This is a genomic window from Enterobacter cloacae complex sp. FDA-CDC-AR_0132, from assembly GCF_003010695.1.
GTDB lineage: Bacteria > Pseudomonadota > Gammaproteobacteria > Enterobacterales > Enterobacteriaceae > Enterobacter > Enterobacter ludwigii.
In genome coordinates this window covers 230,053-691,425 of the sequence record NZ_CP027618.1, presented here as the reverse complement: position 1 = coordinate 691,425, position 461,373 = coordinate 230,053, and the positions used below count along the sequence as shown (strand labels likewise).

The following is a 461,373-nucleotide window of genomic DNA, read 5'->3' as shown; positions in this document are numbered from 1 at the left end:
GCTGAACATCCCGTCCGTGTACCTCTCAAACCGTGACAGCGTTTTTGAAACCCTGGAAGCACAGGAGATGTTGTGGCTGCTTCAGGCCGTGCTGTCCCCGGAGCGCGAAAGTACGCTTCGCAGCGCACTAGCCAGCGCAATGCTCGGTCTGAACGCCCGTGACATTGATGCACTCAATAATGACGAAGCCGCATGGGATGCGGTCGTCGAAGAGTTTGTTCACTACCGTGAACGATGGCAGAAGCGCGGTGTGATGGCGATGGTGCGTGAGCTCATGGCGAAGCGACACCTTGCGGAGAATATGCTCGCGACAGCAGGCGGTGAACGCCGTCTGACCGACATTTTACATATCAGTGAGCTGTTGCAGGAGGCGGGCACGCAGCTTGAAAGCGAACATGCTCTGGTGCGCTGGCTGGCGCAACAGATTGCCGACCCAAACAGCAACGCCTCCAGCCAGCAGATGCGTCTTGAGAGTGATAAACATCTGGTACAGATCGTCACGATTCACAAGTCGAAAGGCCTGGAATATCCGCTGGTCTGGCTGCCGTTTATCGCCAATTACCGCGTGCAGGATCAGGCCTTTTACCACGATCGCGAGTCGTTCGACGCGGTGCTCGATCTCAGTAAAGCGGAGTCCAGCGTTGAGCTGGCCGAGGCCGAACGTCTGGCGGAAGATTTACGCCTGCTCTACGTGGCATTGACCCGTTCGGTCTGGCACTGCAGCCTGGGCGTGGCGCCGCTGTTCCGCCGTCGTGGCGACAAGTCTGGGGAGAGCGATTTCCACCTGAGCGCGCTGGGGCGACTCATTCAGCTCGGCGAGCCCAAAGATGCTGCCGGATTGCGCCAGTGCATCGAGTCGCTGTGCGGCGAGCATGTTGCCCTGCACATTCCGTCGCCACCCGATAACAGCCGCTGGCAGATGCCGGACTGGCGGGAATCTGAACTGGAAGCCCGGCAGATTCTGCGCACCATTGCCGACGACTGGCGCGTTACCAGCTACTCCGGGTTACAGCAGCACGGGCAGAGCATTGCGCAGGACCTGATGCCAAAGCTGGATATTGATGCCGCCGGAGCCGGTAGCGTACCTGTTGAGCCTGCGCTTACGCCGCATCAATTTCCACGCGGCGCGTCACCGGGAACCTTTTTGCATAGCCTGTTTGAAGAGCTTGATTTTACCCAGCCTGTCTCTGACGAATGGGTCCTGAAGATGTTACAGAGTGGGGGCTATGATGCACAATGGCAGCCGGTCCTCACCGAGTGGATCCGCGCTATTCTGCACGCCCCGCTCACGGCAGAGGGCCTCTCTCTTAGCCAGTTGACCGCCAAAGATAAACAGGTGGAGATGGAGTTTTACCTTCCCATCGCCAGCCCGCTGCGGGCTGACGCGCTTGATGCGGTGATCCGCGAGTATGACCCGTTGTCTGCCGGTTGCCCGCCGCTGAACTTCCGCCAGGTGCAGGGGATGTTAAAAGGCTTTATCGACCTGGTTTTCCGTCACGAAGGGCGCTACTACCTGCTGGATTACAAATCAAACTGGCTGGGTGAGAACAGCGAAGCCTACACCCAGCAGGCGATGGCATCCGCCATGCAAATGCATCGCTACGATCTGCAGTACCAGCTCTACACTCTGGCGCTGCATCGTTATCTGCGCCATCGCATTGCTGACTACCGTTACGAAGAGCACTTTGGTGGGGTGATTTACCTTTTCCTGCGCGGTGTGGATGCGGCTGACCCGCGTTCAGGCATCTTTAGCACACGCCCGCATGCGGCACTGATCGAGAAAATGGATAACTTATTTGCAGCAAACACGGAGGAAGTGGCATGACGATGCAGGAATTGTTGCTGGAAGCGGTAGAACAGCGACTACTGCGCCACCTGGACGTACAGTTCGCCATGATGGTGTCAGGTGATGAGCCTGCCGTGATGCTCGCCGCTGCCATCCTGAGTAAAGACGCAGGGGAAGGGCACGTTTGCCTGCCGCTTTCGCGTCTGGCGATGGATGAGAAAATGCCCGCGGCCCTGCAGTCCTGCTTTGCTCTGCTGGGAGAATCCGTGGACTGGCCGACGGTATTACACCGTTCGCCTGCCGTCAGCGCAGCCGATAGCCAGACACCCATGATCCTGACGGGCGATCGTTTGTATCTCAACCGACTGTGGCGTAATGAACTGGCGGTCGCGCGTTTTTTCAGCGAGACCAATGCGCCTCTTCCCTGCGATGAAGCCCAACTGCGGCAAACGCTGGATACCTTGTTTACCTCTGTTGAGGCGACAGACTGGCAGAAAGTGGCGGCGGCCGTGGCCTTAACACGGCGGATCTCCGTCATCTCTGGCGGCCCGGGAACCGGTAAAACCACCACCGTGGCCAAACTGCTTGCCGCCCTGATTCAGTTATCGGGTGAGCAAAAGTGCCGTATTCGTCTGGCGGCCCCTACCGGCAAAGCGGCGGCACGCCTGACCGAGTCGTTAGGTGGTGCGCTGCAGAAGTTGCCACTCACCGGGGAGCAGCTTGCCCTTTTCCCAAACGAAGCCAGCACGCTGCACCGGCTGCTGGGCGCTCAGCCGGGAAGCCAGCGTCTGCGCTATCACGCCGGTAACCCGTTGCATCTGGATGTGCTGGTGGTGGATGAGGCGTCAATGATCGACCTGACGATGATGTCGCGGTTGATTGATGCTCTGCCAGCGCACGCCCGCGTCATTTTCCTGGGCGATCGCGACCAGCTTGCCTCGGTGGAAGCCGGGGCGGTGCTGGGAGATATCTGCACTTATGCAAGCCTGGGATATACCGCTGAACGCGCTGAGGAGCTGTCCCGTCTGACCGGCTGTTCGCTCGCCAGTGAAAACCATTCCCTGGCGGGGGCGCTGCGCGACAGCCTGTGCCTGCTGCAAAAAAGCTACCGTTTCGGCAGCGACTCGGGCATCGGTCAGCTGGCTTCGGCTGTGAACAGAGGCGACCGGCACACGACCTGTGCGGTATTTGACGGTCAATTCACCGATATCGAGAAAAAATCGCTGCAAACCGGGGAAGAGTATCAGGCGATGCTTGATGACGCCCTGCAGGGGTATCAGCATTTTCTGACGGGTGTACAACAGCAATACACGCCGGCACAGGCGCTCGCCGCCTTTGGCGAGTATCAGCTACTGTGCGCACTGAGGGAAGGGCCATTTGGCGTAAGCGGTCTGAACGACAGGTTCGAACAGTTGCTGGGCCAGAAACGCAAAATCCACCGCACCCCGCACTCGCGCTGGTATGAGGGACGCCCGGTGATGATCGCCCGCAACGATAGCGCGCTGGGGTTGTTTAACGGGGATATCGGGATTGCCCTCGATCGTGGACTGGGGCTGCGCGTCTGGTTCCAGATGCCGGATGGAAGCGTGAAGTCCGTTCAGCCCAGCCGCCTGCCTGAACATGAAACGGCCTGGGCAATGACGGTGCATAAGTCTCAGGGCTCCGAGTTCAACCATGCGGCGCTGATCCTGCCGACACAGCTTTCGCCCGTCATTACCCGCGAGCTGATTTATACCGCCATTACGCGCGCGCGTCAGCGCCTGTCGCTGTATGCTGATGAACGTGTGCTGCTACAGGCGATTGCCACCCGCACGGAACGTCGAAGCGGCCTGAGCGCGATATTTGAAGCCCTTTAAGCGATAGCCCCCACCGGGTGGTGAGGGCTTCGTATTATCCCAGATCGGCCATCAGCACTTTTGACCGGCGCTGATAGTTGTACATCTCTTTCTTACTCTCCGGCAGTGATTCAATGTCCACCGGTGTAAATCCGCGCTCCTGGAACCAGTGAATGCTGCGCGTAGTCAGCACGAACAGCTTGTTCAGCCCCATCTGACGCGCCTGAGCCGCCACGCGCTCAAGCAGCATTTCACCCCGTGAAGAGCTCCGGTAGTCAGGATGCACCGCCACGCAGGCCATTTCTCCGATCTGCTCTTCCGGGAACGGATAGAGGGCGGCGCAGGCAATGGTCAGGTTATCGCGCTGAATAATGGTGAATTTGTCGATCTCCATCTCCAGCTGTTCGCGGGAGCGCCGAACCAGAATGCCCTGCTGTTCCAGTGGGCGAATCAGCTCCAGAATTCCGCCGATATCATTGATGGTGGCGCGACGGATCTGCTCCGCGCTCTCCATCACAATCTGGGTGCCGATACCATCGCGGGAGAACAGTTCCTGCAGCAGGGCACCGTCTTCCTGATAGCTGATCAGGTGGCTACGACGTACGCCGCTGCGGCAGGCCTTCACGGCACCGCGCAAAAAACGTACGGTACCCGAGTGGTAATCCCCTTCGGCTTCCAGCGCTTCCACGCGAGCCTGGGCCTCATTCGGGAAGAGCTCTGGCACAATCACCCCTTCATCATTCACGACGCCCTGGGAAGAGCAAAACCCAATCATTTTCTCCGCCTTCAGCTTGATGGCCAACTGAGTGGCAATCTCTTCTGAGGTGAGGTTAAAGCTTTCACCGGTCACGGACACCGCTACAGGCCCCATCAGCACGATGGCACCGCTGTCCAACTGGCGGTGAATGGCCTCTTCATCGATACGACGAATACGTCCGCTATGGCAATAGTCCACGCCATCGTCCACGCCGAGAGGCTGAGCGATGATAAAATTGCCGCTCACAACGTTGATGTGCGCGCCCTGCAGCGGTGTGTTGTTAAGGCTCATCGACAGGCGAGCGGTGATATCCAGCTGCAGCAGACCCGCCGCCTGTTTCACCAGCTCAAGGGTTTTCGCATCCGTGACGCGGGTATGTTTATGGTAAATCGGCTCGTGGTGATGCGCGGCCAGGTTGGCATCAATCTGCGGGCGCGCGCCATACACCACAACCAGGCGGATCCCGAGGCTGTGCAGCAGGCCAATGTCATTGACGATGCTGGAAAAGTTTTCATGCTCAATGGCTTCGCCGCCGAGCATGATGACAAACGTTTTTCCCCGATGGGCGTTGATATAGGGAACAGAATGGCGGAATCCCTGGACCAGTTCGGTTCTACGTTCCTTCACCATGACACAACCCTTAATGAATGTTTATTCGTAATTTCTGTATTTTTATTCGATTGTGGCCGTGTGTGCAAGCCTAAATTTTCTGCGACCCACAGAAATTGATAAGTAATCCGTGCGTTAGCGTATGAATGTTTACCCTTTTATAGATGACAGTTTATGCGTCATTCGTTAAAGTTTTCGGTCAATTTAGCGATTTTGTAAATCAATCACTTTTCTTGCTCGGGAGAAGCATGTCGGGATCCAATTCAGCAATAAGCCGCCGCCGGTTGTTAAAAGGGGCAGGGGCGATGTGGTTGCTTAGCGTCAGCCAGGTGGGTCTTGCCGCCACCAGTCAGGTGGTGGCGGTGCGTGTCTGGCCGTCGTCGACCTATACACGCGTCACGGTAGAATCCAATCGGGTGCTGAAATATAAGCAATTTGCTCTCAGCAATCCTGAGCGTGTGGTGGTGGATCTCGAAGGTGTTAACCTCAACTCTGTGCTTAAGGGAATGGCGGCGCAGATCCGCGGCGACGATCCGTTTATCAAATCGGCGCGCGTGGGTCAGTTTGATCCGCAAACCGTGCGCATGGTGTTTGAGCTGAAGCAAAACGTTAAACCGCAGCTGTTTGCCCTGGCGCCTGTTGCGACGTTTAAAGAGCGTCTGGTCATGGATCTCTACCCGGCGAATGCGACGGATATTCAGGATCCGCTGCTGGCATTACTGGAAGACTACAACCAGGGCAACCTGGAGAAGCAGGTGCCACCGGCCCAGAGCGGTCCGCAGCCCGGAAAAGCAGGGCGCGATCGCCCGATTGTGATCATGCTTGATCCTGGCCATGGCGGCGAAGACTCGGGCGCAGTGGGGAAATATCGTACCCGGGAAAAAGATGTGGTACTGCAAATCGCCCGCCGGCTGAAGGCGCTGATTGATAAAGAAGGCAATATGCGCGCCTATATGACGCGAAACGAAGATGTCTTTATTCCACTGAAAGTCCGCGTGGCGAAAGCCCAGAAGCAGCGTGCAGACTTGTTCGTCTCGATCCATGCCGATGCGTTTACCAGCCGCCAGCCGAGCGGTTCGTCGGTGTTTGCGCTCTCGACTAAAGGGGCAACCAGCACCGCCGCAAGATTTCTGGCTGACTCTCAGAACGCCTCGGACCTGATTGGCGGCGTGAGCAAAAGTGGCGACCGCTATGTCGACCACACCATGTTTGATATGGTGCAGTCGCTGACCATCACCGACAGCCTGAAATTTGGTAAAGCGGTGCTGGGCAAGCTAGGCAATGTTAATAAGCTGCACAAAAACAGCGTTGAACAGGCCGGGTTCGCGGTGCTGAAGGCCCCGGATATTCCGTCGATTCTGGTCGAGACCGCGTTTATCAGTAACGTGGAAGAGGAGCGTAAGCTCAGGACGGCAAAATTCCAGCAGGAAGTGGCAGAGTCGATTCTGGCAGGGATCCGGGCGTATTTCTCAGATGGGGCGACGCTGGCAAGGCTTGGGTAGTTGAGTGCGCCGGGTAAACGCCCGGCAGTTTCACACACCGCAGATACAAAAAAACACCCTGAAGGGTGTTTATTGTTTTAGAAGTGTTGGTTGCGGGGGCCGGATTTGAACCGACGACCTTCGGGTTATGAGCCCGACGAGCTACCAGGCTGCTCCACCCCGCGTCCGTCTTTCTACTCTTGTAGAAACTTACTTCTTCAAATTTGATTGGTTGCGGGGGCCGGATTTGAACCGACGACCTTCGGGTTATGAGCCCGACGAGCTACCAGGCTGCTCCACCCCGCGTCCGTCTTCCTACTGTCGTAGAAGATACTTCATCAAATTTTAATTGGTTGCGGGGGCCGGATTTGAACCGACGACCTTCGGGTTATGAGCCCGACGAGCTACCAGGCTGCTCCACCCCGCGTCCGTGGAAGCGCACTATACTCGGTTAGGTTTGTGATGCAACCCCTTTTTCACATAAATCATTAACTTTGTATGTAAATTGAACGGCGTTGCGATATTTGGACTATTTTTTGCTCAGAATTTGCCAAAGGGCATGTGATTCCGTTTCTTTAGAACAGTGGGTTTGTTATCTTCATCACGCGGTAATGGGCAACTTTAAGACGAGATATAATGAAAGGACGTTGGGCGAAGTATCTAATGACAGGGGCAATGGTAGCCATTCTTGCGGCCTGCTCTTCTAAACCGACCGATCGCGGTCAACAGTATAAAGACGGGAAGCTATCCCAGCCTTTCTCTTTAGTTAATCAACCTGATGCCGTTGGCGCACCGATCAACGCCGGAGACTTTTCCGAGCAGGTTTACCAGATCCGCAACGCGTCGCCACGTCTGTATGGCTCACAGAGCAGCGTTTATAACGCGGTACAGGACTGGCTACGCGCGGGCGGTGATACGCGCAATATGCGCCAGTTTGGTATCGACGCCTGGCAGATGGAAGGGGCGGATAACTATGGCAACGTCCAGTTTACCGGTTACTACACCCCGGTTATCCAGGCGCGACACACGCGTCAGGGCGAGTTCCAGTATCCCATTTACCGAATGCCGCCTAAACGCGGTCGTCTGCCGTCCCGCGCTGAGATCTACTCCGGTGCGCTGAGCGAAAACTACGTTCTGGCCTACAGCAACTCGCTGATGGACAACTTCATCATGGATGTTCAGGGCAGCGGCTATATCGACTTTGGCGATGGCTCCCCCCTGAACTTCTTTAGTTATTCCGGTAAAAACGGTCATGCCTATCGCAGCATTGGTAAAGTGCTGATCGACAGAGGCGAAGTGAAAAAAGAAGACATGTCGATGCAGGCGATCCGCGAGTGGGGTGAAAAACACAGCGAAGCCGAAGTGCGTGAGCTGCTGGAACAGAACCCGTCGTTTGTCTTCTTTAAACCGCAAAACTTTGCGCCAGTGAAAGGGGCGAGTGCCGTTCCACTGATTGGCCGCGCCTCGGTAGCTTCGGATCGTTCTATTATTCCTGCGGGCACCACGCTGCTGGCGGAAGTGCCTCTACTGGATAACAACGGCAAATTTAACGGTCAGTACGAGCTACGTCTGATGGTCGCGCTGGATGTCGGCGGTGCGATTAAAGGTCAGCACTTCGATATTTATCAGGGCATTGGCCCGGATGCGGGGCACCGTGCAGGCTGGTATAACCACTATGGGCGCGTATGGGTGCTCAAGGCAGCCCCTGGCAGCGGTAACGTATTCAGCGGCTGATTGTGGTATTCTGAGTCGTACTGAATTAACAGAGAAGGGTGAGGAATAACCTCACCCTTTTGACATCTGAGGTTTTATGTCTGTAGTAATCAGCGATGCCTGGCGTCAGCGTTTTGGCGGCACGGCACGTCTATATGGTGAAAAAGCCCTGCAGCTGTTTGCGGATGCGCATGTCTGCGTCGTGGGAATTGGCGGTGTTGGCTCCTGGGCGGCGGAAGCGCTGGCGAGAACCGGCATTGGCGCGATCACGCTGATTGATATGGATGACGTTTGCGTCACCAACACCAACCGTCAAATCCATGCCCTGCGCGATAACGTCGGGCTGGCGAAATCTGAGGTGATGGCGGAGCGTATTCGCCTGATTAACCCGGAATGCCGCGTGACGGTGATCGATGACTTTGTGACGGCAGATAACGTCGCCGAATACATGAGTAAAGGCTACAGCTATGTCATCGATGCTATCGACAGCGTGCGTCCAAAAGCGGCGTTGATTGCCTACTGTCGGCGTTACAAGGTTCCTCTGATTACCACCGGGGGGGCTGGCGGGCAAATCGATCCCACGCAGATTCAGGTGGCCGATTTGGCAAAGACGATTCAGGACCCGCTGGCGGCCAAGCTGCGCGAGCGCTTAAAAAGCGATTTTAACGTCGTGAAAAACAGCAAAGGCAAGCTGGGCGTTGACTGTGTCTTTTCGACTGAAGCCTTAGTCTACCCGCAGGCTGACGGTTCGGTGTGTGCGATGAAAAGCACGGCGGAAGGGCCAAAAAGGATGGATTGCGCCTCAGGCTTTGGCGCGGCCACCATGGTGACCGCCTCTTTCGGCTTTGTAGCCGTCTCTCACGCCCTGAAGAAAATGATGGCGAAGGCGGAACGTCAGGCCTGAGCCTGACGCGCGGCATCCTGTACCGCCTCACTGAGTGCGACCAGGCCCTGACCGCGCGAGGCGCTGAGCTGCGCCCGTAGCCCCAGCTCATCGAACAATGCCAGCGGCGAGTGCGTCAGCAGCTCCGCCGCGCTTTTCCCTTCCACGGCGGTTAACAGTACCGCCAGCAGCCCGCGAACGATACGCCCTTCGCTGTCGCCAAAGAAATGCAGTTTTTCACCGGATACCGTGCATCCCAGCCAGACACGGTTCTCGCAGCCGGAAATCTCTTTCGCCTGCGCTTTGCGTTCGTCTGACAGCGCCGGCAACTGCTTGCCGAGCAGGATCAGCTGGCGATATTTATCTTCCCATTGCAACAGCGGGGCGAAAGTCTGTTTTAAGGTCTCTTCTGTGATGACCGTGCCAAACGGATGCTCGGCTAACGCTGAATTCGTCATTAATCCACCAGTATTTCAAGGGCGCGGTCAACGGCATCAACCAGCGCATCCACATCGCTTTGCGTATTATACGGCGCAAACGACGCACGCAGTGTACCGCTCACACCCAGCGCGGCCAGTAATGGCTGCGCGCAGTGCTGGCCGGCACGCAGGGCAATGCCATACCCGGCAAGCAGCGTAACCATATCGCTATGATGAACGCCGGCAAAATCAAAGGCCAGCAGGCTTGAGTCCTGCACGCGGAACGATCGAAAACCCGGACGTTTCTGCAGCGCCTCTTCTGCAAGCGTCGCCAGACCCCGGCTCCAGCGTTCTGCCTGAGCGATATCCGTTTCAGCCAGCCATTCAAGCGCGGCACTCAGGCCGATGACGCCTGCGACGTTCGGCGTTCCGGCTTCCAGACGGTAAGGGACATCCTGAGTTTTAAAGCCCTCAAAGGTCACTTCGGTGATCATTTTGCCTCCCCCAAGCCACGGCGTCATTTGCGCCAGCAGGGCCGGTTTTCCGTACAGCACCCCGATCCCGGTTGGGCCGTACAGCTTATGTCCTGAGAAGGCATAAAAATCAATACCCAGCTTTTGTACATCAGCGGGGAAATGCACCACGCCCTGGGCACCGTCGACCATCACCACCATGTCGTTAGCGTGGGCCACGTCGATGGCCAGAGCCAGATCCGGGCAACCCCCTGTGACGTTCGACATTTGTCCGAGTGCCAGAATGCGGCTGCGGGGGGTAATGAACTCAGATAAGCGCGCTACGTCTGGCAGAAGATCTGCACCCAGCGGCAGTTTCACAATGCGCGCGCCCGTTTGCTCAGCCACCATCAGCCATGGAACCAGGTTGGCGTGATGTTCTGCCTCGCTGACAATAATTTCATCGCCGGGCTTTAGCCGCGGGCGCGCATAGCACTGGGCCACCATGTTAATGGCTTCAGTTGTGCCTCGCGTCCAGACGATGTTTTTCCCGCTTTCGGCGTTGATCAGGCGTGCGACCTGATCGCGCGCGGCTTCATAGCGCGCGGTTAATCGCTGTGCTTCGGCAAACTGGCTACGGTGCACGTTCCCGGCGCTCAGGCTGTAGAACTGCTGCGTCGCCTCAATGACTGCCTGAGGCTTAAGGGCGGTGGCAGCGCTATCAAGGTAAATACCGGCATCGGCCAGCGCCGGGAACTGTGCGCGAAACTGCGCGGGACTGAAAGCGTTCATGGAATTCCTCATCTCAATAGTGAGATCGTCGCGCAATTTCATCGGCAGGGCAAGGAGGTTGATATCTATCAGATTTGTCTGCTAATCCTTACTTATCCTGGCGACTCTGAAAAAGCAGGTTATGCTAAATAAGGTTAGGTGAATGTTTAAGCCTGTTATAAATCGATGTTTGAATAGCATTAATTGCTAAAGGAGAATAAGCATGAAAAAGACAGCCGCCATTATCTCTGCCTGTGCGTTGACCTTTGCCCTGAGCGCCTGTTCCGGTAACAACTACGTAATGCATACTAACGATGGCCGTTCTATCGTCTCTGAAGGGAAACCGACAACCGATAACGACACCGGTATGATTTCGTATAAAGATGCGAACGGGAACAAGCAGCAGATTAATCGCACTGACGTGAAGGAAATGAAAGAAATCGAGCATTAATCGATCGCAGGCGAAAAAAAAGCACCGCAAATTGGCGGTGCTACATTAATCACTATGGACAGACAGGGTAAATGTACAGGAAGTGAAAAATTGGTAGCGTTGCTACCGTGGTCTGAATCGCAGACCAATTGCAAACACAACAACACAACATCACAACCGTAAGCCAAAAGCCCTTCAGAACACGCATTCCGAAAAAAGCTCTTCGTTCCGGCTCAGGAAGTGCCGCCACTATAGGTATTTGCTGGTAGTTCCTCAACGGACAAATTATAATGGCTCAGATAAAAAAAACTAATAGGTTAAACATTGTTTCCTGTTTGTTAAATCTCGTTAACATCTAAGCCAGATAACCATGTCGAAGCGATTGCCACCCCTAAATGCATTACGTGTTTTTGATGCAGCAGCACGTCACCTGAGTTTCACGCGCGCAGCCGATGAGCTTTTTGTGACACAGGCCGCAGTAAGTCACCAAATCAAGTCTCTGGAGGATTTCCTGGGCCTTAAGCTGTTCCGTCGGCGCAACCGTTCATTACTGTTGACCGAAGAGGGGCAGAGCTATTTTCAGGATATTAAAGAGATTTTTTCCCAGCTCACGGAAGCCACGCGCAAGCTGCAGGCCCGCAGTGCAAAAGGCGCGCTGACGGTAAGTTTATTACCCAGTTTTGCCATTCAGTGGCTGGTGCCAAGACTCACAAGCTTTAACTCAGCTTATCCGGGAATCGACGTTCGAATCCAGGCGGTGGACCGTCAGGAAGACAAGCTGGCCGATGATGTTGACGTCGCCATTTTTTATGGCCGCGGTAACTGGCCAGGCTTGCGTGTCGAAAAATTATACGCAGAATATCTGCTGCCGGTCTGTTCACCGCTGCTCTTAACGGGTGAAAAGGCGCTGAAGACCCCCGCTGACCTGGCGCGACATACGCTTTTACATGATGCTTCTCGCCGTGACTGGCAAACTTATACCCGTCAATTAGGTCTTAATCATATAAACGTGCAGCAGGGCCCCATTTTTAGCCACAGCGCAATGGTGTTACAGGCTGCCATTCACGGGCAAGGCGTGGCGTTGGCGAATAACGTCATGGCGCAGTCCGAAATTGAGGCAGGCCGTCTGGTTTGTCCATTTAATGATGTGCTGGTCAGCAAGAACGCGTTTTATCTAGTTTGTCATGACAGTCAGGCAGAACTGGGTAAAATAGCCGCTTTCCGACAGTGGATTCTGGCGAAAGCGGCGAGTGAGCAAGAAAAATTCCGCTTCAGGTATGAACAGTAACTTTTGTGTGCCGGGCACGCATCACTTTAGGATTTAAACATGACCAGCCGATTCATGCTGATTTTTGCCGCGGTGAGTGGCTTTATTTTTGTTGCACTGGGCGCCTTTGGCGCACATGTATTAAGCAAGTCGTTGGGGGCGGTAGAAATGGGCTGGATCCAGACCGGCCTTGAATACCAGGCATTCCACACGCTGGCGATTTTTGGGCTGGCGGTGGCAATGCAGCGCCGCATCAGCATCTGGTTTTACTGGAGCAGCGTATTCCTGGCGTTAGGCACCGTGTTGTTCAGCGGTAGTCTGTACTGCCTGGCGCTTTCGCATTTACGCCTGTGGGCGTTTGTTACACCTGTCGGCGGCGTCAGCTTCCTGGCAGGTTGGGTATTAATGTTTATCGGAGCTATCCGTCTGAAACGCAAGGGCGTTGTTCATGAATAAGGTTGTTTTATATTGTCGCCCGGGGTTTGAGAAAGAGTGCGCCGCGGAAATTACTGATAAAGCGGCGAAGCGCGAAGTCTTTGGCTTTGCACGCGTTAAAGATAATGCCGGCTACGTCGTATTCGAGTGCTATCAGCCTGAGGATGCGGATAAACTGGCGCGTGAGCTGCCGTTCAGCTCACTGATCTTCGCTCGCCAGATGTTTGTCGCCGGTGAACTGCTAAAAGATCTTCCGCCGGAAGACCGCATCACGCCGGTTGTGGGTATGCTGCAGGGCGTCGTGGAAAAGGGTGGCGAGCTGCGTGTTGAAGTCGCGGACACCAACGAAAGCAAAGAGCTGATGAAGTTCTGCCGTAAGTTCACCGTACCGCTGCGCGCTGCACTGCGTGACGCAGGCGTGCTGACAAACTACGAAACACCAAAACGTCCGGTGGTGCATATATTCTTTATCGCCCCCGGCTGCTGCTATACGGGTTACTCCTACACCAATAACAATTCTCCCTTCTTCATGGGCATTCCGCGGCTGAAATTCCCTTCAGATGCGCCAAGCCGTTCGACCCTGAAGCTGGAAGAGGCGTTCCACGTGTTTATCCCGGCGGATGAATGGGATGAGCGTCTGGCGAACGGCATGTACGCGGTCGATCTCGGCGCGTGTCCGGGCGGCTGGACCTATCAACTGGTGAAACGCAACATGTGGGTCTCTTCGGTTGATAACGGCCCGATGGCCCAGAGCCTGATGGATACCGGACAGGTCACCTGGCTGCGTGAAGATGGTTTCCGCTATCGTCCCACCCGCAACAACATCTCCTGGATGGTGTGCGATATGGTTGAGAAGCCGGCAAAAGTGGCCGCGCTGATGGCCTCCTGGCTGGTGAACGGCTGGTGCCGTGAGACTATCTTTAACCTCAAGCTGCCGATGAAAAAGCGCTATGAGGAAGTCTCGCAAAACCTGGCCTATATCCAGGCGCAAATGGATGAGCACGGCATTAACGTGGAGATTCAGGCGCGCCAGCTGTATCACGACCGCGAAGAAGTGACGGTGCACATTCGTCGCTGGTGGGCTGCTGTTGGCGGACGTCGCGACGAGCGATAATACGCGTTACATTGCCCGGTGGCGTTTTGCTTGCCGGGCGATTCATCTGAAAACGATTTAACGTTCTAAGCGCAACTGCTGCAAGTTCCCGTCCAGCTGTAAATCCGTCTGTAACGTCGCCACATCCCGGCAGATAAAGGCCATCTCTTTATGCGCCTCCAGCTTCTTGCGCCATTTTTCCGGGACCTCGTCCAGCCTGGCGTAAATCCCTTCCAGACTCTGAAAATCCGTCAGCAGTTGGGCGGCACTCTTCGGCCCGATGCCTGCCACTCCCGGAACCTTCGAGCTGCTTATTCCGGCCAGTCCCCAGTAGTCAGGAAGTTGTTCCGGCGAGACGCCAAACTCACTGGCGATAAAAGGGGCATCAAGCCAGCGCTTCTGGAAGTAATCGCGAATGCGGACGGTGGGCGAAAGCAGCTGGCAGTAGCCTTTATCGGTTGAGACGATGGTGGCCTGATGTCCGGCGCTCGCGACCTTGACGGCTAACGTGGCAGCCAGATCATCGGCTTCATTGCCATGGGCTCCCCAGCAGGGAACGCCGCGCTGTTCAAAGGCGGCGCGAATGGCCGGCATTTCGGCATGCAAATCGTCAGGCATTGGTGCGCGCCCGGCCTTGTAGTCGGGAAGGCGCTGGTGTCGCCAGCCGCTGTTACGCGCTTCGTCATCAAAAACGGCAACCACATGGGTCGGTTCGCTATGGCGGATAAGTTGCTCCAGCGCGTGCAGACACGTGTCCTTACAGGGCGTACCTTGCACCGCATGGATCCGGCGAATGAGGTTGAGCGCATCGACGATAAGCAAATGAACAGCCACAGATAATCTCCCTTCTGTTTAATGGGGGAAGGGTAACATTGTCAGCGGTGGGAAACTATGTGCGGCGGGGAAAACAGGAAGAAGCCTCGCAAAACGAGGCTTCCTGAAAGGCTTAATCGCAGGTCACGATCTTCATCGCCAGGCCGCCGCGAGATGTTTCGCGGTATTTGGCGTTCATATCTTTACCTGTTTCGTACATGGTTTCGATAACTTTATCGAGGCAAACGCGCGGTTCACTGGTACGACGCAGCGCCATACGTGCGGCGTTGACCGCCTTCACAGAGGCGATGGCGTTACGCTCGATGCAAGGCACCTGTACCTGTCCGGCAACCGGGTCGCAGGTCAGTCCCAGGTTATGTTCCATGCCGATTTCAGCCGCAATACAGACCTGTGTCGGGCTTGCGCCCAGCAGTTCTGCCAGACCCGCCGCAGCCATGGAGCAGGCGACGCCAACTTCACCCTGACAGCCTACTTCTGCACCGGAAATGGAGGCGTTCATCTTGTACAGTGAACCAATCGCACTGGCGACCAGCAGGTAGCGTGCCAGCGAGTTGGCGTTCACTTCGCGGATAAACTTGTCGTAGTACGCCAGTACTGCCGGAACGATACCGCAGGCGCCGTTAGTCGGTGCTGTCACCACGCGGCCACCCGCAGCGTTCTCTTCGTTTACCGCCAGTGCGAACATATTGATCCAGTCAACGACCGCCATAGGGTCCGTGGTCGTTTTGTCGGTGCTCACGAGCATCCGACGCAGCGCTGCCGCACGGCGTGGTACGCGAAGCTTACCGGGCAGAACGCCTTCGGTAGTGATCCCGCGTTCGATACCGCCGCGCATGACTTCCCAGACGCTGGTGAAGTGCTGCTCCAGTTCCGCTTTGCTGTGCAAGGCCAGCTCGTTTTTCATCATCAGGCCGGAAAGGGAGAGCCCCGTTTCCTGGCAGTGACGCTGAAGATCCGCCGCGGTTTTGTACGGATAAGGCACGTCAACGGAAGATGTGCTGGTTTCACCAAAGTGGTCTTCGTCGACGATAAACCCGCCGCCGATAGAGTAGTAAGTCTGGCTGTATACCGCTTTGTCACCTGCCAGTGCGGTAATACGCATTCCGTTTTCGTGCAGTGACAGGTTGTCTGCATGGAAATTCATGCAATGATCAACCGGGAATTCCACTTCATGTTCGCCATTTGCCAGCAGCAGGCGACCGTGGGTATTGACGTCCTGGATGAAACCAGGGATCGCATCAATATCAACGGTATCCGGCAGGTTTCCTGCCAGGCCCATGATAATGGCGATATCGGTATGGTGGCCCTTACCTGTCAGGGAGAGAGAGCCGTACACATCGACAACCACGCGGGTTACGTCGTGCAAAATGCCGCGCGCAATCAAGTCATCCGTGAACTGCTTACCGGCTTTCATTGGTCCGACGGTGTGAGAGCTGGAAGGACCAATACCGATTTTGAAAATATCGAATACGCTAATCATGATGCGTCCATTGCTTTCAGTCAGAGGGGGAGGAGTGCGCCGTCCTGAGACGGCGCGGGTGATAATCAGAACATGGTGTACAGGGAGTAGAAGATTGCGGAGATAGCGATAAGCCCCATGATAACCACGAAGATATTGCTAATCTGACCGCTGTACTTGCGCATGGCAGGTACTTTCTGAATCGCGTACATCGGCATCAGGAACAGAATCATCGCGATAACCGGGCCGCCCAGGGTTTCAATCATGCCCAGGATGCTTGGGTTCAGCGTGGCAACTGCCCAGGTGGTGACCAGCATGAACAGCGCGGTCATCTTGTTCAGTTTGTTGACTTCAATGCTCTTACCTTTACCGCGCAGAGATTTAATCACCATACCGTTGAAGCCTTCACGTGCGCCCAGGTAGTGGCCGAGGAAGGATTTGGTAATGGCGATGATCGCGATGATAGGTGCCATCCACGCGATGATCGGTGCGTTAAAGTGGTTCGCCAGGTAAGACAGAATGGTGATGTTCTGCTCTTTCGCTGCTGCCAGATCCGCCGGGGAGAGGCTCAGTACGCAGCTGAAGACGAAGAACATAACGGTCAGCACCATCATGATGTGTGCACGCGCCAGGATGCTGGAGCATTTCTTCTCTGCACCGTCGCCGTACTCTTCACGCTTCGCCACGGCGAAGGAGGAGATGATCGGTGAGTGGTTAAAGGAGAATACCATCACCGGGATCGCCAGCCACAGGGTCATCAGCAGGCCGTTACCGGTTGCAGATGCGCTGCTCAGGGAGAGCGTTTCCAGCGCGGCACCGTGCCACTGTGGAATCAGATACAGCGCCAGTACCATCAGTGCAGCCACAAACGGGAACACCAGGATGCTCATCGCTTTCACGATCATCTGCTCACCGAAACGGACAATGGTCATCATGCCCACAATCAGGATCAGAGACAGAATGGCACGCGGTGGTGGCGTCATGTGCAGCTGGTGCAACATGAAGCTTTCAACGGTGTTAGTGATTGCAACGCTGTAAACCAGCAAAATGGGGTAAATCGCGAAGAAGTAGAGCAGGGTAATCAGTTTACCTGCGCCCACGCCAAAATGTTCTTCAACGACTTCAGTAATGTCTTCGCCAGGATTTTTACCGGACAGCACGAAGCGGGTCAGGCCGCGGTGCGCAAAGTAGGTCATCGGGAAGGCAATGATAGCCATGATGATCAGCGGAATCAGACCGCCGACGCCTGCGTTAATAGGAAGGAACAATACACCAGCGCCGATAGCTGTGCCGTAAAGGCCAAGCATCCACATGGTATCTGATTTGCGCCAACCACTTCGGGATTCAATCGAAGCAACGGTGCTGGTTTGAGTGGTTTCCATCTGTATCTCCTGGAGGAAGCAAATTGTCAGGTTTGTAGTCAAATCCGATGAAAAAGTGCCTGACGGTAATATGAAATTCGTTCAGTGACGGTTTTTTAATAATTTTCGCCCGTAACTATTGGCGGGCGGAAAGATACATTCTCGTTATGAATCTATCAGTGATCCCGATCCCAATTGCAATAATCCACTTTTGATGTGGGCATCTTTAGACCATTTATCTATTAAAAAAACATCGAATAGGATTTACGGGCGCGAAGGCTACCATCAACAACATGTGAGCTAAAAGAGAACCCGCGAAGATAGGTGTCTTACGCTGTAAAGAAATGGGTTTTTAGGATTTTCTGGCAGGTAATTTAGTTTAAGGCTGATAATTTACGGTTGTAAAAACGAGGTAATCGTTTGCGTGGCTTCATAGTTTGTAAAAGGTATAAGCAATATCTATGAGTTGTTTCGGTAATAAAAAAGCCGGGCCCCACAGCATCGTGGCCCGGCTTTTATCAGGAGAGTGAAAATGTTACGTGCAGATTTCGTAGCAAGGAATGTACGCTGACCCGGGTAGCTTCATGCGGTGCTGGGCAACAAAGCCCTGCAGCATGTCATCCATGCGGCGCATCATTTCGCGATCGCCATGAATCTTATACGGACCATACTTCTCGATAGCACGGATGCCCATCTCTTTCACGTTACCCGCCACGATGCCGGAGAAGGCGCGTCGCAGGTCGGCAGCCAGGACTTCTACCGGCTGGTCCGGGTACAGTTTCAGGTTGGCCATGTTTTCGTGCGAGGGTTCGAACGGGATCTGCAGGTCCGGCGCGATGCGGATTGACCAGTTAAAGCTGTAGGCATCTCCGGTGTCGCGACGGTTCTCTTTAACCAGCGGCATCGCTTTTTTCATCTGACGCGCCACTTCTGCCGCATCGTCAATGATGATGCGATAGTGACGACGCGCGGTTTCCCCCAGCGTATGCACGATAAACTCGTCCAGTACGCGGAAGTAGTCAGCGCTCTCTTTCGGCCCGGTCAGGATCAACGGCAGAACCTGATCTTTGTTAGCCGGGTTCATCAGAATACCCAGCAGGTAGAGCAGCTCTTCTGCGGTTCCCACGCCGCCCGGGAAGATGATTATCCCGTGAGCGATACGGACAAACGCCTCAAGGCGCTTCTCGATATCCGGCATAATAATCAGTTCGTTAACCAGCGGGTTAGGTGGCTCAGCGGCGATGATCGACGGCTCGGTCATGCCGATAAAGCGCCCTTCTTTGTAACGCTGCTGAGCGTGTCCCACTGCCGCGCCTTTCATTGGCGCTTCCATCGCCCCGGGACCACAGCCGGTACAGATATTCAGCTCACGCAGGCCGAGCTGGTTTCCTACCCGACGGGCATAGAGATATTCGGTTTCGTTAATCGAGTGACCACCCCAGCAGACGACCATATTAGGGGCTTCGCCCACGTGCAGGGCGCGGGCGTTACGTAAAATGGAGAACACCAGATTGGTGATATGTACCGAGCTTTCCAGGTCGAGATGCTGGAAGCGGCCTGCGTTGTGGATCTGCCCGTTAACAAACAGGATGTCACGCAGCACGGCAAACAGGTTGGCCTGAAGGGAGCGAATGATGCGCCCGTCCACAAAGGCCTCTTCCGGCGGGTTGATCACTTCAAGTTTCACGCCACGCTCGCGGCGTAGCACGTTGATATCAAAGCTTTCGAAGCGGGACAGCAGCTCTTTACTGTTGTCGGTCAGGCTTCCGGAGTTCAGTACGGCAAGTGAACAGTTACGAAACAATTGATAAAGATCGCTGCTGGCCGTGCGTTTAAGCATGTCCACTTCCAGCTGCGACAACATATCCATTGAGCCAAGAGGGCTAATATGTGTAATCAAGTGAGCTCCTTACGGGACGATTATCGTCTTTCCCTGTTGATTACAATAGCCCTGGCTTACGACGTTTCACAACCTAAAGCGCGGAATAGACCGCGCATATTGCGAAAATATTTAGGTTACTGGCGTACAAGACGGCCGGTGGCAGGCACAAAGTCCGTGTTGGTGCGCCATGGATTGATATCCAGACCACCACGGCGGGTGTAGCGCGCATAAACGCTTAACGTTTCGGGATGACAGAAACGCTGAATATCATTAAAGATGCGCTCCACGCACTGCTCGTGGAATTCGTTGTGATGGCGGAACGACACCAGGTAGCGCAGCAGTTTTTCCCGGTCAATCTTCGGACCGCGATACTGGATCTGCACGGAGCCCCAGTCCGGCTGATGGGTGATCAGGCAGTTGGATTTCAATAAATGACTTACCAGCGTCTCTTCAACGGTCTTTCCGCTTGCCGCATTTTCGAGGTAATCGGTACTGAATTCGTAATTATCCACTGCGATATCCTGATCGTCGATGCAGGTGCCGTTGAAGTGGGCAACCGGCTGCCCTTCCAGCTCATTCAGACGATAGAGTGACACGCTCACCTTGCCCTGTGCACAGGCGCTTAAATCCCGCTCCAGGGTATGCTGAACCTCTTCCTGACTGTCGAATTTGGTCTGGTTAAAGCTGTTGAGATAGAGCTTAAAGCTTTTGGATTCCACCAGGTTCTGGCTGGCATAATCCAGTTCAACATGGCCCACTGCGACCTGCGGCAGACCGCGGGCGTTGAGCCAGGAAAGCTCGTAGAGCGTCCAGATATCACCGCCAACAAACGGCAGCGCGTCAGCGCGCAGGCCCAGAGGATCGCGATTCAGACTGCGCGGTACGCCCTGCAGCAGGCTTGCATCGTAGGTGTCGCGGTAATCGGTCGATTTACCCAGCGTTAAGCCCGTTAACGCCTGATGATTTTCGTAAGACATGTTTCATAGCCACTTTACAGGTACACTTATGGGCTGAGTTTATCCTGTCTTACAAGAAGAGAGAAATCGGTGGACATCGAAACTGCAAATGCCCTCACTGCCTTCACGACCCGCTATTGCGATGCATGGCATGAAACGCACGGCACATGGCCGCAAAGCACTGACTTATATGGTGTACCTTCGCCGTGTATTATCTCTTCTCCGGATGATTACGTTATCTGGCAACCGCAACCCCCGACGGGTGAGCAAAATGTAAATGCGGTTGAACGGGCAATGGACATTGTGGTACAACCAGCGGTTCACGCGTTTTATACCACGCAATTTGCAGGGGATATGCCTGCGCGATTTGCTGGTATCACGCTGACGCTGTTGCAGACCTGGAGTGAAGACGATCTGCAGCGTGTTCAGGAAAACCTGATTGGTCATCTGGTCACGCAAAAACGCCTTAAGCTTTCTCCGACGCTCTTTATTGCCACGCTGGACAGTGAACTGGACGTTATCTCTGTCTGCAACCTGTCTGGTGAAGTGGTTAAAGAGACCATCGGTACCCGCAATCGCGAGACTCTCGCCCCCTCACTTGCGGAATTCCTCACCCGACTTGAGCCACTTCTGTAATCCACGATGCTATCGCGCGTGTGAGAGATCTCTTACAGAGTTGTGAGAGATCGCTGGATCATTCAGTATTGCCTTATTTAATTAAGATTAACATTACTCTATTTTTCAATATGTTAATGAGGTATCGCCGCGTCCAGGGGGGCACGGGACGGCTTACAGCGCTGCCAGCATGGGTTGTAAGACGAAGCAGAATAGCGGATTCTAGTTGTGTCGACAGGACGCCGACACGAGAAACGAACATCAGGATGATGGCGTTTCTCACCAGGAACACGTCAGGATGACGCTGCAGGAAGGCTTCAGGATGAAGCAAAAGGATCGCGCAGGATGCGTAAGGGACACCTCCAGGAAGGGAGAATGAGAGCCGGTCAGGATGGTCGGTGGGTCAGGATGGCCAGGACGTTTCAGGATGAAACAAACACATCAGGACGATGTGAGCAGGATGCACAAGGTGAAGGATGACCAGGCCTTCGGGCTTCAGGAAAAGTTGTCACGGATGAGCAGGGAGCACGAATTGTAGCTGGATTGCTGCGGAACGAACCGGGAGCACTGTTTTTACAGTGCTCCCTTTTTTTATTTCTGTCTCCTGCAATGCTATGCTGCGCGCCGTTCACTTTTTCAGTTGAGGTTACTATGACGCAACACGATAGCGTTCGTGCCCGGTTGCACGCCATCGAGGCATTATTGCGCCAACATCAGCTGTGGCAGGAGACCGCGCCGCAGCCAGAAGCCTTCGCAAGCACTCAGCCGTTCTGTCTGGATACGCTGGCACCGTTCGAATGGCTCCAGTGGGTATTAATTCCGCGCATGCACGCGCTGCTCGACGGCGGCCACCCGCTGCCGCAGGCGTTCGCTGTTGCGCCTTATTATGAAATGGCGCTGGACGCGACCCACCCTGCGCGCGATGTCATGCTGATTGAGCTGGAAAAGCTGGATGCTGTGTTTGCCGGTGAAGATGCATGACGCTTGAGATCCTCTATCAGGATGAGTGGCTGGTCGCGGTAAACAAACCGTCTGGCTGGCTGGTGCACCGAAGCTGGCTGGACCGCGATGAAAAAGTGGTGGTGATGCAAACCGTGCGCGACCAGATTGGTCAGCACGTCTTTACGGCTCATCGTCTCGACAGGCCAACCTCCGGTGTGTTGCTGATGGGACTTTCCAGCGAAGCGGGCCGCCTGCTGTCGCAGCAGTTTGAACAGCACCAGATCCAGAAACGCTACCACGCGATCGTTCGTGGCTGGCTGACGGAGAGCGCTACGCTCGATTATCCGCTGGTGGAAGAGCTGGACAAGATTGCCGATAAATTTGCCCGCGATGACAAAGGTCCGCAGCCTGCCGTGACGGATTACCGCGGCATGGCGACCACGGAAATGCCGGTGGCAACCAGCAAGTTTCCGACCACCCGCTACAGTCTGGTTGAGCTGTTGCCCAAAACCGGGCGCAAACACCAGCTCCGCCGTCACCTGAAACATCTGCGTCATCCGATTATTGGTGACAGCAAGCACGGCGATTTGCGCCAGAACCGCAGTGCTGCCGAACATTTTGGCTGCGACCGCCTGATGCTGCATGCCAGTGAACTGAGCCTGACGCACCCGTTTACCGGCGAACCGCTGACTCTCCATGCGGGGCTGGACAACGTCTGGATGCAGGCGCTGTCACAGTTTGGCTGGCTGGGGCAACTCCCCGAAAATGAAAGGGTTGAGTTTGTATCGGGCAACGTTCAGGATGAACAACAAGCGCAATAATCAAGGAAATACATCATGGCTGAAGTGGGCATTTTTGTCGGCACAATGTACGGCAACTCGCTGCTGGTAGCAGAAGAGGCTGAGGCGATACTCGCAGGCCAGGGCCATAAAGCCACGGTCTATGAAGACCCGGAGCTGGCAGACTGGGAAAAGTACAAAGATAAATACATTCTGGTGGTTACCTCCACTACCGGGCAGGGCGATCTGCCGGACAGCATCGTGCCGCTTTTCCAGGCAATCAAGGATCAGCTTGGCTATCAGCCAGATGTTCACTACGGCATCATTGCTCTGGGCGACAGTTCTTACGCCAATTTCTGTGGCGGTGGTAAGCAGTTCGATGCGCTTTTGCAGGAACAGAGCGCGCAACGCGTCGGTGAAATGCTGCTGATTGATGCCGGTGAACACCCTGAGCCAGAGAGTGAATCGAACCCGTGGGTTGAACACTGGGCAACGCTGCTTAAATAACGCTCTGGCCGGGCAGCCCTTCGCATACCCGGGCCCCCGCGCCCACGTGGCGCGAGCGCAAACACAAAACGGTAACGTCGGTTACCGTTTTGCTTTTCTCCCGCCTTCCGGCGAATTCCGTGAACTACCTTCCACTGCTTTGGGCTTATGCCCCAAACAACTTCTCATTGACCCCTCAATGTTGTGTTCATGCACGGTGAGGGACAGAGGCACTTCTCCCTATACTTTTCCGGTCAGTCATCAAAAAGGCAGTGCGCACTATAAAACGGCATCAAGCCGTACCAAAACTGCCAAATACTAACCCTCATTCTGGTTACCCTACCGGTGCTGTACAGAATGAACTGGCGAGAGCCTGGATTCAGGAGTGCAACAATGAGTACATTAAGCCACGCGGCGAGCAGCGCTGAGAAGCGCACAAATGCGCGCTACTGGATAGTGGTGATGCTGTTTATCGTCACATCCTTTAACTATGGTGACCGTGCCACGCTGTCGATTGCCGGTTCTGAAATGGCAAAAGACATCGGTCTTGATCCGGTTGGCATGGGCTACGTTTTCTCCGCATTTTCATGGGCCTACGTTATCGGCCAAATTCCTGGCGGCTGGCTGCTTGATCGTTTTGGCTCCAAACGCGTCTATTTCTGGTCCATCTTCATCTGGTCGGCATTTACCCTGTTGCAGGGCTTCGTCGATGTGTTCAACGGATTTGGCATCATCGTTGCGCTCTTCACCCTGCGTTTCCTGGTGGGCTTAGCTGAAGCACCTTCCTTCCCCGGTAACAGCCGTATTGTGGCGGCGTGGTTCCCGGCGCAGGAGAGGGGAACGGCGGTAGCAATTTTTAACTCTGCGCAATACTTTGCGACAGTGATCTTTGCACCCATTATGGGCTGGCTGACGCATGAAGTGGGCTGGTCACATGTCTTCTTCTTTATGGGTGGGCTTGGGATCATCATTAGCTTCGTCTGGCTGAAAGTGATCCACGAACCGAACCAGCATCCCGGCGTGAATAAAAAAGAGCTGGAGTACATTGCTGAAGGCGGGGCGCTGATCAACATGGATCAGAAATCGGCAAAAGCAAAAGTGCCGTTCAGCCAGAAATGGGCGCAGATCAAACAGCTCGTCGGCTCGCGCATGATGATCGGCATCTATCTGGGCCAGTATTGCATTAACGCCTTAACCTACTTCTTCATCACCTGGTTCCCGGTTTACCTGGTGCAGGCGCGCGGGATGTCGATCCTGAAAGCGGGCTTTGTGGCGTCAGTCCCGGCTATCTGCGGTTTTGTAGGAGGCGTGCTGGGGGGCGTGATTTCCGACTGGCTGATGCGTCGTACAGGCTCTTTGAATATCGCGCGTAAAACGCCGATTGTGCTCGGCATGCTGCTCTCCATGACCATGGTGTTCTGTAACTACGTCAGCGCCGAGTGGATGATTATTGGCTTTATGGCGATGGCCTTCTTCGGTAAAGGGATCGGTGCCCTCGGCTGGGCGGTCATGGCGGATACCGCACCGAAAGAGATCAGCGGCCTGAGCGGTGGACTGTTCAATATGTTTGGCAACATCTCCGGGATTGTGACCCCCATTGCCATCGGCTACATCGTGGGAACCACCGGCTCCTTCAACGGCGCGCTGATTTACGTTGGCGTACACGCGCTGGTGGCGGTCCTGAGCTACCTGGTTCTGGTGGGTGATATCAAGCGCGTGGAACTTAAACCTATAGTGGAGCGCGGCTGATGACGACTCAATCAAGCCCGGTGATTACCGACATGAAGGTCATACCGGTGGCCGGACAGGACAGTATGCTGCTCAACATCGGTGGCGCACATAACGCCTGGTTTACCCGTAATATCGTGGTGCTGACGGACTCCGCGGGCCACACCGGCGTTGGGGAAGCGCCGGGGGGCGAGGTTATCCACCAGACGCTGGTAGACGCCATTCCGCTGGTCGTCGGGAAGGAGGTCGCTCGCCTCAATAACGTGGTGCAGCGGGTGCACAAGGGCAATCAGTCGGCAGACTTTGACACGTTCGGCAAAGGCGCCTGGACGTTCGAATTGCGCGTCAACGCTGTCGCCGCGCTGGAGGCTGCTCTGCTTGATTTACTGGGTAAGGCGCTGAAGGTCCCGGTCTGCGAACTGCTGGGGCCAGGAAAACAGCGCGACGCGGTGACGGTGCTCGGTTATCTGTTTTATGTTGGCGATCGCAACAAAACCGACCTGCCTTATCTGGCGCATTCCCCTGGCGACCACGAGTGGTATCACCTGCGTCACCAGGAGGCACTTTCCGGTGAGGCGGTGGTTCGGCTGGCGGAAGCCGCGCAGGATCGCTACGGATTTAAAGATTTCAAGCTGAAAGGCGGCGTATTGCCCGGCGAGCAGGAGATTGAAACTGCCCGCGCGCTCAAAAAACGCTTCCCGGATGCGCGCATCACGGTGGATCCGAACGGTGCATGGCTGCTGGATGAGGCCATTGCCTTATGCAAAGGGCTGGACGACGTGTTGACCTACGCGGAGGACCCGTGCGGGGCCGAGCAGGGCTTCTCCGGTCGTGAAGTGATGGCGGAATTCCGGCGTGCCACCGGTCTGCCGGTGGCCACCAATATGATCGCCACCAACTGGCGTGAAATGGGCCATGCGGTGATGCTGAACGCGGTCGATATTCCGCTGGCGGACCCGCATTTCTGGACACTCTCAGGTGCCGTTCGCGTCGCACAGCTCTGCGACGACTGGGGACTGACCTGGGGTTGTCACTCCAACAACCATTTCGACATTTCGCTGGCGATGTTTACGCACGTTGGCGCGGCGGCTCCGGGCAACCCGACCGCCATTGATACCCACTGGATTTGGCAGGAGGGAGAAGCCCGCCTGACGAAAGAACCGCTGGTAATCAAACATGGCAAGATTGCCGTACCAGATGCACCGGGGCTGGGCGTTGAGCTTGACTGGGATCAGGTTCATCACGCGCATGAGGCGTATAAAAAACTGCCAGGCGGCGCGCGTAACGACGCGGGGCCGATGCAGTACCTGATCCCCGGCTGGACATTTGATCGTAAGCGCCCTGTTTTTGGACGTCACTGATAAAAGGATTGAACGATGAATACTTTTACTACCCCTGTAGTCACTTCCATGCAGATCATTCCGGTCGCCGGCCATGACAGCATGTTGATGAACCTGAGCGGAGCGCATGCGCCGTTTTTCACCCGCAATATTGTCATTATCAACGATAACTCCGGGCATACCGGCGTGGGTGAAATCCCCGGTGGTGAGAAGATCCGCAAAACGCTGGAAGAGGCCGCTCCGCTGGTGGTGGGAAAAACGCTGGGCGAGTACAAAAATATCCTCAATACCGTGCGGAGCACCTTCGCTGACCGTGATGCCGGTGGTCGTGGTCTACAAACCTTCGACCTGCGAACCACCATTCACGTGGTCACCGGTATCGAAGCCGCGATGCTGGATCTGCTTGGCCAACACCTGGGCGTTAACGTTGCGTCGCTGCTGGGCGAAGGCCAGCAGCGCAGTGAAGTGGAAATGCTGGGCTATCTGTTCTTCGTTGGCGACCGCACGCTGACGCCGCTGCCGTACCAGAACCAGGCGGATGAAAAATGTGACTGGTACCGACTCCGCCACGAAGACGCGATGACCCCGGATGCGGTGGTGCGCCTGGCGGAAGCCGCGTACGAAAAATATGGCTTCAACGATTTCAAACTGAAGGGCGGCGTGCTTGCGGGTGAACAGGAGGCGGAAGCCATTACCGCGCTGGCAAAACGTTTCCCGCAGGCACGCGTCACGCTCGACCCGAACGGTGCCTGGTCTCTGGATGAAGCTATCCGCATTGGTAAACAACTGAAAGGCGTGCTGGCGTACGCGGAAGATCCGTGCGGGGCTGAGCAGGGCTTCTCGGGCCGTGAAGTGATGGCGGAATTCCGTCGCGCCACCGGTTTACCCACCGCGACCAATATGATTGCCACCGACTGGCGTCAGATGGGGCACACCCTGTCGTTACAGTCTGTCGATATTCCGCTGGCAGACCCCCACTTCTGGACGATGCAGGGGTCGGTGCGTGTGGCACAGATGTGTCATGAATTTGGCCTGACCTGGGGCTCGCACTCCAATAACCACTTTGATGTCTCGCTGGCGATGTTCACCCACGTGGCCGCTGCCGCACCGGGCACGATCACCGCTATCGATACCCACTGGATCTGGCAGGAAGGTAATCAGCGTCTGACCAGAGAGCCATTTGAGATCAAAGGAGGCATGGTGCAGGTGCCAACCACGCCCGGTCTGGGCATTGAGCTGGATATGGATCAGGTGATGAAAGCCCACGAGCTGTATCAGAAACATGGCCTGGGGGCACGCGACGATGCGATGGCCATGCAATATTTGATACCTGACTGGAAATTCGACAATAAACGTCCGTGCATGGTACGATAAACGCATTGGGACCGCTCCCATGAGCGGTCGTTTACGTGGTGTATGCTTAACGTAATGACTATGCGTAAGGATGGCTTATGAAGATTGTTATCGCACCGGATTCGTATAAGGAAAGCCTGAGTGCCCTTGAGGTAGCCACCGCGATTGAGCAGGGTTTTCGCGAGATTTTCCCCGCGGCTGACTTTGTGAAATTGCCGGTCGCCGATGGTGGAGAAGGTACCGTAGAAGCTATGGTGGCGGCGACGCAGGGGCGCATTGTCCATGCCTCTGTCTCAGGCCCGCTGGGTGAGCCTGTGGACGGGTTCTATGGCATCTCCGGTGACGAACAGAGCGCGTTTATTGAAATGGCGGCGGCAAGCGGTCTGGAGCTCGTCGCGCCTTCGCAACGCAATCCCCTTCTTACCACCTCCTGGGGGACCGGCGAGCTTATCCGGCACGCGCTGGATGCGGGCGTTAAGCATATTATTATTGGTATTGGCGGCAGTGCCACCAATGACGGCGGTGCCGGCATGGTGCAGGCACTGGGGGTAAAGCTGCTGGATACCAACGAGCAGCCCCTTGGACAGGGGGGCGGCGAGCTGGCAAAACTGGCCCGTATAGACCTGAGCGGGCTGGATAAACGTCTGGCGGAGTGCCGGATTGAAGTCGCCTGTGACGTCACTAATCCGCTCACCGGAGACGAAGGGGCATCCGCGGTCTTTGGCCCGCAAAAAGGCGCCACGCCGGAGATGATTGTGACCCTGGATAACGCCCTGGCGCATTACGCGCAGGTCATTGCCCGGGATCTGGATATCGACGTCATCAACCTTGCCGGCGGCGGTGCGGCGGGTGGGATGGGGGCGGCACTCTACGCTTTCTGCGGTGCGCAGCTTCGTCAGGGGATTGAGATTGTCACCGATGCGCTGCATCTGGCAGAGCAGGTGGCTAACGCCGATCTGGTGATTACGGGAGAAGGGCGCATCGACAGTCAGACGATCCACGGCAAAGTGCCGGTGGGCGTCGCGAAGGTGGCTAAACGCTTTAATAAACCGGTCATCGGTATTGCGGGTAGCCTGACGGCGGATGTCGGGGTGGTACATAATCACGGCATCGACGCGGTATTCAGCGTGATTTATACCATCTGTTCGCTGGAGGACGCGCTGGAAAATGCCAGCGACAATGTGCGGATGGCCGCACGCAATATCGCTGCAGTGCTGAAAGTGGGGCAGGCGTTCAGGCTCTGAACGGCGGGCAATCCTGTTTGCCCTCTCCCGGCGGGAGAGGGCAACGCTAGTTACCTAACACCTTCATGGCTTCCCGCGTCACATTATCCATCTCGTCCAGCAGCTCCAGAAATTCCGGTTCAAGCTCTGTTTCCGGCGTGCCCGCGCGAAGCTGTTGCTCCAGCAACTGGCAGAGATTCTTCAGCCGCGGCACACCGCTGTAGCCGCAGCTACCGTGCAGCTTATGAATGGCTTCCAGCAGATCTTCCGGGTTTTCACCCACCAGCTGCTCTTCGACCTTATTACGAATTTCCGGCAGAAACGCGACCAGCATTTGCAGCATGTCGCGGGCCAAATCAGGCTTACCCGCCGCCTGGCGCAGCGCAAGCTGCCAGTCAAAGGTGGCGTTTTGATTGACGCTGATTTCCACCGGTTCGGACGATACCGTGTACGTTCCGCCGATATGCCCCGGCTTATAGCGTAACAGCAGGCTATGCAGCTTCTCTTCGTCGATAGGTTTGGCCAGATAATCATTCATTCCGGCACTCAGCAGCTTCTCTTTCTGACCGGCCATCGCGTGGGCGGTGACCGCAATCACTGGCGTTTGCTGCTGATGCGGGAGCTGACGGATCAGCTCGCAGGCACGAATGCCATCCATGCCGGGCATCTGAATATCCATCAGAATTAAATCGAACTGCATCTGTTTCGCATGCTCAACCGCCTGCGCACCGCTGGTACACAGCTCTACGTGCTGAACCTGATCTTCAAGCAACACGCCAATCAGCTTCAGGTTGGCCGGATTATCATCCACCGCCATTACGCTCATCGGCAATTTTTGCTCATCGTCAATCAGCGGCAGAGCGTGCTGGCTCAGACGACAGTATTCCGTCAGTGCTGGCAGCAGGCGGGTCGCGGTAAGTGGCTTAAGCAGGCAGGCGGCGGCCCCGTCATTTTTTAACTCTTCCGCATTGATCTGGGCATGACACGGCAGGGCCAGCAGCAGGTAGTCGGTCATCGATGCGGCTTTCGCCAGCCGTTCCTGTTGCATGGTGAGCTCGCCGGTAAAGGTGACCGGGACCCCCAACAGCAGGATGTCGTAATGCTCCACGGCAAGCGCTGAGAAGGTAGGGCTGTAGATCACCTCCAGCGGCGTGGTGCTTAAGATATCAAGCGTACACTGCGCCGCTGCGGCGTTCGGCTCAACGTAGGCAAGGCGCATTCCTTTCAGGCAATTGGTTACCGGACCGTCGGTCAGCACGTTCGGGTTAAGGTCCAGATTGATATGGAACCAGAACGTGGAGCCCCGGTTTGGCTGGCTGTGGAAAGAGATATCTCCCCCCATCTCCTTAACCAGTTTCTGTGTGATAACCAGACCCAGCCCCGTGCCGCCATGGCGTCTGGAAATACTCGCATCGGCCTGACGAAACGCCTGGAACAGACGGGACTGATCCCGCTCCGGAATACCGATGCCAGTATCGCGGATCTGAACTTCAATCTGAACCTTGTTATTACTGATGGAGCGCTTTTCCACCAGAATATCAATGTTGCCGCTTTCGGTGAATTTGATGGCGTTACCGACAAGGTTTGTAATCACCTGCTGCAGGCGCAGCGGGTCGCCAATGACGTTATCCGGCACGTCATTTTTAATGTTGAGCGTCAGCTCCAGGCCTTTATCGTGCGACGAGTGTGCGAGCAGCGTCACCACTTCATCGAGCGTGCTGCGCAGCGGGAACGGGATGCTCTCCAGGATCAGCTTGCCGGCTTCCAGCTTGGAGAAGTCCAGCACGTCGTTGATGATCGCCAGCAGGTTGTTGGCCGAGCGCTCAATGGTGTGCAGATGATCGCGCTGGGTTGGGTTCAGCTCGCTTTTTAGCGTCAGACGGGTAAAGCCAATCACGCCATTGAGCGGCGTACGCAGCTCGTGGGACATATTCGCGAGGAACTCGGATTTGATACGTGCGGCTTCCTGCGCGCGTTTTTTCGCCAGATCCAGCTCAACGTTCTGAATCTCCATCTGCTCCAGGGTTTCGCGCAGGTCAGAGGTCGCCTGGTCGACGTTGTGCTGCATCTCTTCGTGATACGCTGCCAGCGACATCGCCATCGAGTTAATGCCGTTTTTGAGCATATCGAGCTCGCCCAGCATAAACCCTTCCACCCGGCTGTCGAGCTGGCCCCGGCGAATGCGGTCGACGGTGTTAACCATGTTGCGAATGGGCCCCGTCACGTCACGCATCAGGCGCCAGCCGAAGATAAGTGCAATCCCGATACAGAACAGCATCATAACGCCGGAGATGAAAATTTCTTTGTACTGCTGCAGACGCACCGACTTGAGATCCAGCTCCAGCGCCACATATCCGAGCATATTGTCGCTGGATTTGGCGTCAGATTGGGCGGATTCATCGGGTGAATAGCTTTCCGAAATAATCGGGGTGCGCAGGATCATGATATCGCCGCGTCGCAGCACGGTGAGGTGGCGCGGGAAGGGCGTACCGTCAGGAATTTTCAGGGCCGCTGGATCCAGATGAAAATTCGAGGTGACAAAGAGGCGGTTATGCTCGTCGTAAACGGAGATGGCACGCACGATATCCGAATGACGGCGGTGCAGCACGCTGATTAACTGACCTATCGATTCGCGGTTTTGCAGGTTCATCCCATACTCACTGGAGACGGCCAGCGGTTCGATAATGCTGGCACCGGCATCTTCCAGTTGCCGCTGCAAATCGTTATAGCGGTGCACCACAAAAAAGATACTCAGCAGCAAACCGATGAGAACGGTGGGGGCGAGGATCAAAATCATCATGCGCGCGCGCAGGCTGTAGTTGGTCATGGCGTTCCGTTATGGGACAATTAGGATAATTATGTTTATGTGAGAAAAATCTCGGCGATGGCGCAATTCTACTCTGCAAAGCGACGCGTGACGACGCGTCAGATCATAACTGTTGAAGCCACTGACCTCGATCCCTTTGGCCAGGGGGTTGCGCGTCATAATGGTAAGACACTGTTTATAACAGGTTTACTGCCAACAGAACGAGCAGAAATTACGCTGACGGAAGATAAACGCCAGTTTGCACGCGGGCAGGTTAAGCAGCGTCATAACGATAGCCCGGACCGCGTGAAGCCTCGCTGCCCGCATTTTGGCGTCTGCGGTGGCTGCCAGCAACAGCATGTCAGCACAGAATTACAGCAAAAAAGTAAAAGCAGCGCCCTGGCCCGCCTGCTTAAGCGCGACGTCAACGAGATCATCGCCGACCAGCCCTGGGGCTATCGTCGTCGCGCGCGATTGAGCCTGAACTATCAGCCAAAAACTGAGCGGCTGGAGATGGGGTTTCGCAAAGCCAGCTCCAGCGATATCGTCAATATCAGGCAGTGCCCCATTTTGGTGCCCCGTCTTGAGGCATTGCTTCCTGACGTGCATGCCTGCCTCTGCGGACTGGACGGCGTTCGCCACCTCGGGCACGTCGAACTGGTCATGGCCAACAATGGCCCGCTGATGGTGCTGCGCCACACCGCGCCGCTGTCGACAAAAGATCGGGAAAAACTGGAACGCTTTTCGCATTCCCACGAGCTGGCGCTTTTCCTTGCCCCCCAAAGCGAGATACTTGAGCAACTGACAGGTGAAGCGCCCTGGTATGCGTCAAACGGGCTACGCTTAACGTTCAGTCCGCGCGATTTCATTCAGGTAAATGATGGCGTCAATCAGCAAATGATTGAGAAAGCGCTGATGTGGCTCGATGTGCAGAAGAGCGATCGGGTACTTGACCTGTTCTGCGGAATGGGCAATTTCACGCTGCCTTTGGCCCGCCAGGCGGCAAGCGTTGTGGGTGTCGAAGGCGTTGAGGCGCTGGTGGCTAAAGGGCAGGAGAACGCACGACAGAACGGCTTGCAAAATGTGACATTCTTTCACCAAAATCTTGAGGAAGATGTGACGCAGCAGCCGTGGGCGATGCAGGGGTTTGACAAAATTCTTCTCGACCCGGCGCGCGCAGGTGCACCGGGTGTAATGCAACATATAATTAAACTCGCGCCCAGGCGCGTGGTCTATGTTTCCTGTAACCCGGCAACGCTTGCCCGAGACAGTGAGGCATTAATCCGTGCGGGTTACCAGATTCAGCGTCTGGCAATGCTGGACATGTTCCCGCACACTGGGCATCTGGAATCGATGGTGTTGTTTGAGCACATCTAATTAGTTTGGCTTGTCGACTTCGACAGGCCCTGGTCCCTAAAGGAGAGGACAATGGTTGCGGTAAGAAGTGCACATCTTAATAAAGCTGGGGAGTTTGACCCACAAAAATGGATAGCAAGTCTGGGGATTTCCAGCCAGCAGTCGTGTGAACGCTTAACCGAAACCTGGGCCTACTGTCAGCGCACCACTCTGGGGCATCCTGACGCCGAACTGTTATTGTGGCGCGGCGTGGAGATGGTTGAAATCTTATCCATGCTGAACATGGATATCGAAACGCTGCAGGCCGCGCTTTTGTTCCCTCTTGCCGATGCGGATGTCGTCACTGAAGACGTGCTGCGCGACAGCGTCGGGCAATCCGTCGTGGCATTGATCCACGGCGTACGGGATATGGCGGCAATCCGCCAGCTCAAAGCCGCACATACCGATTCCGTCTCCTCGGAGCAAGTTGATAACGTTCGCCGGATGCTGCTGGCCATGGTGGACGATTTCCGCTGCGTGGTCATCAAGCTCGCTGAACGCGTTGCCCACCTGCGCGAAGTAAAAGATGCGCCGGAAGACGAGCGCGTACTGGCCGCGAAAGAGTGTACGAACATCTATGCACCGCTGGCGAACCGCTTAGGGATTGGTCAACTGAAATGGGAGCTGGAGGATTACTGCTTCCGTTACCTGCACCCGGCAGAATATAAGCGGATTGCAAAACTCCTGCACGAGCGCCGCATTGACCGCGAGCACTATATTGAGGAGTTCGTCAGCGGATTGCGCCAGTCGATGAAAGAAGAGAATGTGCGGGCCGAAGTCTATGGTCGACCCAAGCACATCTACAGCATCTGGCGCAAAATGCAGAAGAAACATCTCGCCTTTGATGAGCTGTTTGACGTGCGCGCCGTGCGCATCGTTGCGGAGCGTCTGCAGGATTGCTACGCCGCGTTAGGGATAGTACATACTCACTTCCGCCATCTGCCAGATGAGTTCGATGACTATGTCGCGAACCCGAAACCTAACGGCTATCAGTCTATTCATACCGTGGTGCTGGGGCCTGGCGGCAAAACGGTCGAGATTCAAATTCGTACCAAACAGATGCACGAGGACGCTGAGCTTGGCGTCGCGGCGCACTGGAAATACAAAGAGGGGACGTCAGGTGGCGTGCGCTCTGGTCATGAAGACCGCATTGCCTGGCTGCGTAAGCTGATTGCGTGGCAGGAAGAGATGGCGGATTCCGGCGAAATGCTGGATGAAGTGCGAAGCCAGGTCTTTGACGACCGGGTCTACGTCTTTACGCCGAAAGGTGACGTGGTCGACCTGCCAGCAGGCTCCACGCCACTGGACTTTGCCTATCACATCCACAGTGATGTGGGGCACCGCTGCATCGGGGCGAAAATCGGCGGGCGTATCGTACCGTTTACCTATCAGCTGCAGATGGGCGACCAGATTGAAATCATCACGCAGAAGCAGCCTAACCCGAGCCGTGACTGGCTTAACCCGAACCTGGGCTATGTCACCACCAGCCGCGGGCGCTCAAAAATTCACGCCTGGTTCCGTAAGCAGGATCGTGACAAGAACATTCTTGCCGGTCGCCAGATCCTCGACGACGAGCTGGAACATATCGGCATAAGCCTGAAAGAGGCCGAGAAATTCCTGCTGCCGCGCTACAACTTCAACGAGCTGGATGAACTGCTGGCGGCGATTGGCGGCGGTGATATCCGTCTTAATCAGATGGTGAACTTCCTGCAGGCGCAGTTCAACAAGCCAAGCGCGGCGGAGCAGGATGCGGCGGCGCTGAAGCAGCTGCAGCAGAAAACCTATGCGCCACAACAGCGCAGCAAAGACAATGGCCGCGTTGTGGTGGAAGGGGTGGGTAATCTGATGCATCACATTGCCCGCTGCTGCCAGCCAATCCCGGGTGATGATATCGTTGGCTTTATCACTCAGGGACGCGGGATTTCCATTCACCGTTCAGACTGCGACCAGCTTGCTGAGCTGCAGTCGCATGCACCGGAACGTATTGTGGAAGCGGTCTGGGGCGAGAGCTACTCGGCGGGGTACTCGCTGGTGGTTCGCGTCACCGCAAACGACCGTAGCGGCCTGCTGCGTGATATTACGACCATTCTCGCGAACGAGAAGGTCAACGTGCTGGGCGTGGCCAGCCGCAGCGATACGCGCGAGCAGCTTGCCACCATCGATATGACCATCGAAATCTACAACCTGCAGGTGCTGGGCCGCGTGCTTGGCAAACTGAACCAGGTCCCGGATGTGATTGACGCACGTCGTCTGCACGGCGGGTAAGCCCACCTTTCTGTAAGCCGGGTAAGGCGTAGCCTTTACCCGGCATTTATTTTTAATCAGGACAGAATTATGACCCAAATTGACCGTCTGCTTGGCATCATGAAACGACTGCGCGATCCGGAAAACGGCTGCCCGTGGGACAAAGAGCAGACTTTCGCCACCATCGCCCCGTACACCCTCGAAGAGACCTATGAAGTGCTGGACGCCATTTCACGCGAGGATTTTGATGACCTGCGTGGCGAACTGGGTGACCTGCTGTTCCAGGTGGTGTTCTATGCGCAAATGGCGCAGGAAGAGGGGCGTTTTAACTTCGACGACATCTGCGCTGCCATCAGCGACAAACTGGAACGCCGTCATCCGCATATCTTTAGCGATGCCACCGCAGGCGATAGCGCGGAAGTGCTGGCGCGCTGGGAACAGATTAAAAGCGCCGAGCGCGCGGAGAAATCCCAGCACTCGGCACTGGATGACATTCCCCTGAACCTGCCTGCGCTGATGCGGGCGCATAAAATTCAGAAACGCTGCTCCGCGGTTGGCTTTGACTGGACGTCTCTCGGTCCGGTGCTGGAAAAAGTGCATGAAGAGATCGACGAAGTGATGCACGAAGCGCAACAGGCCGTGGTAGATGAAGCAAAGCTTGAAGAAGAGATGGGCGATTTGCTGTTCGCGACCGTCAACCTTTCTCGCCATCTGGGTGTAAAAGCGGAAACCGCCCTGCAAAAAGCCAACATTAAGTTTGAACGACGCTTTCGCGAAGTTGAGCGGATTGTGGCCTCGCGCGGCCTGGAAATGAGCGGAATTGACCTCGATGCGATGGAAGAAGTCTGGCAAGAAGTAAAACGCCAGGAAACTGATCTCTAACGAAATTTTGCGATCAAGCGCAATTTGTGTGATTTTTTAAATGACAAGCGCTTGATTTGCGTCAAAAACATTTACCCAAAAGGGGCTATTTTCTCACTCCTTATGTTTGTCATTGGCTGGACAGGAGACGGAGAATGAAAGTTTGTGGCGCTCGCCGTGTTCGGGTATACTACTTTCCCGTCCTGGTTATTCCATCGTTTCACCCTAACTTCTCAGGTTCAGCATGACAACGAACTATATTTTTGTGACCGGCGGGGTCGTATCCTCTCTGGGTAAAGGCATTGCCGCAGCCTCCCTCGCAGCCATTCTTGAAGCCCGTGGCCTCAATGTGACCATGATGAAACTGGATCCGTACATCAACGTCGATCCGGGCACCATGAGTCCAATCCAACACGGGGAAGTGTTCGTTACTGAAGACGGCGCTGAAACCGATCTGGATCTTGGCCACTACGAGCGTTTCATCCGCACTAAAATGACCCGTCGTAACAACTTCACGACAGGCCGTATCTACTCCGACGTTCTGCGTAAAGAGCGCCGTGGTGATTATCTTGGTGCTACCGTTCAGGTTATCCCACACATCACTAACGCTATCAAAGAACGCATTATTGCGGGCGGCGAAGGCCACGACGTGGTGCTGGTTGAAATCGGCGGTACCGTGGGTGATATCGAATCCCTGCCATTCCTGGAAGCGATTCGTCAGCTGGCGGTTGATATTGGCCGTGAAAACGCGCTGTTCATGCACCTGACGCTGGTGCCTTACATGGCAGCCGCAGGTGAAGTGAAAACCAAACCTACTCAGCACTCAGTTAAAGAGTTGCTCTCCATCGGTATTCAGCCAGACATCCTGGTTTGCCGTTCCGATCGCGCGGTTCCGGCGAACGAACGCGCGAAAATTGCATTGTTCTGTAACGTGCCGGAAAAAGCCGTTATTTCAATGAAAGATGTCGATTCCATTTATAAAATCCCGGGCCTGTTGAAATCACAGGGCCTGGACGATTATATTTGTAAACGATTCAGCTTGAACTGTCCGGAAGCTAACCTGTCTGAATGGGAACAGGTTATTTACGAAGAAGCGAATCCGGCTGGCGAAGTGACTATCGGCATGGTTGGCAAGTACATTGAACTGCCAGATGCCTATAAGTCAGTTATCGAAGCGCTGAAACACGGTGGTCTGAAGAACCGCGTCTCCGTTAACATCAAGCTGATTGATTCGCAGGATGTTGAAACGCGTGGCGTTGAAATTCTGAAAGATCTGGATGCGATCCTTATCCCTGGCGGCTTCGGCTACCGTGGTGTAGAAGGCAAGATCGCCACCGCACGCTATGCGCGTGAAAACAATATTCCATACCTCGGTATCTGCCTGGGTATGCAGGTTGCGCTGATCGAATTTGCGCGCAACGTAGCGGGAATGGAAAACGCGAACTCTACGGAATTTGTGCCAGACTGTAAGTACCCTGTCGTGGCGCTTATCACTGAATGGCGCGACGAAGAAGGTAACGTCGAAGTCCGTACCGAGAAGAGCGACCTGGGTGGCACGATGCGTCTTGGCGCACAGGCCTGCCAGCTGTCCGACGATAGCGTCGTTCGCAAGCTGTATGGCGAGCCGGTTATCACCGAACGTCATCGTCACCGCTATGAAGTCAACAACATGTTGTTGAAACAAATTGAAGCTGCGGGTCTGCGTGTTGCGGGCCGCTCCGGGGATGATCAGTTAGTCGAGATCATCGAAGTGCCAAACCATCCGTGGTTTGTCGCCTGCCAGTTCCACCCGGAATTTACTTCAACGCCACGTGACGGGCATCCGCTGTTTGCAGGCTTTGTGAAAGCCGCCAGCGATTACCAGAAGCGCCAGGCGAAGTAAAAAAAGTTAGAACGGCAACGCGTACCTCTGGTACGCGTTGTTTGTCTGGAGTTTTAGTTTAACTTGTACTGAGGAAAATCTAATGTCCAAAATCGTTAAAGTCATCGGTCGTGAAATCATCGACTCCCGTGGTAACCCGACCGTTGAAGCCGAAGTTCACCTGGAAGGTGGTTTCGTCGGTATGGCAGCTGCTCCGTCAGGTGCTTCTACTGGTTCCCGCGAAGCGCTGGAACTGCGCGATGGCGACAAATCCCGTTTCATGGGCAAAGGCGTACTGAAAGCTGTTGGCGCCGTAAACGGCCCTATTGCTCAGGCAATCATTGGCAAAGACGCTAAAGACCAGGCTGGCATCGACAAGATCATGATCGATCTGGACGGTACTGAAAACAAATCTAACTTCGGTGCTAACGCAATCCTGGCCGTTTCCCTGGCGAACGCCAAAGCTGCAGCGGCTGCTAAAGGTATGCCACTGTTCGAACACATCGCTGAACTGAACGGCACTCCAGGCAAATACTCCATGCCTGTACCGATGATGAACATCATCAACGGTGGTGAGCACGCAGACAACAACGTTGATATTCAGGAATTTATGATTCAGCCAGTTGGCGCGAAATCCCTGAAAGAAGCAGTACGTATGGGTTCTGAAGTGTTCCACAACCTGGCTAAAGTTCTGAAAGCTAAAGGTATGAACACGGCTGTTGGTGACGAAGGTGGCTATGCGCCAAACCTGGGTTCTAACGCAGAAGCACTGGCTGTTATCGCTGAAGCGGTTAAAGCAGCAGGCTACGAGCTGGGCAAAGACATCACTCTGGCGATGGACTGTGCAGCGTCTGAATTCTACAAAGACGGTAAATACGTTCTGGCTGGCGAAGGCAACAAAGCGTTCACCTCTGAAGAGTTCACTCACTTCCTGGAAGACCTGACCAAACAGTACCCAATCGTTTCTATCGAAGACGGTCTGGACGAATCTGACTGGGATGGCTTCGCATACCAGACTAAAGTACTGGGCGACAAAATCCAGCTGGTGGGTGACGACCTGTTCGTAACCAACACCAAGATCCTGAAAGAAGGCATCGAGAAAGGCATCGTTAACTCCATCCTGATCAAATTCAACCAGATCGGTTCTCTGACCGAAACGCTGGCTGCGATCAAAATGGCGAAAGACGCTGGCTACACCGCTGTTATCTCTCACCGTTCTGGCGAAACTGAAGACGCTACCATCGCTGACCTGGCTGTTGGTACCGCGGCTGGCCAGATCAAGACCGGTTCTATGAGCCGTTCTGACCGAGTTGCTAAATACAACCAGCTGATTCGTATCGAAGAAGCACTGGGCGAAAAAGCACCATACAACGGTCGTAAAGAGATCAAAGGCCAGGCATAATCGCTAAGCCTTAAAATGAAAATGCCAGTCGCAAGACTGGCATTTTTTTTGGCTATTTAAAATCGACCGCCATTTGTTCCGGAATGGTCAGCCCCTGAGTGGTTTGCACGCAGCGGGCAATATAGTCCGTAAAGCGGGGTGGCTTAGGCATGCCCATGCTAAGCAGCTTATCATTGCTGAAGCGCACGTTGAGTGTGGCAAAAGCACCGTATAAACGCATTGCTTTCAGCATCAGGCGCTCGTTGCACGGCCCAAAAATATCCTTCAGTTCGCGGCGCATTCTGACCAGCGTTTCGTAACTCACCTGGGCGTATCGATCTCCGACAGGGGCTTTCTCCAGCGCCTGCGCCATTGCCTTATCAATATCAGCAAAGCGAACGCTGTTCTCTTCCCCGGCAGAAATATGTACCACTTCCCCTGAACGTGCATTACTGGTAAGCAGCATTAACAGCGCGTCGGCACAATAGTCCACCGGAACGACATCGATTTTGTCTTCCATCGAACACATGAATTTTTGCAGCATTAACCCCATGCTAAAGACCCAGAAAATACTGCTTGAAGGTGTGCAGCCGTGACGGGTATGGCCGACGACGATAGACGGGCGGGCGATGAGCAGCGGCAGGTCAGGACAGTGCTGGCGCATCAGCTGTTCAATGGTGGATTTCGAATAGGTATATTCCACCAGATGCTCGGCGTTCTCTCTGAATTCTGCACTTTCGGCGACCAGCGAATCCTGCTCCGGCGTGCAGGACATCGCCGTGCCAACGTGCAGGAAGCGCTGTAGGGTCGACACCTGTTCCATGCGGCGCGCCAGCGCCAGGGTTCCCTCGACGTTCACCTTCCAGATAAGCGGGTTGTTGCCAAATGACGCGACGGCCGCGCAGTTAACGACATGCGTCACCTGTTCAAGGCGCGGATCGTTCAGGAAGGCTTCCGGCTGGCTGAGATCGCCAATGAGGATATTCTCCACGCTCAGCGAGGCCAGTGCATGCTCAGGCACGTTGAACTTACGCATATTCTCCTGCACTCGCGCCAGCCCACCTTGCGGGTCACTGGCGCGCGCAAGCAGAAGTAAATTTACGGCGCTTTCGCCGGTCAGGATTTTTTCAAGTACTGCACCACCCAGAAATCCGGTCACGCCTGTAATCAGTAAGGTTTTCATTGATACCGTCTCATTATGATTGATGAGGCGGATTGTAGGCGGGCGAAAGTAAACGGCGTTTAAATAAAAAAATGGCCAGCCTTACCGTTTCTTAAGCTTATTTTAAGGTAAGGAATTCAGGGGATGAGATTGGACATTGCAGGAGGGAAGAAAATTCAATTTATAAAGATATTTATTTTAACTTGCTGATTTATATATTATAAATTCGCTTCCTGTATCGTGATGATATTAAGTCAAAATGTAATTATAAAAATACTTTGTAACATCATTCATTGATGCGGTAAATAATTTAACGGATGCTTAAGAACACTCAAAATAACAAACTCGCAGGCTATTGATATATAGCCTGCGAAGGTTTTCTACAGCAACAGAGGAAGCGTTGCGCTGGCGGTTTGTTGGCTGACCTCGCCGTAATGACCGTCTATTGCAATAAGGGAGTGGGTAAGCAACTCGACCAGCAGCATAACACCCACTTTGGCATTGAGTGCGCCTGCGCTAAGCGGCCCCTCGGGTTTGGCTGCAACCAGTAGCATATCGCTAAGGGACGCCAGCGGGCTACGCGGCGTATTGCTGAGCGCCAGCACGGGGACGCCACGTTTGCGCGCAAGTTTTACGACGTGAAGTAAATCCCGCGTTGAGCCTGAACTGGAGATGGCTACCACCAGCGACGCTTTAGAGAGGGTGGTCGCATTCATGGCTGCACGGTGCATATCGCTGAAGAGCTGCACAGGTTTGCCCAGGCGCAACAGCTTATAATGCAGATACTCGCCGAGGATCGCACTGGCAGCGACCCCATAAATCTGGACTGACTGCGCCTGATGCAGTGCCTGCGCCGCCTTTTCCAGCAGCGCTCTGTCGAGCAGTCTGGCGGTATCCTGCAGAGCCTGTACAGACTCTTCCACTACGCTATCAATTTCATCCCCGGCCTGACGCTCTGGCTGACCCTGCTGAATGTCCAGCGCAAGCGCCATTTTGAATTCCGTGTACCCCTTACAGCCCAGCGTGCGGCAAAGACGCGTCACGCTGGCCTCGCTGGTATGACTTTCGCGCGCCAGCTCAGTGATCGTCAGGTAAAGCACCCGGGCAGGATCGTTGAGGACAAACTCACCCAGTTTTCGTTGCGTTGGGCTGTATCCGGAAGCCTCCTGGCGTAGCTTCAGCAGCAGGTTTTCATGGTCTGACATGCGAGATCCTTAATGCATTCTTCTGTCGACTAGTGTGGCGGAAAGCGGGGGAAAGATGCCAGTCATTTCGAAAAAGTATGATCGTCATCCTGGTTATTGATGATAATTTTCACTATTAATAATTAATGTGGTAAAAATTTTCATCTATACACGAGGGGATGAAAAAATGATGCAAATGTTCAGTGGGGCTTCTTCTGGCGGATGGTTTGAGAAAGCGCAGCGCTTTGGCAAATCATTTATGTTGCCCATCGCCGTCTTGCCCGCGGCGGGTTTGTTGCTGGGGATTGGAGGCGCGTTATCAAATCCCAATACCCTCACGGCCTACCCGTTTTTAGATGTTGCGTGGCTGCAGGCCATCTTTACCATTATGAGCAGTGCCGGTTCGATTGTGTTCGCCAACCTCTCGGTGCTGTTTGCTGTCGGGGTCGCCGTCGGGCTGGCAAAAAATGATAAAGGAACCGCGGGGCTGGCGGCATTGCTCGCTTTTCTGGTGATGAATGCCACCATCAATGCGCTGCTGATCCTGACCGGAAAACTGGCGCTTGAGAACCCGGGTGCCGTAGGGCAGGGAATGACGCTGGGGATCCAGACGCTGGAAACCGGCGTATTTGGTGGGGTCGTCATCGGGCTTGTGACCTGTGCGCTACATCATCGGTTCAATAAGATCGCGCTTCCGCAGTTCCTGGGTTTCTTTGGCGGCTCACGTTTTGTACCGATCGTCAGCTCGCTGGCGGCAATACTTGTCGGGGCATTAATGACCGTCATCTGGCCGCATTTCCAGAAGCTGATCTTCGGTCTGGGCGGGCTTGTGGATGCCACCGGTTATCTGGGAACGATGCTGTACGGTTTCATTTTGCGCATGCTCGGGCCGTTTGGTTTACACCACATCTTCTATCTTCCCTTCTGGACGACAGCGCTTGGCGGCAGCGAGATCGTTAACGGTCAGCTGGTAGAAGGTACGCAGCGGATCTTCTTCGCCCAGCTTGCTGACCCGACAACACGCCAGTTTTATGAAGGCACGTCGCGTTTCATGTCCGGACGCTTCATCACGATGATGTTTGGTCTGCTGGGTGCCTGCCTCGCGATGTACCACACGGCAAAGCCGGAGAACAAAAAACGCGTCGCGGGGCTGTTACTTTCGGCGGCATTGACCTCTTTCCTGACGGGGATTACTGAACCTATTGAGTTCTCATTCCTTTTTGTTGCTCCTGTGCTGTACGTCATTCACGCCCTGTTTGACGGGCTGGCGTTTATGCTCGCCCATATTTTACACATCACTATCGGGCAAACCTTCTCAGGCGGTTTTATCGACTTCGTGCTGTTCGGCATTCTCCAGGGCGAGGCCAAAACCCACTGGATGTTCGTACCGCTGGTAGGGGTGCCGTGGTTCTTCCTTTATTACTTTACGTTCCGTTATCTGATTAATCGCTTTGATTTTGCCACGCCGGGGCGTGAGAAAGAGGCGATGGCGGATGAAGTGACCTTTTCGCAGAGCGAGCGTGCCGTTGCGGTTATCGCCGGGTTAGGTGGCAAAGACAATCTCGAAGAGGTGGACTGCTGCGCGACGCGTCTTCGCGTCACGGTGAAGGATGGCAGCAAAGTGAATGAATCGGCGCTGAAAGCGACCGGCGCGCGCGGCGTTATCGTCCGCGGCAACGGTGTTCAGGTCATTTATGGGCCGCATGTCACGATTATTAAAAACGAAGTGGAAGAGATCTTATCGTAATGAAAACTGTACTGGATAACCTGAAGGGAAAACTGGTCGTCTCCTGCCAGGCGCTGGAGAATGAACCTCTGCATAGCGCGTTTATTATGTCACGAATGGCGCTGGCCGCCGCGCAGGGTGGGGCGGCAGCGATCCGTGCCAATAGCGTGGTGGACATCGAAGCCATCAAGCAGCAGGTGGCTCTGCCGGTTATCGGCATCATCAAACGCGATTATCCGGATAGTGAGGTGTTTATCACCGCCACGATGAAAGAGGTGGATGAGCTGATGACGGTTTCTCCGGAAATCATTGCCCTGGATGCGACTGCGCGACAGCGCCCTGGCGGCGAAGACCTGGCGACGCTGGTCGCGCATATCCGCACGCGGTATCCGTCGGTATGCCTGATGGCGGATATTTCCACAACAGAAGAGGCCGTGACGGCGCAGGCGCTGGGTTTTGATTGTGTGGGGACCACGCTTTACGGTTATACGGCAGAAACCGCAGGCCATGCGCTACCGGACAATGACTGCGCATTTCTGAAAGAGGTACTGGCTGCCGTCGACATTCCCGTGGTGGCCGAAGGCAACGTTGATACACCTGAACGGGCGGCGAGGTGTCTGGAACTTGGTGCCTTTATGGTCGTTGTCGGCGGGGCCATCACCCGTCCACAGCAAATTACTGCGCGGTTTATGGCAGCGATTGGCGCTCAAAGCACCGATGGAGCATGACCATCTGACGGGGATCTGCGATACTTATCGTTTATCCCCTTAACTGAGATGACTATGCAGTACCCGATTAACGAGATGTTCCAGACCCTGCAAGGCGAGGGTTACTTTACCGGCGTTCCCGCCATCTTTATTCGATTACAGGGATGCCCGGTTGGCTGTGCCTGGTGTGATACCAAACATACGTGGGATAAACTCGCAGATCGGGAAGTGTCGCTGTTTAGCATTCTGGCTAAAACCAAAGAGAGCGATAAGTGGGGCGCGGGAAGTGCAGAAGATCTGCTGGCGATCATTGGCCGTCAGGGCTGGACGGCGCGCCACGTGGTGATTACCGGGGGTGAACCCTGCATCCACGACCTGACGCCGCTGACCGAGCTGCTCGAAAAGAACGGCTACAGCTGTCAGATTGAAACCAGCGGCACGCATGAAGTGCGCTGTTCTCACACCACCTGGGTGACGGTTTCGCCGAAAGTTAACATGCGCGGCGGCTACGATGTTCTCTCTCAGGCGCTGGAGCGTGCTGATGAGATCAAACACCCGGTTGGCCGCGTGCGTGATATCGAAGCGCTGGATGAACTGCTCGCCACGCTGACGGATGAAAAGCAGCGGATCATCGCGCTGCAGCCTATCAGCCAGAAAGAGGATGCCACGCGCTTGTGTATTGAAACCTGTATTGCCCGCAACTGGCGGCTGTCGATGCAGACGCACAAGTACCTGAACATCGCCTAAAAAAAAGCCCGGATATTCCGGGCTTTTTTTACTCACCGCGATAGATACAGCCCGCGGTGCAGGTCTCTTTGATCATCACCGCGCTCAGCAGAGGAACCTGCGGTTTCATCTGATCCCAAATCCATTTAGCCAGCACTTCACTGGTCGGGTTTTCAAGACCCGGGATATCATTCAGATAGTAGTGATCCAGACGATCGTAGGTCGGCTTGAATGCCGCCTTCAGCTCGGCAAAGTCCATGATCCAACCGGTATGCGGATCGACGTCACCGGTTATCTCAAGACGCACCATAAACGAGTGCCCGTGCAGACGGCCACATTTATGCCCTTCAGGAACATGCGGAAGGTGGTGGGCGGCTTCGAAGGTGAAATCTTTAAACAGTGTGGTGGACATTATTGCTCTCAGTAATGCGGAAAAAACCGCCGCATAGTACCGGAAAGCACAATTTTTATCATTAACTAAAACGGCTCTGTTGCCGCAACGTGGTGCATACGAGAAAGGACTACTATTTTATGATTGAATTTCAATGGGTTAGTTAATCGCTTTTACCGTTAAGAACGATAACTAAAACAGGTTAGTCCATTTGGTTATTTATTATTTCCATCCCTTCTTTAATTGTTATTATCCTCGCCGTTAACCTTATCTTCAGTTTGGATTTATTCGCTTAAAGTCCGCTTGGCTACTGGAACATAACGACGCATGACAACACAGGCCCCACCTTCAAATTTGCTTCCCCTGAACCCGGAGCAACTGGCGCGCCTTCAGGCTGCCACCTCTGATTTTTCTCCCACCCAGCTTGCCTGGGTCTCCGGCTATTTCTGGGGAATGCTTAACCAGCAACCGGGCGCTGTGGCTGCTGCACCGGCAACTGCGGTAGAAATTCCGGCGATTACGCTGATTTCTGCCTCGCAGACGGGCAATGCTCGCCGTGTGGCCGAAGCGCTGCGCGACGACCTGCTGGCCGCCAAACTGAACGTGAACCTGGTGAACGCCGGGGACTATAAATTCAAACAGATCGCGTCCGAAAAACTGCTGGTGGTGGTGGCTTCAACCCAGGGTGAGGGTGAGCCGGCTGAAGAAGCGGTAGCCCTGCATAAGTTCCTGTTCTCGAAAAAAGCCCCAAAACTGAACGGGACGGCGTTTGCCGTGTTTGGCCTGGGTGACACCTCCTACGAATTTTTCTGCCAGTCCGGTAAAGATTTCGACAGCAAACTGGCGGAACTGGGCGCTGAGCGCCTGCTGGACCGCGTTGATGCGGATGTGGAATACCAGACCGCAGCCGCTGAATGGCGTGCGCGCATCGTTGACGTGCTGAAAGCGCGCGTGCCAAAAGAGACGCCAGCGCAGGCTGCCGTCACCGCGGTGGGTGCAGTCAATGATATTCACACCAGCCCGTTTACCAAAGAGGCACCGCTGGCAGCGAGCCTGGCGGTTAATCAGAAAATTACCGGCCGCGACTCTGAGAAAGACGTGCGGCATATTGAAATCGATCTCGGTGATTCCGGTCTGCGTTACCAGCCGGGCGATGCACTTGGGATCTGGTACCAGAACGATCCGGCGCTGGTTAAAGAGCTGGTCGAACTGCTGTGGCTGAAAGGCGATGAGCCTGTCACCGTCGACGGTAACACGCAGCCGCTCTCTGAGGCGCTGCAGTGGCATTTCGAGCTGACGGTCAACACGCCAAACATCGTTGAAAATTATGCCACCTTAACGCGCAGTGAATCGCTGCTGCCTCTGGTGGGAGATAAGGCGAAGCTGCAGCATTACGCCGCGACGACGCCGATTGTCGATATGGTGCGTTTCTCTCCGGCACAGCTGGATGCGGATGCGCTAATTGGCCTGCTGCGTCCGCTGACGCCGCGCCTCTACTCCATTGCCTCTTCGCAGGCCGAAGTGGAGAGCGAAGTGCATATCACCGTGGGCGTGGTGCGTTATGACATCGAAGGCCGTGCCCGTGCGGGCGGGGCATCAAGCTTCCTGGCCGATCGCGTGGAGGAAGACGGTGAAGTGCGCGTGTTTATCGAGCACAACGACAACTTCCGTCTGCCTGCGAACCCGGAAACACCGGTCATCATGATTGGGCCGGGTACCGGTATTGCGCCATTCCGCGCCTTTATGCAGCAGCGCGCTGCAGATGAGGCGCCGGGTAAAAACTGGTTGTTCTTCGGCAACCCGCACTTTACGGAAGATTTCCTCTACCAGGTTGAGTGGCAGCGTTACGTCAAAGAAGGCGTCCTGACGCGCATCGACCTGGCCTGGTCCCGCGATCAGCAAGAAAAAGTATACGTACAAGACAAACTGCGCGAACAGGGCGCAGAGCTGTGGCGCTGGATCAATGACGGTGCCCACATTTATGTCTGCGGCGACGCCAATCGCATGGCGAAAGACGTTGAGCAGGCATTGCTGGAAGTGATTGCCGAATTCGGCGGTATGGATGCCGAAACGGCGGATGAATTTTTAAGTGAGCTGCGCGTTGAGCGCCGTTATCAGCGAGATGTCTACTAATGAGCGAAAAACATCCAGGGCCACTGGTGGTCGAAGGTAAACTGACAGACGCCGAGCGCATGAAGCTGGAAAGCAACTATCTGCGCGGCACCATTGCTGAAGATCTGAATGACGGTCTCACCGGCGGCTTTAAAGGCGACAACTTTCTGCTGATCCGTTTCCACGGTATGTATCAGCAGGACGACCGTGATATCCGCGCCGAACGTGCAGAACAGAAGCTGGAGCCGCGTCATGCGATGCTGCTGCGCTGCCGTCTTCCGGGCGGGGTGATCACCACGAAACAGTGGCAGGCGATCGATAAGTTTGCGGGTGAAAATACCCTTTATGGCAGCATCCGTCTGACCAACCGTCAGACCTTCCAGTTCCACGGCATTCTGAAGAAGAACGTGAAGCCGGTACACCAGATGCTGCACTCTGTCGGGCTGGACGCGCTGGCCACGGCCAACGACATGAACCGTAACGTGCTCTGCACCTCGAACCCGTACGAGTCCGAGTTGCACGCCGAAGCCTATGAGTGGGCGAAGAAGATCTCTGAGCACCTGCTGCCACGCACCCGCGCCTATGCGGAGATCTGGCTCGATCAGGAAAAAGTGGCCACCACCGACGAAGAACCGATCCTCGGCCAGACCTATCTGCCGCGTAAGTTCAAAACCACCGTGGTGATCCCGCCGCAGAACGATATCGATCTGCACGCCAACGACATGAACTTCGTGGCGATTGCCGAAAATGGCAAGCTGGTGGGCTTTAACCTGCTGGTGGGCGGCGGTCTCTCCATCGAACACGGTAACAAGAAAACCTATGCCCGCACCGCAAGCGAGTTTGGTTTCCTGCCGCTGGAGCATACGCTGGCCGTGGCTGAAGCAGTTGTCACCACGCAGCGCGACTGGGGTAACCGTACGGATCGTAAAAACGCGAAAACCAAATACACCCTGGAGCGCGTGGGCGTAGAGACGTTCAAAGCGGAAGTGGAGCGTCGCGCGGGGATTAAGTTTGAGCCGATCCGTCCGTATGAATTTACGGGACGTGGCGATCGTATTGGCTGGGTTAAAGGCATCGACAATAAATGGCACCTGACGCTGTTTATTGAAAACGGCCGTATTCTTGATTATCCGGGCCGCCCGCTGAAAACCGGTCTGCTGGAAATTGCGAAGATCCATAAAGGTGAATTCCGTATCACCGCTAACCAGAACCTGATCGTTGCCGGCGTGCCGGAAAGCCAGAAAGCGAAGATTGAGAAACTGGCGCGCGACCATGGGTTGATGGACGCGGTGAAGCCGCAGCGTGAAAACTCCATGGCCTGCGTGTCGTTCCCGACCTGCCCGCTGGCGATGGCGGAAGCAGAGCGTTTCCTGCCGTCATTCACCGATAAGGTGGAAGCGATTCTGGAAAAACACGGTATTCCGGACGAGCATATTGTTATGCGTGTCACCGGCTGCCCGAACGGCTGTGGCCGTGCGATGCTGGCCGAGCTGGGTCTGGTGGGTAAAGCGCCGGGTCGCTATAACCTGCACCTTGGCGGCAACCGTATCGGAACGCGTATTCCGCGCATGTTCCGTGAGAACATCACCGAGCCGGAAATTCTTGATTCTATCGACGAGCTTGTCGGGCGCTGGGCGAAAGAGCGCGAAGCGGGTGAAGGCTTCGGCGACTTTACGGTGCGTGCGGGCATTATTCGCCCGGTGCTCGATCCCGCAAGGGATTTCTGGGAGTAAACACGAGAGGTAATTATGTCCGTACTCGATCTAAACGCCCTAAATGAACTGCCAAAAGTCGATCGCATTCTGGCGCTGGCAGAAACCAATGCGCAGCTTGAAAAGCTCGACGCCGAAGGCCGCGTGGCATGGGCCCTGGAAAACCTGCCGGGTGATTATGTGCTCTCGTCGAGTTTTGGTATTCAGGCAGCGGTGAGTTTGCATCTGGTGAACCAGATTCGTCCGGACATTCCGGTGATCCTGACCGATACCGGCTACCTGTTCCCGGAAACCTACCAGTTTATCGATGAGCTGACGGACAAGCTCGGGCTGAATCTGAAAGTCTACCGTGCGGAGCAAAGCGCGGCCTGGCAGGAGGCGCGGTATGGCAAGCTGTGGGAACAAGGCGTTGAGGGCATTGAGAAATACAATGAGATCAACAAGGTCGAGCCGATGAACCGGGCGCTGAAAGAGCTTAACGCGCAGACCTGGTTTGCGGGGTTACGCCGCGAGCAGTCTGGAAGTCGCGCCACGCTCCCGGTGCTGGCGGTTCAGCGCGGGGTGTTTAAAGTGCTGCCGATTATCGACTGGGATAACCGTACGGTTTACCAGTACCTGCAAAAACACGGACTGAAATACCACCCGCTCTGGGACCAGGGTTATCTGTCCGTGGGCGATACCCATACCACGCGTAAATGGGAACCGGGCATGGCGGAAGAAGAGACGCGATTCTTTGGACTCAAGCGCGAGTGCGGATTGCACGAAGGGTAAATTCTGTTCCCTTGTCCCTCACCCTCTTACAAAGGGTGAGGGACATGTTCTGTTCTACGCTTTCCCTGCTTTTGCCAGCTCTTTCACCAGCGGCAGCATCACTTTAACCACATCCCGACTGCGGTGTTCAATCCGCTGCGGCAGTGCGCTATCAATATGCTGCTGATTATCCAGCAGCACGTTATGCCAGCTCGTCCCGTCCGGGAAAGCCTTCGATTTCACCCGCTGCTGATAACCGTCTTTCTTACCCAGCATCCAGTTAGTGGCTTCCACGTACAGAACAGGAATGCCCGCTTTATCGAACACTTCACCATCATTACAGCAGCCGGTTCCGCGAGGATAATCGGGATTCCCGCCCGGGTTGCTGGTGGCATACACCCCATGGCTGCGGGCAATCGCCAGCGCGCGGTCGCGCGTCAGTTTACGCACGGAACCCGGCGTACTCTGTCCGCTGTTGAAATAGAGCTTATCGCCGACGATCAGGTTATCGAGGTTAATCACCAGCAGCGTATTTTTCCTCTCCTCAGCACTCATGCGTTTCAGGAGATTCTCCGCGCCAAGTTTTCCCTCTTCTTCACCGCTGGTGGCAACGAAACGGATCCCGTATTGGGTTGGAATGTCTTTCATTCGCTCTGCCAGTTCGAGCATCACGCCCAGACCCGCCGCGTTATCGTCCAGCCCCTGTAACGTCAGCCCGCCGAGATTATTGTCGGTATCGGCGTCGCTCATTGGCGCGTAGGTGTCCAGGTGCGCCATGATAATGATCTGTTCCGCCGCGCTACCTTCATGCGCCGCAATGACCGTACTGCCGGTCACGTTATGCCAGTTTTTTGTTTTATTGCGCGAGGTATAGACGTAGCGGCTGTGAAACGATCGGATATCGCTCTGGTAACCCATGTCAGCAAATTGCTGGCGAATATAATCGGCGGAAAGCATTTCCGCTGGCGTGCCGGTCATACGACCCGGAAAGACGGTCGCAATATGCCGCGCCTGCATATTCGCGATTTCACCATAGGGCTGATTTTTTGCCTGGGCCGGAAGGATAAAGCAAACGCCGAGCGCCAGGGCAGCGATACGGTGGCGCGTTGCGGAAAACATAGTGAGTCCTTAAAAACAGAGCAAAATTTTAACCCGCCTAGTATGAAACTGTGATCGACCATACACAATTTGAATTGCTCTTAAATGCCCGAAAATTCGCGTGTTAAGCACTTTTTGATCTTTGCTTTTCCATGGCGTTATTCCATTGAGTAACTACTCATTCCAATTCGTAATTTCATTCGATCTAAGCCGCCCCCTATAGTCCCACTATTCCTTGTTGTTAGTGAGTTGTAGCTTGTGGACTATCTGCCCCTTTTTGCCGCGATAAAAGACAGACCTGTGCTGGTAGTCGGCACCGGTGAGGTTGCCGATCGCAAAATCGCGTTTCTGCAGCGAGCGGGGGCGCAGGTACGGATAGTCGACGAGGCGGATTTCGACGAGTCGCAAATCGACAGCGTGGTGCTGGTGATTGCGGCAACCGATAACCGTGAGCTCAACCGCCGTATTTCAGAGGCGGCTCAGGCCCTTCACCGTCTGGTGAACGTGGTGGACGATCGGCCGCTGTGTTCGTTTATCTTCCCGTCGATTGTTGACCGTTCGCCATTGCTGGTGGCCATCTCCTCCGGCGGGACCGCGCCGGTGCTGGCACGCGTGCTGCGGGAAAAAATCGAAGCACTTTTGCCTACCAGCCTTGGGCGGATGGCGGAGAAAGCGAGCTTCTGGCGTAACCATCTGAAAACGCGCCTGACCAGCGTGACGGAACGCCGTCGCTTTTGGGAACGCGTGTTCCGCGGTCGTTTTGCCAGCCTGATGCATGCCGGGAATGAAACGGCGGCGCAGCAGATCCTCGAAGATGAGCTGGATAACCCTGGCAGTAGCGGCGGCGAGATCATTCTGGTCGGTGCGGGGCCGGGTGATGCCGGGCTGCTGACCCTGCGCGGCCTGCAGGTGCTTCAGGATGCCGATGTGGTGTTCTACGACCATCTGGTCACCGACGGGGTGCGCGAATTGATTCGCCGTGACGCAGAACAAATCTGCGTTGGCAAACGGGCGGGCGAGCACTCTGTACCGCAGCATGACACCAACCAGATGCTGGTGGCGGCGGCAAAAGCGGGCAAAACGGTGGTGCGGCTTAAAGGTGGCGACCCGTTTATCTTTGGTCGCGGCGGGGAAGAGCTGCAGGCGGCGGCTGAAGCGGGCGTGCCGTTCCAGGTCGTCCCGGGTATCACGGCGGCTTCCGCAGTGACGGCCTACGCCGGTATACCGCTTACTCACCGCGATTACGCCCAGAGCGTGACCTTTGTCACGGGCCATTACAAGGCGGACAGCACCCCGTTTGACTGGTCGCATCTGGCCCAGAGTCGTCAGACGCTGGCTATCTATATGGGCACGATGAAGGCGGCGGACATCAGTGAACAACTTATTCAACACGGTCGAGAGGCAACCACGCCGGTCGCCGTGATTTCTCGCGGCACGCGCGTCGATCAGCATGTGGCTATCGGTACGCTACAGGATCTTGCCACCCTGGCGAAAGAGGCCCCTATGCCCGCGCTTATCGTGGTGGGGGAAGTGGTGCACCTGCACAGCACACTCGCCTGGTTTCAACATACAACAGACTCAGAGGGGTTTGGCTCCTCTGTGGTGAATCTGGCTTAAGGAACGGTTATGGACCAAAAACGACTTACTCACCTGCGGCAGCTCGAAGCGGAAAGTATCCATATTATCCGCGAAGTGGCAGCCGAATTCTCTAACCCGGTGATGATGTATTCCATCGGTAAAGATTCCAGCGTGATGCTACACCTGGCGCGTAAAGCGTTTTACCCGGGTACGCTGCCGTTCCCGCTGCTGCACGTTGATACCGGCTGGAAGTTCCGTGAAATGTATGAATTCCGCGACCGTACGGCAAAAGCCTACGGCTGCGAACTGCTGGTGCATAAAAACCCGGAAGGGGTGGCGATGGGTATTAACCCGTTCGTGCACGGTAGCGCCAAACACACTGACATCATGAAAACCGAGGGGCTGAAGCAGGCGCTGAACAAATACGGTTTTGACGCGGCCTTCGGCGGCGCACGTCGTGACGAAGAAAAATCCCGTGCGAAAGAGCGTATCTACTCTTTCCGCGACCGCTTCCACCGCTGGGATCCAAAAAACCAGCGTCCGGAGCTGTGGCATAACTACAACGGCCAGATCAACAAGGGCGAAAGCATTCGCGTGTTCCCGCTCTCCAACTGGACCGAGCTGGATATCTGGCAGTACATCTATCTGGAAAATATCGAGATCGTGCCGCTGTACCTGGCCGCTGAACGTCCGGTGCTGGAGCGTGACGGCATGCTGATGATGATCGATGACGATCGCATCGACCTGCAGCCAGGCGAAGTGATCAAAAAGCAGATGGTGCGTTTCCGTACCCTCGGCTGCTGGCCATTGACCGGTGCCGTGGAGTCCAGTGCGCAGACGCTGCCGGAGATCATTGAAGAGATGCTGGTGTCGACCACCAGTGAGCGACAGGGCCGCGTGATTGACCGCGACCAGGCAGGCTCCATGGAGCTGAAGAAACGTCAGGGTTATTTCTAAGGAGCCGCCATGAACACGACCATTGCTCAACAAATTGCCAATGAAGGCGGCGTAGAAGCTTATCTGCACGCGCAACAACACAAAAGCCTGCTGCGCTTTCTGACCTGCGGCAGCGTCGATGACGGGAAAAGCACGCTGATCGGCCGTCTGCTGCACGATACGCGACAGATTTACGAAGATCAGCTCTCTTCCCTGCACAATGACAGTAAACGTCATGGTACCCAGGGCGAGAAACTCGACCTGGCGCTGCTGGTGGACGGCCTGCAGGCCGAGCGCGAGCAGGGCATCACCATTGATGTGGCGTATCGCTATTTCTCCACCGAGAAGCGCAAATTTATTATTGCCGACACCCCGGGGCACGAGCAGTACACCCGTAACATGGCGACCGGTGCGTCTACCTGTGAACTGGCGATCCTGCTGATTGACGCCCGTAAAGGGGTACTGGATCAGACTCGTCGCCACAGCTTTATCTCCACGTTGCTGGGGATCAAACACCTGGTGGTGGCGGTCAACAAAATGGATCTGGTGAACTTCAGCGAAGAGAAGTTTGATGAGATCCGCCAGAGTTACCTGACGTTTGCTGAACAGCTGCCGGGTAACCTGGATATTCGCTTTGTGCCGCTCTCTGCGCTGGAAGGCGACAACGTGGCTTCCCAGAGCGCCAACATGCCGTGGTATAGCGGCCCGACGCTGCTCGAAGTGCTGGAAACCGTGGAGATCCAGCGCGTGGTCGACACCCAGCCGATGCGCTTCCCGGTTCAGTACGTTAACCGTCCTAACCTTGATTTCCGCGGTTTCTCCGGCACTCTCGCGTCGGGCACCGTGGCGGTCGGGCAGCGCGTTAAAGTTCTGCCGTCTGGTGTGGAATCCACCATCAGCCGTATCGTCACCTTTGATGGCGATCTGCCGCAAGCCGGTGCGGGTGAAGCGGTCACGCTGGTATTGAAAGATGAAATTGATATCAGCCGCGGCGATCTGCTGGTGGACGCTCAGGAGACGCTGGCAGCGGTGCAGGGGGCTTCCGTTGATGTGGTGTGGATGGCTGAACAACCGCTGACCGCTGGTCAGAGCTACGACATTAAAATCGCGGGTAAGAAAACCCGTGCCCGCGTGGACGGTATCCAGTTCCAGGTGGACATCAATAACCTGACCCAGCGCGACGTCACCGAGCTGCCGCTGAACGGCATTGGTCTGGTCGACGTGACCTTTGACGAGCCGCTGGTGCTGGATCCCTACCAGCAGAACCCGGTAACGGGTGGGCTGATCTTTATCGATCGCCTCTCCAACGTGACCGTGGGTGCCGGTATGGTGCGTGAGCCAAATGAACAAGCTACGGTAGCCTCTGAGTTCAGCGCTTTTGAGCTGGAGCTGAATGCGCTGGTGCGTAAGCACTTCCCGCACTGGGGTGCGCGCGATCTGCTGGGAGGCAAGTAATGGCCGCCCATGATGAGAACGTCGTCTGGCATCCTCATCCGGTCACCGTCGCGCAGCGCGAGAAACTTCACGGTCATCGTGGTGTGGTACTGTGGTTTACCGGGCTATCCGGCTCTGGTAAATCCACGGTAGCGGGCGCGCTGGAAGAGGCGCTACACCAGCAGGGGGTCAGTACCTACCTGCTGGATGGCGACAATGTGCGCCACGGCCTGTGCAGCGATTTGGGCTTCAGCGACGGCGATCGTAAAGAGAATATTCGCAGGGTGGGGGAAGTGGCCAGCCTGATGGCGGATGCCGGGTTAGTGGTACTGACCGCGTTTATCTCACCGCATCGTGCCGAACGCCAGATGGTGCGCGAGCGCGTCGGGCAGGATCGCTTTATCGAAGTGTTTGTTGATACGCCGCTGGAAATTTGCGAAGCGCGCGATCCCAAAGGGCTATATAAGAAAGCGCGTGCGGGAGAGCTGCGAAACTTCACCGGCATTGACTCAGTGTACGAAGCGCCTGAATCGCCTGAAATTCACCTGGAAGGTCAACAATTGGTAACAAATTTAGTAAGCCAATTATTAGACCTGCTCAGACGGGACGATATTATCAGATCCTGAGACGGTATCGTTCGGGAGCTGTCTTCCCGAACGATGAGTCACGGTCACAGGATCAGCTATGCGCAACAGTGAGAACTACATTATTACCACCGGGTCGGAGCCGTTAGCGACCGACGACGAGACGACCTGGTCCTTTCCTGGGGCCATAGTCGGCTTCGTCTCGTGGTTGCTGGCCCTGGGCATCCCTTTTCTTATCTACGGCGGTAATACGCTGTTCTTCTTTCTCTATACCTGGCCTTTCTTCCTGGCGCTGATGCCTGTGGCGGTTGTCGTCGGTATTGCGCTGCACTCGCTGCTTAATGGCAAACTCCTTTACAGTACCGTGGTCACGATTGTGACGGTGGTTCTGATGTTTGGTCTGTTATTTTTGTGGCTCATGGGCTAACTTCAGCCATAATTCAAACCGTAAACAACTGTGTGACGATATTGAGCAAGGCGATTCTGCGGAAAAAATGTGGTACATTTGCCCGCGATGTTGCGGCATCTCTGTTACCCCGGCAAAGAGATCTGGGGGCGTTTTGGGATGATGATGCCGTTTTTCAGGGGGCAGGATGGGTAAACTAACGCTGCTGTTGCTGGCTTTGCTGATCTGGCTGCAATATTCGCTGTGGTTCGGTAAAAACGGACTGCACGACTATAGCCGGGTAAGCGATGACGTCGCGGCTCAGCAGGCAACAAACGCCAAACTTAAGGCGCGAAACGATCAACTCTTTGCTGAAATTGATGACCTCAATGGCGGGCAAGAGGCGATTGAGGAACGCGCACGCAATGAACTCAGTATGACTAAGCCGGGCGAAACTTTTTATCGTCTGGTTCCGGATGCGTCTAAACGCAATCAGGGCTCAGCACAAAACAATCGATAATCAGGCCCAGGATTACGACATGGCAGTAACTTTTTCGGACGTATGCGCCGTGGTGCCGGCTGCGGGTTTTGGCCGGCGCATGCAGACAGAATGTCCCAAGCAATACCTCTCTATTGGCGATAAAACGATCCTCGAACACTCCGTGGCGGCGCTGCTGGCGCATCCGCGGGTGACGCGCGTGATTATCGCTATCAGCCCGGGTGATGCGCGTTTCGCGCAGTTACCGCTGGCAAATCATCCGCAGATTACCGTTGTTGACGGCGGCGCCGAGCGTGCCGATTCCGTGCTGGCGGGCATTCAGGCCGCCGGTGAGGCACCATGGGTTCTGGTCCATGACGCTGCCCGTCCGTGCCTGCATCAGGATGACCTTGCGCGCCTGCTGGCGCTTAGCGAAACCAGCCGGGTAGGTGGTATTCTTGCCGCCCCGGTACGCGACACCATGAAGCGCGCTGAGCCGGGCAAGCAGGCTATCGCGCACACCGTTGAGCGCGTCGATTTATGGCACGCGCTGACCCCCCAATTTTTCCCCCGAGAATTACTCCACGACTGCTTAATGCGTGCGCTTAAAGAAGGTGCGACCATCACGGACGAAGCCTCGGCGCTGGAGTATTGCGGTTTCCATCCTGAGCTGGTTGAAGGACGCGCTGATAATATAAAAGTGACGCGTCCGGAAGATTTACAGCTCGCGGAATTTTATCTTACCCGTTCGACCCATCAGGAGAAGGCATAATGCGAATTGGACACGGTTTTGATGTACACGCCTTTGGCGGAGAAGGCCCAATTATCATTGGCGGCGTACGCATTCCTTATGAAAAAGGGCTGCTTGCGCATTCTGATGGCGACGTAGCATTACATGCCCTGACCGATGCATTGCTGGGTGCTGCGGCACTGGGCGATATCGGTAAACTGTTCCCGGACACTGACCCGGCCTTCAAAGGTGCGGACAGCCGTGCGCTGCTGCGTGAAGCCTGGCGTCGTATTCAGGCGAAAGGCTACGCCCTCGGCAACGTGGATGTGACGATCATCGCTCAAGCCCCCAAAATGCTGCCGCATATCCCGCAAATGCGCGTGTTCATTGCAGAAGATCTCGGTTGCCACATGGATGATGTTAACGTCAAAGCGACGACGACAGAGAAACTGGGCTTTACCGGTCGTGGTGAAGGGATTGCCTGTGAGGCCGTGGCGCTGCTGGTGAAGGCAAGCCAATGACGGACTTCGACAACCTGACCTGGCTGCACGGTAAACCGCAGGGGAACGGGCTGCTGAAAGCCAGCCCTGAAGATTTTGTTGTGGTGGAAGACCTGGGATTCGCACCGGATGGCGAAGGCGAACATATCCTGGTACGCATTCTGAAAAATGGCTGCAATACCCGTTTTGTGGCCGATGCGCTGGCAAAATTCCTCAAAATTCATGCCCGCGAAGTGAGCTTTGCCGGGCAGAAAGATAAACACGCCGTCACCGAACAGTGGCTCTGCGCGCGCGTGCCGGGTAATACGATGCCTGATTTAAGCAAATTTGAGCTTGAGGGCTGTAAGGTACTGGAATACGCGCGCCATAAGCGCAAACTGCGTCTGGGCGCGTTGAAGGGCAACCATTTTACGCTGGTACTGCGTGAGATTTCGGACCGTGACGATGTGGAAAAACGCCTGAACGCTATCAACGCGTGCGGCGTACCAAACTATTTTGGCACACAGCGCTTTGGTATCGGCGGCAGCAACCTGCTCGGCGCACTGCGCTGGGCGCAAAGCGATGCCCCGGTCCGCGACAGGAATAAACGCAGTTTTTGGTTGTCGGCGGCCCGCAGTGCGTTGTTTAATCAGATTGTGAGCGAACGGCTGAAAAAACCGGACGCGAATCAAGTTGTTGTCGGCGATGCGCTACAATTAGCGGGACGCGGGAGCTGGTTTGTGGCAACGGCTGAAGAAATGGCCGATGTGCAGTCGCGCGTGGATACTCAAACGCTGATGATTACCGCAGCTTTGCCCGGCACGGGCGACTGGGGTACGCAGGGCGATGCGCTGGCTGCTGAGCAGTCTGCCGTCGCTGATATGCAGGCATTACAAACACTGCTGGTGCGGGAAAAAGTCGAGGCGGCACGCCGTGCGATGCTGCTCTATCCGCAACAGTTGAGCTGGAACTGGTGGGACGACGTAACCGTCGAGTTACGCTTCTGGCTGCCGGCAGGTAGCTTTGCCACCAGTGTTGTCAGGGAACTTATCAACACGTCGGGTGATTATGCGAATATTGCTGAGTAACGATGACGGGATCCATGCGCCGGGTATACAGACCCTGGCGAAACACCTTCGCGAATTTGCGGAAGTGCAGGTCGTGGCACCCGATCGTAACCGCAGTGGAGCGTCTAACTCTCTGACGCTGGAGTCGTCGCTTCGCACCTTTACCTTTGAAAATGGTGATATCGCCGTCCAGATGGGCACGCCGACCGACTGCGTTTTTCTGGGCGTGAACGCGCTGATGCGCCCGCGCCCGGACATCGTCGTCTCCGGTATTAACGCCGGGCCCAATCTTGGCGACGATGTGATTTACTCCGGAACCGTGGCCGCCGCCATGGAAGGGCGCCATCTGGGGTTCCCTGCACTGGCCGTTTCGTTAAACGGCCACACGCACTACGACACGGCGGCAGCGGTGACCTGTTCTCTCCTGCGGGCGCTCAATCGCGAGCCGCTGCGTACCGGGCGCATCCTCAATATTAACGTGCCGGATCTGCCGCTGAGTGAAATCAAAGGCATTCGCGTAACGCGTTGCGGAAGCCGACACCCGGCTGACCAGGTGATCCCGCAGCAGGATCCGCGTGGCAATACGCTTTACTGGATTGGTCCTCCTGGCGACAAGTGTGACGCCGGACCGGATACCGACTTTGCCGCCGTTGATGAAGGATATGTCTCGGTTACGCCGCTGCATGTAGATTTAACCGCGTATAGTGCGCATGATGTGGTGTCGGGTTGGCTGGATCGCGCAGGAGTGAACGCGCAATGGTAAGCAAACGTGTACAAACTCTTCTGGAACAGCTACGCGCTCAGGGGATCCGCGACGAGCATGTGCTCGACGCGCTCGCCCAGGTGCCGCGTGAGAAATTTGTAGACGAGGCGTTTGAACACAAAGCGTGGGAAAACGTGGCGCTGCCTATCGGGCAGGGTCAGACGATTTCACAGCCTTACATGGTGGCGCGTATGACGGAGCTGCTGGAGCTCACGCCCCATTCGCGCGTGCTGGAAATTGGCACCGGGTCGGGGTACCAAACCGCGATCCTGGCGCATCTGGTGCACCATGTTTGCTCCGTTGAGCGTATTAAAGGTTTGCAGTGGCAGGCGCGTCGTCGCCTGAAACAACTTGATTTACATAACGTTTCGACACGACACGGTGATGGATGGCAGGGTTGGCAGGCACGCGCCCCGTTTGACGCGATCATCGTGACGGCTGCTCCACCTGAAATTCCCGCTGCTCTGTTATCGCAGCTGGATGAAGGCGGCATTCTTGTTCTGCCTGTCGGGGACGAGCAACAGCTCCTGAAGCGCGTTCGTCGGCGTGGCGGCGAGTTTATTATCGATACCGTGGAAGCCGTGCGCTTTGTTCCTCTGGTAAAGGGGGAATTGGCCTGAGACTCAGAATTATCCAGGGTTATTAAGGCAAATTCAGCGTATGGTGTGGCGCGAAAGATTCGTGTCATCACGGTAAATTTTAAGTCACTGGTAGTTAACACATTCCTGGGGGATAAATGAGCGCGGGAAGCCCTAAATTCACCATCAGCCGTGTTGCGGCATTATCACTGGTTTCGCTCTGGCTGGCAGGCTGTACAAGTTCTAATAATGCACCTGCGCCCGTCAGTTCCGTGGGGGGATCCAGCAGCTCGGGTAACACGTCCAGCGGAATGTTGATCACGCCTCCGCCTAAAATGGGCACTGCTGCGGCACAACAAAATCCGCCCATTCAGCCAATGCAGCCTCCTGTTACGCAGCCAACACAGGTTCAGCCAGTGGAACACCCTGTGCAGACTCAAAATGGCCGCATAGTGTATAACCGCCAGTATGGGAACATTCCGAAAGGTAGCTATACCGGTGGGAGCACCTATACCGTAAAACGAGGCGACACGCTGTTCTATATTGCGTGGATCACCGGGAACGATTTCCGTGACCTGGCGCAGCGTAATAACGTCCAGGCCCCGTATGGTCTGGAAGTCGGCCAGACGCTCCAGGTGGGCAATGCGACGGGTACGCCGCTCACGCCTGGCAACACCGTTTCAGCGGCCGATGTCACTGCGCAAAATAACAGCGTTAAGCCTGCACAAAAATCCACCACGGTGGTTGCTTCACAACCGGTAATTACGTATTCTGAGGATTCAGGTGATCAGACTGCTAACAAAATGTTGCCGAATAATAAAGGGACTGCGACTGTTGTCACAGCACCGACTACGGCACCTGTGGTTAGCTCTACTGAACCGACTGCCAGCAGTATGACCTCCAGTTCGCCAATTTCTGCATGGCGCTGGCCAACTGACGGCAAGGTTATCGAAAACTTCTCTTCCTCCGAGGGAGGAAATAAAGGGATCGATATCGCAGGGAATAAGGGACAGGCTATTATCGCGACCGCAGACGGTCGTGTGGTATATGCCGGTAACGCTCTGCGCGGTTACGGTAATCTTATTATCATCAAACATAACGATGATTACCTGAGTGCCTACGCCCATAACGACACAATGCTGGTCCGGGAACAACAAGAAGTTAAGGCGGGGCAAAAAATCGCTACCATGGGTAGCACCGGCACCAGTTCTACACGCTTGCATTTTGAAATTCGTTACAAGGGGAAATCCGTAAACCCGCTGCAGTATTTGCCGCAGCGATAAGTTGACGGGGCATGCCAGCCAGGGTGTCTCGTTCAGGGATCACGGGTAGGAGCCACCTTATGAGTCAGAATACGCTGAAAGTTCATGATTTAAATGAAGATGCGGAATTTGATGAGAACGGAGCAGAGGCTTTTGATGAAAAAGCCTTAGTAGAAGAGGAACCCAGTGATAACGATTTGGCTGAAGAAGAGCTGTTATCGCAGGGCGCCACACAGCGTGTACTGGACGCGACTCAGCTTTACCTTGGGGAGATTGGTTACTCCCCACTGTTAACGGCCGAAGAAGAAGTCTATTTCGCACGTCGTGCTTTGCGTGGTGATGTTGCCTCGCGCCGTCGCATGATTGAAAGTAACTTGCGTCTGGTCGTGAAAATTGCCCGTCGTTACGGCAATCGAGGTCTGGCTCTGCTGGATCTGATTGAAGAGGGCAACTTAGGTCTCATCCGCGCAGTTGAGAAGTTTGACCCGGAACGCGGGTTCCGTTTCTCAACCTACGCGACCTGGTGGATTCGTCAGACCATCGAACGGGCGATTATGAACCAAACCCGTACGATTCGCCTGCCGATTCACATCGTCAAAGAGTTGAACGTCTATCTGCGTACTGCGCGCGAGTTGTCCCATAAACTGGACCACGAGCCAAGCGCGGAAGAGATCGCCGAACAACTTGATAAACCGGTTGATGACGTAAGCCGTATGCTGCGTCTCAACGAGCGCATTACCTCCGTTGACACCCCGTTGGGTGGCGACTCCGAAAAAGCGCTGCTGGACATCCTGGCCGATGAAAAAGACAACGGTCCGGAAGACACCACGCAGGACGATGACATGAAACAGAGCATCGTCAAATGGCTGTTCGAACTGAACGCCAAACAGCGTGAAGTGCTGGCACGTCGTTTCGGTTTACTGGGGTATGAAGCTGCAACACTGGAAGACGTCGGCCGCGAAATTGGCCTGACCCGTGAACGTGTTCGTCAGATTCAGGTTGAAGGTCTGCGTCGCCTGCGTGAAATCCTGCAGGGACAAGGTCTGAATATCGAAGCGCTGTTCCGCGAATAAGCAATCTTTCATCAAAAAAGGCCCGTCGTGAGACGGGCCTTTTTCTTTTGCGTTACGGTTGTGCCGTTTCGTGCAGCAAACGCCACGTTATCTTGCCATCCTTCTGATTGAGCACGGCGGTTGACCAGCGTACATTGACGGGCTGATCCGGGCGAGTTTGCGTTTCCCGGTAGTGAAGCACTGCGCCGTTGGCCCACGTCTGTAGCGTCGTTATCTCATCAAGAACAATCTCCAGACCAGGACGGCTGCCGCGCTGAAGGTCCAGGAAACCGACAAGCGCGTTATAGTCAAAATGGACGCCACCTGGGGTGAGCATCATAAAATCCGGCTGAAAGTGGGCAAGCAGGGCGTCAACATCCCCTTCGCCCTTACCCAACCAGTTCTCCAGCATAACGTGAACGTCGATAATGTCCTGTTCGAAATGGGTCATGGTTTCTCCTGTTGCACCTCTGAAAGCACCTGCGTGTTGTTAAGACGAAAGACGTACACGACGGGCAGTAATGTGATGGCCGCAGCAACACTAAACATCCCGTGCCATGCGGCGAGCGGCGTGAAAAACGCCAGTGTCAGGTTCAGCACCTGCGAGAGCAGGAATGCCCCGGTAAAAAAACTGATCTGACGATTAAGATTCCATAGCGCGCTGGCGTCAGGCATATCGTCGCGCGCCGTCGTTAAAAATGCGCTGCTTTGCGCCGTACTGCTGCAAAGACTGCCGCCCGCGCCCATTAACGTAAACGCGGCGCCAGGCAACAACACTGTGGTAGTCGGGCTGACGTTAAGCAGCAGTAAAACGCCCAGCGCCTGTAACAGGCAACCCACGACAATGAGAGGCCGGGGACCCACGCGGTTAAAATAACGTCCGGTCGCGGTGATCGCCATAAACGAGGCCAGAGACCATGGCAGCATCAGCATCCCCGTTGCGGCAGGTGTCATGTGCGCCTCGCTCTGAAGATAATACATCCCCGTGACGTTCACCCCAATAAACATGCCGGGTACGCACAAATAGACAAGCATGGAAAAACGCAGCAGCGGGTCGGCCAGCAGGGGCAGGTTTAACAGCCTGCTCGCTTTCACGGGGGGCCTCTCATTCTTAAGCCACACGCAGGCCAGGAAAAACGTCACGGCGGTGACAGGCGTTGTGGCAAAAAATATCCATCGCCAGCTGAGTGCCTGAACCAGCACTCCCCCCACGGCGGGTGAGCATGCAGGCGCAAGCAATGCAACCAGCATGACCGCTGAGGAGAGCCTGGCACGCTCATGGGGTTTAAACTGTTGCCAGGTCAGCGCCTGTCCGACCGGGATCAGTAAACCCCCTCCCATGCCCTGCAGCACTCGCCAGGCAATCAGGCTCTCAAGTGAGGACGACAAACCTGCCGCAACGGAGGCGGCGCTAAAGAGAAAAAGCGAAAGCAGAATGACATGCTTCGGCCCGAGCCTGCACGTCAGCAGGGTGCTGAAGGGGATGACGAGTGTCAGACCGGCAATATAGCCGTTACTGACCCAGGCAAGCGATGAGGGCGTGGTGTTGAACGCCTGAGCCATTGCCGGGAAAGCGACGCTGGCGATAAACATATTAATTAAATCAAGAAAAAAGCCCAGCAGATAGACAACGGCGACTTTGCTGCGATACGACATGGCGGCACCTCCAGTGAGGGGCGTATCGTATCGGGCAGGGAGGTACGGATAAACGTTATAAAGCGCGATATACTGTCAAAAAATTTTTGACAGTAATAGGGCTGACCATGATTAATTTGCAGCGTACCGCGATGTTTGTCGCCGTCGCAGATACCGGCAGTTTCACCGCCGCAGCAGAGGCAATGGGGCTGACAAAAGCGGTGGTCAGCTTCAATATCCGCCAGCTGGAAGATGAACTGGGTGTCACCCTGTTGCTGCGTTCCACCCGCCGACTGACGTTAACCGAGGCAGGGAGGCTTTTCCATCAACGGAGCGTCGCGCTTTTAAAGGACGCGGAACGCCTGAAGGACGACGTCCGTGCAAACCACGCAGGTCTCACGGGGGAGTTGCGGATCACCACCACACCGGAGTACGGCTCGCAGGTTGTGGTCCCGTTACTGGCTGAGTTTAGCCAGCAACACCCGGACCTTCGCGTGCGTCACGTTTCGTCTTCACTGCATGCCGATTTGATTTCAGAGCGCTTCGATGTCGCCATCCGGCTGGGAACCCTTGCCGATTCACGCTACCACGCGGCACTGATAACGCAGTTCACTATTTTCCCCGTAGCGACGCCCGGCTGGCTGCGTAACCATCCTGTAGAATCGCTTGAACAGCTGGCGAAAGCTGACTGGATTATTCATGAGCGCTTAGCCTCGCCGCTGCGCTGGCAGGTGAACGATGCCTGCGGTGAGCCCGCCACGCTGGAAATTAAAAAAGCACCGCGTTTGTTTGCGGACAGTGCTCAGGCGCTGATGGCCTTTGCGCTCGCGGGATGTGGCGTGGCGCTGTTGCCGGAGTGGCTGGTGCGCCATGCGCTTGATGACGGCAAGCTGGTGTCGGTTTTACCGGAATATACCTTTGCGCGGCAGGGCATCTATGCGGTTTATCCCGATGCCCCGCATGTGCCTGCGAAAGTGCGCACCTTTATCGACTTTATGCGCACCCGGGTTAACTAGTCGCGCATCATTTTTTTGACGAGTGCGGAGAATTGCGCCCGCTCGTCGTTGCTCAGCCGCCCTAAAAACGCCTCGTCCACGTCATTGCCGATCGGTTTACAGCTGGCAAGCAGCGCTTCACCTTCCGGCGTCAGGAAGACGAAACGACGACGCTTGTCCGCCGGATCGTGCTCGCGTTTTACCAGTCCACGCGCCTCCATGCGGCTCAGCATCTCCGCGAGCGTCGCCTTTGTGCTGACCGCCACTTCTGTCAGAGCAACTTGCTCAATCCCCGGGTTTTCGGCAATGGATCGCAATACCGCGTACTGCGGTTTGGTCAGTTCCGGCAATGCATGTTGCCAACGGGCAGTATGCTGTTGAAAAAGCTGGCGTAACAGGTGAAACGCCTCTTGTCTCAGTTCCATGAACACTCCGACGAAAAATTCTCTCCCTATGATAGCCGCTCTTGCCCAGGATTTTAACGCGGCAATTTTTAGCAATTAATGTGATCGTGTACGAACAATATTGTCAGAAACAGGATCCGGGAGTAACGTATTTAATATGTTCGTATGCGAACGAATTAATTGAGGTGCTGAATGAGATTGATAGTTGGAATGACGGGCGCAACGGGAGCGCCGCTGGGCGTAGCGTTGCTGCAGGCATTACGTAACATGCCGGAGGTGGAGACCCATCTGGTCATGTCGAAATGGGCAAAAACCACCATTGAGCTGGAGACACCCTACACCGCACAGGATGTGGCTGCGCTGGCCGATGTTGTCCACAGCCCGGCCGATCAGGCTGCCACTATCTCATCCGGCTCGTTTCGCACCGACGGCATGATCATCATTCCCTGCAGTATGAAAACCCTGGCAGGCATTCGCGTAGGCTACGCCGAAGGACTGGTGGGCCGTGCGGCAGATGTGGTGCTGAAAGAGGGGCGCAAACTGGTGCTGGTTCCTCGTGAAACCCCGCTCAGCACCATTCATCTCGAGAATATGCTCACACTGTCCCGTATGGGCGTGGCAATGGTGCCGCCGATGCCCGCGTATTACAACCACCCGCAGACCGCCGACGATATCACCCATCACATTGTGACCCGCGTGCTCGACCAGTTTGGTCTGGAGCACAAAAAAGCGCGCCGCTGGAACGGGTTGCGGGAAGCAAAACATTTTTCACAGGAGAATAAAGATGGCATTTGATGATTTGAGAAGCTTCCTGCAGGCGCTCGATGAGCAAGGGCAACTGCTGAAAATTGAAGAAGAGGTGAATGCAGAACCGGACCTGGCCGCGGCAGCCAATGCCACAGGCCGTATTGGTGACGGCGCACCGGCGCTGTGGTTCGATAATATTCGCGGGTTTACCGATGCCCGGGTGGTAATGAACACCATTGGTTCATGGCAGAATCACGCCATTTCTATGGGACTGCCCGCGAACACCCCCGTCAAAAAACAGATTGATGAGTTTATTCGCCGCTGGGATAAATTCCCCGTCACGCCAGAGCGCCGTGCAGATCCCGCCTGGGCTCAAAATACGGTGGAGGGTGAAGACATTAACCTTTTCGACATCCTGCCGCTGTTCCGTCTGAACGACGGTGACGGCGGTTTTTACCTCGACAAAGCGTGCGTCGTTTCGCGCGATCCGCTTGATGCGGATAACTTCGGCAAGCAGAACGTCGGTATCTATCGTATGGAAGTGAAGGGAAAACGCAAGCTGGGTCTGCAACCGGTTCCGATGCACGATATCGCCCTGCATTTGCATAAAGCGGAAGAGCGCGGTGAAGATCTGCCGGTCGCGATTACGCTTGGCAATGATCCGATTATTACACTTATGGGCGCGACGCCGCTGAAATACGATCAATCTGAGTATGAGATGGCCGGTGCGCTGCGCGAAAGCCCCTATCCCATTGCGACGGCACCGCTGACCGGCTTTGATGTACCGTGGGGATCTGAAGTCATTCTGGAAGGGGTGATTGAAGGCCGCAAGCGCGAAATCGAAGGACCCTTTGGTGAGTTTACCGGGCACTACTCTGGTGGCCGTAACATGACGGTGGTGCGTATTGATAAAGTGTCTTACCGCACAAAACCCATTTTTGAATCCCTCTACCTCGGCATGCCGTGGACCGAAATTGACTACCTGATGGGCCCGGCTACCTGTGTACCGCTCTACCAGCAGCTGAAAGCAGAATTTCCGGAAGTGCAGGCGGTCAATGCCATGTATACCCACGGTTTGCTGGCGATTATCTCCACCAAAAAACGCTACGGTGGCTTTGCCCGCGCAGTCGGCTTACGTGCTATGACCACGCCGCACGGCCTGGGCTACGTGAAGATGGTGATTATGGTGGATGAAGACGTTGACCCGTTCAACCTGCCGCAGGTGATGTGGGCGCTGTCCTCGAAGGTGAACCCGGCGGGCGATCTGGTGCAGTTGTCGAATATGTCGGTGCTTGAACTGGACCCGGGCTCCAGCCCGGCAGGCATTACCGACAAACTGATTATTGATGCCACCACGCCTGTTGCACCCGACAACCGGGGCCACTTCAGCCAGCCGGTACAGGATTTACCTGAAACCAAAGCCTGGGCTGAAAAACTGACCGCGATGCTGGCTGCACGCCAATAAGGAGGAAAAGATGATATGTCCACGTTGTGCTGATGAGCATATTGAGGTGATGGCAACATCACCGGTGAAAGGGGTCTGGACTGTCTATCAGTGCCAGCATTGTCTGTATACCTGGCGTGACACGGAGCCGCTACGCCGGACCCACCGCGATCATTATCCGCAAGCGTTTCGCATGACGCAGAAGGATATCGATGACGCACCACAGGTGCCGACGATCCCGCCGTTACTGGCCGACGATAAGCGCTAAAAAAAGCCGGGTGGCGGTTTCGCCTTACCCGGCCTGTGTGTTTCAGATACCGCTACTTCCCGGCAGACCCGGTAAGCATTGCGCCACCGGGTGCAGACTACACCAGGCTTTTCAGGCGATAAATCCACTCCAGCGCCTGACGCGGCGTGAGCGAGTCCGGATCGAGATTTTCCAGCGCCTCAACGGCCGGTGACGTCTCTTCTGCCGGGGCTAGCAACGACATTTGCGTACCATCAATCTGCGTGGCCGCGGCATTCGGTGACAGGCTCTCCAGCTCACGCAATTTCTGGCGCGCACGTTTGATCACCTCTTTTGGAACCCCCGCCAGCGCGGCCACGGCCAGGCCATAACTCTTGCTCGCGGCACCATCCTGTACGGTGTGCATAAAGGCGATGGTATCGCCATGTTCCAGCGCATCGAGGTGGACGTTTGCCACGCCTTCCATCTTTTCTGGCAACTGTGTCAGCTCGAAATAGTGGGTTGCGAACAGCGTCATTGCCTTGATCTTATTGGCAAGGTTTTCAGCGCAGGCCCATGCCAGTGACAGACCATCATAGGTTGATGTTCCGCGCCCGACTTCATCCATCAATACCAGGCTGTATTCGGTCGCGTTATGCAGAATATTGGCGGTTTCGGTCATCTCCACCATAAAGGTTGAGCGGCCGCTGGCCAGATCGTCCGCTGCCCCGACACGGGTAAATATACGGTCGATAGGGCCAATCTCCACTTTTTGCGCAGGAACGTAGCTGCCGATATAGGCGAGCAGAGCGATAAGCGCCGTCTGGCGCATATAGGTACTTTTACCGCCCATGTTTGGACCGGTAATGATCAGCATTCTTCTCTGCGGCGACAGGCTTAGCGGGTTGGCGATGAACGGCTCGTTCAGCACCCGTTCCACAACCGGATGACGGCCTTCGGTGATGCGAATACCGGGTTTATCGGTAAAGGTCGGGCAGGTGTAGTTCAGCGTTTCAGCGCGTTCTGCCAGGTTGACCAGCACGTCCAGCTCTGCCAGTGCGCTGGCGCTTGACTGCAGGTCTGCAAGGTGCGGCATCAGCATGTCGAACAGCTCTTCATACAGCTGTTTCTCCAGCGCCAGCGCCTTGCCTTTCGAGGTGAGAACTTTGTCCTCGTACTCTTTCAGTTCAGGGATAATGTAACGCTCAGCGTTTTTCAGCGTCTGGCGGCGCACGTAGTGGATGGGGGCCAGATGGCTTTGTCCACGGCTGATCTGAATGTAGTAACCGTGAACCGCGTTATAGCCCACTTTGAGGGTATCGAGCCCAAGGCGTTCGCGCTCGCGAATTTCCAGCTTATCCAGGTAGTCCGTGGCACCGTCGGCCAGCGCACGCCATTCATCCAGCTCTTCGTTGTACCCCGGGGCAATTACGCCGCCGTCACGCACCAGAACCGGAGGGGCGTCAATAATGGCGCGTTCGAGCAGCTCGCGCAGCTCGCTAAATTCACCCATGGTTTCACGCAGTTTCTGCACCGGCGCGCTATCCACATCGGCGAGCAGGCTGCGCAATTCCGGCAACTGCTGGAAGGCATGACGCATGCGGGCGAGGTCGCGCGGACGTGCCGTACGCAGTGCCAGACGCGCAAGAATACGTTCCAGATCGCCGACCTGACGCAGCACGGGCTGCAGTTCACTGTAGCGATCCTGCAACGCGGCAATCGTCTGCTGACGACAGGTAAGCGTGTCGGTATCGCGAATGGGCATATGCAGCCAGCGTTTTAACATACGGCTGCCCATCGGCGTCACCGTGCTGTCGAGGACGGAAGCGAGGGTGTTTTCCACGCCTCCGGCCAGATTCTGGGTGATCTCCAGATTTCGACGCGTCGCGGCATCCATAATGATGCTGTCCTGCTGACGCTCCATCGTGATCGAGCGGATATGCGGCAGGGTGGTGCGCTGGGTATCTTTGACGTACTGCAGCAGGCAACCCGCGGCACACAGTCCGCGCGGGGCGTTTTCCACACCAAAGCCAATCAGATCGCGGGTGCCAAACTGCAGATTCAACTGCTGGCGCGCGGTATCAATTTCGAACTCCCACAGCGGACGACGGCGCAGACCGCGGCGGCCTTCAATCAGCGCCATCTCGGTAAAATCTTCGGCATAGAGCAGTTCTGCCGGGTTCGTGCGCTGCAATTCAGCCGCCATCGTTTCACGATCTGCCGGTTCGCTCAGACGAAAACGTCCGGAGCTGATATCCAGCGTCGCATAACCGAAACCTTTGCCGTCCTGCCACAGTGCCGCCAGCAGGTTATCCTGGCGCTCCTGCAGCAGGGCTTCGTCGCTGATCGTACCAGGCGTGACGATGCGCACGACTTTGCGCTCAACCGGCCCTTTTGAGGTTGCCGGATCGCCGATCTGTTCGCAGATGGCGACTGACTCACCCTGATTCACCAGTTTCGCAAGGTAGTTTTCTACCGCGTGATGCGGAATACCGGCCATGGGAATGGGCTCGCCTGCAGATGCGCCACGCCGGGTCAGCGAGATGTCGAGCAGCTGCGACGCACGTCTGGCATCGTCATAAAATAGCTCGTAAAAATCGCCCATACGGTAGAACAGCAAGATTTCCGGATGCTGTGCTTTCAGCTTCAGGTACTGCTGCATCATCGGCGTATGTGCGTCGAAATTGTCGATTGTGCTCATGGAGTTATGATGTCCATTTCTTTGAAAATAATACGCTTTGGGCGGCTCAGTGGCCGTTAGTTCCTTCTATTGTCGCATGAAAAAAAGGTACGGCGCAGAAAAATGTCGCGGCTTTACGAGGTGCCTTCCTGCACTAACTCAATGACAATTTTTCCATGCTCAACCCCCACTCTGACCTGCGAATGGGTGGTAAACCCCGCTTTTTCAAGCCAGTCGCCCTTTAAGCTCAGCGCCGCATGCACGCTGTAGCGTTTGGGTATCTTGGTGTTACGGTCTTCATGACGCTTTCTGAAATACCCCACTTTCAAATGACGATAGGATTTGGTGATAGCGATCTCGTGCATACGGCCTCCGGACAACGTGGACAAGGGTCATTCCTGATGCTGTATAAAATACCAGTGATTTACTGCAGGTGTGGGCTTAATACTGGAATCAGCCTTCAGAAAACAGAATGCAACACCTGAAATCAGTATCTGAAAGGCGTATTATAAATGCACTTTATTATCTGGTGAGCCGTTATGTCCGGAAAACGCATTACACGTGAGAAAGCGACGATCGCGAAAATGATCGCGCTGTATGAAACACAGTGTCCCCAGGCTTCGCAGGAAGAGGGGCATTATCAGGCGCTGAAAGCGTATGCCAATAAGCGCCTGGATAAATGCGTTTTTGGTGAGGAAAAACCCGCCTGTAAACAGTGCCCCGTTCACTGCTATCAGCCTGCCAGGCGCGAAGAGATGAAGCAGGTGATGCGCTGGGCTGGCCCACGCATGTTATGGCGTCATCCCATTCTGACGGTACGCCACCTGATGGATGACCGTCGCCCGGTACCGGAATTACCGGAAAAGTATCGCCCGAAAAAGTAACCGTTCAGGCGCTTCGCTGACAACCGTATCCCAACGCCTGCATGCGGGATCTCAGCCATAATGACGCTACATCAGGCTCTCTTTATCAATCCCGAGACGTTTCATGCGCGAGAGCAGCGTGGTGCGTTTTAGCCCCAGTCGCTGGGCGGCACCTTTCGGTCCGGCCACGACACCGTTAGTCTCTTTCAGCACGCGCATGATCAGCTGATATTCGTCTTCACCTTCCTGCGCCACGTCGGTGGCTGTAACCGGGGTTTCGGGCAGGGAAACTTCGGGCAGGGAGAGTTGCAGTACGTTACCGCGCGTCAGCAATACCGCGCGCTCAATGACGTTTTCCAGTTCACGGACGTTACCCGGCCACTCCATCGAGGAGAGGGTACGTAGCGTCTCGGCGGGGATACTGTCGATGTTGCGGCCCATCCGGCGGGCTATTTTGGCGGTAAACGCTTTGACCAGCAGAGGGATATCTTCCGGCCGTTCACGCAGGGGCGGCAGGCAGATTGGGAAGACGTTCAGGCGATAATAGAGGTCGCTTCGAAACTCGCGGTCGGCGACCATTTTTTTCAGGTCGCGGTTGGTGGCGGCAATGAGCCGCACGTCAGTCTGGATAAGTTTGTTACTGCCAAGACGTTCAAACTCCTGCTCTTGCAGGACGCGAAGCAGTTTGGGCTGCAGCTCCAGAGGCATGTCGCCCACTTCATCAAGGAACAACGAGCTTTTGTCCGCCAGCTCGAAACGGCCCAGGCGCTGGCTGCTGGCACCGGTAAACGCGCCGCGTTCGTGGCCAAAGAGATCACTTTCCAGCAGGCCTGCGGGCATAGCGGCGCAGTTCATCTTCACCATGCGGCGGCTGTTACGGTTGCTGAGGTTGTGGATCGCACGGGCAATCAGCTCTTTACCGGTGCCGGTTTCACCGAGGATCAGCACCGTACTGTCACTTTGCGCCACCATCTCCACCTGTTTCAGCACGCTGTACATGGCATCGCTGCGGCCGATGATTTCGCCAAACTCGCTGTCCACGTTATTGAGCTGTTCCGTCAGCGCCAGGTTTTCATCCACCAGCCGTTCTTTCAGACGGTGGATCTCCTGATAGGCCAGCGCGTTATCCAGTGCGATGGAGATACGCTCGGCAATCTGGCGCAACAGTTTCAGGTTGGCGGTGGTAAAGACGCCCTCTTCACACTGCGCCAGCTTCAGGACACCAAGCATAGTATTGCCGGACATCAGCGGCAGCAGGCACAGCGTCTGGATTTTATTCCCCCAGGTGTTAAACAGCATCCGCTCATAAGGCGCGAGCGCATCCTGCTCGTTGAGGTTGAGCAGCAGGATCTCTTTGCTTTTAAATACCCGCTCAGAGAGCGTGCCCGCCTCATCCACTTCACTCTGTTCGTGGGCGGGGTTTGCCTCATCAAGATAGTGGGTGGAGTAGATGTTCAGCTTGCCTTTCCGGTGCCCCCGGAGCGCAATACTGATGGCGTCGATTTTGAAATAGTGGTGGATCTCTTTTGAGACTTCGCTGACCAGCTCATCCATATCGAGGCGCGAAAGCACCGCGTTGGTGATGGCCACCAGGATCCGGAAATTGTCACGTTCGCGGCTCAGCAGGTCGTAATCCACATTATTGGTGACGCGGCTTTGAATTTGCTCTGCGACCACGGCCACAATCTGGGTGAAGGTGTGCAGACGCTCGTATTCCGCCTCGCTCCACGGCTGGTCGGTGTGACGAATAAACTCGCAGCCGCCGAAGATATGCCCTTCCACCGCCAGTGGCAGCAGGCTGTAGTGGCCGAAAGGCGGGTATAACTGACTCTGCGCCAGCATCGGCCATGCTTCGCGGAATTCCTCAAAATTGCAGTGCAGCACCTCCGGGCGGGAAAGAATACGCCGGACAGGACCATGAGCGAGGTAGGTTTCATCCTCGTACTCAAACGCTTTGCCATTGTCGCGCGTTGAATAGTAGCTCGCGCGATGGCTTGCGCTATGCCAGAGCACAATTGCGGCGCTGTCTGCCAGCGCTGATTGCCTGACCAGCCGCGTGAGGGCATCGCTCAGCGCGCCAAGATCGGGCTGCTGTAAAAGTGTGCGCGTAATGTCAAACAGGCCCTGCTGTCCAAGATCGCTCATCGGTGTATACGGCATATTGCTTTCCAATAGAAACTGGCAAAAAAGAGAAAGTCAGTGCTGACCGCTTTTGGCGCGGTTCTAGCAAATGCGGGGTAAAGGTTCCGCGTGCGGCAGATCCAGCGTCCGCTTGACGCCATACAACCCGGTCAGGCGCACCCCTTTGCGCTCAACCACTTCACCAATCAGCGCGGCCTCTTTCCCGAAAGGATGTGCCCGCAGCTGTTCAAGTACGGATTCGGCCGCCGCGCGCTCCACGCCAATGACCAGCTTGCCTTCATTTGCAAAGTTTAGCGGGTCGAGCCCGAGGAGTTCGCACAAGCCGCGAACGGCAGGCTTAACGGGCAGCGCGCGTTCAGTGAGTTCGATACCCAGACCGCAGCGCGCCGCGAACTCATGTACCACGGCGTTAACCCCGCCGCGGGTCGCATCACGCAGGGCTTTCACGCCTGGAAGGGAACGCAGGGTCTGGATAAGCGGGGTCAGTACCGCGCAATCACTGCGTAATTCTCCGTCCAGCCCCAGGCCTTCACGCAGGTTCAGGATCGTCGCCCCGTGGCAGCCCAGCGATCCGCTGACGATCAGCACGTCGCCGACGGCAAGCTGCTGCGCGCCCCAGTGAATGTCGGCAGGGATCGCCCCCATGCCGGCGGTATTGATGAACAGTTTGTCGGCTGCGCCACGCTGGACCACTTTGGTGTCGCCGGTGACGATGGCGATACCCGCCTCGCGTGCCGTGTGCGCCATGCTGCTGACGACCGCAGAGAGCGTCTCCATCGGCAGCCCCTCTTCAAGGATAAAGCCGCAGGAGAGAAAGCGCGGAACAGCGCCGCTGACGGCCACGTCGTTTGCCGTGCCGCAGACCGCGAGCTTGCCGATATCGCCGCCCGGGAAGAACAGCGGGTCAATCACGTAGCTGTCGGTGGAAAAGGCCAGCCTGTCGCCCTGCGCGGTCAGGGTGGAGAGGTCAATGCGGGCCTGATCCTCCTGCTCCGCCAGCCAGGGGTTATCAAACGCGTCCATAAACAGACGGTTAATCAGCTGCTGCATCGCCAGGCCGCCGCTGCCGTGTGCCATTTCAACCGTATTCATGCTTCAGACTCCTGATTGCGATACTGATACCACGCGGCACACGCCCCTTCGGAAGAGACCATCAGCGCGCCAAAAGCCGTTTGCGGGTTACAGGTGTTGCCAAATAACGGGCAGTGATGGGGTTTGCATTTACCGGTGAGCACTTCGCCACAGCGGGCCCGCGGGTCGTCACACACCTGTTGCGGCTGCGGGCGGAAGTGGGCTTCGGCGTCAAACGACCGGTAGGCTGGCGTCAGGCGCACGCCGGACTCTGCAATCAGCCCCAGACCACGCCATTCGCTGTCGCCCTCGACGCTAAATACCTCGGCTATCGCCTGCTGGGCCACCACATTTCCACTGTCGGGGACGACACGGCGGTACTGATTTTCTACTGCACTCTGGGCTGCTATTTTCTGCTCAACCAGCATGGTCACGCCTTGCAGTAGATCAAGAGGTTCGAAACCAGCCACCACTAAAGGCCGTTCGAATTGTTCAGCGATAAAGCCGTAGGCCGCCGTACCGATAACCATGCTGACATGGCCCGGCGCCAGAAAAGCGTCAATTCCGTTGTCCGGCTCTTCAAGCAGGCTGCGTAACGTCGGGATGAGCGTAATGTGCTGGCAAAAAAAGAAAAAGTTATCAATGTTGCGGGCTTTGGCCTGCTGCAGCGTGATGGCCGTGGCGGGCATGGTGGTTTCAAAACCAAGCCCGAAAAAGACGACTTTGCGGCCGGGGTTATGGGTGGCCAGCGTCAGGGCATCCATCGGCGAGTACACGATCCTGATATCCGCGCCCCGGGCTTTTGCCTGCAGCAGCGAGCCGTTTTTGCCCGGCACGCGCATCGCATCGCCAAAGGTACAGAAAATCACGTCAGGCTGGTGGGCTATCTCAAGGCAGGCGTCGATGCGTCCCATCGGCAGGACGCACACCGGGCAGCCGGGGCCATGGATAAACTCGATGTTTTCCGGCAGAAGCTGGTCGAGGCCAAATTTAAAGATGGCATGCGTGTGCCCGCCGCAGACTTCCATAATACGCAGCGGCTTTTCGGCGGTATAGCTCAGCCGTGCCGCCCGTGTTTTCAGATGTTCAATCAGCTGCATCACCTGCTCAGGCGCGCGATATTCATCAACGTAGCGCATGGTTTACCGCTCCTCGCCGTACAGCAATGCCCCGACGTCCGGCTCCACGTCGAACATATTCTGAAGGGCATCAAGCGTGTCGCGGGCCTCCGCTTCGTTGATGATGCTCATGGCAAACCCCACGTGCACCAGCACCCACTGACCAAGGCGTGAGGCGCCGGTTTCGTCGGTGCTGCCGACAAGCGTCAGGTCGACGTCACGCAATATGCCACACACCTCAACGCGGGCCTGATTCCCGTCAATGGCGTGAATTTGTCCGGGGACGCCTATGCACATCGTTCGCTCTCCAGCCAGTTCAGCCAGGCGTCCATCCCGTCGCCGCGGGTGGCGGACACCAGCATGATGTCAATATCCGGGTTCACTTCACGGGCATAGGCCATGCATTTATCCACGTCGAAATTCAGGTACGGCAGCAGGTCAACTTTGTTCAGCAACATCAGCGAAGCGGCGGCAAACATATGCGGATATTTAAGCGGCTTGTCTTCACCTTCGGTCACCGAGAGCACCGCGACCTTATGTCGCTCACCGAGATCGAAGCTGGCCGGACAGACCAGGTTGCCCACGTTCTCAATAAACAGGATGCCGTTGTCCGCCAGCGGCAAGCGAGGCGTGGCGTCGGCAATCATTTGTGCATCCAGATGGCAGCCTTTACCCGTATTAACCTGAATGGCGGGCGTGCCGGTTTCGCGTATACGCGCGGCGTCGTTCACCGTCTGCTGATCGCCTTCGATCACCGCACAGGAGATGCGTCCGTTCAGGCGGTAGAGCGTTTGTGTCAGCAGCGTGGTTTTGCCGGAGCCGGGGCTGGAGACCAGGTTCAGGACCAGCTGTTTACGCGTGGCAAAGCGGGCGCGGTTGCGTGCTGCAATCTGGTTGTTTTTATCCAGAACGTTGATTTCCACCTCCAGCATCTGACGCTGGCTGATCCCCGGCGCGTGGGTACCGGCGACGCCATGCCCGTAATGCAGGTCGCCCGCAGCGGAGTGTTGGGGGGCGAAGGTGATACCGGTTAATGCCGCTGCAGGACGAGGGGCAGGTGAAAAGGGTGCGGAGCGAAACGCGGCGTGAGGACGGTGTTCATCCCCTTCTATATACAGGTTGCCTTCAGCGCAACCGCAGGTACTACACATATTTTACTCCTTCTCGATTTCGAGACGTTGGATCTGCATGCCGTCATCCGCCACGATGCGAAGCTCGCTGCTCTGGCACTGCGGACAGCGCTGAACCTTCGATGAAAGCAGAGTGACGTATTGCTGACACTGCGCGCACCAGCACTCCGCCTGCTGTTCTTCAATATGCAGTTCACAGCCTTCCGCCAGCGTGCCGCGGCACACCAGCTCAAAGCAGAAGGTCAGGGCGCTGGTTTCAACGCAGGAAAAGGCCCCGACCTGTAGCCAGACGCCGGTGACGCGTTTTGCATTGTTTGCCCGCGCCTGCTGTTCAATTAACTCGACGGCCCGCTGGCAGAGGGTGATTTCGTGCATGACGCCTCCTCAATGAATTGCCCCGATAATGCAATAACGGTGCCAGCTTGATTTTTGTTAAGGCGTGACGATGTCAATGCTGTCGAAATGACACGTCGACACGGCGCGATTGACACGCTTCTTTTGATTAAAATAGTTAAAAATCAATCTGTTAAAAACTGGCATGGAATCTGCTTAACAGCCGCTATCTCCATTAACCGGATACCTTTTATGACTATTTGGGAAATTAGCGAAAAAGCGGATTACATTGCGCAGCGCCATCAGCAGTTACAGGAGCAGTGGCACCTTTACTGCAACTCTCTGGTTCAGGGCATCACCCTGTCAAAAGCCCGTCTTCACCACGCCATGAGCTGTGCAGCGCAGGGGGATATGCGCTTTGTGCTCTTCGGCCATTTCACGATAAACGTCACCCTGGCAGACACCTTCAACAGCCACACCATCGAGTACTACGTCGAAACAAAAGAAGGTGAAAAACAGTGTATTGCGAAGGCGCAGCTGATGGCCGACGGGATGGTCGATGGTCACGTCAGTAACCGCGATCGCCAGCAGGTGCTGGAGCACTATCTGGAAAAAATCGCGCCGGTTTATAACGGCCTGTACGCCGCTGTTGAACACGATCTCCCGGTCAACCTGAAACAGCTGATGGATGGAAATCCCTCAGCGAACGTGGCCTGACCATTGCGTGTCGAGAAGTGTCGACAAGACAGTTTTTCGTCAAAAATGACTATCACCAGAGGATGACCCGGTGAACCGTTTTGTAATTGCTGACTCGACGGTCTGTATTGGCTGTCGAACCTGTGAGGCGGCCTGTTCGGAAACGCACCGTCAGCACGGGCTACAGTCCATGCCGCGCCTGCGCGTCATGCGTAATGAAAAAGAGTCTGCGCCGCAGCTCTGCCACCACTGTGAAGATGCCCCCTGCGCGGGAGTCTGTCCTGTTAATGCCATCACCCGTGTCGAGGGGGCGGTGCAGCTGAATGAAAGTCTGTGCGTGAGCTGCAAACTGTGCGGCATTGCCTGCCCGTTCGGTGCGATTGAATTTTCCGGCAGCCGTCCGCTGCATATCCCGGCGAATGCCAACTCCCCGAAAGCGCCGCCAGCGCCACCTGCGCCGGCGAAGGTGAGCACGCTGCTTGACTGGGTTCCCGGCGTGCGTGCCGTTGCGGTCAAATGCGACCTGTGCAGCTTTGATGAACAAGGGCCGGCTTGTGTGCGCACCTGCCCGACGAAGGCGCTGATTCTGGTCAATATTCGCGACATCGTTCGCACCAGTAAACGTAAGCGTGAGCTGACCATTAACAGTGATTTCGGCGATCTTTCTCTGCTTCAGGCGCTGAACGAGGGGGCGAAATGAACGCGGTGATGATGATTACCAGCGCGGTGGCCTATTTTGCCGCCGCCGCTGTGTTGGCCTTGATCTTCTCTTTCCATAAAACCCTGAGCGGCTGGATAGCCGGCATCGGCGGGGCGGTTGGCAGCGTGATGACGCTGGTGGCCGGTGGCCTCGTGTTAACAGGCGGACAATCCGTCGAAGCGGTAATGCCGCTGATACGGCACACCGTTGAAATTACGCCGCTGAATGCCATCTGGCTGGTGACCTTTGGTCTGTGCGGCGTGTTTATCAGCCTGTTTAATATTGACTGGCACCGCCATCAGCACACTCAGCCCAACGGTCTGCTGGTCAATCTGCTGATGGCCGCGGCGGTCTGTACCGTGACTGCCAGCAACCTCGGCGCGCTGGTGGTGATGGCCGAGATCATGGCGCTGTGCGGTGTGTTCCTTACGGGCTGTAGCACCTCCGGCAAACTGTGGTTTGCGCTGGGGCGTCTTGGCACGTTGCTGCTGGCACTGGCCTGCTGGCTGGTGTGGCAGCGCTTCGGCACGCTGGACTTCTCCGCCCTTAACGGTCAGTCGCTGGGGAATGATGTCTGGCTCCTTGGCGTGATCGGCTTTGGCCTGCTGGCCGGGATTATCCCGCTGCACGGCTGGGTGCCACAGGCACATGCACATGCCTCCGCGCCTGCCGCAGCGCTCTTCTCGACGGTTGTCATGAAGGTTGGTCTGTTCGGCATTCTGACGATAACGCTCACCGGTGGGCAGCCACCGCTGTGGTGGGGCGTTGTTGTGCTGGTCGCCGGGATGATCACTGCCTTCGTCGGCGGCCTGTACGCCCTGATGGAGCACAATATCCAGCGACTGCTGGCGTACCACACCCTTGAGAACATCGGCATTATCCTGCTGGGTATTGGCGCAGGGGTTACCGGGCTGGCGCTCAATCAACCGGCGCTGATTGCGGCCGGCTTTATTGGCGGCCTGTATCACCTGATCAACCACAGCCTGTTTAAAAGCACCCTGTTCCTCGGGGCAGGTAGCGTCTGGTTCCGCACCGGTCATCGCGATATCGAAAAACTCGGCGGCATCGGCAAAAAAATGCCCGTTATCTCTCTGTGCATGCTGGTGGGGCTGATGGCAATGGCTGCGCTGCCGCCGCTGAACGGCTTTGCCGGTGAGTGGGTTATCTATCAGTCCTTCTTCGCACTCGGTCAGAGCGAAGTGTTTATCGCCCGGTTGCTCGGCCCGCTGCTGGCGGTTGGGCTGGCGATAACCGGTGCGCTGGCGGTGATGTGTATGGCTAAAGTTTACGGCGTGACCTTCCTGGGTGCACCGCGCACGCGTGAGGCCGAAAACGCCTGCTGTGCACCGGCATTGATGGGGGCGAGCGTTGTCGCGCTGGCGCTGTGCTGCATCGCGGGCGGGGTGGCCGCCCCGTGGCTTCTGCCGCTGCTGGGTAACGCCATTCCTCTGCCGCTCACCACGGCGCATACCACGGTGTCCCAGCCGATGATTGCGCTGCTGCTGATTGCCGCGCCGCTGCTGCCGTTCATGCTGATGCTGTTCTTCAGACGCGACCGTCTCTCCTCCCGCGCACGCGGTACCGCCTGGGCTTGCGGTTACGCACACGAGCAATCCATGGTGATCACAGCGCACGGCTTTGCCATGCCGGTCAAAGAGAACTTTGCCGCGGTGCTGAAACTGCGGGACTGGCTTAACCCGGTGGGGTGGGTGCCGGGCTGGCAGAGCGCTGCCGTGCCCGTGCTGTTCCGCCGACTGGCGTTGATCGAGCTGGCGGTACTGGTTGTGATTGTGATTTCACGAGGAGCCTGACATGAGTCTGTTACTGGCAATACTTCAGGCGCTGGTGCTATTTGCCATGGCGCCGTTGCTCTCCGGGGTGAGCCGCGTGGCGCGTGCCCGGATGCATAACCGTCGCGGGCCTGGTGTACTCCAGGAGTACCGTGATTTGTTCAAGCTGATGGGACGTCAGAGCGTTTCCCCGGACGCGGCAGGATGGGTCTTTCGCCTGACACCGTTTGTGCTGGCTGGCGTCATGCTCACCATCGCCACGGCGTTACCGGTCGTCACCGTCGGATCGCCGCTGCCGGTGCTGGGCGATCTCATTACGCTTATCTACCTCTTCGCTATCGCGCGTTTCTTCTTCGCGATTGCCGGCCTCGATACCGGCAGCCCGTTTACCGGGATTGGTGCCAGCCGCGAGGCCATGCTCGGCGTGCTGGTTGAGCCGATCCTGCTGCTCGGCCTGTGGGTCGCTGCGCAGGTCGCGGGGTCAACCCATATCAGCTTTATCACTCATACCGTGTATCACTGGCCCGTGGACCGTTCCCTTCCGTTGCTTTTGGCGCTCTGCGCCTGCGCTTTCGCGACGTTTATCGAGATGGGCAAACTGCCGTTCGACCTCGCGGAAGCGGAGCAGGAGCTGCAGGAAGGTCCGTTGACCGAGTACAGCGGTTACGGCTTTGCGGTGCTGAAATGGGGCATCAGCCTCAAACAGCTGGTGGTGCTGCAGATGTTTGTCGGTGTCTTCTTCCCGTGGGGGCAGATGACGCACTTTTCCGCGGCCGGCCTGGTGCTGGCGGTGGTCGTTGCCGCGCTCAAGCTACTTGTCGGCGTGCTGGTGATTGCCCTGTTTGAGAACAGCATGGCGCGTCTGCGTTTTGTGGCGACGTCGCGCATCACCTGGGCCGGTTTTGGTTTTGCATTTTTAGCGTTCGTCTCCTTGCTGGTGGCGTGATTAAAGAGAGTTTTTATGTCTGAAGAAAAGAAAGGTCAGCAGTATCTCGCCGCGTTGCACCAGGCCTTCCCGGGCGTGGTGCTGGAGGAGTCCTGGCAAACCAAAGACCAGATAACGGTGACCGTGAAAGTGAACTACCTGCCGGAAGTGGTGGAGTTTCTCTACTACCAGCAGGGTGGCTGGCTGTCGGTGTTGTTCGGCAACGACGAGCGTCAGCTGTGCGGAAACTATGCGGTTTACTACGTGATGTCGATGGAGCAGGGCGAGAAGTGCTGGCTCACCGTGCGTGTCGAAGTGGATCCCAACAAACCGGAATACCCGTCTGTCACCCCGCGCGTGCCCGCCGCCGTCTGGGGCGAGCGTGAAGTGCGCGATATGTATGGTCTGGTCCCGGTTGGGCTTCCGGATGAGCGCCGTCTGGTGCTGCCGGACGACTGGCCAGACGAACTCTATCCCCTGCGTAAAGACAGCATGGATTACCGTCAGCGTCCGGCCCCGACCACCGACAGCGAGACTTACGCGTTCATCAATGAGCTCGGCAGCAAAAAGAACAATGTGGTGCCGATAGGCCCGCTGCACGTCACGTCTGACGAGCCGGGCCACTTCCGCCTGTTTGTCGACGGCGAGAATATTATTGATGCCGACTACCGCCTGTTCTACGTCCATCGCGGGATGGAAAAGCTGGCGGAAACCCGGATGGGATATAACGAAGTGACGTTCCTCTCTGACCGCGTGTGCGGCATCTGCGGGTTTGCCCACAGTACCGCCTACACCACCTCGGTGGAGAACGGCATGGGGATTGTGGTGCCGGAACGCGCGCAGATGATCCGCGCCATCCTGCTGGAAGTGGAGCGTCTGCACTCGCACCTGCTGAACCTCGGTCTGGCCTGTCACTTTGTCGGTTTTGACTCCGGCTTTATGCAGTTTTTCCGCGTACGTGAAGCCTCCATGAAGATGGCGGAGATCCTGACCGGGGCGCGTAAAACATACGGTCTGAACCTGATCGGCGGGATTCGTCGCGAGCTACTGAAAGATGACATGATCCAGACCCGCCAGCTGGCGCAGCAGATGCGTCGCGACGTTCAGGAGCTGGTGGATATGCTGCTCAGCACGCCGAACATTGAGCAGCGTACCGTCGGTATTGGCCGACTGGATCCGCAAATTGCCCGCGATTTCAGTAACGTTGGCCCCATGGTTCGCGCCAGCGGCCACGCCCGCGATACCCGCGCCGATCATCCGTTCGTCGGCTACGGCCTGCTGCCTATGACCGTGCACAGCGAGCAGGGCTGCGACGTTATTTCGCGTCTGAAGGTGCGTATCAACGAGGTCTTCACCGCGCTGAACATGATCGACTTCGGTCTGGATAATCTGCCGGGCGGTCCGCTGATGGTTGAGGGCTTCACCTACATTCCAAACCGCTTCGCGCTGGGGTTTGCCGAAGCCCCGCGTGGAGACGATATCCACTGGAGCATGACCGGTGACAACCAGAAGCTCTACCGCTGGCGCTGCCGTGCGGCAACCTACGCCAACTGGCCAACCCTGCGCTACATGCTGCGCGGCAATACGGTATCCGATGCGCCGCTGATCATTGGCAGCCTCGATCCGTGCTACTCCTGCACCGACCGCATGACGGTGGTGGATGTGCGCAAGAAGAAAAGCCAGGTAGTGCCGTACAAAGAGCTGGAGCGCTACAGCATCGAGCGTAAGAACTCGCCGCTGAAATAGGGGATTTTGTGCAGGCTGATGCCCTCACCCTGACCCTCTTTTTGATGAGAGATCCGGGGTGCGGAGCACAGGCAGCACATAAGCAGGAGTCAACATGTTTACCTTCATCAAAAAAGTGATCAAAACCGGGACGGTGACCAGTCGCTATCCGCTGGAGCCGATGCCGGTCGATAAAAACTTTCGCGGCAAGCCGGAGCACAACCCGCAACAGTGCATCGGTTGTGCTGCCTGCGTTAACGCCTGCCCGTCAAATGCCCTGACGGTGGAAACCGATCTGAAAACGGGCGAGCTGGCCTGGCAGTTCAACCTCGGGCGCTGCATTTTCTGCGGCCGCTGCGAGGAGGTTTGCCCGACGGTGGCGATCCGTCTTTCGCAGGAGTACGAGCTGGCGGTCTGGAAGAAAGAGGATTTTCTGCAGCAGTCGCGTTTCGCGCTGTGCAACTGCCGTGTCTGCAAACGCCCGTTTGCCGTACAAAAAGAGATCGACTACGCCATCGCGCTGTTGCAGCACAACGGTGATGCCCGCGCGGAGCATCATCGCGAAAGCTTTGAAACCTGCCCGGACTGCAAACGGCAGAAATGCCTGCTGCCGTCGGACCGCATCGATATTACCCGTCATATGAGAGAGGCCAGCTGATGGAAAACCTGATCGGCCCACGCGACGCTAACGGCATTCCGGTGCCGATGACGGTGGAGGAATCCATCGCCAGCATGAAGGCCTCGCTGCTGAAAAACATTAAACGTTCGGCCTATGTGTACCGCGTGGACTGCGGCGGCTGCAACGGCTGTGAGATTGAGATCTTTGCCACGCTGTCGCCCCTGTTCGACGCCGAACGCTTCGGTATTAAAGTGGTGCCTTCGCCGCGTCATGCGGACATTTTGCTGTTTACCGGTGCCGTTACCCGTGCCATGAGATCGCCAGCATTGCGTGCCTGGCAGTCCGCACCGGATCCAAAAATTTGTATCTCTTACGGTGCCTGCGGCAACAGTGGCGGCATCTTCCATGACCTGTACTGCGTCTGGGGCGGCACCGATAAAATTGTTCCGGTGGATGTCTACATTCCCGGTTGTCCGCCAACGCCTGCGGCCACGCTGTACGGTTTTGCCATGGCGCTCGGGCTGCTGGAGCAGAAAATACATGCCCGTGAACCGGGTGAGCGCGACAACCAGGCTGCCGCAATTCTGCACCCGGATATGGTGCAGCCGCTGCGCGTGAAGGTCGATCGCACGGCGCGCCGGCTCGCGGGGTATCGCTATGGTCGCCAGATTGCCGACGATTATCTGCGTCTGCTGAGCCAGGGCGATCATCAGGTCACGCGCTGGCTGGAGGCGGAAAACGATCCCCGTCTTAATGAGATCGTCGCGAACCTGAATCAGGTGGTGGAAGAGGCGCGTATCCGATGAGTGAAACGGTGGTGTTCAGTCAGCTGAGCCGTAAGTTTATTGATGAGAACGATGCCACGCCGGATGCGGCGCAGCAGGTGGTCTATTACAGCCTGGCCATTGGGCATCACCTCGGGGTGATAGATTGTCTCGAAACGGCATTAAGCTGCCCGTGGCCTGACTATCTGGCGTGGATCGCCACGCTGGAGGAGGGCAGTACGGCGCGCCGCAAAATGGAAGGCGTGCCGAAGTACGGTGAGATCGTTATCGACGCCAACCACATTGCGATGCTCGCCAGTGCTTTCGACGCCGCGCTGAGCGTGCAAACCCCACAGCAGCAGGCCTGGAGCAAAATTTTGCTCAGCATGCTGCATGATATTCATCAGGAGAGTGCCATTTACCTGATGGTGAGGAGATTACGTGACTGATGTTTTACTGTGTGTCGGCAACAGCATGATGGGCGACGACGGCGCGGGCCCGCTGCTTGCACAAATGTGTGCCGCGCATCCGCAGGGTGAATGGGTGGTTATTGACGGCGGCAGCGCGCCGGAAAACGATGTGGTGGCGATCCGTGAGCTGCACCCGGACAGGCTGCTGATTGTGGATGCAACCGATATGGGACTTAATCCGGGGGAAACCCGCCTGATTGATCCGGATGACATCGCCGAGATGTTTATGATGACCACCCACAATATGCCGCTGAACTATCTGGTCGATCAGATTAAAGACGACGTGGGTGAGGTATTGTTTCTGGGCATTCAGCCGGACATCGTTGGGTTTTATTATCCGATGACGCCGCCGGTGAAAGAGGCCGTCGAAGAGGTTTACTCCCGGCTTGCCGGATGGCGTGGGGACGGCGGTTTTTCCCGACTGTGAGCAGTGCCGGGTGGTGGTAGCTTCCACCCGGCCTGGACACCTCCTCGTCCGCATCCTGTGGGAGAGGGCGGAGGAGAGAGCAACAGCCTACGCCAGATCCGCGCCGTTACTTGCAATGACCTTCTTATACCACCAGAACGATTTCTTACGCGTTCTGTCCAGCGTACCGTTGCCCGCGTCATCGCGGTCAACATAGACAAACCCGTAGCGTTTGCTCATCTCGCCCGTGGATGCGGCCACCAGGTCAATGCAGCCCCAGGTGGTGTAGCCCATCAGCGGCACACCGTCTTCTATGGCATCGCCCATCGCACGAATATGTTCGCGCAGGTAGCTGATACGGTAGTCGTCATTAATCTCACCGTGTTCATCCATGACGTCTTTCGCGCCGAGGCCGTTTTCCACCAGGAACAGCGGCTTCTGATAGCGGTCGTACATCATGTTCATGGTGATGCGCAGCCCCAGTGGGTCGATACCCCAGCCCCATTCGCTGACCTGGATGTGCGGGTTGCGCAGGGATTTCACGATATTCGCCGCATTGGTATTACTGGCGTTCATGTCCGCCGACGCGCAGCGCGAGGCGTAATAGCTGAACGACACAAAATCGACGGTGTTTTTCAGCAGTTCATCGTCGCCAGGGTCTTTGACAATCACCACCCCTTTTTCGCGGAACACGCGGGCAGAATAGGCCGGGTAGCTGCCGCGCGCCTGCACGTCGATAAAGAACAGGTTTTCGCGGTCCTTCTCCAGCGCCATCCACACGTCTTCCGGTTTGCAGGAGTAGGGGTAGAAGTTGCCGCCGGCCAGCATACAGCCGACCTGGTTTTCCGGGTTCACCTCATGGGCGATTTTGGTCGCCAGGGCGCTTGCCACCAGTTCGTGATGCGCGGCCTGATATTTCACCTGATCTTCGTTCTCACCCTCTTCAAACACCAGACCCGCGCCGGAGAACGGGCTGTGCAGCATGATGTTGATTTCGTTGAAGGTGAGCCAGTACTTCACCAGACCGTTAAATTCTTCGAAACAGGTACGGGCATAGCGGGCGAAGAAATCGACCATCTTGCGGTTGCGCCAGGATCCATACTCCGTGACCAGATGCATCGGTACGTCGAAATGGCACAGGGTGACCAACGGTTCGATGTTGTATTTTTTGCACTCTTCGAACACTGCGCGGTAGAAGGCAATCCCCTCTTTATTGGGCAGTGGCTCATCGCCGTTCGGGTAGAGGCGGCTCCAGGCAATTGAGGTACGAAATACCGTAAAGCCCATCTCCGCCATCAGGGCGATGTCTTCTTTGTAGCGATGGTAAAAATCAATCGCCTCGTGGCTCGGGTAAAACTCGTCGTCACGCAACGTAAAACGTTTTTCCTTACCGACCTTCACCGCCAGACGATTCGCGCCGTGGGGGATCATATCGACCGTCGTCAGCCCTTTGCCGCCTTCACGGTAAGCCCCTTCACTCTGGTTGGCGGCAAGCGCGCCGCCCCATAAAAATCCTTGTGGAAAAACAGACATCTTTACCTCGCTATAAATTTAGACTTGTGCTGCTTTGGCCTGAACCGGAGCGCTCTGCAGGGCGCGTGCTTTCTCAGCCTCGTCTTCGACCGGGATATCTTCAAAACCTAAAATCAGGGTCAGAACAAACGAGAGCACAACCGCCAGCGCCATGACTCCGAATACCCAGACGATGGTCATCGGGTTGGCCGGATCGAAGAACTGTACGCTGGTAAACAGCCCCGGCGCCGCCATTGAGTGGCTGGCAAGACCGGCTATGCCAGCCACTGCCCCGCAGATGAAGCCGCTGATAAGGCTCGCAATCAGCGGGCGTTTCAGACGTACCGCCACACCATAGAGGGCAGGTTCTGAAATGCCTGCCATGATGGCAGAAGCCGCTGCCGCCAGCGCCGTCTGGCGCAGTTCCGGGTTTTTCGTTTTCCACGCCACCGCCAGCGATGAACCGCCGAGCGACAGGTTGGCTCCGATTTCCGACGGCATAACCATTCCCTCTTTGCCCGTCTCGGCAATGGTCTGAATGATCGTCGGCGTAAATACGCGGTGCATCCCGGTCATCACCAGCAGCGGCCAGAGGGCACCCATAATGGCCACGGAGAGCCAGCCCAGATAGCCGTGAATAGTGTAGACCAGCGCTGAAATCGCGCTCCCGATCCAGATCCCGAGCGGCCCTATCAGCACAATGGCGAGCGGGGCGGCAATCAGAACGATCAGCATCGGTTTAAGGAAGTTTTTCGTGACCGCCGGCGTAATACGATCAACCCAGCGTTCGATGTACGACAGGCACCAGGTCATCACCAGCGCCGGGATGACCGTGTAGGTGTATTTCACTGCCGTCACCGGAATAAAGGCGAATTCAACGTGCTCGCCCTGTGCGGCTTTCGCCATCAGTTCGATAAAGCCCGGGTGTACCAGCACGCCCGCGATGGCAATCGCCAGCGACATGTTGGTTTTGAATTTCACTGCGGCAGAGGCGGCGACCATCAGCGGCAGGAAGAAGAACGCGCCATCGCCAATCAGCGTCAGAAGGGTGAGCGTCGGCGCCCCTTTTTCCAGCGCGCCGGTCATCTCCAGGATCATTGCCAGCAGTTTGACCATTGAACCGCCGATGATCGCCGGGATCAGCGGTGACATGGTGCCGATCAGCGCATCGAGGATCCCGGCACCGATGCGGCGCAGGGTCATTTTCTGCGGGCCTTCCGGTACGGCAGGCTGCAGGTCGGTGGGCAGCAGGCTTACCACTTCGCGGTAGGCCTGAGACACGGTGTTGCCAATGATCACCTGGCACTGGTTGTCGTTGCGGACCACGCCGAGCACGCCGTTAATGCTTTTCAGGCGCGGGGCATCGGTGAGGCTTTCGTCTTTGAGGACGAAACGCAGTCGCGTCATGCAGTGGGTGACGGCGACGATGTTGTCTCTGCCGCCGAGCGCGCTGACAATGTCATTCGCCAGCGCAGCGTAATTTTTGGCCATCGGATGTAATCCTGTTATCGTTGTGAGAAATGTAGGAAACCGGTTCCACACAATCATCAATAGTTTCTTTGAATGAAACAAGATCACATTTTGTACATTTTTTCATTTCGTGATGATGATCACCTGGAGGGGTAAAAAGCGTGATATCGCCGCTGCGACAATTTTTCTGCAGTGCAGTACACTGCGCCCTGGTAGTTTCAAACGGAAGATTACGATGACCACGATGCTTGAAGTCGCGAAGCGGGCAGGCGTTTCGAAAGCGACGGTTTCCAGGGTATTGTCGGGCAATGGCTACGTCAGCCAGGAGACCAAAGACCGGGTGTTTCAGGCGATTGAAGAGAGCGGCTATCGCCCGAATTTGCTGGCACGAAATCTGGCGACCAAACGTACCCAGACGCTGGGTCTGGTGGTCACCAACACCCTTTATCACGGCGTCTATTTTAGCGAACTGCTCTTTCACGCCGCCCGCATGACGGAAGAGAAAGGGCGGCAGCTGATCCTGGCGGACGGTAAGCACAGTGCGGATGAAGAGCGCGAGGCCATTCAGTATTTGCTCGATATGCGCTGTGACGCGGTGATCATTTACCCGCGTTTCCTGAGCGTGGATGAGATGGACGACATCATTGAGAAATGCGAACAGCCGATTATGGTCCTCAACCGCCGCTTACGGAAAAACAGCAGTCACAGCGTCTGGTCAGATCATAAAGCCTCCTGCCAGGACGCCGTGTCGCAGCTGATTCAGAAAGGGCACCGGGAGATTGCGTTTATCACCGGTTCGCTGGATTCCCCCACGGGCGTTGAGCGTCTCTCGGGCTACAAAGACGCCCTGGCACAACACCAGATCCCGCTGCGCCCGTCGCTGATTGCGCAGGGGAAATGGAACCCGGCCAGCGGTGCGGCGGCGGTGTCTGAGCTGCTTTCGCGCGGTGAAACCTTCTCGGCGCTGGTGGCGAGTAATGACGATATGGCGATTGGTGCCATGAAACAGCTGCATGAGCGCGGGATCGCCACCCCGGATGCCGTGTCGGTGATTGGCTTTGACGATGTGGCCATCGCCCCCTACATCGTCCCCTCGCTCTCCAGCGTGCGCATTCCGGTGACGGAGATGATCAAAGAGACCATTAGCCGCCTGATCTTCCTGCTGGATGGCGGTGAGTTTAAGTACCAGCAAACCTTCTCCGGCGAGCTTATCCTGCGTGACTCGGTCATTGACGGGCCTCACCGCTGATGTCGACAGCTGTCATCGTCAGAAGTGACGATGACAGCCCTGCTGTCATTTTATAAATCGCATAAAATCAACAGGTTAATAATTGGCACGGTTTATGTATATCTCCGCGCAGGACTGTAATGCTGGAGAAGCAGATGAACCGTTTTATTATGGCCGATGCCAGTAAATGCATTGGCTGCCGTACCTGTGAAGTGGCGTGTGTGGTTTCCCATCAGGCGGAGCAGGATTGCGCGTCGCTCACCCCTGATACCTTTTTACCGCGGATCCACGTCATTAAAGGCGTGAATATCTCCACGGCCGCTATTTGTCGCCAGTGTGAGGATGCGCCGTGCGCTAACGTCTGCCCAAACGGGGCCATCAAACGTGAGAAAGGATTCGTGCATGTGATGCAGGAGCGCTGCATCGGCTGCAAAACCTGTGTGGTTGCCTGCCCGTACGGTGCGATGGAAGTCGTGGTGCGTCCGGTTGTGCGCAACAGCGGCATGGGGCTGAGCGTGCGCGCGGAAAAAGCGGAAGCCAATAAATGCGACCTCTGCTACCACCGTGACGCCGGCCCGGCCTGTATGGAAGCCTGCCCGACGCACGCCCTGGTCTGCGTGGATCGCGACAAGCTCGAGCAGATGAGCGCGGAAAAACGCCGTCGTGCCGCGTTCGACACGTCATCGTCACTGCTGTTTTAAGTTGCGATGGGCGATAACGGCGTACAGTTGCGGGTGCGCGGCAAGGTGCAAGGAGTAGGGTTTCGTCCCTTCGTCTGGCAGCTGGCGCATCAGCTACAGCTGACGGGTGACGTTTGTAATGACGGAGAGGGCGTGCTGGTGCGTCTCGCGGGTAATGGGGGGGCCTTTACCGCGAGGCTGCATCAGGACTGCCCACCGCTGGCACGTATCGATGCTGTCGACAGCCAGCCGTTCACCTGGGCAACGGTGCCGCAGGCGTTCACCATTCGCCATAGCGCGGGCGGAGCGATGGACACCCAGATTGTGCCGGATGCCGCTACCTGCCCGGCGTGCCTGGCTGAAATGCGCGATCCCCGAGCGCGGCGTTATCGCTATCCGTTTATCAACTGTACCCATTGCGGTCCACGTTTTACCATCATTCGCGCCATGCCCTATGACCGCCCGGCCACGTCAATGGCGGCATTTCCCCTCTGTGAGCCGTGTGAAACCGAGTACCGCAATCCCGCTGACCGCCGTTTTCACGCGCAGCCGGTAGCCTGTCCGGATTGTGGACCCGAGCTGGAATGGCGCGCGGGCGAGACCGTTGCCACCCGCGAGTCTGCGCTGAGTGCGGCGGTCCACATGCTCAAACATGGCGGGATTGTCGCCATCAAAGGGCTGGGCGGTTTTCACCTTGCCTGTGACGCATCCAACGCGCAGGCGGTGGCAACCCTGCGGGCGCGCAAACAGCGCCCGATGAAGCCACTGGCGGTCATGATCCCGCAGGCGGAGGGAGTGCCGGAATCAGTGCAAACGCTGCTGCGCTCGCCTGCAGCGCCCATCGTGCTCACGCCAAAAGCATGGTGTCCTCCGCTTCCTGACGCGATCGCGCCAGGGCTGGACACCGTTGGACTGATGCTGCCCGCTAACCCGCTACAGCATGTGCTGATGATGGACTGTCAGCGCGCGCTGGTGATGACCTCCGGCAACCTCAGCGGGCGTCCGCCGGCCATCACCTGCCAGCAGGCACTGGATGAACTGGGCGACATCGCTGACGGATTCCTGCTGCACAACCGCGACATCCTGCAGCGTATGGATGATTCCGTGATGGATCAGGACGGTATGATGCTGCGTCGCGCGCGCGGTTTTGTGCCGGATGCCATCACGCTGCCCGCCGGTTTCAGCGCTGTCCCGGCGATGGTGTGCACCGGTGCTGATATGAAAAATACCTTCTGTCTGGTGCGCGGTAACCAGGCGGTACTGAGTCAGCACTTTGGCGATCTGAGTGACGACGGTGTCGAGGCCCAGTGGCGTTCGGCGCTGTCGATGATGCAGCAGATCTATGCGTTTCAGCCGCAGCGCGTGGTATGCGACGCCCATCCGGGCTATCACGCCCGACAGTGGGCGCAAGCCCAGGCTTTGCCGATCGACACCGTGCTTCACCACCACGCTCACGCGGCGGCATGCATGGCAGAAAACGGCTGGCCGCTTGAGGGCGGAGATGTCATTGCCCTGACGCTGGATGGGATCGGCATGGGTGAAAACGGCGCGCTGTGGGGCGGGGAGTGCCTGCGGGTAAACTATCTCGACTGCGAACGTCTGGGCGGTCTGCCTGCGGTTGCGCTGCCGGGCGGGGACAGGGCTGCCATGCAGCCGTGGCGCAATTTACTCGCCCACTGCCTGGCGTTTGTGCCGGACTGGCAGCAGTACCCGGAAACGCGTGACGTTCAGCGGCAAAACTGGCCGCTGCTGGCTACGGCCATTCAGCGCGGTTTAAACGCGCCGCTGGCCTCATCCTGCGGACGTCTGTTCGACGCGGTGGCCTGCGCGCTCGGCATCACGTCAGAAAACCAGAGCTATGAAGGTGAGGCCGCCTGCCGGCTTGAAGCGCTGGCCGCGCAGTGCCACGACGTTCAACATCCGGTTACGCTTCAGGCTGATAACCTTACGCGCTTCTGGCAACAGTGGCTGAACTGGCAGGCGGAACCCTGCGAGCGGGCATGGGCGTTTCACGATGCGCTGGCGAAAGGGCTGGCGGAGCTTGTCACCTCCCATGCACGGCGACTGGGGCTTTCCACCGTAGGCTTCAGCGGCGGCGTGTTACATAACCGTCTGCTGCGCGCGCGACTGCGCCATTACCTCTCAGACTTCACGCTGCTTTTTCCTCATCATCTGCCGTCAGGTGACGGCGCTATCTCCTTCGGGCAGGCGGTGGTTGCTGCCGCCCGGTCATGTTCACAAAGGATGTAAAATGTTACGACTCTTACGCAATGAACCCCGCGCGGCATTTCTGCTGCTGGCTCTGGTAATGGCTAATCTTCTGGCATGGGGCTGGGCATGGCAAACCTTCAGCGGCAGTACGGCGCTGATGGCCGCCAGCCTGCTGGCCTGGTGTTATGGACTCCGTCATGCGGTGGATGCCGACCACATCGCGGCCATTGATACCGTCACGCGTAAGATGATGCAGCAGGGTAAACGCCCATCCGGCGTGGGGGCGTGGTTCTCTCTGGGACACTCCACCATTGTGGTGCTGGCCTCCATTGCCATTGCGGCCACCGCCACGGCGTTTCAGAAGAATATGGCATGGTTTCATGAAACCGGCAGCCTGATTGGCACCGCCGTTTCTGCAACGTTTCTGCTGGCGATGGCGCTGGTCAATCTGGTGATTTTGCGCGGCGTGTGGCGTAATTTTCAGGCGCTGAAGAACGGTCAGGTCACGCGTGACGACATCACGCTTCCGGCATCAGGCGGAGTCATGAACTGGCTGTTTGGCGCAACGTTCCGCCTGGTGAACAAGAGCTGGCAGATGTACCTGGTCGGTTTCCTGTTTGGTCTGGGGTTTGATACCGCGACGGAAATCGGTGTGCTTGGGATTTCAGCCGCCAGCGCGTCAAACGGGATGTCAGTCTGGTCCATCATGATCTTCCCGGCGCTGTTTGCCAGCGGTATGGCGCTGGTCGATACCCTCGACAATCTGCTGATGGTCGGCGCTTACGGCTGGGCGTTTAACAAGCCGCAGCGCAAGCTTTACTACAACATGACCATCACCGGTACCTCCGTGGTGGTGGCGCTGTTTATCGGCGGGCTGGAAGCTCTGGGTCTGTTGATGGATAAGTTTGCCCTCAGCGGAGGCTTCTGGGATCGCATTGGCGCAGTTAATGACAACCTCGGTAACGCCGGGTTCGTGGTGGTCGGGCTGTTCGTTGCCTGCTGGCTGATTTCCATGATCAATTATCGCTGGCGCGGCTACGATGCGCTTGTCGTGCGTTCCTGACGCGGCGTCTGAACATCATTGTCGTTATCTGGCTAAACGACGTTGAAAAAAAAGCCCCGGGACATCGGGGCTGTGGACCATAAAATCCAAAGGTTACGTTAGCGTGGCAGGCGAATCAGCGTTAAGCGGGTAATGATTTCAGCAGAGCGAAAGCCTCTTTCATCCGGTCTTCGCTCACCACAAAGGCGCGCATCTGTCCTTCGCTGTCGCACCCACGAGCCACCATTCCCTGAGGTTCAATGGTGAGTTGCCAGTGCAGGTCCGGACGCTCGGTTTCGCCTGCCAGGTGCAGCGGGAGCGCCGGCGTTTTTACTTTTACCAGCATGGCGGGTAATTTCAGTGGCGCACTGCCGCCAGACAGGTTTTTCGCCAGGTACATGGCGCTCAGTTGAATGGGCTGCAGGAAGGGCAGGACCTGTCCGTTAATTTCAGCGCAGTCACCCAGGGCGTAAATATCGGGCTGCGTGGTTTGTAGGTAGCTGTCTACCTTCACGCCACGGCCTGTTTCCGCGCCGGCGCGATGCGCCAGCGCCGTTTCCGGACGCAGGCCCGTGGCGGCAACCACCACATCCACCTCAACGCTGCGGCTGCGGTCGAGCGTTGCATGAATACCACTCCCGGTTTTCTTCAGGCTTTGCAGCTGGGATTTCAGCAGCAGATGTACGCCCATATCGGTCAGACGATGCTGTAAGCGACTACTTACTTCTGCTGGCATCAGCGCCGACAAAATGCTTGCCGCATGGTCGACCAGGGTGACGGATTTACCCGCCCGGTTAAAATCCATCGCCAGCTCTGTGCCAATCAACCCTGCGCCGACAATCATCACCCGCTTCGCGTCACGCAGCAGGGTTTCACTGGCCTGATACGCCTGCTGGCTGTTGAGGGTGATCATCAGTTCCCGGCCTTCCACCGGCGGCACAAAAGCAGACGCCCCTGTCGCCAGCACCAGTTTGTCGTACTGCCAGGTTTTGTCTTTTGCTTTTACCACATGGGCGGCGGCGTCGATATCGGTTATCCAGGTGTGCGGAAATAACCGCAGACTAAACTGTTCCGCGAACGCCCCTGCGGTCTGGCGGGTGAGGTCTTCGGCTCGCTGATTCTGGCTGATAACGTGGCTTAAATCAGGCTTGTTGTACTCGTCCATGCTATCGGCGGCAATGAGCGTCAACGGCACGCTGGCGTCTTGTTTGCGAATGTTTTTCACCAGCTGGCGGGCGGCAAAGCCCGAGCCGATGATAACGATACCGTGGTTCATTGTGCCTCCGTCGCCAGTTCGTCAAAGACCTCTTTTCCCAGGGAACATTCCGGGCAGAGGAAATTGTCCGGCACGTCGCACCAGGGTGTACCGGGGGCAACATCCTGCAGCGGCTCGCCCTGTGCCGGGTCGTAAATCCACTGGCAGACGCTGCACTGCATGCGAGGGCCAACGTCAGCGACCGCTGCGGCGCAGGCTTGTTGCGGCGCGGGGTTTTTGGCGTTCATGTCGGGGAGCGGCGCGAGCGCCCACTGACGCGCAATGTCACGGCCATGCTGGCGGCACAATTCAAGCGCGTCGATGTCCGGACGCCATTTCGCCTTCAGGCTCATGGACATCTCAAAACCGGCATCCTGCAAACGCGTGGAGAGCCGGTCTACTGCGCCGCCGCTCCAGCCGTGGGAGCCAAATGCACTGGCCCGTTTATTACGAAAGCGCAGGCCGGTCATCTCTTCCACAAGGCCCGCAATTTTCGGCATCATCACGTTGTTCATCGTGGAGGTGCCCACCAGCACGCCCTTGGAGCGAAAGACGTTGGTCAGGATCTCGTTTTTATCGCTACGCGCCACGTTGAAGATTTTCACCGCCACGTTCGGGTCGACTTCGTTAATACCCTGCGCAATGGCGTCCGCCATCATGCGGGTATTATTAGACATGGTGTCGTAGAAAAGCGTGATACGGTCTTCCTGGTAATCCGCGGCCCATTTGAGGTACAGCTCCACGATCTGGTTGGGGTTTTCGCGCCACACCACGCCGTGAGAGGTGGCAATCATATCCACGGGCAGGTTAAAGCCGAGGATTTCGGTGATTTTTGGCGTCACCAGACGGCTGAACGGCGTCAGGATATTGGCGTAGTAGCGCTGACACTGTTCGAATAGCTCAGTTTGATCCACTTCGTCGTTAAACAGGCGCTCGTCACAATAGTGCTGGCCGAAGGCATCGTTGCTGAACAGCACCGCATCGCCGGTCATGTAGGTCATCATACTGTCGGGCCAGTGCAGCATCGGGGTTTCAACGAAGATCAGCTGTTTGCCGTTGCCGATATCCAGTGTGTCGCCGGTTTTGACGGTGTGGAAATTCCACTCCGGGTGGTGGTGATGGCCGTTAATCGAGTCGATGGCGTTGGTGGTGCAGTAAATCGGGGTGTCGGGAATGCAGGACATTAACTCGGTCAGCGCCCCGGCATGATCCTCTTCCGCATGGTTAATGATGATGTAGTCGATATCCGCAAGATCGATTTCGCTGCGCAGATTTTGCACGAACTCCCGGCTGAATTTGTGATCGACGGTATCGATGAGCACGTTTTTGCCTTCACGGATGAGATAGCTGTTGTAGCTGCTGCCGCGCAGCGTTTTGTACTCCGTTCCGTGGAAGTCACGCACTTCCCAGTCACGTTGGCCAACCCAATGAATGTTATTTTTAACCAGAATAGACATAGCAACCTCAATTAATACGGCGTTTTTCAAATAAGATGTCTAGCCTTTATCAAGTTGCGTGCCAGTTTTTCATGTTGCTGTTTTTTATGGTTTTTAAATTTTATTATCCGTAATGGGTAGTCAATATGACTATCTGATTTATGGTCATTGTGACAATATGAATGGTCAAAATGACAGTGAGGCGCAGATGAGCTTTTCCGTGGACGTACTGGCAAAAATTGCCATTGAACTGCAAACCGGTATCGGTCATCAGGACCGTTTTCAGCGGCTGATTTCGACGCTGCGCCACGTGCTGGCGTGCGATGCGTCGGCACTGCTGCGCTACGACGCCCGGCAGTTTATTCCGCTGGCTATCGACGGGCTGGCGCAGGACGTTCTAGGGCGACGCTTCTCCCTGGAAGGCCATCCGCGTCTGGAAACCATCGCCCGGGCCGGTGACGTGGTGCGCTTTCCGGCGGACAGTGATTTGCCCGACCCTTACGACGGGCTGATCCCGGGGCAGGAGAGCCTGAAAGTTCATGCCTGTATCGGTCTGCCGCTGTTTGCCGGACAAAACCTGATTGGGGCACTAACCCTCGACGGCCTGTCGCCGGATCAGTTCGACACCTTTAGCGATGAAGAGCTGCGGCTGATTGCCGCGCTGGCCGCCGGTGCGCTGAATAACGCGCTGCTGATCGAACAGCTGGAGAGCCAGAACATCCTTCCCGGTAGCCCGTCGACGTTTGAACCGGTGGCACACACGGAGATGATTGGGCTGTCACCGGGGATGGTGCAGCTAAAAAAAGAGATCGATATTGTGGCGGCCTCGGATTTAAACGTGCTGATTTTCGGGGAAACCGGCACCGGTAAAGAGCTGGTGGCGAAGGGCATCCACGAAGCCTCGCCGCGCGCGGTCAACCCGCTGGTGTACCTCAACTGCGCCGCGCTGCCGGAAAGCGTGGCGGAAAGTGAGCTGTTTGGTCACGTCAAAGGGGCGTTTACCGGGGCGATCAGCAACCGCAGCGGCAAATTCGAAATGGCGGATAACGGCACGTTGTTCCTCGATGAAATTGGCGAACTGTCGTTGTCGCTTCAGGCCAAACTGCTGCGCGTCCTGCAGTACGGCGATATTCAGCGCGTCGGCGACGATCGCAGCCTGAAAGTCAACGTGCGTGTGCTGGCGGCAACCAACCGTGACCTGCGCGAAGAGGTGTTGGCCGGGAATTTCCGCGCTGACCTGTACCATCGTCTGAGCGTGTTTCCGCTTACCGTGCCGCCGCTACGCGAGCGCGGCGACGATGTGGTGCTGCTGGCGGGGTTTTTCTGCGAGCAATGTCGGTTACGAATGGGCCTTTCCCGCGTGGTATTAAGCCCCGGCGCGCGAGCCCATCTGATGCGCTACGGCTGGCCGGGAAACGTGCGCGAACTGGAACATGCGATTCACCGCGCCGTAGTGCTGGCGCGGGCGACACGTTCGGGAGATGAGGTGGTGATCCACGCGCGGCATTTCGGATTGCAGGATGACACCGCCTCGTTCGTTACGCCTGCCACGCCGGAAATGGCCCATGAGAACCTGCGGGAAGCAACAGAAGCGTTTCAGCGTCAGACGATCGCCCGCGCGCTGGAGCAGAATAACCGCAGCTGGGCGGCGTGCGCGCGAGCGCTGGAAATGGACGTCGCCAACCTGCACCGGCTGGCGAAACGTCTGGGACTCAAAGGTTAAATAATCCCGGCCTGGTAGAAATCCTGCAGGTTGATGGCGCCGCACAGCTTGCCGTGCTCATCCACCACCGGCGCGGCGGTGATTTTGCGCTTCATCAGCACCTCTTTGGCTTCGATGGCGCGGCTCTCGGCGTTCAGGGTCAGCCCGCCCCGGGTCATCGCTTCCGAAACCTGGGATTCCAGCTTGCCGCCGCCCACCAGCCAGCGGCGCAGGTCGCCGTCGGTAAACACGCCTTTAACGCTACCGGTTTCATCGCACACCGCCACCAGACCCAGCCCGGTGCGGCTCAGTTCCAGCATCGCATCCATTACGCTGGTGTTGAGTTTGACCTGCGGAATGGCCTCGTCGGTCCGCATCAGATGATGAACTTTATTGAGCAGTCGCGCACCGAGCGCGCCCGCCGGGTGCGAGCGGGCAAAATCTTCTTCGTTAAAGCCGCGTGCCTGCATTACCGCCATTGCCAGCGCGTCGCCCATCATCAGCGTATTCACGGTGCTGGAGGTGGGGGCGAGGTGCATCGGGCAGGCTTCGCGCTCAACGGAGATATCAAGCGTGGCCTTGGCCGCCAGTGCCAGCGGTGAGCGGGATTTACCGGTCATCGCCAGCAGCGCGACCGATTTTTCCTGCAGACGCGGGATGATGAGATCCAGCTCTTTGGCCGAACCGGAGTAGGAGATAAACAGCATCACGTCGCGGCTTTCAATCATCCCCAGATCGCCGTGCAGCGCTTCGGCCGGATGCACGAAGAACGCCGGTGTGCCGGTGCTGGCAAGCGTAGCGGCAATCTTTTTGCCGATATGACCGGACTTGCCGATCCCGGAGACCACCACTTTACCTTCGCACTGGATAATGGTGTTTGCCGCGCGCACAAAATCCTCGCCCAGACGTTCCGGCAGGCGGCTGGCTTCCTGCAGCTCCAGCATCAGGGTCTGGTGGCCTGCGTTTAACAGAAAATCACTCATCTCTCTCTCCGGTTACAATCACGTCGATCCCTTTCTCTTCCAGCGCTTTTTTGAACGCCGGGTCGATACCTGCGTCGGTAATGAGCTTATCGACGCTTTCAAGGCTGCAGACTATGTTGGGACTTTTACGGCCAAACTTCGACGAGTCTGCCATCAAAATCACTTCGCGCGCGGCGTTGCACATCGCTTTGCTGACGCTGAACACCTCGTTAAAGGTCGTCACGCCGGCGTTCAAATCGATACCGTCCGTGCCCATAAAGAGTTTATCAAAGCTGAAGTGTTCAAAGGCGTTTTCCGCCAGTTGACCGTGAAACGACGCAGATTTTTTACGGAACGTCCCGCCGGGCATCAGAATGGTTTGCTCGCTGTCGAACTCCGACAGGGCGTTGACGATGTGCAGACTGTTGGTCATCACCGTGATGTTGTTAAAGCGGCTGAGCATCGGGATCATCTGCAGCACGGTGCTGCCTGCATCAAGGATAATGGAGTCGCCATCATGGATAAATTTTACGGCGGCCTCGGCAATCAGCGCTTTCTGGTGAGTATTGATCAGCGTTTTGTGATCGATAGGCGGGTCGGCTTCATCTTTGTTGAGCATCACGCCGCCGTAGGTTCGGATGACTGCACCAGAGTTTTCGAGCAATACCAGATCCTTTCGTATTGTCGTGCCGGTGGTGTCAAAGTAGTGGGCCAGTTCTTCTACCGAGCATTTTCCCTGCTTTTGCAGATGCTCCAGAATGGCCGCCTGACGCTGACGTGGTTTCATAGGCGCTCAATTCCTTAGGTTGCGAAATGATAATTTCGCAAGCTTATCGCGTTCACAACGAAATTATCCATGTTTCAGATTAAGCGCTAATGATAGAGCATTCTGACAGAGCGGATCATGGGGAAAGATCACATCGGGTTGTAATTCCTGCAGCGATATCCCGTTAATCGCCTGGATTTTCGCCGGGCGGGCAAAAACGGTCATCCCGCGCATGATGAGGGAATCGCAGACCCTATTGTGTTCGTCCAGCGCAATGGCAACCACCACGCGCGGTTTGAAACGCCCGCCGGAACGCCCGACGCCCACGCGCCCTTTCTGACACAGGGCATCAAACGCGCGGTTAAACTGGCGGATTTGCCAGCCGCCAAAGATCAGCTGGCACATCCAGGCGATGGCGGCAACGGTAATGAGTGCGGTAACCATACGAGCTCCTTGTTGTTCCCTCTCCCGAAGGAGAGGGGGATACGGGCATCAGCGTGTTCGATCAGAACATCACCTGTCCGCCGGTGACATTAATGGACTGCCCGGTGCAATAAGAGGCTTTGGGGCTGGCATAAAACAGCAGCATGTTCAGCACGTCCTGATAATCGCAGCCGCGCTTCAGCGGCACTTTGTCGATGTAATACTGCTCCACTTCCTCCTCTTTCAGCCCGAGCTTGGTGGCATATTGCGGCAGCAGGGACTGGAACATCGGCGATTTCAGCAGGTTGCCCAGCATCAGCGAGTGAACGGTAATGCCATATTCGGCCAGATCGAGGGCCAGAGATTGCGTCAGCCCAACGCCGCCAAATTTCGCCGCGCTGTAACCGGAGTTGTGTTTGCTGCCCACTTTGCCCGATTTCGAGTTGATCTGGATGATGCGCCCCTGAATGCCATCGCGGATCATCAGACGGGAAAACTCGCGCGCGCAGAGGAAATAGCCCACCAGGTTAACCTGCAGGGAGCGGTCGAAATCCCCCAGTTCGAAATCGCTGATAAAGGCCGCTTTGGCTATCCCTGCGCTGTATACCAGCAGGTCGGTACGGCCAAAAATCTCGTCCACGCCGCGGGCCAGCGCCATTACGCTCTGCTCGCTGGTGGCATCAGCACCAAATCCGTAGGCCATCCCTTCACCCAATTCGGTGTTGATGGTGTCCGCCACGCGTGCCGCTTTTTCACTCTGAATATCCACTACCGCCACGCGGTAACCCTCTGCAGCAAGCCCACGGCAGAGGAACTCGCCTAAGGTTTGTCCCCCACCAATGACAACGGCAACCTGACTCATATCTTTCTCCTTAAATTACGCAACAAACTTCAACGTGCAGCCTGGGGTGACAGCCTGCGGAACCGGGCCATCCACATGAACCGTACCGGGATATTCCGCCTGCGGCTGGCCATCAAAACGCAGGGTGATATGGCCGAGCTCCCGCAGGTTTTGTTCGGCCACGTCGCCGACGGCGGTCACGGCGTAGCGCGCGTCACCCAACTCCAGCTGGCTCCCGGCCTTCAGCTCACCGTTCATCTCGCCGTGACAGTGGATAAAGCAAAACTCTTCGATATCCGCGGGCGCACCTTCGCGGAAGGTAATCAGCATCTTGTCGCTGAGCGCATCGGCCGCGCTCTGGCCAATGCGGGTGATGGTGGTCTGGTAAATTACGGTCATCACAGGAACCTCTTATTGGTAAATAAAGCCGGAGACAAACCAGGCGATCAGCACCGTCGGTGCGCCGGTCAGGAAACGGCTGACCAGTACAGACGGCACGCCAACGCGCACGGTGTCCTGGCGCGCTTCTGCCAGCGACAGCCCGACAGGAATGAAATCACACGCCGCCTGGGCATTAATGGCAAACAGGGCGGGCAGAGCCAGATGCGGGGGAATGTTGCCAAGGCCAATCTGCACGCCAATCAGCACGCCGATAACCTGCGCAATGACCGCGCCTGGGCCGAGAAACGGCGACAGCAGCGGGAAGGAGCAGATCAGCGCCAGCGTCACCAGCCCGAGCGGGTGGCTCGCCAGCGGGGCGAGGCCGTGGGCAATCCAGTCGCCAAGACCCGAGGCCATGATGATGCCGATCAGCGCCGAAACGAATGCCATAAACGGCAGAATGGTTTTCAGCACCGTGTCGATGGTGTCGCGCCCGGACTGGAACAGCACGGCCACGGCAGAGCCCATCCCCATTCCGACTTTTGCCAGCAGGCCGTCACTCTGTTCGGTGATTTTTTTACTCGTGTCGTAATCGCGCGGGGCCGCTTTCTGAGGGGCAGCAGACCCTTGTGCCAGGTGAATGTTTTCCTCTTTCACGCCGGAGACATAAATGTCCTCCAGGATGTACTGCGCCAGCGGACCTGATTTACCGGTGGAATGGATATTCACGGTAGGAATACGCCGCTTGGGGTAGATGCCGCAGCGCAGCGTGCCGCCGCAGTCGATCACCGCCACACCAATTTCCGCTTCAGGCGGTTCGCCCTCTTTGAAGCCGTCGACCGCTTCCCAGCCGGTCAGCTCACGCAGTTTGTCGACAATGGCCGGACGTGTGCCTGCGGTGATATAGACGATTTTTTTGCCTTCAGTGGCGTCGAATTCCAGCGGGCCGCCCCAGCCGCCCGTTCCTTTTTCAATGCGAATACGGCTCATGCTGCGGCTCCTGAAAGATGGACTTTCTGTTCAAGCTGGATACCCATTTTCTTCTCGAAAATAGCGGTGGTGAGGTCCGTGACCCAGCCGCGGAAAAAGTTGGTGACCAGACCGACCAGCAGATAACTCACCGCCAGCGGACCGAGCGGCAGGCCAAGCGTGGTCAGGCCGCTGGCAATGCCCAGATAGACAAACAGCTCGCCGGGGTTGATATGCGGGAACAGGCCATTCATGGAGTGGCAGCTGTAGGAGGCTGCGGCGTAATAGCTTGGCTTGTATTTTTCAGGCATAAAGCGGCCGAGGCTCAGCGTCATCGGGTTGCAAAAAACAAACGTGCCGATGAAGGGCAGAACCAGGTAACGGGACAGCGGATTGCCGGCGCAGCGCTGGGCAAAGCGTTCAATGCGTTGCTGGCCGATAAAGTTAATCAGCGCGTTCATGATGACCAGCAGGCTAATCAGCAGGGGCAGGATCCCGGTCACCATGCCGGTGAACACTTCTCCGCCTTTCTGAAACAGCCCGATGAACCACTCGGCGCCGTGGGTGATGGTTTCTATCATTCTTCTCTCCTGTGGGGCTTTTTTGTTTTTGTATAACCGAGGCTAATAATAATCACTTTGAAAGGTTTTAAAGTGTTAATTAGATCTCACAATGAAAGAAAAATGGATTATTTTGAAAGTTAATTGCCAATGAGAGTCTTGTGTGGATGAAAATTGCACAGATTTGCGATGGGGAGCGTAAAGATTTGGTGGGGGAGGTGCGTACCACTTCCTTGAGGTGTTGCGGATGCTTTACCATACTGGGTTCTTATCGAACCCGTTAAATGGATGTCACATGTTCAAGCGTCGTTATGCAGCGTTGTTACCTGCGCTTATTCTGCTGTCTGCCTGTAGTAGCAAACCCAAGACCGAAGCCGTGCAGCAAACGGCTGGCGCGCCTTCCGGAGGATTCCTGCTGGAGCCGCAGCATAATATGATGCAGATGGGCGGCGACTTTGCGAATAACCCGGCGGCCGAGCAGTTCATCGATAAAATGGTGAGCAAACACGGTTTTGACCGCCAGCAACTGCATGAAATTCTGTCGCAGGCGAAGCGACTGGATTATGTTCTGCGTTTGATGGATCGCCAGGCACCGACGGCTCAGGTACCGACCGGGCCAAATGGCGCATGGCTGCGTTATCGCAAACAGTTCATTACGCCGGATAACGTGCAAAATGGCGTGGTCTTCTGGAACCAATATGAAGATGCGCTGAACCGTGCGTGGCAGGTGTATGGCGTACCGCCTGAAATCATCGTCGGGATTATCGGCGTGGAAACCCGCTGGGGCCGCGTGATGGGCAAAACCCGTATCCTCGATGCGCTGGCGACGCTCTCCTTTAACTACCCGCGTCGCGCTGAATATTTCTCGTCTGAGCTGGAAACCTTCCTGCTGATGGCGCGCAATGAACAAGATGACCCGTTAGATCTCAAAGGCTCGTTTGCCGGTGCGATGGGCTACGGCCAGTTTATGCCGTCCTCCTATAAGCAATATGCCGTCGACTTTAACGGAGATGGCCACATTAACCTGTGGGATCCGGTGGATGCCATCGGCAGCGTGGCGAACTACTTTAAAGCGCACGGCTGGGTGCCGGGCGGTCAGGTGGCGGTGCAGGCTAACGGCCAGGCACCAGGGCTTGAGAACGGCTTTAAAACCAACTACAGCGTTTCGCAGCTGGCCGCTGCAGGCTTAACGCCAACGCAGCCGCTGGGAAATACGCAACAGGCGAGCCTGCTGCGTCTGGATGTCGGTACGGGTTATCAGTACTGGTACGGGCTGCCTAACTTCTACACCATCACCCGCTATAACCACAGCACTCACTATGCGATGGCCGTATGGCAGCTGGGGCTGGCGGTGTCACAGGCGCGCGTGCCTGCCGCGTCGCCGTTCAGTCAGTAACGCTTGATGTTCAACCCTCTTCCGCCGGGAGAGGGTTGGGCTGATATCCAGAAACATTTCGCCACACTCCCGTTAATCTCCGCTCATTTACATCCGCATTATCTTTCATTATTGTTATGTTATAACATTTGATGTGGTGATGAGATGTCTACTTCCTTTTTTTCTCTGTCTGCGCCGGTCCGGCTTCTGATGGCGCTGGCGCTGATTGTCTTTATCGGACTGGCCGTGTGCTGGGCGGTGGCATTGCCATGATTGTGATGAATCAACTCACGGCGGGTTACGACCGCGAGCCGGTCACGCGCCCTCTGTCCGGGGTGATTGAATGCGGGAGCATGACCGCCATCCTCGGGGCCAACGGCTGCGGTAAATCAACGCTTCTGAAAACCCTCGCCGGGTTTATCCCGCCGGTAAGCGGCAGTTTTCACTGGCAGAAAAAACGCCCGGTAATGGGCTGGCTGGCACAGCGTCATGCCCTGGAGGCGCAATTTCCGCTAACCGTGCAGGATGTGGTCAGCATGGGCTGCTGGCCTGAAGCATCGCTTTTTTCTGGCCTTCGCCGTGAAATGCGGCTGCGCATTGCCGGTGCGCTTGAGCGGGTGGGGCTTGGAACGATGGCGCTAACGACCATTGATGAACTCTCCGGCGGTCAGTTTCAGCGCATGCTGTTCGCGCGGGTATTAGTGCAGCAGGCGCCGCTGGTCATGCTCGATGAGCCCTTTACCGGCGTTGATGAAGCTACCTGTAATGTGCTGATGGACCTGATGCTGGAAATGTATATGCAGGGGCAAACGGTGCTTGCGGTGTTGCACGACAGCGAGCGTGTATCGCGCCACTTCCCGCAGACGTTACGGCTGGACGCTGATATTCCCCAGTGGAAAACCGAGCGGGTGCGGGTGGCATGATCTGGCATATCTTTTTTCAGCCTTTTATTGAGTATGGCTTTATGCGCCGCGCGCTGGTGGTTTGCCTGGCGTTGTCCGTCAGTACCACTGCTCTGGGCGTTTTCCTTCAGCTGCGCCGGATGAGTCTGATGGGCGATGCCCTCTCTCACGCCATTTTGCCCGGTGTCGCGGTGGGGTATTTGCTCAGCGGTATGTCGCTGCTGGCCATGAGCGCGGGAGGCTTTATTGCCGGTATTACCGTGGCGCTGGTGGCCGGGCTGGTCAGCCGTCGAACGCCGCTTAAAGAGGACGCCAGTTTTGCCGGGTTCTATCTTGGTTCGCTGGCGCTGGGCGTCACGCTGGTATCACTGCGCGGTTCGAACGTCGATCTTCTGCACCTGCTGTTTGGCTCCATCCTGGCGGTGGATAACGATGCCGCGCTGTTTGTGGCAGGCGTTTGCATGTTCACCCTTATCACGCTGGCGATTTTCTACCGTGGGCTGGTGACCGAGGCCTTTGACACCGCCTGGCTGCAGGTAAACGCCCGCCATGTTCCCGGCTTATTACACGGCCTGTTTCTGGCGCTGCTGGTGCTTAACCTCGTTGCCGGTTTTCAGGTGCTTGGCACGTTGATGGCGGTCGGGCTGATGATGCTCCCTGCGGTAGCGGCACGCTGCTGGGCACGCACCTTACCCGGACTGCTATTGATGGCGGGTATCAGCGGTATTTTCTGCGCGTGGCTCGGGCTCAGTCTCTCCTGGGCCGCCAGCCTGCCCGCGGGGCCGTCCATCGTGCTTACCGCCAGCGCGCTGTTCTTTATTTCCATTTTATTTGGCACGCGCAGCAGGCTGGCTGGCAGCCTGCGTGCGCTTTTTTAACGCAAGGGGAAACGATGAAACGTACGGGATTCGTAGTAGCGCTCGCGCTGGGGATGATGTCGCAAACGGTGATGGCGAAAACGCTCAATGTGGTGACCAGCTTTTCCATACTGGGAGATATGACCCGGGAGGTGGGCGGTGACCATGTGAACGTCACGACGCTGGTGGGGCCGGACGGCGATCCGCATACCTTCGAGCCCTCGCCAAAAGATAGCGCGGCGCTAAGCAAGGCAGATGTTGTGGTGGTCAATGGTCTGGGGCTGGAAGGGTGGCTGGATCGCCTGGTGAAAGCCTCCGGATTCAAAGGCCAGCTGGTGGTGGCGTCGCGTGGTGTGCAGACGCATACCCTCGAAGAAGAGGGCAAAACCGTCACTGATCCGCACGCCTGGAACAGCGCGGCGAACGGGGCGCTGTACGCGCAAAATATTCTCAACGGGCTGGTGAAAGCCGACCCAGAAGATAAAACCGCGCTGGAAGCGACCGGAAAACCGTACATCGCGCAGCTTAAGCAGCTGGATAGCTGGGCCAAAACGCGTTTTAGCCAGATCCCGCTGGTGAAACGTAAAGTGCTGACCAGCCATGACGCGTTCGGCTATTTCAGCCGCGCCTACGGGGTGACGTTTATGGCGCCCCAGGGGTTGTCATCAGAGAGCGAGGCCAGCGCGGCACAGGTCGCTGAGATCATTAATCAGATTAAAGCGGACGGCGTGAAAACCTGGTTTATGGAAAACCAGCTCGACCCGCGGCTGGTTAAACAGATTGCTACAGCCACCGGCGCGCAGCCGGGAGGCGAGCTTTACCCGGAAGCGCTCTCGGCAAAAGGGGGCGTGGCAGAGACCTACGTTAAGGCGTTCCGCCACAATGTGGATACCCTCGCTGACAGCATGAAATAATCCTCGCCACCGCCGGTGCGCTCGCATCGGCTTTTTTCTGAAGCCCCCTCGTAAATCCTGCAGCGCATCCCCATATCTGACGAGAAAGTGCTATCTTGTGCTGCATGTTTTTCTAAGGCCTGGAGCGAGAATGACTGACCATGAATTGATGCAGCTTAGCGAAGTGGTAGGGCTGGCGCTTAAGCAACGCGGGGCGACACTCACCACCGCGGAGTCCTGCACCGGCGGCTGGGTGGCGAAAGCGATTACCGATATTGCCGGCAGTTCCGCCTGGTTTGAACGTGGTTTTGTGACCTACAGTAATGAAGCTAAAGCGCAAATGATCGGCGTGCGGGAATCTACGCTCGAACAGCATGGCGCGGTCAGCGAGCCGGTGGTGATTGAGATGGCTATTGGTGCGCTCAAAGAGGCGCGCGCGGATTATGCAATATCGATTAGCGGCATCGCGGGCCCGGACGGGGGCAGTGACGTGAAGCCTGTCGGCACCGTCTGGTTTGGTTTTGCTACCGCCAGAGGTGAAGGGATCACCCGCCGGGAGTGCTTTAGCGGCGATCGCGAAAGCGTGCGTCGTCAGGCAACCGTTTATGCATTAAAAACGCTCTGGCAACAATTTCTACAAAATACTTGATACTGTATGACCATACAGTATAATTGCACCAACAGAACAGAAATCCACGGTGAAGCACAGTCGCTTCTCCCGGCATGACAGGAGTAATAATGGCTATCGACGAAAACAAACAGAAAGCGTTGGCGGCAGCACTGGGCCAGATCGAAAAGCAATTCGGTAAAGGCTCCATCATGCGCCTGGGTGAAGACCGTTCCATGGATGTGGAAACTATCTCCACCGGTTCGCTTTCTCTGGATATCGCGCTGGGCGCTGGCGGCCTGCCAATGGGCCGTATCGTAGAAATCTACGGGCCCGAGTCCTCAGGTAAAACAACCCTGACGCTGCAGGTTATCGCTGCGGCACAGCGTGAAGGTAAAACCTGTGCGTTTATCGATGCCGAGCACGCGCTGGACCCTGTTTATGCTCGTAAGCTGGGCGTTGATATTGACAACCTGCTGTGTTCTCAGCCGGACACCGGTGAGCAGGCGCTGGAAATTTGTGACGCGCTGGCCCGTTCCGGTGCGGTTGACGTTATCGTGGTCGACTCCGTTGCCGCTCTGACGCCAAAAGCTGAAATCGAAGGCGAAATTGGTGACTCTCACATGGGCCTCGCGGCACGTATGATGAGCCAGGCAATGCGTAAGCTGGCCGGTAACTTGAAGCAGTCCAACACGCTGCTGATCTTCATCAACCAGATCCGTATGAAAATTGGTGTGATGTTCGGTAACCCGGAAACCACTACCGGTGGTAACGCGCTGAAATTCTACGCTTCTGTCCGTCTGGATATCCGCCGTATCGGCGCGGTGAAAGAGGGTGAAAACGTAGTGGGTAGCGAAACCCGCGTGAAGGTTGTGAAGAACAAAATCGCAGCGCCGTTCAAACAAGCTGAATTCCAGATCCTCTACGGTGAAGGTATCAACTTCTACGGCGAACTGGTTGACCTGGGCGTGAAAGAGAAGCTGATTGAAAAAGCGGGCGCATGGTACAGCTACAACGGCGACAAGATTGGTCAGGGTAAAGCAAATGCAATCTCCTGGCTGAAAGAGAACCCGGCTGCGGCGAAAGAAATTGAGAAGAAAGTGCGTGAGCTTCTGCTGAACAACCAGGACGGTACGCCTGATTTCGTGGTGGATAACGCGGGTGCTGAAGAAACCAACGAAGATTTCTAATTCTCTCGTTTAAAGATGAAGGGCTGCTAATGCGGCCCTTTTTGCATTTCTGAATCAGCAGGTTTTTTATGAGTGAATCGACTTCACGCCGCCCTGCCTATGCACGCTTACTGGACCGTGCGGTGCGCATTCTTGCCGTCCGTGACCACAGCGAACAGGAGTTGCGGCGAAAACTGTCGGCCCCCGTCATGAGTAAAAACGGGCCGGAAGAGATTGATGCGACCGCGGAAGATTACGACCGCGTCATTGCCTGGTGCTATGAGCACCGCTATCTGGATGACGAGCGTTTCGCTTCCCGGTTTCTTGCCAGCCGTGGCCGCAAAGGATATGGCCCCGCGCGTATCCGCCAGGAGCTGAACCAGAAAGGGGTCGCCCGTGAAACCATTGAAAAGGCCATGCGCGAATGCGACACAGACTGGTGCGCGCTGGCAAAAGAACAGGCCATTCGCAAGTACGGCGAACCCTTGCCACGTGAATTTTCAGAAAAAGTTAAAATCCAGCGCTTTTTGCTCTACCGCGGCTTTCTGATGGAAGATATTCAGGATATCTGGCGTAATTTTGCGGATTGAACGCATGCGGGATTTTACTTCCCACTAAAGAAAACTTATCTTATTCCCACTTTTTCCAGTAGCTGGTCTGTCCAACGTTTTACCGATACAGGCTTGCTACGACATTTCGTTAGCTTGATTTCAGGATAATTATGAGCAAGAGCACCGCTGAGATCCGTCAGGCGTTTCTCGATTTTTTCCATAGTAAGGGACATCAGGTAGTTGCCAGCAGCTCCCTGGTACCGAACAACGATCCGACTCTGCTGTTTACCAACGCCGGGATGAACCAGTTCAAGGATGTGTTCCTTGGTCTCGACAAACGTAATTATTCCCGCGCCACAACCTCACAGCGTTGCGTGCGTGCGGGCGGTAAACACAACGACCTGGAAAACGTCGGTTACACCGCGCGTCACCACACGTTCTTCGAAATGCTGGGTAACTTCAGCTTCGGCGACTATTTCAAACACGATGCCATTCAATATGCGTGGGAACTGCTGACCGGTGAAAACTGGTTCAACCTGCCGAAAGATCGTCTGTGGGTTACCGTCTATGAAACCGATGACGAAGCCTACGAAATCTGGGAAAAAGAGGTTGGTATCCCGCGCGAGCGTATTATTCGCATCGGTGATAACAAAGGCGCACCTTATGCGTCTGACAACTTCTGGCAGATGGGCGATACCGGTCCTTGCGGTCCGTGCACCGAGATCTTCTACGATCACGGCGACCACATCTGGGGTGGTCCTCCAGGCAGCCCGGAAGAAGACGGCGATCGTTACATTGAGATCTGGAACATCGTCTTCATGCAGTTCAACCGTCAGGCTGACGGTACGATGGAGCCGCTGCCGAAACCGTCCGTTGATACCGGTATGGGTCTGGAGCGTATCGCGGCTGTTCTGCAGCACGTTAACTCCAACTACGAAATTGACCTGTTCAGCACCCTGATTAAAGCCGTTGCGCAAGTGACGGGGGCAACCGATCTGAACAACAAATCGCTGCGCGTTATTGCAGACCATATCCGTTCCTGCGCGTTCCTGATTGCCGACGGCGTGATCCCGTCGAATGAAAACCGTGGCTATGTGCTGCGTCGTATCATTCGTCGTGCTATCCGTCACGGCAACATGCTGGGCGCGAAGGACACCTTCTTCTATAAACTCGTTGGGCCACTGATTGGCGTGATGGGCGCAGCCGGTGATGAGCTGAAACGTCAGCAGGCGCAGGTTGAGCAGGTTCTGAAAACGGAAGAAGAGCAGTTTGCTCGTACTCTGGAGCGCGGACTGGCGCTGCTGGATGAAGAGCTGGCGAAACTTCAGGGCGATACGCTGGACGGCGAAACCGCTTTCCGCCTGTACGACACCTACGGTTTCCCGGTTGACCTGACGGCGGACGTTTGCCGTGAGCGCAACATCAAAGTGGACGAAGCAGGCTTTGAAGCCGCAATGGAAGAGCAGCGCCGCCGTGCGCGCGAGTCCAGCGGTTTTGGTGCTGACTACAACGCGATGATCCGCGTTGATGGCGCATCAGAATTCAAAGGCTACGAAAATCTGGAACTGACTGGCAAAGTGACCGCCCTGTTTGTTGACGGTAAAGCCGTAGACAGCATCAACGCGGGTCAGGATGCGGTTGTCATTCTGGACAAAACGCCGTTCTACGCGGAATCCGGCGGCCAGGTTGGCGATAAAGGCGAACTGAAAGGCAACGGTTTCAGCTTCAGCGTAAGCGACACCCAGAAATACGGTCAGGCGATTGGCCATCAGGGCAAACTGACTGCCGGTTCTCTGAAAGTGGGCGAGGGTGTCCAGGCGAACGTTGATGAAGCTCGTCGTGCGCGCATTCGTCTGAACCACTCAGCTACGCACCTGATGCACGCTGCCCTGCGTGAAGTTCTGGGAACGCACGTTGCACAGAAAGGTTCTCTGGTTAACGATAAAGTGCTGCGCTTCGACTTCTCTCATTTTGAAGCGATGAAGCCGTCAGAAATCCGCGCGGTGGAAGATCTGGTGAATGCGCAGATCCGTCGTAACCTGCCTATCGAAACCCATATCATGGATCTCGAGGCGGCGAAGAAGAAAGGCGCGATGGCACTGTTCGGCGAGAAATACGACGACCGCGTTCGCGTGCTGAGCATGGGCGACTTCTCGACTGAGCTCTGCGGCGGGACGCATGCCTCCCGTACCGGCGACATTGGTCTGTTCCGCATTGTTTCCGAATCAGGAACGGCGGCGGGCGTGCGTCGTATTGAAGCGGTAACCGGTGAAGGCGCGATTGCCAGCCTGCATGCGCAGAGCGATCAGCTGCACGACATCGCGCAGTTGTTGAAAGGTGATAGCCAGAACCTGGGCGAGAAAGTGCGCGTTGCGCTGGATCGTACGCGTCAGCTGGAAAAAGAGCTGCAGCAGCTGAAAGAGCAGGCTGCGGCGCAGGAGAGTGCAAACCTCTCCAGCAAAGCTGTAGACATTAAGGGTGTCAAACTGCTGGTCAGCGATCTGGCAGGCGTTGAGCCTAAGATGCTGCGTACTATGGTCGACGATCTGAAGAACCAGCTCGGTTCCACAGTTATCGTGCTGGCGACAGTGGCAGAAGGTAAGGTTTCTCTGATTGCGGGCGTCTCTAAGGATGTGACCGACCGCGTAAAAGCAGGGGAACTGATTGGTATGGTCGCCCAGCAGGTGGGTGGTAAGGGTGGCGGTCGTCCGGACATGGCGCAAGCCGGTGGTACGGATGCGGCGGCACTTCCTGCGGCATTGGCCAGTGTTGAAAGCTGGGTGAGCGCGAAACTGTAATAACTACAAAGCACAAGCAGACGCCATAGCGGTAACGTTATGGCGTCTTGTTCACTGCGCTATCGATAACGATAAAGTCAGGTTGAGTTTGTGTATATCGGCTAAACTTACGTTTAACAGAATGTGATGCCGTGACTGCTTACACTTTACGTGTTTGTCATCGCTTACTTTTTGGCGTTATATGATGGATAATGCCGGGATACAAGAGACCCGACTCTTTTAATCTTTCAAGGAGCAAAGAATGCTGATTCTGACTCGTCGAGTTGGTGAGACCCTCATGATTGGGGATGAGGTCACCGTGACAGTTTTAGGGGTAAAGGGTAACCAGGTACGTATTGGTGTAAACGCTCCTAAAGAAGTATCTGTCCACCGTGAAGAGATCTACCAGCGTATCCAGGCTGAAAAATCCCAGCAGTCCAGTTACTGATATTGTCGCGTCTCGCTGTCGGGCGAGACGCAACCTCTCCCGCCATTTTTCCTGCTTAAAGTTACCGTTTAATTTCAATCGCTCTGTTTTTAACCACTCTCTTACCCTTAACTCGCCTCAACATCACTATTCTGTCATCAGTTTTCTGAGAAGATGCCTGCAAAATCCGCTTATAAAACACCCTCTTTGCAGCTTTTGCATGCGAATTGCGTGTGATTTGTGCAAACGATAAAAGCTTTTGGAAAATTGTTTGACTTATAAGTCCCAGAAAGTAATATATGCGCCACGCAGCGACGAGAAGCTCTTAACGAGTTACTCGAAGCACTCGAAAGAGGCGTTGTGTGGTGAGGTGGCCGAGAGGCTGAAGGCGCTCCCCTGCTAAGGGAGTATGCGGTCAAAAGCTGCATCCGGGGTTCGAATCCCCGCCTCACCGCCATTTTGCATCCGTAGCTCAGCTGGATAGAGTACTCGGCTACGAACCGAGCGGTCGGAGGTTCGAATCCTCCCGGATGCACCATCTATTACTTCATATTGCTTTCGAAGTGATATGAATATCGAGTAGTACAATAGTAAATCCCGATGCATCCGTAGCTCAGCTGGATAGAGTACTCGGCTACGAACCGAGCGGTCGGAGGTTCGAATCCTCCCGGATGCACCATCTTCTCCGAGATAACAGCAAAGCTGTTGTTTCAAGGTCTGCGGGTTAGCCGCAAGCACCAGGGAGGATAACGTTGCTTTAGCAACGGCCCGAAGGGCGAGGCGCAGCCGAGTAATCCTCCCGGATGCACCATTTACTATTTCTGAAAGCAGTACCCTGATGCATCCGTAGCTCAGCTGGATAGAGTACTCGGCTACGAACCGAGCGGTCGGAGGTTCGAATCCTCCCGGATGCACCATCTATTACTTCATATTGCTTTCGAAGTGATATGAATATCGAGTAGTACAATAGTAAATCCCGATGCATCCGTAGCTCAGCTGGATAGAGTACTCGGCTACGAACCGAGCGGTCGGAGGTTCGAATCCTCCCGGATGCACCATCTTCTCCGAGATAATAGCAAGGCTGTTGTTTCAAGGTCTGCGGGTTAGCCGCAAGCACCAGGGAAGATAACGTTGCTTTGCAACGGCCCGAAGGGCGAGGCGCAGCCGAGTAATCCTCCCGGATGCACCATCTTCTTTTCTGTACCACTCTCTTTCTCCCTGGTTATTCCTTCGACGTTCCGTCAGCAATCATTTCTCTTTGAGCGACAAAAACCACCGTTTACGATAAAGTAATGCTTTGTTAATCGTTTAGCGAGAGCACGATGTACGCACAGTATGACGGTTTGATCTTCGATATGGATGGCACTCTCCTGGATACCGAACCCACGCATCGTCAAGCCTGGACTGATGTCCTTGCTCGTTACGGTATGCGTTTCGATCTTCAGGCGATGATCGCCCTCAACGGAGCCCCAACCTGGCGTATAGCGCAGGCCGTGATTGAACGTAATCATGCCGATCTCGACCCGCACCTTCTGGCCCGTGAAAAAACCGATGCGGTAAAAGCGATGCTTTTAGATACCGTGCGTCCGTTACCGTTAATTGACGTCGTAAAAGCATGGCACGGGCGTCGTCCTATGTCCGTTGGCACGGGCAGTGAAAGCGCTATTGCGGAAGCGCTGCTCACCCATCTTGGCCTGCGCCATTATTTCTCTGCGGTGGTTGCCGCCGATCATGTTCAAAATCACAAGCCCGCACCGGACACCTTCCTGCGTTGTGCAGAACTGATGGGTGTGCCTGCGGTGAAATGTGTTGTGTTCGAAGATGCTGATTTTGGTATTCAGGCCGCGCGGGATGCCGGGATGGATGTTGTGGACGTCCGCTTACTGTGAGTGACGCGCTGTCACTTTTATCATTATTCGCCAGCAGTTTTTTAAGCGCCACGCTCTTGCCGGGAAATTCGGAAGTGGTGCTGGTGGCGATGCTGTTGTCTGGCGTGAGTCAGCCCTGGTTGCTCGTGTTAATAGCAACAATGGGTAATAGCTTTGGAGGGCTGACTAACGTTATTCTTGGGCGTTTCTTTCCGCTGCGTGAAAAATCGCGCTGGCAGGAAAAGGCAGTCGGCTGGCTAAAACGCTATGGCGCTGCCACGCTGTTATTAAGCTGGATGCCTGTAATAGGTGATTTACTGTGCCTGCTGGCGGGATGGATGCGCATCTCCTGGGGGCCAGTGCTCTTTTTTTTGTGCCTTGGCAAGGCGTTGCGCTATGTTCTCGTGGCATGGGCAACACTACAGGGTATGACGTGGTGGCACTAATTGGTGGAATGAATACGCGACCTTCAATCGTCAACCATTACAATTATGCTGAGTAACAATACTTTGACAGGCGGGAGGTCAATTTGATCCCGGACGTATCTCAGGCGCTGGCCTGGCTGGAAAATCACCCTCAGGCACTGAAGGGTATTCAGCGTGGTCTTGAGCGTGAAACGCTGCGCGTTAACGCGGACGGTAGCTTAGCGACAACGGGTCACCCGAAGGCGTTAGGCTCGGCGCTGACACATAAATGGATCACAACCGATTTCGCTGAAGCGCTGCTGGAATTCATCACGCCAGTGGATGGTGATATTGATCATATGCTAACGATTCTGCGCGACATCCATCGCTACACTGCCCGCAATCTGGGTGATGAGCGTATGTGGCCGCTCAGCATGCCGTGCTATATCGAACAAGGCCAGGAGATTGAACTGGCGCAATACGGCACGTCAAATATCGGTCAGCTGAAAACGCTCTATCGTGAGGGGCTGAAAAACCGCTACGGTGCGTTGATGCAGACCATCTCTGGCGTGCATTACAATTTCTCTTTACCCATGGCGTTCTGGCAGGCGAAGTGCGGCGAAACGGATAAAGACGCGATCTCCGCGGGTTATTTCCGCCTGATCCGCAACTACTATCGTTTTGGCTGGGTCATTCCGTATCTGTTTGGGGCATCGCCTGCGATATGCTCGTCATTCCTGCAGGGGAAACCGACCACGCTGCCGTTCGAGAAGACAGAGTGTGGAATGTACTATCTCCCGTACGCCACCTCCCTGCGTCTTAGCGATCTGGGTTATACCAATAAGTCGCAAAGCAATCTCGGTATTACGTTTAACGAATTGCACGAATATGTGGCAGGATTGAAGCGGGCGATCAAAACGCCGTCGGAAGAGTACGAGAAAATCGGCCTCGAAAAAGACGGTAAGCGCCTGCAGATCAACAGCAATGTGCTGCAGATTGAAAATGAACTGTACGCGCCTATTCGTCCGAAGCGCGTTACGCGCAGCGGTGAAACCCCGTCGGATGCACTGCAGCGCGGCGGGATTGAATACATAGAAGTGCGCTCGCTGGATATCAACCCGTTCTCACCCATCGGCGTTGATGAGCAGCAGGTTCGCTTCCTGGATCTGTTTATGGTCTGGTGCGTACTGGCGGATGCGCCGGAAATGAGTTCAGAGGAACTGCTCTGTACCCGTACCAACTGGAACCGCGTGATTCTGGAAGGGCGCAAGCCGGGTCTGACGCTGGGTATTGGCTGCGAAACAGCGCAGTTCCCGCTGACGAAAGTGGGTAAGGATCTGTTCCGCGACCTGAAGCGTGTTGCCCGGACCATGGACAGCATTGACGGTGGGGAAGCCTATCAGAACGTGTGCGACCAGCTGGTTGAATCGTTTGATAACCCGGAACTGACGTTCTCAGCGCGTATTCTGCGTTCTATGATTGATCAGGGTATTGGCGGCACCGGGCGTTCGCTCTCTGCGGAATACCGCGAGATGCTGAAGCAGGAGCCGTTAGAGATTCTGAGTGAAGCCGATTTTGTGGCAGAACGAGACGCCTCTGTCGTGCGTCAGAAAGAGGTTGAAGCGGCGGATACGGAGTCGTTTGAGGCGTTTCTGGCGAAACAGGCTTAACAGAAAAGAAAAAGGCCACATCGCTGTGGCCAAAATATACATCTCTGAATTCAGGGATGATGATAACAAATGCGCGTCTTTCATATACTCAGACGTGCATTTTGTAGAAGAGTTCAGTTTATTTTAAAAAAAATCACTATCGGAGGTGACGTATGCCGTTATTAGATAGCTTTACTGTCGACCATACCCGTATGGAAGCACCTGCAGTACGTGTGGCGAAGACCATGCACACCCCGCACGGCGACACGATCACCGTATTCGATCTGCGTTTCTGCGTGCCTAACAAAGAAGTGATGCCAGAGAAAGGCATTCACACCCTGGAGCACCTGTTTGCCGGGTTTATGCGCGACCACCTGAACGGTAATGGCGTTGAGATCATCGATATCTCTCCGATGGGTTGCCGTACCGGCTTCTACATGAGCCTGATTGGTCAGCCTGAAGAGAAACGCGTCGCGGATGCCTGGAAAGCGGCAATGGAAGATGTGCTGAAGGTGAAAGAGCAGAACCAGATCCCTGAGCTGAACGTATATCAGTGCGGAACTTACCAGATGCACTCTCTGGAAGAAGCCCAGGAGATCGCGCGTCATATCATCGAGCGTGACGTTCGCGTAAACAGCAACGAAGAGCTGGCGCTGCCAAAAGAAAAACTGCAGGAACTGCACATCTAGTGCACCTTTTCCCTCTCCCTCAGGGAGAGGGTAGGGTGAGGGGTGTTTAACCTCATGACCACAACCTCAACCTTCTCCTTTACCCATCGCCCACTTGTTCCTTATGCCCATGATTACCTTCATGGCGACAGCGAGCCGTGGCATCAGCACGACTGCGCGCAATTGCTGCACACCCTGAGTGGGGTGGTGAGAGTCGATACCGCATCAGGTTGTTGGGTGGTGCCGCCCGGACGCGGCGTCTGGCTGCCCGCGGGCACTCCGCACTCTTTGCGTATTACCGGTAACGTTGCGGCGCGCACGCTGTTTATCGATCCCCTGGCGCGAGCCGATCTTCCGGCAACCTGTCAGATAGTCCAGATCTCCGGTCTGTTACGCGAACTTATCCTCACCTCGCTGACGCTTGAGGCGTCCTACTCGCCAGGCAGTCGTGATGAGCGCGTATATGAGCTCATTCTGGATGAAATCCGCACGATGCGGGTGCTGCCGTTTCACCTGCCTGAGCCGGAAAGCGAGCCGTTGCGTACCCTTTGCCAGCAGATCCGGCGGTTGCCAGGGGAAAGCTGGGGCAGCATGCAGGCCGCAAACACGCTTGGTATGAGTGAACGTACGATGAACCGCCATTTCAAGCAGCAGACGGGGTTAAGCTACGGTGAGTGGCTAAGAAGGGCGCGCCTGCTGGAAGCGCTGCTGCGCCTGGGACAAGGTCAGCCAGTGCTACGTGTGGCGCTGGATCTGGGCTACGGCAGCCACAGTGCCTTTACGGCGATGTTTCGCCGGGTGATGGGGATATCACCCAGCGATTATTTCAAAGACAGCTAGCTGACAGCATTGAACAGGGCCTGAAGAGACGCGCGGGCCACGTCGCTGTCAATGCCGACGCCCCAGCGGCTGCTACCATCCTGAAACAGACAGCGGATATACGCCACCGAGCGGCTGTCGCTGCGCTCCCCAAGCGTATGTTCGTGATAGTCCTTAATCACAAACGGGGTCGTGACCCAGCGGCTTATACCATTGGCCGCCGCGGATAACAGCCCGTTGCCTTGCCCCTCCAGCTGGCGCATCCCGCCCTGCGTCGTGACGCTTGCCGTCAGATGTAACTGCCCGTCCTGCTGGCTGTCGCTACGGTAAGCGTGCAGGGCAAAGCCCGGCGTCTCTACCAGCCCATAACGGGTGCGGAACAGTTGCCACAGCGCATGCTGCGTCATCTCTTTACCGTGCTGGTCGGTTTCCTGCTGTACGTGCTGGCTAAAGTCCTGCTGCAGGGCGCGGGGTAATTTCAGACCATGGTTTTGTTCAATAAGCCACGCGCTGCCGCTTTTTCCTGACTGGCTGTTAACCCGGATCACCGCTTCGTAGGTGCAACCAATATCCTGTGGGTCAACCGGCAGATAGGGCATCTCCCAGCGTTCGTCAGGCTTGCGGGCATCAAAGCCTTTCTTGATGGCATCCTGGTGTGAACCAGAAAATGCGGTATACGCCAGCCGTCCTGCCCACGGATGGCGTGGATGCACCGGCAGCTGGTTGCAGGTTTCTACCACCTCCACCACGTGATTCATGTCGCTAAAGTCCAGATTCGGGCTAATCCCCTGGCTGTAGAGGTTCATCGCCAGCGTGACCAGGCAGACGTTACCGGTTCGTTCCCCGTTACCAAACAGACACCCTTCGACACGGTCTGCACCGGCCATCAGGGCCAGCTCCGCGCTGGCGACACCGGTGCCGCGGTCGTTATGCGGATGGACGCTGATGCAGACATCGCTGCGGCGGCTGAAATGACGGCAGAAATACTCAATCTGATCGGCATACACATTCGGTGTACTGACCTCAACGGTGGCCGGTAAGTTGATCACCATCGGGCGTTCGGCGCACGGCTGCCAGATGTCTGCCACGGCTTCGCAAATCTCCAGCGCAAAGTCCGGCTCGGTAAAGCAGAAAGTTTCCGGAGAGTATTCGTATTGCCAGCGGGTGGCGGGATTCTCTTCGCACAGCGTGCGGATAAGACGCGTGGAACGGGTCGCCAGCTCAACGATTTGCGCTTTCTCCATGCCGAACACCAGGCGGCGGAACAGCGGGGCGGTGGCGTTATACAGGTGTACGGTGGCCTGCTTCGCCCCGCGCAGCGACGCAAAGGTACGAAGGATAAGGTCTTCTCGCGCCTGGGTTAATACCTGAATGGTGACGTCATCCGGAATGCGGTTTTCGTCGATCAACTGACGCACAAAATTGAAGTCCGTCTGTGAGGCAGAGGGGAAAGCGACTTCGATTTCTTTGAATCCGCAACGCAGTAACAACGCCCAGAACTGCAGTTTGCGGTTGCTGTCCATCGGCTCGGCAAGGGCCTGATTACCGTCGCGTAAATCGGTGGAAAGCCAGCGCGGCGCCTGCGTGAGGCGTTGCTCAGGCCAGCGGCGATCGGGCAGGGAAATAGCAGGTTGAGGTTGGTATTTGTCGGAAGGTGTTTTCAGCATGGTGCGCTCCTGTTGTCTTTTCACTATCGTGAATCGATTTCAGGAGCGCTGCTTTATCGTTACTGACAATCGCTGTCGCGATCTGGACACCGCACGTTAGTGCGCACCGCCGCCACCGCCTCCGGCGCCAAACGGTGGTCGGGCAAACCATACCAGTCCCAGCAGGATGATAAAGATCCCCGCCGATATCCAGAATATCTCGTTTGCCGAGATAATCAGGCCCTGGTTGGTGATCTGCTGGGCGATCCAGCCGGATGCCTGCTGCTCCGTCATCCCCATTCCCTGAAGCTGACTGTACATCTGCTGCGAGTTAGGGTTGAACGGGTTCACCGCTTCGGTCAATTGCGCATGGTGCATCGACTCGCGGTTGGTCCAAAGGGTCGTGGTGATCGACGTCCCGATGGAGCCTGCCAGCGTACGCGTAAAGTTCGACAGGCTTGATGCCGCCGCCATGCGCTCAGGCGGCAAGCCGGAAAGCGTAATGGTCGTCAGCGGCATAAAGAAGCACGCCACGGCGAAGCCCTGAATGAACTGCGGCCATGCGGATGCGCCAAAGTCCATGCCCGGCTCGAACGTATACGCGCGCCAGTAGAAGCACACCGCGTACATGATAAAGCTGAAGGTCACCAGCCTGCGCATGTCGAGCTTGTGAGCGAAGCGGCCGATAATCGGCGACAGCAGGACCGGAATTAACCCCACTGGCGCAGAAGCCAAACCTGCCCAGGTTGCGGTGTAGCCATATACCTCCTGCAACAGCTGCGGCAGCAGAACGATTGCGCCGAAGTAGAGCATGTAGGCCAGGCTGATACACAGGCAGCCGATGGTGAAGTTTCGCGACTTAAACAGCGAGAGATCGACGATTGGGTTATCGTCCGTCAGCTCCCAGACGATCAGGAAGCTCAGCGATATCACCGCCACAACGGTCAGGATGATAATCTCTGTCGAGTTAAACCAGTCCAGCTCTTTACCCTGATCGAGCATCACCTGCAGGCTACCGATCCCGACCACCAGCAGCGCCAGACCAATGGCGTCAATTCGCCGCTGCTCTGTTCGGGTTTCGCGACCGCGCAGCGTTTGCAGGGTCAGCATCACCACCAGCGCACCAATTGGCACGTTGATGAAGAAGATCCAGCCCCAGTGGTAGTTGTCGCTGATATAGCCGCCGAGGATAGGCCCGCAAATCGGTGCGACAATCACCGTCATTGACCACAGCGCCAGCGCGATAGAGCGCTTAGCGGGCGGATAGTTGTTCAGCAGCAAACTCTGCGACAGCGGAATCAGCGGCCCGGCCACAATCCCCTGAATGACGCGGAAGATGATCAGCATCGTCAGGCTGTTGGACATGCCGCACGCCCAGGAGGCGAGCACGAACAATACCGTTGACCACAGGAACAGCTTCACTTCACCGACGCGCTTCGCCAGCCAGCCGGTGATAGGGATGGAGATGGCGTTTGCCACCCCAAACGAGGTAATAACCCAAGTCCCCTGGCTCAGTGACGAGCCAAGGTTACCGGCGATGGTTGGGATCGCCACGTTTGCGATGGTAGAGTCCAGCACCTGCATGAATGTCGCCAGCGACAGCGCAATGGTCATGATAACCAGTTGCGCCCCCTCCAGCGGTTTTTGCGGCTTTTGCTGTTGCATAACGCTCACCTTCGGATTAACCGGCGTTTGCCTTCACGATGTCATCGATCAGTTTATTGACCGGATCGAGGCTAATTTCACGGGCGTTACTTTCATAAGCCGGGGTGCTGCGCACCTGACTTGCCAGGATCTGACCATCGCGGTTGGCGGTATCAACCGTTACCAGCGTAGAGAGGCCAATACGCAGCGGATGGTCCGCCAGCTGTTTTGCATCCAGTTCAATACGTACAGGCAAGCGCTGAACCACTTTGATCCAGTTCCCGGTGGCGTTTTGCGCTGGCAACAGGGAGAAGGCACTGCCGGTCCCCATATCCAGGCCGACCACTTTCCCGGTGTACTTCACGTCATCACCGTAAATATCGCTGATCACCGTCGCGGTCTGGCCGATACGCATATGGGCAAGCTGCGTCTCTTTAAAGTTTGCATCAACCCACAGGTTGTCCGCCGGAACGACCGCCATCAGCGGCGTGGTTGGGCTAATTTGGGCACCAGGCTGGACGGAACGACGAGAGACGTAGCCGGTCATCGGGCTGACAATTTTAGTACGCTGCAGGGCAAGCCACGCGTTGCGCACGTCGGTGGCAGCCTGTTGCACGGCAGGCTGGTTTTCCAGGCTGGTGCCCAGCACCATCGCCTGGTTGGCATTGTACTGTTGAATCGCCACGTCCAGCTGCGCCTGTGCGCTGGCAACAGCATCACGCGCGTGCTGCAGCTCTTCACGGCCAATCAGGTTGGCAGTGCCGAGGGGAACGCGACGGTTCAGGTCGCTCTGCGCCTGCGCCAGTGCGGTTTTCTGCACGTCAATGTTGGCCTGCAGCTGCTTGCTGTTGATCATCAGCTGGCGGGTCTGACGGACGCTGGAGGCCAGCGCGGTCTGGGCTTTTTCAAAAGCCTGTTGGGCGTCGGTCGGATCGAGCGTGACCAATACATCCCCTTTTTGCACAAAATCGGTGTTATCAGCCCAGACTTTCGTCACGCTGCCCGATACCTGCGCCATAATTTGTACCTGGTTCCCTGCCACGTATGCATCGTCTGTCTCTTCAGCATGACGCAATACTAAAAACCAATAGATCCCATATGCCACGGCAATAATAATAAAGAGCAATGTCAGTACAATAAGGGCGCTTTTGCGTTTGCCCTTTTTATTGACCGGTTGCTGCGGGGTAGTGCTCTCCGCATTTGCGCTCATTGTTGTTCTCCACGATCTTCTTATTTTCACATCGGCTGAGCCGAGCTGTTGTCAGAAAGGCCAGCAGTGTGACGTGCTGGCCTGTCGGTTTTCTTATGAGTCTGGGATTGTTGAGCGTGTTGTCGCGTTAGCGCAGCGCCTCTAGAACCGCGCCGTCTTCATCCATCTGGTCCAGACGGGTCAGCAGCTTGCGAGTAATGTGCTCAAGCTGGTCGCGCTCGGTGGTGCTGAGGGCAGACCACAGTTGATGCAGGCAATTATGCTGAGGTGGCAGCACCTCACGCAGGAATTGGTGGCCTTTGTCGGTCAGCTGCAGATGTAGGCAGCGGCGATCGTTATCGCTTTCACGGCGTTCAATCCAGCCGCGTTTTTCCAGTTCATCGGCAATACGGGTGGCATTAGTACGGGATGAACCCAGCGCGCAGCTCAGCTCTGACGGCTGAATGCTGTGATTTTCCTGAGACTCCAGCGTAATTAACGCCATAAACAACGTCTCGTTAATCCCTTGAGCTTTCAGCATCTTATTACGATTTTCCAGTAGCTTACCCTGCATGTGCATGCACAGGCGGGTCAGCAGGATCTCCTGATACGGGAAGTCCTCATGACGACTGGCGCGGAATTTAAGCATTTGTTCAATGGGCGTAAACGAACTATCCATTTGGGCATAACCTCATTAATTACAGCCGATATAGTAACGACAGTGACAAATAATGTAAATGAATTATTTGTGCGGTTATATCCGCCAAACTTATGTCACCATCAGAAAGCGCCGGGTAAGTCCGTGACCCGGTGAGCACAGAGAGCGTTGGGAGTGAACCCGCGGAAGAGAGGATGTGAGGACGGGGGTCTGAACTATTCATGCCGGTAGAAAATATGTCACCCACATTAAAATTTCTGGGATAAATGATTACGTTTACATTAACAGACTGCAGGGCCCCTTTACACCCTAAGAGGCCCAAAGCAATGTAAAACTTAGTTAATTACGTCCTGGCGATGGTACCCACGCCACCATACTAGCAGATTCAGCGCGGCGACGATTGCGCCTATCCCGCACACGCCTGACCAACCGGCATGCTGCCACGCCGAGGCTGAAATCAACGAACCCGCTGCGCCGCCAATAAAATAGCTGGTCATGTATCCGGCCGTGAGGCGGTTACGCGCCTCTGGCTTCACGCGGTAGATGACGGTCTGGTTAGTGATATGCACGCCCTGTACGGTGAGGTCGAGTACCAGAATACCGACGATCAGCGCCAGCACAGAGGTATGGCCATACCATATGGCTGCCCAGGAGAGCAGGAGCAGAACCAGCCCGGCAGAGGTCGTCAGATGGGATTTGCCTTTATCCGCCAGTCCGCCCGCCGGACGCGCGCCCAGGGCTCCCGCAGCGCCCGCCAGACCAAACAGACCAATCACCGCTTCGGAATAATTGAACGGCGGCGCGGCCAGCAGAAACGCCATTGAGGTCCATAAGATGCTGAAGTTGGCGAAGGTCAAACAGCCCAGCAACGCACGCGTACGCAGCAGTTTATCGTGTATGAAGAGGCTGAAAACGGAGGCGAGAAGCTGCGGATAATTAAGGTGATTTTCCTGCTTCACCTTTGGCAGCCCGCGCCACAGGGCAAGCGCCATCACGGCCATCAGTACGCTCGCCACCCAATACACGGTACGCCAGCCACCAAGACTCGCCAGCAGCCCGGCGACGGTCCGCGCCAGCAAAATCCCCAGCAACAGGCCGCTCATGATTGTTCCCACCACCTTGCCGCGCTTTTCCGGTGAGGCGAGAGTGGCGGCGAGCGGAACCAGAATCTGCGCCACGACGGAGAACAGACCCGTTAACGCGGTGCCGATAATCATCATCGTTAACGAGTGGCTGCTGGCGGTGATCAGCATCCCGCCTGCGGCCAGCAAGGTCATGGAGACAATCAGCATCCGACGCTCAAACATATCGCCCAGCGGCACGAGGAAAAGCAGCCCGGCGGCATAGCCAAGTTGCGCGGCGGTGACAATAAAGCCAGCTGAGCTGGCAGAAAGGTTAAACGCGCGGGCGATGGTATCGAGCAGTGGCTGCGCGTAGTAGTTACTGGCGACTGCCAGACCCGTTGCCACGGACATTAAAAGGATGAGTGCCGGGCTAAGCCCTTGAGTTGTTTTAGTCATCAGGTTCAGGAATCGTGAGTTAAGTGATTATTTTTCCGTGAACCATAATAGCGAATGATTGTGAATGTGGTCGGATTGTTACGTGCTGGATTGTGCGGTTTAGGGGGAGTTAACCCTCTCCCGTGGGGAGAGGGCAGGTCTGAAGGGCTCTTATGACTTCTGCGCGTCCATCGCTTCTTTTACCCAACCATCAAACTGCTGCTGGTGGGCTTTGATCCAGCCATCCACGTGGCCTTTGATGTCAGCTTCGGACGATTTCCCCGCGTGCATCATTGCATTCTGGGCGTTGATGTCCGCCAGAGGCAGTTTCATCACCGAGAACAGCTTCGCTGCCGCCGGGTTTTTCTCAGCCCAGGCTTTGTTAGCAACGATATGCATCGTGTTGACCGGGAAGCCATAGTTCATGCCGTTTGGCAGTTTGGTGTCGATATCTTTCTGCTCGCCCGGCAGGGAAGAGAAGGGCACCTGCAGCCACACCACGTCTTTCCCCGGCTTCAGCACGTCGCTCACCCAGTACGGTGTCCAGGTGTAATAGATAACCGGTTTACCTTCTTTGAAGCGGGCAATGGTGTCGGCCATCATCGCCGAGTAGTTACCGTGGCTGACGTCGACCGTTTTCGCCAGGTCAAAGGCTTTGTTCTGGTGATTAATCACCGCCTCACAGCCCCAGCCCGGCGAGCAGCCCATCATGTCAGCTTTGCCGTCACCGTTGGTGTCGAACAGTTTGGCAATCTTCGGATCCTTCAGCTGCTCGATATTGGTGATGTGGTACTGGTCGGCTGTTTTCTTGTCGATCAGATACCCCTGCGCCGCGCCGGTCACGAAGGTGCCTTCGCGGTAGAATTTCTTATCCCCGCCGGCGGCGGCATACATATCGTCGTGCAGCGGCTGCCAGTTGACGGCGGTAAAGGTGGCATCACCGGAGGCAATCGAGGTGTAGCCCACGTTGTAATCCACTTCACTTGGGGTGTTGACCGTATAGCCCAGTTTTTCCAGCGCGCGGCTGACTAACAGCGTCTGGAAGGTCTCTTCTGAAATGGTGCTCTGCACCGGTTGCACGGTAATGCCTTTGCCCGGCAGGTCTGCAGCAAACGTGCTGGTGGAGACAAGGGTGGCAAACGCTGTGGCAAAAAGTACGCGATGTCGCATCGTTGTTCCTTATTTTCTGAATGGGCGGGTGATTAACCCGACAGGGCCGGTGCTATACCAGCGACGGTTGCCGCGACTGCGTGAATCACGACCGACAGCCTGCGTCAGGCGGTCAAGGATAATGGCGAGGATCACAATGCCGACGCCGCCCACGGTGGCCAGTCCCATATCAAGACGACCAATGCCGCGCAGCACCATCTGACCCAGTCCGCCGACGGCGATCATTGAGGCAATCACCACCATGGAGAGGGCCAGCATCAGCGTCTGGTTAACACCCGCCATGATGGTTGGCATCGCCAGCGGAAGCTGAACTTTAAACAGCATCTGGCGCGGGCTGGCACCAAATGAACGCGACGCCTCGATAAGATCGGCCGGTACCTGGTTAATCCCGAGTATCGTCAGACGAATGACCGGCGGCAGGGCGAAGATAATGGTCACCACGACGCCCGGCACGTTGCCGATACCAAACAGCATGACGATCGGCACCAGGTAGACAAACGCGGGGGTGGTCTGCATCGCATCCAGCAGCGGACGAATAATCTTCGCCGCCCGAGGACTGCGCGCCAGCCAGATCCCCATCGGCAGGCCGATAGCGACGCAGAAGAGCAGGGCGGTGAGCACCAGCGCTAAGGTGATCATTGCCTGTGACCAGGCGCCAATCGCGCCGATGGCAATCAGTGAGATCAGCGTGGCGACACCCATGCCGGCGCTGCCAAACTGCCAGGCAATCAGGGAGAAGAGCACAATAGCGACCGGCGCGGGCATGCCGAGCATCAGCTGCTGGAAACCGTTCAGGATGTAATCCACCGGTACGCGGATCCCCTGAAAGACCGGACGGAAGTGAGTCACTACCCAGTCGATCCCCTCCGTGACCCAGCTATCCAGCGGGATCAGCGTTTTATGAAACGGATCCATAATATTGAAGTGCTCTGGCGCAGGAGCCGGTGCACTGTTGAGCCAGTCCGCCGTGCCGCCATCGGTTGGCGCAGGCGTGGAAGACCCCCACGCATCGGTAGATTGAGCAGCGCTGTCCGCCGCCTCGGTGGTTCCCCACGAGTTAGATTGATCAGCCATTGTTTGTCCCCTCGCGATCTAAAGCCTGCAGCAACATGCGTTTTGAGATGATGCCGACGTACTGTTGTTCCTCACTGACTACCGGTACGGCACACGGGGCCTGACCAACGTGAGAGAGCAGCTCGCTGAGCGGCGTTTCGGCGTCCACGGCAAGCGGGGAGTCGATAACCGCCGCATCAATGCCCTGATTTTCGCTGAGTGCGGTTTTCAGGGAGTCGATGGAAACAATGCCTACAAATTTATTACCGCGTTCGATCAGATAACCGTATTCCCGATCTTCATCCTGCAACAGTTTCAGTGCAGAGCGCGGACCAAAGCCCGGTGTTTTGCGGATAAGACCGTTCGGTGAACGACGGGCGATATCTTTCGCACTAAAGACCTGACTAATATCCACGCCGCGGAAGAAGGTGCGCACATAATCATTGGCCGGATTATTCAGAATTTCATCCGGCGTGCCGACCTGCACCACTTCACCATTTTGCATAATGGCAATACGGTCACCAATACGCATGGCTTCATCAAGATCGTGGGAAATAAAAACAATAGTACGTTGATGTTTAGCTTGTAATTTTACCAGCTCATCCTGCATCTCGGTGCGAATTAATGGATCGAGTGCCGAGAAGGCTTCATCCATTAATAAAATGTCTGGGTTAATGGCTAATGCGCGGGCTAATCCGACACGCTGGCGCATCCCGCCGGAAAGCTCATCCGGGTAGGCATGCGCATAATTCTCGAGGCCCACCTGACGTAATGCATCCAGCGCTTTTTCCTGACGTTCATTAGCGGTAACGCCCGCTAATTCCATGCCAAAGGCGGCATTATCCAGCACCGTCATATGCGGCATCAGCGCGAATGACTGGAACACCATTGCAATCTTCTTTCTGCGCACCTCGCGAAGTTCAGCCTCTGATATTCTGGCGATATCAACGCCATCTATCAGCACCTGTCCACGGGTGGGTTCAATCAGGCGATTGAGAAGGCGAACCATAGTGGATTTACCCGAACCGGATAACCCCATGATGACAAAAATCTCGCCTTCTTCAATGGCCAGACTGGCGTCTTTAACGCCAAGCGACAGCCCGGTTTTTTCCAGAATTTGCTCTTTTGAAAGGCCTTTCTCAATATATTTGAATGCGCGCTGAGGATGCTCGCCAAATACTTTATAAAGATTTTTCACTTCTAATTTAATTGCCATGCAATAGAGAGTGTCCTGTTATTTGTTTATGTCGATATCATTACCATGGTAAATAGTTAACTGGCATTACCCTAACATACTGAGAATCTGAGACAACCCTGGGTTTGCTTATGGCAGGAATTTTGCCGTAAGCGAAACGGCTGAATTTCCCATGAGTAAAGGGCTGAGCGTGGTTTGAATTTTTCTGAATTTTTTGCTTTTGCACAGCGACATTTCGCCTGAATCGGAGTGATTCAGGCGAATATGAACGGGGAATTACAGTGTAGTTGCCCGTAAAATATTAGGGAGGAAATTGTTAGATTTATATTAAATTAATGAACGTTAACCCGCGCATTAAAAATCCCAGTCCTCATCTTCGGTCTCCACCGCTTTGCCCATCACATACGACGAACCAGACCCGGAGAAGAAATCGTGGTTTTCATCGGCGTTGGGTGACAGTGCCGCCAGGATCGCCGGGTTCACGTCGGCCATTTCCGGTGGGAAAAGCGCTTCGTAGCCGAGATTCATCAGCGCTTTATTGGCGTTGTAACAAAGAAACGCTTTTACCTCCTCCTCCCAACCGGTACCGGCGTACAATTCTTCGGTATAACTCAGTTCGTTCTCGTACAAATCCATCAGCAAATCGAGGGCAAAACCTTTTAACGCTTCGCGCTTATCTTCGCTGACGTTCTCCAGCCCTTTCTGATACTTATAGCCGATGTAGTAGCCGTGTACGGCTTCATCACGAATGATGAGGCGAATTAAATCGGCGGTGTTGGTCAGCTTGCCGCGGCTCGACCAGTACATCGGTAACCAGAAGCCAGAATAGAACAGGAAGGATTCGAGAAACACGCTGGCAATTTTTTTCTTCAGCGGTTCGTCGGCCTGATAATACTCCAGCACCAGGCTGGCCTTTCGCTGCAATGACTCGCTTTCTTCGCTCCAGGAGTACGCCGCGTCCACATCTTTGGTCTGGCACAGCGTCGAAAAAATCGAGCTGTAGGAACGGGCATGGACTGCCTCCATAAAGCTGATGTTCGACATCACCGCCTCTTCGTGAGGCGTCAGCGCGTCGGCCATCAGCGCAGGGGCACCGACGGTATTTTGGATGGTGTCCAGCAGCGTCAGGCCGGTGAACACACGGATCGTCAGCTGCTGTTCGGCGTGGCTGAGGGTTTGCCAGGCCGGAATATCGTTTGAAAGCGGGACTTTTTCCGGCAGCCAGAAGTTGCTGGTCAGGCGGTTCCACACCTCCAGGTCTTTATCATCCTGAATTTTATTCCAGTTAACGGCACTCACGCGTGACAGTTTCATCCTTTCTCCTTACAGCGCGCAGGACACGCAGCCTTCAATTTCGGTGCCTTCCAGCGCACGCTGGCGCAGGCGAATGTAGTAGAGAGTTTTGATCCCTCTCTTCCAGGCGTAAATCTGTGCCCGGTTGATGTCGCGCGTGGTGGCGGTGTCCGGGAAGAAGAGCGTCAGCGACAGCCCCTGATCCACGTGTTTTGTCGCCTCGGCGTAGGTATCAATAATTTTCTCAGGGCCAATCTCATACGCGTCCTGATACAGGGCCAGATTGTCGTTGGTCATAAACGGGGCAGGGTAGTAAACGCGCCCGGTCTTACCTTCCTTGCGGATCTCAATCTTCGACACAATCGGGTGGATACTCGACGTGGCGTGGTTAATGTAAGAGATTGACCCGGTTGGCGGTACGGCCTGCAGATTCTGGTTATAGATGCCGTAACGCATCACATCGTCCCGCAGCTGCTGCCACATCTCGCGGGTAGGCATGAGAACACCTGCATCGGCAAACAGCTGGCGCACTTTGTCGGTTTTCGGCTGCAAGTCTCCTTCCAGATATGGCCTGAAGTACTCACCGCTGGCGTAACGCGACTGTTCAAAGCCCGCAAAGCGCTGGTTACGCTCGCGCGCCAGCATCATTGAGGTATGCAGCGCATGCCAGGTAATGGTGTAAAAATAGAGGTTGGTGAAATCCAGTCCTTCCGGGCTACCGTAGGCGATACCTTCCCGCGCCAGATAGCCGTGCAGGTTCATCTGCCCAAGGCCGATGGCGTGCGAGGCGGCATTACCGGCTTCAATGGACGGCACGCTGCGGATGTGGCTCATGTCCGATACCGCGGTCAGCCCGCGAATGGCGGTCTCCACCGTGCGGCCAAAATCGGGGGAATCCATGGTGTGGGCAATATTCAGCGACCCGAGGTTACAGGAGATATCTTTGCCGATGTCGGCGTAGTCCAGGTTTTCGTCATACGTGGATGCGCTGTTCACCTGCAATATCTCCGAGCACAGGTTGCTCATATTGATTCGCCCGGCAATCGGGTTCGCACGGTTGACCGTATCTTCATACATGATGTACGGATAGCCGGACTCAAACTGAATTTCGGCCAGCGTCTGGAAGAAATCGCGGGCGTTAATGTACTTCTTACGAATGCGATCGTCGGCCACCAGATCGTGATACAGGGCGCTTATCGCCACATCACCAAACGCTTTCCCGTAAATACGCTCAATGTCGTAGGGCGAGAAGAGCGCCATCTCGGCATTTTCTTTGGCGAGTGCAAAAGTGATATCCGGAATCACCACCCCAAGCGACAGGGTCTTAATGCGGATTTTTTCATCGGCGTTTTCACGTTTGGTATCCAGGAAGCGCAGGATATCCGGATGGTGCGCGTGCAGATAGACCGCCCCCGCGCCCTGACGCGCCCCCAGCTGGTTAGCATACGAGAAAGCATCTTCCAGCATTTTCATGACCGGAATCACGCCGGAGGACTGGTTTTCGATGCGCTTAATTGGCGCACCGGCTTCACGCAGGTTCGACAGCAGAAACGCCACACCGCCGCCGCGTTTAGAGAGCTGCAGCGCCGAATTCACCGCGCGACCAATCGACTCCATATTGTCTTCGATGCGCAGCAGGAAGCAGGAGACCAGCTCGCCGCGCTGGGCTTTTCCGCAATTGAGAAAGGTCGGTGTGGCGGGCTGGAAACGGCCGGAGAGCATCTCATCCATCAAGCGTTCTGCCAGCGTTTCATCGCCCTGCGCGAGCGTGAGGGCAACCATCACCACGCGGTCCTCGAAGCTTTCAAGATAGCGTTTGCCGTCGAACGTTTTCAGGGTATAGCTGGTGTAAAACTTCCATGCGCCAAGAAACGTCTGGAAACGAAAACCACGGCTATGGGCCTGCCCGAAGAGCGTCTCCACAAAGGCACGATCGTACCGGGCCAGCACGCGCTCTTCGTAATAGCCTTCCTTGACCAGATAATCGAGACGTTCATTCTGGCTTGCAAAGGTCATGCTGTTGGGGCGGACGTGGGTGGCGATAAACGCCTCCACCGCCTCATGATCTTTGCCAAACTGAATGTGCCCCTCACGGTCATAGAGGTTCAGCATTGCGTTTAATGCGTGGTAATCCGGTGTCGCCTGAATTACACGTTCTGCGGTTGTCGTTGCCAAAATTCGTTCACTCCTTTACGCACGTTCTCTACGTCCTGCTGTGTCCCCATCAGTTCAAAACGATAGAGATACGGCACGCCGCATTTTTGAGAAATGACATCCCCGGCACGGCCAAAGGCATCGCCGAAATTGCGATTGCCCGCCGCGATAACGCCGCGAATAAGCTGTCGGTTGTGGGGATCGTTGAGAAAGCGGATCACCTGACGAGGCACGGCCCCCGCGGTGCCACCTCCACCATAGCTCGGGACCACCAGAATGTAGGGGTCGTCTGCCCGGATTCGTTCCCGCTCATTAAGCGGGATACGTATCGCAGGCAGCCCGACGCGCTCAATAAAGCGGAGCGTGTTTTCCGAGCTGCTGGAGAAGTAGACCAGCCCACTCATGCCCTGGCGGCCTGGGCGGCGAGGCGGTTAATCATGTCGGGGCGAAAGCCGGACCAACTGGTCTCCCCGGCGACGACGACCGGCAGCTGGCGAAAACCTTGCGCCCGCAGGGTATCGGCAGCTTCGGGTTGCAGGTCAATGTTCACCATCTTAAAGGCCACTCCACGGCTTTCCATTGCACGTTTTGTCGCGTGGCACTGAACACAATCGTTACGAGTGTAAATAATAATGCTCATGATTCGTATTTCCATTTAAAATGAGAGAGCGGCGCGAATCATCGCGTCAGGTTGTGTGTATCTTGCTAAAGGGAATACTAGATGTAGTTGTCGTAAGATTCAACCATACAAGATATGGGAATTTCAGATTAATATGGCCCCGATGATGAGCACAGCGGGGCAGGGCGGGCTGTACGGCTTTTTCAGGCGCGCAGGCAAAGAAAAGCCCCGGGGGCTAACGCGACCGGGGCGGATACGGACAGGCTGAGACGACTATTTGCGCAGGCTAAGCAGCGCCCCCACGAAGATACCCACCGCGGCTACCGTACCAAGCGTACAGAGGGGTTTTTCGCGAACGAAGGTATTGGCGCAGCTAATGGCATCGCAGGCAGCCTGCGTGGTGCGCGAACGCCCATTCATGCGGGCGCGGGTTTCACGTAGCAAAGACTGAGCCTTACGTTTTGCGGCATCCGCTTCGTCCTTCGCACCGGAACCCCAGGATTTCAGCACTTCTTCCAGCGAGTCCGCTAATTGGCTGACATCGTTACGAATATCCTGCGTGTCGTCGTTAATATCGTTTCGGTTCGGTCTGTTAAACATACGATCCTCCGTAATTTTGCGTTCCCGTTTAGTTTAGTCCAGAAATTTAATATCTGAAGCGCGTCACGCGTTATCTGGCAGTTTATGGAATATTCTGAAAGCCCTGCTAATGCTGAATACTGTAAGGTTGCCGGGCAGGAAAAGATAACGAGGAAAAGATATGTATTTACGACCTGATGAGGTGGCGCGCGTTCTTGAAAAAGAGGGATTCACCATGGATGAGGTGACATCAAAAGCGTATGGATATCGCCGTGGCGAGAATTATGTTTACGTTAATCGTGAAGCAAGAATGGGACGTACCGCTCTCATTATTCACCCGACGCTGAAAGACAGAAGTTTGTCATTTGCTGAGCCTGCCTCGGATATTAAAACCTGCGATCATTATCAGCAATTCCCACTGTATTTAGGTGGTGAAACGCATGAACATTATGGTATTCCGCATGGCTTCAGTTCGCGTATGGCGCTGGAGCGGTTTTTGAAGGGACTGTTTGGCGACGTACAGTAAATCTGCGACTGGCATTCGCCAGTCGCCTCACATCATGCTTTGGCCTGGCTGTACTGGCTGACCTTAAACAGGCGGCGACAGTAGTCGAGAAAATAGCCATACACCGCACCCATCAGCATTGAAATCACGATATTTGAACTGACCGCTGCGACGATTTGATGCCAGTCTGCGCCCACTGTCAGCAGAATAGCCACGTAAACCGGCGACTGGAACGTCACGTATGCCAGAACGTCGGCGAGGTTTTTCACCCACCCTGACGGGCTAATACGACGCGCAAAGCGCATGACCGCATCGCGGTATAATCCGTAAGGCCACGCAATAATAATGTTGACAGGAATTGCCACCAGACGAGAAGAAAGTGACTGCTCAAAGGACATTCCGGAGAGGAAAATTTCGATCAGCATGTTCACGACGGAACAGTAAACAACCATCGCGAAGGTATCCGCTACCGCATGGCGCAGGCGAGATTGCGGTGAGAACATGTCTGAACTCCTTGAGAAGAACACAATAGAAACGATTTTCCCTCAGCGGTTAGTGCTTTAGGTTGGTTTGTCAGTCGTGCATAGCGTATATCTCTGCCTTTGAACTAACAACTAGTTATTAATTTTTATTTAGTCGCGTTTTGTCCACAAAATTCTCTAAAATTGCGTGTTTTTTGTTCGGTTCGTTATAATCTGTCCCTGCCGTCAGTTTTTGTATGTAAATCAATCTGTTGATCTTGAGCGTGCCGAAGCGAACGTTCTGCCCGAACGACGACAGTGCGGCATGCTTTGATTTGGATTAAATCTAACCGTTTATACTGAGATAAAGATTGAATCCGGCGGTATCGACAGTTATCCGCCGATATTATTAAACGCGATATTTTAAAACATTTACATTTTTAGCAAGACGTGCCCGCGGGTAGATATTCCAGGCGAAATGAATTATTCTCTTGTCGATTTTTCGATTTACCCTAAAGAAAAGGTTTTCAAATATATGTCTTTGACGTTACAGAATCTTAATAATATCCGAACTCTGCGTGCGATGGCGCGTGAATTATCCCTGGACGTTCTTGAAGAAATGCTGGAAAAAGTCAGGGTCGTTGCTGAAGAGAAACGGAGTGAGTTGGCGGAATTAGAGCAACAACGCGCTGAGCAGCAGGAAAAAATTAATGCCCTGCTGGAACTGATGAAAGCTGATGGTATTTCACCGTCCGATCTCCTCGGTTCAGATATGGCGCAGGCCGGTAAGCCAGCGAAAAAACGTAAACCGCGTGAAGCGAAATATCGCTTTATTGATCTCAACGGTGAAGAGAAAACATGGACCGGTCAGGGGCGTACGCCAAAGCCTATTGCCAATGCACTGGCAAACGGTAAATCACTGGATGATTTTCTGATTTAATCCATGAGCCGGGCGGAGGACTCCGCCCGGTTGCCTGTTTAGCAGACGCCGAAATCACCCTCTTCGGTATACAGGGCCAGGTCTGCGGCCTTCAGGGTAAATTTCTCGCCTTGCTCATTGCTGGCCTGAACCGCCACAACGCTATCGCCGTTCACTTCGAGTACTTTCAGTTTTGGGCCGCCTTTACGCGGTTGCACATAATCACCGACAGAAAACATACTACCTCCTCATCGTTTCAATGATCTTCACCTTAGCCCACGTCTGATGCCGGGTACAGCGTATTTCACCGATTACTGCTTATGAGGTACGCCGGTTCCAGGGCATCACTTTCAGCAGTCTCGCCATTCCGCAAAACCCGGTCAGCCCGGCAAACAGCAGCCCGGCACCCACAAAGCCGCTCAGCAGGAAAAAGCCGCTGGAGAGCGTAAAGCCCAGCACGACCCCGCACAGGGTGAGCAGCCCGGCGGCAATTTGTACCTGGCGCATCAACGGCAGCGGCTGTGATGTGTCTTCCTGCGTGATCAACCCAGCCTGCTTCCACCCCTGAATTCCGCCTTCAACGATAAACGCCTGAGCAGGCGCGGCAGCCTGAGCAAGGCGGGCTGCGTTCGAGGATGTCCGGGCGCCAGACTGGCAGTGAAAAATCACCGTTTCGCCCGCGTGCGTCTCAAGCCCGCCGGGTAAGGTGTCCAGCGGCACGGACCGGGCGGCGGGAATATGCTCGCGGGCATATTCGTCGGGATCGCGAATATCGATCAGTTTTGCACCTTCAGCAACGAGCGCATTGGCCTGCAGGGGTGAAATGAGCGGTAGTGACATGGTGGCTCCTTACGGGCAATAGAGGCTTTTCAGGGTACTGATAAGCTGATGCACCGCATCGTTTTTAATGAAATACAGAATGCGCTGCGCTTCACGGGTGCTGTCGATAAGCCCCTCTTCACGCATACGCGCCAGATGTTGTGACGTGGCGGATGGGCTAAGCCCCGTCGCCCGCGCCAGATCGCCCGCGCTGGTACCCGGTGTACCGCACAGCATGCAGAGGATCAGCAACCGACGCGGATTGCTCATCGCTTTTAACAGGGCTGCGGCCTGTCCGGCGCTGGCCTGAAGTTGTTCGAGTTCAGTCATATTAGTTTAGTCTTTACTTAATTAAGGAAACTCTAAACTAATGGGGAGGATTAAGCCAGTGTCAAAAGCGTAAAAGAGGGTAAAAGGGCGATAAAGAGATGGCGCAGGCCGTTAAACTGGCTACGCTTAGAGAATGTTCTCTTTTGTATTTTCAATTGGTTAGCTTGCACGGAGTCGTTATGGGTTTTTGGCGTATTGTCTTTACTATTATCCTGCCACCGCTGGGCGTGCTGCTTGGCAAAGGGTTTGGCTGGGCGTTTATCATTAACATCGTTCTGACCTTACTGGGCTACATCCCAGGTCTTATTCACGCGTTTTGGGTGCAAAGCAAAAACTAAGCGCGCCACAGTAGATCGCTGTATATCCCGGTCAGTACGCCCTGTGGGCTAAACTGCTGTTTGATCCAGCGCGTGACCTGGCCGGTCGCCGCATGCTGCGTGGCAAGCAGCATGCGTGAATCCTGACGCGGATTATTGATTCGCCGCGTGACCAGCAGCCCGTCCTCCACCGCCTCGCGGGCCATATACTCCGGTAAAAAACCAATCCCGTCCCCAAGGATCTGACACTGGCATTTGGTGTTGAAGTCGGGCACCAGAATCGCCTCCTGGCCGTGCAGCAGCCAGCCGACCTTCTTGTTTATGGTGTGCGCCGTGTCTTCCACCATGATGTTGGGGTACAGACGCAGCTGGCTTTCGGCTATCGGCTCCGGCACGAAGGCCAGCGGGTGTTCCGGCGCGATGGCGAATACCCAACGGATGGCACCGATCTCGGTGTAATCAATGCCGCCGCCGTCGAGCAGCGTATCCGGTGCGCCAATCGCGATATTGGCCTGGTTGTTGATAATGGAGTCCCAGACGCCGTTGTAGACCTCGGTCGTGACGGTGATCTGGCAGGTAGGAAACTGTTTTTTCAGCACCTGCAGCAGCCGCGCCGTATGGCGTGGGGTGTACAAAAGCTGATTGATGCAGATGCGGACCCGTGCCTCAATGCCCTGTGAAATGGTGTCTATCCCGCGCTTAATGGCATGAAAATCATTCAGCAGGTCGGTCGCTTTACGGTAAAAGTAAAACCCCGACTCGGTCAGCTCAATGCTGCGCGTATTGCGTACAAACAGCACCACATCCAGCCCGGTCTCCATTCGCTTGATGGTGTAACTGATGGCAGAGGTGGTTACGCCAAGCTCGGTGGCGGCTTTGCTGAAGCTGCCAAAGCGTGCCGCCGTGGTGAAGGCCAGCAGGTTCTCTTCAGTAAAGATGGAATTCATATTACGGCTCCTGTTAGCCATCAGTTTTGAACATATTTTAACAGCGCTGTTACAACGCATATGACGGCGGTCACAGTTCTGATTATTCGCGTCGAGCCGCGTCATGTCAGGCTTCATCAGGCATAAGCAGAATGCTGTCTGAGGCGAATAAAAGCGCTAAAACATAAGTAAAAGATTGCACGGCCGCACATTTTGGCTGAATTGTTGAATTTAACTCAATAATGAATTGACTGTCGATGAATGATTTTTAAGCGGATTCTTTTCTCACCAGGCTGTTGCTATTCTCAGGTCATGAGCAATACATCATGGGGAGTCTGAATATGTCTGCGAACGAACTCGTTACTGAATTTTTGCTGGCGGCAGAGCAGGGCAATATTGACGGGCTAAAAGCCTGCCTTGAAAAAGGTGTCGATATTAATGCCACTCAACGCCAGAAAAGAACGGCCGTTATTATTGCCAGCCTGAAAAAACATTATGACTGCGTGGCATTTTTAATTGCTGCCGGAGCAGATATTGATCAACAGGATCAGACCTGTTTTAACCCCTTCCTGATTAGCTGCCTGACAAATGATTTAACCCTGCTGCGAATAGTCTTACCCGCCAACCCGGATCTTGATCGCCTGACCCGCTTCGGTGGTGTCGGCATTACGCCTGCCAGCGAGAAAGGGCACGTTGAGATTGTGCGCGAGCTGCTGGAGAAAACCGATATTAACGTCAACCACACCAACTTCGTGGGCTGGACGCCGCTGCTGGAAGCGATTGTCCTCAACGATGGCGGCGCGAAACAGCAGGAAATTGTAAAGCTGTTACTGGATAACGGCGCAAATCCGCACATGACCGATAAATACGGCAAAACACCGCTCGAACTGGCGCGGGAAAAAGGCTACCACCAGATAGCAGACCTGCTGCTGGCCGCAGGCGCGTAATTCCTTCGGCCAGCCTTTTCCGGCTGGTCGCTCATTCAGACAGTATTTTACCGACGTGCCTATTGCACGACGGCGGCCCCCTTTTATCCTCATTCAGGAGAAAATAATGCCCACCAAAATCGTCATAAAAAAGAATACCTATTTTGACTCGGTGTCATTGATGTCGGTTTCCACCAAGGCCAATAAATTGCCGGGCGTTGAGCAGGCTTTTGTGGCTATGGCGACAGAAATGAACAAAGGCGTTTTAAAAAATCTCGGGCTATTAACGCCGGAATTAGCGGATGCCAAAAACGGCGACTTAATGATTGTGATTAAAGGCGAGGCGGCGAATGACGAAACGCTGGCAGCCATCGAAGCGCTTTTCACCCGCAAGGAGAGCGGCGGGAGCCATGAAGCGCGTTATGCCACCCTTGCCAGTGCGAAAACCCATCGTCCTGAGAGCAACCTGGCGGTGATTTCGGTAAACGGCACGTTTGCCGCCCGCGAAGCACGTCAGGCGCTGGAAAACGATCTCAACGTCATGCTCTTCTCCGACAACGTCAGCCTTGATGACGAGCTGGCGCTGAAGCAGCTGGCACACCAGAAAGGGCTGCTGATGATGGGGCCGGACTGCGGCACGGCCATTATCAACGGTACCGGGCTATGCTTCGCCAATGCGGTGCGTCGCGGACCGATCGGTATTATCGGGGCGTCCGGGACCGGCAGCCAGGAGCTGAGCGTACGGATCCATGAATTCGGCGGCGGCGTGTCGCAGCTGATTGGCACCGGCGGGCGCGATCTGAGCGAAAAGATAGGTGGCCTGATGATGCTGGATGCCATCGCGATGCTGGACGCTGACGACGCCACCCAGGTGATTACCCTCATCTCTAAACCGCCTGCGCCGTCGGTGGCAGAAAAAGTGCTGGCCCGCGCCCGCACCTGCCGCAAACCGGTGGTGGTCTGTTTCCTCGGTCGTCATCAGCCGCCGGCTGATGACGGCAACCTGCAGTTCGCCCGTGGCACCAAAGAGGCGGCGCTGAAGGCCGTGCTGTTAACGGGGGTGAAAAAAGAGTCTCTCGACCTGCATCCGCTGAACTGGCCACTGATCGAAGAGGTGCGGGCCCGGCTGACGCCCCAGCAGAAATACATCCGCGGCCTGTTCTGCGGCGGCACCCTGTGCGATGAGGCCATGTTCGCCGCGCTGGAAAAGTTCGACGACGTCTACAGCAACATTCAACCCGATCCGGCAAAACGGCTGGACGATATCAACGTCAGTAAAGCCCACACCTTCCTTGATTTTGGAGATGACGATTTCACCCACGGCAAACCGCACCCGATGATCGACCCGACCAACCGCATCAGCCGCCTGTTGCAGGAGGCGCGTGACCCCGAGGTGGGGGTGATCGTGATGGACTTTGTACTGGGCTTTGGCGCGCACGAGGATCCGGTCGGCGTGATGCTTGAGGCCATAAAAGAGGCGCAGGCGATGGCGAAAGCCGATAACCGTCCGCTGGCAATTCTCGGCTATGTGCTCGGAACCGACCAGGACTCACCGTCCCTGACACAGCAGTGTCAGCTTCTGACCGAGGCAGGGGTGATCTGGGCGAGCAGCAGCACCAACACCGGATTACTGGCACGTGAATTTGTCTTTAAAGGGGAGACTGCCTGATGACGACCTTATTTAACCAGCCGTTAAACGTGATTAACGTCGGTATCGCGCTGTTCAGTGCGGATCTCAAAAAGCAGCATATCCCCGTGACCCAGCTCGACTGGACGCCGCCGGGGCAGGGGAACTTGCAGGTAGTAGAGGCGCTGGATCAGCTGGCCCTTGCGCCACTGGCTGACAAAATCGCCGCCGCCAATAAGATTGCCCTTGAGCGCATTATCCAGTCCCATCCGGTGCTGGTGGGCTACGACCAGGCGATCAACGTCGTGCCGGGCATGACCCGCACCACCATTCTGCACGCCGGTCCGCCCGTCAGCTGGGAAAACATGTGTGGCGCAATGAAAGGGGCCGTGACCGGGGCGCTGGTGTTTGAAGGGCTGGCACGCGATATCGACGACGCGGAGCGCGTGGCGGCGTCAGGGGCAATCACCTTCTCGCCCTGTCACGAGCACGACTGCGTAGGCTCAATGGCGGGCGTCACTTCGGCATCGATGTTTATGCACATCGTTGAGAACAAAACCTACGGCAACCGGGCGTTCACTAACCTTAGCGAGCAGATGGCGAAGATCCTGCGCATGGGCGCCAACGACCAGAGCGTTATTGACCGCCTGAACTGGATGCGTGACGTGCTCGGCCCGATGCTGCGCGATGCCATGAAAATCATTGGTGAAATCGACCTGCGCCTGATGCTGGCCCAGGCGCTGCACATGGGCGACGAGTGCCATAACCGCAACAACGCCGGCACCACGCTGCTGATCCAGGCGTTGACGCCCGGGCTGATTCAGGCCGGGTATCCGGTGGCACAGCAGCGTGAGGTGTTTGAGTTCGTCGCCAGCAGCGATTACTTCTCCGGCCCGACGTGGATGGCGATGTGTAAAGCCGCCATGGATGCCGCACACGGTATTGAATACAGCACCGTGGTCACCACCATGGCGCGTAACGGCTACGAGTTCGGCCTGCGCATCTCCGGGCTGCCGGGGCAGTGGTTCACCGGCCCGGCGCAGCAGGTGATAGGGCCCATGTTCGCGGGCTACAGGCCGGAAGACTCCGGGCTGGATATTGGCGACAGCGCCATTACCGAAACCTACGGTATCGGTGGTTTTGCGATGGCCACAGCCCCGGCGATCGTGGCACTGGTGGGTGGCACGGTGGATGAAGCCATCGATTTCTCCCGTCAGATGCGCGAGATCACCCTCGGTGAAAACCCGAACGTCACCATTCCGCTGCTCTCGTTTATGGGCATTCCAACCGCCATCGACATCACAAAAGTCGCGGGCAGCGGCATTCTGCCGGTCATTAACACCGCCATTGCCCACAAAGACGCAGGTATTGGCATGATTGGGGCGGGCATCGTTCACCCGCCGTTTAGCTGTTTTGAAAAGGCGCTGTTGACCTTCCGCGATCGCTACTTTTTATAAGGCATGCATCCATGAAAAACATGAAACTGGAGTGGAAAAGAGGTGACTGGGCGGCGTATTTCGGGTTGATGACCAACAACCTGACCAATTTGCTGACCATGATGGGGCTGCTCATTTTTGTCGTCGGCATCCCGAAGGAGATTGTTTATGGACGCATTGCGCCAGCCTTCGGGCTGGCGGTGCTGGTCGCGAGCGTCTGCTACGCGTGGTTTGGCCTGCAGATGGCGCGCCAGACCGGGCGTACGGATGTCACCGCGCTGCCGTCTGGCCCAAGCGCGCCGTCAATTTTCACCGTGACCTTTCTGGTGCTGATGCCGGTCTACCAGCAAACCGGTGATGCGGATTTCGCTATCCAGATTGGTCTGGTGTGGTGCTTCGTGGAGGCGATGATTCTGGCGGGCGGTTCGTTCCTGGGGGAAACCATCCGCAAGATGATCCCGCGTACCGTCCTGTTGTCGTGCCTGTCCGGGCTGGGCCTGCTGCTGCTGGCGATGAACCCGATGCTGCAGGCGTTTGAGGCACCTACCGTGTCGTTCATCGTGCTGCTGCTGATCTTTATTAACTGGTTTGGTAAAAAGCCGATCTTCGCCAAAATCCCAACCGGCCTGCTCTTGCTGATTGCCGGTACCGCGCTGGCGTGGATCTCCGGTCTGCAAAGCCCGGAGGCCATCAAAGCCTCGATGTCGTCGTTTGGCTTTAACCCGCCGGAAGTGCATGTCGACAGCTTTATGCAGGGACTGCCGCACGCATTACCGTACCTGGCCTCTGCCGTCCCGCTGGGTCTGGCGAACTACATTTTTGACCTGGAAAACATCGAAAGCGCCCACGCGGCGGGGGATGAGTACCCGACCCGCAAGGTGATGCTGGCAAACGGGCTGGCCTCCATGCTCGGGTGTCTGATGGGTAACCCGTTCCCGGTGACGGTTTACGTCGGTCACGCGGGCTGGAAAGCGATGGGGGCCAGCATTGGCTACACGCTGGCCTCCGGTGTGACCATGTTTATCGTGCCGCTGTTCGGGCTGGGGGCGTTTATGCTCGCCATCATACCGATGACCGCCATCGTGCCGATTCTGGTGTTTATCGGGGTGGTGACCGCCAACCAGGTAGTAAGGGAAACGCCCAAAGTGGAGGTTCCCGTGATCTTCATCTGCCTGTTCCCGTGGATCGCCAACTGGGCGCTGACCATGATGAACAGCGTGATGGGCGCGGCGGGGACCAGTGCGGCGAAAATTGGCACCGACGTGCTGCACAGCAAAGGGATCTACTACCAGGGACTGGTGCATCTGGGTAACGGCGCACCGCTCGCCAGTATGCTGTGGGGCTGCATCGCTATCTTCGCCATCATCAACAAACCGCTGCGCGGAGCCGTGGCCGCCGCCGTTGGAGCGTTGCTGGCGCTGTTCGGCGTGATCCACGCGCCAGTGGTTGGCTTTGCCGAAGGCAGTTCGCTGATGTTTGTCACGGCCTACCTGATGATGGGGGGCATGTTTGTGGTGAAGCATTTTCTTGATAGCCGCGACGCGGTGAGCGCGGCAGCGCCGGTTTCGGAGTCCTGATAATGGCTGATGTCCTCACCCCGCACCATTTCAAAGGAAACACTATGAAAGAGCTCATGGTCGTCGCCATTGGCGGCAACAGCATTATCAAAGATAACGCCAGTCAGTCCATTGAACACCAGTCACAGGCCGTGAAATTGGTTGCAGAGTCAGTGCTGGAGATGCTGGCGTCTGACTATGACATCGTGCTCACTCACGGCAACGGCCCCCAGGTGGGGCTGGATCTGCGCCGCGCTGAAATTGCTCACGAGCGGGAAGGGCTACCCCTCACGCCGCTGGCAAACTGCGTGGCGGATACCCAGGGCGGTATCGGCTACCTGATCCAGCAGGCGCTCAATAACCGCATGGCCGCCCACGGCGAGCAAAAAGCGGTCACGGTCGTCACGCAGGTGGAAGTGGATAAACACGATCCGGGTTTCGCCCATCCCACCAAACCTATCGGCGCGTTTTTCAGTGAGACGCAGCGTGATGCGCTCCAGCGTGCCCATCCTGACTGGCATTTTGTTGAAGACGCCGGGCGCGGTTATCGCCGGGTGGTGGCCTCACCGCAGCCGCTGCGTATCGTTGAAGCGGAGGCTATCAAGACCCTGACGCAAAAAGGCTTTGTGGTGATCGGGGCGGGCGGTGGTGGTATTCCGGTGGTGCGCACAGCGCAGGGGGATTACCAGAGCGTCGATGCGGTGATTGATAAAGATCTCTCGACCGCGCTGCTGGCCCGCGAGATCCATGCCGACGTGCTGGTGATCACCACCGGGGTGGAGAAAGTGTGCATCAACTTTGGTAAGCCGGACCAGCAGGCGCTGGATACGGTGAACATGGCGCAGATGAAACGCTACGTGGCGGAGGGGCACTTCCCGGCGGGCAGCATGCTGCCGAAAATCGTCGCCTCGCTGGCGTTTCTGAACGACGGCGGCAAGCGCGTGATCATCACCTCGCCGGACTGCCTGCCTGCGGCGCTGCGCGGTGAGACCGGTACCCACATTGTGAATGCGTAAGTAAAAGGAAGAGAAGATGAGTGAGAATAAAAGCCGACGCGAGTTTATTAGCCAGAGCGGCAAAATGGTTACCGCCTGCGCCCTGTTTGGCACCACTGGCTCCGTCGCGTATGCTGCAGAGACCGCGAAACCACGTTGTGAGACAGGCAAACCGATGAACATTACCGCCAGACACTACTACCTGGATAACGTGCTGCTGGAGGCCGGGTTCAACGTTGACGGCGGCGTGGCGACAAGCACCCGCACCGAACTGAAAACACTCGAAATTAATGACGGCAAAATTGTCGCCCTGCGTGATAACAAAAGCCATGGCGATGCCACGCTGCCACACTATGATGCAGGCAGTAAGCTGATGCTGCCCGCGATGCGCGACATGCATATTCACCTGGATAAAACCTTTTACGGCGGTCCCTGGCATTCCCTTAACCGCCCGGCGGGCACGACCATTCAGGACATGATCCGTCTTGAACAAAAATTGCTGCCAGAGTTACAGCCCTACACGCAGGAGCGTGCGGAAAAGCTTATCGATCTGATCCAGTCGAAAGGCTCCACCCTCGCCCGCAGCCACTGCAATATTGAGCCGACATCCGGCCTGAAGAATCTGGAAAATCTCCAGGCCGTCTTAGCGCGCCGCAAGCCGGGGTTTGACTGTGAAATTGTCGCCTTCCCGCAGCACGGCTTGCTGTTGTCGCACTCCGAAACGCTGATGCGCGAGGCCATGCAGGCTGGCGCACACTACGTGGGCGGTCTGGATCCGACTAACGTGGACGGTGCGATGGAAAAATCCCTCGACACGATGTTCCAGATTGCGCTGGATTATGACAAAGGGGTGGACATCCACCTGCATGAAACCAGCCCGGCAGGCGTCGCGGCGGTGAACTACATGGTAGAGACCGTGGAGAAAACGCCCGCGCTGAAGGGCAAGCTGACCATCAGCCATGCCTTCGCGCTGGCCACGCTCAACGAGCAGCAGGTCGATGAAATCGCCACCCGCATGGCGGCGCAGCAGGTGACCATTGCCTCTACGGTGCCGATTGGCACCCTGCATATGCCGCTGAAGCAACTCCGTGACAAGGGGGTGTTCGTCATGACCGGCACCGACAGCGTCATTGACCACTGGTCGCCGTATGGGCTGGGCGATATGCTGGAAAAAGCCAATCTTTACGCCCAGCTCTATATTCGCCCGAATGAACAGACGCTCTCCCGTGCGCTGGGTATCGCCACCGGTGATGTGCTGCCGTTGAACGACAAAGGCGAGCGCGTGTGGCCAAAAGCGCAGGACGATGCCAGCTTTGTGCTGGTGGACGCTTCCTGTTCCGCCGAGGCCGTGGCGCGGATTTCACCGCGCACCGCGACCTTCCATAAGGGCAATCTTGTGTGGGGCACCGTCTCCTGACGCCACGTCGGGGTATTGCTACAGGTGATACCCCGACAGACGCAGCTCGCGATCAATCCACTCAACAAACTGCTGGATCTTCCAGGTGCGCTCGTTCATGTGCGGCATCACCAGATGATGCGCATTAATGGCGATCCCCGTTTCATCTGGTAGCACCTGCACCAGGGAGCCATCGTTCAGGTGATCGGTGGCCATCATCTTGCTTTCCAGAATAAATCCCAGCCCCATGCGCGCGGCTTCAAAGCTCATGTAGGAACGATCAAAACTCAGGCTGAAGTTGAGCCAGGGGCGGTCGATATTGTGCCAGGCAAACCATTTTTCCCAGTTGACGAGGGTGCTGGTCGACGAGATAAGCGCCTGTGAAAGCAGGTCCTGCGGCGTGTTGACGGGATGTGCGTGCAGATATGCCGGTGAGGCCAGCACCACCAGCGCATCGTTTTTAATGGTCATGACCCTGTAAGCGTCCCAGTCCGGGATGCCGTGGCGAATATCAATATCGATGTTATCGCGTGCAAACTGCAGGTTCTCGTAGGAGCAGGAAAGATTGACCGTAATATCCGGGTATTCACTGCGAAATTTGCCGAGCCGGCGCAACAACCACGTCAGGCCAAACGTTGGTGAAGAGTGAACGCGCAATACCGGATTATCAGCCTCTTTCATCACCTGTTCGGTTGCACGGCCGATGGCGCTCATTGCTGCGGAGACGTCGCGCAGATATTTTTCCCCCGTCGGGGTCAGGGTCACGCCTTTGCCGCTGCGGATAAATAACTTCTTCCCCATCCAGGATTCCAGCGAGGCGATCTGATGACTGACGGCTGACGCGGTGACGTTAAGCTGTTCGGCTGCCAGATGGATACTGAGAGAGTTGGCCACGGCGATAAAGGACTGAATATTTCGCAGCGAGGGTATGGGGAGGGTCTGGCGATCCTGCGCGGGCATGGCCCACTCCTTTTAAACGAGACAATTTTAAAAAACATAACATTGCGGCATCGCGTCAGCAATTTTTACCCGGCTGAATGGATTAAACATGATCCTGTTCACAGTGTTTTATCGATGAATATTGATGAGGGTTAGATTTTATTTTTATGACCTGCATCGCGTATCAAATTTATCTCAGCAATAAATGAGTTTTATTGAATGGTGTTTCGTTCGATAGCCGATATATTGACGTTGAACGCATAAATAAAACGACTCACGTTGTTCGAATAATGAGGTAAAACATGTCTCGTATAGAACAAGTTGCCCCCTACATAGCGACAAAGAAAACCAATTACCGTTTCGTTGTGCTGGCGTTAATTTTTATTGTGTATGCCATTAACTATGCCGACCGAACAAATATTGGTGCTGTCCTTCCTTTTATCATCGACGAGTTTCATATCAATAATTTCGAAGCCGGTGCGATCGCCAGTATGTTCTTTTTGGGATACGCCCTGAGCCAAATACCGGCGGGCTTTTTTATCGCCAAAAAGGGCATTCGCGGAATGGTGGCGCTGTCGATATTTGGCTTCTCGGCGTTTACCTGGTTGATGGGGACTGCGACCTCAGTGCTGGGCCTGAAGTTTATCCGCCTGGGGCTGGGGTTAACCGAGGGGCCATGCCCGGTGGGGTTGGCATCAACGATCAATAACTGGTTTCCACCAAAAGAGAAGGCCACGGCGACCGGCGTCTATATTGCTGCCACCATGTTTGCCCCCATTCTGGTGCCGCCGCTGGCAGTGTGGATTGCCATGACATGGGGTTGGCGCTGGGTCTTTTTCTCTTTTGCCATTCCGGGGCTGGTCATTGCTGTCCTGTGGTATTTACTGGTACGTACACGGCCTTCCGAGAGCCCTTTCGTGTCAAAGGCCGAACTGGAGACCATTACCGCAGGTCAGGCGACACCGGATGCCAGACGGGAAAATATCGTGATTTCCCCCGGCTTCTCCCGCCTTGACCGTCTGATCCGCGTACGGGATCTGTCGCCCATCAGCACGGTAAAAGGTCTGTTCACATCGAAAAATATTCTCGGTGACTGTGTGGCCTACTTCATGATGGTCAGCGTGCTGTATGGCCTGTTGACCTGGATACCGCTTTATCTGGTGAAAGAAAAAGGCTTTACGTTCATGAGTATGGGCCTCGTCGCGAGTATGCCGTGTATCGGCGGTTTTATCGGCGCGATTTTTGGCGGCTATGTCTCCGATAAATGGCTCGGGCGAAGGCGTAAACCGACCATGATGTTTACAGCCATCAGCACCGTACTGATGATGATCATTATGCTGAATATCCCGCAAAGCACCGTTGCGGTTTGTGTCGGCCTCTTTTTTGTTGGTCTCTGTCTGAATATAGGCTGGCCCGCCTTCACCGCTTATGGAATGGCCGTCGCAGACAGCAAAACGTATCCCATCGCCGCATCAATTATTAATAGCGGCGGCAATCTCGGCGGATTTGTTTCGCCGATGCTGGCAGGTTATCTGCTGGATAAAACTGGAAGCTTTAATTCTGTCTTTATTTATTTCGGTATTTGCGCAGCAATTGGATTAGTCATGATTATCTTGCTGGAAGAACCGAAATAATAAATAAAACCTCTCTTACAATACTGGAGTAAATATATGCTTCTGAAAGATAAAGTCGCCGTGATTACCGGCGCGGCCTCTGTGCGCGGTTTGGGTTTCGCCACGGCAAAATTATATGCCGAGCAGGGCGCGAAAGTGGTCATTATTGATTTAGATGCCGAGGCCAGCCAGCGTGCGGCTGCATCTCTGGGTGAAGGGCATCTGGGGCTTGCGGCAAACGTCAGCAACGAGTTGCAGGTGAACGCAGCCATTGAGCAGGTTCTGGGTAAATATGGGCGCATCGACATTCTGGTGAATAACGCCGGGATAACCCAGCCGCTCAAACTGATGGATATTAAGCGCGACAATTACGATGCCGTACTGGATGTCAGCCTGCGCGGTACGCTGCTGATGTCCCAGGCGGTGATTCCCACTCTGCGCGCGCAGAAGTCCGGCAGCATTGTCTGTATCTCTTCAGTTTCGGCACAGCGCGGCGGCGGTATTTTTGGCGGCCCGCACTACAGCGCTGCAAAAGCCGGCGTGCTGGGGCTGGCCAAAGCCATGGCCCGTGAGCTTGGGCCGGATAACGTGCGCGTGAACTGCATCACCCCGGGGCTTATCCAGACGGACATCACCGCTGGCAAGCTGAGCGATGAGATGAAAACCGCCATTCTGGCGGGTATTCCGCTCAACCGTCTTGGTGATGCACAGGATGTTGCCCGTGCCGCGCTGTTCCTGGGGAGCGATCTCTCTTCTTATTCCACCGGTATCACGCTCGACGTGAACGGCGGCATGCTGATCCATTAAGGGGAGACGAGAATGACGAATACGACAGTTCAACAGGTTGCCGCGGCCGCGTGGCGCATTCGCCGCTACGCGCTGCGAATGGGCGAAGTACAAGGTCAGGGCTATATCGGTCAGGCGCTGGGCTATGCCGACGTGCTGGCAACTGCGTTTGCGCACGGTATGACCTTCAGGGCTCAGGAGCCGGAGTGGGAAGGCCGCGACCGCTTCCTGCTCTCCCACGGACATTACGCCATTGCGTATTATGCGGCGCTGATCGAGGCGGGGATCGTTCCTGAAGAGGAACTTGAAACCTACGGCTCGGATGACAGCCGCCTGCCGATGTCCGGCATGGCAACGTATACGCCCGGCATGGAGATCTCCGGCGGTTCTCTGGGGCAGGGACTCAGCATTGGTGTGGGAATGGCGCTGGGGCTGAAGCACAAACAGAGCACGGCGTGGGTAATTAACTCCATGTCTGACGGTGAGCTGGACGAAGGTTCAACCTGGGAAGCCGCCATGTCAGCCTCGCATCATGGGCTCTCGAACTTGATTGTGCTGGTGGACATTAACCGGCAACAGGCGGACGGTAATTCACATAACATCCTCGGTTTTGAGCCGCTGGAAGATAAGTGGACCTCCTTTGGCTGGTATGTACAACGCGTTAACGGTAACGATATCCCCGCGCTGGTGTCGGCGTTTGATAATGCCAGACGCTATCCCGAACAACAGCCGCGCGTCATCTTATGCGACACGCTGATGGGCAAGGGCGTGCCTTTCCTCGAGCAGCGTGACAAGAACCATTTTATTCGCGTGGATGCCGATGAGTGGCAACAGGCGCTCGCCGTGCTCGATGCGAATAAACCAGAAGGAGTCCTGTAATGAGCCAGCCCGTCGAAAATAAACCGCGTTTAACCACCTCCGCCATGATTGCCTCGATTGCAGAGGAAGGGCAGGAAACCCGGGCCGCGCCGTTTGGCCACGCGCTGGTGAAACTGGCGGCTCAGCGCCAGAACATTGTCGGCATGACGGCAGATTTGTCGAAATATACCGACCTGCATATCTTTGCCCAGGCATACTCTGACCGTTTCTTTCAGATGGGAATGGCGGAACAGCTGTTAATGGGGGCGGCAGGTGGGATGGCCAAAGAGGGCTTTATTCCCTTTGCCACCACCTATGCCGTGTTCGCCACCCGCCGTGCCTACGATTTTATTCATCAGGTCATTGCTGAGGAACACCTCAACGTCAAGATTTGCGCCGCGCTACCGGGGTTGACCACCGGCTACGGGCCAAGCCATCAGGCAACGGAAGATATTGCGATCATGCGCGGCATTCCGGGCATGACCATTATCGATCCTTGCGATGCGATTGACACCGAACAGGCGGTGCCTGCCATTGCCAGCCACGAAGGGCCGGTTTATATGCGTTTGTTACGCGGTAAGGTTCCGGTGGTGCTGGATCAGTACAATTACCGGTTTGAAATAGGCAAAGCCGCGCTGCTGGAAGAGGGCAGTGATGTGCTGATTATCGCCTCAGGGCTGATGACCATGCGCGCACTGGAGGCGGCAAAGCAGTTGCGCAAGGATAATGTCAGCGTGGCGGTACTTCACTCACCCACGATTAAGCCCCTGGATGAAGCGACCATTCTGGCGCAAGCCGCGAAACCCGGACGTCTGGTTATTGTGGCTGAAAACCACAGTAGCGTTGGCGGGCTTTGTGAAGCCGTGGCGTCGCTGTTGATGCGCCATCGCGTTAACGTCGACTTTGACACCGTTGCGTTGCCGGATGCTTTCCTTGATGCGGGTGCGCTACCGACCCTTCACGCGCGTTACGGGATTTCGACTGCCGCCATGGTGCAGAAGATCCGGCGCAGGCTCTGATTTTCAGACGGGTATGTTGTCAACGGGCGAGGGGTGTTTTACCCTCGCCTCTGTTGCGATAAAGGAGTCCGTCATGGCACAAAACATCTACGACAACCCGGCGTTTTTTGAAGGCTATGCCCGGCTACCGCGTTCGGTGCAGGGTCTGGACGGCGCACCGGAATGGCCTGCGCTGAAAAACATGCTGCCACCGTTATCCGGCAAGTCAGTTATCGATCTTGGCTGCGGTTACGGCTGGTTCTGTCGCGCTGCGCGCACGCTGGGGGCGGCAGAAGTGACCGGCGTTGATCTCTCCGAAAAGATGCTCGCCCGGGCGGCTGAACTGACGGATGACGTGCAAATTCACTATCAGCGTAGCGATCTGGCATCTCTGGCGTTACCTGAGCACAGCGTTGATTTGATCTACAGTTCACTGGCGCTGCACTACCTGCCGGCGCTGGAGACCCTGTTTGAGAAAATCCGGCGGGCGCTTAAACCCGGCGGCAGCCTCGTCTTTTCAATGGAACATCCGATTTACACCTGCGCCACACGTCAGGGCTGGCTAACCGACGACAACGGCGAGCGTTTCTGGGGCGTTAATCGCTATCAGGATGAGGGCGAGCGCGTCAGCAACTGGCTGGCAGAGGGGGTGATCAAATACCACCGTACGCTGGGTACCACGCTCAATGCGCTTATTAAGGCGGGGCTGACAATAACGGAAGTGAACGAATGGGGACCAACGCAGGCACAAATTGATGCCTGGCCCGCGCTGGCCGAAGAGGCGGAACGTCCGATGCTGGTCCTGATTTCTGCCGCTAAGACTCAGTAACCCACTTTATACACCCGTCCATTCTGCACCCCTTCCACGCTGCGACGATAGGCCTGCGCCACCGTTGCGGCGGGAACACTTTCAAAGCCCGGGAAGAAGCCTTCGTACGCTTCCGCTGATTCGGTAAGCACCGTCGGGCTAATCAGGTTGATGCGGATCCCGCGCGGCAGTTCACAGGCCGCGGCGCGGACAAACCCTTCCAGGGCGGCGTTCACCGTGGTGGCATTCACCCCCTGTGCGATAGGCTCATGCGCCACGATCCCGCTTATCAGGGTGATGGAGCCGCCTTCGTTGAGGTAATGCTGGCCGGTCAACGCCAGACGAACCTGTCCCAGCAGCTTATCCTGCAAGCCCTGGTTGAAATCGCTGTCTTTCATGGTCGCGAGCGGGCCGAAGTGCAGGCCGCCACTGGCAGAGACAATCGCATCCACCGCACCGATGTTTTCAAACAATGCCTGGACGCTGGCCTGAGAGGTGATATCCACCTGGTAGTCGCCCTGGGTACGACCCACGCGGATCACGTCGTGGCGACGGCTCAGCTCTTCTGTTACCGCACGACCGACCGTACCGCTGGCACCAATAATCACGATTTTCATAGCTGACTCCTTAGGTTGTGAGCTTTCATTCTTTAATAAATCAAAACTCAGATAAACTGGGCTAAAGTTAGAGGATTGCTAACCAGGGGTTTGGAATATGGATAAGCTTCGCAGCATGGAGACCTTCATTGCTGTCGTTGAGAGCGGCAGTTTTACCGGCGCGGCAGGCCGGCTGGAGATGTCAGCGGTGATGGTGGGGAAGTACATTGCGTTGCTGGAGTCTCAGCTCGGCACCCGGCTGCTGGAGCGAAACACGCGGCGTCAAAGTCTGACGGATGCCGGGCGGGTCTATTTCGACGAGGCGAAGCGGGTGCTGGAGCAGGTCTCTATCGCCGAAAGCGCGGTTGAGCGACTGCGTGCCGCCCCAGCCGGGACCTTGCGGGTCACGGCGCCCACCTCGTTTGGCGGTTGTGTGATAGCCCCCCTCACCGCGACCTTTTTGCAGCGCTACCCGGACGTGCGCGTGGAGCTGGATCTGACCAACCGGATGGTGGATCTGGTGGATGAAGGGGTCGATCTGGCCATTCGCATCGGTGATATTCATAACGACGATCTGGTGGCGAAATTCCTCTGCCCGTACCGAATGGTGATCTGCGCGGCCCCGGCGTATCTGGCGCGTTACGGCACGCCGCGAACGCCTGCCGATCTGGCGGATCATCTCTGCCTGTCACACACGGTGTGGACCGCGCGTAACGAATGGCGGCTGCCGGGGGTTGAAGGTGAGATGCGCTGGAAGCGCGATGCCATTCTGCGCTGCAACGATGGCTATGGGCTACGGATGGCGGCGAGAGCGGGGGCGGGATTATTACTGCAACCCGAAGTGCTGGTGGCAGAAGAGCTGGCGAGCGGCAGGCTGGTGCAGGTGCTGGAGAACTATACGCCTGCGCCACGACCGGTACATTTGCTGTGGCGCCAGGATTTACGTCCGCTACCCAAGCTCACGCAATTTGTCGCGCATATTCTGCAGGGTGCGGAATATTTTGGCCATGCCGTTGAAGAAAAGTAATTATCAAAGCCGCAGACTTATGCTACTAAGATTAGGCACATTATAAAAAAGAAGGTAAGCAAAGAATGTCTGTGAATAAACTCGCCAGCAGCGCACAGGGCCTGCAATCATCTGCCATCCGTGAATTATTAAAACATAGCAAAATGGCCGGGGTGATTTCGCTGGGTGGCGGTATTCCTAACCCTGCACTGTTCGATCATGAAGGCCTGAAAATTGCCGCTGATGCCGTATTATCACAGCATTTTGGTGAAGCTTTTCAGTACGGTCTTACCGAAGGCATCCCGGGGCTGCGTGAAGAAATTAAGCTCATCAGTGAAGGCCGTGGGATCTCCTGCAAGGCCGATGACGTGGTCATTACGTCCGGTTCGCAACAATCTCTCGACGTGCTGGCGCGGGCGTTAATTAACCCGGGCGATACCGTCGTCGTCGAACGTCCAACGTATCTCGCGGCACTGCAGGTATTTGGTCTGGCACAGGCCAAATTTGAATCCGTGGGCACCGATGGCGACGGAATGAAAGTGGATGAACTTGAAGCACTGGTGGCGAATAAAACCATCAAGGCGGTTTATATTGTTCCGACATTTGGTAACCCGGGTGGGGTAACGCTTTCTGAGGTGCGTCGTAAACAGCTGGTGGAATTATCGAAGCGCTATGACTTCGTTATTATCGAAGACGATCCGTACAGTGAAATTAATTATACCGATGAAGTGTTCCGCCCGTTAATTGCCCATGCCAAAGATATCGGCAATGAAGAGAACGTCGTCTATACCTCGACCTTCTCCAAAATCCTCGCCCCGGGCACTCGTGTGGGCTGGGTGCTGGTACCGGAGTGGCTGAAACGCGCGGTGGTTAATCTCAAGCAAACCACCGATCTGCACACCAGCACGCTGTCACAGCTGATGACCTATGAGTACCTGAAAACCGGTCGTCTGGCCGATCAGATTAAAATGATCCGTGAAGCATACCGCCAGAAATACCAGACCTTTGCAAATGAACTGGAGGCGGAACTGGGTGATGTCATGTCGTTCCATAAGCCGAAGGGCGGAATGTTCCTGTGGGCCAAAATGAACAATGGCATCAACACCACGCGCTGGCTGGAAAAAACGTTAAGCAACGGCGTGGTTTTTGTGCCGGGTGAGTTCTTCTTTTGCAATGAGCCAGACCATACGACGCTGCGCATGTCGTTTGTCACGCCAACCGATGAAGAGCTGAAAGAGGCGGTTCGTCGCCTGAAAAAATCGCTGTAACAGACCTGCGCATAATGGCACCTGTGTTGTTATGCGCATTACTTGTGCAGTGCGGCCAGCGCCGCAAGCGTTCATGGTGAATCCCATGTTTGAATTTCTGATCGGTATCCTCACGCACACCCCCGTCTGGGTGTGGGTTCTGTTTATCTTTCTTATCTCACGCGGCCTCAATGCCCGTAAGCCTGCCACCGTGACGCTGGAAAGGCTGGCCATCATTCCTGCCATCTTTCTTATCTGGGATATCTACGATCTGGTGGTCTATCGCGATCTTACTCTCGCGACGGTGGCCCTTTGGGTTGCGGGGATTGTGGCGGGCGCGGCGCTGGGGTATGTGCTGATTAAGCAGACGGTCATCACCCGCACCGACGCGCCGCGCACCCTTTATCGCCAGCCGGACTACACGGCACTGCCGTTTATGATGCTGGCATTTGGGGTGAAATACGTGCTGGGGGTGATGAACGCCCTCTCTCCCCAGACGTTGCAACAGCCCGCCATGAGCGCGCTGGCGATAGTCTCCGGCGGGGTATTTGCCGGGGTCTTTATCGGGAAGTTTACGCGCTATGTAGGGGTATATCTCAGCAGCGCACCGCAACCGGCTGAGTAACGTTAGCCCGTTGCATGGGCCAGCGCGCGAGCAGAAGCTTCACCGTTGGCTACTCGCGTGACTTCGTGGATCCGGCAGATTTTTCCTGCGCACAGCGTGGCAAACATATAAACCTCTATTTCTGCCTGATGGCCTTCGGGATACGTGACGGTCACGATATGCCGGTCAGCCAGCAGTGTGTCATGACACCCTATCTGTTCCACGCGGAAGGCGATATCGCGGATCTGCGAACGCACGTGCTCCAGGTGCTGAATAAAGCCAGAATAATCAAGAGAGTGACCGTCCGTGATCTGCTGATACTCTGGCGAAAAAACGTCTTTCGGATCAATTTCGCCTTTAAACAGGCCGGTCAGTAAACGGGACATTTCCTCACGCAAAATAGCATTGTCAGACTGGGTAATCAGGCGGGTGATGAAGTTCATGGTGATTCCTCGTTGCGTTGAGCCGCCATTATCCTTGACAGACAGAGACGTAGTTTCTGTAATAAGCCAATGAATAACGATTTTCGGCCAAATAACGTGGTCAGCTTCGAGACACTTTTGCATTCAGGTGGATACCATACGCCGTGGCACAGCCATCAGGCCGGTCAGCTCTGGCGGATTACGACGGGTCTGCTGGTTGTCGAAACAGCGTCTGGGCGTTCGGTTGTACCGGCGCAACATATCGGCTGGATCCCGCCCGGTCAGGAGCATGCTGCCTTTTCCGGGAGTGCGATTGACGGTCATGCGATCTATCTGGATCCCGCATGGTGTAAAGCGCTGCCCGGTGAAACGACGCTTTTCGAACCCGGTGAGCTCACCAGCGCGCTGTTTTCACGCTTAAATGCTGAAGGCAGCGGGTACGATCCGCGAAAGCTCGCCCTGCTGCTGGATGAACTGGCGCGGGGCCGTCAGGTGCGCTATCTGCTGCCCATGCCAGCCGATCCCCGATTAAAGAAGGTAGCCAGCCATCTGATGCAACGTGTGGACGACAACCAGACGGTTGAGCACTATGCCTCCCTTGCGGGAATGAGCGTGCGAACATTCCACCGTCGGTTTAGCGCGGAAACGGGAATGAACGTTGTTAACTGGCGGCAACTTGCCCGCGTCATGCGGGCAATGGAGTGGCTGGCAGCAGGTAAACCGGTTGGCTGGATCGCGCTGTCGTGCGGCTACAACAGTATCAGCGCGTTTATTGAGGTTTTCAGGGCCTTTACCGGCAAAACCCCCGGGCAGTGGGCGCTTAAAGAAGCCCCTTCTGTGCGAAGGTAATGCGCGTGGCTTCGTTCAGATCCAGTGCTTTAAGTGCTTCCGGGCGGACCCAGGCAACCTCCTGAAACTCGTCGTTAAACGTTACCTGCCGATTTGTGCTGATGCAGTCGAAAATCAGGTAAATCATATAAATCTCTTCCGTGGTGCCATCGGCATAGGTTTTCACCCGAATGTCATCGCGAAACACCCAGGGTTTGACCTCCGTGATCTCCAGCGCGTCGCCCAGCTCTTCGCGAATTTCACGGCGCAGCGCCTGCTCCATGGTTTCTCCCGGCTCCATCCCGCCGCCCGATAATGCCCACTGGCCGGGAAATACGCCGCGGTCATCGGCCATTTTGCACAGCAGATACGCCCCGTCGTTCTGAATGATGGGGCAGACAATAGTTCGTTGACGCATGGTTTCTTCCTGAAAAATGAGTTTGGGCTATTTTAACAGAAGGCGGAAAGGGAAAAGGTAAACGAGGTCAGACTTTCGCCGCTGGCTTAAGCGGTATTGTTGCGGGTTATGGATGCCATGACTCCGGCCCTCTTCCACGAGGAGAGGGCCGGAGAAACAAACAGCCAGTGATTAGCGCTCTCGCAGCGCCTCTTTCGCCCGGTTGAACGGCTTGATCATGTAATCCAGCACCGTTTTCTCACCGGTTTTAATGTCCACCGTCGCAATCATCCCCGGCACGATTGAGAAGTGCCTGCCTGCTTTATTCACCAGGTAATCCTGGCTGGTGCGGATAAATACCCTGTAATAGAACACCTCCGGCTTGGCTTCGTCCTGAATGGTGTCCGGCGAAATGGTTTCAACCACGCCGTGCAGCCCGCCATAAATGGCGTAATCGTAGGCGGTGATTTTTACCAGCGCTTCCTGATTCGGGTGGATAAAGGCGATATCGCGCGGGGAGAGGCGGGTTTCGATCAGCAGGTGATCGTCCACCGGCACAATCTCCATCAGCTCGCCGTTAGGCGGGATGACGCCACCGATGGTGGTGACTTTGATGTTTTTCACGATCCCGCGCACCGGAGATTTCACCGTTAAGCGGGTCACTGAATCCTCGCGGCCTTTGAGGATCGCCGAGACCATATCCACTTCAGCGTTGGCCTTGGATAACGCCTCGCGGGCCTGCACATAATACTGGGATCGCACGTCGGTGAGTTTCAGCTCCAGATCGCTTTTCTGCCGCTGCAGGCGCAGTACCTCCACGTGGCTGGCGGCGCCGGTTTTCACCAGACGCTGAGTGATCGCCAGCTCCTTATTCGCAAGATCCAATGCTGCACGCAGCTCCCGCTGGGTATCTTCCAGCTGCGCACGGCGTGAATTATAGAGCCGGGTTTCGGCGGCGGTCAGATCGGTCCACTTCGCCAGCGAAGGGGGAAATTTCAGCGGCAGATCGTTTACCTCGGCGTACAGTCGCACGCTGGAGGCCAGCGAGGCTCGGTAGCGCGCCGCGCTTTCACCAACGTTAGATTCTGAACGCGTGGGATCGAGTCGCGCCAGCACTTGTCCGGCCTGCACCTGGTCACCCTCATGGACGTTCAGCTCGGTGAGGATCCCCCCGTCGAGCGACTGTAAAACCTGCTCGCGCGAACTGGGGATCACTTTGCCCGTGCCGGTTGAGACTTCATCCAGCACGCCAAACCACGCCCAGACGCCAAGTACCACGAACATCAGTAAAGAGAAGATAACAATCCGCCGCGCACCGGTGTAGCCGCTTTCGGAGTCGAGCGCATTGTCCAGGTCGTCCATTGCGGCGACGTCACGCTGACTGATTTTCATTTTTCCACTCCCTTCCGGTTGCTGCCTGCTGCTGCTGTTGTTGCATGCGGCTGTTGTTCAGTGCCTGTGCTTTCGGCGCGTCCATCACCAGCATTCCCTCTTTGAGCACCACGACCCGCTCCACCAGTTCCAGCACCGGCACGCGATGCGTGGCGACAATCAGGGTGCGGTTGCCAAGCCAGGCGCTCAGACGCTGGATAAATTCCCGCTCGGTGTGCTCATCGAGCGACGCAGTCGGTTCATCCATCAGCACAATATTGGGGTCGCGAAGCAGCATGCGCGCCAGCAGAATGGATTGCCGCTGGCCGCCGGATAACCCCACGCCGTTCTCCATAATCGGGTAGTCCAGACCCTTCGGCAGTTTCTGCACAAAGCCCGCAGCGCCGGTTAACTCCAGCACCTCGAAAATCGCCTCATCGGTGGCGCGCGGCATACCGAGGGTGATGTTTTCGCGCAGGGTGCCATAAAAGAGCCGGGCGTTCTGGGTCATAAAGCCGACGTTACGCCGGACATCGGCGACATCGAGGTGCGGGAGGCTGAAGTTATCGAGCCGCAATTCACCGCCGGCGAGATCCATTCCGCCCGCCATCGCCTGCAGCAGGGTCGATTTTCCGGCGCCGTTACGCCCGAGGATCGCCACTTTTTCACCTGGCTTAATCTCCAGACGGTTAATGCGCAGGGCCATGCGCGGATCTTCCGGGTGATAGCGGAACTGCGCCTGCTCGAAAAGATAGTGACCGCGCAGTACGTCCTGGCGGATCGGCGTCTCCTCACGCTGGTTTTCTGTGGGGAGCTGCATAATGCTGTCCAGTCCCTCTTTCGCCGCTTTGACCTGCTGCCAGCGCGCCAGCACGCCGCACAGCGTGGCCATCGGAGCGATCATGCGCGAGGCCAGCATCGAGGCGGCGACCACCGAACCGGTCGTCAGCGTGCCGTCGATCACCATCGGCGCACCGACCACGATCACCCCGGCATAGACCAGGCTCTGAATCGTCATTCCCCAGCTGATCAGGTTCTGGGTCAGTTCACGGGTGCGCAGGCCAGATTCAGCGGTGATCTGGATGTAGCTGTTCCACTGCTGCAAAAAGCGGTTTTCCGCCTGCATTAGCTTTATGTCCTCCAGCCCCTGCACGCTCTCCACCAGCACGGCGTTGCGCAGGGTGGATTCATGCGCCGACTGCTTCGCGAGCTCTGCCAGCTTTTTCTGCAGCAGCAGACCGGGCAGGACCATGATCACCGCGGCGACCGGTGCGATCCACGCCAGTTGGGGAGCGATGATTGCCAGCACCACCACGAACAGGAAAAAGAAGGGCAGATCGACAATTGTGGAGATGGTGGAGGAGGTGACCATCTCGCGGATCTGCTCCAGCTCGCGTAGCTGGGAGATAAAGCTGCCGGTCGAGCGAGGGATGGCGCTGTTGCGCAGCCGCAGGGCGTGACCGAAGACCCGATCCGATACGCGCAGATCGGAGCGTTTACCCAGCAGATCCATAATGTGCCCGCGTGCCACGCGCAGCACAAAGCCAAACAGGGTGGCGATCAGCACGCCGATAGTCAGGACATACAGCGTCGGGTAGGACTGCGCGGGGATCACCCGGTCATACACCTGCATGGAAAAGACAATCCCCGACAGGGACAGGACGTTAATGAACAGCGCGGCGAGCATCACCCAGCTGTAGGGGCGCAAGTCGCGCATTACCAGCCGGTAAAGCCAGTCCGGACGGTATTTCGAAATATAGGCATCCACGCGGCTGTCTTTCAGCGCGGCCAGTGGACGCAGGGCAATGACGTGGCGGATGGCGGGCAGCATGGCGGTCATCGAAAGCCGGTTGGTGTAGGTCTGATCGTCGAAAAAGCTGACCTCCAGCGTATCGTCGCCATCGAAATGTTCGATCACGCCGATCCTGCCGTCGTTCATTGCCGCCACGACCGGCAGACGCCAGCTGTTGATCGACTGCTGATCCGCCGTCAGCAGCTGAAATGACAGCCCTGCTTCTCGGGCCAGCTGAGTCAGTGCGGGCACCATCGGTTTGCCTTTTAGCCACGGCGCGCCCGCGAGCAGCGCACCGGGGGAGCAGGCGACGCGGTAGCGCGTGGCGACAAAACCAAAGGCCTGCGCCCACTGCGCCAGGGCCTCATCCGTCATGGTCTCACCTTGCGGGATATCGCGTTGCTTCATGGCTGGATCTCCACGGTCTGGATGGTGCGGTTATCAAGATCGAACGCGTGACGCAATTGCCCGGTGTTATAGAGGCAGTTGAGCTGCAGCTGGTGCAACTGTCCGAGGGTCTGCTGCTGGGTAAAACGCGCCTGATAGACCTCCTGCTCGGCGTTAAGCACATCGAGCAGCGGGCGAGAACCCAGATCCAGATATTGCTGCTGATAGAGTTCACGGGTGCGGGCGCTGAGCGCCTCCTGACGGCCCTGAATCTGCAGCGTGCTCAGCAGGCTTAATACCTGGCTGCGCGACTCCAGCAGCTTCTGGCGTACCTCGAGGCGGGTACGCTGAATGGTGGACTGTGCGGCTTCTACCGCGTGGCCTGCGGCATTACGCCGGGCGGTGAGGCCGCCGCCCTGATAGAGCGGCATCTGCACTTTCACCCATGCAGAGTATTGGGTGCGATCCCGCGTTTCGTTACCCGCATAGCGTTCGTTCAGGTAGTGGCGCACCTCCGGCTCCAGCGAGACGGTCGGTGTCATCTGGGCGTCGGCGTAGTCGAGATTGGCCTGGGCGACGTTAGCCTGCGCCCAGGCGGCTAATACTGCCGGGACCAGACGATCGTCCGGCTCGGCAATGTCGCAGCTGCGGGCCAGCTTTTGTGGAAAATCGTTGCTGATCGTGTTGAGGGTGTTCCAGCCAAGAAAGCTCATCAACGTGGCACGGGCGCTGTCGAGGCTGGCCTGGTACTGCATCAGCTGGGCGCGCGCGCCTTCGATACGTGCATCGGTCTGCACCACGTCAGAGAGTGAGGTGGCCCCTTCGTCATTACGCTGGCGGGTGAGGGTACCAATCGAAGAGAGCGCCTCAAGCTGCTCTTTGGCGGTGTCGACCATTTGCTGCCAGGTTTGTACCTGCACCATCGCGATGGCGGTATCGTGAGCGATGGTGTCGATGCTGACCAGCACGTTGGCCTGCTGCTGGGCGACGCCGGCACTTTCTGCACGCACCTGGCTTGCCACCTTGCCAAAGTCGTACAGCATTTGTGAGAGGGAGAGTACCAGCGACGGGGTAAAGCCATTATCGTCGCCGTCATGGGTATAACCGTTATCCATGCCGGCATTAATTTGCGGATAGTATTTCGATTTGGCGACGTCCACCTCTTCGCTTTGTTGGTAGAGTTTCCCCACGGCTTCACTGATGGCCGGGTGCCAGGTGACGGCGCGGTTGACGGCTTCGCCAAGCTGCAGCGTGCCGGGGGCAGCCTTGCCGACGACAGGTGCCACGCGGCCATTCAGAGAGGGGAGTTCCTGCGTTTCACGGAGTTGTCCGGTATTGATCATCGCCGCCGGCGTCGCGGAGAGGGCGGGCACAGATATCAGGCAGCACGAGAGCCACCAGTAAGGCATCTTCATTCCCATGTCTTATCCCTAATAAAAATGTACTGCTTTATTGTTTATGCCCGGGCGCTGTGCGCCCGGGTCATTTGTGCAGGTGCTATCAGGTAACGATGTGTTGCTGGTTCACTAACTCGTCGTAGGTGGTCTGGACGTTATCCAGCGTCACGAGCGTCGTATTAGTGTAGGTGCTCCCTGAACCATCACGGTCGATGGAGATCACGGTATTGCCATTACTATTAGTAACATGCAGATAATTACCGAGCGTTGAACTGCTCCCGTTCCAGCCCACCAGCAGATCGCCGATATCGATTTTGTCCCCCTGCGTGAGCGAGAAGTTGGTCCAGTGATCGCCAGCAGTGCTGCTGACGTTGCCCGCGGTCGCGTTGCCTGCGGTGGCGTTCAGCACCTGGTAAATCAGGGTGTCGCCGTAGGCGGTGCCGGTAATGACGTCGTTATGTTCCGAACTGATGAACTGCGGCGCCATATTGATGGTCAGCGTGGCACTGTCTGTTTTCCCGTCGGCATCGGTCAGGGTGTAGTTGAAGGTCTCCTTCGAGGTGATGGTTGAGAGCGACACCCCGGTGTTGAGGGTGTAGGTGTAGTGGCCGTCCGCACCAATTGCCAGCGTGCCGTAATGGCCGACGACGTTGACCGTTGCGCTGCCGGTGTACGGATCCAGCGTGGTGGTCACGCCGTCGTAGCCGGTCACGCTGAGGCGGGTATCCACCGAGTGCAACTGATCCAACACGCCGCCAGAGTCGGTGCCGTCAAAGATATTGCCGTTCACGCTGTGGCTGCCGGTGACGTCGAAATCACTCAGCGAGTAGGTGGTGCCGTTCACGCTTGGGGTGATCGTAATATTCCCCACACTCAGCCCCGGTACGCTGCCGGTATAGCTCAGCGTATAGGTTCCGGCATTCAGATCCAGCCCGGTCAGCGGAACGTCGATATTACCGCCCAGCAAAGAGCCACCACTGAAGGAACCACTACGGATAACGCCTGTGCCATCACTAATTGACCAGTTCACCGTCAGGCCGCCCAGAGCCAGCAGCGATGCCACGTTAAAGTGCAGCGACGCGTTATGCAGCGCGGTGTTCGGATCCACCACGAAGGTTCCGCTCCCGCTGCCCTGGGTTGATGACAGCAGCGCGGTTGTCCAACTGGCCGTCCCGACGGTGGTATCCGAGTAGGTTGTCGTGTGATGCACCGAGGTGACGTCCATCACGGTACTGACATCGTTGACCGCATCCATCGCTTGCGCGGTTGGGGTGATGTTGAGCGATGCCGTATCCTTTGTCCCGTCTGGCGCGGTGATGGTATAGACAAACGTATCCGGCGTGCTGATATGGTCCGCACCCACACCGGTTTTTAGGGTGTAGGTGTACTGTCCGGACGCATTGATGCTCAGCGTGCCGTATTCCCCCTGAATGTCGGTCAGGCCGCTGCTGTTCACCGCCACGCCGTTCACTTCTGATACCACCGCGCCGGTTGCGACATCGTTGTCCAGCACATCTCCGGTGGTGGTCTCGCCAATGCTCGATACGCTGTAGACATGATCTTCCAGCACGTTCAGCGTGTAGGCGGTCAGGGCGGTGATCCCTGCAGCCGTATTCAGCAGGAAGAGGTACTCCCCGGCAGGCAGGTTCAGCGTCAGCTGAGACGAGGTACCGCCCAGCAACGGCGCACGCAGCCAGCCCGGTTCGACGCGCATCTGCTCGAAGGTCTGCGTCGCGTTATTGAACTTGTAGACATACAGGTCGAATACCGACGCCAGCGCCACTCCGCCCACGGAAGCCTGTATGGTCATGGTGCGGGTAGTGCCTTCCTCCACGTTATAGATAATGGGGTTGGTCATGTCGTCCAGCAGGTTCAGCCCCAGCGTGTTGCCGAGATTAATACCCACCAGGGTAAAGCCGCCCTGCGACGAGGTGCCGTTATTAATGTCACTCACGGTCGTGTCAAAGGTCAGCGAGGCCGTGTCATCTACCGCCACAATACCGTTGACGAGAGTGCCTTCACCCAGCGACAGCACAAGGTTCGCCGACGCGCTGACGCCGTTATGGGTGATGGTGTAGGTGAAACTCTCTGTGCGACCTATGACCGCTGCGCTGGTGTCGGTCAGGTTGTAGGTGTAGCTGCCATCGCGGTTAATGGTCAGCGTACCGTACTGGCCCTGAACAACCGTGCCGTCGGCGTTCACGCTGGTGGTGACACCCAGTGCGTTGGTGACAGCAGAGACAGTAGTGCCTGCCGGGGCGTTGTCGCTGCCTGCGGTCGGGTCGGCGTCGAGAATTACGTTACCGTTCAGGCTGGTGTCGCCCGTCACGGTACCGGCGCTGGTTTCTTTCACCGCCACATCGAGGCTGGTGTAGGAGCCGGTCGCCAGCAGGTTGGTGTTGTAGCTCAGCACCCGGTAATCGCCATCAGCCAGCCCGGTCAGGTTCAGCGATACGCCGGTGGCCCCGAGGGTCAGCAGATCGGCAAACTGCGGTTGTCCGGTATCCACCACGGTGGTCCAGACACCGTTGACGTTATGTTGAACCACAAGTTCAAGGGTGTTGAGCAGAGAGAGCACCGCGCCCGTAGCGTTGGCGTTCACCACAATATCCGCGCTGCCACCGCTGCCCACCGTGAAGTTCACCTGGGCAGTATCATTACCCAACAACGTGAGAACGTTGCCTACGGCACCCACCAGCAGGAAACCGTAATCACTGTACTGGCTGTTGGTGACAGTGGCCGTGGTGCTGAGGTTCAGCTCTTCGACGTTATTGCTGGCGGAGAGCGGAACGACCGGCGCAAGTACGGAGCCAGGCTGTGAGGTATTGCCCGCGACGTCAGTGGCGGTGATCTGCAGCGTCTGGCCTTCGGTCTGTTTGTTCGTAAAGGTATAACTGTACGTGCCGTTGCTGTCCGCCGTGGCGGTCACCGTGGAGCCATCTGCAAGGCGAATAGCAACGGTGCTGCCTGCTTCCGCGTTACCAGTCAATACGCTACCGTCAGCGTTAAAGGTACCGGTTGGTGCCGTGGGGGCGGCAGTATCAACAATAATCGTCGTCACGGTTGAAGCCGCGCTGATGTTGCCCGCCGCATCGGTGGCCGTAGCGGTGAAGTTATGCGTGCCTTCCGTCAGTATGGTGCTGGTTTGTGGCAGGGTCCAGTTGCCGCTGGCATCGGCGGTTACCGTGCCGACAAGCGTTACCCCGTCATAGATACGCACTGTCGCATTGGCTTCGGCGGTTCCGTTCAGCGTTGGACGTGTGTCGTTGGTCGGGGTGGTGCCGATAACTGGCCCAGTGACGCTACCGACATCATCGACAACCGAGCCGATAACCGGGGCGATTGGCGCTATGGCATCCACGTTGATCACATAGGGGGTGGTGGGTGCGCTGGTATTGCCCACCGCATCGGTGGCGGTAAACGTCAGGCTGTGCGACCCGTTGCTCAGCGCCGGAGAAGGGGTAAAGCTCCATGCCCCGCCGGTCGCGATCGCGCTACCAATCTGGACGCCGTTATCGAAAATGTTCACTGTGGCCCCGGCTTCCGCTGTACCGGTGAGGGTTGGCTGCGCGTCGTTGGTCAACCCTCCGTCGGTGACTGGTGTAGCCACGTTACCCACATCATCCACAATGCTGCTCAGCACCGGCAGGGCTGGCGGCGTCGTGTCGATAGTCAGGCTAAAGGCCGCTGACGAAACGCTGGTATTACCCGCTGCATCCGTGGCCTGAGCGGTGAAGCTGTGCGCGCCCGTGGCTAAGGTGGTCGTGAGCAAGATACTCCAGTTGCCACTGGCATCCGCGGTGCCCGTTCCGACAAGCGTTGTGCCTTCGTAGATATTCACAGTCGCAAACGGCTCACTGGTCCCGACAAGCCGTGGCACGGTGTCGTCGGTCGTCTGTCCTGAACTGAGCGGGCCGGTGATGCTGCCCGCATCGTCAACGGCCTGGCTGATAACCGGCGCATTAGGTGCACTGGTATCAACAATCAGCGTAAAGCCAGGCGACGCCGGGCTGACGTTCCCCGCCGCGTCGGTCGCGGTCGCGGTCCAGGTATGACTGCCATTGTTCAGCGCTGATGACGGCGTAAAGCTCCATGCTCCGGTGCCGTCCGCCAGCGCGGTGCCGACCGGCTGTCCGTTCTCATAGATGGTCACCGTGGCGTTGGCTGCCGCGGTGCCCGTCAACGTTGGCGTGGTGTCGTCGGTACTTTGCCCGGAAGTCAGCGGCGTCTGTACGCTGCCTGCGTTGTCTCCCGCGGTCGTGATGGCCGGTGCCGCCGGTGGTGCCGTATCCACTGTCAGGTTAAACGGTGCCGTCGTGCTGCCGGTGTTGCCAGCCGCATCGGTGGCATTGAAGGTGATGGCATGAGGCCCGTCACTCAGGGCGATGTCAGGCGTGTAGGTCCAGTTCCCCTGGGCATTAACCACCGCGGTGCCAATCTCGTTGCCATCCACAATGATATGCACTGTGGCACCCACTTCGCCCGTACCGTTGAAGGTCGGACGCGCGTCGTTGGTGCTGTTGCCGGTAGTGAGCGTACCGGTGACCGGGCCGACGTCGTCAATCACACTGCTGACCAGTGGCGCAGCAGGGCCTGCCACATCCACGGTAAAGGCAAAGACCGACGAGTTTGCTGACGCATTGCCTGTCGCATCGGTGGCGTAGGCGCGAAGGAGATAGTTGCCTTCGCCCAGCGGCGTGCTCGGGGTAAAGGTCCAGTTACCACTTCCGTCGACGGTCGCAAGACCAATCTCCGTACCATTATTCATGATATGGATTGTACTGCCCGATTGTCCGGTGCCGCCGATCGTCGGGGTGGTGTCGTTGGTGACTTGCCCGCTGGTGAGGTTGCCGGTCACGCCGCCAGGGGCATTGTCGTTAACCGTATCCAGCGTTGGAACCGTTGGCGCCGTCAGGTCAACCACGACGTTCCAGCCGTTAGACACCTGGCTAACGTTGCCCTGTGGATCGGTGGCGGTAACGGTGAAAGCGTGAGACCCTTCGCCGAGCGCGGTGTCAGGGGTGAACGTCCAGGCACCGGTGCCGTCAGCCGTGACCACGGCAATCTGGGTACCGCCGTCGAAAATTTTCACCACGCTGTTCGCTTCCGCCGTCCCCGAAAGGGTTGGCGTCGCGTCATTAGTCGGATCGCCGCTCACAATCGTGGTGGCAGCATTGCCCACATTATCCGTTACGTTAGTGATCACCGGTGTGGTGGAAACCGTATCAACGACGATGGTGAAGTCCGCGGAAGGGCCGCTCTCATTTCCCGCCGGATCGGTCTCACGGATGGTCAGGACGTTATTGCCTTCCGCCAGGACGGGCGTTGTGTAGCTCCAGTTACCCGTATTGCCCACGACCACGCTACCCAGCAGCGTCCCGTTGCTGTAGATGGAGATGGTATCGCCTATCGCGCCGGTGCCGGTAAGAGTCGGCTGGTTGTCATTGGTGGTCTGCCCGCTGGTGAGCGGACCGGTGCCTGGGCTGACGTCATCAATTACCGCGCCGATAGTCGGTGTGCCCGGTGCAGTCAGATCGACGGTGACGCTGGCGGCCGGAGAGCGGCCGCTGGTCGCGCCATTGAGGGTCGCTGTGACCTCAAAGGTATGCAGCCCTTCGCCAAGTACGGTCGGGGTATAGCTCCAGTTGCCGCTGCCGTCGGCGGTGACCGTCGACACGGCTGTTACGTCACCGTCCTGATAGATGGTGATCAGGCTGCCTGCTTCGGCCGTGCCGGTGAGAGTAGGGGTAGTGTCGTTGGTGGTTTTGTCTTTCACATCGCCGGTGACCGGATCGACGTCATCGACGATCGCCGTGATAACGGGCACCTGCGGCAGGTCGAGCGGTGAATCAACGACGTTAAACGTCGCGCCTGGGCTGGCATTCCCTGCGGCATCAGTAGCGCTTACGGTCAGGGTGGTCGGATCCAGCTGTGCCGGACTCAGCGCAATGGAGAAGCTGCCGTCGCCGGCGGCAGTGCCGGTACCAATGACGGTACCAACGCTATTTTTCACGGTAATGGTACTTCCTGCCTCGGCAGTACCCGTCAGAGGCGTTCCCTCCTGAGCAAGGGCCATGTTGATCGGGTCGGCTGGCGCGGCGGTATCCACCGTCACGCTCAGCGGCGCAGAGCTTCCTGAAGCGTTACCGGCCAGGTCGACTGACGAGACGGTGAAGGTATGCGTGCCTTCCGCGAGCGTGCTGTCGGCGGTCCAGCTCCAGTTGCCGTCCGGCTGTACCGTTACCGGCACCGTGGATGCTGTACCGTCTACAGAGACGATAACGGTGGTACCCGGTTCGCCGGTGCCCGTGAGGGTCGGCGTACCGTCACGGGTATAAAGCACATTGCTTGTGAGCTGGCTGTCAGACACCGCGTTAATCAGCGGGATTTCTGGCGCAGTGGTATCAACGGTGACGGTGAAGACCGGGCTGAGGCCGCTGACGTTACCCGCAGCATCGACTGCCGCAACGGTGATGTTGAGTGGGCCATCAGTCTGGGTCGGAAGATCGAGAGACCACTCGCCATTGCTGCCGATTTCGACGCGTCCTACCTCAACGCCATTGTTATAAACGATGACCGTTTCGCCCGCAGGGCCGGTACCGCCCACTCCGGGGGTAGTATCCGTGGTAACACCACCGTCTGGCTTACCGCCAACGGCGCTAATGACCGGCGTATCAGGTGCCACGGTATCAACGGTGATAGTGATCCCCGGTGACGCCGCCGAAACGTTACCGGCTTCGTCGGTGGCGGTGGCGGTAAATTCGTGGCTTCCCTCATCAATGCTGGCGTCAGGGCGCCAGCTCCAGTTGCCGTTACTGTCTACGGTGACGCGACCCACTTCGGTGGCAGGCTGACCATTAATGCTGTCATAAATAATAACCACATCGTTCGCTGTGCCGGTGCCGCTCAGGACCGGACGCGGATCGTTCGTGGTTTCCCCATCGGCAACCGGTCCGGTTATCTGGCTGACGCTGTCCGTAATCACCGGTGCTGCTGGCGTAGCTGGCGGGTCGGTGTCAATGGTGATGGTCACCGGCTGGGACGGGGCGCTTTCGTTCCCCGTGCCGTCCACGTTGGTGACGGTCAGGGTGATGTCATAGGTACCGTTGGGCAGTGGGGTTGTCGGTGTCCAGGACCAGTTGCCGGAGCCGTCCACTACGGCGTCACCTATTTTGACGCCGCCGTTGTAGATCGTCACGGTATCGCCGACCGTGCCGGTACCGCTCAGGGTTGGCGTGGTGTCACGCGTGGTTTCACCCGGATTCAATGGCGTTTGCGTTGCACCGCCGTCAGGATTCACGGTGATGTCCGGAATATCCGGTGTGGCTGGCGCAATGGTATCTATCGTTAATTCAAACGGGCTGGAGATGGTGGTATTTCCGGCGGCATCCGTGGCGTGAACCGTCAGCGAATGTGTGCCGTCGGTGAGTGGGGTCGTTGGCGTAAATTGCCAGCCGCCACTGCCGTCGAGGGTGGCGGTGCCGAGCAGGGTCGTACCGTCATAGACGGTGATAATCGTATCAGCAGGCGCGGAGCCCTGCAGCAGCGGTAGGGTGTCATCCGTGGTATCGCCGCTACTGAGCGGTCCCTGAACGCCGCCAACGTCATCGATGACGGTGGCGATAGTTGCAGCCACTGGCGCGGTGGTATCGACGATAAAGGTGAAGTCGTTTGACGGCAGGCTGGTGTTACCCGCCGCGTCGGTCGCGACGACGGTAAAGGTATGAGGACCCTCGCCAAGCGGCACGGTGGGGGTATAGGACCACGTGCCGCTGCCGTCGACCGGGATCGTGACAATATCGGCGCCATCCAGGCGGATGGTGACCGTCGAGCCCGGCTCAGCCGTACCGTTGAGCGTCGGGGTAGTGTCGTTAGTGCTGCCGTTAGGGGAGAGTGTACCGAGGCCCTCCGGGACATCATCCACCACCTGGGTAATGAGCGGGGCGGCAGGTGCCACGCTGTCAATCGTAATGCCCCAGCTGTTGGAAATCCCACTGATGTTGCCTGCCGCGTCGGTTGCGACTGCGGTCAGGGCATGCTGCCCCTCGCTAAGCGGTGTGGAAGGGGTAAAGATCCACGCACCGCTGCTATCGGCAACGGTGGTACCAATATCAACGCCGTCCATGCGGAGGGTGATCGTCGCATTTGCTTCGGCAGTCCCGCTGAGCGTCGGGGATGCGTCATTGGTGGTCTCATTATTACCGATCGTACCAGTGCTTCCGGAAACATCGTCCACGACTTGTAATATCACCGGAGCGGTTGGTGCCGTGCCGTCAACGTTGATTGTCCAGGTGTTTGATGGCCCGCTCTGATTACCCGCGGCGTCCGCCGCAATTGCCATTAGCACATGGGTTCCATCTAACAGTGGAGAAGGCGGTGTAAAACTCCACTGGCCGGAAGACGGAACGACCACCGTCCCGATAATATCGCTGTCGCTGGAAAAGGTGATGGTCGAGCCGGGTTCGCCCGTTCCGTTTAACGTTGGGGACCGGTCGTTAGTCAGTCCACTCTGCTCGACTGGTCCGGTGGTGGCAAGGACGTCATCAACCACTGAAATAATGACCGGGGCCTGCGGTGGGGTAATATCCGGTGCAACAACGGGTGCTGTCGGACCCGTGTTGCCTGCCGTGTCGGTGGCTTCTGCGGTTAGGTTTTCGCCATTGATCTTCGGCGGGTTCAGCGGCAGGGTAAAATTGCCCTGGCCATCAGCCACAGTATCACCAATGAAGACACCACCTTCACGGATGGTTACTGTGCTCCCGGGCTCTGCGTTGCCGCTGATGGTGGTGCCATCAGCCGAGACAACCACGTTTTCAGGAGTAAGCGGCGGCGTAGTGTCCACAGTGAAGGTGATAGGTTGCGATGTTGTGCTCTGGTTTCCTGCAGCATCGGTTTCACTGACGGTTATCGAGTGTGTCCCTTCCGGGAGCGGATTGTCTGGTGTGACACTCCAGGTGCCGTTGGGCTGCACCGTCGTGGTCCCAATCGCCACGCCATTGTCGTAGATGGTGATAGTTCCACCAGGCTCGCCAGTCCCTGCCAGGACCGGCAGGGAAGCATCGGTGGGCACGCCCGAGGTAATGGTTCCTCTAATTTGGCCCGTGTCGTCGGTTAGCACAATCGTACTTGGTGCATCCGGCGGGGTAATGTCGACCGTGAGGGTGAATACCGGTGAGACTGGACCGGAGTTACCGGCGGCGTCGGTTGCCTGCACGGTAATCTGGTGGGTGCTTTCACTGAGGTTTACTGACGGTGTGAAGGTCCAGGTGCCATTGCTGGCCACGACCGCACTCCCAATCGCGATACCACCGTCATAAATCGTCACGGTGGAGCCCGCTTCGGCAGTGCCGGTAAGCTGTGGACGCTGATCGTTGGTGCTACCGCCGTTACTGATTGCCCCCGTCTGCGGGTCAATATCATCTGTTATGCTGGTGATGGCCGCTGCATCAGGCGCGGTGGTGTCCGGTGCGATTACATTCGTGCCCTGGCTGGTATTCCCGGCAGCATCCGTAGCTGTGGCGGTAATTTGCTCACCATTGGTCAGTGGCGTCCCGAGAGATACGGTAAATGTGCCGTCGCTACCGGTTTGACCTGTACCGATCACATTCCCGTTCATGTCTTTCAGCGTAATCGTACTGCCGGGTTCGGCAGTACCTGTGACAGTTTTACCATCCGAAGAAAACTGAAGACTGGAAGGCGCATTTGGCGGTGTGGTATCCGGATCGGAAGGATTGCCCGGCGTGCCGGGGTTCGTATTGTCATCATCATCGTCGCCACCCCCTCCGCCGCCGCTGCTTGCCGCGACAGCGATCCCGCCTGCGACAGCAAGACCACCGAGTACCCATGGCCAGATGGCTGCGCCACCGGTATCACCGCCTGAGGCCGCCAGTAATACGTCCGTGGAGGCGATAGATTCGTAGGTGGCAGCCCCGGTAGGATCTTCAATCCACCACAGCGCACCGTCACTCTCTTCCAGGACCAGCTGACTCACCCCCTCCGCGTCGGTGACGTAGAAATTCTTCAGGGTAATGACCTCGCCAGAGTGCAGCGTGACCACCAGATCGTTACCACTGCGGGCGAAGTGGGAGACATCGGCTCGCTCTACATGAAGCTCAACGATAGAGGAATGGCTCAGCGTAACCTGTGTGCCTTCCGTGGTAGTTTCCACGCCAGTGAGTTTCGATATAACAGAGATTTGGCTCATTTAGGTATTACTCCAGCAGAGTTGTCGTGAACGGCGTGCAAGATGCGCCATCTCTGCGGAAGGTAAAGCACGCCCCCGGCGGAGTTGCTGTTATTTACGCAGCACTCACCGTTATTTTTTTTAGAGCGAACGATGCCCGCCATAATCCAGAGTGGCAACATCAGAGCGAATCTAATTACTCATGAGAGAGAATGTCGTTTATTTGTATTTTGTGTTGTATAAAACCCTGTAATTAATAGAGGTATTGGTTTTGACGATATAAAAATGATATAGCCAGAAAAGTCTGAATGTGCAAATTAAGCATCTGTAAACACTGTGTGAAGCGTTGAAGGGGGCATTAATTCATAGCTGGCTATTATAATTTAAAAAATATAACATGTTGTATTTATTGTATTTTTATTTGTTTGTAAATTGCGGTGTTTTATCATTTGCCATGAATAAATATTTAGTAGGGGACTTTTTATAGGATGGCGTTAAACGCTATTGTTTATGCCGGCTTAATGTGCGTTTAAGTTAGGGTAACGTTTTTGATATAACATATATTATGTTGGTAATTAATTAAAGATATATTCTTGTGCGGTGCCGGGATTCTGCTACTGAGAGAAAAATAATAACTAACAGGGAGTAAAGATAAAATATCCCGTTCAACATTTAATGGGGATACGACGCCAACATGATTCTGAGAAAAAAGAGGGGCCCGGGAATGAATAAAATGCATCGCTCACGCGTTTACTGACGTCATTCCCATTTCACCCTGGAGCCTTTTATGAACACCACCTCTGTGCGTTTGATCCCGGTGCTGATTTTTTCCCTGTTGTCTCCTCTCGCGCTGGCGATGGGCGATAATAGTACCGAGAGCAAAACACCCGACTGTCCGTCCGGACAGGTGTATGACAGTGCAACTCAGAAATGTGTGCCCGATAAGAGCAGCAGCCTTAGCGATCAGGACAAAACCAACTATGCCTATCACCTTGCTAAAAAAGGCGAGTACCAGGCGGCGCTGAACCTTCTTGATTCGCTAAAAAATAACAACACGGCTGAAGCATGGAACTATCGCGGATATGCCACCCGCAAACTGGGTCGTACGGATGAAGGTATCGGTTACTATCAGCGTGCGCTGGCTATCGCCCCGGATTATGCCAAGGCCCGTGAATACCTGGGCGAGGCGTGGATGGTCAAGGGACGTCCGGATCTGGCCAAAGAGCAACTGAAAGTGATTGCCGGTATTTGCGGCCAGTCCTGTGAAGAGTACCGTGACCTGCAGGCTGCCATTAACGGACATCCGGAATCCTGATTTTCTCGTGGAGGGAAAACACATCGCTACCCGTGAGGTTCGCCAACAGTTAGCCGCACACCTCTCACGTCTCTGGCGTTATGGGCTGGTGTTGTCGCGAAACAGGGATGTCGCCGAAGAGCTGGTTCAGTCCACCTGCGTCCGCGCGCTTGAAAAAAGCAGTCAGTACATGCCCGGTACGCGTATCGACAGGTGGCTGTTTGCGATATTGCACTCCATCTGGATCTCTGAGCTTCGGGCACGCCATGTTCGTCAGGGGCAGGGGTTTGTCGCCAGCGACGAGCTTCTGGCACCGGATACCCGTGAACAGGATGAGACGCACCTGCATTACCTGAAGGTGATGCAGCGCGTCAACGCGCTCCCGGAAGCCCAGCGCAACACGGTTTTTTTGGTGTATGTCGAAGGCTTTACCTATCAGGAAGCCGCGAACACCCTGGCGGTGCCGATCGGTACCGTAATGAGCCGACTGGCGACGGCACGGGCAACGCTGGCAGCGTCTGCCGATGCCTTGCCCCCGGTTAAGGAGAAACGCTCTTGAACGCGCACCGTTTTACAGCGCCCTATAACGATGAGGCTATCGTGGCATGGATAGATGGCGAGATGTGTCATGCCGACGCGCAAAAATTTGAAGAACAGTTGAGACGTGACGAGCGCCTCTCCGGGCGGACCGCCGAGTTAATGAAAAGCAATGCGGATTACCCCGGCGCGTTTGCCGCTATGCTGGATGATGCTCCTCTGGAGAAGATGCAGGCCCGGCTGGCGGAACTGCCCGATCCGAAGCCCGCTACCCCGGCTGGCGTAAGCCGGCGCGCACTCATTGCCGCGTCGGTCAGTTTCCTGGTGGTCGGTTCCGGCGTGGGATATGGGTTGCGACCCGCTTTCGCACCTACTGATGAAAACGCCCATATTCGTGACCTCGAGGCGCAATACATGTCGCTTTACAGCGTCGAGACATTGCTGGATATGGACAGCGCGCCGCATGTTCTGCAGCGTGGGCTGGAACGGGCAGCGCAGGATATCGGCCTGCAACTTCAGGCGTCACAGCTTATCCTGCATGGAGCAGAGCTTAAAATGGTCCGCATGCTGCGCTATGAAACCACCTCTATCGCGCAAATAGCCTGGATAAATGCCGACTACGGCCCAATGGCGCTGTGTATCTCCCCGACAGAGCAGACAACGACAGCCGCTCAACAGGAACAGCGGCACGACATGAACCTGGTGTGGTGGCAGAAAGCGGGATATCAGTTTGTGCTGATCGGCCGCAACCCGCTCCCACAGTTGCGGGGCAGTGCAGAGCAGCTGCAAAGCCTGATTTCAGGATGACGGGATGCCGTTAGCCTGAATCGCAATGGTGATGGCAATCCTGTCATCAACGACCAGCGCAAATTTATCCATGCCGTAGGCCGCGCGCGAAATGGTTGTTGTCGCATCCAGCGTAAGGACCGGCGCGTGCGAATCTTTCACGACGGCGTCCAGAATGACCGGGCGGGCAATGTCGCGTACGGTCAATGTTCCGAACACCCTGAACGTTCCTGAACCCTGAGCGACCACGCGTGAGCTGATAAATTCGATAACAGGATAACGTTCAGATTCAAAAAACATGTCGCTTTTCAGTTGCCAGGTGAGCAGGCTGTTTGAGGCAACCAGGGTAGCCACGGGAAGGGTGACATGAATATGGTCATCGATATCCTTATCCGGGTTAAGCGTTACGGAACCTGTGACGCCACTGAATCTGGCCCAGGAGAGGATCCCCCCGAAGGCGTGCCAGGATAACCGAATGGCGGTGTTTTCAGTATCAATGGTATAGCTCTGCGGGGCGGCCTGCGCCAGCGGACAGAGCAACACGAACAGAATAACCAGGCGTCGCAGCATCTCAGGATCTCTTTAGGGGTGGCAAGGCGTTAACGCGCAACCCCGGGGATCTATTCGGCTTTTAGGCGTCAGGACGTCTTAATAATATCCACCGAGATCTCGACGGCGGTTACCGGACCCCGGTTTTCCAGCCAGTGGACCGTGTTGTGATCTTCCGGCCAGCCGACACCGGGACCGTAGTCAGTCGCAATACCGTGACGATGATCGGTGATGGTACCTTCAAGGATAAATACGGTGCCGGGCCTGTCGATATGATTATGCACCGGACCAAAGACCGCGCCGGGAGCGAGAGTGACCCTGCGCATACGAAGCTGGCGACCGGCCATGCCCGCTATTTCCGGACCCAGATCGACGACGGAGAGTAATTCAACGGTAACGCCCTGGGTTTCAGGTGCGGTGTGTTTGCTGTTCATGATGGAGTCCCCCTGAGTCAAGTTTAGTCTGCAGGGAGCAGGGCAGGAGGGAATAAAAAAGGCCGCGTCTGCGGCCTTTCGAAGGGATTACTCAGTGACTTTCTTTTCCAGCTCGCTGGCACCTTCTTTGGTCTTATTCCAGCCTTTCTCAGCACCTTCTTTGGTGGCATCCCACCCTTTCTCGGTGCCTTCTTTGGTTTTATGCCAGGCTTTCTGGGAATCTTCGCTGACCTTGCTGCTTAAGTTTTCGGTTTTACCCTCTGCAGCATGCTTCTGTTTCAGCTTCAGCTCTTCGCCTTTATTCTGCTCTTCGTGCAGTTTTTGCTTCGCGTCGTTGGCGTTTGCCTTCGCCGCAGCGACGGTATCGTCAGTTGCATGTGTGGTCGCAGCAAATACTGGGGAAGCCAGCAGAACGGCAGATAATGCGATAATTGTTTTTTTCATAATATCCTCATTTAACGTTATCGGTTATGAGCGTGATTCAGCATGGCACAGACGAAGCGGTGTGGCTTTAGGAAAAAACTGTAATGTTATTTTGGCGTTATACCGTGAAGCGTATTTAGTTACGCAGAGGAATTAATTACTTTCAGGTTCAATGCCGTGTACCTGGGGCGTGTATATACATATTACTGGTGGCTTTTGGCCATGAGTAAAGTTAATTAACTCACTGAGCTTCGCAAAATATATTTTGACTCTCGCCGCTTGTTGGGGAGAGTTCGCAGAACAGTTTCACGCTGTCGCTCCTGGAATAGCCTGAAAAAGGCCCGCCAAAGCGTTGGGAGGTGTAAATATCGCGTTTTTGTCCCTGAGGGTCGATTGTTGTCAGTGTCCAGCTACTCAGGCGATCTTGCGGTCCGATGGGTATAAAAACATGCCAGTCACCCTGCGGTACGAAAGAAAAATACCCGTTATTATCCGTTTGTGTCGTGGCAATGTGTCGGTCGAATTCCACTAACGAAACGGTTACCCGGGGCAGCGGTTTCCCTGCGTTATTCAATGTGCCCTCAATACGAGGGGAGGGATAATCATGGTAAACGCAACCGCTGAGCAATAACGTGAGAGCCACGATAGCCTGGCTTGCGATGCGGTTTGAGGACGCTGTCATGGGTGCGAATCCTTTTGCGTTGAGGTGTTTTTCGGTGGCGTGAATGCAGTATACGCGGGGGGCGTAATTTCGGAACTATAGATTCTGTTAAGGATGTTGATTTACTGAGTTTTTCCAGACTTATGCCTGGATAAATTGAGCGTGTGAATAGATACTGGCACCTCCAGGAGAATGTAGCTTTACGAGTTAAATAATCAGAACCTCAACTGTTCACCTTTTACCTTACTGTATTATCTATATTTTTATTAAAGGTGAGCATTGGTGAATAGTTATAAGTAAATAAACAAATGGAGAGTAAGGTTTTGCCAGGACCTTTCTCTGGTCAGCCGGGTTTTGAGTGCTGCTTGTGCCAGAACTGCCACAACTGCAATGAATCGAGATGTTGTGTGATGAAGGGCAGAATCATTTGAGGTTGAACATAATTAGAACCTGAATATGAAACAGTCATTACCACCCTGCAGAATGTAGCCGCTCAACAGTCCGTAGAGAGCAGCCAGCGCATCACCGACAAGCTGAGTGCATTTACTGCGGCCAGAGACATGCACGCGGCCAGCATGCAGGTGCTGAAAGAAATTGATACGTCCATTGAACGCTGTAAGTAAGAACGGCAGACCGCCCTCGATGAGAGCGCAGAAGCGGAACAGGACTGGCGTAGCCGCTTCAGTAACCTGCGCGGCAGTCTCACTCCTGAAATGAAAGCTGAGCCCAGCAGGCGTATCACCAGCCGCGAGCTGGCCGACGAGTTCACCGGCCTGATTGCGGAACTGGAGACCGACCGGACACGCGCCATGCTGAATGCCTGCTCCACCGGCAATAAATATCGCTCTGTGCATGGCGAAGTGTTTACCGCTTACGCCGGGGCGGAATGGGTTAAAGCTATCAACGCTGTTCCCGTCGCGTTTATTCGCGCTTTCCTACTGCGCATTCGCGCCCTGGAAATGAATGGGGAAAGCGCACCGCAATCTGTGACCATCGGTGAACTGCGTGATGCCTTCAACCGTCAGGGCAGTCTGTGTCACTTCGATATCAAATAGGAGCCGGTCTTATCCGTGACGGGTATGCAGCGGCCGCAAATTACCGGCGTGGATATGGAACTGTTACGCAGCCCGCTCAAGCGAACCATGCTCGCCAGAAAACTGGCTGAAAATGGCGAGACAAAAGCGGAGGAGTAAGCATGTTTCACTGTCCGTTCTGCAAAACCAGCGCGCATTCCCGCACCAGTCGGTATCTGTCCGATAACGTCAAACAGCGCTATCACCAGTGCATGAACATCGAGTGCTCGGCCACGTTCCGCACGCTTGAATCTATCGACGGGTTATTCATTCACCGGCGACAGAACCGGTTATCCCTGTACCCGCACCGGCGGCCACCGTTAACCGTGCCGGTGCGTAAGCACGGCTAGTTATCAGGAGAAACATACGTGACCACACTGACGTTACAGAAAGTCTTTGAGGCCTGTCAGGTAAACAAATCTGCCTGGCTGCAACGCAGGGATGAACTGACGCAGGCCGAACAGGCATACCACGAACAGCTTGCAGGCAGCGGCCGGAGTCTGCAAACACTGCGCGAGATTATTGACGCGAAAAAATGGGAAATTAATCAGGCTGCTGGTCGCTACATCCGCTCGCATGAGGAGGTGCAGCGCATCAGCATCCGCGACCGATTAAATGATTTTATGCAGGCGCACGGCGCGGAGCTAGCCACCGCCCTCGCCCCGGAGCTGATGAATTATTCCGGGCAGCATTCCGCCATTCAGCGCTGCGCCATGCAGCACTCACGCGACTATCTGCGTGAGGCGCTGCAGGTCTGGCTGGCCGTCGGTGAAAAAATTAATTATTCGGCGCAGGATAATGACATTTTAACGGCCATCGCATTCAGGCCTGATGCGGCTTCGCGCGATGAAAGTCGTGAAAAATTCACGCCTGCACAGAACCTGAATTACACCCGCCGTCGTGCAGAACTGGACGTGCAGTAGCCCGCTTAAAAATCTCCGAAAATCCCGCCATTTTTACGTATAAAAGCCATGCATGCATAAGGTACATGGTTTTGCATGCGTTTTACCGACACTGAATTCCCCGCCAGCGCCAGCACTGGCGCGCCCTGAGGCCGGTCATGTACCTGCATTAAAAGCGCCCGCTTAAGCGGGCAGGCGGAGTGGGGAGAGCACTGCGCGCCATGGCTCTGAATTAAATTTTTTATTAGATGATAATGATTTCATGTCTTGAATACATCAAAACTGCATTGTTTGTATAATGAAGGTTTTTAAAACCATAGAGCAATAGCTTGCTGGTTTTTTTGATTTCAATTTGCTCCTAACAGGCCGCCAAAATAATAAGCGGCCTGTTAGATTGAATATTACGGAAGGAATATGTAGCTTTCGATGTCTTTTATATCGTCAGTATTGCAATACTGACTTACCCGATGCTTAAGGTTAAGGTTGCTGATGCGTGTGTTAACAATGCTTTTCATTCTAGTAATTATTAATGGGAGTAGGTAGTCTTTACCTGAAATATACTTCTTAATATTGAAGTTACCGTCAATAGTAGCGTAAATATTAGCTTTCTCTTCGAGGTAATTTTTTTCAGATATGATTTTTTGTATTTCAGTCTCAAGTTCAGTGATTCTCGCTCTAACCTTTTGGTTATCTACAATACCAGAGTTATTACTAACGAGTTTACTTATTTGATAATGTACATTAGGGGTTTCAGGAATGTATTTTTTTGTGAGGAAATATACGATAAAAAGCTCAATTAAAGGTTCGATGTTTAATTGATTCCATTCAGAAAAATTGAATAGTTGACTGAGCTCGTCCCTCTCCCTCTCAGGGTCTTCTTCAACGAGTATATTAAGTAGTGAATTTTCGCATAGAAAAATGTTTTCGATGCAATAGTACGGTAGCGTATACAGCCCAGCTTCGCATCTTCGAATGCCGCCTAATAAATCTATGTCTCCATCTATGATGTAAAGTTGTGGCCTGTTGCGCTTGTTCCCATTGCTTTCCCATGAATGAATAACTGCAGACTTACCACCTAAAGGGAAAACATCATTAATAAGATACTTTTCCCCTAATACTCTATTCAGGATACATTTATAGATTTTTTTATAGCCAACTGCCGTGTCTTCTATATATATATCTATAGTATTTCTTTCTTCAAAGAACACTGATTTTGCTTTGCGTGCAGCCAAACTACGTTCTAACATTTTATTGCACTCCCACCAGAATACATTTATCAGTTAAGTCGCCTACGATATCAGGGGAGTGTGTCGCCATAATAAATTGTGTTTCTGGATTAATTGCCAATATAGTTTCTGAGAATCTTTCCTGCCAATTTAAATGTAGCGAAATTTCCGGTTCATCGATAATAATAACCCTGCTGATATTTGTGAATTTGTTAAGCATGACATTTGCTATTATTACCAATAACTGACGTTCGCCAGAAGATAAAATATCAATTTCACATTTTTCGGTGTCTGGGCGAGAAACAACAAGCCTGCCAACAGTATTTACTTCAACCTTTTTCCTTGAGTCAATCAAGAATGAGTTTATTGTGTTCAAGAAGTTATTTATAGGTCTGTACATTCTGGCTATTTTTTCATTATATTCGTCAATTACATCAAGGATGTCAGAAATTCTATCAATTTGAACTTTGTTAAGTAGCCAGTTTATATTAAGTCCATCACTGTTTTTTAATTCTTCAAATAGATCGCTCAAGTTATCGAAAAACTTCTCAATATCTATCATTAATGATTTATCTAAGCTACCGATTTTTTTAACTGCTTCTGTGATTTCTTTTTTTCTTTTGAGTATTTTTTGTTTGTCCTCCCAAACAAGATCGTGTCCATTTGAGAACATTTCATTATAACTGTTGAATTTAAACGAGGATTTTAAAATCCTGTCCCTAAGATAAATAGCTTGTTTGTCTTCAAATTCTCTTATTTTTCTGTATTTATCTTGGATAATCATTTCTACAGATAATAATGCCTCTCCTAAGCTCCCGGTAATTAATCTTTTCTTTGATGCAAGCATTTTTCTATGCATCAAAATCTCATTTCTTCGAGAAATTGTCGTGTCATAATCTAAATCAAAATCATCAAAGCCGAAGGTTTTTCTATCTAGTCCTAGAAACACAGGAGGGACTATGGATTTTATTTTTCTAAGTGTGGCATTAGCAGCTAAATCTCTATCAGCATGACTAAAAACTTTAACATCTCTATCGCTGCCAATAAATTCTTCTTTGACGAGTATAGGGATGACAAGTGCTTCTTCGATATCTGTATGTACTATCCTTATGTGCTGCCGATCTTTTCTTGAAACTATTTTATATTTCTCGTTTTTGTTGGTATATGTGAGCATTATCTGTTCGTATGGAATTGCTAACAACTCTTTAACGTCAACAGTTATTAATGCTTGAATTAATTTTATTACTGTGCTTTTACCAGTTCCATTGCTACCAACTAAAAAAGATAGGTCATCATTAAAATCAATATTGAAATTTAAATATCCATATACTGATTCGGCTTGAAAACTATTAATCTTCAATTTTACTCTCCTCTTTTAACCATGTTTCCCCACCACTGCATTAAGGAAACTCTTTGACTTAGATAAGTTGTACGATTGTAAGCCCTACGCACTTCATTTTTATCTTTATGTGATAAAGCTGCTTCGATGATTTCTGCATTAAATCCTGATTCATTTAAGGCAGTGCTAGCTATAGACCTTAGCCCGTGTGCTACTAATTTACCACCATAACCAATACGTTTTAAAGCAGCATTAGCTGTCTGGCTATTCATCGCTTGCTTTGGATCGTTCCTACTTGGGGAAACATGTTCCCTATGAGCGCTTATGGGCTTCATCACATCCAGAATCTCTAATGCCTGTGGTGATAAAGGAACGATGTGTTCCCGCTTAGCTTTCATCCGTTCGGCTGGAATAGTCCATAGCTTCGCATCGAGATCGATCTCTGCCCACCGAGCACCGGAAGCCTCTGAAGGGCGCACAAGGGTCAAGAGCTGCCACTCAATAAGACAGTGAGTCGGAACAGACAGATTTGACATGACTAGAGAACGCATTAGCTTTGGCAATTCCTCTGGTCGCAGCGTCGGCATGTTTTGTTTTTTGGGCTTCTCAAAGGCCATTCCAACACCTGATGCTGGATTAGCATCAATTAGGCCAGTGTTTACTGCATAAATCATTATCTCGTTAATGCGCTGACAAAGGCGGCAACAGTCTCTAATGCACCTCTTGCCTGAACCGGCTGAACTGCTTTAACCAGAGTATGAGCCTTAATCTCAGTGACACTGATATCACCGATTGCTGGGAAAACATCTCTCTCAAGCGAGCGCCAGATATCGTCGGCATAGTCCTCTGTTACGCTGGCTTTCTTCACATTCCACCAACGCTCCGCAACTAACAGGAAAGTGTTGGTTTTGGCTTCTTAAGAATTTCTAACCTGCTCTTTCTGATGTCCCTGAGGATCAATGTCTTTCGCCAACAAAACTCGAGATTCAGCTCTGAGTTTACGCGCATCAGAAAGGGAGACAGCAGGGTAGGCTCCGAAGCTTTGCTTGGTTCGCTGTTTTGTCAGAGGTCGATAGTAACGGAACTGCCAGAGCTTACTACCACTGGACTTGATTAACAGAGTAAGCCCGTCACCATCATACAGCTGGTAATCGGCATCTTTAGGTTTGGCGGCTTTGATTTCCGTATCGGTCAACGGCTTGGTTTTTCTTGCCATGGGGAGTCTCCATGCGTTTAGGCCCAACGAAAACAATAGAGCTTTTCGTTGGGCCTATCAATGGGCCTAAAAGGTTCGGATTTAATTAGTTCTCTTCGGACTTCACGGGACAAATTGAGGGCACAAAAAAGCCCACAGGACTTGCGCCGTGCGGGCTCTTAGGACTTCATCGGATGACTCTGGTAATCACCGATGGAGAATTTTGGTGGAGCTGGCGGGAGTTGAACCCGCGTCCGAAATTTCTACATCCTCGGTACTACATGCTTAGTTTGTCTTTACATTCGCACGCCAGCTGCGAACAAACACGCCACTAACGTACTAGCCTGATTAGTTTTAACGCTTCAACCCCAGGCAGGGCTTCCACGCGATCTCTTTTGGGTTTGACCTCTCTTGAATCCCCGTCTTAAGAGCGGAAGCTAGGGAGAGAGGGCTCAGAGCAGGTTATTAAGCTGCTAAAGCGTAGTTTTCGTCGTTTGCGACTATTTTTTTGCGGCTTTTTACGAGGCAAACCGCCCCTCGGCATGCACCTTGGGTTTCGCAAATCCCGTCGAATCCAGAATCAGCCCCAATAGTGTTGAACTGAGTATACCAGATTTTAGATCCTGGATACCAGCCCGGAACGCTAACTTATTGAATAGTACAATAAGTGCGCAGAATCAACGTCCTGCGTTTTTCATAATACGTGCTTTGTCGAGCTGCCATTCGCGCTCTTTCAGATCGGTACGTTTGTCGTGCTGTTTTTTACCCTTCGCGACGCCAACTTTCACTTTGCACCAGGCATTTTTCCAGTACAGCGACAGGGCAACCACGGTGAAGCCTTCACGGTTAATGCGCCCATAAAGGGACTCCAGTTCACGCTTGTTCAGCAGCAGCTTACGGGTACGCGTTGGGTCACACACGTAGTGTGACGAGGCGACGGTCAGCGGCGTGAAGTTGGCCCCGAACAGGAAGGCTTCGCCATCTTTCAGGATCACGTAGCTATCACCGATGTTGGCTTTCCCGGCGCGCAGCGATTTTACTTCCCAGCCCTGCAATGCAAGGCCAGCTTCGAATTCTTCTTCAATAAAATACTCGTGGCGAGCACGCTTGTTGAGCGCAATGGTCGCCGAGCCTGGTTTATGTGCTTTTTTCTTCGTCATAAGTATCGTAAAGCCATCGGTAATCTGATTTCAAAAAGTCACCTCATTGCGTCCTGTGAGGTCTAACGCGCTATATTAGCACGAGATGAGGCTTAGCGTTTTTTTAACAGGTGATAAATGTTATTATTTGTCGGTTGTGTGACCATGGGAAATGCTATGCCTCAGATTAGCCGTACTGCGCTTGTTCCATACAGCGCGGAACAAATGTATCAGTTAGTGAACGACGTTCAGTCTTATCCAGAGTTTATTCCGGGATGTACCGGGAGCCGAGTGCTGGAGTCTGGCCCGACGCAGATGACGGCGGCGGTCGATGTCTCCAAAGCGGGGATCAGCAAGACGTTCACCACCCGCAATACGCTGACGAGCAATCAGAGTATTTTGATGCATCTGGTAGATGGTCCGTTTAAAACCCTGATGGGTGGCTGGAAGTTTACCCCCCTCAGCGCTGATGCCTGTCGCATCGAGTTCCAGCTGGACTTTGAGTTTACCAATAAACTGATTGAGCTGGCGTTTGGCCGCATCTTTAAAGAGCTGGCCTCGAATATGGTTCAGGCGTTCACGACCCGCGCCAAAGAGGTTTACAGTGTCGCATAAGATAGCTGTCGAGGTGGTGTATGCGCTGCCGGAGAAGCAATATCTGCAGCGTGTGATGCTGGACGAAGGTGCGACCGTTGAGGCGGCTATTCGCGCTTCTGGCATCCTTGAGCTTCGTCGTGACATCGACCTGGCGAAAAATAAAGTCGGCATTTACAGCCGTCCGGTCAAACTGACTGATGTGGTGAATGAGGGTGACAGGGTCGAAATTTATCGCCCGCTGATTGCCGACCCGAAAGAGCTGCGTCGCCAGCGTGCGGAGAAATCGGGTAAGTAGTTCGCTCTTCACCTTAAGCCTGATCTCAAAGGGGCGAGGGGGATGAAGGAAAACAAAAAAGGTGCTCATTGAGCACCTTTTTGCATCTCTGACACCTGATTATTTGGTCAGGGCAGGCTTGTTGTCGATGTTAGTCAACACACCGGCGCTGCTGAAGGTCAGCGTCAGGGTCTGCTGGGACGCGTCTTCATGGCCCGGCTGCTGACGGAATACATAGAACCAGGTGTTTGTGCCGAACGGATCGGACATCATTGGGGTTCCAAGTGCATAAGCGACCTGCTGTTGTGTCATCCCCACACGGATTTTGGACACATCGTTAGGGGTAAGGTAGTTCCCCTGGTTGATGTCAGGACGGTAAACCACTTTCTCCAGAGTGGAACAGCCTGCGGTCAACATCAGAAGAACCGCTGCGGCAGCGGTCAGCATTTTACAACGCATAGTGATTTGATTCCTTTTCGGGCCCGAGCAGAACGCGGCTCATATGTTATATGCCGATGATAATAGACCTTGCCCCACTTTGAAACCGGTCTGGCGGCGTTTTTGTTGTTCTCTATGACCCTGAGATCCCGAAAAAGTTTATGCCGCCAGCAGTTCTTTCGCGTTCGCGAGCGTATTTCGCGTGACTTCACTGCCGCCCAGCAGGCGTGCCAGCTCCTGCAGACGTGCGCGTTTATCCAGTGGCTTCATATGCGTTTCCGTCATTTCACCGTCAGTTTCTTTGCTGACGATAAAGTGATGATGACCACACCCGGCCACCTGCGGCAGGTGGGTAACACACATGACCTGCGTTGATTCACCCAACTGGCGCAACAGTTTGCCGACGACCGCCGCCGTAGGGCCGCTGATCCCCACGTCCACTTCATCGAAAATCAGCGCCGGGGTTTCCATTTTACGTGCGGTAATTACCTGAATCGCCAGCGCGATACGCGACAGTTCACCGCCGGAAGCCACTTTAGAGATGGGCTGCAACGGCTGCCCCGGGTTGGTAGTGACGCGGAATTCGATACGGTCCGCACCTTCCGCCGTCAGATGGTTCTCTTCGAAACGGACATCGATGGTGAATACGCCGTGCGGCATCGCCAGCGTGTGCATGCTGTCGGTGATGTGCTGACTCAGTTCCTGGGCGTAATGTTGACGGATCTCATGCAGCTGTTTCGCCGTCGTCAGCGCCTGTTCATGGTGCAGGTTCACCGCCAGTGACAGGGTTTCCAGCGAGTCAGCCTGATCGTCAAGCTGCTGCTGTTCATCAAGCAGGGACTGATAATAGCCAGGCAGCTCTTCTGGCATAACGTGGTGCTTGCGCGCCAGCGAGATCTGACGGGAGATGCGTTGCTCCAGCTCAAACAGACGGTTCGGGTCGAGATCCAGACGTTCACAGTAGTGGCGAAGTTCGTCACTGGCTTCTGAAATCTGAATCGCGGCCTCTTCCAGCATATCCAGTACGCCAGAGAGTTTGCTGTCCATGCCGGCCAGCTCGGTGATGAGCTGACGAACATTATACAGCTGGCTCTGCAGGTTCACGTCTTCACCGTCAGCCAGCATGTTAAGGGCATTCTGGCTGGTTGAGAGCAGGTGACCGCTGTTAGCCAGGCGCTTGTACTCTTCGTCGATAAGCTCAAATTCACCCGCCTGCGGGCTAAATTCGTTGAGTTCTTTAAGCTGGTATTCCAGAAGCTCAGCGCGGGCGGCACGCTCCTGGCTTTGCTGCTGGTGCTGGGCAAGCTCACGGCAGCTTTGATGCCACTGGCGATAGTGCTCCGCCATGCGCTGAGTAAGTGCGTACTCACCAGCATAGCCATCAAGCAGCGCTTTCTGCTGCTCCGGTTTAATGAGTTGCTGGTGCGCGTGCTGGCCGTGGATCTGAATGAGTAACTGGCCGAGCTCGCGAAGCTGGGAAAGCGGGACTGCAGTGCCGTTGATAAAGCCGCGGGAACGACCATCGCTGCTGATAACGCGACGAAGTAAACACTCACGTCCGTCTTCCAGCTGGTTCTCTTCGAGCCAGCGCAGGGCGGCAGGGGTATCTTTCAGGGAGAAGCGAGCGCAGAGATCGGCACGGTTTGCCCCCCTGCGCACCATGTCACCTTCTGCACGGCCGCCGAGGCACAAGCCGAGGGCATCTATGGCAATGGATTTACCCGCACCGGTTTCCCCGGTGATCGCCGTCATGCCGCTGTGGAAATCGATCTCAAGCTCACGAACTATGGCAAAGTTGCTGATGGTCAGTTGTGCCAGCATAATTGTTTTCCTGTATGAAAAACCATAACTGTGTTTTCATACAGTATAAACTGGTTTTATATACAGTAAAGTACTGGATGCAAAATCAGAACAATTTTTTTGACCAGCCAAGCTTCGAGCTTAATGTATTGAAATAGCTGTAATCTTTCGGGTGAATAAGATTCAGGTGGTAATCACACCGACGAATGAGAACATCTTCACCTTCCTGAATAGGCAGCGCAATCTGGCTGTCGCAGCTGATCTCCAGATCGTTACGGCGGTGCGAGAAACGCAGACGAATGGTGCTGCTGCTGTTGATCACCAGCGGACGCGCGGAGAGCGTGTGCGGGAACATCGGTACCAGGGTGATGGCATCCAGTGAAGGGGTGAGGATCGGGCCACCCGCAGAGAGGGAGTAGGCAGTCGACCCTGTCGGCGTGGAGATAATCAGCCCGTCAGAACGCTGCGAGAAGGCGAAGATTTCGTCGATATAGACTTCGAACTCAATCATGTGCGCCACTTTGCCTGGATGGAGCACCACTTCATTAATCGCGGTGCTGATGCGCTTCTGGCAGTCTTGCTGACACACCTGCGCTTCCAGCAAAAAGCGTTTTTCGCTGATATAATGACCTTCCAGCACGTCGGCCAGCTGCTGCTGGGCGTTGTCCGGATCGAGGTCGGTCAGAAAGCCGAGATTGCCGCGGTTGATACCGATGACCTTGATGTCATAACGCGCGAGCGTTCGGGCCGCGCCGAGCATATTGCCGTCGCCACCGACCACCACGGCGAGATCCGCCTGCTGGCCAATTTCCGCCAGCGTGCCGGTTTTGACGCTCTTCAGCTGCAGCTCCTGAGCAATCTGCTGTTCGACCATCACTTCATAGCCTTTGCTACACAGCCAGCGATACAACATTTCATGTGTCGTCAATGCGGTAGGGTGACGCGGATGCCCGACGATCCCAATACACCTGAAATGATTATTCATTTTCTGGAGGTCCTTGTGCCTGATGAATGATGACAATCTGTCTTGTTCCCTTGAATCCCGGAAACTGATCCCCATAATAAGCGAAGTTAGCGATATGAATGCAGAAAAACGCGGAGAAATTCATGAGTAGTAAAGAACAGAAAACGCCTGAGGGGCAAGCCCCTGAAGAAATTATCACGGAACAGCACGATGATGTTGAGGCTGTAGAGCCGGACGCATCTGCTGAGCAGGTGGACCCGCGCGATGAAAAAATTGCGAATCTGGAAGCTCAGCTGGTAGAAGCACAGAATCGCGAACGCGACAGTGTTCTGCGCATCAAGGCGGAAATGGAAAACCTGCGCCGTCGTACCGAGCAGGACGTTGAGAAGGCGCATAAATTTGCGCTGGAGAAATTCATCAACGAACTGCTGCCGGTGATTGATAGCCTGGATCGCGCACTGGAAGTGGCTGATAAAGCTAACCCGGACAACACCGCGATGATCGAAGGTATCGAACTGACGCTGAAATCCATGCTGGATGTGGTACGTAAGTTTGGCGTGGAAGTGGTTGGCGATACCAACGTTCCGCTGGATCCAAACGTACACCAGGCGATTGCGATGGTGGAATCAGAAGACGTTGAAGCCGGTAAAGTGCTTGGCGTGATGCAGAAAGGTTATACCCTGAACGGTCGTACCATTCGTGCTGCAATGGTTACCGTGGCGAAAGCGAAAGCGTAATTTGCCATCTGTAGTGCCGGGTGGCGGCTTGCGCCGTACCCGGCCTACTCTCTACTCAGCAATACTTTCCCGAATCGGTTTTACCGGCAGGACTTTCACCTGCTTAATCATATTGTCCTGCACGTCCAGGATATCAATATCGTATTGCTCAATGCGCACCCGCGTGCCCGCCGCCGGGATCTCTTCCAGTGCTTCCAGAATCATCCCGTTTATGGTGCGCGCTTCATCTTCCGGTAAATGCCAGTTAAAGGCTTTATTGAGTTCGCGAATGTTCGCGCTACCGTCGATCAGCACCGAGCCGTCGTTTTGCGGGGTGACTTCTTCCGCAAGGGAAGGGGACATTGAGGTGGTAAAGTCGCCAACAATCTCTTCCAGAATATCTTCAACCGTCACCAGCCCCTGAATATCCCCGTACTCATTGACCACCAGGCCGACCTTCTTCTTGTTACGCTGGAACTTCACCAGCTGGGTGCTGAGCGGCGTTCCTTCCGGCACGTAATAAATTTCGTCGGCGGCGCGGAGCATCACCTCTTTGGTGAACTCTTTTTTCTCGGTCATCAGACGATAAGCTTCGCGCACGCGCAGCATGCTGATGGCATCGTCCAGAGAGTCGCGGTACAGCACGATACGGCCGTGCGGGGAGTGGGTCAGCTGGCGGACGATGGCTTTCCAGTCGTCATTGATATCAATGCCGACGATCTCGTTACGCGGCACCATGATGTCGTTAACGCTGACCTTTTCCAGATCCAGTACCGACAGCAGCATGTCCTGATTACGCCGGGAGATCTGCGAGCGTGATTCATGCACGATGGTGCGCAGCTCTTCTTTGCTGAGCGCGCTGCTGATGGTGACGTCTGCTTTGATACCGATCATCCGCATCAGAATACGCGTCACCATGTTCAGTAACCAGACCAGCGGCATCATCAGGATCAGCAGCGGTGCCAGCAGGAAGCTGCTGGGGTAGGCCACTTTTTCCGGGTAGAGCGCGGCGATGGTTTTAGGCAGCACTTCTGCAAACACCAGCACCACAAACGTCAGCACACCGGTGGCAATGGCGACGCCGGCGTTGCCGTACAGGCGCATCCCAACGATAGTACCGAGCGCAGAGGCAAGAATGTTGACGAGGTTGTTACCGATAAGCACCAGACTGATCAGACGATCCGGTTGACGCAGCAGTTTTTCGACGCGACGGGCGGCACGGTTACCCTGTTTAGCACGATGACGTAACCGGTAGCGGTTTAAGGTCATCATGCCGGTTTCCGAGCCGGAGAAATAGGCGGAGATGACCACCATGACGATCAGCGTAATGATCAGCGTGGTGGTAGAGATGTGTTCCAGGGGGAACTCCTTTGTTACTTAGCCAGCAAATTGCTGTATGAAGCGGCTGCCAAAATAGGCAAGGGTGAGAATGCCCGCGCCCGCGACGTTGAACCAGACCACGCGACGACCGCGCCAGCCTTCATGATAATGGCCCCATAACAGGACAATATAGACAAACCACGCGATGATGGAGAGGACCGCTTTATCGATATTCTCCACGCTGAACAGGTTTTTCATATAAAACAGGCCCGTGCACAGCGTTAACGTCAGCAGCACGACACCGACCTGCGTGATGTGGAACATCTTACGCTCAATCACCATCAGCGGCGGCATCTCATGGTTAAAGGCCAGCTTTTTGTTTTTCAGCTGATAGTCAATCCAGGCGAGCTGCATGGCATAGAGCGCGGCGATAATCAGCGTTGCGTAAGCGAAGAGTGACAGGCCGATATGCACCAGCATTCCCGGCGTCGCTTCCAGATGCGTAATAAACTCATTGGGCATAAACGTGGCCAGGGCCAGGTTGATCAGCGCGAAGGCATACACAATCGGCAGTAGCAGCCAGCCACGGTTTTTAGAGGCGACAATGGTCATCACCGTGCAGATCATCAGGCTGACCAGCGAGCCGACGTTGAGCACGCTCAGGTTCTGTACGCTGCCATCGCCGGGGATAATGCGCGATTCCAGCGCGAACGCATGGCTTATCAGTGCGATCACCGCCGAAAGAATAGCCATGCGTCGCCAGCCGCTGTTTTTTTGCAGCAGTCCAGGAATGATCAGCGCGAGGCTGACAGAGTAGGCAACAAGGGCGATCAGTGCGAAAACAGGCATATAGGCATCGACAGTTGTCTTAATAAGAAAGAGAAGCAGTATAACGTTACGTGACGCCTGCTCCAACCGTTGCATAACAACAAAGCCGCCTTCATGTTATACTCCGGCAAAATTCTGTGTATGTGTCGCTGCCAGCGACCCAACGTTTCTACTCAGGCGAGAGACAATGTTTGATAATTTAACCGATCGTTTGTCGCGCACGCTGCGCAACATCAGCGGCCGCGGACGCCTTACCGAAGACAACATCAAGGAAACGCTGCGCGAAGTGCGCATGGCGCTGCTGGAAGCAGACGTCGCGTTGCCGGTTGTTCGTGATTTTATCAACCGCGTTAAAGAGAAGGCGGTTGGTCATGAAGTTAACAAGAGCCTGACCCCGGGTCAGGAGTTCGTCAAAATCGTCCGTAACGAACTGGTTTCGGCGATGGGCGAAGAGAACCAGGTGCTTAACCTGGCGGCACAGCCGCCGGCCGTCGTGCTGATGGCGGGCCTGCAGGGTGCGGGTAAAACCACCAGCGTGGGTAAGCTGGGTAAATTCCTGCGTGAAAAGCACAAGAAAAAAGTGCTGGTCGTTTCTGCGGACGTCTATCGCCCGGCGGCGATTAAACAGCTGGAAACCCTGGCGCAGCAGGTCAGCGTGGATTTCTTCCCGTCTGACGTTGCCCAGAAGCCTGTCGACATCGTTAACGCGGCGCTGAAAGAGGCGAAGCTGAAATTCTACGACGTGCTGCTGGTGGATACCGCCGGTCGTCTGCACGTTGACGAAGCGATGATGGATGAGATCAAACAGGTGCATGCCGCTATCAATCCGGTAGAGACCCTGTTTGTTGTTGACGCCATGACCGGTCAGGATGCGGCGAACACCGCGAAAGCGTTTAACGAAGCGCTGCCGTTAACCGGCGTAGTGCTGACCAAAGTGGACGGTGACGCCCGCGGCGGTGCGGCGCTTTCGATTCGTCATATCACCGGCAAGCCGATTAAATTCCTCGGTGTGGGTGAGAAAACCGAAGCGCTGGAGCCATTCCACCCGGACCGTATCGCCTCCCGTATCCTCGGCATGGGCGACGTGCTGTCGCTTATCGAAGATATCGAGAGCAAGGTTGACCGCGCCCAGGCTGAGAAGCTGGCCAGCAAGCTGAAAAAAGGCGATGGTTTTGACCTGACCGATTTCCTTGAGCAGCTGCGTCAGATGAAAAACATGGGCGGCATGGCAAGCCTGATGGGCAAACTGCCGGGCATGGGCCAGATCCCTGACAACGTAAAAGCGCAGATGGATGACAAGGTGCTGGTGCGTATGGAGGCGATCATCAACTCGATGACCCTCAAGGAACGTGCTAACCCGGACATCATCAAAGGGTCCCGCAAACGCCGTATCGCAGCCGGTTGCGGCATGCAGGTGCAGGACGTAAACCGCCTTCTGAAACAGTTCGACGACATGCAGCGCATGATGAAGAAAATGAAGAAAGGCGGCATGGCGAAGATGATGCGTGGCATGAAGGGCATGATGCCGCCGGGATTCCCTGGCCGTTAATCGCCTGGCTGTTGGCTATTTTAATGCCAGGGTGTGCCCGAAAAGCACACCCTGGACGTCTTTTGCAGCAGAGTTTTAACTGCTGATTGCATTTTCCCCAGAAATCAGTAAAATTTTCGGGCTTTTAATATGACACCCGGGCTCCGTTCCTCGATGGGGCCCGGTTGTTTTATTCACACAAGAGGATGTTATGGTAACTATTCGTTTAGCACGTCACGGCGCTAAAAAGCGTCCGTTCTACCAGGTTGTTGTTACTGACAGCCGTAATGCACGCAACGGTCGCTTCATTGAGCGCGTTGGTTTCTTCAACCCGATCGCTTCTGGTTCTGAAGAAGAAACCCGTCTGGATCTGGATCGTATCGCTCACTGGGTTGGCCAGGGCGCTACTGTTTCCGATCGCGTTGCTACGCTGATCAAAGCAGCAAACAAAGCAGCTTAATCTGTCACGGTGGTCATGATGAGCAATAAAGCACCTGTTGAACCGATTGTATTGGGCAAAATGGGTTCTTGCTACGGTATTCGTGGTTGGCTCAGAGTGTTTTCCTCCACTGAAGACGCTGATAGCATTTTTAATTACCAGCCCTGGTTTATCCAGAAAGCCGGTAAGTGGGAAGAGGTCGAGCTGGAAAGCTGGCGTCACCACAATCAGGACATCATCATCAAGCTGAAAGGCTTTGACGATCGTGATGCCGCGAATGCACTGACTAATTGTGAAATTATCGTGGATTCGTCGCAGTTGCCGCAGCTGGAAGAGGGCGACTACTACTGGAAAGACCTTATGGGTTGCCAGGTGGTCACCACTGAAGGTTATAGCCTGGGGAAAGTCATCGACATGATGGAAACCGGGTCAAATGACGTTCTCGTCATTAGGGCAAACCTGAAAGATGCATTTGGCATCAAGGAGCGGTTGGTTCCGTTCCTCGATGGACAGGTTATCAAGAAAGTCGATCTCGCTACTCAAACGATTGAAGTAGATTGGGATCCTGGTTTTTAAATTCTCCGGATAAACGGTAAAAGACGGCGCTATGTGGATTGGCATAATTAGCCTGTTTCCTGAAATGTTCCGCGCGATTACCGATTACGGGGTAACTGGCCGGGCAGTAAAGAATGGCCTGCTGAACATCCAGAGCTGGAGTCCTCGTGACTTTACGCATGACCGGCACCGTACCGTGGACGATCGTCCTTACGGCGGCGGACCGGGGATGTTAATGATGGTGCAACCCTTACGGGACGCCATTCACACAGCAAAAGCCGCGGCAGGTGAAGGCGCGAAGGTGATTTATCTGTCACCTCAGGGACGCAAGCTTGATCAAGCGGGCGTCAGCGAACTGGCGACGAATCAAAAATTGATTCTGGTCTGTGGTCGCTACGAAGGGATAGATGAGCGCGTAATTCAAACCGAGATTGACGAAGAATGGTCTATCGGCGATTACGTACTCAGCGGTGGTGAGTTACCAGCGATGACGCTGATTGACTCCGTTGCCCGGTTCATTCCGGGTGTACTGGGCCATGAAGCTTCGGCAACGGAAGATTCCTTTGCTGATGGGTTGCTGGACTGTCCACACTATACTCGTCCTGAAGTGTTAGAAGGGATGGAAGTACCGGCGGTGTTACTGTCAGGAAACCATGCTGAGATACGTCGCTGGCGTTTGAAGCAGTCGCTGGGCCGAACCTGGCTTAGAAGACCTGAACTTCTGGAAAACCTGGCTCTGACTGAAGAGCAAGCAAAGTTGCTGGCCGAGTTCAAAAAAGAACACGCGCAACAGCAGCATGAACATGATGGGAATGCGTAATACGCTCCCGAATATCAGTTTACCCAGGATAAGAGATTAAATTATGAGCAACATTATTAAGCAACTTGAACAAGAGCAGATGAAGCAGGACGTACCTTCCTTCCGTCCAGGTGACACCGTGGAAGTGAAAGTATGGGTTGTTGAAGGTTCCAAAAAACGTCTGCAGGCATTCGAGGGCGTGGTTATCGCTATTCGTAACCGCGGTCTGCACTCTGCATTCACTGTTCGTAAAATTTCCAACGGCGAAGGCGTTGAGCGTGTCTTCCAGACTCACTCTCCGGTAGTTGACAGCATTGCTGTTAAACGTCGTGGTGCTGTACGTAAAGCTAAACTGTACTACCTGCGTGAGCGTACTGGTAAGTCTGCTCGTATTAAAGAGCGTCTGAACTAAGATTCGCTTAAGCGACATCCTGTTAAAAAGGGCTGGCCGAAAGGCTGGCCCTTTTTTATTCCATCGCACCTCTCGTATTAACCCTTTCGTCATAAATCATTTACAATGCTGGCCTCTTAACGGGAGGGAAAGTGGATAACGTACTGCATCGGCATAACTGGAAACGCGCAGCGGCTTTGACCGCGCTGTTTGCGATCCTGCTGATCGTGGTTGCGCCGCTTATCTCCATCTCGCTGCAAAAAGATCCCATGAGCGCCATGCCGGGAATGCATCATGACATGAGCATGATGTCGATGGATGAACACCATGGCGATATGCCGCACTCGATGCCCGTCGACCATGCGGAAGCGTGTGGCTACTGTGTACTGTTAGCGCATGTGCCGGGCGTGATGCTGGCGCTGATTGTACTGCTCAGTGTGGTACTGCAAAGGAGTCGCGTTACACCGCCGCAACCGCCGGTCAGCCACTGGCACTTTTTCCCCTGGCTCTTTCCTGATACCCGCGCGCCGCCGCGGCAGTCTGCTTTTTCCCTTTAAAAAAAAATCGATAACTTTTTGCCTTAAAAAGGAAAAGTATGACTACCTGCACTCCGCGCGCGGCATGGGGAAACCTGCTGCGTCGACTCCATTTCTATGTCGGGCTGTTTGTTGGCCCGTTTATCTTCTTCGCCGCGCTGACCGGTACGCTGTATGTGGCGACGCCGCAGCTGGAAAACACGCTCTACCGGCACGCGTTGCACACGGATTCGCTGGGAGAGGCACGGCCTCTGGCCGAGCAGATTGCCGTGGCGGAAAAAGCCGTGGGTTCAGATCTGCGCCTGCATGCCGTTCGTCCGGGGCTGGTTGACGGTGATACTACCCGCGTGATGTTCGCTGACCCGGCGCTTGGCTCGTCGGAGAACCGCGCTATCTTTGTGGATCCCGTGAGCCTTGAGGTGCGGGGCGATATGACGGTGTACGGCACGAGTGGCATTCTGCCGTTGCGCCAGACCATCGATTATCTGCATACCTCGTTGATGCTTGGCGATGTCGGGCGGCTCTATAGCGAGCTGGCCGCCTCCTGGATGTGGGTTGCCGCGCTGGGTGGAATCGCCCTGTGGTTTTACACCCGACCAAAACGTCGGATGAACAACCGTTTCCAGAACCGCCGTCGTGTGCATGTGGCACTGGGCTGGGTGTTGCTGGGGGGAATGTTATTGTTCTCAGCGACAGGCCTGACGTGGTCTCAGTGGGCGGGCGGTAACGTGGATACACTGCGTGCCCGGATGAACTGGCTTACGCCGCAGGTCAATACTACGCTCTCCGGGGTGCCTGCCATCATGGACGAGCACGCTGAGCACCGGGGGCATCATAGCGGGATGATGATGCCCGGGATGGTGATGGATCCGACGCTTTTTGATGACGTCCTGCATGCCGCCCGCACGGCGGGTATAGATGCCAGCAAGCTCGAAATCCGCCCGGCGAAAACGGCTGAACAGGCCTGGACCGTGACGGAAATCGATCGCAGCTGGCCGACTCAGGTCGATGCGGTGGCGGTCGATCCGCACTCCATGCACATTCTGGACAGAACCCGGTTTGAAGATTTCCCGTTAATGGCAAAGCTGACCCGCTGGGGTGTGGATTTCCACATGGGGATCTTGTTTGGGCTGGCCAATCAGCTGCTGCTGATCGCGTTCGGTATTGCCCTGTGCGTGCTGATCGTCTGGGGATACCGGATGTGGTGGATGCGTCGTCCGGCGCAATCGGCCGTGAACCCGGTTCAGACGCTCTGTCAGAGCTGGCTGGCGCTATCGGGATGGGGAAGAGCCGTCACGGCGATGGTGAGTGTCCTGCTGGGGCTGGCGATGCCGGTGATGGGTGTGAGTCTGGCCCTGTTTGTGCTGGTCGACTGGCTGCGCTGGCGAGCGGCAACAGGCGTGTCGCTCGCAGAATCATCGGTTAAATAACCTTATGGCGTGCTGATAACCACCGCAACCCGGCGGTTTTCAGCGCGCCCTTTTGCAGTACTGTTGCTCGCAACAGGGTATTTTTTGCCTAACCCCTGCGTGGTGAGGTTGCTGCGCGGGATATTGGCTCCCTTCGCCCAGGCGTCGGCTACCGCATTTGCACGTTTCAATGACAGCGCTTCGTTGTAGCGCTCTTCGCCGTAGTTGTCCGTGTGACCGTCCATACGCGCGTGGTTCAGGCCGGTTGCCGCGAGGCGAGAGGCCATGGTCTTGATCTGCGTTTCACTTTCCGCACGCAGCCTGGCGTCGTTTTTATCAAACAGGATGGTATCTGACAGGCCAAGAGACCAGTCGCCGTTCAGTTCGTTAAAACCGTAAGACTTCATCGCCGCAATCTGCTCAGGAGTGAACTTGCCTTGCGGCGGTGACTGGCAACCTGCCAGCACGACTGAGGCTAATAACAACGGCGCGAAGTATCGCTTTAACATATCGTTTCCCTTCTAATTTATCGTTTTTGTACGCTGGTTTTTAACCTGGTACATATTGCGGTCGGCTTTCTCCAGTAATGCTTCCACAGAACCATTTTCCCACGCCAGAGCAAAGCCAATACTGAGTGACATTGATGCTTTTTGCCCGTTATGCAATTCGAACGGGCGGATAAACTGCTGCGATAAGGCAGCACAAAGATGTTGAACCTCAGGCTCTGAATGGACGCCGTACAGCACCATGGCAAACTCGTCGCCGCCAAGGCGGTATGACTGATGGCGCTTATCACCGAACTCGACCATTCTTCTGGCGACTTCAATCAGCACACAGTCTCCTGCCGCGTGTCCCCAGGTGTCATTAATAAACTTAAAATTATCACCGTCGAGGAAGAGCAGGGCCGAGTTTGTTTTTGCTGAGGGGTCATTCATTAATGCCGCGATGCTGTTACGAAACGCCGCACGGTTGGCAAGACCCGTCAGCGGGTCGTGCATGGCGGTGCGTAATAGCTGGGCGTTTTTCGCCTGCAGTTTAAGCTGCCACTCCTCCATTTCATCCAGAAGGCTGTTGAAGTCCTCGCCAAACTGGTGAAATTCTTCAATGCGCCCGTCTTTCACCCGTCGGGAGAAGTTACGGTTAGTGCGTACGTCATGAACGACGTCAGTAATGTTTTGCAGCGCTGTAACCATGCCGTGATGCAAGGATTGCGTAATGGTCAGTGCGACCACCGTCGCAAACAGAATACAGCCGGTGAGAACGGCAAACGACATCCAGATGAAGTGGCTTATCAGGCTGTCACGCGCGGTAAGGCGTATTTCGCCAATCGTTGAGCCGTTATGGAATACGGGCTGGGAAATCGGCTCGGGGAAAAGCCAGCGGCTGACCAGTGCGCCCAGAGTGTCGTTGTTATCCGCCGGGTTCCACGACCAGTACGCAAAGCGTTTTTTGTGCACGTTGAGGACTTCAGCCACGGCAAACTGGCCCTGTTTGCCAAGGGCGGCAAGCGTTTCATTGGCTGCCACTGAATCGTTGAACACCAGGGAGGCTTCAAGGCTGTGGCTCATGGTGGCGCCGGTTAATTCGAGATTCTTTTGTGCGTATTGCTTTAATGTCACGACGGAGGCAAAACAGAGGAGCAGCCATATTAATGTCATCGTGATGATGACGCTTATCATGCTGATTCGTCTGAGTGTTCTTTTAAACGTCGGACGTGGCGCTGAAGTGAAATCTTTATCCATGCTGCTTATTCCGTGCGAGCATTAATACATCCGGATTGACTCTCACGCCACTGCGAGTCAGCGCATCCAGATTGACGGAAAACCGGACATGGTTGCGATCAATTATCAGGCAAAAGGCGCTGCCAATAATACATTCCGGATTTTGCTCTGAGATTAATAGCAATGCTCTGCCCTGATACTGACTTATTAATTCACGTTGTTTTACGGGGGATTCCGCCCCGAAATAAATAGCATCACACGTAGCGGACAGGGCTTCCTGATCGTTACGCACAATAACGGGGGTATAAGGTAATTCGCTTTGCCCGTCCTTGCTGGTGAGTGCATGCGTGTAGTGAGAAGAAGCATAAACACAGAGTTTTGGCTGGCCGGAAAGTGACGGCCATCGGGCGTAGCTCACAATACCTGAAACGATCGAACGTACCGATTTATCGGTTTCGGTGAACGTGCCTGCCGCCGCTGCGCCCACCATAAGGAACAGCATTAGCACCAGAGTGAGTCGGAAAAAAGAGATCAAGGATAAATTTCTCACCAGAATCCGCCACTTCGCTCCGGAAATAGATGTCCTTAAGAGTTGTGGGCAGAATACCATTGTTTACCAAAGCCGTCATTATGTCAGAATTTTCCCTGCCTCGACCTAAGCTAAATCCTACACTTTGTTATATTCCGGTGAATAAAAAGAGGCTTAATTAAGTCTGCTGGAGCGCATGCTTTCATCCATGCCTTTTTGCCATGACTCGTGCAGTTTTGCTGCATTTTCAGCAGTATCGCAGCTGGCAGGAAAAGATTTGCCCGCTAATCCCCAGGCGTGGAGAAAACCTTCTTCACACACTTTCTTCTGTCCGTCTGCATATCCCCGGAGATATTCACTACGATCAACATGCGGATCATTAAAATTATCGGCCAGCGTCTGGTTATCTTTAACCGGCAGACCATTCATAGCGTCTTCTTTACCTGCATCAAACCAGCTGGGGCTGGTCCAGTCCGGGTGGAAGGTATAAGGATTGATTTGGCAACCCGATAAAATGAGCGACAACAGCACCAGAGCAATTGAACGCATAGCCATTCTCCTTTTTTCTTCAGCATAGCCTGGTAACGGAAAGAAGGGGTGTAATTTAAAGTTTACGGATATGGCGGCTGATTTTTGCAATAAATTGGCATTCGTAAAGAAAAGTGTACGTATTTTGGATTGAAATCTTTACTTGTTATGGTATCGTTGTTTCACCTCTTCGAGGAAAAACAACTATCGCAAACGAGCTTTACAGGATCGCAATCATGCAAAAAGACGCGCTGAACAACGTACACATCACTGACGAACAGATTTTGATTACTCCGGATCAACTGAAAGCGGAATTCCCGCTGAGCGTCGCGCAGGAGGCTCAAATTGAGCACTCGCGTCAGACCATTTCAGACATTATCGCTGGCCGCGATCCGCGCCTGCTGGTGGTATGTGGTCCTTGTTCTATTCACGATCCTGAAGCCGCCATTGAGTACGCTCGTCGATTTAAAACATTAGCGGAGGAGGTCAGCGATAGCCTCTATCTGGTAATGCGCGTCTATTTTGAGAAGCCACGTACCACCGTTGGCTGGAAAGGGTTGATTAACGATCCGCACATGGATGGCTCGTTTGATGTGGAAGCAGGGCTGAAAATTGCGCGTCGCCTGCTGGTGGAGCTGGTCAGCATGGGGCTGCCGCTGGCCACTGAAGCGCTGGATCCGAACAGCCCGCAGTACCTGGGCGACCTGTTTAGCTGGTCTGCCATTGGGGCACGCACCACAGAATCACAAACCCACCGCGAGATGGCGTCTGGTCTGTCGATGCCGGTTGGTTTTAAAAACGGTACCGATGGCAGCCTGGCCACCGCAATTAACGCCATGCGTGCCGCGGCAATGCCGCACCGTTTTGTTGGCATTAACCAGGCGGGGCAGGTTTGCCTTCTGCAAACGCAGGGTAACCCGGATGGTCACGTGATCCTGCGCGGTGGTAAAGCACCGAACTACAGCCCGGCAGATGTGGCACAGTGTGAAAAAGAGATGGAGCAGGCGGGACTGCGCCCGGCACTGATGGTAGATTGCAGTCATGGTAATTCGAATAAAGATTACCGTCGTCAGCCTGCGGTTGCGGAATCTGTGGTGGCACAGATAAAAGACGGCAACCGTTCTATTATCGGTCTGATGATTGAGAGCAATATTCATGAAGGCAATCAGTCATCTGAACAACCGCGCAGCGCAATGAAGCACGGCGTATCCGTCACGGATGCCTGCATCAGCTGGGAAACCACCGACGCGCTGCTGCGTGAGATCCATAAAGATTTAAGCGGCCAGCTGGCGACGCGTCTGGCTTAAGAGGGTAGTTATGGTTGCTGAATTGACCGCGTTACGCGATCAAATTGATGAAGTGGATAAGGCGTTGCTGGACCTGCTGGCGCGCCGTATGGCTCTGGTTGCCGAAGTGGGTGAGGTAAAAAGCAAATACGGCCTGCCGATTTACGTCCCGGAGCGTGAGGCATCCATGCTGGCCTCGCGGCGCAAAGAGGCCCAGGCGCTGGGCGTCTCGCCGGATCTGATTGAAGATGTCTTGCGTCGCGTAATGCGGGAATCCTATTCCAACGAAAACGATAAGGGCTTCAAAACCCTCTGTCCGTCCCTGCGCCCGGTGGTTATTGTGGGTGGTGCGGGCCAGATGGGGCGTCTGTTTGAAAAAATGCTGACGCTTTCTGGTTATCAGGTTCGCATTCTGGAAAAAGAGGACTGGGAACACGCGCCAGCGCTGATGGCCGATGCGGGGATGGTTATCGTCAGCGTGCCTATCCACGTGACGGAGCAGATCATCGGCAAGCTTCCACCGTTGCCGAAAGATTGCATCCTGGTTGACCTTGCATCGGTCAAAAATGGCCCCCTGCAGGCGATGCTGGCGGCGCATACTGGCCCGGTGCTTGGCCTGCACCCGATGTTTGGTCCGGACAGTGGCAGCCTGGCGAAGCAGGTTGTGGTGTACTGTGATGGTCGTCAGCCGGAGGCCTATCAGTGGTTCCTGGAACAAATTCAGGTATGGGGTGCCAGGTTGCACCGGATCAGCGCGGTAGAGCACGATCAGAACATGGCGTTCATTCAGGCGCTGCGCCACTTTGCGACCTTTGCCTACGGTTTGCATTTGGCGGAAGAGAATGTGCAGCTTGAACAGCTGCTGGCGCTCTCTTCGCCGATCTATCGCCTGGAGCTGGCGATGGTCGGGCGTTTGTTCGCTCAGGATCCACAGCTTTACGCCGACATTATTATGTCCTCTGAGAACAACCTGGCGCTTATCAAACGTTATTACCAGCGGTTTGGTGAAGCGATCACCTTGCTGGAGCATGGCGATAAACAGGCGTTTATCGACAGCTTCCGTAAAGTCGAGCACTGGTTTGGCGATTATGCGCAACGTTTTCAGAGTGAGAGCCGCACGCTTTTGCGTCAGGCAAATGACAGTCGCCAGTAATGCGATGATGTATATACTAAAAGCCAGCAATGCTGGCTTTTTTCATTTTGGGGAACTGTTATGGCCGAACCGCAGCCGCTGTTGAATTACACCGGGCATCTGCCCGAATGTCCGACGTGGAGTGCCGAAGAGCATGCGCTCTACTGGGCAGATATTCTGGAGGGGGAGATCCACCGTTATCATCTGCCCACCGCGGAACACACGGTACTCTCTTTCCATGAAGAAGTAGGTTGTTTCGCTCTGCGTGAGCGTGGCGGCTTTATCGTCGCGATGCGCAATGGCATCTGGCTTGCTGACAAACACGGCCTGCTTCAGCGCAAGGTGTGTGATAACCCCTCTAACCCGCAACTGGCGCGTTTTAATGATGGAGGTACCGATCATCATGGACGGTTCTATGCGGGAACCTTCTGGGGGCCGGGGGATTACAACGGCGCCATGCTAATGCGTATCGATAATGATCTGACGCCGAAAGTGATCCAGTGTGATATTCACGGACACAACGGTCTGGCATTCAGCCCCGACAAACAGTGGATGTTCACCTCTGATACGCCAAATGGCGTTATCTACCGCACGCCGCTTGATGAGCAAGGTGAGCCGGGGAAACGCGAGATATTCCGCCGCTTTAAAGAGGGGGAGGGCATACCCGACGGTGCTGCGATGGATGAAGAAGGCTGCTACTGGAGCGCAATGTTTGATGGCTGGCGTATTGCGCGCTTTTCACCGCAGGGGGAGCAACTGGAAGAGTATCGCATGCCGGTTCGTTGTCCGACGATGGTCTGCTTTGGCGGCGAGGATATGAAGACCCTGTTTATCACGACCACGCGGGAAAATATGGATGCGGATGAAGTGGCGCAGTATCCGCTCTCCGGCGCCATCTTCACCCTGCCCGTCAGCGTGGCAGGGATGAAGAAAAGCCGCTTTATCGAACGTTAAGCGGGGTCAACCGGCACGACGTTTTCGCTCGGATAGCAGCCCAGCACTTTCATTGAGCGGGTGATTTCACCCAGTTCACGCAGGGCTTTCTGCATGGATGCAGATTCCAGGTTGGCCTGGATATCCAGATAAAACATCTCTTCCCACGGATTACCATGAATCGGGCGCGATTCCAGCTTCGTCATGATCAGGTTGTGGTTACGCAGTACCAGCAGGGCCTCAACCAGCGCACCCGCCTGCTGCCCGGTCGCCATCAGCAGCGTCGTTTTAGCCGGAACCTGCTCAGAGACATTGATGGCTTTACGGGCCAGTACCACGAAGCGGGTGATATTTTGCGTCTGGTTCGCCAGGTTGCGTTCCAGTACCTGCAGCCCATACAGCGCTCCGCCCGCCTCGCTGCCAAGCGCGGCCACCGTCGGGGAATTTGCCTGCATCACTTTTTCCATCGCCGCAGAAGTGCTTTCGGTGTACTCAATTTTCCAGTTCGGATAACGGTTGAGGAATTGACTGCACTGCTGGAACGGTTGTGGGTGACTGTACACTGTCTCGATTTGGCTCAGGTCGGTTGAGCCAGAGACCAGTACGCAGTGATCGATAGGGATGGTCATCTCGCCAACCAGCGACAGCGTAGTGTGCTGCAGAAGATCGTACACGTCGTTAATGGCACCAGAGCTGGTGTTTTCAATCGGTACGACGGCGTAATCCGCCTGTCCGGTTTCGACCTGATTGAAAATATCAGCAAATTTTGCGCAGCCGCTTTCAATAAACTCTTCGAAATGACGTGCTGCGTACTGGCGCGCGGCAAGGTGAGAGTAAGAGCCTTTAGGGCCGAGGAAGGCGACACGTGCAGAGTGCGGGTTCGTTTTATTCAGATGCTGCTGGAGTAGCGCTTGCTGGGTCAGAACGGAGTCTTCGATGATGAGCTGGAACAAACGGGTGATGTAATGGGCGTCGAGGTGGTGCGCTTTGCCAAGCTGAATCAGGCGTTCCAGCAGGTCGCGTTCACGATCAATATCACGCACCGGCCGATGGGAGTCCAGCTTGGCTTTTCCCACTTCGATGGCGAGTGTGCGACGTTCTGCCAGCAGGGCCAGTAATTTTTCGTCCAGTGCGCTGATTTTCACTCGCAGGTCCAGTAACGGGTTTTCCGGTGTCATAGTGTTGCCTGTCTCGTTTATCGTTATTAATAAAAAAGGCCTCCCGGTGTGGGAGGCCTTGTTGTTCGTCTTCGCATTCTTTATCACACGACGAAACGCCTCCCAATCAGGGGAAGGTAAAAAAGAATGCGAAGAAAAACGGTGTGTGTTTCATGAAATCATCCTGTCGTTGATACCGTTAAAGTACCCGTACTGTTTTCACGCTGTCAATAAAAAACGCGCCCGAAGGCGCGTTGGCGGTAAACTCAATTTAAAGGATTACTCTTCTTCAACTTCTTCCGCGAAGCTGGCGTCTTTCACCGACGTTGCGGCGCGACGGGCTTCACCTTTGTGTTGCACTTTATTGAGCTGCCGTTCCAGCTTGTTGATCAAATCGTTAATAGCGGTGTACATATCCTCATGTTTTGCGCTGGCGACCAGATGGCCGTTTGGAGTATTGATAGTTGCGTCAGCGATGAAACCTTGCGGCTCCTTGGACAGGATGATATGTGGGTTAATCAAATGTGTTTGCCATTTATCCAGTTTGGCGAGACGGTCTGCGACGTGTTGGCGGATTGCCGGAGTAATTTCCATTTGTTTACTGGTAATGTTCATTGTCATAAATTTTACCTCTTGTCTTTCCGTCTTGGTGATTCCAGCATACCTGTCCTAATGTCAAAATGTGTGATTTATATCACGTTATTTTGTCGGTTTTTGTCAGGGAATGTTTTTTGTGAGGCAGGGCAGGAAGAGGTGATATTTACCTTGTGGAAGGCCCGATTTGCGGTCATAGTTGATAGGATGTGTTGAGGCTAAACCGCTTCAGCTGATCTCTGAACGCATAAAAAAAAGGCAGCCCGAAGGCTGCCGTTTTGCTTTGAGGCAATATCAGGTGTTGCTGCTGTTCGCGGCGATGATTTTCGCCACTTTGTCAGCCTGTGCGGTCATCTGCATCTGACGGTAAGCATTTTCCATCAGCTTCAGGCCATCACGCGTTGCCTGTGTATCCGGGTAATCACGCAACATACCTTCTACACGATTAACCACGGCAACCCATGCGCCACGGCGGGTATAGTATTCCGCAACGGAGTATTCGTATTTCGCCAGACGATCTTTCAGGAACACCAGACGTTTGGTCGCGTCAGTGACGTACTGGCTGTTCGGGTAGCCGCGCACCAGTTTAGAGAAGTCGTTGAAAGCATCACGCGCATGCTGCGGGTCACGGTCAGAACGATCCACACCGAAGAAACCTTGCAGGGCACTGTCGTCCAGCGCCATGTTGGTAAGACCGCGCATGTACATGACGTAATCGATGTTAGGATGAGTCGGGTTCAGACGCATGAAACGATCGATGGTTGCCTGAGCCAGCGGCAGATCGGCATTTTTATAGTAGGCATAGATGAGATCTAACTGTACCTGCTGCGAATACGGACCAAATGGATAGCGATTATCCAACGCTTCCAGTTGCGTTATCGCCTGTTTCCAGTTACCGTCCTGCAACTTTTGTTGTGCAGTCGCATAGATTTCATTCGGCGGATTGTCAGGGACCTGTTCATTTGAACCGGAGCAGCCCACCAAAGCCAGGCTCAACGTGGCCGCTGCCACCAGATATTTCATGCGCGTCATGACGTTTTGACTTTCCTCAAATGTTTGTCCGGGAGAAACTCTGTTCCTGCTCCCGATTAAGACCAGCTACAATAGCACACTATATTAAACGGCAAAGCCGTAAAACCCAACGTTAAACGAAGAAGCAGTTTATGGCACAACGAGTAGAACTCACCGCAACAGTCTCCGAAAATCAGCTCGGTCAACGCTTAGATCAGGCTTTGGCCGAATTGTTCCCTGATTATTCGCGTTCACGCATAAAAGAATGGATCCTTGACCAGCGCGTGCTGGTAAACGGCAAGATCTGGGACAAACCAAAAGAGAAAGTGTTAGGTGGGGAAGCCGTCGCCATCAATGCTGAAATCGAAGAGGACATCCGCTTCGAGCCGCAGGACATCCCGCTGAACATCGTCTATGAAGATGATGACATCCTGGTGATCAACAAGCCACGTGACCTGGTTGTTCATCCGGGCGCGGGGAACCCTGATGGCACAGTGCTTAACGCACTTCTCCATTATTACCCGCCTATCGTGGATGTTCCACGCGCCGGCATCGTTCACCGTCTGGATAAAGACACCACGGGTCTGATGGTGGTGGCAAAGACCGTTCCAGCTCAGACACGTCTGGTGGAATCTCTGCAGCTGCGTGAAATCACCCGCGAATATGAAGCGGTGGCCATTGGTCATATGACCGCTGGCGGTACGGTGGAAGAACCTATCAGCCGTCACCCAACCAAACGTACCCATATGTCGGTGCACCCGATGGGTAAGCCTGCGGTAACGCACTACCGCATTATGGAACACTTCCGCATTCATACGCGTCTGCGTCTGCGTCTGGAAACCGGTCGTACTCACCAGATCCGTGTTCATATGGCGCACATTACCCATCCGCTGGTGGGCGATCAGGTCTACGGTGGTCGTCCGCGTCCGCCAAAAGGCTCATCGGATGAGTTCATTAGCGTACTGCGTAAGTTTGATCGCCAGGCGCTGCACGCAACGATGCTGCGTCTTTACCATCCTATCACCGGTATTCAGATGGAATGGCACGCGCCGATCCCACAGGATATGGTCGACCTTATTGACGCCATGCGCGTTGATTTTGAAGAACATAAAGATCAAGTGGACTGGTTATGACCAAACTGATTGTCCCGGAGTGGCCACTGCCTGAGGGCGTGGCTGCCTGCAGTTCAACCCGTATCGGCGGTGTGAGCCAGGGCGCGTGGGAATCTTTGAATCTCGGCGCACACTGTGGTGACAACCTGGAGCACGTTGAAGAAAACCGCAAACGCCTGTTTGCTGCCGGGAATTTACCGTCGAAGCCGGTCTGGCTGGAACAGGTACACGGTAAAACGGTACTGACGTTAACGGGCGAACCCTATGCGTCTAAACGGGCCGATGCGTCTTACAGTGATACCCCGGGAACGGTATGTGCGGTAATGACTGCCGATTGCCTGCCGGTTCTGTTCTGTAACCGTGCCGGTACCGAGGTGGCAGCAGCGCATGCGGGCTGGCGTGGTCTGTGTGAAGGTGTGCTCGAAGAGACCGTCGCCTGCTTTAAAGATGACCCTGCGAATATCATGGCCTGGCTCGGCCCGGCCATTGGTCCTCGTGCGTTTGAAGTGGGGCCAGAGGTCCGCGAAGCCTTTATGGAGAAAGATCTGCAGGCCGCGGATGCTTTCCTTCCTGCCGGTGAAAAATATCTGGCCGATATTTACCTGTTGGCCCGCCAGCGCCTGAATAATGTCGGCGTGACGCAGATCTTCGGCGGCGATCGCTGTACCTTCACCGAAAAGGGTGATTTTTTCTCTTATCGCCGCGACAAGACGACAGGTCGTATGGCAAGTTTTATTTGGCTGATATAACCTAAAGAATCAAGACGATCCGGAACGTGCCGTTTTCTTTTCACATAATTCAGGTCATTAACCTTGAATAATTGAGGGATGACCTCATTTAATCTCCAGTAGCAAATTTGACCTGTTATGGGAGGAGTTATGCGTCTGGATCGTCTTACTAATAAATTCCAGCTTGCTCTCGCCGATGCCCAGTCCCTTGCACTGGGGCACGACAACCAATTCATCGAACCTCTTCATTTAATGAGCGCCTTGCTGAATCAGGAAGGGGGATCGGTACGTCCGTTATTAACGTCTGCCGGCATTAATGCTGGCCAGTTACGCACCGCCATCGATCAGGCTCTGAGCCGTTTACCCCAGGTAGAAGGTACCGGTGGCGACGTTCAGCCGTCTCAGGATCTGGTGCGTGTGCTGAATCTTTGCGACAAGCTGGCGCAAAAACGTGGGGACAACTTTATTTCGTCAGAACTTTTCGTTCTGGCGGCGCTTGAATCACGCGGTACCTTGACCGACCTGCTGAAATCTGCCGGCGCAACCACCGCCAATGTGACTCAGGCGATTGAGAAAATGCGCGGAGGTGAAAGCGTGAACGATCAGGGAGCCGAAGACCAACGTCAGGCTTTGAAAAAATTTACGGTCGACCTGACCGAGCGTGCCGAGCAGGGCAAGCTTGACCCGGTGATCGGCCGTGATGAAGAGATTCGCCGTACTATCCAGGTACTGCAGCGTCGTACCAAAAACAACCCGGTGCTGATTGGTGAGCCGGGGGTCGGTAAAACCGCCATCGTCGAAGGTCTGGCGCAGCGCATTGTGAACGGTGAAGTGCCGGAAGGGCTGAAAGGTCGTCGTGTACTGGCGCTCGACATGGGTGCGCTGGTGGCCGGGGCGAAATACCGCGGTGAGTTCGAAGAGCGTCTGAAAGGCGTGCTTAACGACCTGGCGAAACAGGAAGGCAACGTCATTCTGTTTATTGACGAACTGCACACCATGGTCGGCGCAGGTAAAGCGGACGGCGCGATGGATGCCGGTAATATGCTGAAACCAGCCCTGGCACGTGGGGAACTTCACTGTGTAGGGGCTACCACGCTGGATGAGTACCGTCAGTACATCGAAAAAGATGCTGCGCTGGAGCGTCGTTTCCAGAAAGTGTTTGTTGCTGAGCCTAGCGTTGAAGATACCATCGCGATTTTGCGTGGGCTGAAAGAACGTTATGAACTGCACCACCATGTGCAGATTACTGACCCGGCGATTGTTGCAGCGGCCACGCTTTCGCATCGTTATATCGCTGACCGTCAGTTGCCCGATAAAGCAATCGACCTTATTGATGAAGCGGCCTCGAGCATTCGTATGCAGATTGACTCGAAACCGGAAGAGCTGGACAGGCTCGACCGTCGCATCATCCAGCTCAAACTGGAACAGCAGGCACTGAAGAAAGAGTCTGATGAAGCCAGTAAGAAACGGCTGGATATGCTCAACGAAGAACTGGACGATAAAGAGCGTCAGTACTCTGAGCTGGAAGAAGAGTGGAAAGCGGAGAAAGCATCACTCTCGGGTACTCAGACAATTAAAGCTGAACTGGAACAGGCGAAAATTGCCATTGAGCAAGCGCGTCGTGTGGGTGACCTGGCGCGAATGTCTGAACTGCAGTACGGCAAAATTCCTGAGCTTGAGAAACAGCTTGAGATCGCCACGCAGTCGGAAGGCAAAACGATGCGTCTGTTACGAAACAAAGTAACGGATGAGGAGATCGCTGAAGTGCTGGCTCGCTGGACCGGTATTCCGGTTGCGCGCATGATGGAAAGCGAACGTGACAAACTGCTGCGCATGGAGCAGGATCTGCATCAGCGCGTGATTGGTCAGAACGAGGCGGTTGAAGCGGTCTCTAATGCCATTCGCCGTAGCCGTGCAGGGTTGTCTGACCCTAATCGTCCGATCGGTTCGTTCCTGTTCCTGGGGCCTACGGGGGTCGGTAAAACCGAACTGTGTAAGGCGCTGGCTAACTTCATGTTTGACAGCGATGATGCGATGGTGCGTATCGATATGTCCGAGTTTATGGAGAAACACTCCGTTTCGCGACTGGTTGGTGCGCCTCCAGGATATGTGGGTTATGAAGAAGGTGGCTACCTGACAGAAGCGGTGCGCCGTCGTCCTTATTCCGTCATCCTGCTGGATGAAGTGGAAAAAGCGCATCCGGATGTGTTCAACATTCTGCTGCAGGTTCTTGACGATGGACGGCTGACTGACGGACAGGGGAGAACGGTCGACTTCCGTAACACGGTAGTGATCATGACCTCGAACCTGGGTTCCGATTTGATTCAGGAACGTTTCGGTGAACTGGACTACGGCCATATGAAGGATCTGGTGATGGGCGTGGTAAGCCATAGCTTCCGTCCAGAGTTCATTAACCGTATTGATGAAGTGGTAGTGTTCCATCCTCTGGGTGAGAAACATATTGCGTCGATTGCGCAGATTCAGCTGCAGCGTCTGTATAAACGTCTTGAAGAGCGTGGATATGAAATTCACATCTCCGATGATGCGCTGAGGCTCTTGAGCGCAAATGGGTACGATCCGGTTTATGGGGCGCGTCCGCTGAAACGCGCAATCCAGCAACAGATCGAAAACCCACTGGCGCAGCAGATACTCTCCGGGGAGCTGATTCCGGGCAAAGTTATCCGTCTGGAAGCCAACGACGACAAAATTGTGGCAGTGCAGTAAGTCACAAAACGCAAAAACGGGCCGCTTGCGGCTCGTTTTTGTTTAAAAACCAGGCCAGAATTGAGGTGTGGGATGCAAATTGCCTGGAAAGTGAGCAGTCAGTAAATAATTTTCACTTTATCCTTGCAGCTTCAGAATTACCCCCTATAATGCGCCTCCACTGACACGGAACAACGGCACACACGCCGCCGGGTCAGCAGAGATAAGCGAAAATAAATGCTTGACTCTGAAGCGGGAAAGCGTAATATGCACACCCCGCGCCGCAGCGAAAACGAAGCGGCACTGCTCTTTAACAATTTATCAGACAATCTGTGTGGGCACTCAAAGTGACATGGATTCTTAACGTCCTCGGACGAAAAATGAATACCAAGTCTCTGAGTGAACATACGTAATTCATTACGAAGTTTAATTCACGAGCATCAAACTTAAATTGAAGAGTTTGATCATGGCTCAGATTGAACGCTGGCGGCAGGCCTAACACATGCAAGTCGAACGGTAGCACAGAGAGCTTGCTCTCGGGTGACGAGTGGCGGACGGGTGAGTAATGTCTGGGAAACTGCCTGATGGAGGGGGATAACTACTGGAAACGGTAGCTAATACCGCATAACGTCGCAAGACCAAAGAGGGGGACCTTCGGGCCTCTTGCCATCAGATGTGCCCAGATGGGATTAGCTAGTAGGTGGGGTAATGGCTCACCTAGGCGACGATCCCTAGCTGGTCTGAGAGGATGACCAGCCACACTGGAACTGAGACACGGTCCAGACTCCTACGGGAGGCAGCAGTGGGGAATATTGCACAATGGGCGCAAGCCTGATGCAGCCATGCCGCGTGTATGAAGAAGGCCTTCGGGTTGTAAAGTACTTTCAGCGGGGAGGAAGGTGTTGTGGTTAATAACCACAGCAATTGACGTTACCCGCAGAAGAAGCACCGGCTAACTCCGTGCCAGCAGCCGCGGTAATACGGAGGGTGCAAGCGTTAATCGGAATTACTGGGCGTAAAGCGCACGCAGGCGGTCTGTCAAGTCGGATGTGAAATCCCCGGGCTCAACCTGGGAACTGCATTCGAAACTGGCAGGCTAGAGTCTTGTAGAGGGGGGTAGAATTCCAGGTGTAGCGGTGAAATGCGTAGAGATCTGGAGGAATACCGGTGGCGAAGGCGGCCCCCTGGACAAAGACTGACGCTCAGGTGCGAAAGCGTGGGGAGCAAACAGGATTAGATACCCTGGTAGTCCACGCCGTAAACGATGTCGACTTGGAGGTTGTGCCCTTGAGGCGTGGCTTCCGGAGCTAACGCGTTAAGTCGACCGCCTGGGGAGTACGGCCGCAAGGTTAAAACTCAAATGAATTGACGGGGGCCCGCACAAGCGGTGGAGCATGTGGTTTAATTCGATGCAACGCGAAGAACCTTACCTACTCTTGACATCCAGAGAACTTAGCAGAGATGCTTTGGTGCCTTCGGGAACTCTGAGACAGGTGCTGCATGGCTGTCGTCAGCTCGTGTTGTGAAATGTTGGGTTAAGTCCCGCAACGAGCGCAACCCTTATCCTTTGTTGCCAGCGGTCCGGCCGGGAACTCAAAGGAGACTGCCAGTGATAAACTGGAGGAAGGTGGGGATGACGTCAAGTCATCATGGCCCTTACGAGTAGGGCTACACACGTGCTACAATGGCGCATACAAAGAGAAGCGAACTCGCGAGAGCAAGCGGACCTCATAAAGTGCGTCGTAGTCCGGATTGGAGTCTGCAACTCGACTCCATGAAGTCGGAATCGCTAGTAATCGTAGATCAGAATGCTACGGTGAATACGTTCCCGGGCCTTGTACACACCGCCCGTCACACCATGGGAGTGGGTTGCAAAAGAAGTAGGTAGCTTAACCTTCGGGAGGGCGCTTACCACTTTGTGATTCATGACTGGGGTGAAGTCGTAACAAGGTAACCGTAGGGGAACCTGCGGTTGGATCACCTCCTTACCTTAAAGAACCTGCCTTTGTAGTGCTCACACAGATTGTCTGATGAAAAGTAAATAGCAAGGCGTCTTGCGATTGAGACTTCAGTGTCCCCTTCGTCTAGAGGCCCAGGACACCGCCCTTTCACGGCGGTAACAGGGGTTCGAATCCCCTAGGGGACGCCACTTGCTGGTTCGTGAGTGAAAGTCACCTGCCGACATATCTCAAAACTCATCTTCGGGTGACGTTTGAGATATTTGCTCTTTAAAAATCTGGATCAAGCTGAAAATTGAAACGACACACATGTTATGTGTGTTCGAGTCTCTCAAATTTTCGCAAGCCGGTGATGAATCGAAAGAAACATCTTCGGGTTGTGAGGTTAAGCGACTAAGCGTACACGGTGGATGCCCTGGCAGTCAGAGGCGATGAAGGACGTGCTAATCTGCGAAAAGCGCCGGCGAGGTGATATGAACCTTTGACCCGGCGATGTCCGAATGGGGAAACCCAGTGTGTTCCGACACACTATCGTTAACTGAATACATAGGTTAACGAGGCGAACCGGGGGAACTGAAACATCTAAGTACCCCGAGGAAAAGAAATCAACCGAGATTCCCCCAGTAGCGGCGAGCGAACGGGGAGCAGCCCAGAGTCTGAATCAGCTTGTGTGTTAGTGGAAGCGTCTGGAAAGTCGCACGGTACAGGGTGACAGTCCCGTACACGAAAGCACACAGGTTGTGAACTCGAAGAGTAGGGCGGGACACGTGGTATCCTGTCTGAATATGGGGGGACCATCCTCCAAGGCTAAATACTCCTGACTGACCGATAGTGAACCAGTACCGTGAGGGAAAGGCGAAAAGAACCCCGGCGAGGGGAGTGAAAAAGAACCTGAAACCGTGTACGTACAAGCAGTGGGAGCCTCTTTTATGGGGTGACTGCGTACCTTTTGTATAATGGGTCAGCGACTTATATTCTGTAGCAAGGTTAACCGTATAGGGGAGCCGAAGGGAAACCGAGTCTTAACTGGGCGTTAAGTTGCAGGGTATAGACCCGAAACCCGGTGATCTAGCCATGGGCAGGTTGAAGGTTGGGTAACACTAACTGGAGGACCGAACCGACTAATGTTGAAAAATTAGCGGATGACTTGTGGCTGGGGGTGAAAGGCCAATCAAACCGGGAGATAGCTGGTTCTCCCCGAAAGCTATTTAGGTAGCGCCTCGTGAACTCATCTTCGGGGGTAGAGCACTGTTTCGGCTAGGGGGCCATCCCGGCTTACCAACCCGATGCAAACTACGAATACCGAAGAATGTTATCACGGGAGACACACGGCGGGTGCTAACGTCCGTCGTGAAGAGGGAAACAACCCAGACCGCCAGCTAAGGTCCCAAAGTCATGGTTAAGTGGGAAACGATGTGGGAAGGCACAGACAGCCAGGATGTTGGCTTAGAAGCAGCCATCATTTAAAGAAAGCGTAATAGCTCACTGGTCGAGTCGGCCTGCGCGGAAGATGTAACGGGGCTAAACCATGCACCGAAGCTGCGGCAGCGACGCTTATGCGTTGTTGGGTAGGGGAGCGTTCTGTAAGCCGTTGAAGGTGTCCTGTGAGGGGTGCTGGAGGTATCAGAAGTGCGAATGCTGACATAAGTAACGATAAAGCGGGTGAAAAGCCCGCTCGCCGGAAGACCAAGGGTTCCTGTCCAACGTTAATCGGGGCAGGGTGAGTCGACCCCTAAGGCGAGGCCGAAAGGCGTAGTCGATGGGAAACAGGTTAATATTCCTGTACTTGGTGTTACTGCGAAGGGGGGACGGAGAAGGCTATGTTAGCCGGGCGACGGTTGTCCCGGTTTAAGCATGTAGGCGGAGGTTCCAGGTAAATCCGGTTCCTTGTTAACGCTGAGGTGTGATGACGAGGCACTACGGTGCTGAAGTAACAAATGCCCTGCTTCCAGGAAAAGCCTCTAAGCATCAGGTAACATCAAATCGTACCCCAAACCGACACAGGTGGTCAGGTAGAGAATACCAAGGCGCTTGAGAGAACTCGGGTGAAGGAACTAGGCAAAATGGTGCCGTAACTTCGGGAGAAGGCACGCTGATATGTAGGTGAAGTCCCTGCGGATGGAGCTGAAATCAGTCGAAGATACCAGCTGGCTGCAACTGTTTATTAAAAACACAGCACTGTGCAAACACGAAAGTGGACGTATACGGTGTGACGCCTGCCCGGTGCCGGAAGGTTAATTGATGGGGTTAGCGGCAACGCGAAGCTCTTGATCGAAGCCCCGGTAAACGGCGGCCGTAACTATAACGGTCCTAAGGTAGCGAAATTCCTTGTCGGGTAAGTTCCGACCTGCACGAATGGCGTAATGATGGCCAGGCTGTCTCCACCCGAGACTCAGTGAAATTGAACTCGCTGTGAAGATGCAGTGTACCCGCGGCAAGACGGAAAGACCCCGTGAACCTTTACTATAGCTTGACACTGAACACTGGTCCTTGATGTGTAGGATAGGTGGGAGGCTTTGAAGCGTGGACGCCAGTCTGCGTGGAGCCAACCTTGAAATACCACCCTTTAATGGCTGGTGTTCTAACGTAGACCCGTGATCCGGGTTGCGGACAGTGTCTGGTGGGTAGTTTGACTGGGGCGGTCTCCTCCCAAAGAGTAACGGAGGAGCACGAAGGTTAGCTAATCCTGGTCGGACATCAGGAGGTTAGTGCAATGGCATAAGCTAGCTTGACTGCGAGAGTGACGGCTCGAGCAGGTGCGAAAGCAGGTCATAGTGATCCGGTGGTTCTGAATGGAAGGGCCATCGCTCAACGGATAAAAGGTACTCCGGGGATAACAGGCTGATACCGCCCAAGAGTTCATATCGACGGCGGTGTTTGGCACCTCGATGTCGGCTCATCACATCCTGGGGCTGAAGTAGGTCCCAAGGGTATGGCTGTTCGCCATTTAAAGTGGTACGCGAGCTGGGTTTAGAACGTCGTGAGACAGTTCGGTCCCTATCTGCCGTGGGCGCTGGAGAATTGAGGGGGGCTGCTCCTAGTACGAGAGGACCGGAGTGGACGCATCACTGGTGTTCGGGTTGTCATGCCAATGGCACTGCCCGGTAGCTAAATGCGGAAGAGATAAGTGCTGAAAGCATCTAAGCACGAAACTTGCCCCGAGATGAGTTCTCCCTGAGACTTTAAGTCTCCTGAAGGAACGTTGAAGACTACGACGTTGATAGGTCGGGTGTGTAAGCGCAGCGATGCGTTGAGCTAACCGATACTAATGAACCGTGAGGCTTAACCTTACAACGCCGAAGCTGTTTTGGCGTGAGAGAGACGATTTTCAGCTGATACAGATTACAGAATTTGCCTGGCGGCTTTAGCGCGGTGGTCCCACCTGACCCCATGCCGAACTCAGAAGTGAAACGCCGTAGCGCCGATGGTAGTGTGGGGTCTCCCCATGTGAGAGTAGGGAACTGCCAGGCATCAATTAAAAGAACCCCGTACCGTATGGTGCGGGGTTTTTTGCTTTGGTTCTTTCCCGCCGCCGGAGACGGCATCAGACTGTACACCGCCACACCAGCCAACGACCCTTAGTCTTTATCCTATAACTTACCTTGCTAACAGAAAATGTGATCTTACTCTCAATGTTATTTATAACAAAATAATAACATTTGCTTTACAAGATCGTGAGTTCTCAGGACTCAGCATGCCGTTTTTATGGCAGGAGCATAATCACAATGACAGAAAGCATAGCATCGAACGGGACGCTGGCTGCCAGTGATTCCCGTAGAAGGGTATGGGCAATCGTCAGTGCCTCTTCAGGGAACCTGGTGGAATGGTTCGACTTTTACGTCTACTCATTCTGTTCACTTTACTTCGCACATATCTTCTTCCCGTCCGGAAACACCACCACACAGCTTCTGCAAACGGCTGGCGTATTTGCTGCGGGCTTCTTAATGCGCCCCATTGGTGGATGGTTGTTTGGACGGATCGCAGACCGTCGAGGACGTAAGGCATCCATGCTGATTTCGGTCTGCATGATGTGCTTTGGCTCGCTGGTGATCGCCTGTCTTCCCGGTTATGACGCTATCGGGACATGGGCGCCGGCTCTTTTGCTACTGGCTCGTTTGTTCCAGGGGCTTTCTGTTGGAGGAGAATACGGTACCAGCGCCACTTACATGAGTGAAATTGCCCTTGAGGGCCGGAAAGGATTTTACGCCTCTTTCCAGTACGTCACGCTTATTGGTGGCCAGCTTCTGGCCATTCTGGTGGTGGTTATTCTGCAGCAGGTCCTTACCGACAGCCAGCTTCATGAGTGGGGATGGCGAATTCCTTTCGCGATGGGTGCTGTACTGGCGGTCGTCGCACTCTGGTTGCGTCGTCAGTTGGATGAAACTTCGCAAAAAGAGGTCCGGGCGCTGAAGGAGGCGGGGTCGTTTAAAGGGCTGTGGCGTAACCGCAAAGCTTTCCTGATGGTTCTCGGGTTCACCGCGGGCGGTTCTCTCAGCTTTTACACCTTCACCACCTACATGCAAAAATATCTGGTGAACACCACGGGCATGCACGCCAACGTCGCCAGCGCTATCATGACCGCCGCGTTGTTCGTCTTTATGCTGATTCAGCCACTTATTGGCGCGCTCTCCGATAAAATAGGGCGTCGCACGTCAATGCTGATTTTTGGCGGCATGTCCGCGTTATGTACTGTTCCTATTTTAACTGCGCTTCAGCACGTTTCCTCACCGTATGCCGCCTTTGGTCTGGTCATGCTGGCGATGGTCATTGTCAGTTTTTACACATCGATCAGTGGGATCCTGAAGGCTGAGATGTTCCCGGCACAGGTACGCGCTTTGGGGGTAGGGCTTTCTTATGCGGTCGCCAATGCGCTGTTCGGTGGCTCTGCGGAGTACGTCGCGCTGTCGCTTAAATCATGGGGAACGGAAACAACCTTCTTCTGGTACGTGACGGTGATGGGGGCACTGGCCTTTATTGTCTCCCTGATGCTGCATCGAAAGGGTAAAGGTATTCGTCTCTAATAGCGAGCCATCTGCCACACGGCATAGCCGGTCGTGGCACCGGCTACGTCCCAGGCAAAGTCTTTCCAGCTCCAGCCGCTCCCCGCGGGGCGGCTATCCCACAGTTCTTTTGAAGCCCCAAGGCTTACAGAGAACATCAGGCCGATTGCCGCACTACGATCCCGACTGTACCCCTGATGTTGTGCATACTCATTACCGGCAGCGGACAACATCGCGGAGGCGAGAAAGTGTTGCGCTTTATCCTGCCCGGACCAGCTATCGTTAGCCATGTGGCTACAGCCACTGAGAAAGAGAGCACTCAGCAAGAGAAGAATACGCATTAGCGGACTCCAAAAAAAGCCCTGTCGCTGACAGGGCCCGGACATCACAGAATACGGCTGATAAGTCTGTCAATACGGATTCGACGCAGGCGACGAATAAGCTTGCGGACTTTCACCGGGTAATCGGCAATGCTCTGCAGTTCACGGTAATGCTGAACCACAGTGGTATGCGTGCGAATAAGCTCGAGCTCACGTTCACGACTGGTCGCTAACTCATGTTTCGGGTCATGGATCAGGATGGCATTTTCGAGATCCAGACGCCAGGCGCGAGGGTTGAGGTTATTGCCCGTAAGCAGCATCCATTCATCGTCGACCCACATCCCTTTCAGATGATAACTGTTGTCTTCATCTTTCCACAGACGCACGACCAGCTGGTCAGTGTTAACGTAATACTGTAAACGGCTCAGGAAACGGCGCAGGTTAATCTCATAGAGATAAGGGAGGGCACCGATAATCTTGAACGGTTGATCTTCAGGAATAAAGAAGTCGTTAGCCGTTTTGTCACCGACGATAATTTCAACTTTTTTACCATCACGCAGCAGCTGAATGATATTACGCACCAGCACGGCGGGAAGGTTGAAGTAAGGGGTGCAGATGATGAGTTTCTGCTCCGCACACGGCATCAGGTGGAAAATCGTTTTGTTCAGCAGGCTTGATTTGCCTAACCCCACCAGCGGTGTAACGGATAGCTCTTCGTTATTGGCATCGCCCTGGAAATGGTAGACCGCATCACGCAGTTCCTGGCGGAACGCGCGGATATCATTTTTAATTTCCGGGCTTTTAGGACGGTGTGGATCGTCAAGACGATTTACGCCGCGACCCTGTACTAAGTTCTTATCAACCCAGTTAAACATGATATCCGCCATCTGGGGATTACGAACCAGATGGTAACGGTCATATCGATATTTATCGAGCTGATGAAGGTAAACATCATTCAGGCTCGCGCCGCTGTACAGCACGCTATCATCAATGATGAACCCTTTGAAATGAAGGACGCCGAGCGCTTCTCGGGTATTTACAGGTACGCCGTAAACGGGCACATCGACGCCAGGATTTTCCTGCGCCGTGCGGCAATACCAGTCAGCATTGGTGTTTGAAGCAGCAGCGCCTATACGGCCACGCTGAGCGCGGTGCCAGTCGACCAGCACGCGAACATCCAGTTCCGGACGTTGACGCTTGGCTTCATAGAGCGCATTTAAGATCGCGCGCCCACCTTCATCTTGTTCAAGATACAGGGCCACAATGCAAATGCGACGCGTGGCACTGGCAATCTTTTCCAGAAGCGTCTCCCGAAAATGGGCGGGAGCGTAAAAGAACTCTACATCATCAACTGACTGAGAAATCTTCGGTAGTTGAGCAAGGTGTTGTTGATGTTTATTACGCTTAAATTTTGACAACATCACAGTGCGTTTCTTCTCTGTTCATTGAAGGGTTGTCTGTACCATGCAAACAACATAAGCGGACAATGATACCACCAGTCCCGTCCAAAGTGGGTAACATTTCCAGTAGCTTACTCGGCTTTATCCGCTGATATCAGGCTCAGGGATAAGGCCACAATACCTTCGTCCAGCTGAATATCAACGTCAAATCCAAGTTTTCGCGCCAGGGTCACCATACCGCGATTGTTAGGCATAGTAATGCCATTGAGGCGTAACAATCCGTGATCTCGCGTATAACTGATGAGTTTTTCCAGCAGCCGTCGCCCCAGACCCAACCCTTTCAGATCGGAGCGCACCAGCACAGCAAACTCCGCATCAACATTATCCGGGTCGGAAATAGCACGCGTAACGCCGAGGATCTCATCGCCCTTATCGGAACGACGAACGGCGACAAATGCCATTTCTCGATCGTAGTCGATCTGGGTCATATTGGCTAAATCATCGTGGGTAAATTCGTTGATTTCGCTAAAATAGCGATAGTAAAGATCCTCTTTCGTTACCTGAGAGATGAACGTGCGCAGCTGCGGTTCATCTTCCGGCAGGATAGGGCGGAACAACGCGCGCTCTCCGTTTTTCATCTCCACCCACTCCTCCAGTTGCAGAGGATACGGGCGGATCGCAAGGCGGCTCTCTCTGTCACCCTCGAAAGGCGCGATATCCAGCGTGACGTCCAGGGCCGTAAACTCACTGCCGGAGGCGAGCAGCGGGTGGATGTCCAGCCGCTGGATCTCCGCGCAATCAACAATCAGGTTAGACACCTGCACCAGGAACTGACTCAACCCGGCAATATCAAGAGGGCGCAGCGCGCTTCGGCCCCGGATTTTTTTGCTTTTGATGGCCTGAATGATCAGATAGCGCGCCAGGTTCATGTTCAGTGGTGGCAAAGCCACGACCGCCTGCTCCTCAGGACGCCACTCGACGCCGCCTTCCCCCAGCATGATAAGCGGGCCAAAGACAGGATCGTATTCAACCACCACGCGCAGCTCCTGAGCGCCCGCGCGATTAGCCATGCTTTGCACCAGCAGCCCGTGGATCCGCGCCTGAGGCCAGGCCATTTTGACCCGGTCGAATATGGCATCAGCGGCTTGCTGTACCTCGGTCGCAGTCCGCAGGTATAACATCACTCCCTGGACATCAGACTTATGCGGGATATCCGGTGAGCGAAGCTTGAGGGCAACGGGATAGCCAATTTGTTCGGCAATATGCACGGCTTCGGCGCTGTCGCCGGCAATCCAGGTGGGCAGGGTTTGCATCCCGTAACTGCCCAGAATCGGCTGCACTTCGTGCGTATCAAGCGAGGTGGCTCCCTCTTCGATAGCCTGCTGTAAAAGCCGATGAACATCGGCGGTGTTCGCCGTCAGGTTACCCGGTAAAGCCGGGGTTTCACGGAGCTGCTTCTGGTTGCGGCGATACTCAACCATATGCATAAACGCCGTAATCGTGCCTTCCGGAGTGCGGTAGGTGGGCAGACCGGCTTCACTGAACAGGCGTCGTGCCTCCTGGGAAGAGAACTCACCGCACCAGTTGGTCAGCAGGGTGACATATTTTCCACGAGGATGGTTCCGGACGGCGTCAATCAGTGCGCGCGCGCTTTCACTCCCGGGAGCGACCGCGCTGGGGGAGTGAATAATCATCAGCGCGTCGAAATCCTGGCTATCCAGTAAAAGGGAGATCGCCCTGATATAGTGATCGCTACTTGCGTCATCGCGTAAATCGAGGGGATTGCCTGGGCTAACGCTTGCCGGCAGCGCCTCTTTCAGGCGTTGTAGCGTCTCCTCACCCAGGGTGGCCAGCTTGCCATTGCGCAGCCACAGTTCATCCAGTGCAAGTGCGGCAGGAGCCGCGCCATTACTGACAATCATTAACTTCTCACCGCGTAATGGACGCATATGGCTTAACGTCTCGACGGCGGAAAAAAGCTCGTGTGTATCCTGAACCCGTAACAAACCTGCGCGTTGAATCGCGGCATCCCAGGCGGGATCCATGCCGGAATGCGACTGCAGCAGACGCTGGGCGGCGGGGCTACGCCCGCTTTTGATCACCAGAATCGGTTTGTTACGGGACGCGCTACGGGAAGCTGATACAAAACGACGGGCGTCGCTCAGGTGCTCAAGATAAAGAAGAATGGCGCTGGTTTTGCTGTCGCGAGCCAGAAAATCGAGCAGTTCATCAACGTCGATGTCCAGGCTGTCACCCAGAGCAATGAAGTAGGAAAACCCCATCTCACGCTGTTGCGCCCAGTCGAGGATCGTGTTCGATACCGCAGCCGATTGCGAAATAAATGCGAGTTTGCCTTGGCGGATAGGGACCGGGGAGAAGCTGGCATTCAGCCCTTGCCACGGGGCGAGCAGGCCCAGACTGTTTGGCCCAAGAATGCGCATCTGGTAGCGACTGGCGCATGCCAGAAGCTCCGGCTGCTGTTCGGGCGGAGACGAGAGAATAATGCAGGTTTTACATCCTTTCCTGCCGAGCGACTCCAGCAGGGCTGGATTACGTTTCGCATTTGTACACAGGATGGCAAGGTCCGGTATGAAAGGCAGGCTCTGCACGTCCGGCCATGCCAGCACCCCCTGAACAGCCTTATAGGCAGGCGTCACGGGCATGACGGGGCCATTAAATCCGCCGGCCAGCAGGTTACGCATCATCAGATAGCCTGCGCGATCCGGTTTCATTGATGCGCCGATAACGGCAATGGATTTAGGACGAAGTAGCGCTTCTAACCCTCGCTGGCTCATGCAGGCCTCCTGTGAATGCAAGCGACCTGATGATTTTAAACGTTTTCTGTCTCAGTTGCTGTGACGCTGCCCTTATGAACGGTTTTTCCTGCCAGGTAACGTTCACGAAAGCAGGAGAAATGGCTCCCCAGCGCACCTGCCGCGACGGTATCTCCCGCTAAATCCAGAAGGGCAATCGCCACTTCAGCGGTACAGTATTGCCCGTCAGCATGCGCTTCTCGCAGGCGGTAGGCCGAGACGCGTGAAAGGTCGACCGAAATCACCGGCAATGAATCGAGATAAGGACTTTTGCGGAACATTTTTCGCGCTTCGGTCCAGGTTCCGTCCAGCATAATAAACAGCGGCGGTTTACCTGATGGCGGTGCCGAAAGCACCTGGCGATCTTCGCCAGCATACGAGGCCGGAAATACGACCATTGGCTGATAGTCCGGGTTTGCTACTAAGTCGAGCAGGGCTTGAGGCGGTTCCGTGCGTGACCACTGAAATGCCGCGGTATCCGGCAGAATGTCGGCAATAAGGCGTCCGGTATTGCTGGGTTTCATTGGTTCGGTATCGAACATGACCAGGCAAAAACGACTCTTCGCCGTGCTCGGCGCAAGGGTCTCGCACAGACAAACTTTTAGCGGCAGCAGACAACGCTGACAGCGGCGAACACGATTGCCGCGGGCAAGAAAAGGGCGAGTCGCGCGGGCCAGGCGTGCGGCGCGCAGTTGAAGAACAGCGTTATCAGTCATGGGCGAAGTGCAGGAAAAACCCTATTTTCGCAGAGGAAGGAACGGGGCACAAGATGCGCCCCGTTAATGTTACAGCGATTCGTTTAACCAGCTATCAAACGGTGCTTTAGGAACGGCACCGTTAAGCATGTCGATCACTTCACCATTTTTGAAAATCATGATGGTTGGGATGCTGCGAATGCGAAAGCGTGCGCTCAGCTCACGTTCTGCTTCGGTATTGACCTTAACAAAACGCATTTTGCCGCTACGTTCTTCGGCAACATCTTCGAAGACTGGCGCGAAGCTACGGCACGGACCACACCACGGTGCCCAAAAATCGACAACCACCGGAAGATCGTCCTTGAGGAGTTTGTCCAGCGTAGCACCCGTAGCGTTGATAACATCGCCATCAAACAGTTCATGGCCACAACGCCCGCATTTCGCACCATCTTCAATCCGATCGTCCGGAATGCGATTAAGAGCCTGACAGTTGGCACATACGGTATTCATAACTAACCTCTGAAAGAGCCGTGGGACAGCGGCAGAATGCCGATAATGTTTCTAATATGTTACATATTATCATTCAGCCTGTTTGAAACGACAATGCGTTTTATTCAATGAGAACAATAGTCACAGGCTTTTGTACGAATTTATGGCTATGAGCTTGCACATCGGGTAATCTGCGCGCTTCGCGCAGCGCTGGTGGAGAAAAGCATGAACGACGAAATGAAAAACAAAAGCGGCAAGGTCAAAGTGATGTATGTCCGCAGTGATGATGACTCTGATAAACGCACCCAAAATCCGCGTACCGGAAAAGGTGGCGGGCGTCCGGCGTCTTCTCGTGCAGACGGTGGCCGTCGCCCCGCCCGCGATGACAGAAATAACCGCGGTGATGACCGCAAACGTGATGACCGCATGCGTGACGATCGCAAACGCGATGATTTCTCGCGCGAGGGTTCATCCCCCTGGCGTACCGTTTCTCGCGCCCCTGGTGATGAGGCGCCTGAAAAAGCCGATCACGGCGGTATCAGCGGGAAAAGCTTTATTGACCCGGAAGTGCTGCGCCGTCAGCGTGCAGAAGAGACCCGAGTCTATGGCGAGAACGCCTGCCAGGCGCTGTTCCAGAGCCGTCCTGAGTGCATCGTTCGCGCATGGTTTATCCAGAGCGTAACCCCGCGCTTTAAAGAAGCGCTGCGCTGGATGGCGGCAAACCGTAAAGCCTACCATGTAGTGGATGACGCTGAGCTGACGAAAGCATCAGGCACTGAACACCACGGTGGCGTGTGCTTCCTGATCAAAAAACGTAACGGGACTACCGTACAGCAGTGGGTTAGCCAGGCGGAAGCCGATGACTGCGTGCTGGCGCTTGAAGATGTGGGCAACCCGCATAATCTGGGTGCAATGATGCGTAGCTGCGCGCACTTTGGCGTGAAAGGCGTGCTGTTACAGGATGCCGCGCTGCTGGAATCGGGTGCCGCGATCCGTACCGCAGAGGGCGGGGCAGAGCATGTTCAGCCGATCACCGGCGACAGCGTTCTGGATGCCATTGAGCAGTTCCGTAATGCGGGATATGCCATCGTCACGACCTCCAGCCATGCCGCTACGCCGCTGTTTAAAGCGACACTGCCGCGTAAAATGGTGCTGGTGCTGGGTCAGGAGCGTGATGGCCTGTCGGATGCTGCGCTTTCCAGCGCGGATCTGAGCGTCTCTATCGACGGTACAGGCAATGTTGAAAGTCTGAACGTTTCCGTTGCGACTGGCGTACTGCTGGCGGAATGGTGGCGCCAGAATAAAGCATAAGACTGTGCGTCGGATGTGCCCGCTAAAACGGGCACATCCGCTGCGTTACTCACTCTCAGCCGGTAACACTGGCATCCAGTCAATTGGCGTTTCGCCACGTTTTTCCAGCCACTCGTTCGCCAGAACAAAATGATTACAACCAAAGAAACCACGATGCGCTGACAGCGGTGACGGATGCGGTGCCTTCAGGACATGATGACGCTGCCTGTCGATAATCGCCCCTTTCTTCTGCGCGTGGGAACCCCACAGTAAAAACACCACCCCTTCACGATGCTGGTTGATAAGGCTGATGACTTTATCGGTAAAGGTTTCCCAGCCCAGGCTGGCGTGAGAATGTGCCTGACCGGCACGTACGGTGAGTACCGTATTCAGTAACAGCACGCCCTGGCGCGCCCAGCTTTCCAGATAACCATGAGTGGGCCGGGTAAACCCGGGCACGGTCTTTTCGAGTTCTTTGTACATGTTCAGAAGCGAAGGGGGGATAGCAACCCCAGGACGTACAGAGAAAGCAAGCCCGTGAGCCTGTCCCGGTCCGTGGTAAGGATCCTGACCGAGGATAACAACTTTCACATCGCTGAGTTCGGTATAGCGAAACGCGTTGAAAACATCTTTTTGTGGCGGATAAATCGTCTGGCCAGACTGCCGCTCTGCCGCAACGGTGCTGAGGGTGTTAATAAAATAGGGCTGCTGTTTCTCTTCTGCCAGCACATCGTGCCAGGTCAACGGTGTCGTCATCTCGCTCTCCTGCGAATCACATTCTGCGCCTAGCTTAACCGCTAAAACCCGGGGTGCAAAATCCCAGGCATAAAATCACCGTAAGTCATTCAATTTATTTTGAATAGATGCGAAAGGAGTTGAGCTGGCAAAGCAATGAAATTGATCTGGAACAATAAAATCAAACCACACTCTTTGTGTGGTTGGTGTTTTTGTTGATTTAAATCAATAAATGACCGGGGTGCGAGTGATATATATACACACAAGAAACAATGGTTTTACCAATTGGCCGCGCAAGGCCGACACCAGTTAATGTAGCCTAAGGGAGGCAACACATGATTACAGGTATCCAGATTACTAAAGCTGCAAATGACGACCTGCTCAACTCTTTCTGGCTGCTGGACAGCGAGAAAAATGAAGCGCGCTGTGTAGTAGCGAAAGCGGGTTTTGCTGAAGATGAAATCGTTCCGGTGAACAAACTGGGCGAAATCGAATACCGTGAAATCCCAATGGAAGTAAAACCGGAAGTGCGCGTTGAAGGTGGTCAGCACCTGAACGTGAACGTGCTGCGCCGTGAAACGCTGGAAGATGCGGTTAAGCACCCGGAAAAATACCCACAGCTGACCATTCGTGTATCAGGTTATGCAGTACGTTTTAACTCTCTGACCCCGGAACAGCAGCGCGACGTTATTGCGCGTACCTTTACTGAAAGCCTGTAAGGTTTCAGTCTCGGGGGTGGAATAAAAAAGCCGGGGTTTTCCCCGGCTTTTTTTACTCTTCAGTTTTCGTCTCTGGTGCGGCAGAGCTTGGTTTACGGCGCTTACCAATATTCTTGGTATCGCGGTGGCGCTGCTTCACGCGCGGCTTCTCTTTTTCTTTCTCTTTTTTCTCAGCACGTTTTGCGAGCGCTTTTTTAGACGGTTTGCCCGTCATTTTTTCACTCGGTGCACGTGTGGTCGGGCGAAGCTCATCAATAACGCGTGCTTTCAGTGGCTCATCAACGTAGCGGCCAATTTTCTGCAGCAGCAGGTAGTCATGCGCTTCGACCAGAGAGATCGCGATACCTTTGCGTCCGGCACGACCGGTACGGCCAATGCGGTGCAGATAGGTGTCGCCGCTGCGTGGCATATCGAAGTTAATGACGTGACTGACGTCCGGAATGTCGATCCCGCGTGCAGCAACGTCTGTTGCGACCAGCACGTTCACGCGACCATCAGTCAGACGTTTAATCCCTTCGGTACGCTTAACCTGCGCCATCTCGCCTTCGAGATAGCAGTTATTGATTCCGGCATTACGCAGCATTTCAGCCAGTTCATGCACACGCTCGCGCTTACGCACAAAGACGATAGTACGGGTGGCATCGTCCTGCTTCAGCAGGTGCTTAAGTAACTCAACCTTGTGTTCAAGGTTATCTGCACGGTAATACCACTGGTGGATCTTCTTGCGTTCGCGCGTGGACGGCGTCGCGGAAACTTCCACCGGATCTTCCAGCAGGCGCTCTGCGAAGTCTTTGATCGCGTCCCCTTCAAGGGTGGCAGAGAACAGCATCGTCTGGTTACGCCAGCGTGTCTCACCCGCGATATGTTCGATATCCTGCGCGAAGCCCATGTCCAGCATGCGGTCAGCTTCATCCAGAATCAATGTTTCTACCGCGCGGCAGTCGAAGTTCTCTTCTTTAATGTACTGCAGCAGGCGACCGGTCGTCGCAACGACGATGTCCTGATTTTCGCTGAACACTTCGGCGTGGTTCATATACGCAACGCCGCCAGTGATCGTGGCGATATCCAGATGGGTATTGGCCGCCAGCTCGCGGGCGTGATCGGCAACCTGCATCGCCAGCTCGCGCGTCGGCGTCAGAATCAAAATACGCGGCGGGCCTGATTTTTTACGTGGAAAATCGAGCAGATGCTGCAACACAGGCAGCAAGTAAGCTGCTGTCTTCCCCGTGCCGGTTGGCGCAGAACCGAGCACATCGCGGCCCTCAAGCGCAGGCGGAATGGCCGCTGCCTGAATGGCGGTCGGGCGTGTAAAGCCTTTGCTCTCAAGTGCATTGAGCAGGCTTTCATCGAGTTCAAGTTCGGAAAAAGTCGTTACAGTCATGTTCTACCTCTGTGTGGGGCGCTGATTATAGACGTTACGGCTGTAATCTTCATCTGTTTGTATGGATATCGCTTTGCGGCCACTTCGCTTTCCCCTATGCTACTCCAGTTTCACTTAGAAGGTTGCCCTGACATGTCTCAACTCAAAGCGCAGTTGCGCCGCGATGGTTTTACGTTTAAACAATTTTTTGTCGCTCACGATCGCTGTGCCATGAAAGTCGGTACAGACGGTATTTTACTGGGTGCCTGGGCACCTGTCGCAGGTGTAAAGCGTATTCTGGATATTGGGACGGGCAGCGGGCTGTTGGCGCTGATGCTGGCGCAACGTACCGAAGCGCATGTCACCATAGATGCGGTGGAGCTGGATGCGCAGGCGGCAGAGCAGGCGAGTGAAAATGCGGCTGAATCTCCGTGGGCCGCCCGGATTAACGTTGAATGTGCAGATGTGCTCGACTGGACGCCGGAGCAAACCGCGCGTTACGACCTGATTGTCAGCAATCCTCCCTACTACGCGCCCGGAGTTGAGTGCGGAACGCCTGAGCGTGAACAGGCCCGTTATACCGGCTCCCTCGACCATAAGGCGATGCTGATCAGTGCCGCAGAGCTTATTTCAGAAGAGGGGTTTTTCTGCGTGGTTCTGCCAGAAAGCACCGGCAATGCGTTTATTGGTATAGCGCAAGAGATTGGCTGGAAATTACGTTTACGCACCGATATTGCAGATACCGAAGGGCGATTGCCGCACCGCGTGCTGCTGGCGCTCTCACCCAAAGAAGGTGAATGCTTTAACGACCGAATGGTGATCCGTGGGCCAGACCAGCGTTATTCCGAAGATTACACCGCTCTGACCCAGGCGTTTTATCTGTTTATGTGAACCTGCGGGGAGAGGATCGACGGGCCGGACTCGGCCAACTGATCGGGGTAGTCGAGGGTATAGTGCAAACCGCGGCTCTCTTTGCGCATCATCGCGCAGCGAACAATCAATTCGGCAACCTGAACCAGATTGCGCAGCTCCAGCAGATTATTGGATACGCGGAAATTGGCATAATATTCATCGATTTCCTGCTGCAGCATCGTGATACGGCGTAATGCGCGTTCAAGACGTTTCGTGGTCCGCACAATCCCGACGTAGTCCCACATAAACAGCCGCAGTTCGTGCCAGTTATGCTGAATAACGACCAGCTCATCCGGGTTCTCCACGCGGCTTTCATCCCAGGCAGGCAGATTTTCTGTCTGACGGGCGTAAGGCATGCGCTTCGTGATATCTTCCGCGGCAGACCAGCCGTAAACCAGACACTCCAGCAGTGAGTTCGACGCCATCCGGTTCGCGCCATGAAGCCCGGTATAACTTACTTCACCGATAGCATACAGGCCATCCACATCGGTGCGACCATGATCGTCAACCATTACGCCCCCGCAGGTATAGTGGGCGGCAGGCACGATGGGCACCGAATCGCGGGTTAAATCAATCCCCAGACCCAGCAGCTTTTCGTAGATCATCGGGAAATGCTGGCGGATAAACTCTGCCGGCTTATGGCTGATGTCCAGATACATGCAGTCCACGCCAAGACGCTTCATTTCATGGTCGATGGCGCGGGCAACGATATCACGCGGTGCCAGCTCGCCTCTGGGGTCAAAGTCCGGCATAAAGCGGGAGCCGTCAGGGCGTTTCAGGTATGCGCCTTCACCGCGCAGGGCTTCCGTCAGCAGGAAATTACGCGCCTGAGGATGGAACAGGGCGGTCGGGTGAAACTGGTTGAATTCAAGGTTTGCCACGCGACAACCGGCGCGCCAGGCCATGGCGATCCCGTCTCCGGAGGCAATATCGGGGTTGGTTGTATACTGATACACTTTGGATGCACCGCCAGTCGCCAGTACCACGGCCTTCGCCTGACAGGTCTCAACCTTTTCTTTATTGCGATTCCAGACCCAGGCACCCACGACACGACGCGTACCCGGAAGGCCAATCTTGTCGGAAATAATCAGGTCAACGGCATTGCTGCGCTCAAGGACCCGAATGTTAGGATGGCTGAGGGCTTTGCTGACCAGCGTGGTTTCGACTTCTTTACCGGTAGCGTCTGCGGCATGCAGGATACGGCGGTGGCTATGCCCGCCTTCGCGGGTCAGGTGGTAGCTCTCTTCACCGTTTGGCTGCACCTGTGTATCAAATAATACGCCCTGATCGATCAACCACTGCACGCAATGACGGGCATTACTGGCCACAAACTCTGCGGCATGTGCATCCACGATCCCGGCCCCGGCAATCAGCGTATCGTCGACATGCGACGCAATGCTGTCTGTCTCATCAAACACGGCGGCAATACCGCCCTGGGCATAAAACGTAGAACCTTCACTTATTGGCCCTTTGCTCAGAACGATAACGCTCTGATGTTCGGCCAGACGCAGTGCCAGGGAGAGACCGGCAGCGCCGCTACCGATGATCAGTACATCACAATGCAGTTCAGGTGTTGTGTTCATGATTTTTGTTTAATTTACTAAACAGTGTTTGGTCAGAATAGCATCCGAATGCGAGATATCGCACGTTTTATTTGATGTGAGTTGTAACCGCTAAACTCGAGGCGGAGGATTAAAACCACGTAAAAGAAAGAAAATATTTTGCGAAGCAGATCGTTAGCGTCAGATTTTGTGGTGAAATAAAGACTGGGTTGCGTTACTCTTCTGGCGGGAAAAGAGATGTTTCTTGTCATAAAGTGGTGCGTATCGTGAACAGACTTATAATGAGAGAAAATGAACAGTCTGCGGCGCGATGAACAAAAACAAAGGCGTTACGGAACTTATTGAAGATCAGACACTCTAATTCGGTGCTTGCTCAAAGTGCGGTTTTTTAAGAGTGGCGTTTCGATAACGCGTGGAATTTAGGTTTGGGGAGACATTACCTCGGATGAGCGAGCAGTTAACGGACCAGGTCCTGGTTGAACGGGTCCAGAAGGGAGATCAGAAAGCCTTTAACTTACTGGTGGTGCGCTACCAGCATAAGGTGGCGAGCCTGGTTTCCCGCTATGTACCGTCAGGCGATGTGCCTGATGTAGTACAAGAGTCTTTTATTAAGGCCTATCGCGCGCTGGATTCATTCCGGGGAGATAGTGCTTTTTATACCTGGCTGTACCGTATTGCGGTCAATACGGCAAAGAATTATCTGGTCGCTCAGGGCCGCCGTCCGCCTTCAAGTGATGTGGACGCAATCGACGCCGAAAACTTCGAAAGTGGCGGTGCGCTGAAAGAAATTTCGAACCCTGAGAACTTAATGTTGTCAGAAGAACTGAGACAAATCGTTTTTCGCACGATCGAGTCGCTCCCGGAAGATTTACGCATGGCAATTACGTTACGGGAGTTGGATGGTCTGAGCTATGAAGAGATAGCCGCCATCATGGATTGTCCGGTCGGCACGGTACGTTCACGTATTTTCCGTGCGCGAGAAGCAATTGATAATAAAGTTCAACCGCTTATCAGGCGTTGACGATAGCGGGATACTGGAAAAGGTATTAGGCATGCAGAAAGAAAAACTTTCCGCTTTAATGGATGGTGAAACGCTGGATAGTGAGCTGCTCAACGAGCTGTCTCATTCTCCCGAAATGCAAGAGACCTGGGAGAGTTACCATCTCATTCGTGACACCCTTCGCGGTGACACCGGCGAGGTTCTCCATTTCGATATCTCAGCTCGCGTGATGGCGGCCATTGAAAATGAGCCTGTCCGTCAGACCACTCCGCTGATTCCTGAAGCTCAACCTGCGCCTCACCAGTGGCAGAAAATGCCGTTCTGGCACAAGGTGCGTCCGTGGGCCAGCCAGCTCACCCAAATGGGTGTGGCTGCATGCGTATCGCTTGCAGTTATCGTTGGCGTCCAGCACTATAATACTCAGTCTGAAACTAATCAGCAGCCAGAAGCGCCAGTGTTCAACACACTGCCGATGATGGGCAAAGCCAGCCCGGTAAGTTTGGGTGTTCCGGCTGATGCATCCGCCAGCGGCGGCCAGCAACAGCAGGTTCAGGAGCAACGCCGTCGCATTAATGCGATGTTGCAGGATTACGAGTTGCAGCGTCGTCTGCACTCTGAACAGCTTCAGTTTGAGCAGGCACAAACCCAGCAAGCGGCTGTGCAGGTGCCCGGAAACCAAACTTTAGGAACGCAATCGCAGTAATGAAGCAACTTTGGTTCGCCATGTCTCTGATGGCGGGTAGCCTGTTCTTCTCTGCCAACGCCTCGGCTGATGTTTCATCCGGGGCGTTGTTGCAGCAAATGAATCTGGCCAGCCAGTCACTCAATTACGAGTTGGCATTTATCAGTATCAATAAGCAGGGCGTCGAGTCGTTACGATACCGCCATGCCCGTCTTGATAACCAGCCGCTCGCCCAGCTTTTACAGATGGATGGCCCGCGTCGGGAAGTTGTCCAGCGTGGTAACGAAATCAGTTATTTCGAACCCGGTCTGGAGCCTTTCACGCTGAATGGCGATTATATCGTCGATTCTCTGCCATCGCTTATCTACACCGACTTCAAACGTCTTGCGCCTTACTATGATTTCATTTCGGTAGGGCGTACGCGCATTGCGGACAGACTGTGCGAAGTAATCCGCGTTGTTGCCCGTGACGGAACGCGCTACAGCTATATCGTCTGGATTGACGCCGAAACCAAGCTGCCAATGCGTGTAGACCTACTTGACCGTGATGGTGAAACGCTGGAGCAGTTCCGCGTTATCTCCTTTAGCGTGAACAATCAGGTGGGTAATAGTATGCAGAATCTGGCGAAAGCCAGCCTGCCGCCGCTGCTTTCGGTACCGGCGGGTGATTCCGTCAACTTCAACTGGGTTCCTTCCTGGATCCCGCAAGGGTTTAGCGAAGTCTCCAGCAGCCGTCGTCAACTGCCAACCATTGAAACACCGGTTGAATCGCGTCTTTATTCCGATGGTTTGTTCAGTTTCTCGGTGAACATTAACCGCGCATCGGCAAACAGTTCTGAACAAATGCTTCGTACCGGACGCAGGACGGTCAGCACCACGGTTCGCGATAACGCAGAGATCACCATTGTGGGTGAATTACCACCACAAACGGCGAAGCGTATTTCCGACAGCATTAAATTCAGGGCTGCACAATGATTAAAGAGTGGGCTACGGTCGTATCGTGGCAGAATGGCATTGCGCTGGTGAGTTGTGATGTTAAGGCCTCATGCAATAGCTGTGCTTCCAGAGCCGGTTGCGGTAGCCGCGTGCTGAATAAGCTCGGGCCGCAAACCTCGCATACCATTTCCGTGCCAAGCGATCGGCCGCTGATGGTGGGGCAAAAGGTGGAGCTGGGAATTGCAGAAGGTAGCCTGCTCACGTCCGCCATGCTGGTTTATCTCTCTCCGCTGGTGGGGCTGTTTGTTATGGGCGGCGTATTTCAGATGCTGTTTGGTACCGATGTGGCCGCCATGTGTGGTGCTGCATTGGGCGGCGTAGGGGGATTCTGGCTGGCCAAAGCTCTTTCCCCGAAGCTTGCCGCACGCGAAGAGTGGCAGCCTGTTATTCTCAGCGTTGGGCTAGCACCCGACCAGCTTCGTGTTGAGACGCTCTCTTCTGAGGCCCGGTGATCCATCGGGCTTTGTCCTTTTTTTCGTCCTAAAACAGAAAACGTCATTTCTTCACGCTATACCTGGCGCTAAGTACATTTCCAGGTAACGGGGATGTAGTGTAGAATGCGGCGTTTTCGCACTGAAAAACGTCAGGCTAAGAACAGCGGCCTCCAGGAATTCGTAAGGCATAATTATTTAACTATATGAAGAACATACGTAACTTTTCGATCATTGCTCACATTGACCACGGTAAGTCGACGCTGTCTGACCGTATTATCCAGATTTGCGGTGGCCTGTCTGATCGTGAAATGGAAGCCCAGGTTCTGGACTCCATGGACCTGGAACGCGAACGCGGTATCACCATCAAAGCGCAGAGCGTTACGCTTGATTACAAAGCGGCTGATGGCGAAATCTACCAGCTGAACTTTATCGACACCCCAGGCCACGTTGACTTCTCCTATGAAGTTTCACGCTCGCTGGCGGCCTGTGAAGGCGCGCTGCTGGTTGTGGATGCCGGGCAGGGCGTTGAAGCCCAGACTCTGGCAAACTGCTACACCGCGATGGAAATGGATCTCGAGGTTGTGCCGGTTCTGAACAAAATTGACCTGCCAGCTGCCGATCCTGAGCGCGTAGCGGAAGAGATTGAAGATATTGTCGGCATCGACGCGACCGATGCGGTGCGCTGCTCCGCTAAAACGGGCGTGGGCGTGACCGACGTGCTGGAACGCCTGGTGCGTGATATCCCGGCACCAGAAGGTGACCCGGATGCCCCGCTGCAGGCGCTGATCATCGACTCCTGGTTTGATAACTACCTGGGCGTTGTCTCACTGGTGCGTATTAAAAACGGCACCATGCGTAAAGGCGACAAAATCAAGGTAATGAGTACTGGTCAGGTTTACAACGCTGACCGTCTGGGTATCTTCACGCCAAAACAAGTTGACCGTACCGAGCTGAAATGTGGCGAAGTAGGCTGGTTGGTCTGCGCCATTAAAGACATCCTCGGCGCGCCAGTGGGCGATACCCTAACCGGTGCACGTAACCCGGCAGACAAAGCGCTGCCAGGCTTTAAAAAGGTTAAACCGCAGGTTTACGCGGGTCTGTTCCCGGTCAGCTCTGACGACTATGAAAACTTCCGTGATGCGCTCGGCAAGCTGAGCCTCAACGATGCTTCCCTGTTCTATGAACCAGAAAGCTCCACGGCGCTGGGCTTCGGCTTCCGCTGCGGCTTCCTTGGTCTGCTGCACATGGAGATCATCCAGGAGCGTCTGGAGCGTGAATACGATCTGGATCTGATCACCACGGCACCGACCGTTGTGTACGAAGTGCAGACCACCAACAAAGAGATCGTCTACGTCGATAGCCCGTCCAAGCTGCCACCGCTGAACAATATCGAAGAACTGCGCGAGCCCATTGCAGAGTGTCATATGCTGCTGCCGCAAGAGTTCCTGGGTAACGTTATTACGCTGTGTATTGAGAAGCGTGGCGTACAGACCAACATGGTTTACCACGGTAATCAGGTTGCGCTGACGTACGAAATCCCTATGGCGGAAGTGGTCCTCGACTTCTTTGATCGTCTGAAGTCTACCTCTCGTGGCTATGCATCACTGGATTACAACTTCAAACGCTTCCAGGCGTCTAATATGGTGCGTGTGGACGTGCTGATCAACGGCGAGCGTGTAGATGCGCTGGCACTGATCACTCACAACGACAATGCGCCATACCGTGGCCGTGAGCTGGTTGAGAAGATGAAAGAGCTGATCCCGCGTCAGCAGTTTGATATCGCGATTCAGGCCGCCATCGGTAACCACATTATTGCCCGTTCTACTGTGAAACAGCTGCGTAAAAACGTTCTGGCTAAATGCTACGGCGGTGACGTCAGCCGTAAGAAAAAGCTGCTGCAGAAACAGAAAGAAGGTAAGAAGCGTATGAAGCAGGTCGGTAACGTCGAACTGCCGCAGGAAGCATTCCTTGCCATCCTTCATGTTGGTAAAGACGGCAAATAACCCTAAGGAGTTGGCATGGCGAACATGTTTGCCCTGATTCTGGTCATTGCTACCCTGGTGACAGGTTTGTTGTGGTGTCTGGATAAGTTTATTTTCGCCCCAAAACGCCATGAACGTCAGGCTGCCGCACAGGCAGCCACTGGCGATGGGCTGGACGCGAAAACCCTGAAGAAAGTCGGCCCGAAACCGGGCTGGCTGGAAACCGGGGCATCGGTATTTCCGGTGCTGGCGATTGTGCTGGTTGTCCGCTCGTTTATTTACGAGCCGTTCCAGATCCCGTCTGGTTCAATGATGCCAACGCTGCTGATTGGCGATTTTATTCTGGTTGAGAAGTTTGCCTACGGGATTAAAGATCCGATCTACCAGAAAACGCTGATCGAAACCGGTCATCCAAAACGTGGCGACATCGTGGTGTTTAAATACCCGGAAGATCCGCGTCTGGATTACATCAAGCGTGCCGTGGGACTGCCGGGTGACAAAGTCACCTACGATCCGGTGGCGAAAGAAGTTACCGTTCAGCCTGGCTGCAGCTCCGGTACCGCGTGTGAAAACGCGCTGCCAATCACTTACTCAAACGTTGAGCCAAGTGATTTTGTGCAGACCTTTGCTCGCCGTAACGGCGGTGAAGCGACCAGCGGTTTCTTCCAGGTGCCCAAAGGCGAGACCAAAGAGGACGGTATTCGCCTGGTAGAACGTAAAGAGACGCTGGGTGATGTGACCCACCGTATCCTCACCGTGCCAATCGCGCAGGATCAAGTGGGGATGTACTACCGGCAGCCGGGCCAACAGCTGGCCAGTTGGATCGTACCACCGGGACACTACTTCATGATGGGTGATAACCGCGATAATTCCGCGGACAGCCGTTACTGGGGCTTTGTGCCGGAAGCGAATCTGGTAGGTAAAGCGACCGCTATCTGGATGAGTTTTGAGAAGCAGGAAGGCGAATGGCCGACCGGCGTTCGCCTGAATCGTATCGGCGGGATCCATTAATTCTCATTAAATGAACGCGTAGCCGCTTTAATTAGCGGCTACGTGAATTATTTCAGCGATAAATCTCTTTGGACTAACGACATCCCCTGTCGTTGTGTATAGAATATTCCCCCGAAGTTTAAGGTTGGCCCTGCAAGGGTGCCACGGCACACGAAACCGCGTTGGTCTTCTCAGGTCGGTTTCGTGTGCTGCATTTTTGACGCATTCATTTACTGGTATCGCATGAACCCCATCGTAATTAATCGGCTTCAACGGAAGCTGGGCTACACTTTTCATCATCAGGAGTTGTTGCAACAGGCATTAACCCACCGCAGTGCCAGCAGCAAGCATAATGAGCGCCTCGAGTTCCTGGGTGACTCTATTTTAAGTTTCGTGATCGCGAATGCGCTTTATCATCGTTTCCCACGTGTGGACGAAGGTGATATGAGCCGCATGCGCGCGACGCTGGTTCGGGGTAATACCCTGGCGGAAATCGCTCGTGAATTTGAACTGGGCGAATGTCTGCGACTTGGGCCGGGTGAACTGAAAAGCGGCGGCTTCCGTCGTGAATCTATTCTTGCCGACACGGTCGAAGCATTAATTGGTGGTGTGTTCCTGGACAGCGATATTCAGACCGTAGAAAAGCTGATCCTTAACTGGTATCAAACCCGTCTGGACGAAATCAGTCCGGGCGATAAACAAAAAGATCCGAAAACGCGTCTGCAGGAATATTTGCAGGGTCGCCACCTCCCGCTGCCATCCTATCTGGTGGTACAGGTGCGGGGCGAAGCGCACGATCAGGAATTTACCATCCATTGCCAGGTCAGTGGCCTGAGTGAACCGGTGGTCGGCACAGGTTCTAGCCGTCGTAAGGCTGAACAGGCTGCCGCCGAACAGGCGTTAAAAATGCTGGAGCTGGAATGAGCGAAGAAAAAACGTATTGCGGGTTTATTGCTATCGTCGGACGTCCGAACGTTGGCAAATCTACCCTGTTGAATAATCTGCTTGGGCAGAAAATTTCCATTACTTCCCGTAAGGCGCAGACCACGCGTCACCGCATCGTCGGTATCCACACGGAAGGCGCCTATCAGGCGATCTACGTTGATACCCCGGGCCTGCACATGGAAGAGAAGCGCGCCATCAACCGCCTGATGAACAAGGCGGCGAGCAGCTCGATTGGCGACGTAGAGCTGGTGATTTTCGTGGTGGAAGGCACCCGCTGGACGCCTGACGACGAAATGGTGCTGAACAAACTGCGCGACGGTAAAACGCCGGTGATCCTTGCGGTCAACAAAGTGGACAACGTGCAGGAAAAAGCCGATCTGCTGCCGCACCTGCAGTGGCTGGGAAGCCAGATGAACTTCCTTGATATCGTCCCGCTGTCTGCCGAGACCGGTCTGAACGTCGATACCATCGCAGGCATCGTGCGCAAACATCTGCCGGAAGCGATTCATCACTTCCCGGAAGATTACATCACCGATCGTTCTCAGCGCTTTATGGCCTCTGAGATCATCCGTGAAAAACTGATGCGTTTCCTTGGCGCGGAACTGCCGTACTCCGTAACGGTTGAGATTGAACGTTTTCAGACCAACGAACGCGGCGGCTATGACATCAACGGCCTGATCCTCGTTGAGCGTGAAGGGCAGAAGAAGATGGTGATCGGCAACAAAGGTGCCAAGATCAAAACCATCGGCATTGAAGCGCGCAGAGACATGCAGGACATGTTTGAAGCCCCGGTTCACCTTGAACTGTGGGTGAAGGTGAAATCAGGCTGGGCCGATGATGAGCGTGCATTGCGCAGCCTCGGTTACGGCGACGACGTCTAAGACTGAACATCGTGGATGGATGGCAGCGTGCCTTTGTCCTCCATAGCCGTCCGTGGAGCGAGACCAGCCTTATGCTGGACGTTTTCACGGAAGAGTCGGGCCGTGTGCGCCTTGTTGCTAAAGGCGCACGTTCCAAACGCTCCGGCCTGAAGGGCGCCTTACAGCCTTTCACTCCGCTGCTGGTACGCTTCGGCGGGCGTGGGGAAGTCAAAACCCTGCGCAGTGCCGAAGCCGTCTCTCTGGCGCTCCCCCTTTCTGGTATCACGCTGTACAGCGGTCTCTATGTCAACGAACTCATCTCACGTGTTCTGGAGCATGAGACTCGCTTCTCTGAACTTTTCTTTGATTACCTGCACTGTATCCAGGCGCTGGCCGGCGCTACCGGTACGCCCGAACCTGCCCTGCGTCGTTTTGAACTGGCGCTGCTTGGACACCTGGGCTATGGGGTCGATTTTTTGCATTGTGCAGGGAGCGGAGACGAGGTAGAGGATGCGATGACCTATCGCTACCGTGAAGAAAAAGGCTTTATCGCCAGCGTTGTGATAGATAACAGCACCTTTACCGGGCGACAGCTTAGAGCGCTGTATGCGCGCGAGTTTCCCGATCAGGATACCCTTCGCGCAGCAAAACGCTTTACCCGGATTGCGCTCAAGCCGTATCTTGGCGGCAAGCCCTTAAAGAGCCGCGAATTGTTCAGGCAGTTTATGCCGAAACGTTAACGTATCAGACCCTCGCTCCAGCCCTCTCATTGAGGGAGAGGGAGGCAGGGACACGAACTAAAATACCGAGGATTGTCATGGCTGAATTACTGTTAGGCGTCAACATTGATCACATCGCCACGCTGCGTAATGCACGCGGCACGGCTTATCCCGATCCGGTTCAGGCGGCGTTCATCGCTGAGCAGGCTGGCGCCGATGGCATTACCGTTCACCTGCGTGAAGACCGCCGTCATATTACCGACCGCGATGTGCGCATTTTGCGTCAGACGCTGGACACCCGCATGAACCTGGAGATGGCGGTCACGGAAGAGATGCTGACGATTGCCTGCGAGACGAAGCCGCATTTCTGCTGCCTGGTACCGGAAAAACGTCAGGAAGTGACCACCGAAGGGGGCCTGGACGTGGCGGGTCAACGCGACAAAATGCGTGATGCCTGCAAGCGTCTGGCTGAGGCAGGTATCCTGGTCTCTCTGTTCATCGACGCCGATGTAGCACAGATCAAAGCGGCTGCCGAAGTGGGCGCGCCCTATATTGAAATTCATACCGGCTGTTACGCTGATGCGAAAGACGAAACTACGCAGGCCAAAGAGCTGGAGCGTATCGCCAATGCGGCCACCTATGCCGCGAGCCTGGGGCTGAAAGTTAACGCCGGGCATGGCCTGACCTACCATAACGTCAAGGCCATTGCAGCCCTGCCAGAAATGCATGAGCTGAATATCGGCCACGCTATTATTGGCCGTGCGGTAATGAGTGGCCTGAAAGAGGCGGTCTCAGAAATGAAACGCCTGATGCTGGAAGCGCGTCAGTAATGGCTATTCTGGGCTTAGGCACCGATATCGTTGAAATAGCCCGCATTGAAGCGGTGATCGCCCGTAGCGGCGATCGCCTGGCACGACGCGTGTTGAGCGATAACGAATGGGCCATCTGGGAGACGCATCAGCAGCCGGTACGTTTTCTGGCCAAGCGCTTTGCCGTCAAAGAGGCGGCAGCCAAAGCCTTCGGCACCGGTATTCGTAACGGTCTGGCGTTTAACCAGTTTGAAGTGTTTAACGATGAGCTGGGTAAACCGCGCCTGCGTTTATGGGGTGAGGCGCAAACGCTGGCAGAGAAACTCGGCGTAAATCACATGCACGTGACGCTCGCCGATGAACGCCACTACGCCTGCGCGACGGTGATTATCGAAAGTTAAAGTTTGTCCGCGTGATGCAGCAGGACAAACTTATCCCAAAGCTGCTCTTCGCTCTCGACGTGTGCCGGATCCTTCAGGATGGTATTGGGGATTGGGCACACTTTCTGACAGGTCGGCGTTTCGTAGTGGCCGATGCATTCAGTGCAGCGGTCGCTGTTAATCTCATAAATGCTCTCGCCCATCGAAATCGCCTGGTTCGGGCATTCCGGTTCGCACATATCGCAATTGATGCATTTTTTGGTGATTAACAGCGTCATCAGGAAATTCTCAGAAACAACACAAACAGGGCGGGCATTATACGCTCATTACCTGTTCAAACCAGTTTTTTTACCAGCTCTTCACTGTGCCGGATACGCTCTGGCGCGTGCTCCAGATCCTGTTGCACCAGGGCCATAAACAGCAGGTCGGTCAACATCATCTGCGCACTTGTCGAGGAGATCGCCGCGCTGCGCGTGGCCTGCTCTTCCGCGATAGTATATAAACAGCGCGTAGCCCGCTGCTGCAGCGCGTTGGGAGTAAACCCGGTGATGGCCAGAATCTTACCGCCTACGCGTAAGGCTTCATCGGTAGCCATATTGATCTCGCGGCGTTCGCCGGAATAGGAGATCGCCAGCAGCAGATCGTTAGCATCCATCGCCTGCACGGTCGCCAGCAGGGCGTGCATATCCTGCTCGACAATGGCGTTGTAACCTATTTTTGTCAGCTTCCAGCCAAAGTTACGTGCCACCAGTCCGGACGCGCCTATCCCGGTCAAAATAATACGTCGCGCTGCACGCAGCATCGCCACGCTTTCCAGTAATTTTTCTTCGGTATTCACATCAAGGGTGGCATGCATGGCCGCGACATTCTCTTTGATGAGCTTCTCTCCCACCAGACGCATCGGGTCATCGCCACGAATCTGATTATGTACCGGCATCGACTGCGGATTGGGGTTACTCACCAGGGCTTCGCTAATCGCCAGCTTGAGAGCCGGGAAGCCTTTAAAGCCAATCTTCTGGGCAAATTTTACCACGCTCGACTGACTCACTCCGGCCTCGCTCGCCAGCTGCTGCGAGCTGAGATGGCGGGCATGGTCGGGCTGAGAGAGCAGAAAATCCGCCAGTTTTTTGTCGCTTTGAGCAAAGCCTGCATACCGCTGGCGAATGCGAATTAAACAGTTCATAGGTTCTCCTGGCGAAATTGTGATTGTCTGCGCAAATACGAATTTTGCTCGCCTGAATGAATTTTATATTCCATTATAGTGAGATTATTATGAATTAAAAATTCTTGAGGTACAAAAGATGAATCTTGGCTCACTTGTTTCTGAAACGCGTAACCCACAAACCATGGATCTGGATGCGCTCAGCACCCTGGAGCTGGTTAACCGTTTTAATCAACAGGATACGCTGGTCGCGCAGGCAGTGAAAGAGACATTACCCGAGGTGGCGAAAGCTGTCGATGCGGCGGCGGAAGCACTGAAGGCCGGTGGTCGCATTATCTACATGGGCGCCGGAACCAGCGGGCGTCTTGGTGTGCTGGATGCCTCTGAATGCCCGCCAACGTTTGGTGTGCCGCACGGTCTGGTGGTCGGGTTGATTGCTGGCGGCCCTGGCGCGCTGCTGAAAGCCGTGGAAGGGGCGGAAGATAACAAACAGCTCGGCGAGGATGACCTGAAGGGGCTAAATCTGACCGCTCAGGATCTGGTTGTTGGGCTGGCGGCCTCCGGGCGTACGCCGTACGTTATCGGCGGTCTGGAGTATGCCAACAAGACGGGCTGTACCACGGTGGCGATTTCCTGTAATCCTGGCTCGCCGATTGCGCAGGTCGCTGCTATCGCTATCTCTCCGGTTGTCGGCCCGGAAGCGTTAACCGGCTCTACGCGTCTGAAATCCGGCACCGCGCAAAAGCTGGTGCTCAACATGATCTCCACTGGCGCGATGGTGAAGTTTGGCAAGGTTTATCAGAACCTGATGGTGGATATGCAAGCGACCAACGTCAAGCTGGTGGACAGAGCCTGCCGTATGGTCATGGAGGCGACGGGAGCAAGCCGCGAAGAGGCGGAAGCGGTACTGAAACAAACCGATCACGATGTTAAACCGGCCATTCTGATGATCCTGAGCGGACTGGACGCTGCGGCCGCCAGAGCAAGGCTCAATGCCCATAACGGGTTCTTACGGGCGGCATTAGAAAACTAACAGAGGCGTGTATGGACAAAACAGCAGCGCTCGCCAGCGATATCCTGCAGGGGATCGGTGGGGAAAAAAATATTCAGCGTCTGGAAAACTGCATGACGCGCGTGCGCGTCGAGGTACATAACGACGAGCAGCTTGATGTGCCGCGTCTGAAGCAGCTTTCCGGCGTGAGTGGTTACGTTAAACAGGGGCAACAGCACCAGCTGATTGTCGGGCCGGGAAAGGCGGCGCAGGTTGTGGATGCCATGCGTGCGCTGATGGTCGGCGGCGAGAGCGTGGCGATCGATGACGTCGAACGTACGAAGGCGCAGGCAAAGGCCCGATACAAAGCCCCCATGAGCGATGCGCTGCGACAACTGGCCAACGTCTTTATTCCGCTGATCCCGGCGTTTATTGCCTCTGGCTTAATCACCGGGATCATCAATATTCTTAAGCGTCCGGATATCGTAGGGGACTTCGCGACCCAGTATCCTAATTTATTAGGCATTCTCGGGATTTTCGGCAGCGCCGTGTTTGCCATCATGAACATTCTGGTGGGGGTCAACACCGCGAAGGTCTTTGGCGGCTCGCTGGCCATGGGCGGGGTGATGGCAGGTATTCTGTCCAGCCCACAACTGGCGCAGATAACCCTGTTTGGTGAGGCGCTCCAGCCTGGCCGCGGCGGGGTGATTGCCGTGCTGCTGGTGGTCATCCTGATGTGCTGGATCGAGAAGAAACTGCGCACCCTCCTGCCTGGATCAATTGAGCTGATCCTCAATCCACTGTTAACGACGTTGATCACCGGCAGCGTGGCTATTGTGGCGTTGCAACCGCTGGGAGGCTGGATCTCTGAGGCCATCGCCCATGGCGCATCGCTGGCTATCGATCGCGGCGGTCTGTTAGTGGGGGCCGTGCTGTCAGGCACCTTCTTGCCGCTGGTACTGACCGGTCTGCATCAGGGGCTGGTGCCGATCCACGTCGAGCTGGTACAGGCGCACGGTTACAACGCGCTGCTGCCCATCCTGTCGATGGCTGGCGTGGGGCAGGTCGGGGCGGCGATTGCCGTACTGATGAAAACCCGCAACGCGCGGCTGAAAAAAGTGATCAAAGGTGCGCTGCCGGTCGGATTACTCGGAATTGGCGAGCCGCTGATTTTCGGCGTCACGCTGCCGCTGGGGAAACCGTTCCTCGGTGCTTGCCTGGGAGGGGCGGTAGGCGGAGCGCTGATCAGCTACTGGAAAGTGGCAACGGTGATCACCTTCGGGATCTCCGGGCTGCCGCTGGCGCTCACCATCGTGACCGGAAAAGTTATGCTCTATCTGTTAGGCTATCTGGTAGCGGTGATCGCCGGGTTCCTGTTTACCTGGCTGTTAGGATTCAACGATCCAGAGGAGTAAGGTTTGGCAAATCACGAGCGTCGCGTTGTTTTTTTCGACCTGGACGGTACGCTGCATCAGCAGGATATGTTTGGTACGTTTATGCGCTACCTGCTGCGGCGTCAGCCTTTGAATGCGCTGCTCGTATTACCTCTGTTACCCGTAATTGGCATTGCGCTGCTGCTAAAAGGCCGGGCAGCGCGCTGGCCAATGAGCCTGTTGCTCTGGGGCTGTACCTTTGGACGCAGCGAAGCGCGGCTTAAACAGCTTCAGCAGGATTTTGTGCACTGGTTTCGCGGACATGTGACCGCGTTTCCGGTTGTTCAGGCAAGGCTTACCAGCTATCTCGACGCGAACGATGCCGACATCTGGTTGATTACCGGATCCCCGCAAGCGCTGGTGGAACAGGTCTATTATGATACCCCGTGGCTGCCGCGGGTGAATCTTATCGCCACGCAAATTACCCGCGGGTACGGCGGATGGGTACTGACCATGCGCTGCCTGGGACATGAAAAGGTGGTGCAACTGGAGAAGCGAATCGGTACGCCACTGCGTCTTTACAGCGGCTACAGCGACAGTAAGCAGGACAACCCACTGCTCTATTTTTGCCAGCATCGCTGGCGCGTCACGCCCGCAGGCGAACTTCAGCAACTCGAATAGTCTTATCTATAGCGGGTGTGTATAATGCCGCCCGCTTTTAGACTGGAGTATCAACCGTTGTGCAACCCTGAACGCGATCATGAATACTGGATGCGCCATGCGCTTACGCTTGCCCAGCGCGCCTGGGACGAGGGGGAAGTGCCCGTGGGTGCTGTGCTTGTCCACAATAACCAGGTGATAGGGGAAGGGTGGAACCGCCCGATTGGCCGTCACGATCCGACTGCGCACGCTGAAATCATGGCCCTTCGTCAGGGCGGAATGGTGCTGCAAAACTATCGTCTGCTTGATACCACGCTGTATGTCACGCTTGAGCCGTGCGTTATGTGTTCCGGCGCGATGGTGCATAGCCGTATCGGCACGCTGGTCTTTGGCGCGCGGGATGAAAAAACCGGAGCGGCCGGTTCGCTGATGGACGTACTGGGACACCCGGGGATGAACCACCAGGTGCAGACTATCGGTGGGGTACTTGCACCAGAGTGTGCGGGGCTATTAAGTGATTTCTTTCGAATGCGCCGTCAGCAGAAAAAGCAACAAAAGGCAGAATTGAAGTTGTCGGGCGAGTAAGTTCGTCCGGTGCCACCACCGGATAACTCTGGGCCAGTTGGTTTGCTTCTGCCGCCTCTTTTTCCTTCTCCAGCAGATAACCCACCAGGCTAATCTGATATTTACGGATATTTTCCACGTAGGCGTAGGCTTCATGCCCGCGCGCGTAACCGTAGGTCAGCTTGTTGTACCACGGCTTCTGGCTCAGCAGCGGCAGGCGCTGTTTTACGTCTGACCAGCTGTCCGGGTTACCTTTCGTTTTCGCCGTCAGCGCGCGCGCGTCAAGCATGTGCGCGTAACCCATGTTATAGGCTGCCAGTGCAAACCAGATCCGTTCCTCTTCAGGCACCGTCTCCGGTACTTTGCCCATCATATCCTGCAGATACCGTGCGCCGCCGCTGATGCTCTGTTCTGCATCGGTGCGGTCGGTCAGACCAAGGCTCTGAGCGGTATTTTTAGTGAGCATCATTAAGCCGCGAACGCCAGTGGGCGAGGTGGCCTGAGTATCCCAGTGGGATTCCTGATAAGAGATCGCTGCCAGTAATCGCCAGTCGATCTCCTGGGCATACTTCTCAAATAACGGCTGCAGGTCTGGCAGCACGCTATCGACCGCGCGCAAGAAGCTTCGGGTGTCGACGTAATCAAAATCGTCACCGTGGCCGAGGTATTTCTCTTCCAGACGCGCCAGCGTACCGTCTTCATTGATGGTGTTGAAGAAATCGAGCATCGCCGCAGAGAGGGTCTGATCGTCATCAAGCTGGCTAAACCAGGTCACCGGCTGTTCGTCTGTCACGTCCAGCGCCACCGCAATTTCGGGGTGCACGCGCTGGAAAAGGCTGATCGCGACCGAATCAGCGATGGTATAGGGCAGTTTTTTATCTTTTACCTGGTCCAGCAGCTCAGTCGTACCGAGCTTAGGATCAACCGTCCAGCTCAGGTCCGGGAATTTCTTCTCCTTGAGCTCACGCAGATCGTCAATCACGACGTGGCCCGGGGCGATGGTCAACTGTTGAGCATTAATCGCCGCCAGCGTTCGCGGGCGCAGGCTCCCGACCCGGTAGACCAGCTGTTGCGAAACGGAGTAGTAGGTTGGGCCTGGCTGATAGTTCTTGCTGCGCTCGCTGTTGTAAACCAGCCCGGCCGCAAGGATATCGGCATCGTTGTTATCCAGGTCATCAAACAGCTGGCTGATATTCTGACGGACGGTAATTTTGAGCTTCACGCCAAGATAGTCGGCAAACTGCTGCGCCAGTTCATAATCCAGGCCAATCGTTTTGCCGTTAATGTCGCTGTAAATCAGCGGCGAGTTGAGGGTACTGACACGCAATTCCCCCCGCTCCTGTATGGCGGCGATACGGTTTTCGGCTTTACCGAACCAGGGGATGGAAGGCCAGAGGGCCACTGCCAGCAGCAACGTTACAATGCCGATGAGCAGATAATTAATCTTTAATTTTTTCAATTAGTTAATTCTCTGCGACGCCGGGTGCCTCAGTATGCTGTAGCCATGTTAAGAATAAGGTTTGCCATTGAATGAGCGGCATTTTGCGTAAAGTTACGCCACTTGGCAACAAATTAGAGAGAGAGGTCACATCTATTGTTAAACGTAAACGTTGATTTTATTTCGACGCAAACGGTTTCGTCGACGCTCAGGATTCTCTATAATGACGCCCGTTTTCCCCCCTTGCGCACACTGTAAGCGCCCCGGCGCTTCGAAGACGAGAGACTTATGATGGAAATTCTGCGTGGTTCGCCTGCACTGTCTGCCTTCCGTATCAATAAACTGCTGGCACGTTTTCAGGCAGCCGACCTTCCGGTAAGCAATATTTACGCTGAGTATGTCCATTTTGCTGACCTGAATGCACCCCTGAATGCAGAGGAGCGAGTACAGCTGGAACGCCTGCTCAAATATGGTCCAAGCCTGAGCAGCCATACGCCAACCGGCAAACTGATCCTTGCGACGCCTCGTCCAGGCACCATCTCCCCCTGGTCTTCCAAAGCCACCGACATCGCCCACAACTGTGGTCTGAACCAGATTAACCGTCTGGAGCGCGGCGTGGCGTACTACGTTGAAGCCTCTACCCTGACCGATGCGCAGTGGCAAACCGTTGCCGCTGAGCTGCACGACCGCATGATGGAGAGTGTCTTTGCCTCTCTGGACGATGCGCAGAAACTCTTCTCCCACCATCAGCCTGCGCCGGTACAGAGCGTCGATTTGCTGGGGCAGGGCCGTCAGGCGCTGATTGACGCCAACCTGCGTCTCGGTCTGGCACTGGCAGAAGACGAAATTGACTACCTGCAGGATGCGTTTGTTAAGCTGAACCGCAACCCGAACGACATCGAACTTTACATGTTCGCTCAGGCAAACTCTGAGCACTGCCGTCACAAGATTTTCAACGCCGACTGGATTATCGACGGTGAAGAGCAGCCGAAGTCGCTGTTCAAAATGATCAAAAACACCATGGAAAAAACGCCTGACCACGTGCTGTCTGCCTACAAAGACAACGCCGCGGTGATGGAAGGTTCTGACGTGGGCCGCTTCTTCGCCGATCGCGAAGCAGGGCGCTATGATTTCCATCAGGAGCCGGCGCATATCCTGATGAAAGTCGAAACGCATAACCACCCGACGGCGATCTCGCCGTGGCCTGGTGCGGCGACCGGGTCTGGCGGGGAAATCCGCGACGAAGGCGCAACCGGACGGGGTGCTAAACCAAAAGCCGGTCTGGTCGGTTTCTCCGTCTCCAACCTGCGCATCCCGGGCTTTGAGCAGCCGTGGGAAGAAGATTTCGGCAAGCCGGAACGTATTGTGACCGCGCTGGATATCATGACCGAAGGCCCACTGGGCGGGGCGGCGTTCAACAATGAATTTGGACGTCCTGCGCTGAACGGTTACTTCCGTACCTACGAAGAGAAAGTGGAGAGCCACAATGGCGAAGAGCTGCGCGGCTATCACAAACCGATCATGCTGGCTGGCGGGATCGGTAACATTCGCGCCGATCACGTGCAAAAAGGCGAGATCGTAGTTGGTGCGAAGCTGATCGTTCTGGGTGGCCCGGCAATGAACATCGGCCTGGGCGGCGGGGCTGCCTCCTCTATGACCTCCGGTCAGTCTGATGCGGATCTCGATTTTGCATCCGTACAGCGTGATAACCCGGAGATGGAACGCCGTTGCCAGGAGGTCATTGACCGCTGCTGGCAGCTGGGTGATGCCAACCCCATCCTCTTTATTCACGACGTAGGCGCGGGCGGTCTGTCCAACGCCATGCCGGAGCTGGTCAGTGACGGTGGTCGTGGCGGTCGTTTCAACCTGCGCGACATCCTGAGTGATGAGCCAGGCATGAGCCCGCTGGAAATCTGGTGTAACGAATCCCAGGAACGTTATGTTCTGGCCGTCGCTGCCGATCAGCTGCCGCTGTTTGACGAGCTGTGCCGCCGCGAGCGTGCCCCGTATGCCGTCATCGGTGAAGCGACCGAAGCGCTGCACCTGTCCCTGAGCGACACCCATTTCGACAACCAGCCGATCGATCTGCCGCTGGACGTGCTGCTCGGTAAAACGCCGAAGATGACCCGCGACGTTGAGACCCGTAAAGCAGCTGGCAAAGCGCTGGATCGTCAGGGTATTACCGTGGCTGACGCGGTCAATCGCGTTCTGCACCTGCCGGCCGTGGCGGAGAAAACCTTCCTGGTCACCATCGGCGACCGTACCGTGACCGGTATGGTGTCGCGCGATCAGATGGTTGGCCCGTGGCAGATCCCGGTGGCTAACTGTGCCGTCACCACCGCGAGTCTCGACAGCTTCTACGGTGAAGCGATGGCGCTGGGCGAACGTACCCCGGTCGCTCTGCTGGACTTCGCCGCGTCTGCTCGTCTGGCCGTTGGTGAAGCACTGACCAACATTGCCGCAACGCAGATTGGCGACATTAAACGTATCAAACTTTCCGCGAACTGGATGGCCGCAGCGGGCCACCCGGGCGAAGATGCGGGCCTGTATGAAGCCGTGAAGGCGGTGGGTGAAGAGCTCTGCCCGGCACTTGGCCTGACCATTCCGGTGGGTAAAGACTCCATGTCGATGAAGACCCGCTGGCAGGAGGGTAACGAGCAGCGCGAGATGACCTCTCCGCTGTCGCTGATCATCTCCGCGTTTGCCCGCGTAGAAGACGTGCGCCATACCGTGACGCCACAGCTGGTGACTGAAGATAACGCCCTGCTGCTGATTGACCTGGGTAAAGGCCATAACGCGCTGGGAGCGACCGCGCTGGCGCAGGTTTATCGTCAGCTGGGTGATAAGCCGGCAGATGTGCGTGATGTGGCGCAGTTAAAAGGTTTCTACGACGCCATCCAGGCCCTGGTGGCACAGCGTAAACTGCTGGCCTACCACGACCGTTCCGACGGTGGCCTGCTGGTTACTCTGGCTGAGATGGCCTTCACCGGCCACTGCGGCGTCGAAGCGAACATCGCGACGCTGGGCGAGGATCGTCTGGCGGCGCTGTTTAACGAAGAGCTGGGCGCGGTGATTCAGGTGCGTGCCGCAGATCGTGACGCGGTTGAAAGCGTACTGGCTCAGCACGGCCTGGCAGATTGCGTGCATTATCTGGGTAAAGCCGTGCAGGGCGACCGCTTTGTCATTGAAGCGGATGGCCACGCGGTGTTCAGCGAGAGCCGTTCTACCCTGCGTATGTGGTGGGCTGAAACCACCTGGCAGATGCAGCGCCTGCGTGACAACCCGGAGTGTGCCGATCAGGAACACAACGCGAAGGCTAACGACAACGATCCTGGCCTGAACGTGAAGCTCTCCTTCGACATCAACGAAGATATCGCCGCGCCGTACATTGCGACCGGCGCGCGTCCGAAAGTGGCCGTACTGCGTGAGCAGGGCGTCAACTCCCACGTTGAGATGGCTGCTGCCTTCTACCGTGCGGGCTTTGATGCCATCGACGTTCACATGAGCGACCTGCTGGCCGGGCGTACCGGTCTGGAAGATTTCCAGGCGCTGGTCGCCTGCGGTGGTTTCTCTTACGGCGACGTGCTGGGGGCAGGTGAGGGTTGGGCGAAGTCCATCCTCTTCAACAGCCGTGTTCGCGACGAGTTTGAAACCTTCTTCCACCGTCCGCAAACGCTGGCGCTGGGCGTATGTAATGGCTGTCAGATGATGTCCAACCTGCGCGAGCTGATCCCCGGTAGTGAAGCCTGGCCGCGCTTTGTGCGTAACCAGTCTGACCGCTTTGAAGCGCGTTTCAGCCTCGTGGAAGTGACCCAAAGCCCGTCTCTGCTGCTGCAGGGCATGGTAGGGTCTCAGATGCCAATCGCCGTTTCCCATGGCGAAGGCCAGGTTGAAGTGCGCGATGCAGCTCATCTGGCTCAGCTTGAAAGCAAAGGCCTGGTGGCGCTGCGCTTTGTCGATAATTTCGGCAAGGTGACAGAATCCTACCCGGCTAACCCGAACGGTTCGGTGAACGGTATCACTGCGGTGACCAGCGAAAGCGGTCGTGCGACCATTATGATGCCGCACCCGGAACGTGTGTTCCGTACCGTGAGCAACTCCTGGCACCCGGAAAACTGGGGCGAGGACAGCCCGTGGATGCGTATCTTCCGTAATGCGCGTAAACAGCTAGGTTAAGCGTACCGCTACTCCCACAGCAGGCCCGGTGCGCGAAAACGCCACCGGGCTTTTTTGTGCCTGTCGCAAAACCGCGACAATCCGCTATTCGTGGTGTCTCCAAAAGGAGACATTTAACTCATTGAATTGTATAGAGTGTGATGGGTTGTCGTTAAGGTGTTGCTTTTTAGCGACACTTAGCCTGGAAATCATTCAGCTGGCAATTAACGGCATAATTGCATAAAATAGTTAAATATCAACAAGATAATTTATTGTTTTGCATTATGGCACGAGTGTTGCATAATATTAATCAGTGGCTCATTCACCTTCTTATGTCAGCCCCTTCGGGACGTGCTACATAAACTTCGAATGACGCACAAAAAGGTGCCTGCCGTCCAACTACTGATCATAGCGTTGCTTTATCAGGCCAGGGCGAAACGTCGAGTTAGGCACCGCCTCATTCCATGACAAAGCCGGGTTTTTACCCGGCTTTGTTGTATCTGAAGGGCAGACTCAGTTACGCTCTCCTCAAACCCCGATAAAGAGAGTAATGCGTTGAAACGCTGGCCCGTTTTTCCTCGTTCCCTGCGACAGCTTGTCATGATGGCCTTTCTGCTGATCCTGCTGCCTTTGCTGATCCTGGCATGGCAGGCGTGGCAGAGTCTCAACGCGCTGAGTGCGCAGGCGGCACTGACTAACCGCACGACGCTGATCGACGCCCGACGCAGTGAAGCGATGACTAACGCCGCGCTGGAGATGGAACGCAGCTATCGGCAGTACTGCGTGCTTGACGATCCTACTCTGGAAAAGGTCTATCAGAATCAACGTAAACGCTACAGTGAAATGCTGGACGCCCATGCAGGGGTGCTGCCGGACGATAAGCTTTATCAGGCGTTACGTCAGGATTTGAACGATCTGGCGCAACTGCAGTGTAAGAACAGCGGCCCGGATGCCGCAGCGGCTGCCCGTCTGGAAGCCTTTGCGAATGCCAATACCGAGATGGTGCAGTCTACCCGCACGGTTATCTTCTCGCGCGGGCAACAGCTGCAGCAGGAGATTGCGGAACGTGGCCAGTTCTTTGGCTGGCAGGCGCTGGTGCTGTTCCTCGTCAGCCTCGGTCTTGTTCTGCTCTTTACCCGCATGATCATCGGCCCGGTGAAGGGTATCCAGCGCATGATTAACCGCCTGGGCGAGGGGAAGTCTCTCGGGGATACGGTCGCCTTTAAAGGTCCTCGCGAGTTGCGCTCCGTTGGCCAGCGCATTATCTGGCTTTCTGAACGTCTGGCATGGCTGGAATCCCAGCGCCATCAGTTCTTGCGTCATATTTCCCATGAGCTTAAAACGCCGCTTGCCAGCATGCGCGAAGGAACGGAACTGCTGGCAGATGAAGTGGCGGGGCCGCTTACGCCCGAACAGAAAGAGATTGTCGACATCCTGGATGCCAGCAGCCGCAATCTGCAAAAGCTGATTGAGCAACTGCTGGACTACAACCGCAAGCTGGCGGATGGCGCGGTGGTGCTGGAAAACGTCGATATTGCGCCGCTGGTGGATATGGTGATCTCCGCCCATAGCTTGCCAGCAAGAGCTAAAATGATGCATACCGGGGTGGAGCTCAGTGAGCCAACCTGCCTCGCGGAACCGATGCTGTTGATGAGCGTTCTGGATAATCTTTACTCCAATGCGGTGCACTATGGTACTGAATCCGGTAACATTTATATCCGAAGTTATACGAATGGTTCACGGGTGTTTATTGACGTCGCTAACACCGGCACTCCAATCCCTGATGACGAAAAAACCATGATCTTTGAACCCTTTTTCCAGGGAAGTCATCAGCGGAAAGGGGCGGTAAAAGGAAGTGGGCTGGGCCTGAGTATTGCCCGGGACTGCATACGACGCATGCAGGGTGAGCTGAAAATTGCCACGGACGAACGGTCAGATGTTTGCTTCCGTATTGAACTGCCCCTGAGCCGGAAAAATCAATGAAATGAATCTATGCCTGGTGAGTATGTCACACGTCTTTTCCCGCGCCGTGCGCGCGGTGTTTTCCAGCAATATGTTTCGCCTGAGCCTGCCCTGTTTATTTCTGGCGGGCTGTGTTTCCCATGTGCCGCAAAGTGCGATTAGCGATAAACAACAAGATAAATGGCCAGATAATCAGCTGGCAGATTTTCTGTCGACCCGCTGTGACGACATCTGGAATCTGTCGGGGCATGACGTCGAGAGCAATCCGCTGTTCTGGCTACGTGGAATAGATTGCGCTCAGCGTCTGGCGCCGGTCGAGGCGCGCTCGCAAGCGGCGATGCTCAATGACGATACCTGGCAGGACGCGTTCAAGCGTGGAATTTTACTCGCGGATGCGAAAATCACCCCCGTCGAGCGTCGCACCAACGTCACGCGGCTGGACACGTTTGTCGGAAATCTTCCGGCGCAGGTGCGCCCGGTGTATCAGCTCTGGCGTGATGGTCAGGCGTTACAACTGCAGTTGTCTGAAGAGCGTTTTCGCTACAGCAAATTACAGCAATCCACCGACAGCGAGCTTGATACGCTGCGCCAGCAGGAGCAGCACTTGCGTGCTCAACTGGATACCACGACGCGCAAGCTTGAAAACCTGACCGACATCGAAAGGCAGCTCTCGACGCGTAAACCGGCCGGAAATTATCTGCCTGACGCGCCAAAAGGGTCAGCCGCGACGCCAGACGGTGATGCGCAGAAACAAGAGGATGTGAAGCCATGACAAGCCGAAAACCTGCCCATCTCTTACTGGTGGATGACGATCCGGGGCTGTTAAAGCTGCTGGGGATGCGTCTGGTCAGTGAAGGCTACAGCGTGGTGACGGCGGAAAGCGGGCAGGAGGGGCTGAAAGTCCTGAGCCGCGAGAAGGTTGATCTGGTGATTAGCGACCTGCGAATGGATGAAATGGATGGCCTGCAGCTGTTCGCGGAGATCCAGAAGCAGCAGCCTGGCATGCCGGTGATCATCCTGACGGCGCACGGATCGATTCCGGATGCCGTTGCCGCGACGCAGCAGGGGGTATTCAGCTTCCTCACCAAGCCGGTAGATAAAGATGCCCTCTATAAGGCTATCGACAGCGCGCTTGAGCACGCGGCTCCGTCGAATGATGAAGCGTGGCGGGAGTCTATCGTCACCCGCAGCCCGATTATGCTGCGTCTGCTCGAACAGGCCCGGATGGTGGCACAGTCAGACGTTAGCGTGCTGATTAACGGCCAGAGCGGTACCGGGAAAGAGATCCTTGCCCAGGCTATCCATAACGCCAGCCCGCGCAGCAAAAACGCCTTTATCGCGATTAACTGTGGTGCGCTCCCTGAACAACTGCTTGAGTCTGAACTGTTTGGTCATGCCCGCGGGGCGTTCACCGGGGCGGTGAGCAGCCGGGAAGGGCTTTTCCAGGCGGCAGAAGGCGGCACACTTTTTCTGGACGAGATTGGCGATATGCCGGCACCGCTGCAGGTCAAATTGCTGCGTGTTTTGCAGGAGCGAAAAGTGCGCCCCCTCGGCAGTAACCGCGATATCGATATTAACGTGCGTATCATTTCGGCCACGCACCGCGATTTACCAAAAGTCATGGCGCGCAACGAGTTTCGTGAAGATCTCTACTACCGTCTGAACGTGGTGAACCTGAAAATTCCGGCACTGGCCGAGCGGGCGGAAGATATTCCGCTGCTGGCAAACCATCTTTTGCGCCAGGCGGCCGATCGGCATAAGCCTTTTGTCCGGGCGTTTTCCACCGATGCGATGAAACGGCTGATGGCTGCAAGCTGGCCGGGCAACGTGCGCCAGCTGGTGAACGTTATTGAACAGTGCGTGGCGCTGACCTCGTCACCCGTCATTAGCGACGCGCTGGTGGAGCAGGCGCTGGAAGGGGAAAACACCGCGCTGCCGACGTTTGCAGAAGCGCGTAATCAGTTCGAAATGAACTATCTGCGCAAGCTCCTGCAGATAACCAAAGGCAACGTAACCCATGCGGCGCGTATGGCCGGGCGCAACCGTACTGAGTTCTACAAGCTGCTCTCCCGCCATGAGCTGGAAGCAAACGATTTTAAAGAGTAGTACCGCAAAATCTGAATGAGTATGATACTGTGAGCAACCGATTACGAAGCAGCTTACAGGCAAGAGTTTAAGGACCCACCATGAAAAAGATTGATGCGATTATTAAACCTTTCAAACTGGATGATGTGCGTGAAGCGCTGGCGGAAGTGGGCATCACCGGGATGACAGTGACGGAAGTGAAAGGTTTTGGTCGCCAGAAGGGCCACACCGAACTTTACCGTGGCGCAGAGTACATGGTGGACTTTCTGCCAAAAGTGAAAATTGAAATCGTGGTGAGCGACGATATCGTGGATACCTGTGTGGATACCATTATCCGTACGGCGCAGACCGGCAAAATTGGCGACGGTAAAATCTTCGTCTTTGATGTGGCACGCGTGATCCGTATCCGTACCGGTGAAGAAGACGACGCCGCGATTTAATCGTCAGTACCTGATTCCTGATTCAGCCGGGTGGCGCTATGCTTACCCGGCCTGCAAAACTCACCGGCCGGGAAAGTGTAGCGCCATCGGGCGATTACAGTACTTTATGCGGCCCGAAACATTCGTAATGAATGTTGTCTTTATTCACACCCAACTCCACCAGCTGCTTCGTGGCATACTGCATAAACGCTACCGGTCCGCAGACGTAAAACTGCATCTCCGGCGCGCTGAATGCCCCTTCGTGCTGACTCAAATTCATGAGACCTTCGCTGTCAAAGCGTGCGGCTGCACGGTCGGCATCCGTCGGCAGACGATACCAGGTATGGGCGGTAAAGCGTGGCAGAGAGGAAGCCAGCGCATTCACTTCATCGGCAAACGCGTGCACTTCACCGTTCTCGGCGGCGTGGAACCAGTTTATCTGCGCGCTGTGGTTTGATTTAGCGAGGGTATCGAGCATCGCCAGCATTGGCGTCTGGCCCACCCCGGCTGAGATCAAGGTGACCGGCGTATTCGCCTCAACCGCCATAAAGAAATCGCCCGCAGGCGCGGCCAGATGAACCACATCACCCACGTTAGCCTCGTTATGCAGCCAGTTTGATACCTGGCCACCATCTTCGCGTTTTACGGCAATGCGATAACGTTTACCGTCTGGTTTGCGGGTCAGGGAGTACTGGCGAATCTCCTGGTGCGGGAAACCTTCAGGCTTCAGCCACACGCCCAGATACTGCCCCGGCTGATAATCAGCGACCGGCTTGCCATCCACCGGCTCGAACTCAAAACTGGTGATGAGCTGGCTGCGCGGCGTTTTCTCGACGATGCGGAAAGCGCGGGTACCTTCCCAGCCGCCTGCCTTACTGGCGTTTTCGCTGTAGATCTGTGCTTCACGGTTAATGAACACATTTGCCAGCACGCCGTAGGCTTTCCCCCACGCATCCAGCACCTCCTGGCCCGGGCTAAACATCTCATCCAGTGTGGCCAGCAGATGGCCGCCGACGATATTGTACTGCTCGGGTTTGATCTGGAAGCTGGTGTGCTTCTGCGCAATTTTTTCCACGGCAGGCAGCAACGCCGCCAGGTTTTCGATATTGCTGGCGTAGGCTGCGATGGCGTTGAACAGGGCTTCGCGCTGATCGCCGTTACGCTGGTTGCTCATGTTGAAAATCTCTTTCAACTCCGGGTTATGCGTAAACATACGATCGTAGAAATGGGCGGTGAGTTTCGGGCCGGTTTCGACCAGCAGGGGAATAGTGGCTTTAACTGTGGCGATGGTTTGAGCGTCGAGCATAGCAGCGTCCTTCAGTGGTGTTTTTAATGATGTATTTTAAATGCATCTTATAAAAAATACCCCTGCGTTGTAAATGGTTCTTTGCAACGTGAAAAATATGCATCACAAACCTGAAAAGAAATCCGTTGAAAATGATGAGGGCTTTATTCCTCAAACCCTTGCGTGGCGGGTAGGAAAACGTTTGCGTAAAATCGTTTGTCAAGACCTGTTATCACAGAACTAATCAGTTATACTGTTGCCCGTCGTCCAACAGGACTGCCTTTTCAGGCCAAAATTTTATTGTTAGCTGAGTCAGGAGATGCGGATGTTAAAGCGTGAAATGAACATTGCCGATTATGATGCCGAACTGTGGCAGGCTATGGAGCAGGAAAAAGTACGTCAGGAAGAGCACATCGAACTGATCGCCTCCGAAAACTACACCAGCCCGCGCGTAATGCAGGCGCAGGGTTCTCAGCTGACCAACAAATACGCTGAAGGTTACCCGGGCAAACGCTACTACGGCGGTTGCGAGTACGTTGATATCGTTGAGCAACTGGCCATCGATCGCGCTAAAGAACTGTTTGGCGCCGACTACGCTAACGTACAGCCGCACTCTGGCTCTCAGGCTAACTTCGCGGTCTACACCGCGCTGCTGCAACCGGGCGATACCGTTCTGGGTATGAACCTGGCGCAAGGCGGCCACCTGACTCACGGCTCTCCGGTTAACTTCTCAGGCAAACTGTACAACATCATTCCTTACGGCATTGATGAGTCCGGTAAAATTGACTACGAAGACATGGCGAAGCAGGCGCAGACCCACAAACCGAAGATGATTATCGGCGGTTTCTCTGCTTACTCCGGTATCGTTGACTGGGCAAAAATGCGTGAAATCGCTGACAGCATCGGTGCTTACCTGTTCGTTGACATGGCGCACGTTGCCGGCCTGATTGCTGCAGGCGTTTATCCGAACCCGGTTCCGCATGCTCACGTTGTGACCACCACCACGCACAAAACCCTGGCGGGCCCACGCGGTGGTTTGATTCTGGCAAAAGGTGGCGACGAAGAGCTGTACAAAAAGCTGAACTCTGCCGTATTCCCAAGCGCGCAGGGCGGCCCACTGATGCACGTTATCGCGGCGAAAGCGGTGGCGCTGAAAGAAGCGATGGAGCCAGAGTTTAAAGTTTACCAGCAGCAGGTTGCTAAAAACGCCAAAGCGATGGTGGAAGTCTTCCTGAACCGCGGTTACAAAGTGGTTTCCGGTGGTACTGAGAACCACCTGTTCCTGCTGGACCTGGTTGATAAAAACCTGACCGGTAAAGAAGCTGACGCTGCCCTTGGCCGTGCCAACATCACCGTGAACAAAAACAGCGTGCCAAACGATCCGAAGAGCCCGTTCGTGACCTCCGGTATCCGTATCGGTTCTCCGGCTGTTACTCGCCGCGGCTTTAAAGAAGCGGAAGTGAAAGAGCTGGCAGGCTGGATGTGTGACGTTCTGGACAATATCAATGACGAAGCGGTTATCGAGCGCGTTAAAGGTAAAGTTCTGGAAATCTGCGCACGCTTCCCGGTATACGCTTAATCTTTCTGTTTGCAGAAATAAAAAAGGCCGCGATTGCGGCCTTTTTTTATGGGTTAACGCCGGTCAAGGGAGAGGGCTCCCGGTCCCACTATCGCCAGTAAAATAAACGCTCCGGCAATACTGATATTCTTGTAGAAGTTAATCATATTCGGCATGACGGCATCACCGGTCATATCCCAGTAGTGGTGGCCGATAATCGCGGTACCCAGCGTGTAAAATACAAAGAGTACGGCAACAGGGCGGGTGAAAAAGCCCAGCACGATCAGAATGGCGGCAGGCACCTCCATTACCACCGCAATAATGGCCGCCAGCATGGGCATGGGTGTACCCAGCGACGTCATATATTGTACGGTCCCGCTAAACCCCGTCAGTTTTGGATAGCCGAAGATAATAAACAGTACGACAAGCGCGATACGACCTATTAACAGCAACAGGTGACGTGCCTGGCCGAAATCTAAATAGCGAAGTGAGTTCATGGCAGAAATACCTCTGCAAGTGGAGTAATTTAAACGTAATACACATTTTCATTCCCTGCCATAAGTCAGATGACTGCACAATATGTTAAATTTTCGTTAATTTATAGCAGACTATCGACTTGCTTAATTTTTGTATTCTCGCCAGACTATGGCCTCCATTTCGGGAGGGATTCATGGTCTTGCATTCCACGCGCTGGCTGGCGCTCAGTTATTTCACCTATTTCTTTAGCTACGGTATTTTTCTGCCTTTCTGGAGCGTCTGGCTCAAGGGGATCGGCCTGACGCCCGAGACCATAGGTATCCTGCTTGGCGCTGGTCTGGTGGCACGTTTCCTGGGAAGCCTGCTGATCGCACCGCGCGTCAGCGATCCCTCCTTGCTGATTAAGGCGGTACGCATTCTGGCGCTGTTGACGCTGGTCTTTGTCGCCTGTTTCTGGGTGAGCCACCAGTTTGCATGGCTGATGGTGGTGATGGTCGGTTTTAACCTCTTTTTCTCGCCGCTGGTTCCGCTGACGGATGCCCTGGCAAACACCTGGCAAAAACAGATAACGATGGATTATGGCCGCGTGCGGCTGTGGGGCTCAATTGCCTTTGTCATCGGCTCTGCACTGGTGGGTAAACTGGTTAGCCTTTACGATTACCGTGCGATCCTTGCGCTGCTGAGTATCGGCATTGCCTCCATGCTGCTGGGGATGCTGTTGCGTCCATCGGTAATGCCGCAAGGTGAGAGCCGTCATCAGGAAAGCGCCGGCTGGCCGGCCTGGCGAAGCCTGGTGGCACAAAGCTGGCGTTTCCTGGCCTGCGTCTGTCTGCTGCAGGGCGCGCACGCGGCGTACTATGGTTTCAGCGCCATCTACTGGCAGGGGGCAGGATACTCCGCATCTGCAGTGGGTTACCTGTGGTCGCTTGGTGTGGTCGCTGAAGTGATTATCTTCGCGCTGAGCAAAAAGCTGTTCCGGCGCTTCGGCGCGCGCGATCTGCTCCTGCTTTCTGCTGTCTGTGGTGTCGTACGGTGGGGCATTATGGGCTGGACGACGGAGCTGCCGTGGCTGATCGTGGCGCAAATTCTGCACTGCGGCACCTTCACGGTATGTCACCTGGCGGCTATGCGCTATATCGCCGCGCGTGAAGGCGGGGATGTCATTCGGTTGCAGTCGGTTTATTCGGCAGTGGCGATGGGCGGCAGCATTGCGGTGATGACGGTCTTTGCGGGCTTCCTTTACCAGCATCTGGGACACGGGGTCTTCTGGGTCATGGCGCTTGTCGCCCTACCGGCGATGTTCGTTCGTCCTAAAGTCGCCGCGCGCGCGTAGCTACGATTCCAGCATGGCGCGAATATGTTCTTGCTGCTGCGTGTTCAGCGTCTCAACGGCGTGGATCAGCGGTGGTGAGAACAGGGGCAGGGCGGTCGGATAAGGGGTGATGACCAGCGCCGCTTCGCGCGGTGCCCCCTCTTTCTGATAGGCCTGCAGTGTCTGATATCGAATGTTGAGCGGCAGCAACGTCAATTCGCGCAGTTGCTGCTCTATCACGTCCTCACAGGATTTATCCTCTCCCGTCAATAACACCACCTGCTTCTCATGCAGATCGGTCTCCTGCATCAGCCAGGCGCCGAAAATGACCGCCACCAGGCTCATCTCTTCATCAGAAAAACGCAGCCCGAATTCCGCTTCCAGCTCAAACAACGCCTCTTTGGTGGTGCGTAACAGGCGGGGGTAGAGACGATGGATCTCTTCCGGCAGGCTATTGTCGATGCCTATCTCAAACAGCGAACGGTCCAGCGCCTGGGCCAGATGAATATAAAGCTGGTCGGTCAGCCCCTGTTCATCGCTGAAGTTCATCCCGGTTTGCGCCCGAAAACGGGCGACCATGCGCACAATTGCCCGACGCAGGCGCTGATCCTGCTGATGCTTATCAAGCACAGGGTCAGGGGTGCGCAGCATCATAAACAGCAGTGCAAGAAACAGTTGTTCATCGCTGTGGGTCCCTTGTGGCACACGGCGTTTCCAGTGACGAACAATCTCCTGAGCGGTGAAATATTCCCCTCTTGATTGCGTCCAGTTACGCTGCACCGATGAAAACTGCGGGGTATTCCCCAGATGATGCTGCATCAGGCAATACTGCAGATAGAGCTGTAAAAACTGTACGTCCCGGCAATCAAACGGGCGCTGAAGCTTGCGCGAGCAGAAGCTGATCAACGCCCGCAGGTTGGTATCGTCATAGAGAGGCCGGGCAATGCCCTGCTGTTTAAGCGCGGTTTTCAGCGCGGGGGTAAACTGATGCGAAACGAATTGCGGACACAGCCGCATAGCCCTGCGCAGCCAGTGCAACAGGCATAAACGTTGATTCAGGGCTGAGCCTTCAATCCGGTAGCTACCGTCATGGTACGTGACGATGTCGAGCCGGTGATAGCGCTGGATTTCATCGCGCGTCTCGGCTATATCTTGCCGTGCCATAGCGTCGTCCACGCCATTGGCAGCGATAATGCTCTGTGCGGTAACGGCAGCATCGGGCAGGTAAAGCATTAAAAGCACCTGGCAGCGGCGCTGCGAACTGGAAAGCACAGATGGAATTTCAAGCGTCGTCATCATCTGTCGGGTATCCAGTGGGAATGTTTGATAAGAATAGCTAAAGGATGGGCGCTGAAAAGCGCGCCGGCAGGCCTTTCACTCAGGATTGCTGGCGAACATCACAGAATTTATGACGTGAGGAATTGATGCAAACAGTTAAACAAAGCGCAATGGCGTTATTTTTGACGGTGATCCCCTTTGCTGTCGTCGCGCATCCTCACAGTTTTATCAGCCTGAAAACCGAGCTGGTAACGGACGGAACGCAGCTCAGTGGCCTGAAAATGCGCTGGACGATGGATGAAATCACCTCGGCTGACCTGCTGTACGATGCCGGGAATGCAAAACCCGGGGATGAAATCTGGAAAAAGCTGGCGTCGGAAGTAATGGCCAACGTGCTTGGTCAGCACTATTTCACCGAGTTCTGGCACAACGGACAAAAAGTGAAATTTATGAATAGGCCGACGGAATATGGCATGACCCGCGACGGACATCAGGCGGTACTGACGTTTGTCCTGCCGCTGGCGCATCCGCAGCCGCTGGCTGGGCAGACCTATACGTTTTCCACCTTTGATCCCACTTACTATGTCGATATGCATTACGCAGAGGAGAGTGATGTGACGCTACCGGCAGCCCTGCAAAAAGCCTGCACGATGGCAATGCACACGCCAAAACCGAGCGAAGAGACGCTCAATTTTGCGGTCTCTCTCGATAAAGAAGATGCACCACCCGAAGACATGGAGTTGGGTAAACAGTTCGCACAGCAGGTGACGTTGCAATGTCAGTGATCGCATCTCCGGCACGAAAATCACGCCGCTGGCTTCATCTCTGGCCGCTGGCGCTCTTTTTGCTGCTGGCCGTGTGCGGCGCATTGTGGCTATGGCACGCCTGGCCGCAGGTGATGATGAAAAGCATTGTCTGGCAGCGCGAGGTCAACCAGCAGATGAGCGGCTTACTGAAGGCGGTGGCGGAAAACCCGACGAAGGCAGGCGGTTCTCTTCTGGCCTTCAGTTTTCTCTACGGTGTCCTGCATGCGCTGGGGCCGGGACACGGCAAAATCGTGATCGCGACCTGGCTTGCGACCCATCCCTCCAGGCTCAAATCAAGCATTGGGTTGACCCTCGCATCTTCGCTACTTCAGGGCGGCGTGGCGATTGTGCTGGTGGTGGTCGTCCTGTCGTTATTACGCCTTCCTGCTCGTCAGCTGCATATCAGCAGTTTCTGGCTGGAGAAGGGGAGTTACGCGCTGGTCGGTGTGCTGGGTCTGCTCCTGTGCTGGCGGGCACTGAAAAAATTGCGGGCTTTGCTGCACAAACCCCAGTTCAGGGCTTTTACGCCGCACCATGAACACACTGCGAACTGCGGCTGTGGACATCAGCATCTGCCGACCCAGGCGCAGCTGCAGAACGGTGATGACTGGCGAGCGCGGCTGATGGTTGTGCTCTCAATGGGCATGCGTCCGTGTTCAGGGGCAATCATGGTGCTGCTGTTCAGTAAGGTGATGGGTGTATTTGGCTGGGGAATGCTCTCGGCATTGGCCATGGCGGCCGGGACGTCACTCACGATTTCGTCACTGGCACTGCTGGTGCATAGTTTCCGTCAACTGGCGGTCAAACTCAGCGGCAATAAAACGCCGGTGCTGTGGCGGCAGGTCGGATGGACAACGCTCGCGCTGGCGGGCGGGATGATTCTGCTGGTGGCTGCGGTAACGATGTGGATGAGCGCGGTGCCGGTGGGAAGGGGATTAAGGCCGTTTTAGTCAGGTACAGCATGGTGCCCTTTCCCGGCGGGAGAGGGCACCGCAGGCTGGATTAACGCTTCAGCGCGTCGCTCAGCTCATCACGCATGTTTGCCAGCATGGCTTTAACAACACGTGGGTTACCTGCAACGATGTTGCCGGTCGTCAGATGGTTGTGGCCGCCAGTGAAATCGCAAACAATGGCGCCTGATTCACGCGCGATCAGCTCGCCCGCTGCAAAATCCCACGGCTTCAGTGACAGCTCAAAGTAACCGTCAACGCGACCGGTAGCCACATAGGCCAGGTCCAGCGCGGCAGAACCGGTGCGACGGAAGTCAGCGCATTCGGTGAACAGTTTGCCCAGAATATTCATGTAAGTGGTTGCGTGCTGCTTCGCCTTGAACGGGAAGCCGGTCGCCAGAATGGTACCGTCGAGGTCGCGTGCATTGCTGCAGCGCAGACGGTAGCCGTTCAGCTGCGCGCCCTGACCGCGGGTTGCGGTGAACAGTTCGTTACGCATTGGATCGTAAACCACAGCGACTTCAGTACGGCCTTTAATGCGTACAGCGATAGACACGGAGAAGTGTGGCAGACGTTTGACGAAGTTGGTGGTGCCATCCAGTGGATCGATAACCCATTGAACATCCTGATCGGTACCTTCAAGTTCACCGCTTTCTTCGGTGATGATGGTGTGCTGCGGGTAAGATTTGCGGATGGTATCGATAATAATCGCTTCAGCGGCTTTATCGACGTTGGTTACGAAATCATTGCTGCCTTTCTGGCTGGTTTCAACAGAATCTGGCGTTTCGTAGTGTTTGGCAATTACATTACCCGCCTTGCGCGCTGCGCGCACGGCGATGGTCAGCATCGGATGCATCGGTCTCTCTCACTGGATGTTAAAGAACGGGAAAATCGGCGCAGAGTATAGCAGCGAGATCGGAATATGTCTCTCGTTTATGATAATATGGCCGAATATTCTTCAGACACAGAATCCAGACATTAAAACTATGCTGCAAAACATTCGAATCGTGCTGGTCGAGACATCGCACACTGGCAATATGGGCTCCGTAGCCCGCGCTATGAAAACCATGGGCTTAACGAACCTGTGGCTGGTTAACCCACTGGTGAAACCCGACTCACAGGCTATCGCTCTGGCTGCGGGCGCCAGCGATGTCATTGGTAACGCGCAGATCGTTGATACTCTGGACGAAGCCCTGGCAGGGTGCAGTCTGGTGGTCGGGACCAGCGCCCGCTCCCGTACACTGCCGTGGCCGATGCTGGATCCGCGTGAATGCGGTCTGAAAAGCGTCTCTGAAGCCGAACAGGCTCCTGTAGCGCTGGTATTTGGCCGTGAACGCGTGGGCCTGACCAACGATGAACTGCAGAAGTGCCATTACCACGTGGCCATTGCCGCTAACCCGGAATATAGCTCCCTGAACCTGGCAATGGCCGTTCAGGTGATTGCCTATGAAGTGCGTATGGCGTGGCTGGCGACGCAGGAAAAAGCAACGGCAGAGCCGCAGGAAGAGGCCGTCTACCCGCTGGTGGACGATCTGGAGCGCTTCTATGGTCACCTGGAGCAGACCCTGCTCTCTACCGGTTTCATCCGTGAAGGTCACCCGGGGCAGGTAATGAACAAGCTGCGGCGCCTGTTTACCCGTGCGCGTCCGGAAAGCCAGGAATTGAACATTCTGCGCGGGATCCTGGCGTCGATTGAGCAAAAGAATAAAGAGTAGTGCCCATCCTGGTGATACGGCACGGAAGGTTAAATACCTGACTAAAACAGTCAAGTAAATAGTTGACCATTTTAGTCAGGAATGTCAGACTTGGCCCTGCTATGCAATACCCCCATTTTACTATAAAAAACCCCGGGCAGGGGCGAGTTTGAGGTTAAGTAAGACATGAGACTGACATCTAAAGGGCGTTATGCCGTGACCGCGATGCTGGACGTTGCGCTCAACTCCGAAGCGGGCCCGGTTCCGTTGGCTGATATTTCTGAACGACAAGGGATCTCCCTCTCCTATCTGGAGCAGCTGTTCTCCAGACTGCGTAAAAATGGACTGGTTTCCAGCGTTCGTGGCCCAGGCGGCGGTTATCTGCTGGGTAAAGACGCGGGCAGTATTGCAGTTGGCGAAGTGATCAGTGCCGTTGACGAATCCGTTGATGCGACCCGTTGCCAGGGTAAAGGCGGCTGCCAGGGCGGCGATAAGTGCCTGACCCACGCGCTGTGGCGCGACCTGAGCGATCGTCTGACCGGCTTCCTGAACAACATCACCTTAGGTGAACTGGTAAATAACCAGGAAGTTCTGGATGTCTCTGGCCGTCAGCACAGCCAGGACTCCCAACGCAGCACTCGCGGGCAGGACGCGATCGACGTCAAATTACGCGCGTAATAAAAAGATAAGTATTTCAGAATCAGGCCGGAGCGTTCGCTCGCTCCGTGTACTCGGTCGTACATCCAGCCGGTTGCCTGATTCCTTGCATTGAAGCGATGTACGGAGTTTATAGAGCAATGAAATTACCGATTTATCTCGACTACTCCGCAACCACGCCGGTGGACCCGCGTGTTGCCGAGAAAATGATGCAGTGTCTGACCCTGGACGGAAACTTTGGTAACCCAGCTTCCCGTTCACACCGTTTTGGCTGGCATGCTGAAGAGGCGGTAGATATCGCCCGTAATCAGATTGCTGACCTGGTAGGTGCCGATCCGCGTGAGATTGTATTCACCTCCGGTGCGACCGAATCCGATAACCTGGCGATCAAAGGTGCGGCCAACTTTTATCAGAAAAAAGGCAAGCACATCATCACCAGCAAAACCGAACACAAAGCCGTGCTGGACACCTGCCGTCAGCTCGAGCGTGAAGGTTTCGACGTGACTTACCTGGCACCACAGAGCAACGGTATCATCGACCTGAAAGAGCTCGAAGCGGCCATGCGTGATGACACCATTCTGGTTTCCATCATGCACGTAAACAACGAAATCGGCGTTGTGCAAGATATCGCGACCATCGGCGAAATGTGCCGTGCGCGCGGTATCATCTACCACGTAGACGCCACCCAGAGCGTGGGCAAACTGCCTATCGATCTGAGCCAGCTGAAAGTGGACCTGATGTCCTTCTCCGGCCACAAAATCTATGGCCCGAAAGGTATTGGTGCACTGTACGTTCGTCGTAAACCGCGTATCCGCATCGAAGCACAGATGCACGGTGGCGGTCACGAGCGCGGTATGCGTTCCGGTACGCTGCCTGTTCACCAGATCGTGGGTATGGGCGAAGCTTACCGTATTGCGAAAGAAGAGATGGAAACCGAGATGGCGCGCCTGCGCACGCTGCGTAACCGTCTGTGGGATGGCGTGAAAGATATGGAAGAAGTGTATCTGAACGGCGATCTCGAACAGGGCGCACCAAACATTCTCAACGTCAGCTTCAACTATGTTGAAGGTGAATCGCTGATTATGGCGCTGAAAGACCTGGCGGTTTCTTCCGGTTCTGCCTGTACGTCTGCAAGCCTGGAGCCATCCTACGTGCTGCGCGCACTGGGCATGACTGACGAGCTGGCACACAGCTCTATCCGTTTCTCTTTAGGTCGTTTCACTACCGAAGAAGAGATTGACTACACCATCAAGCTGGTTCGCAACTCCATCGGTCGTCTGCGTGACCTTTCTCCACTGTGGGAAATGTTCAAGCAGGGCGTGGATCTGAACAGCATTGAATGGTCACATCACTAATCGGTACATAAGGAGAATTCAACATGGCATACAGCGAAAAAGTTATTGATCATTACGAGAACCCGCGCAACGTTGGCTCTTTTGACAACAGCGACGAAAGCGTAGGTAGCGGTATGGTCGGTGCGCCAGCGTGTGGCGACGTGATGAAGCTGCAGATTAAAGTCAACAATGAAGGTATCATTGAAGACGCGCGCTTCAAGACCTACGGCTGCGGTTCTGCTATCGCCTCCAGCTCCCTGGTCACCGAATGGGTGAAGGGCAAGTCTCTGGACGAAGCACAGGCAATCAAGAACACGGATATTGCTGAAGAACTCGAACTGCCACCCGTGAAAATTCACTGTTCTATCCTGGCAGAAGACGCGATCAAAGCCGCCATTGCGGATTACAAAAGCAAACGTGAAGCAAAATAATTGAGGTTTGAGTATGTCGATTACCCTTAGCGACAGCGCTGCCGCGCGAGTAAGCTCTTTTCTGGCGAACCGTGGTAAAGGCTTTGGCCTGCGACTGGGCGTACGTACCTCCGGCTGTTCTGGTATGGCTTACGTACTGGAGTTTGTTGACGAACCGGCGTCTGATGACACCGTGTTTGAAGACAAGGGCGTGAAGGTGGTGGTCGATGGCAAAAGCCTGCAATTCCTCAATGGCACTCAGCTGGACTTTGTAAAAGAAGGCCTGAACGAAGGGTTCAAATTCACGAACCCGAACGTCAAAGACGAGTGTGGTTGCGGCGAAAGCTTCCACGTTTAACCGCGCGTCATCCGAAACCCCACCGCAGGACTCCTGTGCGTGGGGTTTGTTCTAACAGGCTACCCCTGAGATTGTTATGGATTACTTCACTCTCTTCGGACTACCCGCTCAATACCCGATTGATCTGCAGGCGCTGACGATCCGCTTCCAGGATCTGCAGCGTCAGTATCATCCGGATAAATTCGCCAGTGGTACTCAGTCAGAGCAATTGGCTGCGGTATCGCAATCTGCGACCATCAATCAGGCCTGGCAGACGCTGCGCCATCCACTGTCTCGCGCTGAGTATCTGCTCTCGCTTCATGGCTTTGATCTGGCGAGTGAACAGCACACCGTGCGTGATACGGCGTTTTTGATGGAACAGCTGGAACTGCGTGAAGAGCTGGATGAGATTGAACAGGCCAAAGATGAAGCGCGTCTGGAAAGCTTCATCAAGCGCGTAAAAGGCATGTTCGATACCCGCCATCAACTGATGGTGGAGCAACTGAACAACGAGACCTGGGATGTGGCGGCAGACACTGTGCGCAAACTCCGTTTTCTCGATAAACTGCGAAGCAGTGCTGAACAACTCGAAGAAAAGCTGCTCGATTTTTAATTTCGGAAGCAATTATGGCCTTATTACAAATTAGTGAGCCTGGCTTAAGTGCCGCACCGCACCAGCGTCGTCTGGCGGTAGGTATTGATCTGGGCACCACCAATTCTCTCGTGGCGACCGTGCGAAGCGGCCAGGCGGAAACGCTGGCTGACGAGCAGGGCCGTCATCTGCTGCCTTCCGTGGTCCACTACCAACAGCAGGGCCACGCGGTTGGCTACGACGCACGCGCGAACGCCGCGCGCGATCCGGCGAACACCATCAGTTCCGTAAAACGCATGATGGGCCGCTCCCTCGCCGATATTCAGACCCGTTATCCGCATCTGCCGTATCAGCTGCAGGCCAGTGAAAACGGCCTGCCAATGATTGCCACGGCAGCGGGGCTGCTGAACCCGATCCGCGTTTCTGCTGATATCCTCAAAGCGCTGGCGGCGCGTGCTACGGCAACGCTCGGCGGCGATCTCGATGGCGTGGTCATTACCGTTCCGGCCTACTTTGATGATGCACAGCGTCAGGGCACCAAAGACGCGGCGCGTCTGGCGGGACTGCACGTTCTGCGCCTGCTGAACGAACCGACGGCGGCCGCCATTGCCTACGGCCTGGACTCCGGTCAGGAAGGGGTGATTGCGGTTTACGATCTGGGGGGCGGGACCTTTGATATCTCTATCCTGCGCTTAAGCCGTGGGGTGTTTGAAGTGCTGGCTACCGGCGGTGATTCTGCGCTGGGTGGCGATGACTTCGACCATCTGCTGGCCGATTTCATTCGCGAGCAGGCGGGTATTCCCGATCGCAGCGATGCACGCGTGCAGCGTGAACTGCTGGACGTGGCCATCGACGCGAAAATCGCGCTGAGCGATGCGCAGTCTGTCACCGTCAACGTGGCGGGCTGGCAGGGGGAAATCACCCGGGAACAGTTTAACGACCTGATCGCGCCTTTGGTGAAACGCACTCTGCTGGCCTGCCGTCGCGCACTGAAAGATGCGGGCGTTGAGGCTGACGAGGTGCTGGAAGTGGTCATGGTTGGCGGCTCCACGCGCGTACCACTGGTGCGTGAACGGGTGGGTGAATTCTTTGGCCGCACGCCGCTGACGTCCATCGACCCGGATAAAGTGGTTGCCGTGGGCGCGGCTATCCAGGCGGATATTCTGGTCGGCAACAAGCCGGACAGCGAGATGTTGCTGCTGGATGTTATTCCGCTCTCCCTGGGTTTAGAAACCATGGGGGGACTGGTGGAGAAAGTCATTCCGCGTAACACCACCATTCCGGTGGCGCGCGCGCAGGAATTCACCACCTTCAAAGACGGCCAGACCGCGATGTCCATCCATGTGATGCAGGGCGAGCGCGAGCTGGTGCAGGACTGTCGTTCACTGGCGCGCTTTGCGCTGCGCGGTATTCCTGCGCTGCCTGCGGGCGGTGCGCATATTCGCGTTACCTTCCAGGTGGATGCGGACGGCCTGCTGAGCGTCACGGCGATGGAGAAATCCACCGGCGTTGAGTCGTCTATCCAGGTGAAGCCGTCCTACGGCCTGACCGATGGTGAGATCGCCTCCATGATTCAGGATTCAATGAGCTACGCCGAACAGGATGTGAAGGCGCGTATGCTGGCAGAACAGAAAGTTGAAGCCGCACGCGTGCTGGAAAGTCTGAACGGTGCGCTCGCTGCCGACGCCGCGCTGTTAAGCGCCGCTGAGCGTCAGGTGATTGACGAGGCTGCCGCGCGCTTAAGCGCAGTGGCCGAAGGCAATGATGCTGATGCAATAGAAGAAGCCATTAAAAACGTTGATAAACAAACCCAGGACTTTGCTGCTCGCCGCATGGACAAATCTGTCCGCGTCGCGCTGAAAGGCCAGTCCGTGGACGAGGTTTAATATGCCAAAGATTGTTATTTTGCCTCATGCGGACCTCTGTCCGGATGGTGCTGTTCTGGAAGCGAAGACCGGTGAGACCATTCTCGATGTTGCCCTGCGTAACGGTATCGAAGTGGAACACGCCTGTGAAAAATCCTGTGCCTGCACAACCTGCCACTGCATCGTGCGTGAAGGTTTTGACTCTCTGGCCGAGAGCACCGAAGATGAAGACGACATGCTGGATAAAGCATGGGGTCTGGAGCCAGACAGCCGTTTGAGCTGCCAGGCTCTGGTGACCGATGAAGATCTGGTCGTGGAATTCCCACGCTACACCATCAACCACGCACGCGAGCACTGATATGGGACTGAAGTGGACTGACAGCCGTGAAATCGGCGAAGCGCTCTACGACGCTAACCCGGATCTCGATCCTAAAACCGTACGCTTCACCGATATGCATCAGTGGATCTGCGATTTAGACGATTTTGACGACGATCCAAACGCATCCAATGAAAAAATTCTGGAGGCGATTCTGTTAGTCTGGTTAGATGAAGCAGAATAAATCACCTTACGGGCTGCCTTCAGGCGGCCCGTTTGCTAATAAGGATAAATAAAATGACCGAAGCGATGAAGATTACGATCTCGAATCAGCCTGCTGACGCGCGCTGGGGCGAGAAAGCCACCTACAGTATCAACAACGACGGTATTACCCTGCACCTGACTGGCAACGATGATTTGGGTCTGATCCAGCGCGCGGCGCGCAAAATTGATGGTCTGGGCATTAAACATGTCACCCTTGACGGCGAAGGCTGGGATATCGACCGCAGCTGGGCATTCTGGGCGGGTTACAAAGGACCGAAAGGCAGCCGTAAAATCGAGTGGGCGACGCTCGACGAAGCGGGTCAGAAAGAGCTGGAAAGCCGTCTGACCATTATCGACTGGGTGCGCGATACCATTAACGCCCCGGCAGAAGAGCTGGGTCCTGAACAACTTGCGCAGCGCGCCGTTGACCTGCTGTGCGGCGTGGCGGGCGACAAAATGTCTTACCGCATCACCAAAGGTGAAGACCTGCGCGAGCAGAACTATATGGGGATCCACACCGTGGGTCGCGGTTCCGAGCGTCCTCCGGTATTGCTGGCGCTGGATTACAACCCAACCGGTGATAAAGCAGCACCGGTATTTGCCTGCCTGGTCGGGAAAGGCATCACGTTCGATACCGGCGGTTACAGCCTGAAGCAGAGCGCGTTCATGGACTCCATGAAGTCCGATATGGGCGGCGCGGCAACCATCACCGGCGCGCTGGCGTTTGCCATTACGCGCGGTCTGAACAAGCGCGTGAAGCTTTACCTGTGCTGTGCGGACAACATGGTGAGCGGTAATGCCTTTAAGCTCGGCGACATCATTCGCTACCGTAACGGTAAAAACGTGGAAGTGATGAACACCGATGCGGAAGGTCGTCTGGTGCTGGCCGATGGTCTCATCGACGCGTCTGCGCAGAAGCCAGAGCTGATTATCGACATGGCGACCCTGACCGGTGCGGCGAAAACCGCGCTGGGCAACGACTACCATGCGCTGTTTAGCTTTGACGACAAACTGGCAGCCCGTCTGCTGGCAAGCGCGGCCGCGGAGAACGAACCGTTCTGGCGTCTGCCGCTGGCCGAATTCCACCGCAGCCAGTTGCCGTCTAACTTCGCCGAACTGAACAACACCGCGAGCGCAGCCTATCCGGCGGGTGCGAGCACGGCGGCCGGCTTCCTGTCTCACTTCGTTGAGAACTATCACGAAGGCTGGCTGCATATCGACTGCTCCGCAACCTACCGTAAAGCGGCCGTTGAGCAGTGGTCTGCAGGGGCAACGGGACTGGGCGTGCGTACTATCGCGAACCTGCTGACTGCCGAGTAATTGTCTTTGTCCGGCGGCACTGTGCTTGTCCGGGCCTACGGTTTTGTAGGCCTGTAGGCCTGTGAGCCTTGCGCCAGCCGACATTATGTTGAAGTAGCCAAACTATGTCTGAAACGAAAAACGAATTAGAAACTCTGCTGGAACAGGCGGCGACCGAGCCCGCCCACCGTCCGGCATTTTTCCGCACGTTGCTGGAGTCCACCGTCTGGGTTCCGGGTACCGCAGCGGAAGGCGAACAGGTTGTTGAAGACAGCGCGCTGGACCTGCTCCACTGGGAGAAAGACGACGGCACGTCGGTGATCCCGTTCTTCACCTCGCTGGAAGCGCTGCAGCAGGCTGTTGAAGACGAGCAGGCGTTCGTGGTGATGCCGGTGCGCACTCTCTTCGAAATGACGCTGGGCCAGACCTTGTTCCTCAACGCCAAACTGCCAACCGGGAAAGAGTTCACCCCGCGTGAAATCAACCATCTGATTGGCGAGGAGGGCAACCCGCTCAGTACGCAGGAAGTGCTGGAAGGGGGCGAAACGCTGCTGTTGTCTGACGTAGCCGAACCCCCTGCGCAGATGATTGATTCGCTGACCACGCTGTTCAAAACCCTCAAACCCGTGAGGCGCGCGTTCCTCTGCTCTGTTAAAGAGAGCACGGATGAACAGCCGGTACTGCTGATTGGCATTGAAGCAGACGGCGATATCGAGGAGATTATTCAGGCTGCGGGCAGTGTTGCCACCGATACGCTGCCGGGTGATGAGCCGATCGATATCTGTCAGGTGAAGAAGGATGAGAAGGGCATCAGCCACTTTATTACCGAGCACATCACGCCGTTTTACGAGCGTCGCTGGGGCGGATTCCTGCGCGATCTCAAAACCACCCGCATTATCTGATTACGCGGGGTGATTTTTCACCCCGTCGCTTCCAGCAGCAGTAAATCCATCAGCAGGACCAGATTCGACTCAAACGACGTCACGCCAGCGGCTTCTGCGGCGTAATGTACCGCCTCGTCATATAAGGCAAAGTGCAAATCTGCCATTCCCGCCAGCGTATTGGCCGAAGCGCGCGTAAAAGCCACGACCGTCATACCCACGTTTTTCGCGATTCGCGCTTTATCCAGCACCTGTTCGGTTTCACCGCTGCGTGAGACGGCGATAAACACCTGATACCGCGCAGCGTTGCTGAGGAAAATGTTCCGGCTATCCCCCGGCCCGGAAATAAACGCCGTTTTGCCCAGCACCTGCAATTTCTTGGTGAGGTACTCGGCGAAGAGATAAGAGAAGCCGGCGCCATAAAGAAAGAAGCTCTCTTTCTGGCGCAGTAACGTCGAAAATTGCGCGCGCTTCTCCTGCGTTACCCACTGAAAGGTTTGCTGATAGTTCGCGATAAATTGACTGAAAAGCGCCGGCAGTTCCGGGCGCTGTTGTGCCTGTGCGGCGATATACGGCGTCTCGGTTAACAGCTGTTTGCAGTGCCAGATAAATTCGCTGAAACCGCTGAAGCCTAATTTCTGACACAGACGCATAATGGTAGCGGTTGAGACGAACGTCGCCTGCGCCAGTTCGCGCACCGTAATATTGCCCACCAGCAGAGGATGCTCTGTCAGGTGGGCCAGCACGCGATATTCTGCGCGGGTCAGTGACGCCCCGCGCGTTAACAGCGTGGCCAGACGGTTATCCATTATTTGGCCGGTTCAACGGGCAAATCGTCTCGTGCACCCCATTCACTCCAGGCGCCATCATAGAGCGTCACGTCGTTTACACCGAGTGTGGCGAGCGCCAGAATCACCACGCAGGCCGTGACGCCGGACCCGCAGCTGGCAATAACGGGACGATGCAAATCCACGCCCTGACGATCAAAAATAGCGCGCAGCTCATCGGTCGTTTTTAATTCACCTTCAAACACCAGATCGCCCCACGGCACATTCAACGCGCCGGGAATATGGCCGCGCTTCAGCCCCGGACGCGGTTCATCCGCCTGGGCGTTAAAGCGCGCTGCAGGGCGGGCATCGACAATTTGCGCCGTTTTTTCATGGCTGACCACCAGCACGTCGGTCAGACGTTTTACCTGATGCGCATCAAACGTCGCGTCGAACTCGCCTTCCGGCAGCGTCACGTCGCCCTGCTGTAATGGCAGTTCATCACGCTTCCAGCCCGCGAGGCCGCCTGCAAGAATTGAGACTTTCTCCACGCCAAAGTTTTTCAGCATCCACCAGGCGCGCGGTGCGGAGAAGAGATTACCTTCATCGTAAACCACGAGGTGTTTGTCACGATTGACGCCAAGTTCGCGCATCGCCACGGAGAATGCTTCCGGACGCGGCAGCATGTGCGGGAGAGGGGAGTTATGGTCGGACAGGGCTTCAATATCAAAAAATACCGCGCCCGGCAAATGCCCTGCGCGGTATTCTGCGACCATATCGCGAAGGTGTTCCTGCCCGGCAGGTGCCATACGCGCGTCAATAATCTGTACTTCCGGATCGTCACCGTGCTCAATCAGCCAGTCGGCGGCGACAAAATATGAGGTGGACATGGGTTGCCTCCATTCTTTTCCGTAAAAAAGGATTGTCGGTGTTTTTTCTGACACCGACAAGCAAACCACGTTCAACTCGCGAGCACGACCCTATTTTTTCACCGCTTCACCGTTCTGCCAGGCTTTTTGCAGCGCAGGCCAGTAGTCACGGTTGGCGTCAATCATCTCATCAAGAATCGCTTTTGCGTGCTCCATGGTGGGCACGGTGCGGTTCAGGGTGAACGCCTGCAGTGCTTTTTCGTAGCTGCCTTCAATGGTCGCTTCCACCAGCAGCTGTTCAGAGGCGAGCTGCTGCTGTAGCAGCGTCTGATGGAACAGCGGGACCCGACCCACGCGGATAGGCTCTGGCCCTTCAGAGGTGATGTAGGCCGGGACTTCCACCACCGCGTCGTACGGCAGATTGGTTATCGCCCCGCGGTTTTCCACCATTACCAGATGACGCTGACGCAGGTTAAATGCCAGCGAGCAGGCGACATCGACAATAAACTCGCCGTGGACGCCCACGTGGAAGGCATCCGGTAAAATCCCGGTACGCTTATACTCTTCTGCGGCGGCAAACAGCTTTTTCTCACGCCCGTTCATCACTTCGTTCGCGCGGGTATAGTCCGGGTTCTGATGCTCCACAATCTGGTTTGGCATCAGGTAGTACTGCAGATAGGGGTTTGGCAGATATTCCGGGAAGTTATCCATGATGGGCTTGATGTTGCGCCAGGTTTTCACCCACGACGGATCCGAGTGCTGCGGATCGGTTTTGGCCGCATCTTCCGTCAGCAGGCCGAACCTCGCGATATGCCGACGCAGTTCCGGCAGCTTGTCCTCGCCGTCCACCCGCACGCGGGTAAACCAGCCGAAGTGGTTCAGACCAAAGTAGTCCACCTCCAGCTTGTGGCGGTCCACACCCAAAATGGCCCCCATGTTACGCATCGCCGCCACTGGCATATCGCAGATATTAAGCACGCGGGCGTCCGGTCTCAGGCGGCGCACCCCTTCCGCAACAATCGCTGCCGGGTTGGAATAGTTCACGATCCAGGCTTTTTCATGCGCGTAGCGATCCACCAGATCGATCAGCTCGACCATCGGCAGGATCGTGCGCAGGCCGTATGCCAGCCCGCCAGGACCGCAGGTTTCCTGGCCTACCACGCCGTGGCGCAGCGGGATCTTCTCATCCTGCTCACGCATTCTGTACTGGCCGACACGCATCTGGGCGAAGACAAAGTGCGCCCCGCTGAACGCGACTTCCGGGTCTGTGGTCACGGTGAAGGTAATGCTCTGGCTATGGTCGCGAATGACCTTCTCCACCACCGGTGCAATGGTGTTCTGGCGTGCTTCGTCGATATCGTAGAGGCGAATCTCGGCCAGCGGGAAGTCCTGCAGGCGTACCATCAGGCTTTTCACGATACCTGGCGTATAGGTGCTGCCGCCACCGGCAATCGACAGAATAAAAGGGGGTGTAAACATCTTTAGCTCCTCTCAGAGAAACGTCTCAACGGCTTCTCGCATTTTTTTGACATGCAGCCCGTAGACCACCTGAACGTTGTTACCTTGTTTGATAATCCCTTTCGCGCCGGTCGCTTTCAGGCGCGGCTCGTCGATGATGGAGACATCCTTCACCGTGACGCGTAAGCGGGTGTAGCAGTTATCCACTACCTCAATGTTTTCCCGGCCTCCCAGTCCCACCACGATGGATTCACCCAGCCCGTCATTGTTCCCCTTCGCCTGATACTCCTGTTTGCTGTACAGGCGCGTCTCCTGATCGTCATCCTCGCGTCCCGGCGTCTTCATGTTGAAGCGCAGGATCAGGAAGCGGAACACCACAAAATAGAGCGCGAACATGATGAGCCCGACCACGATGTACATCGGCCAGTTGGACTTCTCCGTGCCGAGCGGCAGGTTATAAAGAATAAAATCGATAATTCCGTTAGCGCCGATGGCATGAACACCGAACAGGGAGAAAAGCATCATGCCGATGCCGGTCAGCACCGCATGTACCACAAACAGCAGCGGAGCGACGAACAGGAATGAAAACTCAATCGGCTCGGTAACGCCCACCAGCAAAGAGGTTAACGCTGCCGGGATCAGGATGGCTTTGGCTGCCGCTTTGCGCTCCGGCCTGGCGGTCATGTACATCGCCAGCGCCGCCGCGGGCAGGCCAAACATTTTGCTGATGCCGCGCGCGTCCCACACTACCGTGCTGCTCAACTGCTTCACTTCCGGACAAGCCATTTCGGCGAAATAGATATTGCGTGCGCCCTGATAAACCGTGCCGCATACCTCTTGCGTCCCCCCAAGTTCGGTATACAGGAAGGGGGTATAGACCAGATGATGCAGGCCGGTCGGCACCAGAATGCGTTCCAGGAAGCCGTAAATGGCCACCCCAAAAGGCCCGGAACCTTTGATCGCCAGCGCCAGTGCGCTGATGCCATGCTGGGCAAATGGCCACAGTTCGCTCATCACGACGCCGAGCAGCATTGAGACAGGAAGCATGACGATGGCGACGAAACAGTGGCCGGAATAGATGGCCATCGCGCCGTTAAACTGTACGCCGGAGTATTTGTTGTACAGGTATCCGGACAGCGCCCCGGTCAGGATCCCGGCGAAAACGCCCATCTCCAGCACCTGCACGCCCAGCACCATACTTTGCCCGGCGGCTTTCATCTGGTCAGCGGGGGCCAGTTCGCCCTGGAGCTGCAGCGTAACGTTCATCGCGTTAATGAAAACAACAAAGGTCACCAGGCCAATCAGGGCCGCATAGCCTTTATCACGCGTGGCCAGGCCAATCGGTATCCCGACGGCAAACACCAGCGCCAGGTTAACCAGTACTGACACGGCCGATTTCGCGATAAGCTGACCAACATGCTGAATCAGCGGATGGCCGAGAAACGGCACATACTCTGCGAGGTTACCGTTCCCCAGGACGTTACCAAATGCGATAAACAGACCGACGATCGGTAAGATAAGTACCGGTCCGTACAACGATTTTCCGAAATTTTGTAGGGCGTTCACGGCTCGTTTCATGACTGTCTCTCTTAGTGAACCGCGCACTCGGGGTGCGTCTCGAGCTTAAAGCTAGCAGGCTAAAGGCGAGGTAATCCAGCTATCTTCTTGTTTTAAAAACAAATGACGTAAAAGGTAACATGTGACGTTTGCGACTGTGATCGGCATAGCAGTGCCTGAGTAAAGGCGTCGTCGCTCTGCGAGGTGCTTTCCAGATTCTAAAATTAGACTTTTTGTATTAATGAAACTTGCGGATAATACTTATCCGGAAGACGACCAACAGGCTCCATGGGCCAGGGACAAAGGATGACACCGTTTCGCTTAGCCGCGATTTCTCTCGCGCTGCTTACCACATTTTCGCTTGTCGGCTGTGATAACAGCGACGATAACTCTCAGGTTGCGGCTCCCGCAGCATCCACAGCAACGACACCGAAAGCACCGGAAAAGCCGGACGCTGAAAAGCTGGCAACGCTGGCGGCACAGAGTCAGGGCAAAGCGCTCACCCTGCTGGATACCTCAGAGGTGCAGCTTGATGGCGCGGCCACGCTGGTGCTGACCTTCTCTGTTCCGCTCAATCCCGATCAGGATTTCGCCAAAACAGTGCATGTGGTGGATAAAAAAAGCGGCAAGGTTGACGGGGCGTGGGAACTCGCACCTAACCTGAAAGAGCTACGCCTGCGCCATCTGGAGCCCAACCGCAATCTGGTTGTCACCGTTGAACGTGATCTGCAGGCGCTGAACAAAGCGACATTTGGTATCGATTACGAAAAAGCCCTGACTACCCGGGATGTTGAACCGACGGTCGGTTTTGCCAGCCGTGGCTCGCTGCTGCCGGGCAAGGTGGTGGAAGGTCTGCCGGTAATGGCGCTCAACGTCAACAATGTTGACGTGAATTTCTACCGCGTGAAGCCTGAATCCCTGGCCTCCTTTGTCAGCCAGTGGGAGTACCGTAACTCCCTGACTAACTGGGAGTCCGATAATCTGCTCAAAATGGCGGACCTGGTGTATACCGGCCGGTTTGACCTCAATCCGGCACGCAACACCCGTGAAAAACTGCTGTTGCCGCTGCGGGATATTAAGCCGCTCCAGCAGTCAGGCGTGTACATCGCGGTCATGAATCAGGCCGGGCACTATAACTACAGCAATGCCGCGACGCTCTTTACCTTAAGTGATATTGGGTTGTCCGCTCACCGTTATCATAACCGTCTGGATATTTTCACCCAGAGCCTGGAAGATGGCGCGGCGCAATCCGGCGTTACCGTCACCCTGTTGAATGATAAAGGGCAGACGCTTGCCGAAGCGAACAGCGATGCTGACGGCCACGCAAAACTTGAGACTGACAAAGAAGCCGCGCTGATTCTGGCCAGTAAAGACGGGCAGACCACGCTGCTTGACCTCAAGCTTCCGGCCCTCGATCTGGCGGAGTTTGATATCGCAGGTAGCCCAGGCTACAGCAAGCAATTCTTTATGTTTGGCCCGCGCGATCTCTATCGCCCTGGCGAAACGGTGATCCTCAATGGTTTGCTGCGCGACAGCGACGGTAAACCGCTTCCTGCCCAGCCGGTTAAACTCGACGTACTGCGCCCGGACGGACAGGTGGCGCGCACGGTTGTCGTCCAGCCTGAGAACGGCCTCTATCGCTTCAATTATTCCCTGGACGGCGGGGCGCAGACCGGTATGTGGCATATCCGCGCCAATACCGGCGATAACCAACAGCGCCTGTGGGATTTCCACGTTGAAGATTTTATGCCGGAGCGTATGGCGCTTAATCTGACGGGACAAAAAGCGCCGGTTTCCACCGAGGATAACGTCGACTTTAACATTGCGGGTTATTACCTGTATGGCGCACCTGCCAACGGAAATTCCCTGCAAGGCCAGCTTTTCCTGCGACCGCTGCGCGAAGCTGTTGCTGCACTGCCGGGCTTCCAGTTCGGTGATATCGCCGAAGAGAACCTGAGCCGCAGCCTGGATGAAGTTCAGCTAACCCTTGATGAACAGGGGCGCGGACAGGTCTCGACCGAAAGCCAGTGGAAAGAGGCGCATTCACCGCTGCAGCTGATCCTGCAGGCCAGCCTTCTGGAATCGGGCGGTCGCCCGGTGACGCGCCGTGCTGAGCAGGCCATCTGGCCGGCGGCCGAGTTGCCGGGTATTCGTCCTCAGTTTGCCAGTAAGGCCGTTTATGACTACCGCACTGACACTACCGTCAACCAGCCGATCGTGGATGAAAACGGCAATGCCAGCTTTGATATCGTCTATGCCGATGCTAGCGGGGCAAAAAAGGCGGTTTCCGGGTTACAGGTTCGCCTGATCCGTGAGCGCCGTGACTACTACTGGAACTGGTCAGAGAGCGATGGCTGGCAGTCACAGTTTGATCAGAAAGACCTGGTGGAGGGCGAGCAGGAGCTGACCCTCAAGGCCGATGAAACCGGTAAAGTGACCTTCCCGGTGGAGTGGGGCTCGTACCGTCTGGAGGTCAAAGCGCCGGACGACATGGTCAGCAGCGTGCGCTTCTGGGCCGGCTACAGCTGGCAGGATAATAGCGACGGCACCGGTGCCGCTCGCCCTGACCGTGTGACCATTAAACTGGACAAGCCTTCCTATCAGCCGGGAGATACCATCCAGCTGCATATCGCTGCTCCGGCGGCGGGTAAAGGCTATGCGATGATCGAGTCCAGCGAAGGGCCGCTGTGGTGGAAAGAGATCGACGTACCGGCCAACGGGCTCGATCTCTCAATCCCGGTGGATAAGGCCTGGAAACGTCACGATCTCTATCTCAGCACGCTGGTGGTACGCCCTGGCGATAAATCCAAATCAGCGACGCCGAAACGTGCCGTCGGGTTACTGCATCTGCCGATGGGCGATGAGAATCGCCGCCTGAATGTCGCGCTGGAAAATCCGCAGAAAATGCGGCCAAACCAGACGCTGTCCGTGAAGGTGAAGGCCAGCGTCAAAGACGGCGCCGTTCCGCAGAAAGTGAATGTGCTGATCTCGGCAGTGGACAGCGGCGTGTTGAACATCACCGATTACGTTACCCCGGATCCGTGGGAAGCGTTCTTCGGTCAGAAGCGCTACGGCGCGGATATCTACGATATTTACGGTCAGGTCATTGAAGGGCAGGGCCGCATGGCTGCACTGCGCTTTGGTGGTGACGGCGATGAGCTTAAGCGCGGCGGTAAACCACCGGTGAACCACGTGACTATCATTGCCCAGCAGGCGCAGCCGATCGAGCTCGATGCTAACGGTGAAGGGACCGTGACGCTGCCCATTGGAGACTTCAATGGCGAGCTGCGTCTGATGGCGCAGGCCTGGACGGAAGATGATTTCGGCAGCAGCGAAGGTAAAGTGATTGTCGCCGCCCCAATCATTACCGAACTGAACACGCCGCGCTTCCTGGCAAGTGGCGATACCTCACGCCTGACGCTGGATGTGACCAACCTGACGGACCAGCCGCAAACGCTGAACGTTGCCTTTACCGCTACCGGCAAGCTGTCGCTTGAGGGCGCACAGCCGCAGCCCGTGAAGTTACCGCCGGGCGCGCGCAGCACCCTGTTTATCCCGGTACGTGCGCTGGATGGCTACGGTGATGGTGAAGTGACCGCTCAGGTGACCGGCCTGCAGCTGCCGGGCGAGACTTTCGCTGCACAACAGAAGAGCTGGAAAATCGGCGTTCGTCCGGCATTCCCGGCGCAGACCGTTAATACCGGTGCCATGCTGAATCCTGGTGAGTCGTGGAGTGCACCGGCGCAGCACCTTAATGGCTTCTCTCCAGCCACGCTACAGGGACAATTGCTGCTGAGCGGGAAACCGCCTCTGAATCTGGCGCGCTATATTCGTGAGCTGCAGGCATACCCGTATGGCTGTCTGGAGCAAACCACCAGTGGTCTGTTCCCGTCGCTCTACACCAACGCGGCGCAGTTGACCGCGCTTGGCATCAAAGGGGATACGGATGACAAGCGCCGTGCGGCCATTGATATCGGAATCTCCCGTCTGCTGCAGATGCAGCGTGATGACGGAGGTTTCGCGCTTTGGGATAAAAACGGTCCGGAGGAGTACTGGCTCACCGCCTATGTCACTGACTTCCTGGTTCGTGCAGGCGAGCAGGGCTACAGCGTGCCTGCTGAGGCGGTTAACAACGCCAACAGCCGCTTGCTGCGTTACCTGCAGGACCCGGGCATGATGTCCATCCGCTACAGCGATGATACCCAGGCCAGTAAATTTGCGGTGCAGGCCTATGCCGCGCTGGTGCTGGCTCGTCAGCAAAAAGCCCCGCTTGGTGCGTTGCGTGAAATCTGGGAACGTCACGGACAGGCCGCTTCCGGGCTGCCGCTGATGCAGCTGGGGATGGCGCTTAAATTGATGGGCGACGCACCGCGCAGCCAGCAGGCGCTGGGTCTGGCCATCAAAACGCCGCGTAACGACAGCAAAAACTGGATGGCCGATTATGGCAGTGCGCTTCGTGATAATGCGCTGATGCTCTCTCTGCTTGAGGAGTACAAGCTTCTGCCGGATGCGCAAAATACGCTGCTGAACGCCTTGTCGGAACAAGCTTTCAGCCAGCGCTGGCTCTCGACCCAGGAGAGTAACGCCCTGTTCCTGGCCGGACGCTCGCTGCAAACTTTGTCCGGTGCATGGCAGGCGCAAACGTCTCTGGCGGATACCGCATCAGGCGGTGATAAAGCCCTGGTACAGAACGTGAACGGCGACCAGCTTGGCGCGCTGCAGGTGACCAATACCGGTAGCACACCGCTGTGGGTACGCCTTGATAGCACCGGTTATCCGGCATCTGCACCTCAGCCATCGTCTAACGTGCTGCAGATTGAACGCCATATTCTGGCAACCGACGGCAGCACAAAGTCGCTCACGTCACTGAAGAGCGGCGAGCTGGTGCTGGTATGGCTTGAAGTGAAGGCCAGCCAGAACGTGCCGGATGCGCTGGTTGTCGATCTCCTCCCGGCGGGACTGGAACTGGAAAACCAGAACCTGGCGAGCAGCAGCGCCAGCCTGCAGGACAGCGGCAGCGAAGTGCAGAACCTGCTCAGTCAGATGCAGCAGGCGGATATTCAGCATATGGAATTCCGCGACGATCGCTTTGTGGCGGCGGTGCCGGTTAACGAAGGGCAGCCGGTCACGCTGGTTTATCTGGCGCGCGCCGTGACGCCGGGAACTTATGAGGTGCCGGTCCCGATGGTGGAGTCTATGTATGTTCCGCAGTGGCGGGCAACAGGTGCGGCCAGTGGCCCGCTGATTGTTGTACCGTAATATGCGGCTTGTACGTCTGATACGCTCCCGCTGGCTGTGGCTGGCGGGAGCGCTTCTCGTTTTATGGGGGCTTATCCTGGCCGCTGATCGCCTGTGGCCGTTGCCTCTGAAAGAGGTCAACCCCGCACGGGTGGTGGTGGACGAAAAGGGCACGCCGCTCTGGCGTTTTGCCGACAGCGAAGGGATCTGGCGCTATCCGGTCACTCTCGAAGAGGTTTCTCCCCGCTATCTTGAAGCCTTGATCCAGTATGAAGATCGCTGGTTCTGGGACCATCCAGGCGTGAATCCGTTCTCTGTGCTGCGCGCCGCCTGGCAGGATCTTACCTCCGGGAGGGTTGTCTCAGGCGGTAGCACGCTCACCATGCAGGTGGCGCGCCTGCTGGATCCGCATCCGCGCACTTTTGGTGGCAAAATTCGTCAGCTCTGGCGAGCCATGCAGCTTGAGTGGCATCTCTCTAAGCGCGACATCCTCACGCTTTATCTTAACCGCGCCCCGTTTGGCGGTACGCTGCAGGGGATTGGTGCGGCAAGCTGGACCTACCTCGGCAAACCACCTTCGCAGCTCAGCTATTCCGAAGCGGCGCTGCTCGCCGTATTGCCGCAGGCACCAAGCCGGTTACGTCCTGACCGCTGGCCGGAACGTGCAGAAGCGGCACGCAACAAAGTGCTCGACCGGATGGTGACGCAGGGCGTCTGGCCGGCAAGCCAGGTTAAGGAGTCTCATGAAGAAGCGGTATGGCTGGCGCCCCGGCAAATGCCGCAGCTGGCACCGCTCTTTTCGCGCATGATGCTGAGCAAAAGTCGCGATACTAAAATTGTGACTACCCTGGATGCGTCCCTGCAGCGGCAGCTTGAAGAACTGGCGATGAACTGGAAATCTCGTCTGCCGGCTCGCAGTTCGCTGGCAATGATCGTCGTCGATCACACGGATATGAAAGTGCGTGGCTGGGTGGGATCGGTCGACATTAACGATGACACCCGGTTTAGCCATGTGGATATGGTGAATGCGATCCGATCGCCGGGATCGGTGCTCAAGCCCTTTATCTACGGTATGGCGCTGGACGACGGTTTGATCCACCCGGCATCGCTGCTCCAGGATGTTCCAAGAAAAACGGGGGATTATCGCCCGGGTAATTTCGACAGTGGGTTTCATGGGCCGGTGAGTATGAGTGAAGCGCTGGTACGTTCCCTTAATCTGCCCGCCGTGCAGGTGCTCGAGGCATACGGACCAAAACGTTTTGCTGCGATGTTGAGTAATGCAGGTTTGCCGCTGATTTTACCTGCTGGCGCACAGCCGAATTTATCGCTGATCCTGGGCGGGGCAGGGGCGCGGCTGGCCGATATCACCGCGGCCTACAGCGCGTTCGCCCGACACGGTAAAGCGGGCCGGCTGCGATTACAGCCAGGCGATCCCTTGTCAGAGCGGCCGTTGTTATCCCAGGGCTCGGCGTGGATCATTCGCCGTATTCTGGCCAATGAGGCGCAGCCGCTGCCGGACAATACGTTGCCACAGGTGGTACCTCTGGCATGGAAAACGGGAACCAGCTATGGCTACCGTGATGCATGGGCGGTAGGGCTGAATGCCCGTTACGTTATTGGGATCTGGACCGGACGACCGGACGGCACGCCTGTGGCGGGTCAGTTTGGGTTTGCGAGCGCGGTACCTCTGCTTAACCAGGTAAATAATGTTCTGCAGTCTGGTTCAACGCTCGATCAGGCGCGTCTGCCACGCGACCCGCGTCCTGACGGTGTGGGACGCGGCGTCATCTGTTGGCCGGGCGGCCAGTCGCTGCCGGAAGGGAGCGAAAATTGCCGTCGTCGTCTGGCGACCTGGCTGCTGGACGGCAGCGAGCCGCCGACATTGCTCTTACCGGAACAGGAAGGTATTCGCGGGATCCGTTTCCCGGTCTGGCTGGATAAAGAGGGCAAACGCGTGGCGGCAGACTGCCCGGATGCGACCGAGAAAGTTCTGGATGTCTGGCCGCTGCCGCTGGAACCCTGGCTGCCTGCAGCCGAGCGGCGCTCAGCACGGATCCCTTCGCCATCGGCTACCTGTCCGCCCTTGTCGCAGGACTCACCTGCACCGCTGATGTTGACTGGCGTGCGTGAAGGCGCGGTTATCAAGCGTCTGCCGGGGGAATCCCGCGTCTCGTTACCGCTACAGGCCACCGGCAATAGCGGTGAACGCTGGTGGTTTTTGAATGGCGAACCGCTGGCGGTGAAGAGCCGGGTTTACACCTTGCAGCTTGATAAATCAGGCGATTATCAGGTGCTGGTGATGGATGAAGCGGGGCAGGTGGCGACGGTGAATTTCACGCTGCAGTAGCGTTAAACGTCTCTTCTGCTGTGAGCTGTTGCTAATCTTCGTCTCATTTTAAAAAAATGTTACCTGAATCCATAGGCAATGGCGCTATTGCTCATTATAATCCGCGCCACACCATACTCAGGTATGAAAAACAACAGAACATTTACAGAGGTTATCATGGCTATTGAACGTACTTTTTCCATCATCAAACCAAACGCGGTGGCAAAAAACGTTATTGGCAGCATCTTTGCTCGCTTTGAATCAGCAGGGTTCAAAATCGTTGGCACCAAAATGCTGCACCTGACCGTTGAGCAGGCTCGCGGTTTCTACGCTGAGCACGAAGGTCGTCCATTCTTCGACGGTCTGGTTGAGTTCATGACTTCTGGCCCGATCGTTGTATCCGTACTGGAAGGCGAAAACGCAGTACAGCGTCACCGTGACCTGCTGGGTGCGACCAACCCGGATAACGCACTGGCTGGTACCCTGCGCGCTGACTATGCAGACAGCTTCACCGAGAACGGCACCCACGGTTCCGATTCTGTTGAATCTGCCGCTCGTGAAATCGCGTTCTTCTTCGCTGAAGGCGAAGTGTGTCCACGTACCCGTTAATTTAACGGTTTCGTTTACACATTATTTTCGTAAATGCCGAGTGCAGACGTGGCATCCCTGCGCCAGACTTTGTACAATGCAACGCCCCGGACGAGCAGACTGCTTTCCGGGGCGTTTCTTTTCAACCCTCCATGGGCCATAACGTGTAACAACGAGGCCGGAAAAAATTATGTCTGAATTAGTGAATACCTCCGAAGTCGCCATTCCTGCGGTTCCAAATAAAAATGGAAAAATTAACCTGCTGGATCTGAACCGTCAGCAGATGCGCGAGTTCTTTAAAGAGATGGGCGAGAAGCCGTTTCGTGCCGATCAGGTCATGAAATGGATGTACCACTATTGCAGCGACAACTTTGATGACATGACTGACATCAACAAAGTGCTGCGCAATAAGCTCAAAGAAGTGGCTGAAATCCGTGCACCAGAAGTGGTGGAGGAGCAGCGCTCTGCCGATGGCACCATCAAATGGGCGATTGCCGTTGGCGATCAGCGCGTTGAAACCGTCTACATCCCGGAAGAAGACCGCGCCACGCTGTGCGTCTCCTCTCAGGTAGGCTGTGCGCTGGAGTGCAAGTTCTGCTCAACCGCTCAACAGGGATTCAACCGTAACCTGCGCGTGTCTGAAATTATCGGCCAGGTGTGGCGTGCGGCGAAAATCGTCGGTGCGGCGAAAGTGACCGGGACCCGTCCAATCACCAACGTAGTGATGATGGGCATGGGCGAGCCACTGCTGAACCTGACCAACGTCGTTCCGGCGATGGAAATCATGCTGGATGACTTCGGCTTTGGTCTGTCCAAGCGTCGCGTAACGCTGTCGACGTCAGGCGTAGTGCCTGCACTGGACAAGCTGGGCGACATGATTGACGTTGCGCTGGCGATCTCCCTGCATGCACCGAACGACGAAATCCGTGACGAAATTGTACCCATCAACAAAAAGTACAATATCGAAACTTTCCTCGCCGCCGTGCGTCGCTACCTGGAGAAATCCAACGCGAACCAGGGCCGCGTGACGATCGAGTATGTCATGCTCGATCACGTAAACGACGGTACCGAGCATGCGCATCAGCTGGCTGAACTGCTGAAAGATACGCCGTGCAAAATCAACCTGATTCCATGGAACCCGTTCCCGGGTGCGCCTTATGGCCGTAGCTCGAACAGCCGTATCGACCGTTTCTCCAAGGTGCTGATGGAGTATGGTTTCACCACTATCGTGCGTAAAACCCGTGGTGATGATATCGATGCTGCATGCGGACAGCTGGCAGGTGATGTGATTGACCGTACCAAACGTACCCTGCGTAAACGTATGCAGGGCGAGACGATTGCGGTCAAAGCTGTTTGATTCTTATGCACTCACGGCGCATTATTTGCGCCGTGAAGCATAATCTTACTGAATAATCAGTCAGATTCGTGATGACTGATCAATAATTACGGTGCGTTTCATCCGACTTTCGGGCAGTATGTAACGACGTAACAACAGTTTATCCTGACGGGCAGGGCTGTGCTGTCATCTCCGGGCTGACAGACTTATACTGTCTGTTCAAGGTTAACTGATCAGAACTTTCGCGGTGCGGGTGGCATTGTGACTTACCGGCACCTGAACCCTTTTTTTTCACGTACCAGTAGTTGTAGCGAATGAATACTGAAGCCACTCACGACCAACATGAAGCACTCTCCACTGGCGTTCGTCTTCGCAACGCCCGTGAACAACTCGGACTCAGCCAGCAAGCCGTTGCAGAACGCTTATGTCTGAAGGTTTCCACGGTTCGCGATATTGAAGAAGATAAGGCTCCGGCCGATCTGGCTTCAACATTTCTGCGTGGTTACATCCGCTCTTATGCAAAACTGGTGCATATCCCTGAAGAAGAATTACTGCCAATGATGGAGAAGCAGGCACCGGTCCGCGCAGCAAAAGTTGCGCCGATGCAGACCTTCTCCCTGGGAAAACGTCGTAAAAAACGTGATGGCTGGCTGATGAGCTTTACCTGGCTGGTGCTGTTTGTGGTGATCGGCCTGACGGGCGCATGGTGGTGGCAAAACCACAAGGCGCAGCAGGAAGAGATCACCACCATGGCCGATCAATCCTCCGCCGAGCTCAATCAGTCCGGAAATGACAACGCTCAGAGCGTGCCGCTGAATACCGAAGGTGCTGCCACCTCCAGCGAGCCGCAGACTGCCGCGACCGATGCGCCTGCAACCGATGCCGGGCAGGCACCCGCCGCAACGGCTAATACCCCTGCGCCTCAGGCTCAGGATCCAAACGCGGTGGTTGCCCCTTCTCAGGCAAACGTGGATACCGCGACCAACGCGCCAGCGGCCACTCAGCCTGCGGACAACGGTGCTGCGTCACTGCCAACCAATCCGGCCGGAACGGCTGCGCCGGCGGCGGACCCAAATGCGCTGGTGATGAACTTCTCAGCTGACTGCTGGCTGGAAGTGACCGATGCAACAGGTAAAAAACTGTTCAGCGGTCTGCAGCGTAAAGATGGCACGTTAAACCTAACCGGCCAGGCACCGTATAAACTTAAAATCGGCGCTCCGGCAGCAGTACAGATCCAGTATCAAGGAAAACCTGTCGACCTGAGCCGCTTTATCAGAACTAACCAGGTTGCGCGTCTTACCGTTAATGCCGAACAATCAGCAGCACAGTAACAGACGGGCAACGCGGGAGATTTTTCATGCATAACCAGGCTCCGATTCAACGTAGAAAATCGAAACGGATTTACGTTGGTAATGTGCCAATCGGCGATGGGGCTCCTATCGCCGTCCAGTCGATGACCAACACGCGCACCACAGACGTGGAAGCGACGGTCAATCAGATCAAAGCGTTAGAGCGTGTAGGCGCGGACATTGTTCGCGTCTCCGTGCCGACAATGGATGCCGCTGAGGCGTTCAAACTGATCAAACAGCAGGTCAGCGTTCCGCTGGTTGCTGATATCCACTTCGATTACCGCATTGCGCTGAAAGTTGCTGAATATGGCGTCGACTGCCTGCGTATTAACCCGGGCAACATCGGTAACGAAGAGCGTATCCGCATGGTGGTGGATTGCGCCCGCGATAAAAATATTCCTATCCGTATCGGCGTTAACGCCGGTTCCCTGGAAAAAGATCTGCAGGAAAAATACGGTGAGCCAACGCCGCAGGCGCTGCTTGAATCCGCGATGCGTCACGTTGATCATCTTGATCGTCTGAACTTCGATCAGTTCAAAGTCAGCGTAAAAGCCTCAGATGTGTTCCTGGCAGTAGAGTCTTATCGCCTGCTGGCAAAACAGATCGATCAGCCTTTGCACCTCGGGATTACGGAAGCCGGTGGCCTTCGTAGCGGTTCCGTTAAATCGGCGATCGGTCTGGGGCTGCTGCTCTCGGAAGGGATCGGTGACACCCTGCGCGTTTCGCTGGCGGCCGATCCGGTAGAAGAGATCAAAGTCGGTTTCGATATCCTCAAATCACTGCGTATCCGCGCACGTGGGATCAACTTCATTGCCTGTCCAACCTGTTCACGTCAGGAATTTGACGTGATTGGCACGGTGAATGCGCTTGAGCAACGTCTGGAAGATATCATCACCCCGATGGACGTCTCCATCATCGGGTGCGTGGTGAACGGTCCGGGTGAAGCCCTGGTGTCAACGCTCGGCGTCACCGGCGGTAACAAGAAAAGTGGTCTCTATGAAGATGGCGTGCGTAAAGATCGTCTGGATAATAGTGATATGATCGACCAGCTTGAAGCCCGCATCCGTGCCAAAGCAACAATGATGGATGAAGCGCAGCGCATCAGCATTCAGCAGGTTGAAAAATAACGTGATGGGAAGCGTGGCGCTTCCCATGTATGATTGAACCCATTCTTTGGGTTCTTTTTTGTATATAGAAAGAGAATAAACGTGGCAAAAAACATTCAAGCCATCCGCGGCATGAACGATTATCTGCCTGGCGAAACCGCCATCTGGCAGCGCATTGAAGGCACACTCAAACAGGTGCTCGGCAGCTACGGTTACAGCGAAATCCGTTTGCCGATTGTAGAGCAGACCCCGTTATTCAAACGCGCGATCGGCGAAGTGACCGACGTGGTTGAAAAAGAGATGTACACCTTTGAGGACCGCAACGGCGACAGCCTGACACTGCGTCCGGAAGGTACGGCGGGCTGCGTACGCGCCGGCATCGAACATGGTCTCCTGTACAATCAGGAGCAGCGCCTGTGGTATATCGGCCCGATGTTCCGCCACGAACGTCCACAGAAAGGTCGTTATCGCCAGTTCAACCAACTGGGTGTGGAAGTCTTTGGCCTGCAGGGCCCGGACATTGACGCCGAACTGATTATGTTGACTGCCCGCTGGTGGCGTGCGCTCGGCATTGCTGAGCATGTCTCACTGGAACTGAACTCCATCGGTTCTCTGGAAGCACGTGCGAACTACCGTGACGCACTGGTTGCGTTCCTGGAGCAGCACAAAGAGAAGCTGGACGAAGACTGCAAACGTCGTATGTACAGCAACCCACTGCGTGTGCTGGATTCCAAAAATCCTGACGTACAGGCGCTGTTGAACGATGCACCTGCATTGGGCGACTACCTGGACGAAGCGTCACGTGAGCACTTTGCGGGTCTGTGCAAACTGCTGGAAGCCGCGGGCATTGCTTATACCGTGAACCAGCGTCTGGTGCGCGGTCTGGACTACTACAACCGCACCGTGTTCGAGTGGGTGACATCCAGCCTCGGTTCCCAGGGCACCGTGTGTGCCGGCGGTCGTTATGACGGTCTGGTTGAGCAGCTTGGTGGTCGTCCAGCCCCTGGCGTTGGCTTCGCCATGGGCCTTGAGCGACTTGTTTTGCTGGTTCAGGCAGTTAATCCGGAATTTAAAGCAGATTCCGTTGTCGATATATACCTGGTAGCCTCAGGCGCGGAAACGCAGCCTGCGGCAATGCAGCTTGCGGAACGTGTGCGTGATGCACTGCCGGACGTGAAGCTGATGACCAACCATGGCGGCGGCAACTTCAAAAAACAGTTTGCTCGTGCCGATAAATGGGGCGCAAGTATTGCACTGGTGCTGGGCGAGTCCGAAGTGGCTAACGGCGAAGTGGTTGTGAAAGACCTGCGCTCTGGTGAGCAGACAACGGTAACGCAGGACGGCGTTGCGGCGCACTTGCGCACTCTATTGGGCTAAGGAGAAGGACTGCGTGGAAATTTACGAGAACGAACACGATCAGGTCGACGCGATTAAACGCTTCTTTGTCGAAAACGGCAAGGCGCTGGTTGTTGGGGTTATTTTAGGTGTCGGTGCGCTGGTAGGCTGGCGTTACTGGAACAGTCATCAGGCGGACTCCGCGCGTGACGCGTCGCTGTCGTATGAAAATACCGTTAGCGCAATCCGTGCCGATCAGCCGCAAACGCTGACGGCGGCAGAGAAATTTGCCGCTGACAACAAAAACACCTACGGTGCGCTGGCCGCACTGGAAGTGGCGCAGCAGTACGTTGATAAGAACGAGCTGGATAAAGCCGCTAGCCTGCTGTCACAAGGGCTAACCGCCGCCAGTGATGAAAATCTGAAAGCGGTAATCAATCTGCGCCTGGCTCGTATTCAGGTTCAGCAGAAAAAAGCTGACGATGCGCTGAAAACGCTCGATACCATCAAAGGCGAAGGTTTTGCTGCCATTGTTGCCGATCTGCGCGGTGAAGCACTGCTGAGCAAAGGTGACAAAGCGGGCGCGCGTAAAGCGTGGCAAGCTGGCGTAGAGAGCAAAGCTTCACCTGCGCTGAGCGAAATGATGCAGATGAAAATAAATAATTTGTCCGTCTGAGAGGGACCCGATGCAATTGCGTAAATTACTTCTGCCAGGACTGCTTTCTGTTACGTTATTGAGTGGCTGTTCACTGTTCAGTGGCGAAGAAGACGTTGTGAAAATGTCCCCACTGCCGACTGTTGAAAACCAGTTTACCCCGTCCACCGCGTGGAGCACCTCCGTGGGCGATGGTATTGGTGATTTTTATTCCAACCTGCACCCGGCTTTTGCCGACAGCGTTATCTATGCGGCTGACCGCAAAGGTACCGTGAAGGCGGTTAACGCCGATGACGGGAAAGAAGTGTGGTCGGTTAACCTGGCGGAAAAAGATGGCTGGTTCTCTCGTAAACCGGCACTGCTTTCTGGCGGTCTGACCGTTGCCGGTGGGCATGTGTACGTGGGTAGCGAAAAAGCCCAGGTCTATGCTCTCAACACCAGCGATGGTTCTGTTGCATGGCAAACCTCCGTGGCCGGTGAGTCTCTGTCTCGTCCGGTCGTGAGCGACGGCATGGTACTGATCCACACCAGCAACGGCCAGCTGCAGGCGCTGAACGAAGCCGATGGTCTGGTGAAATGGACCGTGAACCTGGATATGCCTTCCTTGTCCCTGCGCGGTGAATCTGCGCCGGCTACCGCCTTTGGTGCTGCCATTGTTGGCGGTGACAACGGTCGTGTAAGCGCGGTATTGATGCAGCAAGGCCAGATGATCTGGCAGCAGCGTATTTCTCAGGCGACAGGCTCAACGGAAATCGATCGTCTGAGCGATGTCGACACGACCCCGGTTATCGTAGACGGTGTGGTTTACGCACTGGCCTATAACGGTAACCTGACCGCGCTGGATCTGCGCAGCGGCCAGGTCATGTGGAAACGTGAACTGGGCTCGGTAAATGATTTCGTGGTTGATGGCAACCGTATCTATATGGTCGATCAGAACGACCGTCTGCTGGCGCTCAGCACCGAAGGTGGTGTTACGCTGTGGACGCAAAGCGATCTGCTGCACCGTCTGCTGACCGCACCAGCACTGTATAACGGTAGCCTGGTGGTGGGTGATAGCGAAGGGTATATGCACTGGATTGACCCGGACAACGGTCGTTTTGTTGCTCAGCAAAAAGTCGACAGCTCAGGTTTCCTGACGGAACCGGTCGTGGCTGACGGCAAACTGTTGATTCAGGCAAAAGACGGCACGCTGTACGCGATCACGCGTTAATTACCCAGCGGTTGTAGTATACTAAACGGCTCCTGTTCACTCAGGAGCCGTTTTGACATTTTTAAAAACGCCGCAAATGCGACGTTTATTTGAATTTTATGAGGCTTCAAACATGGTACCTGTGGTCGCGCTTGTCGGGCGCCCTAACGTTGGAAAATCCACTCTTTTTAACCGTTTAACACGCACCCGTGATGCGCTGGTTGCGGATTTCCCGGGGCTGACGCGTGACCGTAAGTACGGTCGTGCAGAAGTAGAAGGACGCGAGTTCATCTGTATTGATACCGGTGGTATTGACGGGACAGAAGATGGTGTTGAAACCCGCATGGCGGAACAGTCGCTGCTGGCGATTGAAGAAGCTGACGTGGTTCTGTTTATGGTGGACGCTCGCGCAGGCCTGATGCCGGCGGACTCCGCTATTGCGAAACATCTGCGCTCGCGTGAAAAACCCACTTTCCTGGTGGCGAACAAAACTGACGGTATTGATGCAGACCAGGCGGTTGCGGATTTCTGGTCCTTAGGTCTGGGCGAAATCTACCCGATCGCGGCATCTCATGGTCGTGGCGTGACCAGCCTGCTGGAAACCGTTTTGCTGCCGTGGGTTGATGAAGTTAACCCGCCGGAAGAGATCGATGAAGACGCCGAATATTGGGCGCAGTTCGAAGACGGCGAAGCGGGCGAGGAAGAGCCTGAAGACGACTTCAACCCGCAGGATCTGCCGATCAAACTGGCTATCGTGGGCCGTCCAAACGTAGGTAAGTCTACACTTACTAACCGTATCCTCGGCGAAGAGCGTGTGGTCGTTTACGACATGCCGGGCACCACGCGCGACAGTATTTATATCCCGATGCAGCGCGATGAGCGTGAGTATGTACTCATTGATACTGCAGGCGTACGTAAGCGCGGGAAAATCACCGATGTGGTGGAAAAATTCTCCGTTATCAAAACCCTGCAGGCGATTGAAGATGCCAACGTGGTCATGCTGGTCATCGATGCGCGTGAAGGTATCTCCGATCAGGACCTTTCTCTGCTCGGCTTCATTCTGAATAGTGGGCGCTCACTCGTTATCGTGGTCAACAAATGGGACGGCCTGAGTAATGAGCTGAGAGAGCAGGTGAAAGAGACGCTCGACTTCCGTCTGGGCTTTATCGACTTTGCTCGCGTGCACTTTATCTCTGCGTTACACGGCAGCGGTGTAGGTAATCTGTTTGAGTCCGTGCGTGAAGCGTACGACAGCTCCACCCGTCGTCAGAGCACCGCCATGCTGACCCGTATCATGAACATGGCAGCAGAAGACCATCAGCCGCCGCTGGTGCGTGGTCGTCGCGTGAAGCTGAAATATGCTCACGCCGGTGGTTATAACCCACCGATCGTGGTGATTCACGGCAACCAGGTTAAAGACCTGCCGGATTCCTACAAGCGCTATCTGATGAACTACTTCCGTAAATCACTGGACGTCATGGGCACGCCAATCCGCATCCAGTTCAAGGAAGGGGAGAACCCGTTCGCCAACAAGCGCAATACCCTGACGCCAAACCAGATGCGTAAGCGTAAGCGTTTGATTAAGCACATTAAGAAAAGCAAATAAGCTTTGCCGTTCTTTCTGAAGCCCGCGTTGATCGCGGGCTTTTTTTCGCCCGCTCATACCGCCAGTCCTCTCTGTGTGATGTCAATCACTATTCACTTTTAACCAAGTTTAAATCTAAGAAAGTAGACAATCATCGAATTTTCATCTTAAAGTCCAGGGTCCGGTACTAGACAAAACTAGCGACTGGTTATCAAATGGTTAACTAACTTTTCGCCGCATGTAAAAAATCGGTCAGATACGTAACTGGCCGGCGTACATGCTGGTGTTTACAAGCACGACACATACCTTCCTGGGAGAATTATGCAATCCTCTGTTAATCAAAAAGAAAGCCGAACGTTCTTCGGCCACCCTTATCCGCTCGGTTCGCTGTTCTTTACCGAGATGTGGGAACGTTTCTCGTTTTACGGCATTCGCCCATTACTGATCCTGTTTATGGCCGCCACCGTGTATGACGGCGGGATGGGGCTGGCACGTGAAAACGCGTCGGCAATTGTGGGCATCTTTGCCGGCACCATGTACCTGGCCGCACTGCCGGGTGGCTGGCTGGCGGATAACTGGCTCGGCCAGCAGAAAGCCGTCTGGTACGGATCCATCCTGATTGCGCTCGGCCACCTGTCGATTGCGCTCTCGGCCATCATGGGCGATAACCTGTTCTTTATCGGCCTGATGTTCATCGTGCTCGGTTCTGGTCTGTTTAAGACCTGTATCTCGGTCATGGTGGGGACGCTGTATAAAAAAGGCGATGCGCGTCGTGACGGCGGTTTCTCGCTGTTCTACATGGGCATCAACATGGGCTCGTTTATCGCGCCGCTGATTTCTGGCTGGCTGATTAAATCTCACGGCTGGCACTGGGGCTTCGGCATTGGTGGCATCGGGATGCTGGTTGCCCTGATCATCTTCCGCGTGTTTGCCGTTCCGGCAATGAAACGCTATGACAGCGAAGTGGGGCTGGACTCGACCTGGAACAGCCCGGTGGTGAAAAGAAACGGCGTGGGCGCATGGTTGCTGGCGCTGGCCGTTGGGGTGGCTGTTATCGTTACGCTGATCGCGCAGGGTGTGATTGTGATTAACCCGGTTGCGGTAGCCAGCGTGCTGGTTTACGTGATTGCGGCGTCCGTTGCCTTCTACTTTATCTACCTGTTCCTTTTTGCGGGCCTGAATCGTAAAGAGCGTGCCAGACTTCTGGTCTGTTTTATTCTGCTGGTCTCCGCCGCGTTCTTCTGGTCCGCCTTCGAGCAGAAGCCAACGTCATTCAACCTCTTTGCCAACGACTACACTAACCGCATGATCGGTGATTTCGAAATCCCGGCAGTATGGTTCCAGTCGATTAACGCCCTGTTCATCATCCTGCTGGCACCGGTATTCAGCTGGGCCTGGCCGAAACTTGCCAGCATGAACATTCGTCCGAGCAGTATCACCAAGTTTGTTATTGGTATTTTGTGTGCCGCCGCAGGCTTTGGTCTGATGATGCTGGCTGCGCAGAACGTACTGAATAACGGTGGCGCGGGCGTGTCGCCATTCTGGCTGGTGGGCAGCATTCTGATGCTGACGCTGGGGGAACTGTGCCTGAGCCCGATTGGTCTGGCGACCATGACGCTGCTGGCACCGGAAAGAATGCGTGGGCAGATGATGGGCCTGTGGTTCTGCGCAAGTGCGCTGGGCAACCTGGCGGCAGGTCTGATTGGCGGTCACGTGAAGGCCGACCAGCTGGATATGCTGCCGGATCTCTTCGCACGTTGCTCCATCGCGCTGCTGATTTGTGCCGCGGTGCTGATCGTCCTCATTGTTCCGGTACGTCGCATGCTGGAAAATGCGCAGACTAAACCGGCCGCTAACGCCTGATAACGCCTCGCTCGTCAATACCGGGGCAGGCGTTTGCCCCGGTAATTTACTCGACGAGGTAGAATATGCTGTTAGGGTTTGTTGGTCTTGGCGCGGTGGTGGAAACCGCGTACTTACCCGCACTACACAATCTGTATGGCGATTCACTGCACTGCCTGGGGTTTGATGTTCAGCCTGGCAGACACCCTGAAGGCGTGACGCGCTGCGCCTCTCTCACCGAACTTCTCTCGCATCCTCTTGATACCCTGTTTATTACCACGGCTTCTCTGCAGCATCTTGAGGTGCTGGAGCACGCCCTGGCGTCTCCTGCGGCGCGGATCGTGGTTGAAAAACCCATCGTCGCCACGCTCGCGCAGCTCGAAAAACTGAACAGGCTGCTGGCGTTGCCCGGTGCGGCGTCCCGTGTGCTCGCACTTGACCACTGGATGGCGCGCCTCGCAACGGTTCAGCTTGGGCTGATCGGGACTTTTGCAGATATCGCCAGAATTGACGGTTTTTTGCAGGAACCGAGCGGGTTTAACGCAAAAGGAGAACCTGTCGCGCTTAACTTCGCCACGGGTGAAGTGGACACCCGCACGCTTCGCCATCCTGACGGCGTTATCCTGGACATCGGCACGCATGTGCTGGCGATGCTGCGTGAAACGGTGCGTTATCTGGGGGGCGGGGATGATATGACGCTGCAGGTGGTGGCCGCTACTGACCGGCTTGGGCGTGAGATCAAACAGGGCGATCTCACCACGGCAGAGGGCAGCGTTCATCTTCGCGGGCAGCTTAGTGGCATTCCGGTGGAGATTTGGCTCAACAAATATGCGGGACCGTCAGGCGGGCAAAAAGGGTTACGGCTGTATCTGCATGACGGGCGCGTCATAAGCCACGATCGTCACGGAGCAGAAGATGTGCTCGTGCTGACGGACGGCGATCGGGTTCAGCGCTGGCATATTCCAGGCACGATTTATATGCACTGCCTGGCAGAGCGCATTCTGGGGCAGAAAAGTCTGTTCGAATGTGACCCGGAAGAAGTGAGCCGGACGACACGCCGTCGAATGGCGGAAGTAGAACTGCTGCTGACCTTACAGCAACAGCTGCGTGGCCCGCACTGAGTGCTGCGTGTTAATATCAACGTATTACAGAATGCCCAGCAAAGGAGTCATCATGTCGATTACCTGCCCGGATTGCCACGCAGAGCTTGAAGTGCAAAATGGCGTCGCCCACTGTGAGCACTGCGATAAGGATATCGCGCTCGAAGCCCGCTGCCCGGAGTGTCATCAGCCACTCCAGGTCTTAAAAGCCTGCGGTGCGGTGGATTACTTCTGCCAGAACGGCCACGGCCTGATTTCGAAAAAGCGCGTGGAGTTTGTCCCGGCTGAAGCTTAATCACACACGCAGCCTTCGCCTTTCTGCCACAGCTCGACCAGCGACTCAGGGGCTTCCTGCTCAGGCACCAGCACAATCATATCGGTGTACTGGGCCTGATTGTGCTGAGTCCAGATTATCTGGATACGAAAATAACGCTGATCGCCACTCCCCGGCGAGGAGGGTTCACCCGGCGGCTGGCCGCGTGGAATTGCCTGCTCCAGGATGCTTACCACGCGCTGACGCTGGGCCTCATTGAGTGACGAAAGCGTAATGGTGCGTTGGCCGCTTAGCTTAGGGATAAAAGCGACGCCGCCTTCCCGGGCCAGCTCAACGACGGCGTCGTCTGTGAGTTCCGGAACCTGCATTTACAGCACTCCCACCTGTTCCCAGGCTTGTTTTATCGCAGCCGCCACGTCGCCACCGGACCGTTTCTCGCCGTGGGCAACCGTCAGTTTTGCGAAGGCCTCAAAATCGGCATCTTGCGCCAGGTGACGGTCGCAAACTGTGTCGTACCAGGCATATCCCGCTTTTTCCCAGGCATGACCCCCAATCGCCTTCGCGGCCAGATAAAACGCCCGGTTGGGAATACCTGAATTCAGGTGTACGCCGCCGTTGTCTTCGCGCGTTTTGATAAAGTCTTTCATGTGCCCAGGCTGCGGGTCTTTACCGAGCAGAGGATCGTCATAGGCGGTGCCGGGCGCTGACATGGAGCGCAGCCCTTTGCCGTTAATACCGTCTGCCAGCAGCCCCTCACCAATCAGCCAGTCGGCTTCATCGGCGGTCTGTTTGAGGTGGTACTGTTTGACCAGCGAGCCAAACACATCTGACAATGATTCATTCAGCGCGCCAGACTGCTCAAAATAGATAAGCCCGGCTTCGGTCTCGGTGACACCGTGGCTTAGCTCGTGGGCCACGACGTCAATGGCAATGGTAAAGCGGTTAAATATTTCGCCGTCGCCATCACCAAAGACCATCTGCTGACCATTCCAGAAGGCGTTCTGATATTCCCGGCCATAGTGCACGGTACCGGTCAGGATGAGGCCTTTATTATCAAGCGAATCGCGCTGATACATTTTCCAGAAGAAATCATGGGTGACCCCCAAATAATTGTAGGCTTCATCAACCGCCACATCGCCATTTGACGGCTGGCCCTCATAACGCACCTGAGTACCCGGCAGCTCCTGCGTCTGTCTGGCATCGTAAATATCACGCTCCAGTTGACCGGCTTTATTGACGTGCGGCGCGGCGGGTTTGCCCGGCATATGCGCCATGAGCGTTTGCACATGCGTTAACGTCTGACGGGCGCAGCGCTGCTGCGGCTCAGAACCACTTTCGATAATGCGACGAAGAATATAGGGGGGAATGACGCTGTGAAGATAAGACATGCTGCTCTCCTTAGTTCGGGCAAGGCCAGATAAAAGGGAATAGCAGCAGTATAGTTTGTAACCGACGAAGAATTATCCGGTTTTTCGCTGGCGCGTTTTTTTCACCGGTTTAATCTCTTTCACTTCGCTCTCCACCCAGCCGTCTGACAGACGGGTGGTGAGAACATCTCCGGCTTTCACCTGCTTCGTTTGCTTCAGCACTTTACCGTCGGTGGCGGTCGTTACGCTATAGCCTCGTGCCAGCGTCGAGAGCGGGCTGACCGCCTCGAGGTGGGTGACCGCGTTGCCAAAGCGTTCACGTGTGGTGCTAAGACGTGCGCGGATAGTGTCTGCCAGTCGATACTCAAGCTGTTGGATACGCGTTTGCGCGCGATAAATCTTCGGCTGTGGGTTCTGCTGGTTCAGGCGCTGAGTAATACGCTGCTGGCGCGAGACCGCGCGCTTGAGCTGAATATCCAGCGCGACGTTCATTCGCTGACGCAGACGCTCCAGCACGGTTTGCTGACGGGCCAGCCGCAATTGCGGGTGCTGCTGTTGCAGGCGATGATGAAGCTGGGTAAACCGGCGCGTCCGATTGGCCAGGAAATAGTCCATCGCCATTTCCAGACGCTGCTGACCATTCTGCAGCTGACGCAACAGCTCCAGCTGATTGCGGCTCACCACTTCCGCGGCTGCGGAGGGCGTTGGCGCGCGTAAATCCGCCACAAAATCAGCTATCGTTACGTCCGTTTCGTGGCCGACGGCGCTGACGACTGGGATCTGGCTTGCGAAAATGGCCCGTGCCACACGTTCGTCGTTAAAGCTCCACAGGTCTTCCAGCGAACCGCCGCCACGCCCGACAATCAGCACGTCGCACTCCTGACGTGCGTTTGCAAGTTCAATGGCGCGGACAATCTGACCCGGTGCGTCATCACCCTGAACAGCGGTCGGGTAGATGATAACGGGCAGGGACGGGTCGCGGCGTTTGAGGACATGAAGAATATCGTGCAGTGCCGCCCCGGTTTTTGACGTAATCACCCCAACGCAGTGGGCAGGTGAGGGGAGCGGTTTTTTGAACTGCTGATCGAACAGACCCTCTTGCGAGAGTTTGTCTTTTAGCTGCTCGTACTTCTGCTGCAACACACCTTCGCCCGCAGGCTGCATACTTTCGACGATGATTTGATAATCGCCGCGCGGCTCATACAGGGTGATATTGGCGCGAACCAGAACCTGCTGACCATGCTGAGGGCGAAACGTCACGCGGCGGTTGCTGTTGCGGAACATTGCACAGCGCACCTGAGCGGTGTCGTCTTTTAATGTGAAGTACCAGTGACCAGATGAAGGCTGCGTGAAGTTAGAAATTTCACCGCTGATCCAGACCTGCCCCATTTCCTGCTCAAGCAGCAAACGAACCGTCTGATTAAGGCGGCTGACAGTAAAAATTGAGGGGGATTGAGTGGATAACATGTGAGCGGGATCAAATTCTAAATCAGCAAGTTATTCAGTCGATAGTAACCTGCTGAGAGGGGAGTGCAAGGTTTTTTTATAAAAAAGTGTGGATGCAATCGGTTACGCTCTGTATAATGCCACGGCAATATTTAACCACCCACCAGGTCAGAGATATTGCCCATGCTACGTATCGCTAAAGAAGCACTGACGTTTGACGACGTCCTCCTCGTTCCCGCTCATTCCACCGTTCTGCCGAATACTGCCGATCTCAGCACGCAGTTGACGAAAACGATTCGCCTGAACATTCCTATGCTCTCTGCGGCAATGGACACCGTGACTGAAGCGCGCCTGGCTATCGCCCTGGCACAGGAAGGTGGCATCGGCTTTATTCATAAAAACATGTCTATCGAGCGTCAGGCTGAAGAAGTTCGCCGCGTGAAGAAACATGAATCCGGCATCGTGTCTGACCCACAGACCGTTCTGCCAACCACCACCCTGCACGAAGTGAAAGCCCTGACCGAACGTAACGGTTTCGCCGGTTACCCGGTTGTCACCGAAGATAACGAACTGGTGGGCATCATCACCGGCCGTGACGTGCGTTTCGTGACTGACCTGAACCAGCCTGTCAGCGTATACATGACCCCGAAAGAGCGTCTGGTAACCGTCCGTGAAGGCGAAACCCGTGACGTCGTGCTGGCTAAAATGCACGAGAAGCGCGTTGAGAAAGCACTGGTTGTGGACGCGAACTTCCACCTGCTGGGCATGATCACCGTTAAAGATTTCCAGAAAGCAGAACGTAAACCTAACGCCTGTAAAGACGAGCATGGCCGTCTGCGCGTAGGTGCTGCCGTTGGCGCGGGTGCAGGTAACGAAGAGCGTGTTGACGCGCTGGTAGCTGCGGGTGTTGACGTACTGCTGATTGACTCCTCTCACGGCCACTCCGAAGGCGTTCTGCAACGTATTCGTGAAACCCGTGCGAAATACCCAGACCTGCAGATCATCGGCGGTAACGTTGCAACGGGTGCAGGCGCTCGCGCACTGGCTGAAGCAGGCTGCAGCGCGGTGAAAGTCGGTATCGGTCCTGGCTCTATTTGTACCACCCGTATCGTGACTGGCGTAGGCGTTCCGCAGATCACCGCGGTATCCGACGCGGTTGAAGCGCTGGAAGGCACCGGTATTCCGGTTATCGCTGACGGCGGTATCCGCTTCTCTGGCGACATCGCGAAAGCGATCGCTGCAGGTGCTGCAGCCGTCATGGTTGGCTCCATGCTGGCCGGTACTGAAGAATCTCCGGGCGAAATCGAACTCTACCAGGGCCGTTCTTACAAATCATACCGTGGTATGGGCTCCCTGGGCGCGATGTCCAAAGGCTCTTCCGACCGTTACTTCCAGAGCGATAACGCCGCTGACAAACTGGTACCGGAAGGTATCGAAGGCCGCGTTGCCTATAAAGGCCGCCTGAAAGAGATCATTCACCAGCAGATGGGCGGCCTGCGCTCCTGTATGGGTCTGACCGGCTGTGGTACCATCGACCTGCTGCGTACTAAAGCGGAATTCGTACGCATCAGCGGTGCGGGTATCCAGGAGAGCCACGTTCACGACGTGACGATCACCAAAGAGTCCCCGAACTACCGTCTGGGCTCCTGATAAATTTCCGCGCCCGGCTCATGCCGGGCGCTCTGTATTTGTTTCACTTGCCTCGGAATTAGCGTCAATGACGGAAAACATTCATAAACATCGCATTCTCATCCTGGACTTTGGTTCTCAGTACACTCAACTGGTTGCACGTCGCGTGCGTGAACTGGGCGTTTACTGTGAACTGTGGGCATGGGATGTCACGGAAGCACAGATTCGCGAATTCAATCCAAGCGGCATCATCCTGTCCGGCGGCCCGGAAAGCACCACCGAAGAGAACAGCCCACGCGCACCGCAGTACGTGTTTGAAGCGGGCGTGCCGGTATTCGGCGTTTGCTACGGTATGCAGACCATGGCCATGCAGCTGGGCGGCCACGTAGAAGGGTCTAACGAGCGTGAGTTTGGCTACGCGCAGGTTGAAGTCGTCACCGACAGCGCGCTGGTTCGCGGTATCGAAGACTCCCTGACCGCAGACGGCAAACCGCTGCTGGACGTGTGGATGAGCCACGGCGACAAAGTCACCGCCATCCCGTCTGACTTTGTGACCGTTGCCAGCACCGATAACTGCCCGTTTGCGATTATGGCGAACGAAGAAAAACGCTTCTACGGTGTGCAGTTCCACCCGGAAGTGACCCACACCCGTCAGGGTATGCGCATGCTGGAACGCTTCGTGCGTGATATTTGCCAGTGTGAAGCACTGTGGACGCCAGCAAAAATCATCGACGACGCCGTTGAGCGTATCCGCCAGCAGGTTGGCAATGACAAAGTGATCCTCGGCCTGTCCGGCGGTGTTGACTCCTCTGTCACCGCGATGCTGCTGCACCGCGCAATCGGCAAAAACCTGACCTGTGTATTCGTGGACAACGGTCTGCTGCGTCTGAACGAAGCGCAGCAGGTTATGGATATGTTCGGCGACCACTTCGGTCTGAACATCATTCACGTGGAAGGCGAGAAGCGCTTCCTCGACGCGCTGGCCGGCGAGAACGATCCGGAAGCGAAACGTAAAATCATCGGTCGCGTCTTCGTTGAAGTGTTCGACGAAGAAGCGCTGAAGCTGGAAGACGTTAAATGGCTGGCGCAGGGCACCATCTACCCTGACGTGATTGAATCTGCGGCTTCCGCAACCGGTAAAGCACACGTCATCAAATCTCACCACAACGTGGGCGGCCTGCCGAAAGAGATGAAGATGAGCCTGGTTGAACCGCTGCGTGAGCTGTTCAAAGATGAAGTACGTAAGATCGGCCTGGAACTGGGTCTGCCATACGACATGCTCTACCGTCACCCGTTCCCGGGTCCAGGTCTGGGCGTGCGTGTGCTGGGCGAAGTGAAGAAAGAGTACTGCGACCTGCTGCGTCGCGCGGACGCTATCTTCATTGAAGAGCTGCACAAAGCTGACCTGTACAACAAAGTGAGCCAGGCGTTCACCGTGTTCCTGCCGGTGCGCTCTGTCGGCGTGATGGGCGATGGCCGTAAGTACGACTGGGTTGTTTCCCTGCGTGCGGTGGAAACCATCGACTTCATGACCGCGCACTGGGCGCACCTGCCGTACGACTTCCTGGGCCGCGTCTCTAACCGCATTATCAACGAAGTGAACGGTATCTCCCGCGTGGTGTATGACATCAGCGGTAAGCCACCGGCTACAATTGAGTGGGAATGATTTTCCCCTGATATCACCCCAAACCCTCTGCTTGCGCAGGGGGTTTTTTTATTCTCCGTTACTTCCCACTGCCCAGCCGATATGCCAGCGCTACCACCAGCGACTGCACGAGGCACAGCGTCGCCGACTGCGAGCGAAACGCATCTACCTGCGCCTCTTTCACCACAAAACAGAGATCGCTGAAGGTGGCCAGCGGGCTTATCTGGCTGTCGGTGATCACAATCTGCCGCGCGCCGACGCTGGCGGCGGTTTCGCTGACCATCACCGTCTCTTCCGCATACGGCGAGAAGCTGATCGATACCACGATGTCCTGCGCCTTGATGCGGTTGATCTGCTCACGCAGCATCCCCCCCATTCCGTCGAGCAGAATAGGGCGGCACTCCAGGTGGCTCAGGGCGTAGGTCAGATAGGCGGCGACGCTAAACGAGCGGCGTAACCCGGCGATATAGATTGTGTCGGCGTCGGCCAGCAGTTGTACGGCGCGTTCCAGCATCTCCGGCTCGGCGCGGGCGGCCAGCTGCTGGAGGGCCTGCGCATTTGAACGGGCGAACTCCTGCAGAATATCGAGCGGGGTTTCCGGCACGGCCTGACTTTCCATTTCGCGAAACAGCCGGGCGCGGTCACTGTAGCTGGCGGTCTCTTCCACCAGGTTCATGCGAAACAGCTGTTTCATCTCGTTGAAGCCGGTGAAGTCAAAAGCATTGGCAAAACGGATCAGCGTTGACGGCGGCACATCGGCACGCTCGGCAATGACGGCGACCGTATCAAAGGCCACGCTGTTGGTATTATCCAGCACATAGCGGGAGACCTGCTGCAGCCTCTTGCTCAGGCTATCGTAGCGATCGCGGATTTGCTGCTGCAGCTCATTCAGGCTGGTTGCTGTGGTCATTTTACCCCCTATGCATAGTTTTATGATTCTAAACGCAAAACCGCGTCTTTTAAATGCCGGCCGTCCATCTGGCCTCAAAAATGAAACAGAAGCTTCACGCATTTCAACGCCTGAAATGCCTTAATAGCGCAGGCTGCACCAGTGATGGTGGCTGTTAACATAAAAATCCATCCTTGATCACAATAATTATCATTTATTTTATTTCAACTTAAAATGGAATATTTGTTTCATATATAGTGTTCAGGTAACAGTCACGTATCAACAGCGAGAGGTTAAGGATGGAGACGGTAGCGAATTTTATTCACGGCGAGTGTGTCACCGGTTCAGGCCAGCGCGTTCAGGCAATCTTCAACCCGGCCACCGGAGAGCAGATCCGCCAGGTGGTGATGAGTACGGCACAGGAAACCGAACAGGCGATTGCCGCAGCACAGCAGGCATTTCCTGGCTGGGCGCGTCATTCTCCACTTAAACGCGCACGCGTGATGTTCCGCTTCAAAGCGGTGCTGGAAGAGAACATGGAGCGCCTGGCCCGCATCATCAGCGAAGAGCATGGCAAAGTCTTCTCCGACGCGGTGGGCGAGCTGACCCGCGGCCTGGAAGTGGTGGAGTTTGCCTGTGGCATCCCGCATCTGCAAAAAGGTGAGCACTCCGCTAATGTCGGCACCGGTGTCGACAGCCACTCGTTGATGCAGCCGCTCGGCGTATGTGCCGGGATCACGCCGTTTAATTTCCCGGCAATGGTGCCGATGTGGATGTTCCCGATTGCGCTGGCCACCGGCAACACGTTCGTGCTGAAACCGTCGGAAAAAGATCCCTCTCTGGCGCTCGCGCTGGCAAAACTGCTGAAAGACGCCGGCCTGCCTGACGGCGTGTTTAACGTGGTGCAGGGCGATAAAGAGTCGGTTGACGTGCTGCTGACTGACCCACGCGTGCAGGCTGTGAGCTTTGTCGGTTCAACGCCGATCGCCCAATACATTTACGAGACCGCCTCCGCCCACGGTAAACGCTGTCAGGCGCTGGGCGGGGCAAAAAACCACTGCATCTTAATGCCGGATGCCGATATGGATATGGCGACGAACGCGATTATGGGCGCTGCCTTCGGCGCGGCGGGAGAACGTTGCATGGCGCTGTCGGTGGTGCTGGCGGTGGGGGATAACACCGCTGATGAACTCTGTTCCCGGCTGGAAAAACAGATTGCCGCGCTGCGCGTCGGACCGGGTCTGGACCAGACGCCAGAGAACGAAATGGGGCCGCTTATCTCCTCGGCACACCGTAACAAAGTGCTGGGCTATATCGGCAGCGGGGAAACCCAGGGAGCCCGCCTGCGCGTGGATGGCCGTGGGTTCAGCGTGAAAGGCCACGAGCAGGGCTATTTTGTCGGACCAACGCTGTTCGATAACGTCACGCCGGAGATGACCATTTATAAAGAAGAGATTTTCGGGCCGGTACTTTCTGTGGTGCGTGTTGCAGATTACAGCAGCGCGGTGGACCTGATTAACCGGCATGAATATGGTAATGGCTCGGCAATATTTACCCGTGACGGTGGCTGCGCGCGCCGCTTCTGCGAAGAGGTGCAGGCGGGGATGGTTGGGGTGAACGTGCCGATTCCGGTGCCGATGGCGTTCCACAGTTTTGGTGGCTGGAAGCGTTCGATCTTTGGTGCGCTGAATGTGCACGGCAACGACGGCGTGCGTTTCTACACCCGAATGAAAACCATCACCGCACGCTGGCCGGAAATGCAGCAGGAGACTGGCGCTGCGTTCTCCATGCCGACGCTGGGCTGACAGGAGGTTTTATGCAAACCGAACGTATGACCATGGCTCAGGCCCTGGTCAGATTCCTTAATCAACAATATGTCTCCATTGATGGACAAGAAACGCCCTTCGTGGAGGGCGTGGCGACCATTTTTGGTCACGGCAACGTGCTGGGTATCGGCCAGGCACTGGAGCAGGATCCTGGCCACCTGCAGGTGATGCAGGGGTGTAACGAACAGGGCATCGCCCATATGGCGACCGGATTCGCCAAACAGCATCGCCGTCGGCGCATTTTTGCCGTCACCTCATCCGTCGGGCCCGGCGCGGCGAATATGGTGACGGCCGCGGCGACCGCCACCGCGAACCGCATTCCGCTACTGCTGTTACCGGGGGATATCTATGCCAGCCGCCAGCCCGATCCGGTTTTGCAGCAAATCGAGCAGTACCACGATCTCAGTATCAGCACCAACGACTGCTTCCGTCCCGTTTCACGCTACTGGGACCGCATTAACCGTCCGGAACAGTTAATGAGCGCGATGTTAAATGCGATGCGAACGCTTACTGACCCCGCAGCGACGGGGGCTGTGACCATTTGCCTGCCGCAGGACGTACAGGGCGAAGCCTGGGATTATCCCCTGAGCTTCTTTGCGCGTCGCGTGCATCACATTGAACGCCGTCCGCCTGATCCCCAGCGTCTGGCCCAGGCACAGGCGTTGATTGCCCGTAAACGCCGTCCGCTGGTGGTGTGTGGCGGGGGCGTGCGTTATTCCGGCGCGCATGAGGCATTTCGGGAATTTGTCGAGACGCTGCAACTGCCGTTTGCCGAAACCCAGGCCGGAAAGGGGGCGCTGGTAAGCGATCACCCCCTTAATCTGGGAGGGATCGGTGTGACGGGCGGAATGGCCGCTAACCAGCTTGCACCCAGGGCGGATTTGGTGATTGGCATCGGCACGCGCCTGACGGACTTTACCACCGGCTCCAAAGCGCTCTTTTCCCATCCGGACGTCGAGTTCCTGCTTTTAAACGTCGCCGAGTTTGATGCCGTGAAACTGGATGCCACGGCGCTGATTGCCGATGCGCAAACCGGGCTACACGCTTTAACGCAGGCGCTCCCGGCGTACCGAAGCCACTGGGGAGAGGAGATTGCTCAGGCGAAATCTGCCTGGCATGCGGAGTGCCAGCGCTTATGGGGCCGTCAGTGGCATCCCGACGATGCGCCTGAAGTGGCAGGGCACCTTGATGCGCAGCTGGCGGAATACGGTGAGGCGCTCAACACCCGTCTGACCCAGACGCGGGTGCTGGGGCTTATCAATCAACATATCGAAGATAACGCCATCGTTGTGGGCGCAGCCGGATCGCTGCCCGGAGATTTACAGCGCCTCTGGCAGGTGAAGACGCCGGACAGTTATCACCTGGAGTACGGCTACTCCTGCATGGGGTATGAGATTGCGGCGGCGATAGGCGCGAAGCTTGCCAGCCCGCATCAGCCGGTTTACGCCATGGTGGGGGATGGCTCCTACATGATGCTGCACTCCGAGCTACAAACCGCGGTGCAGGAGGGGATCAACGTCACCGTTTTGCTGTTTGATAATGCCAGCTTCGGCTGCATTAATAACCTGCAGATGGGGCACGGGATGGGGAGCTTCGGTACGGAAAACCGTCATCGAAATCCAGATTCAGGCCGGCTTGACGGGCCGCTGGTAAAAGTCGATTTCGCCCAGAACGCGGAAAGCTATGGCTGCCGCGCGTGGCGGGTCCACGACGAGCAGAGTCTGCTGGCGGCGCTGGAGGCGTCGCGGGCGCATCCTGGCCCAACGCTGCTGGATATCAAAGTGCTGCCAAAAACCATGACCCATGATTACGCGTCATGGTGGCGAACCAGTGATGCGCAGGTCGCGGGATCGTCTGCGGTGCGCAAAGCCGCCGAGCAAACCCAGGCGCAGCTGAAAAAAGCACGCCAGTATTAAGTATTTCCCGCCATAACGAAATTTTCATTTCATTTTTCACTGCCTTCATTCTCACCCTCTCCCGCCACGGGAGAGGGCACACCTGTCGCCATTTTGTCTCCTGCGTTCCTGTGGCAAGTGCATCACGGAGCGGCTGCAATGTTGTGATATTGATAACAAAATTTATCTCAATCATCTCAAAAGTGTTAACCCGCACTCAAAAATATAATTTTCACTATTTATAAAAATGAAATAAATGTTTTATTTAAGGGGTCGTTAGTTCACAGCATTCACCAACACCGGGAGCCGTTATGTTTAACATTGCTTTACTGGGCGCTGGCCGAATTGGCCAGGTACATGCAGCTAACATCGCCAGCCACAGTGAGACCACGCTCTGGTCTGTGGTCGACCCGAATCAGGAATTTGCCACCCGCCTCGCCACGCAATATCAGGCTCGTCTGCAGAGCCTGGAGGACGCGATGAGCGACCCAAACGTTCATGCCGTGCTGATCGCGTCTGCGACGGACACCCACGCGGATCTGATTGAGATGGCCGCCCGCCACGGCAAAGCGATCTTCTGTGAAAAGCCGGTACACCTGGATCTTGCCCGCGTGCGCGACTGCCTGAAAGTGGTTAACGAGTACAACGTACCGCTGTTTATCGGTTTTAACCGCCGCTTTGACCCGCAGTTTCGCCGGGTCAAAACCGAGGTGCAGGCCGGGCGGATCGGTAAGCCCGAATCGCTGCTGATTATCTCCCGCGACCCGTCCCCGCCACCGGCGCAATATGTGCGCGTTTCCGGCGGTATGTTCCGCGACATGACCATTCACGATTTTGATATGGCGCGCTTCATCATGGGCGAAGAGCCGGTGTCGGTGTATGCCCAGGGCAGCAATCTGGTGGATCCGGCGATTGGCGAGGCGGGGGATATCGATACCGCGTTTATCGTACTGAAGTATGCCTCCGGCGCGATGGCGACCATCGTCAACAGCCGCCGCTCTTCTTACGGCTACGACCAGCGTCTGGAACTGCACGGCTCAGAAGGCCTGCTGTGTGCGGGCAATATTCTTGAAAATCAGGTGCAGCACTACGGCAAACAGGGCTGCACCGGCGCGCTGCCGGAACACTTCTTCCTGCAGCGCTACAAATCCGCTTACGCCGCGGAATGGGAACACTTTGTTGCGGTGCTGCGCGGCGAAGCGACGCCTGACTGTAGCGGCAATGATGGTGAACGTGCGCTGTACCTGGCGGATAAAGCGCTGGAATCCCTGCGTAGCCAGCGTGAGATCGTCCTCTAAACACAACAACCCTACACAGAGAGACATAATAATGAAAAAACTGATCTTAGCCGCCCTCATCGCCATGACCGCCGGGGCAGCAATGGCCGAAAACGAGCAAATTGTTTTCAGTACACCAAACCTGGCGATGCCGTTTGAAGTTCACATGCAGCGTACCGCGGTAAAAGCCGCAAAAGAGATGGGCGTAAAGCTTCAGGTACTGGACGGGCAGGGCAGCTCGCCGAAACAGGTCGCTGACCTGGAAAACGCCATCACCCGTGGTGCGCAGGGGTTCATCGTCTCCCCGAATGACGTCAATGCCGTCTCCAGCGCGGTGGATGAAATTCAGGATGCGAATCTGCCCGTTGTGACGCTTGACCGCTCCGTCGACAGCCAGAAGAAGGTGCCGCATTTTGGTGCCAACAACTACAAAGGCGGTCAGGCGATTGGCGACTTCGTAAAAAGCAAATTCCCCAACGGGGCAGACATTATTCTGCTCACCGGCCAGCCAGGTTCCTCCTCCAACATTGAACGTACCAAAGGGATCCGCGACAGCCTGAAGGCGGGCGGGGACAAGTACAAGATCGTTGCCGATCAGACCGGCAACTGGATGCGCTCTGAAGGGATGCGCATTGTGGAAAGCGTTCTGCCGTCACTGCCGAAACGCCCACAGGTGATCCTCTCCGCCAATGACGACATGGCACTGGGCGCAATTGAAGCGCTGCAGGGCCAGGGCGTGAAGCCAGGTGAAATTCTGGTGACCGGATTTGACGCGGTCCCTGAGGCGCTGGCGCGCGTGCGCGACGGCTGGCTGGCGGTCACGGCGGATCAACGCCCGGGCTTCGCGGTACAAACGGCGATGAGCCAGCTGGTGGCCAACGTGCGTGAGAAGAAAGCCATCACCGGCGCGGACTACCCGCCAACGCTTATCACCAAAGAAAATCTGCAGCAGGCTGAGCGCATCAGTGAGGCCGGTAACTGATTTATCCGGAGCCGCCGCACAGGTGGCGGCTCACTATTAAGGAGGAGCAGACCGATGTCGCAACCCTTACTGAAAGTGACCGACCTGGCAAAAAGCTTTTCTGGTGTCTGGGCGCTGAGCAGCGCACAGCTCACCGTCGGTGCCGGGGAGATCCACGCGCTGCTGGGTGAGAACGGAGCGGGGAAATCCACGCTGCTGAAAGCCCTGGCGGGCGCACAGCCGCAAACGCGCGGGGATATCTGGTTCAACGGCGACACGCTGCCGGTGGACGATTCACCGGTTGAGCGGCAGAACAAGGGCATTATCACTATCTATCAGGAATTTAACCTGCTGCCCAATATGACCGTCGCGGAAAACATGTTTCTCGGGCGTGAGCCGCGTAAACGTAACCTGATTGTCGACGAAAAAGCGGTGAGCCAGGAGGCGCAGGTGATCCTCGATTATCTGCAGCTGAACGTTGCGCCAACCACGCCTGTTGCCCGTCTGAGCGTAGCCCAGCAGCAGATGGTCGAGATTGCCCGGGCGCTGACGCTGAACGCCAGGCTGATCATCATGGATGAACCCTCCGCGGCGCTGAGCGACAGCGAGGTGGAAAGCCTGCACCGCGTGGTGCGCGAGCTGAAAAACCGGGGGGTTAGCATTATTTACGTTACCCACCGACTGCACGAAGTTTTCCAGCTTTGCGATCGCTTTACCGTTTTCCAGGACGGCCGTTTCACCGGCAGTGGCGCCGTGGCGCAAACCAATGTCGAGCAGCTGATCCGTCTGATGGTGGGGCGTGACGTGGCCTTTAATCGTCGTCCCGCCAGCGAAACCCATCATGAAAACAAGCCGGTCCGTCTGGCAGTAAAAGGGCTAAGCCGCGAAAAACCGCCGCTGGATCCGCACGGCATTGCCCTGCATGACATCAGCTTCCATGTCCACGCCGGAGAAGTACTGGGCATTGCCGGCCTGGTGGGAGCAGGGCGCACCGAAGTGGCGCGCTGCCTGTTCGGGGCGGATGCCTTTACCTCGGGCAGCTTTGAACTGGACGGCGCCCCGTATCAACCGCGCGACCCGATGTACGCCCTTGAGCAGGGCATCGCGCTGGTCCCGGAAGATCGCAAGAAAGAGGGGGCGGTGCTGGGGTTATCGATTCGCGACAACCTGTCGCTCTCCAGTCTCTCTTCTCTGATGCAGTGGCGCTGGTTTGTGAATACCCGCAAAGAGGACGATCTGATTGAGTCCTACCGCAAGGCGCTGCAGATCAAAATGGTCAACAGCGCGCAGGAGGTACGCAAGCTCTCCGGCGGTAACCAGCAGAAAGTTATCCTGGCGCGCTGCATGGCGCTGAACCCTCGGGTGCTGATTGTCGATGAGCCGACGCGCGGTATCGACGTGGGCACCAAGTCGGAAGTGCACCAGGTGCTGTTTGATATGGCCAAACAGGGCGTGGCGGTGATCGTGATCTCCTCCGATCTGCCTGAAGTGATGGCGGTATCCGATCGGATCATCACGCTCAGTGAAGGCCGGGTGACCGGTGAGATCCACGGCGACGACGCTAACGAAGAGCGGCTGATGACGATGATGGCCATCAACCACAACGCCCTCAACGCGGCATAACGGAGTTTTCCATGACGCAGATGATTTCTAAAACGCAGGTTCCGGTGAAACGCAGCGGACGCCTCGATCCCATCGCCTTCTTCGAGCGCTTCGGGGTACTGATTTTCATGATCCTGCTGCTGATTTTCTTTCAGTCGCAGAACAGCAATTTTTTCTCTGAACGCAATATTTTCAACATCCTGACCGAGGTGTCCATCTACGGGATCATGGCCGTGGGGATGACCTTCGTCATTTTGACTGCCGGTATCGATCTTTCTGTCGGCTCCATCCTGGCGGTCTGCGCCATGACCGCTGCATACGTGATTAAGGGCGACAACTTCACCACCGTTGATCCGAACGCCTGGGGCGGCATGAGCTGGCTGATTGGGCTGGGGATTTGTCTGGCGATGGGCACGGCGATTGGCTTCCTGCACGGCCTGGGCGTAACCCGCCTGCGCCTGCCGCCGTTTATCGTCACGCTCGGCGGGATGACCATCTGGCGTGGTCTGACGCTGGTGATTAACGACGGCGCGCCCATTGCAGGTTTCGACCCGGGTTACCGCTGGTGGGGACGCGGGGAGCTGCTTGGCATCTCCATTCCAATCTGGATTTTCGCCATCGTGGCGCTTGGCGGGTACCTGGCGCTGCATAAAACCCGCTGGGGACGCTTCGTCTATGCCATCGGCGGTAACCCGGAGGCAGCGCGCCTGGCGGGGGTCAACGTGAAGCGCGTGCTGGTGAGTGTCTATGTGCTGATTGGCTGTCTGGCGGGACTGGCGGGCTTCATTCTCAGCGCTCGTCTTGGCAGTGCGGAAGCGGTCGCCGGGATCTCCTTTGAACTGCGCGTTATCGCCTCGGTGGTCATCGGCGGCACTTCGCTGATGGGCGGCTATGGACGCATCGGCGGCACCATCATCGGTTCCATCATTATGGGGATCCTGATTAACGGTCTGGTGCTGATGAACGTCTCGGCCTATTACCAGCAAATAATCACCGGATTAATTATCGTTCTGGCGGTGGCATTCGACACCTATGCCAAGAGCCGTCGCGGCGCATTGTGAGGATCAGGATGAAAGAGGTTCGTATTGGATTGATTGGCACCGGGTATATCGGCAAGGCACATGCCATCGCCTATGCCCAGGCGCCGACGGTATTTACCCTGCGCGGCAAACTGGTGCGCGAGATGGTGGCGGAAGTGACGCCCGCGCTGGCAGCAGAGCGGGCGCAGGCCTTTGGCTTCAACCGCTCAACCAGCGACTGGCGGGCACTGGTGGCTGACCCGGCGATTGATGTCGTGGATATATGCTCGCCCAACCATCTGCATAAAGAGATGGCGCTGGAGGCCATTCGCCACGGTAAGCATGTCTACTCGGAAAAGCCGCTGGCGCTGAATGCCCATGACGCACGTGAAATGGTGGACGCCGCGAAGCGGGCAGGGGTGAAAACGCTGGTGGGTTTTAACTACATGAAAAACCCGACGGCACAGCTGGCGAAAGAGATCATCGCCCGCGGCGAGATTGGCGAGGTGATCCACTTCTACGGTACCCACAACGAAGATTATATGGCCGACCCGCTTTCTCCCATTCACTGGCACTGTTTTAAAGAGACCGCCGGGTTGGGTGCACTGGGGGACCTGGCGGCGCATATCGTCAACATGGCGCAGTATCTGGTCGGGGACATTCAGCAGGTCTGCGGTGATTTAAAAATTGTTGTGCCTGAACGCCCGGCGCAGGCCGGTTCGTCGCAAAACGTTGCGGTTGAAAACGAAGATCAGGCGCACGCGATGGTCCGTTTCGCCGGCGGAGCACAAGGGGTGATTGAAACGTCCCGCGTCGCCTGCGGGCGCAAGATGGGACTGTCGTATGTGATAACCGGCACCAAAGGGGCCATCAGTTTTACCCAGGAGCGGATGGCGGAACTGAAGCTCTATCTGCATGACGACCCGGTAAACCGCCAGGGATTCCGCACGCTGCTTGTGGGTCCGTCACATCCGGACTATGGCGCGTTTTGCATGGGGGCGGGTCATGGTATCGGCTTTAACGATCAAAAAACGGTGGAAGTACGCGACCTGGTCGACGGTATTGCCGCTGATGTGCCGATGTGGCCGGACTTTGAAGAGGGCTGGAAGGTTTCGCGGGTGCTGGACGCCATCGCACTCTCGCACCAGGAAGGCCGCTGGCTGAACGTGAACGACATTGTCTGATGAGGTATCAACGTGGAAAAGCAGTTTGATGTGATATGCATGGGCCGCGTGGCGGTAGACCTCTACAGTCAGCAAATTGGTGCCCGTCTTGAGGATGTGTCGAGCTTCGCGAAATATCTCGGCGGCTCGTCCGGCAACGTGGCCTACGGGACGGCGCGTCAGGGGCTGCGCTCATCGATGCTGGCACGCGTCGGTGATGAACATATGGGACGCTTCCTGCGAGAAGAATTACACCAGGTGGGCTGCGATACCAGCCATCTGATCACCGACAAAGAACGCCTGACGGCGCTGGTGCTCCTCGGCATTAAAGACCGGGACACCTTTCCACTGATTTTTTATCGCGATAACTGCGCGGATATGGCCATCACGGCCAGCGATGTGGACGAACGCTACATTGCCTCCGCACGGTGCCTTGCCATCACCGGGACCCATCTCTCGCACCCTCAGACCCGTGACGCGGTGCTGACGGCGCTTAACTATGCCCGCCGTCACGGTGTTCGCACGGTGCTGGATATCGACTACCGGCCGGTACTGTGGGGGCTGACCTCGTTAGGGGACGGGGAGACGCGCTTTATTGCCGCGGAAAACGTGACCCGTGAACTGCAGGAGGTGCTGCACCTTTTCGACGTCATTGTCGGCACCGAAGAAGAGTTCCACATTGCAGGTGGCAGTACCGATACCCTGCAGGCGTTGGGTCGCGTGCGCGCCGTGAGTAACGCCACGCTGGTTTGCAAGCGTGGCGCGCTTGGCTGTTCGGTGTATATCGACGCTATACCGCCCCGGCTGGATGAGGGGCTGACGGTGACCGGCGTGCGCGTTGAGGTGCTGAACGTGCTCGGTGCGGGCGACGCGTTTATGTCCGGCCTGCTGCGCGGTTACCTGAACGACGAAGGCTGGGAGCAGGCCTGCCGCTATGCCAACGCGTGTGGTGCGCTGGTGGTTTCCCGCCACGGCTGTGCCCCGGCGATGCCGAGCAAGGCTGAGCTGGACGACTACCTGTCGCGTGCGGCGTCGGTACCGCGTCCCGATCTTGATGCGCGCCTGAACCATCTGCATCGCGTCACCACCCGCCGCCGTGAGTGGCCGGAGCTGTGCGTGATGGCCTTCGATCATCGCAGCCAGCTGGAAGATATGGCGTTGCAGTGCGGAGCATCCCTGAAGCGCATCCCGGCGCTGAAGCAGCTTATTCTGCAGGCCAGCCGTGAGGCGGCCAGCAGCGCAGGGCTTGAGGGCAAAGCCGGTCTGCTGTGTGATGGTACTTTTGGTCAGGATGCCCTTAACGCGATTACCGGTGAAGGGTGGTGGATAGGCCGCCCTATTGAGCTGCCGGGCTCCCGGCCGCTGGAGATGGAGCACGGTAACATCGGCACGCAGCTCATCAGCTGGCCGCAGGAACATGTGGTGAAATGCCTGGTCTTTTTCCATCCGGAAGATGCGCACGGCCTGCGTCTGGAGCAGGAGCAGAAAATCGCAGAGGTCTACCACGCCTGCTGCCAGTCCGGTCATGAACTGCTGCTGGAGGTGATCCTGCCTGCGAGCATGCCGCGCAGCGATGAGCTTTACCTGCGCGCCATCTCGCGTTTTTACAACCTGGGGATCTCTCCCGACTGGTGGAAACTGCCGCCGCTCTCTGCCGATGGCTGGACGGCGCTGAGCGAGATTATTGAACGTCGGGATCCGCACTGCCGTGGCGTGGTGATCCTCGGGCTGGACGCCCCGGCTGAGCAGCTTCGTGCTGATTTTAAAGCCGCCTCGGGACATGCGCTGGTGAAGGGCTTTGCCGTAGGACGCACGCTGTTTGGCGATGCGTCCCGTGCATGGCTGAAACACGATATTGACGATGCGCAGCTGGTGGCACGCATCCGGGACAATTACCTGCAGCTTATCGCCTGGTGGCGCGAGCGCGGACACGCATAATTCAGGAGACGACAATGAGTGTGCAATTAGGCATTAACCCGCTGACATGGACGAACGACGATCTGCCTTCACTCGGCGCGGAGACGCCGCTGGATACCTGTCTGAGCGAAGGGAAAGAGGCCGGTTTTGCCGGTTTCGAACTGGGCAATAAATTCCCGCGTGAGGCGCGCCTGCTTGGCCCCATTTTGCAGCGCCACGATCTGCAGCTGGTCTCCGGCTGGTATTCAGGGCGTCTGCTGGAGCGTAGCGTGGAGGAGGAGATTGCCGCCGTGCAGTCCCACCTGACGCTGCTGCGCGAACTGGGGGCAAAGGTGCTGGTATTCGCCGAAGTGAGCGGCTGTATTCACGGCGAGCAACAGACGCCGGTTCATCTTCGCCCGCGCTTCCCGCACGCGCGCTGGCAAGAGTACGGTGAGAAGCTGACCGCTTTTGCCCGCTACACGCAGCAGCAGGGGGTGCAGATTGCCTACCATCACCATATGGGAACGGTCATTGAGTCCGCTGAAGATGTCGATAACCTGATGACCCATACCGGTGAAGAGGTGGGCCTGCTGCTGGACACGGGCCATCTGACCTTTGCCGGGGCTGATCCGCTGGCGGTGGCCCAGCGCTGGGCATCGCGCATTAACCATGTTCACTGCAAAGACGTGCGCGCCGACGTGCTGGCGGACGTCAAAAACCGCAAAACCAGCTTCCTTGATGCGGTGCTGAGTGGGGTCTTCACCGTACCGGGTGACGGCTGCGTGGACTATCCGCCCATCATGCGGCTGCTGAAGGCGCAGGATTATCACGGCTGGCTGGTGGTGGAGGCGGAGCAGGATCCTGCTATCGCTCACCCGCTGACCTACGCCCGTCTGGGGTATAACAACCTGAGCCGTCTGGCGCGCGACGCCGGGCTTATCTGAGGAGGTGACATGTCACGTCTGTTATCACGCTGGCAACCGCCGAGTGCGGAGGGCCGTACCCAGTCCGTCACGCCGGAACGCGCGGGCTGGGGATACGTTGGCTTTGAAGCGTATGAACTGCAGGAAGGGCAGACGCTGACGCTGCCCGCCGTCAGCGAAGAGCGCTGTCTGGTGCTGGTGGCCGGACGGGCCTCTGTCAGCACACCTACCGCGCAGTTTACTGACATCGGCGAGCGGATGAGCCCGTTTGAGCGCATAAAGCCCTGGGCGGTCTACGTCACGCCGCAAGAGACGGTGCAGATTAAGGCGCTGACGACGCTGGAGCTGGCGGTCTGTGCCGCACCCGGCAAAGGGACCTTCCCGACACGGCTTATCGCTCCGCAGGATATCGACGCGCAGGCGCGCGGCAAAGGCCATAACCAGCGCTACGTGCACAACATTCTGCCGGAAGATCAACCCGCCGACAGCCTGCTGGTGGTTGAGGTCTGGACCCACGAAGGCTGCACCAGTTCATACCCGAGCCATAAGCACGATACGGATAATCCACCGCAGGAAACCTACCTGGAGGAGACCTACTATCATCGCCTCAACCCCGGGCAGGGGTTCTGCATGCAGCGGGTCTATACCGACGACAGATCGCTGGATGAGTGTATGGCCGTTTATAACCGCGACGTGGTGATGGTGCCGAAGGGGTACCATCCGGTGGCGACGCTGGCTGGTTATGACAGCTACTATCTCAACGTGATGGCCGGTCCGGTGCGAAAATGGATGTTCACCTGGGAAGACGATCACGCGTGGATCAACCGCGACTATCCACGTTGACGTTGCAGAAGCCCGCACCCCGCGGGCTTTTTTTATCACCCTTATCCTGTCTTGCGCGTTACCCACCAGAACACCAGCGCCACCAGGCTCACCGCTGCGCCAGTCAGGCAGACGCCCTGCCAGCCCGCGATGGCATACGTCATCGTGGTGCTCAGCGCGCCCAGACCGCTGCCGACAGCATAAAACAGCATATAAAGCCCGACCAGCCGGCTATGCGCCTCGGGGCGGGCACGAAAGATCAGGCTCTGGTTGGTGACATGCAGCGCCTGCCCGCCCAAATCGAGCAGCACGATGCCAATGAGCAAAATGCCGAGCGAACGATCCATCAGTGAAATCGGCCACCACGCCAGGATTAACAAGACTAGGGCAGCCGCGCTGGTGCGCCGGGCATATCCTCGATCGGCCCACTTTCCGGCCCGGGTTGCCGCTAACGCGCCTGCCATTCCGGCCAGGCCAAAAGCACCAATGGCGGTATGCGATAAGTTATAGGGTGGGTCACTTAACGGCAGCACCAGAGCGCTCCAGAAAATATTGAACGCAGCGAACATCAGTAAAGCCAGTACGCCGCGCACCTGCAGGACTTTTTCTTCCCGCAGCAGGGTCAGCATTGAGTGAATCAGGCCCGGGTAACTCATCGTTTCAGGCACCGCAGGCAAGCGGGGCAGCCTCCACCACAGCGGAAACGCAATAATGATCATCAGCCCGGCGGCAGAGAGATACACGCCACGCCAGCCCGCGATATCACTGATGCCTCCGGAGACGACGCGGGCCACTAACAGGCCCATAAATACCCCGCCTTGTGCCGCACCAATAACGCGGCCTTGCTCATGCGGCGACGCGGCGTTGGCGGCATAGGCGATAAGCCCTTGCGTCATGGCCGTTCCTGCCAAGCCAGTGGCGAGCATACCCGCCAGCAGCATCGTTGACGTCTGCGCCATGCCGACCGCGACCAGAGCGGCCACCAGTACGACAAGCTGTAGCGCCATCAGGCGCCGGCGATCCACTTTATCCCCCAGAGGAACCACGAACAGCAGAGCCAGAGCACAGCCAATCTGCGTGGCGGTGACCACGCCGCCAATGGCACCATGGCTGATGCCAAAGTCTCTGGACAACGCGTCAAGCAACGGCTGTGCGTAATAGACGTTGGCCACGCTTAAGCCGCTGGCGAGGGCGAACAGCCACACCAGGCTACGCGGCATGTCGCCTGAGCGGACGTGCCCGGTTTTTCGATCTGACGGTAGTGGTGACGCGTGTGACATGTTCAAATCCTCGCCCTGGGTAAAGTGGTTTTAAAAAGAAACCAGTTGAAGGCTAGGCTATGCAGTTTTAAAATGCAACCAGTTATTGTTGACTGACCTGCCGAGGTAACGCTGTGCCGTCTCGTAAACCGATTGAACAGGAATTTTGTCCTGTTGCCCGCAGCGTCGATCTGATTGGCGATCGCTGGTCGCTTCTGATTGTGCGTAATGCTTTTGACGGCATGCGCCGTTTCGGGGATTTTCAGCGGGATCTCGGGGTTGCGCGTAACATTCTGGCTGACCGGCTGCGCAAGCTGGTCGACGCGGGCATTCTCGCGATGCAGGGGGCGTCGGACGGTACGTCGTATCAGGAATATGTCCTGACGGACAAAGGCGAAAGCCTGTTTCCCATCGTCGTTGCGCTTCGCCAGTGGGGAGAGCAGCATCTGTTTGAGCGCGGGGAGCGCCACTCGCTGTTGATCGACAGGCGTACCGGCAAGCCGGTTCCCCTGATGGCGCCAGCAGCGCAGGATGGAACGGCGCTGAAGGCGCAAGATACTGAAGTGCAGAAAGTGAAGTAACCCGACGCTCTGCTAGCCCGCGCTACGCGGGCTGTTGTGTCATGCTTAATGGTTTGTGATTGCCTGCTCAATCGTGCGGGCAATATCATCCGGCTGACTCACCATCGACACGTGGCTTGCTGCCACTTCCGTGGTTTTCGCGTGGATCGTTTTCGCCATCGCACGTTCAAGCTCCGGGTTAATCATCCGGTCATTTTTGCTGACCACAAACCAGCTTGGCTTTTCATGCCAGGCCGCATGGCTCACTTTTTCCGCAAACGCGTCGGCCTTGATCGGCCCCTGAGTGGCTGCAATCGTCTGCTGTTCAACGGCGTTTGCATCCGGTGCGAAGTCTTTCATCACGGCTTCTGGCGGGAGATACAAATACCCGTCTGCCGTTTTTGCGATATCCGCACTCCCCGCTGGCGGTGGGTAACTTCCCGCCAGGTCCGCCGTCGACTGGCCGGAATCAGGCGCAAAGGCCGCTACGTACACCAGGGATTTTACCCGTGCATCGTTGCCCGCTTCGCTGATCACCGTTCCGCCCCAGGAATGACCTACCAGCACCACATCACCATGCGCCCGTGCAATGGCGCGCCGGGTGGCGGCAACGTCATCTTTAAGCGACGTGAGCGGCAGCTGGACGGCAATCACCTCGGTATGCTGTTTTTGCAGCCGGGTAATGACCTTGTTCCAGCTGCTGCCATCGGCAAACGCGCCATGGACCAGCACCACGCTGGTTTTGCTCTCAGCAAAGGCGCTGGCCGAAAGCGCCAGCAGACCCGCCGTCAGTACAAAGCGTGCTTTCATTGTCTGGCTCCTTAAAAATGATGGACCGTTGCGTGAGGCGGTACGGTGAATTCAATGGTTTTATGGTCGATGGGTTTATGCGTGGGGTCGGCCAGAATTATGGTCACTTTATGCTTCCCGGCGGGTAACCCAACCAGAATGATTGGCTCTCCGCTGGTATCGGCCCAGTGCCAGGGGGCGTCATCCACCACGACATGGATATGGCCGATACGTGGTGTGACCTTCAGCGCATCGGGCCCGAATACCGGCTCGATGCGCAGGTTTTCAGCCCGGTATTGAATAAAGACCGCCCCCTTGCTCAGCGGGCCGGCAAGCGGTGGATCGACAATCAGCTTAGCGGCCGGCTGTGGACGTTCCAGCGGGGCAACAGCGGCAGGGCCGTTGACGTCGGCAGCGCTGAGGTTATCCAGCGGTGCGGCCCAGGAGCAGGTTGCTGACGCCAGAACAAGTGCAGGGAGCAGTAAATAACGACGGATCATCTGAGTCTCTCCTCAATCGGTTTCAAATTCGGTTTCAAACAATGACAGACACAGAAAACCATTTTTATGTATCCGGGATGTTTGCGGGGAACGGCGTTTTGTACCGGCTTGTCAGCGTGGCGCTCCGGATACAGTGGGATACATTTCATCATTTCGCGCGTGGTTGGTACTGCGCACAATCGCTATCGCCAGCCCGGCAATCACCAGCGTCAGCGCGGTGGAAACCCACATTGCGCCGGCGATCCCCAGCGTTTTGTTTAGCCACGCATAGGCAAACGGCGATGCCGCGGCCATAAGCTGTGCGGGAATGAGCAGCATGCCGGTGCGGCGGGCATAGCTTTCGGCGCTGAAAAGCGTCAGCGGCAGGGTGGCTTTTACTATCGTCATCAGCCCGTTGATGGCGCCGTAGCCCAGCACAAAACCAGCGGCACACCCGACAAACAGCGAGCTGCTTAACCCGATAACAAAGCAGAGCGGCATGGCGAGGGCGGTCAGGAGCGTCAGGTTGAGCGGGGTTAAGCGTGCACCCGCCAGCACCTCCGTGGCGCGTGCGCCCGTCTGGCCAACTCCCCACAGCATGCCGATGGCGACCGGCAGGCCAAAACTGGCAATAAACTCTGGCAGATGGGTGGACGTGCCGTTAGAGACAAAGGTCATGAGGGCAATAAACGTGGCATACCGCCAGCCGTTACGCCGTTCCTCGCGCACGGGCGGCGCGGTAACGTGCGGGGGGGCCGCCAGCTGCTGGTGGGGAAGCGTGCGAATCAGCACCGCGCTCAGCAGGCCAAAGAGGGCGTAGATCTGCAATGCGTGTTGCCAGCTCATCACTTTCAGCAGCCCATCACCCAGCGGCCAAAAAACCGCTGATGCCAGACCGCCAGCGAGCGTGATGCGCGAGATCGTTCTGCGTGCCTGCTGGCCGTACAGGTTCACCAGCGCGGCGAACAGCGCATCATACAGCGACAGCCGCATCCCGATACCGGCAACCAGCCAGGCACCGTACCAGCCGAACAGCGTCTGCGTATATGCCATGCCCGCGCAGCTTGCGGCAATCAGTAACGTTCCGCTCATCACCACGTTCTGCCCGCCAGCGTACGCCAGCAGTCGGGCGACAAAAGGGGAGACCATCGCCATTACCAGCATCGCCAGCGTCAGGCCGAGGTAGAGCTGCGGTGATGACCACCCCCGGTCGGCCACAATCGCCTGGGCAAAGGTCCCGGGCATATAAAACGAGATCCCCCAGTTGATAAGCTGATGACAACCTGCCCGGAGGGCGAGGTGACGGGGAAGGGCAGGTGTTTTCATTGTTTTTCATTCCGTTATGCAGTTGTCCTGAGCATAGCGAGCGCGCTATTGTGCTGGCAGGTCAGTCACCTTATGCGCTGTATAAGAGAAACTTTGAATGACAACGCTCAACCTGGGCTATCTCGCGACGTTCCGTCTGGTTATCCAGCGCGGCAGTTTTTCCGCGGCGGCGGACCTGCTGGGCATTTCCCAGCCGGCCGTCAGCCTGCAAATCCGCCAGCTGGAGCAGTTTCTGCAAACCCGGCTGGTAGAGCGTACCGGGCGGGGTATCAAACCCACGGCTGCCGGGCAGGCGTTGCTGGTGCACGGGGAGCGTATTCAGCAGGCGGTGGATGAAGCCATTCGGTCCGTGAGTGAGTTCAGCCACGACGTGAGTGGCACCATTACGCTTGGTACGGGCGCAACGGCCTGCATTCATCTTCTGCCGCCGCTGTTACAGCAGCTCGGACGTGACTATCCGCTTCTCAGAGTGGGCGTGACGACCGGCAATACGCTCGACATCGTCCGGGCAATTGAAGAAAACCGTCTTGATATGGGGCTGGTGACGTTACCGGTGAGCGGAAGAGCGCTCGACGTTACGCCGGTGATGGACGAAGAGTTTGTTTTTATCGCGTCGCTGGACCAGCAGGACGGTTTTCAGCCGTTGACGCCCGCTGCGTTGCACGCGCAGCCATTCATTGCTTTTGAATCAGGCAGCGGCACCCGGGCGCTGATCGACGGCTGGTTTGCGGCCGAGGGGCGAATCCTCACGCCGGTGATGCAGCTGGGCAGCATCGAGGCGATCAAGCGGATGGTACGTGCGGGGCTTGGCTACAGTATCGTGCCGCGTATGGCCGTAGACCTGGCGGCTGACCGCGAAGGGCTATGCGTGATGTCGCTCACCCCCGTGCTGCAGCGACAGCTGGCTGTGGTGATGCGCCAGGATAAAATCCTGAGCAAAGGAATAGCAGGGATAATTCGGATATTACAAAATCCTTCGACGCGTTAGCGATCGGCTGAATCAACGGTCAGGCTGGATTGCTGTGACTGGGCCTTGTCCTGATGGTGATACCAGGCGCCAATAGAGGAGTAAACGAAGCGGCCGAAGAAAAACAGGAAGCTGATAAGCAGTATGATGCGGGTCATCCGGGTGTTGAACTGATGTCGTTTTCGCATACGCGTGGCCTGACTCACTGTGTTTTTCCTGGGCATGCCCTTTTGGGCGACAGGGATATTAAGGCACAGCGGGAAGAGAGGGTCAATTCGCAAATGTGTAAATAACCGTCAATAGTTACATTAATTAATGTTATTGAAATTAATAATTGCATTTACCATATTGATAATATGAAGAAAACTATTTCAAAAAAAATGTAAGAAAGGATCGTTTGAGTAAATTAGTTTGATTTAAGTCAACGGTTTCCCTGGCCTGGTATTTAAAATCCCACCTCCATACTGTTCGCCCCGCACGTTGTCGGGCGGCAGGTACGTCAGGTTGGATGCCTGTCTTCATTTCCCTCTGGAGCGAAAGGGGTTTAAACGGGCATCTATGAACATTATTTCTTTCCTGAAAAACAATAAAGACCGCTGGTGGGCTTTACCGCTTATTTTACCGGTGGGTTTACTGCCTGTATTAAGCGTTGCCAATACCTTTACCCGATTGGGCGATGGTCTGGTGGCACTCTATTATTTACCTCTCTCCTTTCTGCTTTCGGTGATGATGTTTTTTGGTCTGGAAGCGCTTCCCGGCATCGTATTGTCACTGTTCATCCGCTACTACCCGTCGGTTGGGTTGTTCGAAACCATTGCCGGCATTTTTCATTTTATTGTCCCTGTTGTGCTCAGCTGGGGGGGGTATCGGGTGTTTGCGCCCAGACGCAGCATGACGGCTTACGGGGATGTCAGACTGATGGCGCAGCGTATCTTCTGGCAGGCCTTTTGCCCCGCGACGCTGTTTCTGGTGCTGTTCCAGTTTGCCCTCTATCTGGGGGTGTATGAGAGCCGTCAGAGCCTGGAGGGGTTGACCCCGCTTAATATTCGCACGCTGATTAACTATCAGGCGCTGCTGGTCAGTGGGCTGACGGGCGTGCCGTTAAGCTATTTACTGATCCGTCTGATTCGCCATCCGCGGTATATCAGAAGTCTTGTCTCGCAGGTGCGAATGCAGATAGACAAAAAGGTGACGGTCATTGAATTTCTGCTGTGGGCCATTGCGCTTGGCGGGCTGCTTACCCTGCTGCTGCTCCCGATGAACGAAAACAGCTCGATTTTCACCACCAACTACACCCTGTCGTTGCTGATGCCGGTGATGCTCTGGGGAGCGATGCGGTTTGGCTATAAACTGATGTCGCTTATCTGGACCCCGGTGCTGCTGGTGTCTATCCACTATTTTTACCGTTATATCCCTCAACAGTCCGGATATGACATTCAGCTGGCAATTACCTCTTCCAGCTATCTGGTCTTTTCGTTTGTGGTGATTTACATGTCGATGCTGGCTACCTGCCAGCGCGCCGCGAATAAACGTTCCCGCAGGCTGGCGCTACTCGACCCGGTTGTCCATATGCCGAACCTGCGGGCCTTGTCGCGCGATCTTGCTAAAAACCCGTGGTCGGCGCTCTGTCTGCTGCGCATTCCGGAGCTTGAGGTGCTGGGCCGAAATTACGGGGTGTTGTTGCGGATCCTGTATAAACAGCAGCTGGCGCAATGGGTCAATGGCACCTTGCAGCCCAGTGAGCGGGTCTATCACCTCACCGGCTGTGACCTGGCGGTTCGCCTTAACGCGGAATCGCACCAGCAACGCATTGAGGCGCTGGACGAGCATATTAAACAGTTCCGCTTTGTCTGGGATGGGATGCCGCTGCAGCCTCAGGTGGGCGTGAGCTACTGCTATGTGCGCTCACCGGTGACCCATCTCTATCTGGTCCTCGGTGAACTGGGGGTGATTGCCGATCTGTCGATTTCGACCAACCATCCGGAAAATCTGCAGCAGCGCGGTGCTGTCCATCTCCAGCGTAGCCTGAAGGACAAGGTTGCGATGATGAGCCGTCTGCAAAGTGCGCTCGACAGTAACGCGTTTACTCTGCTGGTCCAGCCGGTTTGCGGCGTGCGGGGCGATTGCTACCACGAGGTGTTGCTGCGGATGTCGGATGCAAACGGGGCGTTGCTCTCTCCCTTGCAATTCCTGCCCGTCGCCCAGGAATTTGGTCTGTCGTCGCGGGTTGATTTGTGGGTACTGGAGAACACGCTACGCTTCCTGGCAGAGCATCGGGTAAATCTGCCTGGCCAGCGTTTTGCCATTAATCTGGGCCCTTCCACCGTGTGCCGTGCGCAGTTCCCGGCTGAGGTGAGTCGTCTGCTGGCGAAATACGCCGTCGAACCCTGGCAGCTGATATTTGAAGTGACCGAGTGCAGCACCTTCGGCAGTGGTGAGCAGGCGTTACATACCCTCAGGAAGTTGCAAAAAATGGGGGTACGCATTGCGATTGATGATTTCGGTACCGGCTATGCGAGCTACGCGCGGCTGAAAAGCGTGGACGCCGATATCCTTAAGATAGACGGAAGCTTTATCCGCAATATCGTCAACAACAGTCTGGACTATCAGATAGTGGCCTCGATTTGCCATCTGGCGCGAATGAAGAAAATGCTGGTGGTCGCCGAGTATGTCGAAACAGAAGAGATACGTAGCGCGGTTCACGCGCTAGGTATCGATTATGTACAGGGTTATCTGATTGGCAGACCGGTGGCGCTTGAGTCACTGCTGGAAGCAGAGGCGTCGCCGGTCGAGACCTGAGCCGTTACGCCGCGACGTCTGAGCTCTCTTCTTCGATTTTGAGTAGCCAGCCGGTGACCGCTTCCCAGTACTGCTGCTCTTTTTCCAGATCCAGCAGCACCAGCGCATTCTGGCTAAACCAGTCTGGCGGGAAGCTCAGGGTCCAGTGGTTGTCATCCGTTTTGAGCTTCAGCGTGGGCGGGGTGGTGGTGGCCTGACGCTGGTTATTGAGCAGCACGCCGAGACGCAGCAGCTGGATAAGCGGCAGGAATTGCTTCTTCTTAAACAGCGTGAAGCGCGGCAGATCGTCAAGCTTGATGGCTTTACGATGGTAGCGCACCAGGGTCGCCATCATAGTTTGCTGCTCCTGGTTGAAGCCAGGCAGATCGCTGTTTTGCAGGATATAGGCTGAGTGGCGGTGCATTCCGCTGTGGTTAATATTCAGTCCCACTTCGTGCAGCATCGCTGCCCATTTCAGCAGGGCGGCAAGCTGCGGATGCGCCAGCTTAGGGTTCTGCTCCTGCCACTGGTCGTATATCTGAACGGTTGTTTCCAGCACGCGCTTCGCCTGTTCACGGTCGATATTGTACTGGTTTGCCAGGCTTTGTGCGGTGCGGCTACGAATATCCTGATGGCGGAAACGGCCTTCCATTTCATACAGCACACCTTCACGCAGCGCGCCGTCGGAAAGACGCAGCTCTTTAATTGCCAGCGCATCAAATACGCCGCACAGAATAGCCAGCCCCGGTACGAATACCGCTTTGCGCTCGTCGGAAAGACCCGGCAGGCTTAAGGCGTCAAAGCTTTTATGTTTCAGCACCTCTTCGGTCAGCAAGGTCAGGCGCTCTGGGGTGATAAACCCATCTTTTTCACCCATCGCCAGCAGCACTTCATGTGCCGCTTTGATGGTGCCCGATGCGCCCAGCGCTACGTTCCAGCCCTGAATACGGTACTGCCAGGCCAGGTTCTCCAGTTTCTGGATTGCGGCCATGCGCGCGCGCTGGAAGTTTTCGCGGCTGATTGCGCCACCCGGGAAATACATCTGCGCAAAGCTGACGCAGCCCATACGACGGCTTTCGACCAGACGCGGCTCAAAATCTTCGCCGATCACCAGTTCCGTAGAGCCGCCGCCGATGTCGATGACCAGCTTGCGTCCTTTTTCCGGCTGAGTGTGTTCAACACCCATGAAAATCAGACGGGCTTCCTCGTTACCGGAGATGATCTCAATGGGGTAGGGGATCACTTTTTCGGCCCGCTTGAGGAATTCAGGCGCGTTCAGCGCCTGGCGCAACGTGTGGGTGCCCACAATGCATACGCTGGAGGGCGAGAAGCCCTGCAGGCGTTCAGCAAACAGCGACAGGCAGTTTAAGCCTCGCTCCATTGCCTCTTCGCTGAGCATGCTGCGCTCATCAAGACCATCCGCCAGGTGTACACGCTGCTTCAGACGACCGATGATCTGCAACGCGCCATCCACCTCACGGGCGATGACCATGTGGAAACTGTTAGAACCAAGATCGACCGCGGCGAATTCCTGCGGGCGTGGGGTCTTATCATTTATCGGCATAGGTTAATCGGGTTGCTCGAGTGATTTGATATAGTCGTAAATCGCCAGTTGCGACCGCACTTTACGGCGATTGCCGCGCGGTACATAGCGGTTACTGAGTTCTTTGTCGATATAGCGTGCTTTCACCGTATCGCTGAACAGAATCTCGATGATATCGAGGATCTGCTGCTTCAGCCGCGGATCCAGGAGCGGTGTCGCGACTTCAATTCGGTAGTCAATATTGCGCGTCATCCAGTCTGCAGAAGAGAGATAGACCTGTTTATCACCCGCATTATCGAAAATATAGACCCGATCGTGTTCCAGGTAGCGGTCAACAATGCTGATCACGCGAATATTGTCGCTGATGCCTTCGAGTTCAGGGATCAGTGAGCACATACCGCGTATCAGCAGATTGACCGGAACGCCGGAGCTGGACGCCGCATACAGACGATCCACCAGTCCTTTGTCGACCAGGTTGTTGAGTTTCAGCGTAATGCCCGACGACAGCCCTTTCTGGGCATTGGCGATCTCTTTATCGATCATGTCGTACAGCAGGCGGCGTGAGTTCTGCGGCGAGACCAGCAGATAATCGAAGCTGACCGGGCGGTACGGGTTCTCAATAAAGTTGAACACCCGGCGAACCTCGTTAGTGATGCGCGCATCGGCAGTCAGCAGCGAGTAGTCGGTATAAATTCGCGCGGTTTTTTCGTTAAAGTTCCCGGTCCCGATGTGGGCATAACGCACCACGTCCTCCCCCTCTTTACGGGAGATAAGGAACAGCTTGGCGTGAATTTTCAGCCCGGGCGCTGAGAAGATAACGTGGACACCGGCTTCCGTCAGACGGCGCGCCCAGTGAATGTTTGCCTCTTCGTCGAAGCGTGCCTGCAGCTCAACCACCACGGTCACTTTTTTGCCGTTGTGCGCCGCATGGATCATCGCGTCGATGATGCGGGAATCTTTTGCCACACGGTAGATGTTGATTTTGATCGCCAGTACGTTCGGGTCGAACGAAGCCTGACGCAGCAGTTCCAGCACGTGTTCAAACGTATGGTACGGATAGTAGAGCAGGACATCGCGCTCGCGAATGGCGTCGAAACCGTTGCGGAATTTATCGAACCAGAGATGGCGCAGTCGCGGCAGCGGTTTGTTCACCAGATTGGCCTTGCCGACGTTCGGGAAGCCAATAAAGTCTTTAAAGTTATGGTAACGACCGCCCGGCACGATGGAGTCATAGCGAGAAATGGTCAGCTTGTCGCGCAGCATTTCCACCATGGCATCTGGCATATCGCGCTGATAAACAAAGCGCACCGGCTCCGCCGTCAGGCGCTGTTTCAGGCTGGATGACATCAGCTCCATCAGGCTGGCTTCCATCTCGTGCACCAGATCGTATTCGGCGTCACGGGTCATCTTCATGGAGTAGGCGTTTAACGCGTCGTAATCGAAGAAGCCCTTGAAGATGTCGTCCAGGCAGTAACGCAGGATGTTATCGAGCAGGATCATTGGCTTGCGTCTGCGCGGGGTTTCCGGCGGCAGGTTCACAAAGCGCGGCACCTTATCGGACGGAATCTCAAGCAATGCGTAACGAATCGTGTCGCCACGAATAATTTCCACCGCGAGGTAGGTGTAGTCATCTTTCAGGAACTGCACCAGATCGGTTTCGCGGTTGATCAGAATAGGGGTAATGTGCTGGCGCAGGTAATGTTTGAAATAGTGACGCAGCCAGGTTTGTTGGTTAACAGAAAGCTGCCGCTCGTTAATCAGGAAGATTTGATTGCGTGCCATTTCCAGCAGCAGTTCGTTATACAGGCCGTCAAACTCCTGATCGGCTTTCAATACGCGCGACTGAATTTTGCCCAGCAGATGGCGCGAGTGAGAGTTTAAGCCCTGTTCTTCGCTGATGATGATTCGCCGTTTCAGTTCGGCAAAGCGAACCTTGTAGAACTCATCCAGGTTGTTGGAATAAATCCCCAGAAAACGCATACGCTCGATAAGCGGGTTACTTTTGTCTGCCGCTTCCTGGAGTACACGTTCGTTGAATGCTAACCAGCTTAGCTCTTTCTCGATATATAACTTTTCCTGACCCATTACAGCTCACACTCCAGTTCAATCACAGGACGTGGTAAATCCGTCTCGTCCTTATTATGGCGAGCATTTCCACGATATGTCCAACAGTGCCAGAAAAGTATGACAGTTATTTTTTTTCTGGGGGATTTTAGAGGGTTGGGGGAAGGGCATGTCGGGAAGCGCGGTGCTCACCCGACAGTGAAGACCACAGGCCCGTGCAGGCGTCGCGCCGCCGGGCACATCAAACAAACTACTCGTCAGCGGCATAACCCTGTGCAGGGAGCCTGACGCCGTCCAGCCAGGCGGCACCGTCGCGCATCTGAAGACGCCCGTCAACAAACCAGCTTACCACCAGAGGATAAATGGCGTGTTCCTGCGTCTGCACGCGTTCGGTAACATCGTCTTCGCTGTCACCTTCAAAGACCGGCACTTTTGCCTGCAGGATCACCGGCCCGCCGTCCAGCTCGTCGGTAACGAAATGCACGGAGGTACCGTGCTCTTCATCGCCGTTTTCCAGAACCTGACGATGGGTGTGCAGGCCGGGATATTTCGGCAGGAGGGAAGGGTGGATATTCAGCAGACGACCAGCGTAGTGCCCGACAAAGGCCGGGCTCAGGATACGCATATACCCCGCCAGCACGACAACGTCAGGCGCGTAGGCATCAATCTCCTGAACCAGTTCCCGGTCAAACGCTTCACGTCCGGAAAACTGGCTGGCTTCCAGCGCGTGCGCGGGAATGTTCTCTTCCCGGGCACGTTCAAGGCCGAACGCGTCGGCCTTATTGCTGAATACTGCCCGAATGGTGCCGTTGATTTTCTTCTGTTTGCAGGCGTCAATTATCGCCTGCAAATTGCTTCCGTTACCGGAAATGAGCACCACAATGTTTTTCATTCAATGACCACACGCTGTTCGGAATCGGATGCTTTGATAATACCGATTTTCCACGCGTTTTCACCTTTGTCGGTCAGCAGTTTAATCGCCTTATCCGCTTCGCTTGCTGGCAGCGCGATAACCATGCCCACGCCACAGTTAAAGGTGCGGTACATCTCGTGTGAACTCACGTTGCCCGCAGTCTGCAGCCAGTTAAAGACGGACGGCCACTGCCAGGACGATTCGTCAATCACCGCCTGGGTGTTGTCCGGCAGTACGCGCGGAATGTTTTCCCAGAAGCCGCCACCGGTCAGGTGGGCAATGGCGTGCACGTCAACCTTCTCAATAAGCTCCAGCACGTTTTTCACGTAGATGCGGGTCGGCGCCAGCAGATGGTCAGCCAGTGGCTTGCCATCAAGCTCGGTGGTCAGTGGATCGCTGCCGCTCACGTCGAGGATTTTACGCACCAGAGAGTAGCCGTTCGAGTGCGGGCCGCTGGAGGCCAACGCGATCAGCACATCACCATCAGCCACTTTACTGCCGTCGATAATTTCTGATTTTTCTACTACGCCAACGCAGAAGCCTGCGACGTCATAATCTTCGCCGTGATACATACCGGGCATTTCGGCGGTTTCACCACCGACCAGCGCACAGCCAGACTGCAGACACCCTTCGGCAATGCCGTTAATGACGCTTGCTGCGGTATCCACGTCCAGTTTCCCAGTCGCGTAGTAATCCAGGAAGAACAGCGGCTCTGCGCCCTGAACCACCAGGTCGTTAACACACATCGCGACCAGATCGATACCGATCGTGTCGTGACGTTTTAAATCCATCGCCAGGCGCAGTTTCGTCCCTACACCATCAGTACCCGAGACCAGAACAGGTTCACGATATTTTTGCGGCAGTGCGCACAGTGCGCCGAATCCACCCAGACCACCCATCACTTCCGGGCGGCGGGTTTTTTTCACCACACCTTTGATTCGGTCAACCAGCGCATTACCTGCGTCAATATCAACACCGGCATCTTTGTAGCTGAGAGAAGTTTTGTTGGTCACGGCTCAAGTCCCCACGCGATTGCATAGCTAGTAAGAAAAATCGGCGCAATTCTAACAGTCCAGGCAAACGTTTGCGAGCCTATTCTCGGCGAGAGGATTTTTTTTTCAGCAGGCCCTGCGAATGCGCCTAAAGTTGAGTCTGTTCACGAAAATGAAACCGGTTTCGGTTTTCTCCTTGCAACAAAAAGCCCCTTTGCACATCATCAGGATGAAACCGGTTTCTGTAATTGTTTTTGCAGAAAATAACGCAGAATGAGGGAAAGTGTATGTCTGGATTCAAAGCAGATTTTCTGTGGGGTGGTGCGGTCGCAGCGCATCAGCTGGAAGGGGGCTGGAACGAGGGCGGTAAGGGGATCAGCGTTGCCGATGTGATGACGGCCGGCGCGCACGGCGTGCCGCGTGAAATCACCAACGGCGTGCTGCCAGGGAAAAATTACCCTAACCATGAAGCCATCGATTTCTACCATCGCTATAAAGAGGACATCAAACTCTTTGCCGAGATGGGCTTCAAATGCTTCCGTACCTCCATCGCCTGGACGCGTATCTTCCCGAAAGGGGACGAGCTGGAGCCTAACGAAGCTGGCCTGAAATTCTATGACGACCTGTTTGACGAGTGCCTGAAGTATGGCATCGAGCCGGTTATTACCCTTTCCCATTTCGAGATGCCGTTCCACCTTGTCACCGAATACGGTGGCTGGCGTAACCGTAAGCTGATCGACTTCTTTGTTCGCTTTGCGGAGGTTGTGTTCAGACGTTACCAGCATAAAGTGAAGTACTGGATGACCTTTAACGAGATCAATAACCAGGCCAACTTCCACGAAGACTTTGCACCGTTTACCAACTCCGGCCTGAAGTACGAGCCGGGCGAAGACCGCGAACCGGTAATGTTCCAAGCGGCACACTATGAGCTGGTGGCCAGCGCCCTGGCGGTGAAGGCCGGGCGCGACATTAACCCGTCGCTGCGGATCGGCTGCATGATTGCCATGTGTCCAATCTATCCGCTGACCTGTGCCCCAGACGATATGATGATGGCGATGAACGCCATGCACCGTCGCTACTGGTTCACCGATGTCCACGTGCGCGGCAAGTACCCGCAGCATCTGCTTAACTACTTTGCTCGTCGCGGTTTCACGCTGGATATCACAGAAGAAGATAACGCGGCGCTGACGCAGGGGTGTGTCGATTACATTGGCTTTAGCTATTACATGTCTTTCGCCACCAAAGCGACGGCGGATAACCCGGAGCTGGATTACGACGAAAGCAAGAGCCTGGTCTCCAACCCGTACGTGCAGAAATCTGACTGGGGCTGGCAGATTGATCCGGTGGGCCTGCGTTACTCCCTGAACTGGTTCTGGGATCATTATCAGTTGCCCCTGTTCATCGTGGAGAACGGCTTTGGCGCCATCGACGTGCAGGAGAGCGACGGTTCGGTGAATGACCAGTACCGTATTGATTACCTTGCCGCGCACATCCGCGAAATGAAAAAAGCGGTGGTCGAAGATGGCGTTGATCTGATGGGGTATACCCCGTGGGGCTGTATCGACCTGGTGTCTGCCGGAACGGGTGAAATGAAAAAACGCTACGGCTTTATCTTTGTCGACAAAGACAATGAAGGTAACGGCACCCTGAACCGCAGTAAGAAGAAGTCGTTTGACTGGTATAAGCAGGTGATAGCCAGCAACGGCGACACTCTTTAATTCCAGCAGAGTAAAAACGCAAAAAGCCGGAGCTTGCCCTCCGGCTTTTTTGCCTCTAAAACACTTTGCTTGATGTACGTCAAGCAAGTTGGGTATGGTGCAATCCGAAAAAAGCGGTATAATCCCGCGATTTTTTTGCGGTTGCCCCCTCAGAGGAGAAAGAGAATGAAGATTGTGGAAGTGAAGCACCCACTCGTTAAACACAAGCTGGGCCTGATGCGTGAGCATGACATCAGCACGAAGCGTTTTCGCGAACTGGCTTCTGAAGTCGGCAGCCTGCTGACCTATGAAGCGACCTCTGACCTGGAAACGGAAAAAGTGACCATCGAGGGCTGGAACGGCCCGGTTCAGGTTGAGCAGATCAAAGGTAAGAAAATTACCGTTGTGCCCATCCTGCGTGCCGGCCTCGGCATGATGGAAGGCGTGCTGGAGCACGTGCCAAGCGCGCGCATCAGCGTGGTTGGGGTCTACCGCGACGAAGAGACCCTGGAGCCGGTACCGTACTTCCAGAAGCTGGTGTCTAACATCGACGAGCGTATGGCCCTGGTGGTTGACCCGATGCTGGCGACCGGCGGTTCAATGATTGCCACCATCGACCTGCTGAAAAAAGCCGGTTGCAGCAGCATCAAAGTGCTGGTGCTGGTTGCTGCACCAGAAGGTATCGCGGCGCTGGAAAAAGCGCACCCGGACATCGAACTCTATACCGCGTCTATCGACCAGGGGCTGAATGAGCACGGGTACATCATCCCGGGGCTTGGCGATGCCGGCGATAAGATTTTTGGTACTAAATAATCGAATAACGATAATGAAGCCGACTTTGATAGTCGGCTTTTTTTTGAATAAAACGCCAACAACAATACTACTCAGAGGAAAACACTATGACGCGCCGTGCTATCGGGGTGAGTGAAAGACCGCCGCTTTTACAGACAATCCCGCTTAGTCTGCAGCATCTGTTCGCCATGTTTGGCGCAACCGTGCTGGTGCCAATCCTGTTTCACATTAACCCGGCTACCGTGCTGTTGTTCAACGGTGTGGGTACGCTGCTTTACCTCTTTATCTGTAAAGGCAAAATCCCTGCCTATCTCGGCTCAAGCTTCGCCTTTATTTCACCGGTTCTGCTGTTGCTGCCGCTGGGGTATGAAGTGGCGCTGGGCGGCTTCATTATGTGTGGCGTCCTCTTCTGCCTGGTCTCTTTCATTGTGAAGAAGGCCGGTACCGGCTGGCTGGACGTTATGTTCCCGCCAGCCGCAATGGGGGCCATTGTCGCCGTCATCGGTCTGGAGCTGGCGGGCGTGGCGGCCAATATGGCTGGCCTGCTGCCTGCTGACGGGCAGTCACCGGATTCCAAAACCATCATTATCTCGATGGTGACACTGGGCGTAACGGTGTTTGGTTCCGTGCTGTTCCGCGGTTTTATGGCGATTATCCCGATCCTGATCGGTGTGCTGGCGGGGTACGCGCTCTCCTTCGTGATGGGCGTTGTTGATACCACGCCTATTGCTGAAGCGCACTGGTTCGCACTGCCAACCTTCTATACCCCGCGCTTTGAATGGTTTGCCATTTTCACGATCCTGCCCGCGGCGCTGGTGGTTATTGCTGAGCACGTAGGTCACCTGGTGGTGACGGCAAACATCGTTAAACGTGACCTGATCCGCGACCCGGGTCTGCACCGCTCGATGTTTGCCAACGGCCTCTCTACCATTATCTCCGGTTTCTTTGGTTCTACGCCTAACACCACCTACGGTGAGAACATCGGCGTGATGGCGATTACCCGTGTCTACAGTACCTGGGTCATTGGCGGCGCGGCAATCATCGCCATCCTGCTCTCCTGCGTGGGCAAACTGGCGGCGGCTATCCAGATCATTCCGGTACCGGTAATGGGAGGCGTCTCTCTGCTGCTGTACGGTGTGATCGGCGCGTCCGGTATTCGCGTGCTGATTGAATCCAAAGTGGACTACAGCAAAGCGCAAAACCTGATCCTCACCTCCGTGATCCTGATCATCGGCGTGAGCGGCGCGAAGGTGCACATCGGTGCGGCTGAACTGAAAGGCATGGCGCTCGCGACCATCGTGGGTGTGGGCCTGAGCCTGATCTTCAAACTGATCTCCGTCCTGCGCCCGGAAGAAGTGGTGCTGGATGCTGAAGACAGCGAAAAAGCGTCACATTGATCGTAAAACCGGGCGGACGATCCGCCCGGTTCTCTCCTTGCACGTTCCGTGCTAAACTCACCGCCGATTTTATGTAAGATCTGGTTGAGGTACTTCTGAACGGACCGGCACAGCTCTCTCTGCCACTCTATCTCCCTGACGACGAAACTTTTGCGAGTTTCTGGCCGGGTGATAACCCCTCTTTACTGGCTGCACTGCAAAACGTGCTGCGTCAGGAACACAGCGGATACATCTATATCTGGTCACGCGAAGGCGCGGGGCGCAGCCACCTGTTGCATGCCGCCTGTGCGGAGCTTTCCGCGCGGGGTGATGCGGTAGGCTATGTGCCGCTGGATAAACGTACCTGGTTTGTGCCTGAAGTCATGGAGGGAATGGAACATCTCTCACTGGTCTGCATCGATAATATCGAATGTGTGGCGGGGGATGAGCCGTGGGAAATGGCGATCTTTAACCTCTATAACCGCATTCTGGAGTCGGGGAAAACCCGGCTGCTGATCACCGGCGATCGTCCGCCGCGCCAGCTGAATCTGGGGCTGCCGGATCTGGCTTCCCGTCTGGACTGGGGGCAAATCTACAAGCTGCAGCCGCTGTCGGATGAAGACAAACTTCAGGCGTTACAGCTGCGCGCAAGATTGCGCGGCTTTGAACTCCCGGAAGACGTGGGGCGTTTCCTGCTCAAGCGCCTGGACCGGGAAATGCGCACGCTCTTTGATACGCTCGATCAGCTCGATCGCGCTTCGATTACCGCGCAGCGCAAGCTGACCATTCCTTTTGTAAAAGATATTCTGAAGCTGTGATGCGCTTTTCTCCCTCTGCCTGGCGCAGAGGGAGAACCAGTGCCACTGGCTAAAACTCACCTGTCTTCCAGCAAATGCTCAACCAGAAGTGGAATGGGTCTGCCCGAGGCCACGCTTTTTCCGTTCTCACGCCACAGCGCCGTGCCGCTAATATCCAGATGGGCCCATGGAATGGTCGGCGGGCAAAAATGGTGTAACAGCCAGGCCGCCGATGCGCTGATCGCCGCATTATTGGGTGGGGTATTGCACAGGTCGGCGATGGCGCTGTCGGTCTGTTTTTTTAACCGTGCATCCAGCGGCAGGGACCACACCTCATCACCGCTCCGTTTCCCCGCGCGGGTGAGCGCCTGACGCAGCGCTTCGTCCTGCGTCATTAACCCATTCAGCTCGTACCCCAGCGCTTTCACGACGGCACCGGTTAAAGTCGCCATATCAATAATATAGCGAGCCTGCGGATGACGCTGGCTGGCCCAGGCGATCGCATCCGCCAGTACCAGCCGGCCTTCGGCATCGGTATTGTTGATTTCAACCGTGATACCGTTGCAGGCGTTGGCCACCGTGCCCGGCTGCATCGCATCCGGTCCTATGGCGTTTTCCGCCAGCGCCAGTACGCCCATAATACGAACCGGCAGGCCGAGTTCTGCCACGCTCAGCATCAACCCGAGCACGTTCGCTGCCCCGCACATGTCATATTTCATGGTGTACATGCCCGCGCCTTCCTTCAGCCACAGGCCACCGGTATCAAACGTTATGCCTTTGCCCACGTAACAGCGTACCGGGCCATCAGCGATGCCGTTATAGTGAATGGCCAGCAGCCGCGGTGGACAGGTCGCGCCTTTACCGACGGCATGCAGAAGCCCCAGACCCTGTTCAATAATTTGCTTTTCATCAAGCACTTCACACCGCAGGGCGGGGAAGGCGGCGCACAGCTTTTGCGCTTCGTCGACGACATACTGCGGCGTACAGCGATCGGACGGCATATCCGCCAGACGTCGCGCGGCGACCATTCCTCGGGCAATGGCCTGCTGTTGCTGGAAGAGAGCGTCCAGCCTTTCACGCTGTTGCGGATGACACAGGGCGGTGACATGGCGAAGGCGAACGCTTTTGCCATCGGTTTTCTTAAGCTGCAGATCGCGAAGGTCATACGCCTGGTTAAAGAGAAAACGCAGAACCTGCGTCAGCACCACCTCGTCAATATCCGTGACATCCAGTACCACATCGGCGCTGACCGGGGCTGCCAGCAGTGGACGGAGGGCGGCGAGTAACCCTTCTGTCAGACTGTCCTGCCAGAGCGCATCCGGCAGCAGCGTGATTCTGGCAAACGGAGCACAGCCAAAGCGGGTATCTGCGACGGCGTTTTGTTCACGCATTTCAGCGATGAGTGCGGTGTCCGGCAGTAACGCGCAGGCGGCCCGGGCAATAAGATGACTCTGGGGCTTTGCGTCTGCAAGGTCGGTGATAAGCTCAAAGGTAATCATTGTGACTCCTCAACTGGCGCGCGGATCCGCGCGGCATAGGCCTGCATCCATTCCTCATCCACGGGCTGATAGTGCGTTTTTTCCCGCAGGCGCTCGGCGCGAAATACGGTGAGAGGCTGGCGGGCCGTTGCCACCACAAATGAGAAGGTTTTGATGTTGGTTGCGGCGCCGAATTCGCCTTTATTATTCATGCACACCACCGAGAGATCGCCCGCGCGGCCAAAGCGCGACATCAGTTTGTCTTCCAGTTCGAAGACCACCGAGTCCGCCGCCTGCTGCGGTGACATGCCCTGTGCCATGCGGCGAACAATTTCGTAGCTGGTGCAGCCTTTCATCAGGTCTTCCCCCACGCCGGTGGCGGTGGCGGCACCGGTTTCACTGTCGCAGTAAAAGCCGGAGCCGATAATCGGCGAGTCGCCAATACGGCCGCGCTTTTTCATAAACAGACCGCTGGTGGAGGTCGCCACGCTCATCGACCCCCTTTTGTCGAGGCCAATAATCCCGACGGTGTCATGCCCATCGTACGGGCTTAAGCCTTTGTCCAGCGTCTCCCGGCAGCGCTTACGGTAATGCTGCATCGCGCGGTCGGTAAGCATGGTTTTGTTGGCAAACCCCTGACTCAGCGCCCATTCGCGCGCGCCCTGGCCGACCAGCAGGCTGTTATAGCGCTGGCGGCTTAGCGCATGGGCGACACGCACCGGGTTCGCAATATCAACCAGATCTCCCACGGCCCCAAACGCAAGCGTATCGCCATCCATATACGCCGCGTCCAGTTCGACTTCGCCATTTTCGGTTGGCAGCCCGCCGTAGCCGACGGATTTATACAACGGGAAGTCCTCGACGGCAGCAACGGCATCGACCACCGCTTCTGCTACCGGTTTCCCCGCAGCCAGCGCAGACGCAGACTCCGTGACCCCTTCAAGCGCCATTCGCCAGGTTGCGATAATTCCCCACATGCTTTACTCCTGTTTTGCAAGGGTTGGGTCGGTTTGCGTCACGGTGGCAATCTCCGCGGCGCGGTATTGTTTATCCACGATACGCATGAAAGGCAGATACAGCATGGCGCCAATCAGCAGGTTGATAAGCTGCATCACGCTGCCGCTGAGATGCCCCGTGACGATAAACCCGCTGATCACCGGCGGTAACGTCCAGGGGATAAACACCCCGGTGGTCACAGCGACGGCACCCATTTTCATCGCAGCATATTGCACGGTAACCAGGACCAGCGGCACCAGATTGAACGGGATCAGCATGATGGGGTTCATGATAACCGGCAGACCAAACAGAATCGGCTCGTTGATGTTAAACACCGAGGCCCCCGCGCCGAGACGCGCCACCTCGCGCATGTTTTTGCTGCGGGCAAAAATCAGCATCGCAATCACCAGCGAGAGCGTTGCCCCTGCGCCACCCATCCAGATCATGTCAAAAAACTGTTCGGTGATAATGTGCGGTGGCGTCGTACCCGCCTGAATGGCGGCGATGTTATCGGTCTGGTTCTCCATCCACAGCGGGCGAATGATGCCGTTGATCATTGAACCGGAGTTAATGCCCACAGACCACAGAATGGTGATGCTGAACACCGTCATCAGCGCGCCGAAATAGGAGGTCCCGTAGTGGCGAACCGGCGTGGCGACCACTTCGTAAATAAACTGGTGAATGGTGTTGTAGTGAGTGTTTTCGAAAATGATGCGGATAATAAGCACCAGAATCATTACCAGCAGGGCCGGGATCAGCGCGGCGAACGATTCCTGCACCGCCGGCGGCACGCCATCAGGCATTCTGATGACCAGCTTTTTGCGCTTCAGCCAGCAGAACAGCTCCGTCCACAGCAGAGAGCCAATCATCGCCACGAACAGCCCTTTGCTGCCAATCCACTCCACCGGCATGACCGTGATACCGCCGTTTTCGGCCACTTTGATAAAAGGTGTCAGGATTAAAAAGGCGACCAGAGCCAGAATGCCGCAGGAGATGCGATCTTCGCCGTAGTGTTCAGCCAGGCGAAACGCCACCAGGAAGCTGATAAACAGCGACATGGTTGAGAACACCGCGTTGAACGGAATTTCAATGATGGCACTCCAGCTTTCACCAAATGCCTGAGACATAAACTGCTGATAGGTTTGGTTCGGAAAAGAGGAGATGACCAGCAGAATCGAGCCGACGATGATAAACGGCATGAAGGAAACATAGGCCCCGCGTATGGCGCCCAGATGCCGCTGTTGCGCGGTTTTGGCCGCCAGCGGCATCAGTTTTGCTTCAAGAAATCCCAGAACATTGTTCATTGTGAACTCCGTACAAGATTGAGGGGTGTTGTTATGTTATGTCTGTGGATTATCAGTGAAGCGCGGTGGCTGAAAGGTGAAACAGGTCACAAAGCACTCGCTAAGATATTATAAATCTCATGAGATTGGTTATGGAGTTACAGCGATGGAAATCAAATTGCACGCCAATGCCACCACCACGCCGCGGATCCGTCGCTATCTGCAACAATCCGACAAAAGCGACAGAGAACTGGCTATAGAGCTGGGTATTTCCGTGACGACCGTGCGGCGATGGCGCAATCGCGATCGGGTTTCTGACAACCATACGACCCCAAAAGTGATACACAAAGCGATGAGACAAGAGCAGGTTGACCTCGTTAATGCGCTGCGTGATATCACGGGCGCACCGCTGGATGAACTGCTGCTGCTGGTTAACGAGGTGCTGGGGATTTCCGTTTCGCGGGCGACACTGAACCGTTATCTCCGTCCCGCTTCTGCGAAACGCAAGGGCGTTGAACTTCAGGGGAAAAAAGCGCTAAAGGCAGGCGTTTTACCCACAAAACTGCTGGTGCATCACCAGCCTTTATCGCTGCATATGGATGATGGCGGGGAGCAGCATTTGCTGTGGGGGCGCGAACCGGTGAGCGGCTGGTGTTATGCCCGGCTCTATGCGGGAATTTCATCACAGCTGCTGAACAACTGGATGTGTGAGTTGCTGAACGCCTGTCCGGCTGATATCCAATCTGTTGAGACTTTCGGTTTTGAACGCGACTTACCCGCGGGTGAACCTGTCGTAAAAGTACAGCCGACCAGGCACAAGGCCGTGCAGGTTGCGGTACCGCTCGGCGACATCATTCCACGAGTGAATGCTGTTCCGTTAGGGCAGGTGTTGATCGAGATGTGCGAGTTTTACAATCGGGGCAAAGCGCAGAAAAAGCTGGGAGAGAGCACGCCGCAGGCCTTTCTGGAAGCGCTGCGGCGTAAGGATTAGAGAATTTCGAGCACCTCTTCCGGCGGGCGTCCAATACGCGCCTGACCGTTTGCGACCACAATGGGGCGCTCAATCAGTTTCGGATTTTCAACCATCGCCTGAATCAGCTCAGCCTCGGTTAGACGACTGTCATTCAGATTGAGCGACGTATACAGGTCCTCTTTCTGGCGCATTAGCTCTCTGGCACTGCCCATTCCCAGCATGTGCAGCAGCTGACGAAGCGTCTGTGCATCGGGCGGTGTCTCCAGATACAGCACCACTTCCGGGTCAATGCCGTTCGACTTCAGCAGGCTAAGGGTGTCGCGGCTCTTCGAGCAGCGTGGGTTGTGGTAGATTTTTACCGCGTCTGTCATGACCTGAATTCTCCTTTATTACATCTTCTCGTACGGCTTAAAGCGCTGCTGCAGACCGCGAAGCTGATCGATACGTGCATCGTAGCGGGCCTGCTGCAGACTGCCGAGCTTAACCTGGGAACTGGCACTGCTCAGGAGGGAAATCGCCTGGTCAAGACGTCCCACCAGGGCAAAGCCTTCGGCGCGTGCCGCAAGCTCTTGATCGCGGTTGCCCAGCTGCGCTTCTGCCTGGGCAAGCAGATCCCAGCCGTTCTGATCGTCTTTATTGTTAAAGGTGTAGCGGTTCAGAATGTTCGCCGCTTCAGCAGGCTGACCACCCTGTAAGTAAGCATTCGCCAGGTTAAGCTGCAGCACCGGGTTAGTCCGCACCTCTTTTGCCCCTTTCAGGCGATTAATCGCATCGGTGGCTTTTTTCTGCCCCAGATCGATATCTGTGGCCAGATCGAGATACCACGGGTTATTCGGATCGGCGGCGAGAAGTGGCTGCAGCGTTTTACGCGCTTCGTCATATTTGCTGGCTTCCATCGCCTGTAACGCCTGGCCATACTGAGCCGCGTTTTTCTCACGCACGTTGCCTTTCGCCAGCGCATCCAGCAGGTCGCTGGTCAGTTGGTTACGCCCGGAATTGTACATGCCAAGCGTTCGCACTTTTGCCATGTAGAAATCCTGCGACGACTGTACCACGACCGGGCGCATCTGGTTCGCACGGTTACGCGCATCCGACAGACGGCTTTCCGGTAAGGGGTGCGTCAGCAAAATTTCCGGCGGGCGGGAGGAGTAGCGCGCCTGGTCGAGCAGCTTTTCGAGGAAGCTCGGCATGGCCTGCGGGTCAAAGCCCGAACGTTGCAGCACCTGAATGCCAATACGATCCGCTTCCTGTTCATTTTGCTGGGTGAAACTGATCATCCCCTGACGTGTTCCCGCCAGCGTACCGGTTAACGCCGCCATCCCGGCCTGCGGGCTGGCCATTGCCAGCAGAATGGAACCCAATGCGCCCACCCAGGTCAGCGGAGCGTTACGCTTCTGGTCTTCCATTGCCCGGGCAAGGTGGCGCTGGGTGACGTGAGAGATTTCGTGCGCCATGACCGAGGCCAGCTGACTTTCGTTATCAGAGTAGCGGAATAACGCCGAATGCAGCACCACGTTGCCGCCAAAGAAGGCGAAGGCGTTGATTTCGTCATTATTGATTAAATAGAAGTGGAAGGGGGTTTTTACCGAGTTGGCGTGCGCGACCAGGCGCATGCCCAGCCCGTTAATGTACTGAACCAGCAACGGGTCGTTAATCAGCGGCGCGCTGCCACGCAGCTGACGAACGTAATAATCCCCCATCTGCATTTCCTGCCCAATGGAGAGCGTGCTTCCTGCTGTAGTGCCCATGTCCGGCAATGAATCGGACGAGTCAGCGAAAGCTGGCAACACCTGACCGACCGTCAGTGCGGCAATCAGTGTCGCAACCAGTGTTTTTCTCAACTGCCTGAACATAACCACTGTCCTGTATTTGGGATGTGCTAATTTGACCGATGAACCGGCATATCGTTCATCTCCACTGCCCTGCGAGTGTAGCCGTGTTGAGGCATGAAGAAAATCCCATTCATCAGGGTTTTGCGGATCGTGGCAGGGAGACAAAAAGCGAAAGTCTTTTTTGTGACAGTTAGATACAATTCACGTTCTCACTCCCGCCATCCGATTCAGGGAAGGGTTGTATGCTCGAAATGTTAATGCAGTGGTACCGCCGTCGGTTTAGCGACCCGGAAGCCATTGCTTTGTTGGTTATTCTCGTCGCCGGGTTCGGCATTCTGTTCTTCTTCAGCGGTCTTCTCGCCCCCCTGCTGGTCGCGATTGTGCTGGCGTACCTGCTGGAGTGGCCAACGGCGCGTCTGGAAAATATAGGCTGTTCCCGTCGCTGGGCGACCAGTATCGTCCTGGTGCTGTTTGTCGGCATTCTGCTGTTAATGTCGTTTGTTGTTATGCCTGTGGCCTGGCAACAGGGGATTTACCTTATCCGCGATATGCCCGGCATGCTGAATAAGCTTTCTGATTTTGCCGCCACGTTGCCGCGCCGATATCCCGCCCTGATGGATGCCGGGATCATTGATGCGATGGCCGAAAACATGCGCGCCCGCATCATGACAATGGGCGATTCCGTGGTGAAATATTCCCTGGCGTCGCTGGTAGGGTTGCTCACGCTGGCCGTCTACCTTGTCCTCGTTCCGTTAATGGTTTTCTTCCTCGTCAAAGATAAAGAGCAGATGCTGAACGCGGTGCGGCGCATTCTGCCGCGTAATCGCGGGCTGGCCGGGCAGGTGTGGGAAGAGATGAACCAGCAGATCACCAACTACATTCGCGGCAAAGTGCTGGAGATGATTGTGGTGGGTGTGGCTACCTGGATTGGTTTTTTAATTTTCGGGCTTAACTACTCGCTGCTGCTGGCGGTGCTGGTGGGGCTGTCGGTGCTCATTCCCTACATCGGTGCCTTTGTGGTGACCATTCCGGTTGTCGGCGTTGCGCTGTTCCAGTTTGGTCTGGGGACCGAGTTCTGGAGCTGCTTCGCGGTGTACCTGATCATTCAGGGACTGGATGGCAACCTGCTGGTGCCGGTGCTGTTCTCCGAAGCGGTGAACCTGCATCCGTTGGTGATTATCTTATCCGTGGTGATTTTCGGCGGGCTGTGGGGATTTTGGGGCGTGTTCTTTGCCATTCCGCTGGCAACGCTGATCAAAGCAGTGGTTCACGCGTGGCCGGATGTGCCTGCGGTTGAGGATAAGTAGATAGTTGTGCGGCCTGATACCCTCTCCCGTGGGGAGAGGGGCAAATATCAAAAACGGTAACCTGCGTTACCGTATTGCATTTACCGCGTAGGTCGGGTCAGGCGAAGCCGCGGCCCAACGATCAGGCGCTTTGTTTGAGCCAGTTCAGCACCACGTCGTGGTGGTTGCTGGTTTTGAAGTCATCAAACACATGTTCAACTTTACCGTCAGCGTCAATCAGGAAGCTGATACGGTGAATGCCGTCGTAGGTTTTGCCCATAAAGGTCTTCTCGCCCCAGACGCCAAACTGCTCGCATACCTGGTGGTCTTCGTCAGAAAGCAGCGTAAAGTTAAGCAGCTCCTTTTCAGCAAATCGTGACAGCTTTTCTGGCTTATCGGTGCTGATACCCAGCACTTCCACGCCGACTTTTTTCAACTCGTCCATGTTGTCGCGTAAGCCGCAGGCCTGTACGGTGCAGCCCGGGGTCATGGCTTTCGGGTAAAAATAGACCAGAACACGCTGTCCCTGGAAGTCGGTCAAATTTACTTGCTCACCATCCTGGTCAGGTAAGCTAAATTTCGGTGCGATGTCACCGGCTTTCAGTGGGTTCATTACTCAACTCCATCCTGTTCATGCTGCGAATAATTGACGACGCTTATACTGCCTTGCGCGTTTAATTCTGTACAGAGGGCTTTGAACGCTTGCTCGATATTTGACGCATCCTGCGAGGCAGGGCTGTGCGCGGTAATCTGAATAAAAAGGGTGGGAATGGCGCTGCCGTCACCCGGCTGCGTTCGGGAAACGAGTTCGGCAATATTCATCTGATGGCTGTCAAATAACGCGGTGAAGCGCTCAATCAGATGGGGGGAATCGGGGACTTCAACCTGCACCCAGACGGTCGCGGGCAGGGCCGGACGTGGGCGAGCAGTAGTGCGTTTCATCACGATCAGCAAATCCAGCTCCGCACCTTTGAGCGGCAGGGTCGATTCGATAAGGGTAATGGCATTCCATGTCCCGGACAGCAGCATAATAAACGTGAACTCTTCGCCCAGCATAGCCAGACGGCTGTCCTCGATATTACAGCCGCAGCTGCTCACATGGCGGGTGATGGTGTTCACGATACCCGGCCTGTCAGCACCCAGCGCAGTGATAACCAGGTAATGTTGTGATGAGGTTGTCAAACCTGTTCTTCCTTTGCATGGTTAAGTCTTCCTAAGGAAAGCATAAAAAAAACATGCATACAACCGCCTGAGGGCCTCAGGTCGCTTGCTTTTATTACAGTTCCAAACGTACCATTGAGGCTCTTGTTCGCACAGAGGATGGCTCATGTTCACGGGAAGTATTGTCGCGCTTGTTACACCGATGGATGAAAAAGGTAATGTCTGCCGGTCAAGCATGAAGAAGCTGATTGATTACCATGTCGCCAATGGAACCTCGGCGATCGTTTCGGTAGGGACTACCGGTGAATCTGCAACGCTAAGCCACGAAGAGCACGGCGATGTGGTGATGCTGACCCTGGAACTGGCTGACGGGCGTATCCCGGTCATCGCAGGGACAGGCGCTAACGCCACGGCAGAAGCTATCAGTTTGACCAAACGTTTTAACGACAGCGGCATCGTGGGCTGTCTGACGGTGACCCCTTATTACAACCGTCCTACTCAGGAAGGTCTGTTCCAGCATTTCAAAGCCATCGCAGAACATACTGACTTGCCACAAATTCTGTATAATGTGCCGTCCCGTACTGGCTGCGATATGCTGCCGGAAACCGTTGGTCGTCTCTCGAAAGTAAAAAATATTATCGGGATTAAAGAGGCGACAGGGAACTTAAGCCGCGTTCATCAGATCAAAGAGCTGGTTTCAGACGACTTTATCCTGTTGAGCGGCGATGATGCGACCGCACTGGACTTTATGCAGCTCGGTGGCCATGGCGTGATCTCCGTAACGGCGAACGTTGCGGCCCGCGATATGGCTGAAATGTGCAAACTGGCGGCTGCCGGTCACTTTGATGAAGCTCGCGTGATTAATCAGCGTCTGCTGCCGTTGCATAATAAATTATTTGTCGAACCCAATCCGATCCCCGTGAAATGGGCGTGTAAGGAGTTGGGACTTGTAGCAACCGATACGCTGCGTCTGCCAATGACACCGATTACCGACCACGGTCGTGAAATTGTCACAGCAGCGCTGAAGCATGCCGGTTTGCTGTAGAGTTTAGGGAGATTTGATGGCTTATTCAGTACAGAAGTCGCGCCTGGCGAAGGTTGCGAGTGTTTCGCTTGTTATGCTGCTCGCTGCCTGTAGTTCAGACTCGCGCTACAAGCGCCAGGTGAGCGGTGATGAATCCTATCTGGATGCGACCCCGCTTGCTGAACTTCACGCACCGGCTGGTATGATCCTGCCGATTCAGAACGGCGATTACAATATTCCCGTGACCAACGGCAGCGGCCTGGTCGGTAAAGCGCTCGATATTCGTCCGCCAGCACAGCCTCTGGCGCTGGTGAGCGGGGCGCGTACCCAGTTCACCGGTGATACGGCGTCGCTGCTGGTTGAAAGCGCCCGCGGTACCACCCTGTGGCCGCAGGTTGTGAGCGTCATTCAGGCGAAGAACTACACCATCGATAAACGCGATGATGCCAGCCAGACCTTAACCACCGACTGGATCGAGTGGAACCGTCTGGACGAAGATCAGCAGTACCGTGGGCGTTATCAAGTCTCCGTTAAACCTCAGGGTTATCAGCAGGCGGTTACCGTTAAGCTGTTGAACCTGGAGCAGGCGGGTAAACCGGTTGCGGATGCCGCATCAATGCAGCGTTATAGCACTGAAATGCTGAACGTGATTGCCGCGGGTCTGGATAAGAACGCCAGCGACGCCGCTAACGCAGCGCAGAGCCGCAACGGCGCGACGTTTGACGTTCAGAGCGGTGCGGATGACACCGGTCTGCCAATGCTGGTTGTGCGTGCACCGTTTAACCAGACCTGGCAGCGCCTGCCAGCGACGCTGGAAAAAGTGGGCATGAAAGTGACCGACAGCACCCGTTCAACCGGTAGCATGACGGCAACCTATAAGCCGCTGTCTGACAGTGCATGGCAGGAACTGGGCGCCACCGATCCACAGCTGGCTTCCGGCGACTACAAGATTCAAGTAGGTGACCTCGATAACCGCAGCAGTCTGCAGTTTATCGATCCGAAAGGCCACACGCTGACCCAGTTGCAGAACGATGCGCTGGTGGCCGTCTTCCAGGCTGCATTCAGCAAATAAATACGAGGGCTGGTTAATCCAGCCCTTTTTATTTTCGTGCTACGCAAACGTGTGCGTGGCATAATATCCCCAGTTTTGAACACCAATCATCACACCAGGAGTAATGAAGATGCAGAAGCAAGCTGAGTTGTATCGTGGCAAAGCGAAGACCGTATACAGCACGGAAAACCCGGATCTGTTGGTGCTCGAGTTCCGCAATGATACGTCAGCAGGGGATGGCGCACGCATTGAGCAGTTCGATCGTAAAGGCATGGTGAACAACAAGTTCAACCACTTCATTATGACCAAACTGGCCGAAGCGGGTATCCCGACCCAAATGGAAGCGCTGTTGTCCGATACGGAATGTCTGGTGAAAAAACTGGATATGGTTCCGGTTGAGTGCGTCATTCGTAACCGCGCAGCAGGCTCCCTGGTGAAGCGTCTTGGTATTGAAGAAGGTATTGAGCTGAATCCACCGCTTTTTGACCTGTTCCTGAAAAACGATGCCATGCACGATCCGATGGTCAATGACTCTTACTGCGAAACCTTCGGCTGGGTGAATAAAGAGAACCTGGCGCGCATGAAAGAACTGACCTACAAAGCCAACGACGTGCTGAAAAAACTGTTTGATGACGCGGGTCTGATCCTCGTCGACTTCAAGCTGGAGTTCGGCCTGTTCAAAGGCGAAGTGGTTCTGGGTGATGAGTTCTCTCCGGACGGCAGCCGTCTGTGGGATAAAGAAACGCTGGATAAAATGGACAAAGACCGTTTCCGTCAGAGCCTGGGTGGCCTGATTGAAGCGTACGAAGCGGTTGCTCACCGTTTAGGCGTTAAGCTCGACTAACTCCCTCATCGCCAAAGGATATGTATATCCTTTGGCGTCTTACCCTTGTTTCCTATGGTAATCTTGCCGTTAACCGCCTACGATCATAGCTATTATTAATGGAATAGTTCGAGGTGGTTATGCGCTGGCAAGGGCGTCGTGAAAGTGACAATGTAGAAGACAGGCGCAGCGATAGCGGCGGCGGTCCTTCAATGGGTGGGCCTGGCTTCCGGTTACCCAGCGGAAAGGGCGGGATTATTCTGCTGATTGTGGTACTGGTCGCGGGGTACTACGGTGTCGATCTGACCGGTTTAATGACCGGCCAGCCTCTGCAGCAACAGCAGCATTCTGAGCGCTCAATCAGCCCGAACGAGGATGAAGCGGCCAAATTTACCTCCGTTATTCTCGCCACCACAGAAGAAACCTGGGGTCAGCTGTTCGAGAAAATGGGGCGTACCTATCAGCAACCCAAGCTGGTGATGTACCGTGGCGCCACCCGTACCGGATGCGGCACCGGACAGTCGGTGATGGGGCCGTTCTACTGTCCGGCAGACAGCACCGTCTATATCGATCTCTCTTTCTATGATGACATGAAACGCAAGCTTGGCGCTGACGGCGATTTTGCCCAGGGCTACGTCATTGCGCATGAAGTCGGGCACCATGTGCAAAAACTGCTGGGGATAGAACCCAAAGTACGCCAGCTTCAGCAAAACGCCTCTCAGGCTGAGGTAAACCGTCTTTCCGTACGCATGGAACTGCAGGCGGACTGCTTCGCGGGCGTCTGGGGGCACAATATGCAGCAGCAGGGCGTACTGGAATCCGGTGACCTGGAAGAGGCGCTCAATGCCGCGCAGGCTATCGGTGACGATCGTCTTCAGCAGCAGAGCCAGGGCCGCGTCGTGCCGGACAGCTTTACTCACGGCACGTCACAACAACGATACAGCTGGTTCAAACGCGGTTTCGACAGCGGTGACCCGGCGCAGTGTAATACCTTCGGCAAAGCCATGTAATGGTGGCGTTTGAACATCTGATTCGCGAGCTTGAGCACAAAGGTCATCGTCAGCTGGTGGTGCTCAGCGGCGATGAGCAGTGGACATTCACGCAGGCATCAGCCCTGCGTGATGCCTTGCCCGGAGACTGGCTGTGGCTGGCGGATAACGCGTCCAGAGCCATCAGCGGGCTGCTGGGACGCGAGTTCCGGCACGCAATTTTTGATGCCCGCGCCGGGTTTGACGTCTCAGCCTTTGCGGCCCTGAGCGGGACGCTGCGTGCCGGTAGCCTTCTGGTGCTGCTGGTACCGCCCCCTGACGTGTGGGCGGAACAACCTGACAGCGATTCCCTGCGCTGGAGTGACAGCGCCGAACCCATCGCCACGCCAAATTTTATTCACCACTTTTGCCGGACGATTGCCGAGGATCCTGAGGCGATAGTCTGGCTTCAGCACCAGCCTTTATCGCTTCCCGCACGATCCGACGCCCCTGACTGGCAGCCCGCCAGCGGTGCGCCGCAGCGCGAGCAGGCTGAGATCCTGGCAGCACTCCTGGCCATGAAACGCGGCGTTGTGGCCGTTACGGCCCCGCGCGGACGCGGGAAGTCTGCGCTGGCGGGAATGCTGCTGAGCCGCACGCAGGGCAGTGCCATTGTCACCGCGCCATCAAAAGGGGCGACGGAGGTTATCGCCCGTTTTGCCGGCGAACGTTTTCACTTTATGGCCCCGGACGCGCTGCTGGCCTCTGAAGAGCAGGCCGACTGGCTGATTGTCGACGAAGCCGCCGCTATCCCCGGACCGCTGCTTGAAAAGCTGGTCGACCGTTTCCCGTGCGTCCTGCTGACCACAACGGTGCAGGGTTACGAAGGAACAGGAAGAGGCTTTCTGCTTAAGTTCTGTAGCCGGTTCAGCGGGTTGCAGCGGTATACCTTATCAACCCCGGTACGCTGGGCTGCAGGATGTCCTCTTGAGCGGGTCGTCGCCAGCGCACTGCTGTTTGACGATACGCTTATCGATCGCAGCCCAACAGGCGCCATACAGTTGATCTCTCTGGCTCCGGAAGCCTGGGCGAGCAACCCGGCGCTGGCGGCGAGTGTGTATGAGCTGCTTTGTGCGGCACATTACCGCACCTCACCGCTTGATTTACGCCGCATGATGGACGCGCCCGGCCAGCACTTCGCCGTCGCCCAAACGGACTCTGTCATTGCCGGGGCGCTCTGGCTGGTGGAAGAGGGGGGATTAACGGCACAGCTCAGCCGTGCCGTCTGGGCGGGGTTCCGCCGTCCTCGCGGGAACCTGGTGGCGCAGTCCCTTGCCGCGCATGGCGGCTCCCCGCTGGCGGCGACGCTCAAAGGCCGACGGGTGACCCGAATAGCGGTACATCCTCGTCGTCAACGGGAAGGCATCGGACAGGCACTGATCCGCAACGCAAGCGGCGAGGATTACCTGTCGGTGAGCTTTGGCTATACCGATGAACTGTGGCGTTTCTGGCAGCGATGCGGCTTTGTGCTGGTGCGCATGGGCAGCCATCGCGAAGCCAGCAGCGGCTGTTATACCGCAATGGCCTTGCTGCCCCTCAGCGACGCGGGGCGACAGCTGTGTGAGCAGGCGCATCAGCGACTGCGCCGCGATGCGCGCGTGTTATCGGCCCTGAACGGTGAAAAGATCCCGGTGGACGATGGCTGGGAGGCTACCCTTAATAGTGACGACTGGCTGGAGCTGGCGGGCTTTGCCTTTGCCCACCGCGCGTTTTCTACCTCCGTCGCGGCGTTAACACGGTTGCTGCTAAGCGTGGACATGCCGCTGCCCGCCCTGCGCGGGAAAGTGGAGGCGAGAAGTGATGACGCCCGGCTCAGCGCTGAACTGCTTCTTTCGGGGCGAAAAGCGTTACTGGCCAGGCTTCGCAGTGAAACGGCGCAAGCGCTTGAAAGCCTTGAACCTGCACGCTGTCAGCAGCTGAAAGACGACATTTTGCAATGGCAATTTTTTCAATGACTTCTTCAGTAAAGTGGCATGGTTATTCCTCCTGAGAGGCGTAGAATCCAGGCCATCAAATAAGGAGACCGTCATGAAACACGATCATTTTGTTGTTCAAAGCCCTGATAAACCGGCTAAACAGTTACTGCTTCTGTTTCATGGTGTTGGCGATAACGCCGTCAATATGGGCCAGATTGGCAGCTGGTTTGCCCCGATATTTCCGCAGGCGCTGATTGTCAGTATTGGCGGACTGGAGCCGTGTGGTCCGAACGGACGGCAGTGGTTCTCCGTTCAGGGCGTAACGGAAGAGAACCGTCAGGCACGTATTGACGCCGTCATGCCTGTCTTTATCGACACCGTGCGTTACTGGCAGCAGCAGAGCGGCGTTGGTGCCGATGCGACCGCGCTGATTGGCTTTTCGCAGGGGTCTATCATGTCCCTGGAGAGCGTAAAAGCGCAGCCAGGTCTGGTGTCGCGTGTGATTGCTTTTAACGGTCGCTTTGCGACGTTACCGCAACGTGCGACGACGCAGACCACGATCCATCTGATCCACGGTGGTGAAGACCGTGTGATTGAACTTTCGCATGCGGTTGCCGCGCAGGAAGCACTGATCCGCGAAGGCGGGGATGTGACGCTGGATATTGTAGACGATCTGGGGCACGCGATTGATGACCGCAGCATGCAGTTTGCGCTCGATCATCTGCGTTATACCGTACCGAAGCACTACTTTGATGAAGCGCTCAGCGGCGGCAAGCCAAATGACGATGATATCGTCGAGTTTATGTGATGTAGCCCCCTCTCCCACAGGAGAGGGGACAGAGAATCACTTCTTCTGGTCTTTCTTCGGCCAGTCGTCATCATCGTCCCACTTATCGTTAAAATCACGATGCGGTGGAAGATCCGGTTTGTTGGCGAGAAACTTTTTGTGATCAACGCGCTTAAGATCTTTAATGACGTTAAGTAACACGCCGACCAGAAACACTAACACCAGAATCCACCAGTACTTTGAAAGCCAGTCCATTCGCTATTCCTCTCAGAGCGTTCGTCAGGCGACGAGTTGCTCCATAATTCGTTGATACATACGGGCCAGCAGCTGCAAATCAGCAGCATTCACACATTCATTTATTTTATGAATGGTTGCGTTCACCGGCCCCAGTTCGACAACCTGGGCCCCCATCCGGGCAATAAAGCGTCCGTCTGAGGTGCCACCTGTCGTCAGCAGTTGTGGCTTAATTTCATTATAGTGCTCGATGGCGTTCACTACCGCATCCACCAGTTTGCCGCGCTGGGTCAGGAACGGCTGGCCGGAAAGCCACCAGTCCACGGTGTAACGCAGATTATATTTTTCCAGCAGCGCGATAACGCGCGCTTTGATCATCTCATCGGTCAGTTCAGTGCTGAAGCGGAAGTTAAACTGGACAAAGAAATCACCCGGGATCACGTTGTTGCTGCCGGTACCGGCCTTCAGGTTTGCAATCTGCATGCTGGTCGGCGGGAAGAACTCATTGCCTTTGTCCCACTCAATGGTCACCAGTTCGTTCAGCATCGGTGCCGCGCGATGGACCGGGTTATCGGCCAGGTGTGGATAGGCAACGTGCCCCTGAACGCCATGAAGGGTCAAATTGCAGGTCAGCGAACCACGGCGACCATTTTTGACGACGTCTCCCACCACTTCCGTACTGGACGGCTCACCAACCAGGCAGTAGTCGAGACGCTCATTGCGGGCCATCAGCGCCTCAACGACCTTCACGGTGCCGTTGTGGGCGCTGGCTTCTTCGTCAGAGGTGATCAGAAACGCGAGGCGGTTTCTGTGGTTCGGATGTTGGGCAACGAAGCGCTCTGCCGCCACGACCATCGCCGCCAGCGAGCCTTTCATGTCTGCCGCACCGCGCCCGAACAACATGCCATCGCGGATGGTCGGTTCAAACGGCGGGTTGATCCAGCGATCCGCATCACCTGCGGGAACGACGTCGGTATGTCCGGCAAAGGCCAGCGTTTCGCCCTGACCGCGCCACGCCCAGAAGTTCTGGGTGTCGCCAACGTCCATGCGTTCAACGGTGAAACCGATGGCACGCAGGCGCTCAATCATTAATGCCTGACAACCTGCGTCGTCCGGGCTAAGGGAGGGACGGCGAATAAGCTGCTGAGTCAGCTCAATGACCGGGCATGACATAAACTACACCTCAACGAAAAAAGTCGGAATAAAGGGTTTCACTGAAACCCAGCAGCATAGGCTGCCCGGGCGCGCAGAGCAATGGGCGTTTGATGATTGCCGGCATTTCGAGCATCAGTTTGGCGGCACTGTCGGCGTCGTTGATGCCAGCCCGGACGGCTTCATCCAGTTTACGCCAGGTGGTACCACGGGTATTCAGCAGCGCCTCCCAACCCAGTTCCTTGATAGCGGTATGCAGAAATTCTGCATCAAGCCCGTCAACGCGATAGTCATGGAAACGGTACTCCACGTTGTTCGCTTCCAGCCAGCGGCGTGCTTTTTTGATGGTGTCGCAATTTTTAATGCCGTACATCACAACCATGGTGAATCCTTTTGTTCTTATGATGATTAAATGTTCAGTAATTTCGAAGATATATCCTTAAGTGGAATATAACACATTCAGGAATTGTCTTGATTTACACTTCTTCTTAATTCAACTCACAACTGTACGCTGAATATTCTTTCATCATTTAAGCATAGATGTCCATAAGACCGAAAATGCTAATGAACTCAGGCGGTAATTTAAATCTCACCTGCCTGTATGGTTATTTCAAAATATTGCTGAGCGTCACACAAAATTTAAGGCCCTGCGTTCATATTTATCATAAATCCCTGACAGTAGCGGGGTACAATCACAGCGATAGGTTAGACGGTCTTCACAATGATGATACGTTTTCGTAGAATGCGCATAATAATAAGAGAGGTAGTTATGATTGAACGTGAACTGGGGAACTGGAAAGATTTTATCGAAGGCATGCTTCGTAAATGACATTCAGTAAGAATTGCAAGAGCACTTAAATAAGTAAAATAACCATAGTGTGAATTAATCACACACCCTAAAAGGCGGCCCTGAGAGCCGCCTTTTTTATTACGTACTGTTATTCAGGACGTTCCTTCAGCGGGAAGCGGCGACGCACCAGCACAAAGAACAGCGGTACAAAATAAATGGCCAGGACGGTTGCCGAAATCATTCCTCCCATCACCCCTGTACCTACCGCATGCTGGCTGCTGGAGCCCGCACCGGTGCTGGTTGCCATCGGTAATACCCCAAAGACAAATGCCAGCGACGTCATCAGGATCGGACGCAAGCGCTGACGGCAGGCGTGCAGTGTGGCCGCCATCAGCTCGTGGCCTTTGGCATTCATCTCGTTGGCAAACTCAACAATCAGGATCGCGTTTTTCGCCGACAGGCCGATCACGGTGAGCAGCCCAACCTGGAAGTACACATCATTCTCCAGACCGCGCATCCAGGTCGCCAGCAGCGCACCGATGACGCCAAGCGGCACCACCAGCATGACCGAGAATGGAACGGACCAGCTTTCATACAGCGCGGCAAGACAGAGGAAGACCACCAGCAGGGAAAGCGCGTAAAGCGCAGGCGCCTGTGCCCCGGAGAGCCGCTCCTGATAAGACATCGCCGTCCACTCCAGCCCAAACCCGGCAGGCAGCTGTTGCACCAGTTTCTCCATGGTGTCCATGGCGGTACCGGTACTGACGCCCGGCGCAGCTTCACCGACGATTTCTACCGCCGAATAGCCGTTATAGCGTTCCAGACGCGGCGAACCACTCTCCCAGTGCGACGAGGCGAACGCCGAGAACGGCACCATCCCGCCTGCGTTATTACGAACAAACCAGCGGTTAATATCATTCGGCAACATACGGAACGGCGCGGCGGACTGGACATACACTTTTTTCACACGCCCACGATCCATAAAGTCATTCACATAGCTTGAGCCCCAGGCCGTCTGCAGGGTGTCGTTAATGTCGTCGATGGAAACACCCAGAGCCTGCGCCTTACGCTGATCAATATCCACCTGCAGCTGCGGGCTGTCATCCAGGCCGTTATGACGAACGCGGGTCAGGTCAGCGTCTTTGCCCGCCAGCGCTAACAGCTTATCGCGCGCCGCCATCAGCGCCGTGTGGCCTGCACCGGCGTGATCCTGCAGCTCCATGTCAAACCCGGCAGAACTGCCCAGCCCGCTAATGGCCGGTGGGCTGCTGGCAAAGACGCGCGCTTCGTTGATCTTCGTAAACGCGTGGGTGGCGCGTTCAATGATGGCCGACGCGGTCCCTGTTTTTGTGTCGCGCTCGTCCCAGTCCTTCAGGCGTACAAACATACGGGCGACGTTCTGCCCGTTACCGCCCGGGCCAGAGCCCACGGTGGAGAAGACCGACACCACATTATCTTTCTCTTGGGTAAAGAAGTACTGTTCGACTTTTTCGACCACTTTCAGCGTCTGCTGCTGCGTCGCGCCGCTCGGAAGTTGCACGGAGGTGGTGAACATTCCCCGGTCCTCCATTGGCAGGAACGAGGTAGGCAGATGCAGGAACAGCCAGACCATTCCACCCAGCAGCACTACGTAAATCAGCATCCAGCGCAGGCTGCGGTGCAGCACTTTACCGACGGCGGATTCATAACGTGCGGCATTGCGGTTAAACATGCGGTTAAACCAGCCGAAGAACCCTTTCTGACCATGCTGCTCGCCTTTGTGCAAAGGCTTAAGAAGGGTAGAGCAGAGCGCAGGGGTCAGGATCAGCGCCACCAGTACCGAAAGCACCATTGCCGAGACGATGGTTATCGAGAACTGGCGGTAAATGGCACCGGTTGTGCCACCAAAGAAGGCCATCGGGATAAAGACCGCCGAAAGCACCATGGCGATGCCGACTAACGCGCCCTGTATTTGCCCCATCGATTTACGCGTGGCCTGGCGCGGGGAAAGACCTTCCTCGCTCATGATGCGCTCGACGTTTTCAACCACCACGATGGCGTCATCCACCAGAAGGCCAATTGCCAGCACCATTGCAAACATCGTCAGCGTGTTGATGCTGTAGCCAAACGCGTAAAGCACCGCGAAGGTGCCCAGCAGGACCACGGGGACGGCTATGGTCGGGATCAGCGTCGCCCGGAAGTTTTGCAGGAACAGGTACATGACCAGGAAGACCAGCGCGATGGCTTCCAGCAGGGTCTTCACCACATCCTCAATCGACGCTTTAACGAAGGAGGTGGTTTCGTAGGCGACTTTGTATTCAAGGCCGTGAGGGAAATAGTTCGACAGCTCGTCCAGGCGGTCTAACACCAGTTTCGCCGTCGCCATTTCATTTGCGCCGGAGGCCAGTTTAATCCCCAGGCCGGAGGCGGGATTACCGTTAAAGCGGCTCAGGTAGTCGTACTTTTCCGCGCCCATTTCCACCGTGGCGACATCGCCCAGCCGCACTTCTGAACCGTCCTGATTCACGCGCAGGGTGATGTTGCGGAACTGGTCCGGAGTCTGAAGCAGCGATTGCGAGTTAATGGTGGCATTCAGGGCTTGTTTTTCGACGGAAGGCGTTCCTCCCAACTGCCCTACGGCAATCTGGGCGTTCTGCGACTTGATGGCGTCCGTCACGTCAGTCGCCGTCATCTGGAAGCTGTTCAGCTTGTCAGGATCGAGCCAGATGCGCATTGAATATTGTGACCCGTAGGCGTCGATATCCCCTACGCCGTTAATACGGCTGAGCGGGTCCTGAATGTTACTGGCAACGTAGTCCGCAATATCCTGCTTATCCATGGAACCATCGGTGGAGACAAACGCGATGGTCAAAATATTGGTATCCCCCGTTTTACGTACGGTAACGCCCTGATTTTGCACTGCCTGCGGCAGTTTTCGCATGGCTGACTGCAGCTGATTTTGTACCTGCTGCACCGCTTCGTCCGGGTCAGTCCCGGCCGTAAAGCTCAGGGTCACCGTCGCCTGGCCCGTGGCGCTGCTTTGTGAGGACATGTACATCAGGTTATCCAGACCCGTCATGTTCTGCTCGATAACCTGCGTCACGGTATTTTCCAGCGTCTGTGCCGAGGCGCCGGGATAGTTTGCTGTGACACGCACGTTAGGAGGTGCCAGATCGGGGTATTGCTCAACGGGAAGTGAAGTAATGGCCAGGACACCTGTCAGACACAACAGAATGGCAAGTACCCAGGCAAAAATGGGGCGATCGATGAAAAAATTCGCCATGAAAAATTGACCTCGTTTTGCTGCACGTCATTATTGTTTATTGCCCGCACCACTTTAGCGGCAAGACGAAGACCAAACGTGGAGAAATAAAGGAGATAATGTAAATTATCATGCGCGTTTCTCTGCGCTGCCCCCTTTACGGTTATTTACCTGTTAACGCCAGCGACGAAGGGAATGTCACGCTCACCTGCGTTCCCCCATTTTGTGGCTGCGAAAAGTGCAGGGTACCGCCGAGCCGTTCCGCGCGTTCACGCATAATATTCAGCCCGTAATGTCCCGGCGGCTCGCTGGCTTCGCCAATCCCGATGCCATTGTCGCGAATGCTCACGCTGTGCGTGCCGTCCACGGCGGTGATACAGCTTACGGTGATCTCGCTGGCCTGCGCGTGCTTGATTGCGTTCAACACCGCTTCACGCACGATCTGCAGCAGATGCACCTGCTTTTGTGCGTCAAGGGCCAGCGAGGAGAGGCGACAGTCAAGATGCAGCTTTGCCTGCGTCTGGCTCTGCAGGCCGTCGAGTGACTCCTGAAGGGCTGCCGGCAGGTTAGCGTGGTTGAGCGTCAGGCGGAAGGTGGTGAGCAGCTCGCGAAGCTGATGCCAGGCATTGTTAAGCTCGCGGGAGAAGTCGGTGATGATGGTCTGCGCCGGGGCATTCTCTTGCGGTACGGCACGCTTAAGCAGCGCAAGCTGGATCCGCAGATACGACAACACCTGCGCGAGGGAATCATGCAGTTCGCGGGCAATCGTCGCGCGCTCTTCCATCAGCAGCAACTGCTGGTAATGCTTTTGTGCCTGGTTGAAGTAAAGCCCGCGCCCGAGCATTGTCGCCACGCTTCTCATCAGCGGAAGCGGGACGCTGTCCGTCTCGCTCTGCCAGCGCAGCTCGCCGTAGAGCGTGTCCTGCATCAGCACCGGCAGGTTTTGCAGCGGCATGTCGACTGCCTCACTCCCTTCACACAGACGCCAGTCGTCGCTGGTCCGTAACTCCAGATAATTCATCCGGGTGTATTCATGGACGATTTGCAATATATGCCGGAAACAGTGGCTGTCTATCTGTCCGGTGTTGAGCGCCTGCGAACATTTGAACAGCATTTCGAGCTGCTGGTGCGCCTCGTTCAGGTGCCGGGTCTTTTCCGCAACTGAATCTTCAAGCGAGCGATAGAGGGTATGTAACTCCGCCGACATATGGTTAAAGGCCCGGGACAGCTGACCGAGTTCATTCGGCAAAGCGGTATCCGGTGCCGGGGTATCAAATTGTCCCCGTTCAACGCGTTCGCTTGCGGCGACCAGATTGTTGAGCGGCAAGACCACCTGACGACGGATGCCTCGCAGGGTAAACACCGTCAGCAGCAGGATCCCCAGCGCGCCAGCCAGAGAGAGCAGGGTCACCGTCTGAATTTTATGTTCGGTATAGTGCTGAAGGGCGAGCACAAAGGCATCAATGCGGCCAACAAAATCTTCGATATGGGTTTGATACCACACGAGATCGCCGTGGGCGATGTGCGTATCCATCTCCTGCCAGGCCAGATGCAGCTGCTGGTAGCGCTGTTTGACATCGTCCGGCACGTACCAGCGGTTCAGCTTTTGGAGTGCAGGTGCGCTCAGGGTGTGTTGCCAGTGTTGGCGATGCTGTGTCAGGGAAGGGCTGTTGCGCTGCATCTCATAGCCCAGCCGGTAACTCTGCATACGCAGTGAACCCGCAATATTGATGGCTTCGGCGTCACGCTGGCTGCTGGCAAGCGTGAGCAGCGCGACGGTGCTGGTCAGAACGGATAACACAATCATCGAAAAGAAAGCCCAGGCCAGGCTTGCGGAAACAGGGCGTTTAACGGTCACAGAACGGCTTCCTGAATAAAATTGATCTGCCACAGGTTCACTGGAAATAGTTTGGCATTCCGGGCAATTGAACATTGCCTGACGACGCTGTGATGAGTAAATACCATATTCATACAAAGAATAAGGTTATTGAACCAAAAACAGGTGTCGTTATGAATCGTTTTATTATGGCTAACAGCCAGCAATGTATTGGGTGCCACGCCTGCGAAGTTGCCTGCGTAATGGCGCATAATGATGAGCAACATGTCCTGAGCAAGCGCCATTTCCATCCCCGTATTATGGTCCTTAACTCTGGCGCGCAGAACAGCCCCGTCACCTGTCACCACTGTGAAAATGCCCCGTGTGCACTCAGTTGCCCGAACGGCGCCATCAGCAAACGCGATGACAGCGTACAGGTGAATCAACAAAAATGCATCGGTTGTAAAGCCTGCGTGGTTGCCTGTCCCTTCGGCACAATGGAGATTATCATTACGCCGCTCGACAACGGCAGTGCAAAAGCCTCGGCGTATAAATGCGATCTCTGCCTGACCCGCCCGCAGGGCCCGGCCTGTATCGAAAATTGCCCGGCAGATGTGCTGACGCTGGCGACGCCTGACGTGCTGGATAACCTGGCAAAATCGCGCCGTCAGCGCACCGCCAGGCTGAAGGCGCAGCCCTGGCACAGTGAGGCAGTCAGCGAGGAGACAGCACCCACCAAACTGCAGCAGATGCACAACACACCGCCACGCGGCGAGCCCGACAAACTGGCTGCCGAAGAGCGGGTTGGCCATTTCAATGAAATATACCTGCCGTTTCGGACCGAACAGGCCAGACGCGAGGCATCGCGCTGCCTGAAATGCGGAGAGCACAGCATATGTGAATAGACCTGCCCGCTGCACAACCACATTCCGCAGTGGATTGAACGGATTAACGCCGGTGACATCCTCGGCGCGGTCGAACTTTCTCATCAGACCAACTGTTTACCTGAAATTACCGGCCGGGTCTGCCCGCAGGACAGGTTATGTGAAGGTGCCTGCACCGTGCGCGATGCGTCAGGGTCGGTGACCATTGGCAACCTCGAGCGCTACATCTCTGACCAGGCGCTGGCGTTGGGCTGGCGACCGGATATGTCTGGCGTTTCTTCGGTGGGAAAACGCGTCGCGATTATCGGCGCGGGGCCTGCCGGACTGGCATGCGCGGATGTGCTGGTGCGCAGCGGAGTGAGCGTGACGGTCTATGACAGGCATCCCGAAATCGGCGGCTTGCTGACCTTCGGCATTCCGGCCTTTAAGCTGGATAAATCCCTGCTCGCACGACGCAGAGAGATTTTTACTGCGATGGGGGTTCACTTCGAGCTGAACTGCGACGTGGGCAGCGATGTGTCGTTGTCTCAGTTGCAAACAGATTACGACGCCCTGTTCATTGGCGTGGGAACCTATCGTTCGATGAAAGCAGGCATCCCCCATGAAGATGCGCCGGGCGTCTACGATGCGCTGCCGTTCCTGGTGGGGAACACGCGCCACGTCATGGGGCTGGACGCGACGGCCAACGAACCGTTTATCGACACCCGTGGGCTTAACGTGGTGGTGCTGGGCGGGGGCGATACCGCAATGGACTGCGTGCGCACCGCGTTACGTCACGGCGCGGCAAAAGTCACCTGCGCCTATCGCCGGGATGAAGCCAATATGCCGGGCTCGAAAAAAGAGGTGAAGAATGCGAAAGAAGAGGGAGCCGCATTTGAATTTAACGTCCAGCCCGTTGAATTGACCCTTGCTGCTGACGGCAAGGTTAACGGCATCCGGATGCTGCGCACCCGGATGGGAGAGCCGGATGCGCAGGGGCGTCGTCGGCCCGTCCCGGTGGAGGGCAGCGAGTTTGTCATGCCAGCCGATGCGGTGATTATGGCTTTTGGTTTTAACCCACATGCCATGCCCTGGCTGGAGAGTCAGGGCGTCAACACCGATGACTGGGGGCGAATCATTGCCTCGGTGGAAAGCCGCTATCGTTACCAGACGTCTAACCCGCAAATTTTCGCCGGCGGTGATGCGGTGCGCGGCGCTGATCTGGTGGTGACGGCGATGGCGGAAGGGCGTCATGCGGCGCGGGGGATCCTCGACTGGCTTGAGGTCAGTGTGCCGAAAACGCACTAAACCAGGCGGGCGACAAAGCGGGTTTCACGGCGTACTATAGGAAGACTCATTGTGTCGTGGAGCCCGTATGACCCTGAAAATTGACGTTATCAAAGACAAAATCCTTTCTGAAAACTACTTTGTCCTGCGTAACATCACTTACGATTTAACCCGTAATAACGGTGAAGTGATCCGCCATAAACGCGAGGTCTATGACCGCGGCAATGGCGCCACCATTTTGCTCTATAACCGTGAAAAGCAGAGTGTGGTGCTGATCCGTCAGTTCAGGGTAGCAACATGGGTCAATGGCAACCCTGACGGCAGGTTGATTGAAACCTGTGCGGGCCTGCTTGATGACGACGAGCCGGAAGTGTGCATCCGCAAAGAGGCCGTCGAAGAGACTGGCTTTGAAGTGGGAGAGGTCAAAAAGGTCTTCGAGCTGTTTATGTCTCCTGGCGGCGTGACGGAAATCGTCCACTTCTTCATCGCGGAATACAGCGATGCGCAGCGTACTCACCGCGGCGGTGGCGTGGAAGATGAAGATATTGAAGTGCTGGAGTTGCCGTTTTCCCGGGCGCTGGAGATGATGCATGCCGGGGAAATCAGGGATGGTAAAGCTGTGATATTACTACAGTATCTTCAAACGACCGGGCTGATGAACGCCTCTTTCGAACGGTGATAGAATGTATTTCGGATAAATCTATCCGATAAATCCGATTGAGCAACCCGGGCGGGAACACGAAGATACAGCCCAGTTAAGCGTTTTCGTTCCGGGATTGTGCCATTCATGCGCTATTGCGTCTCTCTTCTCTGCCTGTTTTGCGTGCTCACCTCCTCGCAGGTGTGGGCTGCGCCTGCCCAGCAATTATTTTCTGACTGGCAGGTGACCTGCAATAACCAGAATTTTTGCCTCGCACGCAATACCGGTGAACACCGGGGGCTGGTCATGACGCTCAGCCGCAGTGCCGGCGCGAAAACCGACGCTACGCTGCGTATCGATCTCGGCGGCCTTGCTGACCCTGCCGTGAAAGAAGCGGATATTGCGCCGCGGTTGTTGCTGGATAAGGTTCCTCTCAAGCTGGATCGGCAGCACTGGCAGTTAACCCCGTGGCATCTGAAAAGTGATGATGCCGCCACCATCACGGCGTTTCTGAAAAATATCCAGGAAGGAAAAGCCCTGACCTTGCGCGGCGGTGACCAGGTTATCTCCCTGAACGGCCTGAAAGCCGCGCTGTTGTTTATTGACGCGCAGCAGAAACGTGTCGGGAGTGAAACGGCCTGGATTAAAAAAGGTGACGATCCGCCGTTAAGCGTGCCGCCTGCACCCGCCTTAAAAAAGGTGGCGGTAGTCAATCCGACGCCGACGCCGCTCTCCCACGCCGAATTGAACGACCTGCTGGATTATGGCACCTGGCGGATGAACAACAGCCAGTGCTCGCTCGATCCTAACCGCCGTGAAGTGCGCGTCACCGCGTTAACCGATGAAAAAGCATTGCTGATTATTAGCTGTGAGGCGGGGGCGTATAACACGGTCGATCTGGCCTGGCTGGTATCGCGCAAAAAGCCGTTTTCGTCTCGCAGCGTAAGGCTGCGTCTGCCTTTCACCCCTGCAGACGATAGCAGTGAAATCGAATTGATGAATGCCCGCTTTGATGAGAAAACGCGCGAGCTGACGACGCTCGCGCTGGGGCGCGGTATTGGCGATTGTGGGGTCCAGACGCGCTGGCGTTTTGACGGCCAGCGTTTCCGCCTGGTGCGTTATGCAGAAGAGCCCAGCTGCGATAACTGGAATGGGCCAGATGCCTGGCCCACGTTGTGGATCACGCGCTAAATTACGCTCAGCGCCTTCTCAACCACATTCTCAACGGTAAAGCCAAAATACGGGAACAGCTTGTCGGCAGGCGCCGACTCGCCGTACCCACGCATCCCGACGATAGCGCCTTTCAGCCCGACATATTTGTACCAGTAGTCGGCGATACCCGCCTCGACGGCCACACGGGCTGCGACGTTAGAGGGCAGGACCGATTCACGGTAGGCCTCATCCTGTGCATCAAAAATGTCGGTGGACGGCAGGGATACCACGCGTACCGCATGACCTTCGGCGGTCAGTTTTTCCGCGGCCTTCACGGTAATTTCCACCTCAGAACCGGTAGCAATCAGGATGACATCCGGTTTGCCGCCGCTGTCTTTCAGGATGTACCCGCCGCGGGCGATATTTTTTACCTGCTCCGGCGTGCGTTCAATCTGGGCCAGGTTTTGCCGCGACAGAATTAATGCCGTTGGCCCCGTGTGGCGCTCAACCGCCAGCTTCCAGCCAACCGCCGCTTCGACCTGATCGCACGGACGCCAGGTGCTGAAGTTTGGCGTCAAACGCAGGCTCGCCAGCTGCTCAACGGCCTGGTGCGTGGGACCGTCTTCACCCAGACCAATCGAATCGTGGGTGTAGACCATGATCTGCCGCGCTTTCATTAATGCCGCCATACGCGCCGCGTTACGGGCATACTCAACGAACATCAGGAAGGTAGCAGTGTAGGGCACAAACCCGCCGTGATGGGCGATGCCATTGGCAATGGCGGTCATCCCGAACTCACGCACCCCGTAGTGGATATAGTTCCCGGCAATATCCTCTTTCAGCGATTTTGAGCCAGACCAGATGGTCAGGTTACTTGGAGCCAGATCCGCGGAGCCGCCCAGCAGTTCAGGCAGGAGGGGGCCGATGGCGTTGAGAGTGTTTTGCGAGGCCTTACGGGTGGCAATTTTTGCCGGGTTAGACTGCAGATTTTCAATCAGCGCCTGGGTTTTCTCTTCCCAGTCCTCCGGCAGGCCACCGCTCATGCGGCGCGAGAATTCAGAGGCCAGTTCCGGGTGGGCTTTTTGATAGGCGGCAAATTTTTCATTCCACGCGTGCTGGGCTTTTTCACCCTCTTCGCGGGCGTCCCACTCGCGGTAGATCTCTTTCGGGATCTCAAACGGTGGGTATTTCCAGCCCAGTTTCTGCCGGGTCAGCGCCACTTCTTCTTCACCCAGCGCCGCGCCGTGGGCTTCCTCTTTACCCGCTTTGTTCGGTGAGCCGAAACCGATGGTGGTGCGACAGATGATCAGGGACGGTTTGTCCTTCACGCTTTGCGCTTCCTGAATCGCTTTTTTCACCGCTTCTGGGTCGTGGCCGTCAATTTCATGCACTACGTGCCAGTGGTAGGCCTCAAACCGTTTTGCCGTGTCGTCGGTAAACCAGCCTTTGGTCTCCCCGTCGATGGAGATACCGTTGTGATCGTAAAATCCGATCAGCTTGCCCAGTCCCAGCGTGCCCGCCAGCGAACAGACTTCGTGAGAAATCCCCTCCATCAGACAGCCGTCGCCCATAAACACATAAGTGTAGTGATCGACAATCTCGTGGTCTGGCTGGTTAAACTGCGCCGCCAGCGTGCGTTCGGCAATCGCCAGCCCGACCGCGTTGGCTAACCCCTGGCCGAGCGGCCCGGTGGTGGTCTCCACACCCGGCGTATAGCCTATCTCCGGGTGGCCCGGCGTTTTTGAGTGCAGCTGGCGGAAGTTTTTTAACTCGGATAGTGGCAGGTCGTAGCCGGAAAGGTGCAGCAGGCTGTAGAGCAGCATGGAGGCGTGGCCGTTAGAGAGAATAAAACGGTCACGATCGTACCAGCTGGGGTCGTTCGGGTTGTGCTTCAGGAAATCATTCCACAGCACTTCGGCAATGTCAGCCATGCCCATGGGGGCGCCAGGGTGGCCGGAATTGGCTTTCTGCACGGCATCCATGCTGAGGGCGCGAATGGCATTGGCTAGCTCTTTACGGGACATAATTCACTCCGTGGCAAGGTTAAAGTTTGGCGGCAAGAAGATCTTCAAGTTTGCGCTGGTCGACGGCGAACAGGCGGATGCCTTCCGCCAGTTTTTCGACGGCCATTGCGTCCTGATTGTGCTCCCAGCGGAATTCCGCTTCGGTCATGGCTTTAGGTTTGGGGAGGACGGTTGATGTGGGCACCAGTTTGCGGATAACCGTTTCCTCTTTGTCCTGCAGCTCTTTAAGCAGGTTAGGGGAGATGGTCAGGCGGTCACAGCCTGCCAGGGCGAGGATCTGCTCGGTACGGCGGAAGCTGGCGCCCATCACGATGGTTTCGTAGCGGTGCTGTTTGTAATAGTCGTAGATATTACGCACCGATTTCACGCCCGGGTCCTCATCCACCACGTACGGATCCATCGGCTGTTTAGCCTGATACCAGTCATAGATTCGCCCGACGAATGGAGACACCAGGAAGACGCCGGCTTCGGCACAGGCGCGCGCCTGCGCAAAGGAGAACAGCAACGTCAGGTTGCAATGGATCCCCTCTTTTTCCAGAACTTCCGCCGCGCGGATCCCTTCCCAGGTTGAGGCCAGCTTAATCAGAATGCGCGATTTATCGATGCCCTGCTCCTGGTAGAGCTCAACCAGGCGGCGGGCTTTCGTGATGCTCTTCTCCTGGTCGAAGGAGAGGCGGGCGTCCACTTCGGTAGAGACGCGTCCCGGGATGCTTTTCAGAATTTCCGCACCGAAATTAACGGCCAGCTTGTCGCTCGCTTCGGCGACCTGCTGCTCCTGTGTTTTACCGCGCTGTTTACCGTAGTCGATAGCGTCATCAATCAGATGACTAAAATGAGCAAGACCGGCCGCTTTGAGCAGCAGCGAAGGGTTAGTGGTCGCATCTTCGGGCTGATAGTGGCGAATCGACTCGATATCACCGCTGTCGGCGACCACGGTAGTGAATTGTTTGATGCCGTCTAGTTGGTTCATAAATAATTACTCCTTGGAAATAAAAGAGTTACTCGAGTGCGTTAGTTCACACTTCTGCGAAAATCATGATGGACTTAACAAAAAAGCATAGCAGACGGGGGAGGCATTGCTTTCTGAGACGGGTAACATGGCTGTTATAAATTGATAACAATTTTTATTCTGCAATGGTGAGAGTTTGGCAGCCTTCAAAGTTTATGTGGCTGCCTGCGGCGATACTAGGCGGCACACCAGGGTGTGCTTCAGGATCGCAAACGTCACCCTTTTGACCGATACGTGAAAGGAAAAATAAGATGGATGATCAGTTAAAACAGAGTGCTCTCGATTTCCATGAGTTCCCTGTCCCAGGTAAAATTCAGGTCTCCCCGACAAAACCGCTGGCGACTCAGCGCGATCTGGCGCTGGCCTACTCACCCGGAGTCGCGGCGCCGTGCCTCGAAATCGAAAAAGATCCGCTGGCAGCCTATAAATACACCGCGCGTGGCAACCTGGTCGCCGTGATCTCTAACGGGACGGCGGTGCTGGGATTAGGCAATATTGGTGCGCTGGCCGGTAAGCCCGTGATGGAAGGCAAGGGCGTTCTGTTCAAGAAATTTGCCGGTATTGACGTGTTCGATATCGAAGTGGATGAGCTCGATCCTGATAAATTCATCAACGTGGTTGCCGCGCTGGAACCGACCTTCGGTGGGATCAACCTCGAAGACATCAAAGCGCCGGAATGTTTCTATATCGAGCAGAAACTGCGCGAGCGTATGAACATTCCAGTGTTCCATGATGACCAGCACGGTACCGCGATTATCAGCACCGCGGCCATTCTGAACGGTCTGCGTGTGGTCGAGAAAAATCTCTCTGACGTCCGTATGGTGGTCTCCGGCGCAGGCGCAGCGGCAATCGCCTGTATGAACCTGCTGGTGGCGCTGGGCATGCAGAAGCACAACATTGTGGTCTGCGACTCCAAAGGCGTTATCTACAAGGACCGTGAGCCGAACATGGCGGAAACCAAAGCGGCCTACGCGGTAGAAGATGACGGTAAACGCACGCTGGAGGACGTGATTGACGGCGCGGATATCTTCCTTGGCTGTTCAGGCCCGAAAGTGCTGACCCAGGAGATGGTGAAGAAAATGGCGCGTGCGCCAATGATTCTGGCGCTGGCAAACCCGGAACCGGAAATTCTGCCGCCGCTGGCAAAAGCCGTGCGTGAAGATGCCATTATCTGTACCGGTCGTTCCGATTACCCGAACCAGGTGAACAACGTTCTCTGCTTCCCGTTCATCTTCCGCGGGGCGCTGGACGTAGGCGCGACGGCGATCAACGAAGAGATGAAGCTCGCGGCCGTTCATGCCATTGCGGAACTGGCGCACGCCGAGCAGAGCGAAGTGGTCGCCTCGGCGTATGGTGACCAGGATCTGAGCTTTGGCCCGGACTACATCATTCCAAAACCATTCGACCCGCGTCTGATTGTCAAAATCGCCCCGGCGGTTGCTAAGGCGGCAATGGACTCCGGCGTGGCGACGCGCCCCATCAAAGATTTCGATGCTTACGTCGATAAGCTCACCGAGTTTGTCTACAAAACCAACCTGTTTATGAAGCCCATTTTCTCCCAGGCGCGTGCCGACGCGAAACGCGTGGTGCTGGCGGAAGGGGAAGAGGCGCGCGTTCTGCATGCCACGCAGGAGCTGATCACCTTAGGTCTGGCGAAGCCAATCCTGATCGGTCGTCCGAGCGTTATCGAGATGCGTATTCAGAAGCTGGGGCTGCAGATCAAAGCGGGTGTGGATTTTGAGATCGTTAATAACGAATCCGATCCGCGCTTTAAAGAGTACTGGAACGAATACTACGCGATCATGAAACGTCGCGGGATCACCCAGGAGCAGGCGCAAAAGGCCGTGATCAGCAACACCACGGTGATCGGGGCGATCATGGTCCACCGCGGTGAAGCGGATGCGTTGATCTGCGGCACGATCGGTGATTACCACGAGCACTTCAGCGTGGTGCAGGAGATCTTCGGCTATCGCGAAGGGGTCCACACCGCCGGGGCGATGAACGCGCTGCTGCTGCCAAGCGGCAACACCTTTATTGCCGACACCTACGTTAACGACGATCCGAGCCCGGAAGAGCTGGCGGAGATCACCGTGATGGCGGCAGAAACCGTGCGTCGCTTTGGTATTGAACCGAAGGTAGCGCTGCTGTCGCACTCCAACTTCGGTTCGTCGAAATCAGCGGCGGCGTGCAAAATGCGCCAGACGCTGGAGCTGGTTCGCCAGCGTGCGCCGGAACTGATGATTGACGGCGAGATGCACGGTGATGCTGCGCTGGTGGAGAGCATTCGTAACGAACGCATGCCGGACAGCCTGCTGAAAGGTTCTGCAAACGTGCTGATTATGCCGAACGTGGAAGCGGCCCGCATCAGCTACAACCTGCTGCGTGTCTCCAGCTCTGAAGGGGTCACCGTAGGACCGGTACTGATGGGCGTGGCGAAGCCAGTGCACGTGTTGACGCCGATTGCTTCGGTGCGTCGTATCGTGAATATGGTGGCACTGGCGGTGGTTGAAGCGCAGACGCAGCCGCTGTAAGCGCTGCGCCTGCCGGTATTACACCCAGTCCCGAATCGTAATAAAGTCTTTCAGGGCAGCCTCCGGGCTGCCTTCTTTTGGTTCGTAGCTGTACTCCCAGCGAACCAGCGGCGGCATCGACATCAAAATGGACTCCGTGCGCCCGCCGGTCTGCAGGCCAAACAGCGTACCGCGATCCCATACCAGGTTGAACTCTACGTAGCGCCCGCGGCGGTAAAGCTGGAACTCGCGCTCGCGCACGCCGTAGTCGGTATCTTTACGCCGCGCCACGATCGGCAGATAGGCCCCGGTATACCCTTCACCTACCGCCCGCATAAAGCTGAATGCGGTATCAAAATCTGGCGTGTTGAGATCGTCAAAGAACAGCCCGCCAATGCCGCGCTGCTCATCACGGTGCTTCAGATAAAAATAGTCATCGCACCATTTTTTAAATTTCGGGTAGATGTCGTCCCCAAACGGCTGACAGAGATCGCGTGCGGTGGTGTGCCAGTGCACGGCATCTTCTTCAAACCCGTAGTAGGGCGTTAAGTCAAAACCGCCGCCAAACCACCAGACCGGATCGGCCCCGGGTTTTTCAGCAATGAAAAAGCGCACGTTGGCATGGCTGGTCGGCACATACGGGTTGTGCGGATGAACCACCAGCGATACGCCCATTGCTTCGAAGCTGCGGCCTGCCAGTTCTGGTCGATGAGCCGTGGCGGAAGCGGGCATCGCGTCTCCGTGGACGTGGGAAAAATTGACGCCAGCCTGCTCAAAGATGCCGCCGTTACGCAGCACGCGGCTGCGTCCGCCGCCACCGGCTTCGCGTTGCCAGCTATCTTCCTGAAATTCACCGCCATCTGCGGCGGCCAGTTTCTGGCAAATCTCATCCTGCAGCTGCAGCAGGAATGTTTTTACCAGCTGTGCATTGGGTTTCATCAACGTTTCCTGGAGTGCGCTTTCTGGTTATCGAACCAGTTGAAGTAACTGATTATGCCTGAGGCGATGGCGTTGGCGATCTTCTGGCGAAACGCGGTGGTGCCGAGCAGGCGTTCCTCCTCCGGGTTGGTGATGAACGACGTCTCCACCAGCACGGACGGAATTGACGGCGACTTAAGCACCACGAACGCCGCCTGTTCGGTGCTCCTGCTGTGCAGGCGATGCACCGGTTTAATCTTCTTCAGAATATGCGAGCCGAGCGTCAGGCTGTTTTTAATGGTGTCCGTCTGAACGAGGTCAAACAGCACCTGCTGTAACAGATGATCTTTGTCGGTGGCTTTTTTCCCCGCAACTTCATCCGCCCGGTTTTCACGATCGGAGAGATATTTCGCCATGGCGCTACTCGCCCCACGGTTGGAGAGGGCGAACACCGAAGCCCCCGCCGCCGACGGGTTGGTAAAACCGTCCGCGTGAATCGACATAAACAGATCGGCACCGTGCTGGTGGGCGATCTCTACGCGGTCGTACAGCGGAATAAACGTGTCGCCAGAACGCGTCAGGCGGGCGTCAATGCCATTGCTGCGTAAAATTGCGCGCACATTTTTTGCAATCGCTAACACGACATGCTTTTCTTTCGCACCGTTTTTACCAATAGCGCCGGTGTCAATTCCGCCGTGACCGGGGTCCAGCATGACCAGACGCTTCGCGCCCGGCTTTTTCGATTTCGGTTTACTGTGTCCGTTACTGGTTTTGAGCGTGCTCTCTTCTTTAGCCTGAGCCTGCTGTGCGATGCCCGTTAACGTTAAGGCCGCCAGCCCCGCTTTGAGAACCTGACGACGCGATGTGAGTGCTTTTAATGGTTTGAATGTGCTCATGCGGCCTGAATTGTAAAAATTGGGGTCCTGGTGTTATATCGTATCGTGATTAGCGTTACGACAGTCCTTATTGAGAATTGTTTTACTTTTCATTTCAATACGTGACAAAGTGACATTATGCCAAATTTTGGCGAGTTTTTCCCCGGTTATTGGCTAAACGCGATGTTCACGCCATAATCACTGTTTTTAAACCCGAAAAGGCGGTTAATACCATGGAGATACGCGTTTTTCGCCAGGAAGATTTCGAAGAGGTGATCACCCTTTGGGAGCGCTGCGATCTGCTGCGTCCGTGGAACGATCCAGAAATGGATATTGAACGTAAGCTGAATCACGACGTCAGTCTGTTTCTGGTGGCAGAAGTCAACGGCGAGGTGGTGGGAACAGTGATGGGCGGGTACGACGGCCATCGCGGCTCGGCCTATTATCTGGGCGTGCACCCGGAATTTCGTGCGCGCGGCATCGCCAATGCGCTGCTCAATCGACTGGAAAAGAAACTCATTGCCCGCGGCTGCCCGAAGATTCAGATCATGGTGCGGGAAGATAACGACGTGGTGCTGGGCATGTATGAACGCCTGGGTTATGAACACGCGGACGTACTGAGCTTAGGTAAGCGCCTGATAGAAGATGAAGAGTACTGAGATCCATCCGGCAGATTATGATGCGCAAGGGCGTGTCAGGCTGCCCTTTTTGTTCTGGTGCGTTTTGCTGCTGCAGGCCCGTACCTGGGTGCTGTTTGTGATGGCCGCCGCGTCGCGCGGGCAGGGCGATACCCTTCTGACGCTCTTTTATCCCGATCACGATGCCTTCTGGCTCGGCTTGCTGCCGGGCGTGCCGGCAGTGATGGCGTTTTTATGCAGCGGGCGACGGCATACGATCCCGCGCCGGTGGGGTGCGCTTCGCTGGCTGCTGATCCTCGCTCAGCTTGCGCTGCTCGTCTGGCAACCGGTGCTCTGGTGGAGCGGTGAACCGCTTACGGGGATCGGTATTGCGCTGCTCGTGGCGGATATCGTGGCGCTGCTGTGGCTGCTGACGAATCCCCGCCTTCGCGCCTGTTTTACGCATCAGGAAGATTAACCTGGCACTTTTTGCCGATACCGCACTCCAACAAGCGTTGATTTAACACGTAAGGACGTTTCAATGAAATCGCTGCGTTTACTTTTATGCGCTCTCCCGCTGGCGTTAACCGGCTGTTCAACGCTCTCATCAATTAACTGGTCTGCGGCCTATCCGTGGAACTGGTTTGGCTCTTCAACGGAAGTGACCGAGCAGGGCGTGGGGAAAATTACCGCCGCGACGGCACTGGATCAGGACACCCTTCAGGATGCTCTGGGTGGCGGTTATCGCCTGCGCAGCGGCATGAAAACAGAAAACGGCAATATCGTGCGTTATTTCGAAGCGCTGAAGGGTGACACGCTGGCGCTGGTGATTAACGGTGATAAAGGCACGGTAAACCGCATTGCTGTGATGGACGACGACATCCCAACCGAAAGCGGTGTGAAAGTGGGAACCCCGTTTAGCGAACTCTATAAACAGGCCTTCGGCAACTGCACCAGTGCCCCGTCTGACGACGGCGTGGCGGTGGAATGTAAAGCGCAGGGCAGCCAGCATATCAGCTATCTCTTCACCGGTACCTGGAGTGGTCCGGAAGGTTTAATGCCATCTGACGACACGCTGAAAAGCTGGAAAGTGAGCAAAATTATCTGGAAGCAGTAATTTGCGCCTGGACAAACCGTCTCGCTGAAATACGGGTATAATAGCCGCCATCAATGCCACGCTGACGTGGCATCTTTATTTCAGGAGGAGCGATGTCTCAGGTTCAGAGTGGCATTTTGCCAGAACATTGCCGCGCGGCGATTTGGATTGAAGCCAATGTTAAAGGGGATGTGGATGCCCTGCATGCGGCCAGTAAAGCGTTCGTTGATAAGCTGGCCACCTTCCAGGCCAAATTCCCGGACGCCCATCTGGGCGCGGTCGTTGCCTTTGGTCATAACGTCTGGCGTCAACTGAGCGGTGGCGAAGGCGCCGAAGAGCTGAAGGATTTTATCCCTTACGGTAAAGGCCTGGCACCCGCAACGCAGTTCGACGTGCTGATCCACATTCTCTCGCTGCGTCATGATGTGAACTTCTCCGTTGCCCAGGCGGCGGTTGCGGCTTTTGGTGACAGCATTGACGTTCAGGAAGAGACCCACGGTTTCCGTTGGGTGGAAGAACGCGACCTGAGCGGCTTCGTTGACGGAACTGAAAACCCGGCGGGTGAAGAGACGCGTCGTGAAGTGGCAGTGATCAAAGACGGCGTCGACGCGGGCGGCAGCTATGTGTTCGTCCAGCGCTGGGAGCACAACCTCAAGCAGCTGAACCGCATGAGCGTGCATGACCAGGAGATGATGATTGGCCGTACGAAAGAGGCCAACGAAGAGATCGACGGCGATGCCCGTCCTGTCACCTCTCACCTGAGCCGTGTTGACCTCAAGGAAGACGGAAAAGGTCTGAAGATTGTTCGCCAGAGCCTGCCATACGGCACAGCAAGCGGTACCCACGGTCTTTACTTCTGTGCGTACTGCGCGCGCCTGCATAACATCGAACAGCAGCTGCTGAGCATGTTTGGCGATACCGACGGCAAGCGTGACGCCATGCTGCGCTTCACCAAACCGGTGACCGGCGGCTACTACTTCGCCCCGTCCGTCGAGCGTCTGCTGGCGCTGTAAGTGCTTTCCACCCTCTCCTGCACGGAGAGGGCTGGGGTGCGGACCACGACGGGCTGCACCCTTATTCTCTTTTCTGCTTGTAAATCACCAAACGGTATATAAAACCGTTACTCCTTTCGTCCTCGTTATAAATATTATGACTATAAGATAGTCATCACATTTATAAGGGTGCGCAATGGCCGTTACTGTACTGAAAAAAGGATCGCTGGCACTGGCAGGTTTGCTGCTGGTGGCACAGGCGCAGGCTACTGAGCTGCTGAACAGTTCGTATGATGTTTCCCGCGAGCTGTTTGCCGCCCTTAACCCACCGTTTGAGCAGCAGTGGGCGAAAGACAACAACGGCGACAAGCTGACCATTAAACAGTCACACGCAGGGTCGTCCAAGCAGGCGCTGGCCATTCTCCAGGGGCTGAAAGCGGATGTGGTGACCTATAACCAGGTCACTGACGTGCAGATCCTGCACGACAAAGGCAAGCTGATCGCCGCTGACTGGCAGAGTCGTTTGCCGAACAACAGCTCACCGTTCTACTCCACCATGGGTTTCCTGGTGCGTAAGGGCAACCCGAAAAATATCCACGACTGGAATGACCTGGTGCGTTCCGACGTGAAGCTGATTTTCCCGAATCCAAAAACCTCCGGTAACGCGCGCTATACCTATCTGGCAGCGTGGGGCGCGGCGGACAAAGCTGACGGTAACGATAAAGCGAAAACCGAGCAGTTCATGACCCAGTTCCTGAAAAACGTCGAGGTGTTTGATACCGGCGGTCGCGGCGCGACCACGACCTTTGCAGAGCGCGGCCTGGGCGATGTGCTGATCAGCTTTGAGTCGGAAGTGAATAATATCCGCAAACAGTACGAGGCGCAGGGTTTCGAGGTCGTTATCCCGAAAACCAATATCCTCGCCGAGTTCCCGGTAGCGTGGGTAGATAAAAACGTGCAGTCCAACGGCACAGAGAAAGCGGCAAAAGCTTACCTCAACTACCTGTACAGCCCACAGGCGCAGACGATCATTACCGATTACTACTACCGCGTGAATAACCCGGATGTGATGAACAAACTGAAGGATAAATTCCCGCAGACCGAGCTGTTCCGCGTGGAAGACCATTTCGGCTCCTGGCCTGATGTCATGAAAACGCATTTTGCCAGCGGCGGTGAGTTAGACAAATTGCTGGCGGCGGGGCGTAAGTAATGTTTGCAGTCTCTACCAGACGCGTGCTGCCGGGCTTTACCTTAAGCCTCGGGACCAGCCTGCTGTTCGTCTGCCTGATCTTATTGTTACCGCTCAGCGCGCTGGTGATGCAGCTTGCGCAAATGAGCTGGGCGCAGTACTGGGAAGTGATAACCAACCCGCAGGTCGTCGCAGCCTATAAGGTGACGCTGCTGTCGGCGTTTGTGGCGTCCATTTTTAACGGGGCCTTTGGCCTGCTGATGGCGTGGATCTTAACCCGCTACCGTTTCCCGGGCCGTACGCTGCTCGACGCGTTAATGGACCTGCCGTTTGCGCTGCCGACGGCGGTGGCGGGGTTAACCCTCGCCTCGCTCTTTTCCGTGAACGGGTTTTACGGTGAGTGGCTGGCGAAGCTTGATATCAAAGTGACCTATACCTGGCTCGGTATCGCGGTCGCGATGGCGTTTACCAGCATTCCTTTTGTTGTACGCACCGTGCAGCCAGTGCTCGAAGAATTAGGCCCTGAATACGAAGAAGCGGCGGAAACGCTGGGTGCCACGCGCTGGCAGAGCTTCCGCAAGGTCGTCCTGCCTGAGCTTTCTCCGGCGCTGCTGGCCGGTATCGCGCTGTCGTTTACCCGTAGCCTCGGTGAGTTCGGCGCGGTTATTTTCATTGCCGGGAACATTGCGTGGAAAACCGAAGTCACCTCGCTGATGATTTTTATCCGCTTGCAGGAGTTTGATTACCCGGCGGCGAGCGCGATTGCCTCGGTCATTCTTGCCGCATCGCTGCTGCTGCTCTACTCAATTAACACTCTGCAAAGTCGCTTTGGTCGACGCGTGGTAGGTCACTGATGGCGGAAGTTACTCAATTGAAGCGATACGATGCTCCCCGTATCAACTGGGGAAAATGGTTTCTGATTGGTACGGGCGTGCTGGTGTCCGCCTTCATTCTCGTCGTGCCGACGATTTATATTTTTGTTCAGGCGTTCAGCAAGGGGTTGATGCCCGCGCTGGAAAACCTGGCGAACCCGGATATGCTGCACGCCATCTGGCTGACCGTCCTGATTGCGCTTATCACGGTGCCGGTCAACCTGGTGTTCGGTACGCTGCTGGCCTGGCTGGTAACGCGCTTTAACTTCCCGGGACGTCAGCTGCTGCTGACCCTGCTGGATATCCCGTTTGCCGTGTCGCCGGTAGTGGCCGGTCTGGTTTATCTGCTCTTCTACGGCTCTAACGGCCCGCTGGGCGGCTGGCTGGATGAGCATAACCTGCAGGTCATGTTTGCCTGGCCGGGCATGGTGCTGGTCACGGTGTTTGTAACCTGTCCGTTTGTGGTGCGCGAACTGGTCCCGGTGATGTTAAGCCAGGGCAGCAACGAAGATGAAGCGGCAATTCTGCTGGGCGCATCCGGCTGGCAGATGTTCCGCCGCGTGACGCTGCCGAATATTCGCTGGGCGCTGCTCTATGGCGTCGTGCTGACCAATGCCCGCGCCATTGGCGAGTTCGGTGCAGTTTCGGTCGTCTCGGGCTCCATTCGCGGCGAAACGCTGTCGTTACCGTTACAGATTGAATTACTGGAGCAGGACTACAACACCGTAGGTTCCTTTACTGCCGCAGCGTTACTGACGCTGATGGCGATTTTGACCCTGTTTTTGAAGAGTGTGGTGCAGTGGCGTTTAGAGAACCAGGAAAAACGTCAGCACCAGGAGGGAAATCATGAGCATTGAGATTGCCAATATTAAGAAGTCTTTTGGTCGCACCCAGGTGCTGAATGATATCTCGCTGGATATCCCTTCCGGACAAATGGTGGCACTGCTCGGGCCGTCTGGCTCGGGTAAAACCACGCTGCTGCGCATTATCGCCGGGCTTGAGCATCAGACCAGCGGACATATTCGTTTTCACGGTACCGACGTAAGCCGTTTGCACGCCCGCGACCGTAAAGTGGGCTTTGTGTTCCAGCATTACGCGCTGTTCCGCCATATGACCGTGTTCGATAACATCGCTTTCGGTCTGACCGTCCTGCCTCGCCGCGAGCGTCCGGATGCGGCCACCATCAAAGCGAAAGTGACCAAACTGCTGGAGATGGTACAGCTTGCGCATCTGGCTGACCGCTTCCCGGCGCAGCTTTCCGGCGGCCAGAAGCAGCGCGTCGCGCTGGCGCGGGCCCTGGCCGTTGAGCCGCAAATTCTGCTGCTGGATGAGCCGTTTGGCGCGCTGGATGCGCAGGTGCGTAAAGAGTTACGCCGCTGGCTGCGTCAGCTGCATGAAGAGCTGAAATTCACCAGCGTCTTCGTCACCCACGATCAGGAAGAGGCGATGGAAGTCGCAGACCGCGTGGTGGTGATGAGCCAGGGGAACATCGAGCAGGTTGATGAACCAGAGCAGCTCTGGCGTGAACCGGCGACCCGATTTGTCCTCGAGTTTATGGGCGAAGTTAACCGGCTGCAGGGCACCATCCGCGGTGGGCAATTCCACGTGGGCGCACACCGCTGGCCGCTGGGATACACCTCCGCACATCAGGGGCCGGTCGATCTGTTCCTGCGTCCCTGGGAAGTGGACGTGAGCCGCCGGACGAGTCTGGATTCACCGCTGCCGGTGCAGGTGCTGGAAGCTAGCCCTAAAGGGCACTACACCCAATTGGTGGTACAGCCGCTGGGCTGGTATACCGAGCCGCTGACGGTAGTGATGCGTGATGACGAGCCGCCGTACCGGGGCGAACGCCTGTTTGTTGGGCTGCAGCATGCCCGTATTTATCATGGCAATGAGCGCATAGAGACGCGCGAGGATATTGCTCTGGCGGAGTCAGCCTGATAGGTTAATGACACGTAGTTTGACCGGAGGCGCTGCGCTTAGCCGGTCTGGAATATGATCTCCGTATGCCCGGAGCGCTGCGCGCCACCGGGCTTTTTATTGGACAGCGATCTTGAACACATTAGAACACACCATCGGCAACACCCCTCTGGTCAAACTTCAGCGCATGGGGCCGGACAACGGCAGCGAAATCTGGGTCAAACTCGAAGGCAATAACCCTGCCGGTTCGGTGAAGGACCGGGCTGCGCTCTCCATGATTGTGCAGGCCGAAAAACGCGGTGAAATTCAGCCCGGCGACGTGCTGATTGAAGCCACCAGCGGTAACACCGGTATTGCGCTGGCGATGATTGCCGCGCTGAAAGGCTATCGCATGACGTTGCTGATGCCCGATAACATGAGCCAGGAGCGCCGTGCGGCGATGCGCGCCTATGGTGCCGAACTGATTCTGGTCTCTAAAGAAGAGGGGATGGAAGGGGCGCGCGACCTGGCGCTAGCCATGGCCGAACGCGGTGAAGGCAAACTGCTCGATCAGTTTAATAACCCGGATAACCCGTACGCTCACTACACCACTACCGGTCCGGAAATCTGGCAGCAGACCAACGGGCGCATCACTCACTTCGTCTCCAGCATGGGCACGACAGGGACCATTACCGGCGTATCCCGTTTTCTGCGCGAGCAGGAAAAGGCGGTAACGATTGTGGGTCTGCAGCCGGAAGAGGGGAGCAGCATACCGGGTATTCGCCGCTGGCCGGCGGAATACATGCCGGGCATTTATAACGCCCAGCTGGTGGATCAGGTGCTGGATATTCATCAACGCGAGGCGGAGAATACGATGCGTGAACTGGCCGTGCGTGAAGGTATCTTCTGCGGGGTCAGCTCGGGTGGCGCGGTAGCGGGAGCATTGCGTGTTGCGCAGGCACATCCCGGGGCTGTCGTGGTGGCGATTATCTGCGACCGCGGCGATCGCTATCTTTCTACCGGCGTCTTTGGTGAAGAGAGTTATACGCAGGGGGCGGGGATTTAAGCGTCATGGAGATGATTTTATTCCGGGATAACACCCGGGCGCAGCAAACCGATATTGTCGCGGTACAGTCGCAGGTGGTTTACGGCAGCGTGGGGAACAGCATTGCGGTGCCGAACATTCGTACCCACCGGCTAACCGTCACCGCCGTGCCGACCGTGCTGTTCAGCAACACGCCGCATTACGATACCTTTTACGGTGGCGTGATCCCCGATGAGTGGTTCAGCGGGTATCTTAAGGCGCTGGAAGAGCGCGAGATCCTGCGCGAGCTTAAAGCCGTTACCACGGGCTACATGGGCAGCGCCAGCCAGATAAAATGCCTGGCGCAGTGGCTCACCGCGATCAAAGCGCAGCATCCTGACCTGCTGGTGTTGGTTGACCCCGTTATTGGCGATATTGACAGTGGGATGTATGTGAAACCTGATATCCCTGAGGCGTATCGGGAGTACCTGCTGCCACTGGCGCAGGGGATCACGCCTAACGTCTTTGAGCTGGAAGTGTTAAGCGGTAAACCGTGTCGTACGCCTGAAAGTGCCATAGCGGCAGCGCAGGGGTTACTTTCCGACACGCTGAAATGGGTGGCCATCACCAGTGCGCCGGTGGCGGACGATCCGGAGATTATTCACGTAGTGCTGGTTACCCGAGACGGTGTGACCGTCAGTGCGCATCCGCGTGTTGAAACGGACCTGAAAGGCACGGGCGACCTCTTCTGTTCAGAGCTGGTGAGCGGGATCGTTGAGGGCAAAACCGTTGCCGATGCGATTCGCATGGCCGGAGACCGCGTCACAGATGTGATGATTTATACGCAGTCGAAAGGCTACGACGAGCTTATCCTGCCCGCATAAACAAAAATGGCGCCCGAAGGCGCCATTTTTCTGTGCGGCAAGAATTACTTCTTGATGCGGATAACCGGGGTTTCACCCACGGTGACGCTGCCAGACAGTTTGATCAGTTCTTTGATTTCGTCCATGTTGGAGATAACAACCGGCGTCAGGGTAGACTTGGCTTTTTCTTCCAGCAGTGGCAGATCGAATTCAATGACCGGGTCGCCAACTTTAACACGCTGGCCTTCTTCCGCGATACGTTTGAAGCCTTCGCCTTTCAGTTCAACGGTGTCGATACCGAAGTGAACGAACAGTTCGATACCGCTATCAGATTCGATAGAGAACGCATGGTTGGTTTCAAAAATTTTACCGATGGTGCCGTCAACTGGAGCAACCATTTTGTTGCCAGTTGGTTTGATAGCAATGCCATCACCAACGATTTTCTCAGCAAACACTACATCCGGCACGTCTTCGATGTTGACGATCTCGCCGGAGAGCGGAGCAACAATCTCAATAGTTCCGGAGTCTTTCTTATCATCAGAAACCAGAGATTTCAGTTTATCGAACAAACCCATGATCTTCTCCTAAGCAGTAATTTGGGCCGCATCTCGTGGATTAGCAGATTGTTTTTTCTTCAATGAACTTGTTAACCAGCGTCATTAACTCGTCCGTTGTCGGTTGAGCAAGAGCCTGCTCTGCTAACACCTTCGCATCTTCGAAGTTCGTGTTACGGATAATCTTCTTAATGCGCGGGATGGAAATGGCGCTCATAGAGAATTCGTCCAGACCCATACCCAGCAACAGAAGTGTAGCACGTTCGTCGCCTGCAAGCTCACCACACATGCCAGTCCATTTACCTTCTGCATGAGAAGCATCAATAACTTGCTTGATCAAGTTCAGTACGGACGGTGACATTGGCTGGTAGAGATGTGAAATCATATCATTACCACGGTCAACTGCCAGGGTGTACTGCGTTAAATCATTGGTACCGATACTAAAGAAATCAACTTCTTTGGCTAAATGACGCGCAATGGTCGCCGCCGCAGGTGTTTCCACCATCACGCCGATCTCAATTGACTCGTCAAATGCTTTACCTTCGTCGCGCAGTTCCTGTTTGTAGATTTCGATCTCTTTCTTCAGTGCACGCACTTCTTCAACAGAGATGATCATCGGGAACATGATGCGCAGTTTACCGAAAGCAGACGCACGCAGGATAGCGCGAACCTGATCGCGCAGGATCTCTTTACGATCCATCGCGATACGAATCGCACGCCAGCCCAGGAACGGGTTCTCTTCTTTCGGGAAGTTCATGTACGGCAGCTCTTTGTCGCCACCGATATCCATGGTACGGACGATAACCGCCTGAGAGCCACACGCTTCAGCCACAGCTTTGTACGCAGCAAACTGTTCTTCTTCAGTTGGCAGCGCGTCACGGTCCATGAACAGGAATTCAGTACGATAGAGACCCACACCTTCCGCGCCGTTGCGCTCAGCGCCATCGACGTCACGTACGGTACCGATGTTTGCGCACACTTCAACCTGATGACCGTCCAGAGTGATGGCTGGCAGGTCTTTCAGCTTAGCGAGTTCCGCTTTTTCAGTCGCAACCTGCTCCTGAACCGCGCGCAGTTTTTCGATCTCTTCGTTAGTTGGGTTGACGTAAACCACGTTGTTTACGGCATCCAGAATCAGATAATCGTCGTTTTTAACCTGAGAGGTGACGCTACCGGTACCCACAATGGCAGGCAGTTCCAGAGAACGCGCCATGATAGAGGTGTGGGAGGTACGGCCGCCCGCGTCAGTGATGAAACCGAGGACCTTTTTCAGGTTCAACTGTGCGGTTTCAGACGGGGTCAGATCGGCGGCAACCAGGATGACTTCATCCTGAATAGCGCTCAGGTCGATAATGGCCAGACCCAGGATGTTGCGCAGCAGGCGCTTACCGATGTCACGTACGTCAGCCGCACGCTCTTTCAGGTATTCATCATCCAGTTCTTCCAGGGCAGTTGCCTGACCTTCGATAACTTCATGCGCAGCAGCGTCTGCCGTCATGCTTTTATCTTTAATCAGGGCTATGATTTCCTGCTCCAGCTCCTCATCTTCGAGCAGCATGATGTGCCCTTCGAAGATGGCTTCTTTTTCTTCACCGAAAGTTTCGCCAGCTTTAGTCTTGATTGCTTCCAGTTGCGCAGATGCCTTGGCACGACCGCTCAGAAAACGTTCAACTTCCTGATCAACCTTGTCGGCAGAAATTTTTTTCCGGTCGATGACGATCTCGTCTTCTTTCAGCAGCAGTGCTTTGCCGAAAGCGATACCCGGGGATGCTAAAATGCCTGAAATCATAACCCTACCTTACTTGTGACTGATATTTAAAAGAACCCGGAAACTTACTCGAGCTCAGCCATCAGTTTTACCAGATGCTCAACTGCTTTCTGCTCGTCTTCACCTTCAGCAGAGATGGTGACAACGGTACCCTGAGTCAGACCCAGAGTCTGCAGTTTGAACAGGCTTTTTGCGCTGGCGCTTTTGCCGTTGGAAGTCACAGTGATTTCAGAAGTGAAGCCTTTCGCTTCTTTAACAAACTGAGCAGCAGGGCGGGTGTGCAGACCGTTCGGAGCGGTAATGGTAACTTCTTGCTGGAACATTGTATTTCCCCAACTTATAGGTTTAGTGTTGTGGAACTAAAGTCTAGCCTGGCGACTTAACTTTAGCCTGTATTGTTAGCGCTGACGTTTCGATCGTCATTAAACATTATGCAGCGAAAGCAAGACTTGAACCAAATCATAAAATCGATTCAGCAAGGCTATTTCGTTCACTGATTAATTTCACGCATCAAAATAATTGCTGGTTTAAATACCAGACCCAACGGGGTGAATCAATGCCAGGAGGGGTAAAACTTTGAAGCAGGCCACAAAAAAGCACCCAAAAAGGTGCTTTTTTACGCGTTATTAACATGCTGGCATTACTGTTGCAGTTCTTTTTCAGTGAACAGATCGGCAAACAGTGCGGTGCTCAAGTAACGCTCACCCGATGAAGGCAGGATAACCACAATATTCTTGTTGGTAAAGGCCTCATCTTCCTGAAGTTTGAGCGCTGCCGCAACAGCAGCACCGGAAGAGATGCCCGCCAGAATACCTTCCTCGTCCATCAGACGACGTGCGGTAGAGATAGCTTCTTCGTTGGTGATGGTCACCACTTTATCAATAAGCTTCAGATCCAGGTTGCCCGGAATGAAGCCGGCACCGATACCCTGAATTTTATGTGGGCCGGGTTTGATCTCTTCGCCCGCCAGCGCCTGGGTGATCACCGGTGAGTCGGTTGGTTCCACGGCAACGGTAATCAGGTCTTTTTTACCTTTTGTGCCTTTTATATAGCGCGACACGCCAGTCAGGGTTCCGCCGGTGCCTACACCGGAGATAAATACATCAACCTGACCGTCGGTATCTTCCCAAATCTCCGGGCCGGTGGTCTTTTCGTGAATTTCCGGGTTCGCTGGGTTGCTGAACTGCTGCAGCAGCAGATATTTCGCCGGATCGCTGGCAACAATCTCTTCTGCTTTCTGAATCGCACCCTTCATGCCTTTGGCACCTTCGGTCAGCACCAGGTTCGCGCCCAGCGCTTTCAGCAGTTTGCGACGTTCGATGCTCATGGTTTCAGGCATGGTCAGCGTCAGTTTATAACCGCGCGCCGCCGCAACATAGGCCAGTGCGATACCGGTGTTACCGCTGGTCGGTTCAACCAGCTCAACGCCTGGCTTCAGCACGCCACGTTTTTCAGCATCCCAAATCATATTTGCACCGATACGGCACTTCACGCTGAAGCTCGGGTTACGTGATTCGACCTTCGCCAGAATGCGTCCATTACCGATACGGTTCAGTCGAACCAGGGGCGTATGACCGATAGTCAGCGAGTTGTCTTCATAAATCTTACTCATGGCCTGTCCTTAACTGTATGAAATTGGGATACCGTCCCAGCATACCTGTTGAACAGGTAGGGGGAAGTAAGGAATTCGCATATCTATATACTGCAAGGAAATAATGGGGATCAGTATGGAATAAGGGGCGGCATAAGCCACCCCCTTTTTACACATTTTTGCATTACTTCCATAACGCGTGCTTAGCACGGTAGCAGTCAACCCACATCGCCGTTGCGCCGCAAACGGCGACCGGCATGATGAACAGGTTGAGCACCGGGATCATGGTGAACAGACTGGTCAGCGCCCCGAACTGCATATTCGCGACTTTTTGCGTACGCAGGGCGCTGCGCATCGTTTTGAACGGCACCTTGTGGTTATCGAACGGATAATCGCAGTACTGGATTGCCAGCATCCAGGCGCTGAACAGGAACCACAGCACCGGGGCCACCGTCTGACCGACGCCAGGGACAAAATAAAGGATAAGCAGCACAATGGCGCGGGGAAGATACCAGGCAAACTTCTGCCATTCGCGCTTCATGATGCGTGGGATATCTTTCATGATCCCCAGCATGCCCGTATCCGGCGGCGTTGCACCGGTAAGACGTGCTTCCAGCTGTTCTGCCAGCAGGCCGTTAAACGGCGCAGCTATCCAGTTTGCAATCGTCGAGAAGAAGTAGCCGAACACCAGCAGCACGGAGATGACCGCAACCGGCCAGAGCAGGTAGTTCAGCCACTGCAGCCAGTCCGGCACATGGCTCATCAGCGAAGGGATCCAGCTCTCCAGTCTGGTGAACAGCCACCAGAACGCGCCGCCCATCAGGATAATGTTAATCAGCAACGGCAGAATGACGTAGCGACGAATCCCCGGCAGTGAGACCAGTTTCCAGCCCTGAGAAAAATACCAGACGCCGCTGCGCGGGGGAGAAGATGATGTTGAAACCATAACCAGGCTGTACTCCTTTTTTCACAACCAGTGGAATTGCCCGCCTATATTATCCACTTACGGACCAATGACCAGTTCGGAAATGTTCGAAAAAACAGCAAAAAGCACGATTTAGTTCATCTTTATGCTGTGAATGCTCTGCACACACTTGCACTTGACGTAAACGGCAAATACTCTTAGTGAGTAAATGTTTGCCGTGGTGGCAAGGTGTTAGAACAACAGAGAATATAATGATGCAGGATTTGCGTCTGATATTAATCATTGTTGGCGCGATCGCCATAATCGCTTTACTGGTACATGGTTTCTGGACCAGCCGTAAAGAGCGTTCCTCTATGTTTCGCGATCGCCCACTGAAGCGCATGAAGTCCAGTCGTGATGACGATGACAGTGAAAATGACATCGACGGAAGCGACGACGACGGCGTGGGTGAAGTTCGTGTTCATCGGGTCAATACTGCGCCCGGCGCGGCTCATGGGGAGCATGAAGCCCCTCGTCAGCCTCCGCAGCACCAGTATCAACCGCCGTATGCTTCTGCACAGCCGCGCCAGCAGGCGCCGCAGCCTGGAGAAGAGCCGGTGCGTCAGCCGCCGCAACAGCCTGTCCATCAGCAGCCTGCTGCGCCACAGCCGGTTCAGCAACAGCCTGTGCAGCAACCCGCGCCACAACAGCCTGCGCAGCCGGTACACCAACCGCAGCAGCCTGTTCACGTGCAGCCTGCACCTCAGCCTGCGCCGGCCCCGCTCGTTGAACCAGAGCCCGTGGTTGAGCCAGAACCGGTTGTTGAAAAACCGCAGCGTAAAGAAGCGGTCATCATCATGAACGTGGCTGCGCATCATGGCACCCACCTGAATGGCGATGTCCTGCTTAACAGCATTCAACAGGCAGGCTTCAAGTTTGGCGACATGAATATTTTCCATCGTCACCTGAGTCCTGACGGTAGCGGTCCGGCGCTGTTTAGCCTGGCCAATATGGTTAACCCTGGCACCTTTGACCCGGAAATGACCGGTGATTTCGTGACGCCGGGTGTCACTATCTTCATGCAGGTGCCGTCCTACGGTGATGAACTGCAAAACTTTAAGCTGATGCTGCAGTCCGCACAGCACATTGCTGACGAAGTCGGTGGTGTGGTGCTCGACGATCAGCGTCGTATGATGACGCCGCAGAAATTGCGCGAATATCAGGACCGCATCCGCGAAGTTAAGGAAGCCAACGCGTAATCATCGCGTTTACATCGACTCCTCCTCAACCCCCGCATGTCGGGGGTTTTTTCTCATTGATGGTGTGATATGGACTCAATCGAACAACAACTCACTGAACTGCGAACCACGCTTCGCCATCATGAATACCTCTATCATGTTATGGACGCGCCGGAAGTGCCGGATGCGGAGTATGACCGTCTGATGCGCGAGCTGCGCGAGCTAGAGGCGCAGCACCCGGAATTGATTACGCCCGACTCACCCACGCAGCGCGTGGGCGCGGAGCCGCTGGGTGCTTTCAGTCAGGTACGTCATGAAGTGCCAATGTTGTCTCTGGACAACGTCTTTGATGAAGAGAGCTTCCTCGCGTTTAACAAGCGCGTGCAGGATCGCCTCAAAAGCAGCGACTCCCTGACCTGGTGCTGCGAGTTGAAGCTGGATGGTCTGGCGGTCAGCCTTCTCTATGAAAACGGTGTGCTGGTGCGTGCCGCGACGCGGGGTGATGGTACGACGGGTGAAGACATTACCACCAACGTACGCACCATCCGTGCGATCCCGCTGAAGCTGCAAGGGGATAATATTCCAGCCCGTCTGGAAGTGCGCGGTGAGGTATTCCTCCCGCAGGCGGGCTTTGAGAAAATCAACGAAGAGGCGCGCCGTACCGGCGGGAAAGTGTTTGCTAACCCGCGTAATGCGGCGGCAGGCTCCCTGCGCCAGCTTGATCCCCGTATCACTGCGAAGCGACCGCTTACTTTCTTCTGCTATGGCGTTGGGATTCTGGAAGGCGGTGAACTGCCGGATACCCATCTCGGACGTTTATTGCAGTTTAAAGCGTGGGGCCTGCCGGTGAGTAACCGTGTTCAGCTGTGCGACTCCCCGGAAGCCGTGCTGGCGTTCTACCACAAAGTGGAAGAAGACCGCCCGACGCTTGGTTTTGATATTGATGGCGTGGTTATCAAGGTTAACTCACTTGCGCTGCAGGAGCAGTTAGGCTTTGTGGCGCGCGCGCCACGCTGGGCAGTGGCGTTTAAATTCCCGGCGCAGGAGCAGATGACCTTTGTCCGTGACGTGGAGTTCCAGGTGGGCCGTACGGGCGCGATTACCCCGGTTGCCCGTCTGGAGCCGGTGCAGGTTGCCGGCGTGCTGGTGAGTAACGCCACGCTGCATAACGCCGATGAAATTGAACGTCTCGGCCTGCGCATTGGTGACAAAGTGGTGATTCGTCGCGCGGGCGATGTTATCCCGCAGGTGGTGAACGTGGTTGAGTCAGAGCGTCCTGACGATACGCGCGCCATCGTGTTCCCGACGCATTGCCCGGTATGTGGATCTGACGTTGAGCGCGTTGAAGGTGAAGCGGTGGCTCGCTGTACGGGCGGCTTAATCTGCGGGGCACAACGTAAAGAGTCACTGAAGCACTTCGTTTCCCGTCGGGCGATGGACGTCGACGGAATGGGCGACAAAATTATCGATCAGCTGGTAGAGAAAGAATATGTTCATACGCCTGCAGATCTCTTCAAACTGACCGCGGGTAAACTCACGGGTCTTGATCGCATGGGACCGAAGTCGGCCCAGAATGTGGTTAATGCCCTGGATGCTGCCAAAGAGACAACCTTTGCCCGATTCCTTTATGCGCTCGGTATTCGCGAAGTGGGCGAAGCCACAGCGGCGGGGCTGGCGGCGTATTTCGGTACGCTGGAAGCTCTGGAAAAAGCGAGTATTGACGAGCTGCAGAGAGTCCCGGACGTGGGGATTGTCGTCGCGACGCATGTCTTTAACTTCTTTGCCGAAGAGAGCAACCGCGAGGTGATCGGCAAGCTGCTGGAAGAGGGCATCAGATGGCCGGCTCCGGTCGTGGTCAACGCTGACGAGATCGACAGCCCGTTTGCCGGCAAAACGGTCGTGCTGACCGGCAGCCTGAGCCAGCTTTCACGTGATGATGCTAAAGCGCGACTGGTTGCGCTGGGCGCAAAAGTGGCAGGCAGCGTGTCGAAGAAAACCGACCTGGTTATTGCCGGGGAAGCCGCCGGTTCGAAGCTTGCTAAAGCTCAGGAGCTGGGCATTGAGGTTATCGACGAAGCGGAAATGATGCGCCTGTTAGGAGAGTAACGTGGAGAAAGAGCAGCTCGTTGAGATCGCCAACACGGAGATGCCATTCGGTAAATATAAAGGCCGCAGGCTGATTGATTTACCGGAAGATTATTTGCTGTGGTTTGCCCGCAAAGATGGGTTCCCGGCTGGACGACTGGGTGAGCTGATGGCTATCACGTTACTGATTAAAACCGAGGGGCTGACGCAGTTGGTTCAGCCCCTGAAACGTCCTTAAGCTTTCGCGGCGCGGGTCTCTTCCTGCGCCTGTTTTTCCGTCTGGCGTTTGTAACGACGCGCCAGCACCGCGCAGACCATCAGCTGGATCTGATGGAAAATCATCAGTGGCAGTACCATCATCCCTATCATTGAGGTCGGGAAGAGAATGTTTGCCATAGGAATGCCGTTCGCCAGGCTCTTCTTCGAGCCACAGAAGACAATGGTAATTTCATCGGCTTTGTTGAAGCCGCACTTGCGGGCCACAAAGACGTTTACGCCAATCACAATCGCCAGCAGAACAAGGCTGACCACCACGATAAACAGCAGCGAGCCTGCGCCCACCTTATGCCAGATGCCATTCACAACCGCTTCACTGAAGGCCGAATAGACCACCAGCAGAATCGACGACTGGTCGGTTTTTGAGATCCATTTTTTGTGCTTTGCAACAAACGCGCCCGTCCACGGACGAGAGAGATGACCCAGCACAAACGGCAACAGCAGCTGCAGACAGATTTTACCTACCTGTTCCAGGTTACCTTCCGCGCCGTGCATGTTCATCAGCAGACCCACCAGCAGCGGCGAAACGAAAATCCCTAACAGGCTGGATGCCGACGCTGAACAGACTGCGGCTGCGACGTTACCGCCCGCCAGAGAGGTAAACGCGATAGCGGACTGCACGGTGGCCGGCAGAATGCACAGATACAGGAAGCCGGTATAAAGGGCCGGGTCGACATTCACCGGCGCCCACCATGCGAACAGCACGCCGAGTACAGGGAAGAGGATGAACGTGCTGCACATCACCCACAGGTGCAGTCGCCAGTGGCTCCCCCCCGCAATAATGGCTTCGCGCGAGAGCTTTGCGCCGTGCATAAAGAACAACAGCGCGATGGCCGCGGTCGTCAGTCCTTCAAAAAAAGGAACGAACCCGCCCCGCGCGGGGAAGAAGGAGGCCAGTAATACCGTGACAACCAGAGTAAGCGTAAACGGATCAAGAATACGAAATAGTTTCATAATGACTCCTGAAAACAGATATCGCTATTGTGCTTTTTTCCGTTTGAGAAATAAAATTGATTTATTGCATCCATTCATGAATTAAACAGATGAATTATTCCTTACGCCAGCTTCGCATCTTCGTCACCGTAGCCCATGCCCGCAGCTTCAGTCGGGCAGGGGAGATCATCGGCCTGAGCCAGTCCGCGGTAAGCCACAGCGTGAAAGAGCTGGAGAGCCAGACGGGTGTCCGGTTGCTTGATCGCACCACGCGTGAAGTCGTGCTCACGGAAGCCGGACAGCAGCTGGCTCAGCGCCTTGAACGGCTGCTGGACGAACTCAACAGTACGCTCAGAGATGTAGGTCGACTGGGGCAGCAGCTGTCGGGTACCGTGCGGGTTGCGGCCAGCCAGACGATATCCGCGCACCTTATCCCGCAGTGTATTGCGGAGGGTAATCATCGCTATCCGGATATCGATTTTGTTTTGCATGACAGGCCGCAGCAGTGGGTGCTGGAGAGCATCCGTCAGGGCGATGTGGATTTTGGTATTGTTATCGATCCCGGTCAGGTGAGTGACCTGGAGTGTGAAATTGTGCTTTCTGAGCCGTTTCTGTTGCTTTGCCGGGACGACGATCCGCTAGCCGCGCAGCCGTCTGTTCTCTGGCAGGCGTTGCAGGGAGCGAACCTGGTATTACAGGATTATGCCTCAGGCAGCCGTCCGCTGATTGATTCTGCGCTGGTGACGCAGGGCGTTAAGGCGACCATTGTGCAGGAGATTGGACACCCGGCAACGCTGTTTCCCATGGTGGAGGCCGGCATAGGGATCAGTGTATTACCCGCCCTGGCGCTCCCTTTGCCGCAGGGAAGCCGTCTGGTCGTGAAGCGACTGACGCCTGCTATTGAGCGAAAACTGATGCTGGTACGGCGAAAAAACCGTTCGCTCTCCGGGGCTGCGCAGGCTATCTGGGAAGTGGTGCGTATCCAGGCGCAACGATTAACCGAGGCCCGTATACGCGATCCACTGTTTAACTCAACAGAGCGTTAGACGTAGATGTCTATTTGATGATTGTCTGATGCGTTCTTCGGACCTTCCACGTTGACCAGACTTTGCTCTTGTTTCTTCTGGGCTTCTTCCGCCTGCTGGCGCTGCAGCTGTGCGAGCTGTGCCTGCAGCACTTTGATTTGCACCTGGATAAGCTCCTGCTGTTTCTTCTTCTCTTCCGCACTGCCGGAACCGTTCGCAACCTCTTTTAACTGTTGAGTCAGCTTGGTTATCTTGTCAGTGATACGGCTGATCTGGGCAGCGATATCGTTGCCGCCGGAAGAACGACTCCCGCCACCGCTGGTTTGAATGGGCTGGGTTGTAGCCTGAATGGTCGTCATACTTTTTCCTCTCGCTGTAAAACAGAGGTATCGGCGCCAACGCAATTAGCTTGAGCAAAACTGCCATATCTGGCAGGGAAAGGTATTGATACCAAATCAGTATTGATGGTGCAGAGAAAGTGTATTGGAGGTAACCCGCAGGCTCCAGATATAAGACTAAGGTCATGCGATCGGTGATATCGCGATCTTAATTATCAAGGAGCTTTTATGACCCTCTCGAATAATCCCTGGTTCTCTGCCGACATCATTCGTGCCGCTAAACCTGATTTCACTCCGCGGGTTGCGTTTATTCTCGGCTCAGGTCTTGGCGCGCTCGCCGAGCAGATTGTTGATGCTGTGGTACTGAGCTATGAAAAACTGCCGGGCTTCCCGGTGAGCACCGTTCACGGTCACGCCGGTGAGCTGGTGTTGGGGCATCTTGCCGGTGTTCCGGTCGCCTGCATGAAAGGGCGCGGTCACTTCTATGAGGGCCGCGGCATCGCCGTCATGACCGATGCAATCCGCACCTTCAAACTGCTGGGCTGCGAACTGCTGTTCAGTACCAATGCCGCCGGTTCATTACGTCCGGAGGTTGAACCGGGAAGCCTGGTTGCCCTCAGCGACCACATCAACACCCTGCCGGGTACCCCGATGGTCGGGCTGAACGATGACCGTTTTGGCGACCGTTTTTTCTCGCTGGCCAATGCTTATGATGCAGATTGCCGTGCCCTGCTGCAGACCGTGGCGAGCGAGAAGGGCTTTCCATTGCATGAGGGGGTGTTTGTCTCTTATCCAGGCCCTAACTTCGAAACTGCGGCTGAGATCCGCATGATGCAGATCATCGGCGGAGATGTGGTGGGAATGTCAGTGGTGCCGGAAGTGATCTCGGCGCGCCACTGTGGCCTGAAGGTGGTCGCCGTTTCGGCCATAACCAACCTTGCTGAAGGTCTGAGCGATGTAAAACTGTCGCATGAACAAACGCTTGCCGCCGCCGAACTCTCTCGCCAGAACTTCATCGATCTTATCTGCGGTTTTCTGCGCCAGCTTGCCTGAGCGAAACAACACCGTGGCCCGTGAGGGCCACTCTGCTATAAGGAATCGGGTATGAACATCACGACGCGCTTAAAGATGATGTCCTTTATGCAATATTTTATCTGGGGAAGCTGGCTCGTTACTCTCGGCGCTTACATGATTAACACCCTAGGTTTTTCCGGCTCTGACGTGGGTATGGTCTACAGCTCGAAGGGGCTTGCCGCGATCGTGATGCCCTCGCTGGTGGGCATTATTGCCGATAAGTGGCTGCGGGCAGATCGTGCATATGTGATTTGCCATCTCGTCTGTGCCGTTGCGCTTTGCTATGCCGCGCAGGTCAATGAACCGGGGCTGATGTTCTGGGTCATGCTGGTTAATGCCATGGCCTTTATGCCGACCATTGCGCTATCGAATACCATTTCCTACTCCTGTCTTGAGCAGGCAGGGCTGGACACGGTGACCCATTTTCCAACGGTGCGGGTCTATGGCACGGTAGGCTTCATTGTGGCGATGTGGGCCATAAGCCTGATGGGGGCAGAGTTAACTAACATTCAGCTCTACATTGCTGCTGCCGCGTCGCTGGTGCTGGCAATCTATTCACTGACGTTACCAGCCATTCCGGTGGCGAAGAATAAAACCTCATCGACGCTGGCAAGTAAACTTGGCCTGAATGCGTTCGTTCTGTTTAAACAGCCCCGAATGGCGGTGTTCTTTTTGTTTGCGATGCTGCTGGGCGCCGTGCTGCAAATCACCAATACTTTCGGTAGCCCCTTTCTGCATGATTTTGCGCGTAATCCGGCGTATGCGGAAAGCTTTATCGTGAAATATCCTTCTATTTTGCTCTCCGTCTCGCAGATGTCAGAGGTGCTGTTCATCCTGACCATTCCTTTCTTCCTCCGACGTTTTGGCATAAAAACCGTGATGCTGATGAGCATGGTGGCCTGGATGCTGCGGTTTGGACTCTTTGCGTATGGCGATCCTTCCGCGACAGGCGTCGGGCTGTTGATGCTGTCAATGCTGGTCTATGGTTGCGCGTTCGACTTCTTCAACATCTCCGGCTCGGTGTTTGTCGAACAGGAGGTAAGCGCTGATATCCGCGCCAGCGCGCAAGGGCTGTTTATGACGACCGTTAACGGTATCGGTGCTTATTTCGGATCGGTATTGAGCGGCGCGGCGGTAGATTATTTCTCCGTGGACGGGGTGAAAGACTGGCAGACCATCTGGCTGGTATTTGCGGCGTATGCGTTGGTGCTCGCCGTGGTGTTTTATTTCAGCTTTAACTATCGCCACACCAGTAAAAACAGCGAGTTGCGCACAGTTGCGCATTAAAGTTTTCCCGGCTGGCGGTGAAAGGCTTTAAGGTGGGAGCATAAGTGTTATCGCCAGGATATGTGTTGATGGAACGCGTCTACCGAACCGACCTTAAGCTGCTGCGCTATTTTCTGGCCGTCGCTGAGGAACTTCATTTTGGACGGGCTGCGGCCCGTCTCAATATGTCGCAGCCGCCGTTGAGCCTGCATATAAAAGAGCTGGAAAGTCAGCTCGGTACCTTACTGTTTATTCGCCACTCACGAAGCGTCGCCTTGACCCATGCGGGTAAAGTATTGATGGAAGAGTCCCGTCGACTGCTTGCCAGCGCAAACCAGGCACTGGCGCGGGTCGAACAAATTGGACGGGGTGAGGCGGGGCGGATTGCACTGGGCATTGTCGGTACCGCCATGTGGAGCGAAGTGCGTACGGTCATGCGCACATTTTTGAAAGAGCATCCGAACGTTGATGTCATCTTTCGCGAAAAGTCACCGGTAATGCAAATGGCGCTGCTGGAGCGTCGGGAGCTGGATGTCGGGATCTGGCGAATGGCTATCGAGCCCACCGCAGGGTTTACCAGTATCCGCTTACGGGATGCGGCATTTCTGGTTGCGCTGCCGGAGGATCACCGGCTGGTGGGGGAAAGCGCAATTGCGCTCACCGAACTGCAGAATGAGTACTTTGTCACTATGCCGTCTGCGCATTCTGACTGGTCGTTCTTACAGCGAGTGTGTCAGCAGGCCGGTTTTTCACCGATGATAGTGCGTGAAGCCGATGAACCACAGACGGTGCTGGCAATGATCAGCATGGGAATGGGGATTACGTTAGCTGCTGACAGCTATGCGCAAATGCAGTGGCCCGGTGTGGTATTTCGTCCATTACAGGTACGTATACCGGCAGATTTGTATGTGGTGTATGACGAGAAGCAGGCGACACCGGCGATTAAGTCGTTGATAGCAACGTTGACGGAAGAGTGATGTTATACCGCAGATAGCAAAAAAGCGCCTTTAGGGCGCTTTTTTGCATTGGTGGGGCGTGCAGGATGACTCGCTTCGCTCGCCCTTCGGGCCGTCGCCGTAAACGGCTCTGTTGCCTCACTGCGTTCGGCTCGGACCTGCTGCAGGTTCGAATCATCCATACCGCAGATAGCAAAAAAGCGCCTTTAGGGCGCTTTTTTACATTGGTGGGTCGTGCAGGATTCGAACCTGCGACCAATTGATTAAAAGTCAACTGCTCTACCAACTGAGCTAACGACCCGAAATGGTGGGCGATGACGGGCTCGAACCGCCGACCCCCTCCGTGTAAAGGAGATGCTCTACCAACTGAGCTAATCGCCCATTTCGGAACTGCTGCGATAAGGTGAGAATGGTGGGCGATGACGGGCTCGAACCGCCGACCCCCTCCGTGTAAAGGAGATGCTCTACCAACTGAGCTAATCGCCCAATCTCAATACTTATCTACACTGCGAGTCTACTTAAGTAGATGGTGGGTGATGACGGGCTCGAACCGCCGACCCCCTCCGTGTAAAGGAGATGCTCTACCAACTGAGCTAATCACCCCCGCTGTGTGGAGTCGCATTATAGGGAGAGTTGAAAATGAGTCAACGCATTTTCTAAAGTTTTTATTCGTTCGTCGTAAAATTAAACAAAACGATCGCGAAACGGACGATGACGCATGATTTCTAAACAAAAATCGCAAACTCCCTCACGATAAAGGGATCAACATTGAGGAATCCCCCCACAGTGATAGAATATTGCCCATTGTTTTTTTCCCAGGATTTGCCGATTGCCGGCATCTTTATAACGTAAGGCCATTTCATGAAAATCAAAACTCGCTTCGCGCCGAGCCCGACAGGCTATCTGCACGTCGGTGGTGCACGTACCGCTCTCTATTCCTGGCTTTTTGCACGCCACAACAAAGGTGAGTTCGTACTGCGTATTGAAGACACCGATCTCGAGCGCTCCACGCCGGAAGCAATTGAAGCCATTATGGATGGTATGAACTGGCTCAATCTGGAGTGGGACGAAGGCCCGTATTTCCAGACCAAACGTTTTGACCGCTACAACGCCGTGATTGATGAGATGCTGGTCGCGGGTACAGCGTATAAATGCTATTGCTCCAAAGAACGCCTTGATGCGCTGCGTGAAGATCAGATGGCGAAGGGTGAAAAACCGCGTTATGACGGCCGCTGCCGCCATGACCATAGCGAGCATGCTGCTGATGAACCGTGCGTGGTGCGTTTTGCTAACCCGCAGGACGGCTCGGTAATTTTTGACGACCAGATCCGGGGCCCGATCGAATTCAGCAACCAGGAGCTGGACGATCTGATCATCCGCCGCACCGACGGTTCCCCAACCTATAACTTCTGCGTTGTGGTTGACGACTGGGATATGGAAATCACGCATGTTATCCGTGGCGAAGACCATATCAACAACACCCCACGTCAAATCAACATCCTGAAAGCGCTGAACGCCCCTGTTCCGGTCTATGCGCACGTGTCCATGATCAACGGCGACGACGGCAAAAAACTGTCTAAACGCCACGGTGCAGTCAGCGTCATGCAGTATCGCGACGACGGCTATCTGCCGGAAGCGCTTCTGAACTATCTGGTGCGTCTGGGCTGGTCGAGCGGCGATCAGGAGATCTTTAGCCGTGAAGAGATGATCAATCTGTTCTCTCTGGGCGCGGTGAGCAAATCTGCGAGCGCGTTTAACACTGATAAGCTGCTCTGGCTGAACCACCACTACATCAATACCATGCAGCCGGAATATGTGGCGACATACCTGCAGTGGCACATCGAGCAGGCAAATATTGATACTCGTACTGGCCCTGAACTGGCGGAACTGGTGAAACTGCTCGGCGAGCGTTGCAAAACGCTGAAAGAGATCGCTGAAAGCTGCCGCTACTTCTATGAAGAGTTTGACGAGTTCGACGCGGACGCGGCGAAGAAGCACCTGCGTCCGGTTGCGCGTCAGCCACTCGAAGTGGTGCGTGACAAACTGGCGGCGATGACTGACTGGACTGCCGAGAATGTGCATCATGCCATTCAGGCGACGGCAGATGAGCTGGAAGTTGGTATGGGCAAAGTGGGTATGCCACTGCGTGTGGCAGTCACCGGTGCGGGTCAGTCTCCGGCACTCGATGTTACCGTTCATGCCATTGGTAAATCACGCAGCGTAGCGCGCATTAACAAGGCGCTGGATTTTATTACTGAGCGCGAAAGTCAGCAGTAATAACGCCTGAACCATGAAAAACGGCAGGGAAACCTGCCGTTTTTTTATGCATTAAATTCAGCAATGCCGAGACGTGCAAGAAAGCCGCGTATCCCTTCACGCTTTAGTAAGGCATCCAGACGCTCCTGCTCAAGGTGCGTCATATTCTCCAGCGTCTCGATGATCCCAGGACGCAAAGTAGAGGAGGGTTCACTGTACAACGATGTCACCTCCGCCAGATGGTACACCGCCTGACGGTTACGGACAGCCGGGAGGCTCATGATGTGCTCCTTCACGCGGGCATCAATGTGAATCAGCCGTGCACGTCCGCCTTTCACCCCATTGACGCCCTCGGTTTTCCATCCCTGCTGGCGTATCCAGCGGTTCACCGTTTGCCGTGCAACACCCAAATTTTCTGCCAGCTCTTCGGTGGTCATTTTGCTACGGAATCTTTTCATATCAGTTCTGATCGCGTATCCCTAAACGTTGCAACAATCCGGTAATCCCTTCCCGCAGTAACAGTGATGTCATCTGCCTTTGCTCTTCCGGCGTCATTTCATTTGCCAGCGTCAGGAGCAGAGAGTGAAGCGAGCCATCATGGCTGGCACTTTCTGGTATCTCAGACGTTTCACTTGCCCGGCGCGCGCTGCGGATAAACTCACGCACTTTTTCATTAACGTGCACCAGACGCGCTTTGCCGCCCTGGACTCCTGGTTTTGGCGATGTAATCCAACCCTCTTTGCGTACCCATTTATTGATGGTCTGGCGGCTATAGCCAGTGAGCAGGGCTAACTCTTCTGGCGTCATTCGTTCCTTGATCATGCAATTTCCTGAATATTCGTGGGGTTAATTAACGGCTCATTTTATAGCACCGTTTTAGAGGAAAATGTGACAGGCTTAACTCATGACTGCGAGCAGACTCGCAAAGTGATTCATTTGCATGATTTTTCGGCGATTGAACCGCCGTCATTGATTTTGCCGTTGACACTCCGCAGCGGAATTCATATTATGCCGCCCGTCAACATGACAGCTTTACGATGGGGCTATAGCTCAGCTGGGAGAGCGCTTGCATGGCATGCAAGAGGTCAGCGGTTCGATCCCGCTTAGCTCCACCACACTCTGAACCCAACAGAGTGCGGTCAGTAAAGTCAACATGTGGGGCTATAGCTCAGCTGGGAGAGCGCTTGCATGGCATGCAAGAGGTCAGCGGTTCGATCCCGCTTAGCTCCACCAAAATTTGAACCCTCGTCGAAAGACGGGGGTTTTTTTTATGCTTTTGTAAAACTCTTCACCCTAATTTGTTGCTGAAATAGAGGTATTTTTGTACCTCACCTCAATCAAAATCAATAAAGCGGTCTATAAATAGACTTCAACTTGATTCGCGCAATTAATAAACCTATTATCCATCCGGGCAATGATACGAATGGAAAATAGATTATCTAACTTAATGAATAGAAAAACTTACAATAATGTAAAGATATTTATAACTGCCCTGGCGCTTTGCCTGGTTGCGGTGCCATTCTCCCGTTATATCTCTCCGCGCGCTGTTGTTAATGGTCATGACGTATATTTAGCATGGCTGCCTTTAAGCGTAATGCTGGCGGTTATTCTGGTATTTGGGCGTCGGGCGGTTATTCCTGTTCTGTTAAGTTTTACTATCACTAATATATTCAGCATTGATTTAGCACCGCTACAATATTCAGTTTTATTGTTCTGTCAGACCTTCTCGGTGTTTGCGGGGTGCGGCATCCTCAGGATCATACTGGGCAAGCGCTGGCGCTACTGCGTGCCGAACAAGCATATTGGGTTACGGATATTTTGGCTCGGCTTTATGGTACCGATAGGCATAAAAGTGTCGATGTACCTGGCAGGTTATTTGTTCCATTTCCCGGTTACTATCTCAACCTTCTTCGGTGAAGGTACCGCAATTTATAACGTAGTCGATATACAAAGTCTGATCTGCGCGGCGTTGATATTTACCATGATGTTCTATTACCCGTTAAGAATGATAATTAATCCACGTTATGCCATCACCTTCTGGCGACGCAGTGTGAAGCCCGTGTTTTTTCAAAAGAAATCGCTATATATATTAGTCTGGCTGATGCTTTTAATCGTTATCCTCGCAATTTTATGTGCTCCTTTTGAGTCACCTATTATTGCGGGCTATTTAATGCCAGTGATTTTTATTCTCTTTACGTTAGGGATCAGTCGCCTGAGCTACGCGCTCATTTCTCTTTTCTGGGCGGCATCCGCACTTCTGCTGTTGACCTATAACTATAATTTCCTCAATGGTGTGGAGTCAGGCCATTCGCTCTCCTTTATTTTGTCTGTCCTTATCTCTTTCGCCATCTGTTTGCTCTACATGTCGCGGATTTATCAGCGCAGCGAGTGGCTGAAGCAGGACTGGCAGGACAGGGCGCTAACCGATCCGCTGACCGGTTTACCGAACATTCGTGCACTGGAAGATTTTTTGCAGGATCACCCTGATGCCAAAGTGTGCTGTCTGCGAATGGACAACCTCGAGTTCTTGAGTCGTCACTACGGCATTCTTATGCGGGTGCATTGCAAACGGATGGTGACCACCTCGCTGCAGCCATTTTTGCAAAAAGATGAGCGGCTTTTCCAGCTCCCGGGCAGCGAACTGGTGCTGGTATTGCTGGGGCCGGGAACCGCTGAGCGCCTCCAGCATATGGTCGATCAGCTGAACAGCCGTAAGATTGTCTGGAACAACACCGGGCTGGATATTGAATTTGGCGCTTCCTGGGGAATGGTTGAGAACGGTGAGAAGTTACACCATACGCTGGGGCAGCTCAGCTGGCTGGCTGAGCAATCTTGCGGAGCGCATAATGTACTGGCGCTCACCAATAGCCTCGAGGTGGCATCAGGACAAACAACCGAGCGGGTTTTGATGTTAGCACGTATTAAACATGCTTTGGATGCCGGACAGTTTCATTTATACGCTCAGCCAATCCAGAAGGCAGATGGTAGCGGGTATTACGAAATACTGACGCGCATGGAAAGCGAGGGCGAGATCATCACCCCAGACCGCTTTATACCCCTGATAGCCCAGTTTAACCTGAGCCACCGCTTCGACATGTGCGTGATGGAAAAATTACTGGTGTGGCTGCGCGATCATCCAGCGACGCATGCCGGAGTGCGTTTTTCTGTCAATCTGATGCCCCTAACGTTGATGCAAAAAGAGGTGGCCATCGAGATTTGCTCGCTCTTTGAACGCTATGGGGTTGCACCACAGGCGGTGGTGATTGAGATCACCGAAGAGCAGGCTTTCTCTAATTCGGGCAGCAGTATCAAAAACATTCAGCAGTTGCGGGACTGCGGTTTCCGGATCGCGATTGATGATTTCGGCACCGGATATGCCAACTACGAACGTCTCAGACGTTTGCAGGCGGACATCATCAAAATTGACGGGTGCTTTGTGAAAGATATCTGTACCGACGATATGGATGCGATGATCGTGCAGTCGATTTGCAACCTGGCGAAGACGAAATCGCTGAGTGTGGTGGCCGAATATGTTGAAACGCCGGAACAGCGGGAGAAGCTGCTTCACTTCGGGGTCGACTATCTGCAGGGTTACCTGATTGGCAAACCCAAACCGCTTAATGAATTACGGACATAAAAAAACCGGGAGCTGAGCTCCCGGTTTTTATTTCGCTGCAGGTGTTACAGTACCAGTGCCGCAATAGAGGCAGACAGTACGCTCACCAGCGTAGAACCGTAAACCAGCTTCAGACCGAAGCGAGAAACCACGTTACCCTGTTCTTCATTCAGACCTTTAATCGCACCGGCGATAATACCGATGGAAGAGAAGTTAGCGAAGGAGACCAGGAACACGGACAGGATGCCTTCCGCGCGTGGCGAGAGCGTGCTGGCAATTTTCTGCAGATCCATCATCGCAACGAATTCGTTAGAGACCAGTTTAGTCGCCATGATACTGCCTACCTGCAGCGCTTCATGTGCAGGAACACCCATCACCCAGGCAACCGGGTAGAAGATGTAGCCCAGAATGCCCTGGAAGGAGATACCCAGAACCGCTGCGAACAGGGCGTTCAGAGCAGAAATCAGGGCAATAAAGCCGATCAGCATCGCCGCAACGATAATCGCCACTTTGAAACCAGCAAGAATGTACTCACCCAGCATTTCGAAGAAGCTCTGACCTTCATGCAGATTTGCCATCTGCAGGTTCTCTTCGCCTTCGTCAACACGGTACGGGTTGATCAGAGAGAGAACGATAAAGGTACTGAACATGTTCAAGACCAGCGCGGCAACCACGTATTTAGGTTCCAGCATCGTCATATACGCACCCACGATAGACATGGAGACGGTAGACATTGCGGTGGCTGCCATGGTGTACATGCGGTTGCGGGACATCTTACCGAGGATGTCTTTATAGGCGATGAAGTTCTCAGACTGACCCAGGATCAGGGAGCTAACGGCGTTGAACGATTCCAGTTTACCCATGCCGTTAACTTTGGAGAGTACAGTACCAATGGCGCGGATAACGACGGGCAGAACACGAATGTGTTGCAGAATACCGATCAGCGCAGAGATGAAGACGATAGGGCACAGTACCTTCAGGAAGAAGAACGCCAGACCTTCGTCGTTCATTTTACCGAAGACAAAGTTCGTCCCTTCGTTGGCGAATCCGAGCAGTTTTTCGAACATTTCGGAGAAGCCTTTTACGAAGCCAAGCCCCACGTTGGAGTTCAGGAAGAACCACGCGAGCAAAACTTCAATAACGAGAAGCTGAACAACAAAGCGGATGCGGATTTTTTTACGGTCATGGCTGACCAGTAACGCAAGCGCAGTAACGACAACGAGTGCCAGGACAAAATGAAGGACGCGGTCCATATTTGCTCCAAATATGAGGCAGGTTTAATTTTCGTGCACATTCTATGTAACAAGCGAAAAGAAAACGAGATCAAGGACACACTATAGTTACATCCTGTGACGAGTCTCAAAATTAGTGATCCACAATACATTTTTGTTATGTTAGGTAAATGAGTGAAAAGTTAAGTTTGTGTGCTAGTCTTCACAAAAGCGTGCGCGATTGCAGGTTTTGTTAGATCGCCCCACCTTACCCGCCCGTCTATTGTTCAAAGCTATCAGAGAAATCACTATAAACTCACTAAATGATCTTGATAATCATTCTCATTTTGATAGCATTAAACATAGCAAAGGCTATATTTCCAGAGGCAGAAATGACAAACAGTCGCGTAGAGGGTAGCAGTGGCAGAGCAGCGCGCAAGTTGCGGTTCGCGTTAATGGGACCTGCGTTCATTGCTGCCATCGGCTATATCGATCCAGGTAACTTTGCGACCAATATTCAGGCCGGGGCCAGCTTCGGCTATAAGCTGCTCTGGGTGGTCGTGTGGGCTAACCTGATGGCCATGTTGATCCAGATGCTGTCCGCGAAGCTGGGGATTGCCACGGGCAAAAACCTGGCTGAACAAATTCGCGATCACTATCCGCGTCCGGCGGTATGGCTTTACTGGGTTCAGGCGGAAATTATCGCCATGGCAACCGACCTCGCCGAATTCATCGGGGCCGCGATTGGTTTTAAACTGATCCTAGGCGTCTCGCTGCTTCAGGGCGCGGTGCTCACCGGGATTGCCACTTTCCTGATCCTGATGCTGCAGCGTCGCGGTCAAAAACCGCTGGAAAAAGTTATCGGCGGGCTGCTGCTGTTTGTGGCGGCGGCCTATATCGTCGAGCTGATTTTCTCTCAGCCGAATCTGGCACAGCTCAGCAAAGGGATGATTATCCCGAGCCTGCCAACCTCTGAAGCGGTGTTCCTGGCCGCCGGGGTGCTGGGCGCAACCATCATGCCGCATGTCATTTACCTGCATTCCTCGCTGACTCAGCACCTGCACGGCGGGACGCGCAAAGAGCGTTACTCTGCGACGAAATGGGATGTGGCGATCGCCATGACCATTGCCGGTTTTGTGAACCTGGCGATGATGGCGACCGCTGCTGCCGCTTTCCATTTCAACGGTCACACCGGTATTGCCGATCTCGACCAGGCATACCTTACGCTGGAGCCGTTACTGAGCCACGCTGCTGCCACGATATTCGGGCTGAGCCTGGTGGCGGCCGGTCTCTCGTCAACGGTTGTGGGGACGCTGGCAGGGCAGGTGGTGATGCAGGGCTTTGTCCGTTTCCACATTCCGCTTTGGGTTCGTCGCTCCGTGACCATGCTGCCCTCCTTTGTTGTGATTCTGATGGGGCTGGATCCCACGAGAATTCTGGTCATGAGCCAGGTACTGCTAAGTTTTGGTATCGCGCTTGCACTGGTGCCGCTGCTGATCTTTACCAGTGACAAAAGCCTGATGGGCGAACTGGTGAACAGCACGCTGGTGAAACGAACCGGCTGGGTCATTGTGGCGGTAGTGGTGTCGTTGAACCTGTGGCTCCTGGTCGGCACTGCTCTGGGGTTATAGCATCGCGTTGAACCAAAGAAAAAGGAGCCGGGAGGCTCCTTTTTGCATTATTGATGATGCATTACTGATGACGCATTAGTGATGATGGCCGTGACCACCGCGTCCTCTGCCACCGTGACCCCAGCCACCGCGGCGGTCGTCACGATCGTTCCAGCCTTCACGGTAACCACGCTCATAGGCGTTGTTTTTGTACCAGCCGCGATGCAGGCCATTATCATGTCTGCGCCAGCGGTCGCCGCGCCACTCATAGTGACGGTTCCAGTAATCACGGTCGCGCCAGTAGCCACCGTCCCAGTATCTGCCGTAGTCGTCACGATCGCCAATTTGTAATTTAACTGATGGCAACAGGGTGATTTCGCCCGCAGTGGCGATCAGCGGGGCCGAAGCCAGTAATACCGCTGCAAGAATCAGTGACCTGAACATACTCTTTCTCCTTCACGATCGGGGCCTTTGTGGGGCCTGTTAACGCAATATTACGAGTTGGTAAAGGCTCGTTTCATCGCCTCAACTCCTAATTCATGAATGAGAGCACTTTTTGCTAAAAGTGATTTTATTTTGAGCTGTTCAGGATCCCATCAATGATTGCCAGTTCTTCCGCCGAGAAATGGCGGTTTTCCAGCATGGCCACGGCATCGTCAATCTGGGCAGTTTTACTGGCCCCAATCAGCACTGACGTTACCGACTCGTGGCGTAAAATCCACGCCAGCGCCATCTGTGACAGTTTCTGGCCGCGGCTTTCCGCCAGCGCGTTCAGTTGACGAACCTTCTCCAGCTTCTCTTCGGTGATCTGATCGGGGTTAAGGAACTTACTGCCGCTTGCCGCACGCGAGTCTGCAGGAATACCGTGCAGGTAGCGGTTAGTCAGCTGTCCCCCCGCCAGCGGCGAGAAGGGAATGCAGCCGACGCCTTTTTCCTGCAGCACGTCCAGCAGGCCTTCCTCTGGCGCACGTTCAAACATCGAATATTTCGGCTGGTGGATCAGACACGGCGTCCCAAGGTCGTTCAGGATATCGATAGCCTTGCGGGCCTGTTCTGCAGGGTAATTTGATAACCCGACGTAAAGGGCTTTTCCCTGGCGCACCACATGGTCAAGCGCTTTCATGGTTTCCAGCAGTGGCGTTTGTGGGTCAGGACGGTGATGATAAAAGATATCCACATATTCCAGCCCCATACGCTTCAGGCTTTGATCCAGGCTGGCAACCAGATATTTGCGTGACCCCCAGTCGCCGTAGGGGCCATCCCACATGGTATAACCCGCTTTGGTCGAGATGATCAGCTCGTCGCGCCATGGCAGGAAATCTTCCTGCAAAATGCGACCGAAGTTACGTTCGGCTGAGCCGGGAGGAGGACCGTAATTATTGGCAAGGTCGAAATGCGTAATACCCAGATCGAACGCGCGTTGTAAAAGTTGACGGCTGTTTTCGACAAGCGTGGCGTCGCCAAAATTGTGCCACAACCCGAGTGAGATGGCAGGCAACCTGAGTCCGCTTTGCCCGCAGCGGCGATACTGCATTGTCTGATAACGATTTTTGTCCGGCTGGTAACCCATTCTGATGCCCTCTGGCGCTGAAAGGAAAAATCAGTGTATACGTTTACATTTACATGAAAAAAAAGAGCATAGCGCAGCCTTTTTTGTAAAGCATTCTTTCCATGCCCTTCTTACGACCAATTCTGGACAGCCATCACGCTTCTTTAATACTCAAAGTGAGGTCAACGTCAGAAGGACACCTGTTATGCGAACCCCATACTGCGTCGCCGATTACCTGCTGGACCGTCTTACAGATTGTGGTGCCGATCATCTGTTTGGCGTGCCGGGCGACTATAACCTGCAGTTTCTCGACCACGTAATAGACAGCCCGGATATTTGTTGGGTGGGCTGTGCCAATGAGCTGAACGCATCCTATGCCGCTGACGGATACGCCCGATGTAAGGGCTTTGCCGCGCTGCTGACCACATTCGGCGTTGGGGAGTTAAGTGCCATGAATGGCATTGCCGGCAGCTATGCCGAGCATGTCCCGGTTTTACATATTGTGGGGGCGCCGGGTACGGCGGCACAGCAAAGGGGAGAGTTGCTGCATCATACGTTGGGGGATGGGGAGTTCCGTCACTTTTATCATATGAGCGAGCCGATCACCGTCGCACAGGCGGTCCTTACCGAACAAAATGCCTGTTATGAAATCGACCGTGTGTTGACAACCATGCTTCGGGAACGCCGCCCCGGTTATCTGATGTTACCCGCCGATGTGGCAAAAAAAGCCGCCACGCCGCCTGTAAACGCTCTCACTCATAAGCAGGCTCATGCCGATAGCGCCTGCCTGAAAGCGTTCCGGGATGCTGCTGAGAACAAACTGGCGATGAGCAAACGTACCGCGCTGCTGGCCGACTTCCTTGTTCTGCGCCATGGCCTGAAGCATGCGCTACAGAAGTGGGTGAAAGAGGTACCGATGGCGCACGCCACCATGCTGATGGGGAAAGGGATTTTCGACGAGCGTCAGGCGGGTTTTTACGGTACATACAGTGGTTCAGCCAGCACCGGTGCGGTAAAAGAGGCGATTGAAGGGGCTGACACGGTATTGTGTGTTGGCACGCGTTTTACCGATACCCTGACGGCCGGGTTCACGCACCAGCTTACCCCGGCGCAAACCATTGAAGTTCAGCCGCATGCCGCACGCGTCGGGGATGTCTGGTTTACCGGCATCCCAATGAACCAGGCGATTGAGACGCTGGTCGAACTCTGCAAACAGCACGTGCACACTGGGCTTATGTCGTCATCATCCGGCGCAATACCGTTCCCGCAGCCGGACGGTTCGCTTACCCAGGAGAATTTCTGGAGAACGTTGCAAACCTTTATTCGCCCGGGGGACATTATCCTTGCCGACCAGGGAACATCGGCCTTCGGCGCGATTGATCTGCGTTTACCGGCTGATGTGAATTTTATCGTCCAGCCGCTGTGGGGCTCGATTGGTTACACGCTGGCGGCGGCGTTTGGTGCACAAACCGCATGCCCGAACCGACGCGTGATTGTGCTGACGGGGGATGGCGCGGCCCAGCTCACCATTCAGGAACTAGGCTCGATGCTGCGTGATAAGCAGCACCCCATTATTCTGGTGCTCAACAACGAAGGCTACACGGTTGAGAGGGCTATCCACGGGGCGGAGCAGCGGTATAACGACATTGCTTTGTGGAACTGGACGCACATTCCGCAGGCGTTGAGCCTCGATCCTCAGTCTGAGTGCTGGCGGGTCAGTGAAGCGGAACAGCTGGCGGACGTACTTGAAAAAGTGGCGCACCACGAGCGGCTCTCGTTGATTGAGGTGATGCTCCCGAAAGCGGATATCCCGCCGCTGCTCGGGGCGCTTACCAAAGCTCTGGAAGCGCGTAATAACGCCTGATTACTTGTCGTTTCGCCAGGCCATCATCATCGGTTTGCCCGCCAGCAGGAGCCAGGCGGGCAACATCACGATACAGAGCAGGGGGAAGAGCGTTGAATCTGGCACCACTACCGCCGCCATAAACAGGCTCAGCCACGCATCGCGCGTCACCACCAGCACCAGCCCCAGAATTGAGCAAGAGACCGTTATCGCTGCCGGCACCGCATCCACATGTTCATGCAGCATCAGCCCCAGCGCCACGCCGATAAACACCGCCGGGAAGATACGCCCACCGCGGAACCCACATGCTGCAGCCACCACCAGCGCCGCCAGTTTAACCAGCGCAAACAGCAGGTAATCAGACACGCTGAACACCTGGCTGAAAGCCAACTGCTGCATTTCATCAAGGCCTTTAAACAGCGTTACCGTTCCGCCGATAGCCCCTAATACGCCCAGCATCAGACCACCCGCCCCCAGAATCAGCACCGGGTGCTTCAGCCGGTGCATCAGACGGTGCAGGCGCGGAAGGCACCATACCGCAATCATCCCGAGTGCAATGGCGATCGCGACGACGATGGCACCGCTGAAAATATCGGCAATATGCATCTGGCCGTAGTGGGGCAGAGAGAGTGAGAAATGAGGATGGAAAAACAGACTGGTCGTGAGCGCGCCAGCCGCAGCGGCCATCAGCGGCGCAAAGAGTTTATCCCAGAGCGGGACGTCGTTATTGCTGGTAAGCGTCTGAGAAAAAATAAGGGCGGCGGCAACGGGCGTGCCGAAAAGCGCCCCGATGGTGCCTGCAGAGGCGAGGATGGTCCAGTCCAGCGCACCGACCCGGGGTAAAATGCGCGAACCGAGAAAGACCGCCATACCAATGTTTACCGCCATGATGGGGTGTTCAGGACCAAGGCTGACACCGCCCGCCAGACCCAGGATCAGCGCGATAATCAGCCCCGGCAGCGCCGAGGGGGGAACGGGCGCACCGATCAGTGGCTCAAGCGCCGGATCCGGCCCGGCGTGCCCTGGGCTAAAGCGGATCACCAGACCCACCGCAACGCCGGTGAGCGTCAGCATCAACATGATCCATCCCGGCGAATCCACGCTGACGCCCAGTTGTGCAGGAAGCGCCGTCCATAACATCGCCTGCAACACCGACGCGACTTTCATCACGACAATGAGCACCAGACTTGAGGCAACGCCAATAATCAGCGCCGGTATTGCCAGTAAGAGCATGGTTCTGGCTCGCGGATGGAGCATGATGATTTCCTTGTACAAAACGCTATTACGTTACTTTGCACAATCAGCTTTATGGCAATAGTGCAAAAGGTGCTGAAACGGTAAAGTTATTCTGTGACGAAGATCGATAATCCACGGGCATTCACCTTCCGGTCGTTGTTGTTATCACGCCTTGAACTTACAGTGTCCCAAAGATTTATTCTGACTTTAGCGGAGCAGTAGAAGAATGACAAAGTATGCTTTGGTAGGCGATGTGGGCGGCACGAATGCTCGCCTTGCCCTATGCGATGTAAATAGCGGTGAAATTTCCCGGGCGAAAACCTATTCAGGGCTGGATTATCCAAGTCTTGAGGCCGTTGTTCGGGTCTATCTTGAAGAGCAACAGGTGAGCATCGAAGACGGATGTATCGCCATTGCCTGCCCGATTACCGGTGACTGGGTGGCGATGACCAACCATGTCTGGGCATTTTCCATCGCTGAGATGAAAAAAAACCTTGGTTTTTCGCATCTTGAAATCATCAATGACTTTACTGCCGTGTCCATGGCGATCCCGATGCTGAAGCCAGAGCATCTGATTCAGTTTGGCGGTACAGCGCCAGTAGAAGGTAAGCCGATTGCGGTCTACGGTGCCGGTACCGGTCTTGGCGTTTCACATCTGGTTCACGTCGACCAGCGTTGGGTAAGCCTGCCGGGTGAGGGCGGTCACGTGGACTTTGCGCCCAACAGCGAAGAAGAGGGCATTATCCTCGAAGAGCTGCGTGCTGAAATCGGCCACGTCTCCGCCGAACGCGTGCTTTCCGGTCCGGGTCTGGTGAATCTGTACCGTGCGATTGTAAAATCAGACGGCCGTCTGCCGGAGAATCTGCAGCCAAAAGATGTGACCGAACGCGCGCTGGCGGACAGCTGCATCGACTGTCGCCGTGCGCTGTCGCTGTTCTGTGTGATCATGGGGCGGTTTGGCGGCAACCTGGCGCTGACGCTGGGTACCTTCGGGGGAGTCTATATCGCGGGCGGGATCGTACCGCGTTTCCTCGACTTCTTTACAGCCTCAGGCTTCCGCGGTGCGTTTGAAGACAAAGGTCGCTTCAGAAGCTATGTGCAGGACATCCCTGTGTACCTGATTGTGCACGATAACCCTGGCCTGCTTGGCTCGGGCGCGCACCTGCGTCAGGTACTGGGTCAAATCCTCTGACAACTATCCCTCTCCTGCGGGAGAGGGGATTTTTACAGATGCATCAGCTGGCGGAACTCTTTCACCTTGCTGCGACTCACCGGGACCTGAAAATCAAGATCCTTCAGACGCAAAATATAGGTGTTGTTAAACCACGGTTCGATCTCGCGGATCTTGTTTAGATTGACGCAAAACGAACGGTGGCAGCGGAAAAAGTGCGCCGCCGGCAGTTTGTTGCAAAACTCGGTGATGTTCATTGCCATCACGTATGATTCACGCCGTGTATAGACAAACGTCATCTTCTCGTGCGCTTCGGCATAGTAGATATCGTCGATAGGCGTCACGATGATGCGTTCATCCTTGACCAGGTTTATGGTGTCGTTTTCACGTATCGCCGGGCTTGCGTTAGCAGGCGTGGCCTGTTGTTGCCATGCGGCTTCCAGCTTTTGCAGCATGCTGACAATACGCGATTCCTGGTAAGGCTTCAGAATATAGTCAAACGCTTCAAGTTCGAAGGCTTCTACGGCGTGCTCTTTCCAGGCGGTGACGAAAACAATAAACGGCTTATGAGCAAACTGATTAATATTTTGCGCCAGTAATACACCGTCCAGTGATGGAATGTTGATATCCAGAAAAATGGCGTCGACCCGGTTATGCTGCAAGAACTTGAGCACGTCCAGACCATCCTCAAAGGTACCCACAATCTCCATCTGGCTGTGCGTTTTGATAAGCCAGCTCAGCTCCTGTTGAGCCAGAATTTCATCTTCCACGATGATGACTTTCATTGATTACTCCGGCCTATGGCAACAGTGATGTCGCCGCATGAACGGGGGAGCGTTCATTCGGGACGTAAAAAGCAATTTCGGTGCCGGGTTCGAGACGGTGAATGTGCAGTCCGTCGCCGAACAACAGCTTGACCCGATGGTGCACGTTCAGCAGTCCAATTTTATTGCCCGGCATTTCGTTAGACTCCACGCGCTCAATGACTTTTGGATCAATACCGTGGCCGGTATCGCGCACGGCAATGCGCACGCGGTTACCGCTTTCGGTTACGCTGATGGTGACCACGCCTTTACCTTTACACGGCTGAATGCCGTGAACAATCGCGTTTCCCACCAGCGGCTGGATCAGCAGGCTTGGGATCACACAGTTGACCTCTTCATCGATATCGTAAATCACCGTGAGCTTGTCGCCAAAACGGGCCTGCTCAATCGCGATATAGTCCTTGATCTGATACAGCTCTTTTTTGATGTCGATCTGCTCGTCATCGTTCAGTTCAATGTTGTAGCGCAGGTAGCGCGACAGATTGAATATAAGCTGACGCGCGGTGTCCGGATTCATCCGGATGGAGGACGAGATGGCGTTCAGCGCGTTAAACAGAAAATGAGGATTGATTTTGCTCTGAAGCGCGCGCAGCTCTGCCTTATTTGCCATCTCGCGCAGCTGTTCTGCACGGGAAACTTCCAGCTGGGTAGAGATAATCTGCGACAGGCCGATGGCCATCTCCTGAAGCGTGGAGGTGATCTGGTGCGCGTGGCAGTAGTAGATTTTTAGTGTGCCCGTTACCACGCCTTTTTCCCACAGCGGAATCACCAGCATGGAGTGGATTTCCGGCGTTCGGTGAGCTTCATCATTGTTCTTAATGATGATTTTACCGTAGTTGATCGCCTGTCGGGTGGTGGGGCTAATGGTATCGTCATTATCGCGGTAATTGTGTTCCCCGACGCCGACGTAAGCCAGTACGTGGTCGTTATTGGTAATGGCGACCGCATCGGCATGAATATCGCGGCGGATAATATCGCAGACCTGACGTAACGACTCCGCGTTCACATGGCGGAAGAGTGGCAGCGTTTTGTTGGCGATATCCAGCGCCAGCTTCGCCTGACGCGCGGCACTGGCCTCTTTTTCTCCCTCAACGCTTTGTACCAGCAGCACGATAAAACCGATGCAGACGCTGCCGAGGATCATGGGAATACCGATTTTCGAAACGATATCCAGCCCCAGTGCGATAGTGGGGGCCCACACCACCACCAGGATCATGGTCAGCGTTTCGCACACCATGCCGGCGATGATCCCGGCGCGCCAGCGCTGCTTTTTCTGGATCTTGCGGTTAATCCATCCTGACAGTACCCCGGCAATAATACTGGTAATAAAACAGGGAATTGCCGTCACGCCACCGATATCAATCAGGTAACGGTGCGTACCGGCAATCAGTCCGGTGATGACGCCGACCCACGGGCCAAACAAAATCCCGCCGGACATGACGGCAATGATACGCACGTTAACCAGCGATCCCTCGACCGGCACGCCGGACCATGTGCTGAACAACGCGAACAGCGAGAAGATCGCGGTTACGGCCAGCAGCTCTTTTGGCGAGTGCGCAGACTTGTGCAAAAGCTCGCGGAACAGGCGAATGCGGATGAGGAAAAACAGGCAAATCAGCATTAATGCCGCACGGTCAAAAACTGCCAGCAGCATATTGAATATTTCGTGCACGAGTAGACCAGGGAAAACGGGAAAGAACCATGATAAAAAACCTGGCGCGTATTGACCAGCTATCCGTCAGGTTTATCAAATGGGGAAAAAACCTGTTTTGCAAAGGGGATTATCAGGAGAGGGCTGAAGTCTCCCGATTTTTTTGTGATAACGCCTGAGCAGGTAACGGTTTTGATATCATCGTGTTACACAACAGATATCAGAAAGAGGCTGTCACTTCGGACGCTTCCGCTTTTCAATGCAGCAGGGTTCCGATTTTAGCGCGCACTCTTTTTTTTCATTTCCCTCTCGACAGCATGTTTTTTTTCAGGTTATTTTCTAAACATGCCACATCGGTGGCAGCGTCGCTCGGACGGTCCGGGCGCTAACGTTAATCTGAGGAATCTATGGCTGAATTCAGTCCTGAACGCCGTTTTACGCGTATCGATCGTCTCCCCCCTTATGTATTCAACATCACTGCTGAACTGAAAATGGCTGCGCGTCGGCGCGGCGAAGACATTATTGATTTCAGCATGGGTAACCCTGACGGCCCAACACCGCCGCATATTGTTGAGAAGTTATGTACGGTTGCTCAGCGTCCGGATACGCACGGCTACTCCACCTCTCGCGGTATTCCTCGATTACGTCGTGCAATTTCTCGCTGGTATCAGGATCGCTACCAGGTTGATATCGACCCTGAAAGCGAGGCGATTGTCACCATCGGCTCAAAAGAAGGTCTGGCGCACCTGATGCTGGCGACACTGGATCATGGTGATACTGTACTGGTGCCCAATCCGAGCTACCCGATTCACATTTATGGCGCAGTGATTGCCGGAGCGCAGGTTCGCTCCGTACCACTGGTGGAAGGGGTCGATTTCTTTAACGAACTGGAACGTGCGATTCGCGAAAGCTATCCGAAACCTAAGATGATGATCCTCGGTTTTCCGTCGAACCCGACGGCGCAGTGCGTAGAGCTCGATTTCTTTGAAAAAGTGGTCGCCCTGGCCAAACGTTACGATGTGCTGGTGGTGCATGATTTAGCCTATGCCGATATTGTCTATGACGGCTGGAAAGCCCCTTCGATTATGCAGGTTCCTGGCGCACGCGATGTGGCGGTTGAGTTCTTTACGCTGTCGAAAAGCTACAACATGGCTGGCTGGCGCATCGGCTTTATGGTGGGCAACAAGACGCTGGTGAATGCCCTGGCGCGCATCAAGAGTTATCACGACTACGGTACCTTTACCCCGCTTCAGGTCGCGGCTATTGCAGCACTTGAAGGCGATCAGCAGTGTGTGCATGAGATTGCTGCGCAGTATAAGCGTCGCCGTGATGTGCTGGTCAAAGGGTTGCATGAAGCGGGCTGGATGGTGGACATGCCGAAAGCGTCCATGTACGTCTGGGCTAAAATTCCGGAGCCGTATGCGGCAATGGGATCGCTGGAGTTTGCCAAAAAGCTGCTGCAGGACGCGAAGGTATGTGTCTCGCCGGGCATTGGCTTTGGTGATTATGGCGACACCCATGTGCGATTCGCTCTGATTGAAAACAGTGACCGCATCCGCCAGGCGGTGAGGGGCATCAAGAGTATGTTCCGCGCCGACGGACTTCTCTCATCGAAAAGCGTCACCGAACATCACGCGTCATCATGACATAAAAAAACAGGAGCCATCGGCTCCTGTTTTTTTTGACTGCATGTTCTTCACTAGATCATCAGGGCAAACGTTCCGGCCCAGACTAAAACAATCACCGAAATGCCCATAAAGAAATATTTCACGTTTCATCGCTCCGCGTATCTTGTGGTACGCATTTAAAAACAGAGTCCACCTGATTATAGAGAGCTGAAGTTGGCTTATAGCGGAAATAAGATTTTTCCCGTAATACCGCCGACTCCCGCTCAGAATTCTGTGCTTTCCTGTTGCCAGACGGCGCTAATGTACGCCTAAAAATGGGGGGTGACAAGAGGGATTTTTTTAAATAATTTCCGTCACTTACGAGTGTCGTGGAACGGCGACAGTTTGATTTCAGAACGCAATAAATTCACTTTGAGCGACGCAAAGAAAGACAGTACACAGCGTGATTACAGGTCATTGAAAAGGTTAGTTTCTTAACGAAACTAACCTTCTGGAATTTAGATATACAGCGAGGCTTCGCCAAGAGGGCGTGTTTTGAAACGGCGATGCATCCAGAGATATTGCTCGGGCGCACGCATGATTTCCATTTCGATAACTTTATTGATGAACGTAGCGGCTTCGCCTTCGTTTTCCGGATAGTTAGCCATCTCAGGGGAGATATGCAGGCGATAGCCTGATTTATCCGCTTTTCTGACCATCGTGACGGTCAACATGGATGCACCGGAAAGACGTGAAATCACAAAGGTACCATTGGTCGTGGCGACATCTTTCACCGCAAAGAACGGAGCGAAGCTACTGCCTTTACGCCCATAATCCTGGTCCGGTGCGAACCAGACGGCCTCACCTTTTTTCAGTGCGCCAACCATGCCGCGCAGGTTGTTACGGCTGATCATCGCCTTATTCGAGCGCATACGACCACGTGTCTGCACCCATTCCATCACGGCGCTGTTGTGCGGACGGTAGGTTGCCATCATCGGCTGGCAAAGCCCCATGACGCGACCCCCCAGTTCCAGAGACATAAAGTGAACGCCGACTACCATCACGCCGCGGTTTTGCAACTGGGCACGTTTCAGGTTATCCAGGCCTTCCACATCAAACCATTTACGAACACGTTCATCAGACCAGAACCATGCCATACCGGTTTCAAGCAGAGCCATGCCGATAGATTTAAAGTTTTCAGCAATCAGTTTTTCGCGCTGTTCCGCATTGTACTGTGGAAAGCAAAGTTCGAGATTTTTACGCGCAATAGACTCACGACGTTTAAGGAAGTGGCGCGATGCGCTGCCAAGCCTGGAGCCCAGAATGCGGATTACGGGATAAGGAAGCTGAACCAGTAACCAGAGCACGCCAAGACCAAACCATGTGAACCAGTAACGCGGGTGCATAAACGCGCGTTTGAATTTGGATTGTGACAAAATAATGGGAACCTATATAAAGTCGGTGAAAGTCACGCATTGCGTAACCACGTACCTGTTAGACCGTAGTACAAGGTCATGGTTGCAGGCTTTACCGATCTTTACGGCGTTGCCTGGCCATTGCTGACGTTGGGTGGGCGGTATAATGTAGCACCCTTTATACGGTATGTGCTATTACTCGTTCTTGATTAAAAAAGCGGCAATTTGAAAGGTCTTTGATTTTTCTGTTTTTATAAACCAGAACAGATGCGCGACGGCATCTGTTTGGATATTTTGAAAGCAGTCACTATGCTTTCCAGGCCGCATCGCCAGGCTGTACCTGTTTATACCATGCCATCAGCGCGGCTGTATCGGCCTCTCCCTCGGCGGGGGCCCAGGTAACGAAATCCTCATCAGCCACCGGTTGATAGCCACCGTGTTTAACTTCAAAAATAACGCCGCCATGATCCAGTGACAGCACGGCATGCCAGGTTCCCGCCTCCATCTCCAGCGCCATACACGCTTCACCTAATACGACGCGACGGGTGACGATGCCCTGGTCGTCAAAATTCAGCACGACAAAACGCCCGCGAAGGGGAAGTAACAGCTCAAAGGTATGCGGATGACGATGAGGGCGAACATAGGTGCCAGGTTCCATCGCGATGGCCAGCCGCTGAACCGGGTCGCTCAGTTCAGGATGAAAGTTACGATGTGCGCGTAAACGCGGGGCGTTAGCCGCCGCTTCACTTTGTTGCTTCAAATCGGAGAGCGTGATTTGTTTCATGATGGTTCCCTAAAGAGAAGAGGGCCTGTGGAGTAAAGCAGTGGAATTGTAATACGGAATAACATAACCCGTATAAATGAGGGTTCAATCACTGCACATCACCTCTGGAGCATAATAACCTGTGCTGCTAAATTCTCTTTAGCGGCTAAAACGTGACTGACAGGGAAAAGCGGGTGACAGAGCAAGTCGATTATCAGATTGAAAAATACAAATTTACCGAGGCGAATGAACCTCCGCGTCTTACCCGTCAGTGGGCCGACGTTTTAAGCGAGTGCAAGGCAATCCAGGCCGGGGCCGAGGCGCGTCTGCGTATTGCCCTGACCAATGTCGATTACGTTACCAGCTTTGAGCTGCCTTTCCGCCTGCTGCTCGTGCGGACACCTCAGTTAATTGCCGGCTTGCGTGATGAACTGCAGCTCAGCCAGAAGAATGTCATTTTTAACGGGAAACGGTTTGGCTGTGTCTGGAGCGTGAAGTCCGATTTGAGCGATGTACCTGATGTTTTTCAATATCATCTGTTCACACGTATACGGCGAACGGAAGCGACACAATTGACCGCGGAACCTTTTCTGCAGATAGCCAAAGAAATTAAGCCCCCCACGGAACGTCTGAAGCGTGCTCTGTTAAGTGGTCTGGAGGTAACCGCACTCGATGCGCTGTTTTGGTTTGGGATCCAGCGGATTGCTGCTGAGGTGTCGCGTCTGAGAAAGGCCGGAATGAGAATTACCACTGCGGAAAAACAGGTATTTGATAATCTTACCGGAACCACTCGCCTTGTGCCGGTGTATCGGCGCGCCGATGAGAGCATGGTGTCCTCTGCAGGAATGCAACGGCAGGAATGACCCTTTATTATGTAAAGTGAGAGCATGCTTTGGGTTACAGAGGGGGCCCGGTTAAGGGCGTGATGATATCTTTCAGGAAAGTTAAATCAACAACGTTGCACCAGACGGTGTTATACAGATTTCAAAACCAACTTTAATGACGTCGTGTCAGCGTCGTCCCCTCTGTATCCCTGGAATCCTGATTTTAGCAACAAGATAGGGTTGTTGTTCAAGGTTGTGCCCACTCCTCGATTGATGCCTGAGATTTACCTATCACTGGCACTGGGATGAGGCATCCATAAAGTCCCCGTGATATTTACTTTTCTGATGAAAATAATAAAACTCATTTAAGTAAATAATAAAAAATGGTGAAGGCCTGTAAATGTCGCCAATTTTTTCACATAGGCAGGCATGTTCTGCCTTTCATTTTTGATAAAAGTACAAAATCAGATATTTCATGTGATTGATGAGATTTTATACAAAATAGCCCCTAAATTAAATTGATCACTTACTGTACACCCTTATTTCATAAGGGTTAAAGGGGTGTGCAAGAAAATTCTTATAAATCAGAAAGATGATCTTTGGTTGTTAAGATTTTTAGCGGCAACGTTTTGTTACATTTTTTGGTTTCCGATCGGGCAGGGAACGTTCCTACACTCCGGCTATTGGGTCTTATCCGAAATTTTTTTCATTTCAGACAAAAGCTCAAAAACACAATGTCGATATGCTGGTGAATGGAATGTGCCCGCTTTTAATTCCGGGGTTTTGATTTTCGTCCGATGACGTGAACCTGGAAGCTGTTCTGGCTGGGTTTGCCTTTCTTATTAATTTCTCACTGGCATTGACCGTTTTTATAACTCCATAAAACAGGGATAGCCATGTCTAACTCTTCTTTTCAGTCCGAAATACCCAAGGCACGTATTAATTTAAAGCTTGATTTGCATACGGGCGGAGCGAGCAAGAAAACTGAGCTCCCCCTGAAATTACTGGTGGCGGGAGACTTCAGTAATGGTCAGGAGACTGCACCACTATCGGAGCGCAAAAAAGTTAATCTGAATAAAAACAACTTTGACTCTGTTCTTTCCGAATATTCCCCAATCGTAAATATTACCGTTAAAAACACGCTTGCTGGTGATGGTAGTGAGGACAACATCAATCTGACATTCCAGAGTATTAATGATTTCTCTCCGGAGCAGGTTTCGCGGCAAATACCTCAGCTGAAGGCCATGCTTTCCATGCGCAATTTGCTTCGCGATTTAAAAGCCAATCTCCTTGATAACCAGGCTTTCCGAAAAGAGCTGGAAAAAATTCTTCTCGATCCTGCATTAAGTGCAGAACTCAGAGCCGAACTCTCAGCCCTGGCCCCGAAACAGCCATAACGGCCATGTGCTTTTAACGGATTAATAAGGAATATGTTGATGTCTGTAAAAAATGAGAATGCCGCGGGTAACGAGAGCGTAGTGCTTGAACGTCCTGCAGCAGGCGGGGTATATGCGTCCCTGTTTGAAAAAATCAATCTTAACCCTGTCTCTGAGCTAAGTGCGCTTGATATCTGGCAGGATGCACAGGCGATGTCGGATGCAACAGCAGACGAACGTTTAACTGCCGGCATGAAGGTGTTCCTGGAATGTCTGACAAAAGCGGGCTCAAAAGTTGAGAAACTCGATAAAAACCTGATTGACCACCATATCGCGGAACTGGATTACCAGATCAGCCGTCAGCTTGATGCTGTTATGCATCATGAAGACTTTCAGGCGGTAGAAAGTCTGTGGCGCGGTGTGAAATCTCTTGTCGACAAAACCGATTTTCGCCAGAACGTGAAAGTTGAACTACTGGATATGTCTAAAGAAGACCTGCGTCAGGACTTTGAAGATTGCCCGGAAATCGTCCAGAGTGGGCTGTATAAACATACATATATTGATGAGTATGATACCCCGGGTGGCGAGCCGATTGCTGCGCTGATTTCCGCTTACGAATTTGATGCGTCTGCCCAGGATGTAGCCCTGCTGCGCAGCATCTCTAAAGTGTCTGCTGCTGCACATATGCCATTTATCGGTTCTGCCGGCCCGAAATTCTTCCTGAAAGACAGTATGGAGGATGTGGCGGCCATCAAGGATATCGGCAACTACTTTGACCGCGCTGAGTACATCAAGTGGAAATCCTTCCGCGAGACGGATGATTCCCGCTATATCGGTCTGGTTATGCCGCGTGTACTGGGGCGCCTGCCTTATGGTCCGGATACCGTACCTGTGCGTAGCTTCAACTACGTCGAAGAAGTGAAAGGTCCGGATCACAATAGATATTTGTGGACCAATGCTTCCTTTGCCTTTGCGACCAATATGGTACGCAGCTTTATCAACAACGGTTGGTGTGTACAGATACGTGGCCCGCAGGCTGGTGGTGCTGTACAGGATCTGCCTATCCATTTATACGATCTGGGCACTGGCAATCAGGTGAAGATCCCGTCTGAAGTGATGATCCCTGAGACGCGTGAATTTGAATTTGCCAACCTGGGTTTCATTCCATTGTCGTACTACAAAAATCGCGACTACGCGTGCTTTTTCTCTGCGAACTCCACGCAGAAACCGGCGCTTTACGATACCGCCGATGCGACGGCCAACAGCCGCATTAACGCTCGCCTGCCGTATATCTTCTTGTTGTCGCGTATCGCGCACTACCTGAAGCTCATTCAGCGCGAAAACATCGGCACCACTAAGGATCGTCGTCTTCTGGAGCTGGAGCTGAACACCTGGGTTCGCGGTCTGGTGACGGAAATGACCGATCCTGGCGATGAGCTGCAGGCGTCCCACCCACTGCGCGATGCGAAAGTGGTGGTGGAAGATATCGAAGATAACCCGGGCTTCTTCCGCGTGAAGCTGTACGCCGTACCGCACTTCCAGGTGGAAGGGATGGACGTCAATCTGTCTCTGGTTTCTCAGATGCCGAAAGCCAAATCGTAAGGCGAGGGGAAATCAGGGATGAAAATTTATCGCCCGCTTTGGGAGGATGGGGCAGCTCTTGCCCCACAACAGTTCCAGCAGCAGGCACGCTGGAGTGAGCATGTTGCCGACATGGTCGCCCGAATGGGAATTTCGCATCCCTGGGGTGTGGTTGCGGCTGAATTTGATGATGCCGCACTGGTGCTCTCGCGCCTGAATGCCACCCGTCTGGTGGTTCGTTTTCAGGATGGCACGATTGTTGATACGGGCCTGGCGGATAATGTTCCGCCGGTCTGTGATTTATCCGCCGCAAACGGTTCTGAGGCTGTTGACGTGGTTGTCGCACTGCCCCTGCTGAGCGCCAGGGGCGGCAACCTCGATAACGGGCAGGACAGTGAACGCCCGCGTCGCTGGAAAGCCGAACGTATAGTGGTGCAGGAACTGGCTGGCCATGAAAGCGGAGAAATCGCCATTCTGCGTAATGCGCTCACCCTGCGTCTGTCCAGTCAGGAAAACACGGCCTGGCTGACCTGCCCGGTGGCACGTCTGGTGCGTAATGCGCAGGGACAGTGGAGCAGGGACCCGGCTTTCATCCCGCCGATGCTTTCCGTTTCTGCAAGCCCACTGCTGACCACCGAACTGGGCGACCTGGTGGTCCGGCTGCAGGCCCGCCGCCGACGTCTGATGGCGATGCGTCGTGAGAGCAATGAGCGGATGGCCGACTTTGCGGTTGCGGATGTCTCCCTGTTCTGGCTGCTTAATGCCCTGAACAGCGCCGAGCCGGTGCTGACGGAACTCCTGCAGACACCTGCACGGCACCCGGAACTGCTGTATCGCGAACTGACCCGTCTGGCCGGCAGCCTGCTGACCTTCTCACTGGAGCACGATGCCGGAGACATTCCTGCTTATCAGCACGATACACCGGAACGGGTATTCCCACCGTTGTTGGCACTGCTCGATAAGCTGCTGGAAGCGAGCCTGCCGTCGAGAGTAGTGAGTATCCACCTCGAACATCAGGACCAGATCTGGAAGGGTGTCCTGCACGAGGCGCGTCTGCGCGAAGGGGCGGACTTCTATCTCTCCGTACGCTCCACCATGCCGAACCATGAACTTCAGACGAAGTTCCCGCAGTTGTGTAAAGCGGGCAGCTTTGATGATGTTTCGGATGTAGTGAATGTGGCCCTGAGCGGGATGATTATCAAGCCTCTGACGCATGTTCCGGCCGCTATCCCGTTACGTCTTCAGAACCAGTATTTCTCTCTTGATCTCAATACTCAGGCGGCAAGAGCGATGCTTGAAATGGGCAACTGCACCTTCTATACCCCGCGTTCGCTGGGGGATGTGAACCTTGAACTCTTTGCGGTGCTGCGCACATGAACAAATCCGAACTCAGCCAGTTAGAACGTATCTTCTACCCTGGCTGGCTGATGGCCAGCCAGCTACGCGGTGGGCAGGAAGTCCGTGATGGAGAAGGGCTCTATCGCCGGGCCAGCCGTCTGGTGCAGGAGGCGAAGATTGCGCTCACGGAGGCAGGCTACAGCAATATCAGCCGCGACCATATGGTGTATGCCCTGTGTGCACTGCTTGATGAGAGCGTGATGAACAGGGGAACCACCGATGATGGATACCTGACCTGGCGGCGTGATCCGTTGCAGGCACATTTTTTTGGCACCCTTAATGCCGGGGAGGAACTGTGGGAACGGATCCGGAAACTGCTGAAAGAAACCGCCCCTGATGCCGCCGTCCTGACCTGCATGTACCGGACCCTGCAGCTGGGATTCGTTGGTCAGTATCGCGCCCAGGACGACGAGCGTCGCGAGGATATTGTTCGCGCGCTCGCTGAACGGGTACCGGCCTTCACGTTGGCACAGGACGCCCCCATTGTTTCCCGCGCTTCACGCCTGCGCAGCGGCCGTCGGTGGTACTGGCTGTCCTGGATTGCGGCCACTGTTGCCCTGGCGGCTCTCTGGTTCTTCCTTTCGTCTTCGCTTGCCGAGCTGGTAAGCCAGACTGTCAGGCCGGGGTAAGCGATGCGGGATGTGTACCGAAGTCTGTTAACTGCCCTGGGTGCCGTGCTGGCGCTGTGGCTCATCCTGGGATTCTGGCCACTGTCCACGGGCAGCCGTGTGGCGCTCAGCCTGCTGGTTGTTCTGGTGTCCGGGGTAATGTTCTGGCGTCAGCATCAGGCTTCTCAGATCCGCGTCACCGCTGTCCGGGGGATTATGGATGAAAACCTGCCGCCGGAAGATTTTCAGGGGGCGGTGATCCTCGCCTGTGGTGATAACGTCCTGCTGTTTATGTCTGGATACCGTCACCGGGAAACCCGACAGGGCTGGTATTTATGGGTGAAGGATGCGGAACAACTGCCTCTCTTTGCACAGCACCTGAGTCTGGTTCGCCCGGCCCTGGTATCGCAAATCTCCGTCATGCTGGCGGTGGCACCCGAGCTACACACATCCGGTGATGATTTTACACAGTCGCTGCGGGGCTGGCAGCGTGCTGTCGTCCAGTGCCGTGCGGCATTCGGCACGATCCCTCTACTGTGGACCGTGACCTGGGTATCGCCACCAGCGGCCTGCATGGATGCAGAGTCCGTCTGGTTTACCTCCGTAAGTCAACGGAGCGGTATTCAGGTATATCAACCCGGTCAGGGAAATATGTCACTGACGGAATGGACCCGCGAGACCGAAACAGACGGACGACTTTCCCGTCTGAGCCAGAGCCTATGGCTGGACAGTCTGCTTGCCTGGCAGAGTTGTGCGGTCAATGACCTGCTGTCGGTACGACAGGGCGAGCTGCCGGTGATGACGCCCTGCGTGCAGGGCATATGTATGGCGCCGGTGAACGGTATCACGGGCAATCTCTGGCAACAGCACATCACCGCCGTGACGGCGCTGCCACCGGATACTGCCGTTACCCCAGAACCCCTGCCGCTGCCTGAATTACTGCTGGCGGCGTTACCGCGCCGACGTGGCGTCAGCCGCAGGATGGTGTTCTGGCGTTATGCCGGGCTGCTGGGGGGCATTTTCCTTGCGCTGGCTATGCTGGCGTCCTGGGTGAACAACCAGCGCTTGATCCGCAATGTCAGCGACCATCTTGCATTATACCAACATCTGACCGGCACACCGGCTGCGCCGAAATTGCGGGCGCAGCAGCGGTTGCGGGCTGATCGGGCATTGCTGGACGACTGGCAGCGCCGTGGGGAACCGCTGCGTTATCGCCTGGGTCTGTATCAGGGACTGCGGCTGGTTCCGCCTGTTGAGGCAGCCGTCAGCGACTGGGCACCTCCGCCACCGCCTCCACCGGTCATTAAGAAAATCATTCAGGGTCCGAAAACCATTCGACTCGACAGTATGTCGTTGTTTGATTCCGGTAAATCGGCACTGAAGGCCGGGTCAACCAAAATGCTGGTGCATTCTCTGGTCGGCGTTAAGGCGAAACCGGGCTGGCTGATTGTCGTGTCCGGACATACCGATAACACCGGCAATCCGCAACTGAACCAGACGCTGTCACTGAAACGTGCTGAAGCGGTGCGCAACTGGATGCGTGACACCGGCGATGTGCCGGAAAGCTGTTTTGCGGTGCAGGGCTATGGCGAAAGCCGTCCTGTCGCAACCAACGACACTGTGGAAGGGCGTGCGCTCAACCGTCGTGTCGAAATCAGTCTGGTACCGCAGGCCAATGCCTGTCAGATACCGGGCAAACATCCGGCGCCATCGCAGGATGATGGCGCATCACAATTAAATGGAGAGTAATTCCATGGCAATTCCTGTTTATCTTTGGCTGAAAGACGACGGCGGTGCGGACATTAAAGGGTCTGTAGACGTCCAGGATCGCGAAGGCAGCATCGAAGTGGTCGCTCAGGAACATAATCTGTACATCCCTACCGATAACAACACCGGCAAGCTGACTGGCACCCGTATCCACACGCCGTTTCTGTTCACCAAAGAAATCGATTCGTCCAGTCCCTACCTGTACAAGGCTGTGACCACCGGTCAGACCCTGAAATCTGCAGAATTCAAGTGGTACAAAATCAACGATGCGGGCCAGGAAGTGGAGTACTTCAACACCAGACTGGAAAACGTGAAAGTGGTGAAAGTAAATCCTGAAATGTATGACATCAAGGATCCTGCAAAAGAGAAGCACAACCACCTTGAGCGTATAGAACTGCGTTACGAAAAAATCACCTGGACCTACAAGGACGGCAACATCATTCATTCCGATTCCTGGAACGAACGCGCCACCGCGTAAGTCACGAAGCGGACAGGGCTTTTCTGTCCGCTTTTTTGCCGAGCGTCTGTCATTACGGGCGCTGAGCAAAGAACCCCACAATCTGCCTGCCCGACTGTATGCGCTTTGGTCCCCTGAACGGGAAGCAGCGAAGGGCGGTAGCGTGCCCGGAGCCATCAAGAGAGAGAAAAATGGAAAATCCAGCCATCCTGTTACGTCGTCTGAATCCGTACTGTGCCCGCGCGATGGAAGGGGCGGCTTCACTCTGCCAGACCCGTGCCCATGCAGAAATCCTGCCTGAGCACTGGCTGCTGAAATTGCTGGAGCAGGGGGAGGGAGACCTGACGGTACTGGCACGTCGCTACGAGTGGGATATGGACAGCATCTGGCAGGGTTTGCTCGGCTGGCTGGATAATCAACCGCGTTCGGTGCGCACCCGCCCGCAGTTATCCGCCGAGCTTCAGAAATTGATGCAGGAAGCCTGGATGCTGGCTTCGCTGGCAGGTGAAGAGCACATCCGTAGCATTCACCTTCTTATGGCGCTGACGGAAAATCAGCGACTTGCTCACTGTGACGGGCTGTGGCCTTTGCTGACGCTGGGCCAGAGTCAACTTGCACGCCTTCGTCCTTTGCTGGATGCGCAGTCAGACGAACGCCCAGAGGTGCAACACGAAGAGCAACTGGCACAAGAACATGGCGGTGAAGTGGAGTTTGTCGGCCGTCCGGTCGGTGCAGAACTGAGAGAAGGCGAACTCAGCCCGGCGCTGCAGAACGCACTGGATAAATTCACCCTCGATGTCACCGCCAAAGCTAAAGAGGGCAAGATTGATCCGGTGTTCGGGCGTGATACGGAAATCCGTCAGATGGTCGACATTCTCTCGCGCCGTCGTAAGAACAACCCGATTCTGGTCGGTGAGCCGGGCGTGGGAAAAACCGCGCTGGTGGAGGGGCTTGCATTACGCATCGCCGGGGACAACGTACCGGAAGCCCTCAAGCAGGTTGTTCTGCGCACGCTTGACCTCGGTCTGCTGCAGGCGGGCGCGGGCGTGAAAGGAGAATTTGAACAGCGTCTTAAAAATGTCATCGATGCTGTGCAGCAATCGCCAGTGCCGATTTTACTGTTTATCGATGAAGCTCACACCCTTATCGGTGCTGGTAACCAGGCGGGCGGGGCAGATGCGGCCAACCTGCTAAAACCTGCGCTGGCTCGCGGCGAACTCAGAACCATTGCTGCCACCACCTGGTCTGAATATAAACAATATTTTGAGCGCGATGCCGCGCTGGAGCGCCGCTTCCAGATGGTGAAAGTGGACGAACCGGACGACGATACCGCTTGCCTGATGCTACGTGGCCTGAAATCGCGCTATGCCGAACATCATAATGTGCATATCACTGATGACGCGGTCCGTGCCGCGGTCACGCTATCTCGTCGCTATCTAACCGGTCGTCAGCTGCCTGACAAGGCCATTGACCTGCTGGACACCGCCGCTGCCCGCGTGCGTATGAGCCTCGATACCGTACCCGAACAGTTGACCCGCATTCGCGCGCAGATGACCTCGCTTGAAATGGAGAAGCAGGCGCTGCTGGAAGATATCGCCGTCGGCAACAAGGGCCATGGTGGTCGACTGACCGCCATCGAGCGGGAAGAAAATACCCTTATCATTGCACTTGATGAACTTGAAACCCAGTACGGCCAGGAACTGAAACTCACCGAACAACTGCTGGAATGCCGTCAGGATATATCCCGCCAGAGTGAGGCCCATAAGCTGCAGCAAGCGCTGAATGGTATGCAACACGACAACCCGCTACTTTCCGTTGATGTGGATGTGCGTACCGTGGCCACCGTTATTGCCGACTGGACAGGCGTGCCGCTGTCTTCCTTGATGAAAGACGAGCAGACTGAACTGCTGAGTCTGGGAAACGAAATGGGCAAGCGCGTGGTCGGCCAGGATAGGGCGCTTGAAGCCATCGCCCATCGCCTGCGTGCCGCGAAAACCGGGCTTACGTCGGAGAACGGCCCTCAGGGGGTATTTCTGCTGGTTGGCCCGAGCGGTGTGGGGAAAACCGAAACAGCGCTGGCGCTAACCGATGTGCTGTACGGCGGCGAAAAGTCGCTGATTACCATCAACCTTTCTGAATACCAGGAGCCGCACACGGTTTCCCAGCTGAAGGGCTCGCCTCCGGGATATGTCGGTTATGGCCAGGGCGGCATTCTGACCGAAGCGGTGCGCAAGCGTCCGTACAGCGTGGTGCTGCTGGATGAAGTGGAAAAGGCGCACCGCGACGTCATGAACCTGTTCTATCAGGTCTTTGACCGCGGCTTTATGCGCGACGGAGAAGGGCGAGAAATCGACTTCCGTAATACCGTAATTCTGATGACCTCCAACCTCGGCAGCGACCACATCATGCAACTGCTGGACGAACAGCCGAAGGCCAGCGAAAGCGATCTACAGGAACTGCTGCGCCCGATTTTACGTGACCACTTCCAGCCGGCGCTGCTGGCCCGTTTCCAGACGGTGATTTACCGCCCGCTACATGAGGCTGCCATGCGCACCATCGTGGAAATGAAACTCTCGCAGGTGCGCAGGCGCCTGCATCGTCATTACGGCCTGACCACGCAGATTGATGAGAGCCTGTATGACGCGCTGACTGCCGCCTGTCTGCTGCCGGATACCGGCGCGCGTAACGTTGACAGTCTGCTCAATCAACAAATTCTGCCTGTGCTGAGTCAACAACTGCTGACTCACATGGCCGCGAAACAGAAACCAACGTCTCTGACGATGGGTTGGAGTGAGGAAGAGGGTATCGGGCTGGAGTTTGATGTGCGCTCTGGTTCTGTAATTGATGGGTAGTGATATGGAAAGCGCAAAAGAGGTTGCCAGAGATATGCTTGAGGCCATTAATATCGATGGATCCGGTTTTGTCGGCGCCGTGGCTAAAGGCGTTATTTCCTTACCCGTTAGCTTTGCCTATCTTGGCTATGATTTTATAGACACTGAACACCGCAGAGAGAATCAGGATGATAAATTTCGGTTAGCAAGGCTGATCAAAACTATCACTTTTGATAAAGAAACTGTTTATAACATTATCAAGCCATTTATCGATGATTTCATCTCCCGGGTTGATATATCTGCTGTCGGTCTTCAAATTACTGGCAGTAGTGTGGGGAAAGCACTTTTTTCACAATTGACCGGCGTGCAGCTAGGATATGTGATTTCGGATCGAGCAACAACGGCACTGTTTGCGGGGACCGTCATTGGATCATTACTTTCGATTGGTGCAGAAGCATCACGTGCTATTTATACGTCACGATATTTACGAGGCAGGAATCCTAAAATTTATTATAAATTAAAAGATATGGGGGATGTGGGCCTTTTATATTTTCTTGTTGAAGATACAGTAAAGCCATTTGAAATGGCATGCGCCATTGGTGAATGCAAATCAGAAGAGTTTAATGAGATTTGTAAATACTTTTTTGGTGACTTATGAATTTTAAAAGCACTATTATTTTTGTCATTTTTAAGGGTGTTTGTGCTGTTGGGGCAACTTTAGTCCTTGTGGGACTTATTATGTCTTGTTGGTTCTTTTTTGTATCAGAGCAAGAGAACAAATTCTGCTTTGGAGGGCTGGCTTTTGTTGTTACATGCGTTGGATATGTAATCTATCTATATGCATTCCCAAAAATTCATAAAAAATGGGAGGATCATTATTAGTTTTATTAGGCACCTGGTTTAAATTGAACGTTATGAACATAAAAGATTTCATACTTATCATTGTTTCACGGATCATTGCCAGCATCGGGATGACACCAGGAACTATCAGTATAGTTTACTCTGTATACTGCTACTTCTTTTCTGCCAATCCTTACCGCTTTATTCCAGTCGGGGAAGGTGTAGTGGTCTTTCTCATAAGCTATGGACTTTATAAACTCGCCCTGAAATATATTTATGTTGAGTGGGGGCATTATAGATAGTATTCATCATACAGTGGAGTTTGATTTTATTCAATATCATTCTGGCCCGGGACAGGAGCTATAGAAATGGAAGATATATTTAAAATGACAGAGGGTATCCTTAATCGCTATAAACTCGATATTCCTTCCTGTCCTTATCCATTAGATGTGGAACATTTTGATGGTTTAGAACAAATGAGTGCTCTTTATCATTATACTATTCGTTTTACCAGTTCACATCCGGACATTACGGCTGAAATGATGTTGAGTAAAACCGTTACGCTGAGCATGGGGGTGGGGGAACTATTTAATTCTATGGTCGGTAAAATTGTTCATGGTGTAGTGACAAATTTCCGACGTCTGACCGGTTCACGCGATCAGGTTACATATGAAATTATTCTGGAACCTTTTATATCCTTACTGGACAAGCAGTTTCGTACTCACCGTTTCTTCGTCAACAAATCAGTGCCGGAAGTGGTAGAGCAAATTCTTGGCGAGCATGGTTTGAAGGGGTGGGAGTATGAATTCAAGCTTAAACAAACTTACCCAAAACGGGAACAGATAAACCAGTACCAGGAAAGTGACCTGAAGTTTATCGAACGCCTGCTGGCCGAGGTGGGAATTTTCTACTTCTTCACTCTGCAGCCGGACACGCAAACTGAAGTGGTGCACTTTGCTGACAAGCAGAGCGCCTGGACGTTTGGCAAATCGCTACCTCTCAGCAGCCCGTCAGGGATGAATGATAATGCTGCCGAATCGGTGTGGGGCGTTAACGTTCAGCAGAACGTGGTGGAGCGTTCTGTCACGGCCAGTGACTATAACCACCTTGAAGCCCAGAACATCCTGACTTCAGTACCGGCTGACATGACCCGCGGCGACGGGGAGGGGAATACTTACGGTGATGTGTATCACTACCGGCCACGTCACCTTGAACGTGGCGATAAAATCACGCCGGCGGCAGAAACCGGTAACTTCTGGGCGCGCCTGGAGCATGAGCGCTTTCTGTCCACCCAGACCACGGTAACCGGCAGCAGCACCGACCACACCCTGGGGCCGGCGCAGGTGCTGACCATCACCGAAATGGCTATCCCACCAACACTGCCCCGCGAAACGGAGAACGGTGTTGTTATTATTCGCACTGGCTACACTGCCAGCCGTAAGAATGCCCTGAAGGTGGCATGGGTAGCGATGCCTTACTACGAGAACCGCTGCTGGCGTCCTGCCGCGAAAAAGCGCCCGGTGGTCAGCGGTACCCTGATGGCACGAGTGACCAGCGCCAAAGAGAACGATATCTACGCCTGGCAGGATGCATCGGGGATGTACCGCGTGAAATTTGATGCTGACCGCGACGACAAGCGTCAGGGCATGGAAAGTATGCCGGTACGTTTTGCCAAACCTTATGGCGGTGACAAATACGGCTTCCACTTCCCGCTGATACAGGGTACTGAAGTCGCCATTGCGTTCCATGAAGGCGATCCGGACCGTCCTTATATAGCGCACGCAATGCATGACTCCCGCCACGTTGACCACGTCACTGAAGCCAACAGTACGCGCAACGTTATCCGCACAGCTGGCCTGAACAAGCTGAGGATGGAGGACAAGCGCGGCGAAGAGCACGTTAAGCTCAGTACAGAATACGGAGGTAAGACCCAACTTAATTTAGGGCACAACGTTAACGCTTCCCGCGAACTTCGTGGCGAAGGCGCTGAGTTACGTACTGACCGACACGTTTCCATTCGCGGTGGTGGTGGTGTGTTTATTACGGCGGATAATCAACCAAAAGCACAGGGTGTAATGCTGGATATGAATGCGGCTGTCGCCCAGTTACAGAGTGCGCTACAGCTGGTCACCGCTCTGGCACAAAGTGCCGGAACTTCCGGGGCACTGGACGCGGATATCCCTTCGCAACAGCAGCTTGCCCTGACACTGAATCAACTTAAAGAAGCCGGATTATTATTGTCTGCGCCCGCGGGGATTGGGGTCACTACGCCTAAAAATATTCAACTTACCGCAGGCCACACCCTTACGGCCACCGCAGGTGAAAATACGGATATGACGATTTTCAAACGGCTGACCGTTGCGGCGGGTGAAGCAATCAGCTTATTTGCCCAGAAAATGGGCATGAAGATCATTGCTGCAGGGGGCAAAGTAGATATTCAGGCACAGTCTGATGCTATGAGACTTCAGGCCGATCAGCAGATGGCCATTAATAGTGTTAACGGTGAAATTGTATTGAATGCGGCAGAAGGAATTATCCTGACCAGTAAAGGCGGTGCTTATATCAAAATCAAAGATGGATCTGTGGAAATTGGAGCGCCCGGAAAAATCGATCTGAAAAGTACAAATATTCTGTGGGGTGGTGGGGCCTCTCTTGAACAGGCGCTGAAGCCTGCAACAGTAAAAGATCCGCAGTATCAATTCCCTGTAAGCGGTGGGTTTCAGGTTGTGGACAAGGTCACTCAAAAACCTAAACCTTGGGTGGCATATCGAATAGAAACGCCTGAGGGCAAAATTGTTTGTGGCAGGACTGACGAAAATGGCTATACGCAAAAACACTATGGTATTGACCCACAGAATATTAAGCTATTTTTTGAATAAATAAGGTGGCCAGAGTATGGATACTAAAGCGAATGCTGAATGTCAGCTAAGTAAATCTGAAAATAACATTACTCAAGTCTGTCATGAATCAGGCGTGCTCTATTTCCGTCCTGAAACTGAAGAAATTATTGTTGTCCCTGCACAGGATGCGGGCGATTTTGAAACTCACTGTCTGGAGATGATGGGGCATGTTGATGAATTTCATCAGGCAAACCATGCTTATTCTTCCGCAGTAGAGAAATATGGGCTGCAAAGACAGCAAGCTGGTATAGATATTGACTCCCTCATTGCGGAGGTTGTTGCCGCAGAAACTACGCTGGAAAAAAAGCGGGAAGCGTTGTTGGAAAAACTCGCAGAGGGAGAAACAAGTAATATGGGATATCAGGATGTGGTGGAACTGCTCCCGTTACTCGATACCCGCGGAAGGGAACCAGGTAATCAGCGACTGGGGCGGCGTTATGCTTATGCCCGCCAAAGCTATTATTCTGAACGTTCCGGCGGGCGTTCTCAGGCCGGGGCTAAAAAGAAGTGGCGTACTGTCTCGCTGAAGAATAAGGACACAGCAACCGGAAAAGAGAGTATCTATACTGTTGACGGTCACGGCCGCCGAAAGATTGATACCAAAAAGCTGAAAGAGCAGTTGACCAAAGAGATATTGCCTACGATAAAACTTGAACTTAAAGATTACGTCGATCTGAATGACTATAATGTGGATGAAACACTGTTTGACTGGGCGGATAGCTGGAATAAAAGTCTGGCGGGGAGTCATGCCTTTGATAATGGCGTAGATGTGTCGGGGGCTGCTCAGTTCATGCGTTTTGTTTCTAATATCGGTGCCGAGGCAGAATTTAACCCTAATGAAGGGAGCGTCAAAATTAAGGGTGAAGCAAAAGGGACTTTAACTGTTGCATCAGGTATTGGTTGTGCAGAATTTTTTATTCCTGACCGACTGGGCTGGGAGCTGAAATATACGCCTGAAAAAGAGGCTGACAGCAACACTGCTACACAGACTCCGACAAGTTTTAACATGGGGGTGGTGCGAATATATATTGAAAATCAGCTCATTGGTTTTGTTGGTGCGTCAGCCCAGGTCGAGGCCCAACTTCAGGTCATGGTAAAGGATAACGAGCAACAGATTGTTACTGGTCAGCCACGGGGACGACTACCGCGCTTTCAGGAACGTCAGTCAGGCCGCAGCAGTCAGTTTTACCAGCAGATGAAAGAAGAAGATGAAGGGGCTTCAATTACTGCTAATGCCTTTGCTGGTGCGAGTGCGGAGTATTCGCTAAAGGGCGCCGTTCAATGGCTAAAGCCCACGCCTGCGCCATCTGCGGATAGTACGGCTATCACCAAAACGGTAGGGGAATTTACCGATTTTGCTGCTATTGGTGCCAGCATTGGGGGTCTGGCGGGGATTGGTGCAGGAGCTAAATTCTTGTGTACCTTTATTAATGGTAAATTCTGCTTTAAGGTTGCTGCCAGCTTGTGCTGCGGAGTCGGAGCAAAAGGGGCGTTTCTTTGTGAAGTGGGGGGGAAAGCCTTGCTGGAGTTTGGAAGCTGGCTGGCCTATCAGCTATTTGCCCTGGACTATCGCTTTTTAGACCTGGTATTTGAGGACGCTTTTAAAACTTTTACCCGAATATGTGTGATGCAACTGGCTGATTTAAAAAAAGATATATATCAAGTATATAATGAATTAATGTCTGACGCTGGTGACGTTGCAGTTGAATTTAAAATTTTCATGTTAAATTTAATTGATGATAATAAAATAAATATTGAGGCTTCTAAAAAACGTAATCAGTTAGCCGCAAATATTATTGCTAAACCGGAGCGGCTATTAACCTATACCCCGGAGGCCAAGGGGATTTTACTCTATCTGTTGACCCGCCATGGAAAGTGGGATCATGTCGATCCAGAAAACCGCAGCAGCTTGCTGTTGGATATCTATCCTGAACGGAAAGAGGCAATTATTCAGGTACTCTGTAGCATCCAGACCCGGCGTGAGTGGGTTAAGGTGATGTGCCATCGTAGTAAAGATGGTTCTGATCTGGCGCAGATTGGCGATAAGCAATTGGTGGTAAAAGAGCAGGAACAACAGTTACTTGAATTTCTTCGGGAAGGCTTTAATCGTGACCAGGATATGAAACGTAGGGCCGCTGAACTTGCGGCACAGGAGCTATCAGAAATCTACCTCCGTCTGAAAACCGGGCAGGAACTCTCCTGGGGCTATGCGCTGGCGATGAATAACACTCGCTGGTATAACCTGAACCGTGCGCCGAATCCCCACTTTCCGCAGCGCTGCGAGTTTGGTCCCAGTGAAGCGACGATGACGCGAATGGCTTAAGGAGATAATTATGAACAAATATGGAATTTGGCTATTAGCTCCGCTAATGTTGGGCGCCTGCGATAATAATGTAACTACAAAACCAGTTGTGGGCTCCGGGCAGAACCAGCAGCACAGCGCGGAATTACAGAGCCTGATTCGTCAGGTAAAAGCAAATCTGGTGTTTGTGGAAGGCGGTAATTTTCTGATGGGCGACTTCGGAGCAAAATACGGCCCAGAAAAGATTCAACTCGACGCCCAAAAGGACAGTAAACCACTGCATAAGGTGACGCTGAGCAACTATTCCATCAGTAAATTTAAAACCACCAATCAGGAATATCAGCTTTACCTGAAACTAAATAAACTGTATTTAAGAGAAAATAATAATCCATTAATGCAAAAGCGAATGGATGCGTTAAATAAGTTGCCTGATACGCCAGCGCATATGGACTGGTACGATGCGGAGAAATATTGTGCCTGGCTGGGTAAGGTGAGCGGTCTGCCGTTTGCCTTACCAACCGAAGCCCAGTGGGAGTATGCGGCTCGCAACCGGGGGCAGTTCATTATTGCTGGAACCAATAGCGGTGTACTGGAGATGGATGGGATCCAGCGTGGAATTAATATTTCTGGCTCACTGGATCGTAAGGAGTTTGCCCGGAAGATGGGGCTTAGTACTGAAATAGATACAGCAATGCCAGTGGATCGTTATCCCCCCAACCCACTGGGGCTCTATGATATGGCAGGTAATGGGTATGACTGGATAAAGGACTGGTATGATCCAGATTATTATAAGAATTCCCCGGTTGTTGATCCCCAGGGACCAGAAAAACCGGTATTTAAGCGTCGTGAGGGGATTTACGATGCAGAAGAAAAATATCAGAAGGTGCTGCGTGGTGCGGGAACTTCAGGTCCCTTTAACGGCTTGACGGTCGCCCGTTTTAAGCGCAGCCAGGATACAAAAGTTACCTTTATAACGACGGTTCGCTGTGTCGTTAACAGTCCACAGCCAGTGAAGTAACGGGGGAGTCTATTATGATAGCTCGAATGGCTTTTTTGCTACTGACTCCGCTACTGTTGAGCGCCTGCGATAATGATGCGTCCACAAAACCTGCGTTGGACTCGGGGCAAAATCAGCAGCACAGTGCGGAATTACAGAGCCTGATTCACCAGGTAAAAGCGAATCTGGCGTTTGTGGAAGGCGGTAATTTTCTGATGGGCGACTTCGGGGCAAAATACGGCCCAGAAAAGATTCAACTTGACGCCCAAAAGGACAGTAAACCACTGCATAAGGTGACGCTGAGCAACTATTCCATCAGCAAATTTAAAACCACCAATCAGGAATATCAGCTTTATCTGAACCTGAATGGGTTACAGCTAAAACAAGAGGATAACCCCTTACTTCAGGAGTGGGCAGATGCGTTAAATAAGCTGCCTGATACGCCAGCGCATATGGACTGGTACGATGCGGAGAAATATTGTGCCTGGCTGGGTAAGGTGAGCGGTCTGCCGTTTGCCTTACCAACCGAGGCCCAGTGGGAGTATGCGGCTCGCAACCGGGGGCAGTTCATTATTGCTGGAACCAATAGCGGTGTACTGGAGATGGATGGGATCCAGCGTGGGATTAATATTTCCGGCTCTCTGGATCGTAAGGAGTTTGCCCGGAAGATGGGGCTTAGTACTGAAATAGATACAGCAATGCCAGTGGATCGTTATCCCCCCAACCCACTGGGGCTCTATGATATGGCAGGTAATGGGTATGACTGGATAAAGGACTGGTATGATCCAGATTATTATAAGAATTCCCCGGTTGTTGACCCCCAGGGACCAGAAAAACCGGTATTTAAGCGTCGTGAGGGGATTTACGATGCAGAAGAAAAATATCAGAAGGTGCTGCGTGGTGCGGGAACTTCAGGTCCCTTTAACGGCTTGACGGTCGCCCGTTTTAAGCGCAGCCAGGATACAAAAGTTACCTTTATAACGACGGTTCGCTGTGTCGTTAACAGTCCACAGCCAGTGAAGTAACGGGGGAGTCTATTATGATAGCTCGAATGGCTTTTTTGCTACTGACTCCGCTACTGTTGAGCGCCTGCGATAATGATGCGTTCACAAAACCCGCGTTGGACTCGGGGCAAAACCAGCAGCACAGCGCGGAATTACAGAGCCTGATTCACCAGGTAGTTGATGAGGGCTTCGGGGCAATATATAGCCCGGAAAAAGATTCAGCTCGACACCCAAAAGGATAGTAAGCAGCATAATATAACACTCACCCGCTAATTCATCAGTAAATTTGAAACCATCCATCAGCAATACCATTTTTATTTAAAACTTAATTATCGGTCACTAAAAAAACCAACAATGCACTGATACAAAAGTGAATAAATGCATTAAATAATCTGCCTTATACGCCTGCGTATATGGATTGGAATGATGCGAATAAATATTGTACCCAGCTGGGCAAGTTCATTGGTCTACCGTGAATTGTTTCGACGAAGCCCAGAAGACATATGCGGCCCGTAGTCGGGGTAGACATTTATTAGTGGAGACAATAATGGTGTGCTTGAGATAAATAGCATTAATCGCGTTATTAATACTTTCTGAGTATTCGATCGCGATGATAGTGTAAAAATAGATAGAATTGACTACTGGAACTATGACAGCGTGCCTGTAATAGGCATCCACTCATCCCCTCTGGTATTTACGATATGACAGGTAATTTTTGGAGTGAACGAATGATTAGTTCGATCCTGACTAATACCAACACTCCTATTTCCAAAGAACCCTAAGGGGCGGGGAAATCATAAATTTTACGAAGGGAAATTATACGATTGTCATACGTGGTGCAGATTTATGGGGGGAGGCTTAATGGTCGCCAGATACATCAGTAAACCAGATGCTGAAATGACTGGTGATAAAACGGTTTGCTTCGTAGTTCATAGCCAAAAAATAGATGGAAGTCAATTATGACAGGAGTATGCATTTTTTAGTAACTGTTTTATGAATGTTAAATCGTTAATTCCAATTTTTTATGTTTTTATATAAGGAAAGGATTTTCTATGAATGTAATAGCGCGTATCATTAATGGTTTTTGTTCTGTAATCGGTGTTTTTCTTGGTTTGCTGGGATTTTTACTCAGTGGTGTGATGGCATCATTTGTTCCCGAGGTGGCGGCATTTACCGCACTCACAACACTTCTTCCTTTTATTATTATATTATTGTCTGTGATAGGTCTTTATGGTGTTATCAAAAACAACATAAAAATACAAATTGCATTTGATATTTGCTTGTTGCCTGCATGGTATATCGGAACGGTTATTGGAGGGTTATGCCTGTTAATTTTTTATATTTCCAATAAAAACAGTATGCTACAAAATAGCGAAGCGTAACTGGCGGCAATCCGGATTGATTTTAAATTGAATCACTATCTCATCAGGAGGTAGTGACTCTCATTTCAGTTCCGACCATCATTGTTAATGATTAAAATCGATTCTTTTTGGTAATAAATAAATGTTGTAGACGAGGATGGATTATGCAAGGAGTTATTCGAATTGGTGATGCCATATCAAGTGGTGGGAAAGTCTTGCAAGGCAGCAGTAGCGTTAAATTTCAGGGAAAAGAGGTATCCTGTTTTGGCGATAAAGTATCATGTTCCGCTCACGGCATAACGACGATTGCGGAAGGTGATGAGGGTTCAAAAATCAATGGTAAACCGATTGCACTTCACGGACATCTCTGCGGTTGTGGTTGCTCACTGATTTGCTCTCTCCCCAATGCCGGAAGGCGTTAGCTATGCCCATTGAATTAAAAAAAATACCAGAGAAAATACCGCTTCCTGAACCACCTTCAGCATTCCGGTGGTTTATTACTATTGTGCTGATATCCGTACTGGGGGGAATACTGGCGCTTTATTTATGGCCGGAGAAAATGTCTACGCATTCCGCATGGTTCTGGTTTTGCATTTTTGTCATACCGCTGTCTACTGGATTGGCCTGTTATGCCTTTCGGCTACGCGTTTATGAAAATGAACGTGATCGCGTGAACTACTGGAATCATCTTCATCAGGAGCAGCATGATATACAAGTGAAGAGAGGACGGCGTCCGGCAGGCCTACTGGGGAAAGCGTATATCACTCCGATTGCCTGTAATAAACTTGCTTCCGCCCTCATAAATCATGGTAGTCAGTTACAATCAACCTATTTTGCCCATTTTCAGCAGGCCTTCACTACGGCCCGACTTGAGCCTTCCACTTCGCACTTCCTAAAGGAAGGCTACAGTACAAGGTTAACCGGATATATCACCCAGCTTCTTCGCATGCTGGAGCCGGATTTGTCGGTGCTACCCGCAGACAGATTGTCTGTTCGTCTCCGTCACGACGGGTCTCTGGATAATATGCAAATCACACAGATTTGGCAGGCGATATTTCCGGCGACATATCACATGGATTCAATTGTGGTAGAGCAAGAAGGCGATGGCATTATGTGGCTAGATGCTTTGCTTGACCAGCATGAAAAGGTGCTGATGCTTTCTGTTGAAATAAATTTATTTGTTGATCCTGTGGATTATCAGTCTGAATCGGTATCGGCACTGTTGTTGGCCTCTCCGGCGTGGCTTGTTCAACATGATGTTAAACCTGAGGTCGTCATTCATCGTCCCGTCATCGCCACGGAGGATGTCAGTACCCTGGAAGATATGTTGCGTTGGGGAAAGCTGTCTGCGGAAGAAGCACATACGCTCTGGCGATGGCGGGTCGATAAAGGGGCTATGACGCGGTTAATTCAGCAGTCAGAAAGGCTTGGTTATTCTCCGGGTCAGATCGAAGGTTATATGCCAGATGATTTATTTGGTAACCCCGGAGCGTCATTGGGAAATATTGCATTGCTCTGTGCCTGTGAATACGCCATGACATCTGGTAAACCGCAGTGGGTAATAATGACCGATAAAACCACGCATCAGGCGATTGTGCGTCAGGAAGAGTGTTGAAGGAAAACAGCATGATAAAGAAAAAACGGATAAGCATCTGGCTCATTGTTGCAATTATTATTAGCGTGAGTGCTGGATTAATTTGGTTAAACAATCCGTTTGTACGCCTTGCCGGGCAAGAACAAAAAATGATGGCATCGCTTATCGTGACCGCTGTCTGTCTTGGGATTTTGCTATTTGATTCGCTGTTTGTGCGGTTATGGGACGGGCTGGTCTCTAAAAGTTTTATTCAGAGATTTAAATTCCTGAGAGGGATGAAACCAGAACAGCCAGAATATGAACATAATAACAACCTACATTCTAATGTAGTTAAAGAAATCCACCAGTCTCTTCGCACTATTTATAACTGCAACTGGGCCAGCAAAATCCGTGTTCTGATCATCACCGGCACTGCCAGCGAAGTGGAACAGCTCACTCCCGGCCTCACCAGCCAGCTCTGGCAGGAAGACCGTGGCACACTGTTGCTGTGGGGCGGTGACCTCAACACGCCAGCAGACAGTGCCTGGCTGACCGCACTGCGCAAACTGCGCCGCCGTCCGGTGGATGGCATGGTGTGGGTCACCTCGGCCTTTGACCAGCTGTCAGCACCTGGGCTGGAGCTGCCGCTGCCGGTACCGTCAGAAAGCACCATGGATTCCCTGTCTCACGCCATCAGCGCACGTATGGAAGCGCTTGGCTGGCAGATCCCGCTGTATGTCTGGTCCCTGCACCCGCGCGCCGGTAAGCCGGAAGGACGGGTTGTACAGGCAGCCGGCTGTCTGCTGCCTGCCGGTTGTCGTACCGAAGGGCTGGCAGAACAACTGTCCTCCCTGGCGCCGGAACTGACCTCACTGGGCCTGCAGCAGACCTGCGGTGAAGTGAAACATAACTTCTTACTGGCGCTTGCCGACCAGCTCATTCGTGAGCCACAGAGCGTGACCACACCGCTGTCGGTGATGCTCAATCCGTACCGACCGCTGCCGCTGGCCGGTGTGGTGTTCAGCCAGCCTTCTGCGGGGGCTGAGCGCGCAGTGGCGCATCACTGGGGCATGGATAATCGCTGGGAGGTTCTGCCGGAGTCAGTCCGGACTCTTCCTGCCGGACTGCGTCCGCGCAAGCCAGGCATTCCATGGCGTAAGCTGTTGGCATCTGCTGTCACCGTGGCAATGGTGGGCTGGGCGGCGTGGATGGGGACAGCGTACGTGACCAACCGCAGCCAGATTGACGGTGCGAATGCCCAGGCTGCACTTGCCGCACGACAAAACCAGCCTCTGGAACAGCGTCTGCACGCGCTGTCTGAGCTACAGAAAACGCTGGCCCGTCTGCAGTACCGGTCTGAACACGGCGTGCCGTGGTACGAGCAGGCTGGGCTGAGCCAGAATAACGCCCTGCTGGCAGCCCTCTGGCCACGTTATCAGGACAGCGCTCTGCCGCTGTTGCGGGATGCGGCTGCTGACCATTTGCAGATGCAGGTCAGTGCCTTTAATGCGTTGCCGCCGGGTAGCCCGCTGCGTGAACAGATGGCAAAAAGCACGTATGACCAGCTCAAACTCTACCTGATGCTGGCGCGTCCGGAGCATATGGATGCTGCCTGGTTCAGCTCTGCTTTGCTGAACGACTGGCCGAAGCGTAACGGTGTGAAAGACGGTGTCTGGCTGGGGATGGCTCCGTCTCTGTTGTCGTTCTGGGGCGCGCAGCTGGTCGCGCACCCGGAGTGGAAACTCCGTGCCGATGAAAACATGGTCAGCCAGGCCCGCTCCCTGCTGGTTCGCCTGATGGGAGTACGTAACAGCGAATCGGCTCTGTACCAGAAGATGCTCTCCGGGGTGGCACACCTGTATGTCGATATGCGCCTCGAAGACATGACCGGCGATACCGATGCATCCCGTCTGTTCAGCACTCATGAAGTCGTGCCGGGGATGTTTATCCGCCAGGCCTGGGAGCAGGCGGTGCAGCCTGCCATCGAGAAGGTCGTGAAGGCCCGCCGGGACGAACTCGACTGGGTGCTCACTGACGGCAGGCGTCAGGCGAAAACGCAGGACGAAACCTCCCCGGAAGCACTGAAAAAGCGCCTGACGGAGCGGTACTTTGCTGACTTTGGCGGAGCCTGGCTGGCATTTCTGAACAGCCTGCGCTGGAACCGGGCCACCACGCTGTCTGATTCAATTGACCAGCTCACCCTGATGGCCGATGTGCGTCAGTCACCTCTGGTTGCGCTGATGAACACCCTGAATGTGCAGGGGCGTACCGGGCAGACGGGCGAAGCCATTTCGGATTCCCTGGTGAAATCGGCCAAAAATCTGCTCGGCGGTGATAACAATGATGCCATTGACCAGAGTGCCGGCGTTCATGGTCCGCTGGATGCGACCTTTGGCCCGGTACTGGCGCTGATGGACAAGAACCGTTCAGGTGTACAGGAGCAAAGTCTGCAGTCCTTCCTGACCCGCGTGACGCAGGTGCGTCTGCGCCTGCAGCAGGTGACCAATGCCGCTGACCCGCAGGCAATGACCCAGACCATTGCCCAGACCGTATTCCAGGGCAAAGCCGTGGACCTCACCGAAACCCGTGACTACGGCAGCCTGATGGCCGCCGGTCTGGGTCAGGAATGGAGTGGCTTCGGTCGCACGGTGTTTGTAAACCCGATGGAGCAGGCCTGGCAGCAGGTGCTGACCCCGGCGGCCGACAGCCTCAATACCCAATGGCAGCAGGCGGTGGTGGCGGAGTGGAACAGTGCATTTGGGGGCCGTTATCCGTTTAATAACTCCAGCAGTGATGTTTCTCTGCCGCTGCTGGCTAAATATCTGAATGCCGATTCCGGGCGTATCGCCCAATTCCTGCAGACCCGTCTTAAGGGCGTGCTGCATAAAGAGGGCAACCACTGGGTACCGGACAGCATCAATTCGCAGGGGCTGGTGTTTAATCCAGCATTCCTCAATGCCATCAACACCCTGAGCCACATCTCGGATGTGGCCTTCACGGAAGGCAATGCTGGCATGAACTTTGAGCTTCGTCCGGGCACCGCTGATGGCGTGATGCAGACCGACATGATTATTGACAGCCAGAAACTGACCTACGTGAATCAAATGCCGGTGTGGAAGCGCTTCACGTGGCCTGCAGATACGGAAGCCCCCGGCGCGAACCTGAGCTGGATTAGTACTCAGGCCGGGACCCGTCAGTACGCGGATATACCGGGGCACTGGGGCCTAATCCGTCTGCTCGATGAAGCCAGCGTTAAAGCCTATCCGGGCGTGGGCAGCAGCTACAGCCTGAGCTGGAAAGCGCAGGATGGTCGCTCGCTCAATTACACTCTGCGTACCGAAGCGGGAGAAGGCCCGCTGGCACTGCTGAAGCTGCGTAATTTCCGTCTGCCGGAAACCATCTTCAGTACCACCGGTGTCGCATCGTCAGACCCGGTGGCAGACGTGTCCAGTGACGACGGAGAGGTGTACTGATGAGCACGCTAAATGCCTTACTCAGTACCTGTCAGGCAGAGCAGGCACCACTGCTTGCCGCTACCCGTGAGCATGTGGCGCAGTGGGATAATTGGCTGCTGCCGCTGACCGGATCATCCCCCGTAGGCGAAGACCCGGGTTATGACGATGATTTCCAGCAGATGCGCGAGGAGGTTAACAAACTTTCCGGTGCGGATACTGAGCTCATCTGCCGGCTTGCAGAGAAACTGCTGACCACGACTGCCAAAGATATCCGTGTTGCCACCTACTACTGCTGGGCAAAGCTGCACCGCGAGGGTGAACAGGGGCTGGCAGAAGGACTCGAACTGCTGGCCGGTATGCTGGAGCGCTTTGGTACACATTTGCACCCGCAGCGTGACCGCAGCCGTAAGGCGGCGCTGGAGTGGCTGGCGGGTTCGCGCATGACTGACTCTCTTTTCCTGTACCCGGAAGTAGTCAGGGAAGAGGCTGTGCGTACTACCGGGGCGTTGCTGCTGATAGCGCAGCTGACTGAAAATGAGCCGGATGAAACACGGCCGGAACTTAATGCGCTGTACGGTGCGCTGGAGAATCGTCTGCAGAAAGCCGGCGGTGTGGATGCCGTGGTACCGCAGAATGCCAGCGCAGGAGAAAACCCTCCTCCAGTGAGTCACAGCGATGTGCCGTCAATCGGGCGAATCACTTCAGGCCAGGATTTGCTGGCCCAGGCCCGCACACTCACTGAATACCTCCGAGAGCAGCCTGATGGCTGGCTGTCAGCACACCATCTGATGAAAAGCCTGCGCCATGATACCCTGCGGGCCATTCCTGCCCCGGATGCGCAGGGTCGTACCCGCATCGAACCACCAAGAGCGGACCAGCGAGCTCTGCTCAAACGCCTCTACTTGCAACAGAACTGGGCTGAGATGCTGGAAACAGCAGACAGCACGTTTTCCCGCGGTGCCAATCACCTGTGGCTGGATCTGCAATGGTATATCCATCAGGCGCTGACGAAGTCCGGCAAGGAGGCGCTGGCCGACATCATTGCCGCTGACCTGAAAGGACTGCTGGCCCGGTTATCCGGGCTCGAAACGCTTGCCTTCAGTGACGGTACCCCGTTTGCGGATGAAGTGACGCTGAACTGGATCCAGCAAAGCGTGCTGGATACCAGTGGCGGGTGGGGTAATGACACAGCTTTGGCACGGATGTCCGGCGGCAACGATGACATTTTGGCACTGGAGCCGGAAGCGATGGCCCTGGCGGACAATGAAGGCCCGGATATGGCGCTGGCCTGGCTACAGAACCGCCCTGGCGTCACCACTGCCCGACAGCAGTGGCTGTTGCGCCTGCTGATGGGGCGTATCGCGGAGCAGTACGGAAAAAATGAACTGGCGGTGCATCTGTTTGCTGAGCTGGGCGTGCGCGCTGGCGAGGTCACTCTCACTGAGTGGGAGCCAGAACTGCTGTTTGAAGTCCACGCCCGCCATCTGAAACTCCTGCGCCTGAAAGCCGGTCGCAGTGAGGCTGATAAGGCCCGACTAATACCCGTAATGGACCAGTTACTTGCCGGGCTGATCGCTGCCGATCCTGCCCGCGCCGCCGTACTTTGCGGTTAAATCCACAGGAATTGAATAAATGGAAGATTTGACCCTGCGTTATTACGACGCGGAAATGCGCTACCTGCGTGAGGCCGCGAAAGAATTTGCCCAAACCCACCCCGCTCGCGCCGCGATGCTGGACCTCGACAAGGCCGGTACACCAGATCCGTATGTTGAACGCCTGTTCGAAGGCTTTGCTTTTTCGATGGGGCGCCTGCGTGAAAAGATAGATGACGATCTGCCGGAACTGACAGAAGGGCTGGTCAGCATGCTCTGGCCACACTATCTACGCACTATTCCGTCGCTCTCGGTAGTGGCATTTACCCCTGCGCCGCATGCGATGAAAATGGCAGAAGTGGTGCCAGCGGGTCTTGAGATATATTCCCGTCCGGTAGGGCCAAAGAACACCGTCTGTCGTTACCGTACCACCCAGGATGTGAGGCTTAATCCCCTGGGTGTTTCGGGCATTACCATGACAACTGAACCCGACGGTCGGTCGCTGTTGCGGATACGCTTTGCCTGCAGCAGCCAGGCAGACTGGTCCAGTGCTGACCTCAGCCGTCTGAGCCTGTATCTCGGGGCGGATGCCCCCGTCAGCAACCAGTTACATCTGATGCTCACCAAACGGCAGGCGGCGCTGTACATGCGCCTGCCCGGGCAGACTGATCGTATCCGGCTTGACGGTTATTTCTCGCCGGGCGGGTTTGCTGAAGAGGACGGCCTGTGGCCGAAAGGTGACGCCGCTTTCAGTGGCTACCAGTTGCTGCTGGAGTACTTCACTTTCCGCGACAAGTTTATGTTTGTCCACCTCAATGGTCTGGCCGGTATCACGCCACCTGCCGGGGCAGAGTACTTCGACATTGAGGTCGTGTTCAGTACGCCGTGGCCATCAGACCTGCCGGTCACCGATGACGCGGTTCGTCTGCACTGTGTGCCAGTGATTAACCTTTTCACGCTGGAGGCGGATCCGCTCACCATTACGGGGCTGGAAAGTGAGTACCTGCTGCGCCCTAAACGGCTGCAGGATGGACACACCGAGATTTATGCCGTCGATTCAGTCACCGGCTCAAACAGGACTCGTGATGCCGAATACGTGCCGTTCAGCAGCTTCCGCCACAAGGGTGGAATGATGCGCCGTCATGCGCCGCCCCGGTATTACCACACCCGTGTAAAGCGTGGCATCACTGGGCTATATGACACCTGGCTTATCCTTGGCGGGCACCAGTGGGAAGATGACCGCCTGTTTGAGCGCGAAGCTGTCTCGCTGCAAATCACGGGTACCAACGGTCAGTTACCGCGCCGGGCACTGCAGAGCACGCTGCTGGACCGCTGCGAGCAGGTGGTGGATACGCAACTGACGGTTCACAACCTCTGTAAGCCCACGCTGCCGGTATACCCGCCTGCGGAAGACCGTTTCCACTGGAGGGTATTGAGCCACCTGGGCTCCGGGTTCCTGAACATGATGAGCACCGCCGAAGTGCTACGCGGGACGCTTGCGCTCTATAACTGGCAGGAAGATGAGCTGAACACCCGGCGTCTGGAAGCGATACAGCATGTTGAGCACCACCGCCTTCAACGTTTTGAGCAGGGCTACCTGTTGCGGGGGCTGGATATCGAAGTGACCCTCGACAGCAACGGCTTCACCGGTGAGGGCGATATTCACCTGTTTGGTGAAATGCTTAACCGGTTCTTTTCGTTGTATGCCGATATGAATCAGTTCAACCAGCTCACCCTCATCGTTCAGCCAGAAGGAAAATGCATCCGGTGGAAAGAGAATCACAGTCCGCGCCTGCCAGGCTGATAAAGCGGCTGGGCGATCGGCTGCCATATATTAACTTTTACCGCTTCTGCCAGTTACTGGAACAGAGCCAGCCTGACAAACCGGTTACGGGCAGCACCTGGCAGGTACGTCATGAACCGGTACGCTTCCGGCCCCATCCGGGCATGGGCTTCCCGGCATCTGAAATCAAAGGGATTGAACAGTCTGAGCATTCGCATCTTCCACCAACGGTGCGTATTACCTTTATGGGGCTCTACGGCGTGGAGTCTCCGCTGCCGACACACTACATTGATGACATCACCCAGCGGCGGGAAGGGTATGAAGCCACTGCGGATTTCCTCGATATCTTTAACCACCGACTGATTGCCCAGTACTACCGCATCTGGCGGAAATATTCGTATCCGGCAACCTTTGAGGAAGGGGGGAAAGACAAAACCTCGCAGTACCTTCTGGGGCTTGCCGGCCTAGGAATTGATGGATGCACAGACAGCATAGCGACGCCGGCCTCACGCTTTCTGGCGCTGCTGCCGGTCATGCTATTGCCGGGGCGGACTGGGGAAGGTATGACCTCGCTGGTGCGTCTGCTGGCACCCAACACGCAGGCGAAAATCTGGCACCATGATAAACGCCGTGTGCCGCTGAAGAAGCCCCTGACCATGAGCGTTAGCCAGCCTGTCACCCTGACAAATCGTCCGGTGATGGGCAACTATGCCACCGAGGTGAACAGCCAGGTACTGATGCGTCTGGTCACAACCGACCCGGATGAAGTGCAGGGCTGGTTACCGGGTGGGGAGCTTCACACGGACCTGATGGCGCTGCTGCACGTGTATCTTGGGTCACGGCTTGATGTCCGCCTGCAGCTGTGTGTCGACCGTAGCCTGTTGCCGGACGCGACGATGAGTATTCACCCTAAAGCTGGCGCAGTACAGTTGGGCCGCACTGCCGTTATGCGACCGCTGAATGCGGCGAACATCGCCGCGCACCCCAAAACCATAACCATCAATCTTGGCCGCTATGAGCGGGTACAAGAAAATATTCACCGCAGGGAGACCGATGAAGATGGCGATTACCGCTGGTAAATTTCCTCTGGCTGCGCTGGTCGCTGGTATCACAATGATACTCGCGGGCTGTGGGCTGACTCAAAAAGTGACAGACGGCACCGTTGCTGTGACCAGGTCGATTTTTTATAAGCAGGTAAAAACCCTGCATCTGGATATACGCGCCCGCGAAGGCGTGAACAGCAATGCCGGCGGAGTGGCATTGTCCACTGTTGTCAGAATTTATCAGTTGAAAGATCGAAAGACCTTCGACAGCATGGACTACCCGTCACTGTTTAAAACCGACAGTCAGGCTATCAGGGCTGACCAGGTGGCCGAAAAGGATATCCGCCTGCAGCCGGGCGGCGCGGTGACGGTCGATATGCCAATGGAGGAAGACGCTCAGTATGTGGCAGTAGCCGGGATGTTTATGTCACCGGATCAGGTGAACAATACCTGGCGCGTGGTACTGAGCCGCGATGACCTTGATCCGGATAAGGCCCGGGTGATTGAAGCGGACAATAACCGGCTGACCCTGCAGGCGCTGAAAGATGAGTGAGTCAGCCCGTCCTTCGTTGTATGAAACGCTCTACGGCAACTTTACCGGCAGCCTCGACCTGCATCAGGTCAGTGAGCAGAACCAGGTCATTCTGTCCGTACTCGACAACATGCAGCGTATTCTCAGCAGCCGTGCGGGCACGCTGGCGCATCTGCCGGACTATGGTTTGCCGGATATGGCAAAAATTCTGCAGGGCATGCCGGGCACTGCCCATGAGCTGATGGGCACCCTGTCGGCTGTTTTGCTCAAATATGAGCCTCGTCTGAAAAAAATAACGGTTGTCCTGCTGGAGCAGGACGTCCCGGGCGAAATGCGCTATGCCATTGATGCCGAACTCAAAGGTGTTGGTCTGGTGCGCTATGGCACCGAGTTTATGCCAGAAGGGCGGGTTCTCCTGCGACATCTTAAGCAACAGCATTATCTCGACACGACGACCCGCCTGTAAGATCAGACAGCCCGCGCAGGCTCCATCTGTCAGTAAAAGTCTGGCTGATATTGCAGAAACAATAACCTTCTATAGCTCCTCCTTATATGTCAAATGGACAACTGGTCATGCATGACATCACTCCACGTAAACTAAAAACCGGTGGCGATCCGCGCACGCTAGCGGATTATGCCACCCTGCGTGATGAACTGAGTAAGCTGACACATCCGGCTCGTCCGGATGTGAACTGGCATTATGTCGAAAAACTCTGCCTTTCACTGTTTGAGCAAAACGGTGTGGAGTTACAGACGGCGGCCTGGTACACGCTGGCACGGACGCAGCTGGCCGGCTTATTCGGCCTCAATGAAGGCCTGGCGATACTGGATGCGCTGATAAGCCATCAGTGGGGGACACTGTGGCCGCAGCCGGTACATGCCCGCATGGAAATCCTCAGCAGTCTGAACCAGCGTCTTCAGCAGCGGATGCGCTCGCTCCCGCTCAATTACAGCGATCTCAGACAACTGTATCGGGCTGAGCAACTGCTTGGCAGTCTGGGGGAGGTACTTCAACGTCTGGAGCTTAAGCATCTGAGCCAGCTCGATACGTTGCGTTCCCTGATGCACAACAGCGCTGTCCGGCTGGAAAACAGCAACGATACAACCGGTACCGGGTCGAATATTCAGTCTGGGATTGTCCTGCCTGCCACCGTAAAGAATGGTGCAGTAATATCAACAGGCTCTCATACCGGTAGTCTCTCTGAAGAGACCCCAGCGCCAGACAGCCCAGTGAAGTGGGTATTCGTTGCACAGCCAGAACACCACCCAAATGTGGAAGTACTGACGGCAATGCCCACTCAGGTAAAAAAGTGGAAATCCTTCGCTGCCGGAATGTGTACCATGCTGATAATAAGTACGAGCGCAGTGTGGAGCTGGCAATTTCTTCACCGGCCAGACCCGCTACAGACTCAGCTTGCTGCCTCACTGGCTCCGTTACCTGCACCTCTCGCGCCTGAAAAACTGGATATGTTGCGTCAACAATCTCCGTCATCACAAACAATGATAGAACAAACACAGCAGCAGCTTGCCCGACTGGATAAATTGCCTCCTGACTGGAGTATTACTTACAGCCGAAAACTTACAGAACAGGCTCAGGTGCTGTGGCCGGAGCAAGCAAAACCCCTGATACAACAGTGGCAGCAACACCTTAATGCTGCCGCATTACCGGTAGAACAGCTCAATGGCTGGTATAAGGGAATGTCAACGCTACAAAAATTGAGTGACCGGCTGAACGGGCTTGATGAGCAGAAAGGCAAATACATGACGGTCAGTGAACTGAAGTCCGTTGTATTTTCCGTCCGGCAGTCTTTTAACCAGTCCATTCCGGCTGAAGAGCAACTGCGTATCTTGTCCGAAAATCCTCCTGGTGTACCTTTACCTGCAGCTGCGAGGTCTCAGCTGGAGATGCATCTGAAACAACTGGCAGCCCGATACGCTGAAATAAAACGGAATTCACCAGAGTAAAATGGTGCTAAAAATTTTATGAAATTCAGTCTGTTACCGAGATGGGTGAGTGACCAGAGCGGACTTCAGATGCGGTAGGGGTGATGGTGGAGACGTCTGGAGTGCAAAGTGGTCGTATCTGACGCGATGAGCAACTTGATATTCTTAAAGCGGACTATCCCTGAGTAGGCACAGCTGTAACCATCAGGATCAAAAGAGCGATTGAAAAAGCGCGAAGTCGGTTGAGATCGGGTAGCAAGAGGAGAGAGTGTATCACTGTTTATAAGGGAGTTTTCTTGAGTCTGGTAGACATCAGGAGAGGGGGTACATGGTGTCCCCTGCAGGAATCGAACCTGCAACTAGCCCTTAGGAGGGGCTCGTTATATCCATTTAACTAAGGGGACAAGGCGGCACGAGTATAGCCTCATTTACACTTTGCGTTAAGCTCATCGCCGCCTGACTGCTCAAAGAGTCACCATTCAGGTCGATTTTTTTGCAGATTTATCATCGTTTTCCCGCGCTTTCTGTTCGGCCTTGCGCTTATTAGACATGTCGTTACGGATTTGCGCATGGCTTAACAGTGCGAAGATAAACGTTCCGCCGCAGATATTGCCTGCCAGCGTCGGCAGGGCGAACGGCCAGAAAAAATCGCTCCAGTGAAGCGTACCATTAAAGACCAGATAGAGGATTTCAACAGTTCCGACCACGATGTGCGTGGTGTCAGCCAGCGCTATCAACCAGGTCATTAATATGATCACGACAATTTTGGCACTGCCCGCGGAAGGAAACATCCACACCATGGTCGCGATTATCCAGCCGGAGATGATGGCATTCGAGAACATTTCGAACGGCGTGTTTTTCATTACGTCCATACCGATTTTCACGAAGGCATCCCGGGTGGGCTCATCGAATATCGGCATATATTCAAATGCCCATGCCGCCACGCCTGTACCGATGATATTCCCCAGCAGCACCACGCTCCATAAACGCATCAGTAAACCGAAATTACCGAGGGTAGGGTTTTGCATCACCGGGAGAACGGCAGTAACGGTGTTTTCAGTAAACAGCTGCTGGCGCGCCATAATGACAATCACAAAGCCAAAGGTGTAGCCGAGATTTTCAAGTAAAAATCCACCGGGTACCCCTTCCAGTTGCACATGAAATATGCCCTTGGCGAGGAGTGAGGCGCCCATCGACAAGCCTGCCGCGATGGCCGACCAAAACAGAGCCATGGCATCACGCTCCATCTCTTTTTCGCCATCCTGTCGGATATGTTCATGGATCGCCATCGCACGGGAAGGAAGGCGATCTTCATTGATTTCTATCTCCTCACCGCGCTCTTTTTCCTCGCTTTCAATTTCAATTTCCTCATTACTCTCGCCAATTTTTTCTTCGCCCACTTCTTTCATAGCCACTCCAACACGATGATCTTTCTATAAAGCGTAGCGGCTTTTAATGAAATGCCCGTGGGGATGCTCTTAAATTGGCGGCAATGGCAACAAAGGCGATACATCTCATTAAAAGACATTATAAAATTGCCAGCGAAACGAATTCTAAAAGCCAGGCTATGCTGAGATCAGAGTGACGGTGGTTACTGCCCGTAATTGTGCTCGTAGACATCGGTAAACGTGCTGTTACAATCACTTGCACGTTTACAGGCGGAGCAACCCATGCTCCGTTACGGATGGCAATCAACGATAGCCATACTGAACAGGGAGATATTTATGAAACTTCGGCTGTCGGCGCTTGCGCTGGGCGCGACGATGCTTGTGGGCTGCGCCAGCTCTGGAGAGCAAACGGGACGCTCCGATCCTCTCGAAGGATTTAACCGCTCAATGTACAGCTTCAACTACAACGTGCTGGACCCGTATGTGGTTCGCCCGGTGGCAGTTGCATGGCGTGATTATGTTCCACAACCTGCGCGTAACGGGTTGAGTAACTTCACCAGTAACCTGGAAGAACCTGCGGTGATGGTGAACTACTTCCTGCAGGGCGATCCGTATCAGGGTATGGTGCACTTTACCCGCTTCTTCCTGAACTCATTGCTGGGGATGGGGGGATTCATCGATGTTGCCGGTATGGCGAACCCGAAACTTCAGCGTGAGCAGCCGCACCGTTTCGGCAGTACGATGGGGCATTATGGCGTGGGTTATGGTCCGTATGTTCATCTGCCATTCTACGGCAGTTTCACCGTACGTGATGACGGCGGCGACATGGTGGATACGCTGTATCCGGTTCTGTCGTGGCTGACCTGGCCGCTGTCGGTAGGAAAATGGACGGTGGAAGGGATCGAGACGCGTGCGCAACTGCTTGATTCGGACGGTCTGCTACGTCAGTCTTCTGACCCGTATATTATGGTCCGCGAAGCTTACTTCCAGAATCACGACTTTATTGCCAATGGCGGCAAGCTGAAGCCGGAAGAGAATCCGAACGCGAAAGCAATCGAGAACGAATTAAAAGATATCGACTCGGAATAGAGATATCGACCCGGAATAAAGAAAAAAGGTGAGCCATGCTCACCTTTTTTAATCCCTGCGCGATTAGAACGCGTAGTTGAAGTTCATGCCATACAGCCAGGCTTTACCTTCAGAAGAGAACTCATACGGCCCCTCCTTAAAGTTAACTTTTTGACCGTGCATGTAAGAGATGCCCGCATCGATAGAAGCATCTTTATTGAAGGCATAGGTTGCACCTGCGCTCAGCCAGAAGCGGTCCTGGTCCGGAATGGAGATGGAACGCTTGTCAGCCGGTACCGGACTATCATCGAAGGCAATACCGGTACGGAATGTCCAGTTGTCATCCATATAGTAGGTGGTACCCAGCGCGATACGGTAGGCATCACGGAAGCTTTCATCTTTATAGAAGAGCGTGTCACCATTGCTGTTGGTCGCTTTCAGCTCCTGGAACTGACTCCAGCTGGTGTAGGTCAGGCTATAGTGAACCGCCCACTGCGGCGCCACTTTGTTATAACCCGACAGTTCCCACATTTCTGGCAAGTGCAGGCTCAGAGAACCGCCAGTGGTACGGCCGTCGGTGCCCATTGGCAGGCCGAAGCTACCCAGAATCTGATTGTAGGCTGAAGGCAGGCTGCTCTTATAATCGCCATCGAAGTCAATTTTCACTTCGGAACGGTAGGTTAAACCGTAGCGGTTATTTTTATCGATTTCATAAAGGATACCGGCGTTCCAGCCGAAGCCCCATTCGTCACCCTTAAGGTAAGCAATCTGGGTATCTGCCGGAATACCTGCAACCTGCTGTGCCAGACCCGGAATCGGCGGCAGAGCGCCTGAGCCAGCAACGACTTTACCCAGGTCACCCGCGTAGCGCTCGATCTTCGCTTTAGCATAAACCGCATCAAAGCCGACGCCGAAGCTCCAGTGGTTGTCCAGACGGTAAGCACCACTCAGGTTCAGGTTCAGGGTTTCAAGGTCGGTTTTACCGCCATACGCCCCTGCGGCGTAGTTATTATTAAACTCGGTAGCCAGACCGTAGTTAGACGTCACGGAAGCGCCCCAGCCGAACTGGTCATTAATTGGCGCAACGAAGTGGAGGTTTGGCACCCAGGCTGTTGGCGCGATGTTGTCTGCCTTCAGGCTGGCGCCTGTTGGCGAGCGGCCCGAGATATCAACACCCGGATCAACAAAGATTGCACCAGCAGAGAAGGTCGGACGATCGAACATCATGATCAGTGCAGGGTTACGACTCGCGTTGCCCGCATCATCAGCAATTGCGCCTTCCCCGGAATACGCACGGCCAAGGCCAGAGGAAGAAAATTCGTTTAACTGAAAGCCCGCGGACCAGGCGGACGTAGAGACGATTGCCACTGCGACTGCCAGCGCAGTCTTTTTGAACAGGGTTTTCTGGCTCATGACCATAACCTCATTGAGTTATTTTTATTCAATAATTGTTACATACCGTAACAGGAGCGCGAAGTGTAGGGTCTGAGGTATGACATACAAATCAGACCAGTGGCGAGAGTATAGGTCTGACCAGCCAGAATGTTGCAAGTTTGTTTATTAATATTTTCAAACATGTTTCTTGAAACGAGATCTGGTTGGCAAAATTGTGACCATTGCGAATCGTCTGAAAGGGTGATTTTTGTTCTAGATCATTTTTTAGTGTGATATTGGTCACTTATCCGCTTTTGCGCCATTAACGGCTGGAGAGAGCCAGCCCCGGGGCGTAAAATAGCAGCATCGTGTTTATCTCGCGCCTTGCGCGAATACAGAGGAAATTGAGCTATGAGTAAATGCAGTGCTGATGAAACCCCGGTTTGCTGCTGTATGGATGTTGGTACCATCATGGACAACTCCGATTGCACCGCCTCTTACAGCCGTGTATTCAGCAACCGCGCCGAAGCGGAAGAAACCCTGGCCGCGCTGAGCAAACGTGCACGTGAGGTCGAATCCGATCCGTGTGAAATCAAATCCACCTTTACTGACGTGGACGGCGGTGTGAAGCTGGATATCGACTTTGTGTTCGCCTGCGAGGCGGAAACGCTGATTTTCCAGTTGGGTCTGCGCTAACCTCAACGGCGTAATGCCCTCATCCTGGCCCCTCTCTCACAGTAGAGGGTGCACACTAAAACGGTAACCTTCGGGTTACCGTTTTGCTTTCATTTTCGCAGAGGCATTTTCTTTTTCTTCTCTGTGCCTTAGCTCGCACTTTTTCGTTTCCCTGATTGGCTGAATGTAAAAAAATGGTTAAGACTGTTATCAGGTCAGACCACTTTATGTTTGAGTAAAAAATTTTACAGGGGAAGGTTATGAGTCAGGCGTTACCGCTTATTACCCGTCAGGGCGATCGCATTGCCATTGTCAGTGGATTACGTACGCCATTTGCACGTCAGGCGACAGCGTTTCATGGCATACCGGCTGTCGATCTGGGGAAAATGGTGGTGGGGGAGATGCTGGCTCGCAGCGAAATTCCGCCTGAGGTCATCGAGCAGCTGGTTTTTGGCCAGGTTGTGCAGATGCCTGAAGCACCCAATATTGCGCGCGAAATCGTCCTCGGTACGGGGATGAACGTCCACACTGATGCCTACAGCGTCAGCCGGGCATGTGCTACCAGCTTCCAGGCGGTGGCTAACGTGGCTGAAAGCCTGATGGCAGGTACCATTCGCGCTGGGATCGCCGGCGGGGCGGACTCCTCTTCGGTTCTGCCGATTGGGGTCAGTAAAAAGCTGGCCCGGATCCTGGTTGACGCCAACAAAGCCCGTACCGTCGGTCAGAAACTCAAACTTTTCTCCCGCTTACGCCTGCGTGACCTTATGCCTGTACCGCCCGCAGTGGCGGAGTATTCCACCGGTCTGAGAATGGGCGATACCGCCGAGCAGATGGCAAAAACTTACGGGATCACCCGTGAGCAGCAGGATGCGCTGGCTCATCGCTCACATCAGCTGGCGGCGAAAGCCTGGTCGGAAGGCAAACTGGCTGATGAAGTCATGACGGCGTACATCCCGCCATACCGTGAACCGCTCTCAGAAGATAACAATATTCGCGGCAGCTCGACGATGGCGGATTACGCCAGGCTCCGTCCGGCATTTGACCGCAAACACGGTACCGTCACGGCCGCCAACAGTACTCCGCTGACGGACGGTGCCGCCGCGGTGATCCTGATGACGGAATCCCGTGCCAAAGAGCTGGGCATAAAACCGCTGGGCTACCTGCGCAGCTACGCCTTCACGGCGATAGATGTGTGGCAGGACATGTTGTTAGGGCCGGCGTGGTCCACACCGCTGGCGCTGGAACGCGCGGGACTTACCCTCGCGGATTTAACCCTCATTGATATGCACGAAGCATTTGCCGCACAAACCCTGGCAAACATACAACTGCTGGCGAGTGAACGTTTCGCGCGCGATGTTCTTGGCCGGGCGCATGCCACTGGCGAAGTGGATCAGAGCAAATTTAACGTCCTGGGTGGCTCCATCGCCTACGGTCATCCATTTGCGGCGACGGGGGCGAGGATGATCACCCAGACATTACATGAGTTACGCCGCCGGGGCGGTGGTTTTGGTCTCGTAACCGCCTGCGCAGCGGGTGGTCTGGGCGCGGCAATGGTTCTGGAGGCTGAATAATGGATATGCCATCTGCATTTAATCTGACGGTACGCCTCGATAACGTCGCTGTTATTACTATCGATGTTCCCAACGAGAAGATGAACACCCTGAAAGCCGAGTTCGGCGTTCAGGTGCGCGCGATGCTAAAGCAGATCCGCGAGAACAAAGCGATTCGCGGCCTGGTGTTTATCTCGGCGAAACCGGACAACTTTATTGCCGGAGCCGATATCAACATGATTGCCAGGGCGCAAAACGCTCAGGAAGCCGAAGAGCTGGCGCGTCAGGGGCAACAGGTCATGGCGGAGATCCATGCGTTGTCTATCCCTGTTATCGCGGCGATCCACGGTGCCTGTCTGGGCGGTGGGCTGGAGCTGGCGTTGGCCTGTCACAGCCGCATTTGTACCGACGATGCGAAAACCGTTCTGGGCCTGCCTGAAGTGCAGTTAGGCCTCCTTCCTGGCTCCGGCGGGACGCAGCGTCTGCCGCGTCTGGTTGGGGTCAGCACTGCGCTGGAAATGATATTAACCGGCAAACAACTGCGTGCCCGTCAGGCGCTGAAAGCCGGCCTGGTCGACGAGGTGGTTCCTCACTCAATTTTGCTTGAGGCGGCGGTTGAACTGGCGCTCAAAGGACGGCAGGCAAAACGTCCTCTGCCGGTGCGTGAGCGCGTGCTGGCCGGGCCACTGGGCCGCACACTCGTGTTCAGCATGGCGGGCAAGAAAACCGAACAAAAAACCAAAGGCAACTACCCGGCGGCGAAACGTATCCTTGAGGTTATTGAAGTGGGCTTATCTCAGGGCAGCAGCAGCGGCTATGCCGCAGAAGCAAAAGCCTTTGGCGAGCTGGCGATGACGGCGCAGTCTCAGGCGCTGCGTAACATCTTTTTTGCCAGTACAGAGGTAAAAAAAGACCCCGGCAGCGAGGCGCAGCCTGCCCCGCTGCATGCCATTGGCGTACTGGGGGGCGGGCTGATGGGGGGCGGAATATCTTTTGTTACCGCTAGCAAAGGCAAATTGCCTGTACGTATCAAAGACATCAATGCGAAAGGAATCAATCACGCGCTGCAGTACAGCTGGCAGAACCTTGATCAAAAGGTTAAACGCCGCCATATCAAGGCCAATGGGCGTGATAAAACCCTGGCACTGATCTCCGGCACGACAGACTACAGCGGTTTTGCCCATCGCGATCTGGTGATTGAAGCGGTGTTTGAAGACCTGGCGCTTAAGCAGCAGATGGTGGCTGACGTTGAGCAACATTGCGCACCCCATACCATTTTTGCGTCGAACACCTCGTCATTGCCCATTGGTGATATTGCGGCCAGAGCCCAGCGTCCGGAGCAGGTGATTGGCCTGCACTATTTCAGTCCGGTTGAAAAAATGCCGCTGGTGGAGGTTATCCCGCACGCCAGCACCAGCCCGCAAACCGTTGCTACCGTGGTTAAACTGGCCAAAATGCAGGGGAAAACACCGATAGTGGTGGCGGACAAAGCCGGCTTTTACGTTAACCGCATTCTGGCGCCTTATATAAATGAAGCGATGCGGCTGCTGACGGAAGGGGAGAAGATCGAACACGTCGACGAGGCGCTGGTGAAGTTTGGGTTCCCCGTTGGCCCAATCCAACTTTTGGATGAGGTGGGAATCGACACCGGCACTAAAATTATACCTGTGCTGGAAGATGCTTATGGAGATCGTTTTAGCCCGCCTGCAAACATTGTTTCTGCAATTTTGAAGGACGATCGCAAAGGCAGAAAAAATGAACGCGGTTTCTATCTTTACGGCGCGAAAGGGCGTAAAAGCAAGAAACAGGTCGACCCTTCGGTTTATGGGCTTATTCCGACAACCGGTCAGGGAAAACTGTCACCCGTTCAATGTGCTGAACGCTGTGTGATGATGATGCTTAATGAAGCGGCACGCTGCTTTGGTGAGCAGGTGATTAAAAGCGCGCGCGATGGTGACATCGGTGCGGTATTTGGTATTGGTTTCCCGCCGTTCCTCGGCGGCCCGTTCCGTTACATGGACACTCTCGGTGCGGGTGAAGTGGTTGCAATCCTGCAACGTCTGGCCTCGCAATACGGTCCGCGGTTTACACCGTGTGACGAATTATTGCAGATGGCGGAACGGGGCCAGACATTTTGGCCTTCAAGGGAAACTGTCCTCGTAAGTTGAGGTCAAAAAAGGGTAAATCCTGAAGTGTATGAACCTGTTTTGGCGATTTTGTAAACAGAGATTGACTATACTTACGCCATTGAGGTAAAAAACAGCGTTTCATTCACCGAATGGATCAGGCACAATGCCCGACCATCGGGTTTTCTACCTCGGAGCGGTAATCGCGGGTAGTCAACGCCGGTGATTCTGGTTAACAAAAGCGGTGCAATATGCAAGTTTTTATCATGCGTCACGGCGACGCGGCACTCGATGCCGCCAGTGACTCAGTACGTCCTTTGACCGTCTGTGGCTGCGACGAATCTCGTCTGATGGCGACCTGGCTTAAAGGTCAAAAAGTGGACATCGAACGCGTTCTGGTGAGTCCGTTCCTGCGTGCAGAACAGACGCTGGAAGTGGTGGGGGAGTGTATGAACCTGCCAGCCAGTGTGGATGTTCTCCCGGAACTCACCCCGTGCGGTGATGTCGGCCTTGTCAGCGCTTATCTTCAGGCGCTGTGCAATGAAGGTGTCGCTTCCGCGCTGGTCATTTCCCACCTGCCACTCGTTGGCTATCTGGTATCTGAGCTGTGCCCGGGCGAGACGCCGCCGATGTTCACGACTTCCGCCATTGCCAACGTCGCTCTCGACGAAACGGGCAAAGGGGTCTTCAACTGGCAAATGAGTCCGTGCAATCTGAAGATGGCAAAAGCTATCTGATGTGACGTGCGATATGGCGGGGAGCAGAATATGCCTCCCGCCGTCCTGTCAGGGTAATTCTGGCGGCTGCCACTCTTCTACTTCAATCAACACCAGTAATGCGGCATCTCCGCCGTACTCTTTGGGTGCCTGATGAAACGCCATCACGTGGGGATGCTGAGCCAGCCATAGCGGTGTTTGCTGCTTCAGAATATGTTTGCCGTGGCCGTGCATCACGCAGGCGCAGAAAACATGTTCGCGACGACAGGCGGCAATTAACGCTCCCAGCTCCTGCTTCGCCTGCATCTGCGTCAAACCGTGCAGATCAAGAAACAGTTCGGGCGAGTAATCCCCCCGGCGTAATTTTTTCAGCTCAAAGTGGCTGACATCTTCCCGTACGTACTTCACCGCGCCCTGCGTATTGAGCAGCGGCTGAAATTCATCTGAAAAATAGTGGCTATTATCCGCCTGCTCCTGGAGCAATCGCTTGACCGGGACTTCCGTGATTTTTTTGCGCATCGGACGGTGGACAATGATGTCCTGCTTGATTTGACGCGTCCCGGTCATCAGCTGACGGAAGAGCGCCTGATCCTCCTCGCTAAGGGATGTTTTCTTTTTCATGGGTCATTCTCATCTCGTATTTCCGACAGTGTACCCGACTAAACGCATTTTTTAACCTCAAGCGCGACGCGTCATTGCTGATTTATCGCCGTCTTCATGGCAAACTAGCCGCCGAAAATTATGCGAGCATGCCCTGGAGGAAAGAGTGGATAAAATTTTTGTCGATGAAGCAGTAAACGAGCTGCATACCATACAGGACATGTTGCGCTGGTCGGTTAGCCGCTTCAGCGCCGCAAATATCTGGTACGGGCACGGTACCGATAACCCGTGGGATGAGGCCGTTCAACTGGTGCTGCCGTCCCTCTACCTGCCGCTCGATATTCCGGAAGACATGCGTACCGCACGCCTGACCTCCAGCGAAAAGCACCGTATCGTGGAGCGTGTTATCCGCCGCGTTAACGAGCGCATTCCGGTTGCCTATCTGACCAACAAAGCCTGGTTCTGTGGTCACGAGTTCTATGTTGATGAACGCGTTCTGGTGCCGCGCTCGCCGATTGGCGAACTGATCAACAACCACTTTGAAGGCCTGATTAACCATCAGCCAGAGCATATCCTTGATATGTGTACCGGCAGCGGCTGTATCGCGATTGCCTGTGCGTACGCCTTCCCGGAAGCGGAAGTGGATGCCGTGGATATCTCCACCGATGCGCTGGCTGTGACCGAGCACAATATTGAAGAACACGGTCTGATCCATCACGTTACGCCAATCCGCTCCGATCTGTTCCGCGATCTGCCAACGCTGCAGTACGATCTGATCGTCACCAACCCGCCGTATGTTGATGCGGAAGACATGTCCGATCTGCCAAACGAATATCGCCACGAGCCGGAGCTGGGTCTGGCGTCAGGCTCTGATGGCCTGAAGCTTACCCGTCGCATTCTGGCCTGCGCGCCGGATTATCTGACCGACGACGGTGTTCTGATTTGTGAAGTGGGCAACAGCATGGTACATCTGATAGAGCAGTACCCGGATGTGCCGTTCACCTGGCTTGAGTTCGATAACGGCGGTGACGGCGTCTTTATGCTGACCAAAGCGCAGCTGCTTGACGCGCGCGAATACTTCAGCATTTACAAAGATTAATCCAGCGGGCTTCGGCCCGTTTCACAACGCTCAAACACAAATAACGACATCGGAGCCGTGATGGCAGGAAACAGTATTGGACAATTATTCCGGGTGACCACCTTTGGTGAATCGCACGGGCTGGCACTGGGCTGTATCGTTGACGGCGTACCGCCAGGCATCGAACTGACCGAAGCTGATTTACAGCACGACCTCGACCGTCGTCGTCCGGGGACTTCTCGCTACACCACGCAGCGTCGCGAGCCGGACCAGGTCAAAATTCTTTCCGGCGTTTTCGAAGGCCGCACCACCGGCACCAGCATCGGGCTGCTGATTGAAAATACCGATCAGCGCTCGCAGGATTACGGCGCCATCAAAGATGTGTTCCGTCCTGGACACGCCGATTACACCTACGAACAAAAGTATGGCTTCCGTGATTATCGCGGCGGCGGACGTTCGTCTGCCCGTGAAACCGCGATGCGCGTTGCGGCAGGGGCTATCGCCAAAAAATACCTGCAGCAGAAATTTGGCATTGTGATCCGCGGCTGTCTGACCCAGATGGGCGATATTCCACTGGCTATCAAAGACTGGGATCTGGTCGAGCAAAATCCGTTCTTCTGTGCCGATGCAGATAAGCTGGAAGCGCTGGACGAACTGATGCGTGGCCTGAAAAAAGAGGGCGACTCCATTGGTGCCAAAGTCACCGTCGTGGCTGATGGCGTACCGCCAGGCTGGGGTGAACCGGTATTTGACCGTCTGGATGCGGACATCGCTCACGCACTGATGAGCATCAACGCGGTGAAGGGCGTAGAAATTGGCGACGGTTTTGACGTCGTTGCGCTGCGGGGCAGCCAGAACCGCGACGAAATCACCAAAGACGGTTTCCAGAGCAACCACGCGGGCGGCATCCTCGGCGGTATCAGCAGCGGTCAGCAGATTATTGCCAATATTGCGCTGAAACCGACTTCCAGCATTACCGTGCCAGGCCACACGATTAACCGCTCTGGCGAAGAAGTTGAGATGATCACTAAAGGACGTCACGATCCCTGTGTGGGGATCCGTGCGGTGCCGATCGCAGAAGCGATGCTGGCGATCGTACTGATGGATCACTTCCTGCGCCAGCGCGCGCAGAATGCGGATGTGACGACCACCATTCCACGCTGGTAAACATGAAAAAAACCGTCATTGCTCTGCTGGCACTGCTTGCCAGTGGAGCCAGTCTGGCCGCGACGCCATGGCAGAAAATCACCCATCCTGTGGCGGGCAGCGCGCAGTCTATTGGCGCGTTCTCGAACGGCTGTATCGTTGGGGCACAGGAACTTCCGCTGCAGTCCGATACCTATCAGGTGATGCGTACCGACCAGCGTCGTTATTTTGGCCACCCGGATCTGGTGCTGTTTATCCAGCGTCTGGGAAACCAGGTGCATAACCTGGGGCTGGGCACGATGCTGATTGGCGATATGGGGATGCCTGCCGGCGGTCGGTTCAACGGCGGACACGCCAGTCACCAGACCGGTCTCGATGTCGATATCTTCCTGCAACTGCCGAAAGCGCGCTGGAGTTCAGCCCAGTTGCTGAAACCGCAGGCGCTGGATCTGGTGGCGCGCGACGGTAAAAACGTCGTGCCATCGTTGTGGACGCAGGACGTCTTCAGCATGATTAAGCTGGCGGCGAAAGATAACGATGTCACGCGGATTTTCGTGAACCCGGCCATCAAGCAGCAGCTCTGCCTGGATGCCGGCACCGATCGCGACTGGCTGCGTAAAGTGCGCCCGTGGTTCCAGCATCGTGCACATATGCACGTTCGTCTGCGCTGCCCGGCAAACAGCCTGGAATGTGAAGATCAGCCGTTACCCCCGCCAGGCGATGGCTGTGGTGCGGAACTGCAGAGCTGGTTTGAGCCGGCAAAACCTGGAACCTCTAAGCCTGAGAAGAAGACACCGCCTCCGTTGCCGCCTTCCTGCCAGGCGCTACTGGATGAGCATGTACTTTAATGGATAATTTCGTCGAACTGTTTATGGTGTCGCCGCTTCTGTTGGTGGTGCTTTTCTTTGTGGCGATGCTGGCCGGGTTTATTGATGCTCTGGCGGGCGGCGGTGGTTTGTTAACCGTACCGGCGCTGCTGGCCGCGGGCATGAGCCCGGCACAGGCGCTCGCCACTAACAAGCTTCAGGCGTGCGGCGGCTCGCTCTCCGCGTCGCTCTATTTTATTCGCCGTAAGGTCGTCAGTCTGGCTGACCAGAAGCTCAATATCCTGATGACCTTTATTGGTTCGACCTCGGGTGCACTGCTGGTTCAGCATGTACAGTCCGATATTCTGCGCCAGATCCTCCCCATTCTGGTTATCTGCATCGGTCTCTACTTTTTGTTGATGCCAAAGCTCGGGGAAGAAGACCGGCAGCGACGTCTGCATGGCCTGCCGTTCGCTCTTATCGCGGGTGGCTGCGTCGGGTTTTACGATGGCTTCTTTGGCCCCGGAGCAGGCTCGTTCTATGCCCTTGCGTTCGTGACGCTGGCCGGCTTTAATCTCGCTAAATCCACCGCCCACGCCAAAGTGCTCAATGCGACGTCAAACGTCGGCGGCCTGCTGCTGTTTATCATTGGTGGCAAAGTTATCTGGGCAACCGGATTTGTGATGATGGCAGGGCAGTTTTTAGGCGCACGCGCGGGCTCGCGTCTGGTATTAAGCAAAGGACAGAAGCTCATTCGCCCGATGATTGTTGTCGTCTCAGCGGTCATGAGTGCCAAACTGCTTTATGACAGCCATGGACAAGAGATCCTCACCTGGCTGGGAATGAATTAATGAACACAACCCATAAATACGAACAGCTGATTGAGATTTTTGATGGCTGTTTTGCTGATGATTTTAATACCCGTCTGATTAAAGGCGACGACGAACCGATCTATCTTCCTGCTGATGCGGACGTGCCGTATAACCGTATCGTGTTCGCGCACGGCTTTTACGCCAGCGGGTTACACGAGATTTCGCACTGGTGTATAGCGGGGAAAGCGCGTCGTGAGCAGGTGGACTTCGGCTACTGGTATTGTCCGGACGGCCGTGACGCCGCCACGCAGAGCCAGTTTGAAGATGTGGAGGTGAAACCGCAGGCGCTGGAATGGTTATTCTGTGTGGCGGCAGGTTTCCCGTTCAACGTCAGCTGTGACAACCTCGAAGGAGAGGTCGAGCCAGACCGTATTGTCTTCCAGCGCCGCGTTCATGCGCAGGTGATGGAGTATCTTGAGAAAGGCATCCCGGAACGTCCGGCGCGCCTGATCGAGGCCTTACAGAATTATTACCACACGCCGGAGATCACGGCGGAATGCTTCCCTTGGCCGGAAGATCTTTAACAGAGGAAAGAAGATGATCGCAGAATTTGAATCACGCATTCTGGCGTTAATTGATGACATGGTGGAACACGCCAGTGATGATGAGCTGTTCGCCAGCGGTTATCTGCGTGGTCACCTGACGCTGGCTGTCGCTGAGCTGGAAGCAGGGGACGATCACTCTGCCGAGGCCATTCATGATGAAGTGAGCCGCAGCCTGGAGAAAGCGATCCAGGCAGGGGAACTCTCTCCGCGTGACCAGTCATTAGTGCTGGGTATGTGGGACACCCTGTTCCAGCAGGCAAAAGCCAGGTAGTCATTTCTCCTCCCTCTCCCGGTGGGAGAGGGAGGGCATTAGCCCGCACGTTACTTCACCCTTTTTCCTTTCAGTAACTTCCGTACCCACAAACGGTTGGGATTGAGCCCCGCAAGCGTAACGCTGTCCAGCGGAACGGGCTCATCACTCATCTGTGCCGCCAGCACTTCGGCCAGCAACGGCGCTGAGCACAATCCCCGTGAACCGAGCCCCCCGAGCATAAACAGCTGCGGATAAACTGGCGCACTCACCGCGGTATCACGGTTTTCAGCAAGATCCTGATAGGCCTCAAGCGTTGCTTCATAGTCAGGCACATTTCCCGCCATCGGCAGATGGTCCCGGGTGGCACAGCGTACGCCACAGCGCGCGTCACCGGCGCTGATATCAACCTCTTTTGCCCAGTCGGCCTGCGGGAAGCAGTTGAGCAGGCGCTGGCGATTTTGCTGCTGATCGTCTTCGCTGTAGCGCATGTCGGTCTCACCGCGATGGTAGCTGGCACCAATGCAGTGGTGGCCGTTGGACGGATTTTGTGGCGTCAGATAGCCGTCGTAGCAGAGTACCTGCTGCAGTTTTTCCAGCGCTGGCGAGGTGGGGATATGGCTGACCTGGCCGCCGACAGGGTAAAGCGGCAGCTTTTCCGTCTGGTTGAACTGGCTGATAGGGTGACCGTTGGCCAGCACTACGCAGGTATGCTGCGCCTCTTCGCCCGTGGTGAAATGCAGGTTCCAGTGCTCCGTGTGGTGAAGTGAGGCGACCTGGCGGGAATAGTGCACCGTCAACCCGCGCGACTGCGCCAGCGCAATGGCTGCCGTCGTCAGATCTGCCGGACACAGCCAGCCACCGAGCGGATAGTGGATACCGTCGCAGCCCGTATCGACGCCCGCGGTTTCGGTTATCTGCTGCGCATTCACCGCCCGGGCAATTTCGAGCGGCAGACCCAGCGACAACATGTGCGCGATTTTTTGCTGGCTCTTCTCATCCCAGCCCAGTTGCGTAACGCCACACCAGTCGTGGTCAAACGCCACAGGCAGGGCATCATACAGGCGCCGGGCAAAGGTAAAGGCTACCGGGAAAAACTGGCTCAGCGCCGGATCGTGAGCGCTTAACAGTGGGTAGAGCGCCCCCTGGCGGTTGCCGGAAGCGCCCTTTGCCGGCGCGTCGTCGGCGCAGTAGAGCGTTACCTGCCAGCCACGGTGTAAAAGCGCGAGCGAAAGCAGGGCGCTGGCAATCCCGCCGCCGACAATTGCTACCTCTCGTGATGTGCTGGCGCTGCGTGAAAACCAGGGCGTCTGAGCGGGGATCTCCAGCGTCTGATCCATTCTTCCGACCAGCATGTCGCGCTTGCGACCAAAACCTTTGGTCTTTTGCATGGTAAAGCCGGCCTCCTGCAATCCGCGGCGGACAAAGCCTGCCGAGGTGAAGGTCGCGAGCGTTGCGCCAGGACGCGCCAGGCGTGCCATTGCGTTAAACAGATGCTGGCTCCACATGTCCGGATTCTTGGCGGGGGCAAAACCATCAAGGAACCATGCGTCCACTTTCTGATTCATTGAATCATCAAGCTTATCGGTCAGTTCATTGATGTCGCCGAGCCACAGATCCAGCGTGACGCGCCCGCCGTCCAGCAGCAGACGATGACAGCCGCCGAGGTGCGGCGGCCACTGCGCCTGAAGCTGCTCCGCCCATGGCGCAAGTTCCGGCCAGTGCTGATGGGCGAGACGAAGGTCATGCGCGGTGAGCGGAAATTTTTCAAAACTGATGAAATGTAATCTTTGCAGTGTAGCGTCAGAGTGAGCAGCGTGAAACTGATCGAACATCTGCCAGAGGGTGAGAAAATTCAGACCGGTACCAAACCCGCTCTCAGCGACCACGAACAGACTGCGCGGATGCGTGGGGAAACGGGCGTTTAACTGGTTTCCGTCGAGGAAAACATAGCGGGTTTCTTCCAGTCCGTTATCATTAGAAAAGTAGACGTCATCAAAATCTCGGGAAACAGGTGTACCCTCAGCGTTGAATTCGAGGTTGGCGGGTTGTATAGCGTTTTGTTTCACGTAAGTTACTCGTCTGACAGGCAGTGACACGATCTTAACGATGTGCGTCCATCGGTGCAAATTTCCGCAGAAAATGTCTGATCGGACTTGTTCGGCGTACAAGTGTACGCTATTGTGCGACTCGAAACTTAATATAGTGCGACTTACAGAGGTATTGAATGAAACGTGCAGTGATTACTGGCCTGGGCATCGTTTCCAGCATCGGTAATAACCAGCAGGAAGTCCTGGCATCTCTGCGTGAAGGACGCTCCGGGATCACTTTCTCTGAAGAGTTTAAAGATTCAGGTATGCGTAGCCACGTATGGGGTAACGTCAAACTGGACACCACCGGTTTGATTGACCGTAAAGTGGTTCGTTTCATGAACGATGCCTCTATTTATGCTTATCTCTCCATGCAGGAAGCGATTGCGGATGCGGGTCTGAGCGCGGAAGTTTACCAGAACAACCCACGCGTAGGTCTGATCGCCGGTTCCGGTGGCTCATCTAAAGCGCAGGTCTTTGGTGCCGACGCAATGCGTAGCCCACGTGGTCTGAAAGCGGTAGGTCCTTATGTTGTGACTAAAGCCATGGGTTCAGCGGTTTCCGCTTGCCTGGCGACCCCGTTCAAAATCCACGGCGTTAACTACTCCATCAGCTCTGCCTGTGCGACCTCCGCACACTGCATCGGTAATGCGGTTGAGCAGATCCAGCTGGGTAAACAGGACATCGTGTTTGCTGGCGGCGGCGAAGAACTGGGTTGGGAAATGGCCTGTGAATTCGACGCAATGGGGGCACTGTCCACCAAATATAACGAAACTCCAGATAAAGCATCCCGTACCTATGATGCGCACCGTGACGGTTTCGTTATCGCAGGCGGCGGCGGTATGGTTGTGGTTGAAGAGCTGGAGCACGCGCTGGCGCGTGGTGCGCACATCTACGCTGAGATCGTGGGCTACGGTGCAACGTCTGACGGCGCTGACATGGTGGCTCCATCCGGTGAAGGCGCAGTGCGCTGCATGAAGATGGCGATGCACGGCGTTGACACACCAATCGACTACCTGAACTCCCACGGTACCTCTACTCCGGTAGGCGACGTGAAAGAGCTGGGTGCGATCCGTGAAGTGTTCGGCGACAACAGCCCGGCTATCTCCGCGACCAAAGCCATGACCGGTCACTCTCTGGGTGCTGCTGGCGTTCAGGAAGCGATCTACTCTCTGCTGATGCTGGAAAATGGCTTTATCGCCCCAAGCATCAACATTGACGAGATGGACGAGCAGGCCGCAGGTCTGAACATCGTGACCCAGCCAAAAGAAGCGACACTGACTACCGTCATGTCCAACAGCTTCGGTTTTGGCGGTACTAACGCCACGCTGGTGATGCGTAAGTACAACGCATAAGTTCTGACTGATTCAAAAGGGGAGCCTGACGGCTCCTTTTTTTATGCATTGACAAGCGGCTGATCTCGCAGGCAAACTTCCTACCTCAACATTATCCTCACGATAATGCGTAAGCGTTCAACGTCAACCAACGCACCTAAATCCTGGTTATCAGGAAGAGGGGGCGTGGTTTTTCCCCGCCTTACTCTTCATTTCGGAGTAAAGCATGACTGCAGTCACTCAAACAGAAACAACCTCTTCAGCGAACGTCTCGCTGTTTCGCATCGCGTTTGCGGTGTTCCTGACCTATATGACCGTCGGCCTGCCGCTGCCGGTGATCCCGCTGTTTGTTCATCAGGAGCTGGGCTATGGCAACACCATGGTCGGCGTCGCCGTGGGTATTCAGTTCCTGGCTACGGTATTAACCCGCGGTTACGCCGGACGTCTGGCGGATCAGCACGGGGCAAAACGCTCGGCGTTACAGGGCATGTTTGCCTGTGGTCTGGCGGGAGGTGCATGGCTGCTGGCCGCTCTCCTGCCAGTTGATGCTGCGTATAAATTTGCGCTGCTGATCGTGGGGCGTTTAATCCTGGGCTTTGGTGAAAGCCAGCTCCTGACCGGTACGCTGACATGGGGTATGGGACTGGTGGGGCCTGCACGCTCCGGCAAAGTCATGTCCTGGAATGGTATGGCCATTTATGGCGCGCTTGCCGCAGGCGCCCCGCTCGGGTTGCTTATCCACAGCCACTTTGGCTTTGCCGCGCTGGCAGCGACTACCCTGATGCTGCCTCTGCTGGCATGGGCATTCAACGGTCCGGTACGTAAAGTCCCTGCCCATAAAGGGGAGCGCCCGTCTTTGTGGAGCGTGGTGGGCCAAATCTGGCAGCCGGGCCTTGGCCTGGCCCTGCAGGGCGTCGGTTTTGCGGTAATCGGTACGTTCGTCTCGCTCTACTTTATGAGCCGCGGCTGGGCGATGGCAGGTTTTACGCTGACCGCCTTTGGTGGCGCATTTGTCTTAATGCGCGTGCTGTTCGGCTGGATGCCGGATCGTTTTGGTGGCATGAAGGTTGCAGTGGCATCACTGGTGATTGAAACCCTGGGTTTGCTATTACTGTGGAGTGCACCCGTTGCGTCCGTAGCGTTGTTAGGCGCGGCGTTGACCGGCTGCGGATGTTCGCTTATTTTCCCGGCGCTGGGTGTGGAGGTGGTAAAACGTGTCGCCCCGCAGGTGCGTGGCACGGCGCTTGGCGGCTATGCGGCGTTTCAGGATATCTCATACGGGGTAACCGGGCCGCTGGCAGGTCTGTTAGCGACGTCGTTCGGGTATCCGTCTGTT

Annotated in this window: 405 protein-coding genes, 16 tRNA genes, 3 rRNA genes, 1 other RNA gene, 4 pseudogenes and 1 other annotated feature (2 of these 430 cut by a window edge); of the genes and pseudogenes, 268 read left to right on the top strand and 161 right to left on the bottom strand. The window is 55.2% G+C overall.

The genetic code is table 11. The annotated features are described in order from the left end of the window. Both recB and recD read left to right on the top strand, forming a co-directional pair. A protein-coding gene (gene recB / locus AM379_RS03285) for an exodeoxyribonuclease V subunit beta (protein ID WP_106503457.1) crosses the window boundary here: on the top strand, window positions 1–1,825 show its 3' portion. The gene continues 1,718 nt to the left of window position 1, outside the view; only the last 1,825 of its 3,543 coding nucleotides appear in the window; its start codon lies beyond the left edge, outside the window; its stop codon occupies window positions 1,823–1,825. Continuing rightward, on the top strand, window positions 1,822–3,642 hold the full coding sequence (gene recD / locus AM379_RS03280) for an exodeoxyribonuclease V subunit alpha (RefSeq protein ID WP_106503456.1): 1,821 nt from the start codon (window positions 1,822–1,824) through the stop codon (window positions 3,640–3,642). The genes recB and recD overlap by 4 nt, the downstream gene beginning before the upstream one ends. 34 nt (window positions 3,643–3,676) lie before the next feature. Here the strand turns inward: recD and argA are convergent, their stop codons facing one another. Continuing rightward, window positions 3,677–5,008 carry an amino-acid N-acetyltransferase gene (gene argA, locus AM379_RS03275; RefSeq protein ID WP_020883786.1) on the bottom strand — a complete coding sequence of 444 codons (1,332 nt, stop codon included), beginning with the start codon at window positions 5,006–5,008 and terminating at the stop codon, window positions 3,677–3,679. A 227-nt stretch (window positions 5,009–5,235) separates the two neighbouring features. Here argA and amiC point away from each other — a divergent pair, with 227 nt between their 5' ends. Further along, window positions 5,236–6,489, top strand: a complete 1,254-nt coding sequence (amiC, locus tag AM379_RS03270) for an N-acetylmuramoyl-L-alanine amidase AmiC (RefSeq protein WP_020883787.1) — start codon at window positions 5,236–5,238, stop codon at window positions 6,487–6,489. An 87-nt stretch (window positions 6,490–6,576) separates the two neighbouring features. Here amiC and AM379_RS03265 read toward each other — a convergent pair. From AM379_RS03265 to AM379_RS03255, 3 genes are all read right to left on the bottom strand, one after another. Further along, window positions 6,577–6,653 (bottom strand) — tRNA-Met (locus AM379_RS03265). A gap of 44 nt (window positions 6,654–6,697) precedes the next feature. Continuing rightward, window positions 6,698–6,774: transfer RNA gene (locus tag AM379_RS03260), tRNA-Met, on the bottom strand. Window positions 6,775–6,818: 44 nt separating this feature from the next. Then, window positions 6,819–6,895 (bottom strand) — tRNA-Met (locus AM379_RS03255). Between the two features lie 209 nt (window positions 6,896–7,104). On the opposite strand from AM379_RS03255, the gene mltA reads away from it, so the two are divergent. Both mltA and tcdA read left to right on the top strand, forming a co-directional pair. After that, window positions 7,105–8,202 carry a murein transglycosylase A gene (gene mltA, locus AM379_RS03250; protein ID WP_025203349.1) on the top strand — a complete coding sequence of 366 codons (1,098 nt, stop codon included), beginning with the start codon at window positions 7,105–7,107 and terminating at the stop codon, window positions 8,200–8,202. 76 nt (window positions 8,203–8,278) lie between these two features. Next, window positions 8,279–9,085: a tRNA cyclic N6-threonylcarbamoyladenosine(37) synthase TcdA gene (gene tcdA, locus AM379_RS03245; RefSeq protein WP_045261323.1), complete on the top strand. Its 807-nt coding sequence runs from the start codon at window positions 8,279–8,281 to the stop codon at window positions 9,083–9,085. Here tcdA and csdE read toward each other — a convergent pair. Both csdE and csdA read right to left on the bottom strand, forming a co-directional pair. Beyond that, complete coding sequence (csdE, locus tag AM379_RS03240) at window positions 9,076–9,522, bottom strand: cysteine desulfurase sulfur acceptor subunit CsdE (RefSeq protein WP_106503455.1); 447 nt, start codon at window positions 9,520–9,522, stop codon at window positions 9,076–9,078. The two genes, tcdA and csdE, sit on opposite strands and share 10 nt — an antisense overlap. Next, complete coding sequence (gene csdA / locus AM379_RS03235; protein ID WP_106503454.1) at window positions 9,522–10,727, bottom strand: cysteine desulfurase CsdA; 1,206 nt, start codon at window positions 10,725–10,727, stop codon at window positions 9,522–9,524. Before csdA ends, csdE begins: the two co-directional genes overlap by 1 nt. A 202-nt stretch (window positions 10,728–10,929) precedes the next feature. Here csdA and AM379_RS03230 point away from each other — a divergent pair, with 202 nt between their 5' ends. The 4 genes from AM379_RS03230 to rlmM all read left to right on the top strand — a co-directional run bounded on the left by AM379_RS03230 (window position 10,930) and on the right by rlmM (window position 13,952). Further along, a complete protein-coding gene (locus tag AM379_RS03230) occupies window positions 10,930–11,157 on the top strand; it encodes a YgdI/YgdR family lipoprotein (protein ID WP_003862759.1) in 228 nt (75 codons plus the stop codon). Window positions 11,158–11,506: 349 nt separating this feature from the next. Then, on the top strand, window positions 11,507–12,424 hold the full coding sequence (gene gcvA / locus AM379_RS03225; RefSeq protein WP_014171433.1) for a glycine cleavage system transcriptional regulator GcvA: 918 nt from the start codon (window positions 11,507–11,509) through the stop codon (window positions 12,422–12,424). Between the two features lie 39 nt (window positions 12,425–12,463). Further along, on the top strand, window positions 12,464–12,859 hold the full coding sequence (locus AM379_RS03220; protein ID WP_008499646.1) for a DUF423 domain-containing protein: 396 nt from the start codon (window positions 12,464–12,466) through the stop codon (window positions 12,857–12,859). Beyond that, the gene (rlmM, locus tag AM379_RS03215) at window positions 12,852–13,952 is read left to right on the top strand and encodes a 23S rRNA (cytidine(2498)-2'-O)-methyltransferase RlmM (protein WP_025203351.1); all 1,101 of its coding nucleotides are present in this window, start codon (window positions 12,852–12,854) and stop codon (window positions 13,950–13,952) included. Before AM379_RS03220 ends, rlmM begins: the two co-directional genes overlap by 8 nt. 57 nt (window positions 13,953–14,009) lie before the next feature. Here rlmM and xni read toward each other — a convergent pair whose 3' ends face one another. The 5 genes from xni to queF all read right to left on the bottom strand — a co-directional run bounded on the left by xni (window position 14,010) and on the right by queF (window position 20,444). Then, a complete protein-coding gene (gene xni / locus AM379_RS03210; protein WP_014171431.1) occupies window positions 14,010–14,765 on the bottom strand; it encodes a flap endonuclease Xni in 756 nt (251 codons plus the stop codon). A gap of 112 nt (window positions 14,766–14,877) precedes the next feature. Further along, the gene (locus AM379_RS03205) at window positions 14,878–16,245 is read right to left on the bottom strand and encodes an L-serine ammonia-lyase (RefSeq protein ID WP_020883793.1); all 1,368 of its coding nucleotides are present in this window, start codon (window positions 16,243–16,245) and stop codon (window positions 14,878–14,880) included. A gap of 65 nt (window positions 16,246–16,310) precedes the next feature. Continuing rightward, a complete protein-coding gene (locus AM379_RS03200; protein ID WP_032678880.1) occupies window positions 16,311–17,606 on the bottom strand; it encodes an HAAAP family serine/threonine permease in 1,296 nt (431 codons plus the stop codon). A gap of 514 nt (window positions 17,607–18,120) precedes the next feature. Next, window positions 18,121–19,485, bottom strand: coding sequence for a nucleotide 5'-monophosphate nucleosidase PpnN (gene ppnN / locus AM379_RS03195; RefSeq protein WP_014171428.1), 1,365 nt, complete (start codon window positions 19,483–19,485; stop codon window positions 18,121–18,123). Window positions 19,486–19,601: 116 nt separating this feature from the next. Then, window positions 19,602–20,444, bottom strand: a complete 843-nt coding sequence (queF, locus tag AM379_RS03190) for an NADPH-dependent 7-cyano-7-deazaguanine reductase QueF (RefSeq protein ID WP_020883795.1) — start codon at window positions 20,442–20,444, stop codon at window positions 19,602–19,604. 69 nt (window positions 20,445–20,513) lie between these two features. Here queF and syd point away from each other — a divergent pair, with 69 nt between their 5' ends. The 8 genes from syd to AM379_RS03150 all read left to right on the top strand — a co-directional run bounded on the left by syd (window position 20,514) and on the right by AM379_RS03150 (window position 28,910). Then, a complete protein-coding gene (syd, locus tag AM379_RS03185; protein WP_032678878.1) occupies window positions 20,514–21,059 on the top strand; it encodes a SecY-interacting protein in 546 nt (181 codons plus the stop codon). Between the two features lie 630 nt (window positions 21,060–21,689). Beyond that, a complete protein-coding gene (locus tag AM379_RS03180) occupies window positions 21,690–22,019 on the top strand; it encodes a YqcC family protein (protein WP_032678877.1) in 330 nt (109 codons plus the stop codon). Beyond that, window positions 22,016–22,801, top strand: coding sequence for a tRNA pseudouridine(65) synthase TruC (truC, locus tag AM379_RS03175; RefSeq protein WP_014171422.1), 786 nt, complete (start codon window positions 22,016–22,018; stop codon window positions 22,799–22,801). Before AM379_RS03180 ends, truC begins: the two co-directional genes overlap by 4 nt. A 15-nt stretch (window positions 22,802–22,816) precedes the next feature. Further along, window positions 22,817–23,266, top strand: a complete 450-nt coding sequence (locus AM379_RS03170) for a flavodoxin (RefSeq protein ID WP_014171421.1) — start codon at window positions 22,817–22,819, stop codon at window positions 23,264–23,266. Between the two features lie 372 nt (window positions 23,267–23,638). Continuing rightward, window positions 23,639–24,994 (top strand): MFS transporter, encoded by a 1,356-nt coding sequence (locus tag AM379_RS03165; protein WP_073396476.1) that lies wholly within the window; start codon window positions 23,639–23,641, stop codon window positions 24,992–24,994. Next, window positions 24,994–26,334: an enolase C-terminal domain-like protein gene (locus AM379_RS03160; RefSeq protein WP_068794973.1), complete on the top strand. Its 1,341-nt coding sequence runs from the start codon at window positions 24,994–24,996 to the stop codon at window positions 26,332–26,334. The genes AM379_RS03165 and AM379_RS03160 overlap by 1 nt, the downstream gene beginning before the upstream one ends. A gap of 15 nt (window positions 26,335–26,349) precedes the next feature. Then, window positions 26,350–27,687, top strand: coding sequence for a glucarate dehydratase (gudD, locus tag AM379_RS03155; RefSeq protein ID WP_106503453.1), 1,338 nt, complete (start codon window positions 26,350–26,352; stop codon window positions 27,685–27,687). A gap of 77 nt (window positions 27,688–27,764) precedes the next feature. Beyond that, window positions 27,765–28,910 (top strand): glycerate kinase, encoded by a 1,146-nt coding sequence (locus AM379_RS03150; RefSeq protein WP_020883802.1) that lies wholly within the window; start codon window positions 27,765–27,767, stop codon window positions 28,908–28,910. Between the two features lie 46 nt (window positions 28,911–28,956). Here AM379_RS03150 and barA read toward each other — a convergent pair whose 3' ends face one another. Next, on the bottom strand, window positions 28,957–31,716 hold the full coding sequence (gene barA, locus AM379_RS03145) for a two-component sensor histidine kinase BarA (protein ID WP_020883803.1): 2,760 nt from the start codon (window positions 31,714–31,716) through the stop codon (window positions 28,957–28,959). A gap of 57 nt (window positions 31,717–31,773) precedes the next feature. Between barA and rlmD the strand changes: the two genes are divergently transcribed. The 5 genes from rlmD to eno all read left to right on the top strand — a co-directional run bounded on the left by rlmD (window position 31,774) and on the right by eno (window position 39,458). Further along, window positions 31,774–33,072 carry a 23S rRNA (uracil(1939)-C(5))-methyltransferase RlmD gene (rlmD, locus tag AM379_RS03140; protein WP_106503452.1) on the top strand — a complete coding sequence of 433 codons (1,299 nt, stop codon included), beginning with the start codon at window positions 31,774–31,776 and terminating at the stop codon, window positions 33,070–33,072. A 51-nt stretch (window positions 33,073–33,123) separates the two neighbouring features. Beyond that, a complete protein-coding gene (gene relA / locus AM379_RS03135; protein WP_014171414.1) occupies window positions 33,124–35,355 on the top strand; it encodes a GTP diphosphokinase in 2,232 nt (743 codons plus the stop codon). A gap of 69 nt (window positions 35,356–35,424) precedes the next feature. Further along, entirely contained in the window at window positions 35,425–36,216 is a 792-nt protein-coding gene (gene mazG, locus AM379_RS03130; protein ID WP_032680388.1) for a nucleoside triphosphate pyrophosphohydrolase, read from the top strand. 223 nt (window positions 36,217–36,439) lie between these two features. Then, on the top strand, window positions 36,440–38,077 hold the full coding sequence (gene pyrG / locus AM379_RS03125) for a glutamine hydrolyzing CTP synthase (protein WP_014171412.1): 1,638 nt from the start codon (window positions 36,440–36,442) through the stop codon (window positions 38,075–38,077). A gap of 82 nt (window positions 38,078–38,159) precedes the next feature. Next, window positions 38,160–39,458, top strand: coding sequence for a phosphopyruvate hydratase (eno, locus tag AM379_RS03120; protein ID WP_014885045.1), 1,299 nt, complete (start codon window positions 38,160–38,162; stop codon window positions 39,456–39,458). A 52-nt stretch (window positions 39,459–39,510) separates the two neighbouring features. Here eno and AM379_RS03115 read toward each other — a convergent pair whose 3' ends face one another. Together AM379_RS03115 and AM379_RS03110 are read right to left on the bottom strand one after the other, a co-directional pair. Beyond that, window positions 39,511–40,620, bottom strand: a complete 1,110-nt coding sequence (locus AM379_RS03115) for an SDR family oxidoreductase (RefSeq protein ID WP_106503451.1) — start codon at window positions 40,618–40,620, stop codon at window positions 39,511–39,513. A gap of 359 nt (window positions 40,621–40,979) precedes the next feature. After that, window positions 40,980–41,804: a MurR/RpiR family transcriptional regulator gene (locus tag AM379_RS03110; RefSeq protein WP_020883807.1), complete on the bottom strand. Its 825-nt coding sequence runs from the start codon at window positions 41,802–41,804 to the stop codon at window positions 40,980–40,982. 166 nt (window positions 41,805–41,970) lie between these two features. Here AM379_RS03110 and AM379_RS03105 point away from each other — a divergent pair, with 166 nt between their 5' ends. From AM379_RS03105 to queE, 3 genes are read left to right on the top strand one after another with little or no spacing between them, the layout of a single operon-like run. Then, window positions 41,971–43,530 (top strand): maltose/glucose-specific PTS transporter subunit IIC, encoded by a 1,560-nt coding sequence (locus AM379_RS03105; RefSeq protein ID WP_020883808.1) that lies wholly within the window; start codon window positions 41,971–41,973, stop codon window positions 43,528–43,530. Continuing rightward, a complete protein-coding gene (locus tag AM379_RS03100; RefSeq protein ID WP_047956033.1) occupies window positions 43,530–44,237 on the top strand; it encodes an N-acetylmannosamine-6-phosphate 2-epimerase in 708 nt (235 codons plus the stop codon). Before AM379_RS03105 ends, AM379_RS03100 begins: the two co-directional genes overlap by 1 nt. A gap of 54 nt (window positions 44,238–44,291) precedes the next feature. Next, window positions 44,292–44,963: a 7-carboxy-7-deazaguanine synthase QueE gene (gene queE / locus AM379_RS03095; RefSeq protein ID WP_020883810.1), complete on the top strand. Its 672-nt coding sequence runs from the start codon at window positions 44,292–44,294 to the stop codon at window positions 44,961–44,963. Window positions 44,964–44,991: 28 nt separating this feature from the next. Here the strand turns inward: queE and queD are convergent, their stop codons facing one another. Beyond that, complete coding sequence (queD, locus tag AM379_RS03090) at window positions 44,992–45,354, bottom strand: 6-carboxytetrahydropterin synthase QueD (RefSeq protein WP_014171404.1); 363 nt, start codon at window positions 45,352–45,354, stop codon at window positions 44,992–44,994. Between the two features lie 306 nt (window positions 45,355–45,660). Between queD and cysJ the strand changes: the two genes are divergently transcribed. Genes cysJ through cysH form a run of 3 tightly spaced genes read left to right on the top strand, consistent with a single transcriptional unit; the run spans window position 45,661 to window position 49,928 of the window. Then, a complete protein-coding gene (cysJ, locus tag AM379_RS03085) occupies window positions 45,661–47,466 on the top strand; it encodes an NADPH-dependent assimilatory sulfite reductase flavoprotein subunit (protein ID WP_106503450.1) in 1,806 nt (601 codons plus the stop codon). Continuing rightward, complete coding sequence (cysI, locus tag AM379_RS03080; RefSeq protein ID WP_014171402.1) at window positions 47,466–49,178, top strand: assimilatory sulfite reductase (NADPH) hemoprotein subunit; 1,713 nt, start codon at window positions 47,466–47,468, stop codon at window positions 49,176–49,178. Before cysJ ends, cysI begins: the two co-directional genes overlap by 1 nt. 15 nt (window positions 49,179–49,193) lie before the next feature. Next, window positions 49,194–49,928, top strand: a complete 735-nt coding sequence (cysH, locus tag AM379_RS03075; protein WP_014171401.1) for a phosphoadenosine phosphosulfate reductase — start codon at window positions 49,194–49,196, stop codon at window positions 49,926–49,928. A gap of 54 nt (window positions 49,929–49,982) precedes the next feature. Here cysH and AM379_RS03070 read toward each other — a convergent pair whose 3' ends face one another. Next, the gene (locus tag AM379_RS03070; RefSeq protein ID WP_014171400.1) at window positions 49,983–51,026 is read right to left on the bottom strand and encodes an aminopeptidase; all 1,044 of its coding nucleotides are present in this window, start codon (window positions 51,024–51,026) and stop codon (window positions 49,983–49,985) included. Window positions 51,027–51,272: 246 nt separating this feature from the next. Between AM379_RS03070 and cysG the strand changes: the two genes are divergently transcribed. The 13 genes from cysG (at window position 51,273) to rpoS (ending at window position 62,352) form a co-directional block, all read left to right on the top strand. Further along, the gene (cysG, locus tag AM379_RS03065) at window positions 51,273–52,622 is read left to right on the top strand and encodes a siroheme synthase CysG (protein WP_219822506.1); all 1,350 of its coding nucleotides are present in this window, start codon (window positions 51,273–51,275) and stop codon (window positions 52,620–52,622) included. Window positions 52,623–52,631: 9 nt separating this feature from the next. After that, window positions 52,632–53,540, top strand: a complete 909-nt coding sequence (gene cysD, locus AM379_RS03060) for a sulfate adenylyltransferase subunit CysD (protein WP_006811770.1) — start codon at window positions 52,632–52,634, stop codon at window positions 53,538–53,540. A gap of 9 nt (window positions 53,541–53,549) precedes the next feature. Further along, a complete protein-coding gene (gene cysN, locus AM379_RS03055; RefSeq protein ID WP_014171398.1) occupies window positions 53,550–54,974 on the top strand; it encodes a sulfate adenylyltransferase subunit CysN in 1,425 nt (474 codons plus the stop codon). After that, on the top strand, window positions 54,974–55,579 hold the full coding sequence (gene cysC, locus AM379_RS03050; protein ID WP_106503448.1) for an adenylyl-sulfate kinase: 606 nt from the start codon (window positions 54,974–54,976) through the stop codon (window positions 55,577–55,579). The genes cysN and cysC overlap by 1 nt, the downstream gene beginning before the upstream one ends. Before the next feature lie 58 nt (window positions 55,580–55,637). Next, entirely contained in the window at window positions 55,638–55,964 is a 327-nt protein-coding gene (locus tag AM379_RS03045; protein WP_014171396.1) for a DUF3561 family protein, read from the top strand. 166 nt (window positions 55,965–56,130) lie between these two features. Next, complete coding sequence (gene ftsB / locus AM379_RS03040) at window positions 56,131–56,442, top strand: cell division protein FtsB (protein ID WP_008499609.1); 312 nt, start codon at window positions 56,131–56,133, stop codon at window positions 56,440–56,442. A 19-nt stretch (window positions 56,443–56,461) separates the two neighbouring features. Beyond that, complete coding sequence (gene ispD, locus AM379_RS03035; protein ID WP_032680391.1) at window positions 56,462–57,172, top strand: 2-C-methyl-D-erythritol 4-phosphate cytidylyltransferase; 711 nt, start codon at window positions 56,462–56,464, stop codon at window positions 57,170–57,172. After that, window positions 57,172–57,651, top strand: a complete 480-nt coding sequence (gene ispF / locus AM379_RS03030) for a 2-C-methyl-D-erythritol 2,4-cyclodiphosphate synthase (RefSeq protein ID WP_106503447.1) — start codon at window positions 57,172–57,174, stop codon at window positions 57,649–57,651. The genes ispD and ispF overlap by 1 nt, the downstream gene beginning before the upstream one ends. Then, entirely contained in the window at window positions 57,648–58,697 is a 1,050-nt protein-coding gene (gene truD / locus AM379_RS03025) for a tRNA pseudouridine(13) synthase TruD (protein WP_106503446.1), read from the top strand. The genes ispF and truD overlap by 4 nt, the downstream gene beginning before the upstream one ends. Continuing rightward, window positions 58,678–59,439 carry a 5'/3'-nucleotidase SurE gene (gene surE, locus AM379_RS03020; protein WP_020883819.1) on the top strand — a complete coding sequence of 254 codons (762 nt, stop codon included), beginning with the start codon at window positions 58,678–58,680 and terminating at the stop codon, window positions 59,437–59,439. Before truD ends, surE begins: the two co-directional genes overlap by 20 nt. Then, window positions 59,433–60,059, top strand: coding sequence for a protein-L-isoaspartate(D-aspartate) O-methyltransferase (locus tag AM379_RS03015; protein WP_020883820.1), 627 nt, complete (start codon window positions 59,433–59,435; stop codon window positions 60,057–60,059). The genes surE and AM379_RS03015 overlap by 7 nt, the downstream gene beginning before the upstream one ends. A gap of 116 nt (window positions 60,060–60,175) precedes the next feature. Further along, a complete protein-coding gene (gene nlpD / locus AM379_RS03010) occupies window positions 60,176–61,300 on the top strand; it encodes a murein hydrolase activator NlpD (RefSeq protein ID WP_020883821.1) in 1,125 nt (374 codons plus the stop codon). Window positions 61,301–61,359: 59 nt separating this feature from the next. Continuing rightward, window positions 61,360–62,352, top strand: coding sequence for an RNA polymerase sigma factor RpoS (gene rpoS / locus AM379_RS03005; protein WP_013098493.1), 993 nt, complete (start codon window positions 61,360–61,362; stop codon window positions 62,350–62,352). Window positions 62,353–62,404: 52 nt separating this feature from the next. On the opposite strand, the gene AM379_RS03000 is transcribed toward rpoS, so the two are convergent. Further along, window positions 62,405–62,782, bottom strand: a complete 378-nt coding sequence (locus tag AM379_RS03000) for a DUF4440 domain-containing protein (RefSeq protein WP_014171387.1) — start codon at window positions 62,780–62,782, stop codon at window positions 62,405–62,407. Next, window positions 62,779–63,987, bottom strand: a complete 1,209-nt coding sequence (locus AM379_RS02995) for an MFS transporter (protein WP_106503445.1) — start codon at window positions 63,985–63,987, stop codon at window positions 62,779–62,781. The genes AM379_RS03000 and AM379_RS02995 overlap by 4 nt, the downstream gene beginning before the upstream one ends. 107 nt (window positions 63,988–64,094) lie before the next feature. Here AM379_RS02995 and AM379_RS02990 point away from each other — a divergent pair, with 107 nt between their 5' ends. Then, the gene (locus AM379_RS02990; RefSeq protein WP_032678860.1) at window positions 64,095–64,982 is read left to right on the top strand and encodes a LysR family transcriptional regulator; all 888 of its coding nucleotides are present in this window, start codon (window positions 64,095–64,097) and stop codon (window positions 64,980–64,982) included. Here AM379_RS02990 and AM379_RS02985 read toward each other — a convergent pair. Beyond that, complete coding sequence (locus AM379_RS02985; RefSeq protein WP_025203368.1) at window positions 64,979–65,386, bottom strand: MarR family winged helix-turn-helix transcriptional regulator; 408 nt, start codon at window positions 65,384–65,386, stop codon at window positions 64,979–64,981. The two genes, AM379_RS02990 and AM379_RS02985, sit on opposite strands and share 4 nt — an antisense overlap. 171 nt (window positions 65,387–65,557) lie before the next feature. On the opposite strand from AM379_RS02985, the gene AM379_RS02980 reads away from it, so the two are divergent. Genes AM379_RS02980 through AM379_RS02970 form a run of 3 tightly spaced genes read left to right on the top strand, consistent with a single transcriptional unit; the run spans window position 65,558 to window position 67,824 of the window. Then, complete coding sequence (locus AM379_RS02980) at window positions 65,558–66,160, top strand: non-oxidative hydroxyarylic acid decarboxylases subunit B (protein ID WP_106503444.1); 603 nt, start codon at window positions 65,558–65,560, stop codon at window positions 66,158–66,160. Further along, window positions 66,150–67,577 carry a non-oxidative hydroxyarylic acid decarboxylases subunit C gene (locus AM379_RS02975; RefSeq protein WP_025203369.1) on the top strand — a complete coding sequence of 476 codons (1,428 nt, stop codon included), beginning with the start codon at window positions 66,150–66,152 and terminating at the stop codon, window positions 67,575–67,577. Before AM379_RS02980 ends, AM379_RS02975 begins: the two co-directional genes overlap by 11 nt. A 10-nt stretch (window positions 67,578–67,587) precedes the next feature. Beyond that, a complete protein-coding gene (locus tag AM379_RS02970; RefSeq protein WP_014171381.1) occupies window positions 67,588–67,824 on the top strand; it encodes a non-oxidative hydroxyarylic acid decarboxylases subunit D in 237 nt (78 codons plus the stop codon). A gap of 97 nt (window positions 67,825–67,921) precedes the next feature. Here AM379_RS02970 and mutS read toward each other — a convergent pair whose 3' ends face one another. Further along, entirely contained in the window at window positions 67,922–70,483 is a 2,562-nt protein-coding gene (gene mutS, locus AM379_RS02965) for a DNA mismatch repair protein MutS (protein WP_032678859.1), read from the bottom strand. Window positions 70,484–70,596: 113 nt separating this feature from the next. Then, a complete protein-coding gene (locus tag AM379_RS02960) occupies window positions 70,597–70,827 on the bottom strand; it encodes a SymE family type I addiction module toxin (RefSeq protein ID WP_020883826.1) in 231 nt (76 codons plus the stop codon). Between the two features lie 174 nt (window positions 70,828–71,001). Between AM379_RS02960 and AM379_RS02955 the strand changes: the two genes are divergently transcribed. Next, complete coding sequence (locus AM379_RS02955) at window positions 71,002–71,346, top strand: nitrous oxide-stimulated promoter family protein (RefSeq protein ID WP_068794966.1); 345 nt, start codon at window positions 71,002–71,004, stop codon at window positions 71,344–71,346. Between the two features lie 66 nt (window positions 71,347–71,412). Here AM379_RS02955 and flhA read toward each other — a convergent pair whose 3' ends face one another. From flhA to hypA, 6 genes are all read right to left on the bottom strand, one after another. After that, window positions 71,413–73,485, bottom strand: coding sequence for a formate hydrogenlyase transcriptional activator FlhA (gene flhA, locus AM379_RS02950; RefSeq protein ID WP_106503443.1), 2,073 nt, complete (start codon window positions 73,483–73,485; stop codon window positions 71,413–71,415). 63 nt (window positions 73,486–73,548) lie between these two features. Beyond that, the gene (gene hypE, locus AM379_RS02945) at window positions 73,549–74,559 is read right to left on the bottom strand and encodes a hydrogenase expression/formation protein HypE (RefSeq protein WP_044865615.1); all 1,011 of its coding nucleotides are present in this window, start codon (window positions 74,557–74,559) and stop codon (window positions 73,549–73,551) included. Continuing rightward, window positions 74,556–75,677, bottom strand: coding sequence for a hydrogenase formation protein HypD (gene hypD, locus AM379_RS02940; protein WP_020883829.1), 1,122 nt, complete (start codon window positions 75,675–75,677; stop codon window positions 74,556–74,558). The genes hypE and hypD overlap by 4 nt, the downstream gene beginning before the upstream one ends. A gap of 3 nt (window positions 75,678–75,680) precedes the next feature. Continuing rightward, the gene (locus AM379_RS02935) at window positions 75,681–75,953 is read right to left on the bottom strand and encodes a HypC/HybG/HupF family hydrogenase formation chaperone (protein ID WP_014171373.1); all 273 of its coding nucleotides are present in this window, start codon (window positions 75,951–75,953) and stop codon (window positions 75,681–75,683) included. After that, a complete protein-coding gene (hypB, locus tag AM379_RS02930) occupies window positions 75,944–76,807 on the bottom strand; it encodes a hydrogenase nickel incorporation protein HypB (protein WP_106503442.1) in 864 nt (287 codons plus the stop codon). The genes AM379_RS02935 and hypB overlap by 10 nt, the downstream gene beginning before the upstream one ends. A gap of 3 nt (window positions 76,808–76,810) precedes the next feature. Beyond that, window positions 76,811–77,161 (bottom strand): hydrogenase maturation nickel metallochaperone HypA, encoded by a 351-nt coding sequence (hypA, locus tag AM379_RS02925; RefSeq protein ID WP_014171370.1) that lies wholly within the window; start codon window positions 77,159–77,161, stop codon window positions 76,811–76,813. 210 nt (window positions 77,162–77,371) lie between these two features. Between hypA and hycA the strand changes: the two genes are divergently transcribed. The 9 genes from hycA (at window position 77,372) to hycI (ending at window position 85,235) form a co-directional block, all read left to right on the top strand. Beyond that, window positions 77,372–77,836, top strand: coding sequence for a formate hydrogenlyase regulator HycA (gene hycA, locus AM379_RS02920; protein ID WP_032680403.1), 465 nt, complete (start codon window positions 77,372–77,374; stop codon window positions 77,834–77,836). Window positions 77,837–77,906: 70 nt separating this feature from the next. Further along, a complete protein-coding gene (locus AM379_RS02915) occupies window positions 77,907–78,515 on the top strand; it encodes a 4Fe-4S dicluster domain-containing protein (RefSeq protein WP_014171368.1) in 609 nt (202 codons plus the stop codon). Next, the gene (gene hycC, locus AM379_RS02910; protein WP_106503441.1) at window positions 78,512–80,326 is read left to right on the top strand and encodes a formate hydrogenlyase subunit 3; all 1,815 of its coding nucleotides are present in this window, start codon (window positions 78,512–78,514) and stop codon (window positions 80,324–80,326) included. The genes AM379_RS02915 and hycC overlap by 4 nt, the downstream gene beginning before the upstream one ends. A gap of 1 nt (window position 80,327) precedes the next feature. Further along, window positions 80,328–81,251 carry a respiratory chain complex I subunit 1 family protein gene (locus AM379_RS02905; protein WP_014171366.1) on the top strand — a complete coding sequence of 308 codons (924 nt, stop codon included), beginning with the start codon at window positions 80,328–80,330 and terminating at the stop codon, window positions 81,249–81,251. A gap of 15 nt (window positions 81,252–81,266) precedes the next feature. After that, complete coding sequence (locus AM379_RS02900) at window positions 81,267–82,976, top strand: hydrogenase large subunit (RefSeq protein ID WP_106503440.1); 1,710 nt, start codon at window positions 81,267–81,269, stop codon at window positions 82,974–82,976. A gap of 94 nt (window positions 82,977–83,070) precedes the next feature. Continuing rightward, window positions 83,071–83,613: a formate hydrogenlyase complex iron-sulfur subunit gene (locus AM379_RS02895; protein ID WP_014171363.1), complete on the top strand. Its 543-nt coding sequence runs from the start codon at window positions 83,071–83,073 to the stop codon at window positions 83,611–83,613. Beyond that, complete coding sequence (locus tag AM379_RS02890) at window positions 83,613–84,380, top strand: NADH-quinone oxidoreductase subunit B family protein (RefSeq protein WP_014171362.1); 768 nt, start codon at window positions 83,613–83,615, stop codon at window positions 84,378–84,380. Before AM379_RS02895 ends, AM379_RS02890 begins: the two co-directional genes overlap by 1 nt. Then, on the top strand, window positions 84,377–84,787 hold the full coding sequence (locus tag AM379_RS02885) for a formate hydrogenlyase maturation HycH family protein (protein ID WP_020883837.1): 411 nt from the start codon (window positions 84,377–84,379) through the stop codon (window positions 84,785–84,787). Before AM379_RS02890 ends, AM379_RS02885 begins: the two co-directional genes overlap by 4 nt. Beyond that, complete coding sequence (hycI, locus tag AM379_RS02880) at window positions 84,780–85,235, top strand: hydrogenase maturation peptidase HycI (RefSeq protein ID WP_014171360.1); 456 nt, start codon at window positions 84,780–84,782, stop codon at window positions 85,233–85,235. Before AM379_RS02885 ends, hycI begins: the two co-directional genes overlap by 8 nt. 87 nt (window positions 85,236–85,322) lie before the next feature. Here hycI and AM379_RS02875 read toward each other — a convergent pair whose 3' ends face one another. Next, the gene (locus tag AM379_RS02875) at window positions 85,323–86,747 is read right to left on the bottom strand and encodes a 6-phospho-beta-glucosidase (protein WP_020883838.1); all 1,425 of its coding nucleotides are present in this window, start codon (window positions 86,745–86,747) and stop codon (window positions 85,323–85,325) included. Window positions 86,748–86,765: 18 nt separating this feature from the next. Further along, window positions 86,766–88,217 carry a PTS cellobiose/arbutin/salicin transporter subunit IIBC gene (ascF, locus tag AM379_RS02870; RefSeq protein WP_106503439.1) on the bottom strand — a complete coding sequence of 484 codons (1,452 nt, stop codon included), beginning with the start codon at window positions 88,215–88,217 and terminating at the stop codon, window positions 86,766–86,768. Between the two features lie 214 nt (window positions 88,218–88,431). Between ascF and AM379_RS02865 the strand changes: the two genes are divergently transcribed. The 4 genes from AM379_RS02865 to AM379_RS02850 all read left to right on the top strand — a co-directional run bounded on the left by AM379_RS02865 (window position 88,432) and on the right by AM379_RS02850 (window position 93,378). Next, complete coding sequence (locus AM379_RS02865) at window positions 88,432–89,445, top strand: LacI family DNA-binding transcriptional regulator (protein WP_106503438.1); 1,014 nt, start codon at window positions 88,432–88,434, stop codon at window positions 89,443–89,445. 134 nt (window positions 89,446–89,579) lie between these two features. After that, window positions 89,580–90,125: an electron transport protein HydN gene (hydN, locus tag AM379_RS02860; protein WP_023308960.1), complete on the top strand. Its 546-nt coding sequence runs from the start codon at window positions 89,580–89,582 to the stop codon at window positions 90,123–90,125. Window positions 90,126–90,131: 6 nt separating this feature from the next. Continuing rightward, the gene (gene hypF, locus AM379_RS02855; RefSeq protein ID WP_106503437.1) at window positions 90,132–92,354 is read left to right on the top strand and encodes a carbamoyltransferase HypF; all 2,223 of its coding nucleotides are present in this window, start codon (window positions 90,132–90,134) and stop codon (window positions 92,352–92,354) included. Window position 92,355: 1 nt separating this feature from the next. After that, window positions 92,356–93,378 (top strand): HoxN/HupN/NixA family nickel/cobalt transporter, encoded by a 1,023-nt coding sequence (locus AM379_RS02850; RefSeq protein WP_063213980.1) that lies wholly within the window; start codon window positions 92,356–92,358, stop codon window positions 93,376–93,378. A gap of 121 nt (window positions 93,379–93,499) precedes the next feature. On the opposite strand, the gene norW is transcribed toward AM379_RS02850, so the two are convergent. Both norW and norV read right to left on the bottom strand, forming a co-directional pair. After that, window positions 93,500–94,633: an NADH:flavorubredoxin reductase NorW gene (norW, locus tag AM379_RS02845; RefSeq protein WP_073396503.1), complete on the bottom strand. Its 1,134-nt coding sequence runs from the start codon at window positions 94,631–94,633 to the stop codon at window positions 93,500–93,502. After that, window positions 94,630–96,069 (bottom strand): anaerobic nitric oxide reductase flavorubredoxin, encoded by a 1,440-nt coding sequence (gene norV, locus AM379_RS02840; RefSeq protein WP_032678839.1) that lies wholly within the window; start codon window positions 96,067–96,069, stop codon window positions 94,630–94,632. Before norV ends, norW begins: the two co-directional genes overlap by 4 nt. Before the next feature lie 187 nt (window positions 96,070–96,256). Here norV and norR point away from each other — a divergent pair, with 187 nt between their 5' ends. Then, window positions 96,257–97,771 (top strand): nitric oxide reductase transcriptional regulator NorR, encoded by a 1,515-nt coding sequence (norR, locus tag AM379_RS02835; RefSeq protein ID WP_106504344.1) that lies wholly within the window; start codon window positions 96,257–96,259, stop codon window positions 97,769–97,771. Here the strand turns inward: norR and gutQ are convergent. The 7 genes from gutQ to srlA all read right to left on the bottom strand — a co-directional run bounded on the left by gutQ (window position 97,768) and on the right by srlA (window position 102,673). Further along, on the bottom strand, window positions 97,768–98,733 hold the full coding sequence (gene gutQ, locus AM379_RS02830) for an arabinose-5-phosphate isomerase GutQ (protein ID WP_025203386.1): 966 nt from the start codon (window positions 98,731–98,733) through the stop codon (window positions 97,768–97,770). The two genes, norR and gutQ, sit on opposite strands and share 4 nt — an antisense overlap. Next, window positions 98,726–99,499 (bottom strand): glucitol operon DNA-binding transcriptional repressor SrlR, encoded by a 774-nt coding sequence (gene srlR, locus AM379_RS02825; protein ID WP_014171348.1) that lies wholly within the window; start codon window positions 99,497–99,499, stop codon window positions 98,726–98,728. The genes gutQ and srlR overlap by 8 nt, the downstream gene beginning before the upstream one ends. Window positions 99,500–99,562: 63 nt before the next feature. Further along, a complete protein-coding gene (gene gutM / locus AM379_RS02820) occupies window positions 99,563–99,922 on the bottom strand; it encodes a transcriptional regulator GutM (RefSeq protein ID WP_032678838.1) in 360 nt (119 codons plus the stop codon). Between the two features lie 61 nt (window positions 99,923–99,983). Further along, complete coding sequence (gene srlD, locus AM379_RS02815; RefSeq protein ID WP_014171346.1) at window positions 99,984–100,763, bottom strand: sorbitol-6-phosphate dehydrogenase; 780 nt, start codon at window positions 100,761–100,763, stop codon at window positions 99,984–99,986. Between the two features lie 15 nt (window positions 100,764–100,778). After that, the gene (srlB, locus tag AM379_RS02810) at window positions 100,779–101,141 is read right to left on the bottom strand and encodes a PTS glucitol/sorbitol transporter subunit IIA (protein ID WP_032678837.1); all 363 of its coding nucleotides are present in this window, start codon (window positions 101,139–101,141) and stop codon (window positions 100,779–100,781) included. A gap of 12 nt (window positions 101,142–101,153) precedes the next feature. Beyond that, window positions 101,154–102,113 carry a PTS glucitol/sorbitol transporter subunit IIB gene (gene srlE, locus AM379_RS02805; RefSeq protein WP_014171344.1) on the bottom strand — a complete coding sequence of 320 codons (960 nt, stop codon included), beginning with the start codon at window positions 102,111–102,113 and terminating at the stop codon, window positions 101,154–101,156. Beyond that, a complete protein-coding gene (gene srlA / locus AM379_RS02800) occupies window positions 102,110–102,673 on the bottom strand; it encodes a PTS glucitol/sorbitol transporter subunit IIC (protein WP_014171343.1) in 564 nt (187 codons plus the stop codon). The genes srlE and srlA overlap by 4 nt, the downstream gene beginning before the upstream one ends. Before the next feature lie 274 nt (window positions 102,674–102,947). Between srlA and mltB the strand changes: the two genes are divergently transcribed. The 19 genes from mltB (at window position 102,948) to AM379_RS02705 (ending at window position 117,639) form a co-directional block, all read left to right on the top strand. After that, window positions 102,948–104,048, top strand: coding sequence for a lytic murein transglycosylase B (mltB, locus tag AM379_RS02795; RefSeq protein ID WP_025203388.1), 1,101 nt, complete (start codon window positions 102,948–102,950; stop codon window positions 104,046–104,048). 248 nt (window positions 104,049–104,296) lie between these two features. Continuing rightward, entirely contained in the window at window positions 104,297–104,950 is a 654-nt protein-coding gene (locus AM379_RS02790) for a metal ABC transporter ATP-binding protein (protein ID WP_032678836.1), read from the top strand. Then, on the top strand, window positions 104,947–105,807 hold the full coding sequence (locus tag AM379_RS02785; protein ID WP_032678835.1) for a metal ABC transporter permease: 861 nt from the start codon (window positions 104,947–104,949) through the stop codon (window positions 105,805–105,807). Before AM379_RS02790 ends, AM379_RS02785 begins: the two co-directional genes overlap by 4 nt. Window positions 105,808–105,821: 14 nt before the next feature. Next, a complete protein-coding gene (locus AM379_RS02780; RefSeq protein WP_020883853.1) occupies window positions 105,822–106,700 on the top strand; it encodes a metal ABC transporter substrate-binding protein in 879 nt (292 codons plus the stop codon). Window positions 106,701–106,830: 130 nt separating this feature from the next. After that, window positions 106,831–107,328, top strand: a complete 498-nt coding sequence (gene pncC, locus AM379_RS02775) for a nicotinamide-nucleotide amidase (protein ID WP_020883854.1) — start codon at window positions 106,831–106,833, stop codon at window positions 107,326–107,328. Window positions 107,329–107,417: 89 nt separating this feature from the next. Then, entirely contained in the window at window positions 107,418–108,476 is a 1,059-nt protein-coding gene (gene recA, locus AM379_RS02770) for a recombinase RecA (RefSeq protein ID WP_020883855.1), read from the top strand. Between the two features lie 68 nt (window positions 108,477–108,544). Beyond that, a complete protein-coding gene (gene recX / locus AM379_RS02765) occupies window positions 108,545–109,045 on the top strand; it encodes a recombination regulator RecX (protein WP_014171334.1) in 501 nt (166 codons plus the stop codon). 131 nt (window positions 109,046–109,176) lie between these two features. After that, a complete protein-coding gene (alaS, locus tag AM379_RS02760; RefSeq protein ID WP_025203392.1) occupies window positions 109,177–111,804 on the top strand; it encodes an alanine--tRNA ligase in 2,628 nt (875 codons plus the stop codon). Window positions 111,805–112,045: 241 nt separating this feature from the next. Then, window positions 112,046–112,231: a carbon storage regulator CsrA gene (gene csrA / locus AM379_RS02755; RefSeq protein WP_000906486.1), complete on the top strand. Its 186-nt coding sequence runs from the start codon at window positions 112,046–112,048 to the stop codon at window positions 112,229–112,231. 343 nt (window positions 112,232–112,574) lie between these two features. After that, window positions 112,575–112,667 (top strand) — tRNA-Ser (locus AM379_RS02750). Between the two features lie 4 nt (window positions 112,668–112,671). After that, a tRNA-Arg gene (locus AM379_RS02745) sits at window positions 112,672–112,748 on the top strand. 64 nt (window positions 112,749–112,812) lie between these two features. Then, window positions 112,813–112,889 (top strand) — tRNA-Arg (locus tag AM379_RS02740). A 161-nt stretch (window positions 112,890–113,050) separates the two neighbouring features. After that, a tRNA-Arg gene (locus tag AM379_RS02735) sits at window positions 113,051–113,127 on the top strand. A 64-nt stretch (window positions 113,128–113,191) separates the two neighbouring features. Continuing rightward, window positions 113,192–113,268 (top strand) — tRNA-Arg (locus tag AM379_RS02730). Window positions 113,269–113,532: 264 nt separating this feature from the next. Further along, window positions 113,533–114,099 carry a fructose-1-phosphate/6-phosphogluconate phosphatase gene (gene yqaB, locus AM379_RS02725; protein ID WP_014171331.1) on the top strand — a complete coding sequence of 189 codons (567 nt, stop codon included), beginning with the start codon at window positions 113,533–113,535 and terminating at the stop codon, window positions 114,097–114,099. Then, window positions 114,096–114,524: a YqaA family protein gene (locus tag AM379_RS02720; RefSeq protein ID WP_032678833.1), complete on the top strand. Its 429-nt coding sequence runs from the start codon at window positions 114,096–114,098 to the stop codon at window positions 114,522–114,524. The genes yqaB and AM379_RS02720 overlap by 4 nt, the downstream gene beginning before the upstream one ends. Window positions 114,525–114,607: 83 nt before the next feature. Further along, window positions 114,608–116,152: a glutamate--cysteine ligase gene (gene gshA / locus AM379_RS02715; RefSeq protein WP_014171329.1), complete on the top strand. Its 1,545-nt coding sequence runs from the start codon at window positions 114,608–114,610 to the stop codon at window positions 116,150–116,152. Between the two features lie 152 nt (window positions 116,153–116,304). Further along, complete coding sequence (luxS, locus tag AM379_RS02710; protein ID WP_008499539.1) at window positions 116,305–116,820, top strand: S-ribosylhomocysteine lyase; 516 nt, start codon at window positions 116,305–116,307, stop codon at window positions 116,818–116,820. Window positions 116,821–116,874: 54 nt separating this feature from the next. Then, window positions 116,875–117,639, top strand: coding sequence for an AraC family transcriptional regulator (locus tag AM379_RS02705; RefSeq protein WP_032678832.1), 765 nt, complete (start codon window positions 116,875–116,877; stop codon window positions 117,637–117,639). On the opposite strand, the gene leuA is transcribed toward AM379_RS02705, so the two are convergent. From leuA to AM379_RS02640, 13 genes are all read right to left on the bottom strand, one after another. Beyond that, on the bottom strand, window positions 117,636–119,285 hold the full coding sequence (gene leuA / locus AM379_RS02700; RefSeq protein ID WP_020883859.1) for a 2-isopropylmalate synthase: 1,650 nt from the start codon (window positions 119,283–119,285) through the stop codon (window positions 117,636–117,638). The genes AM379_RS02705 and leuA overlap by 4 nt on opposite strands. Before the next feature lie 96 nt (window positions 119,286–119,381). Then, on the bottom strand, window positions 119,382–120,929 hold the full coding sequence (emrB, locus tag AM379_RS02695; protein ID WP_020883860.1) for a multidrug efflux MFS transporter permease subunit EmrB: 1,548 nt from the start codon (window positions 120,927–120,929) through the stop codon (window positions 119,382–119,384). A gap of 16 nt (window positions 120,930–120,945) precedes the next feature. After that, window positions 120,946–122,118 carry a multidrug efflux MFS transporter periplasmic adaptor subunit EmrA gene (gene emrA, locus AM379_RS02690; RefSeq protein WP_020883861.1) on the bottom strand — a complete coding sequence of 391 codons (1,173 nt, stop codon included), beginning with the start codon at window positions 122,116–122,118 and terminating at the stop codon, window positions 120,946–120,948. A gap of 127 nt (window positions 122,119–122,245) precedes the next feature. Further along, entirely contained in the window at window positions 122,246–122,776 is a 531-nt protein-coding gene (emrR, locus tag AM379_RS02685) for a multidrug efflux transporter EmrAB transcriptional repressor EmrR (RefSeq protein WP_014171323.1), read from the bottom strand. A 314-nt stretch (window positions 122,777–123,090) separates the two neighbouring features. Continuing rightward, complete coding sequence (locus tag AM379_RS02680; RefSeq protein WP_106503436.1) at window positions 123,091–124,275, bottom strand: MFS transporter; 1,185 nt, start codon at window positions 124,273–124,275, stop codon at window positions 123,091–123,093. 150 nt (window positions 124,276–124,425) lie between these two features. Then, window positions 124,426–125,424, bottom strand: coding sequence for a glycine betaine/L-proline ABC transporter substrate-binding protein ProX (gene proX, locus AM379_RS02675; RefSeq protein WP_014171321.1), 999 nt, complete (start codon window positions 125,422–125,424; stop codon window positions 124,426–124,428). Between the two features lie 9 nt (window positions 125,425–125,433). After that, window positions 125,434–126,498, bottom strand: a complete 1,065-nt coding sequence (gene proW, locus AM379_RS02670) for a glycine betaine/L-proline ABC transporter permease ProW (RefSeq protein WP_106503435.1) — start codon at window positions 126,496–126,498, stop codon at window positions 125,434–125,436. Further along, window positions 126,491–127,693: a glycine betaine/L-proline ABC transporter ATP-binding protein ProV gene (proV, locus tag AM379_RS02665; protein ID WP_020883862.1), complete on the bottom strand. Its 1,203-nt coding sequence runs from the start codon at window positions 127,691–127,693 to the stop codon at window positions 126,491–126,493. The genes proW and proV overlap by 8 nt, the downstream gene beginning before the upstream one ends. Window positions 127,694–128,026: 333 nt before the next feature. Next, window positions 128,027–128,986 (bottom strand): class 1b ribonucleoside-diphosphate reductase subunit beta, encoded by a 960-nt coding sequence (gene nrdF, locus AM379_RS02660; RefSeq protein ID WP_032678830.1) that lies wholly within the window; start codon window positions 128,984–128,986, stop codon window positions 128,027–128,029. 9 nt (window positions 128,987–128,995) lie between these two features. Further along, entirely contained in the window at window positions 128,996–131,140 is a 2,145-nt protein-coding gene (gene nrdE, locus AM379_RS02655) for a class 1b ribonucleoside-diphosphate reductase subunit alpha (protein ID WP_106503434.1), read from the bottom strand. After that, window positions 131,113–131,523, bottom strand: coding sequence for a class Ib ribonucleoside-diphosphate reductase assembly flavoprotein NrdI (nrdI, locus tag AM379_RS02650; protein ID WP_106503433.1), 411 nt, complete (start codon window positions 131,521–131,523; stop codon window positions 131,113–131,115). The genes nrdE and nrdI overlap by 28 nt, the downstream gene beginning before the upstream one ends. Next, on the bottom strand, window positions 131,520–131,759 hold the full coding sequence (gene nrdH, locus AM379_RS02645; RefSeq protein WP_106503432.1) for a glutaredoxin-like protein NrdH: 240 nt from the start codon (window positions 131,757–131,759) through the stop codon (window positions 131,520–131,522). Before nrdH ends, nrdI begins: the two co-directional genes overlap by 4 nt. Window positions 131,760–132,011: 252 nt before the next feature. Next, window positions 132,012–132,338 (bottom strand): DUF883 domain-containing protein, encoded by a 327-nt coding sequence (locus AM379_RS02640; RefSeq protein WP_014171314.1) that lies wholly within the window; start codon window positions 132,336–132,338, stop codon window positions 132,012–132,014. Between the two features lie 160 nt (window positions 132,339–132,498). Between AM379_RS02640 and AM379_RS02635 the strand changes: the two genes are divergently transcribed. After that, on the top strand, window positions 132,499–132,843 hold the full coding sequence (locus AM379_RS02635) for a DUF2002 family protein (RefSeq protein ID WP_006811693.1): 345 nt from the start codon (window positions 132,499–132,501) through the stop codon (window positions 132,841–132,843). A gap of 32 nt (window positions 132,844–132,875) precedes the next feature. Here AM379_RS02635 and alaE read toward each other — a convergent pair whose 3' ends face one another. Then, a complete protein-coding gene (gene alaE / locus AM379_RS02630) occupies window positions 132,876–133,325 on the bottom strand; it encodes an L-alanine exporter AlaE (protein ID WP_020883866.1) in 450 nt (149 codons plus the stop codon). A gap of 493 nt (window positions 133,326–133,818) precedes the next feature. On the opposite strand from alaE, the gene stpA reads away from it, so the two are divergent. After that, a complete protein-coding gene (gene stpA, locus AM379_RS02625) occupies window positions 133,819–134,223 on the top strand; it encodes a DNA-binding protein StpA (protein WP_020883867.1) in 405 nt (134 codons plus the stop codon). Between the two features lie 38 nt (window positions 134,224–134,261). Here stpA and AM379_RS02620 read toward each other — a convergent pair whose 3' ends face one another. From AM379_RS02620 to AM379_RS02610, 3 genes are all read right to left on the bottom strand, one after another. Then, window positions 134,262–134,441: a hypothetical protein gene (locus tag AM379_RS02620; protein ID WP_014171310.1), complete on the bottom strand. Its 180-nt coding sequence runs from the start codon at window positions 134,439–134,441 to the stop codon at window positions 134,262–134,264. A gap of 79 nt (window positions 134,442–134,520) precedes the next feature. Next, on the bottom strand, window positions 134,521–135,042 hold the full coding sequence (locus AM379_RS02615; protein ID WP_040018936.1) for a rhodanese family protein: 522 nt from the start codon (window positions 135,040–135,042) through the stop codon (window positions 134,521–134,523). A gap of 9 nt (window positions 135,043–135,051) precedes the next feature. After that, entirely contained in the window at window positions 135,052–135,351 is a 300-nt protein-coding gene (locus AM379_RS02610; protein ID WP_020883869.1) for an ArsR/SmtB family transcription factor, read from the bottom strand. A 179-nt stretch (window positions 135,352–135,530) separates the two neighbouring features. Here AM379_RS02610 and AM379_RS02605 point away from each other — a divergent pair, with 179 nt between their 5' ends. After that, window positions 135,531–135,689 carry a YqaE/Pmp3 family membrane protein gene (locus tag AM379_RS02605; protein ID WP_032678825.1) on the top strand — a complete coding sequence of 53 codons (159 nt, stop codon included), beginning with the start codon at window positions 135,531–135,533 and terminating at the stop codon, window positions 135,687–135,689. Here AM379_RS02605 and AM379_RS02600 read toward each other — a convergent pair. Then, a complete protein-coding gene (locus tag AM379_RS02600; RefSeq protein ID WP_078774241.1) occupies window positions 135,686–136,615 on the bottom strand; it encodes a LysR substrate-binding domain-containing protein in 930 nt (309 codons plus the stop codon). The two genes, AM379_RS02605 and AM379_RS02600, sit on opposite strands and share 4 nt — an antisense overlap. Window positions 136,616–136,935: 320 nt before the next feature. Here AM379_RS02600 and AM379_RS02595 point away from each other — a divergent pair, with 320 nt between their 5' ends. From AM379_RS02595 to AM379_RS02570, 6 genes are all read left to right on the top strand, one after another. Further along, the gene (locus tag AM379_RS02595; protein WP_020883872.1) at window positions 136,936–137,541 is read left to right on the top strand and encodes an ankyrin repeat domain-containing protein; all 606 of its coding nucleotides are present in this window, start codon (window positions 136,936–136,938) and stop codon (window positions 137,539–137,541) included. A 106-nt stretch (window positions 137,542–137,647) separates the two neighbouring features. After that, window positions 137,648–139,189, top strand: coding sequence for an acyl-CoA synthetase FdrA (fdrA, locus tag AM379_RS02590; protein ID WP_104440312.1), 1,542 nt, complete (start codon window positions 137,648–137,650; stop codon window positions 139,187–139,189). Further along, window positions 139,189–140,604, top strand: coding sequence for a DUF1116 domain-containing protein (locus tag AM379_RS02585; protein WP_032680426.1), 1,416 nt, complete (start codon window positions 139,189–139,191; stop codon window positions 140,602–140,604). Before fdrA ends, AM379_RS02585 begins: the two co-directional genes overlap by 1 nt. 11 nt (window positions 140,605–140,615) lie before the next feature. After that, window positions 140,616–142,160: a hypothetical protein gene (locus AM379_RS02580; protein WP_014171302.1), complete on the top strand. Its 1,545-nt coding sequence runs from the start codon at window positions 140,616–140,618 to the stop codon at window positions 142,158–142,160. Window positions 142,161–142,204: 44 nt separating this feature from the next. After that, window positions 142,205–143,155, top strand: coding sequence for a carbamate kinase family protein (locus AM379_RS02575; protein ID WP_106503431.1), 951 nt, complete (start codon window positions 142,205–142,207; stop codon window positions 143,153–143,155). A gap of 16 nt (window positions 143,156–143,171) precedes the next feature. Next, complete coding sequence (locus AM379_RS02570) at window positions 143,172–144,551, top strand: amidohydrolase family protein (protein WP_032678820.1); 1,380 nt, start codon at window positions 143,172–143,174, stop codon at window positions 144,549–144,551. A gap of 18 nt (window positions 144,552–144,569) precedes the next feature. Here AM379_RS02570 and AM379_RS02565 read toward each other — a convergent pair whose 3' ends face one another. Further along, window positions 144,570–145,490, bottom strand: a complete 921-nt coding sequence (locus AM379_RS02565) for a LysR substrate-binding domain-containing protein (protein ID WP_032680431.1) — start codon at window positions 145,488–145,490, stop codon at window positions 144,570–144,572. A gap of 281 nt (window positions 145,491–145,771) precedes the next feature. On the opposite strand from AM379_RS02565, the gene AM379_RS02560 reads away from it, so the two are divergent. The 5 genes from AM379_RS02560 (at window position 145,772) to AM379_RS02540 (ending at window position 150,553) form a co-directional block, all read left to right on the top strand. After that, complete coding sequence (locus AM379_RS02560) at window positions 145,772–147,103, top strand: MFS transporter (protein ID WP_106503430.1); 1,332 nt, start codon at window positions 145,772–145,774, stop codon at window positions 147,101–147,103. A gap of 36 nt (window positions 147,104–147,139) precedes the next feature. Beyond that, on the top strand, window positions 147,140–147,889 hold the full coding sequence (locus AM379_RS02555; RefSeq protein WP_073396522.1) for an SDR family NAD(P)-dependent oxidoreductase: 750 nt from the start codon (window positions 147,140–147,142) through the stop codon (window positions 147,887–147,889). 12 nt (window positions 147,890–147,901) lie between these two features. Continuing rightward, on the top strand, window positions 147,902–148,747 hold the full coding sequence (locus AM379_RS02550) for a transketolase (protein ID WP_040018943.1): 846 nt from the start codon (window positions 147,902–147,904) through the stop codon (window positions 148,745–148,747). Then, on the top strand, window positions 148,747–149,745 hold the full coding sequence (locus AM379_RS02545; protein WP_106503429.1) for a transketolase family protein: 999 nt from the start codon (window positions 148,747–148,749) through the stop codon (window positions 149,743–149,745). Before AM379_RS02550 ends, AM379_RS02545 begins: the two co-directional genes overlap by 1 nt. Window positions 149,746–149,818: 73 nt before the next feature. Beyond that, window positions 149,819–150,553 carry a class I SAM-dependent methyltransferase gene (locus AM379_RS02540; RefSeq protein WP_106503428.1) on the top strand — a complete coding sequence of 245 codons (735 nt, stop codon included), beginning with the start codon at window positions 149,819–149,821 and terminating at the stop codon, window positions 150,551–150,553. Here AM379_RS02540 and AM379_RS02535 read toward each other — a convergent pair. Continuing rightward, window positions 150,547–151,149 carry a short chain dehydrogenase gene (locus tag AM379_RS02535; RefSeq protein WP_025203409.1) on the bottom strand — a complete coding sequence of 201 codons (603 nt, stop codon included), beginning with the start codon at window positions 151,147–151,149 and terminating at the stop codon, window positions 150,547–150,549. The two genes, AM379_RS02540 and AM379_RS02535, sit on opposite strands and share 7 nt — an antisense overlap. Before the next feature lie 97 nt (window positions 151,150–151,246). Between AM379_RS02535 and AM379_RS02530 the strand changes: the two genes are divergently transcribed. The 3 genes from AM379_RS02530 to AM379_RS02520 all read left to right on the top strand — a co-directional run bounded on the left by AM379_RS02530 (window position 151,247) and on the right by AM379_RS02520 (window position 154,006). Then, entirely contained in the window at window positions 151,247–152,155 is a 909-nt protein-coding gene (locus AM379_RS02530) for a LysR family transcriptional regulator (protein ID WP_106503427.1), read from the top strand. Between the two features lie 65 nt (window positions 152,156–152,220). Next, entirely contained in the window at window positions 152,221–153,402 is a 1,182-nt protein-coding gene (locus AM379_RS02525; RefSeq protein WP_106503426.1) for an aminotransferase-like domain-containing protein, read from the top strand. Between the two features lie 85 nt (window positions 153,403–153,487). Further along, entirely contained in the window at window positions 153,488–154,006 is a 519-nt protein-coding gene (locus AM379_RS02520; protein ID WP_047366118.1) for a DUF6622 family protein, read from the top strand. 2 nt (window positions 154,007–154,008) lie between these two features. On the opposite strand, the gene AM379_RS02515 is transcribed toward AM379_RS02520, so the two are convergent. Further along, window positions 154,009–154,428, bottom strand: a complete 420-nt coding sequence (locus AM379_RS02515) for a hypothetical protein (protein WP_106503425.1) — start codon at window positions 154,426–154,428, stop codon at window positions 154,009–154,011. A 69-nt stretch (window positions 154,429–154,497) separates the two neighbouring features. Here AM379_RS02515 and AM379_RS02510 point away from each other — a divergent pair, with 69 nt between their 5' ends. After that, on the top strand, window positions 154,498–155,256 hold the full coding sequence (locus tag AM379_RS02510) for an AraC family transcriptional regulator (protein ID WP_236900323.1): 759 nt from the start codon (window positions 154,498–154,500) through the stop codon (window positions 155,254–155,256). Here the strand turns inward: AM379_RS02510 and nudI are convergent. From nudI to AM379_RS02485, 5 genes are all read right to left on the bottom strand, one after another. After that, window positions 155,228–155,653, bottom strand: coding sequence for a nucleoside triphosphatase NudI (gene nudI, locus AM379_RS02505; RefSeq protein ID WP_106503424.1), 426 nt, complete (start codon window positions 155,651–155,653; stop codon window positions 155,228–155,230). The genes AM379_RS02510 and nudI overlap by 29 nt on opposite strands. A gap of 171 nt (window positions 155,654–155,824) precedes the next feature. Beyond that, window positions 155,825–156,994 (bottom strand): HlyD family efflux transporter periplasmic adaptor subunit, encoded by a 1,170-nt coding sequence (locus AM379_RS02500; RefSeq protein ID WP_086462978.1) that lies wholly within the window; start codon window positions 156,992–156,994, stop codon window positions 155,825–155,827. A 10-nt stretch (window positions 156,995–157,004) separates the two neighbouring features. Next, a complete protein-coding gene (locus AM379_RS02495) occupies window positions 157,005–159,203 on the bottom strand; it encodes a type I secretion system permease/ATPase (protein WP_106503423.1) in 2,199 nt (732 codons plus the stop codon). Further along, window positions 159,200–160,603 carry a TolC family outer membrane protein gene (locus AM379_RS02490; protein WP_014171284.1) on the bottom strand — a complete coding sequence of 468 codons (1,404 nt, stop codon included), beginning with the start codon at window positions 160,601–160,603 and terminating at the stop codon, window positions 159,200–159,202. The genes AM379_RS02495 and AM379_RS02490 overlap by 4 nt, the downstream gene beginning before the upstream one ends. A 79-nt stretch (window positions 160,604–160,682) precedes the next feature. Beyond that, window positions 160,683–170,783, bottom strand: a complete 10,101-nt coding sequence (locus AM379_RS02485; RefSeq protein WP_106503422.1) for a BapA/Bap/LapF family large adhesin — start codon at window positions 170,781–170,783, stop codon at window positions 160,683–160,685. 766 nt (window positions 170,784–171,549) lie between these two features. On the opposite strand from AM379_RS02485, the gene AM379_RS02480 reads away from it, so the two are divergent. From AM379_RS02480 to AM379_RS02470, 3 genes are read left to right on the top strand one after another with little or no spacing between them, the layout of a single operon-like run. Then, window positions 171,550–172,077, top strand: coding sequence for a tetratricopeptide repeat protein (locus tag AM379_RS02480; RefSeq protein WP_032678808.1), 528 nt, complete (start codon window positions 171,550–171,552; stop codon window positions 172,075–172,077). 7 nt (window positions 172,078–172,084) lie between these two features. Further along, the gene (locus tag AM379_RS02475) at window positions 172,085–172,615 is read left to right on the top strand and encodes a sigma-70 family RNA polymerase sigma factor (protein ID WP_080346980.1); all 531 of its coding nucleotides are present in this window, start codon (window positions 172,085–172,087) and stop codon (window positions 172,613–172,615) included. After that, a complete protein-coding gene (locus AM379_RS02470) occupies window positions 172,612–173,400 on the top strand; it encodes an anti-sigma factor family protein (RefSeq protein ID WP_049023136.1) in 789 nt (262 codons plus the stop codon). Before AM379_RS02475 ends, AM379_RS02470 begins: the two co-directional genes overlap by 4 nt. Here the strand turns inward: AM379_RS02470 and AM379_RS02465 are convergent. The 4 genes from AM379_RS02465 to AM379_RS02450 all read right to left on the bottom strand — a co-directional run bounded on the left by AM379_RS02465 (window position 173,392) and on the right by AM379_RS02450 (window position 175,467). Beyond that, window positions 173,392–173,949, bottom strand: coding sequence for a YceI family protein (locus AM379_RS02465; RefSeq protein WP_020883894.1), 558 nt, complete (start codon window positions 173,947–173,949; stop codon window positions 173,392–173,394). The genes AM379_RS02470 and AM379_RS02465 overlap by 9 nt on opposite strands. A gap of 68 nt (window positions 173,950–174,017) precedes the next feature. After that, window positions 174,018–174,362: a cupin domain-containing protein gene (locus tag AM379_RS02460; RefSeq protein WP_106503421.1), complete on the bottom strand. Its 345-nt coding sequence runs from the start codon at window positions 174,360–174,362 to the stop codon at window positions 174,018–174,020. 87 nt (window positions 174,363–174,449) lie between these two features. Further along, window positions 174,450–174,806, bottom strand: a complete 357-nt coding sequence (locus tag AM379_RS02455; RefSeq protein WP_020883896.1) for a hypothetical protein — start codon at window positions 174,804–174,806, stop codon at window positions 174,450–174,452. A gap of 220 nt (window positions 174,807–175,026) precedes the next feature. Further along, on the bottom strand, window positions 175,027–175,467 hold the full coding sequence (locus AM379_RS02450) for a carboxypeptidase-like regulatory domain-containing protein (RefSeq protein ID WP_106503420.1): 441 nt from the start codon (window positions 175,465–175,467) through the stop codon (window positions 175,027–175,029). A 446-nt stretch (window positions 175,468–175,913) separates the two neighbouring features. Here AM379_RS02450 and AM379_RS24540 point away from each other — a divergent pair. The 3 genes and pseudogenes from AM379_RS24540 to AM379_RS02435 all read left to right on the top strand — a co-directional run bounded on the left by AM379_RS24540 (window position 175,914) and on the right by AM379_RS02435 (window position 177,442). Next, window positions 175,914–176,639 (top strand): annotated as a pseudogene (locus tag AM379_RS24540) (capsid protein). A gap of 2 nt (window positions 176,640–176,641) precedes the next feature. Then, window positions 176,642–176,859 (top strand): annotated as a pseudogene (locus tag AM379_RS02440) (ogr/Delta-like zinc finger family protein). A 28-nt stretch (window positions 176,860–176,887) separates the two neighbouring features. Next, window positions 176,888–177,442: a phage polarity suppression protein gene (locus AM379_RS02435; RefSeq protein WP_106503419.1), complete on the top strand. Its 555-nt coding sequence runs from the start codon at window positions 176,888–176,890 to the stop codon at window positions 177,440–177,442. Between the two features lie 380 nt (window positions 177,443–177,822). Here AM379_RS02435 and AM379_RS02425 read toward each other — a convergent pair whose 3' ends face one another. From AM379_RS02425 to smpB, 5 genes and pseudogenes are all read right to left on the bottom strand, one after another. Next, the gene (locus AM379_RS02425) at window positions 177,823–178,668 is read right to left on the bottom strand and encodes a DUF4435 domain-containing protein (RefSeq protein ID WP_106503417.1); all 846 of its coding nucleotides are present in this window, start codon (window positions 178,666–178,668) and stop codon (window positions 177,823–177,825) included. Window position 178,669: 1 nt separating this feature from the next. Then, window positions 178,670–180,007 (bottom strand): AAA family ATPase, encoded by a 1,338-nt coding sequence (locus tag AM379_RS02420; protein WP_106503416.1) that lies wholly within the window; start codon window positions 180,005–180,007, stop codon window positions 178,670–178,672. A gap of 2 nt (window positions 180,008–180,009) precedes the next feature. Beyond that, window positions 180,010–181,202: pseudogene (locus AM379_RS02415) on the bottom strand (integrase domain-containing protein). A gap of 203 nt (window positions 181,203–181,405) precedes the next feature. Further along, window positions 181,406–181,769: a transfer-messenger RNA gene (gene ssrA, locus AM379_RS02410) on the bottom strand. Window positions 181,770–181,858: 89 nt separating this feature from the next. Beyond that, complete coding sequence (gene smpB / locus AM379_RS02405) at window positions 181,859–182,341, bottom strand: SsrA-binding protein SmpB (RefSeq protein ID WP_008502505.1); 483 nt, start codon at window positions 182,339–182,341, stop codon at window positions 181,859–181,861. 156 nt (window positions 182,342–182,497) lie between these two features. On the opposite strand from smpB, the gene AM379_RS02400 reads away from it, so the two are divergent. After that, on the top strand, window positions 182,498–182,935 hold the full coding sequence (locus tag AM379_RS02400) for a type II toxin-antitoxin system RatA family toxin (protein ID WP_024908332.1): 438 nt from the start codon (window positions 182,498–182,500) through the stop codon (window positions 182,933–182,935). Beyond that, window positions 182,925–183,212, top strand: coding sequence for an RnfH family protein (locus AM379_RS02395; RefSeq protein ID WP_040018984.1), 288 nt, complete (start codon window positions 182,925–182,927; stop codon window positions 183,210–183,212). The genes AM379_RS02400 and AM379_RS02395 overlap by 11 nt, the downstream gene beginning before the upstream one ends. A 99-nt stretch (window positions 183,213–183,311) precedes the next feature. Here the strand turns inward: AM379_RS02395 and bamE are convergent, their stop codons facing one another. The 3 genes from bamE to nadK form a co-directional block, all read right to left on the bottom strand. Further along, window positions 183,312–183,650, bottom strand: coding sequence for an outer membrane protein assembly factor BamE (bamE, locus tag AM379_RS02390; RefSeq protein ID WP_014171256.1), 339 nt, complete (start codon window positions 183,648–183,650; stop codon window positions 183,312–183,314). 138 nt (window positions 183,651–183,788) lie between these two features. Beyond that, window positions 183,789–185,450 (bottom strand): DNA repair protein RecN, encoded by a 1,662-nt coding sequence (recN, locus tag AM379_RS02380; RefSeq protein WP_032680465.1) that lies wholly within the window; start codon window positions 185,448–185,450, stop codon window positions 183,789–183,791. Window positions 185,451–185,535: 85 nt separating this feature from the next. Then, window positions 185,536–186,414 (bottom strand): NAD(+) kinase, encoded by an 879-nt coding sequence (gene nadK, locus AM379_RS02375; protein WP_020883909.1) that lies wholly within the window; start codon window positions 186,412–186,414, stop codon window positions 185,536–185,538. A gap of 122 nt (window positions 186,415–186,536) precedes the next feature. Here nadK and grpE point away from each other — a divergent pair, with 122 nt between their 5' ends. Further along, complete coding sequence (gene grpE, locus AM379_RS02370; RefSeq protein ID WP_020883911.1) at window positions 186,537–187,130, top strand: nucleotide exchange factor GrpE; 594 nt, start codon at window positions 186,537–186,539, stop codon at window positions 187,128–187,130. Window positions 187,131–187,181: 51 nt separating this feature from the next. On the opposite strand, the gene AM379_RS02365 is transcribed toward grpE, so the two are convergent. Both AM379_RS02365 and AM379_RS02360 read right to left on the bottom strand, forming a co-directional pair. Continuing rightward, window positions 187,182–188,468, bottom strand: a complete 1,287-nt coding sequence (locus AM379_RS02365) for an HlyC/CorC family transporter (RefSeq protein WP_040018985.1) — start codon at window positions 188,466–188,468, stop codon at window positions 187,182–187,184. Between the two features lie 18 nt (window positions 188,469–188,486). Next, entirely contained in the window at window positions 188,487–189,278 is a 792-nt protein-coding gene (locus AM379_RS02360; protein ID WP_003863130.1) for a cytochrome C assembly family protein, read from the bottom strand. Between the two features lie 166 nt (window positions 189,279–189,444). Here AM379_RS02360 and ffh point away from each other — a divergent pair, with 166 nt between their 5' ends. From ffh to AM379_RS02325, 7 genes are all read left to right on the top strand, one after another. Then, on the top strand, window positions 189,445–190,806 hold the full coding sequence (ffh, locus tag AM379_RS02355) for a signal recognition particle protein (RefSeq protein WP_014171250.1): 1,362 nt from the start codon (window positions 189,445–189,447) through the stop codon (window positions 190,804–190,806). Between the two features lie 190 nt (window positions 190,807–190,996). Beyond that, window positions 190,997–191,245, top strand: coding sequence for a 30S ribosomal protein S16 (gene rpsP, locus AM379_RS02350; RefSeq protein WP_014171249.1), 249 nt, complete (start codon window positions 190,997–190,999; stop codon window positions 191,243–191,245). Between the two features lie 15 nt (window positions 191,246–191,260). Continuing rightward, on the top strand, window positions 191,261–191,800 hold the full coding sequence (gene rimM / locus AM379_RS02345) for a ribosome maturation factor RimM (RefSeq protein ID WP_106503415.1): 540 nt from the start codon (window positions 191,261–191,263) through the stop codon (window positions 191,798–191,800). A gap of 31 nt (window positions 191,801–191,831) precedes the next feature. After that, window positions 191,832–192,599 (top strand): tRNA (guanosine(37)-N1)-methyltransferase TrmD, encoded by a 768-nt coding sequence (gene trmD, locus AM379_RS02340; protein WP_014171247.1) that lies wholly within the window; start codon window positions 191,832–191,834, stop codon window positions 192,597–192,599. Window positions 192,600–192,642: 43 nt separating this feature from the next. Beyond that, a complete protein-coding gene (gene rplS / locus AM379_RS02335; protein WP_002914145.1) occupies window positions 192,643–192,990 on the top strand; it encodes a 50S ribosomal protein L19 in 348 nt (115 codons plus the stop codon). Between the two features lie 131 nt (window positions 192,991–193,121). Next, complete coding sequence (locus AM379_RS02330; protein ID WP_025203431.1) at window positions 193,122–193,526, top strand: DUF2946 domain-containing protein; 405 nt, start codon at window positions 193,122–193,124, stop codon at window positions 193,524–193,526. A 38-nt stretch (window positions 193,527–193,564) separates the two neighbouring features. Further along, window positions 193,565–194,935, top strand: coding sequence for a PepSY-associated TM helix domain-containing protein (locus tag AM379_RS02325; protein ID WP_106503414.1), 1,371 nt, complete (start codon window positions 193,565–193,567; stop codon window positions 194,933–194,935). A 2-nt stretch (window positions 194,936–194,937) separates the two neighbouring features. On the opposite strand, the gene AM379_RS02320 is transcribed toward AM379_RS02325, so the two are convergent. The 4 genes from AM379_RS02320 to AM379_RS02305 all read right to left on the bottom strand — a co-directional run bounded on the left by AM379_RS02320 (window position 194,938) and on the right by AM379_RS02305 (window position 197,713). After that, entirely contained in the window at window positions 194,938–195,423 is a 486-nt protein-coding gene (locus AM379_RS02320; RefSeq protein ID WP_014171244.1) for an OmpA family protein, read from the bottom strand. 12 nt (window positions 195,424–195,435) lie between these two features. Continuing rightward, window positions 195,436–196,656 (bottom strand): diguanylate cyclase DgcN, encoded by a 1,221-nt coding sequence (gene dgcN, locus AM379_RS02315; RefSeq protein ID WP_020883917.1) that lies wholly within the window; start codon window positions 196,654–196,656, stop codon window positions 195,436–195,438. Continuing rightward, window positions 196,649–197,137, bottom strand: coding sequence for a YfiR family protein (locus AM379_RS02310; protein ID WP_181010276.1), 489 nt, complete (start codon window positions 197,135–197,137; stop codon window positions 196,649–196,651). The genes dgcN and AM379_RS02310 overlap by 8 nt, the downstream gene beginning before the upstream one ends. A 201-nt stretch (window positions 197,138–197,338) precedes the next feature. Then, entirely contained in the window at window positions 197,339–197,713 is a 375-nt protein-coding gene (locus tag AM379_RS02305) for a DUF2799 domain-containing protein (protein WP_020883919.1), read from the bottom strand. A gap of 215 nt (window positions 197,714–197,928) precedes the next feature. Here AM379_RS02305 and aroF point away from each other — a divergent pair, with 215 nt between their 5' ends. Genes aroF through AM379_RS02290 form a run of 3 tightly spaced genes read left to right on the top strand, consistent with a single transcriptional unit; the run spans window position 197,929 to window position 201,064 of the window. After that, complete coding sequence (gene aroF / locus AM379_RS02300) at window positions 197,929–198,999, top strand: 3-deoxy-7-phosphoheptulonate synthase AroF (protein WP_025203434.1); 1,071 nt, start codon at window positions 197,929–197,931, stop codon at window positions 198,997–198,999. A gap of 10 nt (window positions 199,000–199,009) precedes the next feature. Further along, window positions 199,010–200,131, top strand: a complete 1,122-nt coding sequence (gene tyrA, locus AM379_RS02295) for a bifunctional chorismate mutase/prephenate dehydrogenase (RefSeq protein WP_032678713.1) — start codon at window positions 199,010–199,012, stop codon at window positions 200,129–200,131. Window positions 200,132–200,191: 60 nt separating this feature from the next. Beyond that, complete coding sequence (locus AM379_RS02290) at window positions 200,192–201,064, top strand: SMP-30/gluconolactonase/LRE family protein (RefSeq protein WP_106503412.1); 873 nt, start codon at window positions 200,192–200,194, stop codon at window positions 201,062–201,064. Here the strand turns inward: AM379_RS02290 and pheA are convergent. The 4 genes from pheA to bamD form a co-directional block, all read right to left on the bottom strand. Continuing rightward, a complete protein-coding gene (gene pheA, locus AM379_RS02285) occupies window positions 201,061–202,221 on the bottom strand; it encodes a bifunctional chorismate mutase/prephenate dehydratase (RefSeq protein ID WP_020883922.1) in 1,161 nt (386 codons plus the stop codon). The genes AM379_RS02290 and pheA overlap by 4 nt on opposite strands. 29 nt (window positions 202,222–202,250) lie before the next feature. Then, window positions 202,251–202,376 (bottom strand) — a sequence feature (Phe leader region). Further along, entirely contained in the window at window positions 202,328–202,375 is a 48-nt protein-coding gene (gene pheL / locus AM379_RS02280; protein WP_001386991.1) for a pheA operon leader peptide PheL, read from the bottom strand. It overlaps the preceding feature by 48 nt. A gap of 103 nt (window positions 202,377–202,479) precedes the next feature. Next, complete coding sequence (gene raiA, locus AM379_RS02275) at window positions 202,480–202,821, bottom strand: ribosome-associated translation inhibitor RaiA (protein WP_003863162.1); 342 nt, start codon at window positions 202,819–202,821, stop codon at window positions 202,480–202,482. Window positions 202,822–203,088: 267 nt separating this feature from the next. Continuing rightward, window positions 203,089–203,826, bottom strand: a complete 738-nt coding sequence (gene bamD, locus AM379_RS02270) for an outer membrane protein assembly factor BamD (RefSeq protein WP_013098339.1) — start codon at window positions 203,824–203,826, stop codon at window positions 203,089–203,091. A 131-nt stretch (window positions 203,827–203,957) separates the two neighbouring features. Between bamD and rluD the strand changes: the two genes are divergently transcribed. The 8 genes from rluD to AM379_RS02230 all read left to right on the top strand — a co-directional run bounded on the left by rluD (window position 203,958) and on the right by AM379_RS02230 (window position 215,327). Beyond that, window positions 203,958–204,938 (top strand): 23S rRNA pseudouridine(1911/1915/1917) synthase RluD, encoded by a 981-nt coding sequence (gene rluD / locus AM379_RS02265; protein ID WP_106503411.1) that lies wholly within the window; start codon window positions 203,958–203,960, stop codon window positions 204,936–204,938. Then, a complete protein-coding gene (gene yfiH, locus AM379_RS02260; protein ID WP_032678710.1) occupies window positions 204,935–205,666 on the top strand; it encodes a purine nucleoside phosphorylase YfiH in 732 nt (243 codons plus the stop codon). The genes rluD and yfiH overlap by 4 nt, the downstream gene beginning before the upstream one ends. A 129-nt stretch (window positions 205,667–205,795) precedes the next feature. After that, entirely contained in the window at window positions 205,796–208,369 is a 2,574-nt protein-coding gene (clpB, locus tag AM379_RS02255) for an ATP-dependent chaperone ClpB (RefSeq protein WP_020883924.1), read from the top strand. A 427-nt stretch (window positions 208,370–208,796) separates the two neighbouring features. Continuing rightward, window positions 208,797–210,336 (top strand): 16S ribosomal RNA (locus AM379_RS02250). An 85-nt stretch (window positions 210,337–210,421) separates the two neighbouring features. After that, a tRNA-Glu gene (locus AM379_RS02245) sits at window positions 210,422–210,497 on the top strand. A gap of 192 nt (window positions 210,498–210,689) precedes the next feature. Then, window positions 210,690–213,596: ribosomal RNA gene (locus tag AM379_RS02240) — 23S ribosomal RNA — on the top strand. A gap of 64 nt (window positions 213,597–213,660) precedes the next feature. Then, window positions 213,661–213,776, top strand: a 5S ribosomal RNA gene (rrf, locus tag AM379_RS02235). Together the 16S, 23S and 5S rRNA genes with 1 tRNA gene alongside form the textbook arrangement of a ribosomal RNA operon. A gap of 255 nt (window positions 213,777–214,031) precedes the next feature. Next, window positions 214,032–215,327, top strand: coding sequence for an MFS transporter (locus AM379_RS02230; RefSeq protein WP_106503410.1), 1,296 nt, complete (start codon window positions 214,032–214,034; stop codon window positions 215,325–215,327). On the opposite strand, the gene AM379_RS02225 is transcribed toward AM379_RS02230, so the two are convergent. From AM379_RS02225 to trxC, 5 genes are all read right to left on the bottom strand, one after another. Further along, window positions 215,324–215,647 carry a YfiM family lipoprotein gene (locus AM379_RS02225; protein ID WP_014171230.1) on the bottom strand — a complete coding sequence of 108 codons (324 nt, stop codon included), beginning with the start codon at window positions 215,645–215,647 and terminating at the stop codon, window positions 215,324–215,326. The genes AM379_RS02230 and AM379_RS02225 overlap by 4 nt on opposite strands. A gap of 44 nt (window positions 215,648–215,691) precedes the next feature. Continuing rightward, window positions 215,692–217,047, bottom strand: coding sequence for a CDP-diacylglycerol--serine O-phosphatidyltransferase (gene pssA / locus AM379_RS02220; protein ID WP_044858135.1), 1,356 nt, complete (start codon window positions 217,045–217,047; stop codon window positions 215,692–215,694). 110 nt (window positions 217,048–217,157) lie between these two features. Further along, window positions 217,158–219,821, bottom strand: a complete 2,664-nt coding sequence (locus AM379_RS02215; protein ID WP_063924699.1) for a bifunctional acetate--CoA ligase family protein/GNAT family N-acetyltransferase — start codon at window positions 219,819–219,821, stop codon at window positions 217,158–217,160. Between the two features lie 35 nt (window positions 219,822–219,856). Beyond that, window positions 219,857–220,555, bottom strand: coding sequence for a tRNA-uridine aminocarboxypropyltransferase (gene tapT / locus AM379_RS02210; RefSeq protein WP_047743101.1), 699 nt, complete (start codon window positions 220,553–220,555; stop codon window positions 219,857–219,859). 69 nt (window positions 220,556–220,624) lie between these two features. Next, entirely contained in the window at window positions 220,625–221,044 is a 420-nt protein-coding gene (gene trxC / locus AM379_RS02205) for a thioredoxin TrxC (RefSeq protein ID WP_014171226.1), read from the bottom strand. Between the two features lie 204 nt (window positions 221,045–221,248). Here trxC and AM379_RS02195 point away from each other — a divergent pair, with 204 nt between their 5' ends. Then, window positions 221,249–222,334 (top strand): tRNA/rRNA methyltransferase, encoded by a 1,086-nt coding sequence (locus AM379_RS02195; protein WP_106503409.1) that lies wholly within the window; start codon window positions 221,249–221,251, stop codon window positions 222,332–222,334. A gap of 45 nt (window positions 222,335–222,379) precedes the next feature. On the opposite strand, the gene ung is transcribed toward AM379_RS02195, so the two are convergent. After that, window positions 222,380–223,069: a uracil-DNA glycosylase gene (ung, locus tag AM379_RS02190; protein ID WP_073396262.1), complete on the bottom strand. Its 690-nt coding sequence runs from the start codon at window positions 223,067–223,069 to the stop codon at window positions 222,380–222,382. Between the two features lie 314 nt (window positions 223,070–223,383). On the opposite strand from ung, the gene grcA reads away from it, so the two are divergent. Further along, window positions 223,384–223,767 (top strand): autonomous glycyl radical cofactor GrcA, encoded by a 384-nt coding sequence (gene grcA / locus AM379_RS02185; RefSeq protein WP_013098327.1) that lies wholly within the window; start codon window positions 223,384–223,386, stop codon window positions 223,765–223,767. 52 nt (window positions 223,768–223,819) lie between these two features. Here grcA and srmB read toward each other — a convergent pair whose 3' ends face one another. After that, window positions 223,820–225,148: an ATP-dependent RNA helicase SrmB gene (gene srmB, locus AM379_RS02180; protein WP_020882998.1), complete on the bottom strand. Its 1,329-nt coding sequence runs from the start codon at window positions 225,146–225,148 to the stop codon at window positions 223,820–223,822. Between the two features lie 132 nt (window positions 225,149–225,280). Between srmB and trmN the strand changes: the two genes are divergently transcribed. Continuing rightward, window positions 225,281–226,018 (top strand): tRNA(1)(Val) (adenine(37)-N(6))-methyltransferase TrmN, encoded by a 738-nt coding sequence (gene trmN / locus AM379_RS02175; RefSeq protein ID WP_106503408.1) that lies wholly within the window; start codon window positions 225,281–225,283, stop codon window positions 226,016–226,018. On the opposite strand, the gene nadB is transcribed toward trmN, so the two are convergent. Next, window positions 226,003–227,622, bottom strand: coding sequence for an L-aspartate oxidase (nadB, locus tag AM379_RS02170; RefSeq protein ID WP_020883000.1), 1,620 nt, complete (start codon window positions 227,620–227,622; stop codon window positions 226,003–226,005). The genes trmN and nadB overlap by 16 nt on opposite strands. A 424-nt stretch (window positions 227,623–228,046) precedes the next feature. On the opposite strand from nadB, the gene rpoE reads away from it, so the two are divergent. The 11 genes from rpoE to acpS all read left to right on the top strand — a co-directional run bounded on the left by rpoE (window position 228,047) and on the right by acpS (window position 237,418). After that, complete coding sequence (gene rpoE / locus AM379_RS02165) at window positions 228,047–228,622, top strand: RNA polymerase sigma factor RpoE (protein ID WP_006176728.1); 576 nt, start codon at window positions 228,047–228,049, stop codon at window positions 228,620–228,622. Window positions 228,623–228,653: 31 nt separating this feature from the next. Next, window positions 228,654–229,304, top strand: coding sequence for an anti-sigma-E factor RseA (gene rseA / locus AM379_RS02160; RefSeq protein ID WP_025203448.1), 651 nt, complete (start codon window positions 228,654–228,656; stop codon window positions 229,302–229,304). Continuing rightward, on the top strand, window positions 229,304–230,257 hold the full coding sequence (gene rseB, locus AM379_RS02155) for a sigma-E factor regulatory protein RseB (RefSeq protein ID WP_014171218.1): 954 nt from the start codon (window positions 229,304–229,306) through the stop codon (window positions 230,255–230,257). The genes rseA and rseB overlap by 1 nt, the downstream gene beginning before the upstream one ends. After that, window positions 230,254–230,730, top strand: a complete 477-nt coding sequence (gene rseC / locus AM379_RS02150) for a SoxR-reducing system protein RseC (RefSeq protein ID WP_014171217.1) — start codon at window positions 230,254–230,256, stop codon at window positions 230,728–230,730. The genes rseB and rseC overlap by 4 nt, the downstream gene beginning before the upstream one ends. A 185-nt stretch (window positions 230,731–230,915) precedes the next feature. After that, entirely contained in the window at window positions 230,916–232,715 is a 1,800-nt protein-coding gene (gene lepA / locus AM379_RS02145; protein ID WP_014171216.1) for a translation elongation factor 4, read from the top strand. Window positions 232,716–232,730: 15 nt separating this feature from the next. Beyond that, window positions 232,731–233,705 (top strand): signal peptidase I, encoded by a 975-nt coding sequence (lepB, locus tag AM379_RS02140; protein WP_014171215.1) that lies wholly within the window; start codon window positions 232,731–232,733, stop codon window positions 233,703–233,705. 222 nt (window positions 233,706–233,927) lie between these two features. Then, complete coding sequence (rnc, locus tag AM379_RS02130; RefSeq protein WP_003860711.1) at window positions 233,928–234,608, top strand: ribonuclease III; 681 nt, start codon at window positions 233,928–233,930, stop codon at window positions 234,606–234,608. After that, entirely contained in the window at window positions 234,605–235,510 is a 906-nt protein-coding gene (gene era / locus AM379_RS02125) for a GTPase Era (protein WP_014171212.1), read from the top strand. The genes rnc and era overlap by 4 nt, the downstream gene beginning before the upstream one ends. 11 nt (window positions 235,511–235,521) lie before the next feature. Then, window positions 235,522–236,229, top strand: coding sequence for a DNA repair protein RecO (gene recO, locus AM379_RS02120; protein WP_014171211.1), 708 nt, complete (start codon window positions 235,522–235,524; stop codon window positions 236,227–236,229). Window positions 236,230–236,306: 77 nt separating this feature from the next. Continuing rightward, window positions 236,307–237,038 (top strand): pyridoxine 5'-phosphate synthase, encoded by a 732-nt coding sequence (gene pdxJ, locus AM379_RS02115; RefSeq protein ID WP_014171210.1) that lies wholly within the window; start codon window positions 236,307–236,309, stop codon window positions 237,036–237,038. Further along, window positions 237,038–237,418, top strand: coding sequence for a holo-ACP synthase (acpS, locus tag AM379_RS02110; RefSeq protein ID WP_014171209.1), 381 nt, complete (start codon window positions 237,038–237,040; stop codon window positions 237,416–237,418). Before pdxJ ends, acpS begins: the two co-directional genes overlap by 1 nt. Here the strand turns inward: acpS and AM379_RS02105 are convergent. Together AM379_RS02105 and AM379_RS02100 are read right to left on the bottom strand one after the other, a co-directional pair. Further along, window positions 237,415–237,675 (bottom strand): YfhL family 4Fe-4S dicluster ferredoxin, encoded by a 261-nt coding sequence (locus tag AM379_RS02105; protein ID WP_032678702.1) that lies wholly within the window; start codon window positions 237,673–237,675, stop codon window positions 237,415–237,417. The two genes, acpS and AM379_RS02105, sit on opposite strands and share 4 nt — an antisense overlap. A 56-nt stretch (window positions 237,676–237,731) precedes the next feature. Next, window positions 237,732–238,580, bottom strand: a complete 849-nt coding sequence (locus AM379_RS02100; RefSeq protein ID WP_014171207.1) for a MurR/RpiR family transcriptional regulator — start codon at window positions 238,578–238,580, stop codon at window positions 237,732–237,734. Between the two features lie 118 nt (window positions 238,581–238,698). On the opposite strand from AM379_RS02100, the gene murQ reads away from it, so the two are divergent. From murQ to tadA, 4 genes are read left to right on the top strand one after another with little or no spacing between them, the layout of a single operon-like run. Then, window positions 238,699–239,592, top strand: a complete 894-nt coding sequence (gene murQ / locus AM379_RS02095) for an N-acetylmuramic acid 6-phosphate etherase (RefSeq protein WP_014171205.1) — start codon at window positions 238,699–238,701, stop codon at window positions 239,590–239,592. A gap of 11 nt (window positions 239,593–239,603) precedes the next feature. After that, window positions 239,604–240,965 carry a PTS transporter subunit EIIC gene (locus AM379_RS02090; RefSeq protein WP_014171204.1) on the top strand — a complete coding sequence of 454 codons (1,362 nt, stop codon included), beginning with the start codon at window positions 239,604–239,606 and terminating at the stop codon, window positions 240,963–240,965. 3 nt (window positions 240,966–240,968) lie between these two features. Further along, window positions 240,969–241,604 carry a phosphatidylglycerophosphatase C gene (gene yfhb / locus AM379_RS02085; protein WP_020883009.1) on the top strand — a complete coding sequence of 212 codons (636 nt, stop codon included), beginning with the start codon at window positions 240,969–240,971 and terminating at the stop codon, window positions 241,602–241,604. A 24-nt stretch (window positions 241,605–241,628) separates the two neighbouring features. Continuing rightward, window positions 241,629–242,168, top strand: a complete 540-nt coding sequence (gene tadA, locus AM379_RS02080; protein WP_020883010.1) for a tRNA adenosine(34) deaminase TadA — start codon at window positions 241,629–241,631, stop codon at window positions 242,166–242,168. Here the strand turns inward: tadA and mltF are convergent. Then, the gene (gene mltF, locus AM379_RS02075) at window positions 242,056–243,606 is read right to left on the bottom strand and encodes a membrane-bound lytic murein transglycosylase MltF (protein WP_014171200.1); all 1,551 of its coding nucleotides are present in this window, start codon (window positions 243,604–243,606) and stop codon (window positions 242,056–242,058) included. The genes tadA and mltF overlap by 113 nt on opposite strands. Before the next feature lie 267 nt (window positions 243,607–243,873). Between mltF and purL the strand changes: the two genes are divergently transcribed. The 5 genes from purL (at window position 243,874) to glnB (ending at window position 252,227) form a co-directional block, all read left to right on the top strand. Next, a complete protein-coding gene (purL, locus tag AM379_RS02070) occupies window positions 243,874–247,761 on the top strand; it encodes a phosphoribosylformylglycinamidine synthase (RefSeq protein WP_032678701.1) in 3,888 nt (1,295 codons plus the stop codon). Between the two features lie 534 nt (window positions 247,762–248,295). Then, window positions 248,296–249,723, top strand: a complete 1,428-nt coding sequence (gene qseE / locus AM379_RS02065; RefSeq protein WP_025203453.1) for a two component system sensor histidine kinase QseE/GlrK — start codon at window positions 248,296–248,298, stop codon at window positions 249,721–249,723. Between the two features lies 1 nt (window position 249,724). Continuing rightward, the gene (gene qseG, locus AM379_RS02060; RefSeq protein ID WP_025203454.1) at window positions 249,725–250,474 is read left to right on the top strand and encodes a two-component system QseEF-associated lipoprotein QseG; all 750 of its coding nucleotides are present in this window, start codon (window positions 249,725–249,727) and stop codon (window positions 250,472–250,474) included. After that, complete coding sequence (glrR, locus tag AM379_RS02055) at window positions 250,471–251,808, top strand: two-component system response regulator GlrR (RefSeq protein WP_032678699.1); 1,338 nt, start codon at window positions 250,471–250,473, stop codon at window positions 251,806–251,808. The genes qseG and glrR overlap by 4 nt, the downstream gene beginning before the upstream one ends. Before the next feature lie 80 nt (window positions 251,809–251,888). Then, window positions 251,889–252,227, top strand: coding sequence for a nitrogen regulatory protein P-II (glnB, locus tag AM379_RS02050; protein ID WP_003860685.1), 339 nt, complete (start codon window positions 251,889–251,891; stop codon window positions 252,225–252,227). 94 nt (window positions 252,228–252,321) lie between these two features. Here the strand turns inward: glnB and hmpA are convergent, their stop codons facing one another. Beyond that, window positions 252,322–253,512, bottom strand: coding sequence for an NO-inducible flavohemoprotein (gene hmpA / locus AM379_RS02045; RefSeq protein ID WP_032678698.1), 1,191 nt, complete (start codon window positions 253,510–253,512; stop codon window positions 252,322–252,324). A 304-nt stretch (window positions 253,513–253,816) separates the two neighbouring features. Here hmpA and glyA point away from each other — a divergent pair, with 304 nt between their 5' ends. Further along, entirely contained in the window at window positions 253,817–255,070 is a 1,254-nt protein-coding gene (gene glyA, locus AM379_RS02035) for a serine hydroxymethyltransferase (RefSeq protein ID WP_020883014.1), read from the top strand. A gap of 53 nt (window positions 255,071–255,123) precedes the next feature. Here glyA and AM379_RS02030 read toward each other — a convergent pair whose 3' ends face one another. After that, a complete protein-coding gene (locus AM379_RS02030; RefSeq protein ID WP_014171191.1) occupies window positions 255,124–255,546 on the bottom strand; it encodes a DoxX family protein in 423 nt (140 codons plus the stop codon). A 173-nt stretch (window positions 255,547–255,719) separates the two neighbouring features. On the opposite strand from AM379_RS02030, the gene AM379_RS02025 reads away from it, so the two are divergent. After that, window positions 255,720–256,859 (top strand): 3-phenylpropionate MFS transporter, encoded by a 1,140-nt coding sequence (locus AM379_RS02025; RefSeq protein WP_032678696.1) that lies wholly within the window; start codon window positions 255,720–255,722, stop codon window positions 256,857–256,859. Here AM379_RS02025 and csiE read toward each other — a convergent pair whose 3' ends face one another. Continuing rightward, the gene (gene csiE / locus AM379_RS02020) at window positions 256,860–258,137 is read right to left on the bottom strand and encodes a stationary phase inducible protein CsiE (protein ID WP_014171189.1); all 1,278 of its coding nucleotides are present in this window, start codon (window positions 258,135–258,137) and stop codon (window positions 256,860–256,862) included. Window positions 258,138–258,262: 125 nt separating this feature from the next. Here csiE and AM379_RS02015 point away from each other — a divergent pair, with 125 nt between their 5' ends. Together AM379_RS02015 and AM379_RS02010 are read left to right on the top strand one after the other, a co-directional pair. Next, window positions 258,263–258,901, top strand: coding sequence for a DUF1007 family protein (locus tag AM379_RS02015; protein ID WP_032678695.1), 639 nt, complete (start codon window positions 258,263–258,265; stop codon window positions 258,899–258,901). Beyond that, window positions 258,892–259,872: a nickel/cobalt transporter gene (locus tag AM379_RS02010; RefSeq protein ID WP_032678694.1), complete on the top strand. Its 981-nt coding sequence runs from the start codon at window positions 258,892–258,894 to the stop codon at window positions 259,870–259,872. The genes AM379_RS02015 and AM379_RS02010 overlap by 10 nt, the downstream gene beginning before the upstream one ends. Before the next feature lie 52 nt (window positions 259,873–259,924). Here AM379_RS02010 and suhB read toward each other — a convergent pair whose 3' ends face one another. Then, window positions 259,925–260,728: an inositol-1-monophosphatase gene (gene suhB / locus AM379_RS02005; protein ID WP_020883019.1), complete on the bottom strand. Its 804-nt coding sequence runs from the start codon at window positions 260,726–260,728 to the stop codon at window positions 259,925–259,927. Window positions 260,729–260,858: 130 nt separating this feature from the next. On the opposite strand from suhB, the gene trmJ reads away from it, so the two are divergent. The 11 genes from trmJ to sseB all read left to right on the top strand — a co-directional run bounded on the left by trmJ (window position 260,859) and on the right by sseB (window position 269,542). Next, a complete protein-coding gene (gene trmJ, locus AM379_RS02000; RefSeq protein WP_032669904.1) occupies window positions 260,859–261,587 on the top strand; it encodes a tRNA (cytosine(32)/uridine(32)-2'-O)-methyltransferase TrmJ in 729 nt (242 codons plus the stop codon). Window positions 261,588–261,752: 165 nt separating this feature from the next. After that, window positions 261,753–262,244: a Fe-S cluster assembly transcriptional regulator IscR gene (gene iscR, locus AM379_RS01995; protein WP_020883021.1), complete on the top strand. Its 492-nt coding sequence runs from the start codon at window positions 261,753–261,755 to the stop codon at window positions 262,242–262,244. Between the two features lie 119 nt (window positions 262,245–262,363). Then, a complete protein-coding gene (gene iscS, locus AM379_RS01990) occupies window positions 262,364–263,578 on the top strand; it encodes a cysteine desulfurase (protein ID WP_020883022.1) in 1,215 nt (404 codons plus the stop codon). A gap of 23 nt (window positions 263,579–263,601) precedes the next feature. Next, the gene (iscU, locus tag AM379_RS01985; RefSeq protein WP_003860661.1) at window positions 263,602–263,988 is read left to right on the top strand and encodes a Fe-S cluster assembly scaffold IscU; all 387 of its coding nucleotides are present in this window, start codon (window positions 263,602–263,604) and stop codon (window positions 263,986–263,988) included. Between the two features lie 13 nt (window positions 263,989–264,001). Next, entirely contained in the window at window positions 264,002–264,325 is a 324-nt protein-coding gene (gene iscA, locus AM379_RS01980; protein ID WP_003860659.1) for an iron-sulfur cluster assembly protein IscA, read from the top strand. A 76-nt stretch (window positions 264,326–264,401) separates the two neighbouring features. Then, window positions 264,402–264,917 (top strand): co-chaperone HscB, encoded by a 516-nt coding sequence (gene hscB, locus AM379_RS01975; protein ID WP_014171181.1) that lies wholly within the window; start codon window positions 264,402–264,404, stop codon window positions 264,915–264,917. A 14-nt stretch (window positions 264,918–264,931) separates the two neighbouring features. Beyond that, entirely contained in the window at window positions 264,932–266,782 is a 1,851-nt protein-coding gene (gene hscA, locus AM379_RS01970; protein ID WP_020883023.1) for a Fe-S protein assembly chaperone HscA, read from the top strand. A gap of 1 nt (window position 266,783) precedes the next feature. Next, entirely contained in the window at window positions 266,784–267,119 is a 336-nt protein-coding gene (gene fdx / locus AM379_RS01965; RefSeq protein ID WP_014171179.1) for an ISC system 2Fe-2S type ferredoxin, read from the top strand. Between the two features lies 1 nt (window position 267,120). Beyond that, entirely contained in the window at window positions 267,121–267,321 is a 201-nt protein-coding gene (gene iscX / locus AM379_RS01960) for a Fe-S cluster assembly protein IscX (RefSeq protein ID WP_014171178.1), read from the top strand. A gap of 53 nt (window positions 267,322–267,374) precedes the next feature. After that, the gene (gene pepB / locus AM379_RS01955) at window positions 267,375–268,661 is read left to right on the top strand and encodes an aminopeptidase PepB (RefSeq protein ID WP_020883024.1); all 1,287 of its coding nucleotides are present in this window, start codon (window positions 267,375–267,377) and stop codon (window positions 268,659–268,661) included. Window positions 268,662–268,765: 104 nt separating this feature from the next. After that, window positions 268,766–269,542, top strand: coding sequence for an enhanced serine sensitivity protein SseB (gene sseB / locus AM379_RS01950; protein ID WP_106503407.1), 777 nt, complete (start codon window positions 268,766–268,768; stop codon window positions 269,540–269,542). Window positions 269,543–269,559: 17 nt separating this feature from the next. On the opposite strand, the gene AM379_RS01945 is transcribed toward sseB, so the two are convergent. From AM379_RS01945 to AM379_RS01930, 4 genes are all read right to left on the bottom strand, one after another. Then, window positions 269,560–270,330 (bottom strand): MurR/RpiR family transcriptional regulator, encoded by a 771-nt coding sequence (locus tag AM379_RS01945; protein WP_014171175.1) that lies wholly within the window; start codon window positions 270,328–270,330, stop codon window positions 269,560–269,562. Further along, window positions 270,330–271,178, bottom strand: a complete 849-nt coding sequence (sseA, locus tag AM379_RS01940) for a 3-mercaptopyruvate sulfurtransferase (RefSeq protein ID WP_032678689.1) — start codon at window positions 271,176–271,178, stop codon at window positions 270,330–270,332. The genes AM379_RS01945 and sseA overlap by 1 nt, the downstream gene beginning before the upstream one ends. 90 nt (window positions 271,179–271,268) lie before the next feature. Next, complete coding sequence (locus tag AM379_RS01935) at window positions 271,269–272,636, bottom strand: 6-phospho-alpha-glucosidase (protein ID WP_106503406.1); 1,368 nt, start codon at window positions 272,634–272,636, stop codon at window positions 271,269–271,271. 12 nt (window positions 272,637–272,648) lie between these two features. Continuing rightward, complete coding sequence (locus tag AM379_RS01930; protein ID WP_020883028.1) at window positions 272,649–274,193, bottom strand: PTS transporter subunit EIIC; 1,545 nt, start codon at window positions 274,191–274,193, stop codon at window positions 272,649–272,651. Between the two features lie 285 nt (window positions 274,194–274,478). On the opposite strand from AM379_RS01930, the gene AM379_RS01925 reads away from it, so the two are divergent. The 13 genes from AM379_RS01925 (at window position 274,479) to AM379_RS01865 (ending at window position 294,116) form a co-directional block, all read left to right on the top strand. Beyond that, the gene (locus AM379_RS01925) at window positions 274,479–279,431 is read left to right on the top strand and encodes an alpha-2-macroglobulin family protein (RefSeq protein WP_106503405.1); all 4,953 of its coding nucleotides are present in this window, start codon (window positions 274,479–274,481) and stop codon (window positions 279,429–279,431) included. A 1-nt stretch (window position 279,432) separates the two neighbouring features. Next, entirely contained in the window at window positions 279,433–281,757 is a 2,325-nt protein-coding gene (gene pbpC, locus AM379_RS01920; protein WP_106503404.1) for a peptidoglycan glycosyltransferase PbpC, read from the top strand. A 156-nt stretch (window positions 281,758–281,913) separates the two neighbouring features. Further along, window positions 281,914–282,345, top strand: coding sequence for a nucleoside-diphosphate kinase (gene ndk, locus AM379_RS01915; protein ID WP_003860625.1), 432 nt, complete (start codon window positions 281,914–281,916; stop codon window positions 282,343–282,345). A gap of 169 nt (window positions 282,346–282,514) precedes the next feature. After that, entirely contained in the window at window positions 282,515–283,681 is a 1,167-nt protein-coding gene (locus AM379_RS01910; protein WP_014171168.1) for a bifunctional tRNA (adenosine(37)-C2)-methyltransferase TrmG/ribosomal RNA large subunit methyltransferase RlmN, read from the top strand. Window positions 283,682–283,974: 293 nt separating this feature from the next. Further along, window positions 283,975–284,991 (top strand): cytoskeleton protein RodZ, encoded by a 1,017-nt coding sequence (rodZ, locus tag AM379_RS01905; protein WP_014171167.1) that lies wholly within the window; start codon window positions 283,975–283,977, stop codon window positions 284,989–284,991. A 26-nt stretch (window positions 284,992–285,017) separates the two neighbouring features. Further along, window positions 285,018–286,136, top strand: a complete 1,119-nt coding sequence (gene ispG / locus AM379_RS01900) for a flavodoxin-dependent (E)-4-hydroxy-3-methylbut-2-enyl-diphosphate synthase (RefSeq protein ID WP_014171166.1) — start codon at window positions 285,018–285,020, stop codon at window positions 286,134–286,136. A gap of 81 nt (window positions 286,137–286,217) precedes the next feature. After that, window positions 286,218–287,492, top strand: coding sequence for a histidine--tRNA ligase (gene hisS / locus AM379_RS01895; protein WP_020883031.1), 1,275 nt, complete (start codon window positions 286,218–286,220; stop codon window positions 287,490–287,492). 13 nt (window positions 287,493–287,505) lie between these two features. Next, window positions 287,506–288,126 (top strand): YfgM family protein, encoded by a 621-nt coding sequence (locus AM379_RS01890; protein WP_020883032.1) that lies wholly within the window; start codon window positions 287,506–287,508, stop codon window positions 288,124–288,126. Between the two features lie 10 nt (window positions 288,127–288,136). Continuing rightward, a complete protein-coding gene (gene bamB, locus AM379_RS01885) occupies window positions 288,137–289,315 on the top strand; it encodes an outer membrane protein assembly factor BamB (protein WP_014171163.1) in 1,179 nt (392 codons plus the stop codon). 112 nt (window positions 289,316–289,427) lie between these two features. Then, a complete protein-coding gene (der, locus tag AM379_RS01880; protein WP_106503403.1) occupies window positions 289,428–290,900 on the top strand; it encodes a ribosome biogenesis GTPase Der in 1,473 nt (490 codons plus the stop codon). Window positions 290,901–291,200: 300 nt separating this feature from the next. Continuing rightward, window positions 291,201–292,742 carry a peptide MFS transporter gene (locus AM379_RS01875; protein WP_068794869.1) on the top strand — a complete coding sequence of 514 codons (1,542 nt, stop codon included), beginning with the start codon at window positions 291,201–291,203 and terminating at the stop codon, window positions 292,740–292,742. Window positions 292,743–292,807: 65 nt separating this feature from the next. Beyond that, on the top strand, window positions 292,808–293,842 hold the full coding sequence (locus tag AM379_RS01870; protein WP_106503402.1) for a Gfo/Idh/MocA family oxidoreductase: 1,035 nt from the start codon (window positions 292,808–292,810) through the stop codon (window positions 293,840–293,842). Window positions 293,843–293,894: 52 nt separating this feature from the next. After that, window positions 293,895–294,116 (top strand): zinc ribbon domain-containing protein, encoded by a 222-nt coding sequence (locus AM379_RS01865; RefSeq protein ID WP_025203470.1) that lies wholly within the window; start codon window positions 293,895–293,897, stop codon window positions 294,114–294,116. Here the strand turns inward: AM379_RS01865 and AM379_RS01860 are convergent. The 3 genes from AM379_RS01860 to xseA form a co-directional block, all read right to left on the bottom strand. Continuing rightward, window positions 294,113–294,463 (bottom strand): protealysin inhibitor emfourin, encoded by a 351-nt coding sequence (locus AM379_RS01860; protein WP_068794867.1) that lies wholly within the window; start codon window positions 294,461–294,463, stop codon window positions 294,113–294,115. The genes AM379_RS01865 and AM379_RS01860 overlap by 4 nt on opposite strands. Then, complete coding sequence (locus AM379_RS01855; RefSeq protein ID WP_014171157.1) at window positions 294,464–295,483, bottom strand: M4 family metallopeptidase; 1,020 nt, start codon at window positions 295,481–295,483, stop codon at window positions 294,464–294,466. Window positions 295,484–295,555: 72 nt separating this feature from the next. Continuing rightward, window positions 295,556–296,929 carry an exodeoxyribonuclease VII large subunit gene (gene xseA / locus AM379_RS01850; RefSeq protein ID WP_014171156.1) on the bottom strand — a complete coding sequence of 458 codons (1,374 nt, stop codon included), beginning with the start codon at window positions 296,927–296,929 and terminating at the stop codon, window positions 295,556–295,558. 162 nt (window positions 296,930–297,091) lie between these two features. On the opposite strand from xseA, the gene guaB reads away from it, so the two are divergent. Together guaB and guaA are read left to right on the top strand one after the other, a co-directional pair. Then, a complete protein-coding gene (guaB, locus tag AM379_RS01845) occupies window positions 297,092–298,558 on the top strand; it encodes an IMP dehydrogenase (RefSeq protein WP_020883040.1) in 1,467 nt (488 codons plus the stop codon). A 67-nt stretch (window positions 298,559–298,625) separates the two neighbouring features. Then, on the top strand, window positions 298,626–300,203 hold the full coding sequence (guaA, locus tag AM379_RS01840) for a glutamine-hydrolyzing GMP synthase (protein ID WP_068794866.1): 1,578 nt from the start codon (window positions 298,626–298,628) through the stop codon (window positions 300,201–300,203). Between the two features lie 58 nt (window positions 300,204–300,261). Here guaA and AM379_RS01835 read toward each other — a convergent pair whose 3' ends face one another. Next, window positions 300,262–301,092, bottom strand: coding sequence for a MurR/RpiR family transcriptional regulator (locus AM379_RS01835; protein WP_020883041.1), 831 nt, complete (start codon window positions 301,090–301,092; stop codon window positions 300,262–300,264). A 278-nt stretch (window positions 301,093–301,370) separates the two neighbouring features. Here AM379_RS01835 and AM379_RS01830 point away from each other — a divergent pair, with 278 nt between their 5' ends. The 10 genes from AM379_RS01830 to iolB all read left to right on the top strand — a co-directional run bounded on the left by AM379_RS01830 (window position 301,371) and on the right by iolB (window position 314,479). Continuing rightward, the gene (locus AM379_RS01830; protein WP_106503401.1) at window positions 301,371–302,876 is read left to right on the top strand and encodes a CoA-acylating methylmalonate-semialdehyde dehydrogenase; all 1,506 of its coding nucleotides are present in this window, start codon (window positions 301,371–301,373) and stop codon (window positions 302,874–302,876) included. Window positions 302,877–302,887: 11 nt separating this feature from the next. After that, entirely contained in the window at window positions 302,888–304,813 is a 1,926-nt protein-coding gene (gene iolD, locus AM379_RS01825; RefSeq protein ID WP_106503400.1) for a 3D-(3,5/4)-trihydroxycyclohexane-1,2-dione acylhydrolase (decyclizing), read from the top strand. A 290-nt stretch (window positions 304,814–305,103) separates the two neighbouring features. After that, on the top strand, window positions 305,104–306,090 hold the full coding sequence (gene iolG / locus AM379_RS01820; RefSeq protein ID WP_106503399.1) for an inositol 2-dehydrogenase: 987 nt from the start codon (window positions 305,104–305,106) through the stop codon (window positions 306,088–306,090). 31 nt (window positions 306,091–306,121) lie between these two features. Beyond that, a complete protein-coding gene (locus tag AM379_RS01815; RefSeq protein ID WP_020883045.1) occupies window positions 306,122–307,051 on the top strand; it encodes a sugar ABC transporter substrate-binding protein in 930 nt (309 codons plus the stop codon). A 54-nt stretch (window positions 307,052–307,105) separates the two neighbouring features. After that, entirely contained in the window at window positions 307,106–308,653 is a 1,548-nt protein-coding gene (locus AM379_RS01810; RefSeq protein ID WP_106503398.1) for a sugar ABC transporter ATP-binding protein, read from the top strand. Window positions 308,654–308,664: 11 nt separating this feature from the next. Then, window positions 308,665–309,693 (top strand): ABC transporter permease, encoded by a 1,029-nt coding sequence (locus AM379_RS01805; RefSeq protein WP_014171147.1) that lies wholly within the window; start codon window positions 308,665–308,667, stop codon window positions 309,691–309,693. Between the two features lie 8 nt (window positions 309,694–309,701). Next, window positions 309,702–310,835: a Gfo/Idh/MocA family protein gene (locus tag AM379_RS01800; RefSeq protein WP_106503397.1), complete on the top strand. Its 1,134-nt coding sequence runs from the start codon at window positions 309,702–309,704 to the stop codon at window positions 310,833–310,835. Between the two features lie 12 nt (window positions 310,836–310,847). Then, the gene (locus tag AM379_RS01795) at window positions 310,848–312,752 is read left to right on the top strand and encodes a bifunctional 5-dehydro-2-deoxygluconokinase/5-dehydro-2-deoxyphosphogluconate aldolase (RefSeq protein ID WP_106503396.1); all 1,905 of its coding nucleotides are present in this window, start codon (window positions 310,848–310,850) and stop codon (window positions 312,750–312,752) included. Window positions 312,753–312,766: 14 nt separating this feature from the next. Further along, window positions 312,767–313,657 (top strand): myo-inosose-2 dehydratase, encoded by an 891-nt coding sequence (gene iolE / locus AM379_RS01790; protein WP_032680496.1) that lies wholly within the window; start codon window positions 312,767–312,769, stop codon window positions 313,655–313,657. Window positions 313,658–313,666: 9 nt separating this feature from the next. Then, window positions 313,667–314,479 carry a 5-deoxy-glucuronate isomerase gene (iolB, locus tag AM379_RS01785; RefSeq protein WP_063156696.1) on the top strand — a complete coding sequence of 271 codons (813 nt, stop codon included), beginning with the start codon at window positions 313,667–313,669 and terminating at the stop codon, window positions 314,477–314,479. Between the two features lie 41 nt (window positions 314,480–314,520). On the opposite strand, the gene AM379_RS01780 is transcribed toward iolB, so the two are convergent. Beyond that, complete coding sequence (locus tag AM379_RS01780; protein ID WP_106503395.1) at window positions 314,521–315,738, bottom strand: MFS transporter; 1,218 nt, start codon at window positions 315,736–315,738, stop codon at window positions 314,521–314,523. Between the two features lie 113 nt (window positions 315,739–315,851). On the opposite strand from AM379_RS01780, the gene AM379_RS01775 reads away from it, so the two are divergent. After that, window positions 315,852–316,298, top strand: coding sequence for a winged helix-turn-helix transcriptional regulator (locus tag AM379_RS01775; RefSeq protein WP_047743060.1), 447 nt, complete (start codon window positions 315,852–315,854; stop codon window positions 316,296–316,298). A gap of 45 nt (window positions 316,299–316,343) precedes the next feature. Here AM379_RS01775 and AM379_RS01770 read toward each other — a convergent pair whose 3' ends face one another. From AM379_RS01770 to AM379_RS01760, 3 genes are all read right to left on the bottom strand, one after another. Beyond that, on the bottom strand, window positions 316,344–317,087 hold the full coding sequence (locus AM379_RS01770) for an alpha/beta fold hydrolase (protein ID WP_106503394.1): 744 nt from the start codon (window positions 317,085–317,087) through the stop codon (window positions 316,344–316,346). Between the two features lie 11 nt (window positions 317,088–317,098). Further along, entirely contained in the window at window positions 317,099–317,566 is a 468-nt protein-coding gene (locus tag AM379_RS01765) for a DUF6130 family protein (RefSeq protein ID WP_020883054.1), read from the bottom strand. A gap of 111 nt (window positions 317,567–317,677) precedes the next feature. Continuing rightward, the gene (locus tag AM379_RS01760) at window positions 317,678–318,871 is read right to left on the bottom strand and encodes an MFS transporter (RefSeq protein ID WP_106503393.1); all 1,194 of its coding nucleotides are present in this window, start codon (window positions 318,869–318,871) and stop codon (window positions 317,678–317,680) included. Window positions 318,872–318,968: 97 nt separating this feature from the next. Here AM379_RS01760 and AM379_RS01755 point away from each other — a divergent pair, with 97 nt between their 5' ends. Further along, window positions 318,969–319,859 carry a LysR family transcriptional regulator gene (locus AM379_RS01755; RefSeq protein WP_040018114.1) on the top strand — a complete coding sequence of 297 codons (891 nt, stop codon included), beginning with the start codon at window positions 318,969–318,971 and terminating at the stop codon, window positions 319,857–319,859. Here AM379_RS01755 and AM379_RS01750 read toward each other — a convergent pair. Beyond that, entirely contained in the window at window positions 319,856–320,026 is a 171-nt protein-coding gene (locus tag AM379_RS01750) for a YfgG family protein (protein WP_020883056.1), read from the bottom strand. The genes AM379_RS01755 and AM379_RS01750 overlap by 4 nt on opposite strands. Window positions 320,027–320,396: 370 nt before the next feature. Between AM379_RS01750 and AM379_RS01745 the strand changes: the two genes are divergently transcribed. Next, the gene (locus AM379_RS01745) at window positions 320,397–322,637 is read left to right on the top strand and encodes a sensor domain-containing phosphodiesterase (RefSeq protein ID WP_106503392.1); all 2,241 of its coding nucleotides are present in this window, start codon (window positions 320,397–320,399) and stop codon (window positions 322,635–322,637) included. Between the two features lie 4 nt (window positions 322,638–322,641). On the opposite strand, the gene ppx is transcribed toward AM379_RS01745, so the two are convergent. The 4 genes from ppx to purM all read right to left on the bottom strand — a co-directional run bounded on the left by ppx (window position 322,642) and on the right by purM (window position 328,149). After that, a complete protein-coding gene (ppx, locus tag AM379_RS01740; protein WP_020883058.1) occupies window positions 322,642–324,180 on the bottom strand; it encodes an exopolyphosphatase in 1,539 nt (512 codons plus the stop codon). Between the two features lie 3 nt (window positions 324,181–324,183). After that, the gene (gene ppk1 / locus AM379_RS01735; protein WP_014171133.1) at window positions 324,184–326,244 is read right to left on the bottom strand and encodes a polyphosphate kinase 1; all 2,061 of its coding nucleotides are present in this window, start codon (window positions 326,242–326,244) and stop codon (window positions 324,184–324,186) included. A 229-nt stretch (window positions 326,245–326,473) separates the two neighbouring features. Further along, a complete protein-coding gene (gene purN, locus AM379_RS01730; RefSeq protein ID WP_014171132.1) occupies window positions 326,474–327,115 on the bottom strand; it encodes a phosphoribosylglycinamide formyltransferase in 642 nt (213 codons plus the stop codon). Continuing rightward, the gene (purM, locus tag AM379_RS01725) at window positions 327,112–328,149 is read right to left on the bottom strand and encodes a phosphoribosylformylglycinamidine cyclo-ligase (RefSeq protein ID WP_020883059.1); all 1,038 of its coding nucleotides are present in this window, start codon (window positions 328,147–328,149) and stop codon (window positions 327,112–327,114) included. The genes purN and purM overlap by 4 nt, the downstream gene beginning before the upstream one ends. A gap of 266 nt (window positions 328,150–328,415) precedes the next feature. Between purM and AM379_RS01720 the strand changes: the two genes are divergently transcribed. The 4 genes from AM379_RS01720 to AM379_RS01705 all read left to right on the top strand — a co-directional run bounded on the left by AM379_RS01720 (window position 328,416) and on the right by AM379_RS01705 (window position 332,811). Further along, a complete protein-coding gene (locus AM379_RS01720) occupies window positions 328,416–329,846 on the top strand; it encodes a 6-phospho-beta-glucosidase (RefSeq protein WP_020883060.1) in 1,431 nt (476 codons plus the stop codon). A 165-nt stretch (window positions 329,847–330,011) separates the two neighbouring features. Next, window positions 330,012–330,638, top strand: a complete 627-nt coding sequence (gene upp, locus AM379_RS01715; protein WP_020883061.1) for a uracil phosphoribosyltransferase — start codon at window positions 330,012–330,014, stop codon at window positions 330,636–330,638. An 86-nt stretch (window positions 330,639–330,724) separates the two neighbouring features. Further along, window positions 330,725–332,014, top strand: coding sequence for a uracil permease (gene uraA, locus AM379_RS01710; protein ID WP_014171128.1), 1,290 nt, complete (start codon window positions 330,725–330,727; stop codon window positions 332,012–332,014). Between the two features lie 95 nt (window positions 332,015–332,109). After that, window positions 332,110–332,811, top strand: a complete 702-nt coding sequence (locus AM379_RS01705; protein WP_212479862.1) for a DnaA inactivator Hda — start codon at window positions 332,110–332,112, stop codon at window positions 332,809–332,811. Window positions 332,812–332,867: 56 nt separating this feature from the next. On the opposite strand, the gene AM379_RS01700 is transcribed toward AM379_RS01705, so the two are convergent. The 3 genes from AM379_RS01700 to celB are packed head-to-tail and all read right to left on the bottom strand — an operon-like array spanning window position 332,868 to window position 336,568. Beyond that, window positions 332,868–334,289: a leucyl aminopeptidase family protein gene (locus AM379_RS01700; protein ID WP_032678665.1), complete on the bottom strand. Its 1,422-nt coding sequence runs from the start codon at window positions 334,287–334,289 to the stop codon at window positions 332,868–332,870. Continuing rightward, a complete protein-coding gene (locus AM379_RS01695; protein WP_025203486.1) occupies window positions 334,286–335,245 on the bottom strand; it encodes a N(4)-(beta-N-acetylglucosaminyl)-L-asparaginase in 960 nt (319 codons plus the stop codon). Before AM379_RS01695 ends, AM379_RS01700 begins: the two co-directional genes overlap by 4 nt. A gap of 3 nt (window positions 335,246–335,248) precedes the next feature. After that, window positions 335,249–336,568 carry a PTS cellobiose transporter subunit IIC gene (celB, locus tag AM379_RS01690; protein ID WP_014171124.1) on the bottom strand — a complete coding sequence of 440 codons (1,320 nt, stop codon included), beginning with the start codon at window positions 336,566–336,568 and terminating at the stop codon, window positions 335,249–335,251. Window positions 336,569–336,713: 145 nt separating this feature from the next. Here celB and AM379_RS01685 point away from each other — a divergent pair, with 145 nt between their 5' ends. Further along, window positions 336,714–337,538: a hypothetical protein gene (locus AM379_RS01685; protein WP_106503391.1), complete on the top strand. Its 825-nt coding sequence runs from the start codon at window positions 336,714–336,716 to the stop codon at window positions 337,536–337,538. On the opposite strand, the gene arsC is transcribed toward AM379_RS01685, so the two are convergent. Together arsC and bepA are read right to left on the bottom strand one after the other, a co-directional pair. After that, window positions 337,535–337,891, bottom strand: coding sequence for an arsenate reductase (glutaredoxin) (arsC, locus tag AM379_RS01680; protein ID WP_014171122.1), 357 nt, complete (start codon window positions 337,889–337,891; stop codon window positions 337,535–337,537). The two genes, AM379_RS01685 and arsC, sit on opposite strands and share 4 nt — an antisense overlap. Window positions 337,892–337,909: 18 nt before the next feature. Then, complete coding sequence (gene bepA / locus AM379_RS01675; protein ID WP_020883065.1) at window positions 337,910–339,373, bottom strand: beta-barrel assembly-enhancing protease; 1,464 nt, start codon at window positions 339,371–339,373, stop codon at window positions 337,910–337,912. A 221-nt stretch (window positions 339,374–339,594) separates the two neighbouring features. Between bepA and AM379_RS01670 the strand changes: the two genes are divergently transcribed. Beyond that, entirely contained in the window at window positions 339,595–340,659 is a 1,065-nt protein-coding gene (locus AM379_RS01670) for an AI-2E family transporter (protein ID WP_014171120.1), read from the top strand. Between the two features lie 121 nt (window positions 340,660–340,780). Here AM379_RS01670 and bcp read toward each other — a convergent pair whose 3' ends face one another. Next, window positions 340,781–341,251, bottom strand: a complete 471-nt coding sequence (gene bcp, locus AM379_RS01665; protein WP_014171119.1) for a thioredoxin-dependent thiol peroxidase — start codon at window positions 341,249–341,251, stop codon at window positions 340,781–340,783. Continuing rightward, window positions 341,251–341,820 (bottom strand): glycine cleavage system transcriptional repressor, encoded by a 570-nt coding sequence (locus AM379_RS01660; protein WP_014171118.1) that lies wholly within the window; start codon window positions 341,818–341,820, stop codon window positions 341,251–341,253. The genes bcp and AM379_RS01660 overlap by 1 nt, the downstream gene beginning before the upstream one ends. Window positions 341,821–341,965: 145 nt before the next feature. Between AM379_RS01660 and dapA the strand changes: the two genes are divergently transcribed. The 6 genes from dapA to ypfH all read left to right on the top strand — a co-directional run bounded on the left by dapA (window position 341,966) and on the right by ypfH (window position 348,449). Next, a complete protein-coding gene (dapA, locus tag AM379_RS01655; RefSeq protein ID WP_032678663.1) occupies window positions 341,966–342,844 on the top strand; it encodes a 4-hydroxy-tetrahydrodipicolinate synthase in 879 nt (292 codons plus the stop codon). 16 nt (window positions 342,845–342,860) lie between these two features. Further along, a complete protein-coding gene (bamC, locus tag AM379_RS01650) occupies window positions 342,861–343,895 on the top strand; it encodes an outer membrane protein assembly factor BamC (RefSeq protein ID WP_106503390.1) in 1,035 nt (344 codons plus the stop codon). A gap of 109 nt (window positions 343,896–344,004) precedes the next feature. Then, entirely contained in the window at window positions 344,005–344,718 is a 714-nt protein-coding gene (purC, locus tag AM379_RS01645; RefSeq protein WP_008501631.1) for a phosphoribosylaminoimidazolesuccinocarboxamide synthase, read from the top strand. Between the two features lie 119 nt (window positions 344,719–344,837). Further along, window positions 344,838–345,707, top strand: coding sequence for a KPN_02809 family neutral zinc metallopeptidase (ypfJ, locus tag AM379_RS01640; RefSeq protein ID WP_020883068.1), 870 nt, complete (start codon window positions 344,838–344,840; stop codon window positions 345,705–345,707). Then, the gene (locus AM379_RS01635; RefSeq protein ID WP_106503389.1) at window positions 345,707–347,680 is read left to right on the top strand and encodes a tRNA(Met) cytidine acetyltransferase TmcA; all 1,974 of its coding nucleotides are present in this window, start codon (window positions 345,707–345,709) and stop codon (window positions 347,678–347,680) included. Before ypfJ ends, AM379_RS01635 begins: the two co-directional genes overlap by 1 nt. 73 nt (window positions 347,681–347,753) lie before the next feature. Further along, window positions 347,754–348,449, top strand: a complete 696-nt coding sequence (ypfH, locus tag AM379_RS01630; RefSeq protein WP_032678661.1) for an esterase — start codon at window positions 347,754–347,756, stop codon at window positions 348,447–348,449. A 36-nt stretch (window positions 348,450–348,485) separates the two neighbouring features. Here ypfH and AM379_RS01625 read toward each other — a convergent pair whose 3' ends face one another. The 3 genes from AM379_RS01625 to AM379_RS01615 are packed head-to-tail and all read right to left on the bottom strand — an operon-like array spanning window position 348,486 to window position 350,196. After that, window positions 348,486–348,683, bottom strand: coding sequence for a YpfN family protein (locus AM379_RS01625; RefSeq protein ID WP_014171111.1), 198 nt, complete (start codon window positions 348,681–348,683; stop codon window positions 348,486–348,488). Between the two features lie 24 nt (window positions 348,684–348,707). Continuing rightward, window positions 348,708–349,835, bottom strand: coding sequence for a succinyl-diaminopimelate desuccinylase (gene dapE / locus AM379_RS01620; protein ID WP_014171110.1), 1,128 nt, complete (start codon window positions 349,833–349,835; stop codon window positions 348,708–348,710). A 10-nt stretch (window positions 349,836–349,845) separates the two neighbouring features. After that, window positions 349,846–350,196, bottom strand: a complete 351-nt coding sequence (locus AM379_RS01615; RefSeq protein WP_014171109.1) for an ArsC family reductase — start codon at window positions 350,194–350,196, stop codon at window positions 349,846–349,848. 387 nt (window positions 350,197–350,583) lie between these two features. Here AM379_RS01615 and ypfM point away from each other — a divergent pair, with 387 nt between their 5' ends. Then, window positions 350,584–350,643, top strand: coding sequence for a protein YpfM (ypfM, locus tag AM379_RS01610; RefSeq protein WP_015572204.1), 60 nt, complete (start codon window positions 350,584–350,586; stop codon window positions 350,641–350,643). Between the two features lie 109 nt (window positions 350,644–350,752). Here ypfM and acrD read toward each other — a convergent pair whose 3' ends face one another. Beyond that, the gene (acrD, locus tag AM379_RS01605; protein ID WP_020883072.1) at window positions 350,753–353,866 is read right to left on the bottom strand and encodes a multidrug efflux RND transporter permease AcrD; all 3,114 of its coding nucleotides are present in this window, start codon (window positions 353,864–353,866) and stop codon (window positions 350,753–350,755) included. Window positions 353,867–354,008: 142 nt separating this feature from the next. After that, window positions 354,009–355,703 carry a nitrate/nitrite two-component system sensor histidine kinase NarQ gene (narQ, locus tag AM379_RS01600; RefSeq protein ID WP_032678660.1) on the bottom strand — a complete coding sequence of 565 codons (1,695 nt, stop codon included), beginning with the start codon at window positions 355,701–355,703 and terminating at the stop codon, window positions 354,009–354,011. A gap of 152 nt (window positions 355,704–355,855) precedes the next feature. Between narQ and aegA the strand changes: the two are divergent. The 3 genes and pseudogenes from aegA to AM379_RS01580 all read left to right on the top strand — a co-directional run bounded on the left by aegA (window position 355,856) and on the right by AM379_RS01580 (window position 359,642). After that, window positions 355,856–357,832 (top strand): annotated as a pseudogene (gene aegA, locus AM379_RS01590) (formate-dependent uric acid utilization protein AegA). A gap of 67 nt (window positions 357,833–357,899) precedes the next feature. After that, a complete protein-coding gene (gene nudK / locus AM379_RS01585) occupies window positions 357,900–358,490 on the top strand; it encodes a GDP-mannose pyrophosphatase NudK (protein ID WP_020883075.1) in 591 nt (196 codons plus the stop codon). 108 nt (window positions 358,491–358,598) lie between these two features. Then, the gene (locus AM379_RS01580) at window positions 358,599–359,642 is read left to right on the top strand and encodes a DUF1176 domain-containing protein (protein WP_020883076.1); all 1,044 of its coding nucleotides are present in this window, start codon (window positions 358,599–358,601) and stop codon (window positions 359,640–359,642) included. Here the strand turns inward: AM379_RS01580 and tkt are convergent. Together tkt and tal are read right to left on the bottom strand one after the other, a co-directional pair. Then, window positions 359,639–361,627, bottom strand: a complete 1,989-nt coding sequence (gene tkt / locus AM379_RS01575; RefSeq protein WP_106503388.1) for a transketolase — start codon at window positions 361,625–361,627, stop codon at window positions 359,639–359,641. The genes AM379_RS01580 and tkt overlap by 4 nt on opposite strands. 19 nt (window positions 361,628–361,646) lie before the next feature. Beyond that, a complete protein-coding gene (tal, locus tag AM379_RS01570) occupies window positions 361,647–362,597 on the bottom strand; it encodes a transaldolase (protein WP_014171101.1) in 951 nt (316 codons plus the stop codon). A 290-nt stretch (window positions 362,598–362,887) separates the two neighbouring features. On the opposite strand from tal, the gene maeB reads away from it, so the two are divergent. After that, window positions 362,888–365,167 (top strand): NADP-dependent oxaloacetate-decarboxylating malate dehydrogenase, encoded by a 2,280-nt coding sequence (maeB, locus tag AM379_RS01565; RefSeq protein WP_106503387.1) that lies wholly within the window; start codon window positions 362,888–362,890, stop codon window positions 365,165–365,167. 18 nt (window positions 365,168–365,185) lie between these two features. On the opposite strand, the gene hemF is transcribed toward maeB, so the two are convergent. Beyond that, window positions 365,186–366,085, bottom strand: a complete 900-nt coding sequence (gene hemF, locus AM379_RS01560) for an oxygen-dependent coproporphyrinogen oxidase (RefSeq protein WP_025203494.1) — start codon at window positions 366,083–366,085, stop codon at window positions 365,186–365,188. Next, window positions 366,085–366,960 carry an N-acetylmuramoyl-L-alanine amidase AmiA gene (gene amiA, locus AM379_RS01555; RefSeq protein WP_014171098.1) on the bottom strand — a complete coding sequence of 292 codons (876 nt, stop codon included), beginning with the start codon at window positions 366,958–366,960 and terminating at the stop codon, window positions 366,085–366,087. Before amiA ends, hemF begins: the two co-directional genes overlap by 1 nt. A 212-nt stretch (window positions 366,961–367,172) precedes the next feature. Here amiA and AM379_RS01550 point away from each other — a divergent pair, with 212 nt between their 5' ends. From AM379_RS01550 to pdxK, 10 genes are all read left to right on the top strand, one after another. Next, on the top strand, window positions 367,173–367,598 hold the full coding sequence (locus tag AM379_RS01550; protein WP_020883079.1) for a GNAT family acetyltransferase: 426 nt from the start codon (window positions 367,173–367,175) through the stop codon (window positions 367,596–367,598). After that, window positions 367,585–368,034, top strand: coding sequence for a DUF2919 domain-containing protein (locus tag AM379_RS01545; RefSeq protein ID WP_047743031.1), 450 nt, complete (start codon window positions 367,585–367,587; stop codon window positions 368,032–368,034). The genes AM379_RS01550 and AM379_RS01545 overlap by 14 nt, the downstream gene beginning before the upstream one ends. 63 nt (window positions 368,035–368,097) lie before the next feature. After that, window positions 368,098–368,673: an RpoE-regulated lipoprotein gene (locus tag AM379_RS01540; RefSeq protein ID WP_044866813.1), complete on the top strand. Its 576-nt coding sequence runs from the start codon at window positions 368,098–368,100 to the stop codon at window positions 368,671–368,673. 92 nt (window positions 368,674–368,765) lie between these two features. After that, window positions 368,766–369,665, top strand: coding sequence for a Dyp-type peroxidase (locus tag AM379_RS01535; protein WP_106503386.1), 900 nt, complete (start codon window positions 368,766–368,768; stop codon window positions 369,663–369,665). Window positions 369,666–369,840: 175 nt separating this feature from the next. Then, entirely contained in the window at window positions 369,841–370,854 is a 1,014-nt protein-coding gene (gene cysP, locus AM379_RS01530; protein ID WP_014171093.1) for a thiosulfate/sulfate ABC transporter substrate-binding protein CysP, read from the top strand. Further along, the gene (cysT, locus tag AM379_RS01525) at window positions 370,854–371,687 is read left to right on the top strand and encodes a sulfate/thiosulfate ABC transporter permease CysT (protein ID WP_020883084.1); all 834 of its coding nucleotides are present in this window, start codon (window positions 370,854–370,856) and stop codon (window positions 371,685–371,687) included. Before cysP ends, cysT begins: the two co-directional genes overlap by 1 nt. After that, window positions 371,687–372,562: a sulfate/thiosulfate ABC transporter permease CysW gene (gene cysW / locus AM379_RS01520; protein WP_020883085.1), complete on the top strand. Its 876-nt coding sequence runs from the start codon at window positions 371,687–371,689 to the stop codon at window positions 372,560–372,562. Before cysT ends, cysW begins: the two co-directional genes overlap by 1 nt. After that, window positions 372,552–373,646 (top strand): sulfate/thiosulfate ABC transporter ATP-binding protein CysA, encoded by a 1,095-nt coding sequence (gene cysA / locus AM379_RS01515; protein WP_014171090.1) that lies wholly within the window; start codon window positions 372,552–372,554, stop codon window positions 373,644–373,646. The genes cysW and cysA overlap by 11 nt, the downstream gene beginning before the upstream one ends. Window positions 373,647–373,758: 112 nt before the next feature. Further along, window positions 373,759–374,670 (top strand): cysteine synthase CysM, encoded by a 912-nt coding sequence (cysM, locus tag AM379_RS01510; RefSeq protein WP_014171089.1) that lies wholly within the window; start codon window positions 373,759–373,761, stop codon window positions 374,668–374,670. A 5-nt stretch (window positions 374,671–374,675) separates the two neighbouring features. After that, entirely contained in the window at window positions 374,676–375,512 is an 837-nt protein-coding gene (gene pdxK, locus AM379_RS01505) for a pyridoxine/pyridoxal/pyridoxamine kinase (RefSeq protein WP_106503385.1), read from the top strand. 44 nt (window positions 375,513–375,556) lie between these two features. On the opposite strand, the gene crr is transcribed toward pdxK, so the two are convergent. From crr to cysZ, 5 genes are all read right to left on the bottom strand, one after another. Further along, window positions 375,557–376,066, bottom strand: coding sequence for a PTS glucose transporter subunit IIA (gene crr, locus AM379_RS01500; RefSeq protein ID WP_003861316.1), 510 nt, complete (start codon window positions 376,064–376,066; stop codon window positions 375,557–375,559). A gap of 40 nt (window positions 376,067–376,106) precedes the next feature. Further along, window positions 376,107–377,834 (bottom strand): phosphoenolpyruvate-protein phosphotransferase PtsI, encoded by a 1,728-nt coding sequence (gene ptsI, locus AM379_RS01495; protein ID WP_014171087.1) that lies wholly within the window; start codon window positions 377,832–377,834, stop codon window positions 376,107–376,109. Window positions 377,835–377,878: 44 nt separating this feature from the next. Next, window positions 377,879–378,136 (bottom strand): phosphocarrier protein Hpr, encoded by a 258-nt coding sequence (ptsH, locus tag AM379_RS01490; protein ID WP_000487600.1) that lies wholly within the window; start codon window positions 378,134–378,136, stop codon window positions 377,879–377,881. 317 nt (window positions 378,137–378,453) lie between these two features. Then, window positions 378,454–379,425, bottom strand: coding sequence for a cysteine synthase A (cysK, locus tag AM379_RS01475; RefSeq protein ID WP_020883087.1), 972 nt, complete (start codon window positions 379,423–379,425; stop codon window positions 378,454–378,456). A gap of 163 nt (window positions 379,426–379,588) precedes the next feature. Beyond that, window positions 379,589–380,350, bottom strand: coding sequence for a sulfate transporter CysZ (gene cysZ, locus AM379_RS01470; RefSeq protein ID WP_014171085.1), 762 nt, complete (start codon window positions 380,348–380,350; stop codon window positions 379,589–379,591). A gap of 230 nt (window positions 380,351–380,580) precedes the next feature. Here cysZ and zipA point away from each other — a divergent pair, with 230 nt between their 5' ends. The 3 genes from zipA (at window position 380,581) to AM379_RS01455 (ending at window position 383,869) form a co-directional block, all read left to right on the top strand. Then, window positions 380,581–381,567, top strand: coding sequence for a cell division protein ZipA (gene zipA, locus AM379_RS01465; RefSeq protein ID WP_020883089.1), 987 nt, complete (start codon window positions 380,581–380,583; stop codon window positions 381,565–381,567). Between the two features lie 69 nt (window positions 381,568–381,636). After that, entirely contained in the window at window positions 381,637–383,652 is a 2,016-nt protein-coding gene (gene ligA, locus AM379_RS01460) for an NAD-dependent DNA ligase LigA (RefSeq protein WP_025203500.1), read from the top strand. A gap of 1 nt (window position 383,653) precedes the next feature. Continuing rightward, entirely contained in the window at window positions 383,654–383,869 is a 216-nt protein-coding gene (locus AM379_RS01455; RefSeq protein ID WP_014171082.1) for a DUF3820 family protein, read from the top strand. Here the strand turns inward: AM379_RS01455 and AM379_RS01450 are convergent. Next, window positions 383,866–384,861, bottom strand: coding sequence for a bile acid:sodium symporter family protein (locus AM379_RS01450; RefSeq protein ID WP_014171081.1), 996 nt, complete (start codon window positions 384,859–384,861; stop codon window positions 383,866–383,868). The two genes, AM379_RS01455 and AM379_RS01450, sit on opposite strands and share 4 nt — an antisense overlap. 89 nt (window positions 384,862–384,950) lie before the next feature. On the opposite strand from AM379_RS01450, the gene AM379_RS01445 reads away from it, so the two are divergent. After that, a complete protein-coding gene (locus AM379_RS01445) occupies window positions 384,951–385,886 on the top strand; it encodes a LysR family transcriptional regulator (protein ID WP_020883092.1) in 936 nt (311 codons plus the stop codon). Here AM379_RS01445 and AM379_RS01440 read toward each other — a convergent pair. After that, the gene (locus tag AM379_RS01440; RefSeq protein WP_020883093.1) at window positions 385,883–386,224 is read right to left on the bottom strand and encodes a FlxA-like family protein; all 342 of its coding nucleotides are present in this window, start codon (window positions 386,222–386,224) and stop codon (window positions 385,883–385,885) included. The two genes, AM379_RS01445 and AM379_RS01440, sit on opposite strands and share 4 nt — an antisense overlap. A gap of 207 nt (window positions 386,225–386,431) precedes the next feature. On the opposite strand from AM379_RS01440, the gene xapA reads away from it, so the two are divergent. The 3 genes from xapA (at window position 386,432) to AM379_RS01425 (ending at window position 389,520) form a co-directional block, all read left to right on the top strand. Beyond that, window positions 386,432–387,256, top strand: a complete 825-nt coding sequence (gene xapA, locus AM379_RS01435) for a xanthosine phosphorylase (protein ID WP_014171078.1) — start codon at window positions 386,432–386,434, stop codon at window positions 387,254–387,256. Between the two features lie 51 nt (window positions 387,257–387,307). Next, entirely contained in the window at window positions 387,308–388,564 is a 1,257-nt protein-coding gene (locus tag AM379_RS01430; protein WP_079231808.1) for a nucleoside permease, read from the top strand. 68 nt (window positions 388,565–388,632) lie between these two features. Further along, on the top strand, window positions 388,633–389,520 hold the full coding sequence (locus AM379_RS01425; RefSeq protein WP_079231810.1) for a LysR family transcriptional regulator: 888 nt from the start codon (window positions 388,633–388,635) through the stop codon (window positions 389,518–389,520). Window positions 389,521–389,724: 204 nt separating this feature from the next. Here the strand turns inward: AM379_RS01425 and AM379_RS01415 are convergent. The 4 genes from AM379_RS01415 to AM379_RS01400 form a co-directional block, all read right to left on the bottom strand. Beyond that, window positions 389,725–389,800: transfer RNA gene (locus AM379_RS01415), tRNA-Lys, on the bottom strand. 4 nt (window positions 389,801–389,804) lie between these two features. Next, a tRNA-Val gene (locus AM379_RS01410) sits at window positions 389,805–389,880 on the bottom strand. A 29-nt stretch (window positions 389,881–389,909) separates the two neighbouring features. Further along, window positions 389,910–389,985 (bottom strand) — tRNA-Val (locus AM379_RS01405). A gap of 41 nt (window positions 389,986–390,026) precedes the next feature. Next, a tRNA-Val gene (locus AM379_RS01400) sits at window positions 390,027–390,102 on the bottom strand. A 258-nt stretch (window positions 390,103–390,360) separates the two neighbouring features. On the opposite strand from AM379_RS01400, the gene gltX reads away from it, so the two are divergent. Beyond that, a complete protein-coding gene (gene gltX / locus AM379_RS01395) occupies window positions 390,361–391,776 on the top strand; it encodes a glutamate--tRNA ligase (protein WP_106503384.1) in 1,416 nt (471 codons plus the stop codon). 44 nt (window positions 391,777–391,820) lie between these two features. Here the strand turns inward: gltX and AM379_RS01390 are convergent, their stop codons facing one another. Both AM379_RS01390 and AM379_RS01385 read right to left on the bottom strand, forming a co-directional pair. Continuing rightward, on the bottom strand, window positions 391,821–392,213 hold the full coding sequence (locus AM379_RS01390; RefSeq protein WP_042866304.1) for a YfeC-like transcriptional regulator: 393 nt from the start codon (window positions 392,211–392,213) through the stop codon (window positions 391,821–391,823). 1 nt (window position 392,214) lies between these two features. After that, the gene (locus AM379_RS01385; protein WP_014171072.1) at window positions 392,215–392,577 is read right to left on the bottom strand and encodes a YfeC-like transcriptional regulator; all 363 of its coding nucleotides are present in this window, start codon (window positions 392,575–392,577) and stop codon (window positions 392,215–392,217) included. Between the two features lie 217 nt (window positions 392,578–392,794). Between AM379_RS01385 and AM379_RS01380 the strand changes: the two genes are divergently transcribed. The 3 genes from AM379_RS01380 to AM379_RS01370 all read left to right on the top strand — a co-directional run bounded on the left by AM379_RS01380 (window position 392,795) and on the right by AM379_RS01370 (window position 395,392). Next, window positions 392,795–392,870, top strand: a tRNA-Ala gene (locus AM379_RS01380). A gap of 42 nt (window positions 392,871–392,912) precedes the next feature. After that, window positions 392,913–392,988, top strand: a tRNA-Ala gene (locus AM379_RS01375). A gap of 214 nt (window positions 392,989–393,202) precedes the next feature. Next, window positions 393,203–395,392, top strand: a complete 2,190-nt coding sequence (locus tag AM379_RS01370; protein WP_025203504.1) for a sensor domain-containing phosphodiesterase — start codon at window positions 393,203–393,205, stop codon at window positions 395,390–395,392. A gap of 44 nt (window positions 395,393–395,436) precedes the next feature. On the opposite strand, the gene AM379_RS01365 is transcribed toward AM379_RS01370, so the two are convergent. Continuing rightward, complete coding sequence (locus AM379_RS01365) at window positions 395,437–396,624, bottom strand: NupC/NupG family nucleoside CNT transporter (protein ID WP_014171069.1); 1,188 nt, start codon at window positions 396,622–396,624, stop codon at window positions 395,437–395,439. Between the two features lie 350 nt (window positions 396,625–396,974). Between AM379_RS01365 and AM379_RS01360 the strand changes: the two genes are divergently transcribed. Next, window positions 396,975–398,213 (top strand): Nramp family divalent metal transporter, encoded by a 1,239-nt coding sequence (locus tag AM379_RS01360; protein ID WP_020883097.1) that lies wholly within the window; start codon window positions 396,975–396,977, stop codon window positions 398,211–398,213. Window positions 398,214–398,288: 75 nt separating this feature from the next. On the opposite strand, the gene AM379_RS01355 is transcribed toward AM379_RS01360, so the two are convergent. Then, entirely contained in the window at window positions 398,289–398,636 is a 348-nt protein-coding gene (locus AM379_RS01355) for a DUF2502 domain-containing protein (RefSeq protein ID WP_047743015.1), read from the bottom strand. 127 nt (window positions 398,637–398,763) lie between these two features. Continuing rightward, the gene (gene mgrA, locus AM379_RS01350; RefSeq protein ID WP_050737152.1) at window positions 398,764–399,762 is read right to left on the bottom strand and encodes an L-glyceraldehyde 3-phosphate reductase; all 999 of its coding nucleotides are present in this window, start codon (window positions 399,760–399,762) and stop codon (window positions 398,764–398,766) included. A 184-nt stretch (window positions 399,763–399,946) separates the two neighbouring features. Here mgrA and ipdC point away from each other — a divergent pair, with 184 nt between their 5' ends. Then, entirely contained in the window at window positions 399,947–401,605 is a 1,659-nt protein-coding gene (gene ipdC / locus AM379_RS01345; protein WP_106503383.1) for an indolepyruvate decarboxylase, read from the top strand. Here ipdC and AM379_RS01340 read toward each other — a convergent pair whose 3' ends face one another. Further along, on the bottom strand, window positions 401,606–402,841 hold the full coding sequence (locus AM379_RS01340; RefSeq protein WP_020883101.1) for an ion channel protein: 1,236 nt from the start codon (window positions 402,839–402,841) through the stop codon (window positions 401,606–401,608). It abuts the gene before it with no gap. 205 nt (window positions 402,842–403,046) lie between these two features. Here AM379_RS01340 and glk point away from each other — a divergent pair, with 205 nt between their 5' ends. Beyond that, window positions 403,047–404,012, top strand: a complete 966-nt coding sequence (glk, locus tag AM379_RS01335; protein ID WP_014171063.1) for a glucokinase — start codon at window positions 403,047–403,049, stop codon at window positions 404,010–404,012. Window positions 404,013–404,044: 32 nt separating this feature from the next. Here glk and AM379_RS01330 read toward each other — a convergent pair whose 3' ends face one another. Together AM379_RS01330 and AM379_RS01325 are read right to left on the bottom strand one after the other, a co-directional pair. Further along, complete coding sequence (locus tag AM379_RS01330) at window positions 404,045–404,776, bottom strand: LytR/AlgR family response regulator transcription factor (RefSeq protein ID WP_025203509.1); 732 nt, start codon at window positions 404,774–404,776, stop codon at window positions 404,045–404,047. A gap of 13 nt (window positions 404,777–404,789) precedes the next feature. Beyond that, the gene (locus AM379_RS01325; RefSeq protein WP_106503382.1) at window positions 404,790–406,487 is read right to left on the bottom strand and encodes a sensor histidine kinase; all 1,698 of its coding nucleotides are present in this window, start codon (window positions 406,485–406,487) and stop codon (window positions 404,790–404,792) included. A 386-nt stretch (window positions 406,488–406,873) separates the two neighbouring features. On the opposite strand from AM379_RS01325, the gene alaC reads away from it, so the two are divergent. Next, the gene (gene alaC / locus AM379_RS01315; protein WP_025203511.1) at window positions 406,874–408,112 is read left to right on the top strand and encodes an alanine transaminase; all 1,239 of its coding nucleotides are present in this window, start codon (window positions 406,874–406,876) and stop codon (window positions 408,110–408,112) included. Between the two features lie 53 nt (window positions 408,113–408,165). On the opposite strand, the gene ypdK is transcribed toward alaC, so the two are convergent. The 3 genes from ypdK to AM379_RS01300 form a co-directional block, all read right to left on the bottom strand. Further along, complete coding sequence (ypdK, locus tag AM379_RS01310) at window positions 408,166–408,237, bottom strand: membrane protein YpdK (RefSeq protein ID WP_099458937.1); 72 nt, start codon at window positions 408,235–408,237, stop codon at window positions 408,166–408,168. 354 nt (window positions 408,238–408,591) lie between these two features. Beyond that, complete coding sequence (gene lpxP, locus AM379_RS01305; RefSeq protein ID WP_106503380.1) at window positions 408,592–409,512, bottom strand: kdo(2)-lipid IV(A) palmitoleoyltransferase; 921 nt, start codon at window positions 409,510–409,512, stop codon at window positions 408,592–408,594. Between the two features lie 283 nt (window positions 409,513–409,795). Next, window positions 409,796–410,272, bottom strand: a complete 477-nt coding sequence (locus AM379_RS01300) for a WbuC family cupin fold metalloprotein (RefSeq protein ID WP_106503379.1) — start codon at window positions 410,270–410,272, stop codon at window positions 409,796–409,798. Window positions 410,273–410,445: 173 nt separating this feature from the next. On the opposite strand from AM379_RS01300, the gene AM379_RS01295 reads away from it, so the two are divergent. From AM379_RS01295 to AM379_RS01180, 23 genes are all read left to right on the top strand, one after another. Next, complete coding sequence (locus AM379_RS01295) at window positions 410,446–411,114, top strand: helix-turn-helix domain-containing protein (protein ID WP_106503378.1); 669 nt, start codon at window positions 410,446–410,448, stop codon at window positions 411,112–411,114. 857 nt (window positions 411,115–411,971) lie between these two features. Next, window positions 411,972–412,472, top strand: coding sequence for a type VI secretion system contractile sheath small subunit (gene tssB / locus AM379_RS01290; RefSeq protein ID WP_025204527.1), 501 nt, complete (start codon window positions 411,972–411,974; stop codon window positions 412,470–412,472). Between the two features lie 33 nt (window positions 412,473–412,505). After that, window positions 412,506–414,053, top strand: coding sequence for a type VI secretion system contractile sheath large subunit (gene tssC, locus AM379_RS01285; RefSeq protein WP_106503377.1), 1,548 nt, complete (start codon window positions 412,506–412,508; stop codon window positions 414,051–414,053). Between the two features lie 18 nt (window positions 414,054–414,071). After that, window positions 414,072–415,409: a type VI secretion system baseplate subunit TssK gene (gene tssK, locus AM379_RS01280; RefSeq protein WP_106503376.1), complete on the top strand. Its 1,338-nt coding sequence runs from the start codon at window positions 414,072–414,074 to the stop codon at window positions 415,407–415,409. Then, window positions 415,406–416,059, top strand: coding sequence for a type VI secretion system protein TssL, short form (tssL, locus tag AM379_RS01275; RefSeq protein ID WP_032678639.1), 654 nt, complete (start codon window positions 415,406–415,408; stop codon window positions 416,057–416,059). The genes tssK and tssL overlap by 4 nt, the downstream gene beginning before the upstream one ends. Before the next feature lie 3 nt (window positions 416,060–416,062). Beyond that, a complete protein-coding gene (locus AM379_RS01270; RefSeq protein ID WP_181010275.1) occupies window positions 416,063–417,787 on the top strand; it encodes an OmpA family protein in 1,725 nt (574 codons plus the stop codon). 4 nt (window positions 417,788–417,791) lie between these two features. Then, window positions 417,792–418,283 carry a type VI secretion system effector Hcp gene (gene hcp, locus AM379_RS01265; RefSeq protein ID WP_032678638.1) on the top strand — a complete coding sequence of 164 codons (492 nt, stop codon included), beginning with the start codon at window positions 417,792–417,794 and terminating at the stop codon, window positions 418,281–418,283. Between the two features lie 170 nt (window positions 418,284–418,453). Then, a complete protein-coding gene (gene tssH, locus AM379_RS01260) occupies window positions 418,454–421,114 on the top strand; it encodes a type VI secretion system ATPase TssH (RefSeq protein WP_106503375.1) in 2,661 nt (886 codons plus the stop codon). Window positions 421,115–421,118: 4 nt separating this feature from the next. After that, entirely contained in the window at window positions 421,119–421,751 is a 633-nt protein-coding gene (locus AM379_RS01255) for a hypothetical protein (protein ID WP_106504341.1), read from the top strand. Window positions 421,752–422,301: 550 nt separating this feature from the next. Next, window positions 422,302–424,812, top strand: a complete 2,511-nt coding sequence (locus AM379_RS01250) for a type VI secretion system Vgr family protein (protein ID WP_106503374.1) — start codon at window positions 422,302–422,304, stop codon at window positions 424,810–424,812. A 16-nt stretch (window positions 424,813–424,828) separates the two neighbouring features. Then, the gene (locus AM379_RS01245) at window positions 424,829–427,156 is read left to right on the top strand and encodes a hypothetical protein (protein ID WP_032678635.1); all 2,328 of its coding nucleotides are present in this window, start codon (window positions 424,829–424,831) and stop codon (window positions 427,154–427,156) included. Window positions 427,157–427,166: 10 nt separating this feature from the next. After that, window positions 427,167–428,153, top strand: coding sequence for a formylglycine-generating enzyme family protein (locus AM379_RS01240; protein WP_032678634.1), 987 nt, complete (start codon window positions 427,167–427,169; stop codon window positions 428,151–428,153). Between the two features lie 14 nt (window positions 428,154–428,167). Further along, window positions 428,168–429,157: a formylglycine-generating enzyme family protein gene (locus AM379_RS01235; RefSeq protein WP_106503373.1), complete on the top strand. Its 990-nt coding sequence runs from the start codon at window positions 428,168–428,170 to the stop codon at window positions 429,155–429,157. Between the two features lie 1,031 nt (window positions 429,158–430,188). Further along, window positions 430,189–430,518, top strand: a complete 330-nt coding sequence (locus tag AM379_RS01225; protein WP_032678632.1) for a hypothetical protein — start codon at window positions 430,189–430,191, stop codon at window positions 430,516–430,518. Window positions 430,519–430,661: 143 nt separating this feature from the next. Beyond that, window positions 430,662–430,919 carry a PAAR domain-containing protein gene (locus AM379_RS01220; RefSeq protein WP_072031452.1) on the top strand — a complete coding sequence of 86 codons (258 nt, stop codon included), beginning with the start codon at window positions 430,662–430,664 and terminating at the stop codon, window positions 430,917–430,919. Window positions 430,920–430,921: 2 nt separating this feature from the next. After that, window positions 430,922–432,112 (top strand): hypothetical protein, encoded by a 1,191-nt coding sequence (locus AM379_RS01215; protein ID WP_106503372.1) that lies wholly within the window; start codon window positions 430,922–430,924, stop codon window positions 432,110–432,112. 11 nt (window positions 432,113–432,123) lie between these two features. After that, entirely contained in the window at window positions 432,124–435,543 is a 3,420-nt protein-coding gene (locus AM379_RS01210) for an ImcF-related family protein (protein WP_106503371.1), read from the top strand. Continuing rightward, the gene (gene tssA / locus AM379_RS01205) at window positions 435,543–437,138 is read left to right on the top strand and encodes a type VI secretion system protein TssA (protein WP_032678629.1); all 1,596 of its coding nucleotides are present in this window, start codon (window positions 435,543–435,545) and stop codon (window positions 437,136–437,138) included. The genes AM379_RS01210 and tssA overlap by 1 nt, the downstream gene beginning before the upstream one ends. Before the next feature lie 19 nt (window positions 437,139–437,157). Beyond that, window positions 437,158–438,921, top strand: coding sequence for a type VI secretion system baseplate subunit TssF (gene tssF / locus AM379_RS01200; RefSeq protein ID WP_032678628.1), 1,764 nt, complete (start codon window positions 437,158–437,160; stop codon window positions 438,919–438,921). Further along, complete coding sequence (tssG, locus tag AM379_RS01195) at window positions 438,876–439,979, top strand: type VI secretion system baseplate subunit TssG (RefSeq protein WP_032678627.1); 1,104 nt, start codon at window positions 438,876–438,878, stop codon at window positions 439,977–439,979. Before tssF ends, tssG begins: the two co-directional genes overlap by 46 nt. Continuing rightward, window positions 439,960–440,496 (top strand): type VI secretion system lipoprotein TssJ, encoded by a 537-nt coding sequence (gene tssJ / locus AM379_RS01190; protein ID WP_181006732.1) that lies wholly within the window; start codon window positions 439,960–439,962, stop codon window positions 440,494–440,496. The genes tssG and tssJ overlap by 20 nt, the downstream gene beginning before the upstream one ends. Then, window positions 440,489–440,941 (top strand): type VI secretion system baseplate subunit TssE, encoded by a 453-nt coding sequence (tssE, locus tag AM379_RS01185; protein WP_032678625.1) that lies wholly within the window; start codon window positions 440,489–440,491, stop codon window positions 440,939–440,941. The genes tssJ and tssE overlap by 8 nt, the downstream gene beginning before the upstream one ends. A gap of 107 nt (window positions 440,942–441,048) precedes the next feature. Then, a complete protein-coding gene (locus tag AM379_RS01180) occupies window positions 441,049–442,440 on the top strand; it encodes a VasL domain-containing protein (RefSeq protein WP_032678624.1) in 1,392 nt (463 codons plus the stop codon). 308 nt (window positions 442,441–442,748) lie between these two features. Here AM379_RS01180 and AM379_RS01175 read toward each other — a convergent pair. Together AM379_RS01175 and AM379_RS01170 are read right to left on the bottom strand one after the other, a co-directional pair. Further along, window positions 442,749–442,823, bottom strand: a tRNA-Arg gene (locus AM379_RS01175). A gap of 75 nt (window positions 442,824–442,898) precedes the next feature. Further along, window positions 442,899–443,828 (bottom strand): formate/nitrite transporter family protein, encoded by a 930-nt coding sequence (locus AM379_RS01170; RefSeq protein ID WP_020883107.1) that lies wholly within the window; start codon window positions 443,826–443,828, stop codon window positions 442,899–442,901. 315 nt (window positions 443,829–444,143) lie between these two features. Here AM379_RS01170 and mlaA point away from each other — a divergent pair, with 315 nt between their 5' ends. Continuing rightward, the gene (gene mlaA / locus AM379_RS01165) at window positions 444,144–444,896 is read left to right on the top strand and encodes a phospholipid-binding lipoprotein MlaA (RefSeq protein WP_020883108.1); all 753 of its coding nucleotides are present in this window, start codon (window positions 444,144–444,146) and stop codon (window positions 444,894–444,896) included. 63 nt (window positions 444,897–444,959) lie between these two features. Here mlaA and fadL read toward each other — a convergent pair whose 3' ends face one another. Continuing rightward, window positions 444,960–446,288, bottom strand: coding sequence for a long-chain fatty acid transporter FadL (fadL, locus tag AM379_RS01160; protein WP_020883109.1), 1,329 nt, complete (start codon window positions 446,286–446,288; stop codon window positions 444,960–444,962). 372 nt (window positions 446,289–446,660) lie between these two features. Between fadL and AM379_RS01150 the strand changes: the two genes are divergently transcribed. The 4 genes from AM379_RS01150 (at window position 446,661) to sixA (ending at window position 451,337) form a co-directional block, all read left to right on the top strand. Further along, window positions 446,661–446,945 carry a YfcZ/YiiS family protein gene (locus AM379_RS01150; RefSeq protein WP_014171053.1) on the top strand — a complete coding sequence of 95 codons (285 nt, stop codon included), beginning with the start codon at window positions 446,661–446,663 and terminating at the stop codon, window positions 446,943–446,945. A gap of 239 nt (window positions 446,946–447,184) precedes the next feature. Further along, window positions 447,185–448,495 (top strand): acetyl-CoA C-acyltransferase FadI, encoded by a 1,311-nt coding sequence (fadI, locus tag AM379_RS01145; protein WP_032678623.1) that lies wholly within the window; start codon window positions 447,185–447,187, stop codon window positions 448,493–448,495. Beyond that, window positions 448,495–450,642 (top strand): fatty acid oxidation complex subunit alpha FadJ, encoded by a 2,148-nt coding sequence (gene fadJ, locus AM379_RS01140; protein WP_106503370.1) that lies wholly within the window; start codon window positions 448,495–448,497, stop codon window positions 450,640–450,642. Before fadI ends, fadJ begins: the two co-directional genes overlap by 1 nt. A 209-nt stretch (window positions 450,643–450,851) precedes the next feature. Further along, a complete protein-coding gene (gene sixA, locus AM379_RS01135) occupies window positions 450,852–451,337 on the top strand; it encodes a phosphohistidine phosphatase SixA (RefSeq protein WP_014171048.1) in 486 nt (161 codons plus the stop codon). 48 nt (window positions 451,338–451,385) lie between these two features. Here sixA and smrB read toward each other — a convergent pair whose 3' ends face one another. Then, a complete protein-coding gene (gene smrB, locus AM379_RS01130) occupies window positions 451,386–451,937 on the bottom strand; it encodes an endonuclease SmrB (protein WP_014171047.1) in 552 nt (183 codons plus the stop codon). A 145-nt stretch (window positions 451,938–452,082) separates the two neighbouring features. Here smrB and prmB point away from each other — a divergent pair, with 145 nt between their 5' ends. The 6 genes from prmB to AM379_RS01100 are packed head-to-tail and all read left to right on the top strand — an operon-like array spanning window position 452,083 to window position 456,634. Then, on the top strand, window positions 452,083–453,015 hold the full coding sequence (gene prmB, locus AM379_RS01125; RefSeq protein WP_014171046.1) for a 50S ribosomal protein L3 N(5)-glutamine methyltransferase: 933 nt from the start codon (window positions 452,083–452,085) through the stop codon (window positions 453,013–453,015). A gap of 60 nt (window positions 453,016–453,075) precedes the next feature. Beyond that, window positions 453,076–454,161 (top strand): chorismate synthase, encoded by a 1,086-nt coding sequence (gene aroC / locus AM379_RS01120; RefSeq protein ID WP_025203566.1) that lies wholly within the window; start codon window positions 453,076–453,078, stop codon window positions 454,159–454,161. A 2-nt stretch (window positions 454,162–454,163) separates the two neighbouring features. Beyond that, the gene (mepA, locus tag AM379_RS01115; protein WP_014171044.1) at window positions 454,164–454,988 is read left to right on the top strand and encodes a penicillin-insensitive murein endopeptidase; all 825 of its coding nucleotides are present in this window, start codon (window positions 454,164–454,166) and stop codon (window positions 454,986–454,988) included. Beyond that, on the top strand, window positions 454,988–455,797 hold the full coding sequence (locus tag AM379_RS01110; protein ID WP_014171043.1) for a sulfite exporter TauE/SafE family protein: 810 nt from the start codon (window positions 454,988–454,990) through the stop codon (window positions 455,795–455,797). Before mepA ends, AM379_RS01110 begins: the two co-directional genes overlap by 1 nt. Then, the gene (locus tag AM379_RS01105; protein WP_020883114.1) at window positions 455,797–456,342 is read left to right on the top strand and encodes an elongation factor P hydroxylase; all 546 of its coding nucleotides are present in this window, start codon (window positions 455,797–455,799) and stop codon (window positions 456,340–456,342) included. The genes AM379_RS01110 and AM379_RS01105 overlap by 1 nt, the downstream gene beginning before the upstream one ends. 13 nt (window positions 456,343–456,355) lie before the next feature. Continuing rightward, complete coding sequence (locus AM379_RS01100) at window positions 456,356–456,634, top strand: YfcL family protein (protein ID WP_020883115.1); 279 nt, start codon at window positions 456,356–456,358, stop codon at window positions 456,632–456,634. 50 nt (window positions 456,635–456,684) lie between these two features. Here AM379_RS01100 and mnmC read toward each other — a convergent pair whose 3' ends face one another. Next, window positions 456,685–458,682, bottom strand: coding sequence for a bifunctional tRNA (5-methylaminomethyl-2-thiouridine)(34)-methyltransferase MnmD/FAD-dependent 5-carboxymethylaminomethyl-2-thiouridine(34) oxidoreductase MnmC (gene mnmC / locus AM379_RS01095; RefSeq protein WP_032678621.1), 1,998 nt, complete (start codon window positions 458,680–458,682; stop codon window positions 456,685–456,687). A 158-nt stretch (window positions 458,683–458,840) separates the two neighbouring features. On the opposite strand from mnmC, the gene fabB reads away from it, so the two are divergent. Both fabB and AM379_RS01085 read left to right on the top strand, forming a co-directional pair. Then, the gene (gene fabB, locus AM379_RS01090) at window positions 458,841–460,058 is read left to right on the top strand and encodes a beta-ketoacyl-ACP synthase I (protein WP_014171039.1); all 1,218 of its coding nucleotides are present in this window, start codon (window positions 458,841–458,843) and stop codon (window positions 460,056–460,058) included. Between the two features lie 205 nt (window positions 460,059–460,263). Continuing rightward, on the top strand, window positions 460,264–461,373 hold the 5' portion of the coding sequence (locus AM379_RS01085) for an MFS transporter (protein ID WP_032678620.1). It continues 69 nt past the right edge of the window; only the first 1,110 of its 1,179 coding nucleotides appear in the window; its start codon is at window positions 460,264–460,266; the stop codon falls past the right edge of the window.

Bases quoted from the DNA above. Each gene is read 5' to 3' on its own strand.
- recD (WP_106503456.1), top strand. From the start codon at position 1,822: ATGACGATGCAGGAATTGTTGCTGGAAGCGGTAGAACAGCGACTACTG.
- argA (WP_020883786.1), bottom strand. From the start codon at position 5,008: ATGGTGAAGGAACGTAGAACCGAACTGGTCCAGGGATTCCGCCATTCT.
- amiC (WP_020883787.1), top strand. From the start codon at position 5,236: ATGTCGGGATCCAATTCAGCAATAAGCCGCCGCCGGTTGTTAAAAGGG.
- mltA (WP_025203349.1), top strand. From the start codon at position 7,105: ATGAAAGGACGTTGGGCGAAGTATCTAATGACAGGGGCAATGGTAGCC.
- tcdA (WP_045261323.1), top strand. From the start codon at position 8,279: ATGTCTGTAGTAATCAGCGATGCCTGGCGTCAGCGTTTTGGCGGCACG.
- csdE (WP_106503455.1), bottom strand. From the start codon at position 9,522: ATGACGAATTCAGCGTTAGCCGAGCATCCGTTTGGCACGGTCATCACA.
- csdA (WP_106503454.1), bottom strand. From the start codon at position 10,727: ATGAACGCTTTCAGTCCCGCGCAGTTTCGCGCACAGTTCCCGGCGCTG.
- AM379_RS03230 (WP_003862759.1), top strand. From the start codon at position 10,930: ATGAAAAAGACAGCCGCCATTATCTCTGCCTGTGCGTTGACCTTTGCC.
- gcvA (WP_014171433.1), top strand. From the start codon at position 11,507: ATGTCGAAGCGATTGCCACCCCTAAATGCATTACGTGTTTTTGATGCA.
- AM379_RS03220 (WP_008499646.1), top strand. From the start codon at position 12,464: ATGACCAGCCGATTCATGCTGATTTTTGCCGCGGTGAGTGGCTTTATT.
- rlmM (WP_025203351.1), top strand. From the start codon at position 12,852: ATGAATAAGGTTGTTTTATATTGTCGCCCGGGGTTTGAGAAAGAGTGC.
- AM379_RS03205 (WP_020883793.1), bottom strand. From the start codon at position 16,245: ATGATTAGCGTATTCGATATTTTCAAAATCGGTATTGGTCCTTCCAGC.
- AM379_RS03200 (WP_032678880.1), bottom strand. From the start codon at position 17,606: ATGGAAACCACTCAAACCAGCACCGTTGCTTCGATTGAATCCCGAAGT.
- queF (WP_020883795.1), bottom strand. From the start codon at position 20,444: ATGTCTTACGAAAATCATCAGGCGTTAACGGGCTTAACGCTGGGTAAA.
- AM379_RS03180 (WP_032678877.1), top strand. From the start codon at position 21,690: ATGACGCAACACGATAGCGTTCGTGCCCGGTTGCACGCCATCGAGGCA.
- truC (WP_014171422.1), top strand. From the start codon at position 22,016: ATGACGCTTGAGATCCTCTATCAGGATGAGTGGCTGGTCGCGGTAAAC.
- AM379_RS03170 (WP_014171421.1), top strand. From the start codon at position 22,817: ATGGCTGAAGTGGGCATTTTTGTCGGCACAATGTACGGCAACTCGCTG.
- AM379_RS03165 (WP_073396476.1), top strand. From the start codon at position 23,639: ATGAGTACATTAAGCCACGCGGCGAGCAGCGCTGAGAAGCGCACAAAT.
- AM379_RS03160 (WP_068794973.1), top strand. From the start codon at position 24,994: ATGACGACTCAATCAAGCCCGGTGATTACCGACATGAAGGTCATACCG.
- gudD (WP_106503453.1), top strand. From the start codon at position 26,350: ATGAATACTTTTACTACCCCTGTAGTCACTTCCATGCAGATCATTCCG.
- AM379_RS03150 (WP_020883802.1), top strand. From the start codon at position 27,765: ATGAAGATTGTTATCGCACCGGATTCGTATAAGGAAAGCCTGAGTGCC.
- barA (WP_020883803.1), bottom strand. From the start codon at position 31,716: ATGACCAACTACAGCCTGCGCGCGCGCATGATGATTTTGATCCTCGCC.
- rlmD (WP_106503452.1), top strand. From the start codon at position 31,774: ATGGCGCAATTCTACTCTGCAAAGCGACGCGTGACGACGCGTCAGATC.
- relA (WP_014171414.1), top strand. From the start codon at position 33,124: ATGGTTGCGGTAAGAAGTGCACATCTTAATAAAGCTGGGGAGTTTGAC.
- mazG (WP_032680388.1), top strand. From the start codon at position 35,425: ATGACCCAAATTGACCGTCTGCTTGGCATCATGAAACGACTGCGCGAT.
- pyrG (WP_014171412.1), top strand. From the start codon at position 36,440: ATGACAACGAACTATATTTTTGTGACCGGCGGGGTCGTATCCTCTCTG.
- eno (WP_014885045.1), top strand. From the start codon at position 38,160: ATGTCCAAAATCGTTAAAGTCATCGGTCGTGAAATCATCGACTCCCGT.
- AM379_RS03115 (WP_106503451.1), bottom strand. From the start codon at position 40,620: ATGAAAACCTTACTGATTACAGGCGTGACCGGATTTCTGGGTGGTGCA.
- AM379_RS03110 (WP_020883807.1), bottom strand. From the start codon at position 41,804: ATGTCAGACCATGAAAACCTGCTGCTGAAGCTACGCCAGGAGGCTTCC.
- AM379_RS03105 (WP_020883808.1), top strand. From the start codon at position 41,971: ATGATGCAAATGTTCAGTGGGGCTTCTTCTGGCGGATGGTTTGAGAAA.
- AM379_RS03100 (WP_047956033.1), top strand. From the start codon at position 43,530: ATGAAAACTGTACTGGATAACCTGAAGGGAAAACTGGTCGTCTCCTGC.
- queE (WP_020883810.1), top strand. From the start codon at position 44,292: ATGCAGTACCCGATTAACGAGATGTTCCAGACCCTGCAAGGCGAGGGT.
- queD (WP_014171404.1), bottom strand. From the start codon at position 45,354: ATGTCCACCACACTGTTTAAAGATTTCACCTTCGAAGCCGCCCACCAC.
- cysJ (WP_106503450.1), top strand. From the start codon at position 45,661: ATGACAACACAGGCCCCACCTTCAAATTTGCTTCCCCTGAACCCGGAG.
- cysI (WP_014171402.1), top strand. From the start codon at position 47,466: ATGAGCGAAAAACATCCAGGGCCACTGGTGGTCGAAGGTAAACTGACA.
- cysH (WP_014171401.1), top strand. From the start codon at position 49,194: ATGTCCGTACTCGATCTAAACGCCCTAAATGAACTGCCAAAAGTCGAT.
- AM379_RS03070 (WP_014171400.1), bottom strand. From the start codon at position 51,026: ATGTTTTCCGCAACGCGCCACCGTATCGCTGCCCTGGCGCTCGGCGTT.
- cysD (WP_006811770.1), top strand. From the start codon at position 52,632: ATGGACCAAAAACGACTTACTCACCTGCGGCAGCTCGAAGCGGAAAGT.
- cysN (WP_014171398.1), top strand. From the start codon at position 53,550: ATGAACACGACCATTGCTCAACAAATTGCCAATGAAGGCGGCGTAGAA.
- cysC (WP_106503448.1), top strand. From the start codon at position 54,974: ATGGCCGCCCATGATGAGAACGTCGTCTGGCATCCTCATCCGGTCACC.
- AM379_RS03045 (WP_014171396.1), top strand. From the start codon at position 55,638: ATGCGCAACAGTGAGAACTACATTATTACCACCGGGTCGGAGCCGTTA.
- ftsB (WP_008499609.1), top strand. From the start codon at position 56,131: ATGGGTAAACTAACGCTGCTGTTGCTGGCTTTGCTGATCTGGCTGCAA.
- ispD (WP_032680391.1), top strand. From the start codon at position 56,462: ATGGCAGTAACTTTTTCGGACGTATGCGCCGTGGTGCCGGCTGCGGGT.
- ispF (WP_106503447.1), top strand. From the start codon at position 57,172: ATGCGAATTGGACACGGTTTTGATGTACACGCCTTTGGCGGAGAAGGC.
- truD (WP_106503446.1), top strand. From the start codon at position 57,648: ATGACGGACTTCGACAACCTGACCTGGCTGCACGGTAAACCGCAGGGG.
- surE (WP_020883819.1), top strand. From the start codon at position 58,678: ATGCGAATATTGCTGAGTAACGATGACGGGATCCATGCGCCGGGTATA.
- AM379_RS03015 (WP_020883820.1), top strand. From the start codon at position 59,433: ATGGTAAGCAAACGTGTACAAACTCTTCTGGAACAGCTACGCGCTCAG.
- nlpD (WP_020883821.1), top strand. From the start codon at position 60,176: ATGAGCGCGGGAAGCCCTAAATTCACCATCAGCCGTGTTGCGGCATTA.
- rpoS (WP_013098493.1), top strand. From the start codon at position 61,360: ATGAGTCAGAATACGCTGAAAGTTCATGATTTAAATGAAGATGCGGAA.
- AM379_RS03000 (WP_014171387.1), bottom strand. From the start codon at position 62,782: ATGACCCATTTCGAACAGGACATTATCGACGTTCACGTTATGCTGGAG.
- AM379_RS02995 (WP_106503445.1), bottom strand. From the start codon at position 63,987: ATGTCGTATCGCAGCAAAGTCGCCGTTGTCTATCTGCTGGGCTTTTTT.
- AM379_RS02990 (WP_032678860.1), top strand. From the start codon at position 64,095: ATGATTAATTTGCAGCGTACCGCGATGTTTGTCGCCGTCGCAGATACC.
- AM379_RS02985 (WP_025203368.1), bottom strand. From the start codon at position 65,386: ATGGAACTGAGACAAGAGGCGTTTCACCTGTTACGCCAGCTTTTTCAA.
- AM379_RS02980 (WP_106503444.1), top strand. From the start codon at position 65,558: ATGAGATTGATAGTTGGAATGACGGGCGCAACGGGAGCGCCGCTGGGC.
- AM379_RS02975 (WP_025203369.1), top strand. From the start codon at position 66,150: ATGGCATTTGATGATTTGAGAAGCTTCCTGCAGGCGCTCGATGAGCAA.
- AM379_RS02970 (WP_014171381.1), top strand. From the start codon at position 67,588: ATGATATGTCCACGTTGTGCTGATGAGCATATTGAGGTGATGGCAACA.
- mutS (WP_032678859.1), bottom strand. From the start codon at position 70,483: ATGAGCACAATCGACAATTTCGACGCACATACGCCGATGATGCAGCAG.
- AM379_RS02960 (WP_020883826.1), bottom strand. From the start codon at position 70,827: ATGCACGAGATCGCTATCACCAAATCCTATCGTCATTTGAAAGTGGGG.
- AM379_RS02955 (WP_068794966.1), top strand. From the start codon at position 71,002: ATGTCCGGAAAACGCATTACACGTGAGAAAGCGACGATCGCGAAAATG.
- flhA (WP_106503443.1), bottom strand. From the start codon at position 73,485: ATGCCGTATACACCGATGAGCGATCTTGGACAGCAGGGCCTGTTTGAC.
- hypE (WP_044865615.1), bottom strand. From the start codon at position 74,559: ATGAATACGGTTGAAATGGCACACGGCAGCGGCGGCCTGGCGATGCAG.
- hypD (WP_020883829.1), bottom strand. From the start codon at position 75,677: ATGCGCTACGTTGATGAATATCGCGCGCCTGAGCAGGTGATGCAGCTG.
- AM379_RS02935 (WP_014171373.1), bottom strand. From the start codon at position 75,953: ATGTGCATAGGCGTCCCCGGACAAATTCACGCCATTGACGGGAATCAG.
- hypB (WP_106503442.1), bottom strand. From the start codon at position 76,807: ATGTGTAGTACCTGCGGTTGCGCTGAAGGCAACCTGTATATAGAAGGG.
- hypA (WP_014171370.1), bottom strand. From the start codon at position 77,161: ATGCACGAAATCACCCTCTGCCAGCGGGCCGTCGAGTTAATTGAACAG.
- hycA (WP_032680403.1), top strand. From the start codon at position 77,372: ATGACTATTTGGGAAATTAGCGAAAAAGCGGATTACATTGCGCAGCGC.
- hycC (WP_106503441.1), top strand. From the start codon at position 78,512: ATGAACGCGGTGATGATGATTACCAGCGCGGTGGCCTATTTTGCCGCC.
- AM379_RS02905 (WP_014171366.1), top strand. From the start codon at position 80,328: ATGAGTCTGTTACTGGCAATACTTCAGGCGCTGGTGCTATTTGCCATG.
- AM379_RS02900 (WP_106503440.1), top strand. From the start codon at position 81,267: ATGTCTGAAGAAAAGAAAGGTCAGCAGTATCTCGCCGCGTTGCACCAG.
- AM379_RS02895 (WP_014171363.1), top strand. From the start codon at position 83,071: ATGTTTACCTTCATCAAAAAAGTGATCAAAACCGGGACGGTGACCAGT.
- AM379_RS02890 (WP_014171362.1), top strand. From the start codon at position 83,613: ATGGAAAACCTGATCGGCCCACGCGACGCTAACGGCATTCCGGTGCCG.
- AM379_RS02885 (WP_020883837.1), top strand. From the start codon at position 84,377: ATGAGTGAAACGGTGGTGTTCAGTCAGCTGAGCCGTAAGTTTATTGAT.
- AM379_RS02875 (WP_020883838.1), bottom strand. From the start codon at position 86,747: ATGTCTGTTTTTCCACAAGGATTTTTATGGGGCGGCGCGCTTGCCGCC.
- ascF (WP_106503439.1), bottom strand. From the start codon at position 88,217: ATGGCCAAAAATTACGCTGCGCTGGCGAATGACATTGTCAGCGCGCTC.
- AM379_RS02865 (WP_106503438.1), top strand. From the start codon at position 88,432: ATGACCACGATGCTTGAAGTCGCGAAGCGGGCAGGCGTTTCGAAAGCG.
- hydN (WP_023308960.1), top strand. From the start codon at position 89,580: ATGAACCGTTTTATTATGGCCGATGCCAGTAAATGCATTGGCTGCCGT.
- hypF (WP_106503437.1), top strand. From the start codon at position 90,132: ATGGGCGATAACGGCGTACAGTTGCGGGTGCGCGGCAAGGTGCAAGGA.
- AM379_RS02850 (WP_063213980.1), top strand. From the start codon at position 92,356: ATGTTACGACTCTTACGCAATGAACCCCGCGCGGCATTTCTGCTGCTG.
- norW (WP_073396503.1), bottom strand. From the start codon at position 94,633: ATGAACCACGGTATCGTTATCATCGGCTCGGGCTTTGCCGCCCGCCAG.
- norV (WP_032678839.1), bottom strand. From the start codon at position 96,069: ATGTCTATTCTGGTTAAAAATAACATTCATTGGGTTGGCCAACGTGAC.
- norR (WP_106504344.1), top strand. From the start codon at position 96,257: ATGAGCTTTTCCGTGGACGTACTGGCAAAAATTGCCATTGAACTGCAA.
- gutQ (WP_025203386.1), bottom strand. From the start codon at position 98,733: ATGAGTGATTTTCTGTTAAACGCAGGCCACCAGACCCTGATGCTGGAG.
- srlR (WP_014171348.1), bottom strand. From the start codon at position 99,499: ATGAAACCACGTCAGCGTCAGGCGGCCATTCTGGAGCATCTGCAAAAG.
- gutM (WP_032678838.1), bottom strand. From the start codon at position 99,922: ATGGTTACCGCACTCATTACCGTTGCCGCCATCGCCTGGATGTGCCAG.
- srlD (WP_014171346.1), bottom strand. From the start codon at position 100,763: ATGAGTCAGGTTGCCGTTGTCATTGGTGGGGGACAAACCTTAGGCGAG.
- srlB (WP_032678837.1), bottom strand. From the start codon at position 101,141: ATGACCGTAATTTACCAGACCACCATCACCCGCATTGGCCAGAGCGCG.
- srlE (WP_014171344.1), bottom strand. From the start codon at position 102,113: ATGAGCCGTATTCGCATTGAAAAAGGAACGGGCGGCTGGGGCGGCCCG.
- srlA (WP_014171343.1), bottom strand. From the start codon at position 102,673: ATGATAGAAACCATCACCCACGGCGCCGAGTGGTTCATCGGGCTGTTT.
- mltB (WP_025203388.1), top strand. From the start codon at position 102,948: ATGTTCAAGCGTCGTTATGCAGCGTTGTTACCTGCGCTTATTCTGCTG.
- AM379_RS02790 (WP_032678836.1), top strand. From the start codon at position 104,297: ATGATTGTGATGAATCAACTCACGGCGGGTTACGACCGCGAGCCGGTC.
- AM379_RS02785 (WP_032678835.1), top strand. From the start codon at position 104,947: ATGATCTGGCATATCTTTTTTCAGCCTTTTATTGAGTATGGCTTTATG.
- AM379_RS02780 (WP_020883853.1), top strand. From the start codon at position 105,822: ATGAAACGTACGGGATTCGTAGTAGCGCTCGCGCTGGGGATGATGTCG.
- pncC (WP_020883854.1), top strand. From the start codon at position 106,831: ATGACTGACCATGAATTGATGCAGCTTAGCGAAGTGGTAGGGCTGGCG.
- recA (WP_020883855.1), top strand. From the start codon at position 107,418: ATGGCTATCGACGAAAACAAACAGAAAGCGTTGGCGGCAGCACTGGGC.
- recX (WP_014171334.1), top strand. From the start codon at position 108,545: ATGAGTGAATCGACTTCACGCCGCCCTGCCTATGCACGCTTACTGGAC.
- alaS (WP_025203392.1), top strand. From the start codon at position 109,177: ATGAGCAAGAGCACCGCTGAGATCCGTCAGGCGTTTCTCGATTTTTTC.
- csrA (WP_000906486.1), top strand. From the start codon at position 112,046: ATGCTGATTCTGACTCGTCGAGTTGGTGAGACCCTCATGATTGGGGAT.
- yqaB (WP_014171331.1), top strand. From the start codon at position 113,533: ATGTACGCACAGTATGACGGTTTGATCTTCGATATGGATGGCACTCTC.
- luxS (WP_008499539.1), top strand. From the start codon at position 116,305: ATGCCGTTATTAGATAGCTTTACTGTCGACCATACCCGTATGGAAGCA.
- AM379_RS02705 (WP_032678832.1), top strand. From the start codon at position 116,875: ATGACCACAACCTCAACCTTCTCCTTTACCCATCGCCCACTTGTTCCT.
- leuA (WP_020883859.1), bottom strand. From the start codon at position 119,285: ATGCTGAAAACACCTTCCGACAAATACCAACCTCAACCTGCTATTTCC.
- emrB (WP_020883860.1), bottom strand. From the start codon at position 120,929: ATGCAACAGCAAAAGCCGCAAAAACCGCTGGAGGGGGCGCAACTGGTT.
- emrA (WP_020883861.1), bottom strand. From the start codon at position 122,118: ATGAGCGCAAATGCGGAGAGCACTACCCCGCAGCAACCGGTCAATAAA.
- emrR (WP_014171323.1), bottom strand. From the start codon at position 122,776: ATGGATAGTTCGTTTACGCCCATTGAACAAATGCTTAAATTCCGCGCC.
- AM379_RS02680 (WP_106503436.1), bottom strand. From the start codon at position 124,275: ATGACTAAAACAACTCAAGGGCTTAGCCCGGCACTCATCCTTTTAATG.
- proX (WP_014171321.1), bottom strand. From the start codon at position 125,424: ATGCGACATCGCGTACTTTTTGCCACAGCGTTTGCCACCCTTGTCTCC.
- proW (WP_106503435.1), bottom strand. From the start codon at position 126,498: ATGGCTGATCAATCTAACTCGTGGGGAACCACCGAGGCGGCGGACAGC.
- proV (WP_020883862.1), bottom strand. From the start codon at position 127,693: ATGGCAATTAAATTAGAAGTGAAAAATCTTTATAAAGTATTTGGCGAG.
- nrdF (WP_032678830.1), bottom strand. From the start codon at position 128,986: ATGAAACTGTCACGCGTGAGTGCCGTTAACTGGAATAAAATTCAGGAT.
- nrdI (WP_106503433.1), bottom strand. From the start codon at position 131,523: ATGAGTGGGCTGGTCTACTTCTCCAGCAGCTCGGAAAACACGCTCCGC.
- nrdH (WP_106503432.1), bottom strand. From the start codon at position 131,759: ATGAGCATTATTATTTACACTCGTAACGATTGTGTTCAGTGCCACGCG.
- AM379_RS02640 (WP_014171314.1), bottom strand. From the start codon at position 132,338: ATGTTTAACAGACCGAACCGAAACGATATTAACGACGACACGCAGGAT.
- AM379_RS02635 (WP_006811693.1), top strand. From the start codon at position 132,499: ATGTATTTACGACCTGATGAGGTGGCGCGCGTTCTTGAAAAAGAGGGA.
- alaE (WP_020883866.1), bottom strand. From the start codon at position 133,325: ATGTTCTCACCGCAATCTCGCCTGCGCCATGCGGTAGCGGATACCTTC.
- stpA (WP_020883867.1), top strand. From the start codon at position 133,819: ATGTCTTTGACGTTACAGAATCTTAATAATATCCGAACTCTGCGTGCG.
- AM379_RS02620 (WP_014171310.1), bottom strand. From the start codon at position 134,441: ATGTTTTCTGTCGGTGATTATGTGCAACCGCGTAAAGGCGGCCCAAAA.
- AM379_RS02615 (WP_040018936.1), bottom strand. From the start codon at position 135,042: ATGTCACTACCGCTCATTTCACCCCTGCAGGCCAATGCGCTCGTTGCT.
- AM379_RS02610 (WP_020883869.1), bottom strand. From the start codon at position 135,351: ATGACTGAACTCGAACAACTTCAGGCCAGCGCCGGACAGGCCGCAGCC.
- AM379_RS02605 (WP_032678825.1), top strand. From the start codon at position 135,531: ATGGGTTTTTGGCGTATTGTCTTTACTATTATCCTGCCACCGCTGGGC.
- AM379_RS02600 (WP_078774241.1), bottom strand. From the start codon at position 136,615: ATGAATTCCATCTTTACTGAAGAGAACCTGCTGGCCTTCACCACGGCG.
- AM379_RS02595 (WP_020883872.1), top strand. From the start codon at position 136,936: ATGTCTGCGAACGAACTCGTTACTGAATTTTTGCTGGCGGCAGAGCAG.
- fdrA (WP_104440312.1), top strand. From the start codon at position 137,648: ATGCCCACCAAAATCGTCATAAAAAAGAATACCTATTTTGACTCGGTG.
- AM379_RS02585 (WP_032680426.1), top strand. From the start codon at position 139,189: ATGACGACCTTATTTAACCAGCCGTTAAACGTGATTAACGTCGGTATC.
- AM379_RS02580 (WP_014171302.1), top strand. From the start codon at position 140,616: ATGAAAAACATGAAACTGGAGTGGAAAAGAGGTGACTGGGCGGCGTAT.
- AM379_RS02575 (WP_106503431.1), top strand. From the start codon at position 142,205: ATGAAAGAGCTCATGGTCGTCGCCATTGGCGGCAACAGCATTATCAAA.
- AM379_RS02570 (WP_032678820.1), top strand. From the start codon at position 143,172: ATGAGTGAGAATAAAAGCCGACGCGAGTTTATTAGCCAGAGCGGCAAA.
- AM379_RS02565 (WP_032680431.1), bottom strand. From the start codon at position 145,490: ATGCCCGCGCAGGATCGCCAGACCCTCCCCATACCCTCGCTGCGAAAT.
- AM379_RS02560 (WP_106503430.1), top strand. From the start codon at position 145,772: ATGTCTCGTATAGAACAAGTTGCCCCCTACATAGCGACAAAGAAAACC.
- AM379_RS02555 (WP_073396522.1), top strand. From the start codon at position 147,140: ATGCTTCTGAAAGATAAAGTCGCCGTGATTACCGGCGCGGCCTCTGTG.
- AM379_RS02550 (WP_040018943.1), top strand. From the start codon at position 147,902: ATGACGAATACGACAGTTCAACAGGTTGCCGCGGCCGCGTGGCGCATT.
- AM379_RS02545 (WP_106503429.1), top strand. From the start codon at position 148,747: ATGAGCCAGCCCGTCGAAAATAAACCGCGTTTAACCACCTCCGCCATG.
- AM379_RS02540 (WP_106503428.1), top strand. From the start codon at position 149,819: ATGGCACAAAACATCTACGACAACCCGGCGTTTTTTGAAGGCTATGCC.
- AM379_RS02535 (WP_025203409.1), bottom strand. From the start codon at position 151,149: ATGAAAATCGTGATTATTGGTGCCAGCGGTACGGTCGGTCGTGCGGTA.
- AM379_RS02530 (WP_106503427.1), top strand. From the start codon at position 151,247: ATGGATAAGCTTCGCAGCATGGAGACCTTCATTGCTGTCGTTGAGAGC.
- AM379_RS02525 (WP_106503426.1), top strand. From the start codon at position 152,221: ATGTCTGTGAATAAACTCGCCAGCAGCGCACAGGGCCTGCAATCATCT.
- AM379_RS02520 (WP_047366118.1), top strand. From the start codon at position 153,488: ATGTTTGAATTTCTGATCGGTATCCTCACGCACACCCCCGTCTGGGTG.
- AM379_RS02515 (WP_106503425.1), bottom strand. From the start codon at position 154,428: ATGAACTTCATCACCCGCCTGATTACCCAGTCTGACAATGCTATTTTG.
- AM379_RS02510 (WP_236900323.1), top strand. From the start codon at position 154,498: ATGAATAACGATTTTCGGCCAAATAACGTGGTCAGCTTCGAGACACTT.
- nudI (WP_106503424.1), bottom strand. From the start codon at position 155,653: ATGCGTCAACGAACTATTGTCTGCCCCATCATTCAGAACGACGGGGCG.
- AM379_RS02500 (WP_086462978.1), bottom strand. From the start codon at position 156,994: ATGGACGACCTGGACAATGCGCTCGACTCCGAAAGCGGCTACACCGGT.
- AM379_RS02495 (WP_106503423.1), bottom strand. From the start codon at position 159,203: ATGAAGCAACGCGATATCCCGCAAGGTGAGACCATGACGGATGAGGCC.
- AM379_RS02490 (WP_014171284.1), bottom strand. From the start codon at position 160,603: ATGGGAATGAAGATGCCTTACTGGTGGCTCTCGTGCTGCCTGATATCT.
- AM379_RS02485 (WP_106503422.1), bottom strand. From the start codon at position 170,783: ATGAGCCAAATCTCTGTTATATCGAAACTCACTGGCGTGGAAACTACC.
- AM379_RS02480 (WP_032678808.1), top strand. From the start codon at position 171,550: ATGAACACCACCTCTGTGCGTTTGATCCCGGTGCTGATTTTTTCCCTG.
- AM379_RS02465 (WP_020883894.1), bottom strand. From the start codon at position 173,949: ATGCTGCGACGCCTGGTTATTCTGTTCGTGTTGCTCTGTCCGCTGGCG.
- AM379_RS02460 (WP_106503421.1), bottom strand. From the start codon at position 174,362: ATGAACAGCAAACACACCGCACCTGAAACCCAGGGCGTTACCGTTGAA.
- AM379_RS02455 (WP_020883896.1), bottom strand. From the start codon at position 174,806: ATGAAAAAAACAATTATCGCATTATCTGCCGTTCTGCTGGCTTCCCCA.
- AM379_RS02450 (WP_106503420.1), bottom strand. From the start codon at position 175,467: ATGACAGCGTCCTCAAACCGCATCGCAAGCCAGGCTATCGTGGCTCTC.
- AM379_RS02425 (WP_106503417.1), bottom strand. From the start codon at position 178,668: ATGTTAGAACGTAGTTTGGCTGCACGCAAAGCAAAATCAGTGTTCTTT.
- smpB (WP_008502505.1), bottom strand. From the start codon at position 182,341: ATGACGAAGAAAAAAGCACATAAACCAGGCTCGGCGACCATTGCGCTC.
- AM379_RS02400 (WP_024908332.1), top strand. From the start codon at position 182,498: ATGCCTCAGATTAGCCGTACTGCGCTTGTTCCATACAGCGCGGAACAA.
- bamE (WP_014171256.1), bottom strand. From the start codon at position 183,650: ATGCGTTGTAAAATGCTGACCGCTGCCGCAGCGGTTCTTCTGATGTTG.
- recN (WP_032680465.1), bottom strand. From the start codon at position 185,450: ATGCTGGCACAACTGACCATCAGCAACTTTGCCATAGTTCGTGAGCTT.
- nadK (WP_020883909.1), bottom strand. From the start codon at position 186,414: ATGAATAATCATTTCAGGTGTATTGGGATCGTCGGGCATCCGCGTCAC.
- grpE (WP_020883911.1), top strand. From the start codon at position 186,537: ATGAGTAGTAAAGAACAGAAAACGCCTGAGGGGCAAGCCCCTGAAGAA.
- AM379_RS02360 (WP_003863130.1), bottom strand. From the start codon at position 189,278: ATGCCTGTTTTCGCACTGATCGCCCTTGTTGCCTACTCTGTCAGCCTC.
- ffh (WP_014171250.1), top strand. From the start codon at position 189,445: ATGTTTGATAATTTAACCGATCGTTTGTCGCGCACGCTGCGCAACATC.
- rpsP (WP_014171249.1), top strand. From the start codon at position 190,997: ATGGTAACTATTCGTTTAGCACGTCACGGCGCTAAAAAGCGTCCGTTC.
- rimM (WP_106503415.1), top strand. From the start codon at position 191,261: ATGATGAGCAATAAAGCACCTGTTGAACCGATTGTATTGGGCAAAATG.
- trmD (WP_014171247.1), top strand. From the start codon at position 191,832: ATGTGGATTGGCATAATTAGCCTGTTTCCTGAAATGTTCCGCGCGATT.
- rplS (WP_002914145.1), top strand. From the start codon at position 192,643: ATGAGCAACATTATTAAGCAACTTGAACAAGAGCAGATGAAGCAGGAC.
- AM379_RS02325 (WP_106503414.1), top strand. From the start codon at position 193,565: ATGACTACCTGCACTCCGCGCGCGGCATGGGGAAACCTGCTGCGTCGA.
- AM379_RS02320 (WP_014171244.1), bottom strand. From the start codon at position 195,423: ATGTTAAAGCGATACTTCGCGCCGTTGTTATTAGCCTCAGTCGTGCTG.
- dgcN (WP_020883917.1), bottom strand. From the start codon at position 196,656: ATGGATAAAGATTTCACTTCAGCGCCACGTCCGACGTTTAAAAGAACA.
- AM379_RS02310 (WP_181010276.1), bottom strand. From the start codon at position 197,137: ATGCTGTTCCTTATGGTGGGCGCAGCGGCGGCAGGCACGTTCACCGAA.
- AM379_RS02305 (WP_020883919.1), bottom strand. From the start codon at position 197,713: ATGCGTTCAATTGCTCTGGTGCTGTTGTCGCTCATTTTATCGGGTTGC.
- aroF (WP_025203434.1), top strand. From the start codon at position 197,929: ATGCAAAAAGACGCGCTGAACAACGTACACATCACTGACGAACAGATT.
- tyrA (WP_032678713.1), top strand. From the start codon at position 199,010: ATGGTTGCTGAATTGACCGCGTTACGCGATCAAATTGATGAAGTGGAT.
- AM379_RS02290 (WP_106503412.1), top strand. From the start codon at position 200,192: ATGGCCGAACCGCAGCCGCTGTTGAATTACACCGGGCATCTGCCCGAA.
- pheA (WP_020883922.1), bottom strand. From the start codon at position 202,221: ATGACACCGGAAAACCCGTTACTGGACCTGCGAGTGAAAATCAGCGCA.
- raiA (WP_003863162.1), bottom strand. From the start codon at position 202,821: ATGACAATGAACATTACCAGTAAACAAATGGAAATTACTCCGGCAATC.
- bamD (WP_013098339.1), bottom strand. From the start codon at position 203,826: ATGACGCGCATGAAATATCTGGTGGCAGCGGCCACGTTGAGCCTGGCT.
- rluD (WP_106503411.1), top strand. From the start codon at position 203,958: ATGGCACAACGAGTAGAACTCACCGCAACAGTCTCCGAAAATCAGCTC.
- yfiH (WP_032678710.1), top strand. From the start codon at position 204,935: ATGACCAAACTGATTGTCCCGGAGTGGCCACTGCCTGAGGGCGTGGCT.
- clpB (WP_020883924.1), top strand. From the start codon at position 205,796: ATGCGTCTGGATCGTCTTACTAATAAATTCCAGCTTGCTCTCGCCGAT.
- AM379_RS02230 (WP_106503410.1), top strand. From the start codon at position 214,032: ATGACAGAAAGCATAGCATCGAACGGGACGCTGGCTGCCAGTGATTCC.
- AM379_RS02225 (WP_014171230.1), bottom strand. From the start codon at position 215,647: ATGCGTATTCTTCTCTTGCTGAGTGCTCTCTTTCTCAGTGGCTGTAGC.
- pssA (WP_044858135.1), bottom strand. From the start codon at position 217,047: ATGTTGTCAAAATTTAAGCGTAATAAACATCAACAACACCTTGCTCAA.
- AM379_RS02215 (WP_063924699.1), bottom strand. From the start codon at position 219,821: ATGAGCCAGCGAGGGTTAGAAGCGCTACTTCGTCCTAAATCCATTGCC.
- tapT (WP_047743101.1), bottom strand. From the start codon at position 220,555: ATGACTGATAACGCTGTTCTTCAACTGCGCGCCGCACGCCTGGCCCGC.
- trxC (WP_014171226.1), bottom strand. From the start codon at position 221,044: ATGAATACCGTATGTGCCAACTGTCAGGCTCTTAATCGCATTCCGGAC.
- AM379_RS02195 (WP_106503409.1), top strand. From the start codon at position 221,249: ATGAACGACGAAATGAAAAACAAAAGCGGCAAGGTCAAAGTGATGTAT.
- ung (WP_073396262.1), bottom strand. From the start codon at position 223,069: ATGACGACACCGTTGACCTGGCACGATGTGCTGGCAGAAGAGAAACAG.
- grcA (WP_013098327.1), top strand. From the start codon at position 223,384: ATGATTACAGGTATCCAGATTACTAAAGCTGCAAATGACGACCTGCTC.
- srmB (WP_020882998.1), bottom strand. From the start codon at position 225,148: ATGACTGTAACGACTTTTTCCGAACTTGAACTCGATGAAAGCCTGCTC.
- trmN (WP_106503408.1), top strand. From the start codon at position 225,281: ATGTCTCAACTCAAAGCGCAGTTGCGCCGCGATGGTTTTACGTTTAAA.
- nadB (WP_020883000.1), bottom strand. From the start codon at position 227,622: ATGAACACAACACCTGAACTGCATTGTGATGTACTGATCATCGGTAGC.
- rpoE (WP_006176728.1), top strand. From the start codon at position 228,047: ATGAGCGAGCAGTTAACGGACCAGGTCCTGGTTGAACGGGTCCAGAAG.
- rseA (WP_025203448.1), top strand. From the start codon at position 228,654: ATGCAGAAAGAAAAACTTTCCGCTTTAATGGATGGTGAAACGCTGGAT.
- rseB (WP_014171218.1), top strand. From the start codon at position 229,304: ATGAAGCAACTTTGGTTCGCCATGTCTCTGATGGCGGGTAGCCTGTTC.
- rseC (WP_014171217.1), top strand. From the start codon at position 230,254: ATGATTAAAGAGTGGGCTACGGTCGTATCGTGGCAGAATGGCATTGCG.
- lepA (WP_014171216.1), top strand. From the start codon at position 230,916: ATGAAGAACATACGTAACTTTTCGATCATTGCTCACATTGACCACGGT.
- lepB (WP_014171215.1), top strand. From the start codon at position 232,731: ATGGCGAACATGTTTGCCCTGATTCTGGTCATTGCTACCCTGGTGACA.
- rnc (WP_003860711.1), top strand. From the start codon at position 233,928: ATGAACCCCATCGTAATTAATCGGCTTCAACGGAAGCTGGGCTACACT.
- era (WP_014171212.1), top strand. From the start codon at position 234,605: ATGAGCGAAGAAAAAACGTATTGCGGGTTTATTGCTATCGTCGGACGT.
- pdxJ (WP_014171210.1), top strand. From the start codon at position 236,307: ATGGCTGAATTACTGTTAGGCGTCAACATTGATCACATCGCCACGCTG.
- acpS (WP_014171209.1), top strand. From the start codon at position 237,038: ATGGCTATTCTGGGCTTAGGCACCGATATCGTTGAAATAGCCCGCATT.
- AM379_RS02105 (WP_032678702.1), bottom strand. From the start codon at position 237,675: ATGACGCTGTTAATCACCAAAAAATGCATCAATTGCGATATGTGCGAA.
- AM379_RS02100 (WP_014171207.1), bottom strand. From the start codon at position 238,580: ATGAACTGTTTAATTCGCATTCGCCAGCGGTATGCAGGCTTTGCTCAA.
- murQ (WP_014171205.1), top strand. From the start codon at position 238,699: ATGAATCTTGGCTCACTTGTTTCTGAAACGCGTAACCCACAAACCATG.
- AM379_RS02090 (WP_014171204.1), top strand. From the start codon at position 239,604: ATGGACAAAACAGCAGCGCTCGCCAGCGATATCCTGCAGGGGATCGGT.
- tadA (WP_020883010.1), top strand. From the start codon at position 241,629: ATGCCGCCCGCTTTTAGACTGGAGTATCAACCGTTGTGCAACCCTGAA.
- purL (WP_032678701.1), top strand. From the start codon at position 243,874: ATGATGGAAATTCTGCGTGGTTCGCCTGCACTGTCTGCCTTCCGTATC.
- qseG (WP_025203454.1), top strand. From the start codon at position 249,725: ATGAATCTATGCCTGGTGAGTATGTCACACGTCTTTTCCCGCGCCGTG.
- glrR (WP_032678699.1), top strand. From the start codon at position 250,471: ATGACAAGCCGAAAACCTGCCCATCTCTTACTGGTGGATGACGATCCG.
- glnB (WP_003860685.1), top strand. From the start codon at position 251,889: ATGAAAAAGATTGATGCGATTATTAAACCTTTCAAACTGGATGATGTG.
- hmpA (WP_032678698.1), bottom strand. From the start codon at position 253,512: ATGCTCGACGCTCAAACCATCGCCACAGTTAAAGCCACTATTCCCCTG.
- glyA (WP_020883014.1), top strand. From the start codon at position 253,817: ATGTTAAAGCGTGAAATGAACATTGCCGATTATGATGCCGAACTGTGG.
- AM379_RS02030 (WP_014171191.1), bottom strand. From the start codon at position 255,546: ATGAACTCACTTCGCTATTTAGATTTCGGCCAGGCACGTCACCTGTTG.
- AM379_RS02025 (WP_032678696.1), top strand. From the start codon at position 255,720: ATGGTCTTGCATTCCACGCGCTGGCTGGCGCTCAGTTATTTCACCTAT.
- csiE (WP_014171189.1), bottom strand. From the start codon at position 258,137: ATGATGACGACGCTTGAAATTCCATCTGTGCTTTCCAGTTCGCAGCGC.
- AM379_RS02015 (WP_032678695.1), top strand. From the start codon at position 258,263: ATGCAAACAGTTAAACAAAGCGCAATGGCGTTATTTTTGACGGTGATC.
- AM379_RS02010 (WP_032678694.1), top strand. From the start codon at position 258,892: ATGTCAGTGATCGCATCTCCGGCACGAAAATCACGCCGCTGGCTTCAT.
- suhB (WP_020883019.1), bottom strand. From the start codon at position 260,728: ATGCATCCGATGCTGACCATCGCCGTGCGCGCAGCGCGCAAGGCGGGT.
- trmJ (WP_032669904.1), top strand. From the start codon at position 260,859: ATGCTGCAAAACATTCGAATCGTGCTGGTCGAGACATCGCACACTGGC.
- iscR (WP_020883021.1), top strand. From the start codon at position 261,753: ATGAGACTGACATCTAAAGGGCGTTATGCCGTGACCGCGATGCTGGAC.
- iscS (WP_020883022.1), top strand. From the start codon at position 262,364: ATGAAATTACCGATTTATCTCGACTACTCCGCAACCACGCCGGTGGAC.
- iscU (WP_003860661.1), top strand. From the start codon at position 263,602: ATGGCATACAGCGAAAAAGTTATTGATCATTACGAGAACCCGCGCAAC.
- iscA (WP_003860659.1), top strand. From the start codon at position 264,002: ATGTCGATTACCCTTAGCGACAGCGCTGCCGCGCGAGTAAGCTCTTTT.
- hscB (WP_014171181.1), top strand. From the start codon at position 264,402: ATGGATTACTTCACTCTCTTCGGACTACCCGCTCAATACCCGATTGAT.
- hscA (WP_020883023.1), top strand. From the start codon at position 264,932: ATGGCCTTATTACAAATTAGTGAGCCTGGCTTAAGTGCCGCACCGCAC.
- fdx (WP_014171179.1), top strand. From the start codon at position 266,784: ATGCCAAAGATTGTTATTTTGCCTCATGCGGACCTCTGTCCGGATGGT.
- iscX (WP_014171178.1), top strand. From the start codon at position 267,121: ATGGGACTGAAGTGGACTGACAGCCGTGAAATCGGCGAAGCGCTCTAC.
- pepB (WP_020883024.1), top strand. From the start codon at position 267,375: ATGACCGAAGCGATGAAGATTACGATCTCGAATCAGCCTGCTGACGCG.
- sseB (WP_106503407.1), top strand. From the start codon at position 268,766: ATGTCTGAAACGAAAAACGAATTAGAAACTCTGCTGGAACAGGCGGCG.
- AM379_RS01945 (WP_014171175.1), bottom strand. From the start codon at position 270,330: ATGGATAACCGTCTGGCCACGCTGTTAACGCGCGGGGCGTCACTGACC.
- sseA (WP_032678689.1), bottom strand. From the start codon at position 271,178: ATGTCCACCTCATATTTTGTCGCCGCCGACTGGCTGATTGAGCACGGT.
- AM379_RS01935 (WP_106503406.1), bottom strand. From the start codon at position 272,636: ATGTTTACACCCCCTTTTATTCTGTCGATTGCCGGTGGCGGCAGCACC.
- AM379_RS01930 (WP_020883028.1), bottom strand. From the start codon at position 274,193: ATGAAACGAGCCGTGAACGCCCTACAAAATTTCGGAAAATCGTTGTAC.
- AM379_RS01925 (WP_106503405.1), top strand. From the start codon at position 274,479: ATGACACCGTTTCGCTTAGCCGCGATTTCTCTCGCGCTGCTTACCACA.
- pbpC (WP_106503404.1), top strand. From the start codon at position 279,433: ATGCGGCTTGTACGTCTGATACGCTCCCGCTGGCTGTGGCTGGCGGGA.
- ndk (WP_003860625.1), top strand. From the start codon at position 281,914: ATGGCTATTGAACGTACTTTTTCCATCATCAAACCAAACGCGGTGGCA.
- AM379_RS01910 (WP_014171168.1), top strand. From the start codon at position 282,515: ATGTCTGAATTAGTGAATACCTCCGAAGTCGCCATTCCTGCGGTTCCA.
- rodZ (WP_014171167.1), top strand. From the start codon at position 283,975: ATGAATACTGAAGCCACTCACGACCAACATGAAGCACTCTCCACTGGC.
- ispG (WP_014171166.1), top strand. From the start codon at position 285,018: ATGCATAACCAGGCTCCGATTCAACGTAGAAAATCGAAACGGATTTAC.
- bamB (WP_014171163.1), top strand. From the start codon at position 288,137: ATGCAATTGCGTAAATTACTTCTGCCAGGACTGCTTTCTGTTACGTTA.
- der (WP_106503403.1), top strand. From the start codon at position 289,428: ATGGTACCTGTGGTCGCGCTTGTCGGGCGCCCTAACGTTGGAAAATCC.
- AM379_RS01875 (WP_068794869.1), top strand. From the start codon at position 291,201: ATGCAATCCTCTGTTAATCAAAAAGAAAGCCGAACGTTCTTCGGCCAC.
- AM379_RS01870 (WP_106503402.1), top strand. From the start codon at position 292,808: ATGCTGTTAGGGTTTGTTGGTCTTGGCGCGGTGGTGGAAACCGCGTAC.
- AM379_RS01865 (WP_025203470.1), top strand. From the start codon at position 293,895: ATGTCGATTACCTGCCCGGATTGCCACGCAGAGCTTGAAGTGCAAAAT.
- AM379_RS01860 (WP_068794867.1), bottom strand. From the start codon at position 294,463: ATGCAGGTTCCGGAACTCACAGACGACGCCGTCGTTGAGCTGGCCCGG.
- AM379_RS01855 (WP_014171157.1), bottom strand. From the start codon at position 295,483: ATGTCTTATCTTCACAGCGTCATTCCCCCCTATATTCTTCGTCGCATT.
- xseA (WP_014171156.1), bottom strand. From the start codon at position 296,929: ATGTTATCCACTCAATCCCCCTCAATTTTTACTGTCAGCCGCCTTAAT.
- guaB (WP_020883040.1), top strand. From the start codon at position 297,092: ATGCTACGTATCGCTAAAGAAGCACTGACGTTTGACGACGTCCTCCTC.
- guaA (WP_068794866.1), top strand. From the start codon at position 298,626: ATGACGGAAAACATTCATAAACATCGCATTCTCATCCTGGACTTTGGT.
- AM379_RS01835 (WP_020883041.1), bottom strand. From the start codon at position 301,092: ATGACCACAGCAACCAGCCTGAATGAGCTGCAGCAGCAAATCCGCGAT.
- AM379_RS01830 (WP_106503401.1), top strand. From the start codon at position 301,371: ATGGAGACGGTAGCGAATTTTATTCACGGCGAGTGTGTCACCGGTTCA.
- iolD (WP_106503400.1), top strand. From the start codon at position 302,888: ATGCAAACCGAACGTATGACCATGGCTCAGGCCCTGGTCAGATTCCTT.
- iolG (WP_106503399.1), top strand. From the start codon at position 305,104: ATGTTTAACATTGCTTTACTGGGCGCTGGCCGAATTGGCCAGGTACAT.
- AM379_RS01815 (WP_020883045.1), top strand. From the start codon at position 306,122: ATGAAAAAACTGATCTTAGCCGCCCTCATCGCCATGACCGCCGGGGCA.
- AM379_RS01810 (WP_106503398.1), top strand. From the start codon at position 307,106: ATGTCGCAACCCTTACTGAAAGTGACCGACCTGGCAAAAAGCTTTTCT.
- AM379_RS01805 (WP_014171147.1), top strand. From the start codon at position 308,665: ATGACGCAGATGATTTCTAAAACGCAGGTTCCGGTGAAACGCAGCGGA.
- AM379_RS01800 (WP_106503397.1), top strand. From the start codon at position 309,702: ATGAAAGAGGTTCGTATTGGATTGATTGGCACCGGGTATATCGGCAAG.
- iolE (WP_032680496.1), top strand. From the start codon at position 312,767: ATGAGTGTGCAATTAGGCATTAACCCGCTGACATGGACGAACGACGAT.
- iolB (WP_063156696.1), top strand. From the start codon at position 313,667: ATGTCACGTCTGTTATCACGCTGGCAACCGCCGAGTGCGGAGGGCCGT.
- AM379_RS01780 (WP_106503395.1), bottom strand. From the start codon at position 315,738: ATGTCACACGCGTCACCACTACCGTCAGATCGAAAAACCGGGCACGTC.
- AM379_RS01770 (WP_106503394.1), bottom strand. From the start codon at position 317,087: ATGAAAGCACGCTTTGTACTGACGGCGGGTCTGCTGGCGCTTTCGGCC.
- AM379_RS01765 (WP_020883054.1), bottom strand. From the start codon at position 317,566: ATGATCCGTCGTTATTTACTGCTCCCTGCACTTGTTCTGGCGTCAGCA.
- AM379_RS01760 (WP_106503393.1), bottom strand. From the start codon at position 318,871: ATGAAAACACCTGCCCTTCCCCGTCACCTCGCCCTCCGGGCAGGTTGT.
- AM379_RS01755 (WP_040018114.1), top strand. From the start codon at position 318,969: ATGACAACGCTCAACCTGGGCTATCTCGCGACGTTCCGTCTGGTTATC.
- AM379_RS01750 (WP_020883056.1), bottom strand. From the start codon at position 320,026: ATGCGAAAACGACATCAGTTCAACACCCGGATGACCCGCATCATACTG.
- AM379_RS01745 (WP_106503392.1), top strand. From the start codon at position 320,397: ATGAACATTATTTCTTTCCTGAAAAACAATAAAGACCGCTGGTGGGCT.
- ppx (WP_020883058.1), bottom strand. From the start codon at position 324,180: ATGCCGATAAATGATAAGACCCCACGCCCGCAGGAATTCGCCGCGGTC.
- ppk1 (WP_014171133.1), bottom strand. From the start codon at position 326,244: ATGGGTCAGGAAAAGTTATATATCGAGAAAGAGCTAAGCTGGTTAGCA.
- purN (WP_014171132.1), bottom strand. From the start codon at position 327,115: ATGAAAAACATTGTGGTGCTCATTTCCGGTAACGGAAGCAATTTGCAG.
- AM379_RS01720 (WP_020883060.1), top strand. From the start codon at position 328,416: ATGTCTGGATTCAAAGCAGATTTTCTGTGGGGTGGTGCGGTCGCAGCG.
- upp (WP_020883061.1), top strand. From the start codon at position 330,012: ATGAAGATTGTGGAAGTGAAGCACCCACTCGTTAAACACAAGCTGGGC.
- uraA (WP_014171128.1), top strand. From the start codon at position 330,725: ATGACGCGCCGTGCTATCGGGGTGAGTGAAAGACCGCCGCTTTTACAG.
- AM379_RS01700 (WP_032678665.1), bottom strand. From the start codon at position 334,289: ATGATTACCTTTGAGCTTATCACCGACCTTGCAGACGCAAAGCCCCAG.
- AM379_RS01695 (WP_025203486.1), bottom strand. From the start codon at position 335,245: ATGTGGGGAATTATCGCAACCTGGCGAATGGCGCTTGAAGGGGTCACG.
- celB (WP_014171124.1), bottom strand. From the start codon at position 336,568: ATGAACAATGTTCTGGGATTTCTTGAAGCAAAACTGATGCCGCTGGCG.
- AM379_RS01685 (WP_106503391.1), top strand. From the start codon at position 336,714: ATGGAAATCAAATTGCACGCCAATGCCACCACCACGCCGCGGATCCGT.
- arsC (WP_014171122.1), bottom strand. From the start codon at position 337,891: ATGACAGACGCGGTAAAAATCTACCACAACCCACGCTGCTCGAAGAGC.
- bepA (WP_020883065.1), bottom strand. From the start codon at position 339,373: ATGTTCAGGCAGTTGAGAAAAACACTGGTTGCGACACTGATTGCCGCA.
- AM379_RS01670 (WP_014171120.1), top strand. From the start codon at position 339,595: ATGCTCGAAATGTTAATGCAGTGGTACCGCCGTCGGTTTAGCGACCCG.
- bcp (WP_014171119.1), bottom strand. From the start codon at position 341,251: ATGAACCCACTGAAAGCCGGTGACATCGCACCGAAATTTAGCTTACCT.
- dapA (WP_032678663.1), top strand. From the start codon at position 341,966: ATGTTCACGGGAAGTATTGTCGCGCTTGTTACACCGATGGATGAAAAA.
- bamC (WP_106503390.1), top strand. From the start codon at position 342,861: ATGGCTTATTCAGTACAGAAGTCGCGCCTGGCGAAGGTTGCGAGTGTT.
- purC (WP_008501631.1), top strand. From the start codon at position 344,005: ATGCAGAAGCAAGCTGAGTTGTATCGTGGCAAAGCGAAGACCGTATAC.
- ypfJ (WP_020883068.1), top strand. From the start codon at position 344,838: ATGCGCTGGCAAGGGCGTCGTGAAAGTGACAATGTAGAAGACAGGCGC.
- AM379_RS01635 (WP_106503389.1), top strand. From the start codon at position 345,707: ATGGTGGCGTTTGAACATCTGATTCGCGAGCTTGAGCACAAAGGTCAT.
- ypfH (WP_032678661.1), top strand. From the start codon at position 347,754: ATGAAACACGATCATTTTGTTGTTCAAAGCCCTGATAAACCGGCTAAA.
- AM379_RS01625 (WP_014171111.1), bottom strand. From the start codon at position 348,683: ATGGACTGGCTTTCAAAGTACTGGTGGATTCTGGTGTTAGTGTTTCTG.
- dapE (WP_014171110.1), bottom strand. From the start codon at position 349,835: ATGTCATGCCCGGTCATTGAGCTGACTCAGCAGCTTATTCGCCGTCCC.
- AM379_RS01615 (WP_014171109.1), bottom strand. From the start codon at position 350,196: ATGGTTGTGATGTACGGCATTAAAAATTGCGACACCATCAAAAAAGCA.
- acrD (WP_020883072.1), bottom strand. From the start codon at position 353,866: ATGGCGAATTTTTTCATCGATCGCCCCATTTTTGCCTGGGTACTTGCC.
- nudK (WP_020883075.1), top strand. From the start codon at position 357,900: ATGACCCTGAAAATTGACGTTATCAAAGACAAAATCCTTTCTGAAAAC.
- AM379_RS01580 (WP_020883076.1), top strand. From the start codon at position 358,599: ATGCGCTATTGCGTCTCTCTTCTCTGCCTGTTTTGCGTGCTCACCTCC.
- tkt (WP_106503388.1), bottom strand. From the start codon at position 361,627: ATGTCCCGTAAAGAGCTAGCCAATGCCATTCGCGCCCTCAGCATGGAT.
- tal (WP_014171101.1), bottom strand. From the start codon at position 362,597: ATGAACCAACTAGACGGCATCAAACAATTCACTACCGTGGTCGCCGAC.
- maeB (WP_106503387.1), top strand. From the start codon at position 362,888: ATGGATGATCAGTTAAAACAGAGTGCTCTCGATTTCCATGAGTTCCCT.
- hemF (WP_025203494.1), bottom strand. From the start codon at position 366,085: ATGAAACCCAATGCACAGCTGGTAAAAACATTCCTGCTGCAGCTGCAG.
- amiA (WP_014171098.1), bottom strand. From the start codon at position 366,960: ATGAGCACATTCAAACCATTAAAAGCACTCACATCGCGTCGTCAGGTT.
- AM379_RS01550 (WP_020883079.1), top strand. From the start codon at position 367,173: ATGGAGATACGCGTTTTTCGCCAGGAAGATTTCGAAGAGGTGATCACC.
- AM379_RS01545 (WP_047743031.1), top strand. From the start codon at position 367,585: ATGAAGAGTACTGAGATCCATCCGGCAGATTATGATGCGCAAGGGCGT.
- AM379_RS01540 (WP_044866813.1), top strand. From the start codon at position 368,098: ATGAAATCGCTGCGTTTACTTTTATGCGCTCTCCCGCTGGCGTTAACC.
- AM379_RS01535 (WP_106503386.1), top strand. From the start codon at position 368,766: ATGTCTCAGGTTCAGAGTGGCATTTTGCCAGAACATTGCCGCGCGGCG.
- cysP (WP_014171093.1), top strand. From the start codon at position 369,841: ATGGCCGTTACTGTACTGAAAAAAGGATCGCTGGCACTGGCAGGTTTG.
- cysT (WP_020883084.1), top strand. From the start codon at position 370,854: ATGTTTGCAGTCTCTACCAGACGCGTGCTGCCGGGCTTTACCTTAAGC.
- cysW (WP_020883085.1), top strand. From the start codon at position 371,687: ATGGCGGAAGTTACTCAATTGAAGCGATACGATGCTCCCCGTATCAAC.
- cysA (WP_014171090.1), top strand. From the start codon at position 372,552: ATGAGCATTGAGATTGCCAATATTAAGAAGTCTTTTGGTCGCACCCAG.
- pdxK (WP_106503385.1), top strand. From the start codon at position 374,676: ATGGAGATGATTTTATTCCGGGATAACACCCGGGCGCAGCAAACCGAT.
- crr (WP_003861316.1), bottom strand. From the start codon at position 376,066: ATGGGTTTGTTCGATAAACTGAAATCTCTGGTTTCTGATGATAAGAAA.
- ptsI (WP_014171087.1), bottom strand. From the start codon at position 377,834: ATGATTTCAGGCATTTTAGCATCCCCGGGTATCGCTTTCGGCAAAGCA.
- ptsH (WP_000487600.1), bottom strand. From the start codon at position 378,136: ATGTTCCAGCAAGAAGTTACCATTACCGCTCCGAACGGTCTGCACACC.
- cysK (WP_020883087.1), bottom strand. From the start codon at position 379,425: ATGAGTAAGATTTATGAAGACAACTCGCTGACTATCGGTCATACGCCC.
- cysZ (WP_014171085.1), bottom strand. From the start codon at position 380,350: ATGGTTTCAACATCATCTTCTCCCCCGCGCAGCGGCGTCTGGTATTTT.
- zipA (WP_020883089.1), top strand. From the start codon at position 380,581: ATGATGCAGGATTTGCGTCTGATATTAATCATTGTTGGCGCGATCGCC.
- ligA (WP_025203500.1), top strand. From the start codon at position 381,637: ATGGACTCAATCGAACAACAACTCACTGAACTGCGAACCACGCTTCGC.
- AM379_RS01450 (WP_014171081.1), bottom strand. From the start codon at position 384,861: ATGAAACTATTTCGTATTCTTGATCCGTTTACGCTTACTCTGGTTGTC.
- AM379_RS01445 (WP_020883092.1), top strand. From the start codon at position 384,951: ATGAATTATTCCTTACGCCAGCTTCGCATCTTCGTCACCGTAGCCCAT.
- AM379_RS01440 (WP_020883093.1), bottom strand. From the start codon at position 386,224: ATGACGACCATTCAGGCTACAACCCAGCCCATTCAAACCAGCGGTGGC.
- xapA (WP_014171078.1), top strand. From the start codon at position 386,432: ATGACCCTCTCGAATAATCCCTGGTTCTCTGCCGACATCATTCGTGCC.
- AM379_RS01430 (WP_079231808.1), top strand. From the start codon at position 387,308: ATGAACATCACGACGCGCTTAAAGATGATGTCCTTTATGCAATATTTT.
- AM379_RS01425 (WP_079231810.1), top strand. From the start codon at position 388,633: ATGGAACGCGTCTACCGAACCGACCTTAAGCTGCTGCGCTATTTTCTG.
- gltX (WP_106503384.1), top strand. From the start codon at position 390,361: ATGAAAATCAAAACTCGCTTCGCGCCGAGCCCGACAGGCTATCTGCAC.
- AM379_RS01390 (WP_042866304.1), bottom strand. From the start codon at position 392,213: ATGAAAAGATTCCGTAGCAAAATGACCACCGAAGAGCTGGCAGAAAAT.
- AM379_RS01385 (WP_014171072.1), bottom strand. From the start codon at position 392,577: ATGATCAAGGAACGAATGACGCCAGAAGAGTTAGCCCTGCTCACTGGC.
- AM379_RS01370 (WP_025203504.1), top strand. From the start codon at position 393,203: ATGAATAGAAAAACTTACAATAATGTAAAGATATTTATAACTGCCCTG.
- AM379_RS01365 (WP_014171069.1), bottom strand. From the start codon at position 396,624: ATGGACCGCGTCCTTCATTTTGTCCTGGCACTCGTTGTCGTTACTGCG.
- AM379_RS01360 (WP_020883097.1), top strand. From the start codon at position 396,975: ATGACAAACAGTCGCGTAGAGGGTAGCAGTGGCAGAGCAGCGCGCAAG.
- AM379_RS01355 (WP_047743015.1), bottom strand. From the start codon at position 398,636: ATGTTCAGGTCACTGATTCTTGCAGCGGTATTACTGGCTTCGGCCCCG.
- mgrA (WP_050737152.1), bottom strand. From the start codon at position 399,762: ATGGGTTACCAGCCGGACAAAAATCGTTATCAGACAATGCAGTATCGC.
- ipdC (WP_106503383.1), top strand. From the start codon at position 399,947: ATGCGAACCCCATACTGCGTCGCCGATTACCTGCTGGACCGTCTTACA.
- AM379_RS01340 (WP_020883101.1), bottom strand. From the start codon at position 402,841: ATGCTCCATCCGCGAGCCAGAACCATGCTCTTACTGGCAATACCGGCG.
- glk (WP_014171063.1), top strand. From the start codon at position 403,047: ATGACAAAGTATGCTTTGGTAGGCGATGTGGGCGGCACGAATGCTCGC.
- AM379_RS01330 (WP_025203509.1), bottom strand. From the start codon at position 404,776: ATGAAAGTCATCATCGTGGAAGATGAAATTCTGGCTCAACAGGAGCTG.
- alaC (WP_025203511.1), top strand. From the start codon at position 406,874: ATGGCTGAATTCAGTCCTGAACGCCGTTTTACGCGTATCGATCGTCTC.
- AM379_RS01300 (WP_106503379.1), bottom strand. From the start codon at position 410,272: ATGAAACAAATCACGCTCTCCGATTTGAAGCAACAAAGTGAAGCGGCG.
- tssB (WP_025204527.1), top strand. From the start codon at position 411,972: ATGTCTAACTCTTCTTTTCAGTCCGAAATACCCAAGGCACGTATTAAT.
- tssC (WP_106503377.1), top strand. From the start codon at position 412,506: ATGTTGATGTCTGTAAAAAATGAGAATGCCGCGGGTAACGAGAGCGTA.
- tssK (WP_106503376.1), top strand. From the start codon at position 414,072: ATGAAAATTTATCGCCCGCTTTGGGAGGATGGGGCAGCTCTTGCCCCA.
- tssL (WP_032678639.1), top strand. From the start codon at position 415,406: ATGAACAAATCCGAACTCAGCCAGTTAGAACGTATCTTCTACCCTGGC.
- AM379_RS01270 (WP_181010275.1), top strand. From the start codon at position 416,063: ATGCGGGATGTGTACCGAAGTCTGTTAACTGCCCTGGGTGCCGTGCTG.
- hcp (WP_032678638.1), top strand. From the start codon at position 417,792: ATGGCAATTCCTGTTTATCTTTGGCTGAAAGACGACGGCGGTGCGGAC.
- tssH (WP_106503375.1), top strand. From the start codon at position 418,454: ATGGAAAATCCAGCCATCCTGTTACGTCGTCTGAATCCGTACTGTGCC.
- AM379_RS01255 (WP_106504341.1), top strand. From the start codon at position 421,119: ATGGAAAGCGCAAAAGAGGTTGCCAGAGATATGCTTGAGGCCATTAAT.
- AM379_RS01250 (WP_106503374.1), top strand. From the start codon at position 422,302: ATGGAAGATATATTTAAAATGACAGAGGGTATCCTTAATCGCTATAAA.
- AM379_RS01245 (WP_032678635.1), top strand. From the start codon at position 424,829: ATGGATACTAAAGCGAATGCTGAATGTCAGCTAAGTAAATCTGAAAAT.
- AM379_RS01240 (WP_032678634.1), top strand. From the start codon at position 427,167: ATGAACAAATATGGAATTTGGCTATTAGCTCCGCTAATGTTGGGCGCC.
- AM379_RS01235 (WP_106503373.1), top strand. From the start codon at position 428,168: ATGATAGCTCGAATGGCTTTTTTGCTACTGACTCCGCTACTGTTGAGC.
- AM379_RS01225 (WP_032678632.1), top strand. From the start codon at position 430,189: ATGAATGTAATAGCGCGTATCATTAATGGTTTTTGTTCTGTAATCGGT.
- AM379_RS01220 (WP_072031452.1), top strand. From the start codon at position 430,662: ATGCAAGGAGTTATTCGAATTGGTGATGCCATATCAAGTGGTGGGAAA.
- AM379_RS01215 (WP_106503372.1), top strand. From the start codon at position 430,922: ATGCCCATTGAATTAAAAAAAATACCAGAGAAAATACCGCTTCCTGAA.
- AM379_RS01210 (WP_106503371.1), top strand. From the start codon at position 432,124: ATGATAAAGAAAAAACGGATAAGCATCTGGCTCATTGTTGCAATTATT.
- tssA (WP_032678629.1), top strand. From the start codon at position 435,543: ATGAGCACGCTAAATGCCTTACTCAGTACCTGTCAGGCAGAGCAGGCA.
- tssF (WP_032678628.1), top strand. From the start codon at position 437,158: ATGGAAGATTTGACCCTGCGTTATTACGACGCGGAAATGCGCTACCTG.
- tssG (WP_032678627.1), top strand. From the start codon at position 438,876: ATGCATCCGGTGGAAAGAGAATCACAGTCCGCGCCTGCCAGGCTGATA.
- tssJ (WP_181006732.1), top strand. From the start codon at position 439,960: ATGGCGATTACCGCTGGTAAATTTCCTCTGGCTGCGCTGGTCGCTGGT.
- tssE (WP_032678625.1), top strand. From the start codon at position 440,489: ATGAGTGAGTCAGCCCGTCCTTCGTTGTATGAAACGCTCTACGGCAAC.
- AM379_RS01180 (WP_032678624.1), top strand. From the start codon at position 441,049: ATGCATGACATCACTCCACGTAAACTAAAAACCGGTGGCGATCCGCGC.
- AM379_RS01170 (WP_020883107.1), bottom strand. From the start codon at position 443,828: ATGAAAGAAGTGGGCGAAGAAAAAATTGGCGAGAGTAATGAGGAAATT.
- mlaA (WP_020883108.1), top strand. From the start codon at position 444,144: ATGAAACTTCGGCTGTCGGCGCTTGCGCTGGGCGCGACGATGCTTGTG.
- fadL (WP_020883109.1), bottom strand. From the start codon at position 446,288: ATGAGCCAGAAAACCCTGTTCAAAAAGACTGCGCTGGCAGTCGCAGTG.
- AM379_RS01150 (WP_014171053.1), top strand. From the start codon at position 446,661: ATGAGTAAATGCAGTGCTGATGAAACCCCGGTTTGCTGCTGTATGGAT.
- fadI (WP_032678623.1), top strand. From the start codon at position 447,185: ATGAGTCAGGCGTTACCGCTTATTACCCGTCAGGGCGATCGCATTGCC.
- fadJ (WP_106503370.1), top strand. From the start codon at position 448,495: ATGGATATGCCATCTGCATTTAATCTGACGGTACGCCTCGATAACGTC.
- sixA (WP_014171048.1), top strand. From the start codon at position 450,852: ATGCAAGTTTTTATCATGCGTCACGGCGACGCGGCACTCGATGCCGCC.
- smrB (WP_014171047.1), bottom strand. From the start codon at position 451,937: ATGAAAAAGAAAACATCCCTTAGCGAGGAGGATCAGGCGCTCTTCCGT.
- aroC (WP_025203566.1), top strand. From the start codon at position 453,076: ATGGCAGGAAACAGTATTGGACAATTATTCCGGGTGACCACCTTTGGT.
- mepA (WP_014171044.1), top strand. From the start codon at position 454,164: ATGAAAAAAACCGTCATTGCTCTGCTGGCACTGCTTGCCAGTGGAGCC.
- AM379_RS01110 (WP_014171043.1), top strand. From the start codon at position 454,988: ATGGATAATTTCGTCGAACTGTTTATGGTGTCGCCGCTTCTGTTGGTG.
- AM379_RS01105 (WP_020883114.1), top strand. From the start codon at position 455,797: ATGAACACAACCCATAAATACGAACAGCTGATTGAGATTTTTGATGGC.
- AM379_RS01100 (WP_020883115.1), top strand. From the start codon at position 456,356: ATGATCGCAGAATTTGAATCACGCATTCTGGCGTTAATTGATGACATG.
- fabB (WP_014171039.1), top strand. From the start codon at position 458,841: ATGAAACGTGCAGTGATTACTGGCCTGGGCATCGTTTCCAGCATCGGT.